The organism is Streptomyces sp. NPDC014995 (assembly GCF_043080745.1).
Classification (GTDB): domain Bacteria; phylum Actinomycetota; class Actinomycetes; order Streptomycetales; family Streptomycetaceae; genus Streptomyces.
Genome location: NZ_JBIBVX010000001.1, coordinates 265140 through 724172, shown reverse-complemented (window position 1 = coordinate 724172; position 459033 = coordinate 265140). Strand labels below are relative to the sequence as shown.

The following is a 459033-nucleotide window of genomic DNA, read 5'->3' as shown; positions in this document are numbered from 1 at the left end:
TCCAAGGACCACACCATGATCGTCACGTCCCGCAGCCGGGGCGTGCCGTACCTGACGTACCACTCCACCAACACCTACAGCAGGTCGGTGGCGAGCATCATCGCGTCGTACCCGAACGCCCTGTACTACGCCTACCGCACCTGATCAGGCCGGGAAGTTCCTCCGCCGCTCCTGGTCCGGGTCCCGCTCCTCCGCCAGGTCGGGGTGGCGGGCCCGCCAGTAGGGGTTGTCGTGCGGCAGGGCCGATCCGACCCTGCCGTACATCCCGAAGACGAGCAGCAGGATCCCGATCACGAAGCTGAGCATGCAGTTCTGGATCTCGAAGGCCAGGAAGTTGTAGTCCGTCTCCAGCAGGCCCATGTTCAGGAAGCCGCTGAGGATGAACAGGACGCCGAGGACCATGTTCAGCGTGGACGCGAAGTTCCCGCCGATCACCATGCCGACGAAAAGCAGCAGCCCGACGGCCACCGACAGCCAGCTCAGCGCGCCGTTGGTGTTCAGGCCCCAGACGGTGTCGCCGCCCGTGTCGAAGAAGCCGATCCTGTCGATGATGCCGAAGACGCCGAAGACGAGCAGTCCGAGGCCCATCAGTCCGGCGCCGATCCGGTAGACCCTGTTCAGGCGGTGGTCGACGGGAAGGTGTTCGTCGAACCTGATCCGCCGCCGCGACTTCGGGCGCAGTGCGTGGGTGGCCATCGACGCCTCCCGGTGGGTGTGACGTGCCGGCGGACGCCGTCCGTGCGTCGACATCCGGCCGTCCGTGCGTCGACATCCGGCCGTCCGTACCTTCAAATATCCGCCCGCCCCGCCCCGTCGGCAACGGCTGGGCCGGCTCAGTGGCCGGCCGAGGCCCCCCGCTCCTCACGGATGCGGGCCACCACCCCGGCGACCGTGCGCCGCACGGCCTCCGTCTCCGTCAGGAAGTGCCAGTAGTCGGGGTGACGGCCCTCCAGCGTGGTGATCGCCCGCTCCAGGCGGGCCACCGAGTCGTCCAGCGGACGCGCGTGCCGCGGGTCGGGCGTGTTGCGTCCGGCCATGGCCAGCCGCTGCGCGTCCCGGATCGCGAACCGGGTCCGCTCGATCTCCTGCCGCGGGTCCTTCTGTACGGCGCTCAGCCTGGCCAGCCGGTCCCCGGCGGCGGACACGGCCTCGTCGGTGGAGTTCAGCAGCGCCCGCGCCGTCGACAGCAGTGCGGTGGCGTCCGGCCAGCGCTGCCCGTCCCGCGCGGCCTGCGCCTCGGCCAGCTTCGCCTCGGCCTGCCGTACGTGCTCCACGGCCTGCGCGGGAACGTGCTGGAGGTCCTGCCAGCAGGCCGCCGTGAACCGCCGGCGCAGCTCGCTCAGCACCGGCTCGACCTGCCCGGCCCGGGTCGTCAGGGCCTGTGCGCGCGTGCGCAGCGACACCAGCCGGTGGTCGATCTCCGCGGCCCTCTCCGGCAGCCGCTCGGCCTCCACCCGGACCGCCTCGGCCTCCCGCGAGACCCGCTCGGCCCGCTCCAGCGTCTGCGGCACGCCGTGCTGCCCGGCGCCCTGGTTGAGCTTGGTCAACTCGGGTGCGAGCGCCGCCAGCCGGGCCGCGAGGTCGTCGGCCTTCAGCCCCGTGCCGCGTACGGTGTCCAGCGCGTTCGACGCGGCCAGCAGCGCCTGCCGGGCCCGCTCCACGGCGGGCGCCAGCCGGGCCAGCTGGGTCTCGGCCTTCCCGAGCAGCGGCCCGAGCCCGTCGGTGAACCGGTCCAGCTCCCGCTTGACGCGGCCCAGCTCGTCCTTGGCCCGGGTCAGTTGGGTGCGCGCCCGGGTGGCGGCCGCGGCCTCCAGGTCGTCCCGGTCCAGGTCGTGGGCGTCGACCGCGTTGATGTACTGGTGGCTGGCCTCGTCGATGCGCCGGCCGATGGCCTCGAAGTCGGCGACCGCGCGCCGGGCGGCCGGGGAGTCGTCGACCGCCGTGATCGTCTCGATCGAGATGCGCAGGTCCCGCTGTGCGGTGTCCAGCTCGTAGAACGCGGCCGCCGCGGCGTCCTTCGCGGCCTGCGCCTCCGCCCGCTGGCTCTCCGCCCGTCCGCCGAACCAGCGCCGGGTACCGCCGCCGGCGAACGCGGCGGGCAGCGCGAGGACGGCGGCGAGCGGGAGGGCGACGAGGGTGAGGGTGTCCCCGAGCGCCCGGAGGCGTGCACGCGGAACCGACGGCGAGTACGGCTGCGCTGGTGTCGCCGTCACATCCCTCTCCCGTGCTGTGATTCGCCCTGCCCGGTGTCATTCTCCCACCGGTTATGGACGAACACACGGGCCGGTCAGTTCGCGTTCCTGACGGTGACTTTGCCGTCCTGCGTCCGCGCGGACACCACGTGCGCGCTGGAGTCGTCCCGGGGCACCGAGACATCGACCGCGCCGTCGTCGGTGCCGGCCGTCACGCGGTACGTGGCCCGGGGCAGCGTGATCGTCACCGAACCGTCGTCGCTGACCGACTCCACCCGGTCCGGTACGGCGCTCAGGTCGAGGCGGACCGAACCGTCGCGGGTCCGCGCGCTCACCGTCCGCGACGCGACGTCGGCACGCACCGAACCGTCGTCGCTGCGCAGGTCCAGCGGGCCGCTGGAGTCCGTGACCCGCACCGAGCCGTCGGAGGTGCGAATGCTCAGGGCGTCCCGGAAACCCCGCGCGCGGACGCTGCCGTCGTCGTCCTCGACCTTGACGGCGACGCCCCTGGGCACCTGGACGCGGTGCCTGGCCGCGCAGTCCGCGACCATGCCGGAGCAGTTGATCCGCAGCACCAGCCGGTCGTCCTTCATCGACCAGGTCACCTCCGGCCCCTCCCCGACCACCACCGACCCGTCGAACCAGCGGGTGACCCGGACCGTGCCCGCCTCGTGCGCGTCCGACGCGACGATCTCCAGCGCCGAGTTGTCGGATTCCACGGTGAGGGTGTCGCCCCGCAGGGCGAAGGACCGGCGGTCGGGGTGCTCGTCGTCGCCGGCGGAGGCGCAGGCGGTGGCGGTCGCGGCGAGCGCCACCACGACACCGGTGACGAGGGCGGCGCGTGCCGCGCGTGCCGGAACGGTGGTACGGGTCATGGTGATCTCCCCCTGGACGGACCGCGGGTCCGCCGTCGGCGCCGCTGTTCTTGACGCTTCCGACGGTAGGGAGCCGCCGTCCCCGGGACGATCCGGTGGCCTCCCGGATCCGGGGTGGGGGTAACCCCCGATGCGGGTTTGCGGGGCAGTGGTCCGGGCAAGGTAGGCTGTCGACTCGTCCTGGGTGCGTAGCTCAGGGGTAGAGCGCCTGCCTTACAAGCAGGATGTCGGCGGTTCGAAACCGTCCGCGCCCACCAGGAGATGCGAGAGGGCCCCCGGAGAGATCCGGGGGCCCTCTCGCGTGCACGGCGTCAGGGACCCTCCTCGCCGGGCGGGGTCTCGTGCGCGTGCTTGAGCCGCATACGGGCCTCCACCCGGTCCGCGGCCGCGACCTCCGCCCAGAAGCGGTGGCAGCTGACGAACACCGCGAGTTCGTGCTCCCGCTGCCGGAGCTTCTCCACCTCGGCCTGCTCGTCGGCCGTCCAGCCGGGTGAGGCGGGGCGCTCCACCTTGCGCCAGCCGCCGCCGTCGTCACTGATCCCGTCCAGGGGCGCGACCGACCAGGGCAGCCGCTTCAGCAGGGCCGACAGCTCGGCCCGGACCTGATGCAGCTCCTCCTGACCGGCGCGCAGGTCGCTGGGAAAGTCATAGGTCGTAGCCACGCGGCAATGGTACGCCTGTTCGAATTAGGGTGGCGAGCTCCTTCGGGTGGTTCATGCGTTCGAATGAGGCGGTCGGTTGTCGGACCCCTGTCCTACGGTGGCGGCATGGACCTCACTGGTGTGGAGCAGGTGCGGCTGGTGCCCTGGGCGCAGGGCGACTTCTGGCTGCTGCGGCGGGCCAACAGCCCCGAGATGACCGCGCACGTGGGCGGGCCCGAGACGGAGGAGAAGCTCCGCGACCGGCACCGGCGGTACGGGGAACTCGAGCCGGGGCGGATGTACCGGGTCACGCTCGCGGACGGCGGGGAGACCGTCGGGTCGATCGGGTACTGGGAGCGCGCGTGGCGGGGCGGCACGGTGTGGGAGACCGGCTGGGGGATCCTGCCCGAGTTCCAGGGGCGGGGGCTCGCCGCGCGGGCCGCCCGGGCGCTCGTCGAGATCGTACGGCGGACCGGCGGCCACCCGACCCTGCACGCCTTCCCCGCCGTGGACCATGCCGCGTCCAACGGGGTGTGCCGCAGGGCCGGGTTCACGCTGCTCGGTCAGGCCGACTTCGAGTACCCGAAGGGGAACTGGATCAGATCCAACGACTGGTGCGTCGACCTGGGTCAGTGACCGGCGTCGCGCAACTCCCGCACCAGTCGGGCCGCCACGGGCACCGGCACCCCGTGCCGCTCGGCCGCCCGCAGCAACGCCCCGCCGATCGCGTCGAGTTCGAGGGGGCGGCCGGTCTCGGCGTCGCGCTGCATGGAGGACTTGGTGGTGGCCGGGAAGGCGTCGTACCGGGCGAGTGCCTGGGCCGGTTCGGCGGGGGCGCCGCAGGCGCGGCTGACGGCGGCCGTCTCCTCCACCAGGGCGGTCAGCTCGTCGCGGTGGCGGGTGCGGACCTCGCCCAGGGGGAGGGCGTACCGGGTGGTGAGGAGGGCGAAGGGGGCGAGGAAGGCCATCTTCGCCCAGAGCGCGGCCGTCTCGTCCGGCAGGACGCGGGTGGCCGGGCCGGCCGCGGAGAGAGCCTGCGCCAGGGCGTCCAGACGGGGGCGGGGGACCTGGTCGCCGGTGAGGTCGATCTCCGCGAAGGGGCTGGCGTGTTCGATCACGCCGGGGGCGACGCGGGTGGACTCGACGCGGATGACGGCGGGCGCGACACGGTCCGGACGGTGGTGCGCGCGCAGCGCCGCCGGATGCTCGACGCCGTTCAGGAACGGTACGAGGAGGGCGTCGCCGAGAGCCGGGGCGGGCAGGCGGGTCAGGGCCGCGCCGAGGGTGGTGTGCTTGACGGCGATCAGGACCGCGTCGACGGGCGAGCGGAGTTCGGTGTCGGCGTCGACGGGGGCCGTGAACTCGCCGAACGTCCGGCTGCTGACGTGGATGCCGTGGGTACGGAGCCGTGCGGCCGTGTCGTCGCCGGCGAGGCAGGTCACATGGTGGCCGGCGCGGGACAGGAGGGCGGCCAGGAGTCCGCCGATCCCGCCGGGGCCGAGGACGGCGACGGTGCGTTGCTGCGCCATGGTGGTGTCGTTCCTCTCGTCGGTCGGCCCCGGGTGCGGTGGCCGCCTCGGAAGTGATCATCGCAGGGGGCGGGTGGGGAGGGAAGGGGACCGAAGGGAAGCGCCAGGGCGGCGCAAAGGCGGCGAAGGGGCGACGGACGACCCCTGGCGGGGTGAGACTGGGGGCATGTGCCGGAGTATCAAGACGCTTCGTCCGCCTGCGCTGGCCGAGGAGGCCACGGAGGAGGAGATTCGGGCTGCTGCCCTGCAATACGTACGGAAGGTGTCCGGCTTCCGGGCGCCGGCCGCACACAACCGGGAGGTGTTCGAGAAGGCGGTGGAGGCCGTCACGGCGGCCACGGCTGAGCTGTTGGGCGGGCTTGAGGTGCGGGGGGCCGCGGCGCGGCAGGGGTGAGAACGGGCAGCGCCGGGCGTGGCGGTGCCGGATGCGGTGAATGCCCGGTGTGGTGAATGCAGCCCGTCCGGCGCTCGGGGCGAGGCCGTGCGGGCCGGACAGGGCCATGGGCGGAGCGCCCAAGGGGGTGGCGTCAGGTCGGCTGGGCCGGCTGGCGGCGCATCAGGTACGCCGCTGCCGCGCCCGCGCCGAACAGCGCCACGAAGGACACGCCCGTCGCCAGCCAGGTCGCCCCCAGCCAGTGGGCGCCGAGGTAGCCGAGGGCGACGCTGTAGGCGGCCCAGGAGAGGCCGGCCAGGGCGGACCAGGGGAGGAAGTCACGGGCGCGGCGGTGGGCGGCGCCCGCGATGAGGGAGACGACCGAGCGGCCGGCGGGGGCGAAGCGGGCCAGGACGACCAGGGCGCCGCCGCCCCGGGCGAGCGCGCCGCCGAGACGCTCCTGCGCGTGGGTGAGGCGCCGGGAGCGGGAGATCGCGCGGTCCAGGCGGTCGCCGCCGCGCCAGGCCAGACGGTAGGCCGCCAGGTCGCCCAGCACCGAGGCGGTCGCCGCGGAGAGGATCAGCGCCAGGATGTCCGGGACCTCGTGCGCGACCAGCCCGGTCGCCGCCCCCGAGCCCGCGGCCGCCGCCGTGGCCGCCGCGATGACGAGCACCCCGCTCGGCAGCACCGGCAGGAACACGTCGAGGAGGACCGACAGGGCCACCAGCGCATAGATCCATGGAGCGCCGAACAACGCCCCCACACTCTCGAACACCGCGGACTCCCCGTCGTCTCCCCCGTACGGCCTGACCATGCCGCGGTGTCGCGGGGGAGCGGCAGGTGCGGCCAATGACAGCCATACAGCGTACGCCGGGGGTGTGACAGGAGATTCACCGGGGGCTCGTGTGTTCGGCACAACTCGTTCACCCGATAGACCGTTCACCCGACCGCCCCGCCGGGCCCGTCCCGCCGGGCCGGTTCCGCCGGGCCCGTCCCGGCTGGATCGCCGCCGCCCGAGGCCCGGCGGACGGGAAGGGCGCCCTCCCCGAGCGGTGGGGAAGGGCGCCCTTGGCACCGGCCGGGCCGGTCGTGGCCGGATCCGCTCAGGCGGTGACCGCGGACTTCCGCGCCGCAGGCTGCTGTTCCTGAGCCGTCCGCTTGGCGAACAGCCGGTCCAGGCCGAGCGCGCCGGATCCGGTGAAGACCAGCAGCAGGAAGGCCCAGCAGAACATCGCGGAGGCCTCGCCGCCGTTCTCCATCGGCCACAGCGCCTGCGGCTGGTGGACCTTGAAGTACGCGTACGCCATGGAGCCCGAGGCGAGGAACGCGGCGGCGCGGGTGCCGAGGCCGAGCACGGCCAGGCTGCCGCAGACCAGCTGGATCACGGCCGCGTACCAGTTCGGCCAGGTCCCGGTGGCGGTGGTGCCGCCGGCGCCGTCGGCGCCGCCGAGGACGCCGAAGACCGTGGCGGCACCGTGGCAGGCGAAGAGCAGTCCGACGACGATCCGGAACAGACCGATCGCGTACGGCTGCGCGGTGTCGAGACGAGCGGACATGTGGGGGGTACTCCTTCGGTGTCGGTCATGACGACCGGTCCTGGGGACGGACCGGCCGGTGGGGGCGGCGGTACCGAATGAGCGACCCACGGTAGGCGGACCTAATCGATGCTTGCAAGTTCAACATTTGGCCATGGCTCGGATTCCGCTTGCGGGTCCGCTCGGGAGTCCGATTCCGTCGCCGCCGCGCGCAGGACCGCTCTCGCCACCGCGTCGGCGTCCGAGAGCGTGACCGAGTCCACTCCCGGGCGGGCGCCCGCCGCGGTCACCCAGTGCACCCCCTCCGTGGGCACCCCGAAGGCGAACCTCCGGGCGTGCGGCCGACCCTGACGGTCTATCAGGTGGTAGGGCCGCTGGGTCACGTCCAGTCCACCGGTCACGTACCCGTCGACCGTGTGCGGGCGGCACTGCCCGGTCTTCAGCAGCCCGGCGAGGAGGCTGTCGGCGGTGCGCCGCAGATCCGGTTCCGGGAGCCGGGCCTCTATGAGGGTCGTCACACGGACGGCCGAGCCGGACACGTCCGGGGAGTGCGCCCGCCAGGCCCCGTCCTCCTCCCGCACCTCCAGCCGGGGACCCAGCACCTCCACCACCCCCGCCTCGACCAGCGCGGCCAGCTCCTCCGTACGGCGGCGGGGCGGGCCGATGGAGAGGAAGGCGTTGAGCGGGGTGTACCAGCGGTCGAGGTGGTCCCGGCGGGAGGCGCCGGTGACCCCCGCGTGGTCCACGACCAGCCGCAGCTCGTTGCGCAGGTCCCGCAGCACGTCCAGGGCCGCCTTCAGCGGCCCGCGCACATTGCCCCGCGCCGCCTCCTCGGCGTCCTTCCGCAGATACGCCAGCAGCCACTCCCGCCACTGTCCCGGGTGCGCGAACTCCCGTCCGGCGTACGGCCGGGAGAGCCGGTCCCAGCTCCAGCGGTCGGCCTCCGCCACGCCGAACTCGTCGAGCACGGCGGCCTCGCGGGGATCGCGGTGCGGGACGGCGAGGAAGCGGTCGGTGAACTCCGGGCGCCGTACGAGCGCCGCGTAGTACACCGTCTCCACCTCCTTCGCCACCAACGGCCATATCTCCGCCAGGAAGTCGGGCGCCTCACCGGAGTCCGCGCGCTTGCGGAAGCCGGAGATCACCTCCGGGGTGAGGACGAGCGGGGTGTGGCGGCCGTAGGGGCCCTTGGCGTTGTCACCGCGCGCCTGGTACGGGACGCCGCGCCGGGAGCCGGCGTACAGGCGCGGCTCCCGGCCGGAGGGCAGGTAGCGCAGGCCCCGGCGGCCGGTGACGAAGCGGCCGCCCCGGCCGGTCGTCAGCAGCGCCATGTGGTCGAAGAAGTTGAGGCCCAGGCCGCGCAGCAGCACCGGTTCGCCGGGGGCCAGCGAGGAGAGGTCGACATCGGCCGGGTTGGCGGGCGGGACGTGACGCAGGCCGTGCCGTTCGGCGTAGGCGGCGTGCCGCTGCCGGGCCGCGTCGGCGACCACCGGCAGATGGCCCTGCGCGAGGACCACGGCGGACAGGCCGGGCAGCACCCGGCCGTCGTCCAGGGTGAGCACCTGGCGGCCGTCGGCGGCGTCGTCGAGCCGCACCGCGCGGGCCGTGTGCGTCTCCACCCGTACCGCGGGCGGGGCCTGGCGCACCGTCCGGGCGAACACCCACTCCAGATAGCGGCCGTAGTGGGCGCGGGTCGGGTACTCGTCCGGGCCCAGCTCGCCGCCCGCCCACTCGTGCAGGCTGGGGCCCGGCCGGACAGGGCCCGCGCAGTCCACGCTGTCGTCGGTGAACAGGGTCACCTGGGAGGCCACGGTGTTCATCAGCAGCTCCCGCGACTGCGCCGTGCGCCACACGCGGCCCGGTCCGGGCGGGGCCGGGTCGACGACGTGGACCGTCAGGCGCGCCCCGGGCGGGAGGAGTTCCGGCGCGGAGGCGCAGAGGCGTTCCAGGACGCTGGTGCCGCGCGGCCCGGCGCCGACGAGGGCGACGGCGAGCGGCGCCGGCGCTTCCAGGTGCGACGCCGGTTCCGCATTCACTGAGGACAAGGGGATGACTCCCGGGCGTGTGGGGCGCGATGGAGTGACCGCCCGATGGAAGCGGACGGTCCGCCTCATCATGCCCTCGGGCACCACGGAAGCCAACGCCGGTCCCACTGGCCCCTGTCGTCCCGCTTCAGCGGGTCACGTCGGTTTCCTCCACGGTTGTCAGCCCGCCCTTCACCCGCGCCTGCTCCAGCCGCAGCCGGGCCGAACGGCCGCGCAGCGTCAGCGTCATGAGCTGGTTGCCGAACCAGGGCCCGCCGGTCTTCCGCCAGTCCACGACGGGCCGGGGACAGCGCCCGTGCCGTGCCAGGCGGCGTCCGAGGGCGCGGGCCACGGCACTCCACCCGAAACGGAAGCTGACCCGTATCGACAGCGGGATGGAGTTGTGGACGGGGGAGCAGGTGAGTTGCAGCACCCGCGCGTCGGGAGCGGCCGCCGGCCAGCGCGGCTCGGCGATGTACGCGTGGTGCACGTCCCCGGACAGCACGAGCACGCTCGCCGGCGCCTGGGCCCCCGTACCGACCTCCGCGAGCAGTTCGGTGAGCGCGGTGAAGGAGTCCGGGAAGGCGGCCCAGTGCTCCAGATCGGCCGCCTGCCGCACTCGCTCCCCGATCCGTGCCCATCGCTCGCCCCGCTCGCCCCGACACAGGGCGGCGTTCCACGCCTCGGCGTCGTGCACCAGGTGCGGCAGCAGCCAGGGCAGGGAGGTGCCGACGAGGAGATGGTCGTAGGAGTCCCGCCCGTCGAGGGCCTGCTCGCGCAGCCACGCGGCCTCCCCCGGGTCGAGCATCGCCCGCCCGCCCTCCTCCAGCACCCGCGCGGCCCGGGTGTCCACCATCAGCAGCCGGACCCGTCCGAAGTCGCGCCGGTAGCTCCAGCGCACGGAGGCGAGGTCCTGGTCCGCGCGGCAGGCGAAGTCGCGCAGCACGTCGGTGCCGTCGGGGGCCTCCTGTACGGCCGCGTAGAGCGGGTCGGCGGCCAGTTCGGCCGGGGAGAGGTTGCCGATCTGCTGGTGGACCCAGTACGACATCAGCCCGCTCAGGATCCGCTCGCGCCACCACGGGGTGGCCCGCATGCCGGCGAGCCAGGCGGCGGAGGTGTTCCAGTCGTCGATGACGTCGTGGTCGTCGAAGATCATGCAGGTGGGGACGGTGGACAGCAGCCAGCGGACCGCGGGGTCGAGCCAGGACTCGTAGTAGAGCCAGGTGTACTCCTCGTAGTCGGCGACCTCGGTGCCGGGCGGTTCGGAGAGGTCGCGGCGGGCCGCGATACGCCGCTGCGTCGCGCCGGAGGTCTCGTCGGCGTACACCTGGTCGCCGAGCAGCAGCAGGACGTCGGGCCGCTCGCCCCGCGGGTCGGCGGCCACGCGCGTGGCCAGGCTGTCCAGGGCGTCGGGGCCCACCGGGTCCTTCTCGTCGGCCGGGGGCGCCGCCCACCGGCAGGAGCCGAAGGCCACGCGCACGTCGTCGCCGTCGGCCCGGGTGCGGATGACGGAGGGCGGGAACGGCGGGAAGGTGCCGTCGGGCGGCGGCCACGCGCGCGTGCCGTCGAGGAACACCTCGTACGCGGTCTCCGTGCCCGGTGTCAGGCCGGTCACCGGTACCAGGGCGTAGTGGTGGCCCGCCACCTGGAAGGTGCGGGCCGCGCCGCCGGAGCCGTCGGCGCAGCGCACCTCGGCGGCGCACGGACGGCTCGCTTCGACCCAGACGGTCGCGGACGATCCGTCGGCGTATCTCAGCAGGGGTCCCAGCCGCAGTCCGGCCACGTGATCGCCTCCTCCGTCGCCCCGTACGGTACGGAACGACGGAGGCCGGTGGGGAGATTCCGGATCAGCAGTTGTTCAGGTAGCCGGTGAGCGCGCTCTTCTCGGCGGAGTCGACGGAGAGGCCGTAGTAGTACTTCACCTGCACCCAGGCGCGGACGTAGGTGCAGCGGTAGGAGCTGACCGACGGCATCCAGGTGGCCGGGTCCTGGTCGCCCTTGGCCTGGTTGACGTTGTCGGTGACGGCGATGAGCTGCGGGCGGGTCAGGTCGTTGGCGAAGGCCTGGCGCCGGGAGGTGGTCCAGGCGTCGGCGCCCGAGTCCCAGGCCTCGGCCAGCGGGACGAGGTGGTCGATGTCGACGTCGGAGGCCGCGGTCCAGGTGGCGCCGTCGTACGGGGAGTACCAGCTGCCGCTGGTGGAGGCGCACGCGGAGTCGGTGACGACGCTGGAGCCGTCGCGCTTGAGGACCGTCTCACGGGTGTTGCAGCTGCCGCTGATGGTGATCCAGTGCGGGAAGAGATCGCGGCTGTAGCCGGTGCGGTCCTCGGTCGCCACGGTGAGCGAGGCGAGGTAGGTGCGAGCGGTGGTGGCGCTGACCGGGGTGGGCAGGGCCGCGGAGGCGGTCGGGGAGTTGAGGAGCGCGACGGCGGCTAGGAGACCGGTGAGCGCCGCGAGTATGCTGACCCGTCGACGCGCGTAGAAATTCGACATGCGAACTCCCTTGGGGGTGTGGGGTGTTGCGGTGCGAGCGGGGGAATGCTCGCGGTGCCGCGTTGCGGGGAGGTGTGCGCGCGGTAAGAAGCTAATGACGCGTACATGACACGAGGCGTGTGACGGAATCCGTGACGTGACATCGGCCCTACGGCATCGGTGTGAGGGTCACGTACCATGGACGGCGCAGAAGGGGAGTAGCTCTTCGCCGGACCGTCGACACACTGCTCAGCTCGTCCTCGTGACGGCCGAGCCGGCGCCCGGAGGCAGGCCCGTCACGGGTCGGCCAGCGAGACCTTCGGCAAGCAGTGCACATCCGTGCCGTACGGCGCGGGTGACGTGTGTGCTGCCGTGCCGAGGCGTCTTGCGCGAAGGAAGCAGCACTCTCGGTGGGGCGGCCCCGACCGATTGAGGACCCTTGATCAGCTTCACCGTGACGGCGCTCGTCTTCGGCGTCGTCTTCCTCGCCGAACTCCCGGACAAGACCGCCCTCGCCGGCCTCGTCCTCGGCACCCGCTACCGCGCCTCCTACGTCTTCGCCGGCGTCGCCGCCGCCTTCGCGCTGCATGTCGCGCTCGCCGTCGCGGCCGGAAGCGTGCTGACCCTGCTCCCGCAGCAGATCGTGCACGCGCTGACCGGCGTGCTCTTCCTGGGCGGCGCGGCCGTGCTGCTGATGAGGAAGGACGAGGACGAGGAGGAGGTCCGCAGGCCGGAGAACCAGTCCTTCTGGAAGGTCTCCGGGGCGGGCTTCATGCTCATCCTCGTCGCCGAGTTCGGCGATCTCACCCAGATCATGACGGCGAACCTCGCCGCCCGCTACGACGACCCGCTCTCCGTCGGCCTCGGCGCGGTGCTCGCGCTGTGGGCGGTGGCCGGGCTCGGCATCGTCGGCGGAAAGGCCCTGATGAAGCGGGTGCCGCTGAAGCTGATCACGCAGCTCGCGGCCGTGCTGATGCTCGCCCTCGGCGTGTGGAGCCTGTGGGAGGCGGTCGCGGGCTGACGCGGGGCGGCGGCGGGCTGACGCGGGCGGCGGCGGCCGGCGAGCTGAACGGCGGATGAACGCTTGCCCGGAAGGGTGGCGTGAGCCCGGCATTGTTTTGTACCGTGGAGGAACAAAGTGGCTCCCGCCCGTTTTCCCTGACCGGCGGGCGGGGCCGCCTTGTCCCTCCGGGGGGTCAGCCGTGTCTTCTCTCCCCCTGCCTGGAGTTCGTCTCCCCCTGCCTGGAGCTGCCGATGACGGCCACCGTCCTCACCGCCCGCGCCCTCCTGCTCGACATGGACGGCACCCTCGTCAACTCCGACGCCGTCGTGGAGCGCGTCTGGCGGCGCTGGGCCGACCGGCACGGGCTGGACGGCGACGAGGTGATGAAGGTCGTGCACGGCCGGCAGGGGTACGCGTCGATGGCGCTGCTGCTGCCCGGCCGGCCGATGGAGCAGAACATGGCCGACAACGCGCGGATGCTGGCGGAGGAGACCGCCGACATGGACGGCGTGGTGGCGGTGCCCGGCGCCGCGGAGTTCCTGGCCTCGCTGCGAGGGCTGCCGCACGCGCTGGTGACGTCCGCCGACGTGCCGCTGTCCACGGCCCGGATGGCCGCCGCCGGGCTCCCGCTGCCCGAGGTGCGGATCACGGCCGAGTCGGTGGGCGCGAGCAAGCCGGATCCCGAGGGCTTCCTGAAGGGGGCCGCCGAACTGGGGGTCGATCCCGGTGACTGCGTGGTCTTCGAGGACTCCGGGGCGGGGATCGCCGCCGGGCGCTCCGCCGGGATGAGGGTCGTGGGGGTAGGGCCTCGCGCCGGCTTCCACAGGCCTGACCTGGTGGTGCGGGACCTGACGCGGGTGCGGGTGGAGCCGGTGGGGGAGGGCGTTCGCCTGCACGTCGGGTGAGACGTCGGCCCGGGCGACGCTCGGGAGAGGGCCGGGGAGACGGCCGGGAGGCGGCGGGGGAGACGGCCGCGCTGCCCGGTGCTCGCGAGGGCCTCCTGTGCCCTCGACTCGGGGTGTTTCGCGTCCGCCTCGGCGCTCGTGGGGGGCCTCCTGTGCCCTCGGCTCGGGTGCTTCCCGTCACTCGGGTGCTTCGCGTCCGCCTTCGGTGCTCGCGGGGTTCCTCCTCCGCCCTCCTCTCGGGGTGTTTCCCGTCCGCCCTCGGCGCTCACGGGGGTGCTTCCCCCGCCCTGCTCTCGGTGCTCGGGCGGGGCTGCCGGCGCCCGGCGTCACGGCTCCTTCGTTTCCGACTCCAGCTTCTGCCGCGTGGCCGCCCCGTACACGCCCAGCTCGTCGTCCTGGATCCCCCGCGACCACTGGTAGTTGCGCAGGGACTGCTCGACGTCGCTGTCGAACACCCCGTCCGCCTCGTCGTTGTAGAGGTACAACTGCCGCAGTCGCGACTGGAGTTCGGTCACCTCGGCTCCGCGGTCGCCGCGCCGCAGGACGGTGGCCTCGGGGCTGTTCTCGGCCTCGTCGGCGCCGTTCCCCGGGACCAGGGAGCCCGTGACCCGTGCGGTCGGCTCGCTCGGGCTCGGCTCGGCCGTCGGAGAGGCCGACGGCGAGGCGCTGGAGGCCGACGGGGACGGTGTGGGGCCGGCGCTCTCGGACGGGGACGGAGAGGCGCTGGAGGAGGCCGACGGGGACGCGGAGCGGCTCGCCGACGGTGACACGGAGGCCGCGCTCGTCGAGGGGTCCGGCACGGCCGCCCGCACGCCCTCGGGGGCGGCGCCGTCGCGGGTCGGCGCCTCGTAGGTGAACAGCCCGCTCGCGAACCCCGCCGCCGCGATGACGGCCACGGCCGCACCGGCGCTCGCGATCAGCAGCGTACGGCGGCGTCGGCCGTGCGGCCGCTCGTCGTCGGCGTACGCACCGCTCCCGTCGGCGCGACCCGCCCCGAACAGGCTGAGGTCGGCGGCGCTGGGCTCGGAGGGCGCCGCGGCGAGGGGCGTGGGAAGCGCCGCCGCCCGCGGATCCGGACCGTCCGGCTCCACCGCGCGCAAGGGCATGGTCGCGTCGGACGCCATCGGTACGGGCCTGCTCGCGTCGGCCGCCATGGGCACGGGCCTGGTCGCGTCGTAAGCCGTAGGCACAGGCTTGGTCACGTCGGACGCCGTAGGCGCGGGCCGGGTCGCGTCGGAGATCGTCGGTACCGGCATGGTGTCGTCGGACACCGCCGGTAAGCGTGTCGTCGCGTCGGCCGCGGAGACCTCCGCCGCCCCCGCACGGCCCTCGCCGGCCTCCCCGGACTCTCCGCTTTCCCCGGTGCCGTCCCCCCGGCCACCGAGGTCACCGAGGTCACCGAGGTCCACGTAAGGCCGAATCCGCAGCGGATCGAAGTCCCCCGCCGCGGCCGCCTCCGCCTCCCGGGTGTCGCGCAGGGCCTCGGACGCCCGCTGGGCGCAGGCGCACGAAGGGGTGTTGTCCGCCGCGCGGAGCGCTCCGCACTCCGGGCACGGAAGTCCGTGCCGCCCTGCCCACCCCTGCTGTCCCGTCGGTTCGTTCACTTGTTCGTCCTTCCCCCATGCGAACTCCAGAGATTATGCAGATCCTCCACACAACCGCCTGTCGATGCCCCCCCGGAATAGGGGGTTCCGACAGGACTCGAGAGGCCATAACGGGACACACCGATCACGATGGAAGGTGTCACGTGAGCCTCGGGAGGCATCCATGGCCTTGGACGCGCATGCCAGGACGGGGGATCCGCGTCAGGAACACGTCCCCGGCAACGTCCTCGTCTCGATCGGAGCACTGCTGCTCGGCATGCTGCTCGCCGCCCTCGACCAGACGATCGTGTCGACCGCGCTGCCGACCATCGTCAGCGAACTCGGCGGCATGGAGCACCTGTCCTGGGTGGTCACGGCGTACCTGCTGGCGGCCACGGCCGCGACCCCGCTGTGGGGCAAGCTGGGTGACCAGTACGGGCGCAAGAGGCTGTTCCAGACCGCGATCGTCATCTTCCTGATCGGGTCGGCGCTGTGCGGGATGGCGCAGAACATGCCGCAGCTCATCGCCTTCCGGGCCGTGCAGGGCCTGGGTGGCGGCGGGCTGATGGTGCTGTCGATGGCGATCGTCGGCGACCTCGTCCCGCCCCGTGAACGCGGCCGCTACCAGGGGCTGTTCGGCGCGGTCTTCGGCGCCACCAGCGTCCTCGGCCCCCTTCTCGGCGGCCTGTTCACCCAGCATCTGAGCTGGCGCTGGGTGTTCTACGTCAACCTCCCGGTGGGCGTCGTCGCGCTCGCCGTCATCGCGACCGTCCTGCACATCCCGCGCAGGGCGACGCGGCACGTCATCGACTACCTCGGCACCTTCCTCATCGCCTCCGTCGCCACCTGTCTGGTTCTCGTGGCCTCCCTCGGCGGCACCACCTGGGGCTGGGGCTCGCCGCAGATCGTCGGGCTCGCCGTCCTGGGCGTCGTGCTCGCCGTCGCGTTCGTGGCGGTGGAGCGGAGGGCGGCCGAACCCGTCCTGCCCCTCAAGCTGTTCCGCATCCGCACCTTCACCCTCTCCGCCGTCATCAGCTTCATCGTCGGCTTCGCGATGTTCGGCGCGATGACGTACCTGCCGACCTTCCTCCAGGTCGTGCAGGGCGTCTCGCCGACCATGTCGGGCGTGCACATGCTGCCGATGGTGGCCGGCATGCTGCTGTCGTCGACGGTGTCCGGGCAGATCGTCAGCCGCACCGGCCGCTGGAAGGTCTTCCCGGTCGCCGGCACCGCCGTCACCACCATCGGCCTGCTCCTCCTGCACCAGCTCGACGTGCGGAGCCCCACGGCCGAGATGAGCGCGTACTTCTTCGTCTTCGGCCTGGGCCTCGGCCTGGTCATGCAGGTCCTGGTCCTCATCGTGCAGAACGCGGTCACCTACGAGGACCTCGGCGTCGCCACCTCCGGCGCGACCTTCTTCCGCTCGATCGGCGCGTCCTTCGGCGTCGCCGTCTTCGGCACGGTCTTCGCGGGCCGTCTCGGCGACAAGCTCGCGGACGCCTTCCGGGGCGTCGACCTCCCGGCCGGGGTCTCCGTCGACGCGCTGGAGGCCGACCCGCGCGTCATCGGCGACCTGCCGCCCGCCCTGCGCCCGCCGGTCCTGGACGCGTACGCGTCCTCCATCACGGACGTCTTCCTGTACGCCGCCCCCGTCGTGCTCCTCGGCTTCGTCCTCGCCTGGTTCCTGAGGGAGGACCGCCTGCGCGGCTCGGTCACCGCCCCGGACGTCACCGAGACCCTCGCCAGCAACCCCGTCGAGCGGTCGTCGTACGACGAGGTGTGCCGGGCGCTGTCCGTCCTCGGCACCCGGGAGGGCCGCCGCGAGATCTACCGCAGGATCACCGACCGGGCCGGCTACGACCTCCTCCCGGCCGCGAGCTGGATGCTGCTGCGGATCAAGCGGTACGGCAGTGTCGAACCCGGCGTCCTCGCCGAGCGCACCAACGTCCCGCTGTCCGCGATCCTGGAGGCCTCCCGCCAGATCGAGGGGCGCCGTCTCGCCGTCCGCGAGGGCCTCGACCTGCTGCTGACCCCCGAGGGCCGCGAGGTCGCCGAACGGCTCGCCCGGGTCCGCGAGGAGTCGCTGGCCGAGCTGCTGGGCGACTGGTGGGGCCCCGACCGCCCCACGGACCTGGTCCAGCTGGTGAAGGAACTCAACAGCGAACTGTGCGGCTCCGACCGCGAACAGCCGCACGACGACCGAGCGGCGGCGCGACTCGGCTGAGCCGGCGGGGGCGAGTGTCTCGGGTGGGGGCTGGTGGCTGGAGGCCTGGAGGGCTGAACCCTGAAAGGCAGGAGGCCGGAGGCTGGAGGTGGCTGGGTGGTTGGGGCGGGTGGGCGCCGGCTCGGCTGCGGCTGGGGGCTCGCGGGGCGGCAGGCTCGCGGGGACGGGCGCTCAGTCGAGGGCGAGGTCCTTCGCGAACCAGTGTTCGGCGTACGGATCGTCGTTGTACGCCTCGGTCTCCGTGTAACCGAGCCGGGCGTACAGGGTGCGGGCCTCGGTGAGGTCGCTGCGGGTGTCGAGGATCATCCGTCCGGCGCCGAGCGCGCGGGCGGCCTCCTCGGCGGCACCCACGAGCAGGGCCGCGCCACCCCTGCCGCGCGCCCGCGGCAGCAGGAACACCCGCTTGAGTTCGGCGGTCGCCGCGTCCACCAGCCGTACGCCCGCGCTGCCGGCCGGCTCACCGCCGTACCGCGCGACCAGCAACCGCCCCTTCGGCGGCTCCAGCCCGTCTCCCGCGTTGGCGGCGATCTCCCGCTCCAGCTCGTCGGGATCGGTCCGGCGTCCCTCGTGCCGCAGGTACCAGCGGTCGCTGACCTCCGTGTAGTACGCCCGCCACAGCGCGGCGGCGACGGCGGAGCCCACGGGTTCCGGGGTGATCGTCCAGCTCATGGCGGCCATTGTGGGGAGGGGGCGGGACCGCTCCGCAACCGAATAACGGGCCCGGACCGGTGCGCGCGGCGGCTGCGGCCGGAGCGGGCGCCGTTTGTCCGGCGCCGTCCGGGCAACCCGAACCGTGAACCGGCCCGCGGGGCCGAAACACCGGAAGGCAACCATGTCCACAGGCGTGATCATCGCTCTGATCGTGATCGTGGCGGCCGTCATCGCGGTCGCGGCGGTCCTGGCCGTGCGGGCCCGAGGGTCGCACGGAGGAGGACGCAGCCTGAAGCAGCGCTTCGGGCCCGAGTACGACCGGGCCGTGGCCCGGCACGACGGGGACGTCAAGGCGGCCGAGCGGGAACTCGGCGCCCTCGTGGAGCGGCACGGCGGGCTGCGTGAGCGGCCGCTGGAGCCCGCGGAACGCGAGCGGTTCGAGGCCCGCTGGACGGCCGCGCAGGAGCGCTTCGTCGACTCGCCCCGCGAGGCGGTCGCCGAGGCCGACCGACTGGTCGCGGAGCTGGCCGGCGCCCGGGGCTACCCGGACGGCGGGCAGTACGAGGAGCAGGTCGCCGCGCTGGCCGTGCACCACGCGGACCACGTGAACGGCTACCGGCACGTGCACCACGCCGCGCGCGTGAACGGCGACGGCGGCTCGCAGGACGGCCGGGCGACCGGCACCGAGGACCTGCGGTCGGCCATGGTCGAGGCCCGTGCCCTCTTCGACGAACTGGTGGGGCAGGGCCGGCCCGAGCACGGCCGCCACGCACGGAACCGGCCGGCGGACGGCCGGGACACCCGGGCCCGCGAGGGCCACCACCTGCCGTGGGGCTTCCACCGGCACCAGACGAAGGAAGGCTGAGAGGGATGCCCGACGTGACATCGAGCGGCGACGACCGGTGGGGCACGCGGCATCAGCAGCGGCCTCCCGTGGTCACCGGAGGCCAGGAGGCCCCGGCGACGACCGCGGAGATGCGGGGCGCGTTCGTCGAGGAGAACAGGGACGCGAGGGGAGCCAGGGCCGCCGGGGAGGGCGGTGACGCCAAGGGCGCGACGACCGCCGGCACCGGCGCTCACGACGCCCGGGGCGCCCAGTCCTCCCCCGCCTCACCGCTGCTCCCGAACGAGGAGTGCGACAAGCTCACCGCGCGCATCCAGCACGCGGTCGCCGAGTTCGTCGACCGTCCCCGGGACGCCGTCGAGGAGGCGGACCACGTCCTGGAGGAGCTGGCCGCACGCTTCACCGACGCCGTGAACCGCCGCCGCCGCACCCTGCGCGGCTCCTGGCAGCTCGCGGACGGCGCGAAGGACGACACCGTCACGACCGCCGACACCGAGCAGCTCCGCCTGGCCCTGCGGGACTACCGCGAACTGACGGAGCGGCTGCTGCACATGTGACGGTCCGATCGGCTGCGAGCCGGCCCGAGCGGCCGGCTCGCCGATCGGCTGGGTCCGGCCTGGGCCGACACTCTGGTCCAGGGCTGACCGGGGCTGAGTCGGCCGAGCTGGCCGACGCCCTGGCCCACGGGCTGACCGGCCCCTGGCCCGACGGCCCGGACCATCGGCTGACGGCCTGGTCCATGGGCTGACGGATCAGTCGGTTTCCGCCGCCCGGCGCTCCCGCCACTCCCGTACGACCGCCTCGACGTCGTACGGCTTCATGCCCAGCGGGGGGCCGGGCGGCGGCTTGAACATCATGTCGCGGAGCTTCACGTTGACGTCCGTGATGATCTTCCGGACGAGGCGTTCCGAAGGGGCCGTGTACGCCGCCGCGAGGGCGTCCTCCGCCTCCTTGCGCAGCGCGAGCGCCGGCGGAAGCACCGAGAGACCCTCGCGCGCCATCTTGCGCCTGATCCACCACAGTTCGTCGTACGAGGTGTCGGTGCCCGGGGCCAACGGCTTGCCCGCGCCCGGGAGTTGATCGAAGTCGCCGCGTCGCTGCGCGTCATGGATCTGCTTGTCGACGAAGGACTCGAACGGGACGCCGGGTGGCTTTCGCTCGGTCATGCGTCCATTGTGCCGGACGCGACGGTGCCGGGCGATTTACTATGCGGCCGCTGTACAAGGTCACTCAAGCCACTGTCGGACACCTCACGAGGAGCGCACGTGCTCGAACTCACCATGGCCACCGTCTCGGGGACGGAAGAGGGTGCCACGGCCGGCATGCTCATGGCCGACGCGCCCAGCGACCCGGGCGCCGTGCTGCGGGTGGGCCGGGACAAGTCCGTCTGCCGCCTCGTGACGCCCGAGGACTGGCTGTTCGTCTCCCGCGTCCACCTGGAGTTCCTGTGCGGACCCGAGGGCGTCTGGCAGGTCACCTGGCTGCGCGGCTCCCAGCCGGACCCGTCGTCCGAGGTCCGGCTGGTGGTCGGCGAGTACGCCCAGACCGTCGCGTACGGCGGGACCGTGCAGCTGCCCCGGGGCGGCAACGGAGAGCTCGTCGTCGTGGACCGCACCGGGCCGCGCAGCGTCAACGTGGGCTTCTACCACGAGGCCTAGCCCCACGGCCCCCACGGGCCAGGGGGTGTCCCGGGGCTACGCCAGGACGCGCGCCAGCGCGAACCCGTCGTAGCCCTTGGCGCCCACCGTCTGGATCGCGGTGCCGCTCAACCTCGGGTGCGAGCCGATGAGTTCGATCGCGGCGCGGGTGCCGCGCACGTCCCCCGCGTCGCTGTCGGCCTCGACCACCCGGCCGCCCCGGACGACGTTGTCGACGACGATCAGGCTGCCCGTGCTGGTGAGCCTGAGGGCCCACTCCAGATAGTTGGCGTTGTTGGCCTTGTCGGCGTCGATGAAGACCAGGTCGAACGGGGGCGGGTTCTCGTCCGCCAGCAGCGGCAGCGACTCCAGGGCCGGGCCCACCCGCACCTCGACCTGCTTGTCGAGTCCCGCGCGGGCGATGTTGCGGGTGGCGACCTCCGCGTGCCGTGGGTTGTACTCCAGCGAGATCAGCCGGCCGTCGGCCGGGAGCGCGCGCCCCAGCCAGATCGTGCTGTACCCGCCGAGCGTGCCGATCTCGAGGATGTTGCGCGCCCCCTGGATCTGGGCGAGCAGCTGCAGCAGCTTGCCCTGGTTCGCCGTGACGTTGACCTGTGGGAGTTCGGCCGCCTCGCTGTCGCGCAGCGCGGCCGTGGTCACCTCGTCGTCGGGGGCGAGGTGGGTGATGAAGTAGGCGTCGACGGCGTCCCAGACCTGCGACTCGCTCATGCGCTCTGCCTCTCGTGTACCTGACATACCCAGGACATGCCTGACATACCTAGGACATGCCTCGGACAATCTAGCCAGGAAACGCTGACTGGTCGTGCCGACGGCGCCCGGCCCTGCCGGGGTTCCCCGCCGACCGGACCTCACGGGAGCCCGGTCGGCGGAATTCAGCCGTTCGGACCAGGGGATGAGGGGGGCGGGGGAGAGCCGGGCTGCACAGGCGGAGCCGGCATCGCCGATCCGGCCGACCGCGGCCCGACGAGCGGCTGCCCCCACGCGTACCGCCGGCGATCACGGCCGTGGTGGCCACGACGGTGTGGCCGAAGGGCCGGTTCCGTTCGTGCTGTGATCCACATCGCACCCCGCGCAGGCAACCCTCCCCCCGCACCACTATCGTCTTCCGGACAAAAGGAGAGCGGACGTCAGGTGAATGCGGAGCGGCCTGCGTCTCTGTCCGGGGGTGGCGCGAGCCTCATAAGGTTCGCGGAGGCACCTCACGCAGGGGATGCGTGGGAAGACGGGGCGGGAGGCCGACGAGGCGTGGCGAATGCGGAGCACAGCGGGCGACCGGCGGAACCCTTCGGGGCGGCGGCGGTCGACACGGCGAGGGCACGCCTGCGCGTGGCCCGCCTCGGCCTGTGGCTGGTCGCGGCGGTCCTCGCCGTCCGGCAGGTGGCCGTCGTCCTCGGCACCCCGCGCGGAGAGCGGCTGACGGACCTGGAGACCTGGGTCGGACCCGACGGCGTACTGCACGTCAACGGTTCGCTCTACGACTCCACACGCTTCACGGGCACCCCCTTCGGCGGGTTCGTCCTCAAGCCCTTCACCCGGGCGGCGGAACAGGCCCTCGGCTGGGGCTGGACCTTCGGCACGCTGCTGCTGGTCGCGGCCCTGGGCCTGGTGGTCGCGCGGGCCCTGCCCCAACCGGTGAGCAGACGCACCTCGCTCCTGGCCGCCCCGGTGGCCATCAGCCTGCTCATGCTGTCCCTCCCCGTCCGCAACACCCTCTGGCTCGGCCAGACCAGCATCATCCCGGTCCTGCTCGTCCTGCTCGGCTGCTTCGTCGTCCGGGGCCGGCGGGCGGGCGGCGTCCTGATCGGTCTGGCGGCCGCCCTCCAGCCGACGGTGCTCCTCTTCGTCGCCCTGCTGTGGTTCACGGACCGCCGCCGGGCCGCCCTCTCCACGGGCGCCACCTTCGCCGCCTCGACCCTGCTCGCCTGGGCGGCGATGCCGCGCGACTCGTACACCTACTGGGTCCACCACATGGCGGGCGTCGGCCTCGGCGGCCAGGCGGACGCCCTCGCCAACCAGTCCCTGCACGGCGCCCTCCTGCGCCTCGGCCTCTCCGGCCCGCTGGAGATCGGCCTGTTCCTGGTCCTGGGCGCGGCCGTCGCCGTCCTCGGCGTCCGCCGGGCGGTGCACTACGCCCGCGACGGCCAGCTGCTGCTGGCGGTCGCGATCACGGGCTGCGCGGCGATCGCCGTATCGCCGACGACGTGGCAGCACCAGCTGCTGTGGGTGCTGCTGGCGGTGGTGGGCCGGGTGGGCAAGCGGGCCTCGGACCGCCCGGTCTGGCCGGTGGCCGTCGTCCTCGTCATGACCCTGCCGGCGAAGATGATGCTGCCGAACATGCCGGCGCTGCACCCGCTGCGGGACAACGTGGTGCTGCTGGCGGCGGTGGCCGCGGCGACGGCCGTGCCGTTCCTGTCGCGGACGTCGGAGTACTACCGCGCGCCGGTTCCGACGGAGTACGCGGCGCCGGTGCCGACGCGGTGGGCGTACGTGCCGCTGCTGCCGTTCCTGCGCCGGGTCCTGACCCGCCCCAACCTGCTGCTGGAGCTGCTGCTCATCCGCGTCACGTACGCGGCGTACCAGCAGGTGCGGCTGGCGGCGACCGGGGGCCGGGAGCGGGCGGAGATCCACGGCCGGCAGATCCTCGACGCCGAGCGCGCTCTGCGCATCGACATCGAGCACGCGGTCAACCACTGGGTGGTCGGGGTCGACTGGCTGCGGAACTTCTTCGACTTCTACTACGAGTCCTTCCACTTCGTGGTGCCGCTGTCCGTGCTGGGCGTTCTGTACTGGCGGCGGCCGGTGGACTACCGCTGGGCGCGGTCCTCGCTGGGCTTCGCGACCCTGCTGGCGCTGCTCGGCTTCTGGCTGTACCCGCTGGCCCCGCCCCGCCTCATGCCGACGCTGGGCATCATCGACACGGTGCACGGCGTGCAGGACTTCTCGAAGCCCGACTACGGCACGCTGACGGCGCTGACCAACCAGTACGCGGCCATGCCGTCGCTGCACTTCGGGTGGTCGCTGTGGTGCGGGCTGGTGATCGCCCTGGTGGCGCCGAAGGGGTGGATGAAGGCGTTGGGCCTGCTGCATCCGCTCTTCACGGTGTCGGCGATCGTGGCGACCGGCAACCACTGGGTGCTGGACGCGGTCGGCGGCGCGGTGGTCGTCGTGGCCGGCTTCGGACTGGCGTACCTGTTCCAGGGGCCGCGGGCCCGGCCGGCCGTGGTGCCGAAGGCGGTCCTCGAGCCCGCGGTGCCGCAGAAGGACCCGGCACCGAGCTGACTACTCCCGCGCCGCCAGCCGCTCCTGGAGCCGCGCGTGCCGGAACTGGTAGACGGGGCCCGTCGCCCGCAGCAGGTTGCGGCGACGGGCGTCCTCCAGGAAGTGCATCAGCCGCACCGGGGTGCCCTCCTCGGCGTGCAGCTGTACGGCGGTGAGGGCGGTGGCGACGGCGAGGTTGCCGGCGAGGCCGGCGAGGGCGCCGGTCCAGAGCACGGCCGTCACGGCGAACAGCGCGCCCGACAGCAGGTTCTGCGTCCAGACCAGGATGGGACCGACGTACAGCCCGAGGGCCCAGCCGGTCAGAAGCCCCAGGAGAAGACGCAACCTTATGTGGTGGCGCCATACGTCACGCGGGCCCACCGACCGCGTGTCCACCACCGGAGGCCGGGCGTATCCCTCTCGTACCTTGTCGTACCGGCCTCCCGCGCCGAGCGAGAGGAAGGGCGCACGGGCGACGATCTCGTACCCGCGGCCCGTCACCAGTAGCTCGCTGTAGCCGATGGGCAGGGTGATCAGGTACCAGAACCAGAACGGCGGCGAGTGGTCGTTCAGCATCGGCATCACCAGGCCGAGCCCGGTGCCCACGACCAGCCATTGCCCGATGCCCGACAGGACCGTCCCCCACGTGAAGATGTCACGCCAGCCCGCGCTCGACAGGGGCTGGGGGACGCTGAGTTCCGCGGCGCGCCGGGAGACGGCCCAGCCGCCCCCGACCGCCCCGAGGGGACCCAGCACGGCGGTCACCGGGGTGGGGGCGATGTGCCAGGCCAGGAGGAAGGAGGGCACTCCGCACACCACCGCGGAGACGATCCACACGGCGATCACCCGGGGCCGTCGGCGCGTCCAGCCCGGTATGTGCCACCAGCGCAGGTCGCGCGTGCCGTCGCGGGTGAGACGGGCGGCGATGTGACGGAGGGTGCGCTCGGCGGTCTCGGGGGAGTAGCGGGGGCGGGGATGGCCCGGGCGGGGGGTGTAGGCGGCGGTGACGGCATGGTCGAGGAGGTGGTTCTCGACGGCGGCCGCGGTGCGGAACCGGCTCCGGTCGAGGAGCTCGTCGACGGGGCCGTCGTCGCGGTAGACGTCCCGCAGCAGGGCGATGGCGAGCGGGTTGGCCAGGGCGGCGGCGACGGCGTTCTCCGCGGGCGCGTGCTCGTCGAGGAGCCGGTCGGCCAGGGCCCGCCAGGCCGGCGGGGGCGGGGAAGGCAGACGGTTGAGGAGGTACGCGGCCGCGTCGGCCGGCCGCACCGGCTGGATCTCCAGCGCGAGGGCACCGCCCAGCCGCGCCTTCTTCGCGGTGAGGACGGCCTCCCTGGCCCGGGAGACGAGCACGATCCGCGCCGGCGCTCCCTCCAGCGCGCTGACCATCGCACCGCGCAGCCGCCCGGTCACCTCGTCGAGACCGTCCAGGAAGAGGGCGATCCGGCCCGACTCCAGCAGCGCACGGGCCCGGTCGCGCCCGCCCCGCCCGTGGAACAGGGTGTACTCGCGGGTCAGCCGGCCCGCGGCCCAGTCGGTGGCGCTGTCCTCGGCGGGGTCCCAGCCGTCGAGGGAGAGCAGCACGGGAACGGGCACCCGGGCCCGGTCCGCGGGGGTGACCCGCGCCCGGTACGCGAGGGCGTCGAGGAGCAGCAGTACGGCGGCGGCCGTCTTCCCCGCGGCCGGCGGACCGACGAGCAGCAGCCGGCCGGAGGCCAGCCCGCCGTAGACGGCGTGCAGCTCGGGCAGCCCACCGCCGCCCCGGAGCTGGGCCCGGGTCGTGGGACCGACACCCGGCAACGGCGCGAACCGCGCCCGCCCCCCTTCGGCGGTCGCCCCGACGACCCGCCCGGCCACACTCCGCTCGCTCACCCGCCACCGCACGGGCAGCGGAGCGGGCTCCAGCAGCCGCCGCAGCCCGGCCTCCTCCTGCCACTGGGCGCCGACGACCCGGGCGAGTTCGTCGGCGGTGGCGTCGAGCGGGGAGGCGGGGGCGGTGGTGGTGTGGTGGTGGACGTTGAGCGTGTTGTGGGCGCCGACCTGGAAGGCGGTGGGGCCGTGGAAGGCGTTGCCGGACACCTCGCCGGAGCGGTGCATCCCGCCGGAATGGGCGTTTTCGCGAATCCCGCCGGAGTGGGGGCTCTCGCCGTCGCCGGGGATCTCCCCCGAGTCGGGGACCGTCATCTGCCGGACCCGAAGTGGTTCTCCTGCCGGTTGTGATCGCCGGTCTGGACGGCGGTGGGCCCGTGGAAGGTGTTGCCGGTCACCGCGCCACCGGAGGGCTCGCTGCCGAAGTCCCGGGCCAGCGAGCGGAGCCGCTCGACGAACCGCTCCCGGTCTCCTTCGGCGAGGGACTCCAGCAGCGACGCGAACTCCCCTTGCCACAACACCGCGTGCACCGCCAGCACCCGCTCCCGCTCACCCTCCTCGGCGGCGGCCACCGCGGCGGCGGTCCGGTCGAGCCGCTCCAGCGCCTCGGCCTCACGGGCGTCGTCCCCCCGTCCCACGAGCCGCGCGCAGCGCGTACGGAACCAGGCCCAGGTGTCCGATCCGGCGGCCTGCACCACGGCCATCCCGCCACCGGCGGCGACTGCGGTCAGCGCTTCTGTCAGCATGTTCCCCGATCCCCCCTTGGTCGGACGCCCCAGTGCGGGGCGAGTACGACGCATGCTAGTGAGGGGAGTTGCGGGGGTGGGCGGAAATCGGCAGGTGCGGGAAGTGAGGGTGTCCCCGCTGCCTTAACCTCCCGTTCACCCTCGCGATAGATCATCCTCGACCGGTAGGGAGCCGGGTCGGGTTGCCGAGGGGAGGGCGCATGTCCGCAGACGACGGATGGAGACGGCTGGTCGGTGCCGTGGCTGTTGCCGTGGCTGTTGCCGTGGTGCTGTCCGCGTCGGGCTGTTCCGGCCAGGAGACCGCGGCGGGATCCGGCGGGACGGCGGCGAAGGAGACGGAGGGCAGAACCCTCAGCCATGAGGAACTGAGGAGGCTGGCCTTCCGGGCGGACGAGGTCCCGAACTCCCACGGCTCACCCGTGCAGAGCCCCGCTCCCACACCCGAACGCACCTTCCCGCCGGTCTCCGACGCGTCCTGCCAGAACGTCCTCGACGTCCTGGCCGCCGACGACGCGTCCGCCGTCGTACGTCAGGTCTTCAACTGGCAGGACGACCTCTGGGGCGGCGGGTCCACGCTGGCCTCGTACGAGGGCGAGGGGGCGGAGCGGGCCTTCGACCGGCTGCGGGAGGGACTGAGGACCTGCCGGTCCTATACGGGGGTGTCGTACGCGGGCACGTACACGACCGAGGTCACGGGCGTGGACGCTCCGCAAGAGGAACAGGTCGGAGACGAGGCCCTGACCTTCCGCACCACCACCCCCACGAAGGACGGCATGGTGATGCACCAGGACCACGTCTTCGTACGCACTGGCAAGGCAACCGCCGCCTTCCGCAAGACGGAGGCGGACAGGGAGGCGACGTTTCCCCGGGAGTTGGTGCAGCGGCAGGTGGACCGGCTGGCGGAGGCCCAGGGATCGTGACGCCTACGAGGACGAGGACGGCGGCACCGCGAGCGCAGGACCTCCGCCGAACCCCGCACAGCGTCACGTCGGACCCGCAGCCGGAAGCCGCGGTTGACCCTGGCGGGTGGGTTGCGCCCGAGGACACGGACCGAGCAGCCCAGGCCGAGGCCAACGGCCCGGCCGGAGCAGGAGGGGTGCCGCGAAGCGACCGGTGGTTCTACAGCCGCTGAATGATCGTGCCGGTAGCCAGGCCACCCCCCGCGCACATCGTGATCAGGGCGAACTCCTGGTCCGTGCGCTCCAGTTCGTGGAGTGCCGTCGTGATGAGCCGGGCGCCCGTCGCTCCGACCGGGTGGCCGAGGGCGATCGCGCCGCCGTTGACGTTGACCTTCGACAGGTCCGCGTCGAAGACCTTCGCCCAGCTCAGCACCACCGATGCGAAGGCCTCGTTGATCTCGACGACGTCGATGTCCTTCAGTGACATCCCGGCCCTGCCCAGGACCGCCTTCGTCGCGTCGATCGGGCCGTCCAGGTGGAAGTGGGGGTCCGCGCCCACCAGCGCCTGGGCCACTATCCGGGCTCTCGGCCTCAGCTTCAGGGCTCGTGCCATCCGTTTCGACGCCCACATGATCGCGGCGGCGCCGTCGGAGATCTGGGACGAGTTGCCGGCCGTGTGCACCGCCTTCGGCATGATCGGCTTCAGGCCGGACAGAGCCTCCATCGACGTGTCGCGCAGGCCCTCGTCCCTGTCCACCAGGCGCCACATGCCCTGGCCGGCGGCCTGTTCCTCCTCCGTCGTCGGGACCTGGACGGCGAAGGTCTCGCGTTTGAAGCGTTCCTCCGACCAGGCCGCCGACGCCCGCTCCTGGGAAGCGAGGCCCAGCCTGTCCACGTCGTCCCTGGTCAGTCCCCGGTGTCTCGCGATGCGTTCCGCCGCCTCGAACTGGTTGGGGAGGTCCACGTTCCATTCGTCCGGGAACGGCTTCCCCGGGCCGTGCTTCGAGCCCGAGCCCAGGGGGACGCGGGACATCGCCTCCACCCCGCAGGAGATCCCGACGTCGATCACGCCCGCCGCGATCATGTTCGCCGTCATGTGCGACGCCTGTTGCGAGGAGCCGCACTGGCAGTCGACCGTCGTCGCGGCCGTCTCGTAGGGGAGGCCCATGGTCAGCCAGGCCGTCCTCGCGGGGTTCATGGACTGTTCGCCGGCGTGGGTCACCGTGCCGCCGACGATCTGCTCGACGGCGTCGGCGGGGATGCCGGTCCGGCCGAGGAGTTCGCGGTAGGTCTCGCCTAGAAGGTACGCGGGGTGGAGATTGGCGAGCGCGCCGCCGCGCTTGCCGATGGGGGTGCGGACGGCTTCCACGATCACGGGTTCGGCAGCCATGGGTGCGGATCCTCTCGAACTAGTACGTGTTCTAGTTCTTCTGCTGTGCAGTCTGCTGACGTGATGTGGGTCACCGCAAGGGTCTTGCAGCCTTCGGGTGCCTGAACTACCTTCGCCGCAACCCATTTCTGATGGGCCGTCAGAAACGGTTCGCCCGTAACGCCGCCCGCATAGCCGCCCCCGGCTGGAGCTGCCCATGCCCTGTCCAGCGCTTCCCGACGGGTTCGACTTCACCGACCCCGACCTGCTGCAACACCGCGTGCCCCTCCCGGAGCTGGCCGAGCTGCGCCGGGCCGAACCGGTCCGCTGGATCCCGCAGTCGGGGAACGTGGCCGGGTTCCAGGACGAGGGGTACTGGGCGGTGACCCGCCACGCCGACGTCAGGTACGTCTCCACCCACCCGGAACTCTTCTCCTCCACCCTCAACACCGCGATCATCCGCTTCAACGAGCACATCCGGCGCGATTCGATCGACGCCCAGCGGCTGATCATGCTCAACATGGATCCGCCGGAGCACACCCGGGTGCGGCAGATCGTGCAGCGCGGGTTCACGCCGCGCTCCATCCGGGCGTTGGAGGAGCGGCTCCGGGCGCGGGCCACCGCCATCGTCGCGGAGGTGCGGGAGGCCGGCGGGCCCTTCGACTTCGTCACGTCCGTCGCCTGCGAGCTGCCCCTCCAGGCCATCGCCGAGCTGATCGGCATCCCCCAGGACGACCGGACGAAGATCTTCGACTGGTCCAACAAGATGATCGCGTACGACGACCCCGAGTACGCCGTCACGGAGGAGGTCGGCGCCCAGTCCGCCGCCGAGATCATCGCGTACGCCATGAACATGGCCGCCGAGCGGAAGCAGTGCCCGGCGCACGACATCGTCTCCACGCTGGTGGCCGCCGAGGACGAGGGGAACCTCAACTCCGACGAGTTCGGGTTCTTCGTGCTGATGCTCGCCGTCGCCGGCAACGAGACAACCCGTAATGCCATCACCCACGGGATGCACGCCTTCCTCACCCATCCCGAACAGTGGGAGCTGTACAAGCGGGAGCGGCCTGCCACGGCCGCCGAGGAGATCGTGCGGTGGGCGACCCCCGTCTTCGCCTTCCAGCGCACCGCCACCCAGGACACCGAACTGGGCGGCAAGCTGATCAGGAAGGGGGACCGGGTCGGGCTCTTCTACGCCTCCGCCAACCACGATCCCGAGGTGTTCGACCGTCCCGACGAGTTCGACGTCACCCGGGACCCCAATCCCCACCTCGGATTCGGCGGGGGCGGGCCGCACTTCTGTCTCGGCAAGTCGCTCGCCGTCCTGGAGATCGACCTCATCTTCAACGCCGTGGCCGACGCCATGCCCGGGCTGCGGCTCCTGGAGGATCCCCGGCGACTGCGGTCGGCCTGGATCAACGGGGTGAAGGAGCTGCGGGTCGGCGCTGAGTGACGTGGCGCGTCCGGAGCAGGCGAAAGCGGCGGCCCGGGGATCAGGGGCCGCCGCTTTCGCGTCAAGGGGGGTGGTTCGGCTCAGTGCCGTCCGGCTCAGTACCAGCCGTTCGCCTGCCAGAAGGCCCAGGCGCCGGCCGGGCTGCCGTAGCGGGAGTTCATGTAGTCCAGGCCCCACTTGATCTGGGTCTTGGGGTTGGTCTTCCAGTCGGAACCGGCGGAGGCCATCTTGGAGCCGGGGAGCGCCTGGACGAGGCCGTAGGCGCCGGAGGAGGCGTTGGTGGCGTCGACGTCCCAGCCGCTCTCGTGCTGGACGATGTTGCTGAACGCGGTGAACTGCGTGGCGTCCGGGATCATCTTGTGCGCGATCGCCTTGGCCTCGGAGGCGGAGCCCGCGGCGGTGGGAGTCGCCGCCTGGGCGGGGGCCGCGGTCAGGGCCATGCCGGCGGTGGCGGCGGCCACGGCGACGGCGGTGAGGGTCTTCTTGGGGGAAGCGAGGCGGCGGATGACGGAGACGGACACGGAGAACCTTTTTCTTCGGGGACGGTGAGGTCGCCCGCATGCCGGAGTCACGCGGTGCGTGGCCGCGCCGCGTGAGGTGCGGTGGGTGGCTGCATGCGTCGGCGCCGAGGCCCGTGGGGCACGTCGGCGCCGTGCGACGTCATCCAGAGAAGCAGGCCCGGGAGCTGTCCGCAATGACCCCTTTTACTAGTTGTGGCCGCATGTGAGTGAAAGGTCGTTTGTGTGACCTGGCTCTCAATGCCCAGGTCAGCGGCCATATTTACGTGTACATGGCGTCCGAAATGCCCCACTAGGCCGGATCGTAGGTGATCCGCGTCATGTGGGGTGGTTCACCGTTCGCAGGCGGTGGTCTCACGCCGCGCGCACGAGCGCTCACGGCCTCGGCGCCTCGAATGTGACGGGCGCCTCGAAAGCCGCCCGCCGCGTGGCACGGCGCAGCGCGCGCAGGACCGCCGGGCCCAGGGCGAGGGTGAGGACGACGGTGACGACGGCCCGGCCCAGGTCCCAGCCGAGGGACGTCGTGACGCAGTACGCGACGAAGCGGGCCAGGTTCGCGGGGACCGTGCCGTCCGGGTCGAAGGCGATGCGCGAGGCCAGCTCGCCCATGAACGGCCAGCCGGCCATGTTCATCACCGTGCCGTAGGCGAAGGCGGCCAGGAAGCCGTAGACGGCGAGGAGGGCCAGTTCGGTACGGCCGCGGAGGCGGTCGGCGCCCGGCAGCAGGCCCGCGCCCATCGTGAACCAGCCCATCGACAGCATCTGGAACGGCAACCAGGGACCCACCCCGCCCGTGAGCAGCGCGGACGCGAACATCGTGAGCGAGCCGAGGACGAAGCCGAAGCCGGGGCCGAGCACCCTGCCGCTCAGCACCATCAGGAAGAACATCGGCTCCACCCCGGCGGTTCCCGCTCCGAGGGGGCGCAGGGCGGCCCCGGTCGCCGCCAGCACCCCCAGCATCGCCACCGCCTTGGCGCCGAGCCCCGACTCGGAGATCGCCGCCGTCACGACCGCGACCAGGAGAACCAGCAGGCCCGCGAAGAACCAGGGGGCGTCCTGGGCGTGGGCGTTCACGGTGGAGGCGGGGGGAGCGAGGAAGGGCCAGGTGACGGCGGCCACTCCCACCGCGCTGGCCAGGCCGAGGGCGGCGAGGGAGCGGGGGCCCAGGCGGACGGCCCGCGCCTGCCGCTGCGCGGCGGCGGCCTGCCGTTCTCGGGCTGTCATGTCAGCGCCTCCCTCACCTGCGCCACCGTGAGCCACTCCCGCGGGGCGAGGATCTTCGTCACCTGCGGGGCGAAGGACGGGGAGGAGACGACCACCTCCGCCGTCGGGCCGTCCGCGATCACCTCCCCGTCGGCCAGCAGCACGACCCGGTGCGCCAGCTCGGCGGCCAGCTCCACGTCGTGCGTGGCGAGCACGATCGCGTGACCGGCGGCGGCCAGTTCGCGCAGCACGGCGACCAGGCGGGACTTCGCCGCGTAGTCCAGGCCCCGGGTCGGCTCGTCGAGGAGGAGCAGGGGCGGGCGGGCGGTGAGGACGACGGCCAGCGCGAGCGTCAGTCGCTGACCCTCGGAGAGGTCGCGGGGGTGGGTGTCGTCCGTTATGCCGGGGAGCAGGTCGGTGACCAGGGCACGGCAGGTGCCCGGGGCGGCCTGCGCGTCCCGGTCGGCCGCCGCGCACTCGGCGGCGACCGTGTCGGCGTAGAGGAGGTCGCGGGGTTCCTGCGGGACCAGGCCGACGCGGCGGACCAGGTCGCGGGGCGGGGTGCGGTGCGGGATCGCGCCGCCGACGCGGACCGTCCCGGCGGACGGTTCGACCAGGCCGACCAGGGTGCTGAGGAGGGTGGACTTGCCGGCGCCGTTGCGGCCCATGAGGGCGATGGTCTCGCCGGGGGCGACGGTGAGGTCGACGTGGCGGAGGGCCTGGACGCGGGCGCGGCGGACGGCGAGGCCGTGGACTTCGGCGGGCGGTGCGGGGGTGGTCGGGGAGACCGCCGGGCGTCGGCGTCGGCGGCGGAGCGCCGGGGTACGGGGCGCGGGCGGCTCGGCGGCCGGTGGCAGAGGGTGGTCCCGGCGTCGGTCCGGCTCCCTGCCGGCCAGGCGTTCGCGCAGGTCACCCGCCCGTCGCCGGGCGTCCCGGACGGTCAGCGGCAGTGGCGACCAGCCCGCCAGACGGCCCAGGGCCACCACCGGCGGGTACACCGGGGACACGGCCATGACCTCGGCCGGGGTGCCCAGCACCGGCGCCGCGCCGGGGGCGGGCAGGAGGGCGACCCGGTCGGCGTACTGAAGGACGCGTTCCAGGCGGTGTTCCGCGAGCAGCACCGTCGTCCCGAGGTCGTGGACGAGCCGCAGGAGGACGGCGAGGACCTCCTCGGCGGCCGCCGGGTCGAGGGCGGAGGTCGGCTCGTCCAGGACGAGGACGGACGGGTGCGGGGTGAGGACCGAGCCGATCGCGACGCGCTGCTGCTGGCCGCCGGAGAGGGTGGCGAGGGGGCGGTCGCGGAGCCCGGCCAAACCCAGGAGGTCGAGGATCTCCTCGACGCGGCGGCGCATCACGGCCGGCGGCAGGCCCAACGACTCCATGCCGTAGGCGAGTTCCTCCTCGACCGTGTCGGTGACGAAGTGGGAGAGAGGGTCCTGGCCCACCGTGCCCACGACGTCGGCGAGGTCACGGGGCTTGTGGGTGCGGGTGTCGCGGCCGGCGACCGTGACGCGGCCGCGCAGGGTGCCGCCGGTGAAGTGCGGGACGAGGCCCCCGACGGTGCCCAGCAGCGTCGACTTGCCGACGCCGGACGGGCCCGCGAGCAGCACGAGTTCACCCTCGGGGACGGTGAAGTCGGCGCCCCGGACGGTCGGTTGCGGGGCGCCGTCGTAGGTCACGGAGACGTTCTCGAAGCGGATCACGACGGTTCACGGCTCCTTGCGGCTCGCGGGGGCCAGGAAGGCGGGCAGGAGGCCCGGCAGGATCGCCGCCGCGGGCCAGAGGGGGAGGGTGGGCGCGGTGAGGGGGAGCACGGTGGGGTGGAGGGCCGTGGGGTCCGCGGCGGCGGCGAGTACGAAGAGGGCGGCGACCGCCGTGCCGGACGCGGCGACCAGGCAGGTGCGCGGCGTCCAGCGGTCGGGGCGGTAGCGGGTGCGGGGCGAGCGGCGGCCGCCGAGGTGGAGTCCGGCGAGGGCCGCGGTGAGCCCGGCGAGGAGCACCGGGACGCCGTAGCTGCCGCCGGCCGCCGTGAGCAGGCCGTACGTCCCCGCGCAGACGCCGAGCAGACCGCCCAGGGTGAGGGCGGCGGTCGTACGGCGGACGGGGGCCGGGACGTCGGCGGTACGGCCGTAGCCGCGGGCGTCCATCGACGCGGCGAGGGCGACGGAGCGTTCCAGGGCGCCTTCGAGGACCGGCAGAGCTACCTGGAGGAGACCGCGCAGGCCCCTGTCGGGGCGGCCGCGGAGACGGCGGGCGGCGCGCAGGCGTTGGACGTCGGCGATGAGGTGCGGGGCGAAGGTGAGGGCCACGACGACGGCGACTCCGGCCTCGTACAGGGCGCCGGGGAGGGACTTCAGCAGGCGGGAGGGGCTGGCGAGGGCGTTGGCCGCGCCGACGCACACCAGGAGCGTGGCGAGGCGCAGACCGTCGTACAGCGCGAAGAGGACGCCCTCGGCGGTGACCCTGCCGCCGAGCCGGATGCCCTGTGCCCAGGCGGGGAGGGGGAATTCGGGGAGGGTGACGATCACGTGGGTGCCGGGGACGGGCGAGCCGAGGGCCACGACGAAGAGGAGGCGGATGAGGAGGACGGCCAGGGCGAGGTGGAGGAAGGCGGAGTAGGAGCGGGACCAGGGGGTGTCCGGGCGGCAGGTGACGACCACGTACGCGGAGGTGGTGAGCAGGAGCGCGAGGAGGAGGGGGTTGGTGGTGCGGGTGGCGGCGGTGCCGAGGGCGAGGGACCAGAGCCACCAGGCACCCGGGTGCAGCGTTTTGTGACGGGAACCGTCAGCCATTCCCGCGCCGCCGCGCCTGCCACACCGCTGCCGCTGCCAGGGCCGCGATCAGGGCGCCGCCCGCGTACACGCCCACCGACGGGCCGCCGTCCTCGCCTTCCTCCGTGGTCGCCGTCGGCTTCTGTCCCGGGGCCACCTGCTCCCCGCAGCCCGTCTTCGGGTAGCCCGCGATCGCGCACAGCAGGGCGTTCGTGTCGTAGCGGAGGGGCTTGGCCACCGAGGCCAGGGCCTCGGCCGTCGTCGCGTCCCCGGGGACCCGGGCGCAGGCCGCGCGGGAGGCCGGCGGGGTCTCCCCGGCGGGCGCGTCCGCCTTCGTGCCGAAGTCGAGGACCAGCGCCACCCGCTTCGCCCCCTCCCGCGCCGGCGTCCTCGCGCAGATCACCGCGAAGGACGTCATGCCGCGCGGCCGGGACGCGTCCTGGGAGTTCTCGCCGACCGCGAAGCGGAAGCCCTGGACGGTGCCGTCGGCGGGGCGGGACGTGGCGGGGCCCTCGGTGGCGTAGATCCAGCGGTCGCCCTCGCGCTCCCAGAAGGACCAGTAGCGGTAGCCGGCGGCCCGGGCCTGGCCGGGGCCGGCCAGGATCAGCAGCAGCGAGGCGAGGACCAGGGCGGCGGCGCGGCGTATCGGGGTCACGGCTGCTGCTTCCGGCGGCCGCTGATCAGGAAGCCGATGCCGATGCCGGCGACGAGGAAGACGCCGATGGTCCACCAGGTGCCGTAGCCGTCGTCGGAGTCGCCCTTGACGGAGTCGTCGTCCGACGGCTCCGTGGTCGCCTCGCCGGTCGGCTTCCCGGTCGTCTCCGGCGTCGGTCCCGTCGCGTTCAGGGCCGCCACCAGGTCCGTGCCACCGAACGCGCGCGGGTCCGTCCCCGTCGCGTGGGCCGCGAAGATCAGCTGGGCGTAGGCGGCCGGGCCGCTCCGCTTCGCCCAGGCGGCGGAGTTCCGCTCGAGCCACGTCAACGGCTGCCGGGCCCGCTCGGCGCCGCCCTGCGCGGCGAGTGCCACGACCGCGTCGGCGGTGTTGCCGTGGTCCGGCTGGTCCTCCGCGCCGGGGAGCACCGACGTCAGGTACCCGTCCTTCGCGACGGCCTTCGCCAGGTACGCGGCGCCGTTGGCCGCGGCCTGCTGCGGGGTCGGATACCCGGCGTCGGCACAGGTGGCGGCGTCCGTCTTCGTCCCGGCCCCGGGCGCCAGGCCCTTGCCGAGCGCACCGAGCACACCCGCGGCCGTCGCGTCCGCGTCGGCCGCCACCGCGCCCTTCTCGTCGGGCTGGTGGGCGAAGGCGCCCGCGCCGGCACCGGTGCAGGGAAGGGCGAGCTTCACCAGGGCGTCGTACGGCGACTGCTCGCCCTTGCGGACCTCCGCGGGCTTCTCGCCGGCCGCCACCAGCGCCCCGACGACGACGGACGTCGAGTTCGTGTCGCTGGCGCCGCCGGGGGCGTATCCCCAGCCGCCGTCCGCGTTCTGGACGGACTTCAGCCAGGTGACGGCCTTCTTCGCCGCGGCCTCGTGGCCGCCGAGGGCCGCGAGGGCCTGAACGGCGGCGGCCGTGCTGTTGGTGTCGACCATGAGCTTGGCGTCACAGGCCGTGGCCGGATCGGCGCGGAAGGCGGCGAAGGCGCCGTTCGCGCACTGCTGTCCGGTGAGCCAGTCCACGGCCTCGCCGGCCGGCTTCACACCCACCGTGTCCTGTGCGAGCAGCGCGAGCGACTGGCGCCAGACGCCGTCGTACGTCGGGTCGGTGCCGCCGTACAGGCCGGACGGGACCGCCACCGAGGGAGTCGGCGACGGGGACGCGGCCACGGCGGGCGTGGCGGCGCCGATCACTGCGGTGGCGGCCAGGGCCGCGGCGCTGCGACGGACGTTCATGATCGGCGGGTGCCTCTCCCTGTCAGGGAGCCGGGCAGCACGGGACACCCCGGCGGCTCGGCTCCGTAAACCTCGACGGTGCCGTGCGACGGCGGGCTGCCGGCGCACGTGAGCCGGTCACGGTCCGTCCGGGGCGGTCCGGCTGGCCACTCGGCGTGGCTCACGGTTGCGGGTCAGCGCCGGATTTGCACCGGCTTCCCCCCGTACGGGTGTGATACGACCTGGCCACTCTACTCGCCCGTAGGGAAAGCCCTGAGAGGTGTCCGGGGCCCGGGGAGCGCCCGGGTGGTTTCCAGCCGCGGTGGTCCTCGCCCCGGTCGTCGTACCCGTCGAGCCGCCACGAACGTCGGTCGCCGCCCGTACCGCTCACACCGCCACGTACCTCACCGGCTCGCTCCCCGCCACCGCCTCCGCCCGCCCCCGTTTCACCAGCCGCCGCAGGTGCGCCTCGGCCTCCGAGACGGCGATGGTCCTCGAGCCGTACGGGATCTGCTCCCAGGGCCGGTTCCACTCCATGCGTTCGGCGAGCTGCCAGGGGGTGAGGGGCTCGGTGAGGAGGGTGAGGAGGCCGGTGAGGCGGTCCTCGTGGTGGGCGAGCAACTCCCGCACGCGGGACGGGCCGTCGGTGAAGGCGTACTGGTGGGCGGGGAGGATCTCGGCGGGGGCGAGGCGGCCGACGCGTTCCAGGGAGTCGAGGTAGTCGCCGAGGGGGTCGGTGACGGTGGCGTCGTCGGGGTCCTCGTACAGGCCGATGTGCGGGGTGATCCCGGGGAGGAGGTGGTCGCCGGAGAACAGCCGGCCCCGGCCCGGCAGCCCGGCCGGGTGGTCCTCCTCCAGGTGCAGGCAGACATGGCCCGGCGTGTGCCCCGGGGTCCAGATCGCGCGCAGGCGGCGGCCGGGGAGGTCGAGGAGTTCGCCCGGGACGATCTCCCGGTCGGGCAGGGCGGGGGAGAGGCCGGGCAGGGTACGGCGGCGCGCCGTGCGCAGCGGCGCCACGTGCGCCTCGGGGGCGCCGGCGGCCACCAGCTTGTCCGCCATGTACGTGTACCAGCGCTCGGGCCGGGTCGCACGGGCCCGCCGGACGATCGCGCCGTCCGCCGCGTGCATCGCCACCCACGCCCCGGAGGCCTCCCGCACCGTGCCCGACAGGCCGTGGTGGTCGGGGTGGTGGTGGGTGATGACGACGCCGTACAGCTCGGTGACCGAGGTGCCGCAGGCGGTCAGCCCGGCGGTGAGGGCGTCCCAGGAGGCGGGGTCGTCCCAGCCGGTGTCGACGAGGACCGGTCCCCGGTCGGTATCGACGACGTAGACGAGAGTGTGCCCGAGGGGGTTGTCCGGGATGGGGACGCGGAGCGAGCGCACGCCCGCGCCGTGGTCGTACGTCGCCGGGGTCAGGGGCTCCCCGTCCAGGCTGCTCGTCATCCGCCCTCCGTCCCACGGCCATTGCCCACTATAACGAGAACTGGTATCAGTTTCTGAAACACCGTCAGAAACCAGGGCCCAATGGGCCTGGGCCCTCTCGGAGGCGGACGCCATGACCGAGCTCGTGGAACACGGACAGCTGTTCATCGGCGGGGAGTTGACCGACCCCCTGGGCAAGGACGTCATCGAGGTCGTCTCCCCGCACACCGAGGAGGTCGTCGGACGCGTGCCGCACGCCTCGCCGGCGGACGTGGACCGGGCGGTCGCCGCCGCCCGCCGCGCCTTCGACGAAGGGCCCTGGCCCCGGCTGTCCCTCGACGAGCGGATCGCGGTCGTCACCCGGATCAAGGACGGGATCGCCGCCCGCCACGAGGAGATCGCCCGGGTGATCTCCTCCGAGAACGGCTCCCCCTACTCCTGGAGCGTCCTCGCGCAGGCGCTCGGCGCGATGATGGTGTGGGACGCGGCGATCACGGTCGCCCGGGACTTCCCCCACGAGGAGCGCCGTGACGGCGTCCTGGGGAAGATCCTCGTGCGGCGCGAGCCGGTCGGGGTCGTGGCCGCCGTGGCTCCCTGGAACGTCCCGCAGTTCGTGGCCGCCGCCAAGCTGGCGCCGGCGCTGCTCACCGGCTGCACGGTGGTGCTGAAGCCGTCGCCGGAGTCGCCGCTGGACGCGTACATCCTGGCGGACATCGCGCGGGAGGCCGGCCTGCCGCGGGGCGTGCTGTCGATCCTCCCGGCGGACCGCGAGGTCAGCGAGTACCTGGTCGGCCATCCCGGCGTCGACAAGGTCTCCTTCACCGGATCGGTGGCGGCCGGCAAGCGCGTGATGGAGGTCGCCGCCCGCAACCTCACCCGCGTCACCCTGGAACTGGGCGGCAAGTCGGCGGCGGTCGTCCTGCCGGACGCGGACGTCGGGACGGCGGTGGCCGGGATCGTCCCGGCGGCCTGGATGAACAACGGGCAGGCCTGCGTCGCCCAGACCCGCATCCTGCTGCCCCGCTCCCGCTACGACGAGTTCGCGGACGCCTTCGCGGCGGCGGCGAGCGCGCTGGTCGTCGGCGACCCGCTCGACCCGGCGACCCAGGTCGGCCCGCTCGTCGCGCGGCGCCAGCAGCGGCGCAACCTCGACTACATCCGCATCGGCCAGGAGGAGGGCGCGAAGATCCTCACCGGCGGCGGCCGCCCGCCGGGCCTGGAACGCGGCTGGTACGTCGAGCCGACCCTCTTCGGAGACGTCGACAACTCCATGCGGATCGCCCGCGAGGAGATCTTCGGCCCGGTGATCTGCCTCCTCCCCTACGGCGACGAGTCCGAGGCCCTGAAGATCGCCAACGACTCCGACTACGGGCTCAGCGGCAGCGTGTGGACGGCGGACGTCGAGCACGGCATCGAGGTCGCCCGCCAGGTCCGCACCGGCACCTACTCGGTCAACACCTTCAGCCTCGACATGCTCGGCCCGTTCGGCGGCTACAAGAACTCCGGTCTGGGACGGGAGTTCGGCCCCGAGGGCTACGGCGAGTACCTCGAGCACAAGATGATCCACCTGCCGGCCGGCTGGGAGGGGTGACCGACGCCGTGGGCGACCGCTGGCACGTCGAGGTCGACCGCTCCCTGTGCATCGGCTCCGCCCAGTGCGTCCACCACGCACCGGACGGGTTCCGCCTGGACCCGGCCCGCCAGTCCCGCCCGCTGGACCCGGACACGGACGCGAACGAGCGGGTGCTGGCGGCGGCGGAGAGCTGCCCGGTCGAGGCGATCGTGATCACGCTGGTGGGGAGCGGGGAGGCGGTGTTCCCGCCGGAGGAGTAGGGGCTTACGCTCCTGCGGCTGCCGAACGGCCGGCCGAGGCGGGAGCGACGTGCACGAGTCCGAGGCCGACCAGGTGATCAAGCAGGCGTACGAGGCCTGGGACGCGGAGGAGTGGCCCGCCGGGGCCGAACACTTCGAGCGGGTGCTCGCACACTTCCCGGACGGGGAGCGCAGCGCCGACCGGTGGTACGACGCGGCCCTCGCCCACACGTTCCTGCGGAACCGGGCGAAGGCCTGAGACCGGGGCGGTCGGCCGCCGCCCGGGCCCCGCGCGGCCAGAGCGACCCGGCCTTCCGGAACCTCGGCATCGCCGCCACCGTCCAGCGCGACCGGGCGACGGCCCGTGACGCCTGGGCCGGCTTCGGCATCGCGCTTCCGCCGGGCGAGGGCGAGCGCACGGCCCGGCTCGGAGCCGCCTGCGTGCGCCTCGACGCCGGCGGTGAGCGCGAGGTCGTGTGGATCGACCGGCTGTGCCCGACGCGCGGGCGGGTGACGAGCGTGCCCGTGACCGGCGGACGGCGGTTCGGCGAGATCGTCGTGCACGACGGACCGCGCACGCCGGCGCCCGGCGGATCTCCCTGGCCGCACCGGAGGACGAGGCGCGGCGCCTGCTGGAGCGGTGGGCGGGGGAGACGTCGGCCGGGCGGAGCTGGAGTGGGCTGGTGGCGGTGGGACAGCCACCGTCGGCTCCGCCGGATTCGCGAAAAATTTCCGCTTTGGGGGGTTCCATCCGGCTGGAGAGGTTCTATTCTGGTATTGGCCTACGGGACGAGTGAGGGAGTTCGACCGGAGTAGCCGACTTCGGCGAGACGCCGTGGCAAGACCACGGCATCCGCCGGTAGCCGACGTCGACGGTCGGGCTGAGAGGCTGGAAGGCAGTGGTCGGGCCGGAAGGCGACCCCCAGTACCTGATCCGGGTAATACCGGCGAAGGGAACCCGTCTCGTAGGTCCTTTTCCTGCCCCGGCTCGGTGATTCGCCTCGGTGATTCGCGTTGGTGATCGCTCCTGCGATCGCCTCAGAGCGACGACGGTTCCGGGCCGCGCCAGGTCCACTCCACCTCCTCGAACCGCGCGTCGTACCCGCCGTTCGGCAGGGCCGCGCGCAGGTGGGGCAGGTCGGAGGGGCGGAGCAGGCCGAAGGCCTCGGCGGGGAGCGCGGCGAGGATCTCGCCGGTGCGGGCGGCCAGCCAGTCGTCGAGACCGAGTTCCGCCGCGAGGCGGAGGAGGTCGATCAGGACGGAGGGGCGGGTGGCGGCGACCGTGGCCGGGTCCAGTCGCCCGAGCAGGTCGTCGAGGTGGCGGGCGGCGGCCTTGCCGCGCAGGGAGCCCGACCACTTCCAGGTGCTGGTGGAGTGGGCCAGGTGGGTCGTCCGCAGCAGGTCCCTCAGGGGGGTGTCGCGTTCGTTCGCGGGGTCGTCGTCCCTGATGAGGACCGCGCGGAGGGAGTGCAGCGGGGCGTCCAGCCGCGGGCTTCCCCGGTCCAGGGCGTGCCGCAGGCAGTCCAGGAGCGGCCGCTCCACCGCCTGGGTGAGGGGCACGTCGCCGTTGATCAGCGCCTGGCCCAGGTGGGACAGGACGGACGCGAGAGCCTCGTCGGGCAGGGCGGGCACGTCGTGGACCAGATGACGCAGTACCGCTTCCGCATAGGCGGCGCGTTCGTCCCTCGGCAGCGCGGTGGCGTGCTCCAGGCACTCGGCGTACAGGTCGGGCAGCACCGTCGGGGCGTACACATGGCGTGTCTGCAGGGCGCCGAGCGGGTGCGCGGCCGACTGGAGACGGCCGTCGAGAGGGGCCACGGACAGGGACGTGACGCTCGGCCACTGGAGAAGCGCCGGGTAGCCGACGTTCAGCAGAAGGTCGCTGTCGTCGTCGCCGACGAACGACACCCGCCTGATCAGTTCCATGACGCCGGTGTCGGAGAGCCGGTCCTCCAACCGGGGCGACAGGGACCTGACGGTCTCCGGCGGGGACCACGACCGCGACCAGTTGAGGTCATGGTCGACCAGCGGCGTCCGGCGCGTGGTGATGCGCAGATCCGCCTTCTGCTGCTGGGGGCGCAGCGGGTCGGGGCGCCAGCAGCGTTCGGCGTTGAGGGTGGAGGACAACGCGGCCCAGGACGGGACGGACAACTGCCCCTTCCACCCCAGGGCGTGCCGCCGCCAGCCCGCGGCTGTGCCGCTGTCGGCATCGACGAGATCCGAGGCGTACACCTCACCCACCGCCAGCACCACGATCAGCACCAGATTCGCCTCGTACACCGCGTCCCGGTACGTCCTCCGCCGCCGGACCGGTGCGTACTCCAGGGCGGTGCGGTGCTCGGGGTCCCACGCGGTGGCGCGGAACAGGTCGACGAGCGCGGGCACCAGACCGGTGCGCGACCGCTCCTGCGGCCAGGTCGCGAGCATGTCCCGCAGGTTCTGCCAGAGCTGCGCCCGGTCGGTGAGCGGGGCGAAGGACAGCAGGGCGTACAGCTCGCCGTCGTCCAGGGCGGCGCGGCGGTCGGCCGCCATGGTGTCGGCCGGCCGGCGCAGCGCCCCCTCGATCAGCCGGGCGGCCAGATGCTCGCCGAAGGTCGCGTGCATGAACTCGTAGCTGCGCAGCCGTTCCTCCGTGACGACGGCCTGCGCCTCGTGCACGAAGAAGAACCGCCCGAACAGCAGCCCCGAGCCGTCGTCCCCCTCGCCGGGCGGCGACGCGCCGAGCGCCCGCAGGTCCCGGTCGGCATCCTCGCCGTTGATGGCCTGGGCGCCGCGGTGGAACATCGAGAGGGCGATCACCGACAGGCGGTGCAGCTCGCGTTCGACGGCGGCGGCCGCCTCGGCCGGGGGCAGCGGGCCGTCCTTCTCGACCTGGCGGCGGACGAACTCCTTGAGCAGCCGGTCGTACAGCTGCGTCCGGCTGATGTTCTCCTCCCGCCCGCCGTGCAGGGCGTTGTCGACCGCGTCGTACAGCGCCAGCATGAGCAGCAGCAGGGGCTGCGACGCCAGGTCCCGGTGCGGGAGGGCGACCTCCGGGGTGAGCGGCAGGAGGCCGTGCCGGTCGAAGTAGCCCGCGTTCGTGGTGTTCCAGACGCTGAGCCAGCGTTCGATCTCCGGGCCGTCGAAGGGCTCCAGGCGCACCACCGGGCTGCTCCCCGGAACGTTCGCGCGGTCGGCGACCACCGTGCGGCTCGTCACGATCACGATGAGCGGGCGGCCCAGCCGGGCCTCGCGCCTCTGGAAGTCCACGACGTCACGCAGATAGCCCCAGTGACGCGCGGCACCGAGTCTGTGGGCGCCGGCCTGGAGCAGTTCGTCGAAGCCGTCCAGCAGGACCACGGGGACCGGGCCGGACTCCTCCTCGCACCAGTCCGGCCAGCTCACCTCCCGTCCCCTCGCCCGTCTCAGCGCGTGCTCCAACTGGGCCTGCACGTCCGCCTCCGCCGGGGTGTGCCGTAACTCCACCCGCAGAGGGCGGAATTCGCCGGCCGGGAGCCGGGCCGTCAGCAGTTTCGTGAGCAGTGACTTGCCGGCGCCGGGGTGGCCGAGCACGACGAGCGGCGCCAACAGGGCGGGCAGACCCAGGAGGTGGGCGGCGAGGAACCGCTCGATGCCGTCGTACACCGGCTGCTTCTCCCACCACTTGTCGGAGGCGATTCCGGGGTGTGCGGTGCGGGACCGGCCGGCCGGCCGGAAGCGGGGGGTGACGTACCCCTCCGCGAGGCTGGGCAGCCGCGGACCGGGGGAGTCGAGGGAAGCGATCGGGCCGCGCAGCAGTGCTCCCTCCGGCGCGGAGCGTCCGTCCGGGCCGGCGAACTCCGCCAGGAGGTCCGCGAGACCGGCCAGGCCGGTTCCCGCCGGACCATCGCCCACAGCGGTGCCGGGCACGCCCGCCACCAGCGCGAACTCGGGGCACGAAGCGGCCAGCGGGGTGGCCAGACCCAGGTAGTCGCGGACGATTTCCGACGCCGTGCCGGCGTCGATGCCGTCCCGGAACTCCGCCAGCGGGGACAGGTACGGCATGTGCGTGCCATCCGTCAGGTCCTGGATCAGCCGCGCGGCCTCTTCACGGTTCGACGTGTGCCGCACCACCGTCGCCGCGACCATCGCCACGCGCGCGGCCTGGAGCAGGGCGGCGCGTGCGAGGCCATGGGCGGCGCGCACCCGCTCCGGGAAGCGTTCCAGCAGGCTGTCCAGGACACGCTGTGCGTTCCGCTCGCCCAGAGGGGGGTTCATCAGCGTGTCCAGGGCCACCGTCCACTTCATGCGGCCCTCGGCGAGCAGACCCACGGCGTCCTCGACGCCCATGGCGGCGCAGTCGGCCGTGTCGAGCTTCGGGACGGCGGCGGGGGCCGTCGGCGCGGGCCACCGCTCGGCCTGGGCGCGAGCCGTCTCGGCCGTCCGCTCCAGTTCCGCGTGCCGGAACCGCCAGTAGCGGGCATCCAGGCTCATGCCGGGCGGTGGCGGTGCCGTGCCGTTGCGCTCGGCGCACAGGTCGACGATCCGCCGCACCGTGTCCCACTCCGGCGGCGTCCGCCGTCGCCCGTTGAGCAGCTCCGAGACCGAGCTGGTGCTCCTCAGGCCGAGCGCTCGGGCGATCTCCTGCTGCGACACACGGCATGTGCGCACGAGGCGGTTCAGTTCGGCGCAGAAGTCCGCGACGGGACCCGCAGGTGGTGCGGCCAACTCCCCACCCCTTCGGTACGGCCGGTGAGTTCCTCCGAAGCGTACGGCCTGACCTGCGTGTTCCGTGGGGAGTTCGGCGGAAGCCGGGATCCGGCCGGGGGCGGTCGGATCGGGTGCGGCCGAGGGGCGGTCGGATCGGGGGCCTCGATGCCGCGAGCCGTCGACCGCCCGTCCAGGGAAGACGCGCGTCGTGCGGGAGGGGACGCCGGGCGTGCGGAGGGGACGCCGGGCGTGCGGAGGGGACGCCGGCCGTGTGGAGGGGACGCCGGGCGTGTGGCCCGGCGGCCGGATCCGTCACATGGCGATGCCGGTCGTGCGGTGTGCGGCCGGATCCGTCACATGGCGACGCCGGTCGTGCGGTGTGCGGCCCGATCCGTCACGTCGCGACGCCGGTCGTGCGGTCCGGGCCCGGATCCGTCACGTCGATCAACCGGCACACCGTCTCGATGTCGATCCGCACCTGGGCGATGGAGGCGCGGCCCGAGAGCCAGGTGATGAGGGCCGAGTGCCAGGTGTGCTCGATGACGCGGACCGCGGAGAGCTGTTCGGGGGTGGGCGCGGCGAGGCCCATCGCGTCGAGGATGATCGCCGTCGTCTGGCGGGAGACCTGGTCGACCTCGGGGGAGACGCTGCGGTCGGCGAAGGTGAGGGCGCGGACCATCGCGTCGGCCAGGTGGGGCTCCCGTTGCAGCGCGCGGAAGGCGCGCATCAGCGTCTCCGCCACTCGCTCCGCGGGGGTCTCGCCCGCCGGGGGCTTCTTCCTCAGCGTGCCGTGCATGTGCTCCAGCTGGTCCTGCATCGTGGCGACCAGCAGATGCACCTTGGACGGGAAGTAGCGGTACAGGGTGCCCAGGGCGACCTGGGAGACCTCGGCGACCTCCCGCATCTGGACCGCGTCGAACCCGCCCCGGCTGGCCAGCTGCGCGCTCGCGTGCAGGATGCGGCGGCGGCGGGCCTCCTGCCGCTCGGTGAGGGGCGGGGAGGCTGGGCGCACGGTACTGGCTTCCACCTTGTCCCCCTTGGCTTCCGCAGACATGGGTCCCGTTCCGTGACGGTCGGTGAGGGCTTGCGATCACACCGCAGAACAGGGCGTCCGGTCGTGGCGTGAATCACCTGATCCACCGCTCACAGCGTCCTTACCTGCCGGTAGATTCAGAGCCTCCCGAACGATCAAGTCTGAAACTTGTTCTAGATTAGCGTCCCGTCGTAACCTCGCGGGACAGTGCAGGCAGAAGGGGGCCCGGAGTGACCGCTGAGGCCAGTCAGGCGGGGCCCGGTCAGGCCCCCGCCGCGGACGGCGGGCGACCGCTCGACATAGCGCTCCTCACCTACAAGGGAAACCCGTTCTGCGGCGGCCAGGGCGTCTACGTACGGCATCTGTCGCGCGAACTGGTCCGTCTCGGCCACCGCGTCGAGGTCATCGGCTCCCAGCCGTACCCCGTCCTCGACGTCCTCGGCGACGGCCACCACGACCGCCTCTCCCTCACCGAGCTGCCCAGCCTCGACCTGTACCGCCAGCCCGACCCCTTTCGCACCCCCAAGCGCGACGAGTACCGGGACTGGATCGATGCGCTGGAGGTCGCGACGATGTGGACCGGCGGCTTTCCCGAGCCGCTGACCTTCTCGCTGCGCGCCCGCCGGCATCTGCGCGCCCGGCGCGGCCGGTTCGACGTCGTGCACGACAACCAGACCCTGGGGTACGGGCTGCTGGGGGACGTGGGTGCCCCGCTGGTCACCACCATCCACCACCCCATCACCGTCGACCGGCAGTTGGAGCTCGACGCCGCCGAGGGCTGGCAGCGGCGCTACTCGGTACGCCGCTGGTACGCGTTCACCCGCATGCAGAAGCGCGTCGCGCGCCGGCTGCCGTCCGTGCTCACCGTCTCCGGCACCTCCCGCCAGGAGATCGTCGACCACCTCGGCGTCCGCGAGGACCGCGTCCACGTCGTCCACATCGGCGCCGACACCGACCTGTTCTCGCCCGACCCGTCGGTGCCCGTCATACCGGGCCGGATCGTGACGACGTCCAGCGCGGACGTACCGCTGAAGGGTCTGGTCTTCCTCGTCGAGGCGCTGGCCAAGGTCCGCACCGAGCACCCGGACGCCCACCTCGTCGTCGTCGGCAAGCGGCCCGGGGAGGGGCCCGTCGCCCAGGCGGTCGAGCGCTACGGCCTCGAAGGCGCCGTCGAGTTCGTCAAGGGCATCTCCGACGCCGAACTGGTCGACCTGGTGCGCTCGGCGGAGGTCGCCTGCGTGCCGTCCCTGTACGAGGGCTTCTCCCTGCCGGCCGCCGAGGCCATGGCGACCGGGACGCCGCTCGTGGCCACCACCGGTGGGGCGATCCCCGAGGTCGCCGGGCGCGACGGCGAGACCTGCCTGGCGGTCGCGCCGGGCGACTCCGGTGCCCTGGCCGCCGGGCTGAGCCGGCTGCTGGGCGACCCCGCGCTGCGGGCCCGCCTCGGCGCGGCCGGGCGGGAGCGGGTGCTGGAGCGGTTCACCTGGGCGCGGGCCGCCGAGGGGACCGTGGCCCGGTACCGGGAGGCCATCGAGCGGGCCGGGGGCGGGCGTCCGCGGCCGGCCGCGGTTCCGGCCGCCCGCCGCGCAGCCGCCTCCGAAGCCGTTGACGTTCCATCAGATGCATCCGATCGCGAAAGCAGGGCCACGTGCTGACCGTCGACTTCTCCCGGTTCCCGCTCGCCCCGGGCGACCGTGTCCTGGACCTCGGCTGCGGGGCCGGCCGGCACGCCTTCGAGTGTTACCGGCGTGGCGCGCAGGTCGTGGCGCTGGACCAGAACGGTGAGGAGATCCGCGAGGTCGCCAAGTGGTTCGCGGCGATGAAGGAGGCGGGGGAGGCCCCCGAGGGTGCCACCGCGACCGCGATGGAGGGAGACGCCCTCGCGCTGCCCTTCCCCGACGAGTCCTTCGACGTCGTGATCATCTCCGAGGTGATGGAGCACATACCCGACGACAAGGGCGTCCTCGCCGAGATGGTCCGCGTGCTCAGGCCCGGCGGCCGGATCGCGATCACCGTCCCGCGCTACGGCCCCGAGAAGGTCTGCTGGGCCCTGTCCGACGCCTACCACGAGGTCGAGGGCGGCCACATCCGCATCTACCGGGCGGACGAGCTCGTCGGGAAGGTCCGCGAGGCCGGGCTGAAGCCGTACGGCAGCCATCACGCCCACGCGCTGCACTCGCCGTATTGGTGGCTGAAGTGCGCGTTCGGCGTCGACAACGACAAGGCGCTGCCGGTGCGGGCGTACCACAAGCTGCTGGTCTGGGACATCATGAAGAAGCCGCTGGCCACCCGGGTCGCCGAGCAGGCGCTGAACCCGCTGATCGGCAAGAGCTTCGTGGTGTACGCCACCAAGCCCCATCTGCCGCGCCTCTCCGACTCCGGGAAGCCGGAGCCGACCCGGAAGGCGAAGAAGGCCGAGAAGGCCCAGAAGACCGAGAAGGCCCAGCAGACCGAGGCGGCCGCCAAGTGACGACGCCCCGGACGGAACACCTCGTCCTGCCCGGGGTCCTCACCGCCGAGCAGGCCGCCGCGACCGTCCGCGGCATCCTCGCCGTGCAGCGGGAGGACGGCGCGATCCCGTGGTTCCGGGGGCACCACCTCGACCCGTGGGACCACACCGAGGCCGCCATGGCCCTCGACGCGGCGGGCGAGCACGAGGCCGCCGAGCGGGCGTACGAGTGGCTCGCGCGGCACCAGAACGAGGACGGGTCGTGGTACGCGGCCTACGCCGACGGCGACTTCGACGACGTCACCGACCGGGGCCGCGAGACCAACTTCGTCGCCTACGTCGCCGTAGGCGTGTGGCACCACTACCTGTCCACCGGCGACGACACGTTCCTGGACCGCATGTGGCCGGTCGTCCACGCGGCGGTCGAGTACGTGCTGCGGCTCCAGCAGCCGGGCGGGGAGATCGGCTGGCGCCGGGACGACGACGGCACCGCCACCGCGGACGCGCTGCTGACCGGCTCCTCGTCGATCCACCAGGCGCTGCGCTGCGCGCTGGCGATCGCCGAGCAGCGGGAGGAGGCGCAGCCCGACTGGGAGTTGGCGGCGGGCGCGCTGCGGCACGCGATACGCCGGCATCCGGAGCGGTTCCTGGACAAGGACCGCTACTCGATGGACTGGTACTACCCGGTCCTCGGCGGGGCGTTGACCGGGGTGGAGGCCAAGGCCCGGATCGAGGAGGCGTGGGAGCGGTTCGTCGTGCCGGGGCTGGGCGTGCGGTGCGTGGTGCCCAACCCCTGGGTGACGGGCGGCGAGTCGGCCGAACTCGCCCTGACCCTCTGGGCGATGGGGGAGTCCGACCGCGCTCTGGAGATCCTCCAGTCGATCCAGCACCTGCGCGAACCGGAGTCCGGCCTGTACTGGACCGGGTACGTCTTCGAGGACGCGGCGATCTGGCCGCAGGAGCTGACCACGTGGACGGCCGGGTCGTTGCTGTTGGCGGTCGCCGCGCTGGGCGGCCACGAGGCGACCTGCGCGGTGTTCGGCGGGGACCGCCTGCCGGCCGGGCTGGACCCGGACTGCTGCGGGTAGGCCCTGTCGTTTGGATCAGGCCGGCTGTGAGGTGCGGTGCCTTCCGGCCGACCCGAGCGGGGTCTGGTGCGTGCAGCTGCGAGGCGGACGAGGGAGTCGACGCGGAGCGTCGGCGAGTGAGGACAACGCGGCAGATGCGCGTGCCGGACCCCACGACGCCGGGATGATCCAAACGACAGGGCCGCTAGCCCCCGGTGGGCGGGGGCGCCCGGGAGACCGGCCGGTTCCGTCGAGGGGCGACCGCGGGTTCTTCGAGGCCGGTCGTGCGGTTCCCCGCGCCCCCTCGAAGCCGGAGGAGCGGCCCCGGTCGGCGAGACGCCGCGGTCAGTGCCGGTGCACCCGGTTGGCGATCGCGTGGCCCACGAACAGGTACACCACCGCCGCCAGGCCGTAACCCGCCACGACGCGCGCCCACGCCTCGTCGAACGTGAACAGGTCGTGGGACCAGCCCGCCAGCCAGCGGGCCGCGTCGTGCACGAACTGCACCAAGTCGTTGCCGCGGTTGGCGTCCAGCAGGTACATGACGATCCACAGGCCCAGGATGAGGGCCATGACGTCGGCCACGACGGCGATGACCGTACCGGCCTGATTCGCACCGTTGCGATATCGAGTGGACATACTGTCCGGCTTGCCGCTCCCTCCGGTATGAAACCGCCGGGAACCGTCCCGGTACGAAACCTTCCGGAACGTGCGGCGTCCCTTTCCCCCGCGTTGGCGTGGAGTTGGCGCTTCCGGGGGACGATGTTCCAAGGGGTCTCCGATGATCCTGCCCCCTTGAGTGGCAGGAGGGCCGTTGTCCGACGCCGGAAGACCCGCGACGCAGGAGCCGAGACTCACCACGCGCCAGGTCAGGCGCCGCCGTGTCCCCCGGCACGTCGTCGTCGCGCTGCCGCTCGCGCTGGCCGGGCTGATCTCCCTGTTGGTCTCGGGCAACGCGTTACGCCCCTTCGAGCGGATCACCACCCTGGAGGCGAGGATGGCCTCCAAGTCGGACTTCTTCCGGGACCCCGAGGTGCAACGGCTGTTGCTCGGGCACGGCATACGCGTCGACATCCACCGCCTCGGCTCCCGCGGCATCGCCACCCAGTCCCTGAAGGACATGGACGTCGTCTTCCCCTCCGGGCAGCCCGCCGCCAAGCTCATCCTCGACCGGCAGGACCGCTCCGTCCGCTCCGTCCGCCCCTTCGTCACCCCCCTGGCCCTGGGCACCTTCCGCGCCTACGCCGACACCCTGGTGAAAGCCGGTGTCGCCACCCCGCAGCGGGCCACCGACGGCGGCCCCACGCTCTACTACGACCTCGACATGCGCGCGTTCATGGGCCTGCTCGACGGCAGGGTCGGCGACCGGACCACCGCCGACCAGGACGGCGACGGCAGGATCGAGGGCGCCGACACCTGGAACGGCATCGGCTTCGACCGGTCCGGCGGCCGCAGCAACAGCGGTCGTGTCCTGGTGCGCACCTCCAGCGTCTGCGAGTCCAACGGCGCCGGCACCTACCTCAGCCTCCTCGCCTTCGTCGCCAACCGGAACAGCACCCCGGGCACGCAGAACGTCAACGACCCCCAGCTCGCGCGGGACGCGGTCACCGACCTCGCCGCGAGGATCAAGCCCCTGATCAGCCTCCAGGGCATGTGGGCCGACGAACAGGCCGACAGCTACCTCTCCGACCTCGGCGAGAGCATCGCGCCCATCTCGCTCCTCTACGAACACCAGTACCTGGCCCACCAGATCACCTACCACGGGCAGCACGGCAAGCAGGACACCGACCGCGTCCTGCTCTACCCGACCCCCTACGCCCTCACCGAGCCCCAGCTCATCTCCCTCACCGACCGGGGCGACCGGCTGGTCCGGCTGGTCCAGGAGGACGAGGAGTTGCGCGACCGGGCCATCGAACTCGGCTTCCGCGTCCGCTTCTCCGGCGAGGAGGGCACCAGCGAACGCCTCAACACCTACCTGCGCGACCACGGCATCCAGGTCCCCCTCCCCAACCGCGACCAGACCAAGTCCTACGAACCCGCCCTGGACGTCCTGGAGCGGATCATCGACTACGTCGGCACCTGCCCACCGCCCGCCCAGGACACCCCGTGAGGCGCCCCACGGCGGTGGTCGCGGCCGCGCTCGCCCTCACCCTGCTCGGCTCCCTCACCTCCGCCTGCACCCGGGACGACGACCACGTCACCCTGCGCGTCCTCGCCAGCCCCGAACTGGCCGACATCGAGCCGCTGCTGGGCGACCTGGCGGAGGACACCGGCGTCGAGCTGGAGATCGAGTACAAGGCGACCGCCGACCTCGCGGGCCAACCGCCCGCCAAGGGCGGGAAACCCGCCTACGACCTGGCCTGGCTCGCCTCCGACCGCTCCTTCCTGCTGCGCGTGCAGGACTCCGGCGGCCGCCTCACCCGCCCCGAGTCCACCGCGATCATGCGCTCACCCGTCGTCGTCGGCCTCACCCCCGAGGCCGCCGGCGACCTGCGCGAGCGCGCCCCGGGCGGCCGGATCTCCTGGGCCGACCTCGCCGACGCCGCCGCCGACGGCAGCGTGCGCTTCGGCATGGCCGACCCCCGCCGCAGCGACACCGGGCGCGCCGCCCTCGTCGGCGTGGCCACCGCGGCCGCCGGCACCGGCAGCGCGCTGCGCGCGGAGGACGTCTCCTGCGACCGGCTGCGCGGCTTCCGCTCCGGCCAGAGCCTCACCGGCGCCAGCTCCCGCGAACTGCTCGACACGTATCTCCAGCACCAGGACTCCGCCGACGCGCTGATCGCCCACGAGTCGGAACTGCTCGCCCTGAACGCGCGCGGCACGCTGCGCGAGCCCCTGGAGATCGTCCACCCGGACGACGGCATGGTCCTCTCCGACTTCCCGCTGCTCCTCCTCGACCCCGCCGAGCGCGAGGCGTACGGCAAGGTCGTCGACTGGCTGCTCGGCGACGACGTGCAGCGCGAGCTGATGCGGCGAACCTTCCGCAGGCCCGTCAACAGGCACGTCGAGCCCTCGCCGGACCTGAGGACGCCGGTCGGCAACGCCCTGTCCTTCCCCGACCGCCTGTCCATCGTGCAGCAGCTCGTCGACGACTACGGCGACCCGGCGCACGCCACCGGCGACCAGGTCGTGTTCCTGCTGGACTTCTCGACCTCGATGCGCGGCGAGCGGATCGCCGCCCTGCGGGCCGCCTTCGCGGGCCTGAGCGGCGCCGACGGGTCCTCCACCGGCAAGTTCGCCCGCTTCTACCGGGGCGAGCGCCTCACCGTCGTCCGCTTCGGCGGCCGTGTCCTGGAGGAGCGCACGGTCACCGTCCGCTCCGACGCCGACCTGAAGACCCTCGACCGGACCGTCGCGGGCGGCGGCTTCGACGACGCCACCGCCGTCTGGTCGGCCCTCGACCGCGGCTACCGCATCGCCGCCGACGCCGTACGCGCCGCGCCCGAACGGCCCGTCGCGATCGTGCTGATGACGGACGGCGAGAACAACGCCGGCCTGTCCTACGAGGAGTTCCTGCGCCGGCACACGCGGCTCGGCTCGGCCGCCGACGCGGTGCCCACCTTCCCCGTCCAGTTCGGAGAGGCCGACGGCGCCGCCCTGAAGCGGGCCGCCGCGGCGACCGGCGGCCGTATGGTCGACGCCGGCCTCTCCTCGCTCTCCGAGGCGTTCAAGGAGATCCGTGGGTGTCATTGACAGTCAGTGGTGGAGCCTGTGGTGGCCGTGGCTGGTCGTCTGGGCGGTGACGGCGGCGGCCCTGGCCGTCCTGGCCCGCCACGCCCTGCTGCGGCTGGGCTGGCTGCGCCGCCGCCGGCGCGGCGTCGGACGCACGGTCCACGGCATGTGCTTCTTCCTGCACGACACACGCGTCATGGACCTCTACCAGTACGGCGGCTTCTCCGCCGCGCTGGAGGCGGAGGTCGCCGACCGGATGAACGTCGACACCGGCGTCGGGATCTTCGCCCGGCTGGGCTTCGGCGGCTCGGGCGGGGCCCGCCGGCAGGTCACCAAGGAGCGCGTCACCGCCTACATCCAGCAGAGCACGCCCATCACGGTCATCCGGCTGCTGATGGACACCATGCGCAAGGAGGACGCCGTCGTGCACGCCGACCTCACCACCGGCGTCGTCACCCCCAACCGGGCGCTCGCCGACTCCCTGCGCGACCAGGGCGGCGACGGCCGGGTGCCGCTGACCGCCATCGGCGTCGCGTCGGCGTTTGTCTCGGTCACCGGCCGGTTCACCGCCCGCCGCGCCGAGAACGGCGACATCGTGCTGCGCGCCCAGTACGGCACCGGGGAGCCGGCCGCGCAGGTGCGGATCACCTGCGAGGCGGCCGGGGTGCGCGAGGGTTTCCAGAACGCCGAGTACTTCACCGGGGAGTTCCAGGCCCGCTGCCTCGGCAAGGTGCCGACGTGGAACCGGGAGCGGGGGGAGCTGACGCTGAACCCGATCGCGATCTTCCTCTGACGTCCCGCGTCTCCCGTCCGGCATGCCGAAGCAGTCGTCCCAGGCTCCTGGTGTCCTCATGCGGTGAGTTCGGCCAGTACCCGCAGCGTGTGCGGGTCCGGGGCCAGGGCCAGCAGGTCCGTCACCGGGCCCTTGCGCCACAGCTCCAGCCGTTCGGCGATCCGCGCCCGCGGGCCGACCAGGGAGATCTCGTCGGCGAAGGCGTCCGGGACGGCCAGCACGGCCTCCTCCCGGCGCCCGGCCAGGAACAGCTCCTGGATCCGCCGGGCCTCCTCCTCGTACCCCATGCGTGCCATCAGGTCGGCGTGGAAGTTGCGGCGGGCGTGGCCCATGCCGCCGATGTAGAAGCCGAGCATCGCCTTGACCGGCAGCAGCCCCTCGGTGACGTCGTCGCACACCCGCACCTGGGCCATCGGGGCGACCCGGAACCCCTCCGGCAGTTCCGCCACCGCCGGCCCGTACGCCTCCGGGCGGCCCGGTGACCAGTACAGCGGCAACCAGCCGTCGGCGATCCGCACCGTCTGCGCCACGTTCTTCGGCCCCTCCGCCCCCAGCAGCACCGGCAGGTCGGCCCGCAGGGGGTGGGTGATCGGCTTCAGGGGCTTGCCGAGTCCCGTCGCGTCCGGGCCGCGGTAGGGGTGGGCGTGGAACCGCCCGTCCAGCTCCACCGGCCCGCGCCGCGCGAGCACCTGCCGTACGACGTCGACGTACTCCCGGGTGGCGGTCAGCGGCGAGCTGGGGAACGGGCGCCCGTACCAGCCCTCCACGACCTGCGGGCCCGACAGACCGAGGCCCAGCGTCATCCGCCCGCCGGAGAGATGGTCCAGGGTGAGCGCGTGCATCGCCGTCGTGGTCGGTGAGCGCGCCGCCATCTGGGCAACGGCCGTGCCCAGTCCGATCCTCGACGTCCGCGCCGCGATCCAGGTGAGCGGGGTGAAGGCGTCCGACCCCCACGACTCCGCCGTCCACACCGAGTCGTAGCCGAGCCGCTCCGCCTCCCGCGCCAGCTCCACATGGCCGGGGGAGGGGCCGCGCCCCCAGTAGCCGAGCGCCAGTCCGAGCCGCATGACCACCTCCTGACGGTACGTCAGATCACGGTGGCGACTGTACGACAGCGGCCCCCCGCCCGGAAGGGCGAGGGGCCGTGAGCTGCCGAGGGTCCGGCCGGTGCGGGGCCGGGGGCTCAGCCGCGCTGGATGCCGGAGGTGTCCCGCAGGACGCCGCGGCGGCCGTCCTGGGTCTGCGCGACCAGACCCTGGGCACCCTGCTCGACGGCCAGGTACCAGGTGCCCGGCGCCAGTTCGGCGATCGGCATCGGCGCGCCGTCCTCCGCGTAGAGCGGGCGCGGCACCGGCACCGCGAACCAGAACGGCGAGAAGTCCGCGGCCGGCGGCTGCGCCGGACCCGGCTGCGCGCCGAACGGCTGCTGACCCGGCTGGCCCTGCTGCGGCTGACCCCCGAAGGCCGGCGGCTGCTGCGCACCCGGGTAGCCGTAACCGGCGGGCGGCTGGGCGCCGTAGGGCTGGGGCTGCGGGGGCTTGGGGGCCGGGATCAGCGCGGCCTTCAGCGCCGGGACCAGCGGGGAGGCGACGGCACCGGCGGCCAGCAGCAGAGCAGCGATCAGGCCCAGGATGAGACCGGCGCCGGTCCCGATGTCGGCACTGTCGAAGGCGTCCGTGAACGCGCCCAGCGGGTCGATGACCGACCAGAGCGCGGTCCACGCGGCGAAGACGGTCAGCGCGACCCCGAGCTGACCGAGGTCGAGGCCGGCGACCTTGCGCGGCTGCGGGAGCGCGCGGGCGACGACGATCAGGGCCGCCCCGATGATCCCGCCGACGTACATGCTCATCAGGAGGCCGAGGTTGTCCCAGGCGTTGGGGACGTCGTCGCCGGAGCCGTCGAACGTGTCCAGGAACGACGCGATGAACAGCAATACCGCTGCTCCGATCACCACGCCGTCGCCTCGAGTGAGGGAGCGGATATTCACTTCAGGTCCTTCGTCAGTCGTCTCGTCATCGGTCCACGCATCGGTAGAGGCGTCGCTGTCACCATGTCGCCGTCAGGCCCGGGTGGGAAGCGCGGGGGTGGCCCCTCATCGTAGGAACGACACTATCGTTCGCACGATCAGGCTGTCCGCCGGGAGCGGACCGCTGATCACTACCCGCGCAGGAAACTCACGATTCCCTCAGAGATCCCTTGCGCTGCCCTCTGCCGCCAGGCGCCGCTGGTCAGCAGCGCCGCGTCCTTGCTATCGCGCATGTTGCCGCACTCGATGAACACCTTGGGAACCGTTGACAGATTGAGACCGCCCAGGTCCTCACGTGTGACGAGACCGGTGCCGTCGCCGAGGTAGTTGGAGGGGGCGCTGCCCGTGACGCGGCCGAAGTCGGCGGCGACCAGCTTCCCGAGGTCCCGCGAAGGGCCCACGATGGCACGGGTGTCGGCGGCGCCCTCGTGCACCTCGCCCGGCAGGATCACGTGGAATCCGCGGTTGCCGGAACCGGAGCCGTCGGCGTGGATCGACACCACCGCGTCGGCGTGCGCGGCGTTCCCGATCCGCGCCCGCTCGTCCACGCAGGGGCCGTAGGGCCGGTCCGCGTCCTGCGTCAGCCGCACCGTGGCGCCCTGCCGTTGCAGCAGGGCGCGCAGCCGGTGCGCCACGTCCAGCGTGAACGCGGCCTCGCTGTAACCGGAGTTGGTGGACGTCCCGGTGGTGTCGCACTCCTTCCGGTGGGTGCCGACGTCCACCTGGCGGTTGATCTCGGCGGTGTGCTCGGCGTTGCCGGGGTTGTGTCCCGGGTCGATGACGACGACCTTGCCCTTGAGGGAGCCGGTGCCGGCCGGCGCCGAGGCCGTGGCGGACGGCGGGACGGGGGCCGCGGGCTTCCCGTCGCCGTCCGCGCCGCCCGAAGGTGAGGCCTGGCCGCTCGACGCCGCCTCCGTCACCCGGCCGGGCCCGCCGTCGCCGGACCCGCCCAGCGCCTCGTACGCCAGCCATCCGAGGAGCGCGCCGGGCACCAGCGCGGCGAGCGCCACGGCGAGGGTGCGGCGCCGCGGGGAGCGGCGGAGGTGCGGGGGGTCGAATTCCGGGCCTGTGTACGACACGGGTGCCACCCTAACGGGGACCGCGAGGGGCGGCCCGGAGGCGGCGACCGGACGGATGACGGGCCGCCGGGCGCGCCGGCCCGACCGCCGCCGCGGTGGCCGCCCGGGCCGCCCGGGACGAGGCCGCGGGTGCTCCGGGGAGGCCGTGAGCGGTCACGAGCCCCGCCTCACCGCGCGGACATCCCGGAATCCGCCGCTGCCTGCACCTCCGGGCCGGGGTCTCTTTCCAAGAGAAGGTCAAGATTTCGTTAGCGGCCCAAAGCATCGGAATAGTTGCTCATGCATACGGGGTTCACCCTGCACGTACCGCACGGCTCACCCGAGACCCGCACCCCACTCACCCCAGGCCCGGAGGCCCCACTCCATGACCCACACGCCGGCCGACCCGCACCCCCGCAGAGCGCGCGGCGCCGTCGTCCCGGTGCTCGCCTTCGCGGGCATCGTGGTCGCGGTGATGCAGACCCTGCTCGTCCCGGTCATCAAGGACCTGCCGCACCTGCTGGACACCACCCCCGGCAACGCCACCTGGGTCCTGACCTCCACCCTCCTGTCGGGAGCCGTCGCCACCCCGATCATGGGCCGCCTCGGCGACCTGTACGGCAAGCGGCGCATGCTGGTCCTCAGCCTCGCGATCATGGTCGTCGGCGCCCTCGTCAGCGCGCTCACCAGCGCCCTGCTGCCCATGATCGCCGGCCGCACCCTCCAGGGCTTCGCGATGGGCGCGATCCCCCTCGGCATCGGTCTCATGCGCGACATGCTGCCCCGCGAGCGGCTCGGCTCGGCCATGGCCCTGATGAGCTCCTCGATCGGCGTCGGCGGCGGCCTCGCGCTGCCCGCCGCGGCCCTCGTCGCCCAGCACGCCGACTGGCACGCCCTCTTCTACGGCGCCGCCGGCCTCGGCGCCCTCGCCATCGCCCTCACCCTGCTCGCCGTCCCCGAGTCCCCGGCGCGCGCCAAGGGCTCCTTCGACCTGCCCGGCGCGGTCGGCCTGTCCGCCGGTCTCGTCCTCTTCCTGCTGCCGATCACCAAGGGCAGCGACTGGGGCTGGACCTCCGCCACCACGCTCGGCCTGTTCGCCGCCTCGGCGGCCGTCCTCGTCCTGTGGGGCGTGATGGAGCTGCGCGTCCAGGCCCCGCTCGTCGACCTGCGCACCACCGCCCGCCGCGAGGTCCTCCTCACCAACCTCGCCTCGATCATGGTCGGCGTCAGCTTCTACGTCGTCTCCCTCGTCCTGCCCCAGCTCCTCCAGCTGCCCACCGCCACCGGCTACGGCCTCGGCCAGTCGATGGTCGTCGCGGGCCTGATCGTGGCGCCGCTCGGCCTGACGATGATGTTCACCGCACCGGTCTACGCCCGCCTCTCCACGACGTACGGCCCCAAGGTCACGCTGATCCTCGGCCTGCTGATCATCGCGATCGGCTACGGCGCCGGCCTCGGCCTGATGAGCGCCGCCTGGCAGAGCCTCGTCATCGCGGTCGTCCTCGGCGCCGGCATCGGCCTCGCCTACTCCTCCCTGCCCGCACTCATCGTCGGCGCGGTCCCCGCCTCCGAGACCGGCGCGGCCAACGGCCTCAACACGCTGATGCGTTCCATCGGCACGTCCGTCTCCAGCGCCGTCATCGGCATGGTGCTGGCCAACACCGCGCACACCGTCGACGGGGTCGAGGTCCCGACCATGCACGGCTTCCGGGTCTCCTTCCTGATCGCCACCGCCGCCGTCGCCGTGGGCCTGCTCCTGGCCCTCTTCCTGCCGGGCCGCACGCCGGCCGGCACCCCGCAGCTGCGCGCCTCCAGCGAGGAGGACGCCAACCTGGAGCGCGCCGAGGAGGCCCTGCGCGGCTTCCGCGGCCGGGTCCTGGACGCCGGCGGCGCCCCGGTCGCCCGCGCCAAGGTCACCCTCATCGACCGCCGCGGCCGGCAGGCCGGCGCCACCCTGTCCGCGGCGGACGGCAGCTACGCCCTCGTCGTGCCCGCCCAGGGCGCCTACGTCCTCGCCGCCCGGGCCACCGGCCACGGCCCGCTGGCCTCCGCCGCGACCCACACGGGCGACGACCGCCCCGTGGACGTGGACCTGGCGCTGCCGGGCGAGACGGTCACCGCGCCCTGAGGGACACCCGGCGGTCCGGCCGCGCCCGCCGCGGGCCCCCACCGGGCGCTGTCCGTACCCCCCGTCCCGTGCCCGGCGGGGGTACGGCAGCATGGGGCGCCGAGACGCACGTACGACCCGTTCCGGAAAGGCAGGCCCCATGGCCGCGGCACCCAAGCCCGAGATCCTGGCCGCGTTCGAGGCCGCCAAGGGGTTCATGCCCGTCGACGAGGGACTGGCGCTGTACGCGGCGGGCGTCGAGGCGGGCCGGCTCGGACTGCCGCTGCTCGAAGTCGGCACCTACTGCGGGCGCTCCACGATCCTGCTCGCCGACGCGGCCCGCCAGGCCGGGGTCACCGCCCTCACCGTCGACCACCACCGGGGCAGCGAGGAGCAGCAGCCGGGCTGGGAGTACCACGACCCGGAGACCGTCGACCCCGGGACCGGCCTGATGGACACCCTGCCCACCTTCCGCCGCACGCTCCACAGGGCGGGCCTGGAGGAGCACGTCGTCGCCCTCGTCGGCCGCTCGCCCCAGGTGGCGAAGGTCTGGGGCTCGCCCCTCGGCCTGGTCTTCGTCGACGGCGGCCACACCGACGAGCACGCGAACGCCGACTACGAGGGCTGGGCCCCGCATCTCGCCGACGGCGGGCTCCTCGTCATCCACGACGTCTTCCCGGACCCCGCCGACGAGTTCACCGGCCAGGCCCCCTACCGCGTCTACCTGCGCGCCCTGGCCTCCGGCGCCTTCACGGAGGTCTCGGACACCGGCTCCCTGCGGGTGCTGCGGCGCACGGGCGCCGGAATCTAGACACGCCGTACTCGCAGGCGAACACCCGGTCCCCGGCCGGTGCGGTTCCCGCAGCCGCCCCTCCCCGCCCGGGCGATGCGCGGGCACTGCGCCGGCGAGACCGAAGGACATGTCACGGCCGGCCGGAACGGGACGGCGCCACGCCCTGATCTGACATACCGTCAGGAGTATTCACAAGTACCGGGGCCTGGGCTATACAGGGGGTCGCCGCACTGGAACGCGTTCTAGAACGGGCGGGTTCCGCGGCCCCGTGACGACCTCGGTGCGGCCGACGGTGCGGACGGCCGTACCGAGGTCTTACGCCGTGAACCGCCACCGTCAGGAGTCCCATGCCCATCGACGCAGCCAAGGCGCTCGCCGCCGAGCCCCGGACCGGCGAGATCACCTGGGACCGCAAGGACGTCCTGCTCTACCACCTCGGCATCGGCGCGGGCGTCCCCGCCACCCACCCCGACGAACTGCGCTACACCCTGGAGTCCCGGCTGCACGTGCTGCCGAGCTTCGCCACCGTCGCGGGCTCCGGCTCGCCCGGCGTGATCAGCGGACTGTCCATGCCCGGCATCGAGGTCGACCTCGCCCGCGTCCTGCACGGCGGCCAGTCGCTGACCCTGCACCGCCCGATCCCCGTCGAGGGCACCGCCACCGCCACCGGCCGGATCGCGGCCGTGTACGACAAGGGCAAGGCCGCCGTCCTCGTCATGCGCACCGAAGTCGCCGACACGGACGGGCCGTTGTGGACCAACGACGCCCAGATCTTCGTACGGGGCGAAGGCGGCTGGGGCGGCGACCGGGGCCCCTCCCCCCGCCTCGACCCGCCCGCCGGCGACCCCGACAAGACGCTCGAACGGCCCGTCCGCGAGGACCAGGCCCTGCTCTACCGCCTCTCCGGGGACTGGAACCCGCTGCACGCCGACCCGGAGTTCGCCGAACGCGCCGGCTTCGACCGGCCCATCCTGCACGGCCTGTGCACCTACGGCATCACGCTCAAGACCGTCGTCGACACGCTGCTCGACGGGGACGTGACCCGGGTGCGGTCGTACGCCACCCGGTTCGCCGGAGTCGTGTACCCCGGGGAGACGCTGCGCCTGCGCCTGTGGCGGCAGGAGGGCGCGGTGCGGGCGGCGGTGAGCGCCGTCGAACGGGACGACGCGCCCGTCCTCACCGACACGATCGTCGAACACTCCTGAACCACCCGTCCTCCGAGAGGATTCGAAGGGATTCCGCAGGGATCCGAGGGGAGCCGCACCATGCGCGCAGCCGTACTGCACGAGATCGGCCAGGACAAGCTGGAGGTCCTCGACGACGTCGAGGCGGTGGGCTTCGGCCCCGGCAGGGTCAGGATCCGGGTGCGCGCCACGGGGCTGTGCCACTCGGACCTGTCCGCGATGGGCGGGGTGCTGCCGCAGCCCGCGCCGTTCGTACCCGGCCACGAGGGCGCGGGCGAGATCCTGGAGGTCGGCGAGGGCGTCACCCGGGTGAAGCCCGGCGACCGGGTCGTGGTGTGCTGGCTGCCCGCCTGCGGCGCCTGCCCCGCCTGCGGGCGCGGGCAGACCGAACTCTGCCTGGCCGGTTTCATGAACGCCGGCACTCCCAACTTCCGCCGCGGCAACGGCACGTCGGACGTCTTCGGCTTCGCGGGCACCGGCACCTTCGCCGAGGAGGTCGTGGTCGACGCCGGATGCGCGGTTCCCATCCCCGACGACGTGCCCTTCGACATCGCCGCGCTCATCGGGTGCGGAGTGACGACCGGCCTCGGCGCCGCGCTCAACACCGCCGACGTGGAGGCCGGTTCGTCCGTCGCCGTCATCGGCTGCGGGGGAGTGGGCGTCTCCGCGATCCAGGGCGCCCGGCTCAAGGGCGCCGCCGAGATCGTCGCCGTCGACCCGGTCGCCGCCCGGCGGGAGGCCGCGCTCAAGTTCGGCGCCACTCAAGCCGTTTCGCCGGACGAGCTGCCCGACGTCAGGCAACGCGTCACCGGCGGCGAGGGATTCGACTACGTCTTCGAGGTCGTCGGCCGCTCCGCCACCGCCCGCACGGCGTACGAGAACACGCGGCGCGGCGGGACGCTCGTCGTGGTCGGCGCCGGCGCCATGGACGACTTCCTCCAGCTCAACATGTTCGAGCTGTTCTTCGACGAGAAACGCATCCTCCCGTCCATGTACGGCGGCGGCGACGTCCTGCGCTCCTACCAGCGGACCATCGCCCTGTGGCGGGCCGGCCGGATCGACCTCTCCGGGCTGATCACCCACCGCGTACCCCTCACGGAGATCAACGAGGCGCTGGACCAGATGCGTACCGGGACCGCCCTGCGCACCTGCATAGAGATCTGACGGCGGGGCGGGTGCGGGCCATGTCACTGTCATCGCCACTGCCGTTGCACGGGCTGTCCGCGATCGTCACCGGCGCCGGCCGCGGGCTCGGACGGGCCGAGGCCCTGGAACTGGCCCGGCTGGGCGCGGCCGTCGTCGTCAACGACTACGGACGGTCCGGCCGCGACGGCTCGGGCGAGGCGTCGGCCGGGCCGGCGGAGGAGGTGGCGCGGGAGATACGGTCGGCCGGCGGCACCGCGCTCGCCCACACCGGGGACGTCTCCGACTTCGCACAGGCACGGGCCCTGGTGGAGCTGGCGGTCGCCGAGTTCGGCAAGCTGGACGTCCTGGTCAACAACGCGGGCATCCTGCGCGACCGCATGGTCTTCTCCATGACCGAGGACGAATGGGACTCGGTTCTCCGCGTCCACCTCAAGGGCCACTTCAACACCACCCGCTTCGCCGCCGCGCACTGGCGCGCACGGTCCAAGGCGGCGGGCGGGCCGGTGTACGGGCGGATCGTGAACACCTCGTCGGAGGCGTTCCTGGCGGGCTCCGCCGGACAGCCCAACTACGCGGCGGCGAAAGGCGGAATCGTCGGCCTGACGACGTCCACCGCCCTCGCCCTCGCCAAGTACGGCGTCACGGCCAACGTCATCTGCCCGCGCGCCCGCACCCGTATGACCGAGGACGTGTTCGCGGGCCTCGAACGCCCCGAGGCGGGGCTGGACCCCCTCGCCCCCGAGCATGTCGCCCCGCTCGTCGGCTACCTGGCCTCGCCTGCCGCCGCGCGGGTCAACGGGCAGCTGCTCGTCGTGCACGGGGGAATGGTCGCCGTCGTCGAACGGCCGCGGGTGCGGGCGAAGTTCGACAGCGAGCAGGAGACCTTCACCTACGAGGAGTTGGACGCCGTGCTCACGCCGCACTACGCGGAGCGGCCGGAGGGGGAGACCTTCGCGGCGGTGGAGGTGCTGGGGCTGCGGCGGGAGTAGGCGGACGTGGGCGTGAGTGGGCGGGGAGTGGGCGGTGCCGGTGGTGGTGGGCGGTGCGGGTGGTAGTGGGCGGTGCGGGCGGGAGTAGGCGGGCGTGGGCGGAGACGGTGGGAGTGGTCGGCGGTAGAGGGGGCGGCTGGGAGGAGTGAGTATGCGGGAGGCCCCGTCCGTCATGGAGACGGACGGGGCCTCCCCGTCGTAGCGTCAGGCAGCCGCCTCGGCCTTCTCCTCGGCCGGCTTGCGGTGCCGGCCGCGGGGAGCGGACTCGCTGTCGTGGGACGAGACCGGCCCCCGGTGACGGCCGTGACCGGCGGTCCCCTGGGCGTCGGTGGACAGCGGCTGCTTGGTGCTTGCGTCGCTCATCGGAAGGATTCACCCCGTCAACATGATCTTTTTTACAGCCGGGTGAGTTTATCCGGCGCACCTCGGGACGGATCCAGGCGGCCACGCCCATCGCTGCTAGTTCGTTACAAGCCGGCCGAGGGGGGCCTGTTGGAGGGGGACGGGGCGAGGGGTGGGGGGTTCCGGGGGGTGGGGAGTGAGGGGGGTGAGGGGGGTGGCCGGGGTATTCGGGGTGGGGGCTGGGGGTGGGTTCGTGGTCGGGGGCGTGCGTCTGGTGGTGGTGGCGGCGGTGGTGGTGGCGGTGGTGGTGCTCGTGGGGGTGTTCGACGTTGTGGCGGGTGTGGTGTCGCACGTTGTGTTCGGTGCTGTGTTCGGTGCTGTGATGGGTGCGGCGTCCGGCGTCGTGCTCGTCGGCTTGGTCCTGTGGGGCACCGTCACGTGCGCCACGCCGCACGGCTCCGTGCCCGTCGCGTACGGCAGGCGCAGTACGCCGTCCCGCGTCCACAGGCCGCTGCCCGCCAGCCAGCCCTCGGGTGCGGCGAGCTGGTGCAGGTGCCGTTCGGCCGGGCGCCAGACGCCGACCCAGGTGCCGAACGGGCCGTCGGCACGGAGAGCCACCGCGGAGTTCTCCGGGAGCAGCACCTGGCCCGGCTGGATCGCGAACGGCGTCAGGGTGCAGCCGGGCAGTCGCAGCGACTCCGGGAAGCGCACCGGGAACGTGCTGCCGAGCACGCCCCAGCCGAGCCGTGCCTCGCCGGGTGACGGCGCGTCGGAGCGGATGAGGAGCAGGCCGCTGTCGGGGTCCGCGAGCAGCAGGCGGTCGTCGCTGTCGGCGGCGATCTGCAGCAGCGGGGACACCTCGCCGCCCCGCTCCAGGTCCACCACGACCGCCTTCGTACGGCCACCGGCCTCCCGGTCCAGCGCCAGTATGCGTCCCGTCCGGTCCAGCCACACCCCGCCCGAGCAGCGGCCGGGGATCTCGGCGACGTGCTCCGGGCCGAAGGCCCCGCCCGCCACCAGCCACAGCGTCGTCGTATGCCGGCCCACGGCCAGGGCGTACGCCCGCCTGCCGCAGGGCGCCGGCGGCAGCAGACGCAGCCGGGTGCTGCCCTCCTGCGGGCACTCGATCGCGCCCAGGGGCAGCTCGCCCGTGCCGGGGCCGGTCGGGTACAGCAGGGAGAAGACGTGTCGTCCCTGCACCAGCCGACGGATCAGGACCCGGCCGTCGGCCATCGGGTGCACTTCCGTGCCGGGCTCCTCCGGCTGGTGGGCGGGCAGCGGCACGGCGTACGGCTCCGGGCCGTCCAGCGTCCAGCGCTCCGGGAACCAGGACTCGCCGGCTCGCGCGAGGCGGGCGGCGTAGGTGCCGTCCGCCGTGATCACGCAGTCCGCGTGCGGCGTACGGTCGTCGTCCTCATCCCTCGCGGTGGGTTCGATCGCACAGGCCGTCATCGTTCGGTCACCTCCGGTGACGAAGCTAGTTTTGGGAGGCGGTGGGCGGGGGACCGGCGGGCGGGGGCTTCGCTCATATGAGTGGCGCAGAAGCGATTCGCCTCCGGCGGTTAGGGGGTTGTGCTCCGTTTGCCCACCCACCCGCCCGACTCGGTTGGCTACGAGGTGGCCGACATGGGGCTCCGCCCCAGACCCCGATGGGTGTTGCCCGCCCGCCCACCCGACTCGGTTGGTTGACGGGCCGGCGACATGGGGCTCCGCCCCAGACCCCAGCGGCGCTCCGCCCCTTGCCCCCGGTGGCGCTCCGCCCCTTGCACCCCGGCGTGGCTCCGCGCCAGCGCTCCCGGCGTGGCTCCGCCCCCGCACCCCCAGCGGCACTCCGCGCCCGCACCCCCGGCGTGGCTCCGCCCCCGTCCTGCCCGGCCTCCCCCCTCGCCGACCCGGCGGACGCCTCCCACTCGCCCCGCCGCGCCTCCGCCCCCGCGCTCGACCCGGACTTCGCCTCCCCCACAAGGCCACAAGGTCACCGGGTCACCGGGCCACCGGGCCTCCGCCCCCTCTCCCCGCGGCCCCTCCTCCCCTCCCCTCCCTCCCCCTCCCGGGCCTCCGGCCCAACACCGTCGCACCCCCGCCAAACGGCCAGGTAGCCTTGCCCCGTGCCCCGTCTGTCTGAAGTCATCGCCGCGCTGGAGAACCTGTGGCCCGCCGAGCGGGCCGAGTCCTGGGACGCGGTCGGTACGGTCGTGGGCGATCCCGGTCAGGAGGTCGTGCGCGTTCTCTTCGCCGTCGACCCGGTCCAGGAGATCGTGGACGAGGCGGTGAAGCTGGACGCCGATCTGCTCGTCACCCACCACCCGCTGTACCTGCGCGGGACGACGACCGTCGCGGCCTCCACCTTCAAGGGGCGGGTCGTGCACCGTCTGATCAAGAACGACATCGCGCTGCACGTCGCCCACACCAACGCCGACACCGCCGACCCGGGCGTGAGCGACGCCCTCGCCGGGGCGCTCGATCTGCGGGTCGTGGGGCCGCTGGTCCCCGACCCCACCGACTCCGAGGGGCGCCGCGGGCTCGGGCGGGTCTGTGAGCTGGACCATCCGCTCACCGTCCGTGAGTTGGCCGCCCGTGCCGCCGAGCGGCTGCCCGCCACCGCGCAGGGCATCCGGGTGGCGGGCGACCCGGAGGCGGTCGTACGGACCGTCGCCGTCAGCGGTGGATCCGGCGACAGCCTCTTCGACCACGTCCGCGCCGTCGGCGTCGACGCCTTTCTCACCGCGGACCTGCGCCACCACCCGGCGTCCGAGGCCCGCGCCCACAGTCCTCTCGCGCTGCTCGACGCGGCGCACTGGGCCACCGAGTGGCCCTGGTGCGAGCTGGCCGCCGCCCAGCTCGACGAGATTTCCGACCGGAACGGATGGGGCCTGAGGGTCCACGTCTCCAAGACGGTCACCGACCCCTGGACCAGTCACTCCCCTTCACCTGGAGCCCCCAACTGAACGCCGCGCCCGCCGACCAGATCCGACTTCTCGACGTCCAGGCCCTCGACGTACGCCTCCAGCAGCTGGCGCACCGGCGCAGGTCGCTGCCCGAGCACGCCGAGATCGAGTCGCTGACCAAGGACCTCACGCAGCTGCGCGACCTGCTGGTGGCCTCACAGACCGAGGAGAGCGACTGCGCCCGCGAGCAGACCAAGGCCGAGCAGGACGTGGACCAGGTGCGTCAGCGCGCCGTCCGCGACCAGCAGCGGCTCGACTCCGGCGCCGTCACGTCACCGAAGGACCTGGAGAACCTCCAGCGGGAGATCGTCTCCCTCGCCAAGCGGCAGGGCGACCTCGAGGACGTCGTCCTGGAGGTCATGGAGCGCCGTGAGGCCGCGCAGGAGCGGGTCGCCGAACTGACCGAGCGGGTCGGCTCCGTCCAGACGAAGATCGACGACGCGACCGGCCGCCGGGACGCCGCCCTGGAGGAGATCGACGGCGAGACCGCCACGGTGACCAAGGAGCGCGAGGTCATCGCCGGGTCCATCCCCGCCGACCTGCTCAAGCTGTACGACAAGCTCCGCGAGCAGCAGGGCGGCATCGGCGCGGCCAAGCTGCTCGCGCGCACCTGCCAGGGCTGCCGCCAGGAGCTCGCCATCACCGAGCTGAACGAGATCCGCTCGGCCGCCCCCGACACCGTCGTACGATGCGAGAACTGCCGTCGGATCCTGGTGCGGACCTCCGAGTCCGGGCTGTAAGGGGCGTACGCCGTGCGGGAGTTCATCGTCGAGGCCGACGGCGGGTCGCGGGGCAACCCGGGGCCCGCGGGCTACGGCAGCGTGGTGATCGACGCGGCGACGGGGGAGACCCTCGCCGAACGCGCCGAGTACATCGGCATCGCCACCAACAACGTGGCCGAGTACCGGGGGCTGCTGGCCGGCCTGCGCGCCGCCCGTGAGCTCGACCCGTCGGCCCCCGTGCGCGTCCGCATGGACTCCAAGCTCGTCGTCGAGCAGATGTCGGGGCGCTGGAAGATCAAGCACCCCGACATGAAGCCCTTGGCCATGGAAGCGGCCCAGGTCCTCCCGCCCGGCCAGGTCACCTACGAGTGGATCCCGCGCGAGCGCAACAAGCACGCCGACCGGCTGGCCAACGAGGCGATGGACGCGGGCAAGCGGGGCGAGCAGTGGGACGCCGGGGCCTCCCGGGCCGCCCTGGACGCTTCCTCGGCCGCGACCCCCGCAGGTCCGGTGGCCCCTGCGGCCCCGGTGGTTCCCGAGCCGTCCGGTCCGCCCGGGGACGCGGCCGCGGGTGCGGCGAGGGCGCGCGAGGCGCTCGCCCGGGGACGCTCGTCGGCAGCCACGGCCACCTCGGCGGACGCCACCCCGTCCGGCACGTCGGCGGACACCACCCCGGCCGGCACCTCGGCGGACACCACCGCCACCCCTGGCCCCGGCAGCACCGCCACCCCTGGCCCCGGCAGCACCGCCACAGCTCCCGGCATCAAGACCGACGCCGACCTGCGCGCCGCCCGTACCGTCGCCACCCCGTCGGCCGCGCCGTCCTCCGTCGGCTGGGGTTCCGCCCCGGACCTCGGTGCCCCCGCCACCTTCGTCCTGCTCCGCCACGGCGAGACCCTCCTCACCCCCGAGAAGCGTTTCTCCGGCAGCGGCGGCAGCGACCCCTCCCTCTCCGCCGTCGGGCGGGAGCAGGCCGAGCGGGTCGCCGCGGCCCTCGCCCGGCGCGGGACCATCCAGCACATCGTCGCCTCCCCGCTGGCCCGGACCCGGCAGACCGCGGGCGCCGTCGCCGCCCGCCTGGGGCTCGAGGTCGACATCGACGACGGACTGCGCGAGACCGACTTCGGCGCGTGGGAGGGGCTGACCTTCGGCGAGGTCCGCGAGCGCCACCCCGACGACCTGAACGCCTGGCTGGCCGACCCGGAGGCCGAACCGACCGGCGGCGGCGAGAGCTTCGCGGCGACCGCCACCCGTATCGCCGCCACCCGCGACAAGCTGGTCGCGGCCTACGCGGGCCGTACGGTGCTGCTGGTCACCCACGTCACCCCGATCAAGACCCTGGTACGGCTCGCCCTGGGCGCCCCGCCGGAGTCCCTGTTCCGGATGGAACTGTCGGCGGCCTCGCTGTCGGTCGTGGCGTACTACGCGGACGGCAACGCCAGCGTCCGCCTCCTCAACGACACGTCCCACCTGCGTCCCTGAGGCGCGCGGCGGCCCGCGCCAGCCGCTCGACCCGCCCCCAGTCCCGGGCCGCCAGCGCGTCCGCGGGGACCATCCAACTCCCGCCCACACAGCCGACGTTGGGCAGGGCCAGGTACTCCGCCGCGTTGTCCGGGCCGATCCCGCCCGTCGGGCAGAACCGGGCCTGCGGCAGCGGCCCGGCCAGCGACCGCAGATACGCCGTACCGCCCGCCGCCTGCGCCGGGAAGAACTTCATCTCCCGCACCCCGCGCTCCAGCAGCGCCACCACCTCCGAGGCGGTCGACACCCCGGGCAGGAAGGGCACCCCGGACGCCCGCATCGACGCCAGCAGGGCCTCCGTCCAGCCGGGGCCGACCAGGAAACGCGCCCCGGCCGCCCCGCACTCCGTCACCTGCTCCGGCGTGATCACCGTCCCGGCCCCGACCACCGCCTCCGGCACCGCGCCCGCGATCGCCCGGATCGCGTCGAGCGCGGCGGGCGTGCGCAGCGTCACCTCGATCGCCGGCAGCCCGCCCGCGACCAGCGCCCGCGCCAGCGGTACGGCATCGTCGGCGTCCGCCACGGCCACGACGGCCACGACCGGGGCGAGATCCAGCACCGAGGCAGCCGAAGGGGAGGGCAGGGGGGCGGTCATGGGCCTCATCCTGCCCTCGGGGCGCACCCCACGCAAAGGTCGTTGCGCACGACGCAACGGAGAGGGTGAGGGCGGTCGAGGCGGTCATCCGGCCCCGGTCAGTGGATCTCCTCCACCAGCACGTCCAGCGTCCACGCCGCCCCCGCCCGCGCCGGAGCCTTCTCCTCCACCAGGTAACCGAGGTCCCGCAGCGCCACCACCAGCTCGGCCGGGTCCTTCGGCGCGATCCCCGCCGCCAGCAGGCCGCGCACGATCCGCCCCTTCGTCGCCTTGTTGAAGTGGCTGACCACCTTCCGGGTCGGCGCGTGCAGCACCCGCACGCTCGCCGTCCGCCCGGCGACCTCCCCCTTCGGCTTCCACGCGGCCGCGTACGCCGCCGACCGCAGATCCAGCACGAGCCCGTCCCCGGCCGCCTCCGGCAGCACCTGCGCCATCGGCGCCCGCCAGTACGCGCCCAGCGCCCCGAGCCCCGGCAGCCTCACCCCCATCGAGCAGCGGTACGACGGGATGCGGTCCGTCACCCGGACGGCACCCCACAGACCGGAGAAGACCAGCAGCGAACGGGCGGCGCGCTTCTTCGCGGCCGCGTCCAGCGAGGCCAGGCCCAGGGCGTCGTACAGCACGCCCGTGTAGATCTCACCGGCCGGGCGCGCGCCCGCCGTGCGCAGTCCCGCGTTCTTGGCGACCTCGCCGCGCAGGCCCTCACTCAGCCCCAGCACCTCGCGCGCCTTCTCCTCGTCGCCCGCGCACAGCTCGACCAACTCGGCGAGGACGGCCTCACGGGCGGCGGCGAGCCCCGGCAGGGACAGCGACTCCGGCCTCAGCGGGGCGCCACGGCCGGAAGCGGCCTTTCCTTCGGACGGGGGCAACAGGACGAGCACGGGTGTTTCTCCTTCGGTAGGGCTCCGCGCCAGCGTACGGGGTGCCCCGGACCCGTCCCGGCCCTACGCTCGCCGTATGCCCCGCCGCCACATCCGCGTGACCGGCGCCCCCGAAACCCCCCTCCGGGCCGCCCTCACCGCACTGCGCGCCGAACTCGCCGTGCCCGGGAGCTTCCCGCCCGACGTCCTCGCCGAGGCGGAACTGTCCGCGCGGACACCCGCGCTCCCGGCGTACGACGCCACCGACATCCCCTTCTTCACCATCGACCCGCCCACCGCCACCGACCTCGACCAGGCGCTGCACCTGTCCCGGCAGGGCACCGGCTACCGCGTCCGGTACGCCATCGCCGACGTCGCCGCCTTCGTCGTACCCGGCGGGAGGGTGGACGCCGAGGCACACCGCAGGGTGACCACCCTGTACTTCCCCGACGGGAAGGTCCCGCTGCACCCGGCCGTGCTCGGCGAGGGCGCCGCGAGCCTGCTGCCCGACGGGCCCCGCCCGGCCGCGCTGTGGACGGTCGACCTCGACGACGACGGCCGGACGCTCGCCGTCGACGTCCGCCGCGCCCTCGTCCGCAGCCGCGCCAAGCTCGACTACGCCGGCGTGCAGCGGAGGATCGACGACCGCACCGCGGAGGAACCGCTCGCGCTCCTGAGAACCGTCGGGCAACTGCGCGAAGGCCTGGAGGCCGACCGGGGCGGGATCTCCCTCCGCGTGCCCGAGCAGGAGATCGTCGAGCGCGACCACACCTACGAGCCGAGCTACCGCGCCCCGCTCCCCGTCGACGGCTGGAACGCCCAGATCTCCCTGCTCACCGGCATGGCCGCCGCCGACCTGATGCTCTCCTACGGCACCGGCGTGCTGCGCACCCTCCCCGCCGCCCCCGGCGGAGCCGTGGGTCGGCTGCGCCGCACCGCGCACGCCCTGCGCATCGACTGGCCGCACCACGTGTCGTACGCCCAGCTCGTCCGCTCCCTCGACCCGCACCGCCCGCACCACGCGGCCTTCCTCCAGGAGTGCACCACCCTGCTGCGCGGCGCCGGCCACACCGTCTTCCGCGACGGCGAGCTGCCCGCCCTCACCACCCACGCCGCCGTCGCCGCCCCCTACACCCACTGCACGGCCCCCCTGCGCCGCCTCGTCGACCGGTACACCACCGAACTCTGCCTCGCCGCCATGGCGGGCCAGGCCCCGCCCGACTGGGTGCTCGCCGCGCTCGACGCCCTGCCCCGGGAGATGGCCGAGGGCGGCCGGCGCGCGAACGCCGTCGAACGCGCCTGCGTCGACACCGTCGAGGCCGCGCTGCTACAGGACCGGGTGGGCGAGGTCTTCGACGGCTGCGTGGTCGACCTGGACGAGCGCCGCCCGGGCGTCGGTACCGTCCAGCTGGAGTCCCCGGCGGTCATCGGCCGCGTCGACGGCGACCACCTCCCCCTCGGCGAACGCCTCCGCGTCCGCCTCACCCAGGCCGATCCGGCAGCGGCGACGGTGCGCTTCGCGCCCGCGTGACGGCGTGGACGAGGGCCCGCGCGTCGTCGGCGTGCAGGCGCACCACCGAAACCTTCCGGCGGCGGCCGAGGAACGTCACGTGCGTGACCGGCTCCGTCAGCTCCAGCGTGACGGACGTCTGCGAGCCGACCGGGACGTCCAGCTCGCCCTCCGCCCGCTCGTGGGTGGCGCGCACCTCGTGCCGTACGGCCGCGATCCGGTCCAGCGGGACGCGCAGGTCGACGTGGGCGGCATGGCGCACGCGCAGCGCGTCGCCGTCCAGGACGTGCGGGCGGACCGTCCAGGCCGCGTACAGGCCGGCCACGACGACCACCGTCCAGACGTCCAGGACCAGCACCACCGCGTGCGCGGCCGGCCAGTCGCGCAGCAGCACGGACATGGTGAACGTCTCGACCAGGCACACGAACACCAACCCCGCCATCACCGCCCCCTGCCCCCGCGCGTACCCGAACGCCCGCCCGTCGCCCACCCCGTGCCGCCGCCGCAGCGCCCACAGCAACAGGCTCACCAGCAGCCGTCCCTCGTGCCGGACGAGGGCGTGGACGACTCTCACCGTGCCTCCTCGTCGCCGGCCAGCATGTGCAGCACCCGGCGGATGGCCTCCGCCTGGGCCGGGGCGAAGTCGGCGTACAAGGCGCGCAGGAAGCTGCTGTCGTGATCGATGGCCGTCTCCGGGAGCAGCTCCCGCGGGACGCAGGCGACCAGCGAGCGGGCCGCCTCCTCCACCCGCGGATCGTCCGGGTCTTCGTCGGCGAGCAGGTCCAGCAGCGCGTACGCCTCCCGGGCCCGCGCCACGCTGTCCGGCGAGCCGAGGGTGCCGCTCAGCGCGGCCAGCAGCCGCTCGCGCTCCTCCGCGGGCGCGGCGGTGTCGAGCAGCGCGAGCACCTCGCGGTCCTTGGCCGCCATGGGGGAGTCGGAGGCGGGGATCTCCGCGAGCAGGGCGGCCAGCTCGGGCGAGACCGGCCCCTCGGCGGGCAGCCCGTCCGCGTCCAGCAGCGCCCGCAGCCGGCCCCGGCGCTCCCGGACCGCCGCCTCCTGCCGGGCCAGGTCCTCGTCCAGCTCGGTCAGCACCTCGGCGAGATCCCTGCCCACGTCGTCCGCGAGCACGTCCCGCACCTCGGCCAGTCCCAGCCCCAGCTCGGTCAGCCGCCGGATCCGCGCCAGTACGACCGCGTGCCGCAGCGTGTAGTCCCGGTAGCCGTTGGCCCGCCGCTCCGGCTCGGGCAGCAGCCCCAGGTGGTGGTAGTGCCGGACGGCCCGCGTGGTGACGCCGACAGCCTCGGCGAGTTCTCCGATCCGCATGGGACCAGTAGAAAGGCTGACGTCGCGGCAGGGTCAAGCGAGCGGGGACGGTGGGACGGACGGGGCCTTCACCCCCGGCGTCGTGATCGCCTTCCCTCCCGATCCCGGCGGGCTCGGTACGGGCGACGACCGCGGGACCGGCCGCCGGACCGAACGGGGGCGCCCGCCCGGTAACATGGTCGACACGGCAGACGAGCCGGGCGGACGGCCGCGTGGAGTCCCCTAGGGGGCTTCCCGAGGAACGTCCGGGCTCCACAGGGCAGGGTGGTGGCTAACGGCCACCCGGGGTGACCCGCGGGACAGTGCCACAGAAAACAGACCGCCGGGGACCTCGGTCCTCGGTAAGGGTGAAACGGTGGTGTAAGAGACCACCAGTGCCCAGGGTGACCTGGGCAGCTAGGTAAACCCCACCCGGAGCAAGGTCAAAAGGAAACACCCCGGTGTTTCTGCGCGGACGCATGAGGGCTGCCCGCCCGAGTCCGCGGGTAGACCGCACGAGGCCGACGGCAACGCCGGCCCTAGATGGATGGCCGTCGCCGGGAGGTTCGCGAGAACCCCCCGGAACAGAACCCGGCGTACAGCCCGGCTCGTCTGCCGCTCTGCGTTTTCGCAGGTCAGTGGCCATGGTTACTGACTAAACAAACCCTCGGGGTCGAATCCGGGTCGAATCCGGGCTGCGGGTATTGTCGTTTCTGTCTGCTGCCCGTGCGGCATATCCGGGCATTCCGGGTACCAAATGCGGTCCAGGATCGCTCTGTAGCAGACGTCTCGGATTCTGAAGCACTCGGAAGTACAGGTACGAGGTGTCTTCTTGTCGGCCCGCTCTGGCTGAACCCAAGCACCGATGCGCGTCCTCCAGCGAGCCGCGCCCGGGCCGGGCCACTGGATGACGGAGGCGCCGTCGGCGGTCGATGCGCCGTTGACGTCCAGCACCTTGCTGCTCTTTCGGATGACCAGTTTGAGCGTGCCCAGGTCCGTCGTGAGGGTCCGGTCGTAGATCTCCAGGTTGCGGATCGAGGCCCAGGCGCCGGAGGGCAGCCCGGTGACCGTGACCCGGACATAGCGGGCCTGCGCTGTGAACAGGGCGACCTGCACCTGGCTGCTGCTAGTGGTCGCGGTGAGGTCGGCCAGGGTGGTCCACGTGCTGTTGCCGGTGGAGCCCTCGATCTTGTAGCGGTAGTTTGTGGCGTCCTTCTCCCAGGCGATGCGCGTGCCGGTGAGTGACTTGGCCGATCCCAGGTCCACCTTCAGCCACTGGCCGGTGGTGCCGTTGCTCGCGCTCCAGCGGGTGGTGGTGGAGCCGTCGACCGCCATGGCGGCGGTGTTGCCCTTGGAGGTCTCCTCGCTGCCGTGCCCGGGGCGTCGTACGACGAGCCGGCCATGCGCGCGGGCGTCGAGCGGCTCCTCACCGAACTCGACCTCCACGACGTGACGTTGGTCGGGGAATCCCTGGGTGGAGTGCTCGCCCTGACCGCCGCGGCCGATCTGCCGGAGCGGGTACGGCGCGTCGTCTCGGTGAAACCCGTACGACTACCGCCCGGTCCAGTTTCCTCGCTCGCGTGGTGATCGGCGGGATCATCGCTCCGGGGGTGGGCAAGTTGATCGCCGAGTAGGAGCCCAAGCGCGTCCTGCGCGGAATCCTTCAACGCGGCGTCGGCGACAAGACCGCTTTTCGGGAGGACTACCTGGACGAGTTCCTCCAGTCAGGCAGGCGTCCCGGCCGTTGCCCGCGCTCTGACCGGAACATGCCCAGCCTCATCACGGCCCGCTCGCGCTACGCCGACGTCGAGGCCCTCGTCCACCTTGTCTACGGCGAGAACGACTGGTCCCGACCCTCGGACCGGGAAGCCAACAAGAAGTTGCTGCCCGCCGCAGACTTCACACAGGTGCCGGGAGCGGACCACTTCATCGCACTGGAGAGGCCGGAGGTGGTGGCCGACCTGTTGAACGCGGTGGCATGACCGTGAGGGCGCTGAAAGTCGCGCGGTCAACGGGGCCGCTCCGGTCATCTACCGAGACCGCGTAGAGGCGCGGGCCACAGGGCCACTGGAGCGGCGCAACCCATCGGCACACGCGACGGTTGACCGAGCCTCTTCTGCTCGGAGAGTTGCGCGGTAGTCGCCCTATGACCAGGGGTTATGCGGATACCGCAGGTACACCGCTTGGTGGGGACCATGCCTCCGCACTGGTCCACTGCCAAGATCCGGGCACTCGGGCACTTGCAGCCATGAAACCGATCGGTGTACCTTTCTGGAAACCGATCGGTTTCCGAACTCGCACAAACAACCTCGGAGTCGAGAATCATGTCTTCTCACGCCACCTCCACCATCTTCGTCATAGGCGGCACAGGGGCCCAAGGGATCCCCGTCGTTCGCGCTCTCGTCGCCGACAAGAAGTACTCCGTACGGGTCCTCACCCGTGATGCCACCTCCGCCCGGGCCCAGGAACTCATCGCGCTCGGCAACGTCTCCATCCTCGAAGGGTCATTCGCCGACGAGGACGTGCTGCGCGAAGGATTTCGCGGCTGTGACGGGGCATTCATCAATATCGACGGGTTCAATACCGGCGAGAAGACCGAGACCTACTGGGCCATCCGCACTTACGAGATAGCGATCGAAGAAGGAATCAAGTTCTTCGTCTACGGAAACCTTGACTACGCCCTCAAGAAGTCAGGCTACGACTCCAGGTTCCGCACCGGCCACTACGACGGCAAGGGTCGCATGGCCGAATGGGTACTGTTCCAGAACGAAAAAAACAGCGACCGGATGGGAGCTGCGGTCTTCACGTCAGGCCCCTACATCGAGATGGTGATCTCGCCGCTGACGCCCATGACGCCCAGCATCGAGGACGGTGTCGTCACGTGGCGAGTCCCGCTCGGCGAGGGAGCCGTTCCGCACGTCGCTCTCGATGACTGCGGATTCTATGTCCGCTGGCTCTTCGACAATCCGGAGCGGGCCAACGGCATGGACCTCGAAGTCGCCATCGAGCACATGACCTACACCGATATGGCTGCAGCATTCGAGAAGGTCACCGGGCATCCGGCGCAGTACATCGACACCGATCTGGACACCTATTGGAACAGTCCGGATCTGAGGGGGATCGCTGATCACCCTGCCGGATACAATGCTGACCCCAACGACAAGAGCACTATGAGCTTCCGCGACAACTTCACGGGCTTCTGGAACGTGTGGAAACACGGAATCATCACCAGGGACTACGCCCTGCTCGACGAAATCCACCCCAACAGGATCAGGAGCGCGGAGGAGTGGTTCCGTCGCGAAGACCAGCTGGGAAGGGAACTCGGCAAGGGAAGCCTCTGGGAGAGGGTCCAGCCGGAGAACTGGACCGCCGACTCCGCGGTCCTCAAGAGCAGCGCGGATTTCAGGACGGGCAAGTTGTAGACAGGCGAGCCGGTGTTGGCTCGGTATCCGCTGCGCGACGAGACCTCCCAGGCCTCCGGGACGGCCAGGAATCCGGCGATCCGACATCCTGGCAGTGCTCTATATCACTCGCGCTCCCTCCAATAGTTCATTTGAAGTAACTGGTTCGGTTGCGGAACTGTTGCCGGGACAGCCCCACCACACCCCGCGGAGGACTTCATGCCTGCGATCAGTACGGCCAACACCGCAAGCGAGAGGGTGCGCTCGGCCACCACCACGAGGAAGGGGTGTCGAGGCGGTTGATGTCCGTGGGCGCACCTGGCGCTCTTGGGCCTTGGTGTGCTGCCCGGGGACGTTCATGACGGGCGACCGGTCCGCCAAACGCTGGGCACCCCGTGAGGTGCCGACCGCCCCGCCAGGCCCACCCGCTCCAGCCCGAGGGCGGCTTCACAATTCGTCAGAAGCGCCCCTGTGTGAGCGCTCGACGCCACGGGCCCCGTAGACGATGGCCGCGTGCTGGTGCGACCGCTCCCGGTAGATCAGCAGTCTCATGACGGCCGTTCCCAGCCGCATGCGCACCAGCATGTCCGCGAATACCGCGTACACCACGCCGCCGCCGAAGAGCTTGATGGTCAGCACATCGCTCATCCCGATCGTCGCGAGCGGCACGCACATCTGCACCACGGCGGTCGCGACCAGGTGGCCGATGGACTGCGGCCCGGTCGCCACGGCTTCGCGATGGCCTTCAGTGGCAGCAGCACTGACCTGAGCGCGTCGGAAGCGAGTCGTTCACTTGCCCCGCGGAAACCGATCTGTTTTCCTAGGGGAAACAGATCGGTTTCCCATCGACGTGAAGCCCATGACCAGCGACTAAGGGAAAAATGACTACTACCATCGATCGTGGGGCGTCCGCCTCCGAGAAAACAGACACGGGCCGCCGCGGCTCACATGCCGTGCGCTGGTGGGTGCTCGTCGTGCTGGGCGTGGCACAGCTCATGGTCACGCTCGATGCGACCGTCGTGAACATCGCCCTGCCCGCAGCGCAGCATGACCTCGGTTTCAGTGACGGCAGCCGGCAGTGGGTCATCACGGGGTACGCCTTGGCGTTCGGCAGCCTGCTGCTGCTCGGGGGCCGCCTCGGTGACCTGTTCGGCCGACGTACGACCTTCGTGACCGGCCTGATCGGCTTCGCGGCCGCATCCGTCGTCGGCGGCGCGGCCGGCAGCTTCGAAATCCTCGTCGGTGCGCGTGTGGCCCAGGGTGTCTTCGCTGCACTGCTCGCTCCCGCGGCACTCTCACTGCTCAGCGTGACCTTCACTGAACCGGCCGAGAGGGCGAAGGCCTTCGGCATCTTCAGTGCGTTGTCCGGTGCGGGCGCCGCGGTCGGACTCCTGCTCGGCGGCATGCTCACCGAATGGGCGTCATGGCGCTGGGTGATGTACGTGAACGTCATCTTCGCGGCCGTCGCGCTGGCCGGTGCGTTGCTGTGGCTGGCCAAGCCTGCGGTGACCGAACGACCCAAAATCGACATTCCTGGCTCAATCGTGGTGAGCGCCGCGCTGTTCGCCATCGTCTACGGATTCGCGCACGTCGAATCCACCAGTTGGACCGACCCGGTCGCCCTCGGCTCCATGATCAGCGGCGTGGTGCTGCTCGCGGTCTTCGCGTGGCTGGAGCTCAGGGTCGCGCATCCGCTGCTGCCGCTGCGAGTCGTGCTGGACCGGACCCGAGGTGGATCGTTCCTGGCGGTGTTCGTCCTGGGCATGGGAATGTTTTCGATCTTCCTGTTCCTGACCTACTACCTGGAGGCCGGCATCGGCTACTCGCCGATCGAGGCCGGTCTGTCCTTCCTGCCGATGGTCGGTGGCATCGTTGCCTCGTCCACCACGGTGCCTTCGCTGCTGCTGCCCAGGGTCGGCCCGAAGATCGTGGTCAGCGTCAGCTTCCTGGTCGCCGCATCCGGCATGGCCCTGCTGACCCAGCTCGCGCTGGACAGTACCTACGTCGCCCACATCATGCCCGGCATGATCCTGCTGGGTCTCGGCATCGGCGGGGTGATGACCACCGCGTTCCAGGGTGCGACCGCAGGCGTGCACCACGAGGACGCGGGCGTCGCCTCGGCGCTGATCAACACCAGCCAGCAGGTGGGTGGCTCGATCAGCACGGCGCTGCTGACCACCGTTGCCTCATCGGCCACGACCGACTACCTGACCTCGCACAAGCCTGGCGCACTGACCGCGGCGCAGGCCGGGGTCGAGGGCTACACGGCCACCCTGCAGTGGGGTGCCGGGATCTTCGTGGTCGGTGCCGTGCTCGCGGCGTTCCTGATTCCGAATCGGGCTCTGGCGCCGTCGGAGGGCGAGCTCGTGATCGCCCACTGAGCCCGAATCCACCGTGGTGAGAAATGCACCCCGATCGAGGCGCCGCCCGGCTTCTCCCGCTTCCTCGCGGAGTTCGGGTCGCTGCGACAGATCACCAGCGGTATCCGCGCGATCCTCTCCTGCGACGCCCGAGGCGGCGCGGCCCTGGTCCGGTGCTGGATGATGACGGCTGCCGACCTCACTGCGGCCGCGCTCTTCGGCTGCGGGGTGACGCGCCGGTACGAGCCCGGCCGTGGGCAGTGCCGGTGATCACCCCGGCAAGTGTCGTAAACCGATCGGTTTTCAATGAGCCGGAATCGGGTTAACCTCCCAATATGACCACCGAGACGAAGTCAAGCTCCCGAGAGCGGCTGCTGGAGGCGGCGGCCACGCTCACCTACCGAGACGGCGTCAACATCGGCATTGACGCACTGTGCAAGGCGGCGGGGGTCTCGAAGCGCTCCATGTACCAGCTGTTCGAGAGCAAAGGCGAGCTGCTGGCGGCGAGCCTGGAGGAGCGGGCCGCCTCCTATGTGGGGACGCTCCTGCCCGCAGCGGACGACAGCCGTCCACCCCGCGAGCGGATCCTGCACGTCTTCGAGCAGGCGGAATCGCAGGCCGGTGCACCCGACTTCCAGGGCTGCCGGTACCTGGCCGTGCAGATCGAGCTCAAGGATCAGAGTCACCCCGCGAGCCGGGTGGCCCACCGGGTCAAGGAGAACCTGACGGCCTTCTTCCGCACCGAGGCCGAACAGGGTGGGGCGAGCGACCCGGACCTGCTGGCCCGGCAGCTGATCCTGGTCTTCGACGGCGCCAGCGCTCGCGCCGGAATCAGGGCCGACGCGCCGGCGGGGCTTGTCGTTCCCACGGTGACCATCCTGCTCGATGCGGCGGGCATGCGCTGACGTATCGCGCGTACGAGCACTCTCTGCGGCCGATGCGCCGGCCGGAGGCGCCGTCGGCCTCCGGCGGCACCCGGCCGGTGCGCGATCCTCCGGAATCTCGGCCGGTCGACCCCTGCCGAGAGGCGAGGGGGCGTCCTCGGGCTTGCGCCTAGAAACCGATCGGTTTACTGTGGTGAAACTGATCGGTTTCCCGCCGTGGGGGCGGGTCTCGCGACGAGACTCACGAGGAGCGCCGGATGACGACCACCGCGCACGACACCGAGGGGCAGTCGGCGGAACAGAGGCTTCCGGCGAAGCTGGCCGCCCACCCGTCGGTGCAGGCCGTACTCGCCCGGCGCGAGGCCGGTGACGCGGCGAGCCCGCCGCCGGTGATCGACGCGGAATGGCTGCGCGAGCTCTGCCTGGCAGCCGGTGCGGACGACGCCGCCGCGGTCAGCCTGGACCACCCCGACCTGGCCGGTGAGCGCGAGCACGCGCAGGCCGCGCTGCCCGGCACCCGCACGCTGATCGCGATGGCGGTCCGGATGAACCGCGACAACTGCCGCTCTCCGGCCCGCAGCGTGGCCAACCAGGAGTTCCACCAGACCGACGAACAGGCCAACCACGCCGCCCGCAACGTCACCCGAGCACTCCAGGACGCCGGCTACCGCGCGCTCAACCCCTCCGTCGGCTTCCCGCAGGAGATGGACCGCTTCCCCAGTGAGCGGATCTGGGTGGTGGCGCACAAGACGGTCGCGGTGGCCGCGGGGCTCGGCGTGATGGGCCTGCACCGCAACGTCATCCACCCGAAGTTCGGTAGCTTCGTCCTGCTGGTCACCGTCCTGGTGGACGCGGAGGTGAGCGCGTACGGGCAGGCGCTGGACTACAACCCCTGTATCGACTGCAAGTTGTGCGTCGCCGCCTGCCCGGTCGGCGCCATCGCCAAGGATGGCGCCTTCGACGCGCTGGCCTGCACCACGCACAACTACCGAGAGTTCATGAGCGGGTTCACCGACTGGGCGCAGACCGTGGCCGACAGCGAGGACGCCGCCGACTATCGCTCCCGGGTCACCGATTCCGAGAGTGCCTCCATGTGGCAGAGCCTGTCCTCGCCTCCCGGCTACAAGTCCGGCTACTGCGTGGCCGTTTGCCCCGCCGGCGAGGACGTCCTGGGCCCGTACCTGGACGACCGCAAGACGTTCATGGACACCGTGCTGCGACCGCTCCAGGACAAGAAGGAAACCCTGTACGTCCTGCCGGGCTCGCACGCGCAGGAGTACGCCCGGCGCCGCTTCCCCCACAAGCCCGTCAAGGAAGTCACCGGTGGCTGGCATCCCCCGGCGAAACGCTCCGCGTCCACCGACCGAGAGACGCGTACGTCATGAGTGGCATTCACTCGTTCCGCGTCCTGCGCGCCATGCCGCTGTGGATCGCCAACGGCGTCATCACGGGCGTACTCGCGTTGCTGTTCGCCGTGTTCTACGTCGGCGCCAACATCGACCCGGCCGGCCGCATGAAGGAGCTGCCCGTCGGCCTGGTCAACGCCGACAAGGGAGCCGCTGTCGGCGGCAAGCAGGTCAACCTCGGGGCTCAGATCACCGAGTCGATCAAGAAGTCCACCGCCAGCGGGCGGTGCCAGCGAAGCCTCCGGGATGGCCGTCCTGGAGGCTTTCGTATGCCTGGCTCCCACTGGAGGCAGACGTCCCCATCGCGGCTCGACCGAGATCGACTCGGGGTGCCGCCAGAGGAGTCCTGACCCGCTCGACACCGCCTCGACCTCGGCCGATTCGGGGCCAGACAGAGGGCGATGTCCTCTGACTGGCTCCGAGCAGCTCGGGTCGAACCGGGGTCGAATCAGGGCGGTTTCCTTGACTGCCTCCGATCGCCTCTGCAACCCGTCCTAGCAGGTCACAACCGATACGGCTCGCAAAAGCGCAGGTCAGAAAGGTGCTCCAGGAATACCCGGCGTACAGCCCGACTCGTCTGCCGCCACCTGCGCTTTGCCTGGGCGAGGGCCTCTGATCTGTATCGGAGGCCCTTGCCGGTGTGGTGTCGGTGGAGGGGTGGCCGAGGAGGGGGACGACTTCGATGGGACGCCGTCATTGGCAGTTCGGTGGCGTGGGGCGTGGCGGAGCAGGCGGGGAGGGTCCGCGTCAGGCCGGGCCGAGGACGCAGAACTCGTTGCCTTCCGGGTCGGTCAGGACCTTCCACGGGAAGTCGCCCCGGCCCGCGTCGGCGGGCGTCGCGCCGAGGGCCTCCAGGCGGGCCACCTCCGCCGCCTGACGTCGACCGTCAAAGGGGTGGGGCGCCAGGTCGAGATGGGCTCGGTGCCGCACGTCCTTCAGGTGGGGGGTGCGGAGGAACTCCAGACACGGGCCGACACCCTCGGCGGAGCGCAGCAGCCCATGATCGTCGGTCACCTCGTGCGGGGTCCAGTCCATCGCCTCTCCCCAGAACCGCGCCATGGCCCGCGGGTCCGCGCAGTCGACGACCACCGCGGCGATCGGCCCGGTGTCCCGGTAGATCTCCCGAGGCTCCAGGACGCAGAACACGTTGCCCTCGGGGTCGGCCAGAGCTGTCCGCGGGAGGTCGCCCTGGTCCACATCGGCGGGCGTCGCGCCGAGCTCCTTCAGGCGCGCGACCAACTCCGCGTGATGGGCCGCAGAAGTGGTGGCGAGCTCGATGTGCGCGCGGCCTTCCACTGTTTCGGGGTCCGGGACGGCGATGACATCGATGCGGACGGCGGCGGGGTCCGGCCAGGCGGAACCCACGGGCTTGACGCTGGTCGCACCGGGTTCCTCGCTGGAAACACTCCAGCCGAGCGCCTCCGCCCAGAACCGGCCCAGCGCCGAGTCGTCCCGGGCTTTGACATTCACCTCGAAGAGTCGCAGTGCCATGCCGCCGACCCTATAACCACGGGATGAACCGACAGTCGCGGCAGCCGAGTTCGGACGGTCGGCCGGAAGTCGATCACGACCTACGCCGGGCCGGGCCGTTCCCCCCACCCGCGTTGAGCACGAGGGGATCACGTCGCTGATCCCGCCGCCTCAGCTCCCCGCGCCGCGCACTCGCTGGTCGACGAGGGGCTGAGGGGCGCTGTCAGTACGGGTTCCACGTCCTGCGCCATGCGTACGCCTTGGTCAGGGAAAAGGGTGTCCGGCCTGCGCCGACCACGGCGCCCGGGTCTCACGGGTCTCACGGGGCGGTCGTGTCCAGCGATCGGTCCGCCACCCGGGACAGGTGGCGGGTGAAGACCTCCGGCGCGTCCGGGGTCAGGGTCCGCAGGGCCAGCAGTGCCGTGATGGCGACGTCGCACAGTTCGGACTCGACGTCCTGCCAGGTGTGGGTGGTGCCCTTGCGGGGGTTCTGGCCGGTCGCGCCGATCACCGCCTGGGCGGCCTCGCCGACCTCCTCCGACAGCTTCAGCATGCGCAGCAGCAGGGCCTCCCGGCCGCCGACCCGCTGGTCGGCGTCCAGCCAGGTCCACAGGGCGTCGATGGTGGGCCAGAGGTCGGCGGGGGCGGGACGGGGGTCCGGGTGCTGGTCGGTCATGGACGCAGCCTGCCAGGCCGGGAGGGGGACGCGGGTCACTCCTCGAACAGTGCCTCCTGCTCGCCCTCCTCCCGCTTCCGCAGCCGCTGGGTGCGCAGGCCCACGATCACCGCGGTGGCCGCCGCCGTCACGCCCAGGGCCGTGGAGACCATCCAGCCCCGGTTGACCGTGTGGCCGAGAACGTGGTCGAGGGAGAGGCGGCCGGGGCCGGTGATGGCGAGGGCCGCGCCGGTCAGGCCGAGGGAGGCCGCGTACTCGTAGCCGCCGCTCTGTGCGAAGAAGCCGTTGGGTACGTGGACGGCGGACGCGCCCGCCATCGCGCCGGCCGCCGCCGCGCCCGCCGCCGGGGTGGCCAGGCCCAGCGCCAGCAGCGTGCCGCCGCCGGTCTCCGCGAGGCCCGCCGCCGTGGCGCTCGCCTTGCCGGGCATGTAGCCGACGGACTCCATGAACTGGCCGGTCCCCTCCAGGCCGTGCCCGCCGAACCAGCCGAACAGCTTCTGTGTGCCGTGGGCCACCAGCACTCCTCCGGTGCCCAGCCGAAGCAGCAGCAGGCCCAGATCACGTCGGTCGAAACTAGTCACGGTGAACTCCAGACGACGGCGATGACCCCCTCCGCGTGTCCACCGTCGCACCCTTCACACCCGTTCGGCCCGTCCTGGGCGCCGTTCGGGTGGCGGGCCCCCGGGAGCGGTGTGACGCTGACGCGTATGACGATCCAGACCGGAAAACTCACCGACCCGGCCGTCCGGGCCTTCGTCGCCGCCGTCAACGCCCATGACCGGGAGGCCTTCCTGGCCCTCCTCACACCCGACGCGACCATGGCGGACGACGGTTCCGACCGTGACCTCGGCGAGTGGATCGACCGGGAGATCTTCTCCTCCCACGGCCACATGGAGGTCGACAACGAGTCGAACGGCGGCCGCGTCCTCCTCGCCCGCTACAGCAACGACACCTGGGGCGAGATGCGCACCAAGTGGCGCTTCGTCGTGGAGGACGACGGACGGATCTCCCGCTTCGAGACCGGGCAGGCGTAAACAGCCGGCCGGCGGCCGGGCCCTTGCCTTCGGGTGCGCTCGAACTCGTAGCGTTCCCGGGCATGGAGAACAACCGGACACTGGGACGAAGCGGCATACAGGTCAGCGCCCTCGGCTTCGGCTGCTGGGCCATCGGCGGTGAGTGGCAGGACCCCGACGGGCAGCCGCTCGGCTGGGGCACGGTCGACGACGAGGAGTCCGTACGGGCGGTGCGTCGCGCCCTCGACCTCGGCGTCACCTTCTTCGACACCGCCGATGTGTACGGCGCCGGGCACAGCGAACGCATCCTCGGGCGGGCCCTCGGCAAACGGCGGGACGAGGTCGTCGTCGCCACCAAGTGGGGCAACCTCTTCGACGAGCGCACCCGGACGCTGTACGGGCAGGACGCGTCCGTCGAGCACGCGCGTGCCGCCCTCACCGCCTCCCTCGCCCGGCTCGGCACCGACCGCGTCGACCTGTACCAACTGCACCTCTCCGACGCCGACCCCGCGCAGGCGGCCGAACTGCGCGACCTGTGCGAGGAGTTCGTGTCGGAGGGGCTGGTCCGCGCCTACGCCTGGAGCACCGACGACCCGGCCCGCGCCGCCGTGTTCGCCGAGGGACGGCACTGTGCGGCCGTCCAGCACGCCGCCAACGTGCTTCAGGACGCGCCCGAGATGCTCGCCCTGTGCGAGGAGCTGAACCTCGCGAGCGTCAACCGCAGCCCGCTGGCCATGGGGCTGCTGGGCGGGAAGCGCCGGGCCCGGCAGCCCCTGGAGGCGGGGGACATCCGCAGCCGTCCGCCGGCCTGGCTGAAGGGGTTCGCGGACGGGTCCGGTGCGGATCCGGAGTGGCTGGACCGGGTCGAGGCCCTCCAGGACGTCCTCACCAGCGGCGGCCGTACGCTCGCCCAGGGGGCCCTCGCGTGGTTGTGGGCGCGCAGTCCGCGGACCGTGCCGATCCCCGGCTTCCGCTCGGTCGACCAGGCGGAGGAGAACGCGGGCGCGATCGCCAAGGGACCGCTCACCGCCGAGCAGGCGGCCGAGGCCGACCGGATACTCGGGCGGTGAGAGTCCACCTCACCGGGCGGTCACCTCACCGGGCGGGTGCGGCTCACGGGACGGGTACGCCCTGCCGGGTTGGCGCGGCCGACCGGGCCGGTACGTGGCCCGAGCGCCCGGAACTCCCCGTGGTGCGGCAGCCGTTCCACGGTCCGGTGCGTACCCCGCGGTATCCCGCGGGGCCCACCCCCATCCGGTGCCGTGGAACGGCTGCCGTCCTCCCCCTCGGTGCGGTCGGTGGAAGCCCGGCCCCCAAGTGTGAAGCTCTTGTGGAGATGGGTCGAGCATAAGCCTCCGACCGGACGTAAGGGTACGGACTGTCGCATTCCGCTTGTGGAGGTTGACCGTTCAGCCACGTCCCACGTACGGCATCGCCGTCGCCAGCACCGTCGCGAACTGCACGTTCGCCTCCAGCGGCAGCTCCGCCATGTGCCGTACGGTGCGCGCCACGTCGGCGACGTCCATCACCGGTTCCGGCGCGATCTCACCGTTGGCCTGGAGCGCCCCCGTCTGCATGCGGGCCGTCATGTCGGTCGCCGCGTTGCCGATGTCGATCTGCCCGACCGCGATGCCGTACGCCCGCCCGTCCAGCGACAGCGACTTGGTGAGACCGGTGAGGGCGTGCTTGGTGGCGGTGTAGGGCGCCGAGTGCGGGCGGGGCGTGTGCGCGGAGACGGAACCGTTGTTGATGATCCGTCCGCCGCGCGGGTCCTGCTCCTTCATCTGCCGGTACGCCGCCTGCGCGCACAGGAACGCCCCGTTGAGGTTGGTGTCCACCACGTGCCGCCAGGCTTCGTGGGGCAGGTCCTCGAAGGGCACCCCTCCCGGGCCGAACGTCCCCGCGTTGTTGAACAGCAGGTCGAGCCGCCCGAACCGGTCGCGCACGGCGGCGAAGAGCGCCGCCACGTCGTCGGGGCGTGAGACGTCCGTCCGTACGGCGAGACGCGCGCCCTCGGGCACCAGCGCGGCCGTCTCCTCCAGTGTCTCGGCGCGGCGGCCCGCCAGGGCCACCGACCAGCCCGCGCGCAGCAGTTCCACGGCCACCGCGCGGCCGATACCGGAACCGGCGCCGGTGACCACGGCGATCCTCGTCCGCCGGGAAGCCTGTTCGGCGGTTCGCATGGCGTTGTTCATGGGCCCGCAGCGTACGGCAGCGCCCATCACGCGGAACGCGTTCGTCCACCATCCGGCGAGACCGGCCCGCGGGCCGGACCGCCCGCCTGAGCCGGGGGTATCGCCCACCTGAGCCGGGGTATCGCCCGCCTGAGCCGGGCGCGCCGATCAGCGCGGCCGCGTCCTACGTCACCTGGTCGGCCGGCGGCCAGGCGTCGCCCCAGTCGGCGTCGCGCGCCGCCTTGTACAGGTCGCCGTGGCGCTTGGTCACCGTCGTCCGGTCCAGCCGCTCCTCGGCCTCGCACAGGTCGAGGAGCACCTGGCCCTTGCGGATCTGCGGCCGTCGCACCACCCGGGAGGGGGCCGGGTCGACCGGGAAGCGGGCGGCCGCGACGTAGCTGAACTTCTCGTCCTCGTAAGGCAGGGAGCCGCCCTTGACCTGCCGGTGCAGCGAGGAACGGCTGACCCGCGCCGAGAAGTGGCACCAGTCGGTACCCGGGGCGATCGGGCAGGCGGCGCTGTGCGGGCAGGGCGCGGCGACCCGGAAACCGGCGGCGACGAGGCGGTCGCGGGCCTCGATGATCCTCGCGTAGCCGTCCGGCGTGCCGGGCTCGACGATCACCACGGCCTGCGCGGCGGCCGCGGCGGCGTCCACGAGGGCGGCGCGGTCGCCGGCGGGCAGCTCGTTCAGGACGTAGGAGACGGTGACCAGGTCGGTGGCGTCGAGGGTGAGCGCCGAGCCGATGCGGGCGCGCCGCCACCGGACGTCCCGCAGCGCCGGGTTCGCGGCGGCGATCTCCCGGCCCAGGGCCAGCGCCGGCTCCGCCCAGTCGAGGACGGTCACCGGACGCTCCCCGTCCCAGGTCGCGGCGACCGCCCAGGTCGCCGCGCCGGTGCCGCCGCCGACGTCCACATGGCTGCCGGGCGCCCACTCGGGCACGGCGTCCGCGAACGCCTCGAGCGCCGAGCGCACCGCCTCGAAGGTCGCCGGCATCCGGTACGCGGCGTACGCGGCCACGTCGGCGCGGTCGCGCAGGATGGGGGCGTCGGTGGGGGTGGCGCCCCGGTAGTTGGCGATCAGCCGGTCCACGGCTGCGGCGGCCTGCCGGGGCGGAAGACCGTCGAGCAGGGCGCGGAGGGCGTCCGCCGGGGATACGGGGTCGTTCACCCGGCGATTGTATGTGCGCCGACGCCGACCCCGACCTCGCCGGGGGCTCCGCCCGAGACCCCGGGACGTGTGCCCCCGGTCTTGGTCGGTGAGGGGCGACTTCGGTCGGCCGAGAGGCGACCGTCGTCGGCCCGGGGTTGCCGCCCGGGGCTCCCGGGGGACCTGTGTCCACCGGGCCCCCGTCTCGGTCGGCCGAGGGATGACCGCTGTCGGCGTAAGGCTGCCCGCCCGGGACTCCCGGGGGCCTGTGCCCACCGCGCCCGCGACTTGGTCGGCCGAGGGGCGACCGTCGTCGCCTCGGGGGGCTGCCGTGTCGGGCCCCCGGGACCTGTGCGATCCCGGCCCTCCGTCTCGGTCGGCCGAGACGGACCGCCGTCGACCCGGGGGCTGCCGCCCCGGACCCCCGCCGCGGTCCCGAACGGGCTCTCGTCCTCGGATCCCCAGAGTTGGCAACGCCGGACGGACTGATCGCACCCCTCGTCGGCAGGGTCCCCGACGGGCTGATCGCGCCCACCCTGGTCCGCTGGTCTCGGCCGGGCTGATCGCGCCCACCCTGGTCCGCTGGGTCCCGACTGGGCTGGTGGCACTCCCAGCCTGGTCCGCTGGTCTCGGCCGGGCTGGTGGCACTCCCACCCCGCCCCGCAGGATCCCGGCCACGCTGACGGCACTCCCACCCACCCCGCCCCGCAAGGTCCCGGCCGAGCTGACGGCACCCCCAGCCCCGCCCACAAGGTCCCGAACGGACTGACCGCACCCCCCGGCAGGGCTCCGGCCGAGCCGCTCTCACCCCACCCCCCCGGCAGGGTTCCGGCCGAGCCGCTCTCACCCCACCCCGCCCCCAGGATGCCGAACTCACACGCCCCCGGACGGGCTCGGGATCACCGCCCGCGCCAAGCGCGTCGCCGCCCGCGCCCGCGGTCTGCTGTCCGGCTCGCGGCGTCTCGGGTGCACCGTGTTCGCCAGCAGCACCAGGAACGTGTCCGTCGCCGGGTCCAGGACCAGCGACGTCCCCGTGAACCCCGTGTGCCCCGCCGCGCCCCGGCCCGCCAGCTCGCCCATGAACCACGGCTGGTCCACGGCGAAGCCCAGGCCCGGTGGGGTCAGGAGGAGTTCGACGAAGTCGGGGCCGAGGATGCGCGCGGGGCCGTAGGAGCCGCCCGCCAGCAGGGTCCGGCAGAACACGGCCAGGTCGCGGCCCGTGGAGAACAGGCCCGCGTGACCGGCCACCCCGCCCAGCGCCCAGGCGTTCTCGTCGTGGACGACGCCCCGCAGCATGCCCCGGTCGGCCTTGGCCCAGGGGCGTCGCTGGTCCTCGGTGGCCGCCGCGCCGGGGCACGGGCCGAAGCCGGTCGACGTCATCCCCAGCGGCCGGGTGATCCCGTCGTGCACGAGGACGTCGAGGGCGCGGCCGGTCAGGCGTTCCAGGAGCTGCTGGAGCAGCAGCATGTTCAGGTCGGAGTAGAGGTAGGTGCCGGGTTCGCCGGTCGGGGCCTCGGCGCGCAGCAGGTCCAGACGTTCGGCGTCGTCCGCGCAGTCGTACAGGGGCAGGTCGGGGCGGAGGCCGGACGTGTGGGTGAGGAGCCGGCGGACCGTGATGTCGTGCGCGGCGGCCGCGCGGAAGTCGGGCAGGTAGGCGCCCACCCGGGCGTCGATGCCGAGGGTGCCCCGCTCGATCTGCTGGACCGCCGCGACCGCCGTGAACAGCTTGGTGAGGGAGGCCAGGTCGAAGGGGGTGTCGACGGTCGCCGGGACGCGGGCGGAGCGCGGCAGCTCCACGCCGGCGCCCGTCTCGGGGTCGTACCGCGCGTACCGCACCGCCCAGCCCGCCGCCTCCTGCACGGCGATCACCGGGCCGCGCCCGGCGACCACGACGGCGCCCGCCGCCCAGGGGCGGTCGCCGGTGGTGAGGGCGTGGACCTCGCGGACGAGGTGACGCATCTCCTCGGGGTCGAGCCCGGCACGTTCCGGGGTGTCGACGCGCAGTCTCGGTGCGCTCAGCTGTCCTCTCCCTCCGCCCCCGCGTTCGTCCAGGGACGGCACATTCCCATGAAGCAGGCCAGGGCCACCAGTGCGGCCGCCAGTTGGACGACGGCCATCGGGACGGCGGTGTCCTCCCCGGCGATCCCCACGAGCGGGGAGGCGATCGCGCCGATGAGGAAGGAGGACGTGCCCAGCAGGGCGGAGGCGGAACCGGCGGAGTGACGCACGCGCATCAGGGCGAGGGTCTGCGCATTGGGCAGGGCGACGCCCATCGCCGACATCAGGACGAACAGGGCGGCGGCCACCGGGAGCAGTCCCACCTCGCCGAACACGCCGGTCGCCATCAGGAGCAGGGCGGTCGCCGCCAGCGTGACGACCGTCAGGCCGGCGGCCAGGACCCGGTCCAGGCGGACCCGGCCCACCAGCACCTTGCCGTTGACCTGGCCGACCAGCACGAGTCCGATCGAGTTCAGGCCGAACAGCAGGCTGAAGGTCTGTGGTGAGGCGCCGTAGATCTCCTGGACGACGAACGGGGAGGCCGAGATGTAGGCGAAGAGCGCGGCGAAGGTGAAGCCGCCGGTGAGGAGGTAGCCGGCGAAGGGCAGGTCGGCGAGCAGGCCGCGCATCGAGCGCAGGGCCTCGCCCACGCCGCCCGAGTGGCGTTGCGCCGAGGGCAGTGTCTCCGGGAGCTTCGCCGCCACCACCACGGCCAGCAGCGCGCCGACCACGGTGAGCACCACGAACACGCCCCGCCAGTCCGTCACCCGCAGGATCTGCCCGCCGATCAGCGGCGCCACGACCGGGGCCACCCCCGAGACCAGCATCAGGGTGGAGAAGAAGCGGGCCATCGCCACGCCGTCGTACAGGTCGCGTGCCACCGCCCGCGCGATCACGATGCCGGCCGCGCCCGCGAGCCCCTGCGCCAGCCGGAAGGCGACCAGCATCTCGAGCGTCGGGGCCAGCGCGCACAGCGCGGTCGCCACCACGTACACGGCCAGTCCGGCGAGCAGCGGGCGCCGGCGCCCCCAGCGGTCGCTCATCGGGCCGACCACCAGCTGCCCCAGGGCCATGCCGGCCAGGCAGGCGGTCAGCGTGAGCTGGACGGTCGCGGCGGGCGCGTGCAGGGCGCGGGTGACCTCCGGGAGTGCCGGGAGGTACATGTCCATCGCGAGCGGTGGAGTGGCGGTCAGGCCGCCCAGGACGAGGACGAGGAGCAGCCCGGTCCGGCGCTGTGTGCGCGGCGGCCGCCCCGTCCTCGGCTCGGCCGTGTACGACACGCCCGGTACCGGCGCCCCTCCCTCGGGCATGTGGCCCCTCCCTCTCCGAAGTCTCCGGCACTTATGCTCTCAGCTCGAACGGACTGCTGGGACGGCACGAGGGTGGGGCGGATGACGACGGACAGCGTGCGGTGGGGAATCCTGGCGACCGGCGGGATCGCCGCCGCCTTCACGGCGGACCTGATCGACCTGCCGGATGCGGAGGTGGTGGCGGTCGCCTCGCGCACCGAGGCCTCGGCGCGGGCCTTCGCCGATCGCTTCGGGATATCCCGGGCGTACGGCGACTGGGACGCGCTGGCCTGGGACGAGGACGTCGATGTCGTCTACGTCGCCACCCCGCACGCCGCCCACCGGGCCGCCGCCGGCCTGTGCCTGAAGGCCGGACGGAACGTGCTGTGCGAGAAGCCGTTCACGCTGAACGTCCGCGAGGCGGAGGAACTCGTCGCGCTGGCCCGGGACAACGGGCGCTTCCTCATGGAGGCCATGTGGATGTCCTGCAACCCGCTGATCCGCCGTCTGAAGGCGCTGGTCGACGACGGCGCGATCGGCGAGGTGCGGACCGTGCAGGCCGACTTCGGGCTCGAAGGTCCCTTCCCGCCCTCGCACCGGCTGCGCGACCCCGCCCAGGGCGGCGGCGCCCTCCTCGACCTCGGCGTCTACCCCGTCTCCTTCGCCCAGCTGCTGCTGGGCGAACCCGCCGGCATCTCCGCGCAGGCCGTGATCTCGGCCGAGGGCGTCGACCTCCAGACGGTGGCCGCCCTGTCCTGGGAGTCCGGCGCGCTCGCCGCCCTGCACTGCTCCGTCGTGGGCGGCACGGGCACCTCCGCCTCCGTGACCGGCTCGCGCGGCCGCATCGACATCCCGTCCGGCTTCTTCCACCCCGACCGTTTCGTGCTGCACCGCGCCGGCCGCGACCCGGAGGAGTTCGCCGCCGATCCGGCCGACGGTCCGCGCACCACCTTCCGGCACGAGGCCCGCGAGGTCATGCGCGCGATCCGGGCCGGCGAGACCGAGTCCCCGCTCGTCCCGCTCGACGGCACCCTCGCGGTGATGCGCACGCTGGACGCGATCCGGCGGCGGATCGGGGTCCGCTATCCCGGAGAGGCCGTGTAGACCCTCCGTCGAGCACGTCGGCGAGACGCCCCGTCTCACCCCCTTGGTACCGTCGTCCCATGGTCACCCAGTCCGGAAAGCCGGCCCCCGACACCACCCGCCGTAGCGAGCGGTCCCGGCGCGCCATCTACGAAGCCGCCCTCGCCCTGGTCGCGGAGGCCGGCTACCCGAGAACCACGATCGAGGGCATCGCCGCCCGCGCGGGCGTCGGCAAGCAGACCATCTACCGCTGGTGGGGCTCGAAGGCCGACGTCCTGCTGGAGGCGTTCCTCGACCTCGGCGAGCAGGCGGCCGAGGCCGCGGGGCAGGAGCCCTACGCCATCCCCGACACCGGCGACCTCGCCGCCGACCTCAAGGCCGTCCTGCGCGCCACCGTCGACGAACTCCTCGACCCCCGCTTCGAGGCCCCCTCGCGCGCCCTGGCCGCCGAGGGCCTCGTCAACGAGAAGCTCGGCCGCGAGTTCGTCGCCAAACTCCTCGAACCCCAGCTCCAGCTGTACGTCGACCGCCTGCGCTCCGCCCAGGACGCCGGGCACGTCCGCACCGACGTCGACCCGCGCATCGCCCTGGAACTCTTCGTCTCCCCGCTCGCCCAGCGCTGGCTCCAGCACACCGGCCCGATCTCCCACGAGTACACCGACACCCTCGTCGACTACGCCCTCCACGGCCTCGCACCCCGGTAGCGCCGTGTCCCTTCGGCCCCGCGAGACCCATCCGTACCGCTCGTCCCACCTGCCCCTATTGCGGGGTCCGGACCCCCGATGCGCAGGATGGTGGGACGATAGGGCATGCTGTCCGCACCACGGCGAGGCGAGGGGATAGATGAGCGCGGAGTTCGGTGGCCGCACCGGCCGGCAGGGCAAACTCTCCCAGTGGCTGCGGGGACGCCGCCCGAAGGACGCCGCCGACGACGGCGGCCGTGAGGCCCTGCTGCTCGCCGCCGCCGAAGCGGGACTTCCTCTCGCGCCCGCCGCGTACCCGGCCCCCGGCTACCGCTGCTCCTGCGACCGGGTCGGCTGTCCCACCCCCGCCCGGCACCCCGTCTCCTTCGCCTGGCAGACGCAGTCCACCACCGACCGCGCCCAGATCGAGCGCTGGGCCCGCCACCAGCCGCAGGCCAACTTCATCACCGCGACCGGCATGGTGCACGACGTCCTGGACGTGCCCCGGGAGGCCGGCCAGGAGGCCCTGGACCGGCTGCTCGGCTCCGGCGTCGAGGTCGGCCCGGTCGCCGTCGGCGACGACGGCCGCATGTTCTTCTTCACCCTCACCCGCGGCACCCCCGAGGACGAGGACGAGTGGTGGCCCTGCGAGCTGGACTGCCACCCCGAGACCATGGACGAGCACCCCGGCCTGCGCTGGCACTGCCGGGGCTCCTACGTCCTCGTCCCGCCCGCCCGCCTCCCCGGCGACGACGACCGGGCGGTGCACTGGCTCCGCGGCCCCGAGCACCCGCTGCCCGACCCGCTGACCCTCCTGGAGCCCCTGACGGACGCCTGCGCCAGGTACGCCGACGAGAAGCCCGACCAGGCCACGGCGACCTGGCCCCTACGGCACTGAAGCGCGCCCCGCGCTCGCGCCGCCCGGCGGGACCGGGCGGACGCCGACGGGCTGGTTCACTCGCCCTTGGCCGCCGTCAGCCCCTCCAGCCGGCTCAGCAGGGACACCTGCCCGTCCCCCGAGCCCTTCGCCGGGTCGAGGGCGACCTCGTTGGCGACGAACTCCATCGTCAGCGACTGCGTGATCTCACCGGTCGTCAGCGCCCGCACGTTCTCGTTCGGCGTCGGCACCGTGGCGCCCGCCGCGGCCGTCTGCTTCACGAAGTGGTGCGTGGTGAAGAACACCAGCGCGCCGCCGTCCGTGGTGCGCAGCGCCAGCGGCGCGAAGTCACCGCTGGTCAGCGCCTCGTCGATGTACTGCGTGGCCAGTCCCGGCTTGCTGGAGTTCTTCGCCCGCGCCGAGCGCAGCTCACTGGTGTACGTGCCGTCCGCGAAGGTGCCCCCGCCGTTCTGGAGGTAGGTCGCGTAGTCCTCGCTCAATTCCTCGGGCGGGCGCGTCAGTCCGGCGGAGTCGGCCGGTACGGCCTCGGCCCAGCCGTCCTTGTCCTTGGTGAACTCCGGCAGCGCGCCCGGCGCCACCAGTGTCAGGTACGCGGCCTGCCACGGGTCGGCCAGGGCGTTGCGGGTGAACACCAGCAGCCAGCGCGCGTCACCGCCCTTGTTGGCCTGCGCGTCGGCGACGAACCAGCGCGGCCAGCCCGCCTTCTTGGGGATGGTGTACCGCACGTCCGTCAGCACCAGCGGCGTGTGCTGCGGGTTGCCGTCCGGGTTGTTGACCCGACCGGCCTTCAGCCGCGCCGCGTCGATGGCGCCGAGCGCCCCGGTGGTGTGCTCGGCGTCCAGGGAACCGTCGTACGCCGCGTCGGCCTTGTTGTACGCGGTCGTGAACTGCCGGACCGCCTTGGTGGCTTCGGCCCGGGTGGCGGCGGGGAGCACCTCGCGCTCCCCGTGCACCACCACGCATCCGCTCGCCGTCAGCGAGACGATGGCGAGCGAGGCCGCCACGAGTGCGTTGCTCTCACGCCTGCGGAGCCGTGGACGGCCGGTCGTCAGGCTGCGTTCCCTGGTCATCAGGTGCGTTCACCTTCCCCTTCCCGGAGGCGAACCCTACCGGGGCGAGGAACAGCGCGAGCGTCGGGACCAGGTACAGCAGCCACACCGTGACCTGAAGGACCGTCGGATCGGGCTGGAAGTTGAACACGCCCTTCAGCAGGGTGCCGTACCAGCTGTCCGGCGGGATGGTGCCGCTGATGTCGAAGGCCTTGTCGGTCAGGCCCGGCAGCCAGTCGGCCTCCTGGAGGTCGTGGAAGCCGTACGCCAGGACGCCCGCCGCGACGACCACCAGCATGCCGCCGGTCCAGGTGAAGAACCTGGCGAGGTTGATGCGCAGGGCGCCCCGGTAGAAGAGCCAGCCGAGGAGGACGGCCGTCGCCAGGCCCAGGGCCACGCCGATCAGCGGGCGCGGGGTGCCGTCGCCGGCCGCGTGCACCGACGCCCACACGAACAGCGCGGTCTCCAGGCCCTCCCGGCCGACGGCGAGGAAGGCGGTGGCGACCAGCGCGCCCGTGCCCATCGCGAGGGCCGCGTCCAGCTTGCCGTGCAGTTCGGTCCGGAGGTGCCGGGCGGTGCGCCGCATCCAGAACACCATCCACGTCACCAGGCCCACGGCGAGGATCGACAGGGAGCCGCCGAGCGCCTCCTGCGCCTCGAACGTCAGCTCCTGGGAGCCGAATTCGAGGACGGATCCGAAGCCGAGCGCGACCAGCACGGCGACGGCGATGCCCGCCCACACCGGCTTCAGGGCGTCCCGGCGTCCGGTCTTCACCAGGTAGGCGATGAGGATGCAGACGACCAGGCTGGCCTCGAGGCCCTCGCGCAGTCCGATCAGGTAGTTGGAGAACACGGGCTACGCCTCCTCGGAGAACAGCGTCCGGCCCCACCAGTCGTCCGTGTCCCGGACGCCGGGCGGGATCGCGAAGACCGCCGAACCCACGTGCTGGATGTACTCGTTGAGCGCGTCGGACGCGAGGTTGCGCTGGATGCGGACGAACCCCTCGCGCACGTCCCGCTGGTAGGCGAGGAAGAACAGGCCCGCGTCCAGGCGGCCCAGGCCGTCGGTGCCGTCGGTGAAGGAGTAGCCGCGGCGCAGGATCGTCGCCCCCCGGTTGGAGTCGGGGTGCGCGAGCCGCACGTGCGCGTCGGGCTTCATCGCCTTCAGGAACGGCTCGTCGCGCTCCTTGGCCCGGCCCACGGGAGCGCCCTCGCCCTTGTCGCGGCCGAAGATGTCCTCCTGCTCCTGGAGGGAGGTGCGGTCCCAGGTCTCGATGTGCATCCGGATGCGGCGGGCCACGAGGTAGGAGCCGCCCACCATCCAGTCGGGCCCGTCCTTCTTCCCGACCCAGACGAACTTCTCCAGCCGGCCGGTCTCGGTGCCCGCGATGTTGCGGGTGCCGTCCTTGAAGCCCATCAGGTTGCGCGGGGTCTGCGCCTCGGGCGTGGTGGAGGAGGTCTTGCCGAAGCCGAGCTGCGACCAGCGGATGACGACCTTGCCGAAGCCGATCCGGGCCAGGTTGCGGATCGCGTGCACCGCGACCTGCGGGTCGTCCGCGCACGCCTGCACGCACAGGTCGCCGCCGGTGCGGCTCGGGTCGAGGTTGTCCCCGGCGAACTTCGGCAGGTCGACGAGCGCCTCGGGCCGCTGCCCGTCGAGCCCGAACCGGGCGAACAGGGACGGTCCGAAGCCGACGGTCAGCGTCAGCCGGGACGGCCGGAGACCCAGCGCCTCCCCGGTGTCGTCCGGCGGCGCCTCGGCAAGCCCGCCGTACGCGCCCTCCCCGACCGGCTTCCCGGCCGTCATCCGCCGGGCCGCCCGCGTCCAGTCCTTCAGCAGCTGGACGAACTCGGCGCGGTCGTCGGTGGTCACGTCGAACGCGGCGAAGTGCAGCCGGTCCTGGACGGGGGTGGCGATGCCTGCCTGGTGCGTGCCGTGGAAGGCGACGGCGGCGCCCGCCCCGGCGCCGGCCGGGTCCGCGTCGTTCCCGGTGCGGGCCATCGCGACCGCGCCGCCGGCCGCGGCGGCCCCCAGCGCGAGGCCGGCACCGCCCCAGCCGATCAGCGCGCGCCGGGTCGGCGTGACCGGGGTGCTCTGCGAGTCCGTCAGGTCCGTCATGGCAGCGGCCTCCCGGTTACTTCGCGACGGCGGCGGCGAGCTTGGACAGGGGCTCGGCGAGCGCGTTCACCGCGTCCGACAGCTCCTTGCGCTGGGCCGCGCCGACCTTGTCGTAGGAGGTGAAGTCGTACGAGGCCGTGTTCGCGCGGTACTTGTCCAGCAGCGTGTTGAGCGCGGCGAACTGCTTGTCCAGCTCGGTGACCAGGGCGGGGTCGTTCTCCTCGGCGACCGGCTTGAGCAGCTCGTACGACTTCTGCGCGCCCTCGACGTTGGCCTTGAAGTCGACGAGGTCGGTGTGCGAGTAGCGCTCCTCCTCGCCGGTGACCTTGCCGGTGGCGACCTCGTCGAGGAGTTCCTTGGCACCGTTGGCCATGGAGGTCGGGGTGATCTCGGCCTTGCCGACCCGCTGCTGCCAGTCCGTCAGGTCGGTGACCAGCTGGTCGGCGAGGGTCTTCTCCGCCGTGCCGATCCTCTTGTCCTGCCAGAGGGCCTTCTCCAGCCGGTGCCAGCCGGTGAACTCCTGGCCGGCCTCCAGGCCGTCCGCGCGGACGTCGACCTTCGGGTCGATGTCGCCGAAGGACTCGGCGACCGGCTCGGTGCGCTCCCAGCCGATGCGGGAGGGCGCGTAGGCCTTCTTCGCGGCCTCCAGGTCACCGGACTTGACCGCCGCCACGAACGTCCTGACCTTGGGCAGCGTCTCGTCGGCCTGGGTCTGCGCGTACGCGCGGTAGGCGGCCACGGCCTTGTCCAGGCGCGGGTCGCGCTGGGCGGCGGAGCCGCCGGTGACCTTGAGGTCCTGGCGGATGCCGTCGCCCTTCATGCCCGGCTTGCAGGCGATCTGGTAGTCGCCGGCCTTGACTTCGGCGGTGACCCGCTGCTTGGTGCCCGGGCCGATGTTCTCGCGCTCGGTCACCACCCGGTCGTCGGGGAAGAGGACGTAGACCTCGGTGACCTTGGAACCCTTGTTCTCGATGGCGAGTTCGACGTGCCCGGCGGCGATCTCCTTCGTGGAGGTCTCGCAAGTGTCGTCGGTCGCGGTCACGTTGATGACCCGGTCGCCGTCCTTGGCGTCGCTCTTCTCCGTGCAACCGGTCACGGCGGTCAGGGCCGCGGCGGTGACGGCGGCGGTGACGACGGAGAGTCTGACGGCTCGCATACGGGCTCCCGGAAGGTGGCTGAAAAGCAGCGTGACAGTGCTCACAAACATTGGTGAGGCTGCCCTAACTTAACCGAGGCGTACCTGCCTGATACCGGTGCGGTCCGTGATTCAGCTCTCATAGACGCTGTATGAGCACGAGATGATCACGAGCTCCCATATCGGGCGCAAAGAATCCGTCAAAGGACAATCAAAGCGCCCCCGAACCGGTCCAACTCCGCGCCGCAGAGCCCCGTCCGGTGCTGCACGGAGGACAGCACGTCCCCGACGGGAACCGGATGGGCCCCAGCCCGGCGGCGACCGGCACGAGCACGAGAAGACCCAGGACCAGTCCGGCGGTCAGCAGCCGGGTGGTCCCGCGCCGTTCTTACCTTTGCTCGCCAGCTCATCGGCGCATCACCGTCTTGCGGCGACGTGACGTCGTGCGAACGCCGGGCGGCCCTCGCCTCCCGCCCGCGGTCATTCCGCCTCCCGCACGATGTTTCAATGCCCGCGTGACTGATTACGACGTGCTCCGCGTCTTCTGCGCGCCCAACGGCGGCTACGGCAACGAACTGGGTGTCGTACGGGAGGGCTCCCTGCTGCCCGAGCGGAGCGACCGGCAGGAACTCGCGGCGAAACTCGGCTTCAGCGAGACGGTGTTCGTCGACGACCCCGAGCGCGGGATCATCGACATCTACACCCCCACCCTGCGCCTGCCCTTCGCCGGCTACCCCTGCGTGGGCGTGGCCTGGCTGCTCGACGTGCCCGAACTCGTCACGCCCGCCGGGGTGGTGGGGGCCCGCCTGGACGGCGAGTTCAGCTGGATCGAGGCGCGCGCGGAGTGGGCCCCGCCGCGCACCCTGCGCCAGTACGCCACCGCCGCCGAGGTCGACGACCTGCCCGTGCCGCCGCGCGGCGAGTGGATCTACGCCTGGGCCTGGGAGGACGAGCCGGCCGGACGGATCCGCGCGCGCGGGTTCCCGGGCCGCGACGACGGCATCGAGGAGGACGAGGCGACGGGCGCGGCGGCCCTGCTCCTCACGGACCGGCTCGGCCGGGCACTGAACATCACGCAGGGCGCGGGGTCGCAGATCCTGACGGCTCCGCAGCCGTGCGGCTGGGTCGAGATCGGCGGGCGGGTCTTCCTGGAGCGCTGACCCCGCGGGCGTCCGTGGTCGTTCGCGCCCCGTACGGGTGGCCCCGGGGCGGCGGGTTCGGTCCGTGGTGGGGACATGGGCCCGGTCCGTCCGCCGGCGCGGCTCACGCCGACAGCGGGAACTCCTCGCCCAGCGCCCGGAACACCGCCGTGTTCAGGGCGAACGCCCGCTTGCACTCGGCCACGATCCGCTGCTTCTCCAGGTCGTCCGCGCGCACCGCGTCCAGCAGTTCCCGGTAACCGCGCTTGAACGCGGCCGGGTTGGTGATCCCCTCGAACACGTAGAAGCGGACGCCGTCGCCCTTCCTCTCGAAGCCCCAGGTCCGCTCCGCCCTGTCGCGGATGATCTGTCCGCCGGAGAGGTCGCCGAGGTATCGGGTGTAGTGGTGGGCGATGTACCCGCCCGGCCACCGCTCGGCGCACGCGCGCACCCGCTCCGCGTACGCCCGCGTCGCCGGCAGTGCGGACAGCCCCGCCCGCCAGTCGGCTCCCCGCAGATGGGCGAGGTCCCGCTCCAGCGCCGGCAGCCGGAACAGCTCCGGCCGGACGAACGGCCCCGCCACCGGATCCGACGTCAGCCGCCCGGCCCCGGCCTCCAGTGCCTCGTACACGAACCACAGCTGCTCGGTGTAGCGCGCGTACGCGTCGACGCCGAGCCGGCCGCCGAGCAGGTCACTCATGAACGTCGAGGTCTCGGCCTCCATGTGCTGCTCGTGGGACGCGGTGCGGATGACTGTCGAGAAGGAGTCCATGGGTCAGATTTTCTATGGTTAGGCTTACCTAAGTCAACGCCTTGCCGACTCGCTGTCGGTAACCTTTCCGACGGCCGGTCGGTAAAAACGTAACCCCACGACGAAAAGCCCGCCCTCCGAGGAGAGCGGGCAGGTGCGCGGGCGCGCCGCGGTACGGGCGGGCGGCCGGGTGGGGCTACGGCAGCGTGAGGATCTCCGCGCCCGTCTCCGTCACCACCAGCGTGTGCTCGAACTGGGCCGTCCGCTTCCGGTCCTTCGTCACGACCGTCCAGCCGTCGTCCCACATGTCGTACTCGTGCGTCCCCAGCGTCAGCATCGGCTCGATCGTGAACGTCATCCCCGGCTGCATCACGGTCGTCGCGTGTGGGCTGTCGTAGTGCGGGATGATCAGTCCGGAGTGGAACGACGAGTTGATCCCGTGGCCCGTGAAGTCCCGCACCACCCCGTACCCGAACCGCTTCGCGTACGACTCGATGACCCGGCCGATGATGTTGACCTGGCGGCCCGGCTTGACCGCCTTGATCGCGCGGTGGAGGGACTCGCGGGTCCGCTCCACCAGCAGCCGGCTCTCCTCGTCGACGTCCCCGACCAGGTACGTCGCGTTGTTGTCGCCGTGCACCCCGCCGATGTACGCGGTCACGTCGAGGTTGACGATGTCGCCGTCGCGCAGCACCGTCGAGTCCGGGATGCCGTGGCAGATCACCTCGTTGACCGACGTGCACAGCGACTTGGGGAAGCCGCGGTAGCCGAGCGTCGAGGGGTAGGCGCCGTGGTCGCACATGTACTCGTGCGCCACCTTGTCCAGCTCGTCGGTCGTGACACCCGGCGCGATCAGCTTCGCGGCCTCCGCCATCGCCCGCGCGGCGATCCGGCCGGCGACGCGCATCGCCTCGATCGTCTCGGGCGTCTGCACCTCCGGCCCGGTGTACGGGGTCGGCGCGGGCTTGCCGACGTACTCGGGACGACGGATGTTTCCGGGCACGGAACGGATGGGGGACAACGCCCCGGGGACGAGCAGTGACTGGCCAGACATGCCAGCGAGTCTAACCAGCGGGCATGGGGGAACATGTCGGTGGCGAGAGGAGCTGGTCATGGCCCTGTTCAAGAAGCGGACCGTCGGCAAGCCGGGTGAGTGGTACTACTGCCTGGAGCACAAGAAGGTCGAGGAGGGGCCGGAGTGCCCGGCCAAGGACCGCTTCGGCCCGTACACGACCCGAGGCGAGGCCGAGCACGCGATGGCGACCGCCCGCGAGCGCAACCTCCAGTGGGAGAACGACCCCCGGTGGCACGACGCCCCGGCAGCCGGGACCACGGACGACGACTGACCGGACCCGCGCCGGTGCGGCGACCGCCGTGCGGATGGGCACCGGCGGCGGATGCGGCACCGGCGCGGGACGGCCGCGCGGTGCGGGCCGGATGGCCCGGGGCTCGCCGGACGGGTGCCCCGCTGGGCGAGGCGCTCCGCCGGCGAAGCGCTCCGCCGGACGAGCTGCTCCGCCGGGCGAGGCGCTCCGGACGGGGCGGGAAGGGGCGCGGGCGGGGGACGGTCACCAAGGGGCGGGCGGCGGGGCCGTCAGGGACTCCGCCAGCCTCGACAGCCGGTCCCGGAAACGCCGGCGTCCCTTCCGGGAGGGCACCATGTGCTCGCCCGCCGCCGCGCTCACCAGGTGCTGCACGGTGTCCAGGTCCAGCTCGGAGCCGTCCGGCACGGCCAGCGTCTCGTGCGCCAGCGCCGTCAGCTCCGCCTCGCCGGGACCGAGGGCCAGCACGGTCACCCCGGCCCGCCGCGCGTCCGACACCCGCTCCAGCAGCGGCGCGTCCCCCTCCGGCGACACCACCAGCAGGGTCTCGCCCCGCCGGGCGGCCTCGATCCGCCCCAGGCCGACCGCGAGGTGCGCCGGACCGGAGGGGCGCGGGTGATGCCGCACGAGAGTGGGGGCCAGCTCCGGCGTACCGGACCACGCGGCCTCGTCCACCAGGTGGGCCGCCAGGTGCCAGGGCTCGTACTCCGCCGTGCCCACCAGCAGCAGCCCGCCCCCGTGCGACACGACGGACCCGCGCAGCACCGCCGCGAACCGTCGGGTGGCCCCCAGCCACTCCGTTCCGGCGAGCACCTCGCGCAGCAGCGCGACCCGTACGGCGTCCATGCGACCGCATCCTGCCGCAACGGTTCGCCTCCGGCCCGGCGTTCGCCGCCGATTCCCCCGACCGGGGAACGCGACGGCCGCCACCCCCGCCCGGTCGGGGCGCCGACGCGCACGTAAAGTCGGCCCATGACCTCTACCGACAGCGCACAGACCGCCCCCGCGAAGGCCCCCGCCAAGGACCCGTGGGACCTTCCCGACGTCTCGGGGCTCGTCGTCGGCGTGCTCGGCGGGACCGGGCCGCAGGGCAAGGGCCTCGCGTACCGGCTCGCCAAGGCCGGCCAGAAGGTGATCATCGGTTCGCGGGCCGCCGACCGCGCCCGGGCCGCCGCCGAGGAGCTCGGTCACGGTGTCGAGGGCGCCGACAACGCCGAGACCGCGCGCCGCAGCGACATCGTGATCGTCGCCGTACCGTGGGACGGCCACGGCAAGACGCTGGAGTCCCTGCGCGACGACCTGGCCGGCAAGCTCGTCGTCGACTGCGTCAACCCGCTCGGCTTCGACAAGAAGGGCGCCTACGCGCTGAAGCCGCAGGAGGGCAGCGCCGCCGAGCAGGCCGCCGCCCTGCTGCCGGACTCGCGGGTCACCGCCGCCTTCCACCACCTGTCGGCCGTGCTGCTCCAGGACCCCGAGATCGACGAGATCGACACCGACGTCATGGTCCTCGGCGAGGAGCGGGCCGACGTGGAGATCGTGCAGGCGCTGGCGGGCCGCATCCCCGGCATGCGGGGCATCTTCGCCGGGCGGCTGCGCAACGCCCACCAGGTGGAGTCGCTGGTCGCGAACCTGATCTCGGTGAACCGCCGCTACAAGGCACACGCGGGGCTGCGCGTCACCGACGTGTGAGCCGTCGTCCCGCATGGGGGACACTGGACGCGCCAGCAGTGTCCCCCGACAGGAGAACGCCCCCCATGCCCCGCCTCGCCCTCTACACCCTCGTGGTCTGCCTGCTCGCCGTCGCCGCCGCGGTCGTCTCCTTCGCCCGAGGCAGCTGGCTGGGCGTCGTCTGGGTGCTGCTGGCGGGCCTGTCGTCCAACATGACCTGGTACTACGTCAAGCGCGAGAAGGTCCGCAGGTCCGTCACGGGCTGACCGAGCAGATCTCCGGCGCGCCCGTCCAGAAGCGGTACAGCTCGTGTCCGCAGTAGGACTCGAAGTCGCCGATCCCGAGGCCGCGCAGTACCCCGTCGACCACGTCGAAGAAGGCGCCGTTGACCGCCGGCAGCCACAGCAGGGCGAACACGAACAGCAGCCCGAACGGCGCGAACGGCTCCACCTGCCGCTTCACGCCGTACGGCAGCCAGGGCTCGATCACGCCGTAGCCGTCCAGGCCGGGCACCGGCAGGAAGTTCAGGATCGCCGCCGTGACCTGGAGCAGGGCCAGGAAGGCGAGCGCGTACCGGAAGTCGGCGGGCACGCCGTCCAGCGCGTCCAGCCAGAAGGGCGCCGTGCACACGAGGGCGAACAGCACGTTCGTCAGCGGACCGGCGGCCGAGATCAGACTGTGCCGCCAGCGTCCCCGGATCCGGCCGCGCTCGATGAACACGGCACCGCCCGGCAGACCGATCCCGCCCATGATCACGAACAGCACCGGCAGCACGATGCTGAGCAGCGCGTGCGTGTACTTGAGCGGGTTGAGCGTCAGGTACCCCTTGGCGCCGATGGAGATGTCCCCGCTGTGCAGGGCGGTGCGCGCGTGCGCGTACTCGTGCAGACACAGCGACACGATCCACGCCGCCGTCACGAACAGGAACACGGCCACACCGGGCTGCGCGGCGAACCCCGTCCAGGTCGCCCACCCCGTGACCGCCATGACGGCCACGATCCCGACGAAGACGGGACTGATGCGCCGGTCACTGCGGCGGGTGAGGGCGGTCGTCATGGGGCTCCCTGAGCTGAGTGCGGGCGTGGAACTGCCCGACCGTACCGGTCGTACGGGCAGAACGTCTCGGGGTCGGTCGTCGGTTCCTGGGACGGTGGGGGTTTCCGGGTGGGTGGGCGGTTTCCCGGGAGGCGGGGGAGGGCGGCCGTGGACCGGATCCGCTCCGCCGCCGCACCGGGGAAACCCCGTGACCCGCCCCGGACCCACCGGAGACAATGGACCCCGTGCGCTACCGCATCCTCGGCACCACCCAGGCACTCCGCTCCGACGGCACCCCCGTCCCCGTCGGCGGGGCGCGGCTGCGTGCGCTGTTGACCGTGCTGGCGTTGCGGGCCGGGCGGACCGTGCCGACGGTGCTGCTGGTGGAGGAGGTGTGGGCGGCCGGGGACCCGCCCGCCGACGCGCCGGGCGCCCTCCAGGCGCTCGTCGGCCGGCTGCGCCGGACCCTGGGTGCCCAGGCGGTGGCCTCGGAGGCGGGCGGTTATCGGCTCACCGCCGCGCCCGACGCCGTCGACCTGCACCGTTTCGAGCGGCTGACCGGCGACGGGCTGCGGGCCCTCGCCGACGGCGACCCCGCCAAGGCGGCCGTCCTGCTCGACGACGCCCTCGCCCTCTGGCAGGGCCCGGCCCTCGCCGACCTGCCCGACCGTACGGCCGAGGCCGCCCGCAGGGAGGCCCGCCGCCTCGACGCACTGCGCGCCCGCCACTCCGCCGCCCTGGCCCTCGGCCACGCCGAGCAGTCGCTGCCCGAGCTGACCGCCCTGTGCGACGCCCACCCCTTGGACGAGCCCCTTCAGGCGCTCCGCCTGCGCGCCCTGCGCGACGCCGGCCGCACCGCCGAGGCCCTCGCCGCCTACGAGGACGTACGCCGCCTGCTGGCCGACCGCCTGGGCTCCGACCCCGGCCCGGAACTCCGCTCCCTCCACGCCGCCTTACTGACCCCGACCGAACTGCCGCCCCCGGGCGGGGCGCGGACGGTGCCGGGGCGGGAGCGGGAGCGGATGGTGCCGGGGCGGGAAGGGACGGCCCGGGAGCGGGAACGAACGACGCCGGGGCCGGAGCGGACGGTGCCGGAGGGGGAGGGGGAGCGGGAGCGCTCCGCCCCGGCGTCCGTCGGTGCCGGCCCGTCCGTCGGGAACCTCCGTGCCCGGCTCACCTCCTTCGTCGGTCGGGAGGCGGAGATCGAGGCCATTCGGGGGGATCTCGCCGACGCCCGTCTCGTCACGCTGTTCGGACCCGGTGGGGCGGGCAAGACGCGGCTGTCGCAGGAGGCCGCCGAGGCGGTACGGGACACCGCCCGGGACGGCGTGTGGCTGGTCGAGCTGGCGCCCGTCGCCGACCCGGACGCCGTACCGCAGGCCGTCGTCACCGCCGTAGGAGCCCGTGAGACCGTGCTGTACGGCGCCGGCGCCGAGGAGATGCGGGCCGCCGGCGAGCGTCACGACGACCCGGTGGAACGCCTCGTCGAGCACTGCGCCCGGCGCCGCATGCTGATCGTCCTCGACAACTGCGAGCACGTCGTCGAGACCGCCGCCCGACTCGTCGAGGAGCTGCTGAAGCGCTGCCCCGGCCTGACGGTCCTGGCCACCAGCCGCGAACCCCTCGGTGTGCCCGGCGAGGTGCTGCGCCCGGTGGAGCCGCTGCCGGAACCGGTCGCGCTGCGGCTGCTCGCCGACCGGGGCGCCGCCGCCCGGCCCGGTTTCCGCGTCGCCGACGACCCCGAGGCCTGCGCCGAGATCTGCCGCCGCCTGGACGGCCTGCCCCTCGCCATCGAACTGGCCGCCGCCCGCCTGCGGATGCTGACGCCCCGCCAGATCGCGGACCGGCTCGACGACCGCTTCCGCCTCCTCACCTCCGGCAGCCGTACCGTCCTGCCCCGGCAGCAGACCCTGCGTGCCGTCGTCGACTGGTCCTGGGACCTGCTCGACGAGGACGAGCGCGAGGTCCTCGGCCGGCTGTCGGTCTTCGCCCGCGGCTGCGACCTCGCCGCCGCCGAGGCCGTGTGCGGCCCGGCCGCCCTCGACGCGCTCGGCTCCCTCGTCGACAAGTCGCTGGTCGTGGCCGCCCCCGCCGCCGACGGCACGATGCGCTACCGGCTCCTGGAGACCGTCGCCGAGTACGCGGGCGAACGCCTCGACGAGTCCGGCGGCCGCCCCTCGGCCGAGCGCGCGCACCTGACGTACTACCGCGAACTCGCCCGCACCACCGAGCCGCTGCTGCGCGGCCCCGGCCAGCGCGCCGCCGTCGACCGGTTCCAGCTCGAGTACGAGAACCTGCGCACCGCGCTGCGCCGGGCCGTCGCCGGGCGCGACGAACAGGAGGCGCTCTGCCTCGTCCTCTCCCTCGTCTGGTACTGGACGATGCGCGACCTGCGCATCGAGGCCCGTACCTGGTGCGGCGAGGTGATGAACCTCGGCCCCGACCCCTTCACCGAGCCCGTCCGCCCCGCCGCCCCGGTGTGGAAGCCCTGCACCGACGCACCGCCGCCGCTGACCGGCGAGGTGCTCGCCGAGGCCCGGCGCGGTGTCCACCTGGCCCACCTCGCCTGCATGGACACCGAGTTGGACGCCTGGCAGAACCCGGTGGCCCAGGCCAAGCTGCGCGTCATCACCGAGACCTACCGGCCCGGCCTCCCGCAGACCTGCCGTGCTCCCGGCCTGTTCTGGTTCTACGCCGTGATGCTCTCCGGCGACATGGGCCGCATCCGCGCCATCATCGACGCCAACGTCCGTACCTGCCGCGAGACCCCCGGCTACGAGTGGGAACTCGCCTCCTGCCTGCAACTGCGCGCCAACCTGCTGGGCAACCGCTCCGACTGGGCGGGCGACGCGGCCCGCGACGCCGACGAGTCCCTGGAGATCTTCCGCCGTCTGGGCGACGCCTGGGGCACCGCCGAGGCCCTCTCCGCCCGCGCCGAGGCCCATGAACGGCTGGGCTCCTACCGCGTGGCCGCCGCCGACTACGAGGACGCCATGGCGCACGCCGAACGGCTCGGCGCCCGCGCCCAGCTGGCGCTCCTCGGGGCCCGGCTGGGCAGCGCGCTGCTGGAGGCGGGCGACGAGGAGCGCGGCGAGCGCATCCTGCGCGAGGTGATCGCCGGTACGGACGGCACGGTCAACGGGGCCATGCCCGCCGCCCGGCTGTTCCTCTCCGGCTGGCTCGGCATGACCGGCCGCACCGGCGAGGCCCGTGAGCACCTGCGGCTGCTGCGCGAGGAGTTCGGCATCGCGCACTTCGTCGTCTTCGACGCCTTCATCCTCGGCGCCGAGGCCTGGCTGGAGGCGGTCGACGGCCGCCACGAGGACGCCCTGCCCGCCGTACGCCAGGCCCTTCGACGGGCCGGCGACCCGCTGTCCCGGGCCATCGCCCCGCCGATGCGCTCCTTCTTCCTGGCCATCGCCGCGATGGCCCTCGCCGGCGTCGACGGCGGCGGCCGTGCCTCGGCCGCCGCGCGCTGCCTCGGCGCCTCCGACCGCCTGCTCCCGCCCCGCCACGTTGCCCCGCGGCTGGAGCGCCACTCCCGGGACCTGGCCGAGGCACGGGCCCGCGCCGCGCTCGGCGACGAGGCGTACGAGGCCGCGTACGCCGAGGGCGGCAGTCTCTCCTACGAGGAGGCCACCGCCCTCGTGTGACGGCACGGGCTCAGCTCTTCGTACGGAACTTGTGGATCGCGACCGGCGCCATCACCGCCGTGAGCCCCACCGACCAGGCCAGCGTCACCCACAGGTCGTGCGCGACCGGACCGCCGATCATCAGCCCGCGCGCGGTGTCCGCCAGGGTGGACAGCGGGTTGTAGTCGGTGAAGTTCTGGAGCCAGCCCGGCATCGAGGACGTCGGCGCGAAGATCGACGAACCGAACTGGAGCGGCATCAGCACCAGAAAACCCATCGCCTGCACCGACTGCGCGTTCTTCATCACCACGCCGAGCGTGAGGAACACCCACATCAGGGCCGATCCGAACACCGCGGACAGCCCGACGGAGGCCAGCAGCCCGCCCCAGTCGGTGATGTCGAACCCCACCAGCACCGCGACGACCATGAGCACCGCCGTCGCGAACAGCATCCGCATCAACTCCACCGCGATCTTGGCGAACAGCACGGAGCCGCGCCCGATCGGCAGGGACCGGAAGCGGTCCATGACACCGGAGTTGAAGTCCTGGTTGAAGCCGGTGCCCACGCCCTGCGCCATGTTCATCCCCATCATGGCCATCAGCCCGGGCACGACGTACTGGACGTACGCCTCCTGACCGCCGCCCAGCGACTGCCCGATCGAGCCGCCGAAGACGTACACGAACAGCAGGACGAAGATCACCGGGAACAGGACGGCGTCGAACATCGACTCCGGGTCCTGCCGGATCCACAGCAGGTTGCGGCGCACCAGCGCGCCGGTGTGCCGCAGATGGGCACGGAGCGGGATGGGCACATCGGCGGCCTTGACCCCGGCCGGAGCGGGAGTGGCGGTGGCGGTGGCGCTCATACGGCGACCTCCTCGCGGGCGTCGGCGGGCACGGCGTCCTGCGGGGCACTGGCGCGGTGGCCGGTGAGGGACAGGAACACCTCGTCCAGGCTGGGCAGTTCGGTGGTGACGGAGGAGAGGGTGATGCCGCGCGCGGTGACCGCGCCGAGCACGGCGGTCAGCTGCTCGTCGCTCAGCACCGGCACCAGCACCGAGTCGCGCTCGGTGTCCACGACGGTGGTGGCGAGCCCGGTGATGCCGAGTTCGTCCAGCGCCCGGGCCAGCGGCCGCAGGTGCGCCGGATCGGCGGGCCGCACCCGCAGCGTCCGGCCGCCCACCCGGGCCTTCAGCTCCTCGATGCCGCCGGTGGCGATGACCTTGCCCCGGTCGACCACGGTCAGCTCGGAGGCGAGCTGCTCGGCCTCCTCCATGTACTGGGTGGTCAGCAGCACCGTCACCCCGTCCCCGACCATCGCCTTGACCTCGTCCCACACCTCGTTGCGGGTGCGCGGGTCGAGGCCGGTGGTCGGCTCGTCCAGGTACAGCACCGCCGGCCGCCCGATCATCGAGGCGGCCAGGTCGAGCCGCCGCCGCATACCGCCGGAGTACGTCCCCGCCGGCCGCCGGGCCGCCTCCGTCAGCGAGAACCGCTCCAGCAGCCCGTCGGCGCGGGCCCGGGCGTCCTTGCGGGACAGGTCGAGCAGCCGCCCGATGAGGTACAGGTTCTCCCAGCCGGGGAGCTTCTCGTCCACGGAGGCGTACTGGCCCGTGAGTCCGATCACCCTGCGCAGCTGCCGGGGCTGCCGTACGACGTCGTAGCCGACGACGGTCGCGCGGCCGGCGTCGGGGGCCAGGAGGGTGGACAGGATCCGCACGAGGGTGGTCTTGCCGGCGCCGTTCGGCCCGAGGACCCCCATGACGGTGCCCTCCCGCACGTCCAGGTCGACGCCGTCCAGTGCCTTGGTCTCCCCGTAGTGCTTGACCAGCCCCCGCACGGTGACGGCGCGGCCCGCGGGACCCGCGCCGCCGGGGTTGTTGTCGATTCGCGTCATGCCGGGAACGGTGTCAGTGCCCGCCGACAGACCGCCGATAGACCGCCGACAGACCACCGACAGGGGTCCGCCGGCGCCGACAGCTCGCCTACAGGCGCGGGAGGGGACGGGCAGGGCGGCGGGGGTGGGAAAACGCGGCAGCCCGCCGACGGGGGAAGATCGACGGGCTGCCCTGGTGCGGAGATGGCTCAGTGAACGCTGTGCTCCTCCTGCGGGAACGTCCCGCCGACGACGTCCTCCGCGAACGCCTTCGCCGCGCCGCTCATGACCGCGCGCAGATCGGCGTACTGCTTCACGAACTTCGGGACCCGCCCACCGGTCAGCCCCAGCATGTCCGTCCACACCAGCACCTGGGCGTCCGTCTGCGGCCCGGCGCCGATCCCGACCGTCGGGATGTGCAGCACGCGCGTCACCTCGGCCGCCAGCTCCACCGGAACCAGCTCCAGCACGACCGCGAACGCGCCCGCGTCCTGCACCGCCTTGGCGTCCCTCAGCAGCTGCGCCGCCGCCTCCTCGCCGCGGCCCTGCACGCGGTAGCCCATGGCGTTCACGGACTGCGGGGTGAGCCCGATGTGCGCCATGACCGGGATGCCGGACTCCACCAGCAGCTCGATCTGCCGGTGGGAGCGCTCGCCGCCCTCCAGCTTCACGGCCCCGACCCCGGCCTCCTTTACCAGCCGGGTCGCGCTGCGCAGCGCCTGCACGGGACCCTCCTGGTACGAGCCGAAGGGCAGGTCGCCGACGATCAGGGCGCGCTGGGTGCCCCGTACGACCGCCGCCGACAGCATGGTCATCTCGTCGAGGGTGACGGGTACGGTCGTCTCGTACCCCAGATGGCAGTTGCCCGCGGAGTCGCCGACGAGGATCACCGGGATCCCGGCCTCGTCGAAGACGGACGCGGTCATCGCGTCGTAGGCGGTGAGCATGGGCCACTTCTCGCCGCGCTCCTTGGCGACGGCGATGTCGCGGACGGTGATACGGCGTGTGCCCTTGCCTCCGTACAGCGCCTTGCTGCCGTCGGAGGCCTTCGTCTGGGCAGCCGAAAGCTGCGTCATTGCAACGGCTCCTCACGTCATCTCGAGGCGCCCTCACGGCGTCCCCGGACCACCTCCATGGTGGCACCTCGTGCCAGGGAGGGCCAGAGTGCCCCCGGTGTGGCCGATGCCTCACCGCGCGCCCCCCGTTGAGCTCGAGGCGCTTACGGCCGCCCGGCCGGGTAAGGCGCCGGTAAAGAGACCTGAAAGGGACCCGAAAGAATTCCGATACGAGACCGTCTCGTATCGAAATCAGCCTAGGGTCGGTGACATGACCACTCCTGCCGACCCGGGCCCCCCGGCCCACCGCATACCCGAAGCGGTGCACCGGCGCCGCTGGGCGATCCTCGGCGTGCTGATGCTGAGCCTGCTGATCGTCGTCCTCGACAACTCGATCCTGAACGTCGCGATCAAGACCATCTCCACCCCCGCCCCCACCGGCCTGGGCGCCACCCAGAGCGAGCTGGAGTGGGCGATCAACTCCTACACGCTCGTCTTCGCCGGCCTGCTGTTCTCCGCCGGTCTCCTCGGCGACCGCGTCGGCCGCAAGAAGGTCCTGCTCGGCGGCCTCGCCGTCTTCGGCGTCGGCTCCGCGCTCGCCGCCGAGTCCGGCTCGCCCGCCCAGCTCATCGCCTTCCGCGCGCTGATGGCCCTCGGTGCCGCGTTCGTGATGCCCGCGACCCTCGCCGTCCTGATGAACGTCTTCGAGCGCGAGGAACAGCCCAAGGCGATCGGGATCTGGGCGGGTGGCGTCGGGCTCGCCATCGCCATCGGCCCCATCACCGGCGGCATCCTCCTGGACCATTTCTGGTGGGGCTCGGTCTTCCTCATCAACGTGCCGATCGTGATCGTCGCCATCGCGCTGATGCTGTGGCTGGTGCCCGACTCCCGCGACCCGCACCCCGGCCGGCTCGACCCGGTCGGCGTCGTCCTGTCCGTCGTCGGCCTGGTCCTCCTCGTCTACGGCATCATCAAGGGCGGCGAGCTGGCCGACTTCGGCGACCCGACCGTGCTGGCGACGATCGCCGCGGGTCTCGTCGTCCTCGTCGCGTTCGTCGTCTTCGAGAAGCGCAGCGACCATCCGTCCATCGACGTCACCTACTTCAACAACAAGGTGTTCTCGGCCGCGATCGCCGTCATCGCGCTGGTCTTCTTCGCGCTGATGGGGGTGACCTTCTTCTCGGTCTTCTACACCCAGAGCGTGCGCGGCTACTCGCCGCTCCAGACCGGTCTGCTGATGCTGCCGCTGGCCGCCGCCCAGATGATCTTCGCGCCGCGGGCCCGGCTCGTCGTCGACCGCTTCGGCATCAAGGCCACGACGACGACCGCCATGCTCGTCATCGCGGCGACACTGGTGGCGTTCGCCACGCTCGACGAGGACACCCCGATCTGGCTGCTGGAGGTCGTCTTCTTCTGCATGGGCGCCGGAATGGCCCACATCATGACCCCGACCAGCGTGGTCATCATGCAGGCCCTGCCCCGGGAGAAGGCCGGCTCCGCCTCCGCGCTCAGCAACACCTTCCGCCAGGTCGGCGGCGCGCTCGGCATCGCCGTCCTCGGCTCCGTGCTGTCGGCGTCGTACCGGGGCGGCATCGAGGACGAACTCGGCACGCTGCCGGCCGGACTGCGCGAGACGGCGGGGGAGTCCATCGAGGCGACCCTGGGCGTCGCGGCGAAGCTCGGTCCCCGGGGCGAGGCGCTGGTCGACCCGGCCAACGCGGCGTTCCTGCACGCCATGCACGTCACCGCGGTGTGGGGTGCCGGGGTGGCGGTCCTGGGCGCGGTGACCGTGGGCCTCTTCCTGCCCGGCAGGCCGAAGGAGTCTCAGGAGGCGGAGCGGGACGGGGAGTTGACGGGGGCCAAGCCGTAGAAGCCGCCGGAACCGGCCTGTGGCCGCCCCCTGAGCGACAATCTCCCCAGTGCGAAGAAGGGACGGACGGACGTGAGCCTCGCGGACAGCGGCACCGGTGTGGAACAGCCCGGACGGGGGCGGCCCCGCAGTGAGGCGGTGGAGCGGGCCATCATCGAGGGGACGATGAAACTGCTGGAGGAGGGGGTTCCGCTCGGTGAGGTGTCCATCGAGCGGATCGCCCGGACCGCCGGCGTCGGCAAGGCGACCATCTACCGCCGCTGGAGCGGCAAGGAGGAACTCTTCGTCGACGTCCTGCGGGCCGCCGAACCGGAGGACCTCGAACTCCCCGGCACCTCCCTGCGCGACGACCTGATCGTGCTGCTGGAGTCGCTGCGCCGGCGCGGACTGGCCAACCGGTCCTCGGCGATCCTGTACAACGTCCGCGCGCAGATGAAGAGCTTCCCCAAGATCTGGACCGTCTACCAGAACACGGTCGTCGGCCCCCGCCGCAGGGTCGGTCTCGACGTCCTGCGCCGCGGCCAGGAGAACGGCGAACTGCGCACCGACCTCGACCGCGAGCTGATGTACGACATCTTCGTCGGCCCCATGCTCGTCCGGGCCGTCCTCCAGCCCGACGCCGACCTCGCCGAGGGCCTCTCGGAGCTGATGGTCGACGCCCTGCTGGCCGGTCTACGGCCCGTCAGTTCTCCGCACGGCCGGGCCTGACGCGACGTCGGAGGAGCAGGCCCCGATGTGCGCGTTTCGTCACAGAGCGGTCCTCGTGACGCGCGACCGGAACCCGCGACACCGGCCCGTTCGTCCTCGTGCAGGTACGGCCGTCATGGGGCGGCAGGACCAAGGCCGATCATCCCCTAGGGTCGTACACGCGGGGGATGAACGAGGTGCACGGCAGGCAGTGAGGCGACGGTATGGCGCAGCAGGCGTACATGACGGAGACGGACAACGGCGGCTCGGGGCCCGAGCAGCGGGGAGCCCGGATTCGGCGCCTGATCGGACGTCTGGCCACGCGGTTGTCCGCGGGCTGGCGCGGTGACCCGCGCATCTGGCGGCGCGGTGTCGTGGTGGCGGCGCTCGCCGTTCTCCTCTCCCTGGTGATGGTGCTGCACTCGCGCATCCCCAACCGCTTCGGCAACCTCGGCAGCCTGACGGAGACGTTCCTGCCCTGGCTCGGCCTGTTCATTCCGCTGCTGTTCCTGCTCGCGCTGGCGCGCAAGTCGGCGACCGCGCTGATCGCGGTGCTCGTCCCGGCCGTGGTCTGGCTGAACCTCTTCGGCGGCCTGCTCACCGACAAGACCGGCAGCGGCGGCAACCTCACGGTCGCCACCCACAACGTCAACGCCGACAACGCCGATCCGTCCGGCACCGCCCGTGACGTGGCCGCGTCCGGCGCGGACGTGCTGGCCCTGGAGGAGTTGACCGCCTCGGCGGTGCCGGTGTACGAGAAGGCGCTGGCGGCGACGTACGAGTACCACTCGGTGCAGGGCACCGTCGGACTGTGGAGCAAGTACCCGGTGAGCGACGTCGCGGACGTCGACATCAAGCTGGGCTGGGTGCGCGCGATGCGGGCGACGGTCACGACGCCGGAGGGGCCGGTCGCGTTCTACGTCGCCCACCTGCCGTCCGTACGCGTCAAGCTCCAGGCCGGGTTTACCGCCCGGCAGCGCGACAAGAGCGCGGACGCGCTGGGCGAGGCGATCGCCGCCGACCCGCTGAGCCGGAAGGTCCTGCTCGGCGACCTCAACGGCACGATGAACGACCGCTCCCTCAACGCCGTCACCTCCCAGATGCGCTCGGCGCAGGGCGCGGCGGGCAGCGGCTTCGGCTTCAGCTGGCCGGCGTCGTTCCCGATGGCGCGCATCGACCAGATCATGGTGACGGGTGTGGAGCCGGTCACCTCCTGGACCCTGCCGGAGACCGGCAGCGACCACTTGCCGGTCGCGGCTCGTGTGAAGGTCACCACACCGTAACCTCCCGGAATACTGGGCCGGGCAGGGTTTGTTCCGTACTTGAACATATTGAGCTTATGATCGACGGAACCCCTCTCTGAAAGGCACAGGCTTCCTCATGCCCCTGGCCCTGCTCGCCCTGGCCGTGGGTGCTTTCGGCCTCGGCACCACCGAGTTCGTGATGATGGGACTCCTGCCCGACGTCGCGGACGACCTGCACATCTCGATCCCGACGGCCGGACACCAGGTCTCCGCGTACGCCCTCGGCGTCGTCATCGGCGCCCCGCTGCTGGCGGCGGTGACGGCACGCCTGTCCCGCCGCACGGTCCTGATCTCCCTGATGGGGCTGTTCGTGGCCGGCAACGCGCTGTCGGCGTTCGCCCCCGGCCACGAGTGGCTGCTGGCCGCCCGCTTCCTCAGCGGTCTGCCGCACGGCGCCTTCTTCGGCGTCGGCGCGGTGGTCGCCACCAGCCTGGTCGCGCCCGAGCGCAAGGCCCGCTCGGTGTCGCTGATGTTCCTCGGCCTCACGGTCGCCAACGTGGCGGGCGTCCCGGCGGCCACGCTGATGGGCCAGCACCTGGGTTGGCGGGCCACCTTCCTCGGCGTGAGCGCGATCGGGCTGGTGGCGATAGCGTCCCTGGCGCTCCTGATCCCCCACGACCACACGCACGCGCCCGCCGTCGGCCTGCGCGGCGAACTGGCGGCCCTGCGCTCCCTGCCGGTGTGGCTGGCGCTCGGCACGACGGTCGCCGGCTTCGGGGCGCTCTTCTCCGCGTACAGCTACATCACCCCCATGCTGACCGACGCCGCCGGGTACGCCGACTCCAGCGTGACCCTGCTGCTGGCGCTGTTCGGCGTCGGCGCGACGGCCGGCAACCTGCTGGGCGGCCGCCTCGCCGACCACGCGATGCGGCCCACCCTGTTCGGCGGCCTGGCGTCGATGGTCGTGGTGCTGGCGCTGTTCCCGCTGCTGATGGACGCGCAGTGGAGCGCGGCAGTGGCGGTGACCCTGCTGGGCGTCGCCGCGTTCGTCACCGGTTCGCCGCTCCAGCTGATGGTGATGGAGAAGGCGTCGACCGCTCCGTCCCTGGCGTCCTCCGCCAACCAGGCGGCCTTCAACCTCGCCAACGCCGGCGGCGCCTGGATCGGCGGCCTGGCGCTGGCGGCCGGCTTCGGCCTGACCGCGCCGGCGGTGGCCGGCGCGGTGCTGGCGGTGCTGGGGCTGGCGGTCGCGGGCGTGGCGTACGCGGTGGACCGGCGCAGGGCTTCCGCCCCGGGCGCCGGCCGGGAGCGGATCGTCGCGACGCACGTCCCGCAGGCGGCGGAGGCGTTGCACCGCTAGGAGCAGGGCGAGGGCGAGGAGCGCGGGCGTCGGCTTCCCTCGCCCCCTGCCGCTCCCGCCCGTCGCGTCCCCGGGGGCTGCCGCCGTCGGTCCTGCACGAGCGGTGGCGGATGGGCACCAGCCGGGGGTCCGGGGCGGAGCCCCGGTGCCCGGGGGCGCGGGGAACTGTGCGACGACCGGCCACGACGGGCCCGCGCCCGCGCACGCGCAGCGCCCCGTACGGCGCATCCGGCGTCCGGGGCGGAGCCCCGGGGCCGGTCACACCGACTCGCGCCAGCCGTTGGTGATCGGCAGGCGCCGGTCCTTGCCGAAGCCCTTCGCCGAGATCTTCGTACCCGGCGGGTACTGGCGCCGCTTGTACTCGGCGGTGTCCACCATGCGCAGGGTCCTGAGGACCAGCTCACGGTCGTAGCCGGCCGCGACGATCGCGTCGGCGCCCTGGTCGCGGTCGACGTACAGGGCGAGGATCGCGTCCAGGACGGGATAGTCGGGGAGCGAGTCCGTGTCGACCTGCCCGGGCCGCAGCTCCGCGCTCGGGGGCTTGGTGATCGAGTTCTCGGGGATCGGCGGGGTCTGGCCCCGCTCGGCCGCCGCCCGGTTGCGCCACTCGGCCAGGCGGAAGATCGACGTCTTGTACACGTCCTTGATCGGCCCGTACGCGCCCACCGAGTCGCCGTACAGCGTCGAGTAGCCCACCGCCAGCTCCGACTTGTTGCCGGGGGCGAGGACGATGTGGCCCTCCTGGTTCGAGATGGCCATCAGGAGCGTGCCCCGCAGCCGCGACTGGAGGTTCTCCTCCGCCAGCCCGGTCAGCCCGAGCGACCCCATGTACGCGTCGAACATCGGCTCGATCGGGACCGTGCGGAAGTTCAGCCCGGTACGCCGCGCCAGCTCCGCCGCGTCGCCCTTGGAGTGCTCCGACGAGTACTTCGACGGCATCGACACGCCGTACACGTTCCGCGCGCCCACCGCGTCGCACGCGATCGCCGCCACCAGGGCCGAGTCGATCCCGCCCGACAGGCCGATCAGCACCGACGTGAAGCCGTTCTTGGCGACGTACGCCCGCAGGCCCACCACCAGCGCCGAGTACATTTCCTCGTCGTCGTCGAGCCGCTCCGCGTACCCGCCGGCCAGCTCCGGCTCGTACGCGGGCAGCGGGTCCTCGGACAGGACCACGCGGTCGATGCGCAGGCCGTCGTCGACGACACCCGTCGGCGCGTTCGCGGACGCGGCCGGCAGGTCGAGGTCCAGGACCACGCACCCCTCCGCGAATTGCGGCGCCCGCGCGACCACCTCGCCGTCGCGGTCCACGACGATCGAGTCGCCGTCGAAGACCAGCTCGTCCTGGCCGCCGATCATGGCGAGGTAGGCGGTGGTGCACCCGGCCTCCTGGGCGCGCTTGCGCACCAGCTCCAGACGGGTGTCGTCCTTGTCGCGCTCGTAGGGGGAGGCGTTGATGGAGAGCAGCAGGCCGGCCTCGGCGGAGCGCGCCGCGGGCACCCGGCCGCCGTCCTGCCAGAGGTCCTCGCAGATCGCGAGGGCCACGTCGACCCCGTGCACCCGCAGCACCGGCATGGTGTCGCCGGGCACGAAGTAGCGGAACTCGTCGAACACGCCGTAGTTCGGCAGGTGGTGCTTGGCGAACGCGAGGACCACCTCACCGCCGTACAGCACCGCCGCCGCGTTCTGCGGGGAGCCGGCCGGCTGGCCGTACTTCGGCTGGGCGGTCTCCGAGCGGTCCAGGTAGCCGACGACCACCGGCAGCTCGCCGAAGCCCTCGTCGGCGAGGCGCGCGGCGAGCGTGCGCAGGGCCGCGCGGGAGGCCTCGACGAAGGACGAGCGCAGGGCGAGGTCCTCGACGGGATACCCGGTCAGCGCCATCTCCGGGAACGCCACGAGATGCGCTCCCTGCTCGGCGGAGTGCCGGGTCCAGCGGAGGATCGTTTCCGTGTTGCCGGCGAGGTCGCCGACGCGCGAGTCGATCTGGTTCAGGGCGAGGCGAAGTTGAGGCACGGGCCCAGTGTAATCGTCAAAGCGACGCGATGGGGTGGCGTGAGGTGTGGGTCACCCCACGCCACCCCTCGGCCGCCGCTCAGCGCCGGCGGTACGACTCGACGTAGCCGTTCGCGGGCGTGCCCACGCCGGTGACGTCGTCGTAGCCCTTCACGGCCGACAGCGAGCTGTCCTTGCCGAGGGAGCGGACGGACGTCAGCAGGCCGTCCGCCGCGTCGTGGCCGTTGGCGTAGTCGACGCGTGCGACCGCGAGGCCGGAGCCCGTCGGGTCGTCGGTGACGTCGTGGTACACCCGCGTCCCGTACCTGGAGTAGATCGCCGGGTTGGCGAAGCCGATCGCCGTGCCGCCGCGCGCCTGCTGCGCGAGGGCCTGAACGGCGGCGACGACCGGCGCGGCCAGCGAGGTGCCGCCGATGCGGTACTCGCCGTACCGCTGCGAGCCGTCCGGGAACGTCTGCGTCTGGCCGACCCTGAAACCGGTGTTCGGGTCGGCGATCGCCGCGATGTCCGGGACGACGCGGTTGCCGGCGGCGCTGTTGGCCGTCGCGAGGGCCTTCGGGACGACACCCTGCTGGTAGTACGGCTCGGCGACGGTCCCGCTGGTGCCGCCGCCCGCGCCCGACGTGAAGGCGCCGGGGAAGTCGGTCCAGCTCGTGCCGTCGGCCGACAGGCTGGCCTTCTCGGTGCCCCAGCCGGTCTCCCACAGGTACGTGTCGCCCCTGCCGACCGCCAGCGAGGTGCCGCCGACCGCCGTCACCCACGCCGAGTCGGCCGGGGCGTCGACCTGCTTGGTGCCGGTGCTCGCGACCTCGTCGCCGTTGTCGCCGGAGGAGAAGTAGAAGCCGATGCCCTCGACGGCGCCGAGCTGGAAGACCTGGTCGTAGGCGGCCGCGAGGTCCGGTGTCCGGTTGGCCTCGATGTCGCCCCAGGAGTTGGAGACGATGTCGGCGAGACGGTTGTCGACGATCGTGCCGAGCGAGTCGAGCAGGTCGTCGTCGTAGCAGGAGGCGGCGCCGACGTACGTCACGTTCGCGGCGGGCGCGACCGCGTGCACGGCCTCCACGTCGAGGGTCTCCTCGCCGTACCAGCCGGCCGCCGAGCACTCCTTGGTCCTCGTGTAGTTCTTCGGCAGCACCTGGGTGAGCTGCCCCGTCCTCCAGGCCGCGTCGCCGTGCTGCTGCGCGTAGGCGGCGGCGTCGTGGGCGATGGTCGGCGAGGCGTACGCGTCGGTGATGGCCACGCGCACCCCCTTCCCCGTGTACGCGCCCGCGCCGTAGGCGGCGCGCAACTGCGCGCCGGTGTACCCCTGCACCGCGTACGGGATCCTCGTGCCGTACGCCTCCGGCAGCGAGCTCGCGACGTTCGAGCCGTAGTACGACGAGAACGGCCCGGCGTTCCTGAACACCGCGTCCGGCGGCGGGAGCTGGTCCTTGGCGCTCGCCCTGTGCGGCGCGTCGTCCAGCCCCGTGACGGTCAGCACGGCGCCGTCCAGGCCGGCCGGCGCGGACGCCGTGGACGCCGGGGCGCGGTAGGTCCGCGAGCCCTTGGCGTAGTCGTGCAGCTGGGTGCCGAAGGCCTTCTCGGCGGCCGCCACGTCACCGGTGACGGCGACGTAGTGCGGGGTGACGCCCGTGACCTTCATGCCGGCCGACGTCAGCCACGCCCTGACCGCGGCCACCTGCGCGGCGGTCGCCCCGAAGCGGGCCCGCGCCTGCCGCGCGGAGAGATACCTGCCGTACGACGCCGACCCCGGGTCGGACACGGCCCGGGCGTACCGGGCGAGGCCGGCCGCGTCCCGGCCGGCGAGGTAGACCCGCGCGGAGACCCGGGCGCCGTCCGGGGCGGCGCCCCGGTCCGCCCCGGCCGTGGCCCACGCGGGCCTCGTCCCGGCCAGCACCTCACGGGCCGGGCCGTCCGCGGCGTGCGCCGCGGGGATGCCGAGCGCCAGCGCGCCCGCGATCACGGGCAGTGCCGCTGCCATGCTCGCTGCGGCGCGCAGCGCGGCGCGGTTGGATCTCATGGGACCCCCTGGGGATGGTTCGTCGCGAGCGGATCACTCGATGCCGGCCACTCTGTCGATGAACCGTCCATGTCAGGGGAATACGGAGACCAAGAAGACCCCTGCCCGGACCAAGAAGACCCCAAGTGGCCGGAGAACAGGGCGATTCGGGGCTTACGCCCGACGAGGCGGGCTCTACGGCCTCGGCTGCGCGCCGCGCTCCGCGAGCAGGTCCGTCATGAGCTCGATCTCCGACTGCTGCCCGTCGACCATGCCCTGCGCGAGCCGCTTCTCCACCCCGACCGCGCACTTGGCGGCACAGCCCTGCGCCATGTGGACGCCGCCCCGGTGATGGTCCGTCATCAGCTGGAGGTAGAACACCTCGGCCTGCCTGCCGTCGAGCGTGCCGAGCTTCTTCAGCTCGGCGTCGGTGGCCATGCCCGGCATCAGCGCGCCGTCCTCACCGGAGGCCATGCCGCCCATGCCCATCCAGGCCATCGGCTCGTCCGACGACACCTTCGGCAGCCCCCACAGGTCCAGCCAGCCCAGCAGCATGCCGCGCTGGTTGGCCTGCGTCTGCGCGATGTCGTAGGCCAGCCGCCGCACTTCCTCGTCCGTCGTGCGGTCGCGCACGATGTACGACATCTCGACGGCCTGCTGGTGGTGCACCGCCATGTCCCGGGCGAAGCCGGCGTCCGCCGAGCCGGCGGACGGGACGTCGGCGCCGTTGTCCCCGGCGACGGAGTAGCTGACCGCCCCGGCCGCGACCAGCACTCCGGCCACGGCCACGGCGACGCCGGCGTACCTCACTGCGACAGACCGCCCGTGCACGCGGCACCCCGCTCGGGCGTCTGCTCGCCCTGCACGAACTTCTCGAGGAACGTGTCCACGTTGGGGTCGCTCGCGCCGGTCACCGTCCGCTGGTGCCCCCACGCGGTGAGCATGATCGGGTCGGCCTGCTCGTCGTCCGGGCTCATGAACGTGTACGGCGTCTTCTCGACCTTCGCCGCCAGCGCCTCGACGTCCGCCTTCGGGGCCTTGCTGGTGTACGTCACCCAGACCGCGCCGTGCTCCAGCGAGTGCACGGCGTTCATGTTGTTCAACGCCTTGGTGTAGACGTCGCCGTCGCAGTTCATCCACGCCCGGTGGTGATCGCCGCCGACGGGGGGCTCGGCCGGGTACGTCACGGTCTTGGTGACGTGGGTGCGCCCGAGCGTCCCCTTCCACGTCTTCACACCGTCCGAGCCGGTGACGAACTTCCCGGCGGCCGCCTTGGCGTCGGTGGAGGACTCGTCGTCCGACTGCGACTGCACGAGAAACACGGTCCCCGCGACCAGACCGGCGACCGCGACGACGCCGGCCGTGACGACGAGGACGCGGCTGCGCCGCTCACGCGCCTGCTCGGCTCGCCGCATCTCCTCTATGCGCGCCTTGCGCGCCGCGCTGGTGCTGTTCTTGGCGGAACCCATGGGGTCTGTCCTTCACGGAAAGGGGCGGACGGTGGGGCGTGCGGGACGTTCGGGACCTTGGGGTCGGTCCGGGTCGTGCGGGTCCGCTGATCGTAATGGGGAGAAGGGGGATCTCGTAGGCCGGTCACAGCCAAGAAGAGACGGGGACGGGCCAGGAAGAGAAGGGGACGGGCGAGGAGGGGACCGGACCGGTCAGGAAAAGACAGGCGCGGCCGGGAAGGCAGGCGCGGGGACGGGGACGCCCGGCGATCATCAGGGGATAATTTGAAGCGCAGATACCCATTATCTACCCTTCCTCTCATGCGGCTCTTGCGATCCACCGACCTGGCGCTGCGCGTGCTCATGCGGCTCGCGGTGGCGGGCGGGACCACCCCCACGACACGTGACGTGGCGGCCGCGATGCAGGTCCCCTACACCCACGCGGCCAAGGTGGTGGCCGAACTCCAGCACATGGCCCTGCTGGAGGCCCGCCGCGGCCGGGGCGGCGGCCTCGCACTGACCGACAAGGGCCGCACGGCGTCCGTGGGCGCGGTCGTCCGCGCCTTCGAGGGGGACGACGACGTCGTGGACTGCGAGGGCGGCGCGGCCCCCTGCCCCCTGAACTCCGGCTGCCGCCTCCGCGGCGCGCTGCGCCGGGCCCAGGAGGCCTTCTTCGCGTCCCTCGACCCCCTGACGGTGTCGGACATGGTGGCGGAGCCCACGGGGCCGCTGTTGCTGGGGATTCCCCGGCCGGCCTGACTCCACCCCCGAAGGGCTTACGCCCCCGCCAGCCAGAGGTCCGGACCGAACACCTCGTAGTGCACGTCCGCCGGGGACACGCCCTTCTCGATCAGCTGCGCCCGTGCCGCGCGCATGAAGGGGAGCGGGCCGCACAGGTACGCGCGTGTGCCGGGCGGGACGGGGACGCTCGTGAGGTCGGCGAGGCCGGTGCGGGTGCCCTCGGGGGCGTCCTGTTCGTACCAGAGGTGGACGGTCGCCTCGGGGAGCTCCGCCGCGTACGTCTGCTGGTCGGTGCGCAGGGCGTGGGTGGCGGGGGAGCGGTCGGCGTGGACGACCGTGACCGGGGCGCGGTGGCCGGTGGCCGCGAGGTGGGCCAGCATCGGGACCATCGGGGTGACGCCGATGCCGGCCGAGGCCAGCAGGAGGGGCGTGTCCGGGGCGTCGTCCAGGACGAGGTCGCCGTACGGCTCCGACAGGTCCAGCACGCTGCCCTCCCGCACGCGCGCGTGCAGCTGATGGGAGACCTCGCCCTCCGGCGTCGTACCGCTGGAGACCCGCTTCACGCTGATCTGGCGTACGGACGTGCCCGGCGCGCCGGAGAGGCTGTACTGGCGGATCTGGCGGGCGCCGTCGGGGAGTTCGGCGCGGACGGAGACGTACTGGCCGGGGCGGAAGTCGCGGACCGGGGCGTCGTCGACGGGGTGGAGGCGGAAGGTGACGACGTCGGGGGTCTCCTGGACCCGTTCCGTCACCTGCCAGGGCCGCCAGGTGTGGCCCCCTCGCTCCTCGTGGAGCCGCTTCTCGATCGCGATCAGCGCGTTCGCCATCAGCCAGTAGACCTCGCTCCAGGCGGCCGCGACCTCGGGGGTGACCGCCTCGCCGAGGACGTCGGCGATGGCGGTGAAGAGGTGCTGGTGGACGACCGCGTACTGCTCGGGGGCGACGCCGAGGGACGCGTGCTTGTGGGCGATGCGGGTGAGCATCGCGTCGGGGCGGGTGTCCGGGTGCTCGACGAGGTGCGTGGCGAAGGCGGCTATGGAGCCGGCCAGGGCCTGGCGCTGGGTGCCGGCGGCCTGGTTGCCGCGGTTGAACAGGTCGCGCAGCAGCTCGGGGTGGGCGGCGAACAGGCCGGCGTAGAAGCGTTCGGTGATCTCGCCGATGGCCGCCCCGACGACGGGGAGCGTGGCGCGGACGGTGGCTGCGGACTGTTCGGACAGCATGGGGCCTCCTCGGGGCGCGGGCCGGGCCCTGCTCGGCGTCCGGCGGTCGGCACCGTAGTAAAACTTGCATTTGAGATGCAAATTAAAAGGGGAGGGGGACGGAGCGGGGCCGGGCATTACGGATGTCAGTCCGAGCAGGCAAGATGGGCGGCAGAGCAGTACACCTGCCGTACGCGAGGCGTTCAGGCCGAGGTCGCCGCATCGATCAAGGTCCGCAACGCGCATGAAATGCTGTTGTGGTGGGATGCTCAGGTGCCCGACCGCCTCCCGCGGGGCGGGGGACAGGCGGCCTGACCAGCAAGGATGGGGAAGCGGAAGATGGACAAGCAGCAGGAGTTCGTGCTCCGGACGTTGGAGGAGCGCGACATCCGGTTCGTACGCCTGTGGTTCACGGACGTGCTGGGCTTCCTCAAGTCCGTCGCCGTGGCCCCGGCCGAGCTCGAGCAGGCGTTCGACGAGGGGATCGGCTTCGACGGCTCCGCCATCGAGGGCTTCGCCCGCGTCTACGAGTCCGACATGATCGCCAAGCCGGACCCCTCCACCTTCCAGGTCCTGCCCTGGCGCGCCGAGGCCCCCGGCACCGCCCGCATGTTCTGCGACATCCTCATGCCGGACGGCTCCCCGTCCTTCGCGGACCCGCGGTACGTGCTCAAGCGCGCCCTCGCCCGCGCCTCCGACCTGGGCTTCACCTTCTACACGCACCCCGAGATCGAGTTCTTCCTGCTGAAGGACCGGCCGCTGGACGGCTCCCGGCCGACCCCCGCCGACAACTCCGGCTACTTCGACCACACCCCGCAGAACATCGGCATGGACTTCCGCCGCCAGGCGATCACCATGCTGGAGTCGATGGGCATCTCGGTCGAGTTCTCCCACCACGAGGGCGCCCCCGGCCAGCAGGAGATCGACCTGCGCTACGCCGACGCCCTGTCGACCGCCGACAACATCATGACGTTCCGCCTCGTCATGAAGCAGGTGGCGCTGGAGCAGGGCGTCCAGGCGACCTTCATGCCGAAGCCGTTCTCCGAGCACCCCGGTTCCGGCATGCACACCCACCTCTCCCTCTTCGAGGGCGACCGGAACGCGTTCTACGAGTCCGGCGCGGAGTACCAGCTGTCCAAGGTCGGCCGGTCCTTCATCGCCGGTCTGCTCAAGCACGCGGCGGACATCTCCGCCGTCACCAACCAGTGGGTCAACTCCTACAAGCGCATCTGGGGCGGCTCCGAGCGCACCGCCGGCGCCGGCGGCGAGGCCCCCTCGTACATCTGCTGGGGCCACAACAACCGCTCCGCCCTGGTCCGCGTCCCGATGTACAAGCCCGGCAAGACGGGCTCGGCGCGCATCGAGGTCCGCTCGCTCGACTCCGGCACCAACCCGTACCTGGCCTACGCCATGCTGCTCGCCGCCGGCCTCAAGGGCGTCGAGGAGGGCTACGAGCTGCCGCCGGGGGCGGAGGACGACGTGTGGGCGCTGTCCGACGCGGAGCGGCGCGCCATGGGCATCGAGCCGCTCCCGCAGAACCTGGGCGAGGCGCTCACCCTCATGGAGCGCAGCGACCTCGTCGCCGAGACGCTCGGCGAGCACGTCTTCGACTTCTTCCTGCGCAACAAGCGCCAGGAGTGGGAGGAGTACCGGTCCGAGGTGACGGCGTTCGAGCTGCGGAAGAACCTGCCGGTGCTGTAAGGGCAGGTCAGGGCACGTTTCCCGCTGATTCGGCGGGTGGGGCCGACGGTCGCTGACCGTCGGCCCCACCGCGTCTCACCGCCCCTGGGCCGTCTCTGGGCCGTCAGAGCGAAGGTCAACGTGCTGTAGCCCACCATCGGTGCTCGCCCCTTTGTGTCGGGCCTGCCTTCGGCCCGCGCCACCATCGTTGCCCCAGGGCGATCACGCCTCACGCTCTGGCCTACCAAGGGCGAGTAGGCCGGCTAACGGCGACGGGGGCGGGTGGCCGCAAGGGCAGCCGCTTCACGTAGCGCAGCTGCAAGTCGCTCGTCAGCAGCCTTGGACTCCTCGATGGCCCGAGTGGCGACGGCCACCGCCGCATTGATGTTCAGCTGCCGCCTCGGTCGGTCGCTCTCCGCACCGGTCTCTGACAGCGCGAGTTTCACACCTTGAACGCCGAGCAGCGACTTCAGGAGTGCCTCATTGGACTCTCGGTAAGCCTGCACTAGCTCGGGCGTCGTGTAGAGCGTCAGTTTGGTGACGACCAGCCGGAAGTGCTCGTCCTGGTGCCCCGGGTCGAGGTCGGCAGGGCTCAAACCGGTGGGCAATTCCCTCCGCGACCAGGCGACGTCCCGCGCGTTGCCGAGCGCGAGCATCTTTCGATGCGCCTCCTCGATCGCGTCGGCCCGGCGCTCCCAGATCTTGAACTCGCTCTCACGGTCGCGGGTCGCGCGCTGGGTGAGGCTAGCCGAGACCAGGGTGCCCACCGTGCCGATGATGGCCCCCAGCAACCCGGCACCGGTACTGATAAGGGCAAGGGCAACGGGTGTGATCGTCATGGCAGCTCTCGGCGTCGTGGCCACCGCCGCCCACTTTTGCGGAACCGCGCTTCCTTGCGCACGGCCTCTACCAGGGCGTCATCAGCTCGGTCCCACTCCTTAACGGCCCATTCGACGAGCTTCCAGTCGTCTTCGAGATTGTGGCCCTCTTCAGGGGGGAGCGACTTGGTGTCGCGCCAGGCGCGCAGTGCTTTGACGTACTGCTTGAAGCACTCCAAGCGGGCCTGATGCAACCGCTTGACCTCCTCAGAACCAAAAAGGTCAAGCTGTGCTTCCGTCAGCAGAAGGGTCCGTTGATCTGACCCTGGGTCGAGTGAGCCGGTAGGCATCTCCCGTGTGCGAAGCACCTCACGCCGACTGCTCGCCAGGGTGCGCGCTGACCGAACGACCTCGACGTACGCGTCGGCACGGCGGTCCCAAATGCGGTGTGCCCGATCGCGCTTCCGAGTCAGGAGGTGGGTCGCGATAACGGCAGACGTGGACGCCACGGCTCCAACGGACGCGGCTATGAGGGTGGCTTCGACGGGTTGCAACGGCATGGCAGGAGCCTAGGCCCCGCTACCGGGTGAGTTCCCGATTCGGCGGGGTCACGCGGCTGACGACCGGCTCGAAGACCGCCGTGGCGCGCAGTACCTTGACCATCTCGTCGTACGCCCCGTCGGCCTTGGCCGACAACTTCTCGACATTCGGCCATCGCTTGGTCGTCTCGCGAACCGCCTCGGCGCGTTCGTGCTCCTCGTGGCCAGGGCCGGTCTTACGGTTCCAGCGCTGCCACTCGATGAACTCTACGAGCCAGTCCCGAAGCGCCTGCCACGTCGCGTCGTGAGCTGCCTTCATTTCCGGTGTCCCGTATAGCTCAAGGTGCGTGTTGATCTTTGCCAGGTCGGTTTGCTTGAAAGCGTCGTCCAGGGCAAGGAACACGTCACCTTCCGGGTCGCGCATCGAGTCGCGCCGCTTGTACGCGAGGTTTCTCTCGTGCTTGACGAGTTCCTCGATAACTGCGACCTGACGTTCCCACAGCTTATGGTCCCGCTCGCGCTTAAGGGTCGCCTTTTGAACCACCACGGCAACCAGCGCTGTTGTGAGTGACCCGAACCCCGCTCCGAGGAGCGTGGCTATCACGGGTGTGATTTCCATGGTCGAAGAGCATACGGCCCGGGACGGTATCTACGGGTCTTGTGCTGGCGGGTACGGCTGGGACGCCCCCGAGACGCCGGCGGAGACCAACGGGAGGTCTGCTTGGCCAGCCAAGCAGACCTCCCGTTGGTCTCCGCCCGTAGTGAGCACCCAGGCGGCTAGGAGCATCCGTTGGTTGAGCGACGGCTGCTCCTGCGGACCAGAGACATCAGGGAGTGCCTGGCGTCGAAACGACACCGCCGTACAGCTCGTTCACGGCCTTCCGGGCCCGCGCGTCGCTGCTTGGCATGAGGTGCGTGTAGACCCGGAGCGTGAAGCCCGGATCGCTGTGTCCGAGGTAGGTGCTCAGCGCCTTGACGTTCTCGCCAGCGTCCAACAGGACGGAGGCGTAGAAGTGCCGGAGAGCGTGCATCCCGTGTTCGCGGGCCGCCTGATGGCGTTGGCCGGGCGCGGGCTCGGGAATGACGCCGGCCACGACAAGGGCGGGCTTCCACGCTCGGGTGTTGAAGTCGGTCCGTCGGACTGCGCCGGCCCCGTCGAGGCGGGCGAACAGCAGCCGCTTCGTTACAGGTGAACCGTCCGGCCGCAGCCAGGGCAGAGTGACGTCGACAGGCGGGAACGTTTCCAAGTGTTGTTTGAGGACCTGCGCCACGCAGTCCGGCAGGGGAACGTCGCGGACCTTATTTCGTTTCGGCGGGGCGAACACGAGATGCCCCTTGGTCACCTTCACCTGGTAGGCGATGTGTAGCCATCCGGAATCGAACCCGACCTCATCGACGGGGAGCCCGAAGATCTCCCCTTGCCGGAGCCCGCATCCGCCTCCGAGGTCGACGGCGGCGCGGAAGCGTTCCGGCAGCGCCGCCCGGACGGCGAAGACGCGCTCAGCGCTCCACGGCACAACGCGGCCGCTTCCCGCAGCAGGGGGCCGCACGGATTGCGCGTGGCAGGGGTTCTTTGACAGGTGACCGTCGTCGACAGCCGCATTGAGGACTGTCGACACGTTGTTGTAGATCACCCGCCGATAGGAGGAAGCGGGTACGGCCCGCTCCAATCCGCTCAGCCAGTCCCGGATGTGTTCCGGCTTGAAGGAGCCGAGGGGGCGCGATCCCAGGTAGGGGATCGCGTGGCCCCGAATCGCCGACTCGACTGACTCTCGGGTGGTCATGTCGGTTGTCTGCGTCTTCAGCCACTTCTCGGCGTACTGCCGGAACGTCACTCGGCCGACGGCGGGGTCGATGTACTGACCGCGCGACATGTCGGCCTCGATGTGAGCGAGCCACTGATCGGCCAGTCGCTTCTGTCCGTCGGGGAATGACTTGCTCTTCTCGGTGCCATCCGGGCCGATGTACCGGGCCCGGTACCGCATTCCCGTTCCGTAGCGGTCAGTGCGTACGCGGCGGGGCTTGCCGTTGGCGTCCGTTTCCGTCTTGTACCAGCGGTCTTGGATGTGGCCAGCCATGCGGCGGCGGTCCTCTCTCGACATGCAGCAGGGAGAGTCGCTGGCAGCGACTCTCCCTGCTGTCTCCGACGGTGTTCGGTTAGGCGGCGTCCTGACTGACGTGCTTGCGTTGTGTGACGTAGGCGTGCACGTCGGCGGGGTCGTAGCGCAGGTGTTTGCCGATGCGGAAGCCGGGCGGGCCGGTCCGCTTCTTGCGCCACTGGTAGACGGTTTCGATGGGCACCTCGAACATCTCGGCGATGTCGTTGGGGGTGAGGTACCGGTCCGGGAGGCCGGCCCGAAGTGTGGCCCGCGGGTCGGCATGAATACGTGAGGGCGTGTTCATCGAATGCCCTTCATTGCGGGTGTCGTCGTGGGGGCTCTGGGAAATCCGCAACATCCGCCACGCCGCAACATCGCAGGTCAGCGACTTGGATTTGTTGCGGATGCCGGTTGTGTTGCGGATAGGTGCCGCCGCACGGCAGCGCGGCGGCACCGTAGGGGCGGGGGCCTTCAGCCGACGATGCGCAGCGTGCGTGTGTCGGCTTCCGCGGGCATGTGGCGGCTTTCGTCGGGGGCTTCCGCCACGTTTTCACCGCCGTTGACCTGCGGTGTTGCGGATGTTGCGGATGTTGCGGACTTCTCGGGGGGCGGGGGGCAGTAGCGGGCCCAGGCGTCGGTGAGGTCCTCGGCGTAGTAGCCCTTCGGGGTGCCGCTGCCGACCCGGATGCCGCGGGGGCGGATGGGGGTGTTGTCGGGGCGGACGTACTGGCTCAGGAGCTTGGACAGGCCGCGGGCGGTGAGCGGTTTGCCGTCGTCGTTCAGGTCGGCCCAGGGCGCGTCATCGAGCCCGTGGAGGACTTCGAGGATGGCGGCGGTGGGCATGCGGTCGGCGCCGCAGAACACCTTGTCGCGCAGGTCGGTCAGCAGGCGGACCCCGAGGGAGGCTTCGTCGCCCTGCTGGGCGGCCTTGATGAGTTCGACGCAGGCGGCGCGGGCCCGCTCGGGCCAGTGGCCGCCGGCCGCGTCGGCGACCGCGAGGAGCGGCTCCCACACGTCGGCGGGCCGGTCGGAGACGCCCTCGGGCATCTCGGGCCAGGCTTCGGCGACCTGGTCGTGCACGGTGGTGGCCCATTCGGCGAGCTGGTCACGCAGGGCGTGGCCCTGCTTTTCGTGGACGCGCCGGCGGTAGGGCTCGGCCGCCTCGTTGGGTGCCTTCTTGCGCATGCGGATGATGACCGAGCGGGTCAGGATCGTGTCCGGCAGCGAGCCGAGTCCCGCCATGGCGACGGCGCAGAACGAGGAGAACCACTCGGTGGACTGGTTGGAGCCGTCGCCGACGCAGCGCAGGGACTTGGCGCCGCGCCGGTAGCCGGAGTTCAGGAACCCGCGGACCTCTTCGTTGCCCCCGGCCTTGGGGCCGAAGACGGTGTCGATCTCGTCGAAGAGGAGTGTCGGGGTTCCTCCGTCGGCTTCCACGAGCCGGAAGAGGGCGTTGGCGGAGGCGTTGACGGTGGTGGCCGCGCGCGGGGTGAGAGTCTCCACGATCTCCAGCGCGCGGGACTTGCCCGACCCGGGTTCCGGGGAGAGGAACGCGAGGCGGGCGGTGCCGTCGAACGCGTCGATCAGGTGCGCGTGAGCGTCCCACAGGGTGACGGCGACGTAGGCGGCCTCGGTGGGGAAGACGTTGAAGCGGCGGTGGAACGCTTCGACCTCGTCGAGCAGGGCGGCGCCGTCGATGGTCTGGGCGGGCGGCTTCGTGCTGGTCACGCGGCGTTCCTCCTTTCGGTGTGCGGGGCGGGCGTGCCGGTGCAGAAGTACTTGTGGGCGGCGTACTCGGTGACCAGGGCGGCCACGTCGTCCTGTCCGCGGGCGGTGCGGGTCTCGCCGCAGGGGCAGGCGTAGGCGGCGGTGGGGGTGTCGCCGTGGCGCTTGGACCAGCGGGCGCCGTCGTAGTGGTGGCGGTAGACCGGCGGGGCGTAGACGCGGATTCCGGGCCGGTCCGGCGTCGGATCCTCGGCGCTGTGGCGCGCGTGGCCGGTCGGGTGCGGGTCAGAAGGAAGGGCTGAAAGGACGCCCTGACGGGCGGCCTTCGTTCGGCCGCCCTCCGGAGCCGGAGGTGCCGACGTGTCGGCGGAGTCCGGCCGGCCGGTGGTGTCGGGACGGCTTTTCAGGGCGGGGCGGGCGGGGGTGGTCATGCCGTCTCCCGCGGCCGGCACGTGCGGATGGACCAGTCCAGGGCGCTGCGGATGGTGGCCCTGCACTCGGCCGCGGAGAGTCCGGCCGTCTCGCCGGCCGCCTGAAAAGCCTCCTCCACCACGTCCCGGGAGATCTCGCCCCATGCGACGAACCGGCCCAGGGAGCGGGCGCCGGCCAACAGGCGGGTGTTCCGGCCGCCCTCCGGCGTGCCGCGGACGGCGGCCGTCTCGCGCTCCAGCGCCGCCCGGGCGGCCCGTGTGCCGTCGCGTACCGGCGCGACGATGACCGGACCGGCGGGCCGGGACGGTTCGGCGAGCAGGGCGGTGAGCCAGGGCGGCAGAGCGGCCACGGGGGCGTCGTCGAGGATCTCGTAGGCACCGTCGGGGGTGGTGCTGCCGGGGGCAACGACGTAGCCGCCCCAGGCGCGGGTGTCGATGTGCGGCCCGAGCCGGTTGACGCTGCTGGGCAGCTTCCCGCCGGGCGGGGCGGTGAAGTACAGGTGGCGGCCTCCGCTGGGAGTCCGCACCTGGTAGGTGGCGGGGAGGCTCTGGCCCGCGCGCTCGCAGAGCGCTGCCAGAGAAGTGGCGCCGTCAGGCGCTCCTTCTGGCTCTTCCGGCTTGCACACGTCCAGGTCGACCACGAGCAGACCGGCCGGGCCGGTCGCAATCCCGACGTTGTACGGCCGCTGCGCCCATGCCGTCCGGATCAGGCCGGGGTCGGTGGTGGCGCGCTGCTCGGGGGTGCGGTGCCCGTCCGTGCAGCGCCCCGTGCCGGGGCAGGAGCGTTCCGGGTGCCCGGCGGGCCGCTTGCTGCCGGGGTGCAGCGGGATGACCGGCCAGCCGCACGCTGCGGAGCACAGTGCGGTGGCAAGCAGGTGCAGGTGACCGAGGTCGACGGCGGGCATGTCGAGCGGGGTGCTGCTCACGCTGCGGTCCTCCCTTCGAGGGTGAGGAACTGGTCGGCGATCCACTGGGTGTAGGCGGGGGGTACGGCTTTGCGGGCTTCGAGGTTGGTCATCCAGGTGCAGCCCATGGCGTCGGCGTAGGCGCGCTCGCCCTTGTGCTCGAACGCGAGCAGGCCCTGGTGGTGCCAGCAGGGCGGGAGAAGGTCCCCGCCCCCGCCCCCGGACGTCTCGAACGCGCGGTGGCGGCGGACGCTGAGGCCGAACTGGGTGCCGCACAGGAGGTAGTCCGGGCGCAGCAGGCGCGCGGCGGCGGTCTCGGTGACGTTCTCAATGACCCACGGCCGCCCGGTGGCCTGCATGACCTCCCGTCCGGGGCCGATCAGGTCGGGGTGGTCGTCGGGGTTGCCACGCCACCTGGTCACGGTGGCGTAGCGCTCGCACGGCCAGGAGCCGTGGACCAGGTCGAAGGTGTGGCCGTGGGCGGCGGTGTAGTCGATGCCGTCGGCTTGGACGAAGGGGAAGGGGTAGTTGGGCTGGGGGCGGATGTCGACGCCTACGACGTCGAAGCCGGCGAGGTAGTAGCCCATGGACAGCCCGCCCGCGCCGCAGCACACGTCCAGCACCCGCCGCCCGTTCGGCCGGCGAAGCGGCAGCACGCGCGCGTTCACGCGGCCACCCCCAGACGGTCCGTGGCGAGCAGGGCGAGCGCGGCGGTACCGATGTGCTCGGTGTAGGCGGGCGGGATGCACTCGCGGATGCCGTCGCGGTTCATCCACGGCACACCCAGCACCCTGCGGGCGAGGTCGACGCCGGAGAAGTTCCCGACGAACTGGCCGTAGTGGCCGGGCGGGACGGGGCGGCCCATCTTGGCCTGCGGCACCAGGTGCGCCGGGTGGCCGGGCTGGTCGAGACGGAAGCCTCCGCCGGTCTCGAAGAACCGGTGCCGGTAGTTCTCCAGCCGGAGCATCTGCCCGCACAGCATCACCGGGTCGTGCAGCTTGGGCACCGCGCCGCGCACGTTCTCCAGCACCCACGGCCGCCCGGTCGTCTCCAGCGCGGCGCGGGTGGGGGCGATCAGGTCGGGATGGGTGTTGCGCTGGATGCGCTGGCACTCGCTGTCGTGCTGGCACGGCGGGGAGGCGTGGATGAAGTCGAACTCCGCGCCGTGCTCGCGGATGAACGCCACCGCTTCCGCCTGTACGAAGGTGAAGGGGTAGCGGGGCTGCGGGGTGATGTCGACGCCGGTGACGTCGAAGTCGGCCAGGTGGTAGCCCATGCCGGCGCCGCCCTGGCAGCAGAAGGTGTCCAGCAGGCGCGGCCGTCGGCCGCGGGCTCGCCGGAAGATGGTGGGTTGCGTCATGCTGGGTGGTCTCCAGATCTCTGGGAAGGGACTGGACTGGCCGGGGCGGGCGCGGATCTTTGGCGAGAGGTGCGCCCGCCCCGGGCGTTGCTAGAACGGCGGTTCGTTGCCCGGCTCGGGGCGGTTGTCCCCGGTGTTCCACGGGTCGCCCGACGGGGCGGCGCCGCCGTTGCCGTTGGTGCGCTTGCCGTTGATGGTCACGGTGGTGAAGCGCAGGGACGCGCCGATCTCGTCGACCTCCACGGCGAGCATCGAGCGGTTCTCGCCCCCCGGGGTCTGCCAGTCGTGCTGACGGATCCGCCCTGAGAGCACCACCCGCGAGCCCTTGGTGAGGGAGTCGGCGACGTGTTCGGCGAGGGTGCGCCAGGCGGCGCAGCGGAAGAACGTGGACGTGCCGTCCTTCCACTGGTTGGACTCGCGGTCGAAGGTGCGCGGCGTGGAGGCGACGGTGAACCGCGCGAGTGCCTGGCCGGAGGCGGTGAACTTCAGCTCGGGGTCGGCGGTCAGGTTGCCGATGATGGTGATCGGGGTCTCTCCGAACGACATGTGGTCACTCGCTTTCGGGTGTGGTGGGGCGGTGGTCGGCGGTGAGGTACAGGCGGGTGTGCTTGCGGTCGCGGGTGGGGTACTGGCGGGCGGGGCCGGTGTCGAACGCGGCGGCCAGGGTCTGGCTGACGCGGTCGGCGTCGTCCGGCGCGCAGATGACGCGGATCTCGAACACGGTGTCGTTTCGGGTCAGTTCTTGGAGCGGGCGAGCTTGAGGGTGATGCCGCCGATGCCGATGGGTCCGGCGGCGCCGGCGATGACGGTGAAGGTGTGGGCGGCCACGTCGAGCAGGAAGCAGATGGCGGCGACCAGTCCCCAGCCGCCGGCGACGGTCGCGCCGGCGACGGCGAACGGGATCAGCAGGCGCCGCCAGTCGGTCCCGGCCGGTGCAGGGTCGTGGACGACGACCACGACGGGCTGTCCGGTGGCCTGTGCGCGGCGGTAGGTGTCGGCGGGGATGTGCGGGGCGATGATGCCCGGCGGGGTGTGGTTCATCGTGGCTCCCTCGGGGTGAGCCGCGGGCCCGCGCCGAAGGTGGCGCGGGCCCGTGCGGATGGGTGCTGTGGTGGGGTGTCGCCTGTCGCGTTGCTTGTCGTCTCACTTGTCGTGCGGCTTGTCGCTTGTCTTGTCTTGTCGCTTGTCGCATCCCAGCTCAGACGCCGTTTTCGACCCGCTGAGGGCCGGTGGGCGGCATTGGTTCGGGAGAGGCGACAAGCGACAGGCGGTCAGTCCTGCGGGGGCTGTCTGGTGGTGTGGTGGCGGTGGACGTAGCGGGCTTTGGTGCCCTCTCCGACGCGTACGGCGGTGCCGTCCTTGACCCAGTCCTTGAGCCAGCCGACGACCGTCTGACGGTTCGTTCCGTACTCGTCGGCGAGCCCGCGGGCGATCGCTGACGCTCCCGTCCCATCGGTGCCGGCGGCGAGCAGCAGGGCGAGCGCGGCGCGCTGCGCGGGACTGTCCTGCTCCTGCTCGCCCCGCAGCGCCGACAGGTTCAGCCCGCCCCCGGCCGCTACGGGCGGGGCCGGGTCGGGGGTGTGCGGGTCGGGGGCGGTGCCGAATTCGGCGTCGATCTGCTCGCGGAAGCGGCGGGCGAGTTCGTCCTCCTCCGACACCGGCCGCGCCGGCTCGCCCCGCAGGGCGGACAGCTTCAGCCCTCCCTCGGCCGGGCGGGCGGCGGAGTCGTCGCCGGTCTCGGTGTCGGGGTGGTCTCCCATCCATGCGGTGCGCTCGGTGTCCCAGCGTCGAACGTAGGCGGGGCCGGCCGCCTTGGCGGACACCGCGTCGAGGGTGGGGTGCCGGTCGGAGGTGGCGGCGGTGATCTCCCGGATCTGGTTCGGCAGGATCCGCCACGCCTTGAACAGCCCCGCCGGGGATTCCGGGGTGCCCAGGAACCCGGCGCCCTTGTACGGCGCCTGGTCGACACGCAGCCCGCGGGCGCCGGGGAACATCTTCGACAGGTCCATGCCCTCCGTCTCGCCCCCGGTGAGGGCGACCCGGACCTTTCCCTCACGGCGGATCATCAGGTTGCCCAGCACGCTGCCTGTGGCTCCGAGCGCGGTGAGCACAGTACGCACGCCCATGGCGCGGGCGATCCGGATCACTTCGAGGATCTTCTCGGCGAGCTTGCGCATCTGCCGGTCGGTGCTGACCAGGATCTCCGCGCCCTCGTCGACCACCAGCATGATCTGGGGAATCTGCGCGCTGACCGGCAGCAGGTCCGTGTTCGCCCGCGAGAGCAGGTCCTGGTAGGCGGTCTTGCGGTGCTTGGCGATCCGCACCGCAGTGTCGAGCATGGTCAGGGCTTCGTCGTAGGTCCCGGCGAGCCAGTCCACCCCCGGGCGTACCGGCTTGCCGTCCTGGCGGCTGAGCTGTCCGGACAGGGCGGGACGCACCCACGGCAGACCGGCGCTGCCGGCGTTGAGGTCGATCACCCACGTCAGCACGTCGACCGTGCGGGCGAAGCCGGCCAGGATCGTGTGGACCATGTTGGTCTTGCCCGAACCCGTCGGCCCGACCACCAGCGCGCACTGTTCCCGCAGGTAGACCAGGATGTCCTCAGCGTTGGTGCGGTAGCCCCACGGAATGCCGGTCAGCAGGGACAGCGGGCCGTAGTCGGTGGGGTAGGTGCGCTCTTCCGCCAGGACGTTGACGGTGGTCACGTCGATGATGACCCGGCCCTGGTCGATGCCGGGGGAGGCGGCGACGGTGCAGCCGTGCGGCAGGCGCGCATCCGCGGACAGCCGCCCCGATTCGGTGGCGATCTTCTGATAGGTGGCGCCGCCGGGCGGGAGTTCGGCGTCGAGGGAGAACCCGGCTCCGGTCTCCCACATCTCGACCCCGAGCACGCGCACGGTGATGGAGCACACGCGCTGGATGCGGTCGACCCATTCCGCGGCGATCGCCCGGCGCTCCGCGGACAGTTCGGCGGCGATCTGCCGCTCAGCCGCCGCGATCGCTTCCTCTTCGCGCGCCTCCTCGAACAGTGCCGATGACCGGGCGGCGGCGCCGATGCCGACGCCGACGGCGGCGAGCGATCCGAGAGCGGCCCAGGTGAGCGGGCCGTGGGTCATGGCCCAGGTGGTCCATCCAGCGCCGATGAGCCAGGACGCGGCGCGGGTGGCCAGGGTGCGGCCGGCGTTGCGCACCCGCAGACCGGTGACGGTGTGGCCGAGGGCGCCGGCGGCGCCGACGGCGAGCGCCCAACCCGGGGGCATGCTCGTGGCGGCGCCGGTGGTGGCGACGGCGAAGGCTCCGGTGGTGGCGGACAGGGCGCCGGTCACGGGTCCGTGACCGGCCGCCCAGTCCAGCACCGGGCCACTGCCGGTCCTCTGCTTGGCGGTGACGGTGCTGCTCATCTCAGACGTTCCAGCCCTTCTCAGCCTCGGTGCCGTTGCGGGGGTCCTCGTGCCGGGCGATGTCCTGCTCGTGCACCTGCCGGAACAGCGGGCCCATGTCCTCCGCCACGGCGACGGCGCTCATCAGGGCGCCGAAGATGTCGTTGAAGCCGTCCGCGACCTCCTTCTCCAGCGGGAACTCGCTGTCGGAGCGCTCGGCCAGGATCTTCATCACGTTCGCCACGCTGGTCAGCGCGGCCGGGAGCCCCTCGACCATGGCCAGGATCTCCATGGCGTTGTCGGGGTCGTAGGAGTTGGCGGCCTGCTCCATCTCGGAGGCGGCCTCTTCGAACCGGAAACCGGACACGTGCTCTCCTTCACTCACAGCGGTGTTCGTGCTGGTCGGAACCGGATTGGCGGGGCGCTCGACGGTGTCGGCGACGCCCTCCGTGCCGTCCTTGTGTGCTTCGGCGTCCGTGGTGGCCTCCGCCTCGCGCTGCTGGTCGCGGATCGCCTCATCCCGCGTGGCCCGCTGCTCGGCCGCGGACAGGGTGAGGCGGCGCAGCAGTCGGCGGCCGGGGTGGATGAGCCAGGGAATTTTGAACTTCCGCCCGATCGGGCTGGTGATCAGTCCGAGCAGACCGAGCGGCAGGGCGAGCAGCGCGGCCAGCAGCCGACGGCCGTGGAATCGTGCGGCCGATCGGCGCAGCGCCTTACGGGCTGCCCGGCGGGCGGGGGCTTTGCGCAGGGTGCTGCGCTGTGCGGCGACCCGGTCGGCGGTCTTGGCGTCCCGCTTGCCGCGCTGCTTGGCGATCGCCGCCTGTTGCGCGGCCCGCGCCTTACCGGCGGCACCACCCAGCGCCCGCCCGACCGGACCACGGCGGGTGGTCGAACCGTGCTTGCCGGGTCGGGTGTTGGCGTTGCGGCGGGCGTCGGCGACCGCCCGGCGCGCGGCCGTGGTCTGCGCCCGCCGGTCGGCCCGCGAGCCGCCCGCGGCCTGCCGCGCCGCCCGCAGCGCCCGAACCTGCCCGGCGCGGCCCGCGACCTTGGCGCCGAACCCGGAGCCGACGCCACGGGGCGTGTTCTTCGGTGAGCCGGCCGCGCTTCGGCCGGTCCTGCTGCCTGCCGCGCTGCGGGTGGGGGTGCGGGTGGCGGCGCGTCGGGAGGGGCCGGGCACCCGCCCGGACCCCGTACCCGACCGGCGCGCATGCGTACGGCCCGCCGCGCGTGCTGCCGTGCTTCGGCCCGCAGTGCGGGCGGCGGTACGGCGTGCCTCGCGGCGGGGGCTGGGGTTGCGGTTGCGGGAGGCGGCGGCCACGCCGAGGACGACGGCGCCGGTTGCAGCGACGGCGGCGGCGATCGGGCCGCCGGCCAGCGAGGCGGCGGCGACCATGCCCACGGTCGTGTTCGCCCCGGACAGGGCGAGCGGGACGACCGGCCAGCCGCCGGGCGTGTGGTCCACCTCGGCCGCGGCCGGAACCGGAGCGGTTTGGACAGGTGCGGGCGGGGGCGATGCGGTCGGTGCCTCGACGCCTACCGGTTCGGTGGTGAGTTCCGTCATGCTGAGAGCCACTCCTTCAAGGGAGGAGAGCAGAGGCCCGGACGCTATGCCGTCCAAAGCGCGCGTCCGGGCCTTTGCGCTGGGGGCTGTCGGGACAAGCTCGCCGGGTCTGCGCGCCGGGTCTGCGAGGGTGCCGCTCGCCGGGGCTCACCGGGTCTGCTTCACTGGTGCGGTCGACTGCTTCCGGCAGTCGCAACGAGGGCCAGCCCACTGCGATTGGGCTGGTCCTCATTGGTGTGTGCCGGACGAGTCGGTCAGGCTTCGGATTCCTCGTGGGACATCAGCGATCCCCACGCGCGGCGAACGCGCTGTTCCCCGCCGACGAATCCGCCCTCACGGAAGGCGGCCACGGCCTGGCGGTAGGACAGCGGCGGGTCGTCGCTGTAGCGCAGGTGCCGCAGCACGACGACAAGCTGAGCGTCCGTGAGCGGCTCGCCCGCCACCGGCGCGGGCACCCCGGCGACGGCCGCGATCTCCTCGAGCGTCACGGGCGGTTCGGCCGGGGGCGTCACGGGCGTGACGGGCTCCGGCGGAACGGTCTCGAGCACAGCCGTGACCTGCGTGTCTCCCTCCGTCACGGGTGTGACGCCTTCACCGTCCGCACCCTCGACAGCGCGCGGCGCTGGGGTGGCCGTCACACCCGTGACGGGGGCCGTGACGGGCAGGGCGAACATGCCCGCAAGGGCCGCGTCCGCGCCGGCCGTCATCCGCTCGCGCTGCACGTCGACCAGGTGTGCCCCGAGCAGGGCGTCACCCGCGCCGACCTTCTCGGCGAGCTTCCACGACTCAAGCTCTGACTTGTTGCGGGCCTTCTCGTCGGGGTGGTTCGCGGCGCGGGCCCGGTGGTAGGCGAGCTTCTGCATGACGGCCGCGTTGCGGCGCTGGGCTTCGGCGTCCGTGCCGGTGCGGTAGACCACGATCCGGCGGGCCAGCAGGCCCATGCCCTCCGCGGACACGCACATGGCCATCGGGGTGACGGCGAACACCACCGCTTCCGTGACCGTTTTGGCTACCGCGGCGCCGGTCAGGGACGCCACCGCGGGCAGCGTCCACAGCCCGACCCGCACGGCCGCCGGGGAGGACTGGCCCAGCATGGTCAGACCGACCAGGACCAGCGCGAGAACGAGCGTCGCGCCCTCACCGGCCGCGACCACACCCAGCGCGGTAGCCGACCGGTGGAACACGGATGTGATGTTGCTGTAGGTGCCGACCGCGCCCAGACCGCCGAACGCGACCATGGGCAGTGCGGCGGCACCGAGTACGAGTGCCTGGCCCCTGCTCAGGGACCTTTCCGGGGGGTGCTTCACTGTTTACTCCTTCTGGGGAGACTGCTTCCTGACGTTGCTGGTCAGGGGGCTTTCTGGTCGTCGGGGTAGGCGCAGGGCACGCACACCCCGAGCGTGGTGGGGATGACGTATCCGGCATCGTTGCGGCACTGCGGGCAGGTGCGGCGCGCTCGCATCGCGCACGCCAGCGCCCGGCGCTTCGCCTCCGTCATCGGCCGGACCGGCTTGGCCTTGTCGAGCCGGTAGAGGTAGGCGATCAGCGGCCCGCGCCGGTAACGCGGCCGGAGGATCTGCGCGGCGACCGGCTGACCGCCAGGGCGCAGGCCGCGGGCCCGTAACTGCCGTCTGGTCGCCAGCCCGTCCGGTGCGCAGCGCCACGGGTAGGTGGGAATGCCGTGCCGGGCGCCGCTCGGGTCGAAGCACTTGCCCAACGCAGCCATCAGGCCGCCGCCACGGTCAGCGCCGGGGCGGGCACGTCGCCGTAGCCGGTCAACTCCAGGACGGCGCCGGCGTAGTCGGCGGACGCCTTCAGCACGCGCGTACGGCCGGCGCTCTGCTCGCGGTACACCACCGCGTCCGGAGCGATGCCCAGCGCGTCCCGCCACACCTCGAAGTCGTCCAGACCGCCGTGGAACCTCAGCCCCAACTGGTTCGGGTAGAGAGCCGACACGTCGATCTCCGGCGCCGGCAGGTGACCGAAGTCCACGGCCAGCAAGCGCAGCACCCGCAGCGGCACAGCCAGGCCGTCCAGCGTCAGACCCTCGCTCATGCCGCCGCCCCCCGGCGCGCCGGACGGGAACGGACGGGACGGGCCAGCGGGACCACGTTGAACAGGTCCGGGTGCTCCTCGACCACCCGCGCGGCCAGACGGACCAGGTCGTCCGGCAGACCGCGGTATTCCGGGTCGGCGAGGATGTCGCGCGCCGCGTCCAGGCGGGCCGCGCGCTCCTCATCGCTCTCGCCCTCGACCCCGAGCCACAGCTCAACCGGGGTGCCCAGCGCGAGTTCCGCGAACTCCGCCGGACTCAGGGCCTGATGACCGGCAACGATGCACTTCATGGAGTTCTCTCCTCACAGTGAACGGCTCGAACGCGCCCGGAGGTGCCTCTACGGGGCGCGTGCCGTGGGAAAGGGGACCGCACCGGATGCGGTGCGGGTGGGACCCTGAAAGTCCTCATCAAACGGGCAGGGCGCCGACGTGATGCCGGCGCCCTGCCCGCATGACGAGTGACGGGAAAGCCCGTCACTGTCTTCTCGCGGCTCCGTGCGCGCCTTGCTCCGCCTCCTTTGGACGGCGCGCGGTTACCGCGTCACTCAGTCGTCACTCGCTGAGTCGATCTCCCTGGAATGGCTACCTGTCATGGACCGGGTGCAGCCCAATCACCGGGATCCCCGCCGATCCGGCCCCTGGGTCTACGCCCGAGGGTCAGACCAGCGGCTTAGCCGATGACACCGATCGATCCGTGAAGACGACGGACTTTCACGTCTCCCCTGCCGCTCGGAGCGCCTGTAAGCGGGTCCGGCGGGGTCCTTCGTCGTGTGTTCTTGCAGGTCAAGCCCTTAGGAACACAGCCGGTGAGGCCCTTCTGAGCGTCTCGTTCCGGCGTGCATTAAGATTGACCTAGGTCAATCTTAATGTCAAGCGGTGCTCTGGGGATCAGAGATTGACCTAGGTCCGGCTACTCTCGGGGGTATGGAACAGAGCCCCGAAGTGCCCAAGCCCACGCCGACGGCCAAGGAGATTGCGGCGCAGTTCCGCGAGAAGATCACGGGCATCGATCGTGAGTACGCCCCGGGGGACCGGCTCCCGGCTGCTCGTGCGCTCGCCAAGGAACTTGGCGTGCAGCTCATGACCGTTCAGAGCGCGTACGGCCAACTTCGCGACGAGGGGCTGATTCTCACGCAGCAGGGGCGCGGAACGTTCGTCCGTGATCCTGCGGCACCCCTTGGTACCGAGCCGGGCAGCAGCCCTGCTTTCACGGCCCTGGCCGCAGAGCTCAGCACGGTTCATGACGCTCTCCGTTCGCTCGGGGAGCGGCTTGACCGGCTTGAGCGGCTCGTGGGCAGCGAGACTCCACCGCCGCCGTGAGTTCGTCCGCGCGCCTCAGCAGTCGTTCGACCGTGAGGCGTGCATCCCTCAAACCCGCTTTGATCAAAGCGAGTTCAGCAGGAGTCATGCTTTCCAGCTCGCCGCTTCGCTCATTGATCCCTGGCATGCCAATGAGCATGTAGCCGTGAACGGCAGAGGACCCGGACAGAGCGTCCGGGTCCTCTTTCTTTGCAGGTCAGGATGATTGACGACTCGTCAGTGGGTGACTTCGTCCACGGCGTCCAGCAGTGCCCCCCACGGGAGTTCACGCCCCGCCGGCGCTTCGCGCGGTTCGTACAGCGGCCATACCTCCGGGCCGTAGATGATGCGCACGCCCCCCGCCCGAAGGGTGTCGATGTGGTGCTGCCATGCCGGGTGCCGGGCGTGTGCCGCATTCACCCGAGGGAAGACGACGACAGGCAATCCGAGGGTGCCGATCGCCTCGCCCACCTGTGTCAGCGCCTGGTTGTCCATCACGCCCGTGGCGAGCTTGGCCACCATGTTGGCCGACGCGGGGGCTACGACGTAGCAGTCAACCGGCGGGTGCGGTCGCGCCTCGCCAGGCAGCCGCGGTTCATCGCGTACGGGTAGGCCGGTCAGCTTCTCCAACTGCTCGACCTCGCCGCTCATCCGCAGCCACTGACCTGCGGTCGGCGTCAGAGTGACGGCCACCTGCCATCCGCGCTCCATCGCGGGCCCAACCAGACCAGTGCGCAGCACCTCTACGCCTCCGGCTGCCGACCCGACGACTCCGAGCACCCCACGCTTGCCTGGACTCACTGCACCGCCCTGCACCGTTGAGCCATCACGAACACCTCGGACGATCGCGAGCCGCCGGTCACTGGAGAGTGCTTGATCAGATCCCGCAGCGTCTCGCGCACCCTCGGATTGTTGCGTACGAGCTGCGGCGACGTGCGCTCAGCCATGCGCAGCTCTGCGAACGCCTCATCACCCCGCCCGCTGAGCGACAGGGCGCGTGCGAAGTCGATGCGGTGCGAAACGCTGCGTTCCTGCGGCATGTGGTCGACGTTGATCCGGCCGTGTTCCACCACATACGACACGTTGTCGAGGTCCAGCTCAACCGACAGACGGTGTAGCAGGACGTTCGTGGGTCCGAAGCCGGTCTGCCAGTAGTTCTCATCCGAGCCGAGATCATCCGCGAGTGCCTCGGCTCGATCCAACAGGCTGGTTGCAGTGGGCCGGTCCTGGTGGCGGGCCGCAGCGACAGCGGCCCTTAGGTGGATCATCCCCAGCAGACTCAGTGCCGCAGGGTCGTTGTCGGTCACCTGAGACGAGAGCCATGCGGCGGCCGTGTTCCCCAGCTCCAACGCGTCGTCGTACCTGCCGTTGGCCAGCAGAGCGTGTGTGCCGGACCGTGCGGCGGACGCCAACACCAGCGGGTCGTCAGACTCGTCTGCGGCACGCATGGCGCGCTCGGCAGCGAGCCACGAGATGTCCGATTCGCCGATCTTCGCAAGGGTTGTTGCTGCGAGGTGGTGGGTACGGGCCGACACTGCCCAGCAGTCGCCACGGTCCTCACCACGCCGTGCGGCTCGCTCCTCCAGCTCTTGTGCAGTCTGGAGGAGTGCGGGAAGTGCGGCGATGACGCTGCCGAGCCGCCCACCCTGGTAGTCGTTCCATGCCTGCTCCACACGCACGGCCACAGGTGCTGGTGTGGGGAGCTGCACCTCAGCCTCGGGGCCGAAGAGCAGACGAGACAGCCGGCGCGGGCTCATAAGCGCGTCGCGCACGGCCGGAACGTCGTCCTGCTGCTTCCCGTCCTCCATGAGCACGGTCTGACCGAGCAGGTCCCCCAGGGGCACGCGCAGGATGCGCGACAGCTCCGCGAGCATGTCGATCCGGGGAGGCTTCCGACGCCCCGTCTCGATCTTTGCCAACCAGTCAGTGCTGCGCCCGACCAGGCCAGCGAGCACCTCTTGCGTGTAGCCGCGACGCTTCCGGTAGAAGGCGATGCGTTCACCGATGCTGAGGTGATCTCCAAGGCCACGCATTACGTGCTGCCTCCTGCGGGTTGTAGGGGCCCGTCTCACGGTACATAGCCGGTGAGGGGGCAGGTAGTCGGCTTTGCCCGTTGCCGGGCCAGAGCAAGTGTGAGCGCCTCATGTTGAAGGGACCCAGACACAGTGTCCGGGTCCCTTCACTACGCGTCACAAGAGTCGTTCATGTCGCACACCACCCGTGCGACTGCACGCATCCGCATGCATTGGGACAGGGAAACGAGGGTCCCTGCCCGCGATGGATTACGGCCGCGACCCCGTCATGAAGTCTGACGGAGGCCACCCATTCCAGTTTCTGCATTTATGGCATAAACGCCATCAGAGCTACATAGGTATATCATTCCATTAGCGACGGTCACCTTAGAGGAAATCTGGCTCCGCGCCTTGCGGCTCCACTCCCATCCCCCATCCTCCAGTCGCAAGGCATAGACGTATCCTGCCATGGTTCCCACGTAGAGCATGTCATTTGACACTGTTGGGGCGTTAAGGGGGCCGACCCCGCCATGTACTGGATATATCCACCGAGAATTTCCGTCGACCAAGTCGACCGCATGTACATACTCTCGATCATTGGCGATGTAGCATACCCCGTCATGAATAGTGGGGGAGCAGAACGTTCCAAACGATTTGATCCGCCAGTGCAATTCGCCACTCTCGGCATCGATAGCATAGATACCGTCGGACATGCTCACGGCAATGACTACTCCGTTGGCGGCCGCAAGGGGAGAGCGTATGGAACCGTTCGTCTTATACCGCCAAAGCTCTCTTCCTTTGCTGGTCTCTAGGGCATGAATGATACCGTTTTCACTACCGACGTAGAGCCTCTTTCCGAGTACTTTGGGTGGACTCAAAAAGCGATTTCCTACCTGCTGCTTCCATCGGCATCTCTTCGCCCCTGCGCCAATTGCGAAAACTGTTCCGTTTGAACCTGTGACGTAGAGGGCATTTCCTGCGAGCTCCGGGGAGGTCTCAATCGGCACGTTGATCTCATGGGTCCAAGTCACCATCCCATTTGACATGGAGAGACCGAATATGCCGCCAGACTTCCAGCGGGCGGGACTCAAAGACATATAGACCATGTCTCGTAGAGTGATCGGGGGTGAGATTTGGCTTGGCCACCTCTGGCTGCTCCAACGTAGTCGCCCCGTTGCGGCATCCAAGGCGTAAACGCGGTTATCTCTGCTCGCGACATACACGGATTCATCAGTTGCGGCTGGCGAACCCAAAATAGTACCCCACATCGTATTGCCCGTTCTGAACCCCCAGGGTTTGTACTTCGATTTCGGCGCGGGTGAGGCTTTAGTGCGCGCAATCGGCGCTCTGCTTATCGGCTTGCCCAACTTCTTGAGGATCAGACCTTTAAGCTCATCCGGCGTGGTTGAGCGCAAATCGATAAACCCCATCGTCTCTCGCAAGCCTGGAATTTTGGTATCATCGAAACGCGCCGGCAATATATACTCTGACACTTCTCGAATTGCCCTCGCCTGTGCGGATTTTCGTTCGTGATTCGTCCAGATTTTTTTCCGATATTCGGTTGAGACGAAGATTACGCAGTACCTTGACGCCTCGCGGTAGATGTGATCGAGATGTTCGTAGAGATCTTTTCCCCAGAGCTCAGCAGTCTCGTCAGTGTCGTAAAAGACTCTCACCCCCATTTTGGTGAGGCCATCGGCGACCTCTCGTACGTACGGCCTCTGCTCACCCGCAAATGAGAAGCAGACGTCATACTCGTACGCATCGCGTTTCGCACCCACTCCTCAAGACTAGGACGCGCGCCAGTCCGCTGCCATTTGAAGCGTCGCGACATAGTCAGGCGGGGCCAAGGCAGGGTTAATCGAGGTCCGAGTCAAAGCAGTCCCGAAGACACTGATGGAACGAGTAGAGCGACGATAGGAGGCCAGGTCGCTGTACGTCTGATCGCACTCGGGACGAACGAAGAGGTCAGCGATTGCGGTGCCGCCGGGCCGTCTGTGGGCCGTCGAAGGGTGGCCCACAGCGACCAACAACGACCGATGACGACCGTCCGATCACAGGCCAGCGCTGCGCCCACGTCGATCGCGTGAGGTCGCTCCGGACTGACGTCACTTCCTGCGCAACAAGCGCCAGGAGTGGGAGGAGTACCGCAGCGAGGTCACGGCCTTCGAGCTGCGGAAGAACCTGCCGGTGCTGTAGGCGCGGGCAGGGGCGGATGTCCGCTGGAGCGACACGCGGGGCCGACGGTCAGGGGACCGTCGGCCCTGTTTTCCATCGACGGTCGTCCCGACGTTCGTATCGATGACTCCGGCCCGTGTGTGGCCCGTGTGTGGGCCGTGCGCGCGCGTGGTCGTGCCCTCCGAGTGCTGCCTCGACTCCCGGCTTCGTGCGCCGGGGCTCACCACGGCCGGCACGTGCGGCGGATCGTGCGGTGGACCGCGGCGGGGCGGCCACTCATCGCCGCCCACCCCGGCGCTTCCCCCGGGCTCTGCGGTTAGGCTCGAGCCGTACGACCTTGATCGGAGTCGAGGAGGCCGGGATGACAGGGCCGGGGCGCAGGAGCAGTACCTTCACACGGCTGCTGCGGCACGGTTTCACCGATCCCTCCGCCGCTGAGCGGCTCCTCGAGAGCACCGAGCTCTCCCCGGTGCGCAACGATCCCGTGCTGCTGGAGGCCCTGGGGCGGACCGCTGACCCCGATCTCGCGCTGCACGGGCTGGTGCGGTTGCTGGAGGCGCAGCCGGAGGTCACCTCGCGGCGGCGGCTGCTCGACACGGTCATAGCGGCCAAGCCGTTGCGGGACCGGTTGCTCGGGGTGCTCGGGGCGTCCGCCGCCCTCGCCGATCACCTCGCCCGGCATCCACGGGACTGGGAGGCGCTCGTCACGTACGAGCCCCGCGACCTCCATCCCGGGGTGGAGGAGTTCGAGCGGGGGCTCGCCGAGGCCACCGATCCGGTGTCGTTGCGTGTCGCCTACCGGCGGTGTCTGCTGTCCATCGCCGCTCGGGACGTCTGCGGGACCACCGACGTCGCCGAGACCGCCGCCGAGCTCGCCGATCTCGCCACGGCCACCCTGCGGGCCGCGCTCGGTATCGCGTGCGCCGCGGCGCCCGACGACGCGGCCCTGTGCCGGCTCGCCGTCATCGCGATGGGCAAGTGCGGAGGGCACGAGCTGAACTACGTGTCGGACGTCGACGTCATCTTCGTGGGGGAGGCCGTCGAAGGCGCCGATGAGGGCAAGGCCCTGCGGGCCGCCACCAAGCTCGCCTCGCACATGATGAGGATCTGTTCCGAGACCACGGTCGAGGGCTCCATCTGGCCCGTCGACGCCAACCTGCGGCCCGAGGGGCGCAACGGTCCGCTGGTGCGGACGCTGAGCAGTCACCTGGTCTACTACCAGCGGTGGGCCAAGACCTGGGAGTTCCAAGCGTTGTTGAAGGCCCGGCCGGTCGCCGGGGACCTCGCCCTGGGAGAGGCGTACGTCGCCGCCGTCGAGCCGCTCGTGTGGCAGGCCGCCGAGCGGGAGAACTTCGTCGCCGACGTGCAGAAGATGCGGCGGCGGGTCGTCGAGAACATCCCAGCCGCCGAGGTCGAACGGGAGCTGAAGCTCGGGCCCGGCGGGTTGCGGGACGTCGAGTTCGCCGTGCAGTTGCTGCAACTGGTGCACGGGCGGGCCGACGCGTCCCTGCGCAGTGGTACGACGCTGGACGCCTTGCAGGCGCTGGCCGCGGGCGGGTACGTGGGGCGGGCCGACGCCGTGCAGCTCGATCAGGCGTACCGGTTCCTGCGGTCGATGGAGCACCGGATCCAGCTGTACCGGCTGCGGCGGACCCACCTCGTTCCCGAGGGCGAGGCCGACCAGCGGCGGCTCGGACGGTCGTTGGGGTTGCGTGCCGAACCCGTGGGCGAGCTGAACCGGGAATGGAAGCGGCACGCCGCCGTGGTGCGGCGGTTGCACGAGAAGCTGTTCTACCGGCCGTTGCTGGACGCGGTCGCCCAACTCCCGTCCGGTGAGGCGAGGCTGAGCAGCGAGGCGGCTCGGGAGCGGCTGGTCGCGCTCGGGTACGCCGATCCCGCGTCGGCGTTGCGGCATCTGGAGGCGTTGGCCTCCGGGGTGACGCGGAAGGCGGCCATCCAGCGGACGCTGCTGCCCGTGCTGCTCGGATGGTTCGCCGATTCCGCCGATCCGGACGCCGGGCTGCTCAACTTCCGCAAGGTGTCGGACGCGCTGGGGAAGACGCCCTGGTATCTGCGGTTGCTCCGGGACGAGGGGGCCGCGGCGGAGAACCTCGCGCGGGTGCTGTCCGCCGGGCGGCTCGCTCCCGATCTGCTGATGCGTGCGCCCGAGGCGGTCGCCCTGCTCGGCGACGGAGACGGTGGTGGGCTGTATCCGCGGGGGCGGGCTCATCTGGAGCAGGAGATCCTCGCGGCGGTCGGGCGGGCGGAGGGGGCCGTGCAGGCGGTCACCGCCGCGCGGGGCGTGCGGCGGCGGGAGCTGTTCCGTACGGCCGCCGCGGACATCGTGGGCTCGTACGGGACGGAGGCCCAGCCGGCCGAGGCCGACCAGGGTGCGCTGGTCGATCTGGTGGGGGGCGCGGTGTCCGATCTGACCGCGGCGACGCTTGCCGGCACGCTGCGTGCCGTCGTACGGGAAGGGTGGGGCGACACCCTGCCCACCCGTTTCGCGATCATCGGCATGGGGCGGTTCGGGGGACACGAGCTGGGCTACGGGTCCGACGCCGACGTGCTGTTCGTGCACGAGCCGTGGGAGGGCGTCGACGAGCAGGAGGCCGCTCGGGCCGCCAACGCCGTGGTGTCGGAGGTGCGGCGGCTGCTCCAGATCCCGAGTGCCGATCCGCCGTTGCTCGTCGACGCGGATCTGCGGCCGGAGGGGAAGTCCGGGCCGCTCGTACGGACGCTGAAGTCCTACGAGGCCTACTACCGGCGGTGGTCGCTGGTGTGGGAGTCGCAGGCGTTGCTGCGCGCCGAACCCGTCGCCGGGGACGAGGAGTTGGGGCGGCGGTTCGTCGAGCTGATCGATCCCCTGCGGTACCCGGAGGCGGGGCTGGGGAGCGATGCCGTGCGGGAGATCCGGCGGTTGAAGGCGCGGATGGAGTCGGAGCGGCTGCCTCGCGGGGCGGACCCGAAGCTGCACACCAAGCTGGGGCCCGGTGGGCTGTCCGACGTGGAGTGGACCGTGCAGCTGTTGCAGATGCGGCACGGGTCCGAGGTGCCGGGGCTGCGGACCACGCGTACGCGCGGTGCGCTCGCCGCGGCGCGGGAGGCCGGGCTGCTGTCGGAGGAGGACGTCGCGACCCTCGACGAGGCCTGGGTGCTGGCCACGCGGGTGCGGAACGCGGTGATGCTGGTTCGGGGGCGGGCCGGGGACACGTTTCCCTCGGACGGTCGGGAGCTGGCCGCCGTGGGGCGGTACCTGGGGTACGGGCCCGGGCACGTCGGGGACATGCTCGACGACTATCGGCGCACCGCTCGGCGGGCCCGGGGGGTCGTTGACGAGTTGTTCTACGGGGGGTAGGCCCCCTCCCAGCGCCTCGGTCACCTGGGTCACCTGGGGCACCTGGCTCGCCTCGGTCACCTGGGTCGCCCTGGTGGCCTCGTGCGGCTCGGTTCGTTGCCTCCGCAGGTCGCCGTCCTGGAGAAGGAGGCCGGGGCAGAGCTGCTCGAGCGGGTGGGGCGGGGGGTGCGGCCCACGGCTGCCGGGCCGCTGCTCACCGGGTACGCCGATGCCATCGGGCGGCCGGTCGCCGAGGCGGAGGCCTGGCCGATCCGGTGGCGGGGCGTACCGGGCGGTTGGCCGTACGGTACTTCGCCACCGCCGGGGCCGGGCCGGCGGCTCCCGCCGTGGTGCGGGTGCGGGTGCGGGTGCGGGTGCGGGAGGAGCGTCCGGGCGTGCGGGTCGAGCTGGGGCTCGCCGGGCCCGGCGACGCGCCGGCGGACGCGAGGGAGCGGCGGGCCGGTCTCGCCCTGCTGGTGCGGGCGGGGGCGGGTGAGGGCCTGCGGCTGGTGCGGCTGCGGGACGATCCCTGCCTCGCCGTGCTGCCCCGGGGCATCGGCTCGCCGCGCGGCGGAGTGTGCGGCTGGGGGGAGCCGGCCGAGGAGGTGTGGGTCGGGAGGGAGTGGCCCGGGCCCTGTCTCGACGCTCCACTCGACGCGTGCGCTCACGCCGGGTTCCGGCCGCGGTGCGTCGTCGGGAGCGAGGACTGCGTGACCGCTCCGGGGCTCGTCGCCGCCGGAACGGGCGTGGCTCTCATTCCCCGGCTGGGGCTCGGCAGCCGGCACCCGGGGGTCGTCGTACGGGAAGTGCGTGACCCGGTGCCGGTGCGGGGCATTCAGGCGGCGGTGCGGGAGAGCGCCCCCGCGCAACCTGTCGTGGAGTTCTTCATCGAGGTGCTGCGGGCAGCCGCCGAAGCGTGGGTCTCATGCCTTCGTGGGCAGCGGGACGCCGGGGCGCCCTCGGGCGGACACCAGCTTCGGCAGGGCGTACGGCAGTGCTCCGTACCAGACCATCGCCACCGTGAAGCCGAAGGTCAGGCAGAGGACGCCGCCCACCGCGTCCAGCCAGAAGTGGTTGGCCGTGGCGACGATGACCACCAGGGTGGCCGCCGGGTAGAGCACGCCGAGCACGCGGACCCAGGGGACCGTGGCCAGGGCGTAGATCGTCAGGCCGCACCACAGGGACCAGCCGATGTGCATGGACGGCATCGCGGCGTACTGGTTCGACATGTTCTTCAGGTCGCCGGAGGCCATCGAACCCCAGGTCTGGTGGACCACGACCGTGTCGACGAAGTGGCCGCCGTTCATCAGGCGCGGGGGCGCCAGGGGATACAGGTAGTAACCGACGAGGGCCACTCCCGTGGTGGCGAAGAGGGCCAGGCGGGTGGCCGCGTAGCGGCCGGGGTGGAAGCGGTAGAGCCACACCAGGACACCGAGCGTCACCACGAAGTGCAGGGTGGCGTAGTAGTAGTTCATGCCGATGATGAGCCAAGTCACCGAGTTCACGGCGTGGTTGACCGACTGTTCCACGGCGATGCCCAGCTGGTGTTCGGCCTTCCAGATCCAGTCGGCGTTGCGCAGGGCCTCGGCCTTCTGTTCCGGGACCGCGTTGCGGATCAGGGAGTACGTCCAGTAACTCACCGCGATCAGCAGGATCTCGAACCAGAGGCGGGGGCGGCGCGGAGTGCGCAGGCGGTGCAGCGGCCCCTGACGCGTTCCGGCCGTGACCGCCTGTGGAGTGGCCTCGGTACGGCCTTCCAGTGGCGTCACGGTCGATTCAGTCATGGACACAGAGTCTGCCAGAAAAGCCTTCTGCCCCGATCATCCCCTGGTGCCCTCCCACCCGCATGTTCTCCGCCCGGGAGACCCCTACGGGATACGCCGGGCGCACTGCCCGGACGTGCCCTTCTCCGCCCCGCGGACGACGGCGGTCACCGGGGGGCCGAGGCCGTGGAGCCGCGTACGACGAGTTCCGGCATGAACACGAACTCGCTGTGCGGGGCCGGGGTGCCGCCGATCTCCTCCAGGAGCGTGCGGACCGCCGCCTGGCCCATCGCCGGGACCGGCTTGCGGATCGTGGTCAGGGGCGGGTCGGTGAAGGCGATCAGGGGGGAGTCGTCGAAGCCGACGACCGAGACGTCCCGGGGGACCGCCAGCCCGCGCTGCCGCGCCGCTCGTATCGCGCCCAGGGCCATCATGTCGCTGGCGCACACCACGGCCGTGCAGGCGCGGTCGATCAGGGCCGTCGCGGCCGCCTGGCCGCCCTCCAGGGTGTAGAGGGAGTGCTGGACGAGGTCGGACTCGATCGTCTCCGGGCTCAGGCCCAGCTGGTCCTGGATGGCGCGGACGAAGCCCTCGATCTTGCGCTGGACCGGCACGAAGCGCTTCGGGCCGAGGGCCAGGCCGATGCGGGTGTGGCCCAGGGAGGCGAGGTGGGTGACCGCGAGGGTCATCGCCGCGCGGTCGTCGGGGGAGATGAAGGGGGCCTGGACCTTCGGGGAGAAGCCGTCGACGAGGACGAAGGGGACGCCCTGGGCGCGCAGCTGCTCGTAGCGCTGCATGTCGGCCGTGGTGTCCGCGTGCAGACCGGAGACATAGATGATGCCGGCCACCCCGCGGTCGACCAGCATCTCGGTCAGCTCGTCCTCGGTGGAGCCGCCCGGGGTCTGCGTGGCGAGGACCGGGGTGTAGCCCTGGCGGGTCAGCGCCTGGCCGATGACCTGGGCCAGGGCCGGGAATATCGGGTTCTCCAGCTCGGGCGTGATCAGGCCGACCAGGCCCGCGCTGCGCTGCCGCAGACGGACCGGGCGCTCGTAGCCCAGCACGTCGAGGGCGGCGAGCACGGACTGGCGGGTGGTGGCGGCGACGCCCGGCTTCCCGTTGAGGACGCGGCTGACGGTCGCTTCGCTCACCCCCGCCTGCGCAGCGATGTCGGCAAGCCGTGTGGTCACAGGTGTGGACTGTACCGGCCAGGTGTCACCTTGCACACCAATCGGACGCCGTGGGCGCCCTGGTGTACGGCCCGCCCGGGGCTGCTGCGTCATCGCGCTCCCTCGTGAAAGTGATGGCAAGAGCTTGCAGAGTCTTGCACAACAGGGCCGTGCCCCGCTCTGTAGCCGCTCAACCGCGTCAACAACGGTCTCATGGCGGTTGTCATCAGGTCACGCCCGGATAACTTCGGAGATGTCTTGCACTTTTTTTCTGCAAGGTCTTTCGCGCCACTTACAACGCTGTTACGTTCACGTCGCCCGGCAGCCGCCGCAACGGCGCAGTCGGCAAGTCGACAGGGACGGCGGACGGGACCGCTCCCTGTAGCTACACGGGCTTTCACCCTCAAGGAGAACTCATGCGGCGTGGCATAGCGGCCACCGCGCTGGTGGCGTCCCTCGCCCTCGCGGCGACGGCCTGCGGCGGAAGTGACAGCGGCGACTCGGCCGACGGTCCGGTCACCATCACCTGGTGGGACACCTCCAACGCGACGAACGAGGCGCCGACGTACCAGGCCTTGGTCAAGGAGTTCGAGGCCGCCAACAAGGACATCAAGGTCAAGTACGTCAACGTCCCCTTCGACCAGGCGCAGAACAAGTTCGACACCGCCGCCGGTTCCAAGGGCGCCCCGGACGTGCTGCGCTCCGAGGTCGGCTGGACCCCCGCCTTCGCCAAGAAGGGCTTCTTCCTGCCGCTGGACGGCACCGAGGCCCTCGCCGAGCAGGACAAGTTCAAGTCCAACCTGATCGAGCAGGCCAAGTACGAGGGCAAGACCTACGGCGTGCCGATCGTCACCGACACCCTCGCCCTCGTCTACAACAAGGCGCTCTTCGCCAAGGCCGGCATCACCGCCGCCCCGAAGACCTGGGACGAGCTGAAGACGGCCGCCGCCACCATCAAGGACAAGACCGGCGTCGACGGCTACTGGGGCTCCACCCAGGCCTACTACGCCCAGTCCTTCCTCTACGGCGAGGGCACCGACACCGTCGACGCCGACGCCAAGAAGATCACCGTCAACTCGGCGGAGGCGAAGAAGGCCTACGGCACCTGGCTCGGCCTGTTCGACGGCAAGGGCCTGCACAAGGCCGACACCACCGCCGACGCCTACGCCCACATCCAGGACGCCTTCGTCAACGGCAAGGTCGCCGCGATCGTCCAGGGCCCCTGGGAGATCACGAACTTCTACAAGGGCTCGGCCTTCACGGACAAGAACAACCTCGGCATCGCCACCGTCCCGGCCGGCTCCACCGGCAAGGCGGGCGCCCCGACCGGCGGCCACAACCTGTCCGTCTACGCCGGCTCGGACGAGGCGCACCAGAAGGCCGCGCTGAAGTTCGTCAACTTCATGACCTCCGCGAAGTCCCAGGCGGCCGTCGCGCTGAAGAACTCCACCCTGCCGACGCGCGACGACGCCTACACCGACCAGGTGAAGGCCGACCCGGGCATCGCCGGCTACCAGACCGTGCTGTCCGCCGCCCAGCCGCGCCCGGCCCTGCCGGAGTACAGCTCCCTGTGGGGCCCGCTGGACACCGAGCTGCCCAAGATCGCCGGCGGCAAGGAGTCCCTCGACAAGGGCCTGAGCAACGTCGAGACCGCCATCGCCAAGCTGGTTCCGGACTTCAGCAAGTGAGCCCCGCGTGGCCGTCGGATCACCCTGCTCATGGGGGGAGTGATCCGGCGGCCACCGGCCTGTGCCCGCCCGGCCCAACCCCCTGATCCCCCGCTCTTTCCAGAAGGTGTCGAACCATGACAGTCGCCATCGACCGCGCGACCGGCAAGCGCCGCGGTGAGGCGCCGCGGCCCGGGCTGGGCCGGCGCCTGAGGCACGGCTACCGGAGGCACTGGTACGCCTACGCGATGATCGCCCCGGTGGTCGTCGTCCTCGGCGTGCTCGTGCTGTACCCCCTCGCGTACGGCCTCTACCTCACCCTCACCGACGCCAACAGCCTCAACACGGCCCGCACCATCGGCGTCAACGAGATCGAGGCCACCTACAAGTTCATCGGCCTGGACAACTACGCCGACATCCTGTGGGGCGAGACCGCCTACGACCGCTTCTGGTCGCACTTCGTCTGGACGATCGTGTGGACGGCCGCCTGCGTCGCCCTGCACTACACCATCGGCCTCGGCCTCGCCCTGCTGCTCAACCAGAAGCTGCGCGGCCGCACCTTCTACCGGCTGATCCTCGTCCTGCCCTGGGCCGTGCCCACCTTCGTCACCGTCTTCGGCTGGCGGTTCATGCTCGCCGACGGCGGCATCATCAACTCCGGCCTGGAGGCGCTCCACCTGCCGGCCCCGCTGTGGCTGGAGGACACCTTCTGGCAGCGGTTCGCCGCGATCATGGTCAACACCTGGTGCGGTGTGCCGTTCATGATGGTCTCCCTGCTCGGCGGCCTGCAGTCCATCGACTCCTCCCTCTACGAGGCCGCCGAGATGGACGGCGCGAACGCCTGGCAGCGGTTCCGCTACGTCACCCTGCCGGGCCTGCGGTCGGTCAGCTCCACCGTCGTCCTCCTCGGCATCATCTGGACCTTCAACCAGTTCGCCGTGATCTTCCTGCTGTTCGGCAACACGGCCCCCGACGCGCAGATCCTCGTCACCTGGGCGTACTACCTCGGCTTCGGACAGCAGCCGCGTGACTTCGCTCAGTCGGCCGCCTACGGCATCCTGCTGCTGGCCATCCTGATCGTCTTCACCTCGTTCTACCGCCGCTGGCTGAACCGCAACGAGCAGCAGCTCGCGATCTGAGGCAGGAGTTCCCATGAGTACCACCACCGCCGAGACCTCCGCCGACGTGACCCGGCACGGCTCCGCCGGCACCCCCGGGAAGACCCGGGGCCGTGGGAAGCGCGGACCCCTCGCCGCCCTCGCCTCCCACGGCGTCCTGACCGTCGCGAGCCTCATCGCGCTCTTCCCGATCGCCTGGCTGGTCTTCCTCTCCCTCGGCCCGGACAAGGACGACTACCTCCACCCCGGACGCATCTGGTCCAAGATGACGTTCGACAACTACTCGTTCGTCCTCCAGGACACGAACTTCTTCGACTGGCTGAAGAGTTCGCTGATCGTGTCGCTGGGCACCACGGTCATCGGCGTACTGATCGCCGCCACCACCGGCTACGCCGTGTCCCGCATGCGCTTCCCCGGCTACCGGAAGTTCATGTGGGTGCTGCTGGTCACCCAGATGTTCCCGATCGCCGTCCTGATCGTGCCGATGTACCAGATCCTGTCGGAGCTCCAGCTCATCGACACCTACCTCGGCCTGATCCTCGTCTACTGCTCGACCGCGGTGCCCTACTGCGCCTGGCTGCTCAAGGGCTACTTCGACACCATCCCGTTCGAGATCGACGAGGCCGGGCGCGTCGACGGCCTGACCCCCTTCGGCACCTTCGCGCGGCTGATCCTGCCGCTCGCCAAGCCGGGCCTCGCGGTCGCCGCGTTCTACAGCTTCATCACGGCCTTCGGCGAGGTCGCCTTCGCGACGACCTTCCTGCTCGACGACCAGAAGTACACGCTCGCCGTCGGCCTGCAGAGCTTCGTCAGCGAGCACGACGCCCAGCGCAACCTCATGGCCGCCACCGCGGTGCTGATCGCGATACCCGTCTCCGCGTTCTTCTACCTCGTGCAGAAGAACCTGGTGACCGGCCTGACCGCAGGCGGAACGAAGGGCTGAGCCCTCCCGTCGAGAGACTCCCGCGCCCCTGACGGCGCGGGTGGCGGCCGCGGTGTCCATCCGACCCCGCCGGCACCGCGGCCGCCTGATCACCTCACCCGCCGCCGCACCCCAAGACCATGACCGCAACCCCCTTACGTACCAAGGACGCCATGAGCCAGCAGCACTCCGCCGCCCCGGCCCCCACCTCCCGGCCCGCCTCCGCCGTCGCCACCGTCGCCAAGCACCGCGACTGGTGGCGGGACGCGGTGATCTACCAGGTGTATCCGCGCAGCTTCGCCGACAGCAACGGCGACGGCATGGGTGACCTGGAAGGCGTACGCTCCCGCCTCCCGTACCTGCGCGACCTCGGCGTCGACGCCGTGTGGCTCAGCCCCTTCTACGCCTCCCCGCAGGCCGACGCCGGCTACGACGTCGCCGACTACCGGGCCGTCGACCCGATGTTCGGCAACCTCCTCGACGCCGACGCGCTGATCCGCGACGCCCACGACCTGGGCCTGAGGATCATCGTCGACCTCGTCCCCAACCACTCCTCCGACCAGCACGAGTGGTTCAGGCGGGCGGTCGCGGAGGGCCCCGGCTCCCCGCTGCGGGAGCGCTACCACTTCCGCCCGGGCAAGGGGAAGAAGGGCGAACTGCCGCCCAACGACTGGGAGTCGATCTTCGGCGGTCCGGCCTGGACCCGGGTCACGGAGCCCGACGGCACGCCCGGCGAGTGGTACCTGCACCTGTTCGCCCCCGAGCAGCCCGACTTCAACTGGGAACACCCGGCGGTCGGCGACGAGTTCCGCTCCATCCTGCGGTTCTGGCTCGACATGGGCGTCGACGGATTCCGTATCGACGTCGCCCACGGCCTGGTCAAGGCGGCGGGGCTTCCCGACCTCGGCGCCCACGACCAGCTCAAACTGCTGGGCAACGATGTCATGCCGTTCTTCGACCAGGACGGCGTGCACGAGATCTACCGGCAGTGGCGCCGCGTCCTCGACGAGTACGCCGGCGACCGCGTCTTCGTGGCGGAGGCCTGGACCCCGACCGTCGAGCGCACCGCCAACTACGTCCGCCCCGACGAGCTGCACCAGGCCTTCAACTTCCAGTACCTCAGCACGGAGTGGGACGCCGAGGAACTGCGCCAGGTCGTCGACCGCACCCTGGAGGCGATGCGCCCCGTCGGCGCCCCCGCCACCTGGGTCCTGTCCAACCACGACGTGACCCGGCACGCCACCCGCTTCGCCAACCCGCCCGGCCTCGGTACGCAGATCCGCACCGCCGGCGACCGCGAACTGGGCCTGCGCCGGGCGCGGGCGGCCACCCTGCTGATGCTGGCGCTGCCCGGCTCGGCCTACGTCTACCAGGGCGAGGAGCTGGGCCTCCCGGACGTCGTCGACCTGCCCGACGAGGTGCGCCAGGACCCGGCGTACTTCCGCGGCGCGGGCCAGGACGGCTTCCGCGACGGCTGCCGCGTCCCGATCCCGTGGACGCGTGAGGGCTCGTCGTACGGCTTCGGCAGCGGGGGCAGCTGGCTGCCGCAGCCGGAGGGCTGGGGCGAACTGAGCGTCGAGGCGCAGGACGGCGTGCCGGGTTCCACGCTGGAGCTGTACCGCTCGGCGCTCGCCGTCCGCCGGGCCCAGCCGGACCTCGGCGCGGGCGACTCCGTGGAGTGGCTGCGCGCCCCCGAGGGCGTCCTGGCCTTCCGGCGCGGGGAGTTCGTGTGCGTCGCCAACACCACCGGCGAGTCGGTGACGACCCCGGCGTACGGCCGTGTCCTGCTCGCCAGCGGTGAGCTGACCGAGGCGGACGGCGAGGCGAAGGTGCCGGCGGACACGACGGTCTGGTTCACCGCGGACTGATTGGGGACCGCGCTCGGTCCGGGGACCGCGCTCGGTCCGGCGCGGACCGAGCGCGCCCTGACGGCCCTTCGCAAGTTCTTGCATCAACTTCACACGGCCCGCTGCCTTTTCAGGCGGCGGGCCTTTAACATCTGCGTCACCGCAAGTTTGCTGAAAGATTTCAGCAAGCGCCTTCACCGTCGAAGGAACCCCACATGGCTCGCAGAAGATCAGTTTCTTCGGGCGCTCTCGCCCTCTCCCTCGCCGCGACGGCGGCCGTCCTCGCCGCCCCCGGCACCGCCCACGCCTCCCCGCCCGGCACCAAGGACGTCACCGCCGTCCTCTTCGAGTGGAACTTCGCCTCGGTCGCCAAGGAGTGCACCACCACCCTCGGCCCGGCCGGCTACGGATACGTCCAGGTCTCCCCGCCCGCCGAGCACATACAGGGCGCGCAGTGGTGGACGTCGTACCAGCCGGTCAGCTACAGGATCGCGGGCCGGCTGGGCGACCGTACGGCCTTCCGGGACATGGTGAACACCTGCCACGCGGCCGGCGTGAAGGTCGTCGTCGACACCGTCGTCAACCACATGTCGGCGGGCGGCGGCACCGGCACCGGCGGCTCGTCGTACACCAAGTACGCCTACCCCGGCCTGTACTCCTCCTACGACTTCGACGACTGCACGAGCCAGATCACCAACTACGCCGACCGCTGGAACGTCCAGCGCTGCGAGCTGGTGGGCCTGGCCGACCTGGACACGGGGGAGAACTACGTCCGGTCGGCCATCGCCGGCTACCTGAACGACCTGCTCTCCCTCGGCGTCGACGGCTTCCGCATCGACGCGGCCAAGCACATCGACACCGCCGACCTCGCCAACATCAAGTCCCGTCTGACCAACCCGAACGCGTACTGGAAGCAGGAGGTCATCTACGGCAGCGGGGAGGCCGTGCAGCCCACCGAGTACACGGGCAACGGCGATGTGCAGGAGTTCCGGTACGCGTACGACCTCAAGCGGGTCTTCAACAACGAGAACCTCGCCTACCTCAAGAACTACGGCGAGGGCTGGGGCTACCTGAGCGGCGGCGTCTCCGGTGTCTTCGTCGACAACCACGACACCGAGCGCAACGGCTCCACCCTGAACTACAAGGACGGCGCGAACTACACCCTCGCCAACGTCTTCATGCTCGCGTGGCCCTACGGCGCCCCGGACGTCAACTCCGGCTACGAGTGGTCCGACATCGACGCCGGGCCGCCCAACGGCGGCGCCGTGAGCGCCTGTTGGCAGAACGGCTGGAAGTGCCAGCACGCCTGGCCGGAGATCAGGTCCATGGTCGCCTTCCGCAACGCCACCCGCGGCGAGTCCGTGACCAACTGGTGGGACAACGGCGGCGACGCGATCGCCTTCGGGCGGGGCGCCAAGGGGTACGTGGCCATCAACCACGAGGCGGGCTCCCTGAGCCGCACGTACCAGACCTCGCTGCCGGCGGGGACCTACTGCAACGTGCAGAACAACACCACGGTGACGGTGAACTCCAGCGGGCAGTTCACGGCCACCCTCGGTGCCAACACGGCCCTGGCGATCCACGCGGGCAAGTCGAGCTGCTGAGCCGCCGGTGCCGCTCCGCGTGACCGCGCATGGTACGTCCGGCCATGCGCGGTACGCGAGGGGTTGACGCCTCCGGAGCCCCGCCCTACGTTCCGCAGCAGTATGGGAGCGCTCCCACGATTGGGCGGATCATGTTTGAGCGAATCGCGTTGCGCAGACTCCGACAGTGGACGGTGACGTCCTCGGCGGCCCTGCTCGCCCTCACCGGCACCACCGCGGCCACCTTGCCGGAGGCCCCGCAGGCCAGAGCGGCGACCACGGCCACGATCAACGGCTCGACCATCCTCCAGCCCATCGACGGCTTCGGATTCTCCGAGCACTTCGGGCGGGCGAACATCATGCGCGGCTCTCAGGGCCTGCCCGCGGCACGCCAACGGGAGTTGCTGGACCTGCTGCTGAGCCCCACCACCGGTGCCGGCCTGAGCATCCTGCGCCTCGGCATCGACTCGGGCATCCAGCCGACCGACCCCGGCGGGCCGAACGCCACCCCCGAGTACGTCTGGGACCGCGACGACAAGGGCCAGGTCTGGCTCGCCCAGCAGGCCAAGGCGTACGGCGTGACCCGCTTCTACGCCGACGCCTGGACCGCGCCCGGCTATATGAAGACCAACGGCACCGACGCCGACGGCGGCACCCTCTGCGGCCTCGCGGGCGCCACCTGCGCGAGCGGCGACTGGCGGCGGGCGTACGCGAACTACCTGGTCCAGTACGCGAGGTTCTACGCGCAGGAGGGCATCCGGGTCACGGACCTCGGCTTCACCAACGAGCCCGACTGGACCGCCACCTACGACTCCATGCGGCTCACTCCCGCCCAGGCGGTCGAGTTCACCAAGGTCTTCGGTCCGCTCGCCAACGCGGCCGGACACAAGGTCGTCTGCTGCGACTCCTTCGGCTGGAACCAGCAGAAGACCTACAGCAGCGCCCTCGAGGCGGACGCGACGGCCCGCGGCCTGGTCGCCACCCACGCCGGCCACACCTACGCCAGCCCGGTCGACGCGCCCCTGCCGACCGGGAAGCGGACCTGGATGTCGGAGTGGTCGCCCAACGGCACCACCTGGAATGAGAACTGGGACGACGGCAGCGGCTACGACGGCTTCACCGTCGCCTCCGCCGTCCACGACGCCCTGACCAAGGGCAACGTCAACGGCTACATCTACTGGTACGGGGCCTCCACCGGCGCGACCCGAGGTTTGATCCAGATGGACGGCACCACCTTCCACGTCTCCAAGAGGCTCTGGGCGATCGCCAACTACAGCCGCTTCGTCCGGCCCGGCGCCACCCGGATCGGCGCCACCACACCCGACCCGAACCTCAAGCTGTCGGCGTTCCGCAACACCGACGGATCCGTGACGGTCGTCGCCCTCAACGCCGCGACCGGCGCCACCCAGGTCTCGTACAGCCTGCGGAACACCGGGATCACCACCGGGACGGCCACCCCGTACCTGACCGACGGCACCCACGACACGGCCCGGCAGGCCGCCGTGGCGGTCGGCGGGAGCACGCTGAACGCCACGGTCCCGGCCCGGTCCCTGGTCACCTACACCATCAAGCGATAGGAGTCGCGATGCGTGTGACACGGCGTCTCGCCGTCCTGGTCGCCGGGCTGGCCCTGCTGCTGGGCGCCCTGGCCCCACCGTCGTCCGCGGACACGGACACGGCGGCGGCCGCCTTGCCCGGCAGCTTCCAGTGGAAGTCCAGCGGCGTGCTGATCTCCCCGAAGTCGGACGCCACCCACAGCCTCAGCGCGGTCAAGGACCCGTCGGTCGTGTACCACAACGGCCGGTGGCACGTCTTCGCCACCACCACGACCACCACCGGCGCGTACAGCATGGTGTACCTGAACTTCTCCGACTGGTCGCAGGCCGCCGCCGCGCAGCACCACTACCTGGACCGGACGGCGATCGGCGCCGGGTACAAGGCGGCACCGCAGGTGTTCTACTTCGCGCCCCAGCGGCTGTGGTACCTCGTCCACCAGACCGGGGACAACGCGGCGTACTCGACCACCGCGAACCTCGCCGACCCGCAGTCGTGGAGCGCCCCGAAGAAGTTCTACGCCGGGGGCATGCCGCAGATCATCAAGGACAACATCGGCAACGGCTACTGGGTCGACTTCTGGAACGTCTGCGACAGCGCCACCTGCTACCTGTTCTCCTCCGACGACAACGGCCACCTCTACCGCTCGCAGACCAGCCTCGCGAACTTCCCGAACGGCTTCACCAACACGGTCATGGTGATGCGGGACGCCAACAAGTACCGCCTCTGGGAGGCCGCCAACGTCTACAGGCTCAGCGGCAGCAACACCTACCTCCTCCTCGTCGAGGCGATCGGCGGCAACGGCAAGCGGTACTTCCGGTCCTGGACCTCGGGCGCCGTCAACGGGACCTGGACCCCGCTCGCCGACTCCGAGACCAACCCGTTCGCCCGCTCGAACAACGTCACCTTCGACGGCACGCCCTGGACCCAGGACATCAGCCACGGTGAGATGGTCCGCGCCGGCACGGACCAGACCCTCACGATCAACCCGTGCCGGCTTCAGTACCTCTACCAGGGCATGAACCCCTCCGCCACCGGCGACTACAACACGCTGCCCTGGCGGCTGGGCCTGCTGACGCAGACGAACTCGACCTGTTAGTCCGCTACTTCCAGGTGTCGCCGGTCGCGTAACCGCTCGACGTGCCCGTCGCGTACGAGCGGTTCGTGCCGGACTCCCAGATCACGTTCCCGGAGGCGTCCTTCGCGATGTACTTGTACGCGAAGGACGTGCTCCTGGGGACGATGACCGTCTTGCTCCACGTCGGGTACGACGCCGAGGACAGCGGGATCGCGTCCGCCGGGTTCCAGGAGCCCAGCGAGGGCAGGGAGCCGACGACATGGACGGTGGTGCCCCAGGTCGTCGTCGCGTCGACGTTGAAGGTGACGTCGGTGGCGTCGGCGTTCGCCAGGCACGAGGGTGCCGGCGGCCACGGCGCTCGCGGCGCGGCGGAAGACACCCGGGGGGTGGTGCCTGGAGGTCATGCTGCGGCTCCCGACGAAAGGGTTGGCATTCAACAACCCGTGAGACTGGGCCAGTTGAGAAGGGCACGTCAAGGTTGTCGGTGAAAGTTCTTGCTATCGGTTTCAAGCCTCTTGCTGTAAAGCTTTCGTCAGCGGTACGGTCGCGCGGGGTCGGACCCAACAGAGCCGTAGTCGCAAGGAGTTCCGCCTGTGATATCGAGATCGGCGCCCCGGACGCGCCGCACCGGGCACACCAGACGGGTCGCGGCCGTCACCGTCGCCGCGCTCGCCACCGCCCTCGTGCCGCCCCTCGCCGCCCACGCGGACAGCCCGCCCCCGCCTCCGTCGGACGCGAAGCTCGCCGCCGAGCCGGCCCGGCACGACGCCACGCGCGAGCAGTTCTACTTCGTCCTGCCGGACCGCTTCGCCAACGGCGACCCCGCCAACGACAAGGGCGGCCTCACCGGATCACGCCTCACCACCGGCTACGACCCCACCGACAAGGGCTTCTACCAGGGCGGCGACCTCAAGGGCCTGACCAAGCGCCTCGACTACATCAAGGGCCTCGGCACCACCGCCCTGTGGATGGCGCCCCTCTTCAAGAACCAGCCCGTCCAGGGCACCGGCGCCAACTCCTCCGCCGGCTACCACGGCTACTGGATCACCGACTTCACCCAGGTCGACCCGCACTTCGGCACCAACGAGGACCTGAAGACCCTCATCTCCAAGGCGCACGCCAAGGGCATGAAGGTCTACTTCGACGTCATCACCAACCACACCGCCGACGTCGTCGACTACGAGGAGAAGTCCTACGACTACCTCTCCAAGGGTGCCTTCCCCTACCTGACGAAGGACGGCGAGCCCTTCGACGACGCGGACTACGCGGCCGGCACCTCCGGGTTCCCCGCCGTCGACGCCGGGTCCTTCCCGCGCACGCCGGGCGTGGCCGCGGCCAAGAAGGACGTCAAGGTCCCCTCCTGGCTCAACGACCCGACGATGTACCACAACCGCGGCGACTCCACCTACGCCGGCGAGTCGACCACGTACGGGGACTTCTCCGGCCTCGACGACCTGTGGACCGAGCGTCCCGAGGTCGTCGAGGGGATGGAGAGGATCTACCGGCGGTGGGTGCGCGACTTCGACGTCGACGGCTTCCGGATCGACACCGTGAAGCACGTCAACATGGAGTTCTGGACCCAGTGGGCCACGGCCCTCGACGCCTACGCGGCCAAGCGGGGCCGGGACGACTTCTTCATGTTCGGCGAGGTCTACTCCGCCGACACGAGCATCACGTCCCCCTACGTCACCCAGGGCCGGCTCGACGCCACCCTCGACTTCCCCTTCCAGGAGGCGGCCCGCCAGTACGCCTCCCAGGGCGGCAGCGCCAAGAAGCTCGCCTCGGTCTTCGCCGACGACTACAAGTACACGACCGACAAGGCCAACGCCTACGAGCAGGTCACCTTCCTCGGCAACCACGACATGGGCCGCGTCGGGTACTTCCTGAAGCAGGACAACCCCGGGGCCACCGACGCCGAGATCCTCGCCAAGGACCGGCTCGCCAACGAGCTGATGTTCCTCAGCCGCGGCAACCCCGTCGTCTACTACGGCGACGAGCAGGGCTTCACCGGCTCCGGCGGCGACAAGGACGCCCGCCAGACCATGTTCGCCTCCCGCACCGCCGACTACCTCGACGACGACGAGATCGGCACCGACCGCACCCACGCGAGCGACGCCTACGACACGAGCGCGCCCCTGTACCGGCGGATCGCCGCCCTCTCCCAGCTGCGCAAGGCCCACCCCGCCCTGACGGACGGCGTGCAGACCGAGCGCTACGCGGCGGACGGCGCCGGCGTCTACGCCTTCTCCCGGACCGGCACCGACCGGACCGAGTACCTCGTCGCCTTCAACAACGCCGGTGAGGCGAGGACGGCGACCTTCCCGACCGGCTCCGCGACCACGACCTTCCGGGGGATCTACGGCACGTCCGGCACCGTCACCTCCGACGCCGGCAAGAAGGTCACCGTCACGGTCCCGGCCGGCGCGACCGTCGTCCTCAAGGCGTCCGGCAGGCCCGCCCGGCCCGCCACCGGGCCCGCGATCCGCCTCCAGGCCCCGGCCACCGGCGCCACCGGCACCGTCGAGCTGAGCGCCGACGTGGACGGCGGGCAGCTCAACCGCGTGGTCTTCGCCGCCCAGGTCGGCAACGGCGGGTGGAAGACGCTCGGCTCCGCCGACCACGCCCCGTACAAGGTCACCCACACCATCGGCGAGGACGTGCCGGCCGGCACCGCCCTGCGCTACAAGGCGGTCGTCGTCGACTCCGCCGGACGCACGGCGAGCGCCACGGCGGCGTCGGCCACCGGCACCCCGCCCGCCGAGGAGACCCCCACCGCCTCCTCCCGCGACTACGCGGTCGTCCACTACAAGCGCGCGGACGGCGACTACGACGACTGGGGCCTGTACGCCTGGGGCGACCTCGCCGACGGCGAGTCGACGAACTGGCCGGACAGCCACCCGTTCACCGGCCGGGACGCGTACGGTGCCTTCGCCTACGTCAAGCTGAAGCCCGGCGCCTCCGACGTCGGCTTCCTCGTCATCGACCGCCAGGGCGACAAGGACGTCTCCGCCGACCGCACGATCGACGTCACGCGGACGGGCGAGGTGTGGATCGAGCAGGGCAAGGAGGCCGTGCTCACCGAGCGGCCCTCGGCCGGATACCCGGCTCCGGACAGGACCAAGGCCGTCCTGCACTACCACCGCGCCGACGGGAACTACGACGGCTGGGGGCTGCACACCTGGACGGGCGCCGCGCACCCCACCGACTGGTCGAACCCCCTGAAGCCGGTGCGGACCGACCCCTACGGGGCGGTCTTCGAGGTGCCGCTCACCGAGGGCGCCACCAGCCTCGGCTACATCATCCACAAGGGCGACGAGAAGGACCTCCCGGCCGACCAGTCGCTGGACCTGACGGCCGACGGCCATGAGGTGTGGCTGCTGAGCGGTCAGCAGAAGTACCTGCTGCCGCAGCCGGCGGGCAGTGCCGCCGCCCTCGACCTCTCCACCTCCAAGGCGGTCTGGATCGACCGGGACACCGTCGCCTGGAACGGCTCCGACACGGCCGCCTCCACCCAGCTGCTGTACTCCCACGACGGCTCGATCGAGGTGACCGACGGGACGCTCACCGGAGCCGACCAGCGCTGGCTGCGGCTGACGAGGACGACCCTCACCGACGCCCAGAAGGCGCGGTTCCCGCACCTGAAGGGCGCCACCGCCTGGTCCGTCGACCCGCGCGACCGCGACCGGGTCCGCGAGGCCGTCCGCGGCCAGGTCGTCGCCTCCCAACGGGCCGTGAACGGCGCCGTACTGGCGGCGACCGGCGTGCAGATCGCCGGCGTGCTCGACGACCTCCACGCGGGTGCCACCGAGGCCGACCTCGGCCCGACCTTCCACAAGGGCCGCCCCACGCTCGCCGTGTGGGCCCCGACCGCGCAGAACGTGGCCCTGGAGCTCGACGGCACCACGGTGCGGATGAAGCGTGACGTCGGCACCGGCGTCTGGTCCGTCACCGGCCCCAGGTCCTGGAAGAACAAGCCCTACCGGTACGTCGTGACCGTGTGGGCGCCCAGCGTCCGCAAGGTCGTCACCAACAAGGTCACCGACCCCTACTCGGTCGCCCTGACCGCGGACTCCGAGCGCAGCCTCGTCGTCGACCTCGACGACGAGTCCCTCGCCCCCGGTGGCTGGTCGGGCCTGAAGAAGCCGGCGGCCGTACCGCTCGAGGACGCCCAGATCCAGGAGCTGCACATCCGGGACTTCTCGGTGGCGGACCGGACGGCGACGCACCCCGGCACCTACCTCGCCTTCACCGACAAGGACAGCGACGGCTCGAAGCACCTGCGGGCGCTGGCCGAGGCGGGCACCTCGTACGTCCATCTCCTCCCGGCGTTCGACATCGCCACCATCCCCGAGAAGAAGGCCGACCAGGCCACCGTCGGCTGCGACCTCGCCGCCCTCCCCGCCGACTCCGACCAGCAGCAGGCCTGCGTCGCCAGGACGGCCGCGAAGGACGCCTACAACTGGGGGTACGACCCGTACCACTACACGGTCCCCGAAGGGTCGTACGCCACCGACCCGGACGGGACCGCCCGTACCGTCCAGTTCCGCAGGATGGTGAAGGCGCTGAACGAGGACGGCCTCAGGGTCGTCATGGACGTCGTCTACAACCACACCGCGGCCGCCGGGCAGGCGGACACCAGCGTCCTCGACAAGGTCGTGCCCGGCTACTACCAGCGGCTCCTCGCCGACGGCTCGGTCGCCAACAGCACCTGCTGCGCCAACACGGCCACCGAGAACGCCATGATGGGCAAGCTGGTCGTCGACTCGGTCGTCACCTGGGCCAAGGAGTACAAGGTCGACGGCTTCCGCTTCGACCTCATGGGACACCACCCGAAGGCCAACATCCTCGCCGTGCGCAAGGCCCTCGACGCGCTGACCCTCGCGAAGGACGGCGTCGACGGCAAGAGGATCATCCTGTACGGCGAGGGCTGGAACTTCGGCGAGGTCGCCGACGACGCCCGGTTCGTCCAGGCCACGCAGCAGAACATGGCGGGCACCGGCATCGCCACCTTCTCCGACCGCGCGCGCGACGCCGTACGCGGCGGAGGCCCCTTCGACGCCGACCCCGGCGTCCAGGGCTTCGCCTCCGGACTCCACACCGACCCCAACTCCTCCACCGGCAACGGCACTCCGGCCGAGCAGAAGGCCCGGCTGCTGCACTACCAGGACCTGATCAAGGTGGGCCTCAGCGGCAATCTCGCCCGGTACCGCTTCACCGACACCAGCGGCAGGGAGGTCACCGGCGCCGAGGTCGACTACAACGGCAGCCCCGCGGGCTACGCGGAGGCACCCGGCGACGCCCTCGCCTACGCCGACGCCCACGACAACGAGTCGCTGTTCGACGCCCTCGCCTACAAACTGCCCCCGACGACGAGTGCCTCCGACCGCGCCCGGATGCAGGTCCTCGCCCTGGCCACGGCCACCCTGTCCCAGGGCCCGGCCCTCTCCCAGGCCGGCACCGACCTGCTGCGCTCGAAGTCCCTGGACCGCAACTCCTACGACAGCGGCGACTGGTTCAACGCGATCCACTGGAGCTGCGCCGACGGCAACGGCTTCGGCCGCGGACTGCCGCCGGCCGCCGACAACCAGTCCAAGTGGCCCTACGCCACGCCCTTGTTGACCCGGATCCAGGTGGGCTGCCCGCAGATCCAAGGAGCCTCGGCCGCCTACCGGGACCTGCTGAGGATCCGTACGACGGAGAAGGCGTTCTCCCTCGACACGGCCGCGCAGGTGCAGTCGGCGCTCTCCTTCCCGCTCTCCGGCAAGGACGAGACGCCCGGCGTGATCACCATGGAACTCGGTGACCTGGTCGTGGTGTTCAACGCGACGCCGGACGCCCAGCGGCAGCGGGTCGCCGCACTGGCCGGGACGGGCTACCGGCTGCACCCGGTGCAGGCGGCGGGGGCGGACTCTACCGTCAAGTCCGCGACGTACGAAGCGGAATCGGGCACATTCGCCGTTCCGGGGCGGACCGTCGCCGTCTTCTCCCGGACCCCCTGACAAGGGCCTTACCTTGGTGGAGCAGACCCGGAATCGGGTCTGCTCCACCGGTGTGTCCGAGGACTGACAGATGGACGTCGACGGCAGGCGGAGCGACGCGACGGTACTGGTCGTGGACGATGTGGCGGCCAGCCGGTTCGCCATGGGCGCACTGCTGCGCCGCGCCGGCCACCAGGTCGTCCAGGCCGCCACCGGCCGCGAGGCCCTCGTCGAACTCGACGTACGGCTGCGCAGAGGCACCCTGCCCGACGTGGCGCTCGTCGACGTGGACCTGCCGGACATGAGCGGTTTCGAACTGTGCCGCCGGCTCAAGTCCCGGCCGCACATGGCCGGCCTGCCCGTCGTGCACTTCTCGGCCGCCGCCCTGGCCCCGGCCAACCGCTGTCAGGGACTGGACGCGGGCGGCGAGGCCTACCTGGAGATGCCCGCCGAGCCCGAGGAGATCGACGCGGTGGTCCGGGCCGCGGTGCGCGCCGCCCGGCTGCGGGCCGACGACCAGGCGCTGGCCCGGCGGCTGTCGCTGATGTCGGAGAGCGTCGTCACCATCCAGGCGGCGCGCTCCCTGCAAGAACTCGCCGACGCCGCCGCCGAGGGCACCGCACGGCTCACCGGCGGCCCCGCCGCCGTCTTCCTCCTCGGCCCGGACGACGAGCTGTACCGCGGCACCTCCCGCGACCGCACCTCGCTCGCGCCGCCGGGCGCGGAGGCGCACCGGACCGTGGCCGGTCTGCTGCGGCGGCTCACCCGCGGGCAGGCCGGGGTGCGCATCACCACGGTGCCCGCGCCGCTGTGGCCCACCGGGTTCTTCCGGCCCGGCATGGAGCACGACGCCCGTCTGGCACTGACCCGCACCCAGGACGGGAGGGCCGCGGTGTGCCTGGCCACGCCCACCCGCGGCGCACGCCGGGTGAACCCCGAGACGGAGGCCCTGGTGGCCCGGCTCGCCCAGGCCACCGCCCTCGCCGCCGAGCCGCTGCTCATGTACCAGGTCGAGCGGCACGTCGCGCTCACCCTCCAGCACAGCTTCCTGCCCCGGCCGCACCGGCTGCCCGAACTGCCCGGCCTCGACGTCGTGGTCCGCTATGTGCCCGCGTCCCGGGAGACCGAGATCGGCGGCGACTTCTACGCCGCCCTGCGCACCGGTGAGGGGGTGCTGACCGCGGTCGGCGACGTCGTCGGGCACTCGCTGGAGGCGGCCACCGTCATGGTGGAGATCCGGCACGCGCTGCGCGCCTACTGCGTCGAGGACAGCCACCCGGCCGTGCTCGCCGAGCGCCTCGACCGGATGCTCCAGCACTACCACCCCGACGTCACGGCGACCGTCTGCCTGGCCCTGATCGACCCGGACACCGGACGCACCCGTATCGCCAACGCGGGACACATCCCGCCGCTGGTCATCGGGGACAACCGCAGCGCCGACTACGTCAAGGCCGCCGGCCCGCTGCTCGGGGTGGGCCTGCCCCACCCGCCGCCCACCGAGCTGTTCCTCGAACCCACCGACCGGCTCCTCATGGTCACCGACGGCCTGATCGAGACCCGGGGCACGGACCTCGCGGCCTCGATGGAGCAGCTCCGCGCGGCCGCCGCCGGTGCGCTGCCGGGCCTCGACGCCCTGTGCGACACGCTGCTCGACTGCTTCGGCCACGACCGGGAGGACGACATCGCGATGCTGGCGCTGCGGCGGGCCGATTAGGGTGACGTCCGTCGCCCAGCACAGGGTCGCCCGGAACAGGGTCGCCCGGAACAGGAGTGCCCCATGCCGCAGATCACCGTGGACTACTCGGCCACCATGGCCCCCGCCTTCGACCGGGCCGCCTTCGCGCAGGCCCTGCACACCGCGGTGGTCGACATCGCGGCCGCCAAGCCGGAGGCCTGCAAGACCCTGTTCCGCGGCGCCGACGGCACCGCGTTCGGCTACGACGACCCCGAGGAGCGGCGCCACGCGATCGTCCACGTCACGCTCGGGCTCCTGGCCGGCCGCACCGAGGAGACCAAGGCGAGGCTGACCGAGGCCGTCTTGGAGTTGCTGCGCGAGCACGTGCGGGGCGACGGGTTCGTCCTGCACGCCTCCGCCGAGGTGCGCGACCTCGACCCGTCGTACCGCAAGTACGAAGGCTGACGAGAGCCGACCGAAGCCGACGAGGGCCAAGGGGTCCTTGCACCATGAGCGCCAGGCCGCACGACCCGGGCGCTCATCGTGCAAGGACCCCTAAGAGGTGATCGCGATCAGCCGGGTCACCAGGTCGCCGAAGGGCCCGTCGGCCGGTTCGTCGGCCAGGACGGGCCGCAGCAGCGTGCGCAGTTCCTCGTCGTAGGCGGCGCTCACGGCGGTGAGGGCGGCGAAGTCGTGCACGAGCTGGACCTCCAGCTCCTCGCGCGGGATGCGCCGCCCGTCCAGCCAGATCAGCGCGGTCGACTCGGCGAGGGAGATCCAGGAGCGGACGACCAGTTCCAGACGCGGGGGCGGGTCGGTGACGGTCAGGTGCGACAGGATCTGCTCGTAGGCGGCCTGGCGCACGGAGTCGACGAGCGCGTTCGTGGTCGAGGAACCGACCGCCGGACCGCCGCGCATGAGGGCCGAGAAACCGGGGCCGTGTTCGTCGACGAAGTCGAAGTACCGGCGCATCACCCGCCGCAGCCGCGCCCCGAGAGGCCCCTCGTGCGGCTCGGCGAACCGGCTCGCCAGATCCTCCGACGCGCGCTTCAACGCCGCTTCGTAGAGGCTGAGTTTGCCGGGGAAGTAGTGGTAGACGAGGGGGCGCGAGATGCCCGCGGCCGCGGCTATCTCATCGATGGAGACCTCGTCGGGCGAGTGACGGGCGAACAGTTCGAGAGCGACGCCGATCAGCTGCTGCCGGCGCTCCTCGACTCCCATTCTGCGGCGGACCCCGGTTGTCATGCGAACACCTTACCGATCGAATCCGGACGCGAACGGACGGGATCGGCCACCACTTTCGCACGTATCCCTCACATGTCCGGCACCGGACGGTCGCTTCGGGACCACGAGACGCCGATCGGCACCGCGTCACCCCGCTCCGCGTCCGTCAGCGGATCGTCCCGGCGGCCCACCCCGGGACCGTGCCCCCTGCGGCGGAGTCCGGCCGCGAAGGCCGGAACGTCCCGGCCGTGGTCCGCCGGGCGTCACCGCAGCCCGCTGATCGACCGCCCGTTCTCCAGCGTGCCCTTCAGCTCCGCCCGGACCCCCTGCTTCGCCGGTACGGCCAGCAGATGGCCCTGCGCCGACCCGCTCACCCCGCCCGACGCCCGCACGGACTCCGTCTTGCGGTCACCGGCGGCGAGGAGGTACCAGGAGCCGGCCTCCGACTTCCACAGCACCCCGGCCAGCACATGCGGATCGCGCGGACCGCACGCCGGCACGTCCCCGGCCTTCGCCACGGCCGCCCCGAACAGCCCGCCCGGCGTGTGGAACTGGGCCAGCACCCGCGTCCCGTCACCCCGCCAGGTATCGGCCCGCGTGCACACCCACGCGGCCGAGCCGCTCCCGTCGGGCAGCGACTGCCGCGCGTACCCCCACGCGTTGACCGTACGCACGCCCTGCCCGCGCACCTCGCCCAGCGAGCAGGCGAACGGCGCCCAGGTGCGCAGCGCCTCCGCGCCCGTCGCCTCCTTGGGCGAGGTCGGCCGGCCGGCGGTGAGGCGGGCGGGGACGAGCTCGCCGAGGTCGCTCACCAGGTAGGAACCGGAGGCGTCGGTCAGTTGCAGCACGTTCCACGCCGTGCAGGTGCCGGTGCGGGTGGCCGGGCTGGCCAGCGGCGAGGTGATGCCGTCGGTCAGGGTCAGCTCCATCAGCCCGGCACCCGGCTTCGACAGGTCCCGCTCGGCCGCCTTCGTCACCCAGGGGGCGGTGAGGTAGCGGACGTTGCCGTCGGCCCGGTCCAGGACCACCGCGGCCGCCTCGGCGCCGGTCGCGCCGTCCGCGCGCGCGAAGTCCAGGGCGGCACCGGCCGTGCCCTCCTTCGGCTCGGCGTAGCGGGCGATGCGCAGACCGTCGTAGAGGATGACCACGCGCGCGGTGTCGGCGTCGCCCGCGAACAGCAGCTGGGGCGGGCCGGACGGGCCGCCGGAGGGGGTGCCGGGGGTGGCCGAGACGCGGACGTTCCCGCCGGGGCGGGCCCAGACGGCGAGGGCGCGGCGCAGCAGCGCGCTGTCACCGGTGAGGTCGCCGCGCGCCGGCCAGACGGAGAAGTCGGTGCGGGCGGAGGTCTTCCAGGCGGCGGGGGAGATCCTCACCAGCCGCCCGGGGGCGAGGGCGGCCTCGGCGGCCGGGTTCCGCGCGTACACCGGGGCGGCCGCGCCGTCGGGGCCCCAGCCGTCGCCCGGCAGGGCGAACAGGGCGCCGCACACGGCGAGCGCGGCCGCGGCGGCGAGCGCGGCCCTGGCGTGCCGGCGGCGGCGCATCAGGTCGGTGGGGCGGGCCTGGAGCGAGCAGGGGTCGAACTCGGGGGACTCCAGCAGCGTGTACCGCGCGGCGACGGTGTCGGCCTCCCGCAGCGCGGCGTCCGCGTCGGTGACGCCGCACCCCGTCAGCACCTCGCGCACATCGCCGTCGGGGAGCCTCTCCAGGCCGCGCAGGACGTAGGCGGCGCGGGCCGGGCCGGAGAGGCCGGCCAGCCGCTGGTCGAGGGCGAGTTCGTCGGAGCCGCCGGAGCGGGGGAAGAGACGCAGCCCCCACACCTGGGGCAGCAGCGGCGGCAGCTGCGCGCGTTTCGGCCATGCCCGGCGCGTCAGCGGCAGGCTCGCCTCCAGCGCCGTACGCACCACCTGGAGGCGGACGTACGCGTAGCCGGGGTCGCCGTCGCGGGCGGTGGACTGGGCCGGGATGACCGGGGCCGAGGCGCGGCCGCGGGGCAGGGCGCGCTGGGCGAGGGCGTGGGCGGTCAGGACGCGGCGGCCCCGGCCGAGGCTCTGCGGCAGCACCAGATAGGCGAGCCGGACGAGACGGGGATAGTGCTCGACGAGCGCGGCCTCGGCCTGCTCGACGTCGACGACCCGGTCGGCGGGGGAACCGGGTGCGGAGTGCGGGGCGACATCCTGTGACTGCACGTCCAGCAGAACGAGCGAACCGGTGGTTGGTCACCGGCGGTGCGGCCGGGTCAGCCCTCCGGCGCCACCAGCGCCCGCGCGTAGTTCGCCATCGAGCGCTGGTAGCGCGGCAGGTGGGCGGCGAGCGCCTCGAGGACGAGGGCGAGGCCTTCGCGGTCGCGGCCCAGGGAGGACAGGCACAGGGCGAGCGTGGCCCGGACGGCGTCGTCCAACTCGTCGGAGGGGGCGTCCAGTTCCGGCGTCAGCAGTTCGACGCCCTCCTCCGGCCGCCCGAGGTTCCGCAGCGAGCTGGAGAGCTGGATCCTGGCGCGGCGACCCTTGTAGCCGTCGAGGCCGAGGGCCAGCGCCTCCCGGTACAGCGGGACCGCCTTGTCCGGGTGGCCGGTCGAGTCCCAGGCGCAGGCCCGCTCGAACGGGCCGAGAGGGCTGTCCCCGGGCAGTTCGGCGACGAGCGCGTCGATCACGGCCCGCAAGCCGGCCGCCCGCTCCCCGCGAGGGTCGTCGAAGGCCGCCCACGCGGCGGCGACGCGGTCTTCCCAGTCCTGGTCCACCGGCCCACCTTCGCACGCCGGTGCCCCGGTGCGACACCGGTATGTTGAGCGGACCGCGTGCGGGAGCCGTATCCAGGACGAGGCTCTTGCAGGGAGGACAGATGAAGGTGACCCGACCGATGCTCGCGGTGGCCGGCGCCGCGGCGGTGCTCGTGCTGACCGGCTGCGGCTCCGACGGGGGCACGAAGGCCGTCCCGGAGACGGCGACCGGCAGCCTGGAGCAGCTGGCCGCCGAGGTGAAGTGCACGCCCAACATGCAGATCGACGCCGACGAGATCCGCCAGGCCGTCTGCAAGGACGCCGACGGCAAGTTCATCCTCGCCACCTTCGCCACTGACCGCGGCCTGCGCGAGTGGATCAACGGGGCGAAGGACTACGGCGGTCACTATCTCGTCGGCCGCAAGTGGGTGGCCGTGGGCGAGACCAGCACGGTGACGGCGCTGCGGGAGACGCTCGGCGGTGACATCGAGGAGGGCATGGACCACTCCGCGCACGAGCCCTCCGAGGGCGCCACGCACTCCGGTCACTGACCGGGCGCGGGGCATGGGAAAGCCGGCGGTGAGGATTCCTCGCCGCCGGCTTTCTCAGTGGGTCACTGGCACTTCTTGCCGGTGTTGATGCAGTTGACCATCTTGTTCATCAGGTTCGTGGAGAAGAAGTTGATGAAGTCGTTGTGGTCGGTGATCGGCTTGTGCAGCTGCTCCGGGAAGGTGTCCACCGCGTAGGCGTTCACGACCTGCCCGTTCTGGATCTGCGGGGCGGGAACGTCGTACACCAGGCGGACCTGGAGCTGGGGGATCGCCTTGAAGCCGTTGGCGCAGGTGCCGTCGGCCTGGACGAACGCCACGTGGGTGCGGTGGTTGGCGCTGTCGATGTTCTGGCCGTCCCAGCAGCTCTGGAAGTTGGACGTCCGCACCACCTGGCTGCCCTGCGGGCAGATCGGGTACTTGTCCTTCAGCTGCACCTTGTTCTCGAAGCCGGTGCAGCTCCAGTTCACGTTGGCGTTGCCGAGGCCGTTGACGAAGGACTTGGCGTCACCGGTGATGATGCGCAGGGCCGTCGGCATCGCGACGACGGGGCCCCTCTTGTTGCCGACGAACTTCAGCTGCGCCTGGGCGGGCTGGAGGATCCGGCCGACGTTGCCTTCCTTGCCACCACCGTCGTTGTTCTGGTCGAAGTCCTGCGTACCGTCCTGCAGACGCAGCACCGGCCAGAAGTACGACGACTTGTCGCCCTGGTTCTGGCAGCTGGTCTCGGCCGCCGCCAGGTCCTCGTCGCTCGCGAACGCGTCGTTGCTCTGGTTGCCGACGTAGTCGTGCAGGTGGTGCGCGCCGTTGGTGACACCGGGGGCGACGATCACGTTGTCCGTGTTGTGGTTGTCGTTGCCGTTGGTGCCGCACTTCGTGGTGAAGGTGCCGGTCGACCCGCCCCGGCCGTTCGCGGCGAGACCGTTGGCTCCCACGCCCAGCTGGTTGTTGTTGCCGGCCTGGGTGATGTCGACGAAGTCGTCAGCGACCGGGCCGTTGCCGCCCTGGCCGCCGTTGCCCTGCTGCTGGCCGTTGTCGCCCTGCTGCTCGCCGTTGTCGCCCTGGCCACCGTCGTTGTTCTGGCCACCGTCGTTGTTGTTCTGGTCGCCGTCGTTGTTCTGGTCGCCGCCGTTCTGCTGACCGCCGTCGTTCTCACCGGCGTTGGTCTCCGGGGCGGCGGTCTGCGGGGTGCAGGTGGCGAGCTGGCCCAGGTTCTGCGCCTGGCCGCCGACGCGCTGGATGTTGATGCGGATCCGGTCGATCGTGGCGACCCGCTTGTCCTTCAGGGGGCCGAGGATCGCGTTCTGGACGAAGCCCGCGTCCTGCGTCTGTGCCTGGCGCGTCGAGGCGAGCCGTGCGTAGGCCTCGGTGATCTGCTTGTCGAGGTTCGCCAGCTCCTTGTCGACACCCGAGCGTGCCCCTTCGGGCACGTTCGTCAGCTGCTGTCCCACGTCGGGGCAGGAGATGGTGGCCACCTGACCGGCAGCGGCCTTGACCTGGTTCTGCGACGAGTTCTTGGACTCGCCTGCCGAAGCGTAGAAGTTCGCCCAGATCAGCCCGCCCCCACCGAGCGCTAGGGCCGCCGATGCTGCCACGGCCTTCGTGGCCATCGACGAACGGCGTTTACGTGTGTTGCGTCCCATGGAACTCCTCTGACTTCCTTGCGGGGCAGCATCGAGGCGCCCGACAGGAGTGAAGCGGCTCCTTCCCATACGCGCGTCGCCCCGGAGGTGTTCAGCCGTCTCGGAAATTGATGAGAGGTTCGTGGAACAATTCGACCCCAACGCCCCCACAGGTGACACCCTCAACGCCCTTATACGTCAAGGGAGTTACCTGTCACCTGCATCACCGGTCCCGGTCCGGATGCCCCGGAGCCGACCGGGCCGGCGGCCGGTCGTGCGGTCGGTGGTGGTGACACGGGGGTCGGCACGAACCCCCGCCCGGCGGCGCGCGGCACGCCCCGCGCCCTCGAACGGCCGCTGTAGGCGCGCGTGTTGGTGTTCAGGGCGTCAGTCCGCCGAGCCGCCGGGCGGGGGTCACTGGCCCGAGGCCCCCGGTCAGGGGGTGGTGCCGGACACACCCCCGTCCGCCGCGAGCACCTTCGCCTCCACCTCCGGGTCCAGGCCCTTGGCGGTCCGGTCGGGGCGCTGGGGCGCCGTGCCGCCGATGTCCTGGAGCCACCGCCAGGTGTCGGCGACGGTCTCCTCGACGGGCCGGCACGCCAGCCCGGTCACCACCGCCCGTGACACGTCGGCGGAGTGCAGCGCGTCGTACATGTCACTGCCCGGCGGCACCCACACGGGCAGCTGTGTCCACGGCTCGATCCCGGCGTCCAGGATCACCTCCGGTGCGGTCCAGCGCAGCTCGGCCGCCGCCCCGGTGACCCGTGCACAGGCGTCCAGCAGTGCGCCCGTCGTCGTGTGCCCCTGCGGGCTGACCAGGTTGTACGGGCCGCTCAACTCCCGCTCCACGGCTCCGAGGGTCCACTCGGCGAGGTCCCGCACGTCGACGTACTGGAGGGGCAGATCGCGCGGCCCCGGCGCCAGGACCGGCCCACCCCGGGCCATCCGGGTCAGCCACCAGGGCAGCCGGCCGACGTTCTCGTACGGGCCGAGGATCAGCCCTGCCCGGACCAGCACGGAGTTCTCCGTGCCGAAGGCGCCGACGGCGGCCAGCTCGCCGCCCCGCTTGTCGCGGACGTAGTCGGTGGGTCCGGCGTCGGGCGCGGCGCCCTCGGCCAGCGGCGCGTCCTCGGTGTACCCGGCGGGCGGGGCCCACGCGTACACCGAGCAGCTCGACACGTACACGTACCGGCCGGCGCGGCCCCGCAGCAGCCGCGCCGCCTCGTGCACCGCACGCGGGGCCGACGACCAGGTGTCGACGACCGCGTCCCACTCGCCCTCGGCCAGCGCGGCGAGTCCGTCGGGCGCGGTGCGGTCGCCGGCCAGCGACCGCACCCCGGGGACGGGCGCGTGCCGCCCCCGGTTGAGGACCGTCACGTCCCAGCCGCGCCCCAGCGCCGCCTCCACGACGGCCCGTCCCACGAACTCCGTACCACCCAGCACCAGAAGTCTCATGCCGGTGACTGTGCCCCGTCCGGGCGCGGGAGGGAACCGCCCTCTGCCGTCAGCAGAGGATCAACGCGCGGACGGCGGGGTGTATTTGTAGCCGACCCGGCGCACCGTCCGGATCGTCTGGCGGTGCTCCGCGCCCAGCTTGCGGCGCAGCCGGGCGATGTGGACGTCGACGGTGCGGCCGTCGCCCACGTGGCCGTACCCCCACACGGTGGTGACGAGCTGGTCGCGCGTGTGCACCCGGTGCGGATGCGCCACGAGGTGCGCGAGCAGTTCGAACTCCAGGTACGTCAGGTCGAGTTCGCGTCCGCCGACCCACGCGATGCGCCGCACGGTGTCGATCCGTACGGGCGGCTCGCCGAGGTCATCGGTGTCGTCGGCCGTCGTGGTGCCGGGCGGGCCGGCCACCGCCACCGGCGGGAACGGCTGCCGCTGGTCGGCCGGGACGAGCACCAGGTAGCCGATCATGGGCGGCCGGCCCGGCAGGGCGGGCAGGGCGTGCGGGGGAGCGGGCAGCCAGGTGGTGCCCGGCGGCAGGAAGTCCGCGACCTCCACCACCTCGTCCCGGTCCACGGCCCGCAGGCGGTGGCGGGCCGAGCCGGACGGGGCGGTGAGGGGAGCGGTGGAGAGGGGAGCGGTGGGGAGGGAACGAGTGGTCGCCATGAGAGGTCAGCTCTTTCGCGCGAGGAGTTCGTCTGGCTGGACGACGGCCGCGATGCCTGATCGGGCTCGTCGAGGGACGTACGTCGTTCGCGTCGGCCGGAGGCCGGGGTTACGGCTTCAGAGGACCGGCGCGTGCGTCGCGCGGCAACACACCCGGTCGAAGTCGTGGTGCTGACGGGAGGGCCAGAAGGGCTCGAGGTCATGGCGACCCGTCGCGGAGTGCTTCTGGAAGCTGGCCATGGGCCCATTGAAGCAGACACCCGTGCGGGACAGGAGACTTCGCCCACCGCTCGGACGTCTCCGTGGCCTGAAGTCGATGCCGGCCCGCGGCCGGGACCCGCGACCCGCGGCCCACGGTCCCGGGGAACCCCCGGCATGCCGAAGGGGCGCCCGCCGATTCGGCGGGCGCCCCTCATGGGACCGTGCGGACCCTGCGGCCGGGACCGGGCGGATCAGACCTGGCCGGCCTTCTCCAGCGCGGAGCAGCAGGTGTCCACCAGCAGGCGGGTGACCACGTACGGGTCGACGTTGGCGTTCGGACGGCGGTCCTCGATGTAGCCCTTGCCGTCCTTCTCGACCTGCCACGGGATACGGACCGAGGCGCCGCGGTTGGAGACGCCGTAGGAGTACTCGTTCCACGGGGCGGTCTCGTGCAGACCGGTCAGGCGGTCGTCGATGCCGGCGCCGTAGTTCTTGACGTGGTCGAGCGGCTTGGAGCCCTCACCGAGCGACTCGCACGCGGTGATGATCGCGTCGTAGCCCTCGCGCATGGCCTTCGTGGAGAAGTTGGTGTGCGCGCCGGCGCCGTTCCAGTCGCCCTTGACCGGCTTGGGGTCGAGGGTGGCGGCGATGCCGAAGTCCTCGGCGGTGCGGTAGAGCAGCCAGCGGGCCACCCACAGCTGGTCGGAGACCTCCAGCGGGGAGACCGGGCCGACCTGGAACTCCCACTGGCCGGGCATGACCTCGGCGTTGATGCCGGAGATGGCGAGACCCGCCTTGAGGCAGTTGTCCAGGTGCGCCTCGACGACGTCACGGCCGAAGATCTCGTCGGCGCCGACTCCGCAGTAGTAGCCGCCCTGCGGGGCCGGGAAGCCACCCTTGGGGAAGCCGAGCGGGTACCCGTCCTTGAAGAAGGTGTACTCCTGCTCGATGCCGAAGATCGGCTCCTGGGCGGCGAACTTCTCGGCGACCTCGGTCAGCGCGGCACGGGTGTTGGTCGCGTGCGGCGTCATGTCGATGTTGAGGACCTCGCACAGGACGAGGATGTCGTCGCCGCCGCGGATCGGGTCCGGGCAGGAGAAGACCGGCTTGAGCACGCAGTCCGAGGCGTGGCCCTCGGCCTGGTTGGTGGAGGACCCGTCGAAGCCCCAGATCGGCAGCTCGGCACCCTTGGCGTCGTCGGAAAGGATCTTGGTCTTCGAACGCAGCTTGGCCGTCGGCTCGGTGCCGTCGATCCAGATGTACTCAGCCTTGAAGCTCACGGGGCCACATCCTTCGGGGTGGGTCTAGGCGCATGTGCGGGTGCTGCGGCGCTGCGGCACTGGGGCGCCGCGTTTGTTGCCCGCGAGCCTGTCAACAGGCGATTTCCCGGTCATTGCCCGAGTGTGAACCCCGTGTTACCTGGTGGTGCTGTGGTGCGTCTCACGCTGTGAGGGGGTCCGCCCGGCGCGGAGTTGCCGTTCGCGGCCGCAGCCGGACGCGAGCACGCGCGCGTACGACGGCTCGTATGCGATGGGAATGACGCGGAGCCGCCCGGGCAGGGCTGGCCAGGGCGGTGGGGGAGCGCCCGGGCGCGGTGCGGCGAGCACCCGGGGGCGGCGAGGGGCTGCGGCGAACACTCGGGGCGGCGAAGGGTGGCGGGGGAACACCCGGGGGCGGCGAGGGGCGCGGGGGAACACCCCGGGGCGGCGAGGGGCTGCGGCCGAACACCCGGGTGCGGCGAAGAGCTGCGGAGGGGTGCCCGGGTGTGGTGCGGCGAGCACCCGGGCCCGGCGAGCACCCGGGGGCGGCGAGGGGCTGCGGCCGAACACCCGGGTGCGGCGAAGAGCTGCGGAGGAGCGCCCGGGTGTGGTGCGGCGGCGTGCGCTCAGTCCGCCCCGGCCGCCGCCTGTCGTACGCCGTCCAGGAAGCCCCGGATCGCGGCCAGCTCCCGCTCGTCGTAGCCGCGCAGCAGCTCGACCGTCCGCCCGATGAGCGGCCCGAAGAAGGCCCGGCCCAGGGCGACGGCCCGCTCGTCGACCTCGACGACCACCTGCCGCCGGTCGGCCCGGCCGCGCACCCGCCGCACATGGCCGGCGCGCTCCAGACGGTCGATCACGGCGGTCGTCCCGGCCGAGTTCAGCCCGAGCGTCCCGCCCAGCCGCCCCGCGGTCGTCTCCTCGCCCGCCCGCCGGGCGTCCATGAGGGCGATGAGGGCGCGGACGTCGGTGGGGTGCATGTCGTTGCGGTTCGCGAAGCGGGCGCTGTGCAGGCCCAGCTCGACGGTCACCGCCCGCAGCAGATGGACGATCTCCATCTCCGGACCTTCGGCGGGCATACGGCAGTCCTCCGGGGCTATCATCTCGCTCAACGAACATCTCGCTCAGCGAGATAATAGGGGAGGCGCGATGCGCGCGTACGACAGTGCTGCCTTTCGGGAGGCCTACGACCGGGTCATGGCCAAGTGGCCCGCCGACCGGGAGGCGGTGACCGTCCCCACCCCCTTCGGGCCGACGCACGTCAATGTGCACGGCCCGCGCGACGGGGACCCGCTGGTGCTCCTGCCCGGCGGGGGAGGGGCGACCTCGGCGTCCTGGTACGCGCAGGCGGCGCAGCTGGGCCGGGAGCGGCGGGTGTACGCCGTCGACCTGATCGGCGCGGCCGGCCTGAGCGGGACCGACGGCGGGCCCGGGCCCCGGACGGTCGCCGACCTGGTCGTCTGGCTGGACGCCGTCCTCGACGGCCTCGGCGTCCGGGAGGTGTCCCTGGGCGGTCATTCGTACGGCGCCTGGATCGCCCTGCACCACGCCGCGCACCACGTCGCGCAGGACTCCCCGCGCACGCCCCGCCGGGTACGCCGCCTGTTCCTCCTCGACCCGACCCGGTGTTTCGCCGGGTACAGGACGGCGTACCTGCTCCACGCCCTGCCGATGCTGCTGCGGCCCACCCCGCGCCGGGTGCGCGCCTTCCTGGAATGGGAGACCGGGGGCGGAGCCGCTCTCGACCCCGACTGGCTGCGCCTCCAGGAGGCGGCCGCGGGCTTCCCTTCCGCGAAGCCGGTGACCGGACCGCGTCCCGCGCCGCAGGCCCTGCGGGCCCTGGACGTGCCGGTCCTGCTGCTCGTGGCCGCGAACAGCAGGACCCATGACACGTACGAGGTGACGGCCCGCGCGGAAGAGGCGCTGCGGCACGTCGTGACGGCCGTCCTGCCGGACGTCTCCCATCACGCGCTGCCGCAGGCCGCGCCCCCCGAACTGGGCCGCCGCCTCAGGGAGTTCCTCTCCTGAGCGTCACCCCACCTTCTCGATCACGGCCCGGCGGATCAGGAACTTGCCGGGCTCACGGACCTGCTCGAAGGCCGCGTTGTTCAGCAGCACACAGCTGCCGGAGACCGAGGTCACCTCGACGGTCGTGGACTTGTTGTTGTCCAGGTTGGTGACCTTCAGCTTCGTCCCCGCCGGGAACTGGTTGCTGGACGCGGCCGGGGCACCCCCCTCGCCGGAGAGGGTGACGGTGGAGCCGTTGCAGACCTGCTGACCGGAGGCGGCGCCCGTGCCGCCGTTTCCGGTGTCGCCGGTGTTCCCGGTGCCCCCGGCGTTTTCGGCGGGGGCGGTCTGGGCCGGCTGCGAGGCCTGCGGGGCCGTCGTCTGGGAGCCCTGAGCCGACTCCCCGACGACGCACCCCGACGCCTTCTGCTGCACCTTGATCTGCTCGATGACGGCCTCACGGTTGGTGATCCGGGCCGCTGACTGCGCGTCCGGCTCGGCCCGCTGGCCGTCGATGAACCGCTGGTTGTTGCCGAGGGCGGTGGCCAGGCCCTGGCAGACGGACGACTCGGCGGCCGTCTGCGGGGACTGCGCGGCGTTCGAGGTGGCCGCCATGACGAAGGCGCCGCCTCCCGCCACCGTCGCGGCACTCACCAGCAGCGCCAGCTTCTTCTTCGTACCGAGCGTTCTCCTGCGCGACATGCGCGCCTCCTGAGAGGTAGGGGGAGCGTACGCCGCTATGTACGAGATACCGAACGAGGGTGCTCAGTGGTGACAGGAGTCACCAGAAGTGGTGTGCGTCACAGGGCAGTCGGCCCCGCTCAGCCCTCCCCCTCCTCGTACGCCACCACCGTGTCGTTGACGTACTGGAGCAACCCCTCGGTCTGGGCGGTGAGTTCGGCCTCGCCGGTCTCGGCGCCGTCGGCCCACTGGCCGTTGGCGAACACCACCGAGCGGACGGTCATCAGCCGCCGGAAGATGCCGGCCGAACCGGGCGGCACGGTGGGCAGACCGGCCTCGGGGGGCGGGTCGAGCGAGACCACCTGGTAGGTCACCGGGTCCATCGAGGCCATCATGAACACCCGCGAGGCGTCCTCGACCCGCGCGAAGCTCAGCACGCTCACCGTGACCTGCGAGCGCCGGTCTGCGTCCGTGAACAGCGCCGCCGTCAACCGGGCGCACTCGTCGCCCTGTTCGATCAGCTCGGCCAGCTCCGGTGACATGCCCCGGGCGCAGTCGGTGGTGGTGGCGAGGTCGACGCGCGAGTACCGGGAGCCGTCCTCCAGACGGACGGCCGTCCGCGGGAACGCCTCCTCGGGGCGGATGACGGGCCGGGCGAGCAGCGAGGGCAGGACGCTCGGCGCGTCGGAGGGGAGGCCGACGTCCACGGAGGGGACCGCCGGGCCGGCCGACGACGTCGTGGCGGCCGGGGCGGCGGACGCCGGCTCGCCGCCGTCGTCCCCGCCCGTCATCATCAGGGCGCCGGCGGCGATGGCGGCGACGAGGACGACGCCGGTCCCCGCGGCGACCGCACGCCGGGTCCGCCGGCGCCTGCGTATCCGCTCCTGCTCGGCCGAGAACCGGGCGTAGGCATCCTGTTGGGCGTAGGGATCCGGTTGCGCGTAGGGATGCGGTGGGGCGTACGGACCGACGTGGGCGTACGGGTCCGGCTGGACGCGCGGACCGGTCTGGGCGCCGGGGGCCGGCTGGACGCGCGGGTCGGCCTGGGCGTACGGGTCCGGCTGGGCGTACGGGTCGGACGGGCCGTGCGGCATTCCTTGATCACCGAAGGTCATGGCGGCGGAGGGTAACAGCGACAGCCGCCCCGACTCCCGTCACCCGACGAACCGTTCGCTACCCGGCTAACGGGACAGAGCGTCCCGTACGGCCTCCTCCGTGCGGGCCACGACCGCCGTACCGTCGTCGGCGGTGATGATCGGGCGCTGGATGAGCCGGGGATGCTCGGCGAGGGCCGCGATCCAGCGCCCGCGCGAGGCGGCGTCCCGCGGCCAGTCCTTCAGCCCGAGCTCCTTGGCCACGGCCTCCTGGGTGCGGGTGATGTCCCACGGCTCCAGCCCCAGCCGATCGAGTACGGCCCTGATCTCGTCCTCGGCCGGTACGTCCTCCAGGTAGCGGCGGACGGTGTAGTCGGCGCCCTCGGCATCGAGCAGGCTGAGCGCGCTGCGGCACTTGGAACAGGCGGGGTTGATCCAGATCTCCATGCGGCCCACGGTATCCGGAGACCCTCGCGGCGCCCCGAAACTCGTTCTCCCCGTGCGCCACTGCCACCCCGAAAGCCCTTGTGGCCAGGGGCTTTTGTCAGTGGGGGACAGTAGAATAGAAGCAGTGTTCGAGGGTTCCGCCGGAGGTTCCGGGCCGGAACCCTGACCGCGACAGGAGGATGCCTGTGCCCGCTGCCGCACTGAAGCCGAAGCCGCTGCCGACCCAGTCCACCGCGAAGCGTCCCGTCCAACTCGACCTGCCCTACGCCCCGGTGGAGAAGCGGCCGCTGCCGCCCGGCCGCCCGCGCGACTGGTACGTCACGCACAACCGCCGTCTCAAGGCCATGCGCCTCGCCATCGCCCTCCTCGACTCGGGCGTCCACCTGCCCAACCAGGCCCGCAACGAGACGATCCGCGACACGGCCCGACTGATCGGCGTCCACCCGCCGTCGGACACGACGTGCCACATGGTGCGGGCGCTGATGCGGTACTCGAGGTGAACGGGGCGCCGGGTGCCGCTTTCCCTAGCGGCGCCCGGCGCCTGCGTGCCCGCGCCTGCGTGCCGCCCGGCCGGTGTCACCCCGCCAACTCCTTCTCCAACGGCGTCCGGAACCGAGGCGTCACCCTCGTCTCGCCCACCCACCCCCGCAGCCGTTCCGCCTCCGCCGCGATCGCCGCCTCCGCCTCCCGCCCCACACCGCTCCCGTCCACGATCCGCCAGACGACCTCCCCGTCGGCCCGCTGGGCCCAGCCCCCCACCACCCGCCCGTCCCACCACACCGTCGGCCCCACGTTCCCGCTCCGGTCGACCAGCGCGGACCGCAGCCCGGGAGCCAGATACCAGTCCCGCCCCTGCCAGCCCATCGCCGTCGGATCGAGCCCCGGCAGCAGCGCCGCCCACGGCTCCTCCGGCGCGGCCACCGGGTCGACGTCGCCCTCGACGACGTACCCCGTGCCCTCGTCCAGCGACACCGCCCGCGCCCCGATCGCCGCCAGCGCCCGCCGCACGTCCGTCACCCGCCACCCCGTCCACCACTTCAGGTCGGCCTCGGTGGCCGGCCCGCAGGCGGTGAGCCGGCGCCGCAGCAGCTCCGCCTGCGCCTCGGCCGGGTCCAGCTCGGGGTGTTCGGGGGCCAGGGCCCAGCGGAACCGGCTCGACGTCCACGAACCCAGCGGCCGGCCCCGGACCACCTTCCCCTCGACGCCCAGCACCTTCAGCAGCCGCGTCGAGACCGTGTGGACACCCTCGTAGCTCTTCCCGGCCGCGTACACGAACTGCTCCCGCAGCCTCGGCTCCTCCCGCGCCAGCTCGGCCGCCGTCGCCTGCCCCAGCCGCCCCAGCACCGCCAGCGTCGACTCCTCGACCTCCTTCAGCCAGGTCGCGTCCGGCGCGCCGGCCTTCGCCATGTCCCGCACCAGCGCGGCCCGTTCCCGCGCGGCGACCTCGAGACCGGTCGAGGCGTGCACGACCGCCGTCAACCCCGCCGGGAACACGAACACCGTGTGCCGCATCCCGTGCATGCGGACCAGCGTCCGGTCGTCCCCGTACAGCGCCCGGTCGGTCTCCGGCACGGTCCCCGACGGGTCGGCGAGCCGTGCCCCGACCGCCAGGTACACCGTGGCCGGATCCGTGCCGTGCAGCGCCACGAGCGCGTCGGCCACCTCCTCCGGGCTCGCGGCCCGCGCCTGCGGCGCCAGCCGCTGCCGCAGGGCCAGCCGGGCCCGCCGCTCCGCCCCGCCGACGTACCGCTCCTCGCCGTCCATCCCGTCCTCCGACCGTGTCCGTCCGTCTCCGTCCGCCGCCCGCGCCGCCCGCCCTCACGGGAAAAGGGGATGCACGCCCAGTGACGGCCTCCCTACTCTGAAGACACCACCCCACCCCCACCACACCTCACAGTCACCTCTCCATGCCCAGGAAGGAGGCACGCCATGGGCACCGTCGTTCTCTCCGGGACCGCCGTCCTGGTGGTCCTGGGATTCGGAAACCAGCTCTACTGGCTCGCCGCGGTCGCCGTGCTCTTCCTGTACGTGCGCCACGGGCGCGACGCGTCCTCGGCATCCGTGCCCGGCCCCGCCGCGAGCGCCGCGCCGACGTCGTACAAGGCCTACCGCGACCGCCGTGACCAGCAGGCCAAGTGGGAGCGCCGCTACCGTCGCGAGCGCCCGCTGGAGTCCCGTCGGCAGGAGCGCGAGCGCGGCAAGTGACGAAGGGCAGCCCCCGGTAGCCCCCGTTTCTCACAGACCGGGGGCGCCCCAGACCGGGAACCAGCGGCTCAGGTCCTGCTCGAACCGCAGGTCGTTCACGAGGGCCGCCCTGATCCGGAGTTCCAGCGCGTTGTCGCGCCGCTGTCCCGCACCGGGCAGCGGCGCGAACGGGAAGAAGGAACCCCGCTTGTACAGGTACACCAGCGCCAGCCGCCGACCGCTGTCGTCCTCGAACCCCGCCAGGGAGCACAGCAGCTGCGGCCCGAACCCGTTGACCTCCATCGCGCTGTTCACCGCGTGCAGGTCGTTGACCAGGAGGTGCAGCTCGTCGGGGGAGCGGCGGGAGACCAGCCAGGAGTAGCCGTAGCCGTCCCGCAGCAGCTCCACCGGGGGGCCGTCGCGGTCGGTGTCCGCGTCCAGCAGTGCCTGCACCTCGCGGTGCGTCTGCTCGAAGGCCGCACCCTCCACCGTGGCGAAGCACACCGCGCCGTGGCCGGTCGGCCTGAAGCCGGCCGCCGCCTCGAGCGTCACGGCCGCACCCGGCAGCGCGAAGAGCCGGTCGAGGTCCGGCGCGACCGGCTTCGTCCGGCCGAGGAGGATGTCCAGCAGCCCCATCGCTCAGACCCCTCCCGGTGTCGCCGCCTCGCCCAGCTCGGCGGAGATACGGCCCAGCTGCTCGAGGCGCTGTTCCAGGCTCGGGTGGGTGGAGAAGAGGCCCGCGACACCGGGCTCGGAGCCCAGCGCCGGGGTGAAGTAGAAGGCGTTGAAGGCCTGCGCCGTCCGCAGGTCCTTGGTCGGGATGCGGGCGATGTCGCCGGACACCTTCGTCAGCGCGGAGGCCAGCGCCGAGGGCCGCCCGGTGAGCAGTGCCGCCGCCCGGTCCGCCGCCAGCTCCCGGTACCGGGACAGCGCCCGGATCAGCAGGAAGCTGATCGCGTACACGGCCGCGGAGACGCCCAGCACACCGGCGAGGACCACGGCGGTGTTCTGGTCCCTGCGCCCGCCGCCGAACAGCTGCGAGTAGAGGGCGAACCGCACGATCAGCCCCGCGATCACCCCGAGGAACGACGCGATCGTGATCACGGCGACGTCCTTGTGCGCCACATGGGACAGCTCGTGCGCGAGCACACCCTCCAGTTCGGCCGGCTCCAGCCGCCGCAGCAGCCCGGTGGTCACGCAGACCACGGCGTGCTCGGGATCGCGGCCGGTCGCGAACGCGTTCGGCATGTCCATCTCGGAGACGGCGACCACCGGCTTGGGCATGTCGGCCAGCGCGCACATCCGGTCGATCACCGCGTGCAGCTCGGGATACTCCGCACGCTCCACGACCCGGCCGCGCATCGCGTACAGCGCGATCCGGTCGGAGAACCAGTACTGCGCGCCGAGCATCGCCGCCACAACTACCACGACCAGCACCCAGGACTTCAGCAGCACGATCAACGCGGCGACGAACCCCACGTACAACAACCCGAGCAGGAACAGCGTGACCCCCATGCGTGTGGTCAACCGCCGGTCGCTCCGGAAGCGGCTGTGCATCTGCATCACCCCGCAGTTCAGGCACTCGCCCCACAGCCATTGTGCGCCCGGGCCTCCCATGGGCGGGTTCCGATCGGTCCTGCGGGGAGCAAAGGAACGCACATGCGTTCCTCATCCCGTCGGAGCGCGGACCGACCCTCAGAAGTTGGAGATCACGCTGGTGATCACCTGCTCGATGGTCTCGGCCCGCTTGGCGTCGTACGCCTGCCCGCCGCCGGCGCGCGCGATCTCCTGGAGGACGGTCCTGCCACCCTCGTCCTTCTCGTCGGCCTCGCTGCCGTACGCGATGGTGAAGACGCGGATCTGGGGCTTCGACGGATCGCCGATCCGCCGCAGCAGCTCTTCCTTGGTCAGGCTTCCGTTGTCCTCGTTGCGGCCGTCGGTGAGCAGGACGATCGCGTTGATCGCCTGGGGGTCGTAGTCCTTCCGCATGGCCCGCACCGCGGCGTCGAGCGTGTCGTACAGCCCGGTCGCCCCCTCCGGCTCAAGGTTCCGGACGTTGCCGGACAGCAGCTCCGCGCGCGTGCCTCCGGGCAGCTTCTCGGTGTACGGGCCGAGCGGCACCAGTTCCTTGTAGTCGTGCTTGCCGCCGAGGGCGTAGGCGTCGGAGAACTTCCACAGACCGACGTGGTCGGAGCCGGTGAACTCGCCGAACAGCTTCGGTTCCGCCTGCTTCAGACGCTCGATCTTGGTGTCGCCGGTGCCGGGGATCTCGCCGTTCATCGACTCCGAGGTGTCGATGACGAGACGCACGTTGGCCCGCCGGCGCAGCGAGGGCCACACCTCGATCAGATGGTCGAGGACCTCGCCCCGGGGCATCGGCATGCTGGTGAACTGCGCGTCGGGCACGACGCCGTTGTCCTCGGTGAGCACCTTGGATCCCGCGACGACCTTCCCCTCGTGGGTGCGGAAGCCGTAGGGGGCGAACTGCTCGGCGTAGACCTCGGGGCTGTGCAGGTACCGGAGGAAGTCGTCGGCCACCGCCTTGCGGGGGGCGCTCATCCCGTTCAGCTCGATGTACGGATGGTCGGAGAACGGGACGCCGTCCTTCGGATAGAAGGAGACCAGCGGGGTGTCCGGCGCACTGGTCCTCGCGCACGGCTGGTCCGCGTTGAGCGCGCCGCAGGGATAGCCGGCGTTGTAGGCCGCCACGGTGCTCTCCTCCAGCGTGACGGCGGAGATGTACGACATGGCCTTCTGCGGGCTGGTGCGGTCCGCCTGGCGCAGATTGGAGGTGAAGGTCAGCGTCGTGTCGCCGTAGTGGACGGCGGCCTGCTCGATGCTCTTGGCGAACGCCCGGTTGCCGGCGTGGTCGACGTGCGCGGCGCTCAGCTCCTCGCTGGTGCCCGTGGCGGCGAAGAAGGCGGCGACGGTCGCGTTGAGCCCGGAGGTCGAGTAGCCGGGATTGGTCTTGCCGAGCTTGAACGCCCCCCACTCCGGTTTGCCGTGCTGCGCCCAGAACCCGTCGGCGTTCTTCGCCCAGTCGGCCAGCTGCCTCCAGGTGAACCGCCGCTCGGGCCAGTCCAGGGCTTCGGCCATCGGCTTGGGCATCGCGATGGTCAGCGGGCTCTGCACGATCGGTTCCGCCCGGTCGGGGAACTGCTCCGCGTTCTTCCCCGTCGCGGCGGCCTTCGCCAGCGACAGCCAGGAGCTGCCGGCCGGCGCCCACACGTCCGGCTTGGTCCCGTCCGACTCCCCCCAGCCGTCGACCAGTGTGCGCATGGCCTCGCCGGAGTTCCTGTCCTCGACCTTGACCTGCACGCACGTGCCGCCCGCGGTCCGGTTGCCGTAGGCCTTGGCCGCGCGCCGCAGCGACTCCGACTTGTCGACGGAGGCGGCGATGGTCAGGCGGGTGTCCGCCTGGCCGCAGGCCGCCAGGGTGGAGGAGGGGGCGCCGGAGAGCGGCTTGGCGTCGCCGGTGTCCGCGCCGCCGCCCACGCACGACTGCACGACGATCCCGAGGGTCGCCGCCGCCGCGGCGAGCGGCAGCCAGGCCCTCGCCCGGCCCTGCCACCACGGTCTCCCGGCCGGCGGCGGAGTACGGCGGACCGGCGGCTTCGGGACGCGGCGCGGGGGACGGGAGGCGCCGGTGCCGTCGGGCTGGTGCTCCATGAGGACGGCGACGGCCACCTCGGCGGCGTTCGCCGCCGCCAGGCGCTGGCCGCCGGCCGCGTCCGCCGCGCCCTTCTCACCGTCGGCCCGGTCACTGATCCCGCGGATGACCAGCGCCTCCGTGCGGTGGCGCTGCGCCGCCTTGCAGAAACCGAAACCTTCCATCTCCAGGGCGGCGGCGTCCTCGTACGTGCTGCTGAGCCGGGTGCGGATCTCACCGGACCGGGCGTCGAGCACCACATCGCCGGAGGCGATCGGTTTGAAGTGGGTCCTGCGCCGGACCTCCGCGTGCAGCGCCGTCTGCCACAGGGCGAGCGAGGTGTCCACCGCGTCGGGACGCGCGCCGCGGCCGGCGGCGGACACCTTGGCGCCGTGGATCTCGTACACCTTCGTGGCCACCACGACGTCCCCGGGAAGGACGTCGTCCTTCAGACCGCCCGCGATCCCCACCAGGAGCGCGACGTCCGGACGCAGCACCGCCAGCAGGCCGTGCGTCCCCAGAGCGGCGACGACGTTCGTCACGCCCACCTGGGCCACATGAACGGTCCAGGAGGCGTAGGCGCCGTCGAGCCGGAACGTCTGCACCACGGTGGCGTTGACATTCCGCCGGCCGACGTGCCGGGCGTTCTCGGCCCTGAGACGGTCCTGCAGGGCGGAGAACTCCACGGGAAGCGCTGTCACCACCACTGCGGTGCGCGAAGGACGGGCTGTTGTCACCGGACCAACCGTTCTTGTGTCGACCTCGATACCGACGGTGAGCCAAGAGGCACAACGTAGCACCGCAGTGCCCAACAGCCCTGGGGGAAAGGGCTATTGCCGCCCGTTCCCGCGGGCGGCTAGTAAGGTGCCTGGAACCGTGCGTACCCCAGCACCAGGATCACCGCGGCCACGCACCCGAGCACGATCGCCGTGGACAGCCACGACGACCTCCGGGGCGTCACCGGCCCCGGGTCGGCCCGGAAGGGCTGTGGCTGCGGCGGGTTCTCCTTCCAGCGCGCGGCCAGCATGCGGGCCCGTGCCGAGGGCTCCTTGTGCTCGGCGTCGTCCGCCCATCCGAGGTCGAACTCCCGCTGGACGTCGTCCTGTTCGGACATCCCCGTCTCCCCGTCACCTCTGTCGAACAGCTGTGCAAGAACCATACGACGGCGCCCCCGCCCTGAGAAACAGGAACGGGGGCGCCTGAGGCCTCACGCGTGCGGCACGCGTGGTCCGGTCACACGTCGAAGTACAGCTCGAACTCGTGCGGGTGCGGACGCAGCTGCAGCGGAGCGATCTCGTTCGCGCGCTTGTAGTCGATCCACGTCTCGATCAGGTCGGACGTGAAGACGTCGCCCGCGAGCAGGAACTCGTGGTCGCGCTCCAGCGAGTCGAGGACGGCCGGCAGGGAGGTCGGGACCTGCGGGACGCCCGCGTGCTCCTCGGGGGCCAGCTCGTAGAGGTCCTTGTCGATCGGCTCGGCCGGCTCGATCTTGTTCTTGATGCCGTCCAGGCCGGCCAGCAGCAGCGCCGAGAAGGCCAGGTACGGGTTGCCGGAGGAGTCGGGCGCGCGGAACTCGACGCGCTTGGCCTTCGGGTTGGAACCGGTGATCGGGATACGCATGGCCGCGGAGCGGTTGCGCTGCGAGTACACCAGGTTGACCGGGGCCTCGAAGCCCGGCACCAGACGGTGGTACGAGTTCACCGTCGGGTTGGTGAAGGCCAGCAGCGACGGGGCGTGCTTGAGGATGCCGCCGATGTAGTAGCGGGCGGTGTCCGACAGGCCCGCGTAACCGGCCTCGTCGTAGAACAGCGGGTCGCCGTTGGCCCACAGGGACTGGTGGACGTGCATGCCCGAGCCGTTGTCACCGAAGATCGGCTTCGGCATGAAGGTCGCGGTCTTGCCGTTGCGCCAGGCGACGTTCTTCACGATGTACTTGAAGAGCTGGAGGTCGTCGGCGGCGGCGAGCAGCGTGTTGAACTTGTAGTTGATCTCGGCCTGGCCGGCGGTGCCCACCTCGTGGTGCTGGCGCTCGACCTTCAGGCCGGCCGCCTCCAGCTCCAGGGAGATCTCGGCACGCAGGTCGGCGAAGTGGTCCACCGGCGGCACCGGGAAGTAGCCGCCCTTGTAGCGGACCTTGTAGCCACGGTTGTCCTCGAGGGCGCCGGTGTTCCAGGCACCCGCCTCGGAGTCGATGTGGTAGAAGGACTCGTTCGCGCTGGTGGCGAAGCGCACGCTGTCGAAGACGTAGAACTCGGCCTCGGGACCGAAGTACGCGGTGTCCGCGATACCGGTCGACGCCAGGTACGCCTCGGCCTTCTTCGCCACGTTGCGCGGGTCACGGGAGTACTGCTCGCCCGTGATCGGGTCGTGGATGAAGAAGTTGATGTTGAGGGTCTTGTCCCGGCGGAAGGGGTCGACACGGGCGGTCGACAGGTCCGCGCGGAGCGCCATGTCGGACTCGTGGATGGCCTGGAAGCCACGGATCGACGAACCGTCGAACGCGAGCTCCTCGTCCGGGTCGAACGCCTCGACGGGCACCGTGAAGTGCTGCATGACGCCCGGCAGGTCGCAGAACCGGACGTCGATGAACTTGACGTCCTTGTCCGCGATGAACTTCTTGGCCTCGTCGGCGTTCTGGAACATCCAGCTCCTCCTACTCCCGACCGTCGCGCCGGGGTGGTAGTTCGTTCGTGCGGCCAGTGCGGTGGCACACGCTGTCCTCGACACTAGGGACGCGGGATTTCTCGGGCGTGACCCGTTTGTTTCGCACAAGTTAACCGGCTCACCGCCCACGGTAGCTCGGACACACCCCGCCGTGCCCCGGTCATAAGGGGTCGCAGTACCGTGGACGGGTGGACAACAGGCAAGCAATCGGATCGTGGCTCTCCGGCCCGCGCGCGGCCATGGAAGAAGCCGGTGCCGACTTCGGATACCGGGGGGAACAGCTCGGCCTGCCGGAGGACGGACCCGGCTCCATCGCCCGCCCCGGCCGGCGGCTCGGAGCGCTCGCCGTGGACTGGGGCCTGTGCCTCTTGATCGCATACGGTCTGATCACCGACGGCTACGGCCAGGCGACCGGCAACTGGGCGCTGCTGATCTTCTTCGTGATGAGCGTCCTGACCGTCGGCACCCTCGGCTTCACCCCGGGTAAGCGCCTCTTCGGCCTGCGCGTACTGGCCCTGGAGACCGGCACGGTCAACCCGCCGCGCGCCCTGCTGCGCACGGTCCTGCTCTGCCTCGCCCTCCCGGCACTCATCTGGGACCGCGACGGCCGCGGCCTCCACGACCGCCTGGCCAAGACGGTCGAGGTCCGCATCTGACGGTTCCCGCACGACGCGTACGACGAGGTGCGCCGCGTACGAAGAGGTGCGCCGCGTACGACGAAACGCGACCCGTACGACGAAGAGGGCGCCCGGATCACTCCGGGCGCCCTCTTGTGTGTACGAGGTCGGTCAGCGGGCCTTCGGTCCGCCCCTCGGCAGGCGCATGCCCTTGGGCATCGGCCCCTTCGGCAGCGGCATGTTGCTCATCAGGTCGCCCATGGCGCGCAGCCGGTCGTTGGTGGCCGTCACCTGGGGGCCGGTCAGCACGCGCGGCAGCTTCAGCATGGTGGTCCGCAGCTTCTTCAGCTCGACCTGGCCCTCACCGGTGCCGACGATCAGATCGTGCACCGGCACGTCCGCGACGATGCGGTTCATCTTCTTCTTCTCGGCGGCCAGCAGGCCCTTCACCCGGTTCGGGTTGCCCTCGGCGACCAGGACGATGCCGGCCTTGCCGACCGCCCGGTGCACCACGTCCTGGCTGCGGTTCATCGCCACCGCGGGGGTGGTCGTCCAGCCCCGGCCGACGTTGTCCAGCACGGCCGCTGCGGCGCCCGGCTGGCCCTCCATCTGGCCGAAGGCGGCCCGCTCGGCCCGCCGGCCGAACACGATCGCCATCGCGAGGAAGGCGAGCAGGAAGCCCAGGATGCCGGCATAGATGGGGTGGCCGATCAAGAAACCGATCGCGAGGAAGACACCGAAGGTGACGATTCCGACAGCCGCGAGTACAAGACCGATCTTCTTGTCGGCCTTGCGAGTCATCTTGTAGGTCAGGGCGATCTGCTTCAGTCGCCCGGGGTTCGCGGCGTCCGCCGCCGTGTCCTTCCTCGCCATGCCACGCAGTCTACGTGGCCCCGGGAGTGCCGACGACGGCAGTGCCCGGGAGGAAGGACGGGGGCGTCAGGAACTGGCGGAGGTGACCGCTTCGAGGACGCGCTGCGCCTCGACCCGGTCCTTGGCGCGGCGGCGGTCCTCCAGGACGGAGGTCCAGGCGTTGCGTCGGGCGGTGCGCTGTCCGCCGCTCATGAGAAGGGACTCGACGGCGCGCAGGGCGTCGGTGAAGGAAGGGATCGCGGTGGCGCTAACGGGCGCGGCCTGCATGGTGGAGGTCCCCCTCGGGCGGTTTGGGCTACGGGTGTACGTGGTGTGATACCAGCGTCACTGATTGGTGTTACCAGGGCATGACCGACCGGTCAAACACCAATGAAGCCTTGATGCGCGGGGCTGAAATGATGACGCGGCCCTGACGTACGCCCCCATCTGCGAGGACGGTCAGGACCGCGTCGTATCGGCTGCTACTGGCGAGTAGTCGCTTGTGCGTGAATTCACACGCTTGTCTCGCCGCCGTAGGGGAAAGGGCGGGTGACGGAGTGTCAGACGGCCTGGGCGGCGATGAAGGAGCCGCGCTTCTCGATGGCCATCTGGTACAGGCGCCCGGCACGGTAGGAGGACCGTACCAGCGGCCCGGACATCACGCCCGAGAAGCCGATCTGCTCGGCTTCCTCCTTCAGCTCGACGAACTCCTGCGGCTTGACCCACCGCTCCACCGGGTGGTGGCGCACGGTCGGGCGCAGGTACTGGGTGATGGTGACCAGCTCGCAGCCCGCGTCGTGCAGCTGCCTCAGCGCCTCGCCGACCTCCTCGCGGGTCTCGCCCATGCCGAGGATGAGGTTCGACTTGGTGACGAGTCCCTGGTCGCGGGCGGCCGTGATGACCTTCAGGGAGCGCTCGTAGCGGAAGCCGGGCCGGATCCGCTTGAAGATCCGCGGAACGGTCTCGACGTTGTGCGCGAAGACCTCGGGCCGGGAGGAGAAGACCTCCGCCAGCTGCTCGGGGACCGCGTTGAAGTCGGGGGCGAGGAGCTCGACCTTGGTCCGTCCGCCCTCCCGCCCGGCGGTCTGCTCGTGGATCTGCCGGACGGTCTCGGCGTACAGCCACGCCCCGCCGTCCTCCAGGTCGTCACGGGCGACACCGGTGATGGTGGCGTAGTTCAGGTCCATGGTGACGACGGACTCACCGACGCGCCGCGGCTCGTCCCGGTCGAGCGCCTCGGGCTTGCCGGTGTCGATCTGGCAGAAGTCACAGCGCCGGGTGCACTGGTCACCGCCGATGAGGAAGGTGGCCTCGCGGTCCTCCCAGCACTCGTAGATGTTGGGGCAGCCGGCTTCCTGGCAGACGGTGTGCAGCCCCTCGCTCTTCACGAGGTTCTGCATCTTCGTGTACTCGGGACCCATTTTCGCCCGGGTCTTGATCCACTCGGGCTTGCGCTCGATGGGGGTCTGGCTGTTCCGGACCTCCAGGCGCAGCATCTTGCGTCCGTCGGGTGCGACTGCGGACACATCGGCTCCCTGTAGCTTCGATTCTTCGGCGTACACCAGGGTACGCCCGTACGTTTTCGGCCCCCGGGGTGGGCAACCCGGCGGAACGAGGGGGCATTCCCCCGGCGCTCGTCGGCGGGGCCGGCGGGGCCGGCGGTGCCCGGTGACCGCCGGCCGGGGCGGCCCTGCCCGGCCCGTGCGGCGCTCGTCGGGACGACGCGGCGGCGTGCGCCTACGCCGACGCCCGCTCGACCTCCCGCGGCTTCGGCTCCGCGTTCCCCAGGACGTCCGCCAGGTGCCGCTCGACCACCGGCAGCACCTCGTCGATCGTGACGTCCCGGCCCAGTTCGTGGGCGAGGGAGGTGACGCCCGCGTCCCGGATGCCACAGGGGATGATCTTGTCGAAGCTGGAGGTGTCGGGGTTCACGTTCAGGGCGAAGCCGTGCATGGTGACGCCCTTGGCCACCCGGATGCCCATGGCGCAGATCTTGCGGTCCTCGCGGCGCTGGCCGGCGTTGGAGGGGGCGTACTCGGGGCCGTTGAGACGGGGGTCGAACTCCTCGTCGGCCAGTCGCGGGTCGAAGTCCAGGGAGAGCCCGCCCAGGGCGGGGCGCTGCTCCACCGGGTCGCCCAGGACCCACACGCCCGCCCGGCCCTCCACCCGGCTGGTCTCCACGCCGAACTCCGCGCAGACGCGGATCATCGCCTCCTCGAGGCGGCGCAGGTGCGCCACCACGTCCACCGGACGCGGCAGCTTCTGGATCGGGTACCCCACCAGCTGGCCGGGCCCGTGCCAGGTGATCTTGCCGCCGCGGTCCACGTCGACGACCGGCGTGCCGTCCAGGGGGCGCTCGCTGTCGGCCGTGCGCCGGCCCGCCGTGTACACCGGCGGGTGCTCCAGGAGCAGCACGGTGTCGGGGATCTCGTCGGCGAACCGCGCCGCGTGCACCCGGCGCTGCTCGTCCCACACCTCCTGGTACTCGACGGCGTCCGCTCCGAAGCCCATGCGAACGAACCGCAACTCACTCACGGCAAGCGCCTCCCTAGGCGATACGGCGATACGGCAGTGCAGCGACACGGCGGTACGGCGATGGCTGTGTCAGGCGCGTAACGCGCCCGAGCCACTGTACGTCCGCGCGGCGCGCGTCAGCCCTGCGGTCAATCCTCACACGATCGGATGAATGAGGGTCGAGATGTGCGATCGCCTGCTCACGCTCCGCTACATTCGCGCCGTTCACGAGGCCATTAGGGCTGCTCACAGGCATCCGGGCACTTCAGCGCCCGGAAGGCAGGAGACCGCACCGCAGATGACGGAACGACCCGCGCAGCGCACTCCCAACCGCCAGCTCGCCGCGCTCATCGCAGAAGCGGGATTCTCCAACGCGGGTCTGGCCAGGCGCGTCGATCAGCTCGGCCTCGAACACGGGCTGGATCTCAGATACGACAAGACGTCCGTCACCCGATGGCTGCGCGGACAGCAGCCCCGCGGCACCACCCCCGCCCTGATCGCCGAGGTCTTCACCCGCCGCCTCGGCCGCCGTCTGACCGCGCAGGACCTCGGTCTGGACGCGTGCGCCCCCGTGTACGCGGGGCTCGAGTTCGCCGGCACCCCCGAGGAGGCCATCGACATCGTCGGCGGGCTGTGGCGCAAGGACTCCGGCAGCCACGCCGAGCTGCGCAAGATCGCCTTCACCCCGGCGGGTCTGGTCGTCCCCAGCCGGGACTGGCTGATCGGCCGGCCCGACGACAAGGTCGCCCGCGGCCCCGGCGACCAGCCCGGCCAGGTGCCGGCCAAGGGCCGTCCGTCCGGCCGGCCCGCGCAGGCCAGGCCGGCCTCCGTCCGGCCCGCGCCGCCCAAGGCCCTGGCCGTGCCCGCCCACGGCGTCCTCGGCGTGCCCCGGCAGCGCGGCACGGCCGAGCGCGGGCCCGGCCAGCGCGTCACCGGCGGGGACATCGCCGCCCTCCGCTCGGTCGGCGAGCTCTTCCGCACCCTCGACAACATGTACGGCGGCGGCCACGCCCGCCAGGCCCTCGTGCGCTATCTGGAGCACGAGTGCGAGCCCATGCTGCGCGGCACCTACGGCGAGCAGACCGGCCGCCGGCTCTTCGGTGCCGCCGCCGACCTGACCCGCCTCGCGGGCTGGACCTCCTTCGACATCGCCGCCCACGGCCTGGCCCAGCGCTACTTCGTCCAGGCCCTGCGCCTCTCCCAGGCCGCCGGGGACCGGGCGTACGGCTCGTTCGTGCTGGTCACCATGAGCCGGCAGGCCGTCTACCTCGGCCACGGCCGGGAGGCCGTGCAACTCGCGCGCGTCGCCCAGCAGGGCGTCGGCACCAGCGCCCCGCCGGTCGTCCAGGCGCTGCTGCACGCCGCCGAGGCGCGCGGCCACGGGGTGCTGGGCGAGGTGCGCGCCTGCACCGCGTCCCTCGTGCGGGCCGAGCGCGCGCTGGAGGCCGCGAAGGCCGGGGACGAGGTGCCGTTCTGGGCGCGGTTCTTCGACGAGGGCCAGCTCGCCGACGAGTTCGGGCACTGCCACCGCGACCTCCAGCAGTTCCGCGCCGCCGCCCAGCACGCCGAACGCTCCCTCCAGCTGCGCCCCGCCGCCTACGCCCGCAGCCGCCTCTTCTGCCGCGTCGTCCTCGCCTCCGCCCGCCTCGGCCTCGGCGAACTCGACCAGGCCTGCCAGCTCGCCGCCGAAGCGGCGGGCCAGGCGGCGGAGATGCGCTCGGTGCGGGCGCTGGAGTACGTCAGGGACTTCGAACGCCGGCTGGAGCCGTACAAGGACGCGGCCCCGGTGCGGACGTACCGGGACAAGGTGGCGGCGCTGGGCTGACGCCGGGACGGCTCGGGCAGGGGGCGGCTTCACGCACCTCCTGCCGCCCGACCGCCCTGCCGTCCACCCCCTGCCGACCTCACGCCGCCCTGGGCACCGTCGGCTGCGGGTCCGCGAGGTGCATCGATCCCGTCGCGCCCAGGTCGGAGAGGATCGCCGCGGCCGCCCTGTGGGCCGAGTGCAGCGCCCCCTGCACCGTGCTGGTGTCCCGGTGGTCGCCGCACACGTACAGGCCCGCCAGCAGGCGTACCGGGCGGCGCAGGTCGTGCGGGGCGCGCATCGCGGGGACGGCCTCGGGGGTGTGGTGCACGGCCAGCGTCTCCCAGCGGGCGGTCGAGGTGCCGTACAGGCGGGAGAGGTGCATGCGGACCGCCGTGTCGACGCCGGGCGGGGGTGTGCCGAGGACCGTGGAGGAGATCAGCGTGCGGCCGGCGGGGGCGCGGCTCGGGTCGACGCGGCTGGTGACCGCCGTGTGGGCGACCGGGCCGCCGCGGTCGGCGTCGAGGAGCAGCGCGGCGCCGGTCGGCGGCGGCTCGTCCGTGGTGTGGTGCAGCACCGTCACCGGGTGGAAGTCGGGCACCCGCAGCCCGGGCAGCAGGTCGGCGGCGGTGCGCGCGTCGGTGGCGACCAGGACCGCCCGGCAGCGGAACTCGCCGTGCTCGGCGGTGGTCACCGAGGTCGTGGAGACGGAGGTGACCCGCACCCCGGTGTGCACGGTGCCCGGCGGCAGGGTCCGCGCGAGCAGCTCCGGCAGCGCCTCGGCCCCGCCCTCCGGCAGACACAGCCGCCCGGCCGCGAAGGCGTGCAGGGCCAGGTCCGCGCACCGGCTGGAGGTGGTGAGGTCCGGGTCGCAGAGCAGGGCGGCGAGCAGCGGCCGCAGGAAGCCGTCGATCGTGCGGGCGGGCAGCCCGCGGGCCGCGAGGGCCTCGGCGGCCGGTGCCTCGGGGCGCCGCAGCAGCCGCTCGGCGGGGGTGGCCGCGAGCCGGGTGAGCGCGGCACCGAGCCGGGCCTGGTCCACGGCGGTGCCCAGCGGCGCGCCCGCCCTGACCCGGGGCGGGGGCACGGTCTGCCAGGGTGCGCCCGCCCGTCGGCCGGACAGCGGCACCGCCCGGGAGGCGCCCGTGCGCGGCCTGGGCAGCGCTCCCGGCCGCGGGGCGCTCGCGAGGGCGCGTACGGCATGGAGTGCGCCCCTCGCGCTCCCCGCGCCGGCTTGCGCGCCCGCGCGATGGTGGCGCCCGTCGCTGTGCAGCAGCACCCCGGGGGCGAAGGGGCGCAGGACGAGCGCGTCCAGCCCCGGGGTCAGCGCCAGTTCGGGATACGCCGTGGACAGCAGCTGTCCGATGCGGTCGAGCCGGAAGCCGTCGACCTTCTCGGTCGCCATGCGGCCACCCGCACAGGGGGCGGCCTCCAGTACCGCCGTGGTCACTCCTGCGCTGGTCAGCCGATGGGCGGCGGAGAGGCCGGCGACCCCGGCTCCCACCACGACGACGTCTGCCTGGTACGCGGGCTCAAGCACGTGCCCCTCCTCGCCTCGAGGTTGCGCGGCCGCTGGAGACGTCATGCCCCCAACGGGCGTCCGGGATACCCGAGTTCGGATCGAGGGTAGGGCTGTGATCGGTCGGGAACAGTCGCGCATGGACAGGGCACGGTCGCACAACGGTCGCATGCGGTCCCAAGTGGTGTCAGGCCGCTCGGAGGGCGTCCTCGATCCCGGGGAACGCGAAGGTGAACCCCGACTCCAGCAGCCGCTTGGGCACCACCCGCGCGCTGCCCAGCACGTCCCCGGCCATCTCGCCCAGCACCGTCCGCAGCACCGGCGCCGGCACCGTGAACAGCGCCGGCCGGTGCAGCACCCGCGCCATCGCCGCGGTGATCTCCCGGTTCGTCAGCGGCTCGGGAGCGGTCAGGTTGAACGGCCCCGACAGGTCCACGCGGTCGAGGAGATGCCGGATCGCCGCGACCTCGTCGTGCAGCGAGATGTACGACCAGTACTGCCGCCCGTCGCCCATCCGGCCGCCGAGGCCCGCCCGGAACAGCGGGAACAGCCGTCCCCACGCCCCGCCGCCGCGCGCCACGACCAGCCCCGTCCGCGGGAAAACCGTCCGGACGCCCGCCCTCCGTGCCGGATCCGCCGCGGCCTCCCACTCCACGCACAGCTCCGGCAGGAAGCCGTGCCCCGCGGGCGCGCTCTCGTCGACGACCCGCTCGCCCGTCTCGCCGTAGATGCCGATCGCACTGCCGTTGACGAACACCCGCGGCGGCTCGTCCAGTGCGGCGACCGCCCGCGCGAGCGCCGCCGTCCCGTGCACCCGGCTGTCGTGGATCCGCCGCTTGTACGCCTCGGACCACCGCCGGTCGCCGACGCCGGCCCCCGCCAGATTGACCACGGCGTCGCACCCGGCGAGCCCGGCCGTGTCCACCTGCCCCCGCTCGGGATCCCAGCGCACCTCGTCGGCGCCCCGGGGCGCCCGGCGCACCAGGCGCACCACCTCGTGCCCGTCGGCGGTCAGGGACCGCACCAGGGCGCTGCCGATGAGACCGGAGGCGCCGGCCACCGCGATACGGGTACGTTCCATGCGGCCATCCTGCCGGGTGGCCCGTAAAACGCCGGTCGGGACCCGCGGTCCGGGTCGTAGGGTGACGGCCATGCCCGAGCCACACGAACCGCGCATACGCACCGCCCGGCCCGCCGACGACGAGGCACTCGTCCTGATCGACCGCCTCACCTGGTCCACCCTGCACGCGGTCATGCCCGAACCGCAGCCGCCCTACGAGCCCTTCTTCAGCGAACGCCACAGCCCCGAGGACACCCTCGTCGCCGAACTCGACGGCCGTGTCGTCGGCTACGTCCGCCTCGGCCTCCCCACCTCGCTCGCCTGCAACGCGCACGTGCGGCAGATCCAGGGCCTCGCCGTCGCCGACGAGGCGCGCGGCCGGGGCGTGGGGCGCACGCTGATCCGCGCCGCCCTCGACGAGGCCCGCCGGCGCGGCGCCCGCCGCGTCACCCTGCGCGTCCTCGGCCACAACACCCCCGCCCGCAAGCTCTACGAGTCCGAGGGCTTCGTGGTGGAGGGCGTCCTGCCGGAGGAGTTCCTGCTCGGCGGGGAGTACGTGGACGACGTCTTCATGGGCCGGTCCCTGTAGGTCCTCCGGCGCTCACGACGTGACCAGCTCGCCCGTGTCGACCGCGGTCGTCGCCGTCGCCGCGCGCTCTGCGTCGCCGGCGACCTCCGCGGCAGTCAGGACGTAGCCCGTCTCGGCGTCCGAGGTGGAGCGGGCGAAGACGACCCCGAAGACCCGGCCGTCGGTGGTCAGCAGCGGTCCGCCGGAGTTGCCGGGGCGGACGGTGGAGCGGATCGAGTAGATCTCGCGGGTGACCGTCGCGTCGCTGTAGATGTTCCGGCCGGTCGCGTCGACCCGGCCCGCGACGGTCGCCGCCTGGAGGTTGAGATCGCCGTCCTGCGGATAGCCGGCGACGACCGCGGAGTCCCCGCGGGAGGCGGTGTCGTCGAACCGCAGGACCGGCGCCCGCAGCTCGGGCACGTACAGCACCGCCACGTCCTTGTCCGGGTCGAACAGCACCACCCGCGCCTCGTACGACCGTCCCACGCCCCCGACCCGTACGGTCGGCTCGTCGATGCCCGCCACCACATGCGCGTTGGTCATCACGCGCTCCGGCGCGTACACGAACCCGCTGCCCTCGCGGCCCTGGTCGCCCGAGACGCCCTCGACCTTCACCGTGCTCAGCTTGGCCGCGTTCGTCGCGCTCGCCGTGACGCTGTCGCCGGAGGGCTTGGCGACCTCGGCCGTCGACTCGCTCTCGAACGGGTTGAAGACCTGCGGGAAGCCCGCCTCGGTCAGCGCGGACGTGGCCCGCGAGAACCACCCCGGGGTGGTGTCCGGCATCGTGTCCTGCACCGCCCCCAGCAGCCGGGAGTCACGGATCGCGGACGTCACGACCGCCGACGAGGACGCGCCCAGCACGCTCGCCGCCACCCACGCCACGATCAGCACCGCCACCGCGTTCGCCGCCGCGCCGCCGATCCCGTCGGCCACCCTGAGCGGCCCCCGGTCCAGCTCCCGGCGCAGCCGCAGCGCCAGCCGCCCCGCCAGCTCGTGCCCCACCGCCGCCGGGACCAGCACCGTCAGCACCGCGGTCACCGTCGCCGCCGTCGTCCCCGGTGTCACCAGGTCCATCACCCACGGCAGGATCCACACGCCCACCGCCGCGCCGCCCACGAACCCGGCCAGCGAGACACAGCCGGCCACCAGTCCCCGCCGGTACCCGGAGCCGGCGTACGCCAGGACCACCAGCACCAGCAGGATGTCGAGCAGGTCCACTGAGCCGCCTTTCTCTCGGATCCTCCAGTACGTACGGGACGAGTCCTGTGATCAGCTGTGAATCGGCCACGCACCGGCCGGGAACGGAACCGGCCACGGGTGTGTGTACCCCGGAAAACGTCGTGGACCGGGACGATGGTTCCACCGGGTGGCACAGCACACATCGCGGGCGCGGCGGAACCGGCCGACAGTGGGACCATGCGTGCCATCCGACAGGCCCGCCGCCGCGTGCGGGGGAGGTGGGGCCGGCGCCCGCCGCGGACACCGGGCCCGCTCCTGGCGGTCCTGGGCTGCCTGCCCGGACTCGCCGCCGTCGCCGCCCTGGCGCTGTGCGCGCGGGGCGTGGAGCACGCCGCCACCGCCGCCCTGGCCGCCCGCAACGGTCACCCGCCCCGCCCGGTGACCGCGCACACCGCCGCCCGCCCGCGCATCGTGCCCCGCTCGGCCTGGCTGACCGGCCTCACCCGGCGCCCGCAGCCGCCCCCGCGCTACGACGACAAGGTCGTCGCCGTCTTCGTCCACCACACCGACTCGCCCAACACCTACGACTGCGCCGACGCCCCCCGCATCATCCGCTCCCTGTACGAGGGCCAGACCGGCGGCCGCGACTGGGACGACATCGGCTACAACTTCCTCGTCGACCGCTGCGGCACCCTCTACGAGGGCCGGGCCGGCGGGGTCGGCCGCCCCGTCACCGGCGCGCACACCCAGGGCTTCAACCACCGCACGGCCGGTGTCGCCGCCCTCGGCACCTTCACCGCCGGCGTCCCCGTCCCCCAGCCGATGGTCGACGCGATCGCCGCCCTGACCGCCTGGAAACTGGGCCTGTCCGGCATCGACCCGCGCGCCGAGGTCCGCCTGACCTCGAGCAACAGCCACAGCCGGTACGCCGCCGGCGTCACGGCCGCCCTGCCCGCCCTCGCCGGCCACAAGGACGGCTACATGACCAGCTGCCCCGGCGCGGCCCTCACCGCCCGCCTGCCGGAGATCCGGCGGACGGCGGCCCGCCTCCAGGGCAGGACGGGCCCCATGTTCACAGGAACGCCTTAGCCCGCGTTCAGACTCCTCCCATCCCCGCGTCCTACGGTCGTGCACAACACACGCCGACCCGGAGGTGGGGAACGTGAACAGCAGCCGTACCGAGACCACGGGGACCGTCGAGCGCAACGCCGGCTGGACCCGGGCCGCCCGCAGCCCCTGGACGGTCGTCTGCGCCGTCGCCGCCGTCGTCCTGGGCCCGGCCGCGACCACCGCGTCCGCCCTGGACCAGGCCAACCGGGCGCCGCTGCACCACGCGGCCAAGGCCGAGCAGACGCAGGCGTACATCCCGTCGGACACCACCCGCCGCCGCGCCGCCGCCTGAGCCGCCGGGAGAACTCCCTCCGAACCGCGAACTCACTCCCTGAAGCGCTCCCACAGCCGCGGATACCGCTCGGCGAGCGCCCGCTCGTCCTCGAAGTCGACCGGAGTGCCCTCGGGCTCCGCCGGGGCGGGCGCGATACCCAGGTCCGGGGCGACGGTCCCGGTGAGCTGCTCGTAGGCCTCGTCCGCCGCGTAGCCCAGCTCCTCGCCGTCGCCGTCGACCTCCTCGTCGAAGTCGTCCAGCAGTTCCGCCAGCGAGTCCGGGTCGTGCACGGCACCCTCGTAGACCTCCCGGCCCTGCCCGATCAGCCAGCACCGGAAGAAGTCGAAGGCGTCGTCGCTGGCCCCGTCCAGCAGCACCCAGGCGGCACCCCACAGGTCCCAGGTGTACGCGCGGTTGTAGCGGGCCTCGAAGTGACGGGCGAAGTCCAGGATCATGTCCGGGTCCATCTGCAGGAGCCGGTCGACGAGCAGGTCGGCCTGTTCCTCGGGGTCGCCCTCGGCGGCCTCGCGGGTGGCGTCGACCATCTCCCAGAACTCCGTCTCGTCCATCACGCGTCCCAGCATCGTGCCTGCACGGGTGGGCCGCACCTGGAGTGCGGGGGATTGTTGTCCCCGGTACGGCCCGGCCGGCCGCGTCGCGTTCTCGGGGAGGGCGTGGCAGCGGGGTGGGGGAGGCGGTCGGGGGTGGGGTCTGTGGTGCGTCCCGGCCGGGTCGGCCGGGGTCGGGCTTGGAGGGGTGGGACGCATCTGGTGGGTGCGGGGATCGTCACGACCGGTACAGCGCCGTGAGCCGCGCCGCGTCCTCGGTGAGGCGGTGGCGCAGGGACGGTGGGGAGATCACCTCGGCCTCCGGTCCCAGGGCGGTGAGCTGGGTGTGTGCCACGTCCTCGGACTCGGCCCGCAGGACGACCGTCACCCACCCCTGCCCGTCGGCCTCCCCGGCCCGTGCCAGCGCGTCCCGGGCCGCCACGGGGTCCACGGCGTGCGGCAGCCTGCGCACGCCCGCCTCCGACAACCGCAGGACCACCTCGACCCGCAGGATGGACCGCGCGAACCGCTCGGCCTGTTCGGCCCAGTAGCCCGGCAGATCGAAGTCCTCGTCCCGCCCGAAACGGTCCTCCAACGCCTCCGCGCCGGTGAACCGCTCGATCCGGTACGTCCGGAAGGCCCCGGCTCCGGCTCCGGCCCCGGACTCGGCCCCGGCTCCGGACTCGGCCCCGGCCCCGGTTCCGGACCCGGCCCCGACCACCCGCGCGCACAGGTACCAGACCCCCGCCTTGAGCACGAGCCCGTACGGCTCCAGCTCCCGCACGACCTCCCGCTCACCCCCCGCCTCCCCTCGGCGGTAACGGGCCCGTATCCGCCGGTCGTCCCACACCGCCTCCGCGATCACCGGCAGCAGCTCGGGCGTCCTCGGCTCCTGGAACCAGCCCGGAGCGTCCAGGTGGAACCGCTGCGCCGCCGTCCGCGGGGCGTCCCGCAGCGAGGGCAGCAGCGCCGCCGACACCTTCAGCCGGGCCGCCGAGGCCGCGTCCTCCCACCCCATCTCCCGCAGCGCCCCGGGCACCCCGCTCAGGAACAGCGCCTCGGCCTCACCGCGGGCCAGCCCGGTCAGCCGCGTCCGGTAGCCCCCGACCAGCCGGTATCCCCCGGCCCGCCCCCGCTCGGCGTACACCGGCACCCCCGCCTCCGACAGTGCCTGCGCGTCCCGGGTGACCGTCCGCTCCGACACCTCCAGCTCCCGCGCCAGCTCGGCGGCGGTCATGGCGGGCCGGGACTGCAACAGCAGCACCATCTTGATCAGCCGGGCAGCACGCATACGGCCATCATGCCGGGGCCCACTGACAACGAGAGGGGCACGGCGTGACCGCCGTGCCCCTCCGCCGAAGCGACGACCTACAGGCCGTACGTCCCGCTACAGGCCGTACTTCTCGCGCGCTTCCTTCACCGCGGTCGCCTGGACCTCGCCGCGCCTGGCGAGCTGCGCCAGGGCCGCGACGACCACCGACTGCGCGTCGACGCCGAAGTGGCGGCGGGCCGCCTCACGGGTGTCCGACAGACCGAAGCCGTCGGCGCCCAGCGAGGAGTAGTCCTGCTCGACCCACTGCGCGATCTGGTCCGGGACCTGGCGCATGTAGTCGGAGACCGCCAGCACCGGGCCCTCGGCGCCCTGGAGCGCCTGACGGACGAACGGCACGCGCTCCTCGCCGCGCAGCAGCGCCGCGTCGGCCTCCAGCGCGTCCCGGCGCAGCTCGGTCCAGGAGGTCGCGGACCACACGTCGGCGGCCACGCCCCACTCCTCGGCGAGCAGCTTCTGCGCCTCGAGCACCCAGTGGATCGCCGTACCGGAGCCGAGCAGCTGGATCCGCGGCGCGTTGGCCACCGGCGCGATACCGGCCGACTCCGCCGTGTTGAAGCGGTACAGGCCCTTGACGATGCCCTCGTCGATACCGAGGCCGGACGGCTTCGCGGGCTGCGGCAGCGGCTCGTTGTAGACGGTCAGGTAGTAGAAGACGTTCGGGTCCTCGCCCGGCGCGGCCTCGCCGTACATGCGGCGCAGACCGTCCTTGACGATGACGGCGATCTCGTACGCGAAGGCCGGGTCGTACGTCAGCGCGGCCGGGTTGGTCGCGGCGATGACCGGGGAGTGGCCGTCGGCGTGCTGGAGGCCCTCGCCCGTCAGGGTCGTGCGGCCGGCCGTGGCGCCGATGAGGAAGCCGCGTCCGAGCTGGTCGCCGAGCTGCCACATCTGGTCGGCCGTGCGCTGCCAGCCGAACATCGAGTAGAAGATGTAGAACGGGATCATCGCCTCGCCGTGCGTGGAGTACGCGGTGGAAGCGGCGATGAAGTCGGCCATCGAACCGGCCTCGGTGATCCCCTCGTTGAGGATCTGGCCGTTCTTGGCCTCCTTGTAGTACATCAGCTGGTCGCGGTCGACCGGCTCGTACGTCTGGCCCTTGGGCGAGTAGATGCCGAGGGACGGGAAGAGCGACTCCATGCCGAAGGTGCGCGCCTCGTCCGGGACGATCGGCACCCAGCGCCTGCCGGTCTCCTTGTCGCGGACCAGGTCCTTGACGAGCCGTACGAAGGCCATCGTGGTCGCGACGTTCTGCGAGCCGGAGCCCTTGTCGAAGGAGGCGAACACCTTCTCGGCGGGCGCGGGCAGCGGAGCCACGGGGTGCACCCGGCGGGCCGGGGCCGGGCCGCCGAGGGCCGCGCGGCGCTCCTGGAGGTAGCGGACCTCGGGGGAGTCGGCGCCCGGGTGGCCGTAGGGCACCACGCCGTCGACGAACCGGCTGTCGGAGATCGGCAGCTCCAGCAGGTCGCGCATCGTCTTGAACTCGTCCACCGTCAGCTTCTTCATCTGGTGGTTGGCGTTCTTCGACGCGAAGCCCTCACCGAGGGTGTGGCCCTTGACGGTCTGCGCCAGGATCACGGTCGGCGCGCCCTTGTGCTCCAGGGCGGCCCGGTAGGCGGCGTACACCTTGCGCGCCTCGTGACCACCGCGGGAGAGGTGGAAACACTCGAGGATCTTGTCGTCGCTCAGCAGCTTCGCCAGCTCGACGAGCGCCGGGTCGGCGCCGAAGAAGTCCTGGCGGATGTAAGCGGCGTCGCGGGTCTGGTACGTCTGCACCTGGGCGTCCGGTACCTCGCGCAGGCGCCGTACCAGCGCGCCGGTGGTGTCGAGCCGGAACAGCTCGTCCCAGGCCGAACCCCACAGCGTCTTGACGACGTTCCAGCCGGCGCCGCGGAACTGGGCCTCCAGCTCCTGCACGATCTTGAAGTTGGCGCGGACCGGGCCGTCGAGGCGCTGGAGGTTGCAGTTGATGACGAAGGTGAGGTTGTCCAGCTCCTCGCGGGCGGCGAGCGCGAGGGCCGCCGTCGACTCGGGCTCGTCCATCTCGCCGTCGCCGAGGAACGCCCACACGTGGGACGCGGAGACGTCCTTGATGCCGCGGTTGGTCAGGTAGCGGTTGAACCGCGCCTGGTAGATCGCGGACAGCGGGCCGAGGCCCATGGAGACGGTCGGGAACTCCCACAGCCAGGGCAGGCGCCGCGGATGCGGGTACGAGGGGAGGCCGTTGCCGCCCGACTCCTGGCGGAAGTTGTCCAGGTGGGTCTCGTTCAGCCGGCCGTCGAGGAAGGCGCGGGCGTAGATGCCGGGGGAGGCGTGGCCCTGGATGTAGAGCTGGTCGCCCGAGCCGTCGGCCTCCTTGCCCCGGAAGAAGTGGTTGAAGCCGGTCTCGTACAGCCAGGCCGCGGAGGCGAAGGTGGCGATGTGGCCGCCGACGCCGTGTTTGCTGCCCCGGGTCACCATCGCGGCCGCGTTCCAGCGGTTCCAGGCGGTGATCCGGGCCTCCATCGCCTCGTCACCCGGTACGGCGGGCTCGGCGGCGGTGGGGATGGTGTTGACGTAGTCCGTCTCGAGCAGCTTGGGCAGCGCGATGCCGGCGCCCTCTGCGCGCTCCAGCGTGCGGCGCATCAGGTACGCGGCACGGTGCGGCCCGGCCGCCTTGGCGACCGCGTCCAGTGAGGCCTGCCATTCGGCGGTCTCCTCCGGATCCCGGTCGGGGAGCTGGTCGAGCGCGCTCGGCTGGATGGCGTTGGGGTCGGTCATGTCGCCGCCTTCCTCAGTCGAAGGGGGTTCCCTCATCGGTAAGGGTTCGGGGGTGCCCTTGGTCTTTGGCAGGACAGGGCGAGAGGCTCTGGTGAAAGCCCGTCGGCGACTGTAACCCCGTGATCGATGATCGATCAAAGGGTGACGGAGAAAAATTCTCGCCGTGCGAGAAATTGGCATGCCGTGCCAGTGATTCGGGCACGCGGTGCCGCGTTTTGCCTGCTCGCATGAGCTAGGACGGCCTCGGGGGATCAGTCGAACCCTGGTCGGCGCTCAATTGATCTTGGCCGTCCGGCACAGCTCCGGGATGCGGCGTCCGATTTCTCTTCTGCGGGCCCTGCGCGCGTCGGGGCCGCCCGACGAGGAGATCCCGGCGCGCCACCACCGGATCACGGTCCCCATCGTCGCGTTGATCGCCTCCGAGGCCGGGGTCGGCACCATCGCTCCCAAGGAGCACGAACGGGGCATGGAGGGCCTTGCCGGACGCTCCCGAACCGGTCGGCCGGCTCGCCTGATCCCCGGGGGCGTATGAGGGGCTGACGTGTGCAGGGGTACGCCGGTCCGGGCGCCGGCTCCGGCGCCCGGAGTCGTCGGCGCCCGGCGGCACGGGCGGGTCAGGCCATCGGCGGGTCAGGCCATCGCTGTCCGCGTGGTCCCAGAGGGTTCCGTCCGGGCGGAGGGCTCGGTCGCGGGCTGCCGGCGCCCCTCCTGCTCGGCGTGTTTCGCCTGCTCGCGGGAGATCACTTCGGTGGCGGCGCCGATGGCGACCGCGACCGGCCACTCCAGGAGCTCGAGGGCGGCCATGCCGCCGAGGAGCCCGTAGAAGGCGAGCTTGCGCGGGGCGGGGAGCCGTGAGGCCGCAGCGCGGGCACTGGTGACCATGTCGCCGGGGGTCAGGTAGGGGATGGGCACCTGCGGATGCGCGGTGTGCAGGTGCAGCACCTTGCCTGCGTGCTGCTCCTGGCCGGTGACCTCGCCGTCGTGGCGCTCCGTGGGCGCCTCGGGCTGCCGCTCGGCCTGGCCGGCCGTGGGAGCCGTCTGTGCCGTCTGCGGCGTTTGTGCGGTAGGCGGTGTTTGTGGTGTCTGCGATGTCTGTGTCGTGGGGCTCCAGGTCGGCTCGGCGGGGGCCGTCCCGCCCTGGGCCGGTGGCGGTTGCTGCTGGGGCGTGGGTGGGGTCTGTGGGGAAGTCATCTCCGTCCTCCCGTGGTGAGCCCTGGTCGGGGAGGGTCTCCCTCCACCGCCTTCCATTCCCTGGCGTCAATAAACCGCTCATATCGGACAAAAGGGCGAGAATTCGCGTCAGTTGTGAGGGGGGCGCGGCGGGCCGGGCCGGGTCAGGCCTGAGCGACCGCCGGACGCCCGCCGGTGACGAACGACTTCCAGAGGAGGACGGCCAGGTGCGTCACGGCGGCCTCGAGCAGGGCGACCGCGGCCCGGGTCAGGATGGCGGTGAGGATGTGGGGCATGGTTCATCCGACTTTCATATGCATCGTGCTGGGGGCAACTCCTTTGTCCGGTGTCATCCCGTCCGGGAGGCGGCGCCAAGGTGTCCTCCGGGTGAACTCCGCCTTTACGGATGAACTCCACCTTTACGGATGAATGGGTTCCGCTTCCCGCCCGGCCCGACCGGCGCGCCCGGCCTGCCCGGCCCGCCCGCCGACACCGGCGGCGCCCCGCACGACGCTCGGCGCCACCACGGACGTCACCGCCGCCGCCAGGGCGATCGTCCAGCCCACGGGCCCCAACGGACGGCTGCCGAAGAAGTGACTGAGCCCCGGCACGGTCACCACCACGGCCAGCGCGGCCAGGGACCCCACCACGGCCGCGACGACCAGGGGATCCCGGCCCGCGTCCGCCAGCGTCTGAAGCAGTTGGGAGGCCACCAGGGCCACCAGGCCGACGGTGTCGGCCCGCCCTCGCGTGCCGGTCGCCCGGGCCACCAGCCAGGCACCGGCCGCGGCCGACGTGGTGACGACGGCACGCAGCCGCATGTGGCGGGTCAGCGCCGCACCGAGCGAGGCCTCGGGCCCCTCCGCGAGCAGCCTGTCCGGCCGGGCGGCAGGCGGCCGGGCGGCGATCGCGAGCGCCGGCAGCATGTCCGTGAGCAGGTTGACCAGCAGCAGCTGGCGTGCGTTCAGCGCACTGCCGCCGGCGAGCAGACCGGTCGTCAGGGTGAAGGCGATCTCCCCGAGGTTGCCGCCGAGCAGGACGCCCAGCGCCTTGCGCACCGAGGCCCACATGGCCCGGCCCTCGACGATGGCGTCGACGATGGTCTCGATGCGGTCGTCGGTGACCACCATGTCGGCGGCGGAACGGGCCGCCGGGGTCGCCCGGGAACCCAGGGCGATGCCGACGTCGGCCATCCGGATGGCGGGCGCGTCGTTGGCACCGTCGCCGGTGACGGCGACGATCCGGCCGGCCGAGCGCAGTGCGGTGACGACCCGGACCTTGTGCGCCGGAGTCACCCGGGCGAACACCGAGACGTCCGTCAGCGCCCCGGCGAGGGCGGTGTCGTCGAGGGCGTCCAGCTCGGCCCCGGTCATCAGCCGCGGCTCCTCCTCGGGCCGCAGCTCCCTGGCGATCGCGGCGGCGGTGCTGGGATGGTCGCCGGTGAGCATGACGACGTGCACCCCGGCCGCGGCCAGCCGGCGCACGCTCTCGGCCGCGGTGGCCCGCACCGGGTCCGCGAGGCCCAACAGGCCCAGCAGGCAGAGCCGGTCGAGGCCCAGCTCGCTGAGATCGGAGAATCGCGCGAGGGCGGCCTCGTCCCGCGGCGCGTCCGGAGCCAGGACGTGCTCGGCGACCGCGAGCACGCGCAGGCCCTGCCGGGCCAGCCGGTCGATCTCCGCCTCGAACTCCTCTCGCTGCCGTTCCGCGAAAGCCACGTCGGCGCCGTCCCGCCGGATCCGGTCGCAGCGGGCCAGGACGACCTCCGGCGCCCCCTTGATCACGATCCGCGTCTGCGAGTCCGACCGCCCCAGCACCGCGTGGTAGCCGCGTCCCGGCTCGAACGGCAGCTCCGCCACCCGCTCCCAGGCGTCCGTGCCGAGACCGGCGGCCCGCGCGGGGGTGGTCCCGAGCAGTTCGGCCCCGGCCGCGATGGCACGGTCGGTGGGGTGGGCGAGCCCCGAGGCCGGACCCCGGGGACCCGCCAGGGCCGCCGTGGCGACGATCCGGCGCAGCGCCGGGGTGAGCCGGTCCGGCGGACGGTGTTCCAGCCCGTCGGACACCTGCTGGAGGCTGATCCTGCCCTCGGTGAGCGTGCCGGTCTTGTCGAAGCACAGCACGTCGGTGCGCCCCAGCGCCTCGATGGTGGAGGCACTGCGCACGAGGGTGTCACGCGTGGACAGACGGCGGGCCGCGGCCAGCTCCGCGACCGTGGCGACGAACGGCAACCCCTCCGGCACCGCGGCGACGCACAGGCTCACCGCGGATCCCAGGGCGGCGCCCACCGGCCGCCCGCGCAGCAGGTCGACGACGAGGAGCACGACTCCCGAGGCGACCGACAGCGGCAGGAACCACCGGCCCAGCGCCTTCAGCCGCCGCTCCACACCGCTCTGCGGCGGCCCGTCCGGCGCGGCCGCCTCCGCCGCGCTGCCCGCCTCGGTGGCCGTCCCGGTGGCGACGACCACGGCCAGGGCCTGCCCCGCCGCCACGGTCGTGCCCTGGTAGAGCATGGACGTGCGGTCCGCCACGGCCCGGGCCGCGGAGGGCGCCGCGCTCTTGGCGACCGGCAGCGACTCTCCGGTGAGCCCGGACTCGTCGGCCTCCAGACCGGACGCCCGGACCACCCGGCAGTCCGCCGGGACCGCGTCACCGGCCCGCAGCTCGATCACGTCGCCGCGCACCAGCTGCTCGGCGGGCGCCTCGACCGGCTCGGCCCGGTCCGCGCGGCGCACCCGCACCTGGACCGAGGTCGCCTCGACCAGCCGCTCCGCCGCACGGTCGGCCCGCTGCCGCTGCACCCCGCCCACCAGCGCGTCCACGCCCAGGGCGCCGCCGATGAGTACGGCGTCCAGCACGGAGCCGAGCGCCGCCGAGATGCCGCCACCGATCGCCAGGACGGGGGTGAGCGGATTGGCCAGCTCCTCTGCGATCCTGCCCGCCAGCGTGACGCGACCGTCGTGCCGGTGACCGCCCTCAACCTGTCGGCGCCGGGTGGCCTCGGCCTCGTCCAGTCCCCGGGAGGAGGTGCCGAGCCGCGCCATCACCTGACGTACCGTCATGGCGTGCCACGGCGTCCGCTCGACGGCCGCCGGAGCCGGGCGGCCGCGCAGCCGCCGGCCCGCCCAGAAGCCCGACACGATCCCGGTGACGGTCACCCCGTCGCTCACCAGGCGGGCCCGCGCCCAGGCGCCCGGACGGGGGGTGAGGAGGGCGAGCGCCGAGGCCACCAGGGCGCCGGCCCCCTCGACGCGGGTGCACACCACGCTGACCCGCCGGGCCTCCCGCACCGCGGTGAGCAGCAGATGGACGACATCGGGCGGAGCGGCGACATGGGCGCCCCACGGCACGTGCCGCACACCGGTGATCACTCCGATGCCCAGGTCCGCACGGGCGAAGGCGCGCCGGGTGCGTGCCGTGACCACCGCGACGCCGTGGCCCTCGGCTTGCAGGGAACGCACCAGCGCGGCCGTACGGCGGCACCCGGTCGGAACCGCCTCGGGCAGCCCCAACCGGCGGTGCAGGCCGGGCGTGCCACCCACCAGCCGCACCTCGCCGCACTCACCCGCCGCACGCACCAAGTGGTGGGCCAGCGGATGCAGTTGGGGGGCCACGGCGGCCACGGCGACCGGCGTGCCCTTCCGCAGGACGAGCAGGACCTGCGCTCCCTCCTCCGTCCACCGCGCCGCCCGCGCGGCCGCCTCCTCCGACAGGGGGGCGGTCTCCGGGCCCGGCAGCGACTCCAGCGCCCAGTCCGACCGCTGCCGTCGCCGCGCGGACCCGCTCCGGCGCCGGGGCCGCCACCCGGGCGGCCCGTCCGGCTCGATCAGCTCATGGATGCGCGCGTGGATCTCGTCGTCCCCCGGGCCGTCCACGTCCCATCCACCGACGGCGTCGCCGGGACGCCCGCCGTCGCCGTCCTGGCCGTCGTGGGCATCTCCTGTGCGTCCGTCGTCCGGGCTGTTGTGGATCTCGCCGGGGTGTCTGTCGTCGGGGCCGTTCCGGGCGTCGCCGGGGCGTCGCTCGTCCGGGCCGTCGGCGGTGTCGTCGGGGCGGCCGCCCGGCGGGCCGTTGTCCGGGGTGTCCGCGTGCTCGCCGGCGGGTGTCAGGCGCAGTACGTGCTCGACGCTCCAGCCCCCGGTGGCCAGCACCCGGGCGTCGAGGACGACGGTGTCGATGCGGTCGAGGCGGCGCAGCGCCTCCGGCCGCAGCACCAGCGCGCCCCGGTCCGACAGGGTGCGCGCCACCGTGGAGGCGAACGCCTCCCGGCCGAGCCGGGGGCCCCGGGGAGTCCCGGCGGTCAGCAGCGCCAGCCCGCGGTCATGGTTGAGCGTGCCGACCGCGGTGAGCCCGTACGCCGCGAGGGACGCCGGCACCGCCAGATTGGCGTACCGCTCGCCCGGCCCCGGCGGCAGCGGGGCGGGCCGCCGGTAGGCCGGCACCGCGTCGTGCCGGTACGTCCCCTCGTGCGCGGCCAGCCTGCGCGCCCACTCCTCCCACGCCCTGCGGCGCGCCTGGGCCTCCAGGTACCGGGCTCCGGCCAGCACCGTCGTCACCGCGGTGCCGAGCGGCCGGAACGTCAGCGTCGCCACCAGCAGGTTCGCCGTGGTCCAGCCGTGCTCCGCGGCCGTATCGCCGACCCGGTCCGCGATCCCCTCGCGCAGCCGCGGCGTCGCCTCCAGGAGCTGGAGCGCCGAGATCACCACCGGCGGCAGCCCGCGCAGGCGCAACGCGTTGCCCATCGACGCCACGCCGAACGCCACCACGCCCGCACCGAGCTGGACGGCCGCCGCGACCCCCGTACCCGACGCGCGGGGCAGGCCGACCGGGCCGGGCGCCCGCCGGGCACCCCTGCCCGGCTCCTCCTCGCCCTCGGCGCCCTCGGCGCCCGCCGCGCCCTCGCTCGCCTCGGGTGCGGCGGAGTCGGCGGCGGAGACGAGGGCGACCACGGTCTCCAGGTCGGTCTCGGGACCGCACCCCACGTACACGCAGCCCAGGGCGCCGTTCACCTCCGCGCGACGTACCCCCGCCACCCCGAGCAGGGTGGTCTCCAGCTCGCGCGCCGCCCGGGCCGTGCCCGCCCTGCCCAGACGCCGGATCTCGATCTGTGCGCCGCCGGGCGTCCGCCAGAGCCTCGGCGCGCGGGGAGTTCGCGGCTCGGGCCCGACCAGCGGCAGTGACGCCGGTACGGCGGTCAGCCACCGCGCGGCAGAACGGATGGCTCCGGACAGCTCCGAGCCCGCCGTTACAGATGCGGACAAAACGGACCGGGAGAGGGTGGTCGGGGAGCACACGGGCCAGATCACGCGGCGGCCTCCATCGGCCAACGGGTGGCGTGGTCAACGCCCCGGAGGACACACGAGTCCCCTCAGTATGAGCACATCCCAGGAGTGTCGTCCTGCGCAGCCACGCCGGACGGGCCGGAAGAGGGAGCCGCCGGACCGTCAGACGTGCGGGTGGGTGGCGCGGGGGGCGCAGCCCAGCACATGCTCCTTCACCAGACGGCCGATGTCCGGATCCCGCTGCCTGAACGCCTCGACCAGCGCCTGGTGCTCCTCCGCGTACGACTGCTGCCGCGTCCCCAGCCACCGGATCGACAGCGCCGTGAACACCTCGATGCCCAGCCCCTCCCAGGTGTGCAGCAGCACGCTGTTCCCTGCCGCCCGCACCATCTCCCGGTGGAAGGCCACGGTGTGCCGCACCTGCGCCTCGCCGTCAGCCCTGCGGTCCGCCTCGTACAGCGCCGAGACCTCGGTCTCCAGCACCGCGGTCTCCTCGGCCAGCCGCTGCGCCGCCAGCTCGGCGGCGATCTGCTCCAGACCGGCCCGGACCGGGTAGATCTCCTCCAGGTCGGCGGCCGTGAGGTTCCTGACCCGTACGCCCTTGTTCGGCGCGGACTCGATCAGCCGCAGCGCCTCCAGCTCGCGCAGCGCCTCCCGCACCGGTGTCTGGCTGACCTCCAGCTCGGTGGCGATCCGCCGCTCCACGATCCGCTCGCCCGGCTTCCAGCGCCCGCTGACGATCCCCTCCACGATGTGCTCGCGGATCTGCTCGCGCAGCGAGTGGACGACGGGCGCGGTCATGAGGGCTCCTTAGGGAGGGGCCGCCCATCGGCCCCTGGGGCGTTTGACGTTTAGACAATAAGGCCGACGGCCTGTCCGGGAGGGGCGCGCGGGGGCGCTTTCCCGCAGGTGAGACGAGACTTACACGCCCCCGAAACGCGCGGAGCCCCCGCCCGGAGACCCGAGGGCTCCGAACGGGGGCACCGACCGGTACGTACCGAAGGCCTACAGCCCGAGCTCGACCTCGAACTCGCCCGCCTCCAGGATCGCCTTCACCGCGGTCAGGTAACGCGCGGCGTCGGCGCCGTCCACCAGACGGTGGTCGTAGGACAGGGTCAGGTACGTCATGTCGCGGACGCCGATGACCGTGCCCTCCTCCGTCTCGATGACGGCCGGGCGCTTGACCGTGGCACCGATGCCGAGGATCGCGACCTGGCCCGGCGGCACGATGATCGTGTCGAAGAGCGCACCGCGCGAACCGGTGTTGGAGATGGTGAAGGTCGCGCCGGACAGCTCGTCCGGGGTGATCTTGTTGGCGCGGACCTTGCCCGCCAGGTCGGCCGTGGCCTTGGCGATACCGGCGATGTTGAGGTCGCCCGCACCCTTGATGACCGGGGTCATCAGGCCCTTCTCGGAGTCCACCGCGATACCGATGTTCTCGGCGTCGAAGTAGGTGATCGTGCCCTCGGCCTCGTTGATCTTGGCGTTGATGACCGGGTGGGCCTTCAGCGCCTGGGCCGCCGCCTTGACGAAGAACGGCATCGGGGACAGCTTGACGCCCTCGCGGGCGGCGAAGGAGTCCTTCGCCTTGGCGCGCAGCTTCATCAGACGCGTGACGTCGACCTCGACGACCGACGACAGCTGGGCCTGCTCGTGCAGCGCCTTGACCATGTTGTCGCCGATGACCTTGCGGATCCGCGGCATCTTCACGGTCTGGCCGCGCAGCGGGGAGACCTCAAGCGCCGGGGCCTTCTTCGCGGCGGCATGGCCTCCGGCAGTCGCGGCCGCGGCCGCGGCCGGAGCCGGGGCAGCGGCGGCGGCCTTCGCGGCCTCGGCGGCGGCGATGACGTCCTGCTTGCGGATCCGGCCGCCGACGCCGGTGCCCTTGACGGAGCCCAGGTCGACGCCGTTCTCGGCGGCGAGCTTGCGCACCAGCGGGGTGACGTAGGCGCCCTCGTCGGTGTCCTGAACGGCGGCGGGAGCCGGAGCGGCCGGAGCCGGGGTGACCGGAGCCGGGGCGGCCGGCGCGGGAGCCGGGGCCGCGGGCTGGACCGGGGCCGGAGCGGCGGCGGCCGGGGCGGCCGGAGCCGGGGTGACCGGAGCCGGGGCGGCGGGCGCGGCCGGAGCGGGCGCCGGGGCGGCCGGGGCAGGAGCCTCGGCGGCGGGCGCCGGAGCCGGGGCGGCGGGGGCCGGGGCAGCGGCCGGAGCCGCGCCCGGGGCGCCGATGACGGCGAGCTTGGCGCCGACCTCGGCGGTCTCGTCCTCGCCGACCGTGATCTCCAGCAGCACACCGGAGGTGGGCGCCGGGATCTCGGTGTCGACCTTGTCGGTCGAGACCTCGAGCAGCGGCTCGTCGGCCTCGACGGTGTCGCCGACCGACTTCAGCCAGCGGGTGACGGTGCCCTCGGTGACGGACTCGCCGAGCGCGGGCAGGACCACGTCCGTGCCCTCGGCGGAGCCGCCGCCGGCGGCGGCCTCGGCGGTGGGAGCCGGGGCGGGGGCCGCCTGCTCGGCGGAGGGCTGGGCGGCCGGGGCCGGCTCGGGAGCCGGCGGGGCGACCTGCTCGGCGGCCGGGGCCGGAGCGGCAGCGGGAGCACCCGTGCCGTCGTCGATGACGGCCAGCTCGGCGCCGACCTCGACCGTCTCGTCCTCGGCGACCTTGATGGAGGCCAGAATGCCGGCGGCGGGGGAGGGGATCTCGGTGTCGACCTTGTCGGTCGACACCTCGAGCAGCGGCTCGTCGGCCTCGACGCGCTCGCCCTCGGCCTTCAGCCAGCGGGTGACAGTGCCCTCGGTGACGCTCTCGCCGAGCGCCGGAAGGGTTACGGAAACCGCCATGGTTTCGGTTGCTCCTTACGAATTGCGGAAGTCTGTGTCGTCGCTTCGTCGACCGAGGGATCAGTCGTGCGAGTGCAGCGGCTTGCCCGCCAGGGCCAGGTGAGCCTCGCCGAGCGCCTCGTTCTGCGTCGGGTGGGCGTGGACGAGCTGTGCGACCTCGGCCGGCAGCGCCTCCCAGTTGTAGATCAGCTGGGCCTCGCCGACCTGCTCGCCCATGCGGTCGCCGACCATGTGGACGCCGACCACGGCACCGTCCTTGACCTGGACGAGCTTGATCTCGCCCGCGGTCTTGAGGATCTTGCTCTTGCCGTTGCCCGCCAGGTTGTACTTCAGAGCGACGACCTTGTCCGCACCGTAGATCTCCTTGGCCTTGGCCTCGGTGATACCCACGGAGGCGACCTCCGGGTGGCAGTACGTCACCCGAGGGACGCCGTCGTAGTCGATCGGCACGGTCTTCAGACCGGCCAGACGCTCCGCCACCAGGATGCCCTCGGCGAAACCGACGTGCGCGAGCTGGAGGGTGGGGACGAGGTCACCGACGGCCGAGATGGTCGGCACGTTGGTGCGCATGTACTCGTCGACCAGGACGTAGCCGCGGTCCATCGCGACGCCCTGCTCCTCGTAGCCCAGACCCTGCGACACCGGGCCGCGGCCCACGGCGACCAGCAGGACCTCGGCCTCGAACTCCTTGCCGTCGGCGAGGGTGACCTTGACGCCGTCCTGGGTGTACTCGGCCTTCGAGAAGAAGGTGCCGAGGTTGAACTTGATGCCGCGCTTGCGGAACGCGCGCTCCAGCAGCTTCGAGGAGTTCTCGTCCTCGACCGGGACGAGGTGCTTCATGCCCTCGATGATCGTGACGTCCGAGCCGAAGGACTTCCACGCGGAGGCGAACTCGACGCCGATGACACCGCCGCCCAGGATGATGGCGGACTTCGGCACGCGGTCCAGGACGAGGGCGTGGTCGGAGGAGATGACGCGGTTGCCGTCGATCTCCAGGCCCGGCAGCGACTTCGGCACGGAGCCGGTCGCGAGCAGCACGTGACGGCCCTGGATCCGCCGGCCGTTCACGTCGACGGAGGTCGGGGAGGAGAGACGCCCCTCACCCTCGATGTAGGTGACCTTGCGAGAGGCGACGAGCCCCTGCAGACCCTTGTACAGGCCCGAGACGACCTCGTCCTTGTACTTGTGGACAGCGGGTACGTCGATGCCCTCGAAGGTGGCCTTCACACCGAACTGCTCGCTCTCGCGGGCCTGGTCGGCGATCTCGCCCGCGTGCAGCAGGGCCTTGGTGGGAATGCAACCCCGGTGCAGGCAGGTACCGCCGACCTTGTCCTTCTCGATCAGGGCGACGTCCAGGCCCAGCTGCGCTCCGCGCAGGGCCGCGGCGTAACCACCGCTACCACCGCCGAGGATCACTAGGTCGAAAACGGTGCTGGCGTCGTTCGCCACGTCACGTCCTCCATGCATGTGCGCCACGCCGGTCGTCGGTGACCGGTCGGCGGCTGGTGTCCGGCCGCTCTTCATGTCGGCCCTGTGGTGGGGGCCCTGTCCTGCCGAGCCCCATCTTTGCACTTGTGGGAGGGGGACGAGACGCGGGGCCGGGGTGTGAGACGCCCCACGTTCGGTCGAGCGCGCCCGAAGGGGCGCGGGGAACTGCGCGACCAGCCCCCACGCCCCCGCGGTCGTCGTGCGGCGGAATCGACCGATGTGTCAGGCGATCGTCAGCCCAGATCGCCTGCGGCCGTCAGCTCGGCCAGCCGCACCAGCGTGCGCACGGCGGTACCGGTGCCGCCCTTCGGCGTGTATCCGAACGGCCCGCCCTCGTTGAACGCCGGCCCGGCGATGTCCAGGTGTGCCCAGGTGATCCCCTCACCCACGAACTCCCGCAGGAAGAGGCCGGCGACGAGCCCGCCTCCCATCCGCTCACCCATGTTCGCGATGTCGGCGACGGGGGAGTCCATCCCCTTGCGCAGGTGCTCGGGCAGCGGCATGGGCCAGGCCGGCTCGCCGACCTCCTCCGCGGCCTCGAACACCGTGGAGCGGAACGCGTCGTCGTTCGCCATGATCCCGAACGTCCGGTTGCCCAGCGCCAGCATCATCGCGCCGGTCAGCGTGGCGACGTCCACGACGGCGTCCGGCTTCTCCTGGGAGGCGGCCCACAGCGCGTCGGCCAGCACCAGCCGGCCCTCGGCGTCGGTGTTGAGCACCTCGACCGTCTTGCCGCTGTACATGCGCAGCACGTCACCGGGCCGGGTGGCGGAGCCGGACGGCATGTTCTCGGCGAGCGCCAGCCAGCCGGTGACGTTGACCTCGAGACCCAGCCGCGCGGCGGCGACCACGGCCGCGAAGACCGCCGCCGCACCGCTCATGTCGCACTTCATCGTCTCGTTGTGCCCGGCCGGCTTCAGCGAGATGCCGCCCGAGTCGTAGGTGATGCCCTTGCCGACGAAGGCGAGGTGCTTCTTCGCCTTGGAGGAGGTGTACGACAGCTTCACCAGGCGCGGGGCCGACGCGGAGCCGGAGCCGACGCCCAGGATGCCGCCGTAGCCGCCCTTGGCGAGCGCCTTCTCGTCGAGGACCTGCACCTTGATGCCGTGTTCCTTGGCCGCGGCCTGGGCGATGGCGGCGAAGGCCTGGGGGTCGAGGTCGTTCGGCGGCATGTTGATCAGGTCGCGGGCGCGGTTGAGTTCCTCGGAGACGGCGGTGGCGCGGGCCAGCGCGGCCTTGTGGGCGGCGTCGCGCGGCTTGCCGCCGAGCAGGACGGCCTCGGCGAGCGGCGCCTTGCCGTTCTTCCCGTTCTTCGCCTTCGGGTCCCTGGCGCTCTCCTTGTAGGTGTCGAAGGAGTACGCGCCGAGCACCACGCCCTCGGCGACCGCGCCGACGTCGGCGGGGTCCGCCAGGGGCAGGGCGAAGGCGGCCTTCTTGGCCCCGGCGAGGGTGCGGGCGGCCACGCCGGCCGCCTTGCGCAGCGCTTCGGCGTCGTACGAGGCGTCCTTCTCGGGCTCCCCGCCCAGCCCCACCGCCAGCACGAGCGGTGCCTTGAAGCCGGCCGGGGCGGGCAGCTTCGTCACCTCGCCCTCGGCGCCGGTGGCACCGAGGGTCTCCAGGACGCCGGCGAGCCGGCCGTCGTAGGCCTTGTCCACGGCCTCTGCGCCGGGGGCGACGACCAGGTCCCCAGACCGGGATGAAGAGCCCTTGGCGACACCGATCACGATCGCGTCGGCCCGCAGGCCGGGCGCCGCGGCGGTGCTGAGAGTGAGAGCAGTCACGGTGGTGAAATCTCGCTTCCGATGTGAAGTTGCGATGGCCGATGTGTGGGTCGACCGGGCCCGACAGCCGACCCTAGATCCGGGCTGGGGGGTGCGGTCGCACGGGGTCGGCCCCACCGGCGCGGCGAACCGGCACGGCGAACCCCGCGACGAGCCTACGCGTGCGGGTGCGGTCGCTCATGCGCGCGCGTCCTCACCCGTCGGTCGGCGTCGTGGCCACTGCCCGATCCTCGCACTCCACGGACCGGGTCACACCCGTCGGGTCGCGGGAAACGCGAAGGGGTCGGAGGAGGACCGGGTGTTGCCGCCCGGCGGATCATCCCGCAGGGGCAGCGCGGTCACCTCCCCCGGCGGCGAGACTCAGCCGGGGGATCCTGCCGTCCCGTCGCACCCGACGATCGTGCCCTGGCTGCCACGCCCCTTCTACGGCGTCGCCGCCGGTCGCCGTCTCGCCCTGGCTCGGCTGCGCTTGCCCACGTGCCTCTGCGGCGTTGTCGGTTGCCGTCTCGCCCTGGCTCGGCTGCGCTTGCCCATGTGCCTCTGCGGCGTTGTCGGTTGCCGTCTCGCCCTGGCTCGGCTGCGCTTGCCCATGTGCCTCTGCGTCCTTGTCGGTGGCCGCCTCGCCCACGCCTGCCTGGGCTCGCCCACGCCTGCCTGCGCTCGCGCCGAATGGGCACCCTCGCGTCGACGCCCTTCTGCGCCTTGCGGCCGGCGCACCGGCCCCGCCCACCGGCGGCGGCCAGGCGCCGCGGCCCCGAGTGGGGCCGATCCCGAAGGCGCGGCCTAACCGCCCAGGCAGAGCGCCACGAGCGCCGTCGTCGCCGCCGTCTCCGCCAGCCCGCCGAAGACGTCGCCGGTGACCCCGCCGAAGCGGCGTGTGCAGTGGCGCAGGAGGAGTTCGGCGGCGGCCAGGGCGAGGAGGACGGCGAGGGCCGCGCGGACGGCGTCGTACGGGCCGAGGAGCGCGCCCGAGGCCGCCGCGGCGACCGTGCCGGCGGCCACCACGGCCAGCGCCCCCCGCACCGGCACCACCCCGGCGACCGCAGCCCCCAGCCCCTCCGGGCGGGCGGCCGGCACTCCGGTGCGGGCGGCCAGGGTGAGCGCCAGCCGGGCCGCGACCGCCGCGACGACGGCCGCGCCGGCGCCCCGCGCCCAGGAGGCGCCGTACAACTGGGCCAGCGCGGCCACCTGGGCGAGCAGGACGAGGACCAGCGTGAGCACGCCGAACGGCCCGATGTCCGACTGCTTCATGATCCGCAGCGCGTCCTCGGCGGGCCTGCCGCTGCCCAGCCCGTCCGCGGTGTCGGCCAGCCCGTCGAGATGCAGCCCACGGGTGAGGACGGCGGGTACGGCGGCGGAGGCGACGGCCGCGAGCAGGGGCCCCGCGCCCAGGAGCAGCGCCAGCAGCCCGAGCCCGGCCGCACAGCCGCCGACGACCAGCCCGACCGCCGGGGCGCCGAGCATGCCCGCGCGCGCGGCCTCCCGGTCCCAGCGGGTCACCCGGACCGGGAGCACGGTGAGGGTGCCGAAGGCGAAACGCAGGCCGTCGAGAGCGGCCGGCGGCGGTGGGGGCGCGGGAGAGGGCGGGGTGGTGGACACCGGCGCAGGTTACCGGGCGGTCGGACGGGCGACCCCGGGAGGCGGGGGCGAAAATGCGCTTATGGGAGATTGGTGGCAGCGGAACATCGTCGAGCCGGGCAAACTGCCGTTGCTCCTCGCCCTCACCGCCTTCGTCCTGACCTTCGTGGTCACCCGCGCCGTCACCCGTCTGATCCGGGCGGGCAAAGGCCCGTTCGGCAATGTGAGCGCGGGCGGGGTGCACGTCCACCACGTGGTGCCCGGTGTCGTCCTGACCGTCTTCGGGGGCTTCGGCGCGGTGGCGAGCGCCCGGCACGGCTTCGGCTCGGCCGCCTTCGCGATCGTCTTCGGAGTCGGCGCCGGGCTCGTCCTCGACGAGTTCGCGCTGGTCCTGCACCTCGACGACGTGTACTGGACGGAGGCGGGCCGCAAGAGCGTGGAGGTCGTCGTCCTGACGGCGGCCCTGGTCGGGCTGGTCCTGGTCGGCTTCCTGCCGTTCGGCGTCAACGACATGAGCGAGGACGAGAGCCAGGACCGGGGGACCGTGATCTCGACCGTGGCGGTCAACTTCCTGTTCGCCCTGGCGGTGCTCAGCAAGGGCAAGGCCCGGATGGCGATCTTCAGTGTGATCGTCCCGTTCATCGGCCTGATCGGCGTGGTCCGCCTGGCCCGCCCCGGCTCCTGGTGGGCGCGCCGTTTCTACCGCCGAAGACCACGGGCTCGCGCCAGGGCTGCGCTGCGCGCCTACCGCCACGACCGGCGCTGGGCTCGGCCGCGGAGGGCGGTGGAGGACTGGCTGGGGGGCAAGCCCGACGTGCCCTCGGCCCGGCGGGGGTGACGGTGCGCGGGGCCGGGCGGGGCGGTGGGGCCGGTGGGGCCGGGCGCCCCGTGAGATCAGGCTGCGGACGGACGCCGCGTGCCGGTACGTCGTGACCGGTCGCGCCCACGCGGCGGAGCCGCGGAACGACGGAGCGCGGACCGACACGGCCCCGCGCGCCCGGGGGCGCCGCACTGGCGCCGCACGTGACCGTCGCCCGAGCAGCGCCGCCCCGCCGACCGCCCGGCCCGCCCCTACTTCCCGTCGGACTCCCCGGCCTTCGCGGGCTCCCCGGGGTTGGCGTGTTGGGGCTGCGCGGGCTCCTCGGACATCGCGAACGCCTCCGGCTCCACCGACGCCTCCGGCTCGCCGGACGCCCGGGAGGACTCCTCCTCGGACTCCTCGGACTCCTCGGACTCCTCGTGCTTCTCCGTCTCCGGTTCCTCGGACTCCTCGGGCTTCTCCGGCAGCTCGGCGGCGAGTGCCGCCGCGGCCCGCACCAGCGGCAGCGCCAGCAGGGCCCCCGCGCCCTCGCCCACGGTCACCCCCTGGTCCAGCAGCGGTTCCAGCGCCATCCGGTCGAGCGCCTTGGCCTGCCCCGGCTCGCCGCTCCGCTGCCCGGCCAGCCACCAGTCCGGCGCCCGGAAGGCGATCCGCTGCCCGACGAGCGCGCACGCCGCCACCACGACCCCGTCCAGCACGACCGGCAGCTTCCGTACGGCGCACTGCAGCAGAAAGCCCGTCATCGCGGCGAGGTCGGCGCCGCCCACGGTCGCCAGCAGCTGCAACTGGTCGCCGAGCACCGGCCGGGCCCGCCGCAGCGCGTCACGGATCGCGGCGCACTTGCGCATCCACGTGAGGTCGTCGATCGCCTCCCCGCCCCGCCCGGTCACCACGGACGCGTCGGTCCCGCACAACGCGGCGACCAGCACGCCCGCCACCGTCGTCCCGCCCACGCTCACATCGCCGAGCACGACCAGATCCGTACCGGAGTCGGCCTCCTCGTCGGCGACGGCGACCCCGGCCAGGAAGGCGGCTTCGGCCTCCTCGAGGGTCAGCGCGTCCTCGATGTCGATACGGCCGCTGCCCCGCCGTACCCGATGCCGTACGACGTCCTCGGGGAAGGCGTCGGGCTCGCAGTCCAGCGCCATGTCCACGACCCGCACCGGCACCCCGAGCTGACGGGCCAGCACCGCCACCGGACGGCCGCCCTCCAGCACCTCCCGCACCAGCTCCGCGGCGCTGCCCGCGGCCCGGACCGAGACACCCAGCTCGGCGATCCCGTGGTCGCCGGCGAACAGCACCACTCGCGGCTGCCCGATCGGCCGGACGGGCACCGCACCCTGCGCCGCCGCCAGCCACTCACCCAGGTCGTCGAGGCGCCCCAGCGATCCGGGCGGCACGATCTGACGTTCCCGGCGCGCCTCCGCGTCGCGGCGCACCCCACCGTCGGGGCGCTCGATCAGATCGGTGAAGTCGTCGAGATTAAGCGAGCTCATTCGCCGAACAGTACCGGCACCGATACCGGCACCGATCGAACGGTTCCGCGCCACATCGCCACCACACCCCCACGACGTCTTTGCACCCAAGATCGTGATCCCATACGTTCCGGTTTACTGCGAATTGCCGCATGCAACGCACCCCGCACGCCCCGCACGCTCTTCCACCGGAGCCGCTCATGCCCCCCAGGCCCATCCACGAGCCGCGCCGCGACGACTGCCCCTGGTGCGGCTCGAAACGCCTGCGCACCCGACTGCGCGCCCCGGACCTCCTGCACGACAGACCGGGCACGTTCGTCGTCGACGAGTGCCGGGACTGCGCCCACACCTTCCAGAACCCGCGCCTGACCGCGGAGGGGCTCGCCCTCTATCAGCGGGACCCGGACGTCGACCACGCGACGGGCCTCACCGACCGGGTCCTCGCCATCCGCACCGGCCGTCGCCGCCTGCGGGCCACCGCCCGGGCGATGCTGCCGTTCCCCGAGCCGGAGAGCTGGCTGGACGTGGGGACGGGCCACGCGCTCTTCCCCGAGGCGGCGAAGGAGGTGTTCACGTACACGGCGTTCGACGGCCTGGACCCCACCCCGAGGGTGGAACGCGCACGGCTGGCGGGCCGCGTCGAGGAGGCCCACATCGGCCACCTCACCACCCCCGGCATCGCCTCCCGGCTGCGCGCCCGCTACGACGTCGTCAGCATGCTGCACCACCTGGAGCACACCCCCGACCCCCGCGAGGAAATCCGCGCCGCCCTCACCACCCTCCGGCCCGGCGGTCACCTCCTCCTCGACGTCGCCGACCCGGGCAGCGCGTTCGCCGCCCTCCTCGGCAAGTGGTGGCTCCCGCACGGCCAGCCCCGCCACCTCCACCTGATCCCCCTGCCCAACCTCCGTACGGAACTGGAGACCCGGGGCTGCACCGTCCTCACCACGGACCGCCGCAGCCCGCACGTCCCCCTCGACCTGTCAGCGGCCCTCTCCCTCCGCCTGAACCAGGCCGTCCCGCCGACCCGCGGAACCCTCCGACGGGCCACCACCCCCCTGCTCGCGGCAGCGCGGACCCTGGACCACACCCTGGCCCCCGTCCTCCGCCACACCCGCTTCTCGAACACCTACCGGATCATCGCGCGCAGGAACTGACCCGTCAGGCCGCCCTCACCCCCGCAGCACCACCGCCTGGCCCGCCACCACCAGCACCACCTGCTCGCACTCGGCCGCGATCGCCGCGTTCAGCCGCCCCAACTCGTCCCGGTACCGTCGGCCCGAGGCCGTGGCCGGGACGATTCCCGAGCCGACCTCGTTGGAGACCAGCACGACCGTCCGCCGGGCCGCGCGCACGGCGGACGCCAGCTCCGTCACCCGGGAGCGCAGCGCCCGCTCGCCCCCGTCCGCCCACACCGCGTCGTCCCACGCCCCGACGGAGTCCATCGCGTCCGTCAGCCACAGGGAGAGGCAGTCGATCAGCAGCGGGGCACCGCCGACCGCCAGCAACGGCACCAGATCGCACGTCTCCGTCGTCCGCCAGGAACCCGGCCGCCGCTCCCGGTGCGCGGACACCCGTGCCGCCCACTCGGTGTCCCCGCCCCGGGAACCGCCCGTCGCGACGTAGAGCACATCGGGGAAGGACTCCAGCCGCCGCTCCGCCTCCACCGACTTGCCCGACCTCGCCCCGCCCAGTACCAGCGTTCGCCGTGGCACGTCCGGCACCTCCTCGTACACCCCCACCACCAGCGTCGACCCGTCCGGCACCGCCCGCGCCCCCGCCGCCGCGAGCCGGCGCCGCAACTCCGCGCCCGGCGGGACGTCGTGGTCCAGGTGAACGGCGATGACATCCGTCGTCGGCCCCACCGCCCCCACCGCCCGCAGCCTCGCCAGCGCGTCCGGCCGCCCCACGACGTCCGCGAGGACCATGTCGTACCGCTCGGCCGACTGCGCCCCGTCCTCCAGCCCCGCCGGCGCGCCCCCCGGCGGGAGGTACAGCAGGCGCTGCCCGTCCGGGCCGGTCACCGCGTAGCCGGTGCCCGGCGCGTCCATCGCCAGCGCCCGCACCCGATGCCCCGTCAGCAGGGACAACTCCCGCCCGTCGGGCACCCGCCCGGGCTGCGGCACCCCGGCCGGCACCTCCACGGGGGGCCCGTCGTGCGGATGCGACAGCAGCACCTGCCGTACCCCGCTCAGCGAATGTCCCGTCCGCGCCGCCGCGAGCGCCGCACCCGGCGTCAGATCGAGCAGCAGCGCCCCGTCCACGAGCAACGCGGTCGCCGCCCGCGCGTCCACGCCGAGCGAGGTCGCACAGCCGGCACAGGGGCAGCCGGGGCGGGGGAGTCCAACAGGGGCGCCGGTACCAAGCAGAGTCACTTCCACCCCCCGATTTTCACCGGTCGCCCTCCGGCCCGCGCGCCCATACCCCCGATCACCAACGACGCCGTCTCCCGACGCCGCGCCCGGCGGACCGCATAGGCTCTGAACAGGAGCCGGACCAAGATCCGTCTTCTGCTCTGCAGGTGCCGACACGTTGGAGGCGTACATGGCGGCATGGACGTGGCGTTTCGAGAAGGCCGACGGGACGGAGGTCGAGCCCGCGGTGCAGCCCGAGGAGTTCACCACACAGGGGGACGCCGAGTCCTGGATCGGGGAGCACTGGAAGGCCCTGCTCGAAGGCGGCGCGGACCAGGTGCGGCTGTTCGAGGACTCCACCGAGATCTACGGCCCGATGAACCTGCACGCCGAAGAGTCCTGACCCGACAACGGCCCGGGGCGACCCACCCCGACCCCCGGGCCACTCGGCCGCGGGCCCTCTTCCCGGGTTGACCCGGTCCCGGGACTCGCGCCGGACCGGGCGCACTCGGCCCCGGCCCGATGCGGCCCCTGGGGCGGCGCCCCGACTCGGGCCGACGACCGAACTCCGCCCGCTCCGACTCGGTTTCCGGTCGCGCTCCGTCTGTCCCGACTCAGTTTTCGGCCGCACTCCGCCCGGTCCGACTCGCCTCCGGCTTCGCCCCGCCCGGGGCCTGCTCGGGCTGCGGGTCCGATCCGGGCTCTGGGTTCCACCCGGGCTCCGGGTCCGATCCGGGCTCCGGGTCCACTCGGTCGCTGGGCCGACTCGCGCCTCCGGACTCACTCGGGGCGATGGAGTCACCGGCCCGGGTCGCTGCGTCGGCCCACGGGCCCACGGGCCGGACTCGGCCCACGGGCCCACTGGCCGGACTCGGCCCGGGGCCAGGCCTGCTCCGCCTCCGACCGCACTCCGTCCGGCCTCAGCCAGCCCCGGCCCCACCCAGCTCCGGCCTCAGCCGGCCCCTGGCTCACTCGGCCCCGGCCGCACCCAGCCCCAGCCTCACTCCGCCCGGCCCCACTTCACCCCGCTCGCCCCCGCCTTACTACCCGCCCCACGCCCACTGCTCGCTCCCCGCCTACTGCTCGCCCAGCGTCACCTCAACCGTCTTCCGTCCGCCGTCGCGCATCAGGGTCACCGTCGTGCGTTGTCCGGGGCGGGCCTCGGCCAGGGCCTCCGCCAGTGACGTGATGGTGGTGATGTCGGTGTCCCCCAGTCCGGTGATGACGTCGCCGGTCTCGATCCCGGCCTTGTCGGCCGGGCCGCCGGTCCGCACCTCCACGACGGCGACCCCGGCGGGCTGGAACTCGGCGTCGACGTACGTTCGCCCGGTGATGCCGAGCGCCGCCCGGCCGGAGTCGGTGACCCTGCCGTCCCTGACGATCTGGTCGGCGATCGTCCGCACCATCGAGGCCGGGATCGCGAACCCGATGCCCGGCGCCGGGCTGTCCCCGAGCCCGGGGTCGACCGCGGCGAGCGTCGGGATGCCGATGACCTGCCCGTCGAGGTTGACCAGCGCGCCCCCGCTGTTGCCGGGGTTGATGGCGGCGGACGTCTGCACCATGTTGGCGATCGTCGCGCCCGTACCCCCGCCGGTACTGGGCTCGCTGACGGTCCGTCCGGTCGCCGAGACGATGCCCTGTGTCACGCTCGACGACAGCCCCAGCGGTGAGCCCATCGCGAGCACGATCTGCCCGACCTCGACCTTGGTGGAGTCACCGAAGGCCGCCGGCTTCAGCCCGCTCGGCACCCGGTTCAGCCTGATGACGGCGAGGTCCTGCTCCGGGTACGAGTAGACGAGGGTCGCGGCGAGCGCCTCCCGGCTGCTGGCGGTCGTCACCCGGAAGATCCTCGCGTCACCGACGACGTGCGCGTTGGTGACGATGTGCCCCTTGTCGTCGTACACGACCCCCGAGCCCAGCTCGCTGCCGGTCTGGATCTGCACGACCGACGGCAGGACGTCCCTGATCACCCTCTGGTAGGCGTCCTCCAGATCGTCCGCCTGGGCGACGGCCGCGGGCTGTGCGGTCCGCCGGGTCACCGTCCCCTCGCCCGAGGGGACCGGGGCCGTACATCCGGCGATCAGGCCCAGGGAACACACCCACATCCACACCCACACGACCGGCCGACGGGCACGGGTGGGGGGACGGGCACGGCTACGGGTACGAGTACGGGTACGGCAGGGGTCCATGCCCCGAGTCTCTCCGCGGGGTGAACGTCCGGCTTGTCCTGCTCACCCGAACGAGCGCGGAGGAACGCACCGGTACGGACCCCGCCCGCACCACGCGCGTCTCAGCCCCGCACCCCGCACAGATGCAGCAGCGCCGCCACGCCCCGGTAGGGATCCGTCCGCCCCGCCCGCGCCTCCGCGGCCAGCAGCGTCTCCACGTCGTCCGGGATCTCCGTCCCGTCGGCAGCCGTGTCCGTGAACACCCGCACCCCGTACCAGGCCTGCAAGGGCGCCCCGATGCCGGCGAGCGTCGCGGTCAGGGTCTCCAGCCGGTCCGCGCGGACGTCGAGCCCCAGCCGGTTGCGGTAGGCGACGGTGTCGAAGGCGGCCAGCGTGCCCGCCCAGTCGCCGGACAGACCGGGCCGCATGGCCAGCGCGTCCGCGTTCCGCACGAGCAGCGACAGCAGCCCGCCCGGGGCGAGCACGCGCGCCAGGCCCGCCAGCACGGGGTCCGGCTCCCGCACGTACATGAGCACGCCGTGGCAGAGCACCACGTCGAAGCTGCCGGGCAGGAAGTGCACACCGGTGTCCCGGCCGTCGCCCTCGAGGATCCGCATCCGCTCCCGGATGCCCTCCGGCTCCCCGGACAGGGCCTCGCGGGCCGCGGCGATCATCGTCGCGTCCTGCTCCAGGCCGGTCACCTGGTGGCCGAGCCGGGCCAGCCGCAGCGCCTGCGTGCCCTGGCCCATGCCCACGTCGAGCACCCGCAGCCGCTGCCCGACCGGATACCGCCCGGCTATCTGCTCGTCGAGCTGCCGGGCCACCAGCTCCTGCCGTACGACGTCACGCAGCCCGCCCAGCTTGTCCAGCCAGGCCTTTGCCGCACCCCCGGAGAAAGCAGCAGTGCTCAGGGCCGCTCTCCGCGCTTGACCTGCGGCTTGGGCAGCCGGAGCCGACGCATCTGGAGGGAGCGCATGAGCGCGTAGGCCACCGCGCCCCGCCGGTTCTGGTCGGGGAAGCGCTCGGCCAGCCGCTTCTTCAGGCGGAACCCGGTGGTGAGGGAGTCCAGCACGATGAGCACGATGACCACGAGCCACAGCAGCAGCGCGACGCTCTGCAGCGACGCCACCCGGATCATGCTCAGCACGAGGATGATCACGGCCATGGGCAGGAAGAACTCCGCCACATTGAACCGCGAGTCGACGAAGTCGCGCGCGAACTTGCGGACCGGACCCTTGTCACGGGCCGGCAGGTAGCGCTCGTCACCGCCGGCCAGCGCCTGGCGCTGGCGCTCCAGCTGGGCGCGGCGCTCCTCGCGCTGACGCTTGGCGGCGTCCTTGCGCGTCATCGACGTATTGGCGACGCTGCGGCGCTGGGACTGGGCCTCACTGCGCTTGGGCGTGGGCCGGCCCTTGGGGGCCTGCGGGTCGCGGGGCTGCTTGGAGTCGGTCACCACGGCCTTGTCGGCGGGGGCCTTCTCTTCCTTGGCACGGCTACGGAACACAAAACCCAAGGGTAAGCGCTCCCCGGGCATGGACCCCAGCCCGCCGGGGAACGATCCGGCAACACCAGTCGTCTGAAGTGAAGACAGACCCGGGACAGACCGGGGAAGAGGGGACACCTGGTGACCTACCGCTCACCCCGAAGGTCACCTACTCCTCACGCCGGAGCATTGCCTTGGTCAGTCGTCCTTGGGGAGGAGCGCATCCGTCCCCGAACAGTGCGTCAATGGAAGCAGGGCCCGTACTGTGGGTTCTGTCGCAGAGCTGGAGCTGGACGTCAGAAGGGGGCGCGCGAAGCCCATGAGCGGTGTCATGAAGCGTATGGGGATGATCTTCCGCGCGAAGGCGAACAAGGCCCTTGACCGGGCCGAGGACCCGCGCGAAACCCTCGATTACTCGTACCAGAAGCAGCTGGAGCTCCTCCAGAAGGTCCGCCGCGGCGTCGCGGACGTGGCCACCTCGCGCAAGCGTCTGGAACTCCAGCTGAACCAGCTGCAGTCGCAGTCCTCCAAGCTGGAGGACCAGGGCCGCAAGGCGCTCGCGCTCGGCCGCGAGGACCTCGCCCGCGAGGCGCTCTCCCGCCGCGCCGCCCTCCAGCAGCAGGTCACCGACCTCGAGACGCAGCACGCGACGCTCCAGGGCGAGGAGGAGAAACTCACCCTGGCGGCCCAGCGCCTCCAGGCCAAGGTCGACGCCTTCCGCACCAAGAAGGAGACCATCAAGGCCACCTACACCGCGGCCCAGGCCCAGACCCGCATCGGCGAGGCCTTCTCGGGCATCTCCGAGGAGATGGGCGACGTCGGCCTGGCCATCCAGCGCGCCGAGGACAAGACCGCCCAGCTCCAGGCCCGCGCCGGCGCCCTCGACGAGCTCCTCGCCTCCGGTGCCCTCGACGACCCCACCGGCATGGCCAAGGACGACCTCCAGGCCGAGCTGGACCGGCTCTCCGGTGGTACGGATGTAGAGCTGGAGCTGCAGCGCATGAAGGCCGAGCTCGCCGGAGGCACCTCCGCCGGGCAGCAGGCCATCGAAGGCGGCACGGACCAGTCGCAGACCCAGCAGCAGCCACAGGACACCCCGCGCTTCGACAAGCAGTAGCCCGGCGCCGGGGACCGGAGCCGAGGAGGGCGACATGATCGTGCGGATCATGGGGGAGGGCCAGTGGAAGCTGGCCGACTCCCACTTCGTCGAGCTGAACAAGCTGGACGACGAGCTGCTCGCCGAGATGGAGGGCGGCGACGACGAGGGCTTCCACCGCACCCTCGGCGCCCTCCTGGACGCCGTCCGCCGCCTCGGCACCCCCCTTCCGGACGACTCCCTGGAACCCTCGGAACTGATCCTCCCGGCCCCGGACGCGAGCCTGGAGGAGGTCCGGGAGATGCTCAGCGACGACGGGTTGATCCCGGGCTGGCGATGACCGACCGGCGCCGGTCGGTCACCACCGGGCCGCCCGGGGGAGACTGAGGACCGGGCCGTTCAGGCCGAAGCGGGACCGGGAGCGGCAGACCCGGCGACGCCCGCACCCAGCGAAGGCCACTCGAGAAGGCACGGCACCCTTGACTCCCCTGGCCCGAGCCCAGCGCCGGCTGAAAGCACACCCCCTCGCCCTCGACGCCTTCCTCGCCGCCGCCGTACTCCTGTGCATGCTGGCCGGCTCCTTCGTGGATCCGCACGGCGAGCACCGCGTCAGCTGGAGCGTCCGCACCCCGGACCCGCTCAGCCTGCTGCTGATGACCCTCGGCGCCGTCACGCTCGTCTTCCGCCGCAGCGCCCCCATGACGGTCCTCGCCCTCACCGGCACCCTCTCCGTCGTCGAGTTCGTCACCGGCGACCCCCGCGCCCCGATCGCCATGTCCGCCGTCATCGCCCTCTACACCGTCGCCGCCACCACCGACCGGCCCACGACCGTGCGGGCGGGCCTGCTCACCATGACGGTCCTGACCGGTGCCGCGATGCTCGCGGGTCCGCTGCCCTGGTACGCCCAGGACAACCTCGCGATCCTGGCGTGGACCGGCATCGGCGCCACCGCCGGCGACGCCGTCCGCAGTCGCAGGGCCGTCGTGCAGGCCATCCGCGAGCGCGCCGAGCGGGCGGAACGCACCCGCGAGGAGGAGGCCCGCCGCCGGGTCGCCGAGGAACGCCTGCGCATCGCCCGCGACCTGCACGACGTCGTCGCCCACCACATCGCCCTGGTCAACGTGCAGGCCGGAGTCGCCGCCCACGTCATGGACAAGCGCCCCGACCAGGCCAAGGAGGCCCTCGCGCACGTCCGGGAGGCCAGCCGCTCCGCCCTCAACGAGCTGCGCGCCACCGTCGGTCTCCTGCGCCAGTCCGGCGACCCCGAGGCCCCGACCGAACCGGCCCCCGGCCTGGACCGCCTCGACGAACTCGCCGGCACCTTCCGCAGCGCCGGCCTCCAGGTCGTGGTCGCCCGCGCCGACCACGACACCACGCTCCCGGCCGCCGTCGGCCTGGCCGCCTACCGCATCATCCAGGAGGCCCTGACCAACGTGCAGAAGCACGCGGGACCGGACGCCAAGGCCGAGGTCAGCGTCGTCCGCGTGGGACCCCACATCGAGGTCACCGTCCTCGACGACGGCGCCGGCGACGCGACGGGCCCGCAGGAGGGCGGCGGCCACGGGCTGCTCGGCATGCGCGAACGCGTCACCGCCCTGCGCGGCACCCTCACCACCGGGCCCCGCTACGGAGGCGGCTTCCGCGTCCATGCCATCCTGCCGATCAAGGTCCGTACCGCCGCCACGGGAGAACCGGGGGACTCCGTATGACCATCCGTGTCCTGCTCGCCGACGACCAGGCACTGCTGCGCAGCGCGTTCCGCGTGCTCGTCGACTCCGAGCCCGACATGGAGGTCGTCGGTGAGGCGTCCGACGGCGCCGAGGCCGTCCGGCTGGCCAAGGAGCAGCACGCGGACGTCGTCCTGATGGACATCCGCATGCCCGGCACCGACGGGCTCGCCGCCACCCGCCTGATCAGCGCCGACCCGGCCCTCGCGCAGGTGCGCGTGGTGATCCTGACGACCTTCGAGGTCGACGACTACGTCGTGCAGTCGCTGCGCGCGGGCGCCTCCGGCTTCCTCGGCAAGGGCAGCGAGCCGGAGGAACTCCTCAACGCCATCCGGATCGCCGCGGGCGGTGAGGCCCTGCTCTCGCCGACCGCCACCAAGGGCCTGATCGCCCGCTTCCTCGCCCAGGGCGGCACCGACGACGACCGAGACCCGGGCCGCGCGGAACGGCTGGACGCGCTCACCGTCCGCGAGCGCGAGGTGCTCGTCCAGGTCGCCGGCGGCCACTCCAACGATGAGATCGCCGAACGTCTGGAGGTCAGCCCGCTGACCGTGAAGACGCACGTCAACCGGGCCATGGCCAAGCTGGGCGCCCGCGACCGGGCCCAGCTCGTGGTGGTCGCGTACGAGTCCGGACTGGTCCGTCCGAGGGTGGACTGAGTTCCACCCGGCCGTACTGCGCCCGGAGTAGGCGCCGTGCAGGGAAATGGACCTGGGGCTTACGGATCAGCCGTTCCCGATGGCTCAGGGTGTAGGGGCGGGCGCTCATCTGTGCCTTCCGCGCCTTTTCCACGAGCCGGAGCGGATGGCGGAGCCGGCCGGCGTGTAGGACGTGTGGGAACGGCCCCGCCGACTCCCTTTCCCCCGCGGGGTTTTCCTATCCTGTGATCTCGAACTGCTCTGCGGGGGAAGGGGATCGGGGCGGTGCCACTGCACAGGGACGACCCGAGGTCGGTCGGCGGATACCGGATCGTCGACCGGCTGGGGGCCGGAGGCATGGGGGTCGTCTACCGGGGGAGGTCGAGATCGGGGCGTGAGGTCGCCGTCAAGGTGGTGCACGCCCAGTACGCCGAGGACCCCGTCTTCCGCACCCGTTTCCGCCAGGAGATCGAGGCCGTCCGCAAGGTGAGCGGCGCCTTCACCGCACCGGTCGTGGACGCCGACCCGGACGCCGTACGGCCCTGGATGGCCACCCAGTACGTGCCCGCGCCCTCGCTCGCCGCCCGGATCCGGGCCGACGGCCCCCTGCGGGGCGTGGAGTTGCGGCGGCTCGCGCTGGGCCTGGTGGAGGCGCTGCGCGACATCCACCGGGCCGGGGTCGTGCACCGCGACCTCAAGCCCGCGAACGTCCTGGTGGCCGAGGACGGCCCCCGCGTCATCGACTTCGGCATCTCCCGTGCCGCCGAGAACCAGACGCTGACGGAGACCGGCAAGGCGATCGGCACCCCGCCGTTCATGTCCCCGGAGCAGTTCATCGACTCCCGTTCGGTGGGCCCCGCCTCGGACGTCTTCTCCCTGGGGGCGCTGCTGGTGTTCGCGGCGACGGGCCGCGGCCCCTTCGACGCCGACAGCCCCTATCTCACGGCGTACCGGGTGATGAACGAGCAGCCGGCGCTGGACTCGGTGGCCGAGCCGCTGCGCGCGACGCTGGCCCGCTGTCTGGTCAAGGAGATCGCCGACCGGCCCGACCTCGACGAACTGGCCCAGGAGTTCGCGGCCGCCCTGCCCGAACCGGCGCCCGGCGACGCGCACACGGTGACGCTGCGGCTGCCCCCGCTCGGGACCGAGGAGCCCCGGACCCCGACCGCGGTGGACGCGGCGTCGGGCGGGCCCGTCCGCCGGTCCCGCTTGCGCCGGCTGCCGGTCGTGGCCGGCGCGGCCGGGGTGCTGGCCGTCGCCCTCTCGGTCTACCTGGTCCTCGGCCCGTTGAAGGGCGGCGATGCCGCGGAGGCGGGCGGTTCGCCCAGCCCGTCGGCGTCCGCGACCTCCCGCTGGGGCGCCCTCCCCGAGGGCTGGAAGCCCTGGCAGACGACGGTGTACTCGGCCGCCGAGCAGGGCGTGAAGAAGGCGCAGGACCAGGGCGGCGAAGGCGTCGAGGGAACACCGTCCTGCCGGTTCGCCGAGGGTGCCGTCTACTGCAGCGGCGGCTCCGTCCTGCCGGTCCGGCTGGACGGTGCGACCGGCAGGACCCTCTGGCGGGCCGACTCCGTGCCGTCCGGGGTGAAGCGCGACCTCTACTCGGGCTGGATCCTCGGGGTGCGCGACGGCACGGTGCTCGTGCAGCAGATGGTCGACAGCGGGTCGGACGAGGACAGCGTGACCACCGTCGTCGCCCTCGACGCCGAGAGCGGCAAGCGGCTGTGGTCCCGCGTCGTCAACGACGAGAACACCGACCTGGTCGTCTCCGGCGAACTGGTCCTGGCCCCGGAGGGCGACGGCCGCTCGGTGACCGCCCGCTCCGCGCGCGAGGGCACCAGGCGCTGGACGGCGGCGCTGCCCGCGGGCCACTACTGCGGTCTCCACGATTTCGGCGGCCGCCCGTACGCGGAGTGCAGCCCCTACGAGGAGAACTCCGACGACACCCTCTTCTACGCCTTCGACCCGGCCGACGGCACGACGCGCCGTCTGACGACCCTCACGGGTTCCGTCACCCACCTCGGCACCCTGGACGGCCGGCTGGTCTTCGCGCGGTGGAGCGAGGACGACGACACGAGCCTCGGGGACACGGCGTACACCGGCCTCGTCCTCGTCGACCCCGACACCGGCGCGGCGGAGACGAGGAAGCTGGCGCAGGACCAGCGCGGCGAGCTGTCCCTGGCGCACGGCACGCTCTTCTTCGTCACCTCCAGTGGTCAGGTGACCTCCGTCTCGCCCCGGACGGGCAAGCTGCTGTGGCAGACCCGGACGACCCTGGAGCAGCCGGGCGAGCCCGTGGCGGACCAGCAGGGGCGCACCGTGTACCTGGCCAGCGCGAGCGGGCGCGTGGCCGCCCTCGACGTGGCCGGGGGAACCCTGCTGTGGGAGTCCTACCCGCGCGCCGACCATCTGGGGAACGGCGGCTGGCCCTCGGCCGAGGTGTTCCTCAACGGGGGCGCCCCGGTGGTGTCGACCCCCGACGGCACGGTCTTCAGCGTCGACCCGGCCCACCCCGAGCGCAAACCGGCGCCGGGGTGAGCGCTCTCCCCGACGCCGGACCGGTGGTGCGGGACGGCGCTACGGCAGCGCCAGCATCCGCTCCAGCGCCAGCTTCGCGAACGCCTCGGTCTCCTCGTCGACCTGGATGCGGTTGACCAGCTTGCCCTCGGCGAGGGACTCCAGGGTCCACACCAGGTGGGGGAGGTCGATGCGGTTCATGGTCGAGCAGAAGCAGACCGTGCGGTCGAGGAACACGATCTCCTTGCCCTCGGGCGCGAAACGGTTCGCCAGTCGGCGCACCAGGTTCAGCTCGGTGCCGATCGCCCACTTCGAGCCGGCCGGGGCGGCCTCCAGGGCCTTGATGATGTACTCGGTCGACCCGACGTAGTCCGCCGCGGCCACGACCTCGTGCCGGCACTCCGGGTGGACCAGCACGTTGACGCCGGGGATGCGGGCGCGCACGTCCTCCACCGACTCCAGGCTGAAGCGGCCGTGCACCGAGCAGTGGCCGCGCCACAGGATCATCTTCGCGTCGCGCAGCTGCTCGGCGGTCAGCCCGCCGTTCGGCTTGTGCGGGTTGTAGACCACGCAGTCCTCGAGGGACATGCCCATGTCCCGCACCGCGGTGTTCCGGCCGAGGTGCTGGTCGGGCAGGAAGAGCACCTTCTCCCCCTGCTCGAAGGCCCACTCCAGTGCCCGCCGGGCGTTCGACGAGGTGCAGATGGTGCCACCGTGCCTGCCGGTGAAGGCCTTGATGTCCGCGGAGGAGTTCATGTACGAGACGGGCACGACCTGCTCGGCGACACCGGCCTCGGTCAGCACGTCCCAGCACTCGGCGACCTGCTCGGCCGTCGCCATGTCGGCCATCGAGCAGCCGGCGGCGAGGTCGGGCAGGACGACCTTCTGGTCGTCGGACGTCAGGATGTCCGCGGACTCGGCCATGAAGTGCACACCGCAGAACACGATGTACTCGGCCTCCGGGCGCGCGGCCGCGTCCCGGGCCAGCTTGAAGGAGTCGCCCGTGACGTCGGCGAACTGGATGACCTCGTCGCGCTGGTAGTGGTGACCGAGGACGAAGACCTTGTCACCGAGCTTCTCCTTGGCCGCGCGGGCCCGCTCCACCAGGTCCGGGTCGGACGGGGAGGGCAGGTCGCCGGGACACTCGACGCCCCGCTCGCTCTTCGGGTCGGCCTCACGGCCGAGCAACAACAGGGCGAGCGGAGTCGGCTGTACGTCGAGCTCCGTGGTCTGGGCGGTGGTCACGACACGCACCCTTTCTACTTTTCGTCGAACTGACGCTATCTATCATAACCTGCTTCACGTCACTTTGACGATGGTCATTGCGTCGATGTGACATGAATCCCGGTGCCGCCGGGGCGGCTTGTCCCGCGTCGGCCGAATGCGCCGCTGTTCGCTGCCCCGCGCGTGTGCGAGCATGAAGGAACAGGCGAAAAGAGAAGTTGCCCGACCCGGAATGAATCCGCGGCCCCGCCGGTTGCAACCGTCGGCAAGCAGTCTCCGCACACCCTTGGAGAGATGTAGATGTCCGTATCGGACGAGACCAGCACCGTCACCGACGGCATCATCCTGACCGACGCCGCCGCGTCCAAGGTCAAGACCCTGCTCGACCAGGAAGGCCGTGACGACCTCGCCCTGCGCGTGGCCGTCCAGCCCGGCGGCTGCTCCGGCCTGCGCTACCAGCTCTTCTTCGACGAGCGTTCCCTCGACGGCGACGTGGAGAAGGACTTCGACGGAGTCAAGGTCGTCACCGACCGCATGAGCGCCCCCTACCTGGGCGGCGCCACGATCGACTTCGTGGACACGATCGAGAAGCAGGGCTTCACGATCGACAACCCGAACGCGACGGGCTCCTGCGCCTGCGGCGACTCCTTCAGCTGAGCCGGCGACTCCTTTCGGCCGAGCCGGCCACAACGACCGAAGGCGGCGACCCCCTCCTGGGGGCCGCCGCCTTCGCGTGTACGGGGACTGGGCCTTACCGCGGCAGCCGCGCCCCGGGCTTCTCCAGCGGGATCTCCCGGCCGTCCGACCCGACCACGGTCCGCCCGCCCAGCGGCTCGTCCAGCTGGACGGTCCGGTGGAAGACCTTGGCGATCATGATGCAGACCCTGTCCGGCTGGGACGTCGCCGTCACGGTGACCTTCACCTCGTCGTCGGTCTCCGCCGCCGTCACCTTGTAGTCGGAGCACACCCCGCCCGTGAAGCTCACGGTCAGCTCCCTGCCCTCGGCGGTGTAGCCCTCGACCTGCACCTCAGTGGTCTGCGTGCCCGAGGACGGTTCCCCGGACGGCGTCGACGCCGCCGGCGAGCTCAGGTACTCCGGCTCGACGGCCGGGTGCGTCACCGTGTAGTCGTCCGCGGCCCCCTTCACCTCGAACAGCCAGGACGGCACCAGCACCTGCCGTCCGCCCGAGGCGTGCGGGGCGAGCCCGAACACCGCGTCCTCGACCGTGAGCGTCTCCTTCTGCGGAACGTCCGTCGACCCACCGCACGGGCTCTCCAGCCGGTCCTCCAACGGCGCCGGGCTGGCGCAGCCCCCGATCCCCATCCGGTGATCGGTTCCCGGTGCCGCGTTCATCCGGTCCAGCGTCTCCTGCGCGCTCAGCACCGGATACGTCTCGCCCTTCACCGGCGCCTTCAGCTGCCCGTTCCCGCCGACGACCTCGCCCTGCGCGTTGACGAAGACGCCGGTCGTCCACCCCTGGGTGGGCAGGCCGCCGACCTCGGGGTCGGCGTTCACGACCCGCTGGGCGCCCATCACCTGGCTCGCGTCGATCTTGGCGTCGTCCTGGCCGAGGGTCTTCAGGACCGGCGCCGCCGCCTTCTTCGCGGCCGCCTCGCTCACCGGGTCGCCGGCCGGGGCCGCGGGATCCTTGGTGCAGACGGTGGCGCCCTCGCAGGCGTCGGTGCCGGGCGCGTACCGGCTGAACGTCCACAGGCCGGGCGCCTGCTTGTTCACCCGCAGCACCGGGCCAGAGCCGTCCTTGCCGGACCCGACCCTCCAGTCCTGCCCCTCGGTCACCGGCGTCCCCTCGACGCCCAGCGCGGCCGCCAGCCGGGTCACCTCGGCCTGGGTGACCTCGCCCTTCGCCCAGTACACCGGCGCGGAGCCGGGGCCGTCCGGGAGGGTGCCGCCGGCCCGGTAGGTGACCCCGTACGGGTTCGGCTCGCCGGGCGCGATGCCGTTCGTGGCCTCGCCGCTCGTGGCGCCGGCGGAAGGGCCGCCGACGTAGTCGTCGAGCACGAGCGCCGGGGGAGTGCCGTCCGCACCCGGTGCTCCCGGTCCCGAGCCGCCGGAGCCGCCCACCGTACTGGCGGCGAGGTAGGCACCTCCGCCGCCCACCAGCAGAACGGCGGCGGCGACGGAGGCCACGAGCACGGCGGAGCGGTGGCGGGGAGCGGCGGAGGGCTCGTCATGGGACAGGTCGTCGCCGGAGAGCTCGCCGCCGGAAGGCCGGTCTCCGGCGGGCTGGTCTCCGGCGGGCTGGTTGTCGGAGGGCGCGTCATCGGTCGGGGCAGCGGCGACGGGCTCTTTCCCCGCGGTCTCGGACGCGGTCTCGGACGCGGTCTCCGACGCGGTCTCCGACGCAAGCTGCGGCACGGGCTTCGCCGCGGTCTCCGAGACGGTCTCCGAGGTGGGCTCCGCAACGGTCTCCTCCGTGGCGCCGTCCTCCCCGGCCTTCTCCTCGGCCGGGTGCTCCGAACGGGTCTCCTCCGTAGCCGTCTCTTCCGCAGCGGTCTCTTCCGCTCGCGCCTCTTCCGGACGGGTCTCTTCGCGACCTGTTCCTGCGGGACGGGTCTCCTCGGGACGTGTCTCTTCCGAGCGGGTCCCGTCCGGCGTACCCCGGTCCTCAGGCCCGCGCGCGGTGTCGTCGTTGTCGGGTCGCTCGGTGTTCACCGCATCGCTCCTTCGGCTGCCCTGCTGACGTACCTCACATCCCCTCGACGGGGGACAGCGATGGGACGCAGCGGGGGAGCGCACGGTTCCCCGCCGGACGCGCCCCGCCGGAGAAAGTCCGGAGAAAGCCCGAGGGAAGACCGCGAAAAGCCCGAAGGAAGTCGAGGAAGGCCGAAGAAAGTCCGAAAAAAGAGGGACACTCAGTTGCCGTAGTCGGGCATCGCCTCCAGCATCCGTGCCGAGGACGCCGGGACGGTCACGCCGTGGATCAGCGACGGCGGCACGGGACGGGAGACGGGCTTCTCCGGGGCGGTCCAGTGGGGGGCCATCCGGGCGCAGTCGCCGCGCAGCGACGCCAGGTCGCCTTCGAGGTCGACCGGAGCGGTGGCGTGGACCTTGAGGTTCGTCATAGCGGCACCGTATGCAGGGTCGCCCCCGCGAAGAAAGATCTACTATCGGGTAGTTTCGTGTGCTTCAGTGGCGTGGGTGGACCGGGTAGCGTGAACTGTCAATCCACCTCCCACAGGAGAGTCCACGCCGTGCGCATCGCAGTCACCGGCTCCATCGCGACCGACCACCTCATGACGTTCCCCGGCCGCTTCGCCGACCAGCTCGTCGCGGACCAGCTCCACACGGTCTCGCTGTCCTTCCTGGTCGACAAGCTGGACGTACGGCGCGGCGGGGTCGGCGCGAACATCGCCTTCGGCATGGGGCAGCTCGGCACCGATCCCATCCTGGTCGGTGCCGCGGGCGCCGACTTCGACGAGTACCGCGCCTGGCTCGACCGGAACGGGGTGGACACCGAGTCCGTCCGTATCTCCGAGACGCTGCACACCGCCCGCTTCGTGTGCACGACGGACGCCGACCACAACCAGATCGGCTCCTTCTACACCGGTGCGATGAGCGAGGCCCGTCTGATCGAGCTGAAGACCGTCGCCGACCGCGTCGGCGGTCTCGACCTGGTCCTGATCGGCGCCGACGACCCGGAGGCGATGCTCCGCCACACCGAGGAGTGCCGCTCCCGGAACATCCCCTTCGCCGCCGACTTCTCCCAGCAGATCGCCCGGATGGGCGGCGAGGAGATCCGCATCCTGATGGACGGGGCGACCTACCTCTTCTCCAACGAGTACGAGAAGGGCCTCATCGAGTCCAAGACCGGCTGGAGCGACGCGGAGATCCTCGCCAAGGTCGGCCACCGCGTGACCACCCTGGGCTCGCGCGGCGTCCGTATCGAACGGGTCGGCGAGGACCCCATCGAGGTCGGCTGCCCCCTGGAGGAGCGCAAGGCCGACCCGACCGGTGTCGGCGACGCGTTCCGCGCCGGTTTCCTCTCCGGTCTGGCCTGGGGCGTCTCCCTGGAGCGCGCCGCCCAGGTCGGCTGCATGCTCGCGACCCTCGTCATCGAGACGGTCGGCACCCAGGAGTACCAGCTCCGCCGCGCCCACTTCATGGACCGCTTCACCCAGGCCTACGGCGACGAGGCCGCCGCCGAGGTCCAGAAGCACCTGAGCTGACCCGGCGCCGGTCAGAAGCGCCTGGGTTCACCCGGCGCCGGTCAGAAGCACCCCGTGAGCTGACCCGGCGCCGGTCCGGAAGGACGCGCGTCAGCCGAGGCGGCGGACCAGATAGGCCGAGCCCCGGTCCGCCGGCTCCTCACCCACGTACTCCTGGCCCCGCATCGCACACCACGCGGGGATGTCGAGCCGCGCCGCCTCGTCGTCGGACAGCACCCGGACCGTGCCGCCCACCGGGACGTCCCCGATGACCTTCGCCAGCTCGATGACGGGGATCGGGCAGCGCTTGCCGAGGGCGTCCACGACGAGGGCGTCCTCGCCGGGGTCCCGCACCTGCGCCACCGGAGCCGGCGCGCCCAGCTTCTCCCGCACCCCCGCCACCGCCCCCGGCAGCACCGCCAGGAACCGCTCCACGTCCTCCTCCGCCGCCCCCGGCGGGAGCGACACCCGTACGTTGCCCTCGCTCAGCACCCCCATCGCCCTCAGCACATGGCTCGGCGTGAGCGTGCTGCTCGTGCACGACGACCCGGACGAGACCGAGAAACCCTCCCGGTCCAGTTCGTGCAGCAGTGTCTCGCCGTCGACATAGAGACACGAGAAGGTCACGACCCCGGGCAGCCGGCGCTCCGGATCCCCGACCACCTCCACGTCCGGCACCAGCTCCGGCACCCGCGCCCGGATCCGCTCCGTCAGCTCCCGCAGCCGCACCGCCTCGGCCGCCGCCTCGGCCCGCACCGCCCGCAGCGAGGCCGCCGCCGCCACGATCGCCGGAAGGTTCTCGAAGCCGGCCGCCCGCCCCGACTCCCGCTCGTCGGCGGGCCCTTGGGCGGCGAACCGCACCCCCTTGCGCACCACCAGCAACCCCACCCCCGACGGCCCGCCCCACTTGTGCGCACTCGCCGCCAGCAGCGACCAGGGCCCCTCCACCGGCCCCCACCCCAGCGACTGGGCGGCGTCCACCAGCAACGGCACGCCCGCCTCCCGGCACACCTCGGCCACCGCCGCCACCGGCTGCTCGGTCCCCACCTCGTGGTTGGCCGACTGAAGGCAGGCCAGCGCGGTGTCCGGCCGCAGCGCCCCCTCGTACGCCTCCACCGTCACCGCACCCGACCGCCGCACCGGCACCCGTGTCACGGCCCCGCCGTCCGCCTCGAACACCTCTGCCGAATGGAGCACCGAGGAATGTTCGACCGCTGACACGATCAGGTGGCGTCCGGTACGGCGCCGCCCCGCCAACGTCCCCGCGATCCCGCTGTGCACGGCCCGCGTCCCGGACGACGTGAACACCAACTCGTCCGCCCGGCACCCCACGACCTCCGCCGCGGCCTCCCGCGCCGCGTCGAGCAACATCCGCGCCCGCCGCCCCTCCCTGTACAGACGTGCGGGATCCGCCCACCCCTCGTCGAGCGAGGCCAACAGCGCCTGCCGGGCGATGGGGTGGAGAGGAGCGGCGGACGCCGCGTCGAAGTAGGGCATACGGCAACGGTAAAGCGTGCGCCCGCTCCACCGGGGCGCCGGGAACCGCGCCGGCGGCAACGGGAACCGCACGCGCACCACAAGCCGCATTCCCGAGTTATCAGACGGGCCTTCCCACCCCTTCGGGGTGACCCGCGGCGCGTATGCCACCCTCCCCGCGAACCCCCGAAAGGCGTCGGCTAGGGTTTGGTCCGCATAAACATCCAAACCCCTGCCCGACGCAGGGCGGCGACCGACCAGCGAGAAGGCCGCAGCCGATCCGCGCGGGCGAGACTCTCGGGAAGGCGCTACGTGAGTCCCAACGGCTCCGACCGCTCGCCGCGGCGCCCGATGCGGCGGAAGCTGCTGCAGGCACTGACCGCGGGCCTGGTCCTTGCGACCGCAACCGGTTGCACATACGAGGACTTCCCCCGCCTTGGTATGCCCACCCCCACCACCGAAGAGGCTCCGCGGATCCTCTCCCTGTGGCAGGGATCATGGGCTGCCGCGCTCGCCGTCGGCGTGCTGGTGTGGGGCCTCATCCTGTGGAGTGCGATATTCCACCGGCGCAGCCGCACCAAGGTCGAGGTTCCTCCGCAGACTCGGTACAACATGCCGATCGAGGCCCTGTACACGGTGGTCCCGATCATCATCGTCTCGGTGCTGTTCTACTTCACGGCCCGCGACGAGTCGAAGCTCCTCGACCTGGAGAAGAAGCCCGACGTCACGGTCAACGTGGTCGGCTTCCAGTGGAGCTGGTGCTTCAACTACATCGAGAACGTCGACGGTTCCACCGGCAACGCGAAGACCGACGAGAACCTGGCCGCGATCCCGGACCGCTACAAGGACGAGTTCCCGGACAACGCGGGCGGCGTCTACACCTGCGGCACCCCCGGTGAGCGGAACCCGCAGACCAACAACCCCGGCCCGACCCTCTGGCTCCCCGAGGGCAAGACGGTCCGCTTCGTCCTCACCTCGCGTGACGTCATCCACTCCTTCTGGGTGGTGCCGTTCCTGATGAAGCAGGACGTCATCCCGGGCCACACCAATGCCTTCCAGGTGACCCCCAACAAGGAGGGCACCTTCCTGGGCAAGTGCGCCGAGCTCTGCGGCGTCGACCACTCCCGGATGCTGTTCAACGTGAAGGTCGTCTCCCCCGAGCGTTACGAGCAGCACCTCAAGGACCTCGCCAAGAAGGGGCAGACCGGTTACGTTCCCGCGGGCATCGAGCAGACGAGCCACGAGAAGAACCGGGAGACGACAAACCTGTGAGCATCCTCAACGAACCCCAGGGTGCCGCGGCAGCAGGGTCCCACTACGAGGACGAGCTGCCGGTCCGGCGCCAGCGCCGCGGCGAAGTCGTCGTCAAGTGGCTGACCACGACTGACCACAAGACGATCGGCACGCTGTACCTCGTCACGTCGTTCGCGTTCTTCGTCATCGGCGGCGTGATGGCGCTCTTCATGCGCGCCGAGCTGGCCCGTCCGGGCCTGCAGATCATGTCGAACGAGCAGTTCAACCAGGCGTTCACGATGCACGGCACGATCATGCTGCTGATGTTCGCGACGCCGCTGTTCGCCGGCTTCGCGAACTGGATCATGCCGCTGCAGATCGGCGCGCCGGACGTGGCCTTCCCGCGGCTGAACATGTTCGCCTACTGGCTCTACCTGTTCGGCTCGCTCATCGCCGTCGGTGGCTTCCTCACCCCGGACGGTGCCGCCGACTTCGGCTGGTTCGCCTACTCCCCGCTGTCGGACGCGGTCCGCAGCCCGGGCATCGGCGCCGACATGTGGATCATGGGTCTGGCCTTCTCCGGCTTCGGCACGATCCTCGGCTCGGTCAACTTCATCACCACGATCATCTGCATGCGCGCCCCGGGCATGACCATGTTCCGCATGCCGATCTTCACCTGGAACGTCCTGCTGACCGGTGTCCTGGTCCTGCTGGCCTTCCCGGTCCTGGCGGCCGCGCTGTTCGCCCTGGAGGCGGACCGCAAGTTCGGTGCCCACATCTTCGACGCGGCCAACGGCGGCGCGTTGCTGTGGCAACACCTCTTCTGGTTCTTCGGCCACCCAGAGGTGTACATCATCGCCCTGCCGTTCTTCGGCATCATCTCCGAGGTCATCCCGGTCTTCTCCCGCAAGCCGATGTTCGGCTACATGGGCCTGATCGCCGCGACCATCTCGATCGCCGGTCTGTCCGTGACGGTGTGGGCGCACCACATGTACGTCACCGGTGGTGTGCTGCTGCCGTTCTTCTCCTTCATGACGTTCCTCATCGCCGTCCCGACCGGCGTGAAGTTCTTCAACTGGATCGGCACGATGTGGAAGGGCAGCCTGTCCTTCGAGACGCCGATGCTGTGGGCGACCGGCTTCCTGATCACCTTCACCTTCGGTGGTCTGACCGGCGTCATCCTGGCCTCGCCGCCGATGGACTTCCACGTCTCCGACTCGTACTTCGTGGTGGCGCACTTCCACTACGTCGTCTTCGGCACCGTCGTCTTCGCGATGTTCTCCGGCTTCCACTTCTGGTGGCCGAAGATGACCGGCAAGATGCTCGACGAGCGCCTCGGCAAGATCACCTTCTGGACGCTGTTCGTCGGCTTCCACGGCACCTTCCTGGTCCAGCACTGGCTGGGCGCCGAGGGCATGCCGCGTCGCTACGCGGACTACCTCGCGGCCGACGGCTTCACCGCCCTGAACACGATCTCGACGATCAGCTCCTTCATCCTCGGCCTGTCGATCCTGCCGTTCTTCTACAACGTGTGGAAGACGGCCAAGTACGGCAAGCCGGTCGGCGTCGACGACCCGTGGGGCTACGGCCGCTCCCTGGAGTGGGCGACCTCCTGCCCGCCGCCGCGGCACAACTTCCTCACCCTGCCGCGGATCCGCAGCGAATCCCCGGCGTTCGACCTGCACCACCCTGAGATCGCCGCTCTGGAGCAGCTGGAGCACGCCGGTCACGGCGCCAGCGCCATCTCGGGCAGCAAGGAGGCCGGCAAGTGAAGATCCAGGGCAAGATGTTCATCTGGCTGAGCGTCTTCGTCCTCGCCATGGCGGTCGTCTATGGCGTGTGGTCGAAGGAGCCGGCCGGCACCACGGCCCTCTTCCTGGCCTTCGGCCTGTGCATCATGGTCGGCTTCTATCTGGGCTTCACCGCCCGGCGGGTCGACACCGGTGCCCAGGACAACAAGGAGGCGGACGTCGCGGACGACGCCGGCGAGCTGGGCTTCTTCAGCCCGCACAGCTGGCAGCCGCTCTCCCTGGCCATCGGCGGCGCCCTCGCCTTCCTGGGGGTCGCGGTCGGCTGGTGGCTGCTGTACTTCGCCGCCCCGCTGGTTCTGATCGGCATCTGGGGCTGGGTCTTCGAGTACTACCGCGGTGAGAACCGCACCCAGTAACACACGCAGAGCGCGGCAGAGCCCGGACACTCCGTCAGGAGCGTCCGGGCTCACGCTTTTGCCGCAACGAGGGTCCTCCATCCGTGTCACCCAGCGCGCCACGGTTGACACGGCTCCCTAGCGTGATCCTCATGAGCCAGACTGAGTCTTTTCGCGGCGCCGGAGCCGGTGCCGAGGAGGTGACCGTGCTCAGCCCCTCGGGCCGCCGCGCGCTCACCCGCCCGGCACCCGCGCGCCTGCGCCCCCGCACCGTCGTCGGCTGCACGCTGTTGGTGATCGCCCTGGTCGAGGGCGCCACCGCCTGCGGCTCGGACGGCAACCCCCTCGCCTCGCGTCCCTACGACGCGAGCGACCGGATCTCCTTCAACGGCCCGCGGGGCGAGGGCGGGAAGGTCGACCCCGACAAGCCCCTGGAGATCACCGCAGAGGACTCCGGCGACCGCATCACCGACGTCACCGCCGCCGACGCATCGGGCCGCTACGTGGCCGGCGAACTCGCCGCCGACGGCCGCCGCTGGCACAGCACCGAGCCGCTCGCCGCCAACGCCCACTACACGGTCCGCGTGAGCACCGAGGACGAGGACGGCGCCCCCGGCCGCCGGGTCCTCGCCTTCGACACGGGCACGCCCACCACCAAGAAGCGCCTGACGGTGGCGTTCGGCCCCCGGGCGGGCACCTACGGCGTCGGCCAGCCCGTCACCGCCGAACTGAGCCAGCCCGTCAAGGACGCCGCCCAGCGCACCATCGTCGAACGGGCCCTCAAGGTCGACACCAATCCCTCAGTGCCGGGCGCCTGGCACTGGGTGGACGACAAGAAGCTCCACTACCGCCCGAAGGACTACTGGCCCGCCCACACCACGATCCGCGTCCACAGCACCCTGGACGGCATCAAGGTCGGCGACCGCCTCTGGGGCGGACGGACGAAGGACCTCACGCTCACCATCGGCGACCGCGTCATCGCCGTCACCGACGCCGCGGCGCACTCCCTGACCGTCTTCAAGAACGGCGAGCAGATCAAGCAGATCCCCGTCACCACCGGCAAGCCCGGCTTCGAGACCCGCAACGGCGTCAAGGTCGTCCTGGGCAAGGAGTACTTCGTACGCATGCGCGGTACCACCGTCGGCATCGCCGAGGGCTCCGCGGAGTCCTACGACCTGCCCGTCTACTACGCCACCCGCGTCACCTGGAGCGGCGAGTACGTGCACGCCGCCCCTTGGTCCGTCGGCTCCCAGGGCTACGCCAACGTCAGCCACGGCTGCACCGGCATGAGCACCGAGAACGCCTCGTGGTTCTTCGCCAACGTCCGGGAGGGCGACGTCGTCCAGGTCGTCAACAGCTACGGCCACACGATGGAGACGTTCGGCAACGGCTTCGGCGACTGGAACATCGACTGGGAGAAGTGGCGTGCCGGCAGCGTGCTGACCACCGGTGAGCAGAAGCCCGAGCAGGACCCGTCACGGCTCCGGCCGACGGCCGTGTGACGTGTTACCTGGGCGCTCGGCTTCCTAGGCGCTCAGAGCGCTTTTCCCCCGCAGCAGGGAGGCCAGCGCCTCCGCGAACTCCACCGGCTCCACAGGGAGCGCCACCGCCGCGTCGGCCCGACTCCAGGTCGCCAGCCACGCGTCCTGGGGCCGCCCGATGAGCAGCAGCACCGGCGGGCACTGGAACACCTCGTCCTTGATCTGCCGGCACAGCCCCATACCGCCCATGGGCACGGCCTCGCCGTCCAGGACGACGACGTCGACGCCGCCCTCGTCCAGCTCCCGCAGCACCGCCGGAGGCGTCGCGCACTCCACGAACTCGACCAGGGGCGCGTCCGGAGCCGGCCGCCGGCCGGAGGCCAGCCGCACCTGCTCGCGGGTGGTGGCGTCATCGCTGTAGACCAGCACCTTGGCGGTCGCCTGCATCGTTCCTCCGCGTCATTGCTCGGATACCGATGGGGCGGATGCTACTCCCCCGGACACCCCCTCGACAGCTGTCGGCACACGGCTGCGATGGGCCATACGGGCACTACACACGGTACGAACACTCCGAACAGGACCCCCCGTAGTGAGGGCGAGATAAGCGACCGACATAATGTCGGTCGTGGCGACAGCAACGACAGTAGAAACCGGGCACGCGCACCCGTCGGTCAATCGGCCGAACCTCACCAGCGTCGGAACCATCATCTGGCTGAGTTCCGAGCTGATGTTCTTCGCGGCCCTCTTCGCGATGTACTTCACCCTGCGATCGGTGACGGGTCCCGATCACTGGAAGGAAATGGCGTCCGCGCTGAACTTCCCGTTCTCGGCGGCCAACACCACGATCCTGGTGCTCTCCTCCCTCACCTGCCAGCTCGGCGTCTTCGCCGCCGAGCGCGGTGACGTGAAGAAGCTCCGGGGCTGGTTCATCGTCACCTTCATCATGGGCGCGATCTTCATCGGCGGTCAGGTGTACGAGTACACCGAGCTGGTCAAGCACGAGGGCCTCTCGCTCTCGTCCGACCCGTACGGCTCGGTCTTCTACCTGACCACCGGCTTCCACGGCCTGCACGTGACGGGCGGCCTCATCGCCTTCCTGCTGGTCCTCGGGCGCACCTACGCGGCCAGGAGGTTCACCCACGAGCAGGCGACCGCCGCGATCGTCGTGTCCTACTACTGGCACTTCGTCGATGTCGTCTGGATCGGCCTCTTCGCCACGATCTACATGATCAAGTAGCCGGGCCCGCTCCCGCACATCCCAGAAGCATCGACGCAGAAAATCCTGACACCGGGGTAATCCGTGAAAAAGCTCTCCGCACGACGACGCCATCCGATGGCGGCGCTCGTCGTCCTACTCCTCGCGCTGGCATGCACCGGGGGGCTGTACGCCACGTTCGCGCCCGCGAGCAAGGCGCAGGCAGATGAAACCGCCCAGTCCCTGGCCATCGACGAGGGCAAGAAGCTCTACGCCGTAGGCTGCGCCAGCTGCCACGGCACCGGCGGTCAGGGCACCTCCGACGGTCCGAGCCTCGTGGGCGTGGGCGCCGCGGCCGTCGACTTCCAGGTCGGCACCGGCCGTATGCCCGCGGCGACCTCCCAGGGCGCCCAGGTGCCGAAGAAGAAGGTCATCTACACGCAGGCCCAGATCGACCAGCTCGCCGCGTACATCGCCTCGCTCGGCGCCGGCCCGTCCGTTCCGACCGAGGCCCAGTACGGTCCGGAGGGCGCGGACATCGCCAAGGGCGGTGACCTCTTCCGCACCAACTGCGCGCAGTGCCACAATTTCACCGGCAAGGGCGGCGCCCTGACCAGGGGCAAGTACGCGCCGTCCCTCGAGGGCGTGGACCCGAAGCACATCTACGAGGCCATGCAGACCGGCCCGCAGAACATGCCCTCCTTCCCCGACACCACGCTGTCGGAGCAGAACAAGAAGGACATCATCGCGTACCTGAACGCGGTCAACGGCGATGAGACGGTGAGCCCCGGCGGTCTCGAGCTGGGCGGCCTCGGGCCGGTCAGCGAGGGTCTGTTCGGCTGGATCTTCGGTCTCGGCGGACTGATTGCCGTCGCCGTGTGGGTCGCCGCCCGGACCGCAAAGGCCAAGAAGTCATGAGTAGCCAAGACATTCCAGAAGAGAACCTGCCGGCTGAGCAGGAGCACGCGCACGGTGCGGTGTCCGTCGCGGACGAGAAGAACCCGTTCGCCGACCCCGGGCTGCCGCCCCACGAGCACCGGACGCAGGACATCGACGAGCGGGCCGCCAAGCGGTCCGAGCGTGCGGTCGCCTTCCTGTTCACGCTGTCGATGCTGGCCACCGTCGGCTTCATCGTCGCGTACGTGGCGATCCCGCATGACAAGTCGGTCTTCATCTTCCCGCTCGGGCACATCAACGCGCTGAACTTCGCGCTCGGCCTGACGCTGGGCGTCTCCCTCTTCGCCATCGGCGCGGCCGCGGTCCACTGGGCCCGCACGCTGATGTCCGACGTGGAGATCGCCGACGAGCGGCACGCGATCGAGGCCACGCCCGAGGTCAAGGCCAAGGTGATGGCCGACTTCCGGCAGGGTGCCACGGAGTCCGCGCTGGGCCGCCGCAAGCTGCTCCGCAACACGATGTTCGGTGCGCTGGCCCTCTTCCCGCTCTCCGGTGTCGTGCTGCTGCGCGACCTCGGCCCGTTGCCCGAGGACAAGCTGCGCCACACGCTGTGGGCCAAGGGCAAGCTGCTCGTGAACATGAACACCAACGAGCCGCTGCGTCCCTCGGACGTCGCGGTCGGCTCCCTCACCTTCGCCAAGCCGGAGGACCTGGAGGAGCACGACCACAACTTCCAGACCGAGATCGCCAAGGCCGCCCTGATGATCGTCCGGATCCAGCCGGAGAACATCAAGGACAAGCGCGAGCTCGAGTGGTCGCACGAGGGCATCGTGGCGTACTCGAAGATCTGCACCCACGTCGGTTGCCCGATCTCGCTGTACGAGCAGCAGACGCACCACGTGCTGTGCCCCTGCCACCAGTCCACCTTCGACCTGTCCGACGGTGCCCGAGTGATCTTCGGCCCGGCCGGTCACGCCCTGCCGCAGCTGCGCATCGGCGTGAACGACGAGGGCTACCTTGAGGCGCTTGGCGACTTCGAAGAGCCCGTCGGTCCTGCCTTCTGGGAGCGCGGATGAGTAACAACGACGACCGCCGCAAGGCACCCGCGGGCGAGCGGGTGGCCGACTGGGCCGACGGCCGGCTGGGGATCTACTCCCTGGCCAAGGCCAACATGCGCAAGATCTTCCCGGACCACTGGTCCTTCATGCTGGGTGAGATCTGCCTCTACAGCTTCATCATCATCATCCTCACGGGTGTGTACCTGACGCTGTTCTTCCACCCGTCGATGAACGAGGTGGAGTACCACGGCAGCTACGTCCCGTTGCAGGGCCAGCTGATGTCCGAGGCGTTCAACTCGACCATGCACATCTCCTTCGATGTGCGCGGTGGTCTGCTCATCCGGCAGATCCACCACTGGGCCGCGGTGATCTTCCTCGCCGGCATGTTCGTGCACATGATGCGCGTCTTCTTCACGGGCGCGTTCCGCAAGCCGCGTGAGATCAACTGGCTGTTCGGCTTCCTGCTGTTCGTCCTGGGCATGTTCACCGGTTTCACCGGCTACTCGCTCCCGGACGACCTGCTCTCCGGCACCGGTGTCCGCTTCACGCAGGGCGCGATCCTGTCCGTGCCGATCGTCGGCACGTACATCTCGATGTTCCTGTTCGGCGGGGAGTTCCCGGGCGGCGACTTCGTCGCGCGGTTCTACTCGATCCACATCCTGCTGCTGCCGGGCATCATGCTCGGTCTGGTGGTCGGCCACCTGATCCTGGTCTTCTACCACAAGCACACCCAGTTCGCGGGTCCCGGCCGCACCAACAAGAACGTCGTCGGCATGCCGCTGCTGCCGGTCTACATGGCCAAGGCCGGAGGCTTCTTCTTCCTGGTCTTCGGTGCCATCGCGGCCATCGCCGGATTCGCGTCCATCAACCCGATCTGGGTGCTGGGCCCCTACCGCCCGGACCAGGTGTCCACCGGCGCCCAGCCCGACTGGTACATGGGCTTCGCCGAGGGTCTGATCCGCGCCATGCCGGGCTGGGAGATCAACTTCTGGGGCCACACGCTGGTCCTGGGCGTGTTCGTCCCGCTGGTGCTCTTCGGTGTCTTCCTCGGTGTGATCGCGCTCTACCCGTTCATCGAGTCGTGGATCACCGGCGACAAGCGCGAGCACCACATCCTGGACCGGCCGCGCAACGCCCCGACCCGTACGGCCTTCGGTGTCGCCTGGGTCACCGGCTACATGATCATGCTGATCGGCGGTGGCAACGACATCGTCGCCACCCACTTCCACCTGTCGATCAACGCGGTCACCTGGTTCGTCCGGATCGGCTTCTTCGCCGGACCGGTCCTGGCCTTCGTCATCACCAAGCGGATCTGCCTCGGCCTCCAGCGCCGCGACAAGGACAAGGTGCTGCACGGTCGCGAGACCGGCACCATCAAGCGCCTGCCGCACGGTGAGTACATCGAGGTCCACGAGCCGCTCAGCCAGGAGGCGCTCTACACGCTGACCGCGCACGAGCAGTACGCGCCGGCCGAGATCGGCCCCACGGTCGACGAGAACGGCGTCGAGCGGAAGGTGAAGCGCTCCGAGAAGGTCCGCGCCAAGCTGAGCGAGGCGTACTACGGCGAGGAGAGCCAGATCGCCAAGCCGACCGTCGAGGAGTACAGGGAGATCACGAGCGGCCACGGCCACCACTGATCACTGCGTCGCCACGCAACCGACGAAGGGCCCCGTCCGGTGTTCGGACGGGGCCCTTCGCCGTGCCCCGTGGCTGGATAGGGTGGACCCGTTGAGACGCGTGTCCCGTAGAGCGGGACCGGACTGACCCAGGAGCGGCTTATGAGCGCTGTGACCCCCGCTGGAGGCGACACCGCGGCGGGCCGTTCCTGGCCCGAGGTGCTGAACGCCCTGCTGTACGGCCGCGACCAGAGCGCCGACGCGACGGCCTGGGCGATGGACCGGATCATGCGGGGCGAGGCCACCGACGCGCAGATCGCCGGGTTCGTGGTCGCCCTGCGCGCCAAGGGCGAGACCGTCGAGGAGATCAACGGGCTCGTGCGGACCATGTACGAGCACGCGAACGTGATCGAGGTGTCGGGCCGCACGGTCGACATCGTCGGCACCGGCGGCGACGGCGCGAAGACGGTGAACATCTCCACGATGTCGGCGCTCGTGGTGGCGGGCACGGGCGCCAAGGTCGTCAAGCACGGCAACCGCGCGGCCTCGTCGGCGTCGGGCTCCTCCGACGTCCTGGAGAAGCTCGGCGTCAACCTGGACCTGACTCCGCGGCGGGTGGCCGAGGTCGCCGAGGAGGCCGGCATCACCTTCTGCTTCGCCATCAAGTTCCACCCGGCGCTGCGTCACGCGGGCGCCGCCCGCGGCCAGTTGGGCATCCGGACGGTGTTCAACGCCCTCGGCCCGCTGACCAACCCGGCCAAGGTACGGGCCCAGGCGGTCGGGGTCGCGGACCCGCGCATGGCCCCGATCATCGCGGGCGTCTTCGCCGAGCGCGGCAACTCCTCGCTGGTGTTCCGCGGCGACGACGGCCTAGACGAGCTGACGACGACGTCCACCTCCCACGTCTGGGTCGTCCGCGACGGCAAGGTCACCGAGGAGACCTTCGACCCGCGGGACGTCGGCATCGAGCCGGTGCCGGTGGAGGCCCTGCGCGGTGGCGACCCGTCGTACAACGCCGAGGTCGCCCGCCGCCTCCTCGACGGCGAGACGGGCCCGGTGCGCGACGCGGTCCTGCTGAACTCGGCGGCCGCCCTGGTCGCCCTGGACCCGACGGGCGCACCGCTCGCCGAGCAGCTCCGCGCCGGCATGGACAAGGCGGCGGAGTCCATCGACTCCCGGGCGGCCAAGCGGGCGCTGGAGCGCTGGGTGGCGGCCAGCAACGCGTAACGGAGCCCGATACGCGGTCCCGGGATCCGGACACGAGTTGCGGGACCGCGATCACCTCACGTACGTTCTTGTCCAGGTCATGAGTGACAGTCATGAGGCCCCGGCCGACTGTCCGGCAACCCTCCGTCCGTGGCGGGGTGCCCCGGGTGAAGACCAGGCCGTAGGCAGCGAGGTCTACGGCAAGCGCGGACCCCTCGCACGATTCCGCATGATGTGAGGGCAGGGGTCCTGGTCGTCGAGGAGCCTCCCGTGAGCAAGCGAATGCGATAGGGCCGCAGAGCCCCGCCTCCGCATCCCCCTTTTCTCTTTTCCTCCGTGCCGTTGATGCGTCCGCGTCGTCGACGCGCTGTCCGGCACGGTGATTCCGCCTGCCTTCACGGGAGTTCAGCCATGTCCGTCTCCACCGCCGCCGTCACCCCGTCCGTCTGTGCCCCGCTGCCCGTCCTGGGCCGGGATGTCACCGTCCCGCTCGTCACGGGCGGCGAGGTCACCTACGCCGCCCTCGACTACGCGGCCAGCGCCCCCGCCCTCCAGCGCGTCTGGGACGACGTGGCGGCCTACGCCCCCTACTACGGCAGCGTCCACCGCGGCGCCGGCTACCTCTCGCAGCTCTCCACGGACCTCTTCGAGAACGCGCGGAAGACGGTCGCCGAGTTCCTGGACTGCCGCGCCGACGACCAGGTGGTCTTCACCCGCTCCACCACCGACTCGCTGAACCTCCTCGCCGCCGCGCTCCCCGCCGGTTGCCAGGTCTTCGTCTTCGAGACCGAGCACCACGCCTCGCTGCTGCCGTGGAAGGACGCCCGGGTCACCTACCTCGACGCCCCGCGCACCCCGCGCCGGGCCGTCGAGACCCTGGAGCGGGCCCTGGCCGACCGTGACCCGTACGGCCCGGCGCTGGTCTGCGTGACCGGCGCCTCGAACGTCACCGGCGAGCTGTGGCCCGTACGCGAACTGGCCGCCGCCGCCCACGCCCACGGTGCCCGCATCGTCCTGGACGCGGCCCAACTGGCCCCGCACCACCCGGTGTCGGTGCGGGACCTCGACGTCGACTGGGTCGCCTTCTCCGGGCACAAGCTGTACGCCCCGTTCGGCTCCGGCGTCCTGGCCGGCCGCGCGGACTGGCTGCGGGAGGCCGACCCCTACCTCGCCGGCGGCGGCGCCAGCCGCAGGGTCACGCGGCGTGAGGACGGGGGAGTGGACGTGGAGTGGCACGACAGCGCCGCCCGGCACGAGGCGGGTTCCCCAAACGTCATCGGCGCCTACTCCATCGCCTCCGCGTGCAAGGCGCTGACGGAGGCGGGCTTCGACACGCTGGTCGCCCGGGAGCAGTACCTGATCGAGAAGGTGCGGGCGGGTCTGGCCGGGGTTCCCGAGGTGCGCGTCCTGTCCCTCTTCGGCGACGACGCCCCCCGGGTGGGCGTCATCTCCTTCGTCGTCGAGGGCTGGAACAGCTCCCACTTCGCCGCCGCCCTCTCCGCCGAGTACGGCATCGGCGTCCGCGACGGCCTCTTCTGCGCCCACCCGCTGGTGCGCACCCTGCTGGGCAGCGACCCTCAGACGCAGGGCGAGTGCGGTGCCCCGGAGGCCGCCCCCGGCGAGAAGTCCCTCAACGCCATCCGCGTGAGCTTCGGCGCGGGCACCCCCGACGAGCACGTGGAGCGTTTCGTGGGCGCGGTGAGGGAACTGGTGCGGGACGGCGCCGCATGGCAGTACCGCACGGAGGACGGACGCTGCGTCCCGGCGGTCTGAGGGACCTTCTTCGCCGGAGGCGGTGTCCGGACGGTCAGGAGTCCAGACCGATCGCGAACGCCGCCTCCAGGTCGTGCTGGGAGTACGTACGGAACGCGACGTGCGTGTCGGTGGCCTCGACACCCGGAATCTTGCTGATCCGCCCCGGGATGACCTCGGCCAGGTCCTCGTGCCGCTTGACCCGGACCATGGCGATCAGGTCGTACGTGCCCGTGACCGAGAAGACCTCGCTGACACTCTCCAGCCCGGCGATCGACTCCGCGATCTCGGGAATCCGGTCCACGCTGGTCTTGATGAGGACGATCGCGGTGATCACGGCTGGTTCTCTCCCTCGGGGGCCGGAGCTGGGGCGGGCTTCACTCTAGTCGTCCCGTTGAACCGGGCCCACGCGAAGACGAAGCCCAGCCCGAAGCCCACCAGGTGCGCCAGGTACGCCACCCCCGGCCGCTGCGTGGCCTGCCCCGCCGCCACCCACTGAAGGGCCGCCCAGAAGGGCAGCACGACCCATGCCGGGAAGCGCAGCGGCAGGAAGAAGAGGAACGGCAGGAGACTGGTCACCCGCGCCCGGGGGAACAGGTACAGGAACGCGCCGAGGACCGCCGAGATCGCCCCGGAGGCGCCGACCAGGGACTGCTCGGAATCGGCGTTGGCGGCGGCGTAGCCCAGCAGGGCCAGGTAGCCGCAGCCGAGGTGGAAGAGCGTGAACTGGACATGGCCCATCCGGTGCTCGGTCATCGCCCCGAAGACGTAGAGGAAGAGCATGTTGCCCAGCAGGTGCACCCAGCTGCCGTGGACGAACAGGGCCGTCGCGGGGGTGAGGGCGGAGCGCGCCGAGCCCTCGAACAAGTCGGCCGGGATCACCCCCCACCGGTGGAAATAGGCGCGCTGGGCGGCGAGCAGCTCCGCGTCGGTGCCGTACGTCGGGTTCAGGCCCGAGGCGGGGCCGATCACGAAGACCAGGCAGCACAGGGCGATCAGTCCGTACGTCACCGGCGCCGACGGCCGCCGGATCACCCTGCTCACGGTCCCGCTCCAGTGGCTGATCATGAACACAGAGCATGACGTAACGGGACGCACTCGCCCGGACCGCCTCGCCGCCGTGGACGGACGGGCGACGACTACCCGCCAGGCCGTAGGGTTACGAGCCACATGGACCGGGGAGCCCTTGGGCGCGCCCCGGCGCCGGAAGACCGACACTAGAAGGAAGCGGACAGTCACGATGACGGTTCCCCTGCCGACCGCCACGACGCGGTGGCGCTGCACGCTCTGCGGCAACCTCACCCGGTTCGACGTGACGCGCTCGTCGAAGGTGGTCGAGTACGTCCACCTCGATCTCGCCGGAGAACCGAAGGTCGAGGAGCGCGAGGTGGTCAGTGAGACCATCGAGTCGGTGCGGTGCCGTTGGTGCAACGCCGTGGATCAGGTGGAACTCGTGGACAGGCCGGGCGCCGGCTCCTGACGGGAGCGGGCCCCGTACAGCTAGTGGGGTGTGACGGATGGTGGAGAGCGCAGGCGGGGGGCCGGGCGACGGCGCCGCTGAGGTGCTCGACCGTCCGCTGCCCGACGGTGTGCGCCGCCGGGTCGTCCAGATCGTCTCGGACGGCTTCGGCGGGCTGACCGTCGGGGAACTGCCCGCCCAGTTGCGGCAGTACGCCCGGTTCGCCCCCAATCGGCGGGCCAAGTTCGCGGGCAACGCGATGGCGGCCGCGCTGGAGACGGATCCGCTCTTCCGGCAGCGCATCGGCGAGAAGTTCAGAGAGGTCCAGCCGGAGCTGGCCGGCGCCCTCGACTCCGGCTCGCCGCCCCCGGCCGCGGACCCGCTCGATGTGGCGGCCGCGGCCTACGTGCTGCGGCCCACCGGCTGGGTCAAGCTGGTGACCGCGGCCGGCGAGGAGGCGCAGCGGGCCGATGCCGAGCGCGCCGACGAGGAGAGCCGCGCGGAGCTGGAGCGGCTGCGCGAGCAGCTCTCCCAGGCCCGGGAGCAGACCCGGGCCGAGACCGAACGGCTGCGGGTCGAGCTGGAGGCCGCCAAGAAGGAAGCGGAATCGCTCCACCGCAAGCTGCGTTCGGCGCTCAGCGACGTCAAGCGCGGTGAGGCCGCGCTGCGCAAGGCGCAGGGCGAGATGGAGGCCGTACGCGCCGAGGGGCAGGCGCAGCTGTCCGCCGCCGAGAGCGAGACGCGGCGGCTGAAGGCGCGGCTGGGGGAGGCGGAGGCCGCCCTGGAGGCCGCCCGGCGGGCGGCGCGCGAGGGGCGCAGCGTCGAGGACATGCGGGTGCGGCTGCTGCTGGACACCGTGCTGGACGCGGCCCAGGGGCTGCGCCGCGAACTGGCGTTGCCGCCCGTGTCGGTCCGTCCGGCGGAGACCGTGGACGCGGTCGAACCGGGACGAATGACCCCGAAGGACATCGCGGCGCGGGCCCTGTCCGAGAACGACCCAGCGATTCTGGACCAGTTGCTCGCCCTGCCGCAGGCGCATCTCGTCGTCGACGGCTACAACGTCACCAAGACCGGCTATCCGCAGATGCCGCTCGAGAAGCAGCGGCTGCGGCTGCTCGGGCAGCTCTCGCAGCTCGCCGCGCAGACCGGCGCCGAGGTCACCTGTGTCTTCGACGGGGCCGAACTGGCCGCGCCGGTGCTGCTCGCGCCGCCGCGCGGGGTGCGGGTGCTGTTCTCCAAGGCGGGTGTCACCGCCGACGAGCTGATCCGTCAGCTGGTGCGGGCCGAGCCGCCCGGCCGGCCGGTCATCGTCGCCTCCACCGACCGTGAGGTGGCCGATGGGGTCGCCAGGGCGGGGGCGCGACCTGTCGCTTCTGCGGTGCTCCTCAAGCGACTGACCTGAAGGTCAACGTAAAGGCTCAATGCCCGAATTGGCGGGATCGTCACGCAACGTAGCGTCAACCTCCCCTCACTCGATGTGGGTTGGGCGTAAAGAATGCGTTGCGTCACCGACTTTTTTGGTGCGAGGATTTGAACTGATCACAGGATGGTCACTAGGGTCTGCCATCGAACCTCCGCACGAGTGATCACTCAGAAGAAGGAGCTCGTCCTCCGTGGCGTCCCACCGTCGACCCAAGCAGCCGAGCCGGACACGCGTGACCGTGCTGACCACCGCGGCTGCCGCAGCTGTCGCCCTGAGCTCGCAGGCGGCCAACGCCGCTCCGAGCGAGAAGCTCACCAAGGACGAGGTCAAGGCCAAGGTCGACAAGCTCTACGAAGAAGCGGAGCAGGCCACCGAGAAGTACAACGGGGCCAAGGAGAAGCAGGAGAAGCTCCAGAAGGAGATCTCCACCATCCAGGACAACGTCGCCCGTGGTCAGGAAGAGCTCAACGAGCTGCGCGACGGCATCGGCCTCGCCGCCGCCGCCCAGTACCGCAGCGGCACCATCGACTCCTCCCTCCAGCTCTTCCTGTCGTCGGACCCGGACGACTACCTGGACAAGGCGTCCACCGCCGACCAGCTCAGCGCCCAGCAGGTCGAGGCGCTGAAGAAGATCCAGGAGAAGCAGCGCGAGCTCGCCCAGGACCGCTCCGAGGCCTCCGGCAAGCTCAAGGACCTCGCCTCCACCCGGACCGAGCTGGGCAAGAAGAAGAAGGAAGTCCAGGCCAAGCTGGCCGAGGCGCAGAAGCTCCTCAACTCGCTGACGGCCAAGGAGAAGGCCGCGCTGGCCGCCGCCGACGCCCGAGCCAGCCGGGACGCCGGCGAGCGCGTCGACCTCGGCGACACCGGCTCCGCCTCCGGCCGGGCCGCCGCCGCCTTCTCCGCCGCCCAGTCGAAGCTCGGCTCGCCGTACGTCTACGGCGCCTCCGGCCCGTCCTCCTTCGACTGTTCGGGGCTGACCTCCTGGGCCTACGCCCAGGCCGGCGTCTCCATCCCGCGCACCTCGGAGTCGCAGGCCAACATCGGCACCCGTATCTACTCGGCGAGCCAGCTCCAGGTCGGTGACCTGGTCTTCTTCTTCAACGACCTGCACCACGTCGGGCTCTACGCGGGCAACGGCCAGATCATCCACGCCCCGCGCACCGGCACCGTCGTCCGCTACGAGTCGATGGACACGATCGGCGGACCCTTCATGTGGGGCGTCCGCGTCTGACGGACCGCCCTGAATCAGGACGCGTGCCGCCCGAACGAGCGAATCACAACAACCCACGCTGACCCCACGCCCCGCCCATGACCTGCGTCAGAGAGGCGGGGCGTCACGTTGTGTGAGCACGGAGATCTTTGGTGGGCCCCCCGTCGCGGGGCTACTGTCTGCCGCGTTTCCCCCGGGCCTCGCGCCGCGGGGGGACGGTCTCTGTCCGCCAGTGGAAGGAGCGCGGCTTCCCGTGGGGTCCCATCGCCGCCTTGCACCGCCCGCGTTCGACCGGAGCGCCCTGTGCGCCCTGTCCGTCGCGGCCGCCGCCCTCGGTACCGTGTCCGCCGCCGTACCGGCCCCGGCCGCGCCGCACGACGACACCCGCGCCGCGGTGGACCGCCTCTACGAGCAGGCCGAGAAGGCCACCGAGGCCTTCAACAAGGCCGGGGAGAAGGCCGGCACGCTGCGCCGGCAGGTCGGTGACTCCCAGGACCGGGTGGCCCGCCAGCAGGAGCGCGTCAACGACCTGCGCGAGCAGCTCGGCGCGCGGGCCGGCGCGCAGTACCGTTCCGGCGGCCTCGACCCGTCCCTGGCGCTGCTGTTCTCCGACGACCCGGACGACTACCTGGACAAGGCCTCCGTCCTCAACCGGATCACCACCCATCAGGCCGGGCAGCTGAGGCGGCTTCAGGACGCGCTGCGGGAGCTGGCCCAGGAGCACGCCGAGGCCACCCGCAGGCTCGGCGAGCTGGAGAAGAACCGCAGGTCCGTCGCCCAGCACAAGAGGACCGTCGAGGAGAAGCTCGCCCAGGCGCGGCGGCTGCTCAACTCCCTGCCGTCCGCGGAGCGCGCCGCCTACGACCGGGTCTCCCGCTCCGGCCGCTCCGACCCGTTCGGCCCCGGGGACGCCGTCCCGGCCTCACCCCGCGCGGCCGCCGCCGTGGCCGCCGCCCGCTCGGCACTCGGCAAGCCGTACATGTGGGGCGCCAACGGCCCCTCCGGCTTCGACTGTTCGGGCCTGGTGCAGTGGTCGTACGCGCAGGCCGGCGTCGGCCTTCCGCGGACCTCGCAGGCCCAGGCGCACGCCGGCCGCCGGGTCCCGCTCTCCCAGGCGCGGCCCGGCGACATCGTCACCTACCACTCCGACGCCAGCCATGTCGGCATGTACGTCGGCGGCGGCCAGGTCATCCACGCCCCCTACCCGGGTGCGCCCGTGCGTTACGACCCGGTCGGGATGATGCCGGTGCAGACGGTGACGCGGCCCTGACCGGGCCCCTCACCGACCGCGGGCCGGGTTCCGCTCCGGGCGGGTCGCCGTACGATCGGGAGGATGGCTGGTCGAGGGCGGGCGTGCGGATCCCGGGGCGTGGGGCTGTGGCGGCCGCTCGTCTTCCCGGTGCTCCTGCTCGTCCTCCTGGTGGGATGCGGTGGGCGGCCCGCGACGGACAGCGCGCGGGCCGACGTGCAGCGGGTGCTCGACCGACGGGCCGCCGCGGTGCTGGCCCACGACGAGGACGCCTACGCCGCCACCGGTGACCGCACCGGATACACCCGTCTGCGGGCCGTGCCGCTGGCCGCCTGGTCGTACCGGGTGACCGCCGTGCACCGCAGCGGCGACACCGCCACCGCCGATGCGGAGCTGAGCTACCGCATCGAGGGTTACGACAGGGCCCCGGTGACCGCGGGGCGCACAGTGCGTCTGATCCGTGCCGCGGACGGGCGGTGGACCGTGACCTCCGAGCGGCCCGCGATGAAGGCCGGCGGGCAGTTGTGGGACCGGGGCACGGTGGCCGTCGTCCGGGGCGCGCACAGCCTGGTCCTGGGCGTCGGGCACAGCGGCGCACGGCTGCGGACCTTCGCGGACCTGGCCGACCGCGCGGTCCCGGCGGTCTCCGAGGCGTGGGGGACGGACTGGGCGCGGCACGTCGTCCTGCTCGTACCGGAGTCGCTGGACGGCATGGCGGCGATGCTCGGCTCGCCCGCCTCCTCCTACCGGGGGATCGCCGCGGTCACCACGGGCGAGACGGGCGGTGCGGCCAGGACGCCCGCGGACCGGGTCGTCGTCAACCCGGACGCGTACGGCATGCTCGGCCCGGTCGGGCAGCAGGTCGTGCTCACGCACGAGACCACCCATGTCGCCACCCGCGCCCACACCAACGCCGCCACCCCGCTGTGGCTGTCCGAGGGCTACGCCGACTGGGTCGGTTACCGCGGCACCGGGCGCACCCCCAAGCAGGCCGCCCCCGAACTCGAGCACGCCGTCGTCCAGGGGCAGGTCCCCGCGGAGCTGCCCACCGACGGCGACTTCGGGTTCGCCGGTGACGCGAACCGGCTGGCGCGGGCGTACGAGGGCGGCTGGCTGGCCTGCCGGATGATCGCCGAGCGGTGGGGCGAGGAGCGGCTGGAGGCGTTCTACCGGGCCGTCGGGGAGCACGGGAAGCGGGACGGTGCGGTCGAGGGCGCGATGGAGAGCGTGCTGGGGACGACGGAAGCGGACTTCACCGCCGAGTGGCGGCAGTACCTGCACGACCAGCTGGGCTGATCGGCGCCGGCCTCCCCGTTGCGCCGGTCAGCCGGCCTTCGTCAGCCGGCCTCCGTCAGTCGCGCCGGTCAGCCGGCCTCCGTGAGCCGGCCTCCGTCAGTCGCGCCGGTCAGCCGGCCTCCGTGAGCCGGCCGCGCCGGTCAGCCGGATTCCTCCAGGTGCGTGATCGCCTCGTGCAGCCACGCCCGCTCCTCCTGGCCCGTCGCCCGCGCCACCCGCAGCATGCCCTGCCGGAACAGGTCCCCGGCCTCCTCCGCCCGTACGGGCTCGCCCTCCCGGTAGAAGAAGCTCGACGGGGCCTCGAGGAAGTCCAGGCGGCGGCGCAGCACCGCCGCCTGCTCGTGCCGGTCGGGGAGGTGGCGCAGGAAGGCGAGGAGGGTGTTGAAGCGGACCTGGTCGGTGATCTCGGTCTGCTTCGGGTGGCGCAGCCGCTCCAGCAGGTCCGCGCGGCCGGCGTCCGTCAGCGACAGCACCCGGCGCGGGGCCGCGCTCGCGCCCTCCTCCGTGTGCTGGTCGAGCTTGCCGGCCGCCACCAGGCGGGTGATCGCCGGGTAGAGCGCGCCGTCGCTCACCGGGCGGACGTGCCCGCTCAGCGCCTTGATGCGCTCCTTCAGCTCGTAGCCGTGCAGGGGTTGTTCGGCGAGGAAACCGAGGATCGACAGTTCGAGCATCGGGCGGGCTCCTCCTTGCGGTCACCGTGCGCCCATGTTACCTCTTATCGAGCTACCTCGATTAGAGGTAACTCGATAAGAGGTAGCTCATCAGACGTACCTGGTCCATCGGGGTAGTCCGCCCGGGGGGAGTCATCGCCGTGAACCGAGACCGCGAGCAGCTCATAGCGCTCGCCCGCCCCGTCTACTTCTCCCTCCTCGCCTCCGTCGCCGCCGGGCTCATCAACACCGTCTGGGTGTCCCGGCTCGGCGGTCCCGCGGTCGCCGCCGTCGCGGTGGCCACCAACACCGAGAACGTGCTGCTCGGCGTCGCCCTGGTCTTCGCCTCCGGGACGACCGTGCTGGTCGCCCACGCCCGGGGCGCCCGGGATCCGGGGGCCGTGCGCGCGGCCGTACGGGGTGGCTGGGCGCTGTGCGCGGTGGTGACGCCCGTGGTCGCCGTGGGCGGGTTCCTGCTGCGCGAGCCGCTGGCCCGGCTGGTGCTCGGCGGTGACGACGGCCCCGCACCGTCCCTGGCCGTCGCCTACTTCGCGATCTCGATGCCCGGCATGGCCGTCTTCTTCGCCCAGAACCTCGTCGACGGCATCCTCAAGGGCGCCGGTGACACGAGGACCCCGATGCGGCTCGCCCTGCTCGCCAACGGTCTGATCCTCGCCCTCGACCCGCTCTTCATCCACCTCCACGGCGTCCCGGGCGCCGCCGCCGCCACCGTGCTGTGCCGAAGCGTGGCCCTCGGCGCGGGGCTGGTCGCGCTGCGCCGCAACGCCCTGCTGCGCTCGGCCGCCCGCGCCCCGCGCACCGGGACCTCACCGCGGCGGACGCTGACAACCGGCCTGCCGATGTCCCTCGACTTCACCGTGCGACAGGTCGGCGCGCTCGGGCTGGTCGCCGTCGTGGCGCGGCTCGGGGTGACGGCCGTGGCCGCGTACGCGATCGCGTACAAGGTCCTGTACGTCGCGACGATGGCCTTCTACGCGGTGCGCCAGGCCGCCTCCATCCACACCGCGCACACCCGGGGAGCGGGGAGGGACGAGCGGCGGGAGATCGGGCGGCAGGCGCTGCTCGTGTCCGGGACGGCCGGGCTGGTGGCGGCCCTGCTGCTCGCCGTGACGGCACCCTGGATCATGGCCGCGTTCGGGGCGGGGCCCGCCGTCGCCCACGAGGGCGTGCTGTTCCTGCGCTGCGTCGGGCCCTACCTGCTGCTGATGGCCGGGTTCATCGCGCTCGGCGGGGTCTTCGAGGGCAGCGGGGGAGCGCCGGTGCTGCTGCGGGTGACCGTCCTCGGCACGGCCGTCCAACTGCCGCTCGCCTATGGCCTGTCGGGGCTCGGGCTGCCCGGGGTGTGCCTGGCGCTGGCACTGGCGATGGCGGTGCAGTGCGCGGTGGTGGGCGTGCTGCTGCGGCGGGCGCGGGGAGGGGAGGAGGCCGGGGTGCCGGTGGCGCGCGCGGCCTGACCGGGGAGGGGAGTCGGCCGTCGGCTTCCCTGACGGTCAGCGGGACGCCGGGGTCTCCTCGGTCCGGGCGGTCCGGGCGGTCCGGGTGGCCCGGGTGCGCCGGCCGGTGAGGGGAGCCGGGGAGCCGGGCCGGGGCACCGTCGAGCGCCACAGCCGTACGGCCGCGGTGACCGTGGCCGCCACCAGCAGCCCGTTGCGCAGGAACAGGAGGGCGACGCCGAGGGGGTCGCTCACGACGACGTGCTGGAACCAGACCGGGAACTCCAGCACCGTCACCAGGGACGCCGCCAGCACCAGCGCGGCGGGCGGCCCCATCCGGCTGGCCCGGAAACACAGGCAGACGGCCGCCAGGCCGACCAGCCACACCAGGTACTGCGGGCTGATCACCCGGCTGGTGGTGGTGAACAGCAGGACGGCGGTGAGGGCGCAGTCCGCGAGCGTGTGCGGCGCGAACCGCGTCGCCCGCAGCCGCCACAGCAGCACCCAGCCGAAGGCGGCCGCGGTGAGCCCGAGGGCCGCGTCACTCACCACGTCCACCCCTGGGCCGAGGAACTCCACCGAGCCGTAGTGGAGCAGCGTCCCGCCCTGCCAGCCGAGGTGCCGGGCCACATGGAAGACGAGGGCGCCCAGCGACTCCACCTCGGTACCCCGGTCGCGCTGGAAGGTGAGGAAGGCGAAGGCGCCGGGCATCGCCAGCGCGAACAGAGCGGACAGCGCGCCCACGGTCACCGCCGCCGCGCCCCAGGCCCGCCGTCCCACCGCGCCGGCCAGCAGCAGCGCCGGCCACACCTTCAGCAGGGCGCCGAGGCCCGCCAGCGCTCCCATCAGCCTCGGGTGCCGGGCCCCGGCGAGCAGCGCGGCCACCGCGACCGCGGTCACCATCAGGTCGTAGCGGGCGTAGACCGTGGGGCCGAGCAGGGGGACGCCCACCACCCACACCCACGCGCCCCGCGACGACCTGCCGGGGCGCGGGCCGGCGTTCAGCAGCAGGAGGAGGACGGCCAGGTCGGCGAGGAAGGCCAGGACGAAGAAGGCGGACGCGTAGTCGAGGAAGGGCAGCAGGGCGGGGGAGAGGATCGCGAGGGCGGCGGCGGGCGGGTACTGCCAGGTGACATCGCCCCGCGGGAAGGTCCCGGTGCGCAGGACGTCGTACCAGCCCTGGTAGATGACGGACACGTCGGTGGTGACGTCCGGGCCCGGGAAGACGATCACCTGGAAGACGCAGAGCAGCAGCACGAGCCGGGTCACGCCCCAGGTGGCCGGCAGCCCGGTCGGGCTCGTCGGGGAGGGCCTGCTGTCCATCAAGTCCACTTATGCCCCTGTTCATCCTCTTTTTCAGGGTATGGGGGTCACATGATCTCCCGTCCGGCCGTGCGCGGGCCGGAACACGGCCGGGCACGCCTGTGAACAGGGATTGGATAAGGTCGGCGGCGATGCACAAGACCCTGATCGTGACGAACGACTTCCCGCCCCGTCCCGGCGGCATCCAGGCGTTCCTGCACAACATGGCGCTGCGGCTCGACCCCGAGCGGATCGTCGTCTACGCGTCCACCTGGAAGCGCGGCCGGGAGGGCGCCGAGGCGACGGCCGCCTTCGACGCCGAGCAGCCCTTCACCGTCGTACGCGACCGGACGACGATGCTGCTGCCCACGCCGGGGGCGACCCGGCGGGCCGTCGGGCTGCTGCGGGAGCACGGGTGCACGTCGGTGTGGTTCGGGGCGGCCGCGCCGCTCGGGCTGATGGCGCCCGCGCTGAGGAAGGCCGGCGCCCGGCGGCTGGTGGCCACCACACACGGGCACGAGGCGGGATGGGCGCAGCTGCCCGCCGCCCGGCAGTTGCTGGGGCGGATCGGGGAGTCCACGGACACGATCACCTACCTCGGGGAGTACACGCGCTCGCGGATCGCGACCGCGCTGAGTGCCGGGGCGGCCGGGCGGATGGCGCAGTTGCCGCCGGGTGTCGACGAGAAGACCTTCCATCCGGGCTCCGGCGGTGACGAGGTGCGGGCGCGGCTCGGGCTCACCGACCGGCCGGTGGTGGTGTGCGTCTCGCGGCTCGTGCCGCGCAAGGGGCAGGACACGCTGATCCGGGCCATGCCCCGCATCCTGGCCGCCGAGCCGGACGCCGTGCTGCTGATCGTGGGCGGCGGGCCGTACGAGCGGGACCTGCGGCGGCTGGCGGGGGAGACGGGGGTCGCGGGCTCCGTGCGTTTCACCGGGTCGGTGCCCTGGTCGGAGCTGCCCGCCCACTACGGCGCCGGGGACGTCTTCGCGATGCCGTGCCGCACCCGCCGGGGCGGACTCGACGTCGAGGGGCTCGGGATCGTCTACCTGGAGGCCTCCGCGACCGGGCTGCCCGTCGTCGCCGGCGACTCCGGCGGTGCCCCCGACGCCGTGCTCGACGGCGAGACCGGCTGGGTCGTGCGGGGCGGTTCCCCGCAGGAGGCCGCCGAGCGGATCGTCGCCCTCCTCGGCGACGCCGAGCTGCGCCACCGGATGGGGGAGCGGGGACGGCAGTGGGTGGAGGAGAAGTGGCGCTGGGACCTGCTGGCGGAGCGCTTGAAGGAGCTGCTGTAGGCGCCTGCCGCGGTGGCGCCCTGCGGGGCGGTGCCGATGGGGCGCGGGGAACCGCGCCACAAGCCACCGGCGACCCGCAGCCGCGCGGGACGACCAGCGCGGGACGACCACCCGGCACGCCGGACGGCGCCCCGGTTCGGCGTAGCCCTTGGCGGAACCGGAAAATCCGCCCATGCTGCGGCACATGACACCAAAACTGATGCAGCATCAGCTGACGAGACGTCAAATACTCGGTATGGCCGCCCTCCAGACGGCGGCCACCCTCGGCTTCACCCGCGTCGGACTCACCTCCGCCCACGCCGCCGAGCCCGACGCGGTCGACTCCGCCCCCGCCATCGTCGTCGGTTCCGGCTACGGCGGTGCCGTCGCCGCCCTGCGCCTCGGCCAGGCCGGCATCCGCACCCTCGTCCTGGAGATGGGCCGGCTGTGGAACACGGCCGGCTCCGACGGCAAGGTCTTCTGCTCCACCAGGACCCCCGACCGGCGCTCCATGTGGTTCCGCACCCGCACCGAGGCGCCGCTGGCCACCTTCCTGTGGCTGGACGTCGTCAACAAGGACATCAGCCCCTACCCCGGCGTCCTGGACCGCGTGCACTTCGCGGACATGTCCGTGTACGTCGGGCGCGGGGTGGGCGGCGGCTCCCTCGTCAACGGCGGGATGGCGGTCACCCCGCTCCCGTCCTACTTCGCCGAGCAGTTCCCGACCGTCGACGTCACCGAGATGTACGCCACGTACTTCCCGCGCGCCCGCTCGATGCTCGGCGTCAACACCGTCGACCCCGCCTGGTTCGAGTCGACGGAGTGGTACCGCTTCTCGCGGGTCTCCCGCGCCCACGCGCACAACGCCGGCCTGAAGACCACCTTCGTCCCCAACGTCTACGACTTCGGCCACATGCAGCGCGAGGCGGCCGGCACGGCGACGAGGTCGGCGCTCGCCGGCGAGGTCATCTACGGCAACAACCACGGCAAGCGCACGCTCGACAAGACGTACCTCGCCTCCGCGCTCGGCACGGGCAACGTCACCGTCCACACCCTGGAGAAGGTGCGCGCGATCGCCCGGGCCGCCGACGGCACGTACGTCCTGACCGCCGACCGCATCGACGTCACCGGGAAGGTCGTCGAGACCAAGCAGTACGGCTGCACCTACCTCTTCCTCGGCGGCGGCAGCGTCGGCACCAGCGAACTCCTCGTCCGCGCCCGGGAGACGGGCACCCTGCCCGCGCTGGACGCGAGCGTCGGGGCCGGCTGGGGGACCAACGGCAACGTGATGCTCGGGCGGGCCAACCACCTGTGGGACACCGTCGGCGCCAACCAGTCGACCATGCCGGTCATGGGCATCGACGACTGGGCCAACACCGCCAACCCCGTCTTCGCGGAGATCGCCCCGCTGCCCACGGGACTGGAGCACTGGGTCAGCCTCTATCTGGCGATCACCAAGAACCCGCAGCGGGCGTCGTTCACGTACGACAGCGCCACGGGCGGGGTGAAGCTCGGCTGGACGGCCGCGCACAGCGCCGTCTCCGTCGCCATGGCCAAGAAGCTGTTCGACCGGATCAACTCGGCGAACGCGACGATCTACCGGTACGACCTGTTCGGCTCCTCCAACAAGGTCTTCGCCGACGACTTCACGTACCACCCGCTCGGCGGCTGCGTACTGGGGAAGGCGACGGACGACTACGGCCGGGTGAAGGGGTATCCGAGGCTGTACGTCACCGACGGCTCCCTCGTGCCCGGGTCGATCGGGGTGAACCCGTTCGTCACCATCACCGCGCTCGCCGAACGCACGATGGCGCGGGTCATCGCCGAGGACACCGCGCCATGAGACCCCGTCAGGAGGCCCGAACCGTCCGCTACTTCGCGTAGATCGCCTCGATCTCGGCCGCGTAGTCCCTCGCCACGACGTTGCGCTTGAGCTTCAGCGACGGGGTGAGATGGCCCGAGTCCTCCGTGAACTGGGAGGAGAGAATGCGGAACTTCCGCACCGATTCCGCCTTCGACACCGCGGCGTTGCCGTCGTCGATCGCCGCCTGGATCGCCGCCAGCAGATCCGGGTCCTCGCACAGCGACGCCGCGGTGGAGCCGGCCGGCTTGCCGTGATCGGCCGCCCAACGGCCCAGGAAGTCCTCGTCGATGGTGACCAGCGCGCCCACGAACGGCCGCCCGTCGCCCACCACCATGCACTCCGCGACCAGGGCGTGCGCGCGGATGCGGTCCTCGATCACGGCCGGGGCGACGTTCTTGCCGCCCGCGGTGACGATGATCTCCTTCTTGCGGCCGGTGATCCTCAGGTAGCCGTCCTCGTCGAGGGTGCCGATGTCACCGGTGTGGAACCAGCCGTCGGCCAGCGCCTCGGCGGTCGCGCCGGGGTTGTTCCAGTACTCCTTGAACAGGTGCTCGCCGTGCAGCAGCACCTCCCCGTCGTCCGCGATCCGGACCACCGAGCCCGGCAGCGGCTGACCGACCGTGCCGATCTTCTGCCGGTCCCAGGGGTTGAAGGCGGTCGCCGCGCAGGACTCCGTCAGGCCGTAGCCCTCCAGGACGGTGAAGCCGATGCCGCGGAAGAAGTGGCCCAGGCGCTCGCCCAGCGGGGCGCCGCCGGAGATCGCGTACTCGCCACGGCCGCCCAGCACCGCGCGCAGCTTGCTGTAGACCAGCCTGTCGAAGACCTTGTGCTTGATCCGCAGCCCGATCGACGGGCCCGACGGGGTGTCCAGCGCCTTGCTGTACGCGATCGCGGTGTCCGCCGCCTTGTCGAAGATCGCGCCCTTGCCGTCCGCCTGCGCCTTGGCGCGCGCCGAGTTGTAGACCTTCTCGAAGACGCGCGGCACGCCCAGGATCAGCGTCGGCCGGAAGGAGGCCAGCTCGTCGGTGAGGTTCTTGATGTCCGCGACCGTGCCCAGCTTGATCGGCGCCACCATCGGGGCGATCTGCACCATGCGGCCGAAGACGTGCGCGAGGGGCAGGAAGAGCAGGACGCTGCACTCGCCGGTGCGGAAGAGGGGCCGCAGGCGCTCCACCACGTTCCCGCACTCGGCGAAGAAGCTGCGGTGGGTCAGGACACAGCCCTTGGGCCGGCCGGTCGTACCGGAGGTGTAGACGATGGTCGCCGGGTCGTCGGCCTTCGCCTGCGAGCTGCGCTCCTCGACGGTCTGGTCCGAGACGTCCTGGCCGAGCCGCCCGAGCTCCTCGACGCCGCCGGCCTCGATCTGCCAGACGTGTTTCAGGGCGGGCAGGGTGTCGCGCACCGACTCGACGGCGGCGGCGTGGGTGTCCAGCTCGACGACGCAGGCGGTCGCGCCCGAGTCGGAGAGGATCCACTGCACCTGCTCCGGCGAGCTGGTCTCGTACACCGGCACGGTGACGGCGCCCGCGCACCAGATCGCGAAGTCGAGCAGCGTCCACTCGTAGCGGGTGCGCGACATCAGGCCGACGCGGTCGCCCGGCTGGACACCGGAGGCGATGAGGCCCTTGGCGGCGGCGTGCACCTCGGCCAGGAAGGCCGTGGCGGTCACGTCCTGCCAGGCGCCCGCCACCTTGCGGGCGATGACGGCGACGTCCGGGTGCTGCGCGGCGTTTCTGCGGACGATGTCGGTCAGATTGCCGTCCGCGGGGACCTCGTACAAAGCCGGAAGGCTGAACTCGCGCAAGACTGCTGCTCCTCATAGGGCGCCGGCGCCACGACGTTGTGTGATGCGACGGTGCGGTCCACGGCTCGGGCGGGTGCTCGGGTTCACCGACGGGTTGCGGCCCCGCTGGTTGAAAACCTGAGCACGTCTGGACTGCCCGGACGTTACCCGCCGGTATGGCTTCTTCGACAGGGGGTCCCGGCGAGATGTTCGCTGCGTCACACAGATTGCTTTTCCTGACGCACAGTAGTTCATCGGCTTGTTGACTGGCCAGTAACCGCAGGCCCGGCCGGCACTGTTCACGTATGCGGCACAGGCTTACCCTTGATCGCCATGGCATCCACACCGTCCGGTAACCACAGGACACGTATTCACGTGGTCAGCGACGTGCACGGCAACGCGCGCGACCTGGCCCGGGCCGGCGAGGGCGCGGACGCCCTGATCTGCCTGGGGGACCTCGTCCTCTTCCTCGACTACGCCGACCACTCCCGCGGCATCTTCCCCGACCTCTTCGGTGTGGAGAACGCGGACCGGATCGTGGAACTGCGCACCGCCCGCCGCTTCGAGGAGGCCCGGGAACTCGGCGCGCGGCTGTGGGCGGGGATCGGCGACGAACGGGCGACGGTGATCGAGCAGGCGGTGCGCAAGCAGTACGCCGAGATGTTCGCGGCGTTCCCGACGCCGACGTACGCGACCTACGGCAATGTCGACATGCCGCCACTGTGGCCGGAGTTCGCCGGCCCCGGCACCACCGTGCTGGACGGGGAGCGGGTGGAGATCGGCGGACGGGTCTTCGGCTTCGTGGGCGGGGGCCTGCGCACCCCGATGCGCACGCCGTACGAGATCAGCGACGAGGAGTACGCGGCGAAGATCGAGGCCGTGGGCGAGGTGGACGTGCTGTGCACGCACATCCCGCCCGAGGTGCCGGAGCTCGTCTACGACACCGTCGCGCGCCGCTTCGAGCGGGGCAGCCGGGCGCTGCTGGACGCGATTCGCCGCACCCGGCCCCGCTACTCGCTCTTCGGCCACGTCCACCAGCCGCTGGCGCGGCGGATGCGGATCGGGGCGACCGAGTGCGTGAACGTGGGGCACTTCGCGGGCACGGGGCGGCCGTGGGCGCTGGAGTGGTGAGGGCCGGCGGCCGACACGGGTGAAGTCGGCTGGTCGGGCGCGCGGTAGCCTTCACGCTGCACACACGTGCGCACACGCTGGCGCACGGTGACCTCTCTTTACCGGCCCGCATCTGGAGGAGCCACGGCGATGGCGGAACACACCAGCTCGAGCATCAAGATCGAGGCGGCACCGGCCGACGTGATGGCGGTCATCGCCGACTTCGCCCGCTACCCGGACTGGACCGGCGAGGTGAAGGAGGCGGAGGTCCTCGAGACCGACCAGGCCGGCCGCGCCGAGCAGGTACGGCTCGTCATGGACGCGGGCGCCATCAAGGACGACCAGACGCTGGCGTACACCTGGAGCGGGGAGCACGAGGTGTCCTGGACGCTGGTGAAGTCCCAGATGCTGCGGTCGCTGGACGGCTCCTACCTCCTGAAGCCGGCGGGCGCCGGTGCCACCGAGGTCACCTACCAGCTGACGGTGGACGTCAAGATCCCGATGCTCGGCATGATCAAGCGCAAGGCCGAGAAGGTCATCATCGACCGGGCGCTGGCGGGGCTGAAGAAGCGGGTGGAGTCGGGACAGTAGTCCGGCACCCGGAGCCGGAGTCGGCGCCGCAGCCGGAGTCGGCGCGGGCCTGGGGGCGCCACCCCCGGAACCCCGCTTCGGCCTTGAACGGGCTTCGGCCCCGAGCGCCGGACGGGCCGGCGATCCGGACCGGCGAACAGGGCGGTCACCCGAAGTTCCGTTACCGTTCACCCTCATGCGCACCCTCCTGATCACCGGCCCCGGCGGCAGCGGCCGTACGACCATCGCCGCGGCCACCGCCCTCGGGGCAGCCGGCGCCGGCGTCGAGACCCTCGTGCTCAGCGCCGACCGCGCCGACACCCTGGGGGCCGCGCTGGGTGTGCGGACCGGCGCCGCCCCGACCCGGGTCACCCCGCACCTCACGGCCTGGCGCCCCGACGCCACCGCCGGTTTCCGCGACGACCTCGCCGGCTTCCAGGACCGCGCCTCCACCGTCCTCGACCTGCTCGGCGCCTCCCGGCTGGACCCGGAGGAGGTCACCCCGCTGCCCGGCGCGGAGGAACTGACCCTGCTGCGCGCGCTGCGGGACGCCGCCCTCGCCGAGACCCACGACCTCCTCGTCGTCGACCTGCCGCCCACCCCGCAGGCCCTCGCCCTCCTCGCCCTGCCGGAGGAACTCCGCCGCTACCTGCGCCGTCTCCTCCCCCCGGAGCGGCAGGCCGCCCGCGCCCTGCGCCCCGTCCTCGGACGCCTCGCCGGCGTCCCCATGCCCGCCGAGTGGCTGTACGAGACGACCGCCCGCTGGGACGTGGAGCTGGCCGCCGTGGAGGCCGTCCTCGGCGACCGGCAGACCGCCGTACGCCTCGTGGCCGAGCCGGGACCGGCCGGTGACGACGCCGTACGCGACGCCCGTCTCGGCCTCGCCCTGCGCCGCCTGCCCGTCGAGTCCCTGGTCGCCAACCGCGTCCTGCCGGAGGAGGCCGCCGACGGCGGTCCGCTCTCCGGGCTCGTGGCCCAGCAGCGGAAGTTCCTGGGGGAGTGGGGCGACGTACCCACCGTCGCCCACCTCGGCCGCGACCCCCGTGGCGACGACGACCTCGCCGCGCTCGCCGTCCCCGGCGTCAACCCGGCGGCCTCCCCCATCGAGTGGCCCGTGGCCGACCGGCTGGCCGACGACGGCGTGCTCGTCTGGCACCTCCCCCTGCCCGGCGCCATACGCGACGACCTCGACCTGATCCGGCGCGGCGACGAACTCGTCGTCACCGCCGGACCGTTCCGCCGGATCGTCCCGCTGCCCTCCGCCCTGCGCCGCTGCACCGTGGACGGCGCCGCCCTGCGCGACGGCGAGCTGCGCGTCCGGTTCGCCCCGGATCCCGCGCTGTGGCCGCGGACACGATGAACGACGTACCCCCGTTCGGGTAACGTCGTAGAGACGAACCGTAGTCAGGAGTCCGTCATGAGCGAAGAGCTCCCCCCGTCCGACGCCGGTGAGCACGAGGCTGTCGTCGAGGAGCCGCGCGCCAGCGACGCCGACGCCTGGGCCACCGCCTGCGCCGAGGACCTGGAGGCCGAGAAGGCCCGCCGACGCGACCGGCACGGCCCGCCGCCGGGCTCCGCCGCCGAGGAGCTGCGCAAGCTCGTCGACAGCGTCGCCGACAAACTCTCCGGCCTGCAGTCCCCGCTGCTCGGGGCGGTCGCCGGGCCCGCCGCCCAGCAGGTGGTGCGCCAGGTCGTCGAGCAGGCCAAGGCCGCCGTCGAACCCGTCATCGAACGCAACCCGGACGTCTTCGACCACCTGGCCGCGGCCGGCAACGAACTGCTCGCCGCGTACCGCTCCGCCGTCCAGCAGCAGGAGCGGCGCTGGACGGCCCGCACCACCGACCTGCGCGAGGACCCGGACGAGGGCGACGAGGGCACCGGCCCCGGCCAACGCATCGACCTGGACTGACGGACTCCCTCACCCTCGGCCGCGCGGGGCCGCCGGCCTCCGTCGGGCCCGCCTGCCCACCGGGCGGACGACGGGCCTCTGACGGCAGGGCCTCGGGTACGGTTGGCCGTAGCGGGGCTCGACCGAAACTGAGGGATTCATGGGACTCACCATCGGCGTCGACATCGGCGGCACGAAGATCGCGGCCGGCGTGGTCGACGAGGAAGGCAACATCCTCTCGACCTTCAAGGTGCCGACCCCCACCACGCCCGAGGCCATCGTGGACGCCATCGCCTCGGCGGTGGAGGGCGCGCGTGCCGGGCACGACATCGTGGGTGTGGGCATCGGCGCCGCCGGCTACGTCAACCGTCAGCGCTCGACGGTCTACTTCGCGCCCAACATCGACTGGCGCAACGAGCCGCTGAAGGAGAAGGTCGAGGGCCGCGTGGGCCTCCCGGTCGTCGTGGAGAACGACGCCAACGCCGCGGCCTGGGGCGAGTACAAGTTCGGTGCCGGCAAGGGCCACCGCAACGTCATCTGCATCACGCTCGGCACCGGCCTCGGCGGCGGCATCATCATCGGCAACAAGCTGCGCCGCGGCCACTTCGGCGTGGCCGCCGAGTTCGGCCACATCCGCATGGTCCCGGACGGCCTGCTGTGCGGCTGCGGCTCGCAGGGCTGCTGGGAGCAGTACGCCTCCGGCCGCGCCCTCGTCCGGTACGCCAGGCAGCGCGCCAACGCCACCCCCGAGCGCGCCGAGCTGCTGCTGTCGCTCGGTGACGGCACCCCCGACGGCATCGAGGGCAAGCACATCTCCATGGCCGCCCGCCAGGGCGACCCGGTCGCGGTCGACTCCTACCGCGAGCTCGCCCGCTGGGCCGGCGCCGGTCTCGCCGACCTCGCCTCCCTCTTCGACCCCTCCGCCTTCATCGTCGGCGGCGGCCTCTCCGACGAGGGCGACCTGGTCCTCGACCCGATCCGCAAGTCCTACAAGCGCTGGCTGGTCGGCGGCAACTGGCGCCCGGTCGCCGACGTGATCGCCGCCCAGCTCGGCAACAAGGCGGGTCTGGTCGGCGCGGCGGACCTGGCCCGGGAGCCCGACCCGATCATGTAGGGCTCGCTGTTCGAAGTGCGCCGGTTGCCCGTGCCCCGGAAGGGGCGCGGGCAACCGGCGCGGGCAGCCACCGTGAACCCGCGGGCGCAAACGGACAAATACCCCGGGCTCTTGGGCGTACATTGATCCACATGGCGCTGCTCCCCAACTCCCGTACCGAACCGGACGGTTCCGCGGTCATCAGGGTCCTGAGCTACAACATCCGCTCACTGCGCGACGACACGTCCGCCCTCGCCCGCGTCATCAGGTCCTGCGCCCCCGACCTGGTGCTCGTCCAGGAAGCTCCCCGTTTCTTCCGCTGGCGCAAGAAACTCGCCCGCCTCGCCCGGGCCGCCGACCTGGTCGTCCTCTCCGGCGGCGGCACCGCGGCGGGCCCGGCGCTGCTCTGCTCCCTCAGGGCGACCGTCGAGCGCACCGAGGACGTCCTGCTCCCCCTCACCCCGGGGCAGCACCGCCGCGGCTTCGCGACAGCGGTCGTCCGCTTCGCCGACACCCGCCTCGGTGTCCTCAGCTGCCATCTCGGCCTGACCGGGGACGAGCGGTACGAGCAGGGCGGCATGCTCCTCGACCGGCTGGCCGGGATGGGGGTGGAGCACGCCGTGGCGGGCGGCGACATCAACGAGGGGCCCGCCGGACCCGCCTTCACCCGTCTCGCCGACGATCTCCAGGACTGCCACGCGGTCGCGCCCTGGGGCACCGAATACACCTTCCCGGCCGCCGACCCCGACCGCCGTATCGACGCGATCTTCGCGACCAAGGGCGTCGAGGTGCTCGGCTGCGGGGTGCCTCCGCCACTCCCGGCTCCGCTCGAACCGGGGGACCCCCGTGGGCTCCCCGGAATCTCCCGGGCAGACCTGAGGGCGGCCACCGACCATCTCCCGGTCCTCGCCGCCCTCAGAATCCGGTCTTCCCGGGCCGTGGCCTAGACGACCGCTCCCCGCCCCGGATCCGGGTCGTCCTCGTCGTCCGGCCGCATCCGCATCACCAGCGTGGCGAAGCCGCCGAGGAAGCCGCCGATGCCGGCCGTCGCCAGCCACCACGTCATGTCCCAGCCGAGCAGGACCGACAGCAGGAGCAGGAGAGGGCCGCCGATCACCCCGAGCCAGGCGAACTTGGCCGTCGTGTCGGCGGCCGGCAGGGGCGGCGGCTCGGGCGGTACGAAGTGGCCCTCGTCGTCCTCGTCGAAGTCCGCCTCGGACGGCTCGGGAGGCGTGTGGTCGCGCGGGCCGACACCGGGCGCGAAGGAGACGGAGCTGCCCAGCGGTTTGGCCGGCTTCCTGTCGTCGCCGGGCTCCTCACCGGAGCCGGAGCCAGAGCCGGAGCCGGATCCGGCTCCGGGGCCCGCGCCCGGGACAGCGCCGGGTCCGGTCCCGGACCCGTCCTCGTTCGGCTCCGCCTCGAGCAGCGCGAGGTCCTCGACCGACTTGAACGGCTTGGCGCCCGGCGGATCGGCCGGCTCCTCGCCGTACCCCGCGACGATCGCCGCCCACGCGGCCTCCTCGTCGAAGGGCACGCTCTGCCCCTCCGGCTCCGGGTCGCGACCGCCCTCGATGCCGCCTTCGCGGTGCTCGCGGTCGTCGCGGTGATCGCGGTCCTCAAGGCCCTCGCGATCCTCCCGGCCTTCGCGGTCCTCGCGGTCCTCGCGGTCGGAGTCGTGCTCAGCCACCTGCCGTCGTCCCTTCCTTGCCGACACTGGGTGCGAGCCGGCCGATGAACGCGAGACTCTCTTCGAAGATCCGGTCCGCGTCGTGGTCCAACGTCGCCACGTGGTAACTCTGTTCCAGCAGAATCTCGGTCACGTCCGTCGACGACACCCGGCTCAGGATCCGGGCCGAGTCGGCGGCCGGCACGACATGGTCGCGCACACTGCGCAGGAGCAGCAGCGGCTGGGTGACCTGCGGCAGATCGCCGTCGACCAGCCGCAGGCAGGTCCGCAGGGAGTGCGCCGCGTGCAGCGGCACCCGGTCGTACCCGCTCTCCAGGACGCCCTCCTTGGCGATGTCGCTCCTGATCCCCTTCGTCGTCCGCACGAGATGGCGGGCCGTGGGCAGGGCGTACGCGGACAGGCCGTGCACCTTGTTCGCCGGGTTGACGACCATGACGCCCTCGACCCCCTCGCCGTGCTTCGCGGCGAGCCGCAGTGCCAGGGCGCCGCCCATCGACAGACCGGCCACGAAGATCCGCGCGCAGCGCTCGCGCAGGATGCGCAGCTCGCGGTCGACCTGCGCGTACCAGTCGGGCCAGCCGGTGAGCGCCATGTCCTCCCAGCGCGTGCCGTGCCCCGGCAGCAGCGGCAGGGCGACGGTCAGACCGTGCCCGGCCAGATACCGGGCCCAGGGGCGCAGTGACTGCGGGGAGCCGGTGAAGCCGTGACAGAGGAGGACCCCGACCTCACCGCCCTCGTGGCGGTACGGCTCGGCTCCAGGAAGGACCGGCACCTTCGGTCTCCTGTCTTCGTCTGGTCTTCGTGGGAGGGACGTGTGGTTCACCGTACGCGACCGCACTGACACCGACCAGGGTCGTCGGAGCCTTTGGCGCCGCGCCGGGTTAAGGTCTGATCGACAGATAACAGGAGGCACTCGGTTGTTGTACGGCGCGATGAAGGTTTCCGTCGGGGGGCCACTGAAGATGATCTTCAGGCCCTGGGTGGAAGGCCTCGAGAACGTTCCCGCCGAGGGCCCCGCGATCCTGGCGAGCAACCACCTGTCCTTCTCGGACTCGTTCTTCCTGCCCGCGGTCCTCGACCGCAAGGTCACCTTCATCGCGAAGGCCGAGTACTTCACCACGCCCGGCGTGAAGGGCCGGCTGACGGCGGCATTCTTCAAGGGCGTCGGCCAGCTCCCGGTGGACCGTTCCGGCGCGCGCGGCGCGGGCGAGGCCGCGATCAGGAGCGGGATAGAGGTGCTGGAGCGCGGTGAGCTGTTCGGCATCTACCCGGAGGGCACCCGCTCGCCCGACGGCCGCCTCTACCGCGGCAAGCCCGGCGGTCTCGCGCGCGTGGCGCTCGCCACCGGCGCGCCGGTGATCCCCGTCGCCATGATCGACACCGAGAAGATCCAGCCGCCCGGCAAGGTGATGCCCAAGGTGATGCGCCCCGGCATCCGCATCGGCAAGCCGCTGGACTTCAGCCGCTACCACGGCATGGACCACGACCGCTTCGTGCTCCGCGCGGTGACCGACGAGGTCATGTACGAGATCATGAAGCTCTCCGGCCAGGAGTACGTCGACATGTACGCGACCGCCGCCAAGCGGCAGATCGCGGAGGCGGCGAAGGCCGAGAAGGAGGCCGGAAAGGCCGCCAGGGAAGCGGAGAAGGCCGCGCAGGCGGCGCTCGCGCAGGCCGAGAGGGACCAGGCGAAGAAGGAGCAGTCCGAGTCCTAGGCTGTCCGGGCCGAGGGGGCGGGACGAGGGGGGTGGGGGAGATGGCCAGGCGCGAGAGAGTCATGCGGATGTCGGTCGAGCTGCCGCTGTGGCGGGCGCTGACCGCCTACCGGGTGCTGACCATGCTGTACGCGGTCGGCCTGTTCGTCTCCGCCTACGAGGACTACGACCGGCCCGGCATCGCCATCGCCTACTACGCCGTGCTGTGCGTCTGGACGCTCGCCACCCTGCCCCGCGTGCAGAACGCGACCACCTGCACCAAGCGCTTCCTCGCCGCCGACCTCGCCGTCGCCCTCATCGGCATCGTCCTCACCCCGCTCGTCGTCAACGACCAGCACATCCTGGCCGGCGGCCCCACCCTGCCGTCGATATGGACCGCCGGCTCGGTCCTCGCGTACGCCATCAAGGGTGGCTGGCGCTGGGCCGCGTTCGCCTCCACCCCGGTCGCCGTCGCCAACCTCATCGAACGCGGCCACCCCGCCCGCGACACCGTCCACAACGTGATCCTCGTCTGGGTCGCCTCCATCGCCATCGGCTACGTCGTCGAGGTCGCCCGCGCCTCCGAGCGCACCCTCGCCCGGGCCCTGGAGATCGAGGCCGCGACCCGGGAACGGGAGCGGCTCGCCCGGGACATCCACGACAGCGTCCTCCAGGTGCTGGCCATGGTGCAGCGGCGGGGCGCCGTCATCGGCGGTGAGGCGGCCGAGCTGGGCCGGATGGCCGGCGAGCAGGAGGTGGCGCTGCGCACGCTGGTCTCCGGTGGTCTGGTGCCGGTCTCCCGGGTGTCGGAGGACGAGGCCGAGGGGGCCGTCGTACGCGCCGTGGAGGTGCCCGAGGACGGCGAGGACGACGGTGGCCCCGTGGACCTGCGCTCGCTGCTCGCCCCCTTCGCCGCCGCCCGGGTCAGCCTCGCCGAGCCCGGCGCCCCGGTGCTGCTGCCGCCGGCCGCCGCCCGGGAGCTGGCCGCGGCCGTCGGGGCGGCGCTGGACAACGTGCGCCGGCACGCGGGCGAGGAGGCCCAGGCCTGGATCCTGGTCGAGGACGAGCCCGACGCGGTGATCGTCTCCGTACGGGACGACGGACCCGGCATCCCGGAGGGTCGGCTCGCGCAGGCCGAGGGCGAGGGACGGCTCGGGGTCGCGCTGTCGATCCGGGGCCGGCTGCGCGACCTCGGCGGCAGCGCCGAGCTGATCTCCATGCCGGGGCAGGGCACCGAGGTCGAACTGACCGTGCCGAAGAAGGACATGAAGGACCCACGGGGGAAGGCGGACACACGATGAGCGCAGAGCGGGACCCGATCAAGGTCATGGTGGTCGACGACCACCCGATGTGGCGCGACGCCGTCGCCCGCGACCTCGCCGAGTCCGGCTTCGACGTGGTCGCCACCGCCGGCGACGGCGAGCAGGCCGTGCGGCGCGCCAAGGCCACCACGCCCGACGTGCTCGTCCTGGACCTGAACCTGCCCGCCAAGCCGGGCGTCCAGGTCTGCAAGGAGGTCGTCGCCGCGAACCCCGCCCTGCGCGTCCTCGTCCTCTCCGCGAGCGGTGAGCACGCCGACGTGCTGGAGGCGGTGAAGTCCGGAGCGACCGGCTACCTGCTGAAGTCGGCCTCCACGGAGGAGCTGTTGGACGCCGTGCGCCGCACGGCCGTCGGCGACCCGGTGTTCACCCCCGGGCTCGCCGGCCTGGTCCTCGGCGAGTACCGCCGTCTCGCCTCCGAACCCGCGCCCGCCGCCGGCACCGACGAGCCGAACGCGCCCCGGCTGACCGACCGCGAGACCGAGGTGCTGCGCCTGGTCGCCAAGGGCCTGAGCTACAAGCAGATCGCCGAACGCCTCGTCATCTCCCACCGCACGGTGCAGAACCACGTCCAGAACACCCTCGGCAAGCTCCAGCTGCACAACCGCGTGGAACTCGTCCGCTACGCGATAGAGCGCGGCCTCGACGACGAGTAACGCCCCTGCCCTTCACCGTCGTTGGACCTGCCCGCCCCCGCCCCCGCCTCCGCGCCCCGGACCACGACGACGCGCACCTCTTCGTCGGGCAACCGCGGCATCCCCGCCCCGCGCGGCCGCACCGTCCCGGGCCTCCGTGGCTTCGACACCGCGGCCGGTACCGCCGTCTTCGGCCGAACCCCCGGGGCGGGGTCATATATTCGGCCCACAGCCCTACGAAAGCCCATAGGCCTACGAAACGGGAGCGGCCATGGAGATCCTCGCCTTCGGCGTCCAGGCGGACGAGAAGCCCCTGATCGAGCGGGCGTTCATCCCTCCCCACGAGGTCCGCTGTCTGGACGTCTTCCTCACCGAGGACACCGTCCCCATCGCCGCCGGCCACGAGGCGATCTCCACCAGTGTCAACGCCGACCTCGGCGCGAACGTCCTGGAGGCGCTCGCGGCCGGCGGCACCCGGATGATCGCCCAGCGCTCCACCGGCTTCAACAACATCGACCTGGACGTGGCCGAGCGGCTCGGCATGACGATCGCCCGGGTCTCCTCCTACTCGCCGTACTCCGTCGCCGAGTTCGCGTGGACCCTCGCCATGGCGGTCAACCGCCGGGTCGTGCGGGCCTCCACCCGCACCCGTGACTTCGACTTCCGCCTCGACGGACTGATGGGCCGCGACCTGCACGGCCGCACGGTCGGCGTCCTCGGCACCGGCAAGATCGGCGAGGCGTTCACCCGGATCGCCCACGGCTTCGGCATGCGCCTGCTCGGCTGGGACATCGCCGAGAACCCCGCGTGCGCCGAACTCGGCATGAGGTACGTCCCCAAGGAGCAGCTCCTGGTCGAGTCCGACCTGATCAGCCTGCACCTGCCGCTGATGCCGGAGACCCAGCACCTCATCGACGCGACCGCCCTGAAGTCCATGAAGGACGACGCGATCCTGGTCAACTCCAGCCGCGGCGGCCTGATCGACACCGCGGCCCTCGTCGCGGAGCTGCGCGAGGGCCGCTTCACGGGCGTCGGCCTGGACGTCTACGAGGCGGAGGCGGGCCTGTTCTTCCTCGACAAGTCCCTCGAGGCCATCTCGGACGACACCCTCGCCCGCCTGGTCACCTTCCCGAACGTCCTGGTCACCTCCCACCAGGCGTACTACACCGAGGACGCCGTCGCCCAGATCGTCGACGCCACGGTGAAGAACGTCCTGGACTACAACGCGGGCCGCCGCTCGGAGAACGTGCTGGTGCCGCGCAGCTGACCCACCAGCTCCCGCACGACGGCCGCCCCGTCCAGCGTGAGCACCGACTCCGGATGGAACTGCACGCCCGCGAACCCCGGACCGCGCAGGGCGTGCACCTCCCCGTTCGCCGCCCGGCTCACCTCCACCCCGTGCGCCGCCAGCTCCGCCAGGGCGTCGTCGTCGCACCGCGCCACGAAGCTGTTGTAGAAGCCGACGGTCTCCGGCCGCCCGAACAGGTCGATCACCGTCTGCGCCCCCTGGTACGGCACCTCCTTCCGTACGATGTCCAGCCCCAGCTCCGCCGCGATCAGCTCGTGTCCGAGGCAGACGCCCAGCACCCCGTGCCGGTGCTCCCGGATCACCCGCGCGGTCAGCTCCCGCAGGAACGACATCTTGGGATCGTCCAGATCGCACGGGTCACCGGGACCGGGGCCCAGGACCACCGGACCCTCGTGCGCGAGGACCGCCTCCCGCAGCCCCGGCTCGTCGAACCGCCGGACGGACACCTCCAGCCCGCTCGACCGCAGCACATGCGCCAGCATCGCCGTGAAGGTGTCCTCGCCGTCGACCACGAGGGCGTGCCCGCTCAGCTCGTTCGACCGCTCCTGCATCCGCAGCCAGAACGGCGCCAGCGAGGCCCGCCGCCCGTCCAGCGCGGCCCGCACGCGCGGGTCGTCGGCCAGCCGGGGGCGCGTGTTCTCCTCCCGTGGCCGTCCCGGCCGCACCCCGAGCGCGGCCAGTACCCCCGCCGCCTTCGCGTGCGTCTCCGCGACCTCGCCGGCCGGGTCGGAGCCACGCACCAGGGTGGCCCCGACCGGCACCCGCAGCCGTCCGGCCGCGTCGATGTCGGCGGTGCGGATGAGGATGGGGGAGTCGAGGGTCTGGGCGCCGCCCGAGTCCGTCCCGAGGAGCGCCAGGGCACCGGCGTAGTACCCGCGCCCGCCGGTTTCGTGCCGCTCGATCACCCGGCAGGCGTTCTGCACGGGCGAGCCGGTGACGGTCGCGGCGAACAGGGTCTCCCTCAGCACCTCCCGCACGTCCAGCGAGGACTTCCCGCGCAGTTCGTACTCGGTGTGCGCGAGGTGGGCCATCTCCTTCAGCCGCGGCCCGATCACCACCCCGCCCATGTCGCCGACGGTGCACATCATCTTGAGCTCCTCGTCGACGACCATCGACAGCTCCTCGATCTCCTTGCCGTCGGCGAGGAAGTCCAGCAGGTGCCCGGGCGTCGGGCCGTCGGCCGGATAGCGGTACGTCCCGCTGATCGGGTTCATCACGACGGTCCCGCCGGACATCCGCACATGCACCTCGGGGCTGGCGCCGACCAGCGTGCGGTCCCCGGTGTGCACGACGAACGTCCAGTACGCGCCCCGCTCGCCCTCCAGCAGCCGCCGGAACAGGGCGAGCGCGTCCGCCCTGGAGAAGCCGGAGATCCCTCCCTCGTACGTCCGCCGGATGACGAAGTTGGCGCCCTCGCCCCGCCCGATCTCGTCCCGCAGCACACGGCCGACGATCCGCGCGTACTCCTCGTCGCCGATGTCGAAGCCGCCGCCCTCGACGCGCACCTCGTGCGCGGGGAGCTGCTCCAGCGCCTCGGCGAGCGGGATCTCGTACCGCTCCTCGGGGGCCAGGAAGGTGAGCGGCGTGCCGTCGTCGCGGACGTCGAAGCCGCGCTCGCGGATCTGGCGGAACGGGACCAGGGCGAGGCCCTCGTCGGGGAGGTCGGCGAGGCGGTCGTAGGCGGCGACCGGGCCGAGGAGCAGCTCGACGGTGGCCTCGCTCTCGGCGGAGCGGCCCGGCATGCGGCGGCGCAGCAGGGCGAACGGGCGGGGATCGTCCAGCAGGTCGATCAGATGCATGGGTCCGTGTCCTTCTCGCTGGGAGGTGAGGAGGAACGGCCCGCGCCCGGAAACACCGAAGGCCGCCCCTCGGGCGGCCTTCGCGAAGTCTTGCGTACGCGCAGTCAGTGGGCCGCCGGATGAGCGGTCCACCACCAGTTCTGGGTCGAAAGCGCGAACATGCGACGCACCCTACCGCACACGTCCCGCGTCCACAGGTGAGCGCGCGTCCGTCTCACCTGTCGAGCCGCGGGGAGATCACTCGACCCGACCCCGTAGTGTTGGGGGGTGACCGTGAACGCTAAGACCAGCGCGAGCGCTGGCAACACCTGGCGAAACCTGCCCGCGGCGCAGCAGCCCGAGTACCCCGACACCGAGGCTCTGCGCGCAGTGATCGCGGACCTCGAGTCGTATCCGCCGCTCGTCTTCGCGGGCGAGTGCGACCAGCTGCGCGCCCGGATGGCGGCCGTCGCCAAGGGCGAGGCGTTCCTCCTTCAGGGCGGCGACTGCGCCGAGGCCTTCGACGCGGTGTCCGCGGACCACATCCGCAACAAGCTCAAGACGCTGCTCCAGATGGGCGCCGTCCTGACGTACGCGGCGTCCGTGCCCGTGGTGAAGGTCGGCCGTATCGCCGGCCAGTACTCCAAGCCGCGCTCCAAGCCGACCGAGACCCGCGACGGCGTGACGCTCCCGACCTACCGGGGCGACTCCGTCAACGGCTTCGACTTCACCGAGGCGGCCCGCGTCCCGGACCCCGAGCGGCTGAAGCGGATGTACCACGCGTCCGCCTCCACGCTGAACCTGGTGCGCGCCTTCACCACCGGCGGCTACGCCGACCTGCGCCAGGTGCACGCCTGGAACCAGGACTTCGTGAAGTCGTCCCCGTCCGGCCAGCGCTACGAGCAGCTCGCCCGCGAGATCGACAACGCGCTGAACTTCATGCACGCCTGCGGGACCGACCCGGAGGAGTTCAAGACCGTCGAGTTCTACTCCTCGCACGAGGCGCTGCTGCTCGACTACGAGTCGGCGCTCACGCGCGTGGACTCCCGCACCGGGCAGCTGTACGACGTCTCCGCGCACATGGTGTGGATCGGTGAGCGCACCCGGCAGCTGGACCACGCGCACATCGAGTTCGCCTCGAAGATCCGCAACCCGGTCGGCATCAAGCTCGGCCCGACGACGACGGCCGAGGAGGCGCTGCAGTACATCGAGCGCCTCGACCCGGACCGTGAGCCGGGCCGGCTGACCTTCATCGTGCGCATGGGCGCCGACAAGGTCCGCGACAAGCTGCCCGAGCTGGTCGAGAAGGTCACCGCCTCGGGCGCGACCGTGGCCTGGGTGACCGACCCGATGCACGGCAACACCTTCGAGGCCGCCTCCGGTCACAAGACCCGTCGCTTCGACGACGTGCTGGACGAGGTCAAGGGCTTCTTCGAGGTCCACAAGGCCCTCGGCACCCACCCGGGCGGCATCCACGTCGAGCTGACCGGTGACGACGTCACCGAGTGCGTGGGCGGCGGCGACGAGATCTTCGTCGACGACCTGCACCAGCGCTACGAGACGGCCTGCGACCCGCGGCTGAACCGCAGCCAGTCGCTGGACCTGGCCTTCCTCGTCGCGGAGATGTACAGGGACCAGTGACGGGCTCACCTGTTACCGGGGCATGAAGTGGGGCGCGGATCACATACGATCCGCGCCCCACTCCACTTTTGCGGCCACTGAGCGCCGGGTAAGGTTAGGTTAGCCTTATCGATCTCGGCGGGGAGGTGAACCGCGTGTACGTCTGCAGCTGCTTCGGTGTGACCGAAGCGCAGGTCCGACAGCACGCGGACAACGGGGCCTGTACGCCCCGGCAGATCGCCTCCGCCTGCAAGGCCGGCACGGACTGCGGTTCCTGCGTCCGCCGTATCCAGGCGATCCTCGGCCGGGGCGCGTGTCCGCGCCGCGAGCTCGCCGACCAGGGCAAGCCGGTCCTCACCGGATTCGAAGAGCTCGAGGAACTCGAGGAAGCCGCGTAGCCGAGGAAGCCGCGTGGCTCAGCTCTCCGGCTGCTCGATCAGCTGCGCGAGGTACAGCGACTCACCGAGCTTCTCCAGCAGGTCCAGCTGGGTGTCGAGGTAGTCGATGTGGTGCTCCTCGTCCTCGAGGATCGACTCGAAGATGTTCGCGGACGTGATGTCGCCCTTCTCGCGCATCACCTTGATCCCTCGCCTGAGGCGGTCGATGGCCTCGACCTCGACCTGCCGGTCGGCCTCGAACATCTCCTTGACCGTCTGTCCCACCCGCACATGGAACAGTCGCTGGTAGTTCGGCAGGCCCTCCAGGAACAGGATCCGGTCGGTGAGGACCTCGGCGTGCTTCATCTCGTCGAACGACTCGTGCCGCGTGTACTTGGCGAGCTTCGTCCAGCCGAAGTTCTCCTGCATCTTGGCGTGGAGGAAGTACTGGTTGATGGCGGTGAGCTCGCCGGTGAGCTGCTCGTTGAGGAACTCGATGACCTCGGGGTCGCCCTGCATCGCAGAGGCTCCTTCCACGTGGGGATTCGGGGAGGTTGCCGCCGCATGATTGCACCGGGTGTCGAAGATCGTCCAGTAAGTGCGTACTTAGTAAGTTAGTCCATGCTTAGTCGGAGTTGCCCGATTCTGGACATGCCTGGTCATCCGCATCGCCCCGGGTCTGTCAGGATGGAGTCATGGGTCATCCGGTGGAGCGAGAACCAGGAGAAGCAGCAGTGTCCGAGCTTCCGCCGGGGCAGCGACTGCAGCGGGGCTGGCCGGTCACACACTACGGTCCGGTGCCCAAGTTCCGGGCCGAGCGCTGGGAGTTCAGGGTATTCGGCGCCACCGCCGACGGCGAGAAGCACTGCTGGACCCACGAGGAATTCACCAGCCTTCCTCACACCACCGTCGTGGCCGATCTGCACTGCGTGACGAAGTTCAGCATGCTCGGCGCCGAGTGGGGCGGGATCCCGGCCCGCACCATCCTGGAGATCGCGCCGCCCGCGGACGATGTCACCCATGTGATGGTGTGGGCGGAGTACGGCTTCAGCTCCAATCTGCGCCTGTCGGACTTCGCCTCCGACCGCACCATCTTCGCCACCCACAAGGACGGCGAACTGCTCACGGCGGAACACGGTTTCCCCCTGCGCCTGGTCGTCCCCCACCTGTACGCCTGGAAGGGCCCGAAGTGGGTCCGCGGCGTCGAGTACATGACGACGGACCGCCGCGGCTTCTGGGAGGAGCGCGGCTACCACAACGTCGGCGACCCCTGGAAGGAACAGCGGTACTCGTACCAGGAGGAGCCCGGGGAAGGCCCCGAGCTCTGACTCCTCGCGCGGGCGGCCCCGGCGTTCTCAGCCGTCCCGCGTTCTCAGCGTCCCGGCGTTTCTCAGCCGTCCCGGAGTTTCTTCAGCCGCTCCACGTCCGCCGCGTGTCCCTCCTTGCCGCCGGGCGTCTCGATGATCAGCGGGACGCCCGCGGTCGCCGGGTGGGTCATCAGGGCACGGAACGGGTCCTCGCCGATGTGGCCGGCGCCGATGTTCTCGTGCCGGTCCTTGTGGGCGCCGACCACGTCCTTGGAGTCGTTGGCGTGGATCAGCTTCAGCCGGCCCGCACCGACCGTGTCCACCAGCAGATCGAGGGTCTGGTGCATGCCGGCGGGTCCGGTCAGGTCGTGCCCGGCGGCGAAGACGTGGCAGGTGTCGAGGCACACCCCGAGCTTCGGATGGGCGTCCAGCGCCTCGAAGTACGGCCCGAAGTCCCAGGTCCGGGAACAGAGCGAGGAACCCTGACCGGCGGTGGACTCCAGCAGCAGAAACGGATCGTCGTCGTGGGTCAGCTCGTCCAGCAGCGGCAGCAGGTACTCGCGGACCTGTTTCAGCGCCACGGACCGCTCCCGCCCGCCCGTCGCGCTCCCGGTGTGCACCACCACGCCCAGCGCGCCGATCTCCCGCCCGCGGCGCAGCGAGTGCCGCAGCGACTCCACCGACCGCTCGACCGTGGCCTCGGTGTGCGAGCCGAAGTTGATCAGGTACGGCGCGTGCACGTACGCCGGGATCGACTCCGCCGCGCACGCCTCCCGGAACGCCTCGTCCTGCCGCGGGTTCCCGGCCGGGGTGGCCCAGCCGCGCGGGTTGGCGACGAAGACCTGGACCGTCTCGGCCTTGAGGTCATGGGCGTACGACAGCCCCACCGAGTGCAGACCGCCGGCCACGGGGACGTGGCCGCCGACGGGGTTGCGGGAGGGGAAGGGGTGCTGGTGACTCACCCGTTCAGGGTGTCATGCCGCGCTGGGCGGCCGGTCACCGGATGCCGCGCCGGGCGGCCGGTGACGGGAAGGTGGGGGGAGCGGCCGGTCACCGGATGGTGATGGTGATCGTCGACCCCTTGGGCGCGGTCTCGCCGCCCTCCACGGACTGGCTCTTCACCGTGTCACCGAACAGCCCCAGCAGCCCCCGGTCCTCCTTGACCCCGAAGCCGGACTCCTCCAGCAGCTTCTTCGCGTCGTCCACGCTCGCGCCCACCACGTCCGGGACCTCGACCATCTCCGGGCCCTTGGACAGCGTCAGCGTCACCGTGTCACCCTCGGCGGCCTGCTTCTGCGGGCCCGGTGACTGGGCGGCGACCCGGCCCTTGTCGTACTCGGAGTTGATCCTCTCGGCGGAGATCTTCACCTTCAGGCCGGCCTCCTCCAGCTCGGCCCTGGCGTCGGCCGGGTCGTCGCCGGTGACGTCCGGGACGTCGACCGGGCTGCCCTTGCTGACGACGAGGGAGACCGCCGTGCCCGCGCGCCGCTCCGTGCCCGCCTCGGGGTCGCTGCTGATCACGGCACCCTTGGCGACTTCTTCGCTGAACGCCTCCGTGACCACCCCCGGCTCCAGCCCGTCCTCCTTCAGCTGTGCCTTGGCCTTGGCCAGCCGGGTGCCCTTCAGGTAGGGCACCTTCACGGTCTCGGGGCCGTCGGAGACGACGAGGGCCACGGTGTCGTTCTTGCGGATGCGGGCGCCCGGCTCCGGGTCGGTGCTGATCACCGTGCCGCGCTTGACGGTGTCGCTGTACCGGTGCTTGATCGCGCCGACTTCGAGCCCGGCCGCCTCCAGCCGCTGCTCGGCCCGCGCCTGGGTCTGCGTCAGCACCGCCGGCACCTTGGTGAACTGGCCGGAGTTGATGTACCAGACGCCCGCGCCGAGACCGAGCACCAGCAGGACGGCGGTGACGATCGCGAGCAGCCCGCGGCGGGGCGGTCCGGAACGGCGCCGGGGCGGCAGCGGAGGCTCCGCCTCGAACCGGGAGGTCTGGTTCAGCGCGTCCCCGCCCGCGGGTTCCTCGTCCTCGTTGACCGGCAGCGGCCGGGGCACGGTCAGTGAGCGGGGAATCACACTCGTGCGGTCCCCGGCGTTGTCGTGCTCCGCGGAGCGGGCCTGCGGCGGCAGTGCGTCCAACTGCTCCTCGCCCAGCGCGGCACGCGCCTCCCGCGCCTGCGCGAGCAGGGCCACGGCGTCGTACGGCCGGACGTCGGGGGTGCGGGCGGTGGCCGAGGCGACCAGGTCGTCCAGCTCGTACGGCAGACCGGGCACGGCGGCCGAGGGCGGGGGCACGTCCTCGTGCAGGTGCTTGTACAGCACGATGGCGGGGGAGTCCCCGTCGTGCGGCTTGTCCCCGGTGAGCATCTCGTAGAGCACGACCCCGCACGCGTACACGTCCACGCGCGCGTCCGAGGTGCCCTGCTCGAGCTGCTCGGGCGCGAGATACGCGACGGTGCCGAGGACGGCACCGGTGGTGCTGGTGACGGTGTCCACGGACCGCACGAGCCCGAAGTCGGCGACCTTGACCCGTCCGTCGTCCCCTATCAGCACGTTCTCGGGCTTCATGTCCCGGTGCACGAACCCGGCCCGGTGCGCGGCACCGAGCGCGGCGAGCACCGGCTCCAGAATGTCCAGCGCGGCCCGCGGCTGCAGCGCCCCGCGCTCGCGCAGCACGTCCCGCAGGGTGCAGCCGGCGACGTACTCCATGGCGAGGTAGACGTACGACCCGTCCGTCCCCTGGTCGAACACCTGCACGACATTCGGGTGCGCCAGGCGCGCGACGGACTTCGCCTCCCGGATGAAGCGCTCCACGAACGAGGCGTCGGTCGCGAGCGTCGGGTGCATCACCTTGAGCGCGAGGACCCGGTCGAGTCGGGTGTCCACGGCCCGGTAGACCGTGGCCATGCCGCCGACCGCGATCCGCGCGTCCACGCGATAACGCCCGTCGAGCACCTGCCCGACCAGAGGGTCCTGAAGGGTCGTGTCCACGCACGCGAGTGTACGAGCCCCCACGGACACCCCCACCTCGTCCACCCTGATCGGCGCGGGACTGCAGCGGAGCTGTGACTTGGGGCGGGTGGCGCGAGGCGGGCGCCGCGGGGTGGGGAGGAGGAGCCGGGGCGGGTTGTGTACCGAGGGGAGCGTGCCAGGGCTGCCCTGCGCTCCTGCGCAGCGGAGCGCGACAGGGCTGTCGCCGGGCAGGGCGCGCGCCGTGCGCGGCTGGCGGGAGCACGACACGGCTGTCGGGCAGCACGGCGTGGCAGCCGCGTGGCACGGCGCGGGAGCCGCCGATGGTGTTCCGCCCTCCGGGGGAGGGGGCCGGGGCGCCGGGTCAGAACGCGGGACGCTCCGGGTCCAGCGCCGCCAGGCCCTCCGCGGGAGACGACGCCTCGGCGAAGTGACGACGCGGAATCCGACCCGCCAGCCGGGCCAGCCTCCCCGCCTCCACGCCCGCCCGCATGGCCAGCGCCATCCGCTCGGGGTCCTGCGCCCGCGTCACCGCCGACGCCAGCATCACCCCCGCACACCCCAGCTCCATCGCCAGTGCCACATCCGACGCCGTACCGGCCCCCGCGTCCAGGATCACCGGCACGCGCGCGTGCTCGACGATCAGCTGGAAGTTGTGCGGGTTGCGGATCCCGAGCCCCGATCCGATCGGCGACCCCAGCGGCATCACCGCCGCACACCCCACGTCCTCCAGCTTCCGCGCCAGCACGGGATCGTCGTTGGTGTACGGCAACACCGTGAACCCGTCGTCGACCAGCGTCTCGGCGGCGTCGAGCAGCTCGACCGGGTCCGGCAGCAGGGTCCGCTCGTCGGCGATGACCTCCAGCTTGACCAGATCCGTCCCCAACGCCTCCCGCGCGAGGCGCGCCGTCAGGACGGCCTCCCCGGCGGTGAAGCACCCCGCCGTGTTCGGCAGCACCCGGATCCCGAGCCGCTCCAGCACCGACAGCACGGACCCGTGCACCGAGGGGTCGACCCGCCGCATCGCGACGGTGGTCAGCTCGGTCCCGGAGGCGACCAGCGCCCGCTCCAGCACGTCCAGGCTGGGCGCACCGCCCGTACCCATGATCAGACGGGACGAGAAGGTCGTACCGCCGAGGACGAAGGGATCGTCGGCCATGGCTCAGCCTCCCTGGACGGCCGTGAGGACTTCCACACGGTCCCCCTCGGAGAGGGCCGTGGCGGACCACCGCGCGCGCGGGACGACGGTCTCGTTGAGGGCGGCGGCCACTCCGGAGGGCGCCGCGGTGAGGGACCGTACGACGGCGTCGAGGGCCGTACCGGGAGCGACCTCCCGGGATTCCCCGTTGACGGAGATGTTCATGCGGGCTGCTCCGAGAGTGCGGCGGCGCCGAAGCGCCGGGGTGTGAAGGGACGGGCCTCGTCGGGGAGTTCACCGGTGGCCAGCACATGCGCCATCGCGTCGCCGGTCACGGGCGTGAGCAGCACGCCGTTGCGGTAGTGCCCGGTCGCCAGCAGCAATCCGTCCAGCTCGGTCGGCCCGAGCAGCGGCCCGTTGTCCGGCGATCCCGGGCGCAGGCCCGCGCGGGTCTCCGTCAACGGCAGCTCGGTGATCCCGGGCACCAGCTCGTGCGCGTCCCGCAGCAGCTCGTACACGCCGCCCGCCGTCACCGTCGTGTCCCAGCCCAGCTCCTCACTGGTCGCGCCGACGACCAGCTCGCCGTTCTCCCGCGGCACCAGGTACACCTGGCTGCCGCGGACCACGGCCCGTACCGTCCGGTTCAGGAACGGCGCGTACCGCTGGGGCACGTGCAGCCGCAGCACCTGCCCCTTCACCGGCCGCACCGGCGGCAGCACCTCGTCCGGCACACCGGCGAGCCGTCCGCTGAGACTGCCGGCCGCGAGCACCACCTGCCCGGCGCCCAGCGCCGTACCCGCGCGCGTGAGGACCCCGGCGGCCCGGCCGGCCACCACGGACAGCCGTTCGGCCCAGGTCCGGTGGAAGACCACGCCCACCCGCTCGCACGCGGCCACGAGCGCGCCCGCCAGCCGCCGCGGATCGATCTGGTGGTCGCCGTCCACCCGCAGCCCACCGCGCACCCCCGGCGCGAGCATCGGCTCCAGGCGCCGGCACTCCCGCCCGGACAGCCACTCCGACTCCAGCCCCGACTGCCGTTGCAGGGCGTGCAGTTCCCGTAGATGGGCGCGGTCGTCGGCGTCCAGCGCGACCGCGAGCGTGCCCGAGCGACGGTAGCCGAGGTCGTGGCCGGTGAGCCCGGTCAGCTCGGCCGCGAAGTCCGGATAGCGGCGGGCCGACGCGAGGTTCAGGCCGAGCAGCGTCTGCTCGCCGTAGTGCAGTTCCGTGACGGCGGCCAGCATCCCGGCCGCCACCTGCGCGGCCCCGCCACCCGGTTCGGGGTCCACCACCGCCGTGGCGAACCCGCGCTGCGCGGCCCGCCACGCCGTGACGAGCCCGATGATGCCGCCCCCGATGACGAGGACGTCTGACGTACGTGAGGACATGGGCGTCCAGCCCCTCCCTTCGCCGGCATGACCCGGATCAGGTTCGTACGGTCGGAGGCCGCCAGCCTCCCTCTCAGCCCGGTGCGTCCGGGCTCCCGCGAGTGCTCTACGTTGGCCACCCTAGCCCGCCCCCGCACCACTCAGTAAGGGAGCCTCCGCCTGTGCCCCGTTCGCTCGACGGTCTCGTCCTCGCCCCCGTCGCCGACCAGGCGCCCGGCCAGGTCGGCACCCGCACCCGCTTCGCGTACCACGAGCGGGACGGCGTGATCTGGGCCGACTACGCGGGTGGCGACGTCGTGCGCGGGCACCTGGTGGGTACGCGGGAAGGAGACCGGCTCGACTTCCGGTACGTGCAGCTCGGGCAGGACGGGACGACGTCCTGCGGACACTGCGTCTCGACGGTCGTGGAACTGCCCGACGGCCGGGTGCGCCTCGACGAGACGTGGGAGTGGGAGTCGCGGCCGGGCAGCGGGACGAGCGTTGTGGAGCAGGTCACGGAGCACGACGGCTGACTGACGATTCGTCAGTTGTCTAAGGTGATCAGGTGAGTGAGCAGACGCAGGAAGAAGGCAGGGCACCCGGGCGGCGCGTGGTCGTCGTCGGCGCGGGCATGGCCGGGGTGCAGACCGCGGTCGCGCTGCGCGAACAGGGCTTCACCGGCACGGTGACCCTGATCGGGGCCGAACCCCACCAGCCCTACGACCGGCCCCCACTGTCCAAGGCCGTCCTGCTCGGCAAGGCGGAGGGCTCGGCCTTCGACGTCGACTTCGAGAGCCTCGACATCGGACTACGGCTGGGCAGCGAGGCCCTCGGCGTACGCACCGCCGACCACGAGCTGGACACCGAGGCCGGGCCCGTCCCGTACGACGTCCTCGTCCTCGCCACCGGCGCCGAACCGATCCGGCTGCCCGGCGCCGAGGGCGTGCCCGGCGTCCACCTGCTGCGCACCCTGGACGACGCCGAACGGCTGCGGCCCGTGCTCGCCCGGCAGCACGACATCGTGGTCGTCGGCGCCGGCTGGATCGGCGCCGAGTTCGCCACGGCCGCGCGCGAGGCGGGCTGCGCGGTCACCGTCGTCGAGGCCGCCGACCGGCCGCTGGCCGGCGCCCTGCCCGCCGAGGTCGCCGCCCCGATGGCCGCCTGGTACGCCGACAGCGGCACCGAACTGCGCACCGGCGCGCGCGTGGAGCGCGTCGAGCCCGGCGCGGTCGTCCTCGACGACGGCTCGCGGCTGCCCGCCGACGCCGTCGTGGTCGGCATCGGCGCCCGCCCCGCCACGGCCTGGCTGGCCGGCTCCGGCATCGAGCTGGGCACGCACGGCGAGGTCGTGGCCGACGCCCACCTGCGCACCTCCGCGCCGGACGTGTACGCGGTCGGCGACTGCGCCTCCTTCCCGTCGGGACGGTACGGCGAGCGGCTCCTCGTCCACCACTGGGACAACGCCCTCCAGGGCCCGCGCACGGTCGCCGCGAACATCCTCGCCGAGACCACCGGCGAGCCCCCGGCGGTCTACGACCCGGTCCCGTACTTCTGGTCCGAGCAGTTCGGCCGCTTCGTCCAGTACGCCGGCCACCACACCGGCGCCGACACCACCCTGTGGCGCGGCGACCCGTCCGGACCGGCCTGGACGGTCTGCTGGCTGCGCGAGGACCGTCTCGTCGCCCTCCTCGCGGTGGGCCGCCCGCGCGACCTCGCCCAGGGACGCCGGCTGATCGAGGCGGGCACACCGATGAACCCGCGGCTGCTCGTGGACCCGGCGAGACCGTTGAAGGCGGCGACGGCCTGACTTGGGGTGGGAGGAGCCGGGCGGAGGGCGGTGGCAGCCCGATCCGAGGCCGGAGGAGCCGGGTGGGATGCGGTGGCGGCCTGATCCGGGTGTGAGGAGCCGGGCGGAAAGCGGTGACGGTCCGATCCGAACGCCTTGCCGATCAGGCCCCGCCGGAGCGACCCGGCTTCCGACTGTCAGTGGCAGATGGCAGGCTTGTTCCCGTGACCGAGATTGACGCAAAGATCGATGCTCTCGTCCCCGCCTGGCTCACGCTGCCCGACATCGCCGAAATGCTCGGCGTCGAGGTGACGCGCGTCCGGCAGCTGGTCAAGGAGGGCCAGCTCATCGCCGTACGCCGTGGCGAGAACCGCGCGCTGCACGTGCCCGCCGCCTTCATCGACGGGGACAAGGTCGTCAAGGGGCTGTCCGGCACCCTGACGCTGCTGCGGGACGACGGCTTCACGGACGAAGAGATGCTCGAGTGGCTCTTCACCCCCGACCCGTCCCTGCCCGGTACGCCGGCGCAGGCCCTGAGCGAGAATCGTGGCACGGAGGTGAAGCGCCGCGCCCAGGCGCTCGCCGTCTGACCCGCTGATTCGAACAACCGCCCGGTGTACGACCGTGGCCCGCACCGCCACGGTCGTACACCACCGCCCCGGGGGGACCCACGCATGCCCGACACCGCCCGCGCCCGACTCGCCGACGCCCGCCTCTACCTCTGCACGGACGCCCGTAAGCGCCAGGGCGACCTCCCGGAGTTCCTGGACGCGGTCCTCGCGGGCGGCGTCGACATCGTCCAGCTGCGCGACAAGGGTATGGAGGCGGCCGAGGAACTGGACCACCTGAAGGTGTTCGCCGACGCCTGCGCCCGCCACGGCAAGCTGCTCGCGGTCAACGACCGCGCGGACGTGGCCCATGCCGCCGGCTCCGACGTCCTCCACCTCGGCCAGGGCGATCTGCCGGTCCCCGCGGCCCGTGCCATCCTCGGCGACCACGTCCTCATGGGCCGCTCCACGCACTCCGTGGCGGAGGCGGAGGCCGCCGCCGTCCAGGAGGGCGTGGACTACTTCTGCACCGGTCCCTGCTGGCCCACCCCCACCAAGCCCGGCCGCCCCGCCCCCGGCCTCGACCTGGTCCGTCACACCGCGTCCCTCGGCACCGACCGTCCCTGGTTCGCCATCGGCGGCATCGACCTCACCAACCTCGACGAGGTGCTGGAGGCGGGCGCCCGCCGGGTCGTGGTCGTCCGGGCGATCACGGAGGCGGAGGACCCGGGCGCCGCTGCGACGGAGTTCGCGAAGCGGCTGAGCCAGGCCTGAGCCGGGCCTGAGCCAAGCCCGAGCGGACCTGGTCGGGTCTGAGCCCGGCCGCTCCCCGGCTCCCGCATGCTGTCCAAAGGATGGACAGTAAATCGACAAATCGGGCAAATGCCCGGGATCTGGTTGGGTGACCGCCGACCCCTGGCTAACCTGCGGGTATGGCCCTCGGAACCGCATCCACCAGGACAGACCGCGCCCGCACCGTGCGTGACATCCTGGCCACCGGCAAGACGACGTACTCGTTCGAGTTCTACGCGCCGAAGACCCCCAAGGGCGAGCGGAGTCTGTGGGATGCCCTTCGCAGGGTCGAGGCGGTGGCACCCGACTTCGTCTCGGTGACCTACGGCGCCGGCGGTTCCACCCGGGCGACCACGGTCAAGGAGACGGAGCAGATCGTCGCCGACACCACCCTCACCCCGGTCGCCCACCTCACGGCCGTCGACCACTCCATCGCCGAGCTGCGCAACATCATCGGCCAGTACGCCGACGCCGGGATCCGCAACATGCTCGCCGTGCGCGGCGACCCGCCCGGCGACCCCATGGGCGAGTGGGTGCCGCACCCCCGGGGCCTCACCTACGCCGCCGAGCTCGTCCGGCTCATCAAGGAGTCGGGCGACTTCTGCGTCGGCGTCGCCGCCTTCCCCGAGATGCACCCGCGCTCCGACGACTGGGACACGGACGTACGGCACTTCGTGGACAAGTGCCGGGCCGGCGCCGACTACGCCATCACACAGATGTTCTTCCAGCCCGAGTCCTACCTACGTCTGCGCGACAGGGTGGCGGCGGCCGGCTGTGCGACCCCGGTCATCCCCGAGATCCTGCCGGTGACGAGCGTGAAGATGCTGGAGCGGCTGCCGAAGCTCAGCAACGCCCATTTCCCGGCCGCCCTGAAAGAGCGGATCCTCACAGCAAAAGACGATCCGACCGCTGTACGCTCCATTGGCATCGACTTCGCCACGGAGTTCTGCGCACGGCTGCTGTCCGAGGGAGTGCCCGGACTGCACTTCATCACGCTGAACAACTCCACGGCGACGCTGGAAATCTACGAGAACCTGGGCCTGCACCACCCGCCGCAGGCCTAGACCGGTCGCACCGACATACGACACACTGCGTAGCGGCCACTGGGAGAGGGGCGTACATGGGCTGGACGGTCCTCTACATCGCGTTCGGCATCGTCGCGCTGTGGCTGCTCGGTGAGGTGCTGCTGCAGTACAAGGCGCGGCTGCGCTGGCGGCTGCTGGCGTTCGTCGGCTTCCTCGGTGTCGTGCTGGGCGTGCTGATCCCGTCCGTCATCGTCATCGGTCTGGGCGCGGCCGCCTTCGCGGTCGGCCAGACCTACGTCACGCTGTCGTTCCGCCGTGGCTTCGCGGAGGGCTGGGCCGTCAGCCGCCCCGGCGGCGACGGCACCAAGCGCCGCCGCGGCAAGGGCGGCCGCCAGGACCCGACCCTCGAGGTCTCCGACCTGGAGCCGGCCGACGGCGGCTACGCGGACGCACCCGACGCGTTCGGCCGGGACGGCGCGGCGCCGTTCGGCGGTGACAGCGTGTCGTACGGCCAGGACAGGGACGCCTACGACGACGACCGCGACGACGTCTTCACCCCCGCGGCGCGCACCGACGACCCCACGGCCGCCGAGAGCACCGCCGTCTACGAGCCGCAGCCCATGCCCGACGACACCGGCTCCTACGGCATATACGGCGATTCCGGGTACGCGTCCGCCGGCCAGCCCCAGGACCAGTACGCGACGGCCGCCCAGGGCGCCGACCAGAACTACGGCTACGACGGCTACTCGGGCTACGGCCAGCAGCAGTACGGCTACGACACCTCCGGCGAGCAGCAGCAGTACGCCGCTTACTCCGACCCGTACATCGGCACCCAGACCTACGGCGGGGCCTCCTACGACACCGGCTACGGCCAGCAGCAGCACGCCCAGCAGGGCCAGCACGGCTACGGGCAGGACCAGTACGGCACCGGCGGCTACGGGGAGACCCCGGCCGGCGGCGTCTGGGTCCCGCAGCAGCGCACCACCGACGACCCCTTCGGCGGCGAACTCCCGCCCGAGCAGCCGTACCCCTACCAGGGCGACGGACAGCAGCAGGGACAGGGGAACGGGTTCGACGAGCAGCAGTATCGCTACTGACGATCAGCGGTAACGCTACTGACGAGCAGCGGTATCGGTACTGACGAGCAGAACATGCGGTTCTGACGATCAGCGGTATCGGTTCTGCGGGCCGTTCGGCGCTCGGAGGTCCGACCGCTCGACGCTCAGGGGGCCGCTCGGCGCTCACGGCGCGTGGCGGAGGCTCACTGCGAGCCCCGGAACTCCGGTCCCTCCACGATCAGTCCGGACACCAGCGCACCCGACATGCCCGCGTGCGGGAGACCGCCGCCCGGATGCGCCCAGCCGCCCACGGTGAACAGACCCGGCAGGGCGGTGGAGTTGGCGGGGTGCAGCAGCCGGCCTTCGCCCGCGGCCAGCGCCGGCGCCGGGACGGACCCGCCCTCCGAGCCGGTCTCCTCCGCGATGGCGGCGGGGGTGCGCACCTCGCGCCACAGGATCCGGTCCCGGAGGCCCGGGAGGGCGCGCTCGGCGGCGGTGACCAGGGCTTCCACATGGCCGACGGGTATCTCCGCCCCCGCGGGGACCACGGAGCCGACGACGACCGCCTCGTGGTCCGCGTCCGGCACCAGCGCCGGGTCGTCGGGCCGCAGGATGCTCACCGTCGGGCGCGACGGCACTCCCGGTGCCGTGCCGAAGAGGCCCGCCAGCTCGCCGTCACGGTCGTCGGTGTGCACCACCGTCCGGTGCGCGGCCCCCTGCGGACGCCCGCCACGCAGGGCGAGCAGCACGGTCACACGGCTGGGCAGGCCCTTCGGGGGCGCCACCTCGCCGTCCCCGCGCGGGGGAACGCCCGTCGCGGTACCGCGCAGTGTGCCGGGGGCGACCACGAAGTCCGCCTCGGCCACCGTCCTCCCCCCAGAGCCCAAGGCCTGCGAGGTGCCCCCGGCCAGCTCCACGCCCGCCGCCCGGCCGTCCTTCTCCAGAACCCGCGTGACCTCGGCGCCGAAGACGAACTCGACCCGGCGGGCCAGGCACCGCTCGTACACCGCGCGGGCCAGCTCCCGCATCCCGCCGCGCACGTACCACATGCCGAAGGCGTGCTCCATGTACGGCAGCACGGTCGCGCTCGCCGGGGTGACCCGGGGATCGAGGCCGTGGGCGAGCGCGTGGCTCTCCAGGAGCGCGGCGAGCCGGTCGTCACGCAGTTCCCAGGCGCCGACCTCGGCGAGCGTGCCGGCCCGGCGGGTGCGCAGCAGACGCTTGTGCGGGACCGACGGGTAGGGCTCGCGCTCGGCCAGTACCGACCAGTTCGGCCACAGGGGCTCCTCCAGGAGCGGCCGGCGCGTGCGGTCCCAGGCCTCGCGGGCCCGTACCAGGACGTCGCCCCAGCGCTGTCCGGCGCCCGCCCCCAGCGCCTCCTCCAGGGCGGAGACGACTCCCGCGCGCGAGGCGTTCGGCAGGGAGACCTCGCTGCCGTCCGCGAACACGTGCCGGGCGGACGGGTCGACCTGGGCCAGTTCGACGCACGCCTCCAGCGGCTCCTTGCCGGTCTTGAGGAACAGGTCGCGCCAGACCGCGGGCAGGGGCAGCAGGCCGGGCCCGGTGTCGAAGGAGAAGCCGTCCCGCTCGAAACGGCGCACCGCACCGCCGTACGTCTCCGTCCGCTCGTACACCGTCACCCGGTGGCCCGCGACGGCCAGCCGGGCGGCGGCCGCCAGCGCGCCCATCCCGGCGCCGATCATCGCAATCCGTGCCATGCCTGCGACTTTAACGGCCGCCACCGACAGTGACGTCGTCAGCCCGGGGGACGGGCGTCCTCGGCCCCCGGCCGAGGGAGCGGTGAGGGAGCGGTGAGGGAGTACGGGCACGGACGCGATCGTCACCAGTGGACGGCGCGGCCTCGTGGGCGCCGGTGCGCAGGTCTGAGTACGGGTACCTAGGCGGCGAGATGAGTACGCGCGCGGATGGGTGGCGACCTGCGTGAACGGGAGAGTGGAGGCACGGGAAGGGGCGCGGCTCCGGCACCGCCGACACGGGGCGGCGGAACGGCGCCGCCCCTCGACCGCTCCTTCCGCCGACCCGGTCGGCGGAAGCGAGGCACGGGGAGATCCGGGGGAACGACCGAACGGGGGACCGACGGGGGAGGAACGGGGGACGGGGGACGGGGGAACGGGGGAGCACGAGGAAGCGCCGGTTCGGGGTGGCCCGCGGGGGACGCGGCCACGGCGGACCGGCGCTTCCGTGTCACCGGCGCTTCGGTGTCACCGGCGGTGGCCGCTCACCCGCCCCTGCAACAGCCGGGACAGCGCCGCGTGGACGTCGTCCAGGGAGCGCTCCGGCTGGAAGGCCTGCCAGTCCAGGGCGGCCACCAGCACCATCCCGACCAGCGCGGCCGCCGTCAGCGGAACGTCGATCTCGTCGCTGAACTCGCCGCCCTCGATACCTTCGCGCAGCACGCCCTCCACGACGGCGACCGCCTCCTGCCGCACCACCATGAGGGTGGACTGCCAGGCCCGGTTGGTGCGCCACAGCTCGGCCACGTACAGCTGCGTGAACGCCGGGTAGCGGTCGATGAAGACGAGACCCGCGCGGATCATCGCGTCCAGGGCGTCGACCCGGCTGCCGCCCTCCCGGGCCGTGCGCTCGGCCGCCTCCCTCAGGGAGGCGGTGAGGAGGCCCACGCCGTGTCGCAGCAGCTCCTCGAAGAGGACCGACTTGCTCGCGAAGTTGTAGTAGACCGTGCCCTTGGCGACGCCGGCCCGTTCGGCGATCTCGTCCACCGTGGTGGCGGAGAAGCCCTGCTCGGCGATGAGGGTGACGGCCGCCTCGTAGAGCTTCTGCCGGGTGGCCTCGCGGCGGGTGCGACCGCCCGGCGTGGTGGTGCTTTCCATGCCCCTGATTGTCACAGGAACCCGGCTCCCCGGAGGCCGTGATCGTGTGGTCACAGGCTCAGCTCCGGGTGCAGCCGGTCCAGGGTCCACACCTGGCGGCGGCGCGCGGCCAGGGCGGTCAGCGCCAGGGCGCCCGCGGTGAAGGCGATCAGCACCACGCACGCGTGCCACACCGGTTCCAGACCGCCGCCCGAGATGAGCCGGCGCAGCGCGTCGACGACGTGACTCATCGGCAGGAACGGGTGGAGGGCGTTGAAGAAGCCGGGGCTCGTCTGCACGGGGTAGGTGCCGCCCGCGGACGTCAGCTGGAGCATCAGCAGGGCGAGGACGAGGATCCGGCCCGCCGCGCCGAAGCGCGCGTTGAGCCACTGCACCAGGGCCGCGAAGCAGGCCGTCACCAGGAACAGGAAGCCCACCGTCCCGGCCGCCCGCGCCATCTCCAGGCCGACCGCCCAGTGCAGCACCGCCATCAGGGCCGTCGTCTGCAGCACCCCGATCGCCACCACCGGCAGCCAGCCGGCCAGCGCGATCCGCCACGCCGAGGCGCCCGCGGCGAGCGCGCGCCGGTTCATCGGCGCGATCAGCATGTACGCCACCATCGCGCCCACCCACAGCGACAGCGGGATGAAGTACGGGGCGAACCCGGTGCCGTAGTTGGGCGCCTTGTGCAGGTCCTGGGTGGCGAGCCGCACCGGGTCGGCCATGACGGCGGTGCGCGCGTCGCGGTCCCGCCGGTCGTAGTCGGGGATCCGCTCGGCGCCGTCGTGCAGACCGCCGGCGAGTTTCACGGAGCCGTCGACCAGCTTGTACATGCCGCCGCTGAGGTCGTCGGCGCCCGTCTTGAGCTTGCCGACGCCCTCGTCGAGGTCCTCGGCGCCGGTCTTGGCGGTGCCGAGACCGGTGTGCAGCTTCTTGGCGCCCGCCGCGACCTTGGCGGCCCCCTTGTTCAGCGCGTTGATCCTGGACACGGCGTCGTCGAGGTCCTCGGAGAGGTGCGGGGCCCGGTCGGCGAGCGCCTGCGCCTGCTTCTGGAGCGTGCCGAGGTGGGTGCGGAGCGTCTTCAGGTCGCCGTCCTGGTCGGCGACGACGGTGTTGACGTCGTCGGCGACCGACGCGACGTCGGCGGCCGCGTCCCTGGCCTTCTTCAGGTCGGCGCAGGCGGCGTCGGGCAGCACCGGGGTCTCGCAGCGCGCCTCGTGGACGCCGGCCAGCGTGTCCGAGGCCGTGTGGGCACCCTTGGCGGCGACCGGCGCGGTCCTGACCAGGGTGGCGAGGTGACCGCGGATCACCTCGGCGGAGTCGGCGACCAGCTGGGCGGTGTCCCCGATGGTCTTCTCGTTGTCCTCCAGGAAGGGCCCCACCTTGTCGGCGGCGCCGTTGACCTTGTCGGCGAGCGTCTGCGTGCCGTCCGCGACCTTCTGCGAGCCGCTCTCCAGGTCGTCGGCGCCCTTGTTGAGCTTCGTCAGGCCCTTGGACAGCTTGCCGCTGCCCGTCGCGGCGTCCGTCAGCCCGTCGGCGAGGTCCTGGGAGCCCTTCTCCGCCTTCCCGATGCCGCCCTTGAGCTTGTCGGCTCCGTCGGCGGCCTCCACCGTCTTGCCGTGGATGTCGGAGAACGAGATGAAGATCCTGTCCAGGAAGGACCGTGACGCCTTCGTCGACGCGGCCGTGCGCACCTCGCTGAAGACCGTGCGCGAGATCTGCCCGACGATGTAGTTGTTCGCGTCGTTCGTGCGCACCTGGAGCGCGCTCGTCTCGGGGGAGTCGCCCGCGCTGGAGGCGATCCGCCTGCTGAAGTCGGCGGGCATCGTCAGCGACAGGTAGTACGTCCCGTCCTCCACGCCCGCGCGTGCCTGTGCGGCACTCACCTCGTGCCAGTCGAAGACCTCGCTGTCGCGCAGCCCTTCGCTGATGTCGTCGCCGGCGGTGATCCTCCTGCCGCCCGCGGTCGCGCCCTCGTCGTCGTTCACCAGCGCCACGGGGACGCGGTCGAGACGGCCGTACGGGTCCCAGAAGGACCACAGGTACAGCGCGCCGTAGAGCAGGGGCAGCAGCAGGAGCGCCACCAGGGCGGCACGGGGGAGCTTCCCCCGGCCGAAGCGGCGCAGCTCAAGCGCGGCCAGTTTCGGCGAGCGCATCCGGCGTGTCCTCCTTGTCGACGTTCTCGTCCGTCGTCGTCGTTGTCGCCGCCGCCGTCCCGTGCGTTTCCGGCGTCGCGTGGTCGCTGTCGTGGGTGGAGACCGTGACGGCGCCCTCGGGGGCCTCGCCGCACACCGCGACGACCGTCGTGCCGGCCTCGGTGAGGGACGTGAACAGGGCCCGGACCTCGGCGCGTTCGGCCTCGGACAGCTTCAGATCGGCGTCGTCGACACCGAGCAGCCGAGGACGGCCCACGAGGGCCAGCGCCACCGACAGCCGCAGCGCCTCGATCCGCTCCAGATCGCGTACGGCGGTCCGCGCGCCCTTGGGCAGGGCCTCCCGGTCGAGCCCCGCCGCGGTCAGCGCGGCGTCCACGCGCAGCCGGGTCTCGTCGGCCTTCTCCGCGCGCGGCCGCAGCAACTCCCGTACGGAGCCGCCGTACCGCCGCTCCAGCAGCGCCCGTTCCCTCAGGTGCTCGCCGACGGTCAGGGCCGGGTCGAGGTCGGTGACTCCGGCGACGTGGGCCAGGGCGCTGATCCGGCGGACCGCCGCCAACTGCTTCGGCAGCCGTGCCGTGCCCACGGTCGCCGTGCCCTCCGTGGCCCTCATCCGTCCCGTGAGCGCGAGCAGCAGGCTCGTCCTTCCGGTTCCGGACGGTCCTTCGATCACGATCAGCGAGCCCGGCTGCGCGTCGAGGCCGACGCCCCGGAACGCCCACCCGCGGGGGCCCCGGAGCCCGAATCCCTCGGCTGTGACGCCGACTCCTTCCACAGTTCCCCCTGCGGCCGGAAAATTGAACTGACTGGTCAGTGCAAAAACTAGCCCGAACCTTCGCTCGAAGCAAAAGCCCAGGTCAGAACGGATTGTCAGTGGCATACCGCACGATGGGCGCATACGGCACCCCGAAGAGGACGTGCCGTCACACAGACGACAGGAGGTTCGTCATGGCCAGCTACCACGCAGCAGCCGCCCGCCGGCGCCGCGCCACCGGCCCTGCCCCCTCACTGACCGGTCCGGCGAGCGACGTGCACCCCGTGCTGCGCCGGACCACCGCCCCGCCCGCCGCCCTGGACCTGCTCGCCCAGGCCCGCGCCGGCCTGGAGGAGGCGACCGTCCTCGAAACCCCCAACGAGCGGTACGCCACGGCCCACCTCGCCGCCCTGCGCACCGCCGCCGCCGTGCTCGCCGCGCGGGGCCGGCCGGAGCCATCGCCCCGGCGCCGGGCCCGCATCAGGAGCGCCTGGGAAGTGCTCCCCGAGATCGCGCCCGAACTCACCGAGTGGAGCGCGCTGTTCGCCTCCGGAGCCCGGCGCCGCGCCCGGGCCGAGGCCGGCATCCAGGGCGCGGCCAGCCGCCGGGACGCCGACGACCTGATACGCGACGTGGCGATGTTCCTCCGCCTCGTGGAGCGCATGCTGGTCCTCCAGCCGATCCTGCCCCAGCCCCGCCACCAGGAGGGCGAGGCCCCGGACACTCCGGACGGCGATCGGGAGATGCCGGACGCGGGGTGAGCAGGGACATCAGGGGCACCCCTGACCGGCCTTCCGCGGTGCGGCGGCGAGCGAAGTGTCCGACCCACCGGGAGCGGGCCGACGGGCCGAGCGCCGGCGCGGTGCCCACGGGGGACTCCGGGCCCTGCCCGGGACCCCGGGCCCGCCGGGATTCCGACCCCCGGGGATGTGGGGTCGGCCGGGGGCTCTGGGTCGGCGGGACTCGGGACGCGGCTGAGGACTGCGATGCCGCCTGGGGCTGCGGGTCGGCCGAGGACTCCGGGGCGCCGGGGGTTCCACGACTCCGGGGGCTACGGGGTCGGCCGGGCACCAGGCCGGCCGGGACTCAGGACGCGGCTGAGGACTCGATGCCGCCGGGGACTGCGGGCAGGCCGGGGACTGCGGGCCGGCCGGGATTCCACGCCTTTGGGACGACGGGACTGGCCGGGACTCCAGGCCCGGGACCCGACCGAGGACTCCACGTCACCGAGGGCTCCGGGCCCCGCCGGGGAATCCGGGCCCGACAGGACTTCAGGTACGCACGGGACTTCAGGCCCGCGCAGGACTTCATGCCCGCGCAGGACTCCGGGCCCGCGCAGGACTCCGGGCCCGCGCAGTGACTCCGGGCCCGCGCAGGACTCCGCGCCCCGCCCGGGACTCCCGACCCCGCTGAGGGCTCCCGGCCTGTCGAGGGCTCCAGGCCGGCCCCACGAGCCCCACATCCCGTGCCCACCGCGGTGACCAGGCGAGGTGTCCGAGGCAATAGGGTGGAAGGGCCTGAAGCCTTCCCTCCTCCCGCAGTCGGGGCCGGGGAGGCGCCCCGTTCGCTCCGCCGCGCAAGAGGCGGTGCCGCGCCGAGGAGTCAACTGCCGTGTCGGACCCGATGCGCCCCCGCGCCTCTCTCCGTACCGCCGTGGTCTGGGAGGTCCTCCAGGACGCCCTCGACCGCCGCGTCAAGGCCACGGGTCGTGAGTCGCTGGACGTCCTCGACACCGGGGGCGGCAGCGGCAACTTCGCGGTGCCCGTCGCCCGCCTCGGGCACCGGGTCACCGTCGTCGACCCCAGTCCCAACGCGCTGTTCGCCCTGGAGCGCCGCGCCGCCGAAGCCGGCGTCGCCGACCGCGTGCAGGGCGTGCAGGGAGACGCCCACGGCCTCTTCGACGTCGTCGAGCGCGGCGGCTACGACGCCGTCCTGTGCCACGGCGTCCTGGAGTACGTCGACGACCCGGCCGAAGGCGTCCGCAACGCGGTGGCCGCACTGCGCTCCGAAGGCGTCCTCAGCCTGCTCGCCGCCGGCCTCGGCGGAGCCGTGCTCGCACGTGCCCTCGCCGGCCACTTCAAGGAGGCCCGCCAGGCCCTCGCCGACCCGGACGGCCGCTGGGGCGAGGGCGACCCCGTACCGCACCGCTTCACCGCCGAGCAGCTCACCGCGCTGGTCGAGGGCGCCGGCCTCAGCGTCGGCGCGGTGCACGGCGTCCGCGTCTTCGCCGACCTCGTCCCCGGTGTGCTCGTGGACACCGAGCCCGGCGCCCTGGAGGCCCTGCTGAAGCTGGAGGAGGCGGCGGCGGAACTGCCCGCCTTCCACTCCGTCGCCACGCAGCTCCATGTGCTCGGTGAGACCCGAGGAGCTGACGGGGCCTGAGTCGCCTCCCGGGGTGCGCCGCTGATCAGCGGCTTGGCTGCACATGGAGTACGCCACAGGCCCTCCGTTCGGGCGCTGTGCGCCGTATGATCGAGGGAGACCGCCCGGCATGACGGGTCGGCCGCTGGGGAATGGAGATGTCAGCGGGCCGGCACGTCCATGGCGGGCTCCGGTTGGCCAAATGGCGTAGAGGGGCGGGTTTCACGGGGGCGATTCCCTGCCTATCCTGAAGGGACCCCCCGGGTCGCCCCGGCGACTGCACGATGAGGAGGACTCCGTGCCGCTCTCGGAGCACGAGCAGCGCATGCTCGAGCAGATGGAGCGAGCGCTGTACGCCGAAGATCCCAAGTTCGCGTCGGCGCTTGAGGGAAGCGGGCTGCGTACGTACACCCGGCGGCGGGTCTACCAGGCAGTCGCGGGCTTCCTCGTGGGTATCGCGCTCCTCATGGCCGGTATGGTCGCCAAGCAGGTCTGGCTCAGTGTGGTGGGCTTCCTCGTCATGCTGGGGTGCGCGGTTCTCGCCGTGACCGGCTGGCGCAAGGCCCCCAAGCCGGGTGAACAGCCGACGGGTGCCCCGCAGGCTCGCGGTCAGGGACGGCCGAAGCGCTCCATGATGGACCGTATCGAGCAGCGCTGGCAGCGCCGCCGTGACGAACAGGGCGGCCAGGGCCACTGACCTCGGCACCGGCTCCCGGCAGCGTCATACATCGACGTCCGTGAGGGGGTGACCACCCAGCCGGGTGGTCACCCCCTCACGTATGCGCTCGCGCCGCCGGGCACGTATCGCTCGCGCCGCCGGGCTCGCCCGCACGGCAGCACACCGCGCGGGTTCGGCCCTCGCCCCGCACGCACCCCGCACAGCGTTCACCCCGCACAGCGTTCGGCCCCCGCCCCGGGGATTCCTCCCGGGACGGGGGCCGAACGCCGCACTCCCACCGGCCGGCCAGGCCGGCTCAGCCGCCCTCGTGCCCCGAGGGCGACAGGCGGCGCATCAGCGTCGCCAGCCGGGCCGCCCAGGCCGCCTTCACGGCCGTCCAGCGGTCGGTCAGGTCCCAGACCGCACGGACGGCCGAACGCGGTGCGACGACCGCCCGCAGCCGGGTGCGCCGACTGACCCGCGCCCGCAGGGCCATCCGCACCTCGCGCACATCGTCCGCAAGGCCCGCCTCGGTCCGCGGCTGCGGCGCGTACAGCACCTGCTCCACGGCACCGGCCACCCGGTGCACCGAACCGGCCACCGCTTCGTCCAGCTCACCGAGCCGCACGATCCGCTCGGCCGCCCGCCGGGGCGTCAGCGCCTCGTCGGGCACGATGCCGTAGTCCCAGGCCGTGTCGGTGAGCTCGCGCCAGACCGCCAGGACATGCCGGACGGCCGCCTCCGCGGCCTCGTCCGACGGCACGTCCAGCAACACCGCCGGACCCGCGTCGACGTCCGGCTGCCCGCCGCGGTCCTCACGCGGTCCCGGATCCACCCCGGTCACCGCGGACCCGGCGTGCTGGGCCGACGCCAGCCGCACCGAGCGCCGTCTCAGCCGCCACAGCATCGGCAGCAGGGGAAGGAGCAGTACCCCCGCCCCCAACAGCGTCCACCCGGCGATCTTGTACCACGGTGTGCCGCCGCCGCCCTGCTCCCCCTCGTCCAGCGGCAGCGCGCTGGCGCAGCCGTCGAGCCTCTTGTCGTCCGCCGAGCAGCTCGTGCTCGCCGACGGCTCGGCCGACGGCGCGGCGTCCGCCGAACGCGTGGCCTCCGGCAGCTCCGGAACGGCGTTGCCCGGGGTGTCCGGGAGGGTGTACGTGGGCGTCGTGCCACGGGTCGGGGTCGGCTCGAAGCGGGTCCAGCCCACGCCCTCGAAATACAGCTCCGGCCAGGCGTGGGCGTCCTTCAGGCCCACCGCCACCGACCCGTCCGCCTGCGGCGAGCCGGGCGCGAAGCCCACCGCTACCCGGGCCGGTATGCCCAGCGTGCGGGCCATCGCCGCCATCGCGAACGAGAAGTGGACGCAGAAGCCCTGCTTGTCGCGCAGGAAGCGGCCTATCGCGTCCGTGCCGCTGCCGACCTCGACCTCGGTGTCGTACTCGAAGCCGCCCGTCACCGCGAAGTAGTCCTGGAGCTTGACCGCCCGCTCGTAGTCGTTCGTCGAGCCCTCGGTCACCTCGCGGGCGGTGCGCGACACCACCGCCGGCAGGGAGTCCGGCACCTCGGTGTACTCGCTCCGCACCGAGTCGGGAGCCTCCCGGGCCGCGGCCAGCTGCCGTGCCGTCGGCCGCACCTCGAGGCTGTTGACCTCGTACGTCTTGCCGCGTGTGGTCTGGTCGTGGTCGCCGACGAGGGTCATGCCGACCGGCTCGTACCGCCAGTTGCCGCTGACCTCGACACCGCTCGGCGGGTACGGCATCGGCAGCCAGTCCTGGGCGTACCAGTCGGCGGCCGATATCCGGGTCGTGATCTGCGAGCGCTGGACGTCCGAGCCCAGGCCGGGGGGCGTGGGCAGCTCGTCCGGCACGGCGACGATGTTCCGCTTCGACGGCTTCCACGTGGTGCCGTCGAAGTCGTCCAGCGAGACGATCCGCAGGTACAGGTCCGAGATGTCGCCGGAGGTGGTGCGCAGGGTCAGGACCGTGCGGTCCTCGTCCACGTTCAGGCTGTCGCGCAGGGAGACCAGCGGGTTGACCGCGGAGATCGTGCCCCCGCTGCCGTTGCCCGCGCTCACCCCCGTGCCGGCGCCGTCCAGCAGGCCGCCGTCGATCGCGGGCAGCGGGAGCAGCGGCACCACCAGGGCCACGCCCAGGGCGACCGCGCCGATGCGCCGCCCGGTGCGCACCGGGGCCACCGGGCCGGGCGGCCCGCCCGGGGCGCCGCCGAAGACGCGGCCCCACTGCGAGAGCCGCTCCCGGCCCTCGGCGAGGAGCAGCATCAGGTACCCGGCGGCGGCGACCAGGAACCACAGCCAGTCGGCGCCTCCGTCGGACAGGCCGGCGGCGATCGAGTACAGCGCGAGCAGTGGCAGGCCGGCCGGGGCCGCGTTGCGGAAGGTCACCGCGAGGGTGTCCACCGCGAGGCCGATCACCAGCACACCGCCGACCATCATCAGCCGTATGCCGTCGGAGAGCGGGGCCGGTATCGCGTACCGCCCCACGTCGTCCGCACCCGACCGGAGCAGGTCGGCGAAGTGCTGGAAGGCCTCCGGGCCGGGGATCAGCCCGACGACGGCGTGCTCGCGGGCGAAGACCAGGGTGAGCAGCATCAGCGTGACCAGGGTCTGGGCCAGCGCGGTCAGCGGCCGGGCCAGCGGAACCCGCCGGGCCGCCGCGCCCACTGCCGACTGGACCGCCAGCAGGAACGCCGCCTGGAGGATCCAGGTCGCCGGGTCGACCAGGGGCAGCAGGGCACACGAGGCCATCAGCGTGGCCGCCGCCGAGCACAGCGTGAGTCGCGCCCGCCCGCTCATGATCCCGCCTCCCTTCTGCTCGTCCCGCCCGCCGTCACCACGCCGGAGCGCTCCCGGTCCGCCTGGCGCCACAGCTCGGTCAGCGGAGCGCCGCGCGGCACGCTCACGGCCGTCCAGCCCGCCTCGCGCAGCATCCGCAGCCGCTCCTCCGTCCTGTTCATCGGATCGGACACGTCGTTCGGTTCACGCCCCCAGCTGTCGCCGTCCAGCAGGAACGCGACCGCGCCCCCGCTGCGCTGGCGCATCTTCGCGGCCACCGCGGCCTGCTCCTCGTCGAGGTCCCCGAGGAAGGCCACCAGCAGCCCCTCGTTGCCCCCGCGCAGCACGTCGTAGGCCCGCGACAGGCCGGTGCCGTCGGAGTGGTCGATCACCGCGAGGGTGTCCATCATCAGCCCGGCGGCGTCCGCCGACTCCTGGTTCGCCCCGGCGAAGCCGTCGGCGCCCTCACCGGGCACCGAGTTGCCCGTGTCGGTCAGCAGCCGCACGGAGAAACCCCGCTCCAGCATGTGCACCAGCACCGACGCGGTGGCCGAGACCGCCCACTCGAAGGCCGAGTCGGGGCCCGCACCCCCGAAGGCCGGGCCGCGGGTGTCCAGCAGCACCGTGCAGCGCGAGCGCTGGGGCTGCTCCTCGCGGCGCACCATCAGCTCGCCGTAACGGGCCGTGGAGCGCCAGTGCACGCGGCGCAGGTCGTCGCCGTAGCGGTACCCGCGCGGGATGACGTCGTCCTCGCCGGCCAGCGCCAGCGAACGCTGCCGCCCTTCGCCGTACCCCTTGGCCTCGCCGGTCAGCCGGACCGGCGGCAGGGGCTCCACCCGCGGGATCACCGTCAGCGTGTCGTACGTGGAGAAGGAGCGGGTCAGCTCGCACATGCCGAACGGGTCGTTCAACCGGAGCTGGAGCGGGCCCAGCGGGTAGCGGCCGCGCAGGTCGGAGCGGACCCGGTAGGACACCTCGCGGCGGCCGCCCGCCTCCACCCGGTCCAGGACGAAGCGGGGGCGCGGGCCGAGCACGTACGGCACCCGGTCCTGGAGCATCAGCAGGCCCGTGGGCAGCCGGGAGACGTTGTCCATGCGCAGGTGGACGCGGGCCTCGCTGCCGGCGGGCACGCGCGCGGGGGACAGCCGGCGGCTGCCGGCGACCCGGTAGCGGGTGCGGTAGACGACGGCCGCGCACACGAGGGGGAGCGCGGCCAGCAGCAGTCCGACCCGCAGCAGGTCGGGCTGCCCGAGGACGTACGCGCAGATGGCGGCCGCTATGCCGGCGGCCAGGAAGGAGCGGCCGCGGGTGGTGAGGCCGGCCAGGGCGGTGCGTGCGCCGCCCTTCTCGCCGCGCCCGGTCTCCGCCTGTCCGGTCGCTCCGGAGGTCATCACAGCCTCCGCGGCTGCTGGCCGTAGGCCTGCGCACCGTCGCCCAGGCCGTAGGCACGCTGCTGCTGGGGGGTCGCGGGCACCGGCGTGCGCTGGAGGATCTCCTCGACGACCTGCTCCGAGGTACGTCGGTTGAGCTGGGCCTGCGCGGTGGGCAGCAGGCGGTGGGCCAGGACGGCCACGGCGAGGTTCTGCACGTCGTCCGGGAGCGCGTAGTCCCGGCCGCCGAGGGCGGCGGACGCCTTCGCCGCGCGCAGCAGGTGCAGCGTCGCGCGCGGGGAGGCGCCGAGTCTGAGGTCGGGGTGGGTGCGCGTGGCGGCGACCAGATCGACCGCGTACCGCCGGACCGCCTCGGCGACGTGGACCCCGCGGACGGCGTCGACCAGCTTCACTATCTCGTGCGCGTGGGCCACCGGCTGGAGGTCGTCCAGGGGGCTGGCACCGCCGTGCACGTCGAGCATCTGCAGCTCGGCCTCGGGGCTCGGATAGCCGATGGAGACACGGGCCATGAAGCGGTCGCGCTGCGCCTCGGGCAGCGGGTAGGTGCCCTCCATCTCGACCGGGTTCTGGGTGGCCACCACCATGAAGGGGCTGGGCAGCTCGTAGGACTGCCCGTCGATCGTGACCTGGCGTTCCTCCATGGACTCCAGCAGCGCGGACTGCGTCTTCGGCGAGGCGCGGTTGATCTCGTCGCCGATCACGATCTGCGCGAAGATCGCGCCCGGCTTGAACTCGAAGTCACGGCGCTGCTGGTCCCAGATCGACACGCCGGTGATGTCCGACGGCAGCAGGTCGGGGGTGAACTGGATGCGCCGCACGGAACAGTCGATGGACCGGGCCAGCGCCTTCGCCAGCATCGTCTTGCCGACGCCGGGGACATCCTCGATCAGAAGATGCCCCTCGGCGAGCAGCACGGTCAGCGAAAGCCGAACGACCTCGGGCTTGCCCTCGATCACTCCTTCCACCGAACTGCGGACACGCTCCACAGTGGCGGTCAGATCAGTGAGGCTCGCTCGATCGTCATAGGTCGTCACCCGGCCCTCCTCGGCCCGTTCTTTCCGGGCCGGCGCTCTGCTGTGCGGACGGCCCACCCCGAAACACGGACACCACGCGAGTTCCGCGTGACGCCACTCGAGCATTCTTGCCGCCGTTACCGATTCGTGTCACTCGCCTGTGGACAACTGACAGCGATATGTCAGGTCTTAAGACGGTTGCCCCGGGTCGATCTCGCGCAGCAGGCCCGTCTTCACGTCGAAGACGAAGCCGCGCACGTCGTCGGTGTGCAGCAGGAACGGTGAGGTCCGCACCCGCTGCATCGACTGCCGTACGTCCTGGTCGACGTCCCGGAACGCCTCCACTGCCCAGGCGGGACGCTGGCCGACCTCCATCTCCAGTTCGGTACGGAATTCCTCGGTGATCGACTCAAGGCCGCAGCCGGTGTGATGGATGAGGACGATGCTGCGCGTACCCAGCTTGCGCTGGCTGATGGTGAGGGAGCGGATCACGTCGTCGGTGACGACCCCGCCCGCGTTGCGGATCGTGTGGCAGTCGCCGAGGTCCAGGCCGAGTGCCGCGTGCAGGTCGAGCCGGGCGTCCATGCAGGCCACGACCGCGACGTGCAGGACGGGGCGGGCGTCCATGCCGGGGTCGACGAACGCGGCGGCGTACCGCTCGTTCGCCTCGACGAGGCGGTCGGTCACGGTTCCGCCGTTTATGGCGCCTTCGGGGTCGGTGGGTACGGGTGTGGAAGTCGTCATAACCATGACGTTACTGGTCACCGCCGCCGCGGTCCTGTTGTGAGATGGGAAAAAGAGCGTCATCACGTCTTGCTTGTGAGGTAAGCCACAGGAGGGAGAGCAAGCCGTCCCAACGGGTGAATTCCGCGGGTTTCCCGCTTCGCGCCCGCGCGGGACCGCGACGCGCAGGCCGGTTGATTGACCGCGAGACAGGGTGGACTAAAGTGGCGCGAAGCGGGAGGCGGCGATCTTCCTGCTGGACTGAATTCCCCGTGAGACCCCGGCGCGGCAGCCGGAGATCTCCCCGCGTGCGCGGCGCGTACGTACGGCTCGGCCTCCTCCCGCTCCGGTCGGCTGACGCTTCCGGCGCCGGCCGCCCGCCCCGTTCGCCGGGGCACCCCCGGCGTCAGCCGGACAGGGCGGGGACCCGGCGGTGCGGACGTCCCCCGCCGGATCTGAGAGGGCCCCTTGAGTCAGAGTCGACACGTCCCGGTGATGCTCCAGCGGTGCCTGGACCTGTTGGCCCCCGCCCTCCAGCGGCCCGGAGCGGTCGTCGTCGACTGCACCCTCGGCCTCGGCGGGCACAGCGAGGCCCTGCTCACCCGGTTCCCCGAGGCCCGGCTCGTCGCCCTCGACCGCGACACGGAGGCCCTGCGCCTGTCCGGCGAGCGCCTGGCGCCGTACAAGGACCGCGCCACGCTCGTGCACGCCGTGTACGACGAACTCCCCGAGGTGCTCCGGCGTCTGGGCATTCCGCGCGTGCAGGGCGTCCTGTTCGACCTGGGCGTCTCCTCCATGCAACTCGACGAGGCGGAACGGGGGTTCGCCTACGCCCAGGACGCCCCGCTCGACATGCGCATGGACCAGACGACCGGCATCAGCGCCGCCGAGGTCCTCAACACCTACCCGCCGGGCGAACTGGTGCGCATCCTGCGGGCGTACGGCGAGGAGAAGCAGGCCAAGCGGATCGTCTCCGCGATCGTGCGCGAGCGCGAGAAGGAGCCGTTCACCAACAGCGCCCGGCTCGTCGAGCTCATCCGGGGCGCGCTGCCGCAGGCCGCCAAGCGGACCGGCGGCAACCCGGCCAAGCGCACCTTCCAGGCCCTGCGCATCGAGGTCAACGGTGAACTCGCCGTCCTGGAACGGGCGATCCCGGCCGCGGTCAAGGCCCTCGACGTCGGCGGGCGGATCGCCGTGCTGTCGTACCACTCGCTGGAGGACCGCCTGGTCAAGCAGGTGTTCGCGGCCGGCGCCGCCACCACCGCGCCGCCCGGGCTGCCGGTCGTCCCCGAGCGCTACCAGCCGCGGCTCAAGCTGCTCACGCGCGGTGCCGAACTTCCCACCGAGGAAGAGATCGCCGAGAACCGGCGGGCCGCTCCGGCGCGGCTGCGCGGGGCCGAGCGCATCAGGGAGGACGTCGAGTGAGGGGCGTGAGGCGGGCGCGCCGGGGGACATCCCGGCCCAGTGGGTTCCTGACCGGCGACCCGGGGGAGGGCGAGTGAGCGGGAAACCCCAACTGAGGGGGAGGGCCGCCCGGCTCGCGCGTCTGTTCCCGACGGGCCCGCGCCAGGCCGCCCGTACCCCGTTCGTCCTGCTCGTCGTCCTGCTCCTCGGCGGCGGCCTGATCGGTCTGCTCGTACTGAACTCGGCGCTCAGCGAAGGGTCGTTCAAGATGGACGACCTCCAGCGGGACACCAAGAGCCTCACCGACGAGGAACAGGCGCTCCAGCGGGACATCGACTCCTACTCCGCCCCGGACGCCCTCCAGCGCCGCGCCCGCGAACTCGGCATGGTCCCCGGCGGCGACCCGGCCTTCCTGAACCCCGACGGCACCGTGAAGGGCGTCCCCTCGGCCGCCGCCCTGCGCTCCGGGGACGCTCCCGTGGCCGTACGGCCGCCCGAGGCCATGGAGACCGGGCTGCCCCCGGCGACGCCCGCCCCCGGTGACCCGTCGGCGGTATCCGTCCCGGGCGCCTTCCCGACCGGCCCGTACCCGGCGGCAACGGTCCCGGCCGCCGCCCCCACCGCGGCCAGCCCGACCGCAGCCATCCCCACGACTCCCGGCAGGTGACGGAAGTGTCCGACAGGCAACCGCCGCGCCGGCGCGTGCCCGGCCCCGCCCGGCCCGCCCGGCCCGCGTCCGCCCAGCGGCGCCCCGGCCCCGGCGCCCGTCCGGCCCGGCGTCCGGCGACGCCCCGCCCCGCGGCCCCGCGTGTCATCCGGCTCGGCAGCCCCCGCCCCCGGCTGCGCATGGTCGGCCTCGCGCTGACCCTGGTCCTGGTCGCCTTCGTCGTCCGCCTGCTCCAGGTCCAGGCCGTCGACGCGAGCACGTACGCGGCCAAGGCCGAGGAGAACCGGTACGTCGGCCAGGTGCTGGCCGCCGAGCGCGGCGAGATCACCGACCGCGCCGGCGTGGCCCTCGCGACCAGCGAGGACGCCTACGACATCACGGCCGACCCGACGATGTTCGCGCCCGAGCAGCTGAAGATCCACGACGGCCCCGAGCAGGCGGCCGCCCTCCTCGCGCCGATCCTCGGCCAGGAGCAGTCCGACCTCGTCAAGAAGCTGCGGCCCAAGAACCCGGACGCGCGCTACACCAAGCTGGCCGGCCGGCAGACCCCGCAGGTGTGGAAGCAGATCAAGGACCTGAAGTCCGCGCTCGCCACCAAGTCCGAGACGGACAGCTCCACGGTCAACGTCCTGGCCGGCGTCTTCTCCGTCCCCAGCAGCAAGCGCGTGTACCCCAACGGCGACATCGCCGCCGGGATACTGGGCTGGGTCAACGCCGAGGGCAAGGGCGGCGGCGGCATCGAGCAGCAGCTGAACGGCACCCTGGCCGGCAAGGACGGCAAGATCCGCTACGCCCAGTCCGGCGGCCGCCAGGTGCCCACCGCGGGCTCCACCGAGACGCCCGCCGTGCCCGGCTCCGACGTCGAGCTGACGATCGACCGCGACATCCAGTGGGCCGCGCAGAACGCCATCACCGAGCAGGTGGCGAAGTCCAAGGCGGACCGCGGCTACGTCATCGTCCAGGACACCCGCACCGGCGAGATCCTCGCCATGGCGAACTCGCCCGGCTTCGACCCCAACGACCTGTCGGACGCGGACCCCGCGGCGCTCGGCAACGCGGCCCTCCAGGACGCCTACGAGCCCGGCTCCACCGCCAAGGTCATGTCGATGGCCGCCGTGCTGGAGGAGAACGTCGCCACACCGCTGACGCGCGTGACCGTGCCCAACCGGCTGCACCGCGGCGACCGGCTCTTCCAGGACGACATCGACCACCCGACCTGGTACCTCACGCTCAACGGCGTGCTCGCCAAGTCCAGCAACATCGGCACCATCCTGGCGACCGGCCAGCTCGGCAAGACGCAGCCCCAGGCGAACCAGGTCCTCTACTCCTACCTGCGCAAGTTCGGCATCGGCGGCTACACCGGGCTCGGCTTCCCCGGCGAGACCAAGGGCATCCTCGCCGCGCCCGACAAGTGGTCCACCTCGCAGCAGTACACGATTCCTTTCGGCCAAGGTGTGTCCATCAACGCGGTCCAGGCGGCCTCCGTCTACTCGACGATCGCCAACGGCGGCGTCCGGGTCGAGCCGACCCTGGTGCGTGGCACCAAGGGGCCCGACGGACGCTTCACGCCGGCCCAGACCCCCCAGAAGACACGGGTGGTCAGCCAGAAGACGGCCAAGACCCTCGCCCAGATGCTGGAGTCGGTCGTGGACGACGAGGAGGGCACCGGCACCAAGGCGCGCATCCCCGGCTACCGCGTGGCGGGGAAGACCGGTACCGCGAACCGTGTGGATCCGGCCACCGGCAAGTACCGCGGCTACACCTCGTCGTTCGCCGGGTTCGCGCCCGCCGACAACCCCCGCGTCACCGTCTACTGCGCGATCCAGAACGCCACCAAGGGCAGCTACTTCGGCGGCCAGATCTGCGGTCCCATCTTCAAGCAGGTGATGGAGTTCGCCCTGAAGACCCTGCAGGTCCCCCCGACCGGGGCGAAGGCCGCGAACCTCCCGGTCTCCTTCACTCCCTGAGTCACCAGCCCGCCCGTGTTCAGCGCCGAACCAGCCAGGAAACCAGCCCGTGACCATGATCACCCCCGATCCCGGGAACCATGCCCCGCCCGGGACCCCGCTCCAGCCCTCGCTTCGCCCGCAAGCGGGTGCGCCCGGTACGCTCACCGCCGTGCCACACGCTGATCAGTCCCAAACCACCCAGAAGGGCGCTTCCGTGACATATCCGGGACCGCCGCGACCGGCTCAGGTCTCCGCCGCACCCCTCGCGGAGCTCGCCGATCAGCTGGGTGCCGCCACGCCGGAAGGAGCCGTCGAGGTCACGGGCATCACCCACGACTCGCGTGCCGTCCGCCCCGGCGACCTGTACGCCGCCCTCCCGGGCGCCCGCCTGCACGGCGCCGACTTCGTCACCCAGGCCGCGGGCCTGGGCGCGGTCGCCGTCCTGACCGACCCGACCGGCGCCGACCGCGCCGCCGCGACCGGACTGCCGGTCCTGGTCGTCGACGACCCGCGCGCGCGGATGGGCGAGCTGGCGGCCACGATCTACGGCCACCCCGGCCGCGACCTGCTCCAGATCGGCATCACCGGCACCTCCGGCAAGACCACGACCGCGTACCTCGTCGAGGGCGGCCTGAAGTCCGCCCGCAGCACGGGCCTCATCGGCACCGTCGAGATGCGCATCGGCGACGAACGCATCAAGTCCGAGCGCACCACCCCCGAGGCCACCGACCTCCAGGCCCTGTTCGCCGTCATGCGCGAACGCGGCGTCGAGGCGGTCGCCATGGAGGTCTCCAGCCACGCCCTGGTCCTCGGCCGGGTCGACGGCTGCGTCTTCGACATCGCCGTCTTCACCAACCTCAGCCCGGAACACATGGAGTTCCACTCCGACATGGAGGACTACTTCCGGGCCAAGGCGCAGCTGTTCACGCGGAAACGCAGCAAACTCGGCGTGGTCAACCACGACGACGAGTACGGCCGCCGGCTGGTCCGCGAGGCCGAGGTCCCGGTCGTCACCTTCTCCGCCGAGGGCCACCCCGACGCCGACTGGCGCGCCGTGGACGTCCAGGTCGGCCCGCTCGACTCGACCTTCACCGTCGTCGGCCCGCAGGGGGAGCGGATCACCGCCAGGTCGCCGATCGCCGGCCCCTTCAACGTGGCCAACACCCTCGGCGCGATCGTCGCCCTCGCCGCCGCCGGCCTCGACCCGCAGACCGCCGCCGACGGTGTCGCCGCCGTACCGGGCGTGCCGGGCCGGCTGGAGCGGGTGGACGCCGGACAGGACTACCTCGCGGTCGTCGACTACGCGCACAAGACGGACGCCGTGGAGTCGGTCCTCAAGGCGCTGCGCAAGGTCACCAAGGGCCGGCTGCACGTCGTCCTCGGCTGCGGCGGCGACCGCGACACCACCAAGCGCGCGCCGATGGGCGCCGCCGTGGCCCGGCTCGCCGACACCGCCGTACTGACCTCCGACAACCCCCGCTCCGAGGACCCCCTCGCGATCCTCGCGACCATGCTCCAGGGCGCCGCGTCCGTGCCGGCCCACGAGCGCGGCGAGGTGCAGCTCTTCGAGGACCGGGCCGCCGCGATCGCCGCCGCCGTCGGCCGCGCGCGGCCCGGGGACACCGTGCTGGTCGCGGGCAAGGGCCACGAGCAGGGCCAGGACATCGCCGGTGTGGTCCGTCCCTTCGACGACCGCCAGGTGCTTCGCGAAGCTATCCAGAAGACCCAGGGATGAACTTGTGATCGCCCTCTCCCTCGCCGAGATCGCAGCAGTCGTCGGCGGGCAGACGTACGACATACCGGATCCGGCCGTGCAGGTCACCGGGCCGGTCGTCCGGGACTCCCGCGAGGTGGAGCCCGGCAGCCTCTTCGTCGCCTTCACCGGCGAGCGCGTCGACGGCCACGACTTCGCGCAGGCGGTCGTGGAAGCGGGCGCGGCGGCCGTTCTGGCGTCGCGCCCCGTCGGCGTGCCCGCGATCGTCGTGGACGACGTCCAGACGGCGCTGGGCGCCCTCGCCCGGCACGTCGTGCAAAAGCTCGGCGCGACCCTCGTCGCCCTCACCGGCTCGGCCGGCAAGACCAGCACCAAGGACCTCATCGCCCAGGTGCTCCAGCGCAAGGCGCCGACGGTGTGGACGCCCGGCTCGCTCAACAACGAGATCGGGCTGCCGCTGACCGCCCTGTCCGCCACCGAGGAGACGAAGTTCCTCGTGCTGGAGATGGGCGCCCGCGGCATCGGCCACATCCGCTACCTCACCGACCTGACGCCCCCGAGGATCGGCCTCGTCCTCAACGTCGGCACCGCCCACATCGGCGAGTTCGGCGGCCGGGAGCAGATCGCCCAGGCCAAGGGCGAGTTGGTCGAGTCCCTTCCGCCGGCGACCGAGGGCGGAGTCGCCGTCCTCAACGCCGACGACCCCCTGGTACGGGCCATGTCCTCCCGTACGACGGCGAAGGTGATCCTTTTCGGAGAGTCCGACGAAGCGGACGTACGCGCCGAGAACGTGAGACTCACGGACAGCGGACAGCCCTCCTTCAGGCTTCGCACACCCTCCGGTGCAAGTGATGTGACCATGCGCCTGTACGGTGAGCACCACGTGTCGAACGCGCTCGCCGCGGCCGCCGTCGCCCATGAGCTGGGCATGTCCGCGGAAGAGATCGCCACCGCGCTCTCCGAGGCGGGCTCCCTCTCCCGCTGGCGGATGGAGGTCACCGAGCGCCCGGACGGCGTGACGATCGTCAACGACGCCTACAACGCGAACCCCGAGTCCATGCGGGCGGCCTTGCGCGCGCTCGCAGCGATGGGCAAAGCCTCACGGGCAGAGGGGGGCCGGACCTGGGCGGTGCTCGGCAAGATGGCCGAGCTCGGGGACGAGGCGCTCGCCGAGCACGACGCGGTCGGACGGCTCGCCGTCCGGCTCAACGTCAGCAAGCTCGTCGCGGTCGGGGGGATCGAAGCCTCCTGGCTGCAACTGGGCGCATATAACGAGGGTTCGTGGGGTGAGGAGTCGGTGCACGTGTCCGACGCACAGGCGGCGGTCGACCTGTTGCGCAGCGAGTTGCGCCCGGGAGACGTCGTACTCGTGAAGGCGTCCCGTTCGGTCGGCCTCGAGAGCGTCGCGCAGGCGCTGCTCGCGACCGGTGCCGAGGGTGAGGTCGCCGCCCGATGATGAAGCAGATCCTGTTCTCGGGCGTCATTGGTCTCTTCCTGACCTTGGTCGGCACCCCGCTGCTGATCAAGCTGCTCGCGCGCAAGGGATACGGTCAGTACATCCGTGACGACGGCCCGCGCGAGCACGCCAGCAAGCGCGGTACGCCGACGATGGGCGGTATCGCCTTCATACTCGCCACGGTCGCCGCCTACTTCCTGTCCAAGCTGATCACCGGCTACACCCCGACCTACTCGGGTCTGCTGGTGCTGGGCCTGATGGTCGGCATGGGCCTGGTCGGCTTCCTCGACGACTACATCAAGATCGTCAAGCGGCGTTCGCTGGGCCTGCGGGCCAAGGCCAAGATGGCCGGCCAGCTGATCGTCGGCATCGCCTTCGCGGTGCTCTCGCTGCAGTTCGCCGACGCCCGTGACATCACCCCGGCCTCCACCAAGCTGTCGTTCATCACGGACTTCGGCTGGACGATCGGCCCGGTGCTGTTCGTCGTCTGGGCGCTGTTCATGATCCTCGCCATGTCGAACGGCGTGAACCTGACGGACGGACTGGACGGCCTCGCCACCGGCGCCTCCGTGCTCGTCTTCGGCGCCTACACCTTCATCGGCGTCTGGCAGTTCCAGGAGTCCTGCGCCAACGGCGAGACGCTGACCAACCCCAACGCCTGTTACGAGGTGCGCGACCCGCTGGACCTCGCGGTCGTCGCCTCCGCGCTGATGGGTGCCTGCCTGGGCTTCCTGTGGTGGAACACCTCGCCGGCCAAGATCTTCATGGGCGACACCGGTTCGCTGGCGCTCGGCGGTGTGCTCGCGGGTCTCGCGATCTGCTCCCGCACCGAGCTGCTGCTGGCCATCCTGGGCGGTCTGTTCGTTCTGATCACCATGTCGGTGGTCATCCAGGTCGGCTCGTTCCGCATGACCGGGAAGCGTGTCTTCCGCATGGCGCCACTCCAGCACCACTTCGAACTCAAGGGCTGGTCCGAAGTCCTTGTCGTGGTCCGCTTCTGGATCATCCAGGGCATCTGCGTCATTGTCGGACTGGGCCTCTTCTACGCGGGATGGGCAGCAGAAAAGTGACCGACTGGCAGGGGAAGAACGTCACCGTCGCCGGGCTCGGCGTCTCCGGCATCCCGGCGGCCAAGGTGCTGCACGGGCTCGGCGCGAAGGTCACCGTCGTCAACGACGGCGACGACGCACGCGCGCGTGCCCAGGCGGCCGAGCTGGAGGCGCTCGGCATCACCGTGCGCCTCGGTGACGGGGCGACCCTGCCCGAGGGCACCGAGCTGATCGTCACCACCCCCGGCTGGAAGCCGGACAAGCCGCTGTTCGCCGCGGCTCACGCGGCCGGCGTCCCGGTCTGGGGCGACGTCGAACTCGCCTGGCGCCTCAGGGGCCCCGACGCGGCCCCCTGGCTCGCCGTCACCGGCACCAACGGCAAGACCACGACCGTCCAGATGCTCGCCTGCATCCTCGAGGCGGCCGGCCTGCGCACGGCGGCCGTCGGCAACATCGGCGTCTCGCTGCTGGACGCGGTCCTCGGCGAGGAGCGCTACGACGTCCTCGCCGTGGAGCTCTCCAGCTACCAGCTGCACTGGGCGCCCTCCCTGCGCGCCCACTCGGCCGTCGTGCTCAACCTGGCGCCGGACCACCTCGACTGGCACGGCTCCATGGAGGCGTACGCCCGGGACAAGGGCCGCATCTACGAGGGCAACCGCGTCGCCTGCGTCTACAACGTCGCCGACAAGGCCACCGAGGACCTGGTGCGCGAGGCGGACGTCGAGGAGGGCTGCCGGGCCATCGGGTTCACCCTCGGCACGCCCGGCCCGTCCCAACTCGGCGTCGTGGACGGCATCCTGGTCGACCGCGCCTTCGTCGAGAACCGGCAGAAGAACGCCCAGGAGCTCGCCGAGGTCTCCGACGTCAACCCGCCCGCCCCGCACAACATCGCCAACGCCCTTGCCGCGGCGGCCCTCGCGCGCGCCTACGGGGTGCCCGCCAGGGCCGTACGGGACGGCCTGCGGGCCTTCACCCCGGACGCCCACCGCATCGCCCACGTGGCGGACGTGGACGGCGTCGCGTACGTCGACGACTCCAAGGCCACCAACACCCACGCGACGGAAGCCTCGTTGGCGGCCTACGAGTCGATCGTGTGGATCGCGGGCGGACTCGCGAAGGGCGCGACCTTCGACGAGCTGGTCGCCAGGTCCGCCAAGCGACTTCGCGGGGCCGTCCTCATCGGTGCCGATCGGGCACTGATCCGGGACGCCCTCGCGCGACACGCCCCGGAAGTACCCGTCGTCGACCTCGACCGGACCGACACTGGGGCGATGCTCCAGGCCGTCCAGGAGGCCCGGCGGCTCGCCCGGCCCGGCGACACGGTGCTGCTGGCCCCGGCCTGCGCCTCCATGGACATGTTCGCCAACTACAACCAGCGCGGTGACGCGTTCGCGGAGGCCGTTCGCGAACTCGGCGCCTGACCCGGCCGCCTGCCGGGCGGACCTTGGGAGGGACGCGTGGGACCGTCGAGGTCGACGTTCAGCACCGGAGCCGGCGATGCCCGGTAGCCGTACCGGCCGGCCGCCCGTGCAGCGGACGGCCCGGCGTCCCACAGCCTCCGGGCCGACGCGCGAGAACGCCGTACTGCGGCTCTACACGCGTGCGCGCAAGGCCTGGGACCGGCCGCTGACCGCGTACTACCTGATCCTCGGCGGCAGCCTGCTGATCACCGTGCTCGGTCTGGTGATGGTCTACTCGGCCTCGCAGATCACCGCGCTGCAGATGTCGCTGCCGGGGTCGTTCTTCTTCCGCAAGCAGTTCCTGGCGGCCGTGATCGGCGGGACGCTGCTGCTGGTCGCCTCGCGGATGCCGGTGAAGCTGCACCGGGCACTGGCCTACCCGATCCTCGCCGGTGCCGTGGGTCTCATGGTCCTGGTGCAGGTGCCGGGGATAGGGATGGCGGTCAACGGCAACCAGAACTGGATCTCGCTCGGCGGCTCCTTCCAGATCCAGCCGAGCGAGTTCGGCAAGCTCGCGCTGGTGCTGTGGGGCGCCGACCTGCTCGCCCGCAAGCAGGACAAGAGGCTGCTGGCCCAGTGGAAGCACATGCTGGTGCCGCTCGTACCGGTGGCCTTCATGCTGCTCGGTCTGATCATGCTCGGCGGCGACATGGGTACGGCGATCATCCTCACGGCGATCCTGTTCGGCCTGCTGTGGCTGGCGGGCGCGCCCACCCGCCTCTTCGTCGGCGTGCTCTCGGTCGCGGCCACGATCGGCGCGATCCTCATCAGGACCAGCCCCAACCGGATGGCCCGCCTGCAGTGCATCGGCGCCACCGACCCCGGTCCGGGTGACGCCTGCTGGCAGGCCGTGCACGGGATCTACGCCCTCGCCTCCGGCGGGATCTTCGGTTCCGGGCTCGGTGCGAGTGTGGAGAAATGGGGGCAACTCCCCGAAGCCCACACCGACTTCATCTTCGCCGTCACCGGTGAGGAACTGGGCCTCGCGGGGACGCTGTCGGTGCTCGCCCTGTTCGCGGCTCTAGGCTATGCGGGTATCCGCGTGGCCGGACGCACGGAGGACCCCTTCGTGAGGTACGCCGCGGGAGGTGTGACCACCTGGATCACGGCCCAGGCCGTGATCAACATCGGTGCGGTGCTCGGTCTGCTGCCGATCGCCGGAGTCCCCCTCCCGCTGTTCTCCTACGGGGGCTCCGCCCTGCTGCCGACCATGTTCGCCATCGGGCTGCTGATCGCCTTCGCACGCGACGAGCCCGCTGCGCGGGCGGCGCTTGCGATGCGGCATCCCCGCTTTGGTAGAAAGCGGGGAGCCGGGGGCCTCACGGGGCCCCGGAGATGGAACACGATGCGACGGCGCGCCTCGGCGGCGCGCTCGTCCGGAGAGCGGTGAATTTCGGTGCATGTCGTACTCGCTGGTGGAGGGACCGCCGGCCACATCGAGCCCGCGCTCGCCCTCGCGGACGCCCTGCGCAGGCAGGACCCGACCGTGGGAATCACGGCCCTGGGCACCGAGCGCGGCCTGGAGACCACGCTCGTTCCCCAGCGGGGCTACGAGCTCGCGCTGATCCCCGCGGTGCCGCTGCCGCGCAAGCCCACGCCCGAGCTGATCACCGTCCCGGGCCGGCTGCGCGGCACGATCAAGGCGACCGAGCAGATCCTGGAGCGCACCGGGGCGGACGTCGTCGTCGGGTTCGGCGGCTACGTGGCCCTGCCCGGCTACCTCGCGGCCAAGCGCCTGGGCGTGCCGATCGTCATCCACGAGGCCAACGCCCGCCCCGGCCTGGCCAACAAGATCGGCTCGCGGTACGCCGCCCGCGTCGCCGTCTCCACGCCCGACAGCAAGCTCCGCGACGCCCGCTACATCGGCATCCCGCTGCGCCGTTCCATCGCCACCCTGGACCGTGCCGCCGCGCGCCCCGAGGCCCGTGCGATGTTCGGCCTCGACCCGAACCTGCCGACGCTGCTGGTCTCCGGCGGCTCGCAGGGCGCCCGCCGCCTCAACGAGGTGGTCCAGCAGGTCGCCCCCTGGCTCCAGCAGGCCGGTATCCAGATCCTGCACGCGGTCGGCCCGAAGAACGAACTGCCGCAGGTCCAGCAGATGCCGGGAATGCCCCCGTACATCCCGGTAAGTTATGTGGACCGGATGGATCTCGCGTACGCCGCGGCCGACATGATGCTCTGCCGCGCGGGCGCGATGACCGTCGCCGAACTCTCCGCCGTCGGGCTCCCGGCCGTCTACGTCCCGCTGCCCATCGGCAACGGCGAGCAGCGGCTGAACGCCCAGCCGGTGGTCAAGGCCGGCGGCGGTCTCCTGGTCGACGACGCGGAACTGACCCCCGAGTGGGTCCGGGAGAACGTCCTGCCCGTGCTCGCCGACCCGCACCGGCTGTACGAGATGTCCCGCGCCGCCAGCGAGTTCGGTCGCCGGGACGCCGACGACCTGCTCGTCGGCATGGTGTACGAGGCGATCGCCGCCAGTCGTGCACACCGCTAAGCACGGCATGTAGGGCTCTGTGAGCGAAGGGCAGGGAGCGTGGCCGGACCCACCACCGCCGAACGCGGTGCACGCCAGCAGGAGTCGTCCGGCCCGCCCCTCGCCCGGCGGCTGGGCCCGCGCCGACTTCGTACGATCATCATCTTCGCGCTGGCCGTCGTCCTCCTCACCACGGGCACGGTCTGGGCGTTGTACGGCTCCCAGTGGCTGCGCGTGGAGCGCGTCTCCGTGGCGGGTACGAGCGTCCTGACGCCGCAGCAGGTGCGCCAGGCCGCCGATGTTCCCGTCGGGGCGCCGCTGATTTCCGTCGACACCGGTGCGATCGAGACGCGTTTGCGCTCGGAACTGCCCCGAATCGACTCGGTTGACGTGGTCCGTTCCTGGCCCGATGGAATCGGCCTGAAAGTGACGGAGCGCAAGCCGGTCCTGCTGGTCAAAAAGGGGCGGAACTTCGTGGAAGTGGACGACGAAGGCGTCCGTTTCGCCACGGTTTCCGAGGCGCCTCGAGGTGTTCCGCTCCTCGAATGGGAAACCACCTCCTCGACTTCGTCCTCCGCGAGCCTGCGCCGCTTCGGCAAGGGCCGACTCGTGCGCGAGGCGGTGAAGGTCGCCGGCGCCCTCCCGGCCGCCGTCGCGCGGGACACGCGGGTCGTCAAGGTCCGTTCCTACGACGACATCTCGCTGGAGTTGAGCGGAGGCCGCACGGTCGCGTGGGGGAGTGCCGAGAAGGGTGCCGCGAAGGCCCGTACCATCACCGCTCTCATGAAAGCCTCCCCGGATGCACGGCACTTCGATGTCAGCGCTCCCACCGCCCCTGCGTCAGCAGGGAGTTGACGCACATCCGCGCAGGCCAGCACCCTGGTTGGGCAGCGACACGGCTGATCACATAGGGTGAAAAGAAAAACGGGAGGTTCGGCGTGTTCGTTGAACGGGCGCCACTTGTCGACTTAGTGTCCTGTTCAGAAGACTCCAAGGAACAGACACACTGGTAACCCTAAACTTCAACGTTAGGGTTCGGGTCGGCGAAACGGACCGTCCCATTCGGCATCAGTCGCCGGAGCGCGGATCACCGCGAGACGGCGACACGTAACTCGAGGCGAGAGGCCTTCGACGTGGCAGCACCGCAGAACTACCTCGCAGTCATCAAAGTCATCGGTGTCGGCGGCGGTGGTGTCAATGCCATCAACCGGATGATCGAGGTCGGTCTCAAGGGCGTCGAGTTCATCGCCATCAACACCGACGCGCAGGCGCTGTTGATGAGCGACGCCGACGTCAAGCTCGACGTCGGCCGCGAACTCACCCGCGGACTCGGCGCCGGAGCCAACCCGGCCGTCGGTCGCAAGGCCGCCGAGGACCACCGCGAGGAGATCGAGGAGGTCCTCAAGGGGGCCGACATGGTCTTCGTGACAGCCGGTGAAGGCGGCGGCACCGGCACCGGCGGCGCGCCCGTCGTGGCCAACATCGCACGCTCCCTGGGCGCCCTCACCATCGGCGTGGTCACGCGCCCGTTCACCTTCGAGGGACGGCGCCGCGCGAACCAGGCCGAGGACGGCATCGCCGAGCTCCGTGAAGAGGTCGACACCCTCATCGTCATCCCCAACGACCGGCTGCTGTCCATCTCCGACCGCCAGGTATCCGTTCTGGACGCCTTCAAGTCGGCCGACCAGGTCCTGCTCTCCGGCGTCCAGGGCATCACCGACCTGATCACCACCCCCGGTCTCATCAACCTCGACTTCGCCGACGTCAAGTCGGTCATGTCCGAGGCCGGCTCGGCCCTCATGGGCATCGGCTCGGCCCGCGGCGACGACCGCGCGGTGGCCGCCGCCGAGATGGCGATCTCCTCGCCGCTGCTCGAGGCCTCCATCGACGGCGCACGCGGTGTGCTGCTCTCCATCTCCGGCGGCTCCGACCTCGGTCTCTTCGAGATCAACGAGGCCGCCCAGCTGGTCAGCGAGGCCGCCCACCCCGAGGCCAACATCATCTTCGGCGCGGTCATCGACGACGCCCTCGGCGACGAGGTCCGCGTCACCGTGATCGCGGCCGGCTTCGACGGCGGCCAGCCGCCGGCCCGCCGGGACAACGTCCTCGGCTCGTCCTCTTCCTCTTCCTCTTCCTCGTCCCCGGCCCGCCGCGAGGAGCCGACCCCGGTGCGGCAGCCCGAGAGCCGCCCGAGCTTCGGCTCGCTCGGCAGCGTCACGCCGAAGGAGGAGCCGGAGCCGGCGCCCGAGCCGGTGGCCGACCTCCCGGTCCCCCCGCCGGTGCCGCCGTCGCGGGCCTACTCGGACAGCGCGGCCGAGGAACTGGACGTGCCGGACTTCCTGAAGTGATAGGACAGCGCGGACACGTGAGCGGCGCGCACTTCGCCTTCACCGACCGGTGGGGCGGGGTGAGCGCCGCTCCGTATGAGGAGCTCAACCTCGGCGGAGCGGTCGGCGACGACCCCGAAGCCGTACGGACCAACCGTGAACTGGCCGCGAAGTCGCTCGGCCTGGACCCCGTCCGGGTCGTGTGGATGAACCAGGTGCACGGCACGGACGTGGCCGAGGTCGACGGACCGTGGGGCGAGCGTCCCGCACCCGAGGTCGACGCGATCGTCACGGCCCGACGTGGTCTCGCCCTCGCCGTCCTGACCGCCGACTGCACGCCCGTCTTGCTCGCCGACCCCGTCGCCGGGATCGCCGCCGCGGCCCACGCCGGCCGGCCCGGCATGGTCGCCGGCATCGTCCCCGCCGCCGTACGGGCCATGGTGGAGCTGGGGGCCGAGCCGTCGCGGATCGTCGCCCGCACCGGGCCCGCCGTCTGCGGCCGCTGCTACGAGGTGCCGGAGGCGATGCGCGCCGAGGTGGCCGCCGTCGAGCCGGCGGCGTACGCCGAGACGAGCTGGGGCACGCCGGCGGTCGATGTGACCGCCGGGGCGCACGCGCAGCTCGAGCGGCTCGGGGTGCACGACCGGGAGCAGTCGCCGGTGTGCACGCGGGAGTCGCAGGACCACTTCTCGTACCGCCGCGACCGCACCACGGGGCGACTCGCGGGATATGTCTGGCTGGACTGATGTGGGATGACGGACCGTAAGGACGAACTCGCCGGAAACCTGGCGAAAGTGGAGGAGCGCATCACCGCCGCGTGTGTGGCGGCCGGGCGCGGGCGGGAGGAGGTGACCCTGATCGTGGTCACCAAGACCTACCCGGCGAGCGATGTGCGGATCCTGTCGGAACTCGGTGTGCGCCACGTCGCCGAGAACCGTGACCAGGACGCGGCGCCGAAGGCCGCGGCTTGCTCGGATCTGCCCCTTTCCTGGCACTTCGTGGGCCAGTTGCAGACCAACAAAGTCCGTTCCGTGGTCGGTTACGCGGATGTCGTGCAGTCCGTCGACCGTTCCCGGCTGGTGACGTCCCTGTCGAAGGAGGCCGTACGGGCCGGGCGCGAGGTGGGATGCCTGATCCAGGTCGCGCTCGACGCCGGTGAGAGCGCGCGGGGGGAGCGGGGCGGCGTGGCGCCCGGCGGCATCGAGGAGTTGGCCGGCCTGGTCGCGCGGTCCCCGGGGCTCCGGCTTGACGGACTGATGACCGTCGCACCCCTGACCGGGGAGTACGCGGGTCGCCAACGGGCGGCGTTCGAGCGGTTGATGGATTTGTCGACCGACCTGCGCAGAGCCCATCCGACTGCAAACATGGTCTCGGCAGGGATGAGTGCGGACCTCGAGGAGGCCGTGGCGGCCGGAGCGACACATGTGCGCGTCGGCACTGCGGTACTCGGAGTCCGCCCCAGGCTCGGGTAACGTCGCCAGGAAGTCGGACCACAGCAGAAAATATGGTCATTTCCGTCGAAAGGCGGGCATAAGGACCACGTGGATCGCAGGACTTGGCAGTCGTCAGCCGATCCACCACAGAGCGGAGGACTCAGAGAATGGCCGGCGCGATGCGCAAGATGGCGGTCTACCTCGGCCTCGTGGAGGACGATGGGTACGACGGCCGGGGATTCGACCCCGATGACGACTTCGAACCCGAGCTCGACCCTGAGCCCGAGCGTGACCACCGGCGGCACGAGCCGTCGCATCAGTCACACGGCGCACATCAGTCCCAAAGGGACGACGAGGTGCGTATCGTGCAGCCACCCGCGCCGCGCGAACCGGTGGCCCGGTCCACTTCGCTCGCCGCGGAATCCGGGCGTCCGGCGCGCATCGCGCCCGTGGCGTCCATCACACAAGAACGTCAGTCCCTGGAGAAGAACGCACCGGTGATCATGCCCAAGGTCGTGTCGGAACGAGAGCCGTACCGGATCACCACGCTTCACCCCCGGACCTACAACGAGGCCCGTACCATCGGGGAACACTTCCGTGAGGGCACCCCGGTGATCATGAATCTGACTGAGATGGATGACACAGACGCGAAGCGACTTGTCGACTTTGCGGCCGGTTTGGTGTTTGGTCTTCACGGCAGCATCGAGCGGGTGACGCAGAAGGTGTTCCTGTTGTCGCCTGCTAACGTCGATGTCACGGCGGAGGACAAGGCCCGCATCGCAGAGGGCGGGTTCTTCAACCAGAGCTGAGACGCACGACCGGAATTGCAGTACAGAGAGAGCACGTAGCAGGGGAGAGGGAAGCACCGAACATGAGCGTGGTCCTGGATGTCGTCTACATCGCGCTGATGGTCTTCCTCATCGTGCTCATCTTCCGGTTGGTCATGGACTACGTCTTCCAGTTCGCCCGCTCATGGCAACCCGGCAAGGCGATGGTGGTCGTTCTGGAGGCCACCTACACTGTCACCGATCCACCGCTCAAGCTTCTGCGGCGGGTCATCCCGCCGCTGCGTCTCGGGGGCGTGGCGCTCGACCTGTCCTTCTTCGTACTGATGATCATCGTCTACATCCTGATCTCGATCGTGAGCCGGCTGTGAGCGATGTGAACTACCGTCTTGCCGAATGCCGACGACTACGTTGAGGTGAAGAGATGCCGTTGACCCCCGAGGACGTGCGGAACAAGCAGTTCACGACCGTCCGCCTCCGAGAAGGCTATGACGAGGACGAGGTCGATGCCTTCCTCGACGAGGTCGAAGCCGAGTTGACCCGACTGCTCCGCGAGAACGAGGACCTGCGCGCCAAACTGGCCGCGGCCACGCGCGCTGCTGCCCAGAACCAGCAGAACATGCGCAAGCCTCCGGAGCAGCAGGACCAGCAGCAGCAGGGCATGCCGCCGCAGCAGCAGGGCATGCCGCCGCAGCAGGGCATGCGAGGTCCGGGCGCTCCGGTGCCCGCCGGCATATCGGGCCCGCCGCAGCAGCAGATGGGTGGCCCCATGGGTGGTCCGCCCCAGCTGCCGAGCGGTGCCCCGCAGCTGCCTGCCGGCCCCGGTGGCCAGGGCCCGCAGGGTCCCGGTCCGATGGGCCAGGGCCCCATGGGGCAGGGTCCGATGGGTGGTCAGCCTCCCATGCAGCAGCAGATGGGTGGCCCGATGGGCGGCCCCATGGGCGGTCCGATGGGCGGCCCCGGTCAGGGCCCCGGTGGCGACAGCGCCGCCCGTGTCCTCTCGCTGGCCCAGCAGACCGCCGACCAGGCGATCGCCGAGGCCCGTTCCGAGGCCAACAAGATCGTCGGCGAGGCGCGTTCGCGTGCCGAGGGTCTCGAGCGTGACGCCCGTGCCAAGGCCGACGCCCTGGAGCGGGACGCGCAGGAGAAGCACCGTGTCGCGATGGGCTCCCTGGAGTCCGCCCGCGCCACGCTGGAGCGCAAGGTCGAGGACCTGCGCGGCTTCGAGCGCGAGTACCGCACGCGCCTGAAGTCGTACCTGGAGTCGCAGCTGCGTCAGCTGGAGACCCAGGCCGACGACTCCCTCGCCCCGCCGCGCACCCCGGCCACGGCGTCCCTCCCGCCGTCCCCGGCGCCCTCCATGGCCCCGGCCGGCGCGAGCGCCCCGTCCTACGGCGGCAACCAGGGCATGGGCGCGCCGAGCCAGGCTGCTCCGTCCTACGGCGGCCAGCAGCAGATGTCCCCGGCGATGACCCAGCCGATGGCTCCGGTGCGGCCGCAGGGCCCGTCGCCGATGGGCCAGGCCCCCTCGCCGATGCGCGGCTTCCTCATCGACGAGGACGACAACTGACGGCCAGTAGTACGCCTTAGGCGTCGGCAGCGTTCAAAGGGCGGGCCCCGGATTCCGATCCGGGGTCCCGCCCTTTTTACGCGCGTTGCGGGCGACCGGCGGTACGTGCGGGGTCATGGGGAGGAAACGGCGGGACGAGGACGGGTTGGCCGATGCGGAGACGCGCTGGCCGCGGGAGGCGGTGGCGAAGGCGGTCCGCGTGCAGCCGACGGCGGCAGGGCAGCCCGTGCGGCCGGGCGGCATGAGCGCGGGGGCCGTGCCCGGCGTCGTCGTCCGTGTCGGCTCCCGGGAGCAGGTCACGGAGGGGGCTCTGCCGGCTGGAGCGTGGCGCCCGTGCCGATCACGGCTGTCGAGCGGGCCGAGCCGGACACCGAGCGGGGCTCACGGGTGAGGAAGCACGCGCACGAGGTCGTCGTGGCGATGACGGAGGAGTGACCACCCGCACCTCCGCGGGCTACTCCGTGGGGGTGAGCGGCGGGCCGGACTCCTGGTACACGCTCCGCATCGCCGGTGTGCCCGGCAGCCTGCTGGAGGAGCTGGGCGGACAGCCGTCGTGACGGCAGACGGGAGGGCCCGGCCCCCGTGGGGAACCGGGCCCTCGTCGGCGCCGGAGGCCCTACGCCTTGCGCAGGCGGAACGTCAGCGTCAGGCCCTCGTCGGTGAACGGGGTGCCGTACGTGTCGTCCGCCTCGCCCTGGGCGAAGTCCGTGGCGAGGACCTCGTCGGCGATCAGGGCGGAGTGCTCGGTCAGGGCCGGGACGGTCGCCGGGTCGGTCGCGGTCCAGCGGAGCGCGATGCGGTCGGCGACGTCGAGGCCGCTGTTCTTGCGGGCCTCCTGGATCAGGCGGATCGCGTCACGGGCCAGGCCCGCGCGGCGCAGCTCCTCCGTGATCTCCAGGTCGAGGGCGACCGTCGCGCCGGAGTCGGAGGCGACCGACCAGCCCTCGCGCGGGGTCTCCGTGATGATCACCTCGTCCGGAGCGAGGGTGATCGTCTCGCCGTCGACCTCGACCGACGCCGTGCCCTCGCGCAGGGCGAGGGAGAGCGCGGCCGCGTCGGCGTTCGCGACGGCCTTCGCCACGTCTTGGACCCGCTTGCCGAACCGCTTGCCCAGGGCGCGGAAGTTGGCCTTCGCGGTCGTGTCGACCAGGCTGCCGCCGACGTCCGACAGGGAGGCGAGCGACTCGACGTTCAGCTCCTCCGTGATCTGCGTGTGCAGCTCGGGGGAGAGGGCGTCGAAGCCGGTGGCCGCGATCAGCGCGCGCCGCAGCGGCTGGCGGGTCTTCACGCCCGACTCCGCCCGCGTGGCGCGGCCCAGCTCGACGAGGCGGCGGACCAGGACCATCTGCTTCGACAGCTGCGGGTCGATCGCCGAGAGGTCCGCCTCCGGCCAGGACGCCAGGTGCACGGACTCCGGGGCGCCCGGGGTGACCGGGACCACCAGGTCCTGCCAGACCCGCTCGGTGATGAACGGGGTCAGCGGCGCCATCAGCCTGGTGACCGTCTCGACGACCTCGTGCAGCGTGCGCAGCGCCGCCTTGTCGCCCTGCCAGAAGCGGCGACGGGAGCGGCGGACGTACCAGTTGGACAGGTCGTCGACGAACGCCGAGAGCAGCTTGCCGGCGCGCTGGGTGTCGTAGGCCTCCAGCGACTGGGTCACCTGGTCGGTGAGCGCGTGGAGTTCGGACAGGAGCCAGCGGTCCAGCAGCGGGCGGTCGGCCGGGGCCGGGTCGGCCTCGGAGGGCGACCAGCTCGCCGTACGGGCGTACAGGGCCTGGAAGGCGACCGTGTTCCAGTACGTGAGGAGCGTCTTGCGGACGACCTCCTGGATGGTGCCGTGGCCGACGCGGCGGGCCGCCCACGGGGAGCCGCCGGCCGCCATGAACCAGCGGACCGCGTCCGCGCCGTGCTGGTCCATGAGCGGGATCGGCTGGAGGATGTTGCCCAGGTGCTTGGACATCTTGCGGCCGTCCTCGGCGAGGATGTGGCCGAGGCAGACGACGTTCTCGTAGGACGACTTGTCGAAGACCAGCGTGCCGACCGCCATCAGCGTGTAGAACCAGCCGCGGGTCTGGTCGATGGCCTCGGAGATGAACTGCGCCGGGTAGCGGCTCTCGAACAGTTCCTTGTTCTTGTACGGGTAGCCCCACTGCGCGAACGGCATGGACCCCGAGTCGTACCAGGCGTCGATGACCTCCGGCACGCGCGTGGCCGTCTTCCGGCACTGCGGGCAGGCGAAGGTCACGTCGTCGATGAACGGGCGGTGCGGGTCCAGCTCCGACTGGTCGGTGCCGGTCAGCTCGGTCAGCTCCGCGCGGGAGCCGACGCAGGTGAGGTGGTCGTCCTCGCAGCGCCAGATGGGCAGGGGGGTGCCCCAGTAGCGGTTGCGGGACAGCGCCCAGTCGATGTTGTTGTTCAGCCAGTCGCCGTACCGGCCGTTCTTGACCGTGTCCGGGAACCAGTTGGTGTTCTCGTTCTCCTGGAGGAGACGGTCCTTGATCGCCGTGGTGCGGATGTACCAGGACGGCTGCGCGTAGTAGAGGAGCGCGGTGTGGCAGCGCCAGCAGTGCGGGTAGCTGTGCTCGTACGGGATGTGCTTGAACAGGAGGTCGCGCTGCTGGAGGTCCTCGGTGAGCTTTTCGTCCGCCTTCTTGAAGAAGACCCCGCCGACGAGGGGGACGGTCTCCTCGAAGGTGCCGTCGGGGCGGACGGGGTTCACGACGGGCAGGCCGTAGGCGCGGCAGACCTTGAGGTCGTCCTCACCGAAGGCGGGGGACTGGTGGACCAGACCCGTACCGTCCTCGGTCGTGACGTACTCGGCGTTGACGACGAAGTGCGCCGGGGCCGGGAACTCCACCAGCTCGAACGGTCGTTGATACGTCCAGCGCTCCATCTCGGCGCCGGTGAAGGTCTCGCCGGTGGTCTCCCAGCCCTCGCCGAGCGCCTTGGCGACGAGCGGCTCGGCGACGACGAGCTTCTCCTCGCCGTTGGTCGCGACGACGTAGGTGACCTCGGGGTGCGCGGCGACGGCCGTGTTGGAGACCAGCGTCCAGGGGGTCGTCGTCCAGACCAGGAGTGCGGCCTGGCCGGCGAGCGGACCGGAGGTGAGCGGGAAACGGACGTACACGGACGGGTCGACGACCGTCTCGTAGCCCTGGGCCAGCTCGTGGTCCGACAGGCCCGTGCCGCAGCGCGGGCACCAGGGGGCGACGCGGTGGTCCTGGACCAGCAGGCCCTTGGTGAAGATCTCCTTGAGCGACCACCAGACCGACTCGATGTACTCGGGGTCCATCGTGACGTACGCGTCTTCGAGGTCGACCCAGTAGCCCATGCGGGTCGTCAGCTCGGAGAAGGCGTCGGTGTGGCGGAGCACGGACTCGCGGCACCTGGCGTTGAACTCGGCGATGCCGTACGCCTCGATGTCCTTCTTGCCGCTGAAGCCCAGTTCCTTCTCGACCGCCAGCTCCACCGGGAGGCCGTGGCAGTCCCAGCCGGCCTTGCGGGCCACGTGGTAGCCGCGCATGGTGCGGAAGCGGGGGAAGACGTCCTTGAAGACGCGCGCCTCGATGTGGTGGGCGCCCGGCATGCCGTTGGCGGTGGGCGGGCCCTCGTAGAACACCCACTCGGGGCGGCCCTCGGACTGGTCCAGGCTCTTGGCAAAGATCTTCTGCTCGCGCCAGAAGTCGAGCACCGCGTGCTCGAGCGCGGGCAGGTCGACCTGGGCGGGCACCTGGCGGTACAGCGTCATCGATCTTCCTCCGGCGGACGTGCTGCCTTCCGTCGGAGGGACGAGAGCCTTCTGTCCTGTGTACGCCGTGTGCGGCGCGCTCCCGCGGTACCACCCTCCTTGGCCCTCCGGTGCGCCGTACGCTCCGGTGAGCCCCCTCATTGGGGTCGCGATGCCGGTTCTACTCGCCGTCGCCTGTCGGCTGCGGCTTTCTTCCGGCGGCTCCGGGGTGATCTTCACGTCGCGCTCGCCCCCGGGCTTCCACCGTCCCCGGGTCGCTCTGGGCTGCGTACGCCGCTACTCGTCCCCATCCACGCTTTTCGCTCCGCCCAGTGTACGGCGCCGCGACGACGGCGGCCGACCGGTTTTCGGCGCGCGCGGGAGTGGGGTGGAGGCGGGCCCGGCATGACCCGAATGGGGAGGTACGGGTGTTCGGATTTCGGGACGGCCGGGTCGGCGGATTACCCGGCGGGGAGCTGGGCACAACGCATGCAGGCTTGCCGCGCGACGTGCGCGAGGTGGGCGAATCGGGCGGTGTGCCCCGTTGCCGCGGGACTCAAGTCGATTTATCGTCCCAGAACGATTTGCGCGCAAGATCACAATATGTGAAGGGGCCGCGGCCATGGTGGCGAAGAAGACCGCCGTACAGCAGTCGGCGTCCGGCAGGTCCACGGGTGCCTCCGGCGGTGCGGCCAAGGACGTCGGGGCGAAGAAGAGCACGCGGGCAGGGGGCGCCGCACGGACCGTGAAGGCCGTGAAGACGGTGGGGGAGGCCGTCGCCAAGGGGGCGAAGCAGGCGGTCGGCGGGAAGAACGCGGCTGTCGGGGAGAGGGCGCGGAGATCGGGGGTTGGTGGGGCGTCGGCGGGGAAGAAGGGGGTGGCCGAGGAGGCGGTGGGGAGGAAAACGATTGCTGCCGAGGCGGCTGTCAGGAAGACGGCTGCTGAGAGCACGGGGGCCAGGAAGACGGCCGTCCAGAGCACGGCAGCCAAGAAGACGGCTGCTGTGAAGAAGGCGTCCGCGAAGAAGGCGCCCGGGAAGAAGACGGTGGCGCGGGAGACGGCCGTCAAGAAGGTGGCGGCGAAGAAGGCGGCTGCCAAGAAGGTGCCGGCCAAGAAGGCCGCCGCCAAGAAGGTGCCGGCCGATAAGGCGGCGGTCGACGAGGTGGTGCCGGCCGAGGAGGCGGTCGGGAAGGCGGTCGGGAAGAAGGCCGTCTCGAAGAAGACGGCCGCCGGGAAGAAGCCGGCGGCGAAGAAGGCCGCGGTGGCGGAGGGCGTCGGTGGCGAGGTGGCCGCCGGTGCGCAGGACGCGGTCGGAGAGGCGGCCGTGGTTCCCGAAGGTGCGGCAGACGGGACGGTCGCCGTTGCGGAGGGGGCGGTCGGAAGGGTGGCTGCCGGTTCGGAGGGGGCCGGCGGCAAGGGCGGTACTGCCGGGAAGGCGGCGGCCGGAAAGGCCGCCGCGAAGAAGGGCACCGCCAGGAAGAGCACGGCCAAGAAGGTGGACGCGGCCTCGGCCGCGGAGCAGACGGGAGCCACGACGGTGGTTGCGAAGAAGACCCCTGGCACGGCCACGGCGGCCAAGACCGCCGTTCCCAAGGCACGGCTCGCCGCGGCGGAGCCGGGCGAGCTGGCGGTGCGCCCCGGTGAGGAGCCCTGGACGCCCGCGGAGGTCGCGGAGGCCCGAGCCGAGCTGCAGTCCGAGAAGGAGCGGCTGCGCGCGGAGCTCGCCTCGTCCGAGGCCGCCCTGGCGGGACTGATGCGGGACTCCGGGGACGGCGCCGGCGACGACCAGGCGGACACCGGGACCAAGAACATCACGCGCGAGCACGAACTGGCGCTGGCAGCCAACGCGCGCGAGATGCTGATCCAGACCGAGCACGCCCTGGAGCGGCTCGACGCCGGTACCTACGGCCTGTGCGAGAACTGCGGCGAGCCCATCGGCAAGGCCCGTATGCAGGCCTTCCCGCGGGCCACGTTGTGCGTCGAGTGCAAGCAGAAGCAGGAGCGGCGGTACTGATCACCCGACTGCCCGGGGGTGTGCCGTACCCTCGTCGTCAGTCAGGTACCTAGGTCGAGGGACACACGTGGCAGAGGCGGAGCGCATCATCGGTACGCCGGACACCCCAGAGGCGGCGGGAGCCGAGCCGCAGCCGTCCGACGAGAACGTCGGGAAGCCGGCGCCGGACGAGTCGTCCGGCGCGGACGCGTCGGCGGCGGACGGGGCGGGCCGGCCGCGCGGCAGGCGCCGGATCGCCGTGCTGTTCGTGGTCGCCGCGATCGCGTACGCCCTGGACCTGGTCAGCAAGATGATCGTGGTCGCGAAGCTGGAGCACCAGGAGCCGATCGAGATCATCGGGGACTGGCTGAGGTTCGAGGCGATCCGCAACGCGGGTGCGGCCTTCGGCTTCGGCGAGGCCTTCACCGTGATCTTCACGGTGATCGCGGCGGCGGTGATCGTGGTGATCGCCCGGCTCGCCCGCAAGCTCTACAGCCTGCCCTGGGCGATCGCGCTCGGCCTGCTGCTGGGGGGTGCGCTCGGCAACCTCACGGACCGGATCTTCCGCTCGCCGGGCGTCTTCGAGGGCGCGGTCGTGGACTTCATCGCGCCCAAGCACTTCGCGGTCTTCAACCTCGCCGACTCGGCCATCGTGTGCGGCGGCATCCTGATCGTGCTGCTGTCGTTCAAGGGCCTCGACCCGGACGGCACCGTCCACAAGGACTGAGCCCACGGGGGCCGAGCCCGCGCGGGGTTGTCCACAGGCCCGTACGGGGCCGCCGGGCCCGTCCGGCATACTCGACGGGTGAGCACGATTCCCGAGATCCGTACCCTGCCCGTGCCCGACGGCCTGGAGGGCGAGCGCGTCGACGCCGCCATCTCCCGCATGTTCGGCTTCTCCCGGACCAAGGCGGCCGAACTCGCCGCCGCGGGGAAGGTCACGGTCGACGGGTCGGTGGTCGGGAAGTCCGAGCGGGTGAGCGGCGGGGCCTGGCTCGAGGTCGAGATGCCGCAGGCGCCCGCGCCGGTGCAGGTGGTGGCCGAGCCCGTCGAGGGCATGGAGATCGTGCACGACGACGACGACGTGGTCGTCATCGTCAAGCCGGTCGGGGTGGCCGCCCACCCGTCGCCCGGCTGGACCGGGCCGACCGTCATCGGCGGTCTCGCCGCCGCCGGCTACCGCATCTCCACCTCCGGTGCCGCCGAGCGCCAGGGCATCGTGCACCGGCTCGACGTGGGCACCTCCGGCCTGATGGTCGTGGCCAAGTCGGAGTACGCGTACACCTCGCTCAAGCGCCAGTTCAAGGAGCGCACGGTCGACAAGCGCTACCACACGCTCGTCCAGGGTCACCCCGACCCGACCAGCGGCACCATCGACGCGCCCATCGGCCGGCACCCCCAGCACGACTACAAGTGGGCGGTCACCGCCGACGGCAAGCCGTCCGTCACGCACTACGACCTGATCGAGGCGTTCCGCGCGGCCTCCCTGCTGGACGTCAAGCTGGAGACCGGACGCACGCACCAGATCCGCGTCCACATGGCCGCCCACCGCCACCCGTGCGTCGGCGACCTGACCTACGGCGCCGACCCGACGCTCGCCAAGCGGCTGCGCCTGACCCGACAGTGGCTGCACGCGGTGCGGCTGGGCTTCGAGCACCCCGGGGACGGCCGGTGGGCCGAGTTCTCCTGCGACTACCCGGACGATCTCCAGCAGGCCCTGGACCAGGTCCGCGAGGAGACCTACGGATGAGCACGCGCGCGTACGCGGTGCGCGTCGCCGAGGACCCCGCCGACCGCGAGGCCTGCTTCGCGGTGCGCAAGGAGGTCTTCGTCGGCGAGCAGGGCGTCCCCGAGGACATCGAGTACGACGCCTACGACGCCGGGGCGGTGCACGTGCTGGCGGTCCGTGCGGACGGCGTACCGCTCGGGACCGGGCGGCTGCTGTACGGCGAGGCGGCCGCGGCGAAGACCGACGGCGACCTGTCGGTCGGATCGCTGGGGCGGCTCGCCGTCTCCAAGGAGGCCCGCGGGCTCGGCGTCGGGGCCGCGCTGGTGCGGGCCATCGAGGAGGCGGCACGCGCGCGGGGGCTCGCGGCCGTCGACCTGCACGCCCAGACGCACGCGCTGGGGTTCTACGAGGGGCTGGGATACGCGGCGTACGGGCCGGAGTTCCCGGACGCGGGCATTGCGCACCGGGCGATGCGGCGGGTGCTGTAGCCGACGGACCGCCGAACGGACTGTGGCCGAGGTGACGTGGCAGGCTGGAGGTCAGCCGTGTGACGTCGGACCTCCGGAGCACTGACCGTGGACCAGTTGGCCCTGCTGTTCGTCCTGTTGCTCGGGGCCGTGGTGAGCGTCCCGCTCGGAGACCGGTGGGGACTGCCCGCGCCGGTCCTGATGACGCTGCTCGGGATCGTGCTCGCGGTCCTCGACTTCGTGCCCAACGTCGACATCCCGCCCGACCTGATCCTGCCGCTGCTGCTGCCGCCCCTGCTGTACGCGGCGGTCCGGCGGACCTCCTGGCGGCAGTTCACGGCGAACAAACGGCCCATCTTCCTGCTCGCCGTGGCGCTGGTGTTCGTCACCATGCTCTGTGTGGCCGCCGTCGCCCACGCGATCGTGCCCGGGCTGCCGATCGCCGCGGCCGTCGCGCTCGGGGCGCTCGTCGCGCCGCCCGACCCCGTGGCCGCCACTGCCGTCGCCGGGCAACTCGGGCTGCCTCGCCGACTGGTGTCCATCCTGGAGGGCGAGGGGCTGTTCAACGACGTCACGGCCATCGTGCTGTACCACGTGGCGATCGCCGCGGCCGTCAGCGGGACCTTCTCTCCCTGGCGGGCGGGGCTGGACCTGGTGCTGTCCGCCGTCGTGGCGGTGGCGGTCGGGCTCGCGCTGGGCTGGGGCGCCAACAAGCTGATGGATCTGCTCGGCGACGCGACCCTGCAGATCGGACTGACGTTGCTGGTGCCGTACGCCTCCTATGTGATGGCGGAGGAGTTCCACGGCTCCGGGGTGCTCGCCGTGCTCACCACCGCGCTGTTCCTCGCCGAGTACGGCACCGATCCCGACGACGTGATGACGCGGCTCGCCGGGCACACCTTCTGGGACATCGTCGACACGCTGGTCACGGGGGTCGCGTTCGGGCTGATCGGACTGGAGCTGCACAACGCGATCCGGACCGCGTCCGGGCGGTGGGGGGAGATGCTCGGGTGGGCGGCGGCGATCGTGGGGGTGGTCGTGGTGGTGCGGTTGCTGTGGCTGCTGCCGGCGACCTGGCTCACCCGGCGGATGCACGCCAGGCGGGACCACGACGAGGACATCCCGGTGAGCTGGCGGGAGACCGTCGTCATGTGGTGGTCCGGGATGCGGGGGGTGGCCTCGGTGGCGTTGGCCCTCGCGATCCCGTTGCGGACGGACGAGGGGGCGGCCTTCCCGAACCGGGACGAGATCGTGTTCATCGCGTTCGGGGTGATCATGGCGACGCTGGTGGTGCAGGGGCTGACCCTGCCGTGGCTGGTGCAGCGGCTCGGCGTCCAGGCGGACACGGACCGGGAGAAGGCGTTCGAGAAGGAGCTGGCCGTGCGGGCGGCCAAGGCGGCGAAGCGGAGGCTGAGGGAGATCGAGGCCGAGGAGGAGCTGCCGGAGGAACTGTCCGAGCAGATGGTGCGGCGGGCCTTCGACATCGGCTTGCGGATCAGTCCGGACATGGCGGAGGACGAGCGGCGGGAGGCGCACGAGCAGCGGGTGCGGAGGCTGAAACGGGTGCGGCGCATTCAGGGGGAGATGCTGAGCGCGGCGCGGCATGAGGTGGTGGCGGCACGGAGTGAGCCGGGGGCCGATCCGGAGATCGTGGACCGGGTGCTTCGGCATCTCGATGTGCGGAGTCTGCGGTGAGGTGGCGGGGAGTTGCCCGCCGGTCGCTCTTGCGGCGCGCCGCCGGTGCCGCGTGTGCGTTGTTCGTGCCGACTGCGTAAACGCCGGTGACCGTCCGTCTCCTCCTCCGTAGGGTCGGATCCATGGCACGCAACGTCGTCATCAGTGGTGGAGGGACCGGGATCGGGCTTGCCGCGGCGCAGGCCTTCGCAGCGGGCGGGGACCGGGTGCTGTTGCTCGGGCGCCGGCGGGAGGTGTTGGAGAGGGCCGGGGTGGACGGGGCGCTCACCTATGCCGCCGACCTCAGTGAGCCGGACGAGGTGCGGCAGATCGAGTTGTTCGTCGAAGAGACCCTCGGGACGGTGGATGTGCTCATCCACGGTGCCGGTGGGACCGGGCAACTGGAACCGCAGCCCGACAGCGACGATCCCCTCGACCGTGTCGCGCACAGCTGGACCGTGAACTTCCGGCTCAACACCCTCACCGCGGCCCTGCTCACGGAGGCGCTGAAGGGCCGGCTCGCCCGGCCCGGTGGGCGGGTGCTGTTCGTCAGCTCGATCGCCGCCCACCGGGGGTCCGGGAGCGGGGCGTACGGCGCTGCCAAGGCCGCGCTGCATCCGTACGCGCACGATCTCGCACGGGAGTTGGGACCGCACGGCATCACCGTGAACGTCGTCGCGCCCGGATATGTCGAGGACACCGGGTTCTTCGGCGGGGCGATCGAGGAGGGGCGGCGCGAGCGGCTCGTGGCGGAGACGGCGAACGGGCGTGCCGGGACGCCCGGGGACGTCGCCGGCACCCTGCACTGGCTGGCCTCCCCGGGCGCCGGGCACATCACCTCGCAGATCGTGCAGGTCAACGGAGGCGCCGAGCGCGGACGCTGACGGTCAGCGGTCCGCCCCCCGGGGCGACTCGTGGGCGCGGCGCTGGCGCGGCGCCACGCCGTCGGGGAACGGCCTGCCGTTCGAACGGCCCGGCGGCAGCAGCGCGTCCGCGGTGTTGACGCGGGGCAGCGCGTACGGGTGCTCCTCGAACAGCCAGCGGATCATGCCCTCGCGGACCGTGACCCGGGCCGTCCAGATGTCGTCGGCGTCCTTGGCGGTCACCAGGGCCCGCACCTGCATGGTGTTCGGGGTGGTGTCCGTGACGTCGAGGCCGTAGGCGCGGCCGTCCCAGGCCGGGCACTCGCGCAGGATGTCGCGCAGCTTCTCGCGCATCGCCTCCAGCGGTGCCGAGTGGTCGAGGTGCCAGTAGACGATGCCGGTCATCTGCGGCGTGCCGCGCGACCAGTTCTCGAACGGCTTGGAGGTGAAGTACGAGACGGGCATCGTGATCCGGCGCTCGTCCCAGGTCCGCACGGTCAGGAAGGTCAGGGTGATCTCCTCGACCGTGCCCCACTCGCCGTCCACCACCACGGTGTCGCCGATGCGCACCATGTCGCCGAAGGCGATCTGCAGCCCGGCGAACATGTTGCTCAGCGTGGACTGCGCGGCGACACCGGCGACGATGCCGAGGATCCCGGCCGAGGCCAGCAGCGAGGCGCCGGCCGCGCGGAACGCGGGGAACGTCAGCAGCATCGCCGCCGCCGCCACCACACCGACGACCGCCGCGACCACCCGCATGATCAGCGTCACCTGGGTGCGCACCCGACGGACCCGGGCCGGGTCGCGGTGGGCGCGCGCGTACCGGCTGTAGGAGGTCTCCACCACCGCGGCGGCGATCCGGATCACCAGCCAGGCGGCGGCGCCGATCAGCACCAGCGTGAGCGTCCGGCCGATGCCGACCTTGTGCTCCTGCAACAGCTCCGCCTGGTCGAACGACCCTCTCAGCATCGCCGCGCACAGCACGAGCTGGTACGGGATGCGGCCACGGCGCAGCAGCCCCCACAGGGGCGTCTCGGGGTGACTTCGGTCGGCCTTGCACAGAAGACGGTCGGTGGCCCAGCCGATGAACAACGTCAGTACGACCGAGCCGCCGACCACGATCAGTGGGCGGAGTAGGTTCTCCATGCCTTCGAACGTAACCGGCCCGGCCGGGTCATGAACATGCGCCTTTTGTGAAGAGACACACGTCCTGAGGTGTGCATGGCGGCTCATGGGGCGTTGTCGGTGACTGCTGGCACCATGGCCCCATGAACATCATGCTCTTCCATTCGACCTATGGACTGCGCCCCGCGGTGCGGGCGGCGGCGGACCGGCTGCGCGCCGCCGGGCACGAGGTGTGGACGCCGGACCTCTTCGAGGGGCGCACGTTCGACACGGTCGAGGAGGGCATGGCCCACGAGGAGGAGGCCGGCAAGGACGAGCTGCTGAGGAGAGCCGTCCTGGCCGCCGCCCCCTACTCGGAGAGAGGCCTGGTCTACGCGGGGTTCTCGCTCGGCGCGTCCATCGCGCAGACCCTCGCTCTGGGCGACGACAAGGCCCGTGGCCTGCTGCTCCTGCACGGCACCTCCGACCTCGCGCCGAACGCGTCGGTGGACGAGTTGCCGGTGCAGCTGCACGTCGCCGAGCCGGACCCGTTCGAGACCGACGACTGGCTGAGCGCCTGGTATCTGCAGATGCGCAGAGCCGGCGCCGACGTGGAGATCTACCGGTACGCCGGGGCCGGCCACCTCTACACCGACCCCGACCTGCCGGACTACGACGAGGAGGCGGCCGAGGCCACCTGGCGGGTGGCGCTCGGCTTCCTCGAAAGCCTCTAGGCGGGACCGGCTACACCGGGTCGTACGTCCGCTCCACCTTCTGCGTACCGCTGCGCGTGCGGTACGAACGCGACCACGACGAGGCCGCGTCGGCCCTCGTGCGGTCGGAGACGACGTAGTAGTCCATCTGCGCCCGGTCGGCGGTGATGTCCAGGACGCCGTAGCCGTGCCGGTCGGTGTCGACCCAGTGGACGTGGCGGTTGGCGGCCCTGATGACCGGCGCGGCGATCGCGGAGACCGTGCCCTCGGGGACCTTCACGAGGTCGTCGAGGTTGTCGGAGGTCACCGAGGTGACCACGAACTCCGTGGCGGCCGAGGCGGACAGCGGGTACGTCCCGGCGTCCACCGGCACGTCGTTGGCCCACGCCATGTGGATGTCGCCGGTCAGGAAGACCGTGTTGCGGATGGCGTTCGCGCGCAGGTGGGCGAGTAGCTCCCGGCGGTCGTCGGTGTAGCCGTCCCACTGGTCGGTGTTGAGGGCGAGGCCCTCCTGCGGCAGGCCGAGCAGTTTGGCGAGCGGCTTGAGCAGGTCGGCGGAGAGCGAGCCGATGGCGAACGGCGAGATCATCACCGAGTTGCCGACCAGCCGCCAGGTGGTGTCCGACGCCTTCAACCCGGCCTTCAGCCAGTCGAGCTGCGCACGTCCGGTGAGCGTGCGGTCCGGGTCGTCGACCTCGCCGTCGCCGACGGAGACCTGCTGGGAGCGGAAGGAGCGCAGGTCCAGCAGGGAGAGGTCGGCGAGCCTGCCGAAGCGCAGCCGGCGGTAGGTGGTGCCGGCGAGCGCCGGGCGGACCGGCATCCACTCGAAGTAGGCCTGTTTCGCGGCCGCCTGACGGGCCGCCCAGGTGCCCTCGGTGCCCTCGGTGTGGTTCTCCGCGCCGCCCGACCAGGCGTCGTTGGCGATCTCGTGGTCGTCCCAGATCGCGATGACGGGCGCCTTCGCGTGCAGGGCCTGGAGGTCCGGGTCGGTCTTGTACCTGCCGTGCCGGGTGCGGTAGTCGGCGAGCGTGAGGATCTCGTGCGTGGGCGCGTGCTGCCGTACGACGGTTCCGCGCGTGCCGTACTCACCGGTGCCGTACTCGTAGATGTAGTCGCCGAGGTGCAGCCAGGCGTCGAGGTCGCCGCGGGCGGCGAGATGGCGGTACGAGGAGAAGTAGCCGGCCTCCCAGTTGGCGCAGGAGACCACGCCGAAGCGGAGGTTCGCCACCGACGCGTCCGCCGCCGGCGCGGTGCGGGTACGCGCCACCGGGGAGTCGGTGCCGCCGGCCGAGAAGCGGAACCAGTAGTCGGTGGCCGGCTTCAGGCCGCGCACATCGGCCTTGACGGTGTGGTCGGAGGCGGCGGTGGCGGTGACGGAACCCTTGGCCACGATGGCGGTCAGCGCCTTGTCCTCGGCGACGACCCACTCGACCTCGGTGTCCGGGCCGAGCCCGGAGCCGGGTGTCGCCTCGGCGGTGGGCGTCACCCGGGTCCACAGCAGGATGCCGTCGGGCAGCGGATCGCCGGAGGCGACACCGTGCGCGAAGGCCGGGACCTCTTCGGCGGCCCGGGCGGGCAGCGCGGCGGCGAGCGGGCCCGCCAGCACGGCGGTGGCGGCGGCCGCCTTGACGACCGTACGGCGGCGCGGCGCAAGCGAGTTGGGGCCGGTGGACGACGCGTCGGTGCTCTCTATTGATCTGTATCGACTGGTCACGGCCGATCAGATTACTGACCGGTACGACAAAAGAGCGGGCGAACCGGAAAAGTTCGCCCGCTCTTCGACTCGGCGTCGGATCAGGCCTTGAGGGCCGCCGCGATCGCGGTGTTGAAGTCGGCGACCGTCATCGGCGCGTTCTTGCCGCCGGAGCCGGTCAGCGTCTTGCCGTCCATCTTCAGCGTCGGGGTGCCCGACACGCCGCTCGCGTCGAACGTCGCGGACATCTCCAGTGCCCACTTGTCGAAGGTGCCGTCCTTCACGGCCGTCTGGAACTTGGTGTTGCCCTTCAGCGCCGGGACGGTGTCCGCCACCTTGATCAGGTAGCTGTCGTCCTTGAACTTGTCGTCGGACTCCTCGGGGTGCCACTTCGCCGAGTACAGGGCGGTCTTGTACTCGAGGAAGGCCTCGGGGCTGACGTTGAGGGCGGCGCCCAGGGCGCTCAGCGCGTTCTTGGAACCCTCGCCGGTCAGGCTGCGGTCGAGGAAGGTGGCGCCGACGAACTGGATCTTGTACTTGCCGGCGTCGTAGTCCGCCTTCACCGTCGAGCCGACCGTCTGCTCGAACTGGGCGCAGACCGGGCAGCGCGGGTCCTCGTACAGGGCGAGGGTCTTCTTGGCGGTGCTCTTGCCGATGACGACGGTCGTGCCGTTCTCGCCGGTGGTGTTGGCCGGCTTGACCAGCTTGGCGTTCTTGGCCTCTTCCCAGTAGGAGGGCTTGTTGGCCTGGACGACGGCGTAGCCTATGCCGCCCGCCGCCGCGAGGACGCCGACGACCGAGCAGGCGACGACGATCTGCCGCTTGACCTTGGCCCTCTTGGCCTGGCGCTCGCGTTCGACGCGCAGCCGCTCCCGGGCCGCGTTCTTCGCCGCCTGGCTGTTCCGCTTGCTCATGTGGGTGTTCTCCATGTGGGACGCGCACGGGGGTGCGCTGGAATACGTGTGTGGACTGGCGTGCTCACGTGCTCGTCGGCGCGACGCGGTGGGTGTCGCTCAGACGAGGGCGACCCGGCGCGGCGGTCCACGCCGGCCCAGGGAGTGCACGAGGATCCGGTCGCGGACGGCGATCGTACGGCGCGTGGGCCGCGGCAGGCGGCGGGCCGCCGGGGCGCGTCGTACGGTCACGGCGGCGACGGCCAGCAGCAGCGGCCGGAAGGTGGTCGCCGCGGCCGCCCGCAGCAACTGGGCCAGCGCCCGCTCGCCCCGGCGCAGCCAGGCGGCGGCCACCAGGCCGACGCCGATGTGGGCGCCGAGCAGCAGCCAGGCGGTGGCCGGGTCGGCGTGGGCGAGGAGTCCGCCCAGCTCGGCGGTGTCGGTGCCGGTGACCTGGGCCAGCGGCGTCCCGACGGGGGTGCCGTCACCGCACAGCACGTCCCAGCCGACCGAGGCCAGTGGGCCGGCGACCGGGCCGCCCGCCCGGCCGTAGCAGACGTGCTGGCCGGTGGTGAAGATCGTGTCGGCCGCCAGCTCCAACGGGATCAGCAGGGCGGCGATCCGCCCGAAGCCGCACTCGCGGCCCGCGAGGGCGTACGCGAGGACGAACACGGCGACCGCGACGGCGGCCACCGTGTTCAGCGGCAGCGGGGCCCGGGACAGCAGGACGTGCGACGCGGTGCTGAGCGTCACGACGAAGGCCGTGAACAGCGCCGCGCGTACGGCTCTGAGTCGGGTCCCGGATATGTCCATGGCGGAGGAAGTCTGTCACGCGCTCCTGTAAGAGGCCCCTAAAGGGGCGGGGTGCGAGCTCTATTCGTTATGCGTGTCGGGTATCGGTCACAGGCCCGGAATCCGGCCGTTGCGGAAGAGGTCGACGAAGATCTGGTGGTCCGCACGCGCGCGGGCGCCGTAGGTGTGCGCGAAGTCCACCAGCAGGGGGGCGAAGCCCTCCTCGTCGGCGGCGATGGCCGCGTCGATGGCCCGCTCGGTGGAGAACGGCACCAGGGACTCGCCGGAGGTGTCGTCCGCCGCCGCGTGCATCGTGGCCGTGGCCCGGCCCAGGTCGGCGACGACGGCCGCGATCTCCTCCGGGTCGTCGATGTCGCCCCAGTCGAGGTCCACGGCGTACGGCGAGACCTCGGCGACCAGCTGGCCGGCGCCGTCCAGCTCGGTCCAGCCCAGCCACGGGTCGGCGTGCGCCTGGAGGGCGCGCTGCGAGATGACCGTGCGGTGGCCCTCGTGCTGGAAGTAGCCGCGGATCGCCTGGTCGGTGATGTGCCGGGAGACGGCCGGGGTCTGGGCCTGCTTGATGTAGATCACGACGTCGTTCTCCAGGGCGTCGCTGTGCCCCTCCAGCAGGATGTTGTACGACGGCAGGCCGGCGGACCCGATGCCGATGCCCCGGCGGCCGACGACGTCCTTCACGCGGTAGGAGTCCGGGCGGGCCAGCGAGGTCTCCGGGAGTGTCTCCAGATAGCCGTCGAAGGCGGCCAGCACCTTGTAGCGGGTCGCCGCGTCCAGCTCGATGGAGCCGCCGCCCGGCGCGAAGCGGCGCTCGAAGTCGCGGATCTCGGTCATGGAGTCCAGCAGCCCGAAGCGGGTCAGGGAGCGGGCCACCCGCAGCGCGTCCAGCAGCGGTCCCTCGGCCGTGTCCAGTGTGAACGGCGGCACCTCGTCGCTCTTGGCGCCGGTGGCCAGGGCGTGGATCCGCTCGCGGTACGCGCCCGCGTACACCTCCACCAGGTCGGTGATCTGGTCGTCGCCGAGCGCCTTCGCGTACCCGATGAGGGCGATCGAGGCGGAGAAGCGCTCGAGGTCCCAGGTGAAGGGGCCGACGTACGCCTCGTCGAAGTCGTTGACGTTGAAGATCAGGCGGCCGTTGGCGTCCATGTACGTGCCGAAGTTCTCCGCGTGCAGGTCGCCGTGGATCCACACGCGCGAGGTGCGCTCGTCCAGGTACGGACCGCTGGGTATCCGCCCACCGCCCCGCCCGGCGTTCGCCGTGTCGAGGTCGTGGTAGAAGAGGCACGCCGTACCCCGGTAGAACGCGAACGCCGAGGCCGCCATCTTCCGGAACTTCACGCGGAACGCGGCCGGGTCGGCGGCCAGGAGCGCGCCGAAGGCGGTGTCGAAGACAGCGAGGATCTCCTCGCCGCGAGGCTCGTCATTGAGCTGCGGGACCGACATCGCGGGGTGCCTCCTGGTGCATGACGTGTACGACAGCGTTTCTGTCGTCTCCAACGGGCGGGTGCGCGCGAAAGTGCCCGCGACGCCCGCTGTGAAGGTACGCGGGGGAGCCCTCCGAGTGTCAGTCCCGAGGCATAGACTTCGACGCTGACCCCCAGACTGTCCGCCAGCCTGTCGTCGAGTGTTTCCCTTGGAGGCCACGCCGTGTCAAAGCCGCCGTTCACGCACCTGCACGTCCACACCCAGTACTCGCTGCTGGACGGTGCCGCGCGGCTGAAGGACATGTTCGACGCCTGCAACGAGATGGGCATGACGCACATCGCCATGTCCGACCACGGCAACCTCCACGGGGCCTACGACTTCTTCCACTCCGCGAAGAAGGCCGGCATCACCCCGATCATCGGGATCGAGGCCTATGTCGCCCCCGAGTCTCGGCGCAACAAGCGCAAGATCCAGTGGGGCCAGCCGCACCAGAAGCGGGACGACGTCTCCGGTTCGGGTGGTTACACCCACAAGACGATCTGGGCGGCGAACGCGACGGGACTGCACAACCTCTTCCGGCTGTCCTCCGACGCCTACGCCGAGGGCTGGCTGCAGAAGTGGCCGCGCATGGACAAGGAGACGATCTCCCAGTGGTCGGAGGGGCTGATCGCCTCCACCGGCTGCCCGTCGGGCGAGCTCCAGACCCGGCTGCGCCTCGGCCAGTACGACGAGGCCCTGAAGGCCGCCGCCGACTACCAGGACATCTTCGGCAAGGACCGCTACTTCCTGGAGCTGATGGACCACGGCATCGAGATCGAGCGCCGGGTCCGCGACGGCCTGCTCGACATCGGCAAGAAGCTCGGCATCCCGCCGCTGGTCACCAACGACTCGCACTACACGTACGCGCACGAGGCGGGGGCGCACGACGCGCTGCTGTGCATCCAGACCGGCAAGAACCTCTCCGACCCCGACCGCTTCAAGTTCGACGGCACCGGCTACTACCTGAAGTCCACGGACGAGATGTACGCCATCGACTCCTCGGACGCCTGGCAGGAGGGCTGCCGCAACACGCTCCTGGTGGCCGAGCAGGTCGACACCACGGGCATGTTCGAGAAGCGCGACCTCATGCCGAAGTTCGACATCCCGGAGGGCTACACCGAGGTCACCTGGTTCAAGGAGGAGGTCCGCCGCGGCATGGAGCGCCGCTTCCCCGGCGGCATCCCCGAGGACCGGCAGAGGCAGGTCGAGTACGAGATGGACGTCATCATCCAGATGGGGTTCCCGGGCTACTTCCTCGTCGTCGCCGACTTCATCATGTGGGCCAAGAACAACGGCATCGCGGTCGGCCCCGGCCGAGGCTCCGCGGCCGGTTCGATCGTCGCCTACGCCATGGGCATCACCGACCTCGACCCGATCCCGCACGGCCTGATCTTCGAGCGGTTCCTCAACCCCGAGCGCGTCTCCATGCCCGATGTCGACATCGACTTCGACGAGCGCCGGCGCGTCGAGGTGATCCGGTACGTGACGGAGAAGTACGGCGCCGACAAGGTCGCCATGATCGGCACGTACGGCACCATCAAGGCCAAGAACGCGATCAAGGACTCCGCGCGCGTGCTGGGCTACCCGTACGCGATGGGCGACCGCATCACCAAGGCCATGCCCGCCGACGTCCTCGGCAAGGGCATCCCGCTCTCCGGCATCACCGACCCCAGCCACCCCCGCTACTCGGAGGCGGGCGAGGTCCGGGCGATGTACGAGAACGAACCGGACGTGAAGAAGGTCATCGACACCGCCAAGGGCGTCGAGGGCCTGGTCCGGCAGATGGGCGTGCACGCGGCCGGCGTGATCATGTCCAGCGAGACCATCACCGACCACGTCCCGGTCTGGGTGAGGCACACCGACGGCGTGACCATCACACAGTGGGACTATCCGAGCTGTGAGTCGCTCGGCCTGCTGAAGATGGACTTCCTGGGCCTGCGCAACCTCACGATCATGGACGACGCCGTCAAGATGGTGAAGGCCAACAAGGGGATCGACATCGATCTCCTGAGCCTCCCGCTCGACGACCCCACGACCTTCGAGCTGCTCCAGCGCGGCGACACCCTCGGCGTCTTCCAGTTCGACGGCGGCCCCATGCGCTCCCTGCTGCGCCTGATGAAGCCGGACAACTTCGAAGACATCTCCGCCGTGTCGGCCCTGTACCGCCCGGGCCCGATGGGCATGAACTCCCACACGAACTACGCCCTGCGCAAGAACGGCCAGCAGGAGATCACGCCGATCCATCCCGAGCTGGAGGCGCCGCTCAAGGAGGTCCTGGACGTCACCTACGGCCTGATCGTCTATCAGGAGCAGGTGCAGAAGGCCGCCCAGATCATCGCCGGCTACTCGCTCGGCGAGGCCGACATCCTCCGCCGTGTGATGGGCAAGAAGAAGCCCGAGGAGCTGGCGAAGAACTTCACCATCTTCCAGGCCGGCGCCCGCAAGAACGGCTACAGCGACGAGGCCATCCAGGCCCTCTGGGACGTGCTGGTCCCCTTCGCCGGCTACGCGTTCAACAAGGCGCACTCCGCCGCGTACGGCCTGGTCTCCTACTGGACCGCCTTCCTGAAGGCGAACCACCCCGCCGAGTACATGGCCGCGCTGCTGACGTCCGTCAAGGACGACAAGGACAAGTCGGCCGTCTACCTCAACGAGTGCCGGCGCATGGGCATCAAGGTGCTCCCGCCGAACGTCAACGAGTCCGAGGCGAACTTCGCCGCGCAGGGCGACGACGTGATCCTCTTCGGCCTCTCCGCCGTCCGCAACGTCGGCACCAACGTCGTGGAGTCGATCATCAAGACCCGCAAGGCGAAGGGGAAGTACGCCTCCTTCCCCGACTACCTGGACAAGGTCGAGGCGGTCGTCTGCAACAAGCGGACCACCGAATCCCTGATCAAGGCCGGCGCCTTCGACTCGATGGGCCACACCCGCAAGGGGCTGACGGCCCAGTACGAACCGATGATCGACAACGTGGTCGCGGTCAAGCGCAAGGAGGCCGAGGGTCAGTTCGACCTCTTCGGCGGCATGGGCGAGGAGCAGACCAGCGAACCCGGCTTCGGCCTCGACGTCGAGTTCACGACCGACGAGTGGGAGAAGACGTACCTGCTCGCGCAGGAGCGCGAGATGCTCGGTCTGTACGTCTCCGACCACCCGCTGTTCGGCCTGGAGCACGTGCTGTCCGACAAGGCCGACGCGGGCATCGCCCAGCTCACCGGAGGTGAGCACGCGGACGGCGCGGTGGTCACCATCGGCGGCATCATCTCGGGCCTCCAGCGCAAGATGACCAAGCAGGGCAACGCCTGGGCGATCGCCACCGTCGAGGACCTGGCCGGCTCCATCGAGTGCATGTTCTTCCCGGCGACCTACCAGCTGGTGTCCACCCAACTCGTCGAGGACGCCGTGGTGTTCGTCAAGGGCCGCCTCGACAAGCGCGAGGACGTGCCGCGCCTCGTCGCGATGGAGCTGATGGTCCCGGACCTGTCCACCGCGGGCACCAACGCGCCCGTGATCCTGACCATCCCGGCCATGAAGGTCACCCCGCCGATGGTCAGCCGCCTCGGCGAGATCCTCACCCATCACAAGGGCGACAGCGAGGTCCGGATCAGGCTCCAGGGCCCGACGAAGACGACGGTGCTGCGCCTGGACCGGCACCGGGTCAAGCCCGACCCGGCGCTGTTCGGCGACCTCAAGGTGCTGCTCGGCCCGTCCTGCCTGGCGGGCTGAGCGAGGAGCACTCCGCGGGGAACGCCCTGCGGGGAACGCCCTGCGGGGAACGCCCTGCGGGGAACGCCCTGCGGGGAACGCCCCGCGAGGAACCCGCAGCGCAGAAGACGCGGCGAGGAACCCGCAGCGCAGAAGACGCGGCGAGGAACCGGCAGCGCAGAAGACGCGGCGGGGACCCCGCGGTGACGGACACACATGAGGGGCGCACCCGACACCGGGTGCGCCCCTCGGTATGCGCCGGGCTTCAAGGGCCCTTCACACAGCTGCTAGTTGTGGCCGAAGCGCTTGCCGCGGCCCTTGCCGCGGCCGACGTCACCGGGCGTCACCTGCGTGACGTGCTGCTCGTCCTGCGGCTCCATCGTGGACGGCTGAGCCGTCTGCGGGGTGCGCTCGGGGCGGGACTGCTTACGGTCACGGTTCTTGTTCTTGGCCATGGGGATCTGCCTCCTGTTCGGGGGTCTGGGGGCCAGGGCCGGGACCAGATTCACATAAGCTGACACACGGCGCATTTCGGATAATTACCGTGTGTGACAGGGCTCGTCGGAGCACGCGCCTCCCGAAACGCCACGCCGAAGATCGAGTTCGGGCCGTTAACCCCCGCGTGGTCGGGCAGACTCGAAGCAGGCCCGAAGCAAACCTCCCAGGAAGAGGGTGAGTCGTGTGGACCGCTGCATCGTCCTGGTGGACGCCGGGTATCTGCTGGGGGCCGCCGCGAGTCTCCTCGCGGGAGAGCCGTCGCGGTCCCGGATCACCGTCGACCACTCCGCCCTGATCCAGGGCCTGCGCGAACAGGCCGAGTCCGACACGGAACGGCCCCTGCTGCGCATCTACTGGTTCGACGGCGCCCCCGACCGCGTCCCCCAGCCCGAGCACCGCCGGCTGCGCGTGATGCCCCGGGTGACCGTCCGCCTGGGCGCCCTGACCCGCAGTGACGGCCGCTGGGCGCAGAAGGGCGTCGACGCCGCCATGCACGCCGAGCTGACCGAGCTGGCCCGCAACCGCGCCTGCTCCGACGTCGTCCTCGTCACCGGCGACGGTGACCTGCTGCCCGGCATGATGGCCGCCAAGGAGCACGGCGTCGCCGTCCACCTGTGGGCCGTGCAGGCCGCCGACGGCGACTACAACCAGTCCGAGGACCTGGTCGCCGAGGCCGACGAACGGCGCGTCCTGGACCGTACGTGGATCACCAAGGCCGTACGCGCCAAGGACCTCGGCGGGATCTGCGCGCCACCGCCCGCGCCCCGGCCCGAGATCGCCGCGATCCTCTCCGCGCCGCTGCCCGACTCCGGGCTCGGCCCCGCGGACGGGCACACGACCGAGGACGGCGAGCACGCTCCCACGACCTCGTCGGCCGACGGCGACGCCCCGCGGGACCGGGTCCCCGCGCCCAAGGGCGTCCCCACCCCGAAGGACCTCGCCGCACTGCGCGCGCCCGGCGCCCAGGCCGTCCAGCACCCCGCGACCGCCACCCTGCGCTGGTCCTCCGACAAGGGCTGGGTCGACCGGCCCGGCGTCGCGGCCGAGCCCTCCGAGGCCGCCTCCATGCCCACGCTCGCCCAGCTCACCACGGCCGAGCAGCGGTGGGCCGACCGCGAGGAGGACATCACCACCGTCGGCGGCGACCCGTACGAGGTGGGGCAGGTCTTCGCCCGGCGGTGGATGGAGCGCCTCGGCGACCAGAGCCGCCTGCAGAAGCTGTCCGGGATGTATCCGCGGATCCCGCACCGCATCGACGGAGAGCTGCTGCGGTACGCGGCCCGCTTCGGGCTGCTCGCACACAAGGACGACCAGATCGACGAGCACGACCGTTACGCCATCCGGGCGGGCTTCTGGCGGGAGATCGACGTGCGGGCGGCCGCCGAGCACGCGCCCGCGACGGACTGAGACGGGCGCTCCCGACGCCCCCGACGGCGAGCGGGGGGCGCCGACCCCGTAGTCTCGTCCCTTGTGAGTACGCGCGCGGCACCGGCAATTCGGCACAGGGGCGAGGTCGTGTGTGCCGTGCGCGGCCTGACCAAGACCTATCCGGCCGTACGCGGCCGGCGCGGCACCCCCGCGACACCCGAGGTGCGCGCCACCGACGACGTACGTCTGGACGTCCGGCGCGGTGAGATCTTCGGCCTGCTCGGGCCGAACGGGGCCGGCAAGTCCACCCTGGTCCGGCAGGTGACCGGGCTGATGCGGCCGGACACGGGCAGCGTGGAGATCCTCGGGCACGACATCGTGCGCCACCCGGAGCGGGCCGCGCGCATCCTCGCCTACCTCGGCCAGGAGTCCACCGCCCTCGACGAACTCACCGTCTCCCTCGCCGCCGAGACCACCGGACGCCTGCGCGGCCTCGACGTACGGCGGGCACGCCGGGAGCGGGACGCCGTGCTGGACGAACTCGGGCTCACCCCGATCGCCGGGCGGCCGCTGCGGAAGCTGTCCGGCGGACAGCGGCGGCTGGCCTGTTTCGCGACCGCGCTGGTGGGGGAGCGGCCCCTGCTGGTGCTGGACGAGCCGACCACGGGCATGGACCCCGTGGCCCGGCGGGCCGTGTGGGGCGCCGTGGACCGGCGGCGGGCCGAGCGCGGGACGACCGTGCTCCTCGTCACCCACAACGTCATCGAGGCCGAGACCGTGCTCGACCGGGTCGCCGTCCTCGACAAGGGCCGGGTCATCGCCTGTGACACGCCCGCCGGGCTCAAGGAGCAGGTCGCGGGCGAGGTACGGGTGGAGCTGGTGTGGCGGGAGCGGGCGCCGCTGGACGTGCCCGAGGTCGCCGCGCTGCGCGAGCGGGCCGTGGAGTCGGGGCGCCGCTGGACGCTGCGGCTGGCCCCCGAGGAGGCCCGCGCGGTCGTCGCCACCGTCACCGGCGGGGCCGCCTTCGCCGCCCTGGACGACTTCACCCTGGCCACGCCGAGCCTGGAGGACGTCTATCTGGCCCTGGGTGGCGCCGCGCTGCAAGGGCTGGTGAAGGTTTGAGCAAGGCAGCCATCGCATCCGTACCGAACAGGACGACTGACGGAGTGAACTCCGAGAGGGAGAGCAGCGCGACGTGAGTGTCGTACCCGCAGAGGTTCTGCCGGGCAGCGTCCTGGCCGTGGACGAGCAGCCGGTCCGCGCGGTGGCCGAGCTGGGGCCGCGCGCGCGGCTGTGGCCGTCTCTGGTGGCCGTGTACCGGGCGCAGCTGTCCCGTGCGCGCGTGGCGCGCATCCCCCTGCTGTTCGTGGCGACCTTCCAGTCGGTCGGCATCCTGATCATGATGCGCGGGGTCGTGGACGGGGGGAGGGAGGCGGAGGCCGTGGTGGCCGGCTCGGCGGTCCTCGTCGTCGCCTTCGTCGCGCTGAACCTGCTCGCGCAGTACTTCGGGCAGCTGCGGGCGAGCGGGGGGCTGGACCACTACGCGACCCTGCCGGTGCCGCCCGCCGCCGTGGTGCTGGGCGCGGCGGGCGCGTACGCGTCCTTCACCGTGCCGGGGACGCTGGTCACGGCCGTCTTCGGGTGCGTGCTGTTCGGGCTGCCGCTGACCCACCTGTGGATACTGGCGCTGGTGATCCCGCTGGCGGGAGCCGCGCTGTCCGGGCTCGGGGCGGCCTTCGGGCTGCTCGCGCCCAGGCCCGAGCTGGCCACCGTTCTGGGGCAGTTGGGCATGTCGGCGGCGCTGCTGCTGGGTGTGCTGCCGCCCGACCGGATGCCGGAACCGGTGCGCTTCACCCGTGACCTGCTGCCGTCGACGTACGGCGTCGAGGCGTTCGCGCGGACCTTCCGGGCCAGCCCCGACTGGGCGTTCGTCCTCGGTGACCTCGCGGTCTGCGCGGGCGTCGGCGTCGTGTCGCTGGCCGTCGCCACCTGGGCGTACCGCCGGGCCGCCGTCCGATGACGCGCCGCTCGGGCGGGCCTGGCACGATGTCAGGGTGACCGCACCGCTGACTCCCCCTCCGCCCCCGCACGAACCGTCCCCGCACGGCCCCTGGCCTCCGGCGCCGGGCGGGTACCCGGGGGTGGCCGCGCCCGACGCCGCCTACGGCCAGGGCGGACCCGGGATGAAGACCGAGCTGCGGGAAGCGGCCGTGGTCACGGTGCTGGTCGCGCTCGCCGGGGTGCTGCTCGGACTGCTGTGGGTGTGGCTCGCACCGCGCGTGCCGCTCGTCGGGGACGTCGTGGACGGCGAATGGGTCGTCTACTTCAAGGACACCGAGGGCGAGCAGGCCGTCGGCGTGGACGGCATGTTCACGCTGCTGGCCATGGCCTTCGGTGCCGTGAGCGCGCTGGCCGCTTTCGCGTGGCGGCGGCGCGGGAGCGTGCCCCTGGTCGTGGCGCTGGCCGTGGGCGGCCTGCTCGGCTCACTCGTGGCCTGGCGCCTCGGCGTCTGGCTCGGCTCCGTCGGCGACGTGCTCGCCCAGGCGAAGGCGGCGGGCCGGGGCGTCACGTTCTCGGCCCCCCTGAAGCTGGGCGCGAAGGGCGCGCTGCTGGCCTGGTCCGTGGCCGCACTGGTGGTGCACCTCGGCCTCACGGCCCTGTTCGGCCCGCGGGATCCCGAGGTGTACGGGCAGTACGGACCGTACGCGAAGCCGTACGAGGGCCCGACGGCGTAGGGGCGTCCGACCGCGTCCTGCTCTGGCGGGCGACCACTTCCTCGTCCGCTCCGGTAGGCCGGCCGATCGACCGGGCGACCTCGGCGTGGGCGAGGCACTCCACCCAGGAACAGAGCATCGCCACGCGTCCCTTTCACCACGCCGCCTCTTGGTGGGCCGGCCGGCGCGGCACGTTCTCCGTGGCGCCGGTGATCGAGGAGTCCGACCGCGTCCGACGGCGTCCGACGGCGTCCGACCGCGTCCCACCGGCTCCCTCGCGACCGGCAGGGGGCGGGGGCAGGGACCGGGGAGACCCGAACCGGTCGGCCGGGGCGGGCCGCCGTCCGCGGTTCAACGGCCCTTCACCACCCGCCACCCGCGGTCCGCGTCTCCTGCGATCCGCCGAGGCTCACGCACGCCCGATGGGAGCGAGGACCGCCTCGGTGAGCTTGGCGAGGTCCGTCGGGGACACTTCGACCTCCAGCCCGCGCCGGCCCGCCGACACGCAGATGGTGGCGTGGGCGCTCGCGGAGTCGTCGAGGACCGTGGGCAGCTTCTTGCGCTGGCCCAGCGGGGAGATGCCGCCGCGGACGTAGCCCGTGGTGCGTTCCGCCAGGGTCGGGTCCGCCATGGCCGCGCGCTTGCCGCCGACCGCCGACGCCAGCGCCTTCAGGTCCAGCGAGCCGGCGACCGGGACCACCGCCACGGTCAGGGTGCCGTCGACGTCCGCGACGAGGGTCTTGAAGACCCGGTCGGGGGAGACGCCCATCGCCTCGGCCGCCTCCTCGCCGTAGGAGGGGTGGCTCGGGTCGTGGTCGTAGGCGTGGACCGTGAAGTCCACGCCCGCCGTCGTGAGGGCGACGGTCGCGGGCGTGCCGCCGGGCTGCTGCTTCTTCGACTTCTTCGCCATCTTCGCTCTTCGGGCCTTCTGGGTGCGTCAGTTCAGACTCGTCGGCCCGCGCGTCAGGTCCGCCGCGGGCAGCGAGGGCAGGCTACGCAGGATGGCCGTCTCCGCGCGCAGCAGTGTCAGCTCGTCGCGCAGCCGGGAGGCGGTGTCCGGGGCCTGGAGCAGCCGCTGCTTGCTCGGGGTGTCGAGCATCATCGCGGCCGCCACCAGGTACGACACCACGGACGGCTCGTCCGGCAGGTCCGCCCCGGTGGTCAGTGAGCGTTCCCGGGCGCCCGCGAGCCGCTTCTGGTACTGGCGGAAGGCCCGCAGCACGCCCTCCGCGAGCGCGCCCGCCTCGTCGCCCGGCTCCTCCGGCAGCTCCTGCAACTCCGCCGTCAGGTACGGGCCCGACGCGTCCACGGACAGCAGGCGCACCCGGGTCGTGCCGGTCGCCAGGACCTCGAAGGTGCCGTCGGACCGCTCCCGGATCGTCGCCGCGTCGGCGACACACCCGACCCCGTGGAACGACTTGGCCGGGTCGTCGCCGAAGCCGGCCGCCGGCCCGCGCCGGGGCAGCGCCGTGGGGTCGGGCATGCCCGGCGCGCTGGGCGCCACCTCGTGGCCGTCGCGGATCGCCACGACGGCGAACCGGCGCGGTTCCTCCTCGGGCGACTTGAGCAGATCGCGCATCATGGCGCGATAGCGCTCCTCGAAGACGTTGAGCGGGAGGACGAGCCCCGGGAACAGCACCGAGTTCAGGGGGAAGAGCGGCAGCCGGACGGTGGTCACGGCGCAGAAGCCTAGTGGTCCCCGGGGTACGTCTGTTCCCCGTGACCATTCCGTGGATGCCCCAGGGACTGCCCGGACGGTCCGGAGCACACGCCCGCGCGCACCGCCAGGAAGTGCCCCAGCGGGTCGTCCGACAGCCGCCCCCAGGGGAAGGACGTCGCGTACGGGCCGATCAGACGCAGCTGGACGAGGGCTTCCTCGCGGCGGTCCAGGCGGGCCAGGACGTACGTCAGCAGGTTGCGGATCTCGGCGGGCCAGGGGTCGGACGCCGGGAAGCGGGCGGAGAGGTCGATCGCCCGGTCGGCGGCCGCGTCGAGGCGTTCGCGCGGCACCTCGGGCCCGCAGCCGTCGGTGAGGTAGGCGAAGGTCGCCCGTACCGGCAGGGCCTGCACGAGGGAGCCCGCGGGGGCGTCCTGCGCGGCCCGGTCGGCGAAGTCGAAGCACTCGCGGTGGGAGCCGTGCCAGGACTCGGCCAGATAGCGCTTGGCGGCCACGTGGCAGCCGTAGTGGTGCGGGGCGCGGCGGACCGCGGCCGCCCACAGCTCCTGGAAGTACGTGTGTCCGGCGTTCGCCCCGCGCGCGTGGTCCAGGGCGATCCGCCACGGCACCGGGTCGCGGACGTCGCTCTGCGCGGCCGCCGTGATCAGCGGGCTGACCTCGCGCAGCAGCTCGGCCCGGGCGGGCGACCGCCAGGCCCGGTCCACCGCGAGCTGGGCGGCGACCAGCAGGACGTCCGGGTCGCGCGGGGCGGCGGCGCGCCACTCCTCGAACCATTCCGGACGCGAGCCCGCGAAGGACGCCAGGCGCAGGGCGTACCGGTCGCGGTACTCCCACTCGGCCCGCTCGCGGGTGCCGGCCAGCAGCTCCGCGGCGGTCTCGTACCCGCCCCGCCCGGCCGCGACCAGCGCGGGTCCGAGGCGGTCGTCGGGCACGTCGAGGAGCACCTCGTCGTCGGCCGGGAGCCCTGCGACGGGGTGGGGGGCGGCGGTCCGTGCCTGCCGGGACGTGACCGTCCGGGAGGCGCGGATGAAGGGGGGCAGCAGAGCCATGGTTTTGCCATTGAAAAGCCGCAGGTCCACGAATGCCAGAGGGCAGGGCGAACCTGTGGAAAGTTGTACGCCGCCGAGTCAAGGACAGGTAAAAGGTAACTGTTCGACAACTGTTCGCGGCCGTGGGCGGCGCCCCCTCCGGTGGATCTCCTCCCCGGGCGCCTCTCCCGCCCCCGCCGTCAGCTGCGCCGCAGCAGCCGGGTCGTGCCCGCCGCCACCGTCGTCGCCAGGACCCAGCCCAGCAGGATCATCGCCGTCTGCACCCACTGCCAGCCGCCGTGCAGCCGCCACTGGCCGGCCTGCCCCAGGTCGATCACCGGCAACAGCAGATCGAGGGCGAAGAGAGCCGGGTTCCAGGGCGGGTGCCCCTCACGGTTGACGGGCGGATGGTCGGCGTGCGTGAAGGCCAGGGTGCTCGCCGCCCACAGCACCGCCATCCACACCGCGGCCCGGCCCGGCCGGTAGCCGTAGGCGACCGTCCAGTCCTGCGCGTACCCCCAGAGCTTCGCGGCCGGCGGCAGGGTCTCGCGGCGCCGGCGCTGCTTGGCGAGCAGCACCTCGCGGGCGTCCTCGTCCTCCCCGCCGGCCCGCAGCACCGCCGCCAGCCGCTCGTACGGCTCCGGGTTGTACTCGGCGGTCGCGGCGGCCACCCACTCCAGCCGCTCCTCCAGCGGGAACGGGCCCTGCGGCACCAGATTCTCGTACGCGAAGCCCCCCATGTGCAGGTTGCCCGGGGCCGGCCAGGCGCTCGCGCGGTCCACCAGGTTGACCACCCGGGCGCCCGACAGCACCACCTTGCCGCGCTGCGGATGCTCCCCGAGGAAGCGCAGCTCGGGCGTCTGCACCCGGCGCAGCGACAGCTCCTGGTCGTCGGTGAAGGCGAACCGGGCCCGCTCCAGGTCGACGGCGTCCCCGAACCGCCCGTCGTCCAGCCGCACCCCGCCCCGGCACTCGAAGCGCTGGACGCGCGTCCCGCGCGCGGGCGTCGTACCGCTCAGCGCCAGGCCGCCGACGCCGGCCGGGGTCAGGTACAGGGAGCGTTCCACGGTCAGCTGGGGCGCGTTCAGCGCGAACCGGGTGTACGGGTTGGCCAGCCGGGCCCCGCGCAGGCTCAGCGACACGCCGATCTTGGCGCTGCGCAGCCTCAGCTCGCCGTGCGACTCCAGCATCTCCGCCTGGAGGTCCTGGCCGACGGTCAGGCCGTCGGCGGAGATCGAGCGGCCGGTGCGGTCGCGGTAGACGATCGCCTGGTTGAGCAGCAGGTCCGTGCCGATGTGCGCGTCGGTGAGCCGGACGCCGTTGTGGAAGCGGCAGCGGGGCAGGTGCAGGTCGCCCTCCGTCTGGAGCCGGGCCGCCTCCAGCCGCGGCACCGAGCAGTCCACCATGCGCACGGTCGTCACCCGCGCCTCCGGCAGCAGCACGTCCCGCTCGAACCGGCAGCGCTTCAGCTCGACGTACGGCTCTACCGTGCCGCCCGCGAGGTCGAGCGTGCCGCTGATCTGCACGCCGACGAGCTTGAGCGAGGACACCCGGCCCGCGAGCGCGGGCGGCCCGTCCAACAGCAGCCAGGCCACGATCCGCGCCCGCACGCTGCGCGCCTCGCCCCAGGGATGCCCGCCGTGCGGATCGTCGACGACGGTGTCCCCGCTGCTCAGGTCGTACACACTGCCGTTGCGGAAGGCCTGCCACATGCCGGCCTCGGCGGCGGTCAGGTCGTCCGGCAGGTCCCCGGCGTGGAAGCCGGCCCCCTCCGTCACGCTGTTCGGTCCCTTCGCTCGCGCCCGGGTCTCGCCACCCGTTCATGCCCGTTGGGTGACGTCCCGAACGCCAACCGTGCTGTGCCTTCCGGGGGACACCCTCCAGGACCCCCTGAGCCTTCGAATCCGGCCACGTTCTGTATCAGCCATTGATACGTGCGGACGACGTCCGATGCCGGTCTGAGAGAATTGACGACGTGATCTCCCGAATCGATCTGCGCGGCGACGCCCTCCCCGAGGGCCCCGCCCTGCGCGACCTGCTGCCCCGAGCCGACTTCGACGTTCAGACCGCCCTCGAGAAGGTGCGTCCGATCTGCGAAGCCGTGCATCATCGGGGCGACGCGGCGCTGATCGACTTCGCCGAGAAGTTCGACGGGGTCAGGCTCGACCAGGTGCGGGTGCCCGCCGCGGCCCTCGCCCGCGCCCTGGAGGAACTCGACCCGGCCGTGCGCGCGGCCCTGGAGGAGTCCATCCGCCGCGCCCGTCTCGTCCACCGCGAGCAGCGCCGTACGACCCACACGACCCAGGTCGTGCCCGGCGGTTCCGTGACCGAGAAATGGGTTCCGGTCGAGCGCGTCGGGCTCTACGCTCCCGGCGGCCGGTCGGTCTACCCGTCCTCCGTGGTCATGAACGTCGTGCCCGCGCAGGAGGCCGGCGTCGAGTCCATCGCGCTCGCCTCGCCGGCGCAGGCCGAGTTCGGCGGGCTGCCGCACCCGACGATCCTCGCCGCCTGCGCGCTGCTCGGCGTCGACGAGGTCTACGCGGCCGGCGGCGCGACCGCGGTCGCGATGTTCGCGTACGGCACCGAGTCCTGCCCGCCCGCCACCATGGTCACCGGACCCGGCAACATCTGGGTCGCCGCCGCCAAGCGCTACTTCACCGGCAAGATCGGCATCGACGCCGAGGCCGGCCCCACCGAGATCGCGGTCCTCGCGGACGCCACGGCCGACCCGGTGCACGTCGCCTCCGACCTGATCAGCCAGGCCGAGCACGACCCGCTGGCCGCCGCCGTCCTGGTCACGGACTCCGTCGAGCTGGCGGACGCCGTCGAGAAGGAGCTCCAGCCGCAGGTCGCGGCCACCAGGCACATCGACGACCGGATCGTCCCGGCACTCAAGGGCAAGCAGTCCGCGATCGTGCTCGTCGACGGCGTCGACGAGGGCCTCCGGGTCGTCGACGCGTACGGCGCGGAACACCTGGAGATCCAGACGGCGGACGCGGCCGCCGTGGCCGACCGGGTGAGGAACGCCGGCGCGATCTTCATCGGACCGTGGGCGCCCGTCTCCCTCGGCGACTACGCGGCCGGGTCCAACCACGTCCTGCCCACGGGCGGCTGCGCCTGCCACTCCTCCGGCCTGTCCGTCCAGTCCTTCCTGCGCGGCATCCACATCGTCGACTACACGCGGGAGGCGCTGGCCGAGGTCGCGCACCACGTGGTGACGCTGGCGGAGGCGGAGGACCTGCCCGCGCACGGCGCGGCGATCAAGGCAAGGTTCGGGTGGAAGGTACCGACGAGCAAGTGAGCTTCGGAATCGACGATCTCCCCGTACGGGACGAGCTGCGCGGCAAGTCCCCCTACGGCGCGCCCCAGTTGGACGTCCCCGTACGGCTGAACACCAACGAGAACCCCTACCCGCTGCCCGAGCCGCTGGTCGAGCGGATCGCGGAGCGGGTGCGCGAGGCGGCCCGTCACCTCAACCGCTACCCGGACCGGGACGCCGTCGAGCTGCGCACCCGGCTCGCCGCGTACCTGACCGACACCTCCGGTCACGAGGTCGGCCCGGCCAACGTCTGGGCGGCGAACGGCTCCAACGAGGTCATCCAGCAGCTGCTGCAGACCTTCGGCGGGCCCGGCCGCAGCGCGATCGGCTTCGAGCCGTCGTACTCGATGCACGGGCTCATCGCGCGCGGCACCGGGACCGGCTGGATCTCCGGTCCCCGCCACGAGGACTTCACCATCGACCTGGCGGCTGCCGAGAAGGCGATCGCGGAACACCGGCCGGACGTCGTCTTCATCACCACCCCCAACAACCCCACCGGTACCGCCGTCCCGTCCGGGACCGTCATCGCGCTGTACGAGGCCGCGCAGGCGGCGAAGCCGTCCATGGTGATCGTGGACGAGGCGTACGTCGAGTTCAGTCACGGCGACTCGCTCCTGCCGCTGCTCGAAGGTCGGCCGAATCTCGTCGTCTCGCGGACGATGTCGAAGGCCTTCGGCGCGGCCGGCCTGCGCCTCGGCTACCTCGCCGCGCACCCGGCGGTCGTGGACGCCGTCCAGCTCGTCCGGCTGCCCTACCACCTCTCGGCCGTCACCCAGGCGACCGCGCTGGCCGCCCTGGAGCACACCGACACGCTGCTGAAGTACGTCGAGCAGCTGAAGGCCGAGCGGGACCGGCTGGTAACCGAGCTGCTCGCGGCCGGCTACGAGGTGACCGCCTCGGACGCCAACTTCGTGCAGTTCGGGCGCTTCACCGACGCCCACGCCGTCTGGCGGAAGATCCTCGACCGGGGCGTCCTGGTCCGGGACAACGGCGTGCCCGGCTGGCTGCGGGTCACCGCCGGCACCCCCGAAGAGAACGACGCGTTCCTCGACGCGGTCCGTGACATCAAGAAGGAGCAGGGTTCATGAACCGCGTGGGACGCGTGGAGCGAGTGACGAAAGAGACCTCGGTCCTCGTCGAGATCGATCTCGACGGGTCCGGCAAGGTCGACGTGTCGACGGGCGTCGGCTTCTACGACCACATGCTCGACCAGCTCGGCCGGCACGGTCTGTTCGACCTCACCGTGAAGACCGAGGGCGACCTGCACATCGACTCGCACCACACCATCGAGGACACCGCCCTCGCGCTGGGCGCCGCCTTCAAGCAGGCCCTCGGCGACAAGGTGGGCATCTACCGCTTCGGCAACTGCACGGTCCCGCTGGACGAGTCCCTCGCCCAGGTCACCGTCGACCTGTCCGGCCGCCCCTACCTCGTGCACACCGAGCCCGAGAACATGGCGCCGATGATCGGCGAGTACGACACCACGATGACCCGGCACATCCTGGAGTCCTTCGTCGCCCAGGCGCAGGTCGCGCTGCACGTGCACGTGCCCTACGGGCGCAACGCGCACCACATCGTGGAGTGCCAGTTCAAGGCGCTGGCGCGGGCGCTGCGGTACGCGTCCGAGCGCGACCCGCGCGCCGCCGGCATCCTGCCGTCCACGAAGGGCGCGCTGTGACCGGCCTGTCGACCGTCCTCATCGTCGTCGGCCTCTTCCTCGTCGGCGGCATCATCTCCTTCGTCAAGCAGGAGATGCCCAAGAGCCTGATCGTGCTGCTCTCGATCGGCGCCGCGATGTGTCTCGTCGCGGGCGTCATGCGGCTGGAGGTGTGGAATTGAACGCCGCTTCCAAGAAGGTAGTCGTCTTCGACTACGGCTTCGGCAACGTCCGTTCCGCCGAGCGTGCCCTGGCGCGCACCGGGGCCGACGTCGAGATCACCCGTGACTTCGACCGGGCCATGAACGCCGACGGCCTGCTGGTGCCGGGCGTCGGCGCCTTCGCCGCCTGCATGAAGGGCCTGCGCGACGCGCGCGGCGACTGGATCATCGACCGGAGGCTGTCCGGCGGCCGCCCGGTGATGGGCATCTGCGTCGGCATGCAGATCCTGTTCGCGCGGGGCATCGAGCACGGCGTGGAGACCGAGGGCCTCGACGAGTGGCCCGGCGCGGTCGAGCCGCTCCAGGCCGAGATCGTCCCCCACATGGGCTGGAACACCGTGGACGCCCCGGCCGACTCCGAGCTGTTCGCCGGCCTGGACGCGGACGCGCGCTTCTACTTCGTGCACTCCTACGCCGTCCACGACTGGTCCCTCGAAGTGCACAACCCGACCATGCACGCCCCCAGGGTGACCTGGTCGACGCACGGCAAGCCGTTCGTGGCCGCCGTGGAGAACGGCCCCCTGTGGGCCACGCAGTTCCACCCCGAGAAGTCCGGCGACGCCGGAGCCCAGCTCCTCACCAACTGGATCGGAACCCTGTGAGCAAGCTCGAACTCCTCCCCGCCGTCGACGTCCGCGACGGCCAGGCCGTCCGCCTCGTCCACGGCGAGTCCGGCACCGAGACCTCCTACGGCTCCCCCCTGGAGGCCGCCCTCGCCTGGCAGCGGGCCGGCGCCGAGTGGCTGCACCTGGTCGACCTGGACGCCGCGTTCGGCACCGGGAACAACCGGGACCTGATCGCCGAGGTCACCGGGGCGATGGACATCAAGGTGGAGCTGTCCGGCGGCATCCGCGACGACGACACCCTCGCCGCCGCCCTCGCCACCGGCTGCACCCGGGTCAACCTCGGCACGGCCGCCCTGGAGACCCCCGAGTGGGTCGCCGAGGTCATCGCCCGGCACGGCGACAGGATCGCCGTCGGCCTCGACGTCCGCGGCACCACCCTGCGCGGCCGCGGCTGGACCCGCGACGGCGGCGACCTCTACGAGACGCTGGAGCGCCTCGACAAGGAGGGCTGCGCGCGCTACGTGGTGACCGACATCGCCAAGGACGGCACCCTCCAGGGCCCGAACCTGGAACTGCTGAAGAACGTCTGCGCCGCGACGGACCGCCCGGTCGTGGCCTCCGGTGGCGTGTCGTCCCTCGACGACCTGCGGGCCATCGCCGAGCTGGTGCCCCTCGGTGTCGAGGGCGCCATCGTCGGGAAGGCGCTGTACGCGAAGGCGTTCACCCTGGAAGAGGCCTTGGAGGCTGTGTCGTCATGACGTCCGGAGCCGTACGGCGTGTGCAGAGCGGGAATCCCTGGGAAGAGACTTTCGGTTTCGCACGCGCCGTCGCGGCCGGCGACCGTGTGCTGGTGGCGGGCACGACGGCCTTCAAGGGCGACGTGCTGTACGGGGAGGGCGACCCGTACGAGCAGGCCAAGGTGGCCTTCACCAGCGCGCTCGAGGCGATCGCCGAGTTCGGGCTCGGGCCCGAGTCGGTGATCAGGACCCGGATGTACCTGGCGCATCCGCGGGACGTCGACGAGGTGGGCCGGGCCCACAAGGAGCTCTTCGACGCCGTGCGCCCGGCCGCGACCCTGCTGATCGTGGAGGGCTTCATCGACCCGCGCGTCCTGGTCTCAGTGGAATTGGAAGCATTCAGAGGAGCCGTGAAGTCATGACCCTGGCGGTCCGAGTCATCCCCTGCCTGGACGTGGACAACGGCCGGGTCGTCAAGGGCGTCAACTTCCAGAACCTGCGCGACGCCGGCGACCCCGTCGAGATGGCGAAGGTGTACGACGCCGAGGGCGCCGACGAACTGACGTTCCTGGACATCACCGCCTCGTCGGGCAACCGCGAGACGACGTACGACGTGGTGCGCCGCACCGCCGAGCAGGTGTTCATCCCGCTCACCGTCGGCGGCGGGGTGCGCACCCCCGAGGACGTGGACAAGCTGCTGCGGGCCGGCGCCGACAAGGTGGGCGTCAACACGGCGGCGATCGCCCGCCCGGAGCTGATCAGGGAGATCGCCGAGCGCTTCGGCAGCCAGGTGCTGGTGCTGTCGGTCGACGCCCGCCGCACCGAGTCCGGCTCCTTCGAGGTGACGACCCACGGCGGCCGCAAGGGCACCGGCATCGACGCCGTCGAGTGGGCGCACCGGGCCGCCGAGCTGGGCGCGGGCGAGATCCTGCTGAACTCGATGGACGCGGACGGCACCAAGGACGGCTACGACCTGGAGATGATCACCGCCGTCCGCAAGCACGTCACGGTCCCGGTGATCGCCTCCGGCGGGGCCGGCAGGCTCGCCGACTTCCCGCCGGCCGTCGACGCGGGCGCGGACGCCGTCCTGGCCGCCTCCGTCTTCCACTTCGGCGATCTCCGGATCGGCGAGGTGAAGCAGGCGCTGCGCGAGGCGGGGCACCCCGTGCGGTGACGCCTCGACGAGCCGAGGCGGACCTCGGTCGGCCGAAGGCAGGCCCCGGTCACCTCGGTGGCCGGGGCCCACTCATGGGCAGGCCGCGTCACCTCGGTCTCCACGGCCGCGTCACCTCGGTCTCCACCCTGGTCGGCTTCGGCGTCGCGCCGCTCACCTTCCCGGTGGTCGCTGGGCCGTCGCGGGCGGCGCACCGGGGTCGCTGGGCCGTCGCGGGTGGCACACCGGTCCGGATGCCGCCGGCCCCGCCGGGTGCGTGGTCCTTCGGCTGTCCGCGGGGGCTTGGTGCGCCGGGTGTTCCGGGATTGCGCCTCCGGGTGGTCCGCAGGCTACGCCGCGTGGTCCTTCGGCTGTCCGTAGGGGCTTGGTGCGCCGGGTGGTCCGGGGACTGCGCCTCCGGGTGGTCCGCAGGCCACGCCGCGTGGTCCTACGGCTGTCCGCAGGTGCCCGGGAACTCCGCCCCCGGCACGCCGCCCCCGGCACGCCGCCTCCGCCGCAGGGCATGCGCGCACCGCGGGGCGCGCCCCCGCCCGGTGCGCCCTCGTACGGCGTCCGCAGGGGCCGGCGGCGCAGGGTGGTGCGGTCCTCACCGGGTGCGCGGCGGTGTGCCCCGGCTCCTGAGGGGACCGCGCCCCGGGCCCCCTCAGGGCCAGGGCGCCTCGGCCGGCCCCCTCCGCCTCAGATCCCGAGCTGCTTGCTGCCGTGCAGCTTCTCGATCGCGTCCTCGTCGCCGGCCAGGTCGACCTTGGCGGCGCTCTGCCGGCCGTACAGGAGCAGCAGCAGCTCCGACGGCTCGCCGGTCGCCGTCACCACCGGGGTGCCGCGGTTGGCGACCACCGTGCGGCCGTCCGGGCGGCGCAGGACCAGGCCGGTCGGCGTGCCACGGCCCATCAGGCGGGCGGTGCGCTCCAGACGGGACCACAGGGCGTCCTGGAAGACCGGGTCCAGCTCGCGGGGCGTCCACTGCGCCTGGGCACGGCGGACGTCCTCGGTGTGGACGTAGAACTCGATCGTGTTCGACGCCTCGTCGATCTGCTTGAGCTGGAACGGCGAGAAACGCGGTGGACCGGTACGAATCAGCTGGATCAGCTCCTCGTACGGCTTGGCGGCGAACTCCTCCATCGCCTTGTCCAGGCGGGGCGCGAGCTGCTTGATCAGCAGCCCCCCGGCGGCGTCCGGCCGGCGCTCGCGCACCACCACGTGCGCGGCCAGGTCACGGGTCTGCCAGCCCTCGCAGAGGGTCGGGGCCTCCGGCCCCGCGGTTTCCAAGAGGTCGGCGAGCAGGAGCCGTTCACGCTTGGCGAAAGTCGACATGCAGTCAGCCTACGACCGCGTAGCAGGTCCGGACAGTGGACACCGGCCCGGCCCTGTCGGTCCCGCGCGGCACAATGGCAGGCATGACCAGCACGCCCCCGCCCGCCCGTCACGCTTCGCGCCGCAGTTCTCGATCCGGTCGCCTCGACCCGGAGATCGCCGCACGCCTCAAGCGCAGCCCCGACGGGCTCGTTCCCGCCATCGCCCAGCAGTACGACACCGGTGAGGTGCTCATGCTGGGCTGGATGGACGACGAGGCGCTGCACCGCACCCTCACGACCGGCCGCTGCACCTACTGGTCGCGCAGCCGCCGCGAGTACTGGGTCAAGGGCGACACCTCCGGTCACTTCCAGTGGGTGAGGTCCGTCGCCCTCGACTGCGACGCCGACACCGTGCTGGTCAAGGTCGACCAGGTCGGCGCCGCCTGCCACACCGGCGCCCGCACCTGCTTCGACACCGACGTGCTGCTCGAGGACGGCGGCAGCGGCGCCGATTCCGGCGCGCCCGCCACGGATCAGTAAGGTCAGCCGCCATGGACCTCGAGACGTTCCGCAAGCTCGCCACCGACCGCCGTGTCATCCCGGTCACCCGCAAGCTCCTCGCCGACGGCGACACCCCGGTCGCGCTCTACCGCAAGCTCGCCGCCGAGCGCCCCGGCACCTTCCTGCTGGAGTCGGCGGAGAACGGCCGCTCCTGGTCCCGCTACTCGTTCGTGGGCGTACGGTCGGCGGCCACGCTGACGGCACGCGACGGCCGGGCCCACTGGCTCGGCACCCCGCCCGTCGGCGTCCCCGTCGACGGCGACCCCCTCGCCGCCCTGCGCGCCACCATCGAGGCCCTGCACACCCCCCATCAGGAGGGCCTGCCGCCCTTCACCGGCGGCATGGTCGGCTATCTCGGCTACGACATCGTGCGCCGCCTGGAGAAGATCGGCCCCGGCGAGCGCGACGACCTCGGGCTGCCCGAGCTGACCATGCTCCTCACCAGCGACCTCGCCGTCATGGACCACTGGGAGGGCTCCGTCCTGCTGATCGCCAACGCGATCAACCACAACGACCTCGACACCGGCGTCGACGAGGCGTACGCGGACGCGGTCGCCCGCCTGGACGCCATGGAGGCGGACCTCTCACGCGCGGTGGCCCAGCCCCCCGCCGTCCTCCCGCCCTCCGAACTCCCCGAGTACACCGCGCTCTGGGGCGGCCCCGACTTCCAGGCGGCCGTCGAGGACATCAAGGAGCGCATCCGCGCGGGCGAGGCCTTCCAGGTCGTCCCCTCCCAGCGCTTCGAGACGCCGTGCACGGCGAGCGCGCTGGACGTCTACCGGGTCCTCAGGGCCACCAACCCGTCGCCGTACATGTACCTGTTCCGATTCGACGGCTTCGACGTCGTCGGCTCGTCCCCGGAGGCCCTGGTCAAGGTCGAGGACGGGCAGGCCATGGTGCATCCCATCGCCGGGACGCGGCACCGCGGGGCGACCCCGCAGGAGGACCAGGCCCTCGCCGACGAACTGCTCGCCGACCCCAAGGAGCGCGCCGAGCACCTCATGCTCGTCGACCTCGGCCGCAACGACCTGGGGCGGGTGTGCGAGCCCGGCTCGGTCGAGGTCGTCGACTTCATGTCGATCGAGCGGTACTCCCACGTCATGCACATCGTCTCGACGGTGACGGGCAGGGTCGCGCGGGGCCGCACCGCCTTCGACGTCCTCACCGCCTGCTTCCCGGCGGGCACCCTCTCCGGCGCCCCCAAGCCCCGCGCCATGCAGATCATCGACGAACTCGAGCCGTCCCGCCGCGGCCTGTACGGCGGCTGCGTCGGCTACCTCGACTTCGCCGGCGACTCCGACACCGCCATCGCCATCCGCACCGCCCTGCTGCGCGGCGGCACCGCCTACGTCCAGGCCGGCGCCGGTGTCGTCGCCGACTCCGACCCGGTCGCCGAGGACCAGGAGTGCCGCAACAAGGCGGCGGCCGTGCTGCGCGCGGTCCACACCGCCAACCGGCTGGGCACGTAGGGCGCTGACCCGGGAAACCCGGGAAAGTGGGGCGCTTCTCACGGAACCCCGGGTGCCGGTTCGCCCGGGGTTCAGGCGATAGTGGAGTACGTGACTGCTGCTCCCCACCCCCGTTCCGAAGCCGCCGACCCCGCCCGGTCCGGCCGCCGGAGCCTCGCCCTCGCCCTGCTGTGCGGTGCGCTGGGCGCGGCCGTGGCCCTGCTCTCGACCCGGCAGCGCTGGTCGGAGGGCACGGCGACGGTGGCCGGCGGCGCCTTCCCCCTGACCGCCAAGGGCAGTGACGTCACCGGCGTCCCCGCGGCGCTCGCCATAGTGGGCCTCGCCGCGCTCGTCGCCGTCTTCGCCGTCCGCAGGGCGGGCCGCCTCGCGGTCTCCGCCCTCCTCGCGCTCTCCGGCGCCGGCATCATCGCCGCCGCCCTGTTCGGCGCCTCCGACAGCTCCGCGCTCGACGAGAAGGCCGCCCAGGCCTCCGGCGACACCTCCGCCACCGTCGCCTCGCTCACCCACACCGCCTGGCCGTACGCCGCGGCCGTGGGCGGCGCCCTGATCCTCCTGGCCGGCCTGCTCGCCCTGCGCTACGGCCGCCTGTGGCCCGGCATGTCCGGCCGGTACGAGCGCGGCGGCACCCCCCAGCCCCGGCGCAGGCCCCGGCCCGTCGACCCCGACCGGCCCGAGGACATGTGGAAGGCCCTGGACCGGGGCGAGGACCCCACGGGCATGGATCCGGCCTGACGACGGTCACCGCCCGGTTCCCGAGGTGATCGTCCGTCTCCCGATGTGGTGAATCAGACGTCGACGGGAACCGACCCCCGCACACGGCAGGCGCGCGCGTACGGGACAATGGTCGACGAGCCTCCGGCTCGGACACGTACAGCACGTACGAAACGTAGACAGCAACGAGGAGCAAGTCATGGCGGGCAGCAGCCACGGACACACCCCGGCCGCCTGGACCGGTGTCACCATCGCCTTCATCGGTTTCTGCGTCTCGGGCGCGTTCATGGTCATGGCCGAGCCGCTCGGCTTCTGGGCCGGCATGGTGATCGTGGTCCTCGGCGGCGTCGTCGGCATGATCATGCGGTCCATGGGCCTGGGCCAGCCGAAGACCGTCCACCCGGTGCACCAGGTGACGGCCACGCGCGAGCCGGCGAGCGTCGAGGGCTGAGACCCCGCACGACTTCGTGAGGGGCGGCCGGTGACCGACCGGCCGCCCCTCACGCGCGCGCGGAGGCCCGCGCGGGGCACAATGCGAGACGTGAACCCCGACCGCCAGAGCGTGCCACCGCCCGCCCCGGGAACCGTCCTGGGACGGCTCGCCGTGCCCGCCGGGATCCTCGCGGCCGTCGCCGGGGCCTTCGTCTACGTCGGGGCCGTCGACCCCAACGAACCCGGCCACTACCCGGTCTGCCCGCTCCTGAGCTACACCGGGGTCTACTGCCCCGGCTGCGGCGGACTGCGCAGCGCGCACGCCTTCGCGCACGGGGACTTCGCGACCGCCTTGCAGGCCAACGCGCCGGCCGTCCTCGCCTACCTGGGCTTCGCCGTGCTGTGGACCGTCTGGGTGGTCCGCGCGGCCCGCGGGCGCCCGGCGCGCCTCGACCCGCGGCCGGTGCACCTGTGGTCGCTGGGTGTGTTGCTGCTGGTCTTCACGGTTGTCCGGAACCTGCCGTTCGGTGGCTGGCTTCATCCTTGATCGGCGGATGAACGTCCAGGTAGTGGGACCGGCGTCAACCGGATGCGAGGCCTTCGGCTTCCTCCGGATACCATCGCAAGTGACCACCGCTTCTCACTGGTCGCTGGAACTGTCAACCGTCTGGAAGGGGGCCGCTCGCGTGAGTGTGCTCGACGAGATCATCGACGGAGTCCGTGCCGACCTCGCGGAGCGGCAGGCGCGCGTCAGCCTCGACGAGCTCAAGGAGCGCGCGGCGAAGGCCCCCGCCGCCAAGGACGGGGTCGCCGCGCTGCGGGGCGACGGCGTCAAGGTGATCTGCGAGGTCAAGCGCTCCAGCCCCTCCAAGGGCGCGCTGGCCGCGATCGCCGACCCGGCCGGGCTGGCCGCGGACTACGAGGCGGGCGGCGCCGCCGTCATCTCCGTCCTCACCGAACAGCGCCGCTTCGGCGGCTCCCTCGCCGACCTCGAGGCGGTCCGCGCGCGCGTGGACATCCCCGTCCTGCGCAAGGACTTCATCGTCACCTCGTACCAGTTGTGGGAGGCCCGCGCGTACGGCGCCGACCTCGCGCTGCTGATCGTGGCCGCCCTCGACCAGCCGGCCCTGGAGTCGCTGATCGAGCGTGCCGTGTCCATCGGTCTCACCCCGCTCGTCGAGGTGCACGACGAGGACGAGGTCGAGCGCGCGGTGGACGCGGGCGCGAAGGTGATCGGCGTCAACGCGCGCAACCTGAAGACGCTGGAGGTCGACCGGGGCACCTTCGAGCGGATCGCCCCCGAGATCCCCGACCGCATCGTCAAGGTCGCCGAGTCCGGCGTCCGCGGCCCGCACGACCTGATCGCGTACGCCAACGCCGGCGCCGACGCCGTACTCGTCGGCGAGTCCCTGGTGACGGGCCGCGACCCGAAGACCGCGGTCGCCGACCTGGTGGCGGCCGGGGAACATCCGGCACTGCGGCACGGCCGGGGCTGATCTCCGGATAGGCTTGGTCCCGATGACGCTTCCGATCACCCTGACGGCCACGGACCGGTATGCCCGCCTCGCGCGCGGCTGCCGCCCCCGTGGCTGCCGCGCGCCCGCACGCCGGGTGCACGGCCGACGGGTGCGGTACGTCATCGGAGACGAGCCCGGGCAGGTGAACGGCCGTCGATGGTGCGCCCCTGAAAGGGGCGCGGGGAACGGCGCGAGCAGCCACAGTCGGCCGTCGGCCCACTGACCACCCCCGCCCCACGGCGACAGGTGTCCACACACTCACCGTCTCACCGTGAGGTTTCCGCATGCCCAGCGAGTTCTTCATCCCCGACCCCGAGGGTCAGGTCCCCAGCGCCGAGGGCTATTTCGGCGCGTTCGGCGGCAAGTTCATCCCGGAGGCGCTCGTCGCCGCCGTGGACGAGGTCGCCGTCGAGTACGACAAGGCGAAGCACGACCCCGAGTTCGCGCGCGAACTCGACGACCTGCTCGTCCACTACACCGGCCGGCCCAGCGCCCTCACCGAGGTGCCCCGGTTCGCCGAACACGCCGGTGGCGCCCGGGTGTTCCTCAAGCGCGAGGACCTCAACCACACCGGCTCCCACAAGATCAACAACGTGCTCGGCCAGGCCCTGCTCACCAAGCGCATGGGCAAGACCCGGGTCATCGCCGAGACCGGCGCCGGCCAGCACGGCGTGGCCACCGCCACCGCCTGCGCCCTGTTCGGCCTCGAGTGCACCATCTACATGGGCGAGATCGACACCCGGCGGCAGGCCCTCAACGTGGCCCGCATGCGCATGCTCGGCGCCGAGGTCGTCGCCGTGAAGTCCGGCAGCCGCACGCTGAAGGACGCCATCAACGAGGCCTTCCGCGACTGGGTCGCCAACGTCGACCACACCCACTACCTGTTCGGCACGGTCGCGGGGCCCCACCCCTTCCCGGCGATGGTCCGCGACTTCCACCGCGTCATCGGCGTCGAGGCCCGCCGCCAGCTCCTGGAGCGCGCCGGACGGCTGCCCGACGCGGCCGTCGCCTGCGTCGGCGGCGGCTCCAACGCCATCGGCCTCTTCCACGCCTTCATCCCCGATGAGAGCGTCCGCCTCATCGGCTGCGAGCCGGCCGGCCACGGCGTCGAGACGGGCGAGCACGCGGCCACCCTCACCGCCGGCGAGCCAGGCATCCTGCACGGTTCGCGCTCGTACGTCCTCCAGGACGACGAGGGGCAGATCACCGAGCCGTACTCCATCTCGGCCGGCCTGGACTACCCGGGCATCGGTCCGGAGCACTCCTACCTCAAGGACTCCGGCCGCGGTGAGTACCGCGCGGTCACCGACGACGCGGCCATGCGGGCACTGCGCCTGCTGTCGCGCACCGAGGGCATCATCCCGGCCATCGAGTCCGCCCACGCGCTGGCCGGCGCCCTGGAGGTCGGCAAGGAGCTGGGCAAGGACGGTCTGATCGTGGTCAACCTGTCCGGCCGCGGCGACAAGGACATGGACACGGCCGCCCGCTACTTCGGCCTGTACGACACCGATGCCAGCGTGGCCGCGGACGCGGACACGGAGACCGCCGAGATCGAGGGGGACGCCAAGTGAGCGGGAACGTGCAGCTGTTGTCGGACACCCTCGACGCCGCCCGGACCGAGGGACGCTCCGCCCTCATCGCCTACCTCCCGGCCGGGTTCCCGACCGTCGACGGCGGCATCGAGGCCGTCAAGGCCGTGCTGGACGGCGGCGCCGACGTCGTCGAGGTGGGCCTGCCGCACAGCGACCCCGTCCTCGACGGCCCGGTCATCCAGACCGCCGACGACATCGCCCTGCGCGGCGGCGTGCGGATCGCCGACGTCATGCGCACGGTCCGGGAGGCCCACGCGGCCACCGGGAAGCCGGTGCTCGTGATGACGTACTGGAACCCCATCGACCGCTACGGCGTCGAGCGGTTCACGGCCGAGCTCGCGGAGGCGGGCGGGGCCGGGGCGATCCTGCCCGACCTGCCGGTGCAGGAGTCGGCGCTGTGGCGGGAGCACGCCGAGAAGCACGGCCTGGCGACGGTCTTCGTGGTGGCGCCCAGCAGCAAGGACGAGCGGCTCGCGCAGATCACCGCGGCGGGCAGCGGTTTCGTCTACGCCGCCTCGCTGATGGGCGTCACCGGCACCCGTGAGTCGGTGGGCGCGCAGGCCCAGGACCTGGTCGAGCGCACCCGGGCCACCGGTACCGGCCTGCCCGTCTGCGTCGGCCTCGGTGTCTCCAACGCCGAACAGGCCGCCGAGGTCGCCGGCTTCGCGGACGGCGTGATCGTCGGCTCCGCCTTCGTCAAGCGGATGCTGGACGCGCCGGACCACGCGGCGGGCGTCGAGGCCGTGCGCGCGCTCGCGGGCGAGCTGGCGAAGGGTGTGCGCGGGCAGGCGTAGCCGCCCCGCGTAACGGGAAGAATCGGTCACTCTAACGAGTGGACCTGGGACCGGGGAGGCGCGCTGCGCCTCCCCGGTTCGTTCTGGGGGTGTGAGCGAGAAAAATCGTCAAGGAAAGCGCACCGCCAGGGAGCGGCTGGCGGCCGAGCGCGAGAAGCACGATGCCGCGGAGCGGCGGCGCCGGACGCTGATCGTCGGAGCGAGCGTCGTGTGCGTGCTGGGTCTGGCGGCGGTCATCGGTGTCGTCGCGGCGAACGTCGGCAAGGACGCCGGCAGCGACAGCGCGGGCCCGGTCGTGGCGCCCTCCGGCGCGCAGGGCAAGGACGCCCTCGTCATCCCGGCCGGCCAGGACGGCGCCAAGTCGACGCTCACGGTGTGGGAGGACTTCCGCTGCCCGGCCTGCAAGACCTTCGAGGACGCCTACCGCTCGACGATCCACGAGCTGACCGACGCCGGGAAGCTGAAGGTGGAGTACCACCTGGCCACCATCATCGACGGCAACATGGGCGGCACCGGCTCCCGCAACGCGGCCAACGCGGCGGCCTGCGCCCAGGACGTCGGCAAGTTCCCCGCGTACCACGACGTGCTGTACCAGAACCAGCCCCCCGAGACCGACGATGCCTTCGCGAAGAACAGCAGACTCCTGGAGCTGGCCGGCAAGGTCGAGGGCCTCGACACGCCCGCCTTCCGCACCTGTGTCGAGAAGGGCACGCACAACAGCTGGGTCGCCAAGTCCAACGAGGCCTTCCAGAAGGGCGGCTTCACCGGCACGCCGACCGTGCTCTTCAACGGCAAGAACATCTACCAGGACCGGACGATGACGCCGGCGAAGCTCAAGCAGATGGTGGAGGAAGCCGACCAGGGGTGAGCCATCTTCTCCCCGGCCCGTTATGGAGCCGTAGCCGGGCTGCCTGCCGTGGGCCCGGTGCGGCAGGGTAGCGTCGACCTTGCCATGGAACTTGCCTACATTCCCAGCCCGTCGCGCGGGGTGCTGTACGTCGGCCCCATTCCGCTGCGCGGCTACGCGTTCTGCATCATCATCGGCGTCTTCGTCGCGGTCTGGCTCGGCAACAGGCGCTGGATCGCCCGGGGCGGGCGGGCCGGCACGGTGGCCGACATCGCGGTCTGGGCCGTGCCCTTCGGCCTGATCGGCGGCCGCCTCTACCACGTGATCACGGACTACGAGCTGTACTTCAGCGAGGGCCGTGACTGGGTGGACGCCTTCAAGATCTGGGAGGGCGGCCTCGGCATCTGGGGCGCGATCGCGCTCGGCGCGCTGGGCGCGTGGATCGGCTGCCGCCGCCGCGGCATCCCGATGCCCGCTTACGCCGACGCCGTCGCGCCCGGCATCGCCCTCGCCCAGGCGATCGGCCGCTGGGGCAACTGGTTCAACCAGGAGCTGTACGGCAAGGAGACCGACGTCCCCTGGGCCCTGCACATCACGTCCTCGGCGGACGGCCGGGTGCCGGGCTACTACCACCCGACCTTCCTGTACGAGTCCCTGTGGTGCATCGGCGTCGCACTGCTGGTGATCTGGGCCGACCGCCGCTTCAAGCTGGGCCATGGCCGGGCGTTCGCCCTGTACGTCGCCGCGTACTGCGCGGGGCGCTTCTGGACCGAGTACCTGCGCGTCGACGAGGCCCACCACATCCTGGGCCTGCGGCTGAACAACTGGACCGCGCTCCTCGTGTTCCTGCTCGCGACCGCCTACTTCGTGGTGTCGGCGAAGAAGCGTCCGGGACGGGAAGCGGTCGTCGAGCCGGACGCGCGGGCGGATGCCTCCGGCGATGCGGCAGCGGCCGACGGTGAGAGCACGCCGGAGGACGCCAAGGACAAGGACAAGGACGAGGCGGAGGACGGGGCCAAGTCCTCGGAGACGAAGGCGGACGCCGAGGAAGACGCCGGCGCAGATGCCAAGGACGGCGTGAAGGCCAAGGACGGCGTGAAGGCCGAGGGCGAGGCCGAAGCCGAGTCCGAGTCGGCGGGCAACAAGAGCTGACGACTGCTCGTACGACGACGAGGGCGCCCGGGGTCTCCCGGGCGCCCTCGTCGTGTGCGGGCGGCGGAGCGCGCGGCGCTGGAGTGGCCGGTCAGCACACCTGAATCCTGCGGGCCAGTGACAGGGTCCGTTGGGCCGTCGCCACCACCGCCGCGTCGATGAAGCGGCCGTCGGGGAGGGCCTGGGCGCCCTGTTCGGTGGCCGCCGCCTTGACGATCGTCTCCGCCTCCTCCAGCTCGCGCTGCGTGGGCAGGTAGGCCCGTTCGATGATCGGGAGCTGGCGGGGGTGGATGGCGGCGCGGCCCAGGAAACCGAGGGTGCGGCCGTGGGCGCAGGAGGCCGCCAGGCCCTCCAGGTCGCGGGTGTCGGGGTGGACGGACTGGGGTGGCGGCGGCAGGCCCGCCGCCCGTGCGGCGACGATCACCCGGGAGCGGGACCAGTCGAGGCCCGCGTCCTCCCGGATGCCCAGATCGGCACGGAGATCCGCCTCGCCCAGGGAGATGCCGCGGAGGGAGGGGTGGGCGCCGGCGATGGCGAAGGCGTGTTCGACGCCGAGGGCCGTTTCCAGGAGGGCGTAGAGCGGGCCCCGGGCCTTCTCCGCGATGCCGGTGATCTGGGCGGGTGACGTCACCTTCGGGAGACGGAGGCCGGACACGCCGGGGAGTTCCGCGACGGCCTGGAGGTCGGCGGCGGCGAGAGGGCCGTCCAGGGCGTTGATCCGGACGTGCACCGGGACCGGCCGGCCCTCGGAGAGCAGGTCGGCGGTGGCCGCGCGGGCGTACTCCTTGCGGTCGGGGGCGACCGCGTCCTCCAGGTCGATCACGACGACGTCCGCTCCGCAGGAGAGGGCCTTGGCGACCACGTGAGGGCGGTCGCCGGGGACGTACAGCCAGGTCAGCGGGAAGGTCACAGGGCGCCCTCCGCGCGCAGGGCGGCCAGGTCGGCGGGGGTCAGGCCCAGTTCGGTGAGGACCGCCTCGGTGTCCGCGCCGTGCGGGCGGCCGGCCCAGCGGATCGCGCCGGGGGTCGAGGAGAGGCGGAAGAGGACGTTCTGCATGCGGATCGGGCCCAGTTCGGGGTCGTCGACGGTGGTGACCGTGTCGAGGGCCTGGTACTGGGGGTCCGTCATCACGTCCCGGACGTCCTGGACCGGGGCGACGGCCGCCTCCGCCTTCTCGAAGGCGGCGAGGACGTCGGTGCGGGTGTGGCCGGCGATCCACCGGCCGACCGCCTCGTCGAGGACGTCGGCGTGGGCGGCCCGTTCGGCGCCCGTCGCGAACCACGGCTCGTCGATCAGGTCGGGGCGGCCGACCAGCCGCATGACGCGCTCCGCCACCGACTGGGCCGACGTCGACACGGCGACCCAACTGCCGTCCGCCGTGCGGTAGGTGTTGCGCGGGGCGTTGTTGGCGGACCGGTTGCCGGTGCGCTCCTGGACGTAGCCCAGCTGGTCGTACCAGAGGGGCTGGGGGCCCAGCACGGTCAGGATGGGCTCGATGATCGCCATGTCGACGACCTGGCCCTCGCCCGTGCGGTCGCGGGCGGCGAGGGCCGTCATGACCGCGTACGCCGTGGCCAGGCCCGCGATGGAGTCGGCGAGGCCGAACGGCGGGAGCGTCGGAGGCGCGTCCGGTGCGCCGGTGATCGCGGCGAAGCCGCTCATCGCCTCGGCGAGGGTGCCGAAGCCGGGGCGGTGGGCGTAGGGGCCGAACTGGCCGAAGGCGGTGACGCGGGTGAGGACCAGGCGCGGGTTGGCCGCCGACAGTTCCTCCCAGCCGATGTCCCACTTCTCCAGGGTGCCGGGGCGGAAGTTCTCGATGATCACGTCGGCGGTGGCGGCGAGGCGCAGGAGCGTGGCCCGGCCGCCGGGCCGGGAGAGGTTCAGGGTGATCGTGCGCTTGTTGCGGGCGAGGATCTTCCACCACAGGCCCACGCCGTCCTTGGACGGGCCGTGGCCGCGGGACGGGTCCGGCCGCTCCGGGTGCTCGACCTTGATGACCTCCGCGCCGAAGTCACCGAGCATCGTGGCGGCGAGGGGGCCGGCGAAGAGGGTGGCCAGGTCGAGGACGCGCAGGCCGTGCAGCGGGGCGTGGGCCGGGCCGGTCGTCTCCGCAGTCGCAGTCGCAGTCGCAGTCGTGGTCGTGGTCGTTTCGGTCATGACGCGTACTGCTTGTCGATCTCGGAGCGGTACGGCATCGACGCCGACGCGCCGGGCCGCTGGACCGACAGCGCGGCGGCCGCGGCGGCCCAGGCCAGTGCCTCCCGTACGGGACGTTCCTCGCCGAGGGCCACCGCGAGGGCGCCGACGAAGGTGTCGCCCGCGCCGGTCGAGTCGACGGCGGTGACGTGCGGGGCGGGGACGGTCAGCGGTTCGGTGCCGCGGGCCGCGTACAGGCTGCCGGCCGCGCCGAGGGTGACGACGACCTCCGGGACGCTGTCGAGGAGGGCGAGGGCGGCCTCGCGCGGGTCGGTACGGCCGGTGAGTGTGGCGGCCTCGTGCTCGTTGGGGACCAACAGGTCGGTGGCGTCGAGCAGTTCGGCTGGCAGGGGCTGGGCGGGGGCGGGGGTGAGGACGGTCCGGACGCCGTGGGCGCGGGCGGCCCGGGCACCCGCGACGACCGCCGGCAGGGGGATCTCCAGCTGGAGCAGCAGCGCGTCGGCGGAGGCGATGAGGCCTTCGTCACCGGGGACGAGGTGGTCGACGGTGCCGTTCGCGCCGGGGACGACGACGATCGCGTTGCCGCCCTCGGCGTCCACCACGATGTGGGCGGTGCCGGAGGGGGACTCGACGGTGCGCAGGTGGTCGGTGTTGACTCCCGAGTGTTCCAGGGTGGAACGCAGGCGGGTGCCGAAGGAGTCGTTGCCCACCGCGCCGATCAGCGAGACGGTGGCGCCCGCGTGGGCCGCGGCGATCGCCTGGTTGGCGCCCTTGCCGCCGGGGATCGTACGGAACTCCCGTCCCGTCACGGTCTCCCCGCGCTGCGGGGCCTTCTCGACGTAGGCGACGAGGTCCATGTTCGTGCTGCCGAGCACGACGATGTCGGTCATGGGCGCGATGCCTCCCGGTGGGTCAGGCGGGCGAGGGTGTCGAAGCCGCTGCCGTCGAGGTCGGCGACGGAGGTGGCGAGGCGGTTCTTGAGGGGGGCCGTCCAGCGGTCGGGGAGGGCGGCGGGGTCGCCGGCCAGGAGGGCGGCGATGCTGCCGGCGGTGGCGCCGTTGGAGTCGGTGTCCCAACCCCCGGACACGGCACGGCAGATGGAGCCGGTGAAGTCGCCGTCGGCGTGGGTGAGGGCGGCGGCGATGAGCGCCGTGTTGGGGATCGCGTGCACCCAGTGGTGGGTCGCTCCGTGGGTGGCGTGGAGGGCGTCCACGACGGTGTCGAAGTCCTCGTGGGACTGCGCGAGCCGGATGGCGTGGGTGAGCGCCCGGGCCAGGCGGGAGCGGGGCGGGACGACCGTGAGGCCGGTGCGGAGGCAGGCGTGGACGTCGTGGCCGCCGGTGGCCGCGGTGGCGATGGTGGCCGCCGTGAACATCGCCGCGTAGACGCCGTTGGCGGTGTGGGTGAGGGTGGCGTCGCGGTGGGCCTGCTCCGCGGCGGCGGCCGGGTCGCCGGGGTGGGTCCAGCCGTGGACGTCGGCGCGGATGAGGGCGCCGATCCATTCGCGGAAGGGGTTGCGGTGGCGGGCGGTGTGCGGGGGGTCGATGCCGGAGAGGAGGTTGCGGTAGGCGATGCGCTCGGCGGTGAAGGTGCGGCCCGCCGGGAGTTCGTCCAGCCAGAGCCGGGCCACGTCGCAGGTGGTGAAGTTCCTGCCGTGGCGTCGGAGCAGGAGGAGGTTGAGGAGCGGGTAGTTGAGGTCGTCGTCCTCGGGCATGCCGTCGATGTTCTCGGCGAGGGAGGTCCCGGCCGAGCGGCGGTTCCACGGGTACGCCGTGAGGACGTCCGGGGGGACTCCCCGTGCGGTGAAGTAGGTGGTGAGGGGCCAGTTGCCGGCCGACTCGGCCAGGGTGCGGATGCCGTCCAACGGGAGTTTCTCCACGGGCTTTCCCAGGAGGCAGCCGACCGCTCGGCCCAGCCAGGCGGCTTCCAGGGCGGCCGGGGCGGGCGCGTTCCGGCGGCCACCTGGCTGCCCCGGCCAGTCGGGGCACCGTGACCTGATCCTCTCCAGGTCCGTCGGTTCGTCCTCCGCCAAACTGCTCGGCAGATCCGCCAGTTCGTCCAGCAGGTCCTCCGCCAGGAGCCGGAGGTAGCGGGAGGCGCGCTCGGGCGAGGCGCCCGCTCTCTCGGGGGCCTCCCAGCCGCCGGCCGCCTTCCAGCGGGACGCGATCGCCGACGGTTCGCGGCCGTCCTGGGCCGCCTGGCGCAACTCGTGGCCGAGGAGGTCCTCCGGCTGGACCCAGGTCAGTCGGAGCATCCGTCACCTCCCAGCCCGGTGAACGCCTGCTCGTGGGCCCTGCGGCGGCGGAGGTCCTGCTCGAAGATCTCCCGGGCCACCTCGGTGAGCGTGCGCGCCGGTGCCCACAGGTCCAGGCGGCTGGCCTCCGCCACCCGCTTCGACCACTCCTCGGGGACGGGGGAGCCGAGCGCGCCGGCCAGTGCGCCGGCCATCGTCGCGATCGAGTCGCAGTCACGGCCGTAGTTCACCGCGCCCAGGACGCAGTGGCGGTAGTCGCCGTCGGCGACCAGCAACATGCCGAGGGCCACGGGGAGTTCCTCGATGGCGTGCAGGCGGGAGGGGCGGCGGGCGGCGAGGGACGGCTGCCGGTAGTCGGGGCCCACCGTGTCGTAGGGGGCGACCGCCTCGCGGAGCGGCGTCAGGGCCGACTCGAAGTCCGTGTGGCGGGCCGCCACGTCGCGGACCTTCTCGATCGCGGTGCGGGTGCCGTCCTTGGCGAGGGCCAGACAGGCCGTGACCACCGAGTCCGCCGTCGCCCCGGGGGTGCAGGCGGCCGCCACCGCCGCCGCGAAGACGCCCGCCGCCTCACGGCCGTACGACGACTGGTGGGCGCCCGCGAGGTCGATCGCCTCGGCGTAGGCGGCCGGCGGGTTGGCCGCGTTGACCAGGCCCACCGGGGCCATGTACATCGCCGCACCGCAGTTGACGATGTTGCCGACGCCGGCCTCGCGGGGGTCGACATGGCCGTAGTGGAGCCGTGTCACCAGCCATTTCTCCGCCAGGAAGAGGCGGTGCAGGGGGAGCGCCTCGGCCTCCAGCTCGGGGATCCAGCGCGGGGTGGTCATCAGGTCGGGGACCAGGTGGTCGGCGAGCGCGTACGCGTCCAGGTGGTCGCGGACCGTGGCGTAGACCCTGACCAGCGCGTGGGTCATCAAGGTGTCGTCGGTGACGTGGCCGTCGCCCTTGTGGTACGGCGCGATGGGGCGGGCGGTGCGCCAGGCGTCGCCGTTCCAGGGGCCGACGATGCCGTGGACGCGGCCGCCGTGGCGCTGGAGGATCTGGTCGGGGGAGTAGCCCTCGACGGGGCCGCCGAGGGCGTCGCCGACGGCCGCGCCGACCAGGGCGGCGGTGATGCGTTCCTCGAGGCTTCCTGCGGTTCCGTTGGTTCCGCCGGTTCCGTCCGCTCTGGATCCTGCGGGTCCTCCGGCTCCTCCGGTGTCCCCTGTTCCGCCGGGCCCTCCGCGACGTTCTTCTGTTTTGCGCGTCATGACCGAATCATCCTCCTGGTGGGGCCGGGTGTGTGGCTTCCAGGAGTTCGGCGAGTTCCACCAGGTCGGTGCCGGTGAGGCGGGGGAGGACGCAGCCGGAGAGGGTGCGGCAGGTGTCGCGCCAGGTGGCCGGGATCGCGTCGCCGCCGCCCAGCGCGCCGGTCAGGGCGCCGGCGAGGGCGGGGGCGGAGTCCGCCACCCGGGACAGACAGGCCGCCGCCGGTACGGCCTCGGCGACGCGGCCGCCGGACGCCAGGGCGAGGGCCAGCGCGACCGGGACCGTCTCGGCGGCGGCGATGCCGTAGCTGTAGACGTGGTCGACGATCTGGTGTTCCAGGAGCGGGACCAGGGCGAAGGCGCTCTCGGCGTCGCGGGCGAGTTTCAGGGCGTGGCGGGCGTTGCGGCCGATCTCCGTCTCTTCGGGCAGTTCGGCGAGGGCCGCCGCCACGCAGCTCTGGGCGTCCGCGCCGGCGAGGGCCAGCGCCAGTGCCGCCGCCATCGCCCGGGCGCCGTGCACGCCGTCGCCGTCCTGGGTGTAGCGGGCGTCGAACTCGGCGAGTTCGGCGGCGCGTCCGGGGTCGCCGGGGTGGGCCACGGCGAGCACGCAGGCGCGTACGCAGGCCGCGTCGTCGAAGTAGTGCGGGTTGTCGTGGCCGGTGGCGGGCGGGCGCAGGCCGGTGGCGAGGTTGCCGAGGCCGGCGCGGACGGAGATGCGGGCACGCAGGGGCAGTACGGCCGACTCGACCTCGGGGGCGCGGTCGGCTGCCGCCGCGACCTCGCCGGCGATCGCGTTCCAGGTGAGGTCGATGGCGGCGCGGGTACGGCGGTCGCGGCTCAGGTCGGCCAGCGCGCTGTCGTCGCCGGCGCGCAGGACGGCCTCCGCGGCGAAGGCCGCCCATTCGGCGTCGTCGGAGGGGCCGAGGCGGAGGGGTTCGGGGGGCTGGTTGAGGGCGATGGGGACGGGGAGGGTGGTGGTCGCGTTCTGTTCGGCGAAGGTGTCCAGTTCGCGGGTGAGGCGGCGGGTCCAGTCCGGCATACGGGCGGCGCGGTGGCGGGCGGCGGGCCAGCCGGCGGCGTCGCCTGCGGCCAGGCCGAGCAGGAGGCCTTCGGTGCGGCGGGGGTGTGGGCGGGGGTGGGGTGCGGCGGCGGCCCACCCGTCCGCCTCCGACCCGTCCGCCTCCGGTCCGCCCACCCCCATTGCGAGCACCGCGACCAACGACGCGTCCGCCTCCGGCCCGTCCACCGCGACCACCGCAACCGGCGAACCCTTCGCCTCCGGCCCCTTCGCCTCCGGCCCCTTCGTCTCCGGTCTCTCGCTCTCCGGTCCCTCCGTCTCCGGCTCGTCCCGTTCCGGTGTGGGCGGCGGGTCGGTCACGCCCATCGTCATTCCGTCCTCCCACGGTCCGGGCGGTCTCATGGGCGGACCTCCGTGGCGGGTCGGGTGGGGGTCTCGCCCCGTGCCGGTAGCTCCTCCGGTACGGAGCCCCCCGGTCTCCACCTCCCGTCCTGCCCGGGTGTCAGCAGTTCCGCCACGTCCAGGACGTGGTGGCCCGCCATCGACGGCAGGCAGCTGCCACGGGCCGGGCCGATGGCCCGAGCCCACTCGGCCGGGATGGCCGACTCGCCCTGTGTCGCGCCGGACAGGGCGCCGGCCACCGCCGCCGTGGTGTCGGCGTCGCGGCCCATGTTCACGGCGGTGAGGACGGCCCGGGTGAAGTCGCCGTCGGCCGCCGCGTACGCGCCGAAGGCGAGGGCGACCGCCTCGGGGGCCAGGTCGGTCCACGGGTAGCCGCCGATCACGACGGCCGAGCGGACCGCGCGTTCACCGCGGTGGGCCACCGCCACCGCGCGGCGCAGGGAGCGGGCCGTCCAGGAGTCGTCGGGGACGACGGCGAGCGCCGAGGCCACCACCGCGACCGTGGGTGCGCCCGCCATCGCCGCCGCCACGCCCGCCGCGACCGCCTGGCCGCCGTAGATGCCCTCCCCGTCGTGGCTGACCGAGCCGTCGATGGCGACCAGGCGGGCCGCCTCGGCGGGGCGGCCGGCGGCGAAGACGCCGAAGGGGGCCGCGCGCATGGCGAGGCCGTCGCTCCAGGCGTGCCGGTGCTGGGCGGAGATGGGGGCGGCCAGGCCCCGGCGGAGGTTCTCCAGTGTGCCGCGCTCGCTGAAGCCCGCCCCGCGGAAGGGGCCCTCGGCGCGGTCGGCGATCCACTCGTGCCAGGCCGCTTCCACGTGGGCGGGGGTGAGCGCGGAGCCGTGGCGGGCCAGCAACAGGCCCGAGAAGATCGCGTACTCGGTGTCGTCCGTGCCGGCCGGCTTCTCGGTGACGTAGCCCGTGATGCGGCCCCAACGGGCCCGGATCTCCGAGGGCTTCATGTTCTCGGCCGGTGCTCCGAGGGCGTCTCCCACGGCGAGGCCGAGCAGTGCGCCGCGGGCCCGTTCGCGGAGTTCGGCGGCGTCCCCCGGCGCCTGGACCGAGGGGATGCAGGCGATCAATGCCATACGGGGCCTCTCCTCCGGGGGTTCCGCACGGGCGCGGAGCCCTTTGCGGATGTGTCCCACCGTCGGCGGTTGACCTGAGCCTGGGAGGCGTCATGTCACCCGGTCGACATCTGTGCGGCCTGGCGATCGTATGAGCGAAAGCGGAGGAAGTCGCAGGTTAGAGCAGGCTTTCCTTGCTGGTGGCGGGGAATGCGGGGGCGTACCGTGAGTGTTGTCGAAAAGTAGAACCAGTCCAGACTTAGCTTTGCCTTAGCTTTTCTGCCTTACCTTTCTGGGGGACTTCATGGCCATCATCGAGACCGAGGCCGCGCTGCACGAGGCGCACCGCGACAACCACACGCACCGGGATGTGAACGGCGGCTGGCTGCGCCCCGCCGTCTTCGGCGCGATGGACGGTCTGGTCTCCAACCTCGCCCTGATGACCGGTGTCGCGGGTGGCTCGGTCGGTCAGCAGGCCATCGTGCTGACCGGACTCGCGGGTCTCGCCGCCGGCGCCTTCTCCATGGCCGCCGGCGAGTACACCTCCGTCGCCTCGCAGCGCGAGCTGGTCGAGGCCGAGCTCGAGGTCGAGCGGCGGGAGCTGAGGAAGCACCCCAAGGACGAGGAGGCCGAGCTGGCCGCGCTGTACGAGGCGCGGGGCGTCGAGCCGCGTCTCGCCCGGCAGGTCGCCCGGCAGTTGTCGCGCGATCCGGAGCAGGCCCTGGAGATACACGCCCGCGAGGAGCTGGGCATCGACCCCGGCGATCTGCCCTCGCCGGCCCTCGCCGCCGTATCCAGCTTCGGCTCCTTCGCGCTGGGCGCCCTGCTGCCCGTCCTGCCGTATCTGCTGGGGGCTACGGCGCTGTGGCCGGCCGTGCTGCTCGCGCTGCTCGGGCTCTTCCTGTGCGGCGCGGTCGTGGCCAGGGTGACCGCGCGGACCTGGTGGTACAGCGGTCTGCGGCAGCTCCTTCTCGGGGGCGCGGCGGCCGGTGTGACGTACGCCCTGGGCAGTTTCTTCGGAACGGCCGTAGGATAGGTCGGCTGCTACTTATGCGTGGGGCCGCATAAGTAGCCGTTACTCGCTGGTTTCGACCGCTTAACCACCGGGCATGAGCCGTAAGCGCTGTGGGCAATGAGGCCTGCGGCGCACTCGCGGAGCGGGCGACGACGCCCTCCCCGCCGATTCGGACCGACGGACACCGATCTGTCCCGTTCGGTCCCCACCAACTTCAAGCCGTTGTGCGCGGCACCTGTCGCGACTCCGCGGCACCCCGTCGCCACCCCGCGGCGTCCGCATGCTGGAACGGAGTATCCGGTTCCCGAGAACCGTTCCATCATGTAACCTGCACGAAATTTTGCACCCACGCAGAGGGCCAACGTCGTCCCTCGGCAATCTGCATATGCCACTTGACGACGACGGGAGAGCCGATGCGTACGCCGCGCCAGCCGTCCCAGCACTCCACGAATGGCCAGAACTGGTCCTTCATGGATGCTCGCCCTGCTGCGCAGGGTATGTACGACCCCCGCAACGAGCACGACGCCTGTGGCGTCGGCTTCGTGGCCACCCTCACCGGTGAGGCGAGCCACACGCTGGTCGAGCAGGCGCTGACCGTTCTGCGCAACCTCGAGCACCGCGGCGCCACCGGCTCCGAGCCGGACTCCGGCGACGGCGCGGGCATCCTCACCCAGGTCCCGGACGCCTTCTTCCGCGAGGTCGCCGGTTTCGAGCTGCCCGAGGCCGGTGCCTACGCCGTCGGTATCGCCTTCCTGCCGGAGGACACCGCCGCCGAGGCCGTCTCCCGGATCGAGACGATCGCCGGCGAGGAGGGCCTCACGGTCCTCGGCTGGCGCGAGGTCCCCGTCGCCCCCGAACTCCTCGGCGCCACCGCGCGTTCGACGATGCCCGTCTTCCGCGAGATCTTCGTCGCCGACGGTGCGAGCCAGGGCATCGCCCTCGACCGCAAGGCGTTCGTGCTGCGCAAGCGCGCCGAGCGCGAGGCCGGCGTCTACTTCCCGTCGCTGTCCGCACGGACCATCGTCTACAAGGGCATGCTGACCACCGGCCAGCTGGAGCCGTTCTTCCCCGACCTGTCCGACCGCCGCTTCGCCTCGGCCGTCGCCCTGGTCCACTCGCGCTTCTCCACGAACACCTTCCCGAGCTGGCCGCTCGCCCACCCGTACCGCTTCGTCGCGCACAACGGTGAGATCAACACCGTCAAGGGCAACCGCAACTGGATGACCGCCCGCGAGTCGCAGCTCGTCTCCGACCTGTTCGGCAGCGACGAGAAGGCCATCGAGCGCATCTTCCCGGTCTGTACGCCCGACGCCTCCGACTCGGCGTCCTTCGACGAGGTCCTCGAACTGCTGCACCTCGGCGGCCGTTCCCTGCCGCACTCCGTGCTGATGATGATCCCGGAGGCGTGGGAGAACCACGACTCCATGGACCCGGCCCGCCGCGCCTTCTACCAGTTCCACTCCACGATGATGGAGCCCTGGGACGGCCCCGCCTGCGTCACGTTCACCGACGGCACCCAGGTCGGCGCCGTACTCGACCGCAACGGTCTGCGCCCCGGCCGCTACTGGGTCACCGACGACGGCCTCGTCGTCCTCGGCTCCGAGGTCGGCGTCCTCGACATCGACCCCGCCAAGGTCGTCCGCAAGGGCCGCCTGCAGCCCGGCAGGATGTTCCTCGTCGACACCGCCGAGCACCGCATCATCGAGGACGACGAGATCAAGGCCCAGCTCGCCGCCGAGAAGCCGTACGCCGAGTGGCTCGAGGCCGGCGAGATCGAGCTGGGCGACCTGCCCGAGCGCGAGCACATCGTGCACACGCACGCCTCGGTCACCCGCCGCCAGCAGACCTTCGGCTACACCGAGGAGGAGCTGCGCGTCATCCTCGCGCCGATGGCCAAGGCCGGCGCCGAGCCGATCGGCTCGATGGGCACCGACTCGCCGATCGCCGCGCTGTCCTCGCGCCCGCGTCTGCTCTTCGACTACTTCACCCAGCTGTTCGCGCAGGTCACCAACCCGCCGCTGGACGCGATCCGCGAGGAGCTGGTCACCTCCCTGCGCTCGTCGCTGGGCCCCGAGGGCAACCTGCTGGAGCCGACCGCCGCGTCGTGCCGCACCGTCACGCTGCCCTTCCCGGTCATCGACAACGACGAGCTGGCCAAGCTCATCCACATCAACGCCGACGGCGACATGCCCGGTTTCAAGGCCGCGACCCTGTCCGGCCTGTACCGGGTGCACGGCGGCGGTGACGCCCTCGCCGCGCGCATCGACGAGATCTGCGCCGAGGCCGACGCCGCCATCGACAACGGCGCCCGCCTGATCGTCCTGTCGGACCGCCACTCCGACGCCGAGCACGCGCCGATCCCGTCGCTGCTGCTCACCGCGGCCGTCCACCACCACCTCATCCGCACCAAGCAGCGCACCCAGGTGGGTCTGCTGGTCGAGGCCGGTGACGTCCGCGAGGTCCACCACGTCGCCCTGCTCATCGGCTTCGGCGCCGCCGCCGTCAACCCGTACCTGGCGATGGAGTCCGTCGAGGACCTGGTCCGCGCCGGGACGTTCCTGTCCGGCATCGAGCCCGAGCAGGCCATCCGCAACCTGATCTACGCCCTCGGCAAGGGCGTCCTGAAGGTCATGTCGAAGATGGGCATCTCGACCGTCGCCTCCTACCGCGGCGCCCAGGTCTTCGAAGCCGTCGGTCTCGATGACGAGTTCGTCGACAAGTACTTCAGCGGTACGGCCACCAAGATCGGCGGCGTCGGCATCGACGTCGTCGCCCAGGAGGTCGCCGCCCGCCACGCCAAGGCCTACCCGGCCAGCGGCATCGCGCCGGCCCACCGCGCGCTGGAGATCGGCGGCGAGTACCAGTGGCGCCGCGAGGGCGAGCCGCACCTGTTCGACCCGGAGACGGTCTTCCGCCTCCAGCACTCCACGCGCACCGGCCGCTACGACATCTTCAAGAAGTACACGGACCGCGTGAACGAGCAGTCCGAGCGGCTCATGACGCTCCGCGGACTCTTCGGCTTCAAGTCCGGCCGGGACCCGATCCCCGTCGACGAGGTCGAGCCGGTCTCCGAGATCGTCAAGCGCTTCTCCACCGGCGCGATGTCGTACGGCTCCATCTCCAAGGAGGCGCACGAGACCCTCGCCATCGCCATGAACCAGCTGGGCGGCAAGTCCAACACCGGTGAGGGCGGCGAGGACCCCGAGCGCCTGTACGACCCGGCACGCCGGTCCAGCATCAAGCAGGTCGCCTCCGGCCGCTTCGGCGTCACCTCCGAGTACCTGGTCAACGCGGACGACATCCAGATCAAGATGGCCCAGGGCGCCAAGCCCGGCGAGGGCGGCCAGCTGCCCGGCCACAAGGTGTACCCCTGGGTCGCCAAGACCCGGCACAGCACCCCCGGTGTCGGCCTGATCTCCCCGCCGCCGCACCACGACATCTACTCCATCGAGGACCTCGCCCAGCTGATCCACGACCTGAAGAACGCGAACCCGCAGGCGCGGATTCACGTCAAGCTGGTCTCCGAGGTCGGCGTCGGCACGGTCGCCGCGGGTGTGTCGAAGGCGCACGCGGACGTCGTGCTCATCTCCGGCCACGACGGTGGCACGGGCGCCTCCCCGCTGACCTCGCTGAAGCACGCGGGCGGCCCCTGGGAACTCGGCCTCGCCGAGACCCAGCAGACGCTGCTGCTCAACGGCCTGCGCGACCGCATCGTCGTGCAGACCGACGGCCAGCTGAAGACCGGCCGTGACGTGATCATCGCCGCGCTGCTCGGCGCCGAGGAGTTCGGTTTCGCGACCGCGCCGCTCGTCGTCTCCGGCTGCGTCATGATGCGCGTCTGCCACCTGGACACCTGCCCCGTTGGCATCGCCACCCAGAACCCGACGCTGCGCGACCGGTTCACCGGCAAGGCCGAGTACGTGGTGAACTTCTTCCAGTTCATCGCCCAGGAGGTCCGCGAACTCCTGGCCGAGCTGGGCTTCCGCTCGATCGAGGAGGCCGTCGGCCACGCCGAGGTCCTCGACGTCGAGCGCGCCGTCGACCACTGGAAGGCACAGGGCCTGAACCTGGAGCCGCTGTTCCACGTGCCGTCGCTGCCCGAGGGCGCCGCCCTCCACCAGGTCGTCGCCCAGGACCACGGCCTGGAGAAGGCGCTCGACAACGAGCTGATCAAGCTCGCCGCCGACGCCCTGGCCGCCGACTCGGCGACCGACGCCCAGCCGGTGCGCGCCCAGGTCTCCATCCGCAACATCAACCGCACGGTCGGCACCATGCTCGGCCACGAGGTGACGAAGAAGTTCGGCGGGGCGGGTCTGCCCGAGGACACCATCGACATCACCTTCACCGGTTCCGCGGGCCAGTCCTTCGGCGCCTTCCTCCCGCGCGGCGTCACGCTGCGCCTGGAGGGCGACGCCAACGACTACGTCGGCAAGGGCCTCTCCGGCGGCCGCGTGATCGTGCGTCCCGACCGGGGCGCCGACCACCTCGCCGAGTACTCGACGATCGCGGGCAACACCATCGCGTACGGCGCGACCGGCGGTGAGCTGTTCCTGCGCGGCCGGACCGGTGAGCGGTTCTGCGTCCGCAACTCCGGCGCGACCGTCGTCTCCGAGGGCGTGGGCGACCACGGCTGCGAGTACATGACCGGCGGTCACGCGGTGATCCTCGGCGAGACCGGCCGCAACTTCGCGGCCGGCATGTCCGGCGGCGTCGCCTACGTCATCGACCTGAACCGCGACAACGTCAACGTCGGCAACCTCGACGCGATCGAGGCGCTGGACGACACGGACAAGCAGTGGCTGCACGACGTGGTGCGCCGCCACGCCGAGGAGACCGGCTCGACGGTCGCCGGGAAGCTGCTCGCCGACTGGGACGTGTCGGTGGAGCGCTTCAGCAAGATCATCCCCAGCACGTACAAGGCAGTGCTCGCCGCCAAGGACGCCGCCGAGCGAGCCGGTCTCTCCGAGACCGAGATCACCGAGAAGATGATGGAGGCGGCGACCAATGGCTGATCCCAAGGGCTTTCTCAACCACGGTCGCGAGGTCGCCAAGACCCGTCCGGTGGACGTGCGTCTGAAGGACTGGAACGAGGTCTACGTCCCCGGCTCGCTGCTGCCGATCATCAGCAAGCAGGCCAGCCGGTGCATGGACTGCGGCATCCCGTTCTGCCACAACGGCTGCCCGCTGGGGAACCTGATCCCCGAGTGGAACGACTACGCCTACCGCGAGGACTGGGGCGCCGCCTCCGAGCGCCTGCACGCCACGAACAACTTCCCGGAGTTCACGGGCCGTCTGTGCCCCGCTCCGTGCGAGTCGGCGTGTGTGCTGGGCATCAACCAGCCGGCCGTCACCATCAAGAACGTCGAGGTCTCGATCATCGACAAGGCGTGGGAGACCGGTGACGTCGCCCCGCAGATCCCGGAGCGCCTGTCCGGCAAGACCGTCGCGGTCATCGGCTCGGGCCCGGCCGGTCTGGCCGCCGCCCAGCAGCTGACCCGCGCCGGTCACACGGTCGCCGTCTACGAGCGCGCGGACCGCGTCGGAGGCCTCCTCCGGTACGGCATCCCCGAGTTCAAGATGGAGAAGCGGCACATCAACCGCCGTATCGAGCAGATGCGCGCGGAGGGCACCCGCTTCCGCACCGGCATCGAGATCGGCCGCGACCTCAAGGCCACGGACCTGAAGAAGCGGTACGACGCGGTCGTCATCGCCGCCGGCGCGACGACCGCCCGTGACCTGCCGGTGCCGGGCCGCGAGCTCAAGGGCGTCTACCAGGCCATGGAGTACCTGCCGCTGGCCAACAAGGTCCAGGAGGGCGACTTCGTGGCGCCCCCGATCTCGGCCGAGGGCAAGCACGTCGTCGTCATCGGCGGTGGCGACACCGGCGCGGACTGCGTGGGCACCGCCCACCGCCAGGGCGCGGCCTCCGTCACGCAGCTGGAGATCATGCCCCGCCCGAACGACGAGCGGAACCCGGTCTCCCAGCCGTGGCCGACCTTCCCGATGCTCTACAAGGTCACCTCGGCCCACGAGGAGGGCGGCGAGCGGGTCTACTCCGTCTCCACCACCCACTTCGAGGGCGACGAGGACGGCAACGTCCAGTGGCTGCACCTCACCGAGGTGGAGTTCGTCGAGGGCAAGCTGACCCAGAAGCCGGGCACCGAGCGCAAGATCCCGGCCCAGCTGGTGACGCTGGCGATGGGCTTCACCGGCACCGACCGCGAGAACGGCCTGGTGGACCAGTTCGGCCTGGAGCTCGACGAGCGCGGCAACATCGCCCGCGACGCCGACTTCCAGACCAACGTGCCGGGCGTGTTCGTCGCCGGTGACGCCGGCCGCGGCCAGTCCCTCATCGTGTGGGCGATCGCGGAGGGCCGCTCGGCCGCCCGTGGCGTCGACCGCTTCCTGGCCGGGGCCAGCGACCTGCCGGCCCCGATCCGTCCGACGGACCGCGCGCTGATGGTCTGACGGTCCCCCCATACGTCCCGTACAACGGCGTACGGAACACTGACGGCGCCTGCCCCACTGTCCCCGACCGGACGACCGGGCAGGCGCCGTCGCACGGTCCCGGCCAGGGGTAGGCTTTCGGCCTCCGGAACGGCGACGAGGGGGAGTCGGACATGGCGGCGATCAGTCTCGGCAAGGTGGAGGAGACCGCGCCCGCGCTGGTCGGCCTGTACAAGACCGCCGGGGTGTCCCTCACCAAGAACGGCCTGGACGGGCAGCGGGCCGCCGTCTACCTGGTGGTCGACTACTCGGGCTCCATGAAGCCGTACTACAAGGACGGCAGCGTGCAGGCGCTCGCCGACCGGGTGCTCGGACTGTCCGCGCACCTCGACGACGACGGCAGGGTGCCGGTCGTGTTCTTCTCCACGGACGTCGACGCCGTCACCGAGATCGCCCTCGCCGACCACCGGGGGCGGATCGAGCGGATCGTCGCCGGTCTCGGCCACATGGGCAAGACCGGCTACCACCTCGCCATGGACGCCGTCATCGACCACTACCTCGACAGCGGCTCCACCGAGCCCGCCCTGGTCGTCTTCCAGACCGACGGCGGCCCGATCAACAAGCTCGCCGCGGAGCGGTACCTGTGCAAGGCGGCCCGGCTGCCGCTGTTCTGGCAGTTCATCGGCTTCGGTGACCCGGGCAGCCGGCAGTTCGACTACCTGCGCAAGCTCGACGAGCTGTCCGTGCCGGACAAGCGGATCGTCGACAACGCCGGTTTCTTCCACGCCGGTCCGGATCCCCGGAAGGTGCCGGACGCGGAGCTGTACGACCGGCTGACGGGCGAGTTCCCGAAGTGGCTGGTGGCGGCACGGGCGCAGGGCATCGTGCGCCCCGCCCGCTGAGTCAGCCGGCGCCGAGGACCTCGGCCCGGCACTCGTCCGGGCTGCCCCAGGCGGTGCGCAGGGCGCGCGCCTTGGTGAGCCAGAGGGACAGGTCGTACTCCGCCGTGTAGCCGATCGCGCCGTGCAGTTGCAGCGCGGTACGGGCGGCGGTGTACGCGGCCTCGCAGGCGCGCACCTTCGCGGCGGCCACGTCCGCCGGAGCCATGGTGAGCGCCGCGCCGAGGACCAGGGGGCGCGCGAACTCCAGCGCGATCTTCGCGTCCGCCAGCCGGTGCTTCACCGCCTGGAACGAGCCCGTGGGCACGCCGAACTGCACGCGCTGCCCGACGTAGGCGACGGTCCGGTCCAGGAGCGCGAGCCCGACCCCGAGGGCCTGTGCGGCGGTGGCGAGACGGGCCCAGCGCAGGGCGTGCGGCCGGGCCGGCCGCGCGGTGAGCAGTTCGCCGCCCGAGAGCAGAGGGGCGAGGCGGCGGGCGGGGTCGAGGGAGGGGCGGACGGGGCCGTGGCCGGCGGCCAGACACAGGCCGTCGCGGGTGACGGAGAAGCGGTGCGTCGCCATGTCCGCGTCCACGGCGTACGCGTCGTCGTACGCCACCGTCGCCATCGCCTCGCCGGCCGCGAGCCCCGGCAGGAACCGTCCGGCGTGGGACGTCCCGGCGAGCAGCACCGTCGCCGTCACCGTCTCCACGAGGGGTCCCGGCACCGCGTGGCGCCCCAGCTCGACGAAGGCGACGGCGAGTGCCACGGGCCGCAGGCCGGCCCCCCCGTACTCCTGCGGAACCGCCAGGCCGAAGACGCCGGCCTCCGCGACACGGGACCACAGCGCGCGGCCGGCCGTGGGATCGCCGCGGCTCCAGTCCCGTACCGCCGAGGGCGTGTCCGCGGCCGTGAGCATCGCGTGCAGCGAGTCGGCGAAGGCCCGCTGTTCGGCATCGAGGAGGAAGCGCATCAGCGACGTCCCTTCGGCAGGCCGAGCAGGCGTTCGGCGATGAGGTCGCGCTGGATCTCGTTGGTGCCCGCGTAGACGGGGCCGGCGAGGGAGAAGACGTAGCCCTCGGCCCAGTCGGTGTCCGCCAACTCGCCGTCGCCGCCCAGCAGGTCCAGGGCCGTCTCGTGCAGCGCGATGTCGTACTCGGACCAGAAGACCTTGTTCAGGCTGGACTCCGGTCCGAGCGGCTCGCCCGCCAGGACGCGGGAGGCGGCGGCGTACGTGAACAACTGGTAGGCGCGGGCGTCGATCAGGGCGTCGGCGACACCTCTCCCGGCGCTCCGGGGCCTGCCCTGGGCCTGCCACAGGCCGAGGAGGCGGCCGGCCGAGGCGAGGAACCGCCCCGGAGAGCGCAGGGTGAGCCCGCGCTCGTTCGCGGCCGTCGACATCGCGACCCGCCAGCCCTGGCCGGGCTCGCCGATCACGTCCTCGTCGGGCACGAACACCCCGTCCAGGAACAGCTCGGCGAACGCCGGCTTCCCGTCGAGCCGGCCGATGGGGCGGACGGTGACGCCGGGAGCCCGCAGGTCGAACATCAGGTACGTCAGGCCCTGGTGGGGCTTCGGGGTGCCGGGCTCGCTGCGGAACAGGCCGAAGGCGCGGTCGGCGAAGGCCGCCCGGGAGGACCAGGTCTTCTGGCCGCTGAGCAGCCAGCCGCCCTCCGTACGGACCGCCCTGGACCGCAGGGACGCCAGGTCCGAACCGGCCTCGGGCTCCGACCAGGCCTGCGCCCAGACCACCTCGCCGGCGGCCATGGGCGGCAGGACACGGGCGCGCTGCTCCTCGGTGCCGTGCTCGAACAGCGTCGGGGCGAGGAGGCCGACGCCGTTCTGGTTGACGCGTCCGGGTGCGCCGGCCGCGTAGTACTCCTCCTCGAAGAGCAGCCAGCGGACCAGGCCCGAGGCCCGGCCGCCGTACTCCGTCGGCCAGTTCACCACCGACCAGCGGTCCGCGGCCAGTTCGGCCTCCCAGCCGCGGTGCGCGGCGAAGCCCTCGGCGGTCTCCAGCGAGGGCAGCGGCGCGGCGGGCACGTGTGCGGCGAGCCAGGCGCGGGCCTCGGCCCGGAAGGCCTCGTCCGAGGGGGAGAGCGAGAGGTCCACGGTCACCGTCCTTCGTGCGGGTCCTTTGTGCGCGCTCTCGTACGGGGCCTGTGCGCGTCCTTCCCTAACAAGTGTTTGGTAGGTTAGCGTGCTGTCATGACAGACGTCGAGGGTCCGGCGTACCTACCCGGACACGGGCTGCTCAGCGGACGCACCGCCGTCATCACCGCGGCGGCGGGCGCGGGCATCGGCGGGGCGACCGCGCGGCGCTTCCTGGAGGAGGGCGCGCGCGTACTGATCAGCGACGCCCACACGCGGCGGCTCACGGAGTACGCGGCCGAGCTGGCCGGCGAGTTCGGCGAGACGTCGGTCGGCGCGGTCGCCTGCGACGTCACCGACGAGGACCAGGTGCGGGCCCTGTTCGAGGCGGCCGTACGGGCGCACGGGCGCCTGGACGCCGTGGTCAACAACGCCGGCCTCGGCGGCACCTCGCCGCTCGTCGACATGACGGACGAACAGTGGTCCCGAGTGCTGGACGTGACGCTGAACGGGACCTTCCGGTGCACGCGGGCCGCCCTGCGCCTCTTCCGCGACCAGGGGGACGGCGGCGTGATCGTCAACAACGCCTCCGTCGTCGGCTGGCGCGCCCAGGCCGGACAGGCGCACTACGCGGCGGCGAAGGCCGGCGTGATGGCGCTGACCCGGTGCGCGGCCGTCGAGGCGGCGCCCTACGGAGTACGGGTCAACGCCGTCTCACCGAGCCTCGCCCTCCACCCCCACCTCGCGAAGGTGACGACACCGCGGCTGCTCGAGGAACTCACCGCCCGCGAGGCCTTCGGCCGCCACGCCGAGCCTTGGGAGGTGGCCAACGTGATCGTCTTCCTGGCCTCCGGCTACTCCTCGTACATGACCGGCGAGGTCGTGTCGGTCAGCAGCCAGCGGGCCTGAGCCGGGGGGCGAGAATGTCCGCGTGCCTACGAAGAAGAAACCCCAGGTGACCGCCGCGCCCGCCCGCCGCCGCGAACTCCTCGACACCGCCGCCGAGGTCTTCGCCGAGCAGGGCTACAACGCCACCACCGTCCGCAGGATCGCGGACCACGCGGGCATGCTCGCGGGCAGCCTCTACTACCACTTCGACTCCAAGGAATCGATGCTGGAGGAGATCCTGCGCACCTTCCTCGACGAACTCTGGGACGGCTACGACACCGTCCTGGGCGCCGGGCTCGGGCCGCGCGAGACCCTCGAGGCGCTGGTCACCGAGTCGTTCCGGGAGATCGACCGGCACCGGGCCGCCGTCGCGATCTACCAGAAGGAGAGCAGGCAGCTCGTGGCGCAGGACCGGTTCGCGTTCCTCGCCGAGTCGCAGCGCAGGTTCGAGAAGGCGTGGCTGTCCACGCTGGAGCGCGGGGTCGCCGACCGGGTCTTCCGGTCCGACCTCGACGTCCGGCTCACCTACCGGTTCGTGCGCGACACCGTCTGGGTCGCCGCGTCCTGGTACCGGCCCGGCGGACAGCACAGCCCGGAGGAGATCGCCCGGCAGTACCTGTCGATGGTGCTGGACGGGATCGCCGTACGTCCGTAACTCACTGGGGAGTCGCCATGGCCGAGGCCTACATCGTCGAAGCGGTCCGCACGCCCGTGGGGCGGCGCGGGGGAGGGCTCGCCGGGGTGCACCCGGCCGACCTCGGCGCCCATGTGCTCAAGGAACTCATGGCCCGCAGCGGCGTGGATCCGGCCGCCGTCGAGGACGTCGTCCTCGGCTGCCTGGACGCCGTCGGACCGCAGGCCGGGGACATCGCACGGACCTGCTGGCTGGCGGCCGGGCTGCCCGAGGAGGTGCCGGGCGTGACCGTGGACCGGCAGTGCGGATCCTCGCAGCAGGCGGTGCACTTCGCCGCGCAGGCCGTGCTCTCCGGCACGCAGGAGCTGGTCGTCGCGGGCGGCGTGCAGAACATGTCGCAGGTCCCGATCGCCTTCGCCACCCGGCAGGCCGCCGAGCCGCTCGGCCTCACCCAGGGCCCCTTCGCGGGCAGCGAGGGCTGGCGGGCCCGCTACGGGGACCGCCCCGTCAACCAGTTCGCCGGCGCCGAGATGATCGCCGCCAAGTGGGGCATCGGCCGGCAGGACCAGGAGGAGTACGCGCTGCGCTCGCACGAGCGGGCGGTCCGGGCGATCGACGAGGGCCGCTTCGAGCGGGAGACCGTGCCCTACGGCGACGTCACCGTCGACGAGGGGCCGCGCCGGGACACCTCCCTGGCGAAGATGGCCGCGCTGAAGCCGGTCATCGACGGCGGCACGATCACGGCCGCCTGCTCCTCGCAGGTCTCCGACGGCGCCGCCGCCCTGCTGCTGGCGTCGCAGGACGCCGTCCGCGAGCACGGGCTGCGGCCCCGGGCCCGCGTGCACCACCTCTCCGTGCGCGGCGAGGACCCGATCCGCATGCTGACGGCTCCCATCCCCGCCACCGCCCACGCCCTGAAGAAGACCGGCCTGACGATCGACGACATCGACCTCGTCGAGATCAACGAGGCGTTCGCACCGGTCGTCCTGGCCTGGCTGAAGGAGACCGGCGCGAACCCCGCCAAGGTCAACGTCAACGGCGGCGCGATCGCCCTCGGCCACCCCCTCGGCGCCACCGGCGCCCGCCTGATGACCACCCTGCTGCACGAACTCGAGCGCACCGGCGCCCGCTTCGGCCTCCAGACGATGTGCGAGGGCGGCGGACAGGCCAACGTGACGATCATCGAACGGCTGTGAGGTGACGCTCAGTGAGGGGTCCTGAGCCCCTCCAGCGTCCCGAGCGCGTGCTCCGCCTCCCGCACGATCCGCTCCACCAGCTCCGCGCACGACGGCAGGTCGTCGATCACCCCGGCGACCTGCCCCGCCGCCATCACCCCCAGATCCGCACGGCCGTCCACCATCGCCGACCTCAGCAGCATCGGCGTGTTCGCGGCGAGCAGCAGCTGACTCCAGGTCAGCTCCTTGCCGTGCCGCAGCGCCAGCCCGTCGCGGACCATCTGCCGCCAGGTCAGCCCGGACAGCCGCCGGAAACCCGCCGCTGCGCGCACGGCCCGCAGCAGCGCCCCGGCACGGCCGGAGTCCTCCAGGGCGGCCACCAGCTCGGTACGCAGCATGCGGTGCGGCAGACCGTCCACCGCCCGCGTCACCGTCACGTCCCGGACGGTCGCCGCCAGGTACCGCGCCTTCACCACGTCCGGCACCGTGGAGTCCGACGTCAGCAGGAACCGGGTGCCCATGGCGACCCCCGCCGCCCCGTACGCCAGCGCCGCGACCAGGCCCCGCCCGTCGAAGAAGCCGCCCGCCGCCACGACCGGGACGTCCACGGCGTCCACCACCTGCGGCAGCAGCACCGTCGTCGCCACCTCCCCGGTGTGACCGCCGCCCTCCCCGCCCTGCACGAGCACCGCGTCCGCCCCCCACGCGGCGACCTTCTCGGCATGCCGGCGCGCGCCGACGGAGGGGATGACGACGACGCCCGCCGCCTTCAGTTCGGCGATCAGCTCCCGGGAGGGGGCGAGCGCGAAGGACGCGACCCGCACCCCCTCGTCGACGATGACGCGGACCCGGTCACCGGCATCACCCGCGTCCGCGCGGAGGTTGACCCCGAACGGCGCGTCGGTACGGGACTTCACCTCCCGTATCGCCTCGCGCAGCCGGTCGACGGTCATGGTCGCCGAGGCCAGGACGCCCAGCGCGCCCGCGTTCGCCGTCGCCGACACCAGACGCGGGCCCGCCACCCACCCCATCCCGGTCTGCACGATCGGGTGGCGGACCCCGACCAGCCGGGTGAGCGCGGTCTCCATCAGTCCGGCACCTCCCGTGCGCGGGTCTGCTGCGGATCGATCACCTCGCGGATCAGCCGCAGTTCCTCCGCCGTCGGTGCCCGGGTGTACGGCACCTCGTCCGGGACGGTGAGCGCGAACCCCGTCGCCTCCCGCACCCCCTCCACCGTCACCCCCGGATGCAGCGACGCCAGCCGCAGCGAGCGGTCGGGCGTGGCGAAGTCGAGGACACAGAGGTCGGTGACGACCCGCACGAGGCGGTGGTGACGGGCGCCGCCGGCATGGTCGTACCCCACCCCGCACACCATGTCGACCCGCTCCACGAAGACCCGCCGGGAGTGCTTCGGGATCCAGTAACTGGTCGGGTGGTTCAGGGTGTTGACGGGCGCGCCGCGCACCCCCAGCAGTTGCCGTTTCGGCTTCGCCCAGTCGCCGACGCAGGAGATGTTCTGGTTGCCGTACCGGTCGAGCTGGCTCGCGCCCATCATCACGTGGCGCCGCCCGCCGGCGGCCAGGGCCAGGTGCTGCCGGTACGGCAGCCAGCCCTCGACGGTGCCGTCCGGGTCCACGAGCATCGCCTCGCCGTCGGTCAGCAGCAGTTCCGGGGCGAAGGTGCGCCGGGCGAGCCGCGCGCCGACGGACGGGACCAGGCCCATCGGACTCGCCAGGGTCTCGCCCGCGTCCCGCCAGGCCTCGGCGCAGGCGATCACGCAGTACTCGGCGCGGGTGGGCGGGGAGAGAGGGACGGGATGCGCCGCGCTCATGACCGCTCCCCCCGCCAGGCCCGCACGGCCGCCCGGTACCCCTGCTCGCCCTCGCCCTCCAGGAACCGCCCGGCGAACTCCGCCCACGGCAGGCGCGCGTACTCCCGCTGGAAGGCCTCGTCCCGCCCGTAGTCGGGCGCGCAGGACGTGAAGTGCGCGCCCCGCGGTGCCTCGATCACGCCCGTCACCGTGTGCCGCTTGATCAGCAGCGTCTGCGGCGCGGCCTCCTTCGTCAGCTCGGCCGTGTCCACGATCCGCTCGCAGGAGACGTACGCCGCGTCGGCCGCCTCGCAGAACAGGTCGTCGAAGTACGGGTCCGGACCGAGGTACTGCCCGTTGCCCCGCCGGTCGGCCCGCCCCACGTGCACCAGCGCCGCGTCCAGCCGCAGGGCGGGCATGGCGACGAACGTCTCCCCGTCCTCGTACGGCGACGTCACCGTGCGCAGGCCGGGGTTGACCCGCATCACGTCCGATCCGAGTCCGGCGCGCACCGGCAGGAAGGGCATCCGGTGGGCGGCCGCGCGCAGCCCCCACATGAACATCGCCTCGTCGACCTCCGTCAGCTCCAGGGCCCCGTGCTCGCGTGCCGCCCGGTAGTGCGGTTCGAGCGGGATCGAGTCGAGGGTGACGAAGGCGGTGACCAGCCTGCGGATCCGGCCGGCCGCCGCGAGCATGCCCACGTCCGGGCCGCCGTACGAGACGACCGTGAGGTCGGTGACGGCGGACCGCAGCAGCGCGCGGACCAGGGCCATCGGCTTGCGGCGCGAGCCCCAGCCGCCGATGCCGAGGGTCATCCCGCTCTCCAGCCGGGAGACCATCTCGTCGGCGGTCATCGTCTTGTCCCTCACCTGGAGCCCTCCTTCCCGAACCCGTCACGGACCCGGTCCGCCACCCCGGTGACGCTCGCCTCGAAGGTGAAGCCCTGCTCGAAGCGGTAGCTGCGGCGCACGTCGACCGGGTCGATGCCGTTGATGGCCGCCTTGGCGAGACGGAGCAGTTCCCCGTCCTTGGCGGCGATCTCGCGGGCCAGCTCCAGCGCGGCCGACGGGAGCGCGCCGCGCGGTACGACCCGCCACACCGACCCGTGCGCGTGCAGCTCGGCCGCCGTGACCGTGCGCGAGGTGAAGTACAGGGCGCGCATCAGGTGCTGCGGGACCAGCCGGGCCAGGTGCGTGGCCGCACCCAGCGCCCCCCGGTCCAGCTCGGGCAGACCGAAGGCGGCGTCCTCGCTCGCCACGATCACGTCCGCGTTCCCCACCAGCCCGACGCCCCCGCCCAGGCAGAAGCCCTGTACCGCCGCCACCACGGGCACCTCGCACTCGTACACCGCCGAGAAGGCCGCGAAACAGCCCCGGTTGGCGCCGGCCAGCGCGCTCGGCCCCCGCGTCCGGATCTCCTTGATGTCCACGCCCGCGTTGAACCCCCGCCCCTCGGCCGCCAGCACCACGCACCGGGTCTCCCGGTCGAGGCCCGCCGCGCGCACGGCGTCGGCCAGCGCGAACCAGCCCGCCACCGGCAGGGCGTTCACCGGCGGGAAGTCGACGGTGACGACGGAAATCCCCTTTTCCGGGGACGAGGTGGAGACACCCATGGAAGCATCAGCTACCTTTCCACCAAACGTTTGTTAGACGAAGGGTAGCGGCGAATGCAGCCGAACGGGAGGGTCGTGGTCGTCACCGGCGGCACCCGGGGGGTCGGCGCCGGCATCGCGCAGGCCTTCGCCGAGACCGGCGCCGAGGTCGTGATCTGCGCCCGCCGCCCCCCGGAGACGCCCCTGCCCGAAACGGAGTTCAAGCCGCTGGACGTACGGGACGCCGACGCCGTACGGCGCTTCTTCACCGAACTGCCCCGCCTCGACGTCCTCGTCAACAACGCGGGCGGCGCCCCCTACCGCCCCCTCGCCCGGGCCGAGGCCGCACGGCACCTCCGCGTCCTCGAACTCAACCTCCTGGCCCCGCTGACCACCTCCCTCGCCGCCTACGACCACCTGCGGCGCAGCCGGGGCTCGATCGTGATGATCGGCAGCGTCAGCGGCAGCCGCCCCTCACCCGGCGCGGCCGCCTACGGAGCGGCCAAGGCGGGCCTGGAGAACCTCGCCCGCTCGATGGCCGTGGAATGGGCGCCGGACGTCCGCGTCAACACCCTCGTCGTGGGCATGGTCCGCACCGAGCGGTCCCACCTCCACTACGGCGAGGACGACGGCATCGCCGCCGTCTCCCGCACCGTCCCGCTCGGCCGCCTCGCCGAGCCCTCCGACGTCGGCGCCGCGGCCGTCTTCCTCGCCTCCGAAGCCGCCGCCTACATCACCGGAGCCAGCCTTCTCGTCCACGGCGGCGGAGAACGTCCCGCGTTCCTGGACGCGGCCACCGTCAACCACGGCAACCGTCAACAGGGAGACGTGAGATGAGCGGAATCTGCGCGGAACGGGTCGTCGTCGTCACCGGCGCCGGCCGGGGCCTCGGCCGCGCCCACGCCCTCGCCTTCGCCGCCGAGGGCGCCCGCGTCGTCGTCAACGACCTCGGCGTCGGCCTCGACGGCACCCCCCACCCCGACAGCCCGGCCGCCCGGGTCGCCGACGAGATCCGCGAGGCGGGCGGCGAGGCGGTGGCACACACCGGCGACATCACCACACCCGAGGGCGCCGCCACCCTCGTCACCACCGCACTGCGCACGTACGGCCGACTCGACACCCTCGTCAACAACGCCGGCTTCCTGCGCGACCGCATGCTGGTCAACCTCACCGACGACGACTGGGACGCCGTCGTACGCGTCCACCTCAAGGGCCACTTCCTCCCCCTCAGACACGCCGCCGCGCACTGGCGGGCCGAGACCAAGGCAGGCCGCCCCCCCGCCGCCCGGGTCGTCAACACCAGCAGCGGCGCGGGACTGCTCGGCTCCCTCGGACAGGCCAACTACAGCGCGGCCAAGGCCGGAATCCTCGCCCTGACCCTCGTGGCCGCCGCCGAACTCGCCCGCTACGGCGTCCAGGTCAACGCGATCGCCCCGGTCGCCCGCACCCGCATGACCGAACGCACCTTCGCCGAGACCATGGCCGCACCCGCCACCGGCTTCGACCCGATGGCCCCCGACAACGTCTCGCCCCTGGTCGTCTGGCTGGGCTCCCCGGCGAGCGCCGGCGTCACCGGCCGGGTCTTCGAGGCGGAGGGCGGCCGCATCACGGTCATGGAGGGCTGGCGCCCGGGCCCCACCGCCGACAAAGGGGCCCGCCGGACCCCCGCGGAAGCAGGCGAGACCGCACGCAAACTCCTCACCGAGGCCGAGCCGCCGCTACCGGTCCACGGGACCTGAACCGCCTACGTGTCACACTCCAGCACCGTCCTGCACAGGGCGCACCGAGCCCGCACCCGCCCCCGCACCGGCACCCTGATCCGCTGGTGACAGGTCGGGCACGGAAACGTCACCCGCAGCGGCCCCCGGGCATCCGGCACGAACGAGTACGCGGCGTCCGCGACGGGCCGCAGGTCCTGCGCATGACGGCGATCACGGAAGTAGCGCCGCCGACCGGCCCACCCCGCCGCCGTCAACGGCGGCTGCCGCTCATCGAGCCGGGCCAGCTCCCGCCCCTTCACATAGGCCGTGTACGCCTGCGGACTGGTGAACCACACCGACGGATCCTCACCGAACAGCACCGCCCGCTTGGCCAGCACGTACCCGAACTCCTCCGGCGTCAGATACCCCAGCTTCTGCGAGGAGTCCGCGTCCTCCCGGTAGGCGTCGAGCAGCAGCCAGCCCGCCCCCAGGTACGTCGTGGCCGTGTCCGTCAGGATCTCGTTGTCGCGCGTGCCCGGAAACGAGAGATCCAGGCGATGCAGGAACACATGCATGATCTCGTGCGCCAGGGCCGCCCCGATGTCCCGCCGGTGCCTACGGAACCGGTCGTTCAGCTCCACGAAGTACTCGGGCCCCGCCGCCAGTTCGACGTTCGCCGCCTGCTCCATCTCCCGGAAGCCGACGACCAACCGGGCGTCCGGCAGCCGAAAGTGCCGCACCAGCTCCCGCGCCACCCGCTGCGCCCCCAAATGAAGATCGTCGGTGTCGCAGAACGCCACGTCGACCGGGGCCACGCTCGTGTCGAACTGATGGACGGTGTCGTAGGACAACCGCCTGTAGAGCGTGGTGATGGCACCCCGCACCGTCTCCAGATGCGGATACCCGTGCTCGACCGCTCCGCCGCTGCCCACGCCCGCACCCCCAAGACGCCGTGAACCCGCTTCCCACTCTACGAGCCGGCCCCCACAAGCCGCGCCCCCCAGCCGCAGAAGTCACCGCAACAACAGGACCGCCCCCACCACCGCCACCCGAAGCAATCAGGACCACCACCGCATCGCAGCAGTCGGACCACCACGCACCGCACTCGCCACCCCCGCACCACAGCAGTCGTCACCACCGCACTTCCGCACTCGCCCCCCCCCGACCCACGGACCGCAGCAGTCATCGCCCCACACCCCCGCACTCGCACGACGGCGGGAGTGGGTCGTGGCGGTGCGGCGCAGCCCGTCGCTCAGCGCTGCACAGCCAAGTTCCACTTCTGCCGGCAGGCAGCAGTACGCCCAACCGGCGACGGGCTCGCCGCACCGCCACGACCCCGACCCACGACGAACGGCAGGCGCAGGCGCGCCCGGCCGAAGACAGCCCCGATCCGGCAACGCACTAGGGTGAACGCCCATGACCACCAGCCACAACGGAACCGATGCCGTCGACCCCGCGGTCCACGAGGAGCTCGCGCGGCTGCGCGACAGCATCGACAACATCGACGCGGCCGTAGTGCACATGCTCGCCGAACGCTTCAAGGCCACCCAGCAGGTCGGCCTCCTCAAGGCCCGCCACCAGCTGCCCGCGGCCGACCCGGCCCGCGAGGCCCGCCAGATCGCCCGGCTGCGCGCCCTCGCCGAGAACGCCAAGCTGGACCCGGCCTTCGCTGAGAAGTTCCTCAATTTCATCATCGCCGAGGTGATCCGCCACCACGAGCGCATCGCCGAGGACGCCGTCCACGGCACCCGCTCCTGACCTCGACGGACGGCCCCCGACCGGCACACGGAAGCACCCCCACCCGCGCCCCGACCACACCCCGGCACCCACCGCCGCCCGCCCCGCACCCCCGCCGGCGGGCACCGCGCGTCAGTCACCGGGCACGGCCGGTCAGCATTCGGTCGTAAGCTGGTGGTCCCATCGCGGGGAGGGACGGCGGTCATGCCACCGGATGCCAAGATCCTCATCGTCGACGACCACCAGGACACGCTGTACGCGCTGGAGAACGTCCTGGCCCCGCTGGGCTACCGGCTCGCCCGCGCCACCGGCGGCGACGAGGCCCTCAAGCACGTTCTGCGCGGCCAGGTGGGCCTGCTCCTGCTGGACGTGCGCATGCCCGGCGTCAGCGGCCTGGACGTCGTCCGCTACATGCGACGCCTGGAGCAGACCCAGCACATCCCCGTCATCCTGCTCACCGGCTTCGGCCTCGACCAGGAACTGACCTCCGCCGCCTTCGGCCTCGGCGTGGCCGACCTGGTCCTGAAGCCCGTCGACCCCTGGGCCCTGCGCACCAAGGTCCGCTACCTCTACGACGCCCACCAGCGCCACGTGGCCCTCCAGCACGAAGTACGGACACTGCGCGCCCTCGTCAACGACCACACCTTGGTCCCCGTCCAACGCGAGGCGGACGCCCACGGCCCGACGGCACCAGCAGCGTCATAAGCCACGGCGTCCCCACGCCCGGCGCCCCGCGCCCGGCGCGCACCCCGGCTCGGGCGCCCCCGCGCCCGGCCCCCCCGGAGCCCCCACCCCCGGCCCCCCGCGCCCCCCACCGCAGCAACAGACAAACCGCACGTACCGATCCGCCCCTGTGCCCCGCCCACGCCATCGGGCAGCATGGCCTGCATGTCCGTACTGACGCGCGACGAAGCGCAGACCCGCGCCCAGCTCCTCGACGTCCACCGCTACACCATCGAGCTCGACCTGACCACCGGTGACGAGACCTTCGAGTCCCGGACGGTCATCCGGTTCACCGCGCGCACGGCCGCGGACACCTTCGTCGAGCTCAGGCCGGCCGAACTGCGCTCCGTCACCCTCGACGGCGAGCCCCTCGACCCGGAGACCCTGGACGACAACCGGCTGCCCCTGAAGAACCTGACCGCCGGCGACCACGAGCTGCGCATCCGGGCGAGCATGCGCTACTCCCGCACCGGCGAGGGCATGCACCGCTTCACCGACCCGTCCGACGGCGAGACCTACGTCTACACCCAGCTGTTCATGGAGGACGTCCAGCGCGTCTTCGTCGCCTTCGACCAGCCCGACCTGAAGGCCGTCTTCGACCTGTCAGTCAAGGCTCCCCAGGGCTGGACCGTCCTGTCCAACGGCATCACCGAACACCTCGGCGACGGCCGCTGGCAGGCCGCGCCCACCCCGCTGATCTCCACCTACCTCGTCGCCGTCGCCGCCGGCCCCTGGCACTCCGTCCGCACCGAACACCGCGGCCTGCCCTTCGGCATCCACTGCCGCCGCTCGCTCGCCCCCCACCTGGACGCCGACGCCGACGAGATCCTCGAGATCACCCGGCAGTGCTACGACCGCTACCACGAGAAGTTCGAGGAGCCGTACCCCTTCGACTCCTACGACCAGGCGTTCGTCCCCGAGTTCAACGCCGGCGCCATGGAGAACCCCGGACTGGTCACCTTCCGCGACGAGTTCGTCTACCGCTCCGCCGTCACCGACACCGAACGCCAGACCCGCGCCATGGTCATCGCCCACGAGATGGCCCACATGTGGTTCGGCGACCTCGTCACCCTCAAGTGGTGGGACGACATCTGGCTGAACGAGTCCTTCGCCGAGTACATGGGCTACCAGACCCTCACCGAAGCCACCCGCTTCACCAACACCTGGGTCGACTTCGGCGTCGTCCGCAAGGCCTGGGGCTACGACGCCGACCAGCGCCCCTCCACCCACCCCGTCGCCCCCGAGAACGTCGAGGACACCGCCTCCGCCCTCCTCAACTTCGACGGCATCTCCTACGCCAAGGGCGCCTCCGCCCTGCGCCAACTCGTCACCTGGCTCGGCGAGAAGGACTTCCTGGCCGGCATCAACACCCACTTCGCCCGCCACAGGTTCGCCAACGCCACCCTCGCCGACTTCATCGACTCCCTCGCCGACGCCACCGAACGCGACGTCCACGCCTGGGCCGACGCCTGGCTGCGCACCACCGGCGTCGACACCCTCACCCCCACCCTCACCACCGACGCCGGCGCCTGCACCCTCACCGTCGAACACACCGGCAGCCGCCCGCACCGCATCGCCGTCGGCCTCTACGACCAGGACCTCACCGAGGAGGGCCGCCTCACCCTGCGCGAACGCCTCGACCTGGACCTCCCGCAGAGCGCACCGCAGCCCATCGGCAAGCGGCCCGCCCTGCTCCTCCTCAACGACGGCGACCTCACCTATGCCAAGGTCCGCTTCGACACCCCGTCCTTCGAAGCCGTCCGCACCGGCCTGTCCCGCCTGCCCGACCCGCTGACCCGGGCCGTCGTCTGGAACGCCCTGCGCGACGCGGTCCGCGACGGCGCCCTCGCCCCCACCGCCTACCTGGAGACCGCCCGCACCCACCTCCCGCGCGAGACCGACCTGGCCCTCGCCCAGGGCGTCCTCGCGTTCGCCTCCGCCCAGGTCGCCGACCGCTACGTCACCCCGCAGGAACGCCCCGCCGCCCTGGCCACCCTCTCCTCCCTCTGCCGCGACCTCATCCGCCGCACCGAGGACGGCGACCACCCCGGCCTGCGCCTGATCGCGGTACGCCACTTCATCGACGTCGCCGCCCATCCCGACACGATCGCCGCCTGGCTCGCCGACGGCACCGTGCCCGGCGGCCCCGAACTCGACCCCGACCTGCGCTGGCGCGTCCTGGCCCGGCTCGCCGTCCTCGGCGCCACCGACGAGAGCACGATCGCCGCCGAACTGCGCCGCGACCCCTCCGCCACCGGCCAGGAAGGCGCCGCCCGCTGCCGTGCCGCCCTCCCCGACCCGGAGACCAAGCGCACCGCCTGGGCAGCCATGTTCGAGACCGACGACCTCTCCAACTACCTCTTCACCGCCACCGCCCAGGGCTTCTGGCAGCCCGAACAGGCCGATCTGGTGCGGGAGTACGTGCCGCGCTTCTACCAGGACGCGGTCACCCTCGCCGCCCGCCGCGGCCCCGCCATCGCCGAGGCCGCCGGCCGCTGGGCCTTCCCCGCGCACGCCGTCGACACCGAGAACCTGACCCTCGGCGAGACCTGTCTGCGCGAGGCCGACCCCATCCCGGCGCTGCGACGCAAGCTCGTGGACCAACTCGACGACCTGCGGCGGGCGTTGCGCGTGCAGGGAGCGTAACGACAAGGCCGAACCCCACGCGCCGGACGGCACGGTCCCCACCGTCCAGCCCGTCCGGCGCGTGAGGACAAGGCCCGTTCAGGACTGAAGCGGCGGCCCGGAAGCGGCAGACCCCGACACACCTCCCGGCCCGCGCAACCGCTGCCCCACCCGCGCCCCCCGGACACACCTCCCGCCCCGCGCACCCCCCCGCCCCGCGCACCCCCCGGACACAACCCGCCCCGCACAACCCGCCCCGCACAACCCCCGGCACAAACACCAGCACACCCCACACACTCCCACTTTCGGGCCACATCCCCCCGCTTTCAGGCCATCTCGCCGCATCCGTCGACACACTGGGACTCCCCCCGCCCCCCGGAGGAGCCCCATGAGCCTTCCGCCCCTCGCCTCAGGCCCCGAAGGCCCCGCAGGGAACCTGCGGCCACTGCTGGACACCGTCCTCGACGCCCTGCGCACCGGCACCCACGCCCGCGGCGGCCCCCTCCCCGCGGGCGGCCCCGCCGCGGTGGCCGCACGCGTCCGCGACGCCGTCGGCGACGTCCTGCCCGACGAGGGCGACCCGCACGCCCTGTCCACCCTCGTCCACGCCCTCGCCGAAGGCGCCGCCGACCCCGCCCACCCCCTGTGCGCCGCCCACCTGCACTGCCCACCCCTCGCCGTGGCCACCGCGGCCGACCTCGCCGTGTCCGCCCTCAACCCCTCCCTCGACTCCTGGGACCAGGCCCCCGCGGCCTCCGCACTCGAGGCACTCGTCACCCGCGCCCTCGCCCAGGAAGCCGCGATGGCCGACGCCCTCGTCACCACCGGCGGCACCGAATCCAACCAGCTCGCCCTCCTCCTCGCCCGCGAACGGCACGGCGCCGGCGTCCGCCTCGTGCACGGCGCCAACGCCCACCACTCCCTGCCCCGCGCCGCCTGGCTCCTCGGCCTGCCCGACCCCGTCGTCGTCCCCGCCCCCGCCGGCACCCTCGACCCCGCAGCCCTCGACGAAGCGCTCACCAGCATCCCCGGCCCCCTCGTCGTAGCGGCCACCGCCGGCACCACCGACGCCGGCCTCATCGACCCCCTGCCCGACATCGCCGCCCTGGCCGCCGCCCACGGCGCCCGCCTCCACATCGACGCCGCCTACGGAGGCGGCCTCCTCTTCAGCGACCGCCACCGCCCCCGCCTCACCGGCCTCGACGCCGCCCACACCGTCACCCTCGACCTGCACAAACTCGGCTGGCAACCGGCCGCCGCCGGCCTCCTCGCCGTCCGCGACCCCACCGACCTCACCGCCCTCCACCAACGCGCCGACTACCTCAACGCCGACGACGACACCGACGCCGGCCTCCCCGACCTCCTCGGCCGCTCACCCCGCACCACCCGCCGCCCCGACATCCTCAAGATCGCGGTCACCCTCAGAACCCTCGGCCGCAACGGACTCGCCACCCTCGTCGACCAGGTGTGCTCCCTCGCCCACACATTCGCCGACCTCGTCCAGGAACACCCCGCCTTCCACCTCTACGACCGCCCCACCCTCAGCACCGTCCTCTTCCGCCCCGCGGACGCCCCCGACGACACCGTGGCCGCCGTACGCCGCCGACTGCTCACCGACGGCCGCGCCGTCCTCGGCCGCGCCCGCCCCGACGGCCGGCTCTGGCTCAAGGCCACCCTCCTCAACCCCCACACCCACCCCGACGACCTCGCCGCCCTCCTGAAACTGGTGGAAGGAAACACCCCCGCATGACCACACCCCCGCCCCCCGGCACCCCCCGCGACCTCGTCGGCATCGGTATCGGCCCCAGCAACCTCTCCCTCGCCGCCCTCGCCCACCCCCTCACCGAGCTCGACGCCGTCTTCTACGAACAACGCCCCACCTTCGACTGGCACCCCGGCCTCCTCATCGACGGCGCCCGCATCCAGGTCCCCTTCCTCGCCGACCTCGTCACCCTCGCCGACCCCACCAGCCCCTGGACCTTCCTCAACTACCTCAAGACCCGCGACCGCCTCTACCCCTTCTACTTCGCCGAGCGCTTCCACATCCAGCGCGCCGAATACGACGCCTACTGCCGCTGGGTCGCCGAAAACCTCCCCGGCCTCCACTTCCACCACCAGGTCGACGCCGTCCGCTGGAACCCCGACCTCGACGTCTTCGAAGTCGACTTCACCCACCTCGACGCCGACGGAGAAGTCCACGCCCTCGGCCGCACCCACACCAAGAACATCGTCCTCGGCATCGGCACCCAACCCCACATCCCCGACCCCCTGCGCCCCCTCGTCGACGCACCCGGCGTCCCCGTCGTCCACGCCTGCGACTACCTCGACCACCGCACCGCCCTCCTCACCGCCGGCCACATCACCGTGGTCGGCTCCGGACAGTCCGGCGCCGAAGTCTTCCTCGACCTCCTGCGCCACCGCCCCACCGGCCGCGAACGACTCCACTGGATCGGCCGCACCGAGGCCTTCGCCCCCATGGAGTACTCCAAACTCGGCCTCGAACACTTCACCCCCGACTACACCCGCTACTTCCACGCCCTCCCCGAACCCGTCCGCGACCGCCTCGCCACCACCCAATGGCAACTCCACAAGGGCATCGACGCCACCACGCTCGCCGCCATCCACGACGAGCTCTACCGCCGCACCCTCCACGGCGGCTGGCCCGACGCCGTCCTCACCCCCGGCGTCCGCGTCCGCACCGCAGGCCGCATCGCCACCAGCAAAATCGAACTCCACCTCGAACACATCCAGCAGAACACCCGCAGCCGCCTCACCACCGACGCCGTCGTCCTCGCCACCGGCCACCGAGAACGCCCCCTCGACCGCATCCTCGCCGGCCTCGACCCCCACCTGCGCCGCGACAGCAGCCAACGCCCCCACATCGACGCCCGCTTCCGCCTCGCCCTCGATCCCACCATCGCCGCCACCGGCAGCGCCATCTACGTCCAGAACGCCGAACGCCACACCCACGGCGTCGGCGCCCCCGACCTCGGTCTCGCCGCCTGGCGCAGCGCCACCATCCTCAACACCCTCACCGGCAAAGAGACCTACCAGCTGCCCACCCGAACCGCCTTCACCACCTTCGGCCTGGAAACCCAGCCCCGCGTCCCCCCGGCCCGACGACCACCGACCCTCACCCCTCTCGTCGAAGGCCGGTAGAGAGACGAAAGGGCGGCGGGAGAACTCCTCCCACCGCCCCTCACACGGCACCCCTAGAAGACCGGCGTACCGTTCCGCGTCAGTCTCCAGTCCACCGACGCGAACTCAGCCGGATCGATCGACCCCTTCGCCTTCACCCAGGCGATCATCGTGTTGCGGATCTCGTCCGAGTTCGACCACAGCAAGGCCGCCGCCGCCACAAACGGGAAGTTGCCACCACCGTTCGCCCGGTAGTTGTTCACCGCGAACACGAACCGCTGCTCGTCCGCCAGCGGCGCACCCTCGAACCGCACGTTCGCGATCCGCGAACCCGCCGGCCTGGCGATGTCGATCTCGTAGGTCAGACCACTCACCACGTCGTAGTTGTAGTCCGGCGTACCGTTCGCGTTCGTCAGCTTCGCCGGATCCACCACCGCGTCCGCCGCCGTCTGTACGAAGTAGTTCGCCGAGAACTCCAGGTACGCCTTCATCTGCGCACCCGTCATCAGACGCGCCTCCAGCGTGTTCTCGAAGACGTACAGACCCGCCACGTCCCGGATCGTCACCTCACCCGCCGGAATGACCGCGCTCCGCGAGAACGCCGCCGCCTGCGACAACACCGGCAGCGCCGCGTACTCCGTGCCCGCCAGCGCCTGCTTCACCGTGTCCGCCTGGATGTGGTTGATCAGATCGATGATCGGCACATCCTTGTACGGAGCCTCCACCGACGTCATCTCGGCGGCGTTCGTACCGATCACCTGATTGACGTACGCCACGACCTTCTCGTGCTCGTCGCCCAGCAACTTCACGATCTTCGGGTCCTCCTCCACCGTGTTGGAGTTCAGGACCCGCGCCCCCACCTTCTCGACCGCCCAACGGCCCTTCTCCCACACCAGCTCGAAGTCGAACAGCGTCAGACGCTGACCCCACTTCAACGGCTCCGAGAGCACGACCTGCCGGCCCGTCTCCTTGTTGGTGACGAAGTACTCCGGAATCTCCGTGTGCGCATGACCCACCAGGATCGCGTCGATACCCGGCACCTGCTCCGCCACCAGACCCGCCGCGTTCTCGACGTACGGCAACTGGTCACCGTACGACGACGTCCCCGACGAACCACTGTGCGCCGACACGATCACCACGTCCGCACCCATCGAACGCAGCTTCGGCACCCACTTCGCCGCCTGCTCCTCCAGACCCGGGAACGTCATCTTCCCCTGCACGTTCGCCTTGTCCCAGATCGCGATCCCCGGGTTCGTGAGGCCGAGAACCGCCACCTTCACCTCACGGCCGAACGGCGTCTTCAGCCGGTGCATGCTGTACGGCGGGAAAGCCGGCCGCAGCGTCTTCGCGTCCAGCGCATTCGCCCCCAACAGCGGAAAACGACACTGCTCCTCGAACTTCCGCAGCACCGGAATGCCGTAATTGAACTCGTGATTCCCCAGCGCGGCCGCGTCATAGCCGATCGCGTTCATCGCCTGCGCCATCGGATGCACCGGACCACCCTCGGCGGTGATCGGGTCCACCTTGGCGTAGTAGTACGACAGCTGCGTCCCCTGAATCGTGTCGCCCGCGTCGATCAGCAGCGTGTGACAACGCCCCTTCTCGGCCCGCACCCGGTTCACCAGAGTGGAGATCTTCGCCAGACCGACATCGTTGTGCGCCTTGTCGTCGAATTCCTTGTCCGTGAAGTAGTCCCAGTTGAAGACGTTGCCGTGCAGGTCCGTCGTGCCCATCACGGTGAACGCGTACCGCTTCGCGGGCTTCGACGCCCCGGCCGTCTCCGCCGCCTGCGCCGCCGGAGCCGCTGCCGCGCCCCCGATCGCCACCCCGGCCCCGGTCACGGCGGACTTCTTCAGAAACTTCCGGCGGTTCAACGGCATGTCCTGCTCTCCTCGCGAAACGGCAACGACGCGCGTAGATAACGCGCGTAGATTCTGACCCGGCCACAGCGGACGACAACAGGCCCCGCAGGTTTCGATCTGATGACCTCACCTGCACCACCCCACCCCCAAAACCAGGAAACGCCTGCCAGAGTGGGGCGTATGACCACCCCCGCCGACACCCCTCCCGCCACCCCCCACGGCACCCCCGACGCCCCCCTCCTCACCGTCCGCGGCGAAACCACCCTCGAAGTCGACCCCGAAATCGCCCGCATCGGCATCACCGTCACCGCCCGCGGCCGCGACCGCCGCACCACCCTCGACGACCTCACCCGCCGCAACGCCACCGTCCTGGACCTCGTCAAGTCCTACGGCGACACCGTGGAACACCTCGCCACCGGCGCCGTCTCGATCACCCCCGAACTCACCCCGCGCGGCCGCGGCGAACGCGTCCGCACCTACCACGGCCACACCCACGTCACCGCCGAACTCACCGACTTCACCGCCCTCGGCGAACTCACCACCCGCCTCGCCGACCTCGACCTCACCCGCATCGACGGACCCTGGTGGGCACTCCGACCCACCTCACCCGTCCACCGCCAGGCACGCCGGCAAGCCGTACACGAAGCAGTCCAACGCGCCCACGAATACGCCGACGCCCTCGGCACCACCCTCGCCGCCCTCATCCAACTCACCGACACCGGCACCCAGGGCCCCCACCCCCGCGCCGCCTTCGACCGCCGGGCCGTCCGCATGTCCGCGGCCACCGCCGAGCCCGACACCACCCCCGAACCACTCGACCTCGAACCGCCACGCCTCCGTGTCCAAGCCGAAGTCAGCGCGCAATTCACCATGGTCCCCCCGCACCTGTGAATTCACCCGTTCGGGGAATTCCAGAAGGAAATGCGCATGCTCATCCGAGCATCCCCCCCCCGCACAATTCAACGCTCGTCAATAAGCCTTCACCCAGAGGTCGTTGGACAGACATGCCCCACCAATTCACTACCCAGCGGTAAGCCATAGGCTCGAACCATGCGCCGAGCAAAAATCGTCTGCACCCTGGGCCCCGCCACCCACACCTACGACCAGATCAAAGCCCTGGTCCAAGCCGGAATGGACGTGGCCCGCCTCAACCTCAGCCACGGCACGCACGCCGAACACGAGGAGCGCTACCAGCACGTCCGCAAGGCCTCCGACGAAACCGGCCGCAGCGTCGGCATCCTCGCCGACCTCCAAGGCCCCAAGATCCGCCTCGGCCGTTTCACCGAAGGCCCCGTACTCCTCGAACGCGGAGACACCTTCACGATCACCGTCGAAGAAGGCGTCGAAGGTGACCGCCACATCTGCGGAACCACCCACGCCGGCCTGGCGGACGACGTCACGGACGGCGAACGCATCCTCGTCGACGACGGCAGAGTCTGCCTCGAAGTCACCACCGTCGACGGCCCCCGCGTCCACACCCGAGTGGTCGAAGGCGGCGTCGTCTCCGACCACAAGGGCCTCAACCTCCCCGGAGTGGCGGTATCCGTCCCCGCGCTCTCCAAGAAGGACGAGGACGACCTGCGCTGGGCACTGCGCACCGGCTTCGACGCCGTCGCACTGTCGTTCGTCAGAAGCGGCAAGGACATCCTCGACGTCCACCACATCATGGACGAGGAAGGCCGCCGCCTGCCGGTCATCGCCAAGGTGGAGAAACCCCAGGCGGTCGAGAACATCGACGACATCGTCGCCGCCTTCGACGGCATCATGGTCGCCCGAGGCGACCTCGGCGTCGAGATGCCCCTCGAACAGGTCCCCATCGTCCAGAAGCGAGCGATCAAGCTGGCCAGGCGCAACGCCAAACCGATCATCGTCGCCACCCAGATGCTCGACTCCATGATCGAGAACTCCCGCCCGACCCGGGCCGAGGCGTCGGACGTCGCCAACGCCGTCATCGACGGCACGGACGCGGTGATGCTGTCCGGCGAGACGAGCGTCGGAAAGTACGCGGTACAGACGGTCCGCACGATGGCCAGGATCGTCGAAGCGGCCGAGGAGGACATCCTGGCCAAAGGCCTCCCACCCCTGACCGAACAGAACAAACCCCGCACCCAGGGCGGCGCGGTCGCCCGGGCGGCGGCCGAGATCGGTGACTTCCTCGGCGCCAAGTTCCTCGTCGCCTTCACCCAGTCGGGCGACACCGCCCGCCGCCTCTCCCGCTACCGCTCCCCGATCCCGCTCCTGGCCTTCACCCCCGAACCGGCGACCCGCTCCCAGCTGAGCGCGACCTGGGGCGTGGAGACCTTCCTCGGCCCCCACGCCGACTCGACGGACGCGATGGTCGACCAGGTGGACGAGTTGCTGCTGAAGTACGGGCGCTGCCAGAAGGGCGACGTGGTGGTGATCACGGCCGGCTCACCCCCGGGGGTGTCGGGCTCGACGAACCTGGTGCGGGTGCACCACATCGGGGAGGACGACAGGTAGGTCCGCGCCTGGGGTCTACGTGGGTGTCGAGGAGAGCGACGGCCGGAGGTTCACGAGAACGTGAACCTCCGACTTGGGATGTGACCTTGGAATCCAAGGAAAAGTGCCCCGGGTCGGACTCGAACCGACACTGTACGGGTTTTGAATCCGTTGCCTGCTGCCAATTGGGCTACCGGGGCTCGTAGAATCAAAGGTTTTCCCTGACCCTCCGCGCACCCACCTTACCGCAGCTGGGTAGGCTCTTGGGAGCAGCACCCCGCCCTGAACAAGGAGCCCCCGTGACCGCCCCCGAGTCGCCCCAGCCCGTAGACGCGCCCGACGACGACAAGTCGCACGTGCCTCCGCTGACGACCCGTGTCGTCATCGCCGAGGACGAGGCCCTGATCCGGCTCGACCTCAAAGAGATGCTGGAGGAGGAGGGCTACAGCGTCGTCGGTGAGGCCGGTGACGGCGAGCAGGCGATCGAACTCGCCCGTGAGCACCAGCCGGATCTGGTGATTCTCGACGTGAAGATGCCGAAGATGGACGGTATCTCGGCGGCGGAGAAGATCGCGGAGGAGCGCATCGCTCCGGTGCTGATGCTGACGGCGTTCTCGCAGCGCGACTTGGTGGAGCGGGCACGGGACGCCGGTGCGATGGCGTATCTGGTCAAGCCGTTCAGCAAGAGTGACGTGGTGCCGGCGATCGAGATGGCCGTGTCGCGGTTCACGGAGTTGAAGGAGCTGGAGAAGGAGGTCGCGGACCTCACGCAGCGACTGGAGACGCGGAAGCTGGTGGATCGGGCGAAGTCGATTCTTCAGACGGAGTACGGGCTGACGGAGCCGGCCGCGTTCCGGTGGATTCAGAAGACGTCGATGGACCGGCGGATGTCGATGCAGCAGGTCGCGGAAGCGGTCATTCAGGACGCGGACGAGAAGAAGGCGTCCAAGGGCTGAGCCCAGGAGTACCCACGACGAGGCCCGCGCCCCCGGAGAAGAGGGGCGCGGGCCTCGTCGCGTCGGTGCCGAGTCGGCGGCTCAGTCCTCGCCGAGGTACGCCTTGCGGACGGACTCGTCGTGGAGGAGGTGCCGTCCGGTGCCGGAGAGCACGATCTTGCCGATCTCCATGACGTGGCCGTGGTCGGCGAGCGAGAGGGCGGCCTGGGCGTTCTGCTCGACGAGCAGGATGGTGGTGCCCTGGGACTTCAGCTCGGCGATGGTGGCCATGATCTTCTGCATCATGATCGGGGAGAGGCCCATGGAGGGCTCGTCGAGCATGAGCAGTTTGGGCTGGGACATCAGGGCGCGGCCCATGGCGAGCATCTGCTGCTCACCGCCGGACAGGGTGCCCGCGGCCTGCTTGCGACGTTCGCCGAGGATGGGGAAGAGGTCGTAGGCGCGCTGGATGTCCTTCTCGATGCCGGCCTTGTCGTTACGGAGGAAGGCGCCGAGGCGGAGGTTGTCCTCGATCGTCATGCGGGGGAAGATGTGCCGCCCCTCGGGGGAGTGGGCGAGTCCCAGCGAGACGATGTTGTGGGCGGGGATCTTCTTCAGCGACCTGCCGTTGAACTTGATCTGGCCGCCGACGGGCTTGAGGAGGCCCGAGAGCGTGCGCAGGGTGGTGGTCTTGCCGGCGCCGTTGGTGCCGATGAGGGTGACGACTTCGCCGGCGTCGACCTTGAAGGAGATGCCCTTGACGGCCTCGATCTTGCCGTAGGCGACGCGGAGGTCCTCGACCTCGAGCAGTGCGGTCATCGGTCGTTCTCCTTGCCGGGCGCGGCGTCCGTCGTGGTCTCGGCGTGTGCCTCGGCGGCCTCGACTTCGGCGATCTCCTCGGCGCCGGGGGCGTCCTCGAAGGGCTCACCGAGGTAGGCGGCGACGACGCGCTCGTCGCCCTGGACGGTGGCGCTGTCGCCTTCGACGAGCTTCTCGCCCTGGACGAGGACGGCGACGCGGTCGCAGAGGTTGAAGATGAACCGCATGTCGTGCTCGATGACGAGGACGGCGATGCCCCTGTCGCGGATGGCGAAGACGAGTTCCTCCGTCGTCCGCGTTTCCTGGGGGTTCATGCCGGCGGTGGGCTCGTCGAGGAGCAGCAGGCCGGGCTCGCTGGCGAGGGCGCGGGCGATTTCGAGCTTGCGCTGCTCGCCGTAGGGGAGGTTGCGGGCGAGGTGGTCGGCCTTGTTGGCGAGGCCCACGAACTCCAGGAGTTCCATGGCGCGTTCGCGGGAGGCGGCTTCGGCCTTGTGGAAGCCGGGGCCGCGCAGCAGGGCGGACCAGAGGCCTTCTTTGGTGCGGGTGTGGCGGCCGACGAGCACGTTTTCCAGGACCGTCATGTTGGCGAACAGCCGGATGTTCTGGAAGGTGCGGGCGATGCCGGCCGCGGTGACCTTGAAGGACTTGGGGGGCAGGACCTGGCCCTTGTACCGGACTTCGCCTTCGGTCGGGATGTAGAGGCCGGTGAGGCAGTTGAAGAAGGTGGTTTTGCCGGCGCCGTTGGGGCCGATCAGTCCCACGATTTCGCCGCTGTTGACGGTGAGGTTGACGTTGCTCACGGCGGTGAGGCCGCCGAAGCGCATGGTGACGCCGCGGGCGTCGAGGACGGTTTCGCCGGTTCCTCCGGCGCCGCCGGGTGCGGTGTCCTTGGTGGTGGTGTCGGTAGTCATGGTGGTCAGGCCCCTGCCTTGCTGAGGACTGTGGGCGCTTCGGCTTCTTCGTGGAATTCGAGCTGGCGGCGCCGGTTGGGGATGAGGCCCTCCGGACGGAAGCGCATCAGCAGGACGAGCGCGAGGCCGAAGGCGAAGAGCTGGTAGTCGCCGAGGAACTGGAGCTTGGCGGGGATCAGGTAGAGCAGTGCGGCGCCGACGAGGGGGCCGCTGATGGTGCCCATGCCGCCGAGGACGACGGCCGCGAGGAGGAATGCCGAGTTCGGCGGGACCACGTGGGCGAACTGGTATTGCTCGGGGGTCACGGTGTAGGTGACGTGTGCCTGGACGGTGCCGGCGAGGCCGGCGAGAGCGGCGCCGAGGGCGAAGGCGATGAGCTTGACGCGGAAGCCGTTGATGCCCATGGCGAGGGCGGCGGTTTCGTCTTCGCGGATGGCGATCCAGGCGCGGCCGATGCGGGAGTCGCTGCTGCGTCGGAAGACGACGACCACGACCAGTGTGATGAGGAGCATCAGCAGGAAGTAGTTGGCGAATCGGCCGATGGTGAACCCGAGGAAGGAGTGCTCCTGGCCGAAGTCGTATCCGAGGATGTTGAGGTTCGGGACGGAGGAGATGCCGTTGGAGCCGTTGGTGATGTCGGGTCCGGAGGTGCCGTCCATGTTGAGGACGGTGATGCGGAAGATCTCACCGAAGCCGAGGGTCACGATGGCGAGGTAGTCGCCGCGCAGTCGCAGGGTCGGGGCGCCGATGATGACGCCGAAGATCATGGCGACGGCGGCTCCGAGGATGGCGGAGGCCCAGAACGGCAGGTGGATGTCGAACGGTGAGGAGGGGGAGCCGGAGACCATGGCGGCGGTGTAGGCGCCGACGCCGAGGAAGGCGACGTAACCGAGGTCGAGGAGGCCGGCGAGGCCGACGACGATGTTCAGGCCGAGGGCGACGGTGGCGAAGATCAGGATGTAGACGCCGATGGTCGCGTACTGGTCGTCGGACTGGGTGAAGGGGAAGGCGGCGGCTGCGACGAACGCGCCGATCATCGTCACGTTGCGGTGCTTGGTGGTGAGTGCGGAGATCCGGCCGACGAGTCCGGCCTTGGCGGCGGCGGCGAAGCCGAAGCCCGCGGTGATGAGGAAGCCGACGAAGAGTTCGTCGTACTCGGTGCCGATGCCGTAGGTGAAGACGGTCAGGCCGAGGGCGAGGGCCGCGACGATGATCAGGATCTCGGCGTAGGCGGGCAGCTTGCGTGCGGGGGTGGCGGTGCCGGAGGCGAAGGATGCCTTGACGACCGTCCATTGGGCGCGCGTGCTGTGGCGGAACTGCTCCCAGCCGGTGTCGTCGGGGTCGGTGAGTTCGGTCTCCGGCAGCGCGAACGGCAGGGAGAGGGCGCCGAGGAGGGTGGCGAGGGTCGCGATGGCCGCGACCCAGGCGCCGGGCTCCAGGTTGACGAGTCCGCCGAGCTGGGCGCTGATCGCGATGACGGTGTACCAGGCGGTGGCGAAGGTGCCGAGTGCGGCCAGTTTGATGGCGCTGTCGGCACTTGCGGGCGTCAGCCAGCGCAGGCCTTTGATGCCGTAGGAGGAGAGGCCGAACAGGGTGGTGAGGGCGCCGCCGATGAGGACGAGGACCTGGAGGCCGCCGGGGTAGCCGTAGACGGTGAGGTCGCCGGGGAAGGCGGAGGTCCAGGTCCAGGCCAAGAAGGTGGAGACGACGGTGAGGACGCCGCCGCCGGTGGCGAGGGCGCGGCCGGTTCGGGGTGGGATGCCCACGAGGCTGTGCGGGGTGCCGGCGGTGGTCTTGCCGGTGGTCTGCGGTGCGGTGTTCTGTGTGGTCATCGGTGTCACGCCCTGTCCGACACGCGCTCGCCGAGCAGGCCCTGCGGCCTGAAGAGGAGCACGAGGATGAGGAGTACGAACGCCCAGACGTTGGCCCAGGACTGGCTGCCGAACTGTTCCATGCCGGGGATGTCGGAGATGAAGGCGGTGGACAGCGATTCGGCGACGCCGAGGACGAGGCCGCCGAGCATGGCGCCGTAGATGTTGCCGATGCCGCCGAGGACGGCGGCGGTGAACGCCTTGAGGCCGAGGATGAAGCCCATGCGGAACTGGACCTGGCCGTACTTCAGGCCGTAGGCGACGGCTCCGATGGCGGCGAAGGCGGCGCCGAGGGCGAACGCGATCACGATGATGCGGTCGGTGTTGATGCCCATGAGCTTGGCGGTGTCGGGGTCCTGCGCGGTGGCCTGCATGCCGCGGCCGGTGCGGGTCTTCATGACGAAGTACGCGAGGATCGCCATGCTGATGGGGGCGGCGAGCAGCAGGAAGATGTCACCGGTCTGGATGGTGACGTTGCCGATCTCGAAGGGGCCGCCCTCGATCTGCGGGAAGTTGATCGAGTCCTTGCCGTCGGGGTACCAGGCCCAGATGGCCTGCTGGAGGGCGAGGGAGAGCCCGATGGCGGTGATGAGGGGGGCCAGGCGTGGTGCTCCGCGCAGAGGCCGGTAGGCGAAACGTTCCGCTCCCACGGCGACGAGGACGGCGACGATGATGCCGCCGACGAGCATCAGGGGTAGTGCAACCCACATGGACGTGCCGTCGGGCAGCACGTAGAGATACATGGTGAGGGCGCCGAAGCCACCCACCATGAAGATCTCACCGTGGGCGAAGTTGATGAGCTGGACGATGCCATAGACCATCGTGTAGCCGATGGCGACCAGCCCGTACATGGATCCCAGTAGCAGGCCGTTGACCAGCTGCTGCGGCAGTTCGTTCACCGCATGTCCTCCGAGACTTTCGGATAGTCGAGGGATGTGACCGGATGTGAGTCCGCGCGGGGCGCTAGTGGTGCGGCGCCCCGCGCGGCTCATGGGTGGGTGCGGGTATGGGTCAGCCGGTGAAGGTGCCGGACTTCGCGGCCTTCCACTGGCCGCCCTCGACGGAGTAGACGGTGAGCTGCTTGTTGGTGGCGTCACCGTACTCGTCGAAGGAGACCTTGCCGGTCACGCCGTCGAAGGAGACGTTCTGCACGGCCTCCGTGATCTTGGCGCGGGCGTCGTCGGGAAGCTTGCCGTCGTTGTCGTCGACGACCTTCTTCACGGCCTCGATGATCGCCCAGGCGGAGTCGTAGGAGTAGCCGCCGTAGGCCTCGTAGGCGTCCTTGTACCCGGCGGTCTTGTAGTTGGCGACGAACTCCTTGGCGGAGGCGAGTTCCTCGACCGGGGCGCCGATGGAGGTGGCGAGGTCGCCGGTGGCGCTGGAGCCGGCCAGCTTGATGAACTCGCCGCTGTAGATGCCGTCGCCGCCGACGAGGGGGATCTTGGCGCCTGCGGCCTTGATCTGCTTGCTGAGCGGGCCGGCCTGCGGGTACTCGCCGCCGTAGTAGACGACGTCCGCGCCCGAGGACTTCACCTTGGTGGCGACGGCGGAGAAGTCCTTGGTCTCGGGGTCGATGTGCTCCGTGCCGACGACCGTGCCGCCGAGCTTCTTGAACTCCTCGGTGAAGGTGGCCGCCAGACCGGCGCCGTAGGTCTTCTTGTCGTCGATGACGAAGACCTTCTTCTTCTTGGCGTCGTTGAAGACGTACTGGGCGGCGAACGGGCCCTGGACGGCGTCCGTGGTCGCGGTGCGGAAGTACGACTTGTACGGGCGGCTCTTGGAGGTCTGCCAGTCCGTGCCCTGGGTCAGGGCCGGGTTGGTGTTGGCCGGGGAGACCTGGACGAGCTTCGCGTCGTCGAAGACCTTCTGCATGGACTCGGCGACGGAGGAGTTCAGCGGGCCGACGACGCCGAGGACGTCCTTGTCGGCGACGAACTTGGTGGCGTTCTGCTGGCCGGAGGAGGGCTGCGCCTGGTCGTCGAGGGCTTCGACCTTGAAGGTGACGCCCTCGACGTACTTCTCCTTGTTGGCCGTCTTGGCGGCGAGGTCGGCGGAGTTCTTGATGCCGAGACCCAGCGCGGACAGGTCGCCGGTCAGCGGAGCGTCGACACCGATGACGACGGTGGTGCCGCCACCCTCGGAGTCGGAGCCACCGTCGTCTCCGCGCGAGCCGCAGGCGGTGAGGGTGAGTGCTCCCGCCGCCAGCGCGGCGGTGATGGCGATGAACGAACGTTGACGCACGATCCAGTCCTTTCCCTGGCACGGCCCTTCCCCCTGGAAGCGGCCGAGTCGATCGCTGGTCCGGAGTGACTTTCCGACCGCGCGGTGACTGGCCGTGACTCTAAACGGGTGAAGGGAACGTGGAGGAGGCTCTGACCAAGGCTGTGACGCTCTTGTTATGACACGAGGTAATGCAGAGCGGTACTGAGCGGGTGGAACAGCGACTTTCGGGCTGATTCGCCCTGTCCGCATAGTGAGAACTCCCAGGACGCGACCCAGACGTTTCAGGCGTCTCAAGCGTTTTGGTGATTACCTGAAATCGTTGCTACAGGCGACTTGCAGGGCCTGGGAGAGGTCCTCGGCATAGCGCGGGCCGAGGATGAAACTGTGTACTTGTATTGCGCGCGCATTACGCAGAGTTACGTCCAGGAAAGGGAGTCCGGCGTTCCTCGGCGCTTTTCCGCATTCGGTCACCCGCATCATGACGACGATCTTGCGGGCGGAACCCGCCGTCGTACGGAAGGGCGCCCGGGGCGCGGAGGTCAGGGACAGTCCGGCGTAGGGCTGCGCCAGACGCGTCGTGGTGACCGGCGGACCGGACTCGACGCTCAGGAGCACCTCGAAGGCGAAGGTCCGGGGCCGGGCGCCGGACGGTACGGCGCGGACGCCGACGTAGGTGACGTCCACGACCTGGGACGGGTACGGCGGTTCGACGGTGGCCGGCCCGGGGTCGTGGGGGCGGGTGAGGTACAGGTGGCCGCCGCCCGCGAGGAGGGCGGCGGCCACCAGAACCGCGAGGACGGCCCGGCGGTGTCCGTCGTAGTACCGGGCCAGGTGCCCGCGCGGGCGCGAACGGCCGCTGCCGGGGGCGTCGGCACCCTCCCGCGCGCGCGTGCCCTCGCCGGGCTCGACGGGGCCGATGCCGCTCACTGCCAGGGGTTCTTGCCGGGGCCGCCGGAGCGGTACCGCTCCACGCAGCCGGCCCGTGCCTCGCGGTCGATCACCTCGTCGGCCGCGTCGGTCCCCTGCCGCTTCCGTTCGGCGCGCGCCGCGTCCACGACGGTCCGCAGGATCTCGTACTGGCCGTTGGACAGCCCCATCGACTGGTAGTCCCCGTACGTCCCGCTGTCGAGCACCTCGCGCGACCAGTAGGCGACGATCCGGGTGCACAGCACCTCCGGAGGCGTGGCGGACGGCGACGGTGTGCCCCTCGCCTCCGCGCCGCCCGAGCCGCCGCACCCGGTCGTCAACACACCCGCCGCGAACGCGATTCCGAGCAGTCGCGCCGCCGCCGGCCAGAGGACCCCTCCCGTTGCCATGCCCAGACGCTAGGCCGCCCGGCGGGGAGGGGCAACGGTCCCGCCGCCCGGCGCACGTCGGCCGGCCGTTCGCATGGGGGTCGCATTGTCCGGCGCATGCCAGTCGGCCGCCCGCATGTGCGTCACGTCGTCCGGCGTGCGTCATCGGGGCGTCCGTACGTGTGTCGCGTCGTCCGTCACGGGGCCGGTCGGCCGTCCGCACGTGCGGTGCGTCGTGGGGCATGCGTCAGCCGGTCGCCCGTACGTGGGTCGCGTCGCCCGGGTTCACGTCCCGCAGCAGGCACGTCAGCCGCGCCGTGCACACCCGCCGCCCTGCCTCGTCACTGATGACGATCTCGTACGTCGCCGTGGAGCGCCCCCGGTGCACGGGCGTGGCCACGCCCGTGACCAGGCCGGAGCGCGCGCCGCGGTGGTGGGTGCAGTTGAGGTCGACACCGACGGCGATCTTCGAGCTGCCGCCGTGCAGCATCGAGCCGACCGAACCGAGGGTCTCGGCGAGGACCGCTGAGGCGCCGCCGTGCAGCAGCCCGTACGGCTGGGTGTTGCCCTCCACCGGCATCGTCCCCACGACCCGGTCCGCGGAGGCCTCGACGATCTGCACGCCCATGCGCGTGCCCAGGTGGCCGGCGGAGAACAGTGCCTGGAGGTCGACGCCGAGCGCCGCGTACTCGTCGATGACCTCTTGCGGGAACTTCACGTGCTGCTGCTCGCCCATGGGGCCGTGCTCCGTTCGTCGTGACCGGTACGGTGACCGTGCTGGCTGAGCAAACGCTCAGTCGGTCGCCGATTGTTCCAGACGGACGACGACGGACTTGCTGGCCGGGGTGTTGCTGGTGTCCGCGGTGGCGTCCAACGGCACCAGGACGTTGGTCTCCGGGTAATAGGCGGCCGCACAGCCCCGCGCCGTCGGATAGAGCACGACCCGGAAGCCGGGCGCCCGCCGCTCCACACCGTCCCTCCACTCGCTGACGAGATCGACGTACGAGCCGTCGGCGAGCTCGAGCCGCCGCGCGTCCTCGGGGTTGACGAGGACGACCCGCCGCCCGTTCCTGATGCCCCGGTAACGGTCGTCCAGGCCGTAGATCGTGGTGTTGTACTGGTCGTGCGAGCGCAGCGTCTGCAGCAGCAGGCGGCCCTCGGGCAGCTTCGGGTACTCGACCGGCGCCGCGGTGAAGTTGGCCTTGCCGGTGGCCGTCGGGAAGCGGCGCTCGTCACGCGGGGCGTGCGGCAGGGCGAACCCGCCGGGGCGGGCCACGCGCGCGTTGAAGTCCTCGAAACCGGGGATCACGCGCGCGATGCGGTCCCGGATCGTCGCGTAGTCCTTCTCGAACTCCTCCCACGGCACCTTGCTGTCCTCGCCCAGCACCCGGCGCGCCAGCCGGCACACGATCGCCGGCTCCGACAGCAGGTGCGCGCTCGCCGGCTCCAGGCGCCCCCGGGAGGCGTGCACCATGCCCATGGAGTCCTCCACGGTCACGAACTGCTCGCCGCCGCCCTGCACATCGCGCTCGGTGCGGCCGAGCGTCGGCAGGATCAGCGCCCGCGCGCCCGTGACGACGTGCGAGCGGTTGAGCTTCGTCGACACGTGCACCGTCAGCCGGGCCCGCCGCATGGCCGCCTCGGTGACCTCCGTGTCCGGGGAGGCGGACACGAAGTTGCCGCCCATCGCGAAGAACACCTTCGCCTCGCCGTCGCGCAGCGCGCGGATGGCCCGGACGACGTCGAAGCCGTGCTCACGCGGGGGCGCGAAGCCGAACTCCCTCTCCAGGGCGTCCAGGAAGGCGGGCGCGGGGCGCTCGAAGATGCCCATCGTGCGGTCGCCCTGCACGTTCGAATGCCCGCGCACCGGGCACACGCCCGCGCCCGGGCGGCCGATGTTGCCGCGCAGCAGCAGGAAGTTGACCACCTCGCGGATGGTCGGCACGGAGTGCTTGTGCTGGGTCAGCCCCATCGCCCAGCACACGATGGTGCGCTCGGAGGCCAGCACCATGCGCAGGGCCTGCTCGATCTCCGCGCGCGTGAGGCCCGTCGCCGTGAGCGTCTCGTCCCAGTCGGCGCCGCGGGCCTGCTCCGCGAACTCCTCGAAGCCATGGGTGTGGTCCCTGATGAACGCCTCGTCGAGCGCGCCTTCCGTCTCCAGGACCAACTTGTTGAGGAGGCGGAAGAGGGCCTGGTCGCCGCCGAGGCGGATCTGCAGGAACAGGTCGGTGAGCGCGGCGCCCGCGGTGAGGCCCTTGGGTGTCTGCGGGTTCTTGAAGCGCTCCAGCCCCGCCTCGGGCAGCGGGTTGACGCTGATGACCTTCGCGCCGTTCGCCTTCGCCTTCTCCAGGGCGGAGAGCATGCGCGGATGGTTCGTGCCCGGGTTCTGGCCGGCGACGATGATCAGGTCGGCCTGGTACAGGTCCTCCAGCAGGACGCTGCCCTTGCCGATGCCGATCGTCTCCGACAGGGCCGAGCCGGAGGACTCGTGGCACATGTTGGAGCAGTCCGGCAGGTTGTTGGTGCCGAGCTCGCGCGCGAAGAGCTGGTACAGGAACGCGGCCTCGTTGCTCGTACGGCCCGAGGTGTAGAAGACGGCCTCGTCGGGGGAGGCGAGGGCGGTCATCTCCTCGGCGACGATGTCGAAGGCACGCTCCCAGGAGACCGGCTCGTAGCGCTCTGCCCCTTCGGGGAGGTACATGGGGTGCGTCAGCCGGCCCTGCTGGCCCAGCCAGTAGCCGCTGCGGGTCGACAGGTCGGCGACCGGGTGCGCGGCGAAGAACTCCGGGGTGACCCGGCGCAGGGTGGCCTCCTCGGCCACCGCCTTCGCGCCGTTCTCACAGAACTCCGCCGCGTGCCGGTGGTCCGGCTCCGGCCAGGCGCAGCCGGGGCAGTCGAAGCCGTCCTTCTGGTTCACCCGCAGCAGGGTCAGCGCGGTGCGCTTCACGCCCATCTGCTGCTGGGCCATCCGCAGGGTGTGCCCGATGGCCGGGAGGCCCGCCGCCACGTGCTTCGGCTCGGCGACCTGCGGCGCGTCCTGGACCGGATCGGCCTTGGGCGGCTTCGATGCCATCGCGGCTCTCCTTCGCTGGCACGGGTGAGGTGACCTGTGTCTCCGATCCTCGCACGCTGCGGTGACAGTGAGAGGGGGCGGGCTTGCGGAGCTCGTGAGCATTCCTTGCGGTGGTGGGGCGGGGGACGGGGGGCGGTGGCTGCGGCGCGGTGGTGGTTGGCGCGGGGCCTGGTGTGGAAGCGCGGTTCCGTCGTGGGTGGGTCGGGGTCGTGGCAGTGCGGCGAGTCCGTCGCCGGTTGGGCGTACGGCTGCCTGCCGGCAGTAGTGGAACTTGGCTGTGCAGCGCTGAGCGACGGGCTGCGCCGCACCGCCACGACCCACTCCCGCCGTCGTGCGAGTGCGGGAGCGTTCCGGGTGCCGGGTGCCGGGTGCCGGGTGCCGGGTGCCGGTGCGGTGTGTGGGGGGTCCGGACCGCCTCGGGTGCGGGTGCGGGGTGGGGAGGGGGGAGGAGGGCGGTGTGGGGTGGAGTGTCAGTGGGGCGTGGCAGGATCGGGGGCGTGGCAGAAACAGCATCGAAGAAGACCGAGAAGACCTCCGGCGGCGAGCGGCCCCGCCTGATGCTCATGGACGGGCACTCGCTGGCCTACCGCGCGTTCTTCGCGCTGCCCGCGGAGAACTTCACCACCGCGACGGGCCAGCCGACGAACGCGATCTACGGCTTCGCGTCGATGCTGGCCAACACACTGCGTGACGAGGCGCCCACGCACTTCGCGGTCGCCTTCGACGTCTCCCGGAAGACCTGGCGTTCCGAGGAGTTCACGGAGTACAAGGCGAACCGCTCCAAGACCCCGGACGAGTTCAAGGGGCAGGTCGAGCTGATCGGCGAGCTGCTCGACGCGATGCACGTCTCGCGGTTCGCGATCGACGGCTTCGAGGCCGACGACGTGATCGCCACGCTCGCCACCCAGGCCGAGGCCGAGGGTTTCGAGGTGCTGATCGTCACCGGCGACCGGGACTCCTTCCAGTTGGTCAGTGAGCACACCACCGTGCTGTATCCGACGAAGGGCGTCTCCGAGCTGACCCGCTTCACCCCGGAGAAGGTCTTCGAGAAGTACGGGCTGACGCCTTCGCAGTACCCCGACTTCGCGGCCCTGCGGGGCGACCCGTCCGACAACCTCCCGGGCATTCCCGGCGTCGGGGAGAAGACGGCCGCGAAGTGGATCAACCAGTTCGGTTCGTTCGCGGAGCTGGTCGAGCGGGTCGACGAGGTCAAGGGCAAGGCCGGGCAGAACCTCCGTGACCACCTGGAGGCCGTCAAGCTCAACCGCCGCCTGACGGAGATGGTCCGCACCGTCGAACTGCCCAGGACCGCCGCCGACCTCGCGCGCCTCCCGTACGACCGCAAGGCCGTCGCGATGGTCCTGGACACCCTGGAGATCCGGAACCCCTCGCTGCGTGAGCGGCTCCTCGCCGTCGACCCGGGCGGCGAGGAGGCCGAGGCGACCCCGGTGGTCACCGGTGGTGTGGAGCTGGACGGCTCGGTGCTGGGCACGGGCGAGCTGGCCGGCTGGCTCGCCGAGCACGGCACGCAGACGCTCGGCGTCGCCACCGTCGACACCTGGGCGCTGGGCACCGGTTCGGTCGCCGAGGTCGCGCTCGCCGCCGCCGACGGAGCGGCCGCCTGGTTCGACCCGTCGGAGCTGGACGAGGCCGACGAGAACGCGTGGGCGGCCTGGCTGGCCGCCGAGGACCGCCCCAAGGTCCTGCACGACGTCAAGGGCGCCATGCGGGTCTTCGCCGAGCACGGCTGGAGCGTCGCCGGCGTCTTCATGGACACCGCGCTCGCCGCCTACCTGGTCAAGCCGGGCCGCCGCTCCTTCGACCTGGACGCGCTGTCCCTGGAGTACCTGGGCCGTGAGCTGACCCCGCCCGCCGCGGCCGACGGCCAGCTCGCCTTCGGCGCGGACGACGGTGCCGAGGCCGAGGCCCTGATGGTCCAGGCCCGCGCGATCCTCGACCTCGGCGAGGCGTTCCGGGGCCGGCTGGAGGAGGTCGGCGCCGCCGACCTGCTGCGCGACATGGAGCTGCCCACCTCCGCCCTGCTCGCCCGCATGGAGCGGCACGGCATCGCGGCCGACCGGGCCCACCTGGAGGCCATGGAGCAGATGTTCGCGGGCGCCGTCCAGCAGGCGGTGAAGGAGGCGCACGCGGCGGCCGGGCACGAGTTCAACCTGGGCTCGCCCAAGCAGCTCCAGGAGGTCCTCTTCGGTGAACTGGGCCTGCCCAGGACGAAGAAGACCAAGACGGGCTACACGACCGACGCCGACGCCCTGGCCTGGCTCGCCACCCAGACCGACAACGAACTGCCGGTCATCATGCTCCGCCACCGCGAACAGGCGAAGCTGCGCGTCACCGTCGAGGGCCTGATCAAGACGATCGCCGCCGACGGCCGTATCCACACCACGTTCAACCAGACGGTCGCCGCGACCGGACGGCTGTCGTCGACGGACCCGAACCTGCAGAACATCCCCGTGCGCACCGACGAGGGCCGGGCCATCCGCCGGGGCTTCGTCGTCGGCGAGGGCTTCGAGTCCCTGATGACCGCCGACTACAGCCAGATCGAACTGCGCGTGATGGCCCACCTCTCCGAGGACGAGGGCCTGATCGAGGCGTTCACCTCCGGCGAGGACCTGCACACCACGGCCGCCTCCCAGGTGTTCGCGGTCGAGCCCGCCGCCGTGGACGCGGAGATGCGCCGCAAGATCAAGGCGATGTCGTACGGCCTGGCGTACGGCCTGTCGGCGTTCGGCCTGTCGCAGCAGCTGAACATCGAGGCGGCGGAGGCCCGCGCCCTGATGGACGCCTACTTCGAGCGTTTCGGCGGCGTACGGGACTACCTGCGCCGGGCCGTCGACGAGGCGCGGGCGACGGGCTACACGGCGACCCTGTTCGGGCGCCGCCGCTACCTTCCCGACCTCAACAGCGACAACCGTCAGCGCCGCGAGGCGGCCGAGCGGATGGCACTCAACGCGCCCATCCAGGGCACGGCGGCCGACATCGTCAAGATCGCCATGCTGAAGGTGGACCGCGCGCTGCGGGAGGCCGGCCTCAAGTCCCGCATGCTGCTCCAGGTCCACGACGAAATCGTCCTGGAGATCGCGCCCGGCGAGCGCGTGGCCGCGGAGGAACTCGTCCGCCGCGAGATGGCCGGCGCGGTCCACCTCAGGGCCCCGCTGGACGTGTCGGTGGGCGCGGGGGCGGACTGGGAGTCGGCAGCGCATTAGGCCCGGCGGGGGAGGGCACGGGGGCGGGTGCGCGGGCCGGGGCTCGGTCGGGCGCGACGGTGGTCTGCGTGGTGGGGCGGGAGCGGATCGGCTCGGCTGCGACCGCCTCCGGAGGGTGATGGAGCTGGGGCGGGTCGACGGGGGCTGCCGACCCGGGGGTGGGCTTCCTCGCCGGGTCCGTCCCGGGCCTCACGTCCCGTGGCCCGGGCGGGCGCCCGGCGCGTGCGTCGCCGGCCCTGTGACCAGTGGTTGTGCTCTCCGCCGCCCCGGTAACCCCCGGTACGTCCCCCGATGGGCCCTCACCCACGTGGCCCCCGCCAAGACGCCCCCTGCCGCTCCCGCCCGCCAAGATGCCGCCATGGGTATACGCATGCTTCACCGCCGGACGGCAACCGCACGCGTTCACGCCACGGCGACCGCCGACACGCAGGTCGACCCCGACGCGACGCCCTTGGGACGGCCCCTGCCGGCCGTCGCGGGCGGCGCCGCCACTCCCCGCATCCCCGGAACCCCCGTCACCGCCCTGCGCGCGGCCGCCGTACGGCTCGGCCGGCTCGCCCCGTTCTCCGGGGCCGAGGTCGCGCGCGGTTACCTGGCCCTCGCCCTCGGCTTCCTCGGCCGGCTCCCGAGACCCCGGGCGGGGCGTCGTATCACCGTCTTCGTCGCGAGGGTGACGCCGACCGGCGAGCCGTTCAGCGAACGCTGAGCTCGTCCGGCCGGTCCACGGTCTCCGGGGCGACCGGACGGGTCGCGCGCACGCCCACGGCGTACAGCAGCAGTCCGAGCACCAGCCCGGCGCCCGCGCCGAAGCACAGAGTCGGGATCAGCTCGTACGGCTTGGCCCGTGAACCCCAGTACTCCCACCACCGCGTCGCCCGCTGCACCGCCGCGACCAGCGCGCAGCCGCCGATCACGGCCCCGGCCCACCACCGGTCGCGGGCCGACAGCACCGGCACCCCGACCGGTTCGGCGGCGGGCGCCCTGCGCAGCGCGTACGCCACGAAGACCACGAGCACCCCCGCGGCCACCGCCGAACCGCCGTACTGCAGGTACCAGTACAGCGGTGAGCCCGCCACCGTCTCGCCGAGCACGGGGAACATCCGCATGCCCCACCGGTCGAGGTGGGTGAACTCGTCCCACACCACGTGCGTCAGCGCGCCGAGCGTCGCGGACACGTACCACCACAGCAGCGCGGACGGGCGGACCCGCGCGCGGGGCGCGCCACAGCGCGTCAGGGCGGCCGCGCGACCCTGCCGGGCCCGGGGCAGCAGGGCCACGAGCGGTTCGCGCACCAGCAGCCACAGCCCCACCAGCGCCCAGGCGACGAGCACGTCGACGGTGAACACGCCGGCGAAGGAGTGCGTGACGTCACCGAACTCCATGGCGCCGGACACGACACTCGCCGCGTAGTAGGTCATGTCGGGCGAGAAGGACCCCGCCACCAGGACAGCCGGGACGAGCCGTCCGCGGCCGGTTCCGTCGGTGCGCACGGCGGGCAGCACGGCCGCCGCGTGACTGAGGGTGAACGGCAACTGGGCTCCCCGCTGCGGACGTTGCCGGACAGTCCGGCCAGGAGTTCGACGACGTGACCAGTATGCGGGACGCCACCGACAGGCGAGCGGAGGTGGCCATGGAGTGAAGACCGTGTTCGAACGGGTGCCGGGGCAAAAGAAGTTGTCGTAGGGTCCTTTGGGTCGCCGTGCCCGCGGGCACGGTCGAACAACCGAACAGAACAGCGCGAACCGCCCAGGAGCGCAACCGTTCGGGCGGGAAGGTCGTCCCCACAGGGCGAGCGAGGCGGATCGTCCCCACAGGGGCGAGCGAAGCAGACGGATACGGGCGCTCGAGTGTCCACGGGAGGGGTTCACTTCATGTCGGCGCATTTCGGCAGCAGGCTGCGCAAGGGAGCGGTCAACACCACCGTGGCCGCGGTGGCGGTCGCGGCCCTGGCCGCGTCCCAGGCACCCGACGTCACGGCCGGCGGCCAGGCCGGCGGGCGGACCGCCGCCGACGCCCCGTCCGCCGACGCGGGCGCCGAGGACAGCGCCACCGGCAACTCGCCGTACTACACGGACCTGCCGCCGCTCAACAGCCCCACCCCCGCGCCGAGCCAGAGCGCCGGCACCACGCCGGCCGCCACCGGCGAGGCCGGCATCCCCGCGACCGTCCTGGACGCCTACAAGAAGGCCGCGGCGGCCCTCGCCGACGCCAAGCCCGGCTGCAACCTGCCCTGGGAGCTCCTCGCCGCCATCGGCAAGGTCGAGTCCGGCCAGGCCCGCGGCGGCAACGTCCGCGCCGACGGCACCACCCTCTCGCCGATCCTCGGCCCGGTCCTCAACGGCAACGGCTTCGCCAACATCAGCGACACCGACAACGGCGCCTACGACGGCGACACCACCTACGACCGTGCCGTGGGCCCCATGCAGTTCATCCCGTCCACCTGGGCGTGGGCGGGCCGCGACGGCAACGGCGACGGCAAGAAGGACCCCAACAACATCTACGACGCGGCCCTCGCGGCCGGCCACTACCTGTGCCGCTTCAACTGGGACATGGCCACCGACTCCGGGCTGCGCAGCGCGATCCTCAGCTACAACAACTCCACGGAGTACTTCAACACCGTCCGGTCGTGGCTGGAGTACTACCGCAAGGGCACCCACGAGATCCCCGACGGCACCGGCACCCTGCCCTCCAACCGCAGCGACGACACCAGCGGCGGCGGTGCGTCCACCTCCCCGTCGCCCACGCCGCCGACCACGCCCCCGGCGAGCCCCGGGCCCACCCCGCCGACGACGCCCGGCAAGCCCCCGAAGCCGGCCCCGCCCACGACGCCGGCCCCGCCGACCACTCCGGCCCCGACGCCGACCGACACGGTCGACCACCTCGAGGACGCTGGCACGGCGAAGCTCACCGCCATGGCGGGCGACGCGTTCACCCAGCGGATCAGCGCCCGCGCCGAGACCGACGCGGGCAAGGCCGTCGGCAAGGTCAGGATCCGCTTCACCATTGTCGGCGGCACCGACGCCACCTTCAGCAGCGGCGAGAACGTCGCCACGGTCGTCACCGACGGCAAGGGCGTCGCCACCGCGCCCGCCCTGCACGCGGGCGACAAGACCGGCACCTTCACCGTCCGCGCCACGGTCGTGGGCCGCGTGCTCCCCGTCCTGGACTACACGGCCACCGTCACCGACCGCGCCGCCGACAGCCTCGCCCGCACCAGCGGCACCGCGCTGACCTGCACCGCGGGCGGCGAGTTCACCGACCAGGTGGAGGTCAGGGCCACCTACAAGGGTGCCGTGGCGGACAAGGTCGCCGCCACCGCCACCCTGATCACGTCGGCCGACAACCCGACCGCGAACGACAAGGGCCCCTACTTCAAGGACGCCGCCGGCAACCCCGTCCGCACCCTGACGGGCCTGCAGACCGACTCCGCCGGCCTGCTGAAGCTGCCGAAGCTCTACGCCGACGACACCGCCGGCACGTTCCTGCTGCGCATCACCACCACGGGCGGAGCCACGCTCACCGTCGAACTGACCGTCACGGCGGCTCCGTCGTCCTCGCCGAGCCCGTCGGAGAGCACCTCCGAGAGCGCGTCCCCGAGCCCCTCCGAGTCGACGACGACCGGCTCGTAACGCACCTCCACATCACGGCGGCGCCCCCTCCACCCGAGCGGGGCGCCGCCGTCGTGCACGACGTGTTCTCATCTCGAGCGCCCGTTGCTACGGTGCCGGATCTGACGCCCTATCAGTTCCCGTGGCCGCCGCGCCGCACCGGGAGGCCCGTATGCGCGCCCTGATCGCCGCCGCGACCGGCCTCGCCGTCGCGCTCGCCCTGGTCCTCACGCTCACCGCCCTGGGCGCCCCCACGGGCACGACCTCCCCGAAACCGCTGCTGACGACGGTGCCCGCACACCCGTAACCGCCCGGGAGGGAGGCCGAGATGCGCCGCAAGGCCAGTCTGATCCTGCTCGCCCTCGCCGTGTTCTTCACGGCGCTGTCCCCACTGCTGCGCTGGTACGCCTTCCCCCGCCTGGCCAAGGTCCCGGCGAACGCGTACCAGGAGATGGTCCTGGAGGCGGAGAACGCCACCCTCCTCGACTACGGCACGATGACCGCCCGCACGGTCCCGAAGGTCACCATCGTCCAGACCCTCAGGGGCAACGTGGAGGCGTCGGAGAGGATCGAGAGGACCGCGGGCCGGGACGTCGTCGTCTGGGACGGCCTGTCCTACGTCCAGGGCCCCGACGGGAGGATGGTCTCCAAGGTCCCCGAGCGGTACATCTTCGACGCCCACACCCAGGAACCCGTCCACGCCACCGGCGAGATGGTCGACGGCGACCCGGTCCGACGGGAGGGGCTGGAGTTCAAGTGGCCGTTCCTGACGGAGAAACGGGACTACGAGTACTTCGACGCACAGGCCCGCCTCACCGCCCCCATCCACTACAAGGGCACCCGCGACTTCCGCGGTGTGAAGGTCTACTACTTCGAGCAGACCGTCCCCTGGACCAGGGTCCCCATGCCCAGGACCATGCCCGTCGCCGGCATCACCCCCGAGACCGTCGCCCGGACCGGCACCACGCGCTGGTACACCACCGTCCGCAGGTTCTGGGTCGAACCGCTCACCGGCGCACCCGTCTACGGCGAGGAGATCCACAAGGAGGAACTGCGCGGCGGCACCCTGCTCGGCGACCGCGACAAGGTGACGGCGTTCGCCGGACACGTGAAGATGCGCGAGGACTACATCGAGCACACCGTCGCCCTGGTCAAGTCCAACCGCACCCTGGTGCTGCTGATGACGTCCCACCTGCCCTGGGGCTTGCTGTTCCTCGGCGCCCTCCTGCTGTCCCTCTCCCTCTGGCTGGAGGCCCGCGGCCGCCGCCCGGACGAGCCCGCACCCACCGAGCCCGCCGCACCGGAGCCGGTCACCGCCTGAGCCGCGCGTTGGTGTGCCGGGTCGGCTCGGCACCGGCCGGGTCCTCCGGCCACGGATGCCTCGGATACCGGCCCCGCAGCTCCGCCCGTACGCCCTTGTAGCCGTCCCTCCAGAAGGAGGCGAGGTCGGCGGTGACCGCCGCGGGCCGGCCGGCGGGGGAGAGCAGGTGCACGAGCAGCGGCACCCCCGCGACACGCGGCGACTCCTGCAGCCCGAACATCTCCTGCACCTTCACCGCGAGCACGGGCTGCTCCGGGTTCGCGTAGTCGATCCGGATCCTGGACCCACTCGGTACGCAGATCCGCTCCGGCGCCAGCTCCTCCAGCCGGGCCGCCTCACCCGAGGCCCAGGGCAGCAGCCGGGCGAGCGCCTCCCCGGCGTCGATCCGCGCGAGATCGGCCCGCCGCCTGGCCCGGCCGAGCTCCGGCTCCAGCCAGTCGTCCACGCGCGCGTGCAGCGACGCGTCGGACACGTCGGGCCACGGCTCCCCCCGGTGCAGCCGCAGAAAGGCCAGCCGCTGCCGCAGCACGAGCGCCTCCGGCGACCACCGCAGCAGCGTCAGCCCCTCCTGCCGCAGCCCTTCGACCACCGCCTCCCGTACGAGCGCCGGGTCGGCGTCCCTGAGCGGCCGCACCGCCAGCTCCACGGCACCGAGCCGCTCGACCCGCCGGGCCACGACGTCACCGTCGGACCAGTGGACCTCCTCCCGCTCGTCGAGCAGCGGGCCGGCCGCGAGCCGGGCGACCTCCTCGTCGACGACCGCCGCGAGCTGCACGCGCGCGTGGCCCCTGCCCACGGGACGGTCGGCGACGGCGACGGCGAGCCACGGGGCGCCCCGCAGAGGGGACCCGTCGGAAAGCTCGGCCCGCGTACCGGAGACCATGAGATACGACCCGCCGTCGGGCCTGGCGACACGCTCCGGGAAGGCGAGGGCGGCCACGAGCCCGGCGACTTGATCCTCCCGGGTGCTCCGTCCGGCCCTGGGGCGGATGTCCGACGGCGTGTCACCGGTGGGCGGGCGGGAGACGTTCGCGGGGACGACGGCCCGCAGCCGCCGTACCTCGGCCCGCCACCGCGCCCCGTAGGCGTCACCCCCACGCCGCGCGGCGCGCACGGCGGCCGCCAGATCATCCCCGTACTCCCGCGGAGCCTCCTCGCTCAGCAGGGCGACCACCTCGGCGGCCCGCTCGACCCCCACCGACGCGGCCCCGTCCACCAGCGCCCGCCCCAGCCGGGGGTGCAGCCCCAGGCCGGCCAGCCGCGACCCCCGCCCCGTGGCCCGGCCGGCGGAGTCCACCGCGCCGATCGCCGTCAGCAGAGCCCTCGCCGCCGCCATCGCCCCGCCCGGCGGCGGGTCCAGCAACGCGAGCCCCGAGGCGTCGGGATCGCCCCAGCAGGCCACTTGCAGGGCGAACGCGGTCAGGTCGGCCACTTTGATCTCCGGGGCCGGGAAACGCGGCAGACGGGCGTCCTCCGCCTCCGACCAGCACCGGTAGACCACCCCCGGCGCCTCACGGCCCGCCCGCCCCGCCCGCTGCCTCGCCGCCGCGTGGGAGGCCCGCACGGTCGCGAGCGCGCTCAACCCGCGCGCGTGGTCCATCCGGGGCTCCCGCGCGAGCCCCGAGTCGACGACCACCCGCACCCCCGGAACCGTCAGCGACGACTCGGCCACCGAGGTGGCCAGCACCACCCGGCGCCGCTCGCCGGGCGCCAGCACCGCGTCCTGCACGGCCGCCGGCGCCCGCCCGTGCACCTGGAGCACGTCCACCCCGCCCAGGTCCCCGAGCTGCCCCGCGACCCGCGCGATCTCACCGACGCCCGGCAGGAAGCACAGCACGTCCCCCGACCGCTCGGCCAGCGCCCGCCGCACCACCGAGGCCACGTGCGCCAGCAGCGCCGGATCGACCCGCATGCCGTGCGGCGGCCGTACCGGACGGGCCGGGGGCGCCCAGACCACCCCCACGCCGAACGCGGACCCCCGGGCCTCGACGACCGGCGCGCCGCCCAGCAGCCGCGACCAGCCCTCCGTGTCGGTCGTCGCGGAGGCGGCCACCAGCCGCAGCTCGGGCCGCAGCGTCTCCCGTACGTCCCACAGGAAGGCGGCCGCCGTGTCCGCGTCCAGATGCCGTTCGTGGCACTCGTCCAGCACCACCACGTCGACGCCGGTCAGCTCCTGGTCGCGCTGGAGGCGTTGCAGCAGCACACCGGTCGTGACGACCTCCACGCGCGTGTGCCGCCCGACGACCCGCTCCCCGCGCACGGTGTACCCGACGCTCTCGCCGGCCTTCTCACCCAGCAGCCACGCCATCCGCCGGGCCGCCGCCCGTGCCGCGATCCGCCGCGGCTCGGCCACGACCACCCGCCGGACGGGCCCCTCGCCCAGCAGCCCGGCCAGCGCCAGCGGCACCAGCGTCGTCTTGCCGGTGCCGGGCGGCGCGGCCAGTACGGCGGTCCCGCGCCCGTCCAGGGCCTCGTTCAGGGCGGGCAGGGCGGCCCGCACGGGCAGCGCGTCCAGAGCGTCGTAACGGATCACGCCCCCAGTGTCGTACGCCCCCCGAAGACGCACCCCACGCGCGCGTGCGCGACCGGTCGCGGCCAGGACCTGTCCGGCCGGTCACGTCGCAGCCCGGCGATGTCGTCCCGGCGGTCCCGGACCCCGCGTCCGCGGCACGACCGGCCGGACGGGCCCGCCCTAGTCCCGCTCGCAGACGAAGATCGCCGTCCCCGGGATCAGGTTCCCGCGCAGGGGCGACCAGCCGCCCCACTCCGAGGTGTTCCAGGCCGGCCACTCCGGCTCGACCAGGTCCACCAGCCGCAAGCCCGCCGCCACGATGTCGCGGACCCGGTCGCCGAGGGTGCGGTGGTGCTCGACGTAGACCGCGCGGCCCTCGTCGTCCTGCTCGACGTAGGGCGTGCGGTCGAAGTAGGAACCGGAGACCGACAGGCCCTCGGGCCCGGGCTCGTCCGGGAAGGCCCAGCGGATCGGGTGGGTCACCGAGAAGACGAAACGACCGCCCGGGCGCAGCACCCGCCGCACCTCGCCGAGGACCAGCACCGGGTCGGCGACGAAGGGCAGCGCCCCGTACGCCGAGCAGGCAAGGTCGAAGGAGGCGTCCGCGAAGGGCAGCGCGGCCGCGTCGGCGCACACCAGCGGGAACGTTGCGCCGATGCGCAGGGCGTGCTGGAGCTGGCGGTGGGAGAGGTCCAGGGCGACCGGACGCGCGCCCTGGGCGGCCAGCCAGCGCGAGCACTGGGCCGCGCCGGCGCCGATCTCCAGGACGTCCCGGCCCGTCAGCTCCTCCACCGGGCCGAGCAGCCCGGCCTCCACCTCGTCCAGGCCCTCGGGACACCACACGAAGCGGTCGTCGCCGAGGAACGTGCCGTGCTCGATCTGGTACTCGTCCGCGTTGCGGTCCCACCAGCCCCGGTTGGCCCGGGCGCTCTCCGAGACGCCGGCATCGCGTCGGGTGGCCTCCGGCTCGAACACCGGCTCGGACGATACGAACTCTTGGATGACCGGCTCCCTCGTCGTACTCTTCCGTCCAACCCGCCCCGGCGGTGCCATCTGCGTGTCACACGCGGGCCGTCCTGCGGCCCAGGTGGCCTCAGGAGACAGGTTTTGTGCCGGGTATGCGGCGATCCGCCCCGGGTGTGCGCCTTCGCGCATTGACCCTGCCCGGCTGCCCCCGTATGCTACAAGTTGCGCTGCGGGCCTGCGCACCTCAGACGTAGCAGGCTGCGCTCGCATCTGTTGTATGTCCCCTCGGTTGTCGAGGCGTCATCACCGGTTCACCGGTGGGGCGCTTCCTTGGCTGTCCGGCTTCTGCAGAGCGAAACGGGCTCCCGGCGTAAGCAGTACCTACGACTTCAATGTCCGTACCGGAGCCCTTTCCCACATGACGAGCAGCACCGAGACCACCGCCACCACCCCGCAGGTAGCGGTCAACGACATCGGTAACGAGGAAGCCTTCCTCGCCGCGATCGACGAGACGATCAAGTACTTCAACGACGGCGACATCGTCGACGGCGTCATCGTGAAGGTCGACCGGGACGAGGTCCTGCTCGACATCGGTTACAAGACCGAAGGCGTTATCCCGAGCCGTGAGCTCTCGATCAAGCACGACGTCGACCCCAACGAGGTCGTCGCCGTCGGTGACGAGATCGAAGCCCTTGTTCTCCAGAAGGAGGACAAGGAAGGCCGCCTGATCCTCTCGAAGAAGCGCGCCCAGTACGAGCGTGCCTGGGGCACCATCGAGAAGATCAAGGAAGAGGACGGGATCGTCACCGGTACCGTCATCGAGGTCGTCAAGGGTGGTCTCATCCTCGACATCGGCCTCCGTGGCTTCCTCCCGGCCTCCCTGGTCGAGATGCGCCGCGTTCGCGACCTCCAGCCCTACGTGGGCAAGGAGCTCGAGGCCAAGATCATCGAGCTGGACAAGAACCGCAACAACGTGGTCCTGTCCCGCCGTGCCTGGCTCGAGCAGACCCAGTCCGAGGTCCGCCAGACGTTCCTCACGACCCTCCAGAAGGGTCAGGTCCGTTCCGGCGTCGTCTCCTCGATCGTCAACTTCGGTGCCTTCGTGGACCTGGGTGGCGTCGACGGTCTGGTCCACGTTTCCGAGCTCTCCTGGAAGCACATCGACCACCCCTCCGAGGTTGTCGAGGTCGGCCAGGAAGTCACCGTCGAGGTCCTCGACGTCGACATGGACCGCGAGCGTGTCTCCCTGTCGCTGAAGGCGACCCAGGAAGACCCGTGGCAGCAGTTCGCCCGCACCCACCAGATCGGCCAGGTCGTGCCCGGCAAGGTCACGAAGCTGGTTCCGTTCGGTGCGTTCGTCCGCGTGGACGAGGGCATCGAGGGTCTGGTCCACATCTCCGAGCTGGCCGAGCGCCACGTGGAGATCCCGGAGCAGGTCGTCCAGGTCAACGACGAGATCTTCGTCAAGGTCATCGACATCGACCTCGAGCGCCGTCGCATCAGCCTCTCGCTGAAGCAGGCCAACGAGTCCTTCGGTGCCGACCCGGCCTCGGTCGAGTTCGACCCGACCCTGTACGGCATGGCCGCGTCGTACGACGACCAGGGCAACTACATCTACCCCGAGGGCTTCGACCCGGAGACCAACGACTGGCTCGAGGGGTACGAGAAGCAGCGTGAGGAGTGGGAGCGCCAGTACGCCGAGGCGCAGTCCCGCTTCGAGCAGCACCAGCAGCAGGTCATCAAGTCCCGCGAGGCGGACGAGAAGGCCGCTGCCGAGGGTGGCGACGCGGCGGGTGCGGCTCCGGCCGCGTCCGGTGGCGGTTCGTACTCCTCCGAGGGTGCTGACACCTCCGGTGCCCTGGCTTCGGACGAGGCGCTTGCCGCGCTGCGCGAGAAGCTGGCCGGCGGCCAGAGCTGATCGCTGCCGCTGAGGGTTAGCCGTTAGGTCTGAGGGCCCGCACCTTTCGAGGTGCGGGCCCTCAGGCGTGCCCCGGGAGTGCGGCCGTCATCCTGGCGCGGGCCGTCCATGGCTGGTCGCGCGGTTCCCCGCGCCCCTGGAGGGAGTTGCCCTGCCGCCCCTCAGGGAGCTGCCCGTGCTCGTAGAAACGTGCGGGATACACGATTAGCTGACGGGTCGTAACCCGGTACTGGCACGCTTCCCCGGTCTTCGTTCCGGATCGGAAGGGGAGCCCAGTCATGGCACAGCCTCAGTACGGGTCGGGAACGAGTCGGCCGACCTGACGTCAACGCCGCCGCCCTACCTCTGAGTCGGCCGGTGGCCTCCTCCTCGACCACCCCCGCTACGAGCCCCTCGACGAGCCCCTCGACGAGCCCAGCGGACGCGTCCGCTTCGCCGGCGACTGGCTCAGTGACACCGATGCCTGCAGCACGGCGCGTTCACCTCCGCCCGCAAGGCGGTCATCGCGATCCACGCGGCGCGTGCCGGGCTCCTGACACCGTCCGCCACGCGAAGGCCGTAGGGAGTCACCTGATCAGGGGCATGGGCCGGGAATGCCCACGTCCTGCGGCGCGTTGTCCAGTACGAACACGAGGAGGAGCGGTCCAAGTGCTTGATCCGCAGGGTTTGTACGCATGGGAGCCGAAGGGGCTGGCCGTCGTCGACATGGCGCTCGCCCAGGAGTCGGCCGGACTTGTCATGCTCTACCACTTCGACGGATACATCGACGCGGGTGAGACCGGCGACCAGATCGTCGACCGGCTGCTCGACGCGCTGCCCCACCAGGTCGTCGCCCGCTTCGACCACGACCGGCTGGTGGACTACCGCGCCCGCCGCCCGCTGCTGACGTTCAAGCGCGACCGATGGGCCGAGTACGAGGATCCGGCCATCGAGGTACGGCTCGTCCAGGACACCACCGGAGCACCCTTCCTGCTGCTGTCCGGACCCGAGCCCGACGTGGAGTGGGAGCGCTTCGCCGCGGCCGTGAGACAGATCGTGGAGCGGCTCGGCGTACGCCTGTCCGTCAACTTCCACGGCATCCCCATGGGCGTCCCGCACACCCGGCCGGTGGGCCTCACCCCGCACGGCAACCGCACCGACCTCGTCCCCGGCCACCGCAGCCCCTTCGACGAGGCACAGGTCCCCGGCAGCGCCGAGGCACTCGTCGAATACCGCCTGATGGACGCCGGACACGACGTCCTGGGCGTCGCCGCGCACGTTCCGCACTACATCGCGCGCTCCCCGTACCCCGACGCGGCGCTGACCGTCCTGGAGGCCATCACGGCCGCCACCGGACTCGTCCTCCCCGGCATCGCGCACTCCCTGCGCACGGACGCACACCGCACGCAGACGGAGATCGACCGCCAGATCCAGGAGGGCGACGAGGAGCTCACCGCCCTCGTCCAGGGCCTGGAGCACCAGTACGACGCCGCCGCGGGCGCCGAGAGCCGCGGCAACATGCTCGCCGAGCCGGTCGACATCCCGTCGGCGGACGAGATCGGGCGGGAGTTCGAGAAGTTTCTGGCCGAGCGGGAGGGAGAGGGCTGATCCGCTAGGCTGGCCGGCGACCGCACCCCACCGCTCTTCCCGCACGCGAAGCTGATCCGGTGGGCCTGACCGGCGGTATCGGAGTCGGACGTGCTCCCCGCGCCAGCGGGGGTCGTGAGGTGGAGGACGCGGTCATGCTGTCCGTGGGGCTGACCGGCGGAATCGGCGCCGGCAAGAGCGAGGTGTCGCGGCTGCTCGTCGAGTGCGGCGCCGTGCTGATCGACGCGGACCGGATCGCACGCGAGGTCGTCGCGCCCGGAACCCCAGGCCTCGCCGCGATCGCCGACGCCTTCGGCCGGGACGTCCTCACTGAGGACGGCAGCCTCGACCGGCCCGCACTGGGCTCGATCGTCTTCGCCGACCCCGAGAAACTCGCCGTCCTCAACGCGATCGTGCATCCTCTCGTCGGCGCCCGCTCCCGCGAGCTGGAGGCCGCAGCACCCGAGGACGCCGTCGTCGTCCACGACGTCCCTCTCCTCACGGAGAACGGACTCGCACCCCTGTACGACCTCGTGGTCGTCGTCGACGTCCCGCCCGAGACCCAGCTGGACCGGCTCCTCCGGCTGCGCGGCATGACCGAGGAGGACGCACGCGCGCGTATGGCCGCGCAGGCGACACGCGAGCAGCGCCGGAAGATCGCGGACATCGTGATCGACAACGACGTACCGCTGGCGGACCTGGAGAGACGCGTCAAGGACGTATGGGCCGAGCTGGCTCGCCGAGCGCGCGCGCCACGGCAGTCCCCGACCCCGTCGGAGGAACAGTCCGGCGAACCGTCCCAGGAATAGCGGCCCCCGCTCCGCGCGTTGAACGCGTGCAGTGAGGGAAGGATTTTTCCGTGCCCGATATCAGCGGTTCGACCGGACGTACTCCGGAGACGCACGTCATCGACTTCCGTGCCGCGGAGCAGCTGCTCGCCGCACGGGACCCGCGGGGCGCGGTGAAGCTGCTCGACGGTGTCATAGCCGCACACCCCGAGAACACCGCCGCCCGCCTGCTGCGCGCGCGTGCCTTCTTCGCCGCCGCGCAACTGCGGCCCGCCGAGCTGGAATTCGCCATCGTCCTGGAGCGTGAGCCGGACAACGCGTTCGCGCACTTCGCGCTCGCCCGCACCTACGAGCGGCAGGGCCGCGGTGACCAGGCCAAACGCCACTTCCGCCTGGCGGCCGCGCTGGACCCGAATCCGCAGTACCTGAAAGCGGCGCGTTTCGACTCCTGAGCGCTGTGCCCCGGCTCACGGGCGGTGGTCCGGAGGCCGGTACGGCGGAACGTCCCGGCCGGGCTGAAAGTGAGGCCCCTGCCGGATGTGCCGGAGGATCACCATCAGATCGACGGTGATCACCAGCCACAGCACTCCACAGGCCACGGCCCAGCCCAGCCGCCCGGAGAGTGCGAACGCGATCGTGCCGAAGGTGGCCCAGACCAGTCCCCACAGGCTCAGCCAGAGCCGCATCCGCAGAGCACTGCGCGCTGTCCTCGGCTCACTGCCCGTACGCATCGGATCATCACTCCTTCCTGAAACGTACTCTTCGGTCCGGACGTTCCTCAATGGAGTCGTCCCGCGACAGAGCGCCGATCGAAGGGAAGGTTTCCACTCGTGCTGCCGGACCGTGACGAACTGGCCGAGGTGCTCCTCGACCTCGGAGTACCGCACCAGGACATCGACGAACCCGTACGGCTCAGCCGACAGGTGGTGGGCGATCCGGACGCACTGGGGTTCCTGGAAAAGAGCGTGGCGGACCTCGTCGACGGGATGGGCGAGATCCGGGGGATGGTCGACATACCTCAGCTCCCGGGCGCCTCGGAGGCGCTCGCGCGCTTCTTCCCGCTCTACGTGTGCGTGGCCGCCCTGCCGTACGTGCGGGCCCACCACCGTGAGCGGGGCATCCCCGAGGAGATCTCGCGGCGCACCCTCGCCGACATCGGGCGGGGCGTCGCCTGGCACCGCCGCTGGCACGGCACCGGGGGACTGCTCTCGCCACGGTGGCTGTCGCTGCACCTCCACGGCGAGCTGTACCAACTGGGCCGGCTGCAGTTCCAGCGGGACCGCGTCGGGCACCGGACGAGCGACTCCCTCGCGGCGGCCGGCCTCGCGCCCGGGCCCGGCGACCCCGCCCTGGGCCTGCACGTGCCCGACTTCATGGGACCGCTGGCACCGGACGCCTGCGACCGCTCCCTCGCGCGGGCCCGGGACTTCTTCGCCCGGCACTACCCCGAGGAGCCCTACACCGTGGCCACCTGCGACTCGTGGCTGCTCGACCCGCAGCTGAAGCGGTACCTGCCGGAACACTCCAACATCGTCCGTTTCCAGGAGCGGTTCACGATCAGTCATGTGCCCGAGGAACCGGAGGACACGACGCCCGTGCGCTTCGTCTTCGGCACCACCGACGTGCCGCTGGACCGGCTGCCGCGCCGGACCGTCCTGGAGCGCGCCGTCGTGGACCACCTGCGGGACGGCGGCCACTGGTACGTCGGGACGGGTTGGTTCGTGCTGTAGCCGGCTGCCGCGGGAGTGGCCGGGGCGGCGGCCAGGAGCAGGAGAGCTGCCGACACCGATCGAACACGGATGCCATCACTCGAACGAGTGAACTGGCGTCGGAGGGGAACGGCGTTGCGCAGCACGGCCGTTGGACGGGCATGACACTCGACATGCGTGCGGGCTACGAGGGCACGGGGCCCGGCGCGATCACCGCGGACGGCTGCGCCGTCGAACTGTACGCCCGGCTGCCGGTGGGCACCGAGCCGGACGTCGTCTCCGCGGCGGTGCCCGCGGGCGCGCACATCCTGGAGCTGGGCAGTGGCGTGGGCCGCGTGACCCACGCTCTCCTCGAGCGCGGGTTCACCGTCACGGCGGTGGACGAGTCCGCCGAGATGCTGGAGCGCGTGCGCGGGGCGCGCACGATATGCGGCCCCATCGAGGACCTCGACCTGCAAGAGACGTTCGACGTGGTGATGCTCGCGTCGTTCCTCGTGCACAACGGGGACGTCGAGGTCCGGCGGCGGATGCTGCGCGCCTGCGCACGGCACGTCACGAGGGACGGGTGCGTGCTGATCCAGCGGGAGGGGGAGGACTACCACACCGACGTGCCGCGCGAGCGCGTCGACCCGAGCGGCCACACGGTACGGATCGTGTCGGTGGACCCGGTCGGCGACGGGGTCAACTCGGTGCGCGTGGAGTACGTGTTCCCGGACGCCGTGTGGACCCAGACGTTCCGTGCGCGTCCGCTGACCGAGGAACAGTTCGAGGAGGCGTTGGCGGAGGCGGGCCTGGGAGTGGACCGGTATCTGACGGAGGATCGGACCTGGGTGAGGGCGGTGCGGGTGGGGGAGCAGGCGGCTGTGTGACCGAGGAAGCGACGGGAGAAGAGCAGGCGGGTGTCGATGAGTTCGGCGCCGGGACACGGTCTACCTCCTCGACATCACCACGGACCACATCCCCCGGGAGACCCCCATGTCCCAGACCACGGCTTCCGTCGTCGCCGCTGCTTCCACCGCCTCCCCCTCGTCCTCCGGCACGGTCGTCGCCGAGTCCGCGACCGCTCGTGGTCGCCGGGCCCGGATCGCCCTGCGGGGCCTGCAGATCGTGCTCGCCCTGTTCTACGGGATCGCGAGCGCGCTGCCGAAGCTGATCGCGCACCCGTCGGCGTCCGAGGGCTTCGACCAGATGGGCTGGGGCAGCGCGGGCATGTACGCGATCGGCGTCCTCGAACTGGCCGGCGCCATCGCCCTGCTGGTGCCGGTTCTCCAGTCGGTGGCGGCAGTGGCGCTGGGCGCGCTGATGGTGGGCGCGTTCGTGGTCCAGGTGGTCGTCTTCGACGGGCAGAACGCGGCGACACCGGTCATTCTCCTTGTCCCGCTGACTCTGATCGCCTGGGCGCGGAGGGGCTCTACGGTGGAGCTGCTGCGGCTGCTGCGGCTGCTGCGGCGCCGGGCGTGACGGCTGGGGGCGGCCCGGTTGTTGCCGTCGTACCGGAGCGCTACAGGCCACACACGCAGGGCACTACAGCCGTGCAGGGTCGTGGAGGGGACCCCGGTCCGCCTGTACGGCCCCTGGTACGGCCCTGTACAGCCCGGCCGCTGCACGGGCCGATGGTGTCGTCGCCCGCCGTCGAGAGATACCGAAAGGCATCGAAGGGGGCAGTGTCAGGCACCGACGGCAGTGTCAGGCACCGGCCGGCGGAGACAGGCACTGTCAGGTGCCGACGGGCGGCCGCCGACGCGGGGCTGCCGCGGCCTTACGGTGGACACATGGACGCCCCGCATGCCCTCACCGCCCTCGACCGGCGCGTCGCGGGCTGCCGGGCCTGTCCCCGGCTGGTGGCCTGGCGTGAGGAGGTGGCCCGGACGAAGCGGGCGGCCTTCGCCGACTGGACGTACTGGGGGCGGCCGGTGCCCGGCTTCGGCCCGTCCGACGCGCGTCTGTTGATCGTGGGGCTGGCCCCGGCCGCGCACGGCGGCAACCGCACCGGCCGTATGTTCACCGGTGACCGTTCCGGGGACGTGCTGTACCAGGCGCTGTACGACCTGGGGCTGGCCTCGCAGCCGACGTCGGTGTCGGCCGACGACGGTCTCGTCCTGCACGGCGTGCGGGTCACCGCGCCCGTGCACTGCGCGCCGCCCGGCAACAAGCCCACCCCCGAGGAGCGGGACACCTGCCGTCCCTGGCTCGTCCAGGAGCTGCGGCTGCTGCGGCCGACGCTGCGGGCGGTAGTCGTCCTGGGCGCGTTCGGCTGGCAGGCGGCGCTGCCCGCGCTCGCCGAGGCCGGCTGGCCGGTCCCCCGTCCGCGGCCCGTCTTCGCGCACGGGGCCCGGGTGCCGCTCGACGGCCTCGATCTCTTCGGCTGCTTCCATGTCAGCCAGCGCAACACCTTCACCGGGCGGCTCACGCCCGAGATGTTGCAGGAGGTACTGCGGACGGCGGCGGCAGCGGCAGGACTGTCGTGACCAGTCGGCCGCTGCCACCGCCCGGTCGCTGCCGCCGCCCGGTCGTTGCTACGTCCGGCTGCCACCGCCCGGACGCGGCCGCCGCCCTGCGTTGCCGCACCTCTTCCGCTGCCGCCGCCCCGCCGCTGCTGTCCGCTCAGACGATGCGGGCCGCGGCGATCGGCCGGGACGTCACCGGGTGGGCGCTTGCCTTGGCCGTGTTGACGCTCCACCGGTAGCGGGAGAATTCGCCGGTGGCGTCGGAGGCGTAGAACATCATGTGGCCGATGCCGACGCCTTCGAGGTTCTCTTCCTGCACGAGGCTGACCATGCGGGTGTCGGGATACTTGGGGTAGTTGGTCAGGGCGTACACGCCGTGCGGCTCGGCCGTGCAGTCGACGACCTCGACGGCGTACTGGGTCTCGCCGGTGAAGTCCGCGACGCCGCTGAAGACGCCCTTGACCTCGCGCACCATGACGATGTGGCCGGTGTTGTCCTCGACCTGGCCCATGTAGTCCACCGAGATCAGGTCGCCCGGCTGGAGGTCGGTGACCTTGCGGATCTGCCGGAAGCGCGGGCCGGCGGTGCCGTTGGTGAACGCCTGCCGGTAGTCGGCGGCCTCGGGGATGCGGTCCTGGAAGTACTGGGTGAAGTAGGCGTCGGTGGCCCATCCGTAGGTGTGCTTCAGCAGCCAGGTGATGAAGGACGAGCAGCGGGCCCGCGCGATCCAGCTCGTCAGGTCGTCGGGCGTGCCCCAGGTGACGGTCGACGGGGAGCCGATCAGGTAGACGTTGTTGAGGCGGGCCGTCCGGCCGCTGATCACGGAGACCTCGTCGGCGGTGAGGGCGCGGCCGTAGGCGCGGACGTCGTCGATGGCGCCCTTGAAGCGGTTGACGTAGGCGCCGTCCCACCGCGCGCGGCCTATGTTGAAGCCCTGGGTGGCGGCCCATGACACGGCCGCGTCGGCGCTGCCTTCCAGAACACCGTCGACGTAGAGGTGGATGCGGGTGCCGTCCCACACCCCGGTCAGATGGGTCCAGCGGCCCGTCACGGGGGCGGTGGTGGCGAGGGCGGAGATCTTGACGCTCTGGTCCTCGCTGCGGACCTTGAACGCCCAGGTGCCGGCGGTGTCGTCGTACTGGAGCAGGAAACGGCTGCAACTGGTGCCGTCCTGACTGACGGCGGTGTACATGTTGGCCAGGTCGGCGGGGCTGGTGGCGTCGTTGGACAGGCGTACCCAGGCGGAGACGGTGAAGGGGGCCGTCGTGTCCAGTACGGAGGCCGTGGCGGCGTAGGCGCCGGAGGTGCCGTCGAGGCTGAGCTCGCCGCCGGCCCGCAGGGTCGTCCAGGTCGTGCCGGCGCCGGGGGTGACGGGCCGGCCCAGCCCGGAGCGGTCGGCGCCGGATCCGTCCAGCGGCCAGAGCCCGGCCAGACCGCCCGGCAGGTAGCCGGCCGCGAGCAGTCGCTGGTACCGCACCATGCGTTCGGCCTCCGCCAGGTGCGGTGTGCCGACCGGTGTGAACGGGGTGTCCAGGGGGGTGTCGGCCGCGGCGGTTCCCGCGCCGCCCAGCACCCCGGTCACCGTGCCCGCCCCCACGAGTGCCGCTCCGCTCAACAGCCCACGTCTGCTGACCATGTGGTCTCTCCGTCCCGAGTTCTCCGGCCGTTCTCTTCGGACGTGTGTCCGAAGCGTCGGCAGAGTCTAGGCGGACGGGTGGTCGGAAAGCTCCCCGAATAGATGCCGCACGGTGGACCGGTAGTTGGCCTGGACGTGGCGCAGCGCGTGGGCGCGGGCCCGGTCGGGGTCGCCGGACGCGATCGCCTCGTACAACTCGCAGTGCTCGGTGAGGAGTTGGGGCCATTCCTCGTTCTGCCGGGTGAGCCAGCGCAGCCGACCGTCGACCGGTTCCATGACGGAGATGAGCAGGCTGTTGCCGGCGAGGGCGAGGATGCGGTCGTGGAAGCGGGTGTTGATGTCGGTGATCGCCTCGGCGTCCTCGGTCCGTGTCGCCTCGGCGGCCTGGTCTAGCAGTTCGCGCAGTTCCGTGAGCGCCTCCGGGGTGGCGCGGGAGGCGGCCAGGCCGGCCGCGTACACCTCCAACGCCTCGCGCAGTTCGAAGAGTTCCTTGACGTCGGTGGGGCTCAGTCGCCGTACGACCGTCCGGCGCGGGGTCTCGAACAGGACGAAGCCCTCGGCGACCAGGGCGCGGATGGCCTCCCGGACCGGCACGCGGGAGACGCCGAACCGCTCGGCGAGTTCGCGTTCGACCAGTCGGTCGCCGGGGCGCAGACGGCCCGCGATGATCTCCTGTCGCAGGGTGGCCAGGACGCGCTCGCGGACCGCGCCGAGGGGTTCGATCTTCGCCGTGGAGCTCATGGGTGTCATCCTCGCCGATGCGAGAGGTCTTTTACGGAGCCGTAACAAGGGGGACATCGGTCCGAACGCTTGACGGCGGCACCATGACCGCAGTTTGGTATACCAAACGACGCGTCGTATGGCCCTTCACCCCCCGCAGCCCTCCTCCGTCCCCTCGTCCAGGGAGGCCTCGTGTCCCTCGCCGACCGCGCCCAAGCCACCGGCGCCCCAGCGTTCGTCCCCGATCCCCGGCTCACCAACGAAGACCTCGCCCCCGCCGAGAAGCGCAACTGGAAGGTGTTCGACCTCTTCGCCCTGTGGATGTCCGACGTCCACAACCTCGGCAACTACACCTTCGCGGCCGGCCTGCTGGTCCTCGGCATGAACGTCTGGCAGGTCTTCACCTCCCTCCTCGTCGGCTTCGTACTGATCTACATCGGCATGAACTGGATGGGGAAGATCGGCCAGCGCCACGGCGTGCCCTTCCCCGTCGTCAGCCGCATCAGCTTCGGCGTGTGGGGGGCCAACATCCCCGCCCTGATCCGCGCCGTGATCGCCATCATGTGGTACGGCATCCAGACCTACCTCGCCTCCGTCGCCGTCAACGTGATGCTGCTGGCGGCCTGGCCGGGCCTGGAGTCGTGGACGCACAGTTCCTTCCTGGGACTCGACGCGCTGGGCTGGGTCTCCTTCGTGTCGCTGTGGCTGATCCAGGCGGTGATCATCAGCCAGGGCATGGAGTCGGTGCGCAAGTTCCAGGACTTCTGCGGTCCGGCGATCTGGCTGGTGATGATCGCGCTGGCGGTCTGGATCCTGGCCAAGGCCGGCTGGACGATCTCCCTCACCTCCACCCCGCACCCGGTGTCCGTGGGCGAGCAGTGGCGGCAGTGGTTCGGTGCGATCGGCCTGATCCTCGCCACCTACGGCACGCTGATGCTGAACTTCTGCGACTTCTCCCGCTTCTCGCCCGACTACCGGACGGTCAAGCGGGGCAACTTCTGGGGCCTGCCGATCAACTCCACCGCCTTCGTGGTCGTCTCGGTCATCGTCACGGCCGGCTCGCTGGAGGTGTTCGGCGAGGCGATCACCGACCCGGCGGAGCTCGTCGCCAAGGTCGGCAACACCTGGGTGCTGGTCCTGGCCGCGCTGACCTTCGCCATCGCCACCATGGGCGTCAACATCGTCGCCAACTTCGTCTCCCCGGCGTACGACCTCGCCAACGTCTGGCCGCAGAAGATCACCTTCAGGATCGGCGGCATGATCAGCACGGTGGCGGCCCTGGTCGTCACCCCCTGGAACCTGTTCTCCAACCCGACCGTCGTCAACTACTTCCTCGGCGGCCTCGGCGCCTTCCTGGGCCCCCTGTTCGGCGTGATCATGGTCGACTACTACTTCGTCAAGCGCGGCCGCGTCGACGTGGACGAGCTGTTCGACGCCCGCCCGGGCTCCCGCTACTACTACCGCAAGGGCGTCAACCCCAAGGCCATGTGGGCGTTCCTGCCCTCGGCCGCGGTCGCGGCGGTGCTCGCGCTGGTGACGACGTTCAGCGACGTGGCCCCGTACTCCTGGTTCATCGGGACGGCGCTGGCGGCCGGTCTGTACGCGGCTCTGTGCCGCGGTGAGCGGGCGGCCGGGTCCGCGGTCGCTTCCGACGAGCCCGTGGAGGTCTGAGCAGCGTGCGGATCGTCGTCACCAACTGCAACACCACGCAGGAGATGACCGCGGAGATCGTACGAGGTGCCCGGGCCGCCGCAGGCCCGGGCACCACCGTGACCGGGCTGACCCCCGCGTGGGGACCCGAGTCCGCGGAGGGCTGGCTCGACAGCTACCTCTCGGCGGCCGCCGTCCTCGACACCCTGCGGACCTACGACGGGCCGCCCTACGACGCCGTCGTCATGGCCGGCTTCGGGGAGCACGGGCGCGAGGGCGTACGGGAACTGGTGGACGTCCCGGTCGTCGACATCACCGAGGCCGCGGCCCATCTGGCCTGCCTGCTCGGCCGCCGCTACGGGGTCGTCACCACCCTGGAGCGGTCGTGCGGGCAGATCGAGGACAGCCTGGAACTGGCCGGCGTGGGCCGCAACTGCGCCGCCGTCGTCGGTACGGGCCTGGGCGTCCTCGACCTCGACGACGCCCGGCGCACCGAGGACGCCTTCCTCGCGGCGGCGGAACGGGCCCGCGAGGCGGGCGCCGAGGTCCTGGTCCTGGGGTGCGCCGGGATGACGGGACTGGAGCAGGCGGTGGGGGAGAAGCTGGGGCTTCCGGTGGTCGACGGGGTGGGGGCGGCGGTGAAGCTGGCGGAGGCGTTGGTGGCGATGGGGCTGCGCACGAGCCGGTCGGGCAGCTTCGCCAAGCCGGTGCCGAAGCGGCGGGACTGGAGGCCTCCGGCGGGGTGAGGCGGGTGCCGCCGCCGGCCCTCGACGAGGTCCGCGGCCACCCGCTCGGCGGGCCGTACGGCGTCGCCACCCGCCGGCCGTCCTCCTGGGTCGGCCACGCGAACACGCCGACCTCCCGGGCGAGCCCCTCCGGCTCGCCGACGTCACACCACCTGCGGGCATCGGCCCACTCCCTCCTCTGTAGGCCCACTCCCTTTTCCCCTCCAGCAAGGGCAACCCCCACTCGGGCCGGGCCGCCAGGTGCTCCGTGTACGCGCGGGGCCTGATCATCCTTCGTGGGCGCGGAGCGCAGGGACGCGGCCGGCCGGTCGGTCCGGTCGTGCGAGCCCCCGCCCCGCGCTGTCACGCCCGGGGTGGACCCCACTCCCGTTCCCGCAGCCGACGTTCGCACTCGCCTGCGAGATCGGGGTACGCCCCGGCGATGGCCGCGTAGACCCTGCGCCGCAGCAGCTCCTCCGCCGCCCGCCCCGTGCGCCCGTACAACTCGTCGAGAACGTCGACGTACCGGGCCAGACGATGGCGCAGATACTCGACCTTCCACCGCTGGAGCGTGCGGGCGTCGACCTCGGCGTCGACCTCGGCGTCGGCGCCGTCGATCGGCGCGGCGGGGTCCGCCACGGGAGGGCCCCAGCGCCCGTGCGCCCGCTCCGCCTCCCGGCGGCGGTGGTGCTCGACCGCCAGGGCCGCCAGTCTGTCCGGCGCCAGCCGGGGCACGTCGAGGGGTTCCGCCGCGATGCGTCCCAGCACCTCCCGTCGCCTGCGCCGATCGGCCGCCTTCGCCGCACCGGACCGGCGCGCGGCAGCCGCGGCCACGGCCCGGAACTCGTCACTCCGCTCGGCGGCCTCGACCCGCTCGACCAGGTAGAGACGGGTGCGCGGCGCCGAGCGGAAACGCGCGTCGACGCCGAACAGATCGGGCTCGCCGAGTAGTTGCCGCATCATGTCGGCGGTCCAGCCCCGGGCGCGCAGACCGGCTGCGGACAGGTGTGTCCGGGACGGCTGGGCGCCGGCCCGACCCTCCCCGCCGTCCCAGCGGTCCCCGCCATCACCGGCCTCCCCGCGGTCCGCGCCGTCCCCACCATCACCGGCCTCCCCGCCGTCACCGGCCGCCTCCCCGGCCTCCGGCTCAGCCCTGCCGTCGGCCGACTCCCGACCCTCGTGCTCCTTCCGGTAGTCCTTCTCGCGACTCCCCTTGTCATCCTTCTCGCGCTCGCTCCTGTGTTGCCTCTCGTGCTGCCTCTTCCGCGCCGTCATCACGACCTCCCCCGTCGTTACGCTGCGTGACGAGTTCATTGATAACGCGCACCACTGACAATCGCCCCGAGCCCGGTGCGAAACCGCGTGCAGCCGCGGCGCACGGCTCCGTACGCTGCGCCCATGCCCGCCCTCACCGACGCCGACTTCCTCGCCGCCACCGCCGACCGCCTCGCCGCCCTGCCCACCGTCCGCGCGGTCGCCCTCGGCGGCTCCCGGGCCCAGGGCACGGACCAGCCCGGCAGCGACTGGGACCTGGCCGTCTACTACCGGGGCCCCTTCGACCCCGCCGACCTCCGTGCCCTCGGCTGGGAGGGCGAGGTGTCCGAGGTCGGCGGCTGGGGCGGCGGCGTCTTCAACGGGGGTGCCTGGCTGACGATCGACGGACGGAGCGTCGACGTCCACTACCGGGACCTCGACGTCGTCGAGCACGAGTGGGCGGAGGCGGAGGAAGGGCGCTTCCGGGTGGAGCCGCTGATGTTCCACCTCGCGGGAATCCCGAGCTACCTGGTCGTCGCCGAGCTGGCGGTCAACCGCGTACTGCGCGGCGAGCTGGCGCGACCGGCCGCCTACCCCGGGAAGCTGCGCCGGACGGCGTGCGAACGCTGGTACGGCACCGCCCGTGCCACCCTCGCCTACGCGGCCGCCCACCACGCGCCCCACGACCGCCGCGCGGAGGCCGCCGGCGCCCTGGCCGTCGCCGCCGCGCAGACCGGGCACGCCGTGCTGGCCGCGCGCGGCGAGTGGGTGACGAACGAGAAGCGCCTGCTGGAGCGGGCCGGGCTGAGGGACGTCGACGACATCGTCGCGGAGGTGGGCCGCGGGAGCGTCCCGGAGGCGCTCGAACGCGCCCGGGTGCTCTTCGAGGAGACGGTGGAGGCAGCGGGCACCGCGTCCCGGGAGGAGCGTCCCCGGACGCCGCTCCCGGGCACCTGAGGAGTTGCGTTCATAAAGAAAGCGGGATTCCGGCGAACTGTCACCTCGCCGAAACGCAACCGTCCCGACTCCTCCAAGATCCGCCCGTACCGTGGAGACACACCACAGCAGACACACCACAGCACCAACAGCACACCGGCACAGCAGCACACCGGCACAGCACACCGCCACACCACGCACCGCACAGCCCCGGCCGCCGTCGCCCGAAGGCACACCCCCGCCCTCGTCCCGACAGGAGCTTCGTGTCCCCGCGTTCCGCCGTTGCCGTTCGCACATCCACCGCTCTGCCGCCCTGGCTCGCCCACGCCCTGCGGACGCAGCGCGGGCCCGTTCCGTGGAGCGCGGTCGTGCGCGGGGCACTCGCGGCCGGGCCGTTGCTGCTGCTCGCCGTGCTCGTCGACCGCACCTCCCTGGGTGTCGTCGCCGCGATCGCCGCCATGCTCGCCGGCATCAACGACCGGCCCGGCAGCCGGCGGGCCTCCGTCAGGCGGCTCGGGGCACCCGCGCTCGCGGGGGCGGCCGGACTCCTCGTCGGTACCTGCGCGGGGGACCGGCTGGGAGCCGTGGCGCTGAGCCTGGTGCTCACCGGGCTCGGACTGATCGCCGGCGGCATGAGCGCCATCGGGCCCGTCGCCTCGGGTGCCGGGACGCAACTGCTCGTCGCCGCGGCCATCGGGGCCGGCATGCCGCTCCCCGAGAGCGGCTGGGTGCGCGCCCTCGCCTTCCTCGCCGGGGCCGGCTGGCTCCTCGTCCTGCGGCTCGCCCTGCCCACGCCCGGCGCGCTGGCCGGCGACTTCCGCTTCGACGGGGAACGGGCCGCCGTCGCCGACGTGTACGAGGCCGCCGCCCGTCTGCTCGACGCCGTGGGCACCGAGGACGCGACCGCCCGCCGCGCGGCCCTCACCGCCGCCCTCGACCACGCGCAGGACGCCCTCGCGGGCCCGCGCCTGCGGCGCTGCACCAGCTCCGCGGCCGAACGGCGGCTGCACGCCCAGTACGCCGCCGCGCTGCCCCTCGCCGAGGCCGCGACCGCCCTGGCCTGGGCCGGGGAGCCCGTCGCGGAGCGGGCGTCCGTCGGACCCCGGCGACTCGCCGCCGCCGTACGGGAGAACGCGCCCACCGGGCCGCTGCCCGCGCCGTCGCGGTCGGCGCCCGCGCTGCGTGCCCTCGACGACGCCCTGTTGCAGGCCGCCGACGCCTTCGACCAGGGCGGCGGTGGTGACCTGCACACACGGCGGCGGAGCGTGGGAGACGTGCTGCGCAGGGCCCTCGGGGTCGGCGGCCGGGAGTACGGGATGCGGGTCGGCCTCTGCTTCGGGGCGAGCGCCGCCATCGCGCAGGCCCTGCACCACTCCCACTGGTACGGGCAGCACACGCACTGGTACTGGCTGCCCGCCACCGCCGTGTTCCTGGTCAAGCCCGACCTCGGGCCGCTGGTCTCCCGGGTGCTGTGCCGGGCCGCGGGGACCGTGCTCGGGGCACTTCTCTTCGCCGGGTTCGCCGCCGTGCTGCCCCGCCCGGAGGGGCTCGTGGCGCTGGTCGCCGTGTGCGGGGCGCTCATCCCCGTCGCCACCCGGCACTTCGCCGCCCAGACCGCCGTCGTCACCGTCCTCGTCCTGGCCCTCGTGATGGTCGGCGGCGAGCCGCAGGCCTCCGTCAGCCGGATCGGGGAGACCCTGCTGGCCTGCGCGCTCGTACTGATCGTCGGGCACCTGCCGATGCCGGGGGAGCGCGGCGGGCACGTGCGCGCCCGGCTCGCCGCCGCCGCGACCGCCGCGTACGCCTACCTCGCCCACGTCCTCGACGGCTCCGACGACCGCGCCGCCCGCTGGACCCTGCGCCGCGAGGCCTACCGCACCCTCGCCGAGGCCCGCACCGCCATCTCCCTCGCCGCCGCCGAACTGCCCGCCCTGGCCCGGCACACCGAGGGCACCGACGAGGTCGCCGCCCTCCTCGAACGCCTCGTCGACACCACCACCGCGTGCGCCGTCCACTTCGACGACACGGGACGGCTCGGCCGCCGGCAGAGCCAACGCCTCACCGAACTCCTCGGGGAACTGGCCGCACACCGGGAACTGGTGGAGCTCCCGAGAGAGCTGCCCGGGGGGACCGTCGCCGTGTAGGACGCGTCCGGCCGACAGGGCCGACGGGCGGGACAACACCGTCACGGCTCACACGCCCCGGCCACGGCGTCGTACGGTGACGTGATGACGCCCTCCCGGACGCCCGCCCCGACGTCTTCTCCGGCCGCCGACCTCGTCATCACCGGCTGCACCGTTCTCGTGCACGACGCCCAGGGCGAGGACGAGAGCGTCGGCTTCCTGGAGGACGCCGCCGTCGTCGTACGCGACGGACGCGTCGACGCCGTCACCCGTGCCGCCGAGGCGGCCGGACTCGCGGCGGCCGAACGGCTCGACGCCCGCGGCCAGGTCGCGATGCCCGGGCTGGTCAACTGCCACACGCACGCGCCGATGGTCGCCCTGCGCGGCCTCGCCGAGGACCTGCCCACCGGGGAGTGGTTCAACGACGTCGTCTGGCCGGTCGAGTCCAACCTCACCGAGCGGGACGTCGAGCTGGGCGCGCGGCTCGCCTGCGCCGAGATGATCCGCGGCGGTGTCACCTGCTTCGCCGACCACTACTTCGCCATGGACGCGGTTGCCGCCGTCGTGGCCGAGTGCGGAATCCGGGCCCATCTGGGGCAGGCCTACTTCTCCTCGCAGGGCGACCGCGGGCGTGAGGCGTCGCTGGAGTTCGCGCTCCGTCACCGTGGTGGGGCCGACGGCCGTATCACCACCGCCCTCGCCCCGCACGCCCCCTACACCGTGACCGACGCCGACCTCGCCGCCGCCGCCGAGCTCGCCCTCGCCCACGGCCTCCCCGTCCACCTGCACGCCTCCGAGAACCGCGACCAGGCCGACACCAGTCTCGCCCGGCACGGCGTCACCCCCATCGAGGTCCTGGAACGCACCGGCATCCTCGACACCGACGTCCTGATCGCCCACGGCACCGGCATCCTGGAACGCGACCTGCCCGTCCTCGCACGCGCGCGTGGCCGTACGGCCGTGGCGAGCGCCCCCCGCGGATACCTCAAGTTCGCCTGGCCCACCACCACCCCGATCCGGGCCCTGCGCGAGATCGGCGTCCCCGTCGGACTCGCCACGGACGGCGCCGCCTCCAACAACTCCCTCGACGTCTGGGAGTCGATGGCGCTCACCTCCCTGGTCCAGAAGTCCACCGAGGGCGATCCCCGCTGGCTGACCTCCCGTCAGGCGCTGCACCACGCGACCGTGCAGAGCGCGCGAGCCGTCGGACTGGGCGACCGGATCGGCGGCATCGCCCCCGGCCGGCGCGCCGACATCATCCTCGTCGACCTCACCGGCCCGCACACCCAGCCCGTGCACGACCTCGCCGCGACCCTCGTCCACAGCGCCCGCTCCTCCGACGTGCGCACCACGATCGTCGACGGCCGCGTCCTCATGCGCGACCGCGAGCTGCTCACCGTCGACGTCCCGGCGGTCGTCCGCGAGCTGGGGCAGCGCATGCCCGACCTCCTGGACCTCGGCCACGGCCGGCGCATCCAGGAGTACGACACCTGAGCCCCGACTCCGACGAGTGCCAGTTCTGACGCGGAGCGTGGTTCATGTGATCAGATGGTGATCGGGCCCTTACACTCCGCACTGAATCCGTGTCAACTACGTCTCAGTAGCGTCACCGGGCGAGGCGTTCCGCGGCCGGAGAGCGTTAACTCCTACAAGTGCAACGCTTTCTGGAGGTGCGAGATGGTGAACGGGCGAACGGTGGTCGAACGCTTTCCCGCGGGCGGGCCGCGTGGGTCGTGGCCTGCGGAGGAGTTCGCGCACGCGCGACGCATGGAGGGGCTGGCCGCCGAGGTGGTCATGGACCTCGCCACGGACACGTTCCTGGTGATCGTCCGGGGCGGCGACGCCACGGACTGACGCGGCCGCGGGTCAGCCCGCCTTCGAGGCGGGCACTTGGGCCGTCGGCGGGCCGGTGAACTGCTCCGCCTGAAGGGCGTACAGCTCCGCGTAGACGCCGCCCCCCGCCAGCAGCTCGTCCGGGGTGCCGGACTCCACCAGCCGGCCCTGGTCCAGGACGTGCACCAGATCCGCGTGGCGGACCGACGCCAGCCGGTGCGTGATCAGCACGACCGTCTGGCCGCCGTCGGCCAGCGCACGGATCTTCTCGAACACCTCCAGCTCGGCCCGGGCGTCCAGGGCCGCCGTCGGCTCGTCCACGATCAGGATGCGGCCCCGCCGGTACGCCGCCCGCGCGATGCCCAGCCGCTGCCACTGCCCACCCGACAGCTCGTGTCCGCCGCTGAAGTGCCGGGCCAGCAGGGTGTCCAGACCGCGCGGCAGATCCGCGACCACCTCCTCGGCGCCCGCCTCGCCGATGGCGTCCGCCAGCCGCTCCTCGGTCAGCGGCGCGGACGAGCGGCCGACGGCGACGTTGACCCGCGCCGTGAACGGCCACCGTTTGAAGTCCTGCGCCACCATCGCGATGCGCTCGGCCAGTTGGCGCCGGTCCGCGTCCGCCGCGTCGACGTCGTCCCACAGGATCCGCCCCCGGTCCGGCGTGTAGAGCCCCGCCAGCAGCTTCACCAGGGTCGTCTTGCCGGAGCCGTTCTCGCCGACGAGGGCGATGATCCGGCCGAGGGGGAGGGCGAGGGTGACGTCGTCGAGGGCGGGGCGGGCCGACTCCCCCGGATAGCCGAAGGTGACGTTCTCGAAGCGGATCTCCCGGGGGTCCTCGGGCAGTGCGGCGCCGCCCTCCGGGATCGCCCGTTCGGCCGCCTCGACGTACAGGCGTTGCAGGTCGCCCACGAACAGGGCCTCCTCGTGGAGCTGGTTGACCTCCAGGACCAGCGTGTTCAGGCTCGTCGAGCCGCTGCGGATCGCGATCACGGCCGTGCCCGCCACCGCCAGCGCCATCGTCCCGGTGATCAGCAGCCCGCCGAGCGTGGCGTACGTCGCCACCGTCGCCAGGCCCGTCCAGGCCGCCGCGAACAGGCCGGTACGCGCGGCGAGCCGGGCCAGCCGGGCCTGCTCCGCCTCCGCCGTCTCCGACATCGAACGGAAGTGGCGCAGCAGGAACGGACCGACCCCGTGCACCCGGATCTCGGGCGCGGCCGCCGGTTCGGTGAGGAGACCGGCGATGAGGTGACCCGCGCGCGCGTGCTGCACCCACGTGTGGAAGGACTCGTACCGGCGCCGGGCGTTCGTCAGGGCGCTCCAGGCACTGGGCAGCGTCATCGTCACCAGCAGCGGCAGCAGGAGCGGGTGCAGCACGGTCAGCACGCCGGCCGCCGCGGCCAGCGAGATCGTCGCGTTCACCACGCGCGTGCCGTACATGATCATCCGGCGGGCCGACTGGGCGCCGTACTGCGCGGTGTCCAGCAGCTTGTGGAAGGCGTGGTCCTCGATCGCGGCCAGCTCCACGGCGGCCGCCCGCTCCAGGTACAGCTCCGTCGCCACCCGTTCCACCTTGGGCTCCAGGCGCCCGGTGGCATACGTCGACACGGCCCGCAGCACCGCCCCGACGAACAGCACGACGGCCATGGCGGCCAGCGCGGGAGCGGCGCCGCGCAGCCGGTCCTCGATCGGACCACCGCCGATCAACTGGCCCAGCACGGTGTTGACCGCGAGCAGGCTGACCGCCTGTGCCGCGCCCCGGCCCATCTCGGCTGCCATCACGATCCGGGCGGCCCGCGGGTCGGCCTGCCGGGCCAGACGCAGGCTGGCGGCGAGGAGGGAGGGCAGCCGGATCAGCATGGCGCGGAAGTTCAGCTCCAGGAAGGCGTCCCGGTGCTGGTTCCATCCCATGTCGTAGCGGAGCGGGCCCCCGAACAGCAGCCGCTCCGACTCCGACACCTCGCGCTCGTCAGGACGCTGCTGCTTCGCCACCCTCCGCACCGCCGGCCTCCCCGATCGTGGACGAGTGGCCACTATCGCGGCAGGCGCTGCGGGAGGGCAGGGCGCAAGGCGGGGGAGAGGATGCGCGCGGGCGCGCGCCGGGACGCCGCCGTGGTGCGCTTGCGCGGGTCGTGTGCTGGGAGGGGGTGGGGGCTGTGGGGATGGCGGGGGTGGTGGGGGGCGCAGTCCGCGCTATGGGGCTTGGGCCAGTCGGGCGGGGCGACGGCGTCCTCATACGGGGCTGCGTGGGTGGGGCGCGTTTACGGGTACTGCGCGGGTGGCTTGTGCTTGCGAGGCTCGCGCGGGTGGGGTGCGCCTACGAGCTTGCGCGTGCCGTGGCCTTGCGCCGTCCGGTTCTGCGCGGATGGCGTGTGCTTACGAGGTGGGGTGCGCCTACGAGCTTGCGCGTGCCGTGGCCTTGCGCCGTCCGGTTCTGCGCGGATGGCGTGTGCTTACGAGGTGGGGTGCGCCTACGAG

405 protein-coding genes, 2 tRNA genes, 1 other RNA gene, 4 pseudogenes and 4 riboswitches (1 of these 416 cut by a window edge) are annotated in these 459033 nt (G+C 72.1%); of the genes and pseudogenes, 212 read left to right on the top strand and 200 right to left on the bottom strand.

Annotated features, from left to right (window positions below; translation table 11 throughout):
* Window positions 1–144, top strand: the end of a protein-coding gene (locus tag ACF1A1_RS03285) for an amidase domain-containing protein (RefSeq protein WP_391644908.1). It extends 1032 nt beyond the left edge of the window; the window shows 144 of its 1176 coding nt (coding positions 1033–1176); its start codon lies beyond the left edge, outside the window; it ends in the stop codon at window positions 142–144.
* Here ACF1A1_RS03285 and ACF1A1_RS03280 read toward each other — a convergent pair whose 3' ends face one another.
* From ACF1A1_RS03280 to ACF1A1_RS03270, 3 genes are all read right to left on the bottom strand, one after another.
* Window positions 145–696 (bottom strand): DUF4383 domain-containing protein, encoded by a 552-nt coding sequence (locus ACF1A1_RS03280; RefSeq protein WP_391644906.1) that lies wholly within the window; start codon window positions 694–696, stop codon window positions 145–147. It abuts the gene before it with no gap.
* A 137-nt stretch (window positions 697–833) separates the two neighbouring features.
* Window positions 834–2213: a hypothetical protein gene (locus ACF1A1_RS03275; protein WP_391644904.1), complete on the bottom strand. Its 1380-nt coding sequence runs from the start codon at window positions 2211–2213 to the stop codon at window positions 834–836.
* A 74-nt stretch (window positions 2214–2287) separates the two neighbouring features.
* Window positions 2288–3067 carry a DUF4097 family beta strand repeat-containing protein gene (locus ACF1A1_RS03270; RefSeq protein ID WP_391644902.1) on the bottom strand — a complete coding sequence of 260 codons (780 nt, stop codon included), beginning with the start codon at window positions 3065–3067 and terminating at the stop codon, window positions 2288–2290.
* A 182-nt stretch (window positions 3068–3249) separates the two neighbouring features.
* On the opposite strand from ACF1A1_RS03270, the gene ACF1A1_RS03265 reads away from it, so the two are divergent.
* Window positions 3250–3324, top strand: a tRNA-Val gene (locus tag ACF1A1_RS03265).
* A gap of 54 nt (window positions 3325–3378) precedes the next feature.
* Here ACF1A1_RS03265 and ACF1A1_RS03260 read toward each other — a convergent pair.
* A complete protein-coding gene (locus ACF1A1_RS03260) occupies window positions 3379–3729 on the bottom strand; it encodes a hypothetical protein (protein WP_391644900.1) in 351 nt (116 codons plus the stop codon).
* Window positions 3730–3834: 105 nt separating this feature from the next.
* On the opposite strand from ACF1A1_RS03260, the gene ACF1A1_RS03255 reads away from it, so the two are divergent.
* Complete coding sequence (locus ACF1A1_RS03255) at window positions 3835–4344, top strand: GNAT family N-acetyltransferase (RefSeq protein WP_391644898.1); 510 nt, start codon at window positions 3835–3837, stop codon at window positions 4342–4344.
* Here the strand turns inward: ACF1A1_RS03255 and ACF1A1_RS03250 are convergent.
* Window positions 4338–5237 carry a ketopantoate reductase family protein gene (locus ACF1A1_RS03250; RefSeq protein ID WP_391644896.1) on the bottom strand — a complete coding sequence of 300 codons (900 nt, stop codon included), beginning with the start codon at window positions 5235–5237 and terminating at the stop codon, window positions 4338–4340. The genes ACF1A1_RS03255 and ACF1A1_RS03250 overlap by 7 nt on opposite strands.
* A gap of 166 nt (window positions 5238–5403) precedes the next feature.
* Here ACF1A1_RS03250 and ACF1A1_RS03245 point away from each other — a divergent pair, with 166 nt between their 5' ends.
* Window positions 5404–5631: a DUF2277 family protein gene (locus ACF1A1_RS03245; protein WP_391644894.1), complete on the top strand. Its 228-nt coding sequence runs from the start codon at window positions 5404–5406 to the stop codon at window positions 5629–5631.
* A 133-nt stretch (window positions 5632–5764) separates the two neighbouring features.
* Here the strand turns inward: ACF1A1_RS03245 and ACF1A1_RS03240 are convergent, their stop codons facing one another.
* From ACF1A1_RS03240 to ACF1A1_RS03220, 5 genes are all read right to left on the bottom strand, one after another.
* Entirely contained in the window at window positions 5765–6385 is a 621-nt protein-coding gene (locus ACF1A1_RS03240; protein WP_391644892.1) for a DedA family protein, read from the bottom strand.
* A 328-nt stretch (window positions 6386–6713) separates the two neighbouring features.
* On the bottom strand, window positions 6714–7166 hold the full coding sequence (locus tag ACF1A1_RS03235) for a DoxX family protein (protein ID WP_391644890.1): 453 nt from the start codon (window positions 7164–7166) through the stop codon (window positions 6714–6716).
* A 101-nt stretch (window positions 7167–7267) separates the two neighbouring features.
* Entirely contained in the window at window positions 7268–9190 is a 1923-nt protein-coding gene (locus ACF1A1_RS03230; RefSeq protein ID WP_391644888.1) for an FAD/NAD(P)-binding protein, read from the bottom strand.
* Between the two features lie 127 nt (window positions 9191–9317).
* Window positions 9318–10952 carry an alkaline phosphatase D family protein gene (locus tag ACF1A1_RS03225; protein ID WP_391644886.1) on the bottom strand — a complete coding sequence of 545 codons (1635 nt, stop codon included), beginning with the start codon at window positions 10950–10952 and terminating at the stop codon, window positions 9318–9320.
* Window positions 10953–11016: 64 nt separating this feature from the next.
* Complete coding sequence (locus ACF1A1_RS03220; RefSeq protein ID WP_391644884.1) at window positions 11017–11661, bottom strand: HNH endonuclease family protein; 645 nt, start codon at window positions 11659–11661, stop codon at window positions 11017–11019.
* 418 nt (window positions 11662–12079) lie between these two features.
* On the opposite strand from ACF1A1_RS03220, the gene ACF1A1_RS03215 reads away from it, so the two are divergent.
* Both ACF1A1_RS03215 and ACF1A1_RS03210 read left to right on the top strand, forming a co-directional pair.
* Window positions 12080–12661 carry a TMEM165/GDT1 family protein gene (locus ACF1A1_RS03215; protein WP_391644882.1) on the top strand — a complete coding sequence of 194 codons (582 nt, stop codon included), beginning with the start codon at window positions 12080–12082 and terminating at the stop codon, window positions 12659–12661.
* Window positions 12662–12894: 233 nt separating this feature from the next.
* The gene (locus ACF1A1_RS03210) at window positions 12895–13548 is read left to right on the top strand and encodes an HAD family hydrolase (protein ID WP_391644880.1); all 654 of its coding nucleotides are present in this window, start codon (window positions 12895–12897) and stop codon (window positions 13546–13548) included.
* Between the two features lie 326 nt (window positions 13549–13874).
* On the opposite strand, the gene ACF1A1_RS03205 is transcribed toward ACF1A1_RS03210, so the two are convergent.
* A complete protein-coding gene (locus tag ACF1A1_RS03205; protein WP_391644878.1) occupies window positions 13875–15152 on the bottom strand; it encodes a peptidoglycan-binding protein in 1278 nt (425 codons plus the stop codon).
* 163 nt (window positions 15153–15315) lie between these two features.
* On the opposite strand from ACF1A1_RS03205, the gene ACF1A1_RS03200 reads away from it, so the two are divergent.
* The gene (locus tag ACF1A1_RS03200) at window positions 15316–17355 is read left to right on the top strand and encodes a DHA2 family efflux MFS transporter permease subunit (protein WP_391644876.1); all 2040 of its coding nucleotides are present in this window, start codon (window positions 15316–15318) and stop codon (window positions 17353–17355) included.
* A gap of 171 nt (window positions 17356–17526) precedes the next feature.
* On the opposite strand, the gene ACF1A1_RS03195 is transcribed toward ACF1A1_RS03200, so the two are convergent.
* On the bottom strand, window positions 17527–18024 hold the full coding sequence (locus ACF1A1_RS03195) for a GNAT family N-acetyltransferase (RefSeq protein ID WP_391644874.1): 498 nt from the start codon (window positions 18022–18024) through the stop codon (window positions 17527–17529).
* 163 nt (window positions 18025–18187) lie between these two features.
* On the opposite strand from ACF1A1_RS03195, the gene ACF1A1_RS03190 reads away from it, so the two are divergent.
* Both ACF1A1_RS03190 and ACF1A1_RS03185 read left to right on the top strand, forming a co-directional pair.
* Entirely contained in the window at window positions 18188–18871 is a 684-nt protein-coding gene (locus ACF1A1_RS03190) for a hypothetical protein (protein WP_391644872.1), read from the top strand.
* A gap of 5 nt (window positions 18872–18876) precedes the next feature.
* Entirely contained in the window at window positions 18877–19407 is a 531-nt protein-coding gene (locus ACF1A1_RS03185; protein ID WP_391644870.1) for a hypothetical protein, read from the top strand.
* Window positions 19408–19602: 195 nt separating this feature from the next.
* Here the strand turns inward: ACF1A1_RS03185 and ACF1A1_RS03180 are convergent, their stop codons facing one another.
* Window positions 19603–20016: a DUF1992 domain-containing protein gene (locus tag ACF1A1_RS03180; RefSeq protein ID WP_391644868.1), complete on the bottom strand. Its 414-nt coding sequence runs from the start codon at window positions 20014–20016 to the stop codon at window positions 19603–19605.
* Window positions 20017–20115: 99 nt separating this feature from the next.
* On the opposite strand from ACF1A1_RS03180, the gene ACF1A1_RS03175 reads away from it, so the two are divergent.
* Complete coding sequence (locus tag ACF1A1_RS03175; protein ID WP_391644866.1) at window positions 20116–20508, top strand: hypothetical protein; 393 nt, start codon at window positions 20116–20118, stop codon at window positions 20506–20508.
* A 36-nt stretch (window positions 20509–20544) separates the two neighbouring features.
* Here the strand turns inward: ACF1A1_RS03175 and ACF1A1_RS03170 are convergent, their stop codons facing one another.
* Complete coding sequence (locus ACF1A1_RS03170; RefSeq protein ID WP_391644864.1) at window positions 20545–21216, bottom strand: O-methyltransferase; 672 nt, start codon at window positions 21214–21216, stop codon at window positions 20545–20547.
* Window positions 21217–21753: 537 nt separating this feature from the next.
* Between ACF1A1_RS03170 and ACF1A1_RS03165 the strand changes: the two genes are divergently transcribed.
* Entirely contained in the window at window positions 21754–23787 is a 2034-nt protein-coding gene (locus tag ACF1A1_RS03165) for a bifunctional glycosyltransferase 87/phosphatase PAP2 family protein (RefSeq protein WP_391644862.1), read from the top strand.
* Here ACF1A1_RS03165 and ACF1A1_RS03160 read toward each other — a convergent pair whose 3' ends face one another.
* Window positions 23788–25947, bottom strand: coding sequence for a hypothetical protein (locus tag ACF1A1_RS03160; RefSeq protein ID WP_391644860.1), 2160 nt, complete (start codon window positions 25945–25947; stop codon window positions 23788–23790). It abuts the gene before it with no gap.
* Window positions 25944–26378 (bottom strand): hypothetical protein, encoded by a 435-nt coding sequence (locus ACF1A1_RS03155; RefSeq protein WP_391644858.1) that lies wholly within the window; start codon window positions 26376–26378, stop codon window positions 25944–25946. The genes ACF1A1_RS03160 and ACF1A1_RS03155 overlap by 4 nt, the downstream gene beginning before the upstream one ends.
* Window positions 26379–26578: 200 nt before the next feature.
* Here ACF1A1_RS03155 and ACF1A1_RS03150 point away from each other — a divergent pair, with 200 nt between their 5' ends.
* On the top strand, window positions 26579–27298 hold the full coding sequence (locus tag ACF1A1_RS03150; protein ID WP_391644856.1) for a hypothetical protein: 720 nt from the start codon (window positions 26579–26581) through the stop codon (window positions 27296–27298).
* A gap of 199 nt (window positions 27299–27497) precedes the next feature.
* Here the strand turns inward: ACF1A1_RS03150 and ACF1A1_RS03145 are convergent, their stop codons facing one another.
* Window positions 27498–28667: a steroid 3-ketoacyl-CoA thiolase gene (locus ACF1A1_RS03145; protein ID WP_391644854.1), complete on the bottom strand. Its 1170-nt coding sequence runs from the start codon at window positions 28665–28667 to the stop codon at window positions 27498–27500.
* Window positions 28668–28863: 196 nt separating this feature from the next.
* On the opposite strand from ACF1A1_RS03145, the gene ACF1A1_RS03140 reads away from it, so the two are divergent.
* Window positions 28864–30099, top strand: a complete 1236-nt coding sequence (locus tag ACF1A1_RS03140; RefSeq protein ID WP_391644852.1) for a cytochrome P450 — start codon at window positions 28864–28866, stop codon at window positions 30097–30099.
* Window positions 30100–30194: 95 nt separating this feature from the next.
* Here ACF1A1_RS03140 and ACF1A1_RS03135 read toward each other — a convergent pair whose 3' ends face one another.
* The 7 genes from ACF1A1_RS03135 to ACF1A1_RS03105 all read right to left on the bottom strand — a co-directional run bounded on the left by ACF1A1_RS03135 (window position 30195) and on the right by ACF1A1_RS03105 (window position 37903).
* Window positions 30195–30620 (bottom strand): transglycosylase SLT domain-containing protein, encoded by a 426-nt coding sequence (locus ACF1A1_RS03135; protein ID WP_391644850.1) that lies wholly within the window; start codon window positions 30618–30620, stop codon window positions 30195–30197.
* A 372-nt stretch (window positions 30621–30992) separates the two neighbouring features.
* On the bottom strand, window positions 30993–31841 hold the full coding sequence (locus ACF1A1_RS03130; RefSeq protein WP_391644848.1) for an ECF transporter S component: 849 nt from the start codon (window positions 31839–31841) through the stop codon (window positions 30993–30995).
* The gene (locus ACF1A1_RS03125; RefSeq protein WP_391644846.1) at window positions 31838–33523 is read right to left on the bottom strand and encodes an ABC transporter ATP-binding protein; all 1686 of its coding nucleotides are present in this window, start codon (window positions 33521–33523) and stop codon (window positions 31838–31840) included. Before ACF1A1_RS03125 ends, ACF1A1_RS03130 begins: the two co-directional genes overlap by 4 nt.
* A gap of 6 nt (window positions 33524–33529) precedes the next feature.
* A complete protein-coding gene (locus ACF1A1_RS03120; protein WP_391644844.1) occupies window positions 33530–34612 on the bottom strand; it encodes an energy-coupling factor transporter transmembrane component T in 1083 nt (360 codons plus the stop codon).
* The gene (locus tag ACF1A1_RS03115) at window positions 34605–35246 is read right to left on the bottom strand and encodes an SCO2322 family protein (RefSeq protein ID WP_391644842.1); all 642 of its coding nucleotides are present in this window, start codon (window positions 35244–35246) and stop codon (window positions 34605–34607) included. The genes ACF1A1_RS03120 and ACF1A1_RS03115 overlap by 8 nt, the downstream gene beginning before the upstream one ends.
* Window positions 35243–36481 carry a prenyltransferase/squalene oxidase repeat-containing protein gene (locus ACF1A1_RS03110; RefSeq protein ID WP_391644840.1) on the bottom strand — a complete coding sequence of 413 codons (1239 nt, stop codon included), beginning with the start codon at window positions 36479–36481 and terminating at the stop codon, window positions 35243–35245. The genes ACF1A1_RS03115 and ACF1A1_RS03110 overlap by 4 nt, the downstream gene beginning before the upstream one ends.
* A 135-nt stretch (window positions 36482–36616) precedes the next feature.
* Window positions 36617–36681, bottom strand: a riboswitch (cobalamin riboswitch).
* Window positions 36682–36847: 166 nt separating this feature from the next.
* Window positions 36848–37903, bottom strand: a complete 1056-nt coding sequence (locus tag ACF1A1_RS03105; protein ID WP_391644838.1) for an MBL fold metallo-hydrolase — start codon at window positions 37901–37903, stop codon at window positions 36848–36850.
* Between the two features lie 112 nt (window positions 37904–38015).
* Between ACF1A1_RS03105 and ACF1A1_RS03100 the strand changes: the two genes are divergently transcribed.
* The 3 genes from ACF1A1_RS03100 to ACF1A1_RS03090 are packed head-to-tail and all read left to right on the top strand — an operon-like array spanning window position 38016 to window position 39953.
* Window positions 38016–39473: an aldehyde dehydrogenase gene (locus ACF1A1_RS03100; RefSeq protein WP_391644836.1), complete on the top strand. Its 1458-nt coding sequence runs from the start codon at window positions 38016–38018 to the stop codon at window positions 39471–39473.
* A gap of 8 nt (window positions 39474–39481) precedes the next feature.
* A complete protein-coding gene (locus ACF1A1_RS03095) occupies window positions 39482–39715 on the top strand; it encodes a ferredoxin (RefSeq protein ID WP_391645318.1) in 234 nt (77 codons plus the stop codon).
* 49 nt (window positions 39716–39764) lie between these two features.
* Window positions 39765–39953: a hypothetical protein gene (locus ACF1A1_RS03090; RefSeq protein WP_391644834.1), complete on the top strand. Its 189-nt coding sequence runs from the start codon at window positions 39765–39767 to the stop codon at window positions 39951–39953.
* A 526-nt stretch (window positions 39954–40479) separates the two neighbouring features.
* Window positions 40480–40667: riboswitch (TPP riboswitch) on the top strand.
* Between the two features lie 65 nt (window positions 40668–40732).
* Here ACF1A1_RS03090 and ACF1A1_RS03085 read toward each other — a convergent pair.
* Both ACF1A1_RS03085 and ACF1A1_RS03080 read right to left on the bottom strand, forming a co-directional pair.
* Complete coding sequence (locus tag ACF1A1_RS03085) at window positions 40733–44380, bottom strand: NACHT domain-containing protein (protein WP_391644832.1); 3648 nt, start codon at window positions 44378–44380, stop codon at window positions 40733–40735.
* Window positions 44381–44756: 376 nt separating this feature from the next.
* Window positions 44757–45416 carry a TetR family transcriptional regulator gene (locus ACF1A1_RS03080; RefSeq protein ID WP_391644830.1) on the bottom strand — a complete coding sequence of 220 codons (660 nt, stop codon included), beginning with the start codon at window positions 45414–45416 and terminating at the stop codon, window positions 44757–44759.
* Between the two features lie 209 nt (window positions 45417–45625).
* On the opposite strand from ACF1A1_RS03080, the gene ACF1A1_RS03075 reads away from it, so the two are divergent.
* From ACF1A1_RS03075 to ACF1A1_RS03065, 3 genes are read left to right on the top strand one after another with little or no spacing between them, the layout of a single operon-like run.
* Window positions 45626–47050 (top strand): glycosyltransferase family 4 protein, encoded by a 1425-nt coding sequence (locus ACF1A1_RS03075; RefSeq protein WP_391644828.1) that lies wholly within the window; start codon window positions 45626–45628, stop codon window positions 47048–47050.
* Window positions 47044–47865 (top strand): class I SAM-dependent methyltransferase, encoded by an 822-nt coding sequence (locus ACF1A1_RS03070; protein WP_391644826.1) that lies wholly within the window; start codon window positions 47044–47046, stop codon window positions 47863–47865. The genes ACF1A1_RS03075 and ACF1A1_RS03070 overlap by 7 nt, the downstream gene beginning before the upstream one ends.
* Window positions 47862–48932, top strand: coding sequence for a prenyltransferase/squalene oxidase repeat-containing protein (locus tag ACF1A1_RS03065; RefSeq protein ID WP_391644824.1), 1071 nt, complete (start codon window positions 47862–47864; stop codon window positions 48930–48932). The genes ACF1A1_RS03070 and ACF1A1_RS03065 overlap by 4 nt, the downstream gene beginning before the upstream one ends.
* A 324-nt stretch (window positions 48933–49256) precedes the next feature.
* Here the strand turns inward: ACF1A1_RS03065 and ACF1A1_RS03060 are convergent, their stop codons facing one another.
* Window positions 49257–49550, bottom strand: coding sequence for a hypothetical protein (locus ACF1A1_RS03060; RefSeq protein WP_391644822.1), 294 nt, complete (start codon window positions 49548–49550; stop codon window positions 49257–49259).
* Window positions 49551–49725: 175 nt separating this feature from the next.
* On the opposite strand from ACF1A1_RS03060, the gene ACF1A1_RS03055 reads away from it, so the two are divergent.
* The 3 genes from ACF1A1_RS03055 to ACF1A1_RS03045 are packed head-to-tail and all read left to right on the top strand — an operon-like array spanning window position 49726 to window position 53376.
* Complete coding sequence (locus ACF1A1_RS03055; RefSeq protein WP_391644820.1) at window positions 49726–51021, top strand: hypothetical protein; 1296 nt, start codon at window positions 49726–49728, stop codon at window positions 51019–51021.
* Window positions 51018–52604, top strand: a complete 1587-nt coding sequence (locus ACF1A1_RS03050) for a substrate-binding domain-containing protein (protein ID WP_391644818.1) — start codon at window positions 51018–51020, stop codon at window positions 52602–52604. The genes ACF1A1_RS03055 and ACF1A1_RS03050 overlap by 4 nt, the downstream gene beginning before the upstream one ends.
* Window positions 52591–53376 carry a hypothetical protein gene (locus ACF1A1_RS03045; protein WP_391644816.1) on the top strand — a complete coding sequence of 262 codons (786 nt, stop codon included), beginning with the start codon at window positions 52591–52593 and terminating at the stop codon, window positions 53374–53376. The genes ACF1A1_RS03050 and ACF1A1_RS03045 overlap by 14 nt, the downstream gene beginning before the upstream one ends.
* Before the next feature lie 56 nt (window positions 53377–53432).
* On the opposite strand, the gene ACF1A1_RS03040 is transcribed toward ACF1A1_RS03045, so the two are convergent.
* The 3 genes from ACF1A1_RS03040 to ACF1A1_RS03030 all read right to left on the bottom strand — a co-directional run bounded on the left by ACF1A1_RS03040 (window position 53433) and on the right by ACF1A1_RS03030 (window position 56481).
* Window positions 53433–54443, bottom strand: a complete 1011-nt coding sequence (locus tag ACF1A1_RS03040; protein ID WP_391644814.1) for an LLM class F420-dependent oxidoreductase — start codon at window positions 54441–54443, stop codon at window positions 53433–53435.
* A gap of 116 nt (window positions 54444–54559) precedes the next feature.
* Window positions 54560–55363, bottom strand: coding sequence for a hypothetical protein (locus ACF1A1_RS03035; RefSeq protein ID WP_391644812.1), 804 nt, complete (start codon window positions 55361–55363; stop codon window positions 54560–54562).
* Window positions 55364–55533: 170 nt separating this feature from the next.
* Window positions 55534–56481 carry an N-acetylmuramoyl-L-alanine amidase gene (locus ACF1A1_RS03030; RefSeq protein ID WP_391644810.1) on the bottom strand — a complete coding sequence of 316 codons (948 nt, stop codon included), beginning with the start codon at window positions 56479–56481 and terminating at the stop codon, window positions 55534–55536.
* A 364-nt stretch (window positions 56482–56845) separates the two neighbouring features.
* On the opposite strand from ACF1A1_RS03030, the gene ACF1A1_RS03025 reads away from it, so the two are divergent.
* The 5 genes from ACF1A1_RS03025 (at window position 56846) to ACF1A1_RS03005 (ending at window position 62679) form a co-directional block, all read left to right on the top strand.
* Window positions 56846–58588 carry an MFS transporter gene (locus tag ACF1A1_RS03025; RefSeq protein WP_391644808.1) on the top strand — a complete coding sequence of 581 codons (1743 nt, stop codon included), beginning with the start codon at window positions 56846–56848 and terminating at the stop codon, window positions 58586–58588.
* 139 nt (window positions 58589–58727) lie between these two features.
* Window positions 58728–59378, top strand: a complete 651-nt coding sequence (locus ACF1A1_RS03020) for a class I SAM-dependent methyltransferase (RefSeq protein WP_391644806.1) — start codon at window positions 58728–58730, stop codon at window positions 59376–59378.
* A gap of 329 nt (window positions 59379–59707) precedes the next feature.
* Entirely contained in the window at window positions 59708–60565 is an 858-nt protein-coding gene (locus ACF1A1_RS03015; protein WP_391644804.1) for a MaoC/PaaZ C-terminal domain-containing protein, read from the top strand.
* 60 nt (window positions 60566–60625) lie between these two features.
* On the top strand, window positions 60626–61708 hold the full coding sequence (locus ACF1A1_RS03010) for a Zn-dependent alcohol dehydrogenase (protein WP_391644802.1): 1083 nt from the start codon (window positions 60626–60628) through the stop codon (window positions 61706–61708).
* Window positions 61709–61728: 20 nt separating this feature from the next.
* On the top strand, window positions 61729–62679 hold the full coding sequence (locus ACF1A1_RS03005; protein ID WP_391644800.1) for a 3-oxoacyl-ACP reductase: 951 nt from the start codon (window positions 61729–61731) through the stop codon (window positions 62677–62679).
* Window positions 62680–62883: 204 nt separating this feature from the next.
* Here ACF1A1_RS03005 and ACF1A1_RS03000 read toward each other — a convergent pair whose 3' ends face one another.
* Window positions 62884–63042, bottom strand: coding sequence for a hypothetical protein (locus ACF1A1_RS03000; protein ID WP_391644798.1), 159 nt, complete (start codon window positions 63040–63042; stop codon window positions 62884–62886).
* 96 nt (window positions 63043–63138) lie between these two features.
* Window positions 63139–64473 carry a hypothetical protein gene (locus ACF1A1_RS02995; protein WP_391644796.1) on the bottom strand — a complete coding sequence of 445 codons (1335 nt, stop codon included), beginning with the start codon at window positions 64471–64473 and terminating at the stop codon, window positions 63139–63141.
* A 656-nt stretch (window positions 64474–65129) separates the two neighbouring features.
* Here ACF1A1_RS02995 and ACF1A1_RS02990 point away from each other — a divergent pair.
* The 3 genes from ACF1A1_RS02990 to ACF1A1_RS02980 are packed head-to-tail and all read left to right on the top strand — an operon-like array spanning window position 65130 to window position 68173.
* Window positions 65130–65969: a Nif3-like dinuclear metal center hexameric protein gene (locus ACF1A1_RS02990; protein WP_391644794.1), complete on the top strand. Its 840-nt coding sequence runs from the start codon at window positions 65130–65132 to the stop codon at window positions 65967–65969.
* Entirely contained in the window at window positions 65966–66709 is a 744-nt protein-coding gene (locus tag ACF1A1_RS02985; protein WP_391645316.1) for a zinc ribbon domain-containing protein, read from the top strand. Before ACF1A1_RS02990 ends, ACF1A1_RS02985 begins: the two co-directional genes overlap by 4 nt.
* Window positions 66710–66721: 12 nt before the next feature.
* Window positions 66722–68173 (top strand): bifunctional RNase H/acid phosphatase, encoded by a 1452-nt coding sequence (locus tag ACF1A1_RS02980; RefSeq protein ID WP_391644792.1) that lies wholly within the window; start codon window positions 66722–66724, stop codon window positions 68171–68173.
* Here the strand turns inward: ACF1A1_RS02980 and eda are convergent.
* The gene (gene eda / locus ACF1A1_RS02975; RefSeq protein WP_391644790.1) at window positions 68145–68807 is read right to left on the bottom strand and encodes a bifunctional 4-hydroxy-2-oxoglutarate aldolase/2-dehydro-3-deoxy-phosphogluconate aldolase; all 663 of its coding nucleotides are present in this window, start codon (window positions 68805–68807) and stop codon (window positions 68145–68147) included. The two genes, ACF1A1_RS02980 and eda, sit on opposite strands and share 29 nt — an antisense overlap.
* 98 nt (window positions 68808–68905) lie before the next feature.
* On the bottom strand, window positions 68906–69688 hold the full coding sequence (gene yaaA / locus ACF1A1_RS02970; protein ID WP_391644788.1) for a peroxide stress protein YaaA: 783 nt from the start codon (window positions 69686–69688) through the stop codon (window positions 68906–68908).
* Window positions 69689–69764: 76 nt separating this feature from the next.
* Between yaaA and ACF1A1_RS02965 the strand changes: the two genes are divergently transcribed.
* Window positions 69765–71198: an RNB domain-containing ribonuclease gene (locus ACF1A1_RS02965; RefSeq protein WP_391644786.1), complete on the top strand. Its 1434-nt coding sequence runs from the start codon at window positions 69765–69767 to the stop codon at window positions 71196–71198.
* Here ACF1A1_RS02965 and ACF1A1_RS02960 read toward each other — a convergent pair.
* Both ACF1A1_RS02960 and ACF1A1_RS02955 read right to left on the bottom strand, forming a co-directional pair.
* Window positions 71149–71751 carry a hypothetical protein gene (locus tag ACF1A1_RS02960; RefSeq protein ID WP_391644784.1) on the bottom strand — a complete coding sequence of 201 codons (603 nt, stop codon included), beginning with the start codon at window positions 71749–71751 and terminating at the stop codon, window positions 71149–71151. The genes ACF1A1_RS02965 and ACF1A1_RS02960 overlap by 50 nt on opposite strands.
* Entirely contained in the window at window positions 71748–72500 is a 753-nt protein-coding gene (locus tag ACF1A1_RS02955; protein ID WP_391644782.1) for a MerR family transcriptional regulator, read from the bottom strand. The genes ACF1A1_RS02960 and ACF1A1_RS02955 overlap by 4 nt, the downstream gene beginning before the upstream one ends.
* Window positions 72501–72692: 192 nt before the next feature.
* Here ACF1A1_RS02955 and rnpB point away from each other — a divergent pair.
* Window positions 72693–73094: RNase P RNA component class A (rnpB, locus tag ACF1A1_RS02950), an RNA gene on the top strand.
* A gap of 33 nt (window positions 73095–73127) precedes the next feature.
* Here rnpB and ACF1A1_RS02945 read toward each other — a convergent pair.
* Window positions 73128–73925 (bottom strand): discoidin domain-containing protein, encoded by a 798-nt coding sequence (locus ACF1A1_RS02945; RefSeq protein ID WP_391644780.1) that lies wholly within the window; start codon window positions 73923–73925, stop codon window positions 73128–73130.
* Here ACF1A1_RS02945 and ACF1A1_RS02940 point away from each other — a divergent pair.
* The 3 genes from ACF1A1_RS02940 to ACF1A1_RS02930 all read left to right on the top strand — a co-directional run bounded on the left by ACF1A1_RS02940 (window position 73881) and on the right by ACF1A1_RS02930 (window position 75901).
* Window positions 73881–74066, top strand: a complete 186-nt coding sequence (locus ACF1A1_RS02940; RefSeq protein ID WP_391644778.1) for an alpha/beta fold hydrolase — start codon at window positions 73881–73883, stop codon at window positions 74064–74066. The genes ACF1A1_RS02945 and ACF1A1_RS02940 overlap by 45 nt on opposite strands.
* A 179-nt stretch (window positions 74067–74245) precedes the next feature.
* A complete protein-coding gene (locus ACF1A1_RS02935) occupies window positions 74246–74461 on the top strand; it encodes an alpha/beta fold hydrolase (protein WP_391644776.1) in 216 nt (71 codons plus the stop codon).
* A 342-nt stretch (window positions 74462–74803) separates the two neighbouring features.
* Entirely contained in the window at window positions 74804–75901 is a 1098-nt protein-coding gene (locus ACF1A1_RS02930; RefSeq protein ID WP_391644774.1) for an NmrA family NAD(P)-binding protein, read from the top strand.
* Window positions 75902–76327: 426 nt separating this feature from the next.
* Here ACF1A1_RS02930 and ACF1A1_RS02925 read toward each other — a convergent pair whose 3' ends face one another.
* A complete protein-coding gene (locus tag ACF1A1_RS02925) occupies window positions 76328–76609 on the bottom strand; it encodes a hypothetical protein (protein ID WP_391644772.1) in 282 nt (93 codons plus the stop codon).
* A gap of 152 nt (window positions 76610–76761) precedes the next feature.
* On the opposite strand from ACF1A1_RS02925, the gene ACF1A1_RS02920 reads away from it, so the two are divergent.
* The 4 genes from ACF1A1_RS02920 (at window position 76762) to ACF1A1_RS02905 (ending at window position 80880) form a co-directional block, all read left to right on the top strand.
* Window positions 76762–78261 (top strand): MFS transporter, encoded by a 1500-nt coding sequence (locus ACF1A1_RS02920; protein ID WP_391644770.1) that lies wholly within the window; start codon window positions 76762–76764, stop codon window positions 78259–78261.
* A 314-nt stretch (window positions 78262–78575) separates the two neighbouring features.
* Complete coding sequence (locus tag ACF1A1_RS02915; RefSeq protein ID WP_391644768.1) at window positions 78576–79145, top strand: TetR/AcrR family transcriptional regulator; 570 nt, start codon at window positions 78576–78578, stop codon at window positions 79143–79145.
* A 236-nt stretch (window positions 79146–79381) separates the two neighbouring features.
* Complete coding sequence (locus ACF1A1_RS02910; RefSeq protein WP_391644766.1) at window positions 79382–80509, top strand: 4Fe-4S binding protein; 1128 nt, start codon at window positions 79382–79384, stop codon at window positions 80507–80509.
* A complete protein-coding gene (locus ACF1A1_RS02905; RefSeq protein ID WP_391644764.1) occupies window positions 80506–80880 on the top strand; it encodes a YhgE/Pip domain-containing protein in 375 nt (124 codons plus the stop codon). The genes ACF1A1_RS02910 and ACF1A1_RS02905 overlap by 4 nt, the downstream gene beginning before the upstream one ends.
* A 397-nt stretch (window positions 80881–81277) precedes the next feature.
* Here ACF1A1_RS02905 and ACF1A1_RS02900 read toward each other — a convergent pair whose 3' ends face one another.
* The 3 genes from ACF1A1_RS02900 to ACF1A1_RS02890 all read right to left on the bottom strand — a co-directional run bounded on the left by ACF1A1_RS02900 (window position 81278) and on the right by ACF1A1_RS02890 (window position 83257).
* Window positions 81278–82021 (bottom strand): VOC family protein, encoded by a 744-nt coding sequence (locus tag ACF1A1_RS02900; protein WP_391644762.1) that lies wholly within the window; start codon window positions 82019–82021, stop codon window positions 81278–81280.
* Between the two features lie 298 nt (window positions 82022–82319).
* Entirely contained in the window at window positions 82320–82676 is a 357-nt protein-coding gene (locus ACF1A1_RS02895; protein WP_391644760.1) for a MazG-like family protein, read from the bottom strand.
* Window positions 82677–82711: 35 nt separating this feature from the next.
* The gene (locus ACF1A1_RS02890) at window positions 82712–83257 is read right to left on the bottom strand and encodes a DoxX family protein (RefSeq protein ID WP_391644758.1); all 546 of its coding nucleotides are present in this window, start codon (window positions 83255–83257) and stop codon (window positions 82712–82714) included.
* Between the two features lie 126 nt (window positions 83258–83383).
* Between ACF1A1_RS02890 and ACF1A1_RS02885 the strand changes: the two genes are divergently transcribed.
* Entirely contained in the window at window positions 83384–83710 is a 327-nt protein-coding gene (locus ACF1A1_RS02885) for a nuclear transport factor 2 family protein (RefSeq protein WP_391644756.1), read from the top strand.
* Between the two features lie 62 nt (window positions 83711–83772).
* Entirely contained in the window at window positions 83773–84759 is a 987-nt protein-coding gene (locus ACF1A1_RS02880; RefSeq protein WP_391644754.1) for an aldo/keto reductase, read from the top strand.
* 339 nt (window positions 84760–85098) lie between these two features.
* On the opposite strand, the gene ACF1A1_RS02875 is transcribed toward ACF1A1_RS02880, so the two are convergent.
* The 4 genes from ACF1A1_RS02875 to ACF1A1_RS02860 form a co-directional block, all read right to left on the bottom strand.
* Window positions 85099–85884: an SDR family oxidoreductase gene (locus tag ACF1A1_RS02875; protein WP_391644752.1), complete on the bottom strand. Its 786-nt coding sequence runs from the start codon at window positions 85882–85884 to the stop codon at window positions 85099–85101.
* A gap of 163 nt (window positions 85885–86047) precedes the next feature.
* Window positions 86048–87031, bottom strand: a complete 984-nt coding sequence (locus tag ACF1A1_RS02870) for a small ribosomal subunit Rsm22 family protein (protein ID WP_391644750.1) — start codon at window positions 87029–87031, stop codon at window positions 86048–86050.
* 852 nt (window positions 87032–87883) lie between these two features.
* On the bottom strand, window positions 87884–89071 hold the full coding sequence (locus ACF1A1_RS02865; RefSeq protein ID WP_391644748.1) for a serine hydrolase domain-containing protein: 1188 nt from the start codon (window positions 89069–89071) through the stop codon (window positions 87884–87886).
* A complete protein-coding gene (locus ACF1A1_RS02860) occupies window positions 89026–90318 on the bottom strand; it encodes a multidrug effflux MFS transporter (RefSeq protein WP_391644746.1) in 1293 nt (430 codons plus the stop codon). The genes ACF1A1_RS02865 and ACF1A1_RS02860 overlap by 46 nt, the downstream gene beginning before the upstream one ends.
* 81 nt (window positions 90319–90399) lie before the next feature.
* Here ACF1A1_RS02860 and ACF1A1_RS02855 point away from each other — a divergent pair, with 81 nt between their 5' ends.
* From ACF1A1_RS02855 to ACF1A1_RS02845, 3 genes are all read left to right on the top strand, one after another.
* Window positions 90400–91401: a Gfo/Idh/MocA family protein gene (locus ACF1A1_RS02855; RefSeq protein WP_391644744.1), complete on the top strand. Its 1002-nt coding sequence runs from the start codon at window positions 90400–90402 to the stop codon at window positions 91399–91401.
* Window positions 91402–91460: 59 nt separating this feature from the next.
* On the top strand, window positions 91461–92084 hold the full coding sequence (locus tag ACF1A1_RS02850; protein WP_391644742.1) for a TetR/AcrR family transcriptional regulator: 624 nt from the start codon (window positions 91461–91463) through the stop codon (window positions 92082–92084).
* Window positions 92085–92223: 139 nt separating this feature from the next.
* Window positions 92224–92961, top strand: a complete 738-nt coding sequence (locus tag ACF1A1_RS02845) for a bifunctional DNA primase/polymerase (RefSeq protein ID WP_391644740.1) — start codon at window positions 92224–92226, stop codon at window positions 92959–92961.
* Window positions 92962–93017: 56 nt separating this feature from the next.
* Here ACF1A1_RS02845 and ACF1A1_RS02840 read toward each other — a convergent pair whose 3' ends face one another.
* Genes ACF1A1_RS02840 through efeO form a run of 4 tightly spaced genes read right to left on the bottom strand, consistent with a single transcriptional unit; the run spans window position 93018 to window position 97285 of the window.
* On the bottom strand, window positions 93018–94031 hold the full coding sequence (locus ACF1A1_RS02840) for a hypothetical protein (RefSeq protein ID WP_391644738.1): 1014 nt from the start codon (window positions 94029–94031) through the stop codon (window positions 93018–93020).
* A complete protein-coding gene (efeU, locus tag ACF1A1_RS02835) occupies window positions 93979–94863 on the bottom strand; it encodes an iron uptake transporter permease EfeU (RefSeq protein WP_391644736.1) in 885 nt (294 codons plus the stop codon). The genes ACF1A1_RS02840 and efeU overlap by 53 nt, the downstream gene beginning before the upstream one ends.
* A gap of 3 nt (window positions 94864–94866) precedes the next feature.
* Window positions 94867–96129, bottom strand: coding sequence for an iron uptake transporter deferrochelatase/peroxidase subunit (gene efeB, locus ACF1A1_RS02830; RefSeq protein WP_391644734.1), 1263 nt, complete (start codon window positions 96127–96129; stop codon window positions 94867–94869).
* Between the two features lie 16 nt (window positions 96130–96145).
* Window positions 96146–97285: an iron uptake system protein EfeO gene (efeO, locus tag ACF1A1_RS02825; protein ID WP_391644732.1), complete on the bottom strand. Its 1140-nt coding sequence runs from the start codon at window positions 97283–97285 to the stop codon at window positions 96146–96148.
* A 494-nt stretch (window positions 97286–97779) separates the two neighbouring features.
* Here efeO and ACF1A1_RS02820 point away from each other — a divergent pair, with 494 nt between their 5' ends.
* The gene (locus ACF1A1_RS02820; protein WP_391644730.1) at window positions 97780–98424 is read left to right on the top strand and encodes a PhzF family phenazine biosynthesis protein; all 645 of its coding nucleotides are present in this window, start codon (window positions 97780–97782) and stop codon (window positions 98422–98424) included.
* A gap of 103 nt (window positions 98425–98527) precedes the next feature.
* On the opposite strand, the gene ACF1A1_RS02815 is transcribed toward ACF1A1_RS02820, so the two are convergent.
* Together ACF1A1_RS02815 and map are read right to left on the bottom strand one after the other, a co-directional pair.
* On the bottom strand, window positions 98528–99175 hold the full coding sequence (locus ACF1A1_RS02815; protein WP_391644728.1) for a heme oxygenase (biliverdin-producing): 648 nt from the start codon (window positions 99173–99175) through the stop codon (window positions 98528–98530).
* A 175-nt stretch (window positions 99176–99350) separates the two neighbouring features.
* On the bottom strand, window positions 99351–100208 hold the full coding sequence (gene map, locus ACF1A1_RS02810; RefSeq protein WP_391644726.1) for a type I methionyl aminopeptidase: 858 nt from the start codon (window positions 100206–100208) through the stop codon (window positions 99351–99353).
* A gap of 58 nt (window positions 100209–100266) precedes the next feature.
* Here map and ACF1A1_RS02805 point away from each other — a divergent pair, with 58 nt between their 5' ends.
* Window positions 100267–100500 carry a hypothetical protein gene (locus ACF1A1_RS02805; protein WP_391644724.1) on the top strand — a complete coding sequence of 78 codons (234 nt, stop codon included), beginning with the start codon at window positions 100267–100269 and terminating at the stop codon, window positions 100498–100500.
* 222 nt (window positions 100501–100722) lie between these two features.
* On the opposite strand, the gene ACF1A1_RS02800 is transcribed toward ACF1A1_RS02805, so the two are convergent.
* Entirely contained in the window at window positions 100723–101322 is a 600-nt protein-coding gene (locus tag ACF1A1_RS02800) for a hypothetical protein (protein WP_391644722.1), read from the bottom strand.
* A 126-nt stretch (window positions 101323–101448) separates the two neighbouring features.
* Between ACF1A1_RS02800 and npdG the strand changes: the two genes are divergently transcribed.
* The gene (gene npdG, locus ACF1A1_RS02795) at window positions 101449–102165 is read left to right on the top strand and encodes an NADPH-dependent F420 reductase (protein WP_391644720.1); all 717 of its coding nucleotides are present in this window, start codon (window positions 101449–101451) and stop codon (window positions 102163–102165) included.
* Window positions 102166–102230: 65 nt separating this feature from the next.
* Window positions 102231–102410, top strand: a complete 180-nt coding sequence (locus tag ACF1A1_RS02790; RefSeq protein ID WP_391644718.1) for a hypothetical protein — start codon at window positions 102231–102233, stop codon at window positions 102408–102410.
* Here ACF1A1_RS02790 and ACF1A1_RS02785 read toward each other — a convergent pair.
* The gene (locus ACF1A1_RS02785) at window positions 102400–103200 is read right to left on the bottom strand and encodes a site-2 protease family protein (protein WP_391644716.1); all 801 of its coding nucleotides are present in this window, start codon (window positions 103198–103200) and stop codon (window positions 102400–102402) included. The two genes, ACF1A1_RS02790 and ACF1A1_RS02785, sit on opposite strands and share 11 nt — an antisense overlap.
* Window positions 103201–103415: 215 nt before the next feature.
* Between ACF1A1_RS02785 and ACF1A1_RS02780 the strand changes: the two genes are divergently transcribed.
* A complete protein-coding gene (locus ACF1A1_RS02780) occupies window positions 103416–106832 on the top strand; it encodes a BTAD domain-containing putative transcriptional regulator (RefSeq protein WP_391644714.1) in 3417 nt (1138 codons plus the stop codon).
* A 10-nt stretch (window positions 106833–106842) separates the two neighbouring features.
* On the opposite strand, the gene ACF1A1_RS02775 is transcribed toward ACF1A1_RS02780, so the two are convergent.
* From ACF1A1_RS02775 to panB, 3 genes are all read right to left on the bottom strand, one after another.
* Window positions 106843–107676: an ABC transporter permease gene (locus tag ACF1A1_RS02775; protein ID WP_391644712.1), complete on the bottom strand. Its 834-nt coding sequence runs from the start codon at window positions 107674–107676 to the stop codon at window positions 106843–106845.
* Window positions 107673–108707: an ATP-binding cassette domain-containing protein gene (locus ACF1A1_RS02770; protein ID WP_391644710.1), complete on the bottom strand. Its 1035-nt coding sequence runs from the start codon at window positions 108705–108707 to the stop codon at window positions 107673–107675. Before ACF1A1_RS02770 ends, ACF1A1_RS02775 begins: the two co-directional genes overlap by 4 nt.
* A gap of 188 nt (window positions 108708–108895) precedes the next feature.
* On the bottom strand, window positions 108896–109762 hold the full coding sequence (gene panB, locus ACF1A1_RS02765; protein ID WP_391644708.1) for a 3-methyl-2-oxobutanoate hydroxymethyltransferase: 867 nt from the start codon (window positions 109760–109762) through the stop codon (window positions 108896–108898).
* A gap of 250 nt (window positions 109763–110012) precedes the next feature.
* Here panB and ACF1A1_RS02760 point away from each other — a divergent pair, with 250 nt between their 5' ends.
* The 4 genes from ACF1A1_RS02760 (at window position 110013) to ACF1A1_RS02745 (ending at window position 114902) form a co-directional block, all read left to right on the top strand.
* Window positions 110013–111611, top strand: coding sequence for an MFS transporter (locus ACF1A1_RS02760; RefSeq protein WP_391644706.1), 1599 nt, complete (start codon window positions 110013–110015; stop codon window positions 111609–111611).
* A 72-nt stretch (window positions 111612–111683) separates the two neighbouring features.
* Window positions 111684–112319 carry a TetR/AcrR family transcriptional regulator gene (locus ACF1A1_RS02755; RefSeq protein ID WP_391644704.1) on the top strand — a complete coding sequence of 212 codons (636 nt, stop codon included), beginning with the start codon at window positions 111684–111686 and terminating at the stop codon, window positions 112317–112319.
* A gap of 203 nt (window positions 112320–112522) precedes the next feature.
* Complete coding sequence (locus ACF1A1_RS02750) at window positions 112523–113581, top strand: endonuclease/exonuclease/phosphatase family protein (RefSeq protein ID WP_391644702.1); 1059 nt, start codon at window positions 112523–112525, stop codon at window positions 113579–113581.
* Between the two features lie 97 nt (window positions 113582–113678).
* Entirely contained in the window at window positions 113679–114902 is a 1224-nt protein-coding gene (locus ACF1A1_RS02745) for an MFS transporter (protein WP_391644700.1), read from the top strand.
* Window positions 114903–115160: 258 nt separating this feature from the next.
* Here the strand turns inward: ACF1A1_RS02745 and ACF1A1_RS02740 are convergent, their stop codons facing one another.
* The 4 genes from ACF1A1_RS02740 to ACF1A1_RS02725 all read right to left on the bottom strand — a co-directional run bounded on the left by ACF1A1_RS02740 (window position 115161) and on the right by ACF1A1_RS02725 (window position 120383).
* Complete coding sequence (locus tag ACF1A1_RS02740; RefSeq protein ID WP_391644698.1) at window positions 115161–116915, bottom strand: NAD+ synthase; 1755 nt, start codon at window positions 116913–116915, stop codon at window positions 115161–115163.
* A gap of 79 nt (window positions 116916–116994) precedes the next feature.
* Window positions 116995–118935, bottom strand: coding sequence for a protease pro-enzyme activation domain-containing protein (locus ACF1A1_RS02735; RefSeq protein WP_391644696.1), 1941 nt, complete (start codon window positions 118933–118935; stop codon window positions 116995–116997).
* A gap of 174 nt (window positions 118936–119109) precedes the next feature.
* Window positions 119110–119724: a DUF305 domain-containing protein gene (locus ACF1A1_RS02730; protein WP_391644694.1), complete on the bottom strand. Its 615-nt coding sequence runs from the start codon at window positions 119722–119724 to the stop codon at window positions 119110–119112.
* On the bottom strand, window positions 119721–120383 hold the full coding sequence (locus ACF1A1_RS02725) for a DUF3105 domain-containing protein (RefSeq protein ID WP_391644692.1): 663 nt from the start codon (window positions 120381–120383) through the stop codon (window positions 119721–119723). Before ACF1A1_RS02725 ends, ACF1A1_RS02730 begins: the two co-directional genes overlap by 4 nt.
* 300 nt (window positions 120384–120683) lie before the next feature.
* Between ACF1A1_RS02725 and ACF1A1_RS02720 the strand changes: the two genes are divergently transcribed.
* Window positions 120684–121121: an RrF2 family transcriptional regulator gene (locus tag ACF1A1_RS02720; RefSeq protein ID WP_391644690.1), complete on the top strand. Its 438-nt coding sequence runs from the start codon at window positions 120684–120686 to the stop codon at window positions 121119–121121.
* Window positions 121122–121138: 17 nt separating this feature from the next.
* Here the strand turns inward: ACF1A1_RS02720 and ACF1A1_RS02715 are convergent, their stop codons facing one another.
* A complete protein-coding gene (locus ACF1A1_RS02715) occupies window positions 121139–122323 on the bottom strand; it encodes a globin domain-containing protein (protein ID WP_391644688.1) in 1185 nt (394 codons plus the stop codon).
* A gap of 318 nt (window positions 122324–122641) precedes the next feature.
* Here ACF1A1_RS02715 and glnA (ACF1A1_RS02710) point away from each other — a divergent pair, with 318 nt between their 5' ends.
* Window positions 122642–124003 carry a type I glutamate--ammonia ligase gene (gene glnA, locus ACF1A1_RS02710; RefSeq protein ID WP_391644686.1) on the top strand — a complete coding sequence of 454 codons (1362 nt, stop codon included), beginning with the start codon at window positions 122642–122644 and terminating at the stop codon, window positions 124001–124003.
* A gap of 242 nt (window positions 124004–124245) precedes the next feature.
* Here glnA (ACF1A1_RS02710) and ACF1A1_RS02705 read toward each other — a convergent pair whose 3' ends face one another.
* The 18 genes from ACF1A1_RS02705 to ACF1A1_RS02620 all read right to left on the bottom strand — a co-directional run bounded on the left by ACF1A1_RS02705 (window position 124246) and on the right by ACF1A1_RS02620 (window position 139145).
* Window positions 124246–124821, bottom strand: a complete 576-nt coding sequence (locus ACF1A1_RS02705; protein WP_391644684.1) for a hypothetical protein — start codon at window positions 124819–124821, stop codon at window positions 124246–124248.
* 558 nt (window positions 124822–125379) lie between these two features.
* Window positions 125380–125958, bottom strand: a complete 579-nt coding sequence (locus ACF1A1_RS02700; RefSeq protein WP_391644682.1) for a hypothetical protein — start codon at window positions 125956–125958, stop codon at window positions 125380–125382.
* Between the two features lie 208 nt (window positions 125959–126166).
* Window positions 126167–127417, bottom strand: coding sequence for a tyrosine-type recombinase/integrase (locus ACF1A1_RS02695; protein ID WP_391644680.1), 1251 nt, complete (start codon window positions 127415–127417; stop codon window positions 126167–126169).
* Window positions 127418–127496: 79 nt separating this feature from the next.
* Window positions 127497–127742 (bottom strand): helix-turn-helix domain-containing protein, encoded by a 246-nt coding sequence (locus tag ACF1A1_RS02690; protein WP_391644678.1) that lies wholly within the window; start codon window positions 127740–127742, stop codon window positions 127497–127499.
* Between the two features lie 167 nt (window positions 127743–127909).
* Window positions 127910–129166, bottom strand: coding sequence for a DUF3631 domain-containing protein (locus ACF1A1_RS02685; RefSeq protein ID WP_391644676.1), 1257 nt, complete (start codon window positions 129164–129166; stop codon window positions 127910–127912).
* A complete protein-coding gene (locus ACF1A1_RS02680; RefSeq protein WP_391644674.1) occupies window positions 129163–129594 on the bottom strand; it encodes a hypothetical protein in 432 nt (143 codons plus the stop codon). Before ACF1A1_RS02680 ends, ACF1A1_RS02685 begins: the two co-directional genes overlap by 4 nt.
* Window positions 129591–130499 (bottom strand): bifunctional DNA primase/polymerase, encoded by a 909-nt coding sequence (locus tag ACF1A1_RS02675; protein ID WP_391645314.1) that lies wholly within the window; start codon window positions 130497–130499, stop codon window positions 129591–129593. Before ACF1A1_RS02675 ends, ACF1A1_RS02680 begins: the two co-directional genes overlap by 4 nt.
* 17 nt (window positions 130500–130516) lie before the next feature.
* Complete coding sequence (locus ACF1A1_RS02670) at window positions 130517–131167, bottom strand: class I SAM-dependent methyltransferase (protein WP_391644672.1); 651 nt, start codon at window positions 131165–131167, stop codon at window positions 130517–130519.
* A complete protein-coding gene (locus ACF1A1_RS02665) occupies window positions 131164–131859 on the bottom strand; it encodes an SAM-dependent methyltransferase (protein ID WP_391644670.1) in 696 nt (231 codons plus the stop codon). The genes ACF1A1_RS02670 and ACF1A1_RS02665 overlap by 4 nt, the downstream gene beginning before the upstream one ends.
* 90 nt (window positions 131860–131949) lie before the next feature.
* Window positions 131950–132405, bottom strand: coding sequence for a single-stranded DNA-binding protein (gene ssb, locus ACF1A1_RS02660; RefSeq protein ID WP_391644668.1), 456 nt, complete (start codon window positions 132403–132405; stop codon window positions 131950–131952).
* A 4-nt stretch (window positions 132406–132409) separates the two neighbouring features.
* On the bottom strand, window positions 132410–132580 hold the full coding sequence (locus tag ACF1A1_RS02655; RefSeq protein ID WP_391644666.1) for a hypothetical protein: 171 nt from the start codon (window positions 132578–132580) through the stop codon (window positions 132410–132412).
* Window positions 132581–132594: 14 nt separating this feature from the next.
* Window positions 132595–132900, bottom strand: a complete 306-nt coding sequence (locus ACF1A1_RS02650) for a hypothetical protein (protein WP_391644664.1) — start codon at window positions 132898–132900, stop codon at window positions 132595–132597.
* 230 nt (window positions 132901–133130) lie between these two features.
* Window positions 133131–135260 carry a hypothetical protein gene (locus ACF1A1_RS02645; RefSeq protein WP_391644662.1) on the bottom strand — a complete coding sequence of 710 codons (2130 nt, stop codon included), beginning with the start codon at window positions 135258–135260 and terminating at the stop codon, window positions 133131–133133.
* Between the two features lies 1 nt (window position 135261).
* Window positions 135262–136800: a hypothetical protein gene (locus ACF1A1_RS02640; protein WP_391644660.1), complete on the bottom strand. Its 1539-nt coding sequence runs from the start codon at window positions 136798–136800 to the stop codon at window positions 135262–135264.
* 254 nt (window positions 136801–137054) lie between these two features.
* Window positions 137055–138107, bottom strand: coding sequence for a hypothetical protein (locus tag ACF1A1_RS02635; protein ID WP_391644658.1), 1053 nt, complete (start codon window positions 138105–138107; stop codon window positions 137055–137057).
* Window positions 138108–138148: 41 nt separating this feature from the next.
* Window positions 138149–138526, bottom strand: coding sequence for an RRQRL motif-containing zinc-binding protein (locus tag ACF1A1_RS02630; RefSeq protein ID WP_391644656.1), 378 nt, complete (start codon window positions 138524–138526; stop codon window positions 138149–138151).
* A complete protein-coding gene (locus tag ACF1A1_RS02625) occupies window positions 138526–138855 on the bottom strand; it encodes a hypothetical protein (protein ID WP_391644654.1) in 330 nt (109 codons plus the stop codon). The genes ACF1A1_RS02630 and ACF1A1_RS02625 overlap by 1 nt, the downstream gene beginning before the upstream one ends.
* On the bottom strand, window positions 138852–139145 hold the full coding sequence (locus ACF1A1_RS02620) for a hypothetical protein (RefSeq protein WP_391644652.1): 294 nt from the start codon (window positions 139143–139145) through the stop codon (window positions 138852–138854). Before ACF1A1_RS02620 ends, ACF1A1_RS02625 begins: the two co-directional genes overlap by 4 nt.
* A 634-nt stretch (window positions 139146–139779) precedes the next feature.
* On the opposite strand from ACF1A1_RS02620, the gene ACF1A1_RS02615 reads away from it, so the two are divergent.
* Window positions 139780–140175 (top strand): GntR family transcriptional regulator, encoded by a 396-nt coding sequence (locus ACF1A1_RS02615; RefSeq protein WP_391644650.1) that lies wholly within the window; start codon window positions 139780–139782, stop codon window positions 140173–140175.
* Window positions 140176–140391: 216 nt separating this feature from the next.
* Here the strand turns inward: ACF1A1_RS02615 and ACF1A1_RS02610 are convergent, their stop codons facing one another.
* From ACF1A1_RS02610 to ACF1A1_RS02600, 3 genes are all read right to left on the bottom strand, one after another.
* Complete coding sequence (locus ACF1A1_RS02610) at window positions 140392–140895, bottom strand: flavoprotein (protein WP_391644648.1); 504 nt, start codon at window positions 140893–140895, stop codon at window positions 140392–140394.
* Window positions 140896–140951: 56 nt separating this feature from the next.
* Window positions 140952–142187: a helix-turn-helix domain-containing protein gene (locus ACF1A1_RS02605; RefSeq protein WP_391644646.1), complete on the bottom strand. Its 1236-nt coding sequence runs from the start codon at window positions 142185–142187 to the stop codon at window positions 140952–140954.
* Window positions 142188–142453: 266 nt separating this feature from the next.
* A complete protein-coding gene (locus ACF1A1_RS02600; RefSeq protein WP_391644644.1) occupies window positions 142454–143947 on the bottom strand; it encodes a PQQ-binding-like beta-propeller repeat protein in 1494 nt (497 codons plus the stop codon).
* Window positions 143948–144278: 331 nt separating this feature from the next.
* Here ACF1A1_RS02600 and ACF1A1_RS02595 point away from each other — a divergent pair.
* The 3 genes and pseudogenes from ACF1A1_RS02595 to ACF1A1_RS02585 all read left to right on the top strand — a co-directional run.
* Window positions 144279–144365: pseudogene (locus ACF1A1_RS02595) on the top strand (glutamine synthetase); the annotation flags it as partial.
* A 340-nt stretch (window positions 144366–144705) separates the two neighbouring features.
* A complete protein-coding gene (locus tag ACF1A1_RS02590; protein WP_391644642.1) occupies window positions 144706–147702 on the top strand; it encodes a bifunctional [glutamine synthetase] adenylyltransferase/[glutamine synthetase]-adenylyl-L-tyrosine phosphorylase in 2997 nt (998 codons plus the stop codon).
* 254 nt (window positions 147703–147956) lie between these two features.
* Window positions 147957–148532: pseudogene (locus tag ACF1A1_RS02585) on the top strand (LysR substrate-binding domain-containing protein); the annotation flags it as partial.
* A gap of 72 nt (window positions 148533–148604) precedes the next feature.
* On the opposite strand, the gene ACF1A1_RS02580 reads toward ACF1A1_RS02585, so the two are convergent.
* Both ACF1A1_RS02580 and ACF1A1_RS02575 read right to left on the bottom strand, forming a co-directional pair.
* On the bottom strand, window positions 148605–149465 hold the full coding sequence (locus tag ACF1A1_RS02580) for a phosphatase PAP2 family protein (RefSeq protein WP_391644640.1): 861 nt from the start codon (window positions 149463–149465) through the stop codon (window positions 148605–148607).
* Window positions 149466–149598: 133 nt separating this feature from the next.
* A pseudogene (locus ACF1A1_RS02575) lies at window positions 149599–150631 on the bottom strand (LacI family DNA-binding transcriptional regulator); the annotation flags it as partial.
* Between the two features lie 395 nt (window positions 150632–151026).
* Between ACF1A1_RS02575 and ACF1A1_RS02570 the strand changes: the two are divergent.
* The 7 genes and pseudogenes from ACF1A1_RS02570 to ACF1A1_RS02540 form a co-directional block, all read left to right on the top strand.
* Complete coding sequence (locus tag ACF1A1_RS02570; RefSeq protein ID WP_391644638.1) at window positions 151027–152298, top strand: extracellular solute-binding protein; 1272 nt, start codon at window positions 151027–151029, stop codon at window positions 152296–152298.
* 116 nt (window positions 152299–152414) lie between these two features.
* Entirely contained in the window at window positions 152415–153416 is a 1002-nt protein-coding gene (locus ACF1A1_RS02565; RefSeq protein ID WP_391644636.1) for a carbohydrate ABC transporter permease, read from the top strand.
* A 13-nt stretch (window positions 153417–153429) separates the two neighbouring features.
* Window positions 153430–154338: a sugar ABC transporter permease gene (locus ACF1A1_RS02560; RefSeq protein ID WP_391644634.1), complete on the top strand. Its 909-nt coding sequence runs from the start codon at window positions 153430–153432 to the stop codon at window positions 154336–154338.
* A gap of 152 nt (window positions 154339–154490) precedes the next feature.
* Complete coding sequence (locus ACF1A1_RS02555) at window positions 154491–156185, top strand: glycoside hydrolase family 13 protein (protein WP_391644632.1); 1695 nt, start codon at window positions 154491–154493, stop codon at window positions 156183–156185.
* Between the two features lie 194 nt (window positions 156186–156379).
* On the top strand, window positions 156380–157768 hold the full coding sequence (locus ACF1A1_RS02550) for an alpha-amylase family protein (RefSeq protein ID WP_391644630.1): 1389 nt from the start codon (window positions 156380–156382) through the stop codon (window positions 157766–157768).
* Between the two features lie 131 nt (window positions 157769–157899).
* Window positions 157900–159324, top strand: a complete 1425-nt coding sequence (locus ACF1A1_RS02545; RefSeq protein ID WP_391644628.1) for a glycoside hydrolase family 30 beta sandwich domain-containing protein — start codon at window positions 157900–157902, stop codon at window positions 159322–159324.
* Window positions 159325–159422: 98 nt separating this feature from the next.
* Window positions 159423–160400 (top strand): annotated as a pseudogene (locus tag ACF1A1_RS02540) (non-reducing end alpha-L-arabinofuranosidase family hydrolase); the annotation flags it as partial.
* A 4-nt stretch (window positions 160401–160404) separates the two neighbouring features.
* Here the strand turns inward: ACF1A1_RS02540 and ACF1A1_RS02535 are convergent.
* Window positions 160405–160758 (bottom strand): carbohydrate-binding module family 20 domain-containing protein, encoded by a 354-nt coding sequence (locus ACF1A1_RS02535; RefSeq protein ID WP_391644626.1) that lies wholly within the window; start codon window positions 160756–160758, stop codon window positions 160405–160407.
* A 214-nt stretch (window positions 160759–160972) separates the two neighbouring features.
* On the opposite strand from ACF1A1_RS02535, the gene pulA reads away from it, so the two are divergent.
* From pulA to ACF1A1_RS02520, 3 genes are all read left to right on the top strand, one after another.
* Window positions 160973–166378 (top strand): pullulanase-type alpha-1,6-glucosidase, encoded by a 5406-nt coding sequence (gene pulA, locus ACF1A1_RS02530; RefSeq protein WP_391644624.1) that lies wholly within the window; start codon window positions 160973–160975, stop codon window positions 166376–166378.
* A gap of 70 nt (window positions 166379–166448) precedes the next feature.
* Complete coding sequence (locus ACF1A1_RS02525; protein WP_391644622.1) at window positions 166449–168071, top strand: SpoIIE family protein phosphatase; 1623 nt, start codon at window positions 166449–166451, stop codon at window positions 168069–168071.
* A 63-nt stretch (window positions 168072–168134) separates the two neighbouring features.
* Window positions 168135–168497 carry a 5-carboxymethyl-2-hydroxymuconate Delta-isomerase gene (locus ACF1A1_RS02520; protein WP_391644620.1) on the top strand — a complete coding sequence of 121 codons (363 nt, stop codon included), beginning with the start codon at window positions 168135–168137 and terminating at the stop codon, window positions 168495–168497.
* Between the two features lie 90 nt (window positions 168498–168587).
* Here the strand turns inward: ACF1A1_RS02520 and ACF1A1_RS02515 are convergent, their stop codons facing one another.
* The 3 genes from ACF1A1_RS02515 to ACF1A1_RS02505 all read right to left on the bottom strand — a co-directional run bounded on the left by ACF1A1_RS02515 (window position 168588) and on the right by ACF1A1_RS02505 (window position 171993).
* Window positions 168588–169277 (bottom strand): TetR/AcrR family transcriptional regulator, encoded by a 690-nt coding sequence (locus tag ACF1A1_RS02515; RefSeq protein WP_391644618.1) that lies wholly within the window; start codon window positions 169275–169277, stop codon window positions 168588–168590.
* A gap of 242 nt (window positions 169278–169519) precedes the next feature.
* The gene (locus ACF1A1_RS02510; protein ID WP_391644616.1) at window positions 169520–171442 is read right to left on the bottom strand and encodes a hypothetical protein; all 1923 of its coding nucleotides are present in this window, start codon (window positions 171440–171442) and stop codon (window positions 169520–169522) included.
* A gap of 50 nt (window positions 171443–171492) precedes the next feature.
* Window positions 171493–171993, bottom strand: coding sequence for a tetratricopeptide repeat protein (locus ACF1A1_RS02505; RefSeq protein ID WP_391644614.1), 501 nt, complete (start codon window positions 171991–171993; stop codon window positions 171493–171495).
* A gap of 101 nt (window positions 171994–172094) precedes the next feature.
* Here ACF1A1_RS02505 and ACF1A1_RS02500 point away from each other — a divergent pair, with 101 nt between their 5' ends.
* Window positions 172095–172523: a hypothetical protein gene (locus tag ACF1A1_RS02500; RefSeq protein ID WP_391644612.1), complete on the top strand. Its 429-nt coding sequence runs from the start codon at window positions 172095–172097 to the stop codon at window positions 172521–172523.
* A gap of 62 nt (window positions 172524–172585) precedes the next feature.
* On the opposite strand, the gene ACF1A1_RS02495 is transcribed toward ACF1A1_RS02500, so the two are convergent.
* The 6 genes from ACF1A1_RS02495 to ACF1A1_RS02470 all read right to left on the bottom strand — a co-directional run bounded on the left by ACF1A1_RS02495 (window position 172586) and on the right by ACF1A1_RS02470 (window position 178793).
* The gene (locus ACF1A1_RS02495) at window positions 172586–174163 is read right to left on the bottom strand and encodes a DUF1996 domain-containing protein (RefSeq protein ID WP_391644610.1); all 1578 of its coding nucleotides are present in this window, start codon (window positions 174161–174163) and stop codon (window positions 172586–172588) included.
* Between the two features lie 414 nt (window positions 174164–174577).
* Window positions 174578–175597: an SDR family oxidoreductase gene (locus ACF1A1_RS02490; RefSeq protein ID WP_391644609.1), complete on the bottom strand. Its 1020-nt coding sequence runs from the start codon at window positions 175595–175597 to the stop codon at window positions 174578–174580.
* Between the two features lie 60 nt (window positions 175598–175657).
* On the bottom strand, window positions 175658–176257 hold the full coding sequence (locus tag ACF1A1_RS02485) for a winged helix-turn-helix domain-containing protein (RefSeq protein ID WP_391644607.1): 600 nt from the start codon (window positions 176255–176257) through the stop codon (window positions 175658–175660).
* Window positions 176258–176374: 117 nt separating this feature from the next.
* Window positions 176375–176497 carry a hypothetical protein gene (locus ACF1A1_RS02480; RefSeq protein WP_391644605.1) on the bottom strand — a complete coding sequence of 41 codons (123 nt, stop codon included), beginning with the start codon at window positions 176495–176497 and terminating at the stop codon, window positions 176375–176377.
* Between the two features lie 212 nt (window positions 176498–176709).
* Window positions 176710–177738: a glutamine synthetase gene (gene glnII, locus ACF1A1_RS02475; RefSeq protein ID WP_391644603.1), complete on the bottom strand. Its 1029-nt coding sequence runs from the start codon at window positions 177736–177738 to the stop codon at window positions 176710–176712.
* 605 nt (window positions 177739–178343) lie between these two features.
* Window positions 178344–178793 carry a MarR family winged helix-turn-helix transcriptional regulator gene (locus tag ACF1A1_RS02470; RefSeq protein WP_391644601.1) on the bottom strand — a complete coding sequence of 150 codons (450 nt, stop codon included), beginning with the start codon at window positions 178791–178793 and terminating at the stop codon, window positions 178344–178346.
* A 70-nt stretch (window positions 178794–178863) separates the two neighbouring features.
* Between ACF1A1_RS02470 and ACF1A1_RS02465 the strand changes: the two genes are divergently transcribed.
* Entirely contained in the window at window positions 178864–179742 is an 879-nt protein-coding gene (locus ACF1A1_RS02465; RefSeq protein ID WP_391644599.1) for an alpha/beta fold hydrolase, read from the top strand.
* 3 nt (window positions 179743–179745) lie between these two features.
* Here the strand turns inward: ACF1A1_RS02465 and ACF1A1_RS02460 are convergent, their stop codons facing one another.
* The 3 genes from ACF1A1_RS02460 to ACF1A1_RS02450 all read right to left on the bottom strand — a co-directional run bounded on the left by ACF1A1_RS02460 (window position 179746) and on the right by ACF1A1_RS02450 (window position 181943).
* Entirely contained in the window at window positions 179746–180423 is a 678-nt protein-coding gene (locus tag ACF1A1_RS02460) for a hypothetical protein (RefSeq protein ID WP_391644597.1), read from the bottom strand.
* Window positions 180424–180542: 119 nt separating this feature from the next.
* Window positions 180543–181517: a hypothetical protein gene (locus ACF1A1_RS02455; protein ID WP_391644595.1), complete on the bottom strand. Its 975-nt coding sequence runs from the start codon at window positions 181515–181517 to the stop codon at window positions 180543–180545.
* Window positions 181518–181583: 66 nt separating this feature from the next.
* Window positions 181584–181943 (bottom strand): arsenate reductase family protein, encoded by a 360-nt coding sequence (locus ACF1A1_RS02450; protein ID WP_391644593.1) that lies wholly within the window; start codon window positions 181941–181943, stop codon window positions 181584–181586.
* Window positions 181944–182128: 185 nt separating this feature from the next.
* Between ACF1A1_RS02450 and ACF1A1_RS02445 the strand changes: the two genes are divergently transcribed.
* Entirely contained in the window at window positions 182129–182443 is a 315-nt protein-coding gene (locus ACF1A1_RS02445; RefSeq protein WP_391644591.1) for a hypothetical protein, read from the top strand.
* 76 nt (window positions 182444–182519) lie between these two features.
* Here the strand turns inward: ACF1A1_RS02445 and ACF1A1_RS02440 are convergent, their stop codons facing one another.
* On the bottom strand, window positions 182520–183707 hold the full coding sequence (locus tag ACF1A1_RS02440) for a winged helix DNA-binding domain-containing protein (RefSeq protein WP_391644589.1): 1188 nt from the start codon (window positions 183705–183707) through the stop codon (window positions 182520–182522).
* A gap of 165 nt (window positions 183708–183872) precedes the next feature.
* Here ACF1A1_RS02440 and ACF1A1_RS02435 point away from each other — a divergent pair, with 165 nt between their 5' ends.
* On the top strand, window positions 183873–184148 hold the full coding sequence (locus ACF1A1_RS02435; protein WP_391644587.1) for a hypothetical protein: 276 nt from the start codon (window positions 183873–183875) through the stop codon (window positions 184146–184148).
* Window positions 184149–184178: 30 nt separating this feature from the next.
* On the opposite strand, the gene ACF1A1_RS02430 is transcribed toward ACF1A1_RS02435, so the two are convergent.
* The 5 genes from ACF1A1_RS02430 to glnA (ACF1A1_RS02410) form a co-directional block, all read right to left on the bottom strand.
* A complete protein-coding gene (locus tag ACF1A1_RS02430; RefSeq protein ID WP_391644585.1) occupies window positions 184179–184763 on the bottom strand; it encodes a hypothetical protein in 585 nt (194 codons plus the stop codon).
* 3 nt (window positions 184764–184766) lie between these two features.
* Entirely contained in the window at window positions 184767–185684 is a 918-nt protein-coding gene (gene htpX / locus ACF1A1_RS02425) for a zinc metalloprotease HtpX (protein ID WP_391645312.1), read from the bottom strand.
* Window positions 185685–185822: 138 nt separating this feature from the next.
* On the bottom strand, window positions 185823–188477 hold the full coding sequence (locus tag ACF1A1_RS02420; protein ID WP_391644583.1) for a substrate-binding domain-containing protein: 2655 nt from the start codon (window positions 188475–188477) through the stop codon (window positions 185823–185825).
* A 155-nt stretch (window positions 188478–188632) separates the two neighbouring features.
* Window positions 188633–188890 carry a hypothetical protein gene (locus tag ACF1A1_RS02415; RefSeq protein WP_391644581.1) on the bottom strand — a complete coding sequence of 86 codons (258 nt, stop codon included), beginning with the start codon at window positions 188888–188890 and terminating at the stop codon, window positions 188633–188635.
* A 119-nt stretch (window positions 188891–189009) separates the two neighbouring features.
* A complete protein-coding gene (gene glnA / locus ACF1A1_RS02410) occupies window positions 189010–190419 on the bottom strand; it encodes a type I glutamate--ammonia ligase (RefSeq protein ID WP_391644580.1) in 1410 nt (469 codons plus the stop codon).
* Between the two features lie 209 nt (window positions 190420–190628).
* On the opposite strand from glnA (ACF1A1_RS02410), the gene ACF1A1_RS02405 reads away from it, so the two are divergent.
* Window positions 190629–191096 (top strand): RDD family protein, encoded by a 468-nt coding sequence (locus ACF1A1_RS02405; protein ID WP_391644578.1) that lies wholly within the window; start codon window positions 190629–190631, stop codon window positions 191094–191096.
* A gap of 132 nt (window positions 191097–191228) precedes the next feature.
* Here ACF1A1_RS02405 and ACF1A1_RS02400 read toward each other — a convergent pair whose 3' ends face one another.
* The 4 genes from ACF1A1_RS02400 to lipB all read right to left on the bottom strand — a co-directional run bounded on the left by ACF1A1_RS02400 (window position 191229) and on the right by lipB (window position 194444).
* Window positions 191229–191930 carry a DUF4191 domain-containing protein gene (locus ACF1A1_RS02400; protein WP_391644576.1) on the bottom strand — a complete coding sequence of 234 codons (702 nt, stop codon included), beginning with the start codon at window positions 191928–191930 and terminating at the stop codon, window positions 191229–191231.
* A 66-nt stretch (window positions 191931–191996) separates the two neighbouring features.
* A complete protein-coding gene (locus ACF1A1_RS02395; RefSeq protein ID WP_391644574.1) occupies window positions 191997–192197 on the bottom strand; it encodes a hypothetical protein in 201 nt (66 codons plus the stop codon).
* A gap of 272 nt (window positions 192198–192469) precedes the next feature.
* Window positions 192470–193435: a lipoyl synthase gene (gene lipA, locus ACF1A1_RS02390; protein ID WP_391644572.1), complete on the bottom strand. Its 966-nt coding sequence runs from the start codon at window positions 193433–193435 to the stop codon at window positions 192470–192472.
* A 211-nt stretch (window positions 193436–193646) separates the two neighbouring features.
* Window positions 193647–194444, bottom strand: coding sequence for a lipoyl(octanoyl) transferase LipB (gene lipB, locus ACF1A1_RS02385; protein ID WP_391644570.1), 798 nt, complete (start codon window positions 194442–194444; stop codon window positions 193647–193649).
* A 277-nt stretch (window positions 194445–194721) separates the two neighbouring features.
* Here lipB and ACF1A1_RS02380 point away from each other — a divergent pair, with 277 nt between their 5' ends.
* Window positions 194722–196248, top strand: a complete 1527-nt coding sequence (locus ACF1A1_RS02380; RefSeq protein WP_391644568.1) for a regulator — start codon at window positions 194722–194724, stop codon at window positions 196246–196248.
* A gap of 79 nt (window positions 196249–196327) precedes the next feature.
* On the opposite strand, the gene ACF1A1_RS02375 is transcribed toward ACF1A1_RS02380, so the two are convergent.
* Together ACF1A1_RS02375 and ACF1A1_RS02370 are read right to left on the bottom strand one after the other, a co-directional pair.
* Window positions 196328–197764 carry an NAD(P)/FAD-dependent oxidoreductase gene (locus ACF1A1_RS02375; protein ID WP_391644566.1) on the bottom strand — a complete coding sequence of 479 codons (1437 nt, stop codon included), beginning with the start codon at window positions 197762–197764 and terminating at the stop codon, window positions 196328–196330.
* 166 nt (window positions 197765–197930) lie between these two features.
* Window positions 197931–198824, bottom strand: a complete 894-nt coding sequence (locus ACF1A1_RS02370; RefSeq protein ID WP_391644564.1) for a TIGR01777 family oxidoreductase — start codon at window positions 198822–198824, stop codon at window positions 197931–197933.
* A gap of 70 nt (window positions 198825–198894) precedes the next feature.
* Between ACF1A1_RS02370 and ACF1A1_RS02365 the strand changes: the two genes are divergently transcribed.
* Window positions 198895–199392 carry a GNAT family N-acetyltransferase gene (locus ACF1A1_RS02365; RefSeq protein WP_391644562.1) on the top strand — a complete coding sequence of 166 codons (498 nt, stop codon included), beginning with the start codon at window positions 198895–198897 and terminating at the stop codon, window positions 199390–199392.
* Window positions 199393–199404: 12 nt separating this feature from the next.
* Here the strand turns inward: ACF1A1_RS02365 and ACF1A1_RS02360 are convergent, their stop codons facing one another.
* Window positions 199405–200589: a MarP family serine protease gene (locus ACF1A1_RS02360; protein WP_391644560.1), complete on the bottom strand. Its 1185-nt coding sequence runs from the start codon at window positions 200587–200589 to the stop codon at window positions 199405–199407.
* Between the two features lie 198 nt (window positions 200590–200787).
* Here ACF1A1_RS02360 and ACF1A1_RS02355 point away from each other — a divergent pair, with 198 nt between their 5' ends.
* Complete coding sequence (locus ACF1A1_RS02355) at window positions 200788–201639, top strand: peptidoglycan recognition protein (protein WP_391644558.1); 852 nt, start codon at window positions 200788–200790, stop codon at window positions 201637–201639.
* Between the two features lie 73 nt (window positions 201640–201712).
* Window positions 201713–201952, top strand: a complete 240-nt coding sequence (locus tag ACF1A1_RS02350; protein WP_391644556.1) for a hypothetical protein — start codon at window positions 201713–201715, stop codon at window positions 201950–201952.
* Between the two features lie 32 nt (window positions 201953–201984).
* Here the strand turns inward: ACF1A1_RS02350 and ACF1A1_RS02345 are convergent, their stop codons facing one another.
* The 12 genes from ACF1A1_RS02345 to ACF1A1_RS02290 form a co-directional block, all read right to left on the bottom strand.
* The gene (locus ACF1A1_RS02345) at window positions 201985–202503 is read right to left on the bottom strand and encodes a DUF4240 domain-containing protein (RefSeq protein ID WP_391645310.1); all 519 of its coding nucleotides are present in this window, start codon (window positions 202501–202503) and stop codon (window positions 201985–201987) included.
* A gap of 217 nt (window positions 202504–202720) precedes the next feature.
* Window positions 202721–203773 (bottom strand): helix-turn-helix transcriptional regulator, encoded by a 1053-nt coding sequence (locus ACF1A1_RS02340; protein WP_391644554.1) that lies wholly within the window; start codon window positions 203771–203773, stop codon window positions 202721–202723.
* A gap of 96 nt (window positions 203774–203869) precedes the next feature.
* Window positions 203870–206572 carry a pyruvate dehydrogenase (acetyl-transferring), homodimeric type gene (aceE, locus tag ACF1A1_RS02335; RefSeq protein WP_391644552.1) on the bottom strand — a complete coding sequence of 901 codons (2703 nt, stop codon included), beginning with the start codon at window positions 206570–206572 and terminating at the stop codon, window positions 203870–203872.
* A gap of 273 nt (window positions 206573–206845) precedes the next feature.
* Window positions 206846–207013, bottom strand: a complete 168-nt coding sequence (locus tag ACF1A1_RS02330) for a hypothetical protein (RefSeq protein WP_391644550.1) — start codon at window positions 207011–207013, stop codon at window positions 206846–206848.
* A gap of 189 nt (window positions 207014–207202) precedes the next feature.
* Window positions 207203–207763, bottom strand: coding sequence for a hypothetical protein (locus tag ACF1A1_RS02325; RefSeq protein ID WP_391644548.1), 561 nt, complete (start codon window positions 207761–207763; stop codon window positions 207203–207205).
* A 143-nt stretch (window positions 207764–207906) separates the two neighbouring features.
* Complete coding sequence (locus ACF1A1_RS02320) at window positions 207907–208038, bottom strand: hypothetical protein (RefSeq protein ID WP_391644546.1); 132 nt, start codon at window positions 208036–208038, stop codon at window positions 207907–207909.
* A gap of 123 nt (window positions 208039–208161) precedes the next feature.
* Entirely contained in the window at window positions 208162–213042 is a 4881-nt protein-coding gene (locus ACF1A1_RS02315; protein WP_391644544.1) for an HAD-IC family P-type ATPase, read from the bottom strand.
* Between the two features lie 138 nt (window positions 213043–213180).
* On the bottom strand, window positions 213181–213819 hold the full coding sequence (locus ACF1A1_RS02310) for a GntR family transcriptional regulator (protein WP_391644543.1): 639 nt from the start codon (window positions 213817–213819) through the stop codon (window positions 213181–213183).
* 204 nt (window positions 213820–214023) lie between these two features.
* Window positions 214024–215856 carry a 2-oxoglutarate dehydrogenase, E2 component, dihydrolipoamide succinyltransferase gene (gene sucB / locus ACF1A1_RS02305; protein ID WP_391644541.1) on the bottom strand — a complete coding sequence of 611 codons (1833 nt, stop codon included), beginning with the start codon at window positions 215854–215856 and terminating at the stop codon, window positions 214024–214026.
* 60 nt (window positions 215857–215916) lie between these two features.
* On the bottom strand, window positions 215917–217305 hold the full coding sequence (gene lpdA, locus ACF1A1_RS02300; protein ID WP_391644539.1) for a dihydrolipoyl dehydrogenase: 1389 nt from the start codon (window positions 217303–217305) through the stop codon (window positions 215917–215919).
* A 272-nt stretch (window positions 217306–217577) separates the two neighbouring features.
* On the bottom strand, window positions 217578–219125 hold the full coding sequence (locus ACF1A1_RS02295) for a leucyl aminopeptidase (protein WP_391644537.1): 1548 nt from the start codon (window positions 219123–219125) through the stop codon (window positions 217578–217580).
* Window positions 219126–219908: 783 nt separating this feature from the next.
* Window positions 219909–220724 carry an adenosylcobinamide-GDP ribazoletransferase gene (locus ACF1A1_RS02290; protein ID WP_391644535.1) on the bottom strand — a complete coding sequence of 272 codons (816 nt, stop codon included), beginning with the start codon at window positions 220722–220724 and terminating at the stop codon, window positions 219909–219911.
* A 61-nt stretch (window positions 220725–220785) separates the two neighbouring features.
* On the opposite strand from ACF1A1_RS02290, the gene ACF1A1_RS02285 reads away from it, so the two are divergent.
* Window positions 220786–221541 carry a hypothetical protein gene (locus ACF1A1_RS02285; RefSeq protein WP_391644533.1) on the top strand — a complete coding sequence of 252 codons (756 nt, stop codon included), beginning with the start codon at window positions 220786–220788 and terminating at the stop codon, window positions 221539–221541.
* Window positions 221542–221774: 233 nt separating this feature from the next.
* Here the strand turns inward: ACF1A1_RS02285 and cobT are convergent, their stop codons facing one another.
* Window positions 221775–223019, bottom strand: coding sequence for a nicotinate-nucleotide--dimethylbenzimidazole phosphoribosyltransferase (gene cobT, locus ACF1A1_RS02280; protein WP_391644531.1), 1245 nt, complete (start codon window positions 223017–223019; stop codon window positions 221775–221777).
* Between the two features lie 179 nt (window positions 223020–223198).
* On the opposite strand from cobT, the gene ACF1A1_RS02275 reads away from it, so the two are divergent.
* Window positions 223199–224155 carry a class I SAM-dependent methyltransferase gene (locus ACF1A1_RS02275; RefSeq protein WP_391644530.1) on the top strand — a complete coding sequence of 319 codons (957 nt, stop codon included), beginning with the start codon at window positions 223199–223201 and terminating at the stop codon, window positions 224153–224155.
* A gap of 15 nt (window positions 224156–224170) precedes the next feature.
* Here the strand turns inward: ACF1A1_RS02275 and ACF1A1_RS02270 are convergent, their stop codons facing one another.
* The gene (locus ACF1A1_RS02270) at window positions 224171–225379 is read right to left on the bottom strand and encodes a bifunctional adenosylcobinamide kinase/adenosylcobinamide-phosphate guanylyltransferase (RefSeq protein WP_391644528.1); all 1209 of its coding nucleotides are present in this window, start codon (window positions 225377–225379) and stop codon (window positions 224171–224173) included.
* Between the two features lie 163 nt (window positions 225380–225542).
* Between ACF1A1_RS02270 and ACF1A1_RS02265 the strand changes: the two genes are divergently transcribed.
* Window positions 225543–225755 carry a hypothetical protein gene (locus ACF1A1_RS02265; protein WP_391644526.1) on the top strand — a complete coding sequence of 71 codons (213 nt, stop codon included), beginning with the start codon at window positions 225543–225545 and terminating at the stop codon, window positions 225753–225755.
* 673 nt (window positions 225756–226428) lie between these two features.
* On the opposite strand, the gene ACF1A1_RS02260 is transcribed toward ACF1A1_RS02265, so the two are convergent.
* From ACF1A1_RS02260 to ACF1A1_RS02250, 3 genes are all read right to left on the bottom strand, one after another.
* Window positions 226429–227457: a S1C family serine protease gene (locus ACF1A1_RS02260; RefSeq protein ID WP_391644524.1), complete on the bottom strand. Its 1029-nt coding sequence runs from the start codon at window positions 227455–227457 to the stop codon at window positions 226429–226431.
* 185 nt (window positions 227458–227642) lie between these two features.
* Window positions 227643–228344 (bottom strand): methyltransferase domain-containing protein, encoded by a 702-nt coding sequence (locus ACF1A1_RS02255; protein ID WP_391644522.1) that lies wholly within the window; start codon window positions 228342–228344, stop codon window positions 227643–227645.
* Between the two features lie 83 nt (window positions 228345–228427).
* The gene (locus tag ACF1A1_RS02250; RefSeq protein ID WP_391644520.1) at window positions 228428–229054 is read right to left on the bottom strand and encodes a DUF3043 domain-containing protein; all 627 of its coding nucleotides are present in this window, start codon (window positions 229052–229054) and stop codon (window positions 228428–228430) included.
* A gap of 289 nt (window positions 229055–229343) precedes the next feature.
* On the opposite strand from ACF1A1_RS02250, the gene ACF1A1_RS02245 reads away from it, so the two are divergent.
* The 5 genes from ACF1A1_RS02245 to ACF1A1_RS02225 all read left to right on the top strand — a co-directional run bounded on the left by ACF1A1_RS02245 (window position 229344) and on the right by ACF1A1_RS02225 (window position 234999).
* Window positions 229344–230120: a PspA/IM30 family protein gene (locus ACF1A1_RS02245; protein WP_391645308.1), complete on the top strand. Its 777-nt coding sequence runs from the start codon at window positions 229344–229346 to the stop codon at window positions 230118–230120.
* A 34-nt stretch (window positions 230121–230154) separates the two neighbouring features.
* A complete protein-coding gene (locus ACF1A1_RS02240) occupies window positions 230155–230439 on the top strand; it encodes a hypothetical protein (RefSeq protein WP_391644518.1) in 285 nt (94 codons plus the stop codon).
* A 139-nt stretch (window positions 230440–230578) separates the two neighbouring features.
* Entirely contained in the window at window positions 230579–231808 is a 1230-nt protein-coding gene (locus ACF1A1_RS02235; RefSeq protein ID WP_391644516.1) for a sensor histidine kinase, read from the top strand.
* Window positions 231805–232485: a response regulator gene (locus ACF1A1_RS02230; RefSeq protein WP_391644514.1), complete on the top strand. Its 681-nt coding sequence runs from the start codon at window positions 231805–231807 to the stop codon at window positions 232483–232485. Before ACF1A1_RS02235 ends, ACF1A1_RS02230 begins: the two co-directional genes overlap by 4 nt.
* Before the next feature lie 264 nt (window positions 232486–232749).
* Complete coding sequence (locus tag ACF1A1_RS02225) at window positions 232750–234999, top strand: PQQ-binding-like beta-propeller repeat protein (protein WP_391644512.1); 2250 nt, start codon at window positions 232750–232752, stop codon at window positions 234997–234999.
* Window positions 235000–235038: 39 nt separating this feature from the next.
* On the opposite strand, the gene nadA is transcribed toward ACF1A1_RS02225, so the two are convergent.
* Window positions 235039–236223: a quinolinate synthase NadA gene (gene nadA, locus ACF1A1_RS02220; RefSeq protein WP_391644510.1), complete on the bottom strand. Its 1185-nt coding sequence runs from the start codon at window positions 236221–236223 to the stop codon at window positions 235039–235041.
* 279 nt (window positions 236224–236502) lie between these two features.
* Here nadA and erpA point away from each other — a divergent pair, with 279 nt between their 5' ends.
* On the top strand, window positions 236503–236859 hold the full coding sequence (erpA, locus tag ACF1A1_RS02215; protein ID WP_391644508.1) for an iron-sulfur cluster insertion protein ErpA: 357 nt from the start codon (window positions 236503–236505) through the stop codon (window positions 236857–236859).
* Window positions 236860–236953: 94 nt separating this feature from the next.
* Here erpA and ACF1A1_RS02210 read toward each other — a convergent pair whose 3' ends face one another.
* Both ACF1A1_RS02210 and ACF1A1_RS02205 read right to left on the bottom strand, forming a co-directional pair.
* Window positions 236954–238876 carry a hypothetical protein gene (locus ACF1A1_RS02210; protein WP_391644506.1) on the bottom strand — a complete coding sequence of 641 codons (1923 nt, stop codon included), beginning with the start codon at window positions 238874–238876 and terminating at the stop codon, window positions 236954–236956.
* Between the two features lie 200 nt (window positions 238877–239076).
* Window positions 239077–239286 (bottom strand): hypothetical protein, encoded by a 210-nt coding sequence (locus tag ACF1A1_RS02205; RefSeq protein ID WP_391644504.1) that lies wholly within the window; start codon window positions 239284–239286, stop codon window positions 239077–239079.
* 129 nt (window positions 239287–239415) lie between these two features.
* Here ACF1A1_RS02205 and ACF1A1_RS02200 point away from each other — a divergent pair, with 129 nt between their 5' ends.
* The gene (locus ACF1A1_RS02200; protein WP_391644502.1) at window positions 239416–240390 is read left to right on the top strand and encodes a carbohydrate kinase family protein; all 975 of its coding nucleotides are present in this window, start codon (window positions 239416–239418) and stop codon (window positions 240388–240390) included.
* Window positions 240391–240480: 90 nt separating this feature from the next.
* On the opposite strand, the gene ACF1A1_RS02195 is transcribed toward ACF1A1_RS02200, so the two are convergent.
* Window positions 240481–241866, bottom strand: coding sequence for a cysteine desulfurase/sulfurtransferase TusA family protein (locus ACF1A1_RS02195; protein WP_391644500.1), 1386 nt, complete (start codon window positions 241864–241866; stop codon window positions 240481–240483).
* Window positions 241867–242157: 291 nt separating this feature from the next.
* On the opposite strand from ACF1A1_RS02195, the gene coxB reads away from it, so the two are divergent.
* From coxB to ACF1A1_RS02175, 4 genes are all read left to right on the top strand, one after another.
* Window positions 242158–243117, top strand: coding sequence for a cytochrome c oxidase subunit II (coxB, locus tag ACF1A1_RS02190; RefSeq protein WP_391644498.1), 960 nt, complete (start codon window positions 242158–242160; stop codon window positions 243115–243117).
* Entirely contained in the window at window positions 243114–244850 is a 1737-nt protein-coding gene (gene ctaD, locus ACF1A1_RS02185; protein WP_391644496.1) for a cytochrome c oxidase subunit I, read from the top strand. Before coxB ends, ctaD begins: the two co-directional genes overlap by 4 nt.
* Window positions 244847–245245: a cytochrome c oxidase subunit 4 gene (locus ACF1A1_RS02180; protein ID WP_391644494.1), complete on the top strand. Its 399-nt coding sequence runs from the start codon at window positions 244847–244849 to the stop codon at window positions 245243–245245. Before ctaD ends, ACF1A1_RS02180 begins: the two co-directional genes overlap by 4 nt.
* A gap of 131 nt (window positions 245246–245376) precedes the next feature.
* Window positions 245377–246726: an Ig-like domain-containing protein gene (locus tag ACF1A1_RS02175; protein WP_391644492.1), complete on the top strand. Its 1350-nt coding sequence runs from the start codon at window positions 245377–245379 to the stop codon at window positions 246724–246726.
* Window positions 246727–246750: 24 nt separating this feature from the next.
* Here ACF1A1_RS02175 and ACF1A1_RS02170 read toward each other — a convergent pair whose 3' ends face one another.
* Window positions 246751–247152, bottom strand: coding sequence for a hypothetical protein (locus ACF1A1_RS02170; RefSeq protein WP_391644490.1), 402 nt, complete (start codon window positions 247150–247152; stop codon window positions 246751–246753).
* Between the two features lie 169 nt (window positions 247153–247321).
* Here ACF1A1_RS02170 and ACF1A1_RS02165 point away from each other — a divergent pair, with 169 nt between their 5' ends.
* From ACF1A1_RS02165 to ACF1A1_RS02140, 6 genes are all read left to right on the top strand, one after another.
* A complete protein-coding gene (locus tag ACF1A1_RS02165; protein ID WP_391644488.1) occupies window positions 247322–247942 on the top strand; it encodes a heme-copper oxidase subunit III in 621 nt (206 codons plus the stop codon).
* Between the two features lie 63 nt (window positions 247943–248005).
* Window positions 248006–248818, top strand: a complete 813-nt coding sequence (locus ACF1A1_RS02160) for a c-type cytochrome (protein ID WP_391644486.1) — start codon at window positions 248006–248008, stop codon at window positions 248816–248818.
* A complete protein-coding gene (locus ACF1A1_RS02155; protein ID WP_391644484.1) occupies window positions 248815–249873 on the top strand; it encodes a Rieske 2Fe-2S domain-containing protein in 1059 nt (352 codons plus the stop codon). Before ACF1A1_RS02160 ends, ACF1A1_RS02155 begins: the two co-directional genes overlap by 4 nt.
* Entirely contained in the window at window positions 249870–251492 is a 1623-nt protein-coding gene (locus ACF1A1_RS02150) for a cytochrome bc complex cytochrome b subunit (protein WP_391644482.1), read from the top strand. Before ACF1A1_RS02155 ends, ACF1A1_RS02150 begins: the two co-directional genes overlap by 4 nt.
* A gap of 141 nt (window positions 251493–251633) precedes the next feature.
* Entirely contained in the window at window positions 251634–252698 is a 1065-nt protein-coding gene (gene trpD, locus ACF1A1_RS02145; RefSeq protein ID WP_391644480.1) for an anthranilate phosphoribosyltransferase, read from the top strand.
* Between the two features lie 75 nt (window positions 252699–252773).
* A riboswitch (SAM riboswitch) is annotated at window positions 252774–252890 on the top strand.
* 198 nt (window positions 252891–253088) lie between these two features.
* Window positions 253089–254450 (top strand): aminotransferase class V-fold PLP-dependent enzyme, encoded by a 1362-nt coding sequence (locus ACF1A1_RS02140; RefSeq protein ID WP_391644478.1) that lies wholly within the window; start codon window positions 253089–253091, stop codon window positions 254448–254450.
* A gap of 34 nt (window positions 254451–254484) precedes the next feature.
* Here the strand turns inward: ACF1A1_RS02140 and ACF1A1_RS02135 are convergent, their stop codons facing one another.
* Together ACF1A1_RS02135 and ACF1A1_RS02130 are read right to left on the bottom strand one after the other, a co-directional pair.
* Window positions 254485–254766 (bottom strand): Lrp/AsnC family transcriptional regulator, encoded by a 282-nt coding sequence (locus tag ACF1A1_RS02135; RefSeq protein WP_391644476.1) that lies wholly within the window; start codon window positions 254764–254766, stop codon window positions 254485–254487.
* Window positions 254763–255497, bottom strand: coding sequence for a rhomboid family intramembrane serine protease (locus tag ACF1A1_RS02130; RefSeq protein ID WP_391644474.1), 735 nt, complete (start codon window positions 255495–255497; stop codon window positions 254763–254765). Before ACF1A1_RS02130 ends, ACF1A1_RS02135 begins: the two co-directional genes overlap by 4 nt.
* A gap of 172 nt (window positions 255498–255669) precedes the next feature.
* On the opposite strand from ACF1A1_RS02130, the gene ACF1A1_RS02125 reads away from it, so the two are divergent.
* The 5 genes from ACF1A1_RS02125 to ACF1A1_RS02105 all read left to right on the top strand — a co-directional run bounded on the left by ACF1A1_RS02125 (window position 255670) and on the right by ACF1A1_RS02105 (window position 261066).
* The gene (locus ACF1A1_RS02125; protein WP_055541554.1) at window positions 255670–255909 is read left to right on the top strand and encodes a hypothetical protein; all 240 of its coding nucleotides are present in this window, start codon (window positions 255670–255672) and stop codon (window positions 255907–255909) included.
* A gap of 37 nt (window positions 255910–255946) precedes the next feature.
* On the top strand, window positions 255947–257290 hold the full coding sequence (locus ACF1A1_RS02120) for an NYN domain-containing protein (protein WP_391644472.1): 1344 nt from the start codon (window positions 255947–255949) through the stop codon (window positions 257288–257290).
* 211 nt (window positions 257291–257501) lie between these two features.
* Window positions 257502–258542: an NlpC/P60 family protein gene (locus ACF1A1_RS02115; RefSeq protein ID WP_391644470.1), complete on the top strand. Its 1041-nt coding sequence runs from the start codon at window positions 257502–257504 to the stop codon at window positions 258540–258542.
* 232 nt (window positions 258543–258774) lie between these two features.
* Window positions 258775–259791, top strand: a complete 1017-nt coding sequence (locus ACF1A1_RS02110) for an NlpC/P60 family protein (RefSeq protein WP_391644468.1) — start codon at window positions 258775–258777, stop codon at window positions 259789–259791.
* Window positions 259792–259854: 63 nt separating this feature from the next.
* Window positions 259855–261066: a hypothetical protein gene (locus tag ACF1A1_RS02105; protein ID WP_391644466.1), complete on the top strand. Its 1212-nt coding sequence runs from the start codon at window positions 259855–259857 to the stop codon at window positions 261064–261066.
* A gap of 140 nt (window positions 261067–261206) precedes the next feature.
* On the opposite strand, the gene ACF1A1_RS02100 is transcribed toward ACF1A1_RS02105, so the two are convergent.
* Window positions 261207–261737 carry a PadR family transcriptional regulator gene (locus tag ACF1A1_RS02100; RefSeq protein ID WP_391644464.1) on the bottom strand — a complete coding sequence of 177 codons (531 nt, stop codon included), beginning with the start codon at window positions 261735–261737 and terminating at the stop codon, window positions 261207–261209.
* Between the two features lie 140 nt (window positions 261738–261877).
* Between ACF1A1_RS02100 and ACF1A1_RS02095 the strand changes: the two genes are divergently transcribed.
* A complete protein-coding gene (locus tag ACF1A1_RS02095) occupies window positions 261878–263191 on the top strand; it encodes an MATE family efflux transporter (protein ID WP_391644462.1) in 1314 nt (437 codons plus the stop codon).
* A gap of 36 nt (window positions 263192–263227) precedes the next feature.
* Here ACF1A1_RS02095 and ACF1A1_RS02090 read toward each other — a convergent pair whose 3' ends face one another.
* A complete protein-coding gene (locus ACF1A1_RS02090) occupies window positions 263228–264493 on the bottom strand; it encodes a glycosyltransferase 87 family protein (RefSeq protein ID WP_391644460.1) in 1266 nt (421 codons plus the stop codon).
* A 131-nt stretch (window positions 264494–264624) separates the two neighbouring features.
* Here ACF1A1_RS02090 and ACF1A1_RS02085 point away from each other — a divergent pair, with 131 nt between their 5' ends.
* On the top strand, window positions 264625–265767 hold the full coding sequence (locus tag ACF1A1_RS02085) for a glycosyltransferase family 4 protein (protein WP_391644458.1): 1143 nt from the start codon (window positions 264625–264627) through the stop codon (window positions 265765–265767).
* 235 nt (window positions 265768–266002) lie between these two features.
* Window positions 266003–267589: a GMC oxidoreductase gene (locus tag ACF1A1_RS02080; protein WP_391644456.1), complete on the top strand. Its 1587-nt coding sequence runs from the start codon at window positions 266003–266005 to the stop codon at window positions 267587–267589.
* Between the two features lie 28 nt (window positions 267590–267617).
* Here ACF1A1_RS02080 and ACF1A1_RS02075 read toward each other — a convergent pair whose 3' ends face one another.
* Window positions 267618–269414, bottom strand: coding sequence for an AMP-dependent synthetase/ligase (locus ACF1A1_RS02075; RefSeq protein WP_391644454.1), 1797 nt, complete (start codon window positions 269412–269414; stop codon window positions 267618–267620).
* Window positions 269415–269768: 354 nt separating this feature from the next.
* Here ACF1A1_RS02075 and ACF1A1_RS02070 point away from each other — a divergent pair, with 354 nt between their 5' ends.
* The 6 genes from ACF1A1_RS02070 (at window position 269769) to ACF1A1_RS02045 (ending at window position 275001) form a co-directional block, all read left to right on the top strand.
* Window positions 269769–270524, top strand: coding sequence for a metallophosphoesterase (locus ACF1A1_RS02070; RefSeq protein WP_391645306.1), 756 nt, complete (start codon window positions 269769–269771; stop codon window positions 270522–270524).
* A gap of 129 nt (window positions 270525–270653) precedes the next feature.
* Window positions 270654–271094 carry an SRPBCC family protein gene (locus ACF1A1_RS02065; RefSeq protein WP_391644452.1) on the top strand — a complete coding sequence of 147 codons (441 nt, stop codon included), beginning with the start codon at window positions 270654–270656 and terminating at the stop codon, window positions 271092–271094.
* Between the two features lie 175 nt (window positions 271095–271269).
* Entirely contained in the window at window positions 271270–272433 is a 1164-nt protein-coding gene (locus ACF1A1_RS02060) for an ArsA family ATPase (protein WP_391644450.1), read from the top strand.
* 57 nt (window positions 272434–272490) lie between these two features.
* Window positions 272491–272982, top strand: a complete 492-nt coding sequence (locus ACF1A1_RS02055; protein WP_391644448.1) for a DUF5304 domain-containing protein — start codon at window positions 272491–272493, stop codon at window positions 272980–272982.
* A gap of 139 nt (window positions 272983–273121) precedes the next feature.
* Complete coding sequence (locus ACF1A1_RS02050) at window positions 273122–274075, top strand: ROK family glucokinase (RefSeq protein ID WP_391644446.1); 954 nt, start codon at window positions 273122–273124, stop codon at window positions 274073–274075.
* A gap of 131 nt (window positions 274076–274206) precedes the next feature.
* Window positions 274207–275001, top strand: a complete 795-nt coding sequence (locus ACF1A1_RS02045) for an endonuclease/exonuclease/phosphatase family protein (RefSeq protein ID WP_391644444.1) — start codon at window positions 274207–274209, stop codon at window positions 274999–275001.
* Here the strand turns inward: ACF1A1_RS02045 and ACF1A1_RS02040 are convergent.
* Both ACF1A1_RS02040 and ACF1A1_RS02035 read right to left on the bottom strand, forming a co-directional pair.
* Window positions 274998–275741 (bottom strand): hypothetical protein, encoded by a 744-nt coding sequence (locus tag ACF1A1_RS02040; protein WP_391644442.1) that lies wholly within the window; start codon window positions 275739–275741, stop codon window positions 274998–275000. The two genes, ACF1A1_RS02045 and ACF1A1_RS02040, sit on opposite strands and share 4 nt — an antisense overlap.
* Window positions 275734–276513: an alpha/beta hydrolase gene (locus tag ACF1A1_RS02035; RefSeq protein WP_391644440.1), complete on the bottom strand. Its 780-nt coding sequence runs from the start codon at window positions 276511–276513 to the stop codon at window positions 275734–275736. Before ACF1A1_RS02035 ends, ACF1A1_RS02040 begins: the two co-directional genes overlap by 8 nt.
* A gap of 160 nt (window positions 276514–276673) precedes the next feature.
* Here ACF1A1_RS02035 and ACF1A1_RS02030 point away from each other — a divergent pair, with 160 nt between their 5' ends.
* The 4 genes from ACF1A1_RS02030 (at window position 276674) to ACF1A1_RS02015 (ending at window position 280656) form a co-directional block, all read left to right on the top strand.
* Entirely contained in the window at window positions 276674–277456 is a 783-nt protein-coding gene (locus ACF1A1_RS02030; RefSeq protein ID WP_391644438.1) for a lysophospholipid acyltransferase family protein, read from the top strand.
* A 41-nt stretch (window positions 277457–277497) separates the two neighbouring features.
* Window positions 277498–278736: a MacS family sensor histidine kinase gene (gene macS / locus ACF1A1_RS02025; RefSeq protein ID WP_391644436.1), complete on the top strand. Its 1239-nt coding sequence runs from the start codon at window positions 277498–277500 to the stop codon at window positions 278734–278736.
* Window positions 278733–279410 carry a response regulator gene (locus ACF1A1_RS02020; RefSeq protein ID WP_391644434.1) on the top strand — a complete coding sequence of 226 codons (678 nt, stop codon included), beginning with the start codon at window positions 278733–278735 and terminating at the stop codon, window positions 279408–279410. The genes macS and ACF1A1_RS02020 overlap by 4 nt, the downstream gene beginning before the upstream one ends.
* Before the next feature lie 250 nt (window positions 279411–279660).
* A complete protein-coding gene (locus tag ACF1A1_RS02015; RefSeq protein ID WP_391644432.1) occupies window positions 279661–280656 on the top strand; it encodes a 2-hydroxyacid dehydrogenase in 996 nt (331 codons plus the stop codon).
* Here ACF1A1_RS02015 and ACF1A1_RS02010 read toward each other — a convergent pair.
* Together ACF1A1_RS02010 and ACF1A1_RS02005 are read right to left on the bottom strand one after the other, a co-directional pair.
* Entirely contained in the window at window positions 280608–282497 is a 1890-nt protein-coding gene (locus ACF1A1_RS02010) for an anthranilate synthase family protein (protein WP_391644430.1), read from the bottom strand. The genes ACF1A1_RS02015 and ACF1A1_RS02010 overlap by 49 nt on opposite strands.
* Window positions 282498–282601: 104 nt before the next feature.
* Window positions 282602–282658 (bottom strand): trp operon leader peptide, encoded by a 57-nt coding sequence (locus tag ACF1A1_RS02005; protein ID WP_078912442.1) that lies wholly within the window; start codon window positions 282656–282658, stop codon window positions 282602–282604.
* 106 nt (window positions 282659–282764) lie between these two features.
* On the opposite strand from ACF1A1_RS02005, the gene ACF1A1_RS02000 reads away from it, so the two are divergent.
* Window positions 282765–284117, top strand: coding sequence for a class II 3-deoxy-7-phosphoheptulonate synthase (locus ACF1A1_RS02000; protein WP_391644428.1), 1353 nt, complete (start codon window positions 282765–282767; stop codon window positions 284115–284117).
* A gap of 125 nt (window positions 284118–284242) precedes the next feature.
* Complete coding sequence (locus tag ACF1A1_RS01995; protein WP_391644426.1) at window positions 284243–284494, top strand: bacterioferritin-associated ferredoxin; 252 nt, start codon at window positions 284243–284245, stop codon at window positions 284492–284494.
* 18 nt (window positions 284495–284512) lie between these two features.
* On the opposite strand, the gene bfr is transcribed toward ACF1A1_RS01995, so the two are convergent.
* Window positions 284513–284992 carry a bacterioferritin gene (gene bfr / locus ACF1A1_RS01990; protein WP_391644424.1) on the bottom strand — a complete coding sequence of 160 codons (480 nt, stop codon included), beginning with the start codon at window positions 284990–284992 and terminating at the stop codon, window positions 284513–284515.
* A 176-nt stretch (window positions 284993–285168) separates the two neighbouring features.
* Here bfr and ACF1A1_RS01985 point away from each other — a divergent pair, with 176 nt between their 5' ends.
* Complete coding sequence (locus ACF1A1_RS01985; RefSeq protein ID WP_391644422.1) at window positions 285169–285801, top strand: sulfite oxidase-like oxidoreductase; 633 nt, start codon at window positions 285169–285171, stop codon at window positions 285799–285801.
* 62 nt (window positions 285802–285863) lie between these two features.
* On the opposite strand, the gene ACF1A1_RS01980 is transcribed toward ACF1A1_RS01985, so the two are convergent.
* The 5 genes from ACF1A1_RS01980 to thiO all read right to left on the bottom strand — a co-directional run bounded on the left by ACF1A1_RS01980 (window position 285864) and on the right by thiO (window position 291270).
* Window positions 285864–286742, bottom strand: a complete 879-nt coding sequence (locus tag ACF1A1_RS01980) for a deoxyribonuclease IV (RefSeq protein ID WP_391644420.1) — start codon at window positions 286740–286742, stop codon at window positions 285864–285866.
* An 88-nt stretch (window positions 286743–286830) separates the two neighbouring features.
* Window positions 286831–288768 carry a Stk1 family PASTA domain-containing Ser/Thr kinase gene (gene pknB, locus ACF1A1_RS01975; protein WP_391644418.1) on the bottom strand — a complete coding sequence of 646 codons (1938 nt, stop codon included), beginning with the start codon at window positions 288766–288768 and terminating at the stop codon, window positions 286831–286833.
* A gap of 343 nt (window positions 288769–289111) precedes the next feature.
* Window positions 289112–289906 carry a thiazole synthase gene (locus tag ACF1A1_RS01970; protein ID WP_391644416.1) on the bottom strand — a complete coding sequence of 265 codons (795 nt, stop codon included), beginning with the start codon at window positions 289904–289906 and terminating at the stop codon, window positions 289112–289114.
* A 3-nt stretch (window positions 289907–289909) separates the two neighbouring features.
* Window positions 289910–290110, bottom strand: coding sequence for a sulfur carrier protein ThiS (thiS, locus tag ACF1A1_RS01965; protein ID WP_391644414.1), 201 nt, complete (start codon window positions 290108–290110; stop codon window positions 289910–289912).
* Window positions 290107–291270, bottom strand: coding sequence for a glycine oxidase ThiO (gene thiO / locus ACF1A1_RS01960; protein WP_391644412.1), 1164 nt, complete (start codon window positions 291268–291270; stop codon window positions 290107–290109). Before thiO ends, thiS begins: the two co-directional genes overlap by 4 nt.
* Window positions 291268–291379: riboswitch (TPP riboswitch) on the bottom strand. (Overlaps the previous gene by 3 nt.)
* Window positions 291380–291431: 52 nt before the next feature.
* Between thiO and ACF1A1_RS01955 the strand changes: the two genes are divergently transcribed.
* The 6 genes from ACF1A1_RS01955 (at window position 291432) to ACF1A1_RS01930 (ending at window position 296497) form a co-directional block, all read left to right on the top strand.
* A complete protein-coding gene (locus ACF1A1_RS01955; protein ID WP_391644410.1) occupies window positions 291432–291782 on the top strand; it encodes a hypothetical protein in 351 nt (116 codons plus the stop codon).
* A gap of 32 nt (window positions 291783–291814) precedes the next feature.
* Window positions 291815–293056: an NAD(P)/FAD-dependent oxidoreductase gene (locus ACF1A1_RS01950; protein WP_391644408.1), complete on the top strand. Its 1242-nt coding sequence runs from the start codon at window positions 291815–291817 to the stop codon at window positions 293054–293056.
* Window positions 293057–293259: 203 nt separating this feature from the next.
* The gene (locus ACF1A1_RS01945) at window positions 293260–293625 is read left to right on the top strand and encodes an Rv2175c family DNA-binding protein (protein ID WP_004001914.1); all 366 of its coding nucleotides are present in this window, start codon (window positions 293260–293262) and stop codon (window positions 293623–293625) included.
* An 84-nt stretch (window positions 293626–293709) separates the two neighbouring features.
* A complete protein-coding gene (gene thiE, locus ACF1A1_RS01940; protein WP_391644406.1) occupies window positions 293710–294357 on the top strand; it encodes a thiamine phosphate synthase in 648 nt (215 codons plus the stop codon).
* A 158-nt stretch (window positions 294358–294515) separates the two neighbouring features.
* Entirely contained in the window at window positions 294516–295439 is a 924-nt protein-coding gene (gene metF / locus ACF1A1_RS01935) for a methylenetetrahydrofolate reductase [NAD(P)H] (RefSeq protein WP_391644404.1), read from the top strand.
* A gap of 56 nt (window positions 295440–295495) precedes the next feature.
* Window positions 295496–296497, top strand: a complete 1002-nt coding sequence (locus ACF1A1_RS01930) for a hypothetical protein (RefSeq protein ID WP_391644402.1) — start codon at window positions 295496–295498, stop codon at window positions 296495–296497.
* Between the two features lie 164 nt (window positions 296498–296661).
* On the opposite strand, the gene ACF1A1_RS01925 is transcribed toward ACF1A1_RS01930, so the two are convergent.
* From ACF1A1_RS01925 to ACF1A1_RS01910, 4 genes are all read right to left on the bottom strand, one after another.
* A complete protein-coding gene (locus tag ACF1A1_RS01925) occupies window positions 296662–298176 on the bottom strand; it encodes a phytoene desaturase family protein (RefSeq protein WP_391644400.1) in 1515 nt (504 codons plus the stop codon).
* 504 nt (window positions 298177–298680) lie between these two features.
* The gene (locus ACF1A1_RS01920) at window positions 298681–299310 is read right to left on the bottom strand and encodes a TetR/AcrR family transcriptional regulator (protein WP_391644398.1); all 630 of its coding nucleotides are present in this window, start codon (window positions 299308–299310) and stop codon (window positions 298681–298683) included.
* A gap of 50 nt (window positions 299311–299360) precedes the next feature.
* Entirely contained in the window at window positions 299361–301445 is a 2085-nt protein-coding gene (locus ACF1A1_RS01915) for a YhgE/Pip family protein (RefSeq protein ID WP_391644396.1), read from the bottom strand.
* Window positions 301417–302217 carry an ATP-binding cassette domain-containing protein gene (locus tag ACF1A1_RS01910; protein ID WP_391644394.1) on the bottom strand — a complete coding sequence of 267 codons (801 nt, stop codon included), beginning with the start codon at window positions 302215–302217 and terminating at the stop codon, window positions 301417–301419. Before ACF1A1_RS01910 ends, ACF1A1_RS01915 begins: the two co-directional genes overlap by 29 nt.
* A gap of 173 nt (window positions 302218–302390) precedes the next feature.
* Here ACF1A1_RS01910 and ACF1A1_RS01905 point away from each other — a divergent pair, with 173 nt between their 5' ends.
* The 3 genes from ACF1A1_RS01905 to ACF1A1_RS01895 all read left to right on the top strand — a co-directional run bounded on the left by ACF1A1_RS01905 (window position 302391) and on the right by ACF1A1_RS01895 (window position 305254).
* Window positions 302391–302957 (top strand): SAV_6107 family HEPN domain-containing protein, encoded by a 567-nt coding sequence (locus ACF1A1_RS01905; protein WP_391644392.1) that lies wholly within the window; start codon window positions 302391–302393, stop codon window positions 302955–302957.
* Window positions 302958–303807: 850 nt separating this feature from the next.
* Window positions 303808–304578, top strand: a complete 771-nt coding sequence (locus ACF1A1_RS01900; protein ID WP_391644390.1) for a methyltransferase — start codon at window positions 303808–303810, stop codon at window positions 304576–304578.
* A gap of 277 nt (window positions 304579–304855) precedes the next feature.
* Entirely contained in the window at window positions 304856–305254 is a 399-nt protein-coding gene (locus ACF1A1_RS01895) for a DUF3040 domain-containing protein (protein WP_391644388.1), read from the top strand.
* Window positions 305255–305531: 277 nt separating this feature from the next.
* Here ACF1A1_RS01895 and ACF1A1_RS01890 read toward each other — a convergent pair whose 3' ends face one another.
* The 4 genes from ACF1A1_RS01890 to ACF1A1_RS01875 form a co-directional block, all read right to left on the bottom strand.
* Window positions 305532–308027, bottom strand: coding sequence for a DUF3488 and DUF4129 domain-containing transglutaminase family protein (locus tag ACF1A1_RS01890; protein ID WP_391644386.1), 2496 nt, complete (start codon window positions 308025–308027; stop codon window positions 305532–305534).
* Window positions 308024–309397: a DUF58 domain-containing protein gene (locus ACF1A1_RS01885; protein ID WP_391644384.1), complete on the bottom strand. Its 1374-nt coding sequence runs from the start codon at window positions 309395–309397 to the stop codon at window positions 308024–308026. Before ACF1A1_RS01885 ends, ACF1A1_RS01890 begins: the two co-directional genes overlap by 4 nt.
* Window positions 309397–310431: an AAA family ATPase gene (locus ACF1A1_RS01880; protein ID WP_391644382.1), complete on the bottom strand. Its 1035-nt coding sequence runs from the start codon at window positions 310429–310431 to the stop codon at window positions 309397–309399. The genes ACF1A1_RS01885 and ACF1A1_RS01880 overlap by 1 nt, the downstream gene beginning before the upstream one ends.
* A 168-nt stretch (window positions 310432–310599) precedes the next feature.
* Window positions 310600–311154 (bottom strand): beta-class carbonic anhydrase, encoded by a 555-nt coding sequence (locus ACF1A1_RS01875; protein ID WP_391644380.1) that lies wholly within the window; start codon window positions 311152–311154, stop codon window positions 310600–310602.
* Between the two features lie 447 nt (window positions 311155–311601).
* Here ACF1A1_RS01875 and rsmH point away from each other — a divergent pair, with 447 nt between their 5' ends.
* The 17 genes from rsmH (at window position 311602) to ACF1A1_RS01790 (ending at window position 329977) form a co-directional block, all read left to right on the top strand.
* A complete protein-coding gene (rsmH, locus tag ACF1A1_RS01870) occupies window positions 311602–312558 on the top strand; it encodes a 16S rRNA (cytosine(1402)-N(4))-methyltransferase RsmH (protein WP_391644378.1) in 957 nt (318 codons plus the stop codon).
* Between the two features lie 73 nt (window positions 312559–312631).
* Window positions 312632–313204: a septum formation initiator family protein gene (locus ACF1A1_RS01865; protein WP_391644376.1), complete on the top strand. Its 573-nt coding sequence runs from the start codon at window positions 312632–312634 to the stop codon at window positions 313202–313204.
* A gap of 5 nt (window positions 313205–313209) precedes the next feature.
* Window positions 313210–315171, top strand: a complete 1962-nt coding sequence (locus ACF1A1_RS01860) for a penicillin-binding transpeptidase domain-containing protein (protein WP_391644374.1) — start codon at window positions 313210–313212, stop codon at window positions 315169–315171.
* Window positions 315172–315367: 196 nt separating this feature from the next.
* Window positions 315368–316888, top strand: a complete 1521-nt coding sequence (locus ACF1A1_RS01855) for a UDP-N-acetylmuramoyl-L-alanyl-D-glutamate--2,6-diaminopimelate ligase (RefSeq protein ID WP_391644372.1) — start codon at window positions 315368–315370, stop codon at window positions 316886–316888.
* 4 nt (window positions 316889–316892) lie between these two features.
* Entirely contained in the window at window positions 316893–318323 is a 1431-nt protein-coding gene (gene murF, locus ACF1A1_RS01850; protein ID WP_391644370.1) for a UDP-N-acetylmuramoyl-tripeptide--D-alanyl-D-alanine ligase, read from the top strand.
* Complete coding sequence (mraY, locus tag ACF1A1_RS01845) at window positions 318320–319393, top strand: phospho-N-acetylmuramoyl-pentapeptide-transferase (RefSeq protein WP_391644368.1); 1074 nt, start codon at window positions 318320–318322, stop codon at window positions 319391–319393. The genes murF and mraY overlap by 4 nt, the downstream gene beginning before the upstream one ends.
* Window positions 319375–320793 carry a UDP-N-acetylmuramoyl-L-alanine--D-glutamate ligase gene (gene murD / locus ACF1A1_RS01840; RefSeq protein ID WP_391644366.1) on the top strand — a complete coding sequence of 473 codons (1419 nt, stop codon included), beginning with the start codon at window positions 319375–319377 and terminating at the stop codon, window positions 320791–320793. The genes mraY and murD overlap by 19 nt, the downstream gene beginning before the upstream one ends.
* A gap of 76 nt (window positions 320794–320869) precedes the next feature.
* Window positions 320870–322222 (top strand): putative lipid II flippase FtsW, encoded by a 1353-nt coding sequence (gene ftsW / locus ACF1A1_RS01835; protein ID WP_391644364.1) that lies wholly within the window; start codon window positions 320870–320872, stop codon window positions 322220–322222.
* 6 nt (window positions 322223–322228) lie between these two features.
* Entirely contained in the window at window positions 322229–323326 is a 1098-nt protein-coding gene (gene murG / locus ACF1A1_RS01830) for an undecaprenyldiphospho-muramoylpentapeptide beta-N-acetylglucosaminyltransferase (protein WP_391644362.1), read from the top strand.
* Window positions 323327–323365: 39 nt separating this feature from the next.
* Window positions 323366–324160, top strand: a complete 795-nt coding sequence (locus tag ACF1A1_RS01825) for a cell division protein FtsQ/DivIB (RefSeq protein ID WP_391644360.1) — start codon at window positions 323366–323368, stop codon at window positions 324158–324160.
* Between the two features lie 278 nt (window positions 324161–324438).
* Entirely contained in the window at window positions 324439–325653 is a 1215-nt protein-coding gene (gene ftsZ, locus ACF1A1_RS01820) for a cell division protein FtsZ (protein ID WP_391644358.1), read from the top strand.
* Complete coding sequence (pgeF, locus tag ACF1A1_RS01815; RefSeq protein ID WP_391644356.1) at window positions 325650–326378, top strand: peptidoglycan editing factor PgeF; 729 nt, start codon at window positions 325650–325652, stop codon at window positions 326376–326378. Before ftsZ ends, pgeF begins: the two co-directional genes overlap by 4 nt.
* Window positions 326379–326384: 6 nt before the next feature.
* The gene (locus ACF1A1_RS01810; protein WP_391644354.1) at window positions 326385–327104 is read left to right on the top strand and encodes a YggS family pyridoxal phosphate-dependent enzyme; all 720 of its coding nucleotides are present in this window, start codon (window positions 326385–326387) and stop codon (window positions 327102–327104) included.
* A gap of 128 nt (window positions 327105–327232) precedes the next feature.
* Window positions 327233–327874: a cell division protein SepF gene (locus tag ACF1A1_RS01805; RefSeq protein WP_391644352.1), complete on the top strand. Its 642-nt coding sequence runs from the start codon at window positions 327233–327235 to the stop codon at window positions 327872–327874.
* A gap of 62 nt (window positions 327875–327936) precedes the next feature.
* Window positions 327937–328221, top strand: a complete 285-nt coding sequence (locus ACF1A1_RS01800) for a YggT family protein (RefSeq protein ID WP_020129925.1) — start codon at window positions 327937–327939, stop codon at window positions 328219–328221.
* A gap of 53 nt (window positions 328222–328274) precedes the next feature.
* Window positions 328275–329420, top strand: a complete 1146-nt coding sequence (locus ACF1A1_RS01795) for a DivIVA domain-containing protein (protein WP_391644350.1) — start codon at window positions 328275–328277, stop codon at window positions 329418–329420.
* 431 nt (window positions 329421–329851) lie between these two features.
* Window positions 329852–329977, top strand: a complete 126-nt coding sequence (locus ACF1A1_RS01790; RefSeq protein WP_391644348.1) for a hypothetical protein — start codon at window positions 329852–329854, stop codon at window positions 329975–329977.
* 59 nt (window positions 329978–330036) lie between these two features.
* Here ACF1A1_RS01790 and ileS read toward each other — a convergent pair whose 3' ends face one another.
* On the bottom strand, window positions 330037–333168 hold the full coding sequence (ileS, locus tag ACF1A1_RS01785) for an isoleucine--tRNA ligase (protein ID WP_391644346.1): 3132 nt from the start codon (window positions 333166–333168) through the stop codon (window positions 330037–330039).
* 601 nt (window positions 333169–333769) lie between these two features.
* Here ileS and ACF1A1_RS01780 point away from each other — a divergent pair.
* The 6 genes from ACF1A1_RS01780 to ACF1A1_RS01755 all read left to right on the top strand — a co-directional run bounded on the left by ACF1A1_RS01780 (window position 333770) and on the right by ACF1A1_RS01755 (window position 339894).
* Window positions 333770–335161: a TraR/DksA family transcriptional regulator gene (locus ACF1A1_RS01780; RefSeq protein WP_391644344.1), complete on the top strand. Its 1392-nt coding sequence runs from the start codon at window positions 333770–333772 to the stop codon at window positions 335159–335161.
* A gap of 67 nt (window positions 335162–335228) precedes the next feature.
* Window positions 335229–335867 carry a signal peptidase II gene (lspA, locus tag ACF1A1_RS01775; RefSeq protein ID WP_391644342.1) on the top strand — a complete coding sequence of 213 codons (639 nt, stop codon included), beginning with the start codon at window positions 335229–335231 and terminating at the stop codon, window positions 335865–335867.
* A gap of 78 nt (window positions 335868–335945) precedes the next feature.
* The gene (locus tag ACF1A1_RS01770) at window positions 335946–336890 is read left to right on the top strand and encodes an RluA family pseudouridine synthase (RefSeq protein ID WP_391644340.1); all 945 of its coding nucleotides are present in this window, start codon (window positions 335946–335948) and stop codon (window positions 336888–336890) included.
* Window positions 336887–337357 carry a GNAT family N-acetyltransferase gene (locus ACF1A1_RS01765; protein WP_391644338.1) on the top strand — a complete coding sequence of 157 codons (471 nt, stop codon included), beginning with the start codon at window positions 336887–336889 and terminating at the stop codon, window positions 337355–337357. Before ACF1A1_RS01770 ends, ACF1A1_RS01765 begins: the two co-directional genes overlap by 4 nt.
* A gap of 87 nt (window positions 337358–337444) precedes the next feature.
* Window positions 337445–339031, top strand: coding sequence for a Na+/H+ antiporter (locus tag ACF1A1_RS01760; protein ID WP_391644336.1), 1587 nt, complete (start codon window positions 337445–337447; stop codon window positions 339029–339031).
* A gap of 122 nt (window positions 339032–339153) precedes the next feature.
* Window positions 339154–339894 carry an SDR family NAD(P)-dependent oxidoreductase gene (locus ACF1A1_RS01755; RefSeq protein ID WP_391644334.1) on the top strand — a complete coding sequence of 247 codons (741 nt, stop codon included), beginning with the start codon at window positions 339154–339156 and terminating at the stop codon, window positions 339892–339894.
* Between the two features lie 3 nt (window positions 339895–339897).
* On the opposite strand, the gene ACF1A1_RS01750 is transcribed toward ACF1A1_RS01755, so the two are convergent.
* A complete protein-coding gene (locus tag ACF1A1_RS01750; protein WP_391644332.1) occupies window positions 339898–341019 on the bottom strand; it encodes a mechanosensitive ion channel family protein in 1122 nt (373 codons plus the stop codon).
* 122 nt (window positions 341020–341141) lie between these two features.
* Between ACF1A1_RS01750 and ACF1A1_RS01745 the strand changes: the two genes are divergently transcribed.
* On the top strand, window positions 341142–341711 hold the full coding sequence (locus ACF1A1_RS01745) for a dienelactone hydrolase family protein (protein ID WP_391644330.1): 570 nt from the start codon (window positions 341142–341144) through the stop codon (window positions 341709–341711).
* Between the two features lie 10 nt (window positions 341712–341721).
* On the opposite strand, the gene ACF1A1_RS01740 is transcribed toward ACF1A1_RS01745, so the two are convergent.
* The 4 genes from ACF1A1_RS01740 to ACF1A1_RS01725 form a co-directional block, all read right to left on the bottom strand.
* Window positions 341722–343404, bottom strand: coding sequence for an alkaline phosphatase D family protein (locus ACF1A1_RS01740; RefSeq protein WP_391644328.1), 1683 nt, complete (start codon window positions 343402–343404; stop codon window positions 341722–341724).
* 80 nt (window positions 343405–343484) lie between these two features.
* Window positions 343485–344297, bottom strand: coding sequence for a thioredoxin domain-containing protein (locus ACF1A1_RS01735; protein ID WP_391644326.1), 813 nt, complete (start codon window positions 344295–344297; stop codon window positions 343485–343487).
* A 99-nt stretch (window positions 344298–344396) separates the two neighbouring features.
* Window positions 344397–345089, bottom strand: coding sequence for a hypothetical protein (locus tag ACF1A1_RS01730; RefSeq protein ID WP_391644324.1), 693 nt, complete (start codon window positions 345087–345089; stop codon window positions 344397–344399).
* A gap of 87 nt (window positions 345090–345176) precedes the next feature.
* Window positions 345177–346526, bottom strand: coding sequence for a DUF2252 domain-containing protein (locus ACF1A1_RS01725; RefSeq protein ID WP_391644322.1), 1350 nt, complete (start codon window positions 346524–346526; stop codon window positions 345177–345179).
* A 204-nt stretch (window positions 346527–346730) separates the two neighbouring features.
* Here ACF1A1_RS01725 and dnaE point away from each other — a divergent pair, with 204 nt between their 5' ends.
* The gene (gene dnaE / locus ACF1A1_RS01720; protein WP_391644320.1) at window positions 346731–350270 is read left to right on the top strand and encodes a DNA polymerase III subunit alpha; all 3540 of its coding nucleotides are present in this window, start codon (window positions 346731–346733) and stop codon (window positions 350268–350270) included.
* Window positions 350271–350536: 266 nt separating this feature from the next.
* Here dnaE and ACF1A1_RS01715 read toward each other — a convergent pair whose 3' ends face one another.
* Window positions 350537–350704: a hypothetical protein gene (locus tag ACF1A1_RS01715; protein WP_391644318.1), complete on the bottom strand. Its 168-nt coding sequence runs from the start codon at window positions 350702–350704 to the stop codon at window positions 350537–350539.
* A gap of 226 nt (window positions 350705–350930) precedes the next feature.
* On the opposite strand from ACF1A1_RS01715, the gene ACF1A1_RS01710 reads away from it, so the two are divergent.
* The 4 genes from ACF1A1_RS01710 (at window position 350931) to ACF1A1_RS01695 (ending at window position 354850) form a co-directional block, all read left to right on the top strand.
* Window positions 350931–352154: an NYN domain-containing protein gene (locus ACF1A1_RS01710; protein ID WP_391644316.1), complete on the top strand. Its 1224-nt coding sequence runs from the start codon at window positions 350931–350933 to the stop codon at window positions 352152–352154.
* A 108-nt stretch (window positions 352155–352262) separates the two neighbouring features.
* Complete coding sequence (locus tag ACF1A1_RS01705; RefSeq protein WP_391644314.1) at window positions 352263–353237, top strand: ABC transporter ATP-binding protein; 975 nt, start codon at window positions 352263–352265, stop codon at window positions 353235–353237.
* 73 nt (window positions 353238–353310) lie between these two features.
* Window positions 353311–354135: an ABC transporter permease gene (locus ACF1A1_RS01700; RefSeq protein WP_391644312.1), complete on the top strand. Its 825-nt coding sequence runs from the start codon at window positions 353311–353313 to the stop codon at window positions 354133–354135.
* Between the two features lie 34 nt (window positions 354136–354169).
* The gene (locus ACF1A1_RS01695) at window positions 354170–354850 is read left to right on the top strand and encodes an AAA family ATPase (RefSeq protein WP_391644310.1); all 681 of its coding nucleotides are present in this window, start codon (window positions 354170–354172) and stop codon (window positions 354848–354850) included.
* A 388-nt stretch (window positions 354851–355238) separates the two neighbouring features.
* On the opposite strand, the gene ybaK is transcribed toward ACF1A1_RS01695, so the two are convergent.
* The 4 genes from ybaK to ACF1A1_RS01675 all read right to left on the bottom strand — a co-directional run bounded on the left by ybaK (window position 355239) and on the right by ACF1A1_RS01675 (window position 359313).
* Window positions 355239–355739: a Cys-tRNA(Pro) deacylase gene (ybaK, locus tag ACF1A1_RS01690; protein WP_391644308.1), complete on the bottom strand. Its 501-nt coding sequence runs from the start codon at window positions 355737–355739 to the stop codon at window positions 355239–355241.
* A 27-nt stretch (window positions 355740–355766) separates the two neighbouring features.
* Window positions 355767–356507, bottom strand: a complete 741-nt coding sequence (locus tag ACF1A1_RS01685) for an LON peptidase substrate-binding domain-containing protein (protein ID WP_391644306.1) — start codon at window positions 356505–356507, stop codon at window positions 355767–355769.
* An 11-nt stretch (window positions 356508–356518) separates the two neighbouring features.
* Window positions 356519–357556: a hypothetical protein gene (locus ACF1A1_RS01680; RefSeq protein ID WP_391644304.1), complete on the bottom strand. Its 1038-nt coding sequence runs from the start codon at window positions 357554–357556 to the stop codon at window positions 356519–356521.
* Between the two features lie 179 nt (window positions 357557–357735).
* Window positions 357736–359313, bottom strand: a complete 1578-nt coding sequence (locus tag ACF1A1_RS01675; protein WP_391644302.1) for an oxidoreductase — start codon at window positions 359311–359313, stop codon at window positions 357736–357738.
* Window positions 359314–359510: 197 nt separating this feature from the next.
* Here ACF1A1_RS01675 and hisD point away from each other — a divergent pair, with 197 nt between their 5' ends.
* Genes hisD through hisF form a run of 8 tightly spaced genes read left to right on the top strand, consistent with a single transcriptional unit; the run spans window position 359511 to window position 365209 of the window.
* A complete protein-coding gene (gene hisD / locus ACF1A1_RS01670; protein WP_391644300.1) occupies window positions 359511–360836 on the top strand; it encodes a histidinol dehydrogenase in 1326 nt (441 codons plus the stop codon).
* Window positions 360833–361942: a histidinol-phosphate transaminase gene (locus ACF1A1_RS01665; RefSeq protein ID WP_391644298.1), complete on the top strand. Its 1110-nt coding sequence runs from the start codon at window positions 360833–360835 to the stop codon at window positions 361940–361942. Before hisD ends, ACF1A1_RS01665 begins: the two co-directional genes overlap by 4 nt.
* Window positions 361939–362532 (top strand): imidazoleglycerol-phosphate dehydratase HisB, encoded by a 594-nt coding sequence (gene hisB, locus ACF1A1_RS01660; RefSeq protein ID WP_391644296.1) that lies wholly within the window; start codon window positions 361939–361941, stop codon window positions 362530–362532. The genes ACF1A1_RS01665 and hisB overlap by 4 nt, the downstream gene beginning before the upstream one ends.
* Window positions 362529–362693 carry a hypothetical protein gene (locus ACF1A1_RS01655; RefSeq protein WP_391644294.1) on the top strand — a complete coding sequence of 55 codons (165 nt, stop codon included), beginning with the start codon at window positions 362529–362531 and terminating at the stop codon, window positions 362691–362693. The genes hisB and ACF1A1_RS01655 overlap by 4 nt, the downstream gene beginning before the upstream one ends.
* A complete protein-coding gene (gene hisH, locus ACF1A1_RS01650) occupies window positions 362684–363334 on the top strand; it encodes an imidazole glycerol phosphate synthase subunit HisH (RefSeq protein WP_391644292.1) in 651 nt (216 codons plus the stop codon). The genes ACF1A1_RS01655 and hisH overlap by 10 nt, the downstream gene beginning before the upstream one ends.
* A complete protein-coding gene (gene priA / locus ACF1A1_RS01645) occupies window positions 363331–364056 on the top strand; it encodes a bifunctional 1-(5-phosphoribosyl)-5-((5-phosphoribosylamino)methylideneamino)imidazole-4-carboxamide isomerase/phosphoribosylanthranilate isomerase PriA (RefSeq protein ID WP_391644290.1) in 726 nt (241 codons plus the stop codon). Before hisH ends, priA begins: the two co-directional genes overlap by 4 nt.
* A complete protein-coding gene (locus tag ACF1A1_RS01640; RefSeq protein ID WP_391644288.1) occupies window positions 364053–364457 on the top strand; it encodes a RidA family protein in 405 nt (134 codons plus the stop codon). The genes priA and ACF1A1_RS01640 overlap by 4 nt, the downstream gene beginning before the upstream one ends.
* Window positions 364454–365209: an imidazole glycerol phosphate synthase subunit HisF gene (hisF, locus tag ACF1A1_RS01635; protein WP_391644286.1), complete on the top strand. Its 756-nt coding sequence runs from the start codon at window positions 364454–364456 to the stop codon at window positions 365207–365209. The genes ACF1A1_RS01640 and hisF overlap by 4 nt, the downstream gene beginning before the upstream one ends.
* Before the next feature lie 678 nt (window positions 365210–365887).
* On the opposite strand, the gene ACF1A1_RS01630 is transcribed toward hisF, so the two are convergent.
* The gene (locus tag ACF1A1_RS01630; protein ID WP_391644284.1) at window positions 365888–366523 is read right to left on the bottom strand and encodes a TIGR03085 family metal-binding protein; all 636 of its coding nucleotides are present in this window, start codon (window positions 366521–366523) and stop codon (window positions 365888–365890) included.
* An 83-nt stretch (window positions 366524–366606) separates the two neighbouring features.
* Between ACF1A1_RS01630 and hisI the strand changes: the two genes are divergently transcribed.
* From hisI to lgt, 11 genes are all read left to right on the top strand, one after another.
* Entirely contained in the window at window positions 366607–367044 is a 438-nt protein-coding gene (gene hisI, locus ACF1A1_RS01625; protein WP_391644282.1) for a phosphoribosyl-AMP cyclohydrolase, read from the top strand.
* A gap of 11 nt (window positions 367045–367055) precedes the next feature.
* The gene (locus ACF1A1_RS01620; RefSeq protein ID WP_391644280.1) at window positions 367056–368534 is read left to right on the top strand and encodes an anthranilate synthase component I; all 1479 of its coding nucleotides are present in this window, start codon (window positions 367056–367058) and stop codon (window positions 368532–368534) included.
* Window positions 368535–368615: 81 nt separating this feature from the next.
* On the top strand, window positions 368616–369266 hold the full coding sequence (locus tag ACF1A1_RS01615) for a TIGR02234 family membrane protein (protein ID WP_391644278.1): 651 nt from the start codon (window positions 368616–368618) through the stop codon (window positions 369264–369266).
* Between the two features lie 178 nt (window positions 369267–369444).
* Complete coding sequence (locus tag ACF1A1_RS01610; protein WP_391644276.1) at window positions 369445–369696, top strand: HGxxPAAW family protein; 252 nt, start codon at window positions 369445–369447, stop codon at window positions 369694–369696.
* An 81-nt stretch (window positions 369697–369777) separates the two neighbouring features.
* Window positions 369778–370224, top strand: a complete 447-nt coding sequence (locus tag ACF1A1_RS01605) for a DUF2752 domain-containing protein (RefSeq protein WP_391644274.1) — start codon at window positions 369778–369780, stop codon at window positions 370222–370224.
* A 139-nt stretch (window positions 370225–370363) separates the two neighbouring features.
* A complete protein-coding gene (gene trpC / locus ACF1A1_RS01600) occupies window positions 370364–371173 on the top strand; it encodes an indole-3-glycerol phosphate synthase TrpC (RefSeq protein WP_391644272.1) in 810 nt (269 codons plus the stop codon).
* A 22-nt stretch (window positions 371174–371195) separates the two neighbouring features.
* Window positions 371196–371417 carry a tryptophan biosynthesis modulator TrpM gene (gene trpM / locus ACF1A1_RS01595; RefSeq protein WP_391644270.1) on the top strand — a complete coding sequence of 74 codons (222 nt, stop codon included), beginning with the start codon at window positions 371196–371198 and terminating at the stop codon, window positions 371415–371417.
* A 61-nt stretch (window positions 371418–371478) separates the two neighbouring features.
* The gene (trpB, locus tag ACF1A1_RS01590) at window positions 371479–372765 is read left to right on the top strand and encodes a tryptophan synthase subunit beta (protein ID WP_391644268.1); all 1287 of its coding nucleotides are present in this window, start codon (window positions 371479–371481) and stop codon (window positions 372763–372765) included.
* Window positions 372762–373580 (top strand): tryptophan synthase subunit alpha, encoded by an 819-nt coding sequence (gene trpA / locus ACF1A1_RS01585; RefSeq protein WP_391644266.1) that lies wholly within the window; start codon window positions 372762–372764, stop codon window positions 373578–373580. The genes trpB and trpA overlap by 4 nt, the downstream gene beginning before the upstream one ends.
* Window positions 373581–373671: 91 nt before the next feature.
* Window positions 373672–374448 (top strand): DsbA family protein, encoded by a 777-nt coding sequence (locus ACF1A1_RS01580; RefSeq protein WP_391644264.1) that lies wholly within the window; start codon window positions 373672–373674, stop codon window positions 374446–374448.
* 84 nt (window positions 374449–374532) lie between these two features.
* Window positions 374533–375579 carry a prolipoprotein diacylglyceryl transferase gene (lgt, locus tag ACF1A1_RS01575; protein ID WP_391644262.1) on the top strand — a complete coding sequence of 349 codons (1047 nt, stop codon included), beginning with the start codon at window positions 374533–374535 and terminating at the stop codon, window positions 375577–375579.
* A gap of 91 nt (window positions 375580–375670) precedes the next feature.
* Here lgt and ACF1A1_RS01570 read toward each other — a convergent pair whose 3' ends face one another.
* From ACF1A1_RS01570 to ACF1A1_RS01540, 7 genes are read right to left on the bottom strand one after another with little or no spacing between them, the layout of a single operon-like run.
* On the bottom strand, window positions 375671–376489 hold the full coding sequence (locus ACF1A1_RS01570) for an HpcH/HpaI aldolase/citrate lyase family protein (protein WP_391644260.1): 819 nt from the start codon (window positions 376487–376489) through the stop codon (window positions 375671–375673).
* Window positions 376486–377736, bottom strand: a complete 1251-nt coding sequence (locus ACF1A1_RS01565; protein WP_391644258.1) for a CaiB/BaiF CoA transferase family protein — start codon at window positions 377734–377736, stop codon at window positions 376486–376488. Before ACF1A1_RS01565 ends, ACF1A1_RS01570 begins: the two co-directional genes overlap by 4 nt.
* Complete coding sequence (gene rbsK, locus ACF1A1_RS01560) at window positions 377733–378626, bottom strand: ribokinase (protein WP_391644256.1); 894 nt, start codon at window positions 378624–378626, stop codon at window positions 377733–377735. Before rbsK ends, ACF1A1_RS01565 begins: the two co-directional genes overlap by 4 nt.
* Window positions 378623–379990, bottom strand: coding sequence for an ADP-ribosylglycohydrolase family protein (locus ACF1A1_RS01555; protein ID WP_391644254.1), 1368 nt, complete (start codon window positions 379988–379990; stop codon window positions 378623–378625). Before ACF1A1_RS01555 ends, rbsK begins: the two co-directional genes overlap by 4 nt.
* The gene (locus ACF1A1_RS01550) at window positions 379978–381240 is read right to left on the bottom strand and encodes an ADP-ribosylglycohydrolase family protein (RefSeq protein WP_391644252.1); all 1263 of its coding nucleotides are present in this window, start codon (window positions 381238–381240) and stop codon (window positions 379978–379980) included. Before ACF1A1_RS01550 ends, ACF1A1_RS01555 begins: the two co-directional genes overlap by 13 nt.
* Window positions 381241–381247: 7 nt before the next feature.
* The gene (locus tag ACF1A1_RS01545; RefSeq protein WP_391644250.1) at window positions 381248–382657 is read right to left on the bottom strand and encodes an ADP-ribosylglycohydrolase family protein; all 1410 of its coding nucleotides are present in this window, start codon (window positions 382655–382657) and stop codon (window positions 381248–381250) included.
* Window positions 382654–383742 carry an ADP-ribosylglycohydrolase family protein gene (locus ACF1A1_RS01540; RefSeq protein ID WP_391644248.1) on the bottom strand — a complete coding sequence of 363 codons (1089 nt, stop codon included), beginning with the start codon at window positions 383740–383742 and terminating at the stop codon, window positions 382654–382656. The genes ACF1A1_RS01545 and ACF1A1_RS01540 overlap by 4 nt, the downstream gene beginning before the upstream one ends.
* Before the next feature lie 283 nt (window positions 383743–384025).
* Here ACF1A1_RS01540 and ACF1A1_RS01535 point away from each other — a divergent pair, with 283 nt between their 5' ends.
* From ACF1A1_RS01535 to ACF1A1_RS01520, 4 genes are all read left to right on the top strand, one after another.
* Window positions 384026–384757 (top strand): VIT1/CCC1 transporter family protein, encoded by a 732-nt coding sequence (locus ACF1A1_RS01535; RefSeq protein WP_391644246.1) that lies wholly within the window; start codon window positions 384026–384028, stop codon window positions 384755–384757.
* Window positions 384758–385149: 392 nt separating this feature from the next.
* Complete coding sequence (gltB, locus tag ACF1A1_RS01530; protein ID WP_391644244.1) at window positions 385150–389748, top strand: glutamate synthase large subunit; 4599 nt, start codon at window positions 385150–385152, stop codon at window positions 389746–389748.
* Window positions 389741–391204: a glutamate synthase subunit beta gene (locus tag ACF1A1_RS01525; RefSeq protein WP_391644242.1), complete on the top strand. Its 1464-nt coding sequence runs from the start codon at window positions 389741–389743 to the stop codon at window positions 391202–391204. The genes gltB and ACF1A1_RS01525 overlap by 8 nt, the downstream gene beginning before the upstream one ends.
* Window positions 391205–391356: 152 nt before the next feature.
* On the top strand, window positions 391357–392085 hold the full coding sequence (locus tag ACF1A1_RS01520; protein ID WP_391644240.1) for a vWA domain-containing protein: 729 nt from the start codon (window positions 391357–391359) through the stop codon (window positions 392083–392085).
* A gap of 1 nt (window position 392086) precedes the next feature.
* On the opposite strand, the gene ACF1A1_RS01515 is transcribed toward ACF1A1_RS01520, so the two are convergent.
* Window positions 392087–393034, bottom strand: a complete 948-nt coding sequence (locus ACF1A1_RS01515) for an acyl-CoA dehydrogenase family protein (RefSeq protein WP_391644238.1) — start codon at window positions 393032–393034, stop codon at window positions 392087–392089.
* Window positions 393034–394173, bottom strand: coding sequence for an acyl-CoA dehydrogenase family protein (locus tag ACF1A1_RS01510; protein ID WP_391644236.1), 1140 nt, complete (start codon window positions 394171–394173; stop codon window positions 393034–393036). The genes ACF1A1_RS01515 and ACF1A1_RS01510 overlap by 1 nt, the downstream gene beginning before the upstream one ends.
* Window positions 394174–394269: 96 nt before the next feature.
* On the opposite strand from ACF1A1_RS01510, the gene ACF1A1_RS01505 reads away from it, so the two are divergent.
* The 3 genes from ACF1A1_RS01505 to ACF1A1_RS01495 are packed head-to-tail and all read left to right on the top strand — an operon-like array spanning window position 394270 to window position 396870.
* Window positions 394270–395061 carry an SDR family oxidoreductase gene (locus ACF1A1_RS01505; RefSeq protein WP_391644234.1) on the top strand — a complete coding sequence of 264 codons (792 nt, stop codon included), beginning with the start codon at window positions 394270–394272 and terminating at the stop codon, window positions 395059–395061.
* Window positions 395062–395083: 22 nt separating this feature from the next.
* Complete coding sequence (locus ACF1A1_RS01500; RefSeq protein WP_391644232.1) at window positions 395084–395695, top strand: TetR/AcrR family transcriptional regulator; 612 nt, start codon at window positions 395084–395086, stop codon at window positions 395693–395695.
* A gap of 17 nt (window positions 395696–395712) precedes the next feature.
* Window positions 395713–396870, top strand: coding sequence for an acetyl-CoA C-acetyltransferase (locus ACF1A1_RS01495; RefSeq protein WP_391644230.1), 1158 nt, complete (start codon window positions 395713–395715; stop codon window positions 396868–396870).
* Between the two features lie 8 nt (window positions 396871–396878).
* Here the strand turns inward: ACF1A1_RS01495 and ACF1A1_RS01490 are convergent, their stop codons facing one another.
* Genes ACF1A1_RS01490 through ACF1A1_RS01475 form a run of 4 tightly spaced genes read right to left on the bottom strand, consistent with a single transcriptional unit; the run spans window position 396879 to window position 400271 of the window.
* Complete coding sequence (locus tag ACF1A1_RS01490) at window positions 396879–397937, bottom strand: NAD(P)H-dependent flavin oxidoreductase (RefSeq protein ID WP_391644228.1); 1059 nt, start codon at window positions 397935–397937, stop codon at window positions 396879–396881.
* Window positions 397937–398680, bottom strand: coding sequence for a CoA-transferase subunit beta (locus tag ACF1A1_RS01485; protein WP_391644226.1), 744 nt, complete (start codon window positions 398678–398680; stop codon window positions 397937–397939). Before ACF1A1_RS01485 ends, ACF1A1_RS01490 begins: the two co-directional genes overlap by 1 nt.
* On the bottom strand, window positions 398677–399528 hold the full coding sequence (locus tag ACF1A1_RS01480) for a CoA transferase subunit A (protein WP_391644224.1): 852 nt from the start codon (window positions 399526–399528) through the stop codon (window positions 398677–398679). Before ACF1A1_RS01480 ends, ACF1A1_RS01485 begins: the two co-directional genes overlap by 4 nt.
* Window positions 399525–400271 (bottom strand): enoyl-CoA hydratase family protein, encoded by a 747-nt coding sequence (locus ACF1A1_RS01475; protein ID WP_391644222.1) that lies wholly within the window; start codon window positions 400269–400271, stop codon window positions 399525–399527. The genes ACF1A1_RS01480 and ACF1A1_RS01475 overlap by 4 nt, the downstream gene beginning before the upstream one ends.
* A 54-nt stretch (window positions 400272–400325) precedes the next feature.
* On the opposite strand from ACF1A1_RS01475, the gene ACF1A1_RS01470 reads away from it, so the two are divergent.
* Together ACF1A1_RS01470 and ACF1A1_RS01465 are read left to right on the top strand one after the other, a co-directional pair.
* A complete protein-coding gene (locus ACF1A1_RS01470; RefSeq protein ID WP_391644220.1) occupies window positions 400326–401087 on the top strand; it encodes an SDR family oxidoreductase in 762 nt (253 codons plus the stop codon).
* Window positions 401084–401989, top strand: coding sequence for an SDR family oxidoreductase (locus ACF1A1_RS01465; protein ID WP_391644218.1), 906 nt, complete (start codon window positions 401084–401086; stop codon window positions 401987–401989). Before ACF1A1_RS01470 ends, ACF1A1_RS01465 begins: the two co-directional genes overlap by 4 nt.
* 5 nt (window positions 401990–401994) lie before the next feature.
* Here ACF1A1_RS01465 and ACF1A1_RS01460 read toward each other — a convergent pair whose 3' ends face one another.
* Window positions 401995–402882, bottom strand: a complete 888-nt coding sequence (locus ACF1A1_RS01460; RefSeq protein WP_391644216.1) for a hypothetical protein — start codon at window positions 402880–402882, stop codon at window positions 401995–401997.
* 484 nt (window positions 402883–403366) lie between these two features.
* Here ACF1A1_RS01460 and ACF1A1_RS01455 point away from each other — a divergent pair, with 484 nt between their 5' ends.
* From ACF1A1_RS01455 to ACF1A1_RS01435, 5 genes are all read left to right on the top strand, one after another.
* Window positions 403367–403708 (top strand): chorismate mutase, encoded by a 342-nt coding sequence (locus ACF1A1_RS01455; protein WP_391644214.1) that lies wholly within the window; start codon window positions 403367–403369, stop codon window positions 403706–403708.
* Window positions 403709–403891: 183 nt separating this feature from the next.
* Entirely contained in the window at window positions 403892–404392 is a 501-nt protein-coding gene (locus tag ACF1A1_RS01450; RefSeq protein ID WP_391644212.1) for a two-component system response regulator, read from the top strand.
* A gap of 183 nt (window positions 404393–404575) precedes the next feature.
* On the top strand, window positions 404576–407056 hold the full coding sequence (gene pepN / locus ACF1A1_RS01445; protein WP_391644210.1) for an aminopeptidase N: 2481 nt from the start codon (window positions 404576–404578) through the stop codon (window positions 407054–407056).
* 367 nt (window positions 407057–407423) lie between these two features.
* Window positions 407424–408785: a pyridoxal phosphate-dependent decarboxylase family protein gene (locus ACF1A1_RS01440; protein WP_391644208.1), complete on the top strand. Its 1362-nt coding sequence runs from the start codon at window positions 407424–407426 to the stop codon at window positions 408783–408785.
* Window positions 408782–410194: a lysine N(6)-hydroxylase/L-ornithine N(5)-oxygenase family protein gene (locus tag ACF1A1_RS01435; protein ID WP_391644206.1), complete on the top strand. Its 1413-nt coding sequence runs from the start codon at window positions 408782–408784 to the stop codon at window positions 410192–410194. Before ACF1A1_RS01440 ends, ACF1A1_RS01435 begins: the two co-directional genes overlap by 4 nt.
* Window positions 410195–410247: 53 nt before the next feature.
* Here ACF1A1_RS01435 and ACF1A1_RS01430 read toward each other — a convergent pair whose 3' ends face one another.
* The gene (locus ACF1A1_RS01430; protein ID WP_391644204.1) at window positions 410248–412053 is read right to left on the bottom strand and encodes a bifunctional metallophosphatase/5'-nucleotidase; all 1806 of its coding nucleotides are present in this window, start codon (window positions 412051–412053) and stop codon (window positions 410248–410250) included.
* Window positions 412054–412215: 162 nt separating this feature from the next.
* On the opposite strand from ACF1A1_RS01430, the gene ACF1A1_RS01425 reads away from it, so the two are divergent.
* Window positions 412216–412926, top strand: coding sequence for an SIMPL domain-containing protein (locus ACF1A1_RS01425; protein ID WP_391644202.1), 711 nt, complete (start codon window positions 412216–412218; stop codon window positions 412924–412926).
* 159 nt (window positions 412927–413085) lie between these two features.
* A complete protein-coding gene (gene pyk / locus ACF1A1_RS01420) occupies window positions 413086–414516 on the top strand; it encodes a pyruvate kinase (protein WP_391644200.1) in 1431 nt (476 codons plus the stop codon).
* A 104-nt stretch (window positions 414517–414620) separates the two neighbouring features.
* Here pyk and ACF1A1_RS01415 read toward each other — a convergent pair.
* Window positions 414621–414695 (bottom strand) — tRNA-Leu (locus ACF1A1_RS01415).
* Between the two features lie 99 nt (window positions 414696–414794).
* Here ACF1A1_RS01415 and ACF1A1_RS01410 point away from each other — a divergent pair.
* The gene (locus tag ACF1A1_RS01410) at window positions 414795–415451 is read left to right on the top strand and encodes an ANTAR domain-containing response regulator (RefSeq protein ID WP_391644198.1); all 657 of its coding nucleotides are present in this window, start codon (window positions 414795–414797) and stop codon (window positions 415449–415451) included.
* Between the two features lie 81 nt (window positions 415452–415532).
* On the opposite strand, the gene ACF1A1_RS01405 is transcribed toward ACF1A1_RS01410, so the two are convergent.
* The 9 genes from ACF1A1_RS01405 to ACF1A1_RS01365 form a co-directional block, all read right to left on the bottom strand.
* A complete protein-coding gene (locus ACF1A1_RS01405) occupies window positions 415533–416249 on the bottom strand; it encodes an ABC transporter ATP-binding protein (protein ID WP_391644196.1) in 717 nt (238 codons plus the stop codon).
* Window positions 416246–417160, bottom strand: coding sequence for an ABC transporter ATP-binding protein (locus ACF1A1_RS01400; RefSeq protein WP_391644194.1), 915 nt, complete (start codon window positions 417158–417160; stop codon window positions 416246–416248). The genes ACF1A1_RS01405 and ACF1A1_RS01400 overlap by 4 nt, the downstream gene beginning before the upstream one ends.
* A 5-nt stretch (window positions 417161–417165) precedes the next feature.
* Window positions 417166–418992: a branched-chain amino acid ABC transporter permease gene (locus ACF1A1_RS01395; RefSeq protein WP_391644192.1), complete on the bottom strand. Its 1827-nt coding sequence runs from the start codon at window positions 418990–418992 to the stop codon at window positions 417166–417168.
* Window positions 418993–418997: 5 nt separating this feature from the next.
* On the bottom strand, window positions 418998–419930 hold the full coding sequence (locus tag ACF1A1_RS01390) for a branched-chain amino acid ABC transporter permease (protein WP_391644190.1): 933 nt from the start codon (window positions 419928–419930) through the stop codon (window positions 418998–419000).
* Window positions 419931–420042: 112 nt separating this feature from the next.
* Window positions 420043–421272 carry a branched-chain amino acid ABC transporter substrate-binding protein gene (locus ACF1A1_RS01385; protein WP_391644188.1) on the bottom strand — a complete coding sequence of 410 codons (1230 nt, stop codon included), beginning with the start codon at window positions 421270–421272 and terminating at the stop codon, window positions 420043–420045.
* 288 nt (window positions 421273–421560) lie between these two features.
* The gene (locus ACF1A1_RS01380) at window positions 421561–422181 is read right to left on the bottom strand and encodes a Tat pathway signal sequence domain protein (protein ID WP_391644186.1); all 621 of its coding nucleotides are present in this window, start codon (window positions 422179–422181) and stop codon (window positions 421561–421563) included.
* Complete coding sequence (locus ACF1A1_RS01375; protein ID WP_391644184.1) at window positions 422178–422570, bottom strand: hypothetical protein; 393 nt, start codon at window positions 422568–422570, stop codon at window positions 422178–422180. Before ACF1A1_RS01375 ends, ACF1A1_RS01380 begins: the two co-directional genes overlap by 4 nt.
* Window positions 422571–422796: 226 nt before the next feature.
* Window positions 422797–423285 carry a PaaI family thioesterase gene (locus ACF1A1_RS01370; RefSeq protein WP_391644182.1) on the bottom strand — a complete coding sequence of 163 codons (489 nt, stop codon included), beginning with the start codon at window positions 423283–423285 and terminating at the stop codon, window positions 422797–422799.
* A 57-nt stretch (window positions 423286–423342) separates the two neighbouring features.
* Window positions 423343–425622: an FdhF/YdeP family oxidoreductase gene (locus tag ACF1A1_RS01365; RefSeq protein ID WP_391644180.1), complete on the bottom strand. Its 2280-nt coding sequence runs from the start codon at window positions 425620–425622 to the stop codon at window positions 423343–423345.
* Window positions 425623–426119: 497 nt separating this feature from the next.
* Here ACF1A1_RS01365 and polA point away from each other — a divergent pair, with 497 nt between their 5' ends.
* Both polA and ACF1A1_RS01355 read left to right on the top strand, forming a co-directional pair.
* The gene (polA, locus tag ACF1A1_RS01360; protein WP_391644178.1) at window positions 426120–428846 is read left to right on the top strand and encodes a DNA polymerase I; all 2727 of its coding nucleotides are present in this window, start codon (window positions 426120–426122) and stop codon (window positions 428844–428846) included.
* 358 nt (window positions 428847–429204) lie between these two features.
* Window positions 429205–429552: a hypothetical protein gene (locus tag ACF1A1_RS01355; protein WP_391644176.1), complete on the top strand. Its 348-nt coding sequence runs from the start codon at window positions 429205–429207 to the stop codon at window positions 429550–429552.
* Here ACF1A1_RS01355 and ACF1A1_RS01350 read toward each other — a convergent pair.
* Entirely contained in the window at window positions 429539–430378 is an 840-nt protein-coding gene (locus ACF1A1_RS01350; RefSeq protein WP_391644174.1) for a DUF4184 family protein, read from the bottom strand. The two genes, ACF1A1_RS01355 and ACF1A1_RS01350, sit on opposite strands and share 14 nt — an antisense overlap.
* A 339-nt stretch (window positions 430379–430717) precedes the next feature.
* On the opposite strand from ACF1A1_RS01350, the gene ACF1A1_RS01345 reads away from it, so the two are divergent.
* The 3 genes from ACF1A1_RS01345 (at window position 430718) to ACF1A1_RS01335 (ending at window position 433775) form a co-directional block, all read left to right on the top strand.
* The gene (locus ACF1A1_RS01345) at window positions 430718–432475 is read left to right on the top strand and encodes a lytic transglycosylase domain-containing protein (RefSeq protein WP_391644172.1); all 1758 of its coding nucleotides are present in this window, start codon (window positions 430718–430720) and stop codon (window positions 432473–432475) included.
* 151 nt (window positions 432476–432626) lie between these two features.
* Entirely contained in the window at window positions 432627–432761 is a 135-nt protein-coding gene (locus ACF1A1_RS01340) for an SPW_0924 family protein (protein ID WP_391644170.1), read from the top strand.
* A 21-nt stretch (window positions 432762–432782) separates the two neighbouring features.
* Window positions 432783–433775 carry a DUF3068 domain-containing protein gene (locus tag ACF1A1_RS01335; RefSeq protein WP_391644168.1) on the top strand — a complete coding sequence of 331 codons (993 nt, stop codon included), beginning with the start codon at window positions 432783–432785 and terminating at the stop codon, window positions 433773–433775.
* Here the strand turns inward: ACF1A1_RS01335 and hrpB are convergent.
* A complete protein-coding gene (gene hrpB, locus ACF1A1_RS01330; RefSeq protein WP_391644166.1) occupies window positions 433765–436308 on the bottom strand; it encodes an ATP-dependent helicase HrpB in 2544 nt (847 codons plus the stop codon). The genes ACF1A1_RS01335 and hrpB overlap by 11 nt on opposite strands.
* Window positions 436309–436467: 159 nt before the next feature.
* Window positions 436468–437340 (bottom strand): class I SAM-dependent methyltransferase, encoded by an 873-nt coding sequence (locus tag ACF1A1_RS01325; RefSeq protein ID WP_391644164.1) that lies wholly within the window; start codon window positions 437338–437340, stop codon window positions 436468–436470.
* A gap of 331 nt (window positions 437341–437671) precedes the next feature.
* Here ACF1A1_RS01325 and rpsA point away from each other — a divergent pair, with 331 nt between their 5' ends.
* From rpsA to ACF1A1_RS01305, 4 genes are all read left to right on the top strand, one after another.
* Complete coding sequence (rpsA, locus tag ACF1A1_RS01320) at window positions 437672–439171, top strand: 30S ribosomal protein S1 (protein WP_391644162.1); 1500 nt, start codon at window positions 437672–437674, stop codon at window positions 439169–439171.
* A 648-nt stretch (window positions 439172–439819) separates the two neighbouring features.
* Window positions 439820–440758: a PAC2 family protein gene (locus tag ACF1A1_RS01315; protein ID WP_391644160.1), complete on the top strand. Its 939-nt coding sequence runs from the start codon at window positions 439820–439822 to the stop codon at window positions 440756–440758.
* A 134-nt stretch (window positions 440759–440892) separates the two neighbouring features.
* Window positions 440893–441546, top strand: a complete 654-nt coding sequence (gene coaE / locus ACF1A1_RS01310; RefSeq protein WP_391644158.1) for a dephospho-CoA kinase — start codon at window positions 440893–440895, stop codon at window positions 441544–441546.
* Between the two features lie 50 nt (window positions 441547–441596).
* Window positions 441597–441977, top strand: coding sequence for a tetratricopeptide repeat protein (locus tag ACF1A1_RS01305; protein WP_391644156.1), 381 nt, complete (start codon window positions 441597–441599; stop codon window positions 441975–441977).
* Between the two features lie 15 nt (window positions 441978–441992).
* On the opposite strand, the gene ACF1A1_RS01300 is transcribed toward ACF1A1_RS01305, so the two are convergent.
* The gene (locus ACF1A1_RS01300) at window positions 441993–442256 is read right to left on the bottom strand and encodes a DUF6343 family protein (RefSeq protein WP_391644154.1); all 264 of its coding nucleotides are present in this window, start codon (window positions 442254–442256) and stop codon (window positions 441993–441995) included.
* A 99-nt stretch (window positions 442257–442355) separates the two neighbouring features.
* Here ACF1A1_RS01300 and ACF1A1_RS01295 point away from each other — a divergent pair, with 99 nt between their 5' ends.
* The 4 genes from ACF1A1_RS01295 to ACF1A1_RS01280 all read left to right on the top strand — a co-directional run bounded on the left by ACF1A1_RS01295 (window position 442356) and on the right by ACF1A1_RS01280 (window position 445702).
* Window positions 442356–443255 (top strand): acyltransferase domain-containing protein, encoded by a 900-nt coding sequence (locus ACF1A1_RS01295; RefSeq protein ID WP_391644152.1) that lies wholly within the window; start codon window positions 442356–442358, stop codon window positions 443253–443255.
* Window positions 443256–443395: 140 nt separating this feature from the next.
* Window positions 443396–444103: a class I SAM-dependent methyltransferase gene (locus ACF1A1_RS01290; RefSeq protein WP_391644150.1), complete on the top strand. Its 708-nt coding sequence runs from the start codon at window positions 443396–443398 to the stop codon at window positions 444101–444103.
* Between the two features lie 106 nt (window positions 444104–444209).
* Window positions 444210–444695 (top strand): DoxX family protein, encoded by a 486-nt coding sequence (locus tag ACF1A1_RS01285; RefSeq protein WP_391644148.1) that lies wholly within the window; start codon window positions 444210–444212, stop codon window positions 444693–444695.
* Window positions 444696–445006: 311 nt separating this feature from the next.
* Window positions 445007–445702 (top strand): uracil-DNA glycosylase, encoded by a 696-nt coding sequence (locus tag ACF1A1_RS01280; RefSeq protein ID WP_391644146.1) that lies wholly within the window; start codon window positions 445007–445009, stop codon window positions 445700–445702.
* 136 nt (window positions 445703–445838) lie between these two features.
* Here the strand turns inward: ACF1A1_RS01280 and ACF1A1_RS01275 are convergent, their stop codons facing one another.
* Both ACF1A1_RS01275 and ACF1A1_RS01270 read right to left on the bottom strand, forming a co-directional pair.
* Complete coding sequence (locus ACF1A1_RS01275) at window positions 445839–447317, bottom strand: LamG domain-containing protein (RefSeq protein ID WP_391644144.1); 1479 nt, start codon at window positions 447315–447317, stop codon at window positions 445839–445841.
* A gap of 66 nt (window positions 447318–447383) precedes the next feature.
* Entirely contained in the window at window positions 447384–448067 is a 684-nt protein-coding gene (locus tag ACF1A1_RS01270) for a GntR family transcriptional regulator (RefSeq protein WP_391644142.1), read from the bottom strand.
* A 162-nt stretch (window positions 448068–448229) separates the two neighbouring features.
* On the opposite strand from ACF1A1_RS01270, the gene ACF1A1_RS01265 reads away from it, so the two are divergent.
* Both ACF1A1_RS01265 and ACF1A1_RS01260 read left to right on the top strand, forming a co-directional pair.
* The gene (locus ACF1A1_RS01265) at window positions 448230–449708 is read left to right on the top strand and encodes an NCS1 family nucleobase:cation symporter-1 (RefSeq protein WP_391644140.1); all 1479 of its coding nucleotides are present in this window, start codon (window positions 448230–448232) and stop codon (window positions 449706–449708) included.
* Between the two features lie 5 nt (window positions 449709–449713).
* Entirely contained in the window at window positions 449714–450433 is a 720-nt protein-coding gene (locus ACF1A1_RS01260; RefSeq protein WP_391644138.1) for an aspartate/glutamate racemase family protein, read from the top strand.
* A gap of 342 nt (window positions 450434–450775) precedes the next feature.
* Here the strand turns inward: ACF1A1_RS01260 and ACF1A1_RS01255 are convergent, their stop codons facing one another.
* On the bottom strand, window positions 450776–451687 hold the full coding sequence (locus tag ACF1A1_RS01255) for a hypothetical protein (protein ID WP_391644136.1): 912 nt from the start codon (window positions 451685–451687) through the stop codon (window positions 450776–450778).
* A 123-nt stretch (window positions 451688–451810) separates the two neighbouring features.
* Here ACF1A1_RS01255 and ACF1A1_RS01250 point away from each other — a divergent pair, with 123 nt between their 5' ends.
* The 4 genes from ACF1A1_RS01250 to ACF1A1_RS01235 all read left to right on the top strand — a co-directional run bounded on the left by ACF1A1_RS01250 (window position 451811) and on the right by ACF1A1_RS01235 (window position 456579).
* The gene (locus tag ACF1A1_RS01250; RefSeq protein WP_391644134.1) at window positions 451811–452623 is read left to right on the top strand and encodes a nucleotidyltransferase domain-containing protein; all 813 of its coding nucleotides are present in this window, start codon (window positions 451811–451813) and stop codon (window positions 452621–452623) included.
* A gap of 242 nt (window positions 452624–452865) precedes the next feature.
* On the top strand, window positions 452866–454746 hold the full coding sequence (locus ACF1A1_RS01245) for an FUSC family protein (protein WP_391644132.1): 1881 nt from the start codon (window positions 452866–452868) through the stop codon (window positions 454744–454746).
* Between the two features lie 84 nt (window positions 454747–454830).
* On the top strand, window positions 454831–456219 hold the full coding sequence (locus ACF1A1_RS01240; RefSeq protein WP_391644130.1) for an amidohydrolase: 1389 nt from the start codon (window positions 454831–454833) through the stop codon (window positions 456217–456219).
* A gap of 183 nt (window positions 456220–456402) precedes the next feature.
* Window positions 456403–456579 carry a hypothetical protein gene (locus ACF1A1_RS01235; RefSeq protein ID WP_391644128.1) on the top strand — a complete coding sequence of 59 codons (177 nt, stop codon included), beginning with the start codon at window positions 456403–456405 and terminating at the stop codon, window positions 456577–456579.
* A gap of 12 nt (window positions 456580–456591) precedes the next feature.
* On the opposite strand, the gene ACF1A1_RS01230 is transcribed toward ACF1A1_RS01235, so the two are convergent.
* Window positions 456592–458466, bottom strand: coding sequence for an ABC transporter ATP-binding protein (locus tag ACF1A1_RS01230; RefSeq protein ID WP_391645304.1), 1875 nt, complete (start codon window positions 458464–458466; stop codon window positions 456592–456594).
* Window positions 458467–459033: the final 567 nt, after the last annotated feature.

Coding starts and splice junctions, on each gene's coding strand:
- ACF1A1_RS02700 (WP_391644682.1), bottom strand. CDS start 125,958: ATGGAAATCACACCCGTGATAGCCACGCTCCTCGGAGCGGGGTTCGGG.
- ACF1A1_RS02500 (WP_391644612.1), top strand. CDS start 172,095: ATGAAGGTGACCCGACCGATGCTCGCGGTGGCCGGCGCCGCGGCGGTG.
- ACF1A1_RS02900 (WP_391644762.1), bottom strand. CDS start 82,021: ATGGCACTGCGACTCTTCGAGGTGAATGTCAAAGCCCGGGACGACTCG.
- sucB (WP_391644541.1), bottom strand. CDS start 215,856: ATGGCGGTTTCCGTAACCCTTCCGGCGCTCGGCGAGAGCGTCACCGAG.
- ACF1A1_RS02355 (WP_391644558.1), top strand. CDS start 200,788: ATGCGTGCCATCCGACAGGCCCGCCGCCGCGTGCGGGGGAGGTGGGGC.
- npdG (WP_391644720.1), top strand. CDS start 101,449: ATGACCTCTACCGACAGCGCACAGACCGCCCCCGCGAAGGCCCCCGCC.
- ACF1A1_RS01970 (WP_391644416.1), bottom strand. CDS start 289,906: ATGGCCGACGATCCCTTCGTCCTCGGCGGTACGACCTTCTCGTCCCGT.
- ACF1A1_RS02965 (WP_391644786.1), top strand. CDS start 69,765: ATGCCCCGCCGCCACATCCGCGTGACCGGCGCCCCCGAAACCCCCCTC.
- ACF1A1_RS02590 (WP_391644642.1), top strand. CDS start 144,706: ATGACAGGGCCGGGGCGCAGGAGCAGTACCTTCACACGGCTGCTGCGG.
- ACF1A1_RS02090 (WP_391644460.1), bottom strand. CDS start 264,493: ATGGACAGCAGGCCCTCCCCGACGAGCCCGACCGGGCTGCCGGCCACC.
- ACF1A1_RS01490 (WP_391644228.1), bottom strand. CDS start 397,937: ATGGAGACCGCGCTCACCCGGCTGGTCGGGGTCCGCCACCCGATCGTG.
- ACF1A1_RS01300 (WP_391644154.1), bottom strand. CDS start 442,256: ATGCGTACGGGCAGTGAGCCGAGGACAGCGCGCAGTGCTCTGCGGATG.
- ACF1A1_RS01425 (WP_391644202.1), top strand. CDS start 412,216: ATGACCACCCCCGCCGACACCCCTCCCGCCACCCCCCACGGCACCCCC.
- ileS (WP_391644346.1), bottom strand. CDS start 333,168: ATGACGCTGTACCGCCAGGTGCCCGCCCAGGTCGACCTGCCCGCGCTC.
- cobT (WP_391644531.1), bottom strand. CDS start 223,019: ATGAGCTCGCTTAATCTCGACGACTTCACCGATCTGATCGAGCGCCCC.
- rbsK (WP_391644256.1), bottom strand. CDS start 378,626: ATGACCGACATCGTCGTGCTCGGCAGCACGAACATGGACCTCGTCGCC.
- ACF1A1_RS02720 (WP_391644690.1), top strand. CDS start 120,684: ATGCGGCTCTTGCGATCCACCGACCTGGCGCTGCGCGTGCTCATGCGG.
- ACF1A1_RS02695 (WP_391644680.1), bottom strand. CDS start 127,417: ATGGCTGGCCACATCCAAGACCGCTGGTACAAGACGGAAACGGACGCC.
- aceE (WP_391644552.1), bottom strand. CDS start 206,572: ATGACCGACCCCAACGCCATCCAGCCGAGCGCGCTCGACCAGCTCCCC.
- ACF1A1_RS01525 (WP_391644242.1), top strand. CDS start 389,741: ATGGCTGATCCCAAGGGCTTTCTCAACCACGGTCGCGAGGTCGCCAAG.
- erpA (WP_391644508.1), top strand. CDS start 236,503: ATGTCCGTATCGGACGAGACCAGCACCGTCACCGACGGCATCATCCTG.
- map (WP_391644726.1), bottom strand. CDS start 100,208: ATGTCTGGCCAGTCACTGCTCGTCCCCGGGGCGTTGTCCCCCATCCGT.
- ACF1A1_RS02230 (WP_391644514.1), top strand. CDS start 231,805: ATGACCATCCGTGTCCTGCTCGCCGACGACCAGGCACTGCTGCGCAGC.
- ACF1A1_RS03100 (WP_391644836.1), top strand. CDS start 38,016: ATGACCGAGCTCGTGGAACACGGACAGCTGTTCATCGGCGGGGAGTTG.
- ACF1A1_RS02370 (WP_391644564.1), bottom strand. CDS start 198,824: ATGGAACGTACCCGTATCGCGGTGGCCGGCGCCTCCGGTCTCATCGGC.
- ACF1A1_RS02630 (WP_391644656.1), bottom strand. CDS start 138,526: ATGGCTGCGTTGGGCAAGTGCTTCGACCCGAGCGGCGCCCGGCACGGC.
- ACF1A1_RS01515 (WP_391644238.1), bottom strand. CDS start 393,034: ATGCGCTTCCTCCTCGATGCCGAACAGCGGGCCTTCGCCGACTCGCTG.
- ACF1A1_RS02940 (WP_391644778.1), top strand. CDS start 73,881: ATGCGCGCGGGCGTCGAGCGGCTCCTCACCGAACTCGACCTCCACGAC.
- ACF1A1_RS02875 (WP_391644752.1), bottom strand. CDS start 85,884: ATGAACAACGCCATGCGAACCGCCGAACAGGCTTCCCGGCGGACGAGG.
- ACF1A1_RS02525 (WP_391644622.1), top strand. CDS start 166,449: ATGGACGTCGACGGCAGGCGGAGCGACGCGACGGTACTGGTCGTGGAC.
- ACF1A1_RS01890 (WP_391644386.1), bottom strand. CDS start 308,027: ATGAGCGGGCGGGCGCGACTCACGCTGTGCTCGGCGGCGGCCACGCTG.
- ACF1A1_RS01805 (WP_391644352.1), top strand. CDS start 327,233: ATGGCCGGCGCGATGCGCAAGATGGCGGTCTACCTCGGCCTCGTGGAG.
- ACF1A1_RS01745 (WP_391644330.1), top strand. CDS start 341,142: ATGAACATCATGCTCTTCCATTCGACCTATGGACTGCGCCCCGCGGTG.
- ACF1A1_RS03105 (WP_391644838.1), bottom strand. CDS start 37,903: ATGACGAGCAGCCTGGACGGGGAGCCCCTGACCCCGGCGACGTACGAC.
- ssb (WP_391644668.1), bottom strand. CDS start 132,405: ATGTCGTTCGGAGAGACCCCGATCACCATCATCGGCAACCTGACCGCC.
- ACF1A1_RS01505 (WP_391644234.1), top strand. CDS start 394,270: ATGACAGACGTCGAGGGTCCGGCGTACCTACCCGGACACGGGCTGCTC.
- ACF1A1_RS03195 (WP_391644874.1), bottom strand. CDS start 18,024: ATGAGCTGGACGATCACCCCGGAACCCGTGGGCTCCGCCGTCGCCGCC.
- thiO (WP_391644412.1), bottom strand. CDS start 291,270: ATGTCCTCACGTACGTCAGACGTCCTCGTCATCGGGGGCGGCATCATC.
- ACF1A1_RS02750 (WP_391644702.1), top strand. CDS start 112,523: ATGGCGCAGCAGGCGTACATGACGGAGACGGACAACGGCGGCTCGGGG.
- ACF1A1_RS02880 (WP_391644754.1), top strand. CDS start 83,773: ATGGAGAACAACCGGACACTGGGACGAAGCGGCATACAGGTCAGCGCC.
- ACF1A1_RS01230 (WP_391645304.1), bottom strand. CDS start 458,466: ATGGGATGGAACCAGCACCGGGACGCCTTCCTGGAGCTGAACTTCCGC.
- ACF1A1_RS02785 (WP_391644716.1), bottom strand. CDS start 103,200: ATGACGACCGCCCTCACCCGCCGCAGTGACCGGCGCATCAGTCCCGTC.
- ACF1A1_RS02760 (WP_391644706.1), top strand. CDS start 110,013: ATGACCACTCCTGCCGACCCGGGCCCCCCGGCCCACCGCATACCCGAA.
- ACF1A1_RS02680 (WP_391644674.1), bottom strand. CDS start 129,594: ATGACCACCCCCGCCCGCCCCGCCCTGAAAAGCCGTCCCGACACCACC.
- ACF1A1_RS01985 (WP_391644422.1), top strand. CDS start 285,169: ATGGGTCATCCGGTGGAGCGAGAACCAGGAGAAGCAGCAGTGTCCGAG.
- ACF1A1_RS01800 (WP_020129925.1), top strand. CDS start 327,937: ATGAGCGTGGTCCTGGATGTCGTCTACATCGCGCTGATGGTCTTCCTC.
- ACF1A1_RS03155 (WP_391644858.1), bottom strand. CDS start 26,378: ATGCTGACAGAAGCGCTGACCGCAGTCGCCGCCGGTGGCGGGATGGCC.
- ACF1A1_RS01340 (WP_391644170.1), top strand. CDS start 432,627: ATGCGCGCCCTGATCGCCGCCGCGACCGGCCTCGCCGTCGCGCTCGCC.
- ACF1A1_RS02790 (WP_391644718.1), top strand. CDS start 102,231: ATGCCCCGCCTCGCCCTCTACACCCTCGTGGTCTGCCTGCTCGCCGTC.
- ftsW (WP_391644364.1), top strand. CDS start 320,870: ATGCCCGGTAGCCGTACCGGCCGGCCGCCCGTGCAGCGGACGGCCCGG.
- ACF1A1_RS01485 (WP_391644226.1), bottom strand. CDS start 398,680: ATGAGCGCGGCGCATCCCGTCCCTCTCTCCCCGCCCACCCGCGCCGAG.
- ACF1A1_RS02165 (WP_391644488.1), top strand. CDS start 247,322: ATGTCGGTCGTGGCGACAGCAACGACAGTAGAAACCGGGCACGCGCAC.
- ACF1A1_RS03170 (WP_391644864.1), bottom strand. CDS start 21,216: ATGAGCGAGTCGCAGGTCTGGGACGCCGTCGACGCCTACTTCATCACC.
- ACF1A1_RS02470 (WP_391644601.1), bottom strand. CDS start 178,793: ATGCCCGCCGAAGGTCCGGAGATGGAGATCGTCCATCTGCTGCGGGCG.
- ACF1A1_RS02100 (WP_391644464.1), bottom strand. CDS start 261,737: ATGCTCGAACTGTCGATCCTCGGTTTCCTCGCCGAACAACCCCTGCAC.
- ACF1A1_RS02645 (WP_391644662.1), bottom strand. CDS start 135,260: ATGAGCAGCACCGTCACCGCCAAGCAGAGGACCGGCAGTGGCCCGGTG.
- ACF1A1_RS02205 (WP_391644504.1), bottom strand. CDS start 239,286: ATGACGAACCTCAAGGTCCACGCCACCGCTCCGGTCGACCTCGAAGGC.
- ACF1A1_RS03080 (WP_391644830.1), bottom strand. CDS start 45,416: ATGTCTGCGGAAGCCAAGGGGGACAAGGTGGAAGCCAGTACCGTGCGC.
- ACF1A1_RS02050 (WP_391644446.1), top strand. CDS start 273,122: ATGGGACTCACCATCGGCGTCGACATCGGCGGCACGAAGATCGCGGCC.
- ACF1A1_RS02015 (WP_391644432.1), top strand. CDS start 279,661: ATGGAGATCCTCGCCTTCGGCGTCCAGGCGGACGAGAAGCCCCTGATC.
- ACF1A1_RS02545 (WP_391644628.1), top strand. CDS start 157,900: ATGTTTGAGCGAATCGCGTTGCGCAGACTCCGACAGTGGACGGTGACG.
- ACF1A1_RS03220 (WP_391644884.1), bottom strand. CDS start 11,661: ATGTCGAATTTCTACGCGCGTCGACGGGTCAGCATACTCGCGGCGCTC.
- ACF1A1_RS01370 (WP_391644182.1), bottom strand. CDS start 423,285: ATGGGCGAGCAGCAGCACGTGAAGTTCCCGCAAGAGGTCATCGACGAG.
- ACF1A1_RS01620 (WP_391644280.1), top strand. CDS start 367,056: ATGGACCTCGAGACGTTCCGCAAGCTCGCCACCGACCGCCGTGTCATC.
- ACF1A1_RS01535 (WP_391644246.1), top strand. CDS start 384,026: ATGGCCATCATCGAGACCGAGGCCGCGCTGCACGAGGCGCACCGCGAC.
- ACF1A1_RS02855 (WP_391644744.1), top strand. CDS start 90,400: ATGACGACGGACAGCGTGCGGTGGGGAATCCTGGCGACCGGCGGGATC.
- ACF1A1_RS01915 (WP_391644396.1), bottom strand. CDS start 301,445: ATGCGCTCGCCGAAACTGGCCGCGCTTGAGCTGCGCCGCTTCGGCCGG.
- ACF1A1_RS01290 (WP_391644150.1), top strand. CDS start 443,396: ATGACACTCGACATGCGTGCGGGCTACGAGGGCACGGGGCCCGGCGCG.
- ACF1A1_RS02735 (WP_391644696.1), bottom strand. CDS start 118,935: ATGAGATCCAACCGCGCCGCGCTGCGCGCCGCAGCGAGCATGGCAGCG.
- ACF1A1_RS03000 (WP_391644798.1), bottom strand. CDS start 63,042: ATGAGCGACGCAAGCACCAAGCAGCCGCTGTCCACCGACGCCCAGGGG.
- ACF1A1_RS01325 (WP_391644164.1), bottom strand. CDS start 437,340: ATGGCACCGCCGGGGCGGGTTGGACGGAAGAGTACGACGAGGGAGCCG.
- ACF1A1_RS01630 (WP_391644284.1), bottom strand. CDS start 366,523: ATGTCGACTTTCGCCAAGCGTGAACGGCTCCTGCTCGCCGACCTCTTG.
- trpM (WP_391644270.1), top strand. CDS start 371,196: ATGACGCTTCCGATCACCCTGACGGCCACGGACCGGTATGCCCGCCTC.
- ACF1A1_RS02010 (WP_391644430.1), bottom strand. CDS start 282,497: ATGCATCTGATCGACCTGCTGGACGATCCCCGCCCGTTCGCCCTGCTG.
- ACF1A1_RS01475 (WP_391644222.1), bottom strand. CDS start 400,271: ATGGGTGTCTCCACCTCGTCCCCGGAAAAGGGGATTTCCGTCGTCACC.
- thiS (WP_391644414.1), bottom strand. CDS start 290,110: ATGAACATCTCCGTCAACGGGGAATCCCGGGAGGTCGCTCCCGGTACG.
- metF (WP_391644404.1), top strand. CDS start 294,516: ATGGCCCTCGGAACCGCATCCACCAGGACAGACCGCGCCCGCACCGTG.
- pepN (WP_391644210.1), top strand. CDS start 404,576: ATGTCCGTACTGACGCGCGACGAAGCGCAGACCCGCGCCCAGCTCCTC.
- ACF1A1_RS02105 (WP_391644466.1), top strand. CDS start 259,855: ATGGCTGGTCGAGGGCGGGCGTGCGGATCCCGGGGCGTGGGGCTGTGG.
- ACF1A1_RS02240 (WP_391644518.1), top strand. CDS start 230,155: ATGATCGTGCGGATCATGGGGGAGGGCCAGTGGAAGCTGGCCGACTCC.
- ACF1A1_RS01755 (WP_391644334.1), top strand. CDS start 339,154: ATGGCACGCAACGTCGTCATCAGTGGTGGAGGGACCGGGATCGGGCTT.
- ACF1A1_RS02285 (WP_391644533.1), top strand. CDS start 220,786: ATGGGAGATTGGTGGCAGCGGAACATCGTCGAGCCGGGCAAACTGCCG.
- ACF1A1_RS02265 (WP_391644526.1), top strand. CDS start 225,543: ATGGCGGCATGGACGTGGCGTTTCGAGAAGGCCGACGGGACGGAGGTC.
- ACF1A1_RS01365 (WP_391644180.1), bottom strand. CDS start 425,622: ATGGCATCGAAGCCGCCCAAGGCCGATCCGGTCCAGGACGCGCCGCAG.
- ACF1A1_RS02805 (WP_391644724.1), top strand. CDS start 100,267: ATGGCCCTGTTCAAGAAGCGGACCGTCGGCAAGCCGGGTGAGTGGTAC.
- ACF1A1_RS02485 (WP_391644607.1), bottom strand. CDS start 176,257: ATGGCGACCACTCGTTCCCTCCCCACCGCTCCCCTCTCCACCGCTCCC.
- ACF1A1_RS02275 (WP_391644530.1), top strand. CDS start 223,199: ATGCCCCCCAGGCCCATCCACGAGCCGCGCCGCGACGACTGCCCCTGG.
- bfr (WP_391644424.1), bottom strand. CDS start 284,992: ATGCAGGGCGACCCCGAGGTCATCGAGTTCCTCAACGAGCAGCTCACC.
- ACF1A1_RS01270 (WP_391644142.1), bottom strand. CDS start 448,067: ATGACACCCATGAGCTCCACGGCGAAGATCGAACCCCTCGGCGCGGTC.
- ACF1A1_RS03040 (WP_391644814.1), bottom strand. CDS start 54,443: ATGCGGCTCGGACTGGCGCTCGGCTACTGGGGGCGCGGCCCCTCCCCC.
- ACF1A1_RS03025 (WP_391644808.1), top strand. CDS start 56,846: ATGACCCACACGCCGGCCGACCCGCACCCCCGCAGAGCGCGCGGCGCC.
- ACF1A1_RS02345 (WP_391645310.1), bottom strand. CDS start 202,503: ATGGACGAGACGGAGTTCTGGGAGATGGTCGACGCCACCCGCGAGGCC.
- ACF1A1_RS02480 (WP_391644605.1), bottom strand. CDS start 176,497: ATGGCCAGCTTCCAGAAGCACTCCGCGACGGGTCGCCATGACCTCGAG.
- ACF1A1_RS03010 (WP_391644802.1), top strand. CDS start 60,626: ATGCGCGCAGCCGTACTGCACGAGATCGGCCAGGACAAGCTGGAGGTC.
- ACF1A1_RS03120 (WP_391644844.1), bottom strand. CDS start 34,612: ATGGCTGACGGTTCCCGTCACAAAACGCTGCACCCGGGTGCCTGGTGG.
- ACF1A1_RS01450 (WP_391644212.1), top strand. CDS start 403,892: ATGCCACCGGATGCCAAGATCCTCATCGTCGACGACCACCAGGACACG.
- ACF1A1_RS02640 (WP_391644660.1), bottom strand. CDS start 136,800: ATGACGGAACTCACCACCGAACCGGTAGGCGTCGAGGCACCGACCGCA.
- ACF1A1_RS01375 (WP_391644184.1), bottom strand. CDS start 422,570: ATGGCAACGGGAGGGGTCCTCTGGCCGGCGGCGGCGCGACTGCTCGGA.
- efeB (WP_391644734.1), bottom strand. CDS start 96,129: ATGACGGACCTGACGGACTCGCAGAGCACCCCGGTCACGCCGACCCGG.
- ACF1A1_RS02665 (WP_391644670.1), bottom strand. CDS start 131,859: ATGACGCAACCCACCATCTTCCGGCGAGCCCGCGGCCGACGGCCGCGC.
- ACF1A1_RS02130 (WP_391644474.1), bottom strand. CDS start 255,497: ATGATCAGCCACTGGAGCGGGACCGTGAGCAGGGTGATCCGGCGGCCG.
- ACF1A1_RS03280 (WP_391644906.1), bottom strand. CDS start 696: ATGGCCACCCACGCACTGCGCCCGAAGTCGCGGCGGCGGATCAGGTTC.
- ACF1A1_RS01920 (WP_391644398.1), bottom strand. CDS start 299,310: ATGGAAAGCACCACCACGCCGGGCGGTCGCACCCGCCGCGAGGCCACC.
- ACF1A1_RS02625 (WP_391644654.1), bottom strand. CDS start 138,855: ATGAGCGAGGGTCTGACGCTGGACGGCCTGGCTGTGCCGCTGCGGGTG.
- ACF1A1_RS01345 (WP_391644172.1), top strand. CDS start 430,718: ATGTCGGCGCATTTCGGCAGCAGGCTGCGCAAGGGAGCGGTCAACACC.
- ACF1A1_RS02745 (WP_391644700.1), top strand. CDS start 113,679: ATGCCCCTGGCCCTGCTCGCCCTGGCCGTGGGTGCTTTCGGCCTCGGC.
- ACF1A1_RS02930 (WP_391644774.1), top strand. CDS start 74,804: ATGTCTTCTCACGCCACCTCCACCATCTTCGTCATAGGCGGCACAGGG.
- ACF1A1_RS02060 (WP_391644450.1), top strand. CDS start 271,270: ATGCGCACCCTCCTGATCACCGGCCCCGGCGGCAGCGGCCGTACGACC.
- ACF1A1_RS02020 (WP_391644434.1), top strand. CDS start 278,733: ATGAGCGCAGAGCGGGACCCGATCAAGGTCATGGTGGTCGACGACCAC.
- ACF1A1_RS03210 (WP_391644880.1), top strand. CDS start 12,895: ATGACGGCCACCGTCCTCACCGCCCGCGCCCTCCTGCTCGACATGGAC.
- ACF1A1_RS03140 (WP_391644852.1), top strand. CDS start 28,864: ATGCCCTGTCCAGCGCTTCCCGACGGGTTCGACTTCACCGACCCCGAC.
- ACF1A1_RS03270 (WP_391644902.1), bottom strand. CDS start 3,067: ATGACCCGTACCACCGTTCCGGCACGCGCGGCACGCGCCGCCCTCGTC.
- ACF1A1_RS02250 (WP_391644520.1), bottom strand. CDS start 229,054: ATGCCCGGGGAGCGCTTACCCTTGGGTTTTGTGTTCCGTAGCCGTGCC.
- ACF1A1_RS02715 (WP_391644688.1), bottom strand. CDS start 122,323: ATGCTGTCCGAACAGTCCGCAGCCACCGTCCGCGCCACGCTCCCCGTC.
- ACF1A1_RS02895 (WP_391644760.1), bottom strand. CDS start 82,676: ATGACCGACCAGCACCCGGACCCCCGTCCCGCCCCCGCCGACCTCTGG.
- ACF1A1_RS01810 (WP_391644354.1), top strand. CDS start 326,385: ATGACGGACCGTAAGGACGAACTCGCCGGAAACCTGGCGAAAGTGGAG.
- ACF1A1_RS01640 (WP_391644288.1), top strand. CDS start 364,053: ATGACGTCCGGAGCCGTACGGCGTGTGCAGAGCGGGAATCCCTGGGAA.
- ACF1A1_RS01275 (WP_391644144.1), bottom strand. CDS start 447,317: ATGGTCAGCAGACGTGGGCTGTTGAGCGGAGCGGCACTCGTGGGGGCG.
- mraY (WP_391644368.1), top strand. CDS start 318,320: ATGATGAAGCAGATCCTGTTCTCGGGCGTCATTGGTCTCTTCCTGACC.
- ACF1A1_RS02565 (WP_391644636.1), top strand. CDS start 152,415: ATGACAGTCGCCATCGACCGCGCGACCGGCAAGCGCCGCGGTGAGGCG.
- ACF1A1_RS01465 (WP_391644218.1), top strand. CDS start 401,084: ATGAGCGGAATCTGCGCGGAACGGGTCGTCGTCGTCACCGGCGCCGGC.
- ACF1A1_RS01885 (WP_391644384.1), bottom strand. CDS start 309,397: ATGACCTCCGGAGCGACCGGACAGGCGGAGACCGGGCGCGGCGAGAAG.
- ACF1A1_RS01555 (WP_391644254.1), bottom strand. CDS start 379,990: ATGCTCCGACTGACCTGGGTCCAGCCGGAGGACCTCCTCGGCCACGAG.
- ACF1A1_RS01455 (WP_391644214.1), top strand. CDS start 403,367: ATGACCACCAGCCACAACGGAACCGATGCCGTCGACCCCGCGGTCCAC.
- ACF1A1_RS01240 (WP_391644130.1), top strand. CDS start 454,831: ATGACGCCCTCCCGGACGCCCGCCCCGACGTCTTCTCCGGCCGCCGAC.
- ACF1A1_RS02840 (WP_391644738.1), bottom strand. CDS start 94,031: ATGACCAGGGAACGCAGCCTGACGACCGGCCGTCCACGGCTCCGCAGG.
- ACF1A1_RS01430 (WP_391644204.1), bottom strand. CDS start 412,053: ATGCCGTTGAACCGCCGGAAGTTTCTGAAGAAGTCCGCCGTGACCGGG.
- ACF1A1_RS02705 (WP_391644684.1), bottom strand. CDS start 124,821: ATGACGATCACACCCGTTGCCCTTGCCCTTATCAGTACCGGTGCCGGG.
- ACF1A1_RS03015 (WP_391644804.1), top strand. CDS start 59,708: ATGCCCATCGACGCAGCCAAGGCGCTCGCCGCCGAGCCCCGGACCGGC.
- ACF1A1_RS03145 (WP_391644854.1), bottom strand. CDS start 28,667: ATGGCTGCCGAACCCGTGATCGTGGAAGCCGTCCGCACCCCCATCGGC.
- ACF1A1_RS03185 (WP_391644870.1), top strand. CDS start 18,877: ATGCCCGACGTGACATCGAGCGGCGACGACCGGTGGGGCACGCGGCAT.
- ACF1A1_RS02340 (WP_391644554.1), bottom strand. CDS start 203,773: ATGCGTGCTGCCCGGCTGATCAAGATGGTGCTGCTGTTGCAGTCCCGG.
- ACF1A1_RS02065 (WP_391644452.1), top strand. CDS start 270,654: ATGGCGGAACACACCAGCTCGAGCATCAAGATCGAGGCGGCACCGGCC.
- ACF1A1_RS02465 (WP_391644599.1), top strand. CDS start 178,864: ATGCGCGCGTACGACAGTGCTGCCTTTCGGGAGGCCTACGACCGGGTC.
- ACF1A1_RS01680 (WP_391644304.1), bottom strand. CDS start 357,556: ATGGCTCTGCTGCCCCCCTTCATCCGCGCCTCCCGGACGGTCACGTCC.
- ACF1A1_RS02450 (WP_391644593.1), bottom strand. CDS start 181,943: ATGGAGATCTGGATCAACCCCGCCTGTTCCAAGTGCCGCAGCGCGCTC.
- ACF1A1_RS01405 (WP_391644196.1), bottom strand. CDS start 416,249: ATGACCGCACTGCTCGAGGTCGAGGACCTCCGCGTCGCCTACGGCAAG.
- ACF1A1_RS02260 (WP_391644524.1), bottom strand. CDS start 227,457: ATGTGGGTGTGTTCCCTGGGCCTGATCGCCGGATGTACGGCCCCGGTC.
- ACF1A1_RS03200 (WP_391644876.1), top strand. CDS start 15,316: ATGGCCTTGGACGCGCATGCCAGGACGGGGGATCCGCGTCAGGAACAC.
- ACF1A1_RS02175 (WP_391644492.1), top strand. CDS start 245,377: ATGAGCCAGACTGAGTCTTTTCGCGGCGCCGGAGCCGGTGCCGAGGAG.
- ACF1A1_RS03005 (WP_391644800.1), top strand. CDS start 61,729: ATGTCACTGTCATCGCCACTGCCGTTGCACGGGCTGTCCGCGATCGTC.
- ACF1A1_RS02400 (WP_391644576.1), bottom strand. CDS start 191,930: ATGGCGAGGAAGGACACGGCGGCGGACGCCGCGAACCCCGGGCGACTG.
- ACF1A1_RS02570 (WP_391644638.1), top strand. CDS start 151,027: ATGCGGCGTGGCATAGCGGCCACCGCGCTGGTGGCGTCCCTCGCCCTC.
- ACF1A1_RS02845 (WP_391644740.1), top strand. CDS start 92,224: ATGAGCGCGGAGTTCGGTGGCCGCACCGGCCGGCAGGGCAAACTCTCC.
- htpX (WP_391645312.1), bottom strand. CDS start 185,684: ATGCACAGCCGCTTCCGGAGCGACCGGCGGTTGACCACACGCATGGGG.
- ACF1A1_RS02460 (WP_391644597.1), bottom strand. CDS start 180,423: ATGTCGCGCAGGAGAACGCTCGGTACGAAGAAGAAGCTGGCGCTGCTG.
- ACF1A1_RS02380 (WP_391644568.1), top strand. CDS start 194,722: ATGACGGAACGACCCGCGCAGCGCACTCCCAACCGCCAGCTCGCCGCG.
- ACF1A1_RS02515 (WP_391644618.1), bottom strand. CDS start 169,277: ATGACAACCGGGGTCCGCCGCAGAATGGGAGTCGAGGAGCGCCGGCAG.
- ACF1A1_RS01255 (WP_391644136.1), bottom strand. CDS start 451,687: ATGACGGCGCGGAAGAGGCAGCACGAGAGGCAACACAGGAGCGAGCGC.
- eda (WP_391644790.1), bottom strand. CDS start 68,807: ATGACCGCCCCCCTGCCCTCCCCTTCGGCTGCCTCGGTGCTGGATCTC.
- ACF1A1_RS03130 (WP_391644848.1), bottom strand. CDS start 31,841: ATGACAGCCCGAGAACGGCAGGCCGCCGCCGCGCAGCGGCAGGCGCGG.
- trpD (WP_391644480.1), top strand. CDS start 251,634: ATGAGCGCTGTGACCCCCGCTGGAGGCGACACCGCGGCGGGCCGTTCC.
- ACF1A1_RS02935 (WP_391644776.1), top strand. CDS start 74,246: ATGCCCAGCCTCATCACGGCCCGCTCGCGCTACGCCGACGTCGAGGCC.
- macS (WP_391644436.1), top strand. CDS start 277,498: ATGGCCAGGCGCGAGAGAGTCATGCGGATGTCGGTCGAGCTGCCGCTG.
- ACF1A1_RS03190 (WP_391644872.1), top strand. CDS start 18,188: ATGTCCACAGGCGTGATCATCGCTCTGATCGTGATCGTGGCGGCCGTC.
- ACF1A1_RS02415 (WP_391644581.1), bottom strand. CDS start 188,890: ATGTCCGAACAGGACGACGTCCAGCGGGAGTTCGACCTCGGATGGGCG.
- ACF1A1_RS02495 (WP_391644610.1), bottom strand. CDS start 174,163: ATGGGACGCAACACACGTAAACGCCGTTCGTCGATGGCCACGAAGGCC.
- ACF1A1_RS02905 (WP_391644764.1), top strand. CDS start 80,506: ATGAGTGGCATTCACTCGTTCCGCGTCCTGCGCGCCATGCCGCTGTGG.
- ACF1A1_RS01285 (WP_391644148.1), top strand. CDS start 444,210: ATGTCCCAGACCACGGCTTCCGTCGTCGCCGCTGCTTCCACCGCCTCC.
- ACF1A1_RS02245 (WP_391645308.1), top strand. CDS start 229,344: ATGGGGATGATCTTCCGCGCGAAGGCGAACAAGGCCCTTGACCGGGCC.
- ACF1A1_RS01765 (WP_391644338.1), top strand. CDS start 336,887: ATGAGCACGCGCGCGTACGCGGTGCGCGTCGCCGAGGACCCCGCCGAC.
- ACF1A1_RS03255 (WP_391644898.1), top strand. CDS start 3,835: ATGGACCTCACTGGTGTGGAGCAGGTGCGGCTGGTGCCCTGGGCGCAG.
- ACF1A1_RS01735 (WP_391644326.1), bottom strand. CDS start 344,297: ATGAGCAAGCGGAACAGCCAGGCGGCGAAGAACGCGGCCCGGGAGCGG.
- ACF1A1_RS02620 (WP_391644652.1), bottom strand. CDS start 139,145: ATGAAGTGCATCGTTGCCGGTCATCAGGCCCTGAGTCCGGCGGAGTTC.
- ACF1A1_RS02325 (WP_391644548.1), bottom strand. CDS start 207,763: ATGACTTCCCCACAGACCCCACCCACGCCCCAGCAGCAACCGCCACCG.
- ACF1A1_RS03020 (WP_391644806.1), top strand. CDS start 58,728: ATGGCCGCGGCACCCAAGCCCGAGATCCTGGCCGCGTTCGAGGCCGCC.
- ACF1A1_RS01930 (WP_391644402.1), top strand. CDS start 295,496: ATGGGCTGGACGGTCCTCTACATCGCGTTCGGCATCGTCGCGCTGTGG.
- ACF1A1_RS02580 (WP_391644640.1), bottom strand. CDS start 149,465: ATGACTGAATCGACCGTGACGCCACTGGAAGGCCGTACCGAGGCCACT.
- ACF1A1_RS02080 (WP_391644456.1), top strand. CDS start 266,003: ATGGCCGCCCTCCAGACGGCGGCCACCCTCGGCTTCACCCGCGTCGGA.
- ACF1A1_RS01875 (WP_391644380.1), bottom strand. CDS start 311,154: ATGACGACTTCCACACCCGTACCCACCGACCCCGAAGGCGCCATAAAC.
- ACF1A1_RS02490 (WP_391644609.1), bottom strand. CDS start 175,597: ATGAGACTTCTGGTGCTGGGTGGTACGGAGTTCGTGGGACGGGCCGTC.
- ACF1A1_RS03110 (WP_391644840.1), bottom strand. CDS start 36,481: ATGAACGTCCGTCGCAGCGCCGCGGCCCTGGCCGCCACCGCAGTGATC.
- ACF1A1_RS02995 (WP_391644796.1), bottom strand. CDS start 64,473: ATGACGGCCTGTGCGATCGAACCCACCGCGAGGGATGAGGACGACGAC.
- ACF1A1_RS02650 (WP_391644664.1), bottom strand. CDS start 132,900: ATGAACCACACCCCGCCGGGCATCATCGCCCCGCACATCCCCGCCGAC.
- ACF1A1_RS02330 (WP_391644550.1), bottom strand. CDS start 207,013: ATGGTGCCGACCCCGGCCTCGGAGGCGATCAACGCGACGATGGGGACC.
- glnA (WP_391644686.1), top strand. CDS start 122,642: ATGGACAAGCAGCAGGAGTTCGTGCTCCGGACGTTGGAGGAGCGCGAC.
- ACF1A1_RS01400 (WP_391644194.1), bottom strand. CDS start 417,160: ATGACTACCGACACCACCACCAAGGACACCGCACCCGGCGGCGCCGGA.
- ACF1A1_RS01780 (WP_391644344.1), top strand. CDS start 333,770: ATGGTGGCGAAGAAGACCGCCGTACAGCAGTCGGCGTCCGGCAGGTCC.
- ACF1A1_RS02045 (WP_391644444.1), top strand. CDS start 274,207: ATGGCGCTGCTCCCCAACTCCCGTACCGAACCGGACGGTTCCGCGGTC.
- ACF1A1_RS03245 (WP_391644894.1), top strand. CDS start 5,404: ATGTGCCGGAGTATCAAGACGCTTCGTCCGCCTGCGCTGGCCGAGGAG.
- ACF1A1_RS01795 (WP_391644350.1), top strand. CDS start 328,275: ATGCCGTTGACCCCCGAGGACGTGCGGAACAAGCAGTTCACGACCGTC.
- ACF1A1_RS02120 (WP_391644472.1), top strand. CDS start 255,947: ATGGTGGAGAGCGCAGGCGGGGGGCCGGGCGACGGCGCCGCTGAGGTG.
- ACF1A1_RS01235 (WP_391644128.1), top strand. CDS start 456,403: ATGGTGAACGGGCGAACGGTGGTCGAACGCTTTCCCGCGGGCGGGCCG.
- ACF1A1_RS02850 (WP_391644742.1), top strand. CDS start 91,461: ATGGTCACCCAGTCCGGAAAGCCGGCCCCCGACACCACCCGCCGTAGC.
- efeO (WP_391644732.1), bottom strand. CDS start 97,285: ATGCGAGCCGTCAGACTCTCCGTCGTCACCGCCGCCGTCACCGCCGCG.
- ACF1A1_RS01335 (WP_391644168.1), top strand. CDS start 432,783: ATGCGCCGCAAGGCCAGTCTGATCCTGCTCGCCCTCGCCGTGTTCTTC.
- rpsA (WP_391644162.1), top strand. CDS start 437,672: ATGACGAGCAGCACCGAGACCACCGCCACCACCCCGCAGGTAGCGGTC.
- ACF1A1_RS02800 (WP_391644722.1), bottom strand. CDS start 101,322: ATGGACGCCGTACGGGTCGCGCTGCTGCGCGAGGTGCTCGCCGGAACG.
- ACF1A1_RS01610 (WP_391644276.1), top strand. CDS start 369,445: ATGGCGGGCAGCAGCCACGGACACACCCCGGCCGCCTGGACCGGTGTC.
- ACF1A1_RS01355 (WP_391644176.1), top strand. CDS start 429,205: ATGGGTATACGCATGCTTCACCGCCGGACGGCAACCGCACGCGTTCAC.
- ACF1A1_RS02310 (WP_391644543.1), bottom strand. CDS start 213,819: ATGACCGCGCCCGTCGTCCACTCGCTGCGCGAGCAGATCCGCGAGCAC.
- lgt (WP_391644262.1), top strand. CDS start 374,533: ATGGAACTTGCCTACATTCCCAGCCCGTCGCGCGGGGTGCTGTACGTC.
- ACF1A1_RS01750 (WP_391644332.1), bottom strand. CDS start 341,019: ATGGAGAACCTACTCCGCCCACTGATCGTGGTCGGCGGCTCGGTCGTA.
- ACF1A1_RS02550 (WP_391644630.1), top strand. CDS start 156,380: ATGGCTCGCAGAAGATCAGTTTCTTCGGGCGCTCTCGCCCTCTCCCTC.
- ACF1A1_RS02140 (WP_391644478.1), top strand. CDS start 253,089: ATGTCCGTCTCCACCGCCGCCGTCACCCCGTCCGTCTGTGCCCCGCTG.
- ACF1A1_RS01550 (WP_391644252.1), bottom strand. CDS start 381,240: ATGACGCGCAAAACAGAAGAACGTCGCGGAGGGCCCGGCGGAACAGGG.
- ACF1A1_RS02365 (WP_391644562.1), top strand. CDS start 198,895: ATGCCCGAGCCACACGAACCGCGCATACGCACCGCCCGGCCCGCCGAC.
- ACF1A1_RS02860 (WP_391644746.1), bottom strand. CDS start 90,318: ATGCCCGAGGGAGGGGCGCCGGTACCGGGCGTGTCGTACACGGCCGAG.
- hisI (WP_391644282.1), top strand. CDS start 366,607: ATGACCAGCACGCCCCCGCCCGCCCGTCACGCTTCGCGCCGCAGTTCT.
- glnA (WP_391644580.1), bottom strand. CDS start 190,419: ATGTTCCAGAACGCCGACGAGGCCAAGAAGTTCATCGCGGACAAGGAC.
- ACF1A1_RS01280 (WP_391644146.1), top strand. CDS start 445,007: ATGGACGCCCCGCATGCCCTCACCGCCCTCGACCGGCGCGTCGCGGGC.
- ACF1A1_RS02885 (WP_391644756.1), top strand. CDS start 83,384: ATGACGATCCAGACCGGAAAACTCACCGACCCGGCCGTCCGGGCCTTC.
- ACF1A1_RS02085 (WP_391644458.1), top strand. CDS start 264,625: ATGCACAAGACCCTGATCGTGACGAACGACTTCCCGCCCCGTCCCGGC.
- gltB (WP_391644244.1), top strand. CDS start 385,150: ATGCGTACGCCGCGCCAGCCGTCCCAGCACTCCACGAATGGCCAGAAC.
- ACF1A1_RS01725 (WP_391644322.1), bottom strand. CDS start 346,526: ATGTCGGTCCCGCAGCTCAATGACGAGCCTCGCGGCGAGGAGATCCTC.
- pyk (WP_391644200.1), top strand. CDS start 413,086: ATGCGCCGAGCAAAAATCGTCTGCACCCTGGGCCCCGCCACCCACACC.
- ACF1A1_RS01715 (WP_391644318.1), bottom strand. CDS start 350,704: ATGGCCAAGAACAAGAACCGTGACCGTAAGCAGTCCCGCCCCGAGCGC.
- ACF1A1_RS02430 (WP_391644585.1), bottom strand. CDS start 184,763: ATGGGGCTGCTGGACATCCTCCTCGGCCGGACGAAGCCGGTCGCGCCG.
- panB (WP_391644708.1), bottom strand. CDS start 109,762: ATGACGCAGCTTTCGGCTGCCCAGACGAAGGCCTCCGACGGCAGCAAG.
- ACF1A1_RS02560 (WP_391644634.1), top strand. CDS start 153,430: ATGAGTACCACCACCGCCGAGACCTCCGCCGACGTGACCCGGCACGGC.
- coaE (WP_391644158.1), top strand. CDS start 440,893: ATGCTGTCCGTGGGGCTGACCGGCGGAATCGGCGCCGGCAAGAGCGAG.
- ACF1A1_RS01540 (WP_391644248.1), bottom strand. CDS start 383,742: ATGGCATTGATCGCCTGCATCCCCTCGGTCCAGGCGCCGGGGGACGCC.
- ACF1A1_RS03150 (WP_391644856.1), top strand. CDS start 26,579: ATGTCCGCAGACGACGGATGGAGACGGCTGGTCGGTGCCGTGGCTGTT.
- ACF1A1_RS02775 (WP_391644712.1), bottom strand. CDS start 107,676: ATGAGCGCCACCGCCACCGCCACTCCCGCTCCGGCCGGGGTCAAGGCC.
- ACF1A1_RS02725 (WP_391644692.1), bottom strand. CDS start 120,383: ATGGGTTCCGCCAAGAACAGCACCAGCGCGGCGCGCAAGGCGCGCATA.
- ACF1A1_RS02435 (WP_391644587.1), top strand. CDS start 183,873: ATGGGCACCGTCGTTCTCTCCGGGACCGCCGTCCTGGTGGTCCTGGGA.
- ACF1A1_RS02605 (WP_391644646.1), bottom strand. CDS start 142,187: ATGCGTGGCCTTGGAGATCACCTCAGCATCGGTGAACGCATCGCCTTC.
- ACF1A1_RS02815 (WP_391644728.1), bottom strand. CDS start 99,175: ATGGACTCCTTCTCGACAGTCATCCGCACCGCGTCCCACGAGCAGCAC.
- ybaK (WP_391644308.1), bottom strand. CDS start 355,739: ATGGCGAAGAAGTCGAAGAAGCAGCAGCCCGGCGGCACGCCCGCGACC.
- ACF1A1_RS01440 (WP_391644208.1), top strand. CDS start 407,424: ATGAGCCTTCCGCCCCTCGCCTCAGGCCCCGAAGGCCCCGCAGGGAAC.
- ACF1A1_RS02915 (WP_391644768.1), top strand. CDS start 78,576: ATGACCACCGAGACGAAGTCAAGCTCCCGAGAGCGGCTGCTGGAGGCG.
- ACF1A1_RS01435 (WP_391644206.1), top strand. CDS start 408,782: ATGACCACACCCCCGCCCCCCGGCACCCCCCGCGACCTCGTCGGCATC.
- hisB (WP_391644296.1), top strand. CDS start 361,939: ATGAACCGCGTGGGACGCGTGGAGCGAGTGACGAAAGAGACCTCGGTC.
- ACF1A1_RS02770 (WP_391644710.1), bottom strand. CDS start 108,707: ATGACGCGAATCGACAACAACCCCGGCGGCGCGGGTCCCGCGGGCCGC.
- ACF1A1_RS02155 (WP_391644484.1), top strand. CDS start 248,815: ATGAGTAGCCAAGACATTCCAGAAGAGAACCTGCCGGCTGAGCAGGAG.
- ACF1A1_RS01470 (WP_391644220.1), top strand. CDS start 400,326: ATGCAGCCGAACGGGAGGGTCGTGGTCGTCACCGGCGGCACCCGGGGG.
- ACF1A1_RS01925 (WP_391644400.1), bottom strand. CDS start 298,176: ATGGCACGGATTGCGATGATCGGCGCCGGGATGGGCGCGCTGGCGGCC.
- thiE (WP_391644406.1), top strand. CDS start 293,710: ATGCCCGACACCGCCCGCGCCCGACTCGCCGACGCCCGCCTCTACCTC.
- ACF1A1_RS02555 (WP_391644632.1), top strand. CDS start 154,491: ATGAGCCAGCAGCACTCCGCCGCCCCGGCCCCCACCTCCCGGCCCGCC.
- ACF1A1_RS01250 (WP_391644134.1), top strand. CDS start 451,811: ATGCCCGCCCTCACCGACGCCGACTTCCTCGCCGCCACCGCCGACCGC.
- ACF1A1_RS01565 (WP_391644258.1), bottom strand. CDS start 377,736: ATGACCGAAACGACCACGACCACGACTGCGACTGCGACTGCGACTGCG.
- ACF1A1_RS01395 (WP_391644192.1), bottom strand. CDS start 418,992: ATGACCACACAGAACACCGCACCGCAGACCACCGGCAAGACCACCGCC.
- hisF (WP_391644286.1), top strand. CDS start 364,454: ATGACCCTGGCGGTCCGAGTCATCCCCTGCCTGGACGTGGACAACGGC.
- trpB (WP_391644268.1), top strand. CDS start 371,479: ATGCCCAGCGAGTTCTTCATCCCCGACCCCGAGGGTCAGGTCCCCAGC.
- ACF1A1_RS01730 (WP_391644324.1), bottom strand. CDS start 345,089: ATGGACATATCCGGGACCCGACTCAGAGCCGTACGCGCGGCGCTGTTC.
- ACF1A1_RS02675 (WP_391645314.1), bottom strand. CDS start 130,499: ATGCCCGCCGTCGACCTCGGTCACCTGCACCTGCTTGCCACCGCACTG.
- ACF1A1_RS02440 (WP_391644589.1), bottom strand. CDS start 183,707: ATGGACGGCGAGGAGCGGTACGTCGGCGGGGCGGAGCGGCGGGCCCGG.
- ACF1A1_RS02690 (WP_391644678.1), bottom strand. CDS start 127,742: ATGAACACGCCCTCACGTATTCATGCCGACCCGCGGGCCACACTTCGG.
- ACF1A1_RS01520 (WP_391644240.1), top strand. CDS start 391,357: ATGGCGGCGATCAGTCTCGGCAAGGTGGAGGAGACCGCGCCCGCGCTG.
- ACF1A1_RS03235 (WP_391644890.1), bottom strand. CDS start 7,166: ATGTCCGCTCGTCTCGACACCGCGCAGCCGTACGCGATCGGTCTGTTC.
- ACF1A1_RS02125 (WP_055541554.1), top strand. CDS start 255,670: ATGACGGTTCCCCTGCCGACCGCCACGACGCGGTGGCGCTGCACGCTC.
- ACF1A1_RS02615 (WP_391644650.1), top strand. CDS start 139,780: ATGGAACAGAGCCCCGAAGTGCCCAAGCCCACGCCGACGGCCAAGGAG.
- ACF1A1_RS02195 (WP_391644500.1), bottom strand. CDS start 241,866: ATGCCCTACTTCGACGCGGCGTCCGCCGCTCCTCTCCACCCCATCGCC.
- ACF1A1_RS02170 (WP_391644490.1), bottom strand. CDS start 247,152: ATGCAGGCGACCGCCAAGGTGCTGGTCTACAGCGATGACGCCACCACC.
- ACF1A1_RS01605 (WP_391644274.1), top strand. CDS start 369,778: ATGCGAGACGTGAACCCCGACCGCCAGAGCGTGCCACCGCCCGCCCCG.
- ACF1A1_RS01905 (WP_391644392.1), top strand. CDS start 302,391: ATGGCCAGCTACCACGCAGCAGCCGCCCGCCGGCGCCGCGCCACCGGC.
- ACF1A1_RS02955 (WP_391644782.1), bottom strand. CDS start 72,500: ATGCGGATCGGAGAACTCGCCGAGGCTGTCGGCGTCACCACGCGGGCC.
- ACF1A1_RS02055 (WP_391644448.1), top strand. CDS start 272,491: ATGAGCGAAGAGCTCCCCCCGTCCGACGCCGGTGAGCACGAGGCTGTC.
- ACF1A1_RS02395 (WP_391644574.1), bottom strand. CDS start 192,197: ATGCAGGCCGCGCCCGTTAGCGCCACCGCGATCCCTTCCTTCACCGAC.
- ACF1A1_RS03180 (WP_391644868.1), bottom strand. CDS start 20,016: ATGACCGAGCGAAAGCCACCCGGCGTCCCGTTCGAGTCCTTCGTCGAC.
- ACF1A1_RS03160 (WP_391644860.1), bottom strand. CDS start 25,947: ATGACGGTCCCCGACTCGGGGGAGATCCCCGGCGACGGCGAGAGCCCC.
- ACF1A1_RS03250 (WP_391644896.1), bottom strand. CDS start 5,237: ATGGCGCAGCAACGCACCGTCGCCGTCCTCGGCCCCGGCGGGATCGGC.
- murD (WP_391644366.1), top strand. CDS start 319,375: ATGGGCAGCAGAAAAGTGACCGACTGGCAGGGGAAGAACGTCACCGTC.
- ACF1A1_RS02910 (WP_391644766.1), top strand. CDS start 79,382: ATGACGACCACCGCGCACGACACCGAGGGGCAGTCGGCGGAACAGAGG.
- ACF1A1_RS03060 (WP_391644822.1), bottom strand. CDS start 49,550: ATGTCCACTCGATATCGCAACGGTGCGAATCAGGCCGGTACGGTCATC.
- ACF1A1_RS02030 (WP_391644438.1), top strand. CDS start 276,674: ATGAAGGTTTCCGTCGGGGGGCCACTGAAGATGATCTTCAGGCCCTGG.
- ACF1A1_RS01545 (WP_391644250.1), bottom strand. CDS start 382,657: ATGAGACCGCCCGGACCGTGGGAGGACGGAATGACGATGGGCGTGACC.
- ACF1A1_RS02150 (WP_391644482.1), top strand. CDS start 249,870: ATGAGTAACAACGACGACCGCCGCAAGGCACCCGCGGGCGAGCGGGTG.
- ACF1A1_RS01495 (WP_391644230.1), top strand. CDS start 395,713: ATGGCCGAGGCCTACATCGTCGAAGCGGTCCGCACGCCCGTGGGGCGG.
- ACF1A1_RS02780 (WP_391644714.1), top strand. CDS start 103,416: ATGGACCCCGTGCGCTACCGCATCCTCGGCACCACCCAGGCACTCCGC.
- ACF1A1_RS02320 (WP_391644546.1), bottom strand. CDS start 208,038: ATGCCCCACATCCTCACCGCCATCCTGACCCGGGCCGCGGTCGCCCTG.
- ACF1A1_RS02455 (WP_391644595.1), bottom strand. CDS start 181,517: ATGACCTTCGGTGATCAAGGAATGCCGCACGGCCCGTCCGACCCGTAC.
- ACF1A1_RS02920 (WP_391644770.1), top strand. CDS start 76,762: ATGACTACTACCATCGATCGTGGGGCGTCCGCCTCCGAGAAAACAGAC.
- ACF1A1_RS02520 (WP_391644620.1), top strand. CDS start 168,135: ATGCCGCAGATCACCGTGGACTACTCGGCCACCATGGCCCCCGCCTTC.